Genomic DNA, 413,759 nt, shown 5'->3' with positions numbered 1-413,759 from the left:
CGACGACACCCCCCGCACCCCACAGCAGCACACCCTCGCCACCACTATACGGCTCCCACCCAACCACCACCCCCCATCACCCCAATTGAACACAACCGGCTGGCACACAGCCCCCAACACTTGGGTCGGTGGCCACAGCGGAGGAGACACGCCCGGACCCCATCCCGAACCCGGCAGCTAAGCCCTCCAGCGCCCCAGGTACTGCACCCCCACGGGTGTGGGAGACACGGACACCGCCGACCCAACCCCCCACCGGCCCCACCCCCACCCCGGGGGTGGGGCCGCACTCATACCACCACCCGGGGGGCGCCACCCACGACACCACCCACACAACCGACACGAACCTCGCGCGGTTCCGGGCCACGGACCTCTCTTTTGCCGTGCCCGAATCCCGACTAACGTCGCTTTCACTAACCTCTTTCCGCGCGCCGCGCGGTGCGGGCCGTTTTCGCGTGAATTGGCGGGGTTGATGGATCAGGACGGTCGGGAGGGTGGCCCCACGGCCACCCCGGAGGTGGGAGAGACCACCGAACCGACGAGGGTTTCGCGGCGTGCCTGGATCGGACGCTTCCTGGGACCGCTGCTGGCGGTCGCTGTCTACTTCGCACTTCCCGGTGGGGAGAACGGAGTCACCGACCCCGCGCGTGCCGTCGCCTCGGTCGGGCTGTTGATGGCGGTCTGGTGGGTCACCGAGGCACTGCCACTGGCGGCGACCGCGCTGCTGCCGATCGCGTTGTTCCCGCTCCTGGGGGTGGGAGACGTCGAAGCGGCGACCACCCCCTACGCCAACGACATCGTCTTCCTGTTCATGGGCGGTTTCATGCTGGCGCTGGGAATGCAGCGCTGGGGCCTGCACCGCAGGATCGCGCTGCGGACCGTGCTGGCGGTCGGTACCCGACCGGTGCGGGTGGTCGGCGGTTTCATGCTCGCCACCGCTTTTCTGTCGATGTGGGTCAGCAACACGGCGACCACCGTCGTCATGCTCCCGATCGGTATGTCCGTGCTGACTCTGGTGTTCGAGCAGCTGCGCGGTGACTCCACCGGCGAGACCGTGCGGCGCGCGATGAACGAGCCCGGGGATGGCGGAGAGGGGAGGTTCGCCACCTGCCTGATGCTGGCGATCGCCTACGCGGCCAGTATCGGTTCGTTGGCGACACTGATCGGTACTCCGCCCAACCTGTTCATGGCGGGTTTCCTGTCCGAGACCTACGATATCCGGATCGGGTTCGGGCAGTGGATGGTCTTCGGTCTGCCGTTGGCCGCGGTGCTGCTGTTCGTTGCCTGGTCGCTGCTGACCAGAGTGGTCTATCCGACCACCATCACCGACATTCCGGGCGGCCGCGAGCTCTTCCGGAACGAGCTCGCGAAGCTCGGGCCGATGAACCGGGGCGAGCGGGTCGTGCTCGTGGTGTTCGTCCTGACCGCCCTGCTGTGGATTTTGCGCGAGCCGTTGACGAGCCTGTTGCCCGGACTGGGGCTTTCCGATGCGGGGATCGCGATCTTCGCCTCACTGGTGCTGTTCGCCGTTCCGGTGGACGCGCGACGGGGAGTGTTCACACTGGACTGGAGCTCGGCGCTGAAGCTGCCGTGGGGGGTGCTGCTGCTGTTCGGGGGTGGGCTCTCACTGGCTGACGCTGTCGGTTCCAGCGGGCTCGACGCTTTCATCGGCAACCGGGTCGGCGCGCTCGGCTGGATCCCCACGATCCTGTTGGTTCTGGTCACCGTGGCCGCAGTGATCTTTTTGACCGAGATGACCAGCAACACCGCGACAGCGGCGACCTTCCTGCCGATCCTGGCAGGGGTGGCGCTCGGACTCGATATGGATCCGCTGCTGCTCGTGGTGCCCGCGACGGTGGCGGCGAGCTGTGCGTTCATGCTCCCGGTGGCGACCCCGCCGAACGCCATCGTGTTCGGGTCCGGTTACGTGACCATCCCGCGGATGGTCAAGGCGGGCTGGTGGTTGAACCTCACCGCGACAGTGCTGATCCCGATCGCGTTGTACGGGCTCGGCAACTGGGCGTTGGGAATCGCCCTGGGCTGACCCCTGCTCACGGGGTCGGGCGGATTCCGCGAACAGGCCCTCACGCGGCGATCTCGCGGGGAATCGTCGCCCGTTCGGACCGAGCGCGGTCATCGCAGGCGGCGTGCCCGCAGCACGGTGTCGTGGGTGTGCGCTGTGCCTTCGGGCGGAGGAACGGTTCGTGGTCGGGTTTCGTTGACCTGCACGATCCAGTCGGCGCCGAGCAGTTCGGCGATGTCGGCGGGTTGGTAGTAGTCCCCCGGATCGAAGCCGTGCTCGTGATCCGGGGGCAGCTCGGACATGTCGTGGCTGCCGCAGAGCAGCGTGCCGCCGGGTGCCACGGCGGCCAGCAGCCCACGCAGCGCTTCGTGGTCGGGTTGCCGTTCCAGCGGGAAGTACTGCACCGACACCAGGTCGAACGCCCCCACCGGGGGCGGAGTGCCGGTCGGGTCGTCGTGCTGCCAGGAGATGCGGTCGGCGAGGTCCGGGTCCGTGGCATCGGCGGCGCGTCGCAGTGCGGTGCGCGAGATGTCGATGGCGGTGACCCGCCAGCCGCGTCGGGCCAACCAGCGCGCGTCGGCGCCCTCACCACATCCCACTTCGAGTGCCTGGCCGGGGGACAGTTCGGCCGCCTCGGTGGCGAGCACTCCGTTCACGTTGCCACTGAAGAGCTGTTCGGTGCCGCTGTACTTGTCTTCCCAGAACTGTTCGCCCATCGTCCTTGCCCTCGGTCGTGGCGTTCGGTGCTCGGTGACCGCACCGCCGGTGGCCCTCTTTAGGGGCGGCAGCGTCCGGTCATGGTGGTAACCGCCGCGTATCCGCGTTCCGGAGTCTTCGCGGCTCCGGGGTCACCTCCGACACCAAGTTGCCCTCACCGACGGCACGAGGACAAAATTATTTGCCGGTAGCGCAAAGAACGGAGAAGTCGTCCCGACTGCCGTTCGGCCGCTTCGCGCGAACTCACCGCAGGCAGCGGGACGCCCCTACCGTCAAACCCTGCGGCGGTAGGCCCCCAGCGCGAGCGGGAAGAACACCACCACCAGCGTGACCATCCAGACCAGCGTCGCCGACAGCGGCCCGGCCACCGGTCCGCCGATCATCAGTCCCCTGGCGGTGTCGGCCAGCTTGCTCACCGGGTTCACGCTCACCCAGGCCTGCAGCCATCCCGGCATGGTCTCGGTCGGTGCGAACACGTTGCTGCCCATGGTCAGTGGGAACATGAACGACATCGCCACGCCGGGCAGTGCCTGCTGGCTTTTGACCAGCATCCCCAGCATCACCGAGATCCAGCACACGCACAGCGCGAATCCGATCACCAGCACGATCGCCGCCGCCGCTGAGACCACATTGGTCTCGATGCGGAAGCCCATCAGCGTGGCCACGACCAGCAGCACCGCGATGGAGACCACGTAGCGGACCACGTCCCCCAGCACCGCCCCGATCAACGGTGCCGATCGCGCCACCGGCAGGCTCCGGAACCGGTCGAACACCCCCTTGGTGATGTCGTTGTTGAGCTGCATGCCGGTGCCGAGGCTGCCGAAGACCATGTTCATGGCCATGACACCCGGCAGGGTTCGTTGCAGGTACTCCCCGGTGTCGCCCGCGATGGCCCCACCCAGCAGGTAGACGAACATCGCCAGGAACAGGATGGGCTGGAGGGTGACGTCCAGCAGCCCTTCCGGTGACTTGCGGATCTTGAGGACGCTGCGCCCGGCCAGCGTCAGGCCGTGCTGGAGCGTGCGCAGCGGCCCGATACGCCGCGTCGCGCCTGGTGACCGCTGATCGGCCTGCTCGGGCCGCTCGACCGTCGTCGTGCTCATGCCGTACTCTCCTCTCCGCTCTCCGGCGTCGAGTCCTCGCCACCGGCCGGTTTCCCGGTGATGGAAAGGAACGCCTCGTCGAGGCTGGGCAGTCGCAGCGACAGCTCGTCCGCGACGATCCCGGCCTCGTCCAGCCTGCGCACCAGTGCCGACATCAGCACCGGATCTTCGGCGGGTGTGGTGAGCAGTCCCGTCTCGTGGTTCGCGGTGGGGGACCGTTCGGTGAGTTCCCGCAGGATGGTCTCGGTGGCGGTGACGTCGTCCGGGTCGCTCAGCCGTACCTGCAGGGTCTGGCTCCCGCTGTGGCGTTTCAGCTCGTCCGCACGCCCCTCCGCCACGACCCTGCCGTGGTCGATCACGCTGATGCGGTCGGCCAGCTGGTCGGCTTCCTCCAGGTATTGGGTGGTCAGCAGTACCGTCACGCCCTCGGAGGTCAGCGCGCCGACCATGTCCCAGACCTGGTTGCGGCTGCGCGGGTCCAGGCCGGTCGTCGGCTCGTCCAGGTACAGCACCTCCGGACGGCCGACCAGGCTCGCCGCCAGGTCCAGCCGCCTGCGCATCCCACCCGAGTAGGTCTTGATCGCCCGGTTGCCCGCGTCGGTGAGTCCGAAGCGCTCCAGCAGTTCCTTCGCCCGTGCTTTGGCGCTCGAACGTGACATCTCCAGTAAACGACCGATCAGCACCAGGTTCTCGGTGCCGGTGAGTTCCTCGTCCACCGAGGCGTACTGACCGGTCAGTCCGATCTTGCCGCGTACTCCGACCGGATCCCGCAGCACGTCGTGCCCGGCCACAGTGGCGTTACCGGCGTCCGGCTTGAGCAGGGTGGCGAGGATTCGGACGCTGGTCGTCTTTCCCGCGCCGTTGGGTCCCAGTACCCCCAGGATCGAACCGGCCGGTGCGGCCAGGTCCACCCCGTCCAGCGCCTTGGTCGTTCCGAATCGTTTGACCAGGCCCTCGGCCTGGACCGCAAGTGTCATGCGACCTCCTTTTCCCGACACCCCAGCATGAACCGAAGCTCTGACAGAAGGCGCACAATCGGCTCACATCCTCGGTGAGGTGAGACACAGGTCCAGTCACTGTCGGGGGTTTTCCGGTAGGTGTGGCGGTATGGGGCGTGAGGCGGCGGACATGAGCACTGGTGATCCCGTCGGGGACGAAACGGTGACGGAAGAGGGTGGCCCCGGCCGCGCTCGCCGCCGCGCTCCCGGTGGCCCTGTCGTAACTCTGCTGTTGTTGCTGCTCGTCGCGTTCGTCGGCGGGGTGGCGCTGGGGAAGTTCGCCGGGCTGGAGCGGGGGCAGATCTCCTCCGCGCTGATCGCGTTGACTCCCTACGTCACGGCGGGCGGTGGGGTGCTGCTGCTCCTGGCGCTGTCGTTGCGACGGTGGTTGACCGCCCTGGTGGTGGCGATGGTCACCGCCGTGCTCGCCGTCAGCGTGGCGCCCCGTGTGATCGCCGACGATTCCACTGACGTCCAGGGGCGCTCCCTGAACGTGCTGAGCGCGAACGTGTACTTCGGCGAGGCCGACGCGAGTCAACTGGTTCGGCTGGTGCGCGAGAACGACGTGGACGTGCTGAGCATGCCGGAGTTGAACTCCGGGATGGTGGACGAGCTGCGCGGGGCCGGCTTGTTCGAGACGCTGCCGTACCGCGTGCTCACTCCGGAGACCGACGGTGACGGTTCGGGGATCGTCTCGCGTTACCCGTTGCGTGAGCTCTCACTCGCTTCGGGAACCACCATGCGGCAGCCTTCCGCACTGATCGACCTGCCCGGCGAGCGGGACGTGCAGTACGTCGCGGCACATCCGGTGGTGCCGGTCGGCGGAGACACCACGACCCGGTGGAAGCACGAGATAACCTCACTGCCCGCGCCGACCACCGGTCGGGAGGAGCCCGCGCGAATACTGGCGGGGGACTTCAACGCGACGCTGGACCACACACCGCTGCGAAAGCTGTTGGGGCGCGGCTACTCGGACGCCGCCGAGCTGACCGGTGAGGGCCTCGCCCCGACCTGGCCGGAGCTGGGGCGCCCCTGGGCGCCACCGGTCACGCTCGATCACGTGTTGGTCAGCGGTGACACCGCCGTGCGCGACTACCGCACCTTCGAGGTGAGCGGGACCGATCATCGGGCCGTGTTCGCCCACCTCACGGTCCCGTCCTGAGTGGGGCCGCTCGGCAGGATGGCCGGGTAGCCGGTGCGTGAGGCGGCGCCTTGCCGCGTTGGGCCGGCTCTTGAGTAGCGACCTACGCGGCGAGCGGCCCTGCCTCGCAATGCATCCGCCTCACGCACCGGGGTTCCATGCGCTGCGACTCGCATGATCCTTTCCCGACGGGCGGTTCCGGTGGCGAGGGTGGTGGTTCGGCGCTCGCGCGCCGAAGAGGTCCGTGAGCTGCGGCGCCGGGGCGGTTGGTGAGTAGCGACCTACGCGGCGAGCGGCCAGGTCTCGGCGATGCGTCCGACTCACCGCTCGAGGGCTCCCCGCCGCTCAGCCGGCACGATCGCCGAAGGGTGCTTCGGCACGCTCACCGCTCGGGGTGGGATTCGGTGACCAGCTCGAACTCCAGCAGGGTCGCGCCGGTGGAGACGGGATCCTGGCTCTCGGCCTCGTGCGCCTCCTTGGCCGGCCCCTCCGCCCAGGCGCGGAACGCCTCCTCGGACTCCCACTTGGTGTAGACGAAGTAGCGGTTGTCGCCCTTGACCGGGCGCAGCAGCTCGAAACCGAGGAAACCCGGAGTCCCGTCCACCGCGCCGTGGCGCTGCGCGAACCGGCGCTCCAGTTCCTCGCCCTTGCCCTCGGGGACCTCGATAGCGTTGATCTTCACGACTGCCATACCCCAACCATACGACTCGTAACTGGGCCTTTCGGAGTAGCGAAACCGAGCTGAGTGGCGGTGGAATCGCGAGAGGTAAGCGCGCGGCGGCCTTCACCCCTACGGTTCGTGGTTGGTCGGGCCGAGGGGCGCCGTTCGGGGGATCGGCCCTCAGTGGCGGTTCGTCGAGTGGTCGGTGCCGTCCTCCTCGTCAGTGACGTTGTCCCGCAGTCGGGCGAGCAGTTCGCTGAGCCGTTCGATCTCCTCGGGGGGTAGTCCGCGGCGGAGGCGCTGGTCGAACGCGACCGCGGCCTCGCGCATGGTGTGGAAGGAGCGCTCGCCGCGCTCGGTCAGCTCGACCAGGTGAACCCGTCGGTTGTTGGGGTCACGGCGTCGGGTGAGCAATCCGTCGGACTCCATGGCGTCGAGGTGGTGCGTCAGGGTCGCGCCTCGGATCCCTACGGCGGTCGCGAGTTCGCGTTGGTTGGCGGTCGGCCGGTTCTTCAGCGCCATCAGGATCTGCCAGGCCGGGCGGGAACCACCCACGGTGCTCAGGGCCTCGTCGAAGGCGCGGCTGACGGTCCGGGCGGTCTCGGCCAGCTGCAGACCGAGCGGAGGACCGGAAGGTGGTACGGGCATGGGCACATCGTATCCCGTTCTTAGCCCTAGAATCATTTGGCTCCTAATGGTTAGGTGCCTATCTTTGGTCGTGTAGAACTTCCACCGGCGGACGACCGGGTCCGGTCGCCGGACAGCGTTACCCAGTCGACGCGGGCGGTACGGCACCGATGGGATCGGACACGGAGCCCGGTGGCCGGAAACCTCCGCGAGGAGGGCGTCATGACTACGCTCGCTCGTACCCGCACCTTCCTGACCAGTGCCGCGGCTCGACGCCGACGCCTCGGACCGCGTGCCAGGAAAGCGGTCCTGGCGCTGCACGTCGTCTCGGCCGGTGCCTGGATCGGCATCGACGTGGTGCTGGCGGTGCTGGTCTTCACCGCGCTGCTCACCCAGGACGTCCGCACCGCCGCCGTGTCCTACCAGGCCCTCGGGCTCTTCGCGATCTGGCCGCTGCTCGCGGCGGGACTGGCGTGCCTGGCAACCGGCCTCGTGCTGGGACTGGGCACCAAGTACGGGCTCGTGCGGTACTGGTGGGTCGCGGTCAAGCTGGTCATCAACGTCGTGTTCGTCCTGCTGGTTCCGTTGGGACTGGTCCCGACGGTGAACGCCGCCGTGGAGTACGGACGCGAGATCGCCGCCTCGGAGCGGTTCACCTTCGAGGTCGATGAACTGATCTTCCCGCCCGTCGTCTCCCCGATCGGACTGTTGATCGCGGTGTTCCTGGCCGTGTACAAACCCTGGGGCCGTGTCCGCAAGCGCCGCCGCGACCAGCCTCGGCGCGCCCAGCGTTGAACGCACGTCCGGCCCCATCACCTGCGGCGGCGCCGACTGCGGAGTGGCCGTAAGCGACATCCACCTCGCGAACACCCCCGCGAAATTTACGATTACCCACCGTCCGTCGAAACGCGATCGTGAGTGACGCAGCGCATGGAACCCCGGTGCGTGAGGCGGATGCATTGCGAGGCAGGGCCGCTCGCCGCGTAGGTCGCTACTCAAGAGCCGGCCCAACGCGGCAAGGCGCCGCCTCACGTGCCGGCTAACCGACCAGGCACGCGAGTTGATCGCGAACTCTAAAGCTCCACGGCTGGATGCAGTCGTGAGACGCTCCAGACCCGCTGCCGCCACACCACCAGCGTGGTCAGCAGCAGCGGTATCACCAGGAACCCTCCCAGCACGATGAGATCGCGCACCAGGTGTTCGTTCAGTCCTCCCGAGATCGTCACGCGTAGCCCGTCGACCAGGTAGGTCATCGGCAGGTAGGGGTGTATCGCCTGGAACGGTGCCGGGGTGGTCTCCATCGGGTAGAGCCCGCCGGAGGCGGTCAGCTGCACTATCAACAGCACCAGCGACAGGCCGTCGCCGATCGCGCCGAGCGCGGTGCGCAGCAGGTGGTCGATCGCCACGAAAGCGGCGGCGGCCAGTGCCAGCAGCCCCACCGTGGGCCACAGCCGCACCGGATCCAGGCCGAGTCCGAAGCCGACCACGGCCAGCAGCACACCGGCGCCGAGCACCCCCAGCACGGCAGCGGGCAGCCAGCCCGCCAGCGCCACCGTCGCGGCTCGGTTTTGCCCAGCCAGCGCGCGCGGGTTGACGGGTTTGAGCAGCAGGTAGGCGAACAGCCCGAACACCCACAGCGCGATGGCGAAGAAGAACGGCGCGAGACCGCGACCGTAGACGTGAGCGGGGTTGAGATTGTGCTCGGTGATCCTGGTGGGGGAACCGAGCACTTCGGCCGCCTGGGCCACTTGTCGAGGGTTGGTGGGTGGCACGCGCGACAGGCTGTCGTCCACCAGCTTCGACAGCTTCCGGGCGCCTTCGTTGAGCTGCCGCGCCCCGGTGTGCAACGTTCCGCTGCTGGAGGCGAGGTTGCTCAGGCTGCCGCGCAGCGCCTCCGTGCCACTGGCCAGCTGGGTGGTGCCCGAGGCCACTCGGTCGGCGGGCTCGGTCACAGCGAGGGTTCGTTGGCGCAGCGTTTCGAGGTTGTTCCGGAGCGCCACCGCCTCGGAGTTGGCCTCGCGGGCCACGCTCAGCACCTCGTTGGCGCGCTGGTCCGCGTTCTCGGTGGTGCCCGCCAGCTGTCGCGCGTCGCGCAGCGCTCGTCGGTAGACCGGGTCCTCGGACATCGTCGGGTACTTGTCGCCCAGTTCCCTGAGCCCGGCCACACCGCGGTCGGCGCGGTCGGAGATGAAGGCGGTGGCCGTGGCCAGCGTGCTCAGTCCCCGCACCACGGAGCCGCTGGCCTCGGCGGCGCCGTTCACGGCGGTGGGCAGCTGTTCGGCGGTCAGATTGGTCAGCGCGGTGAGTCGCCGGTCGAGCTGGTCCGCCGCGTCGGAGATCTCGCTCACGCCCCGCGAGATCTGCCCGGTGGAGGATGCGGCGTCCGAGAGCCCGTCGCGCAGCCCCTCAGTACCCCGCTCGCTGAGTTCGGTGCCGTCGACGAGCTGTCCGGCGGCCTGCGAGGCCAGGCGCAGTTTCTCCCGCACCTTGTCCACCTCGTCGTAGAGCGCCCGGGCGTAGGCGCTGTGAGCGGCGGCGTTGACCTGGTTCTGCAGTTGGACTTCGACGGTGTCGGCCATGATGCCAGCGATGTAGCCGTTCGCGTCGTTCTTGGTGATGCGCAGCGAGGCCCGCTGCGGGAGTCGGCGGGTGGCCGTGGCGAGCTTGGCGCTGAAATCACTCGGAACGGTGATCGTGAAGTAGTAGTCCCCCTCACGCAGCCCCCGGCGGGCTTCGCGGGAGCCCACGAAGTGCCAGTCGAACAGGTCCCGCGCCCGCAGTTGTTCGGTGAACTGTTCGCCCGCGTCGATGAACTGCCCCGAGGCGCGTACCGGGCGGTCGTTGTTGACCACGGCCACCGGAACGCGGTCGAGCCTGCCGTAGGGGTCCCAGTTCGACCAGAGGTACAGCGAGCCGTACAGCAGGGGGACGAGCACCAGGGCCACCAGCACCAGTGGGCGCAGTTTTCCGCCCCGGAACCGGCGCAGCTCCAGCAGCGCGAGTTTGACGGTCCTCATCGCGGATCTCCGTTTTCCCCGGAGTCCGAATCGGCCGGTTCCGGCCCCCGACCTCGGGTGTTCGTTCCGGGGGGTTCCGGGCCCGGTCGGCCGGGCGGTTCGAACAGCGGGAGCTGATCGGGGTCGTGGCCGGTCCGTTCGGTGTCGGAGGCTTGCGGTTCGGTGGTCCCGTCCGGGCGGGGCGGCACCGCCGTCGCGGTGCCGAGCTCCACCGTGTCCGGTTCGTGTCCGGGCAACAGCGCCGTTTCCGGTGTGGTTCCCGGGTCACCGTGGGGTGCCGCTCCGTTCGGGCCGGGCAGCCTGATCACAGGACCGGCCTCGAAACGGGGTGGGTCGGTGTTGCTGACCAGTACCGTGGTTCCGGTCCGGACGACCGCCTCCAGCGCCGCCCACACCCGGGTTCGGGCGGACGCGGGCAGGCCGAGCTCCACATCGTCGACGAGCAGTCCGGCGGGGAGCTCCGCCATGCCGAGCGCCACGGCCAGTAGCAGCTGTTCGCCCGGGTGCAGCGAGTCGATCACGGCTTCCGGCTCGGGGTCTATGCCCACCAGGTCGAAGGCATCCGAGATCTCGTCGTTGGTGACCTTGGTGGTGACGCGCCGCTCCCGCACCGCCTCCTTCACGCGCCAGCGCCCCTCCAGCTCGAATCCGGGGCGCAGCCTGGCGGGCGCGATCAGGGTTCGTGCGCGTTTCGCGCCCTTCGGCAGCGGTTGTCCGTCCACCTCGATCGTGCCGGTTATCGGGCGGAGCCTGCCGGACAGCGTGAGCAGCAGCGAGGTTCTGCCGGTTCCGGACGGGCCGGTCACAGTGGCCAGTTCTCCGGGGAGTATGTCGGCGTCGACATTGCTGAAGACCGGCCCCAGCGGTCCGCGCACGCTGATTCCGCGTGCGGTGATGGCCACCCCTTCGGAGCTCATCGACCCCCCTGGTGAACGGATCGGCTGCTGATCCAACGTGGACCCCAGCGCGATCCTCGGCAACTCGAGATCCGCCGGATCACGTCCGCGAACCGGTTGTCCAAGGTGTCGTTCGGCCGCGAGGTGCCGGGGGCGTTCACCGGCCGGTGGCGTGGACCGGTTTCCGTGCGAGTAGGAAGGCCTGCCTGGTGTCCTCCGGGAACTCGCCGTGCTCGTCGGGTTCGCGCAGCAGCCGGGCGCGCGGTTCCAGGCCAGCGTTGCTCAGCAGTTCGGCGACTCGTTCCGGCCGCCGTCGGTGGAAGTCGAGCGAGACCTCGTGGCCTCCGGCCTCGGTTCGGTGCTTGACCCGGTCGCCCACCTGGAAGCCGAGCTGGACGTGTCCGCCCGGAGCCAGTACCCGGTGGAACTCGGCGAAGACGTCCGGCAGGTGCTCGTCGGGGACGTGGATGATCGAGTACCAGGCGATGATGCCGCCGAGTTCACCGTCGGCGTGGTCCAGCGCCAGCATCGATCCCTCGGTGAAGCGCAGTGTCGGGTACATCCGTCGTGCCGCCGCGACCATTCCCGGGGACAGGTCCATGCCCGATGCGGGCAGCCCGAGATCGGCCAGGTACGCCGTCACTCGGCCGGGGCCGCATCCGACGTCGAGCACCGCACCGCCCGTGCTCCGCACGACTTCGGCGAACCCGTCGAGCATCGCGCGGTCCAGCGGTTTGGCGGCCAGTTCACCGCGGATCCACTCCGTGTAGGTTTCGGCCGCCGCGTCGTAGGACCACCGGGTGCGCCGTACGAAGTCGAGTTCGGTCATGCCGGGGATCGTAGTGCGTGAGGATCCGAGGGGAGCCGGGCGACCAGATCGCCCCCCGGTTCGGTGCCTGAGGGATCGTCGCGCCGTCACCGGGGAGCCGGGGGTAGCCGAGCTACTCCTCACCCGGCAGGCCGAACCTGCCGTCCTCGGTCTGCTCCATCAACCCGTCCACCAGCAGCGAGTCCAGCGCCCGGTCGCGCTGGGCCGCGTCGTGCCACACCGCGTCCAGCTCGGGGCGCCCCACCGGTCCTTCCGAACGGCGCAGCACGTCCAGCAGCAGCCCCCGCACCTGGCGGTCGGTACCGGCGAAACGCTGCACCTTCTTCGGCGGCCCCGCGTAGGCGGGCCGTCCGGCGTGCTGCCAGGCGCAGTCCGCGACCACGGGACAGATCTCGCAGCCGGGCGACCTCACGGTGCACACGGTCTGACCGAGCTCCATCAACGCCGCCGACAGCCGCGAGGCCGTCCGGTCGTCCTCGGGCAGCAGAGCGTCGACGTCGGCCAGGTCCCGGTTGGGCGAGGGGTTGCCCGCATCGCCCTCCCCGTGCACGGCGCGGGCGACGACCCGGCGCACGTTGGTGTCCACCACGGGGGCCCGCCTGCCGTAGGCGAAGGCGGCCACGGCACGTGCCGTATACGTTCCCACCCCGGGCAGGGCGAGCAGGGTGTCCACGTCGGAGGGAACCGTGTCGTCGTGCTCCGAAGCGATGACGCTCGCCGCCTCGTGCAGCCGCATCGCGCGGCGCGGGTACCCCAGTTTGCCCCAGGCGCGCAGCACCTCCGCCTGGCTCGCCCCGGCGAGGTCGGAGGGCTTGGGCCAGCGCTCCATCCACTCCAGCCAGATCGGCACGACCCGGGCGACCGGGGTCTGCTGCAGCATCGTCTCGCTGACCAGCACGCCCCAGCCGTCCACGCCGGGACCGCGCCACGGCAGGTCGCGTGCCTCGGCGGCGAACCACTCGATCAGCGCGTCGGTGTCGATCGAGGTGGCTTTCCCGGTGGCCGTGGCCTTCGTGGCGGATCCGGCCGCCTGCGCGTTCTGATTAGTCATGGCCCCTCGATAGTGCCACGAGGCCGAACGCCCCCTGGCCGTGCCTCGGGAGCCGCGGAGCCTCGCCATAGCCGCGCGGCGCCGAATCGCCGTCGACCACCATGCGGCAGGGGAGCGGCCACCACGCGGTGGGAACCCCGTCGATTTCTCGCGAAATCGCCTTCTCGCGAAATCGCCGCGCCCTCGGTGCCCCGAAGCCGAGCTCCCAGCACTTCCGCGAGCCGAACCCCGACCACTCTCGTGACAGGTGCCGCCGCGGGGTCTCCCGTGCGGCTCTCGCGAGGAAGGCCCGACGTGGCGTAGGTGCCCATTCGATGTCGGGCCTGGCCGCAGCGAGAGCCGTGCCAGAGGTTCCGCCAAGCGACCACCTACGCCACCCACTCCGGCCCCCGGTTCAGGAGGCGGTGTCGACCTCGCGCAGCTCGTCGGTGTCGATGTCGTGCACGAAGGCCCGCACACTGGTGGTCTCGGTCAGGAAGGGGCTGTTGAGCACCCGCCGGACGGACTGGCGCAGGTCCCGCTCGGTGTCGGTGAAGGTCTCCACCGACCAGCTCGGCCGCTGCCCGGTCTCGTCCTCCAGCTCCTGCTTGAAGTCGGCCTCGGCGAACGTTCCCATCCCGCAGCGGGTGTGGTGCATCAGCATAACCTCGGTGGTGCCGAGCTTGCGCTGGCTCACCGACAGCGAGCGGAGCACGTCGTCGGTGACGATCCCGCCCGCGTTGCGCAGCACGTGGACCTCCCCGGACCTCAACCCCAGCGTGCGCACCGGGTCGATCCGGCAGTCCATGCAGGTGACCACCGCCGTGCGCAGCTCGGGGGCACCGGGCACCTGGCCGTCCCACTTCTCCTCGTGCTCGCTGTTGCGCCGCAGCAGTTCGTCGGTCGCGGTCATCGGGCAGCTCCTCGAACCAGTGACACCGACCTCGCGGGTCGGTTGTGCGGGAAGTCGTCGCCGCGTACACGCACACGGACTCCGGCCGAGCATACCCGCGGAGATCATCGGTGTCCGCGAGCACGTCGGCGGAGCCGGTCAGCCCCGCAGCGCGCGCAGCGCACCCCGGAGGTCGCTCACCTCCACGGCTCTGATCTCCGCGGGCGCTCGCCCGCTGTCCGGCGGAACCAGGGCGTACTCGAATCCCAGCCTCGCGGCCTCGGCGAGTCGGCGACCGACCGCGTTGACCCGGCGCACCTCACCGGCGAGCCCCACCTCGCCGACCGCGATCGTGTTCGCCCGCGGCGGCACGTCCAGCTTCGCGGAGGCCACCGCCAACGCGACCGGCAGGTCGACGGCGGGCTCGGTGATCTTCATGCCCCCGACGGTGGCCGCGTAGACGTCCTGGTCGCCGGTCTTGATGTTGCCGCGCTTGTCGAGCACGGCGAGCATCATCGAGACCCGGGCCGAGTCCAGCCCGCTGACCGCTCTGCGCGGCATGCTCATCTGGGTGGGGCTGACCAGCGCCTGCACCTCGGCGAGCAGCGGACGCTTGCCCTCCACGACCACCGTCACGGCGGTCCCCGGCACCGGGCTCTGCTGCCCGTTGACGAACAGGCCGGACGGATCGGGCACTTCCGCGATCCCGTCGTCACCCTGCTCGAAGCACCCGACCTCGTCGGCGGGGCCGAAGCGGTTCTTGACCCCGCGCAGCATCCGCAGCGTGGAGTGCTCGTCCCCCTCGAACTGCAACACCACGTCCACCAGGTGTTCCAACACCCGCGGCCCGGCCACCGCGCCGTCCTTGGTGACGTGCCCCACCAGTATCACCGGCAGACCGCGTTCCTTGGCCAGCGCCACCAGCGCGGTGGTCACCGCACGGACCTGGGTGACCCCGCCGGGTGTTCCCTCCGCCTCCGCGGATTGCACCGTCTGGATCGAGTCGACGATCAACAGCCCCGGTCGCAACCGCTCCACCTGGCCGACCACGGCGGCGAGGTCGCTCTCCGCACCGAGGTAGAGCTCCTCGTGCAGCGAGTCGGTGCGTTCGGCACGCAACCTCACCTGGCCCGCCGACTCCTCACCGGTTACGTACAGCGAGCGCCCGCCGGAGCCACCCGCAGCCCACCGGTAGGCGGTCTCCAGCAGAAGTGTGGACTTCCCCACTCCCGGCTCGCCGGCCAGCAGCACCACGGCGCCCGGCACGATGCCGCCGCCCAGCACCCGGTCGAGTTCGCCGATTCCGGTGGCGACCGCCCGCGCGGACTCCAGGTCGACCTCGGCGATCGGGCGAGCAGGGGAACCCGGGTCGGAACTGCCGACTTTGGACAGTGCGGCCGGCTGGGCCGCCGCTTCCTCCAACGTGCCCCACCGGGAGCACTCCGGACACTGGCCGACCCACTTCGTAACCGTGCGGCCACATTCGGTGCAGCGGTATCCGGCCCTGCCGGTGCGTGCGTTCTTGGTAGCCACGCGGGCAGGCTATCCGGTGGTCACGACACGAGCGGGGCGGCCCGTCGCGTGAGTACGCGTGGCGGGCCGCCCCGACGCGGAAGTTCAGTTCCCGGCGGACTCGCCGGTCTCGTCGTCCTGCCCGGACTCGTTCGAATCGCTCGAGGAGTTCCCGGACCGGTCGGAGTCACCGGACTCCGAGGAGTGGTCGCCCGACTCGCCGGATTCGCCGGAGCCGTGCGAGCTGTCGGACTCGCCCGAGCCGCTCGACTCGTCGGACCCACCGGAGTGGTCGGACTCGCCGTCGGTGCCGGTGCCGCCGCCACCGTGCGGGCTGCCGTACTCCGGCCGGGGCTCGGGGCTGCGCCCGATCGGGACCTGCAGGGTCACCGACCCCGCCTCGGCGAAGGTGAACTCGACCGGGATCGTCGTTCCGGGGCGAATGCCCTGGGTGAGCCCTTCGAGGGTGATCCGCACCGTCTCGCGCTCGTCGTCGCTGGTGGCCTCGACGGCGGTGACCCCGGTCCGGTCCGCGGCGTCCGACACCGCGTACAACCGGGTGCCCGAGGGAATCCGCTGGGTTCCGCTGACCTCGACCGATCGTGCGTAGCTACTGCTGACACCGACCAGCTTGTCCTGCTGCTCGCCGCTGTTGATCAGAACGGTCTCGACCGGCGCGTTCGACCCCTCGGGGTAGACCGACTCCCCTCCGGGGTAGCTCAGGGTCGCGTTCCGGACGGCCATCGTGTTCGCGTCGCCGCTGGCTCCGTAGATCGCGGCGACCTGTTGTGAGGTCTCGGCCTGCTGGCCGGTGGCGCAGCCGGAGAGCGCGGCGACGGCGCCCAGGCCGACGAGCGCGGGTACCAACCGCTGGCGAACTGCCTTGCTGTGCTGTGGGCGGCTCACGGATGCAGCGTCCTTCCTGCTTGCCGGACAACCGGACATGAGCCTAAACCGTTGTCGTGGACGATGTTGGCCGCACCCCGGCGGACTGTGCCGTTTCTCCCGTTCGTGTTGCCCACGTTCGGTGAGAAAACAGGTCCTCATGCACGTCGGGCGGCGGGTTGTCAACCCCCCGATCGTCTTCTGACCTGCAACGAAGATGTCGAGCCCGTCGAAGTGGCGTTGCTGACCATGCTAGACTGGACACAGCGAAAGGGGCAGAGGACACATGGTTTTCAAGGTCGGAGAGACCGTCGTCTACCCGCGTCACGGCGCTGCGCTGATCGAGGCAGTCGAGACACGTGTAATCAAGGGCGAAGAAAAACAGTACCTCGTACTGCGGGTCGAAAAAGACAACCTGACCGTTCGTCTTCCCGCTGAGAACGCCGAACACGTCGGGGTGCGGGACGTCGTCGGCCAGGAGGGTCTCGACCACGTTTTCGATGTGCTGCGTTCTGATCATACCGAGGAGCCCACCAACTGGTCACGTCGGTACAAGGCGAACGTCGAGAAGCTCGCCTCCGGTGACGTGAACAAGGTGGCCGAAGTGGTGCGTGATCTCTGGCGTCGTGAACAGGATCGCGGGCTGTCCGCCGGTGAGAAGCGGATGCTGATGAAGGCCCGGCAGATCCTGGTCAGCGAGTTGGCGCTGGCGGAGGGCACCGACGAGGGCAAGGCCGAGAGCCTGCTGGACGAAGTCCTGGCGACGACGGTCTGACGATCCGAGCGGTGTGGACGCTGTAGCGCTTGTTCCGGCTGCCGGACGGGGAGTCCGCCTCGGGGCCGGTGTTCCGAAGGCACTGGTTCGGGTGCGGGGACGATCCCTGCTGTCACGTGCCGTGCGCGGCTTGCTGGACTCGGGAAGTGTGAGCCGTGTCGTCGTGGCCGCTCCGGCCGACCAGCTCGGCCCGATGACTCGTGAGGTGCACGAGTTCGGCGACCGTGTGCACGTCGTTCCCGGGGGTGGGGAGCGTACCGACTCCGTCCGGGCCGCGTTGGAGGCGGCGGACCGATTGGTGTCCTCGCTCGGGACCGTGCTGGTGCACGACGCGGCGCGCGCGTTCACGCCGGCACGGGTGATCCGTGACGTGGTGGCCGCGGTCGAGCACGGTGCGTGCGCGGTGGTGCCGACTCTGCCCGTGGCGGACACGGTCAAGCGGATCGACTCCGAGGGCGTGGTGGCCGAGACCGTGGACCGGTCGCTGCTTCGTACGGTGCAGACCCCGCAGGGATTCACCGCCGAGGTGCTGCGAGAGGCATACGGCGCGGCCGAGGACGCGGCCACCGACGACGCCGGTCTGGTGGAGCGCATGGGCTATCCGGTCAGGACGGTCGAGGGCGACACCCACGCCCTGAAGGTGACCAGTTCCTTCGACCTGGCCGTCGCCGAAGCGGTACTGGCCGCCGAACCGACCTCGGCGGCAGAGCTGTCCGCCGCCCGGCCGGACGTTCCCGTGCGTCCCCCTGAGGAGGCGGATTCCGGAAGGAACGGTGACGTTTCGTGAGCGGCGAACGCCCCCGCGTGGGCCAGGGGATCGACGTGCACCCGGTCGTCGCGGGCAGGCAGTGCTGGATGGCCGGGCTGCGCTGGCCGGACCACGACGGGTGCTCCGGGCACTCCGACGGTGACGTCGCCTGTCACGCCCTCTGCGACGCGGTGCTCTCCGCAGCGGGAATGGGGGATCTGGGGTCGGTGTTCGGAACCGACGACCAGCGGTGGTCCGGCGCACACGGAGTGGATTTCCTCAGGCACGTGCGCGGCCTGCTCACCGAAGAGGGGCTCCGGCTCGGCAACGCCTCGGTGCAGGTGATCGGCAACGCACCCCGGATCGGCTCGCGCAGGGCGGAGGCGAGCGCCGTCCTCGGTGAGGCGCTCGGCGGTGAGGTGTCGGTTTCCGGCACCACCAGTGACGGGCTCGGGCTCACCGGACGAGGTGAAGGGATCGCCGCCATCGCCACCGCTTTGGTCTTCTGAGCGGTCCCCTTGCGTAGCTGGTTGGGTAGCCGGCACGTGAGTCGGCGCCTTGCGGCGTTGGGCCGACTCTTGAGTAGCGACCTACGCGGCGAGCGGCCCGGCCTTGCAATGCATCCGACTCACGCACCGGGGACGCACGCGCTGCGTCGCTCATGGTCGCTTCCCGACGGCAGCCCCCCGGGGGCGTCAATTTCTCGCGAAATCGCCGGGCCATCGACGCAGGCCGCACTCCGACCACCCTCGCAGTCGGCACCGCCGCGGGTTCTCCGGTGCGGCTCTCGCGAGGACGCCGGAGACGTTGTGTAGGTCGCTACCCGATGTCGCCGGACCCGCAGCGAGAGCCGTGCCAGAGGTTCCGCCAACCACACCGCCAGGCAACCCGAGCCGCCGACCGAACGAAAGTGGTGATGTTCACCGCATCGGGGGGACGCCGTGGTGTCACTCCCGAGTACCTTGGTTCCGTGACCGTGCGCGCAGTGCTTTTCGACTTCTCCGGCACCCTGTTCCGGCTGGAGCAGGACGAGTCCTGGCTGGCCGGGGTGACCGACGAGTCCGGGAAGCAGTGGGACCTGGAGGCCCAGACCGAGCTGATGCGGCGGATGACCGCCCCCACGGGGCAGGTGGTCAAGCTGCCGCAGGAGTACCAGCGGGCCTGGGAGGAACGGGACCTCTACCCGGAACAGCACCGCAAGATCTATCTGGAAGTGCTGCGCAGCTCCGGCCTCACCGATCCGGTGCAGGCAGAGGCGCTCTACTCGCGGCTGATCGACCCGGACTGCTGGACTCCTTATCCCGACGCGGCGCGCGTCGTTCGTCAGTTGCACGAAGCGGGGATCCGTACCGCCGTCATCAGCAACATCGCCTTCGACATCCGTCCCGCCCTGGACCGCGTCGGCATCGGTGACCTCTTCGACGAGGTGCTGATGTCCTACGTCGAGGGTGTGATCAAGCCGGACCCGAAGCTGTTCCTGCGCGCCTGTGAGCGACTGGACGTGGCACCGGAACAGGCGCTGATGATCGGCGACAGCGTCGAGGCCGACGGGGCGGCCACCGAGGTCGGTTGCCACTTCGCCCGAGTGGAGCCGTCCCCCACCGCTGAGCGGCCGGACGCGCTGCTGCGCGCGGTCGCCGATCATGGCGTGTCGCTGTGAACCCACCGGACCTGTGATCCGCGTTGGGCTTGCCCGTACCATCACGGTGTGAGCCTGTACCTTCATGACACCGCGAGCCGTGCCACACGCGAGTTCCAGCCACGCCAGGAGGGCGTGGCCACGTTGTACCTGTGTGGGGCCACGGTTCAGGGGCTGCCGCACGTCGGTCACGTGCGCAGCGGGCTCAACTTCGACGTGCTGCGACGGTGGCTGAGCCACACCGGCTACGAGGTGCGGTTGGTGCGCAACGTCACCGACATCGACGACAAGATCCTGGCCAAGGCGGCCGAGGCCGGCCGTCCCTGGTGGGAGTGGGCCGCGACGCACGAGCGGGCCTTCGAGGAGGCCTACGACCGTCTCGGCTGCCTGCCACCTTCCGCGACCCCGAGGGCGACCGGTCACATCACGCAGATGGTCGAGCTGATCCAGCGGCTCGTCGACCGGGATCACGCCTACGCCGCCGACGGGGACGTCTACTTCTCGGTTCCCTCGTTCGTCGAGTCGTACGGCAGGTTGTCCGGGCAGCGTCCGGAGGAGATGCAGCAGGCCGAGGAGGCCGTCCCGGCGGGCAAGCGCGATCCGAGGGACTTCACGCTGTGGAAGTCGGCCAAACCGGGTGAACCGAGCTGGCCCTCCCCCTGGGGACGGGGCCGTCCTGGATGGCACCTGGAGTGCTCGGCGATGTCGACCCACTACCTGGGTGAGGAGTTCGACATCCACGGCGGTGGGTTGGATCTGGTGTTCCCGCACCACGAGAACGAGCTGGCGCAGTCCAACGCCGCGGGCGACGGATTCGCCCGCTACTGGCTGCACAACTCGTGGGTGACCGCCAGCGGCGAGAAGATGTCGAAGTCCCTGGGTAACACGCTCGGCATATCCGCGCTGCTGCAGCGGGTCCGCCCCGTGGAGCTGCGGTACTATCTGGTGGTGCCGCACTACCGGTCCACGGTGGAGTTCTCCGACGAGGGGCTCGACGAGGCGGTCGCCACGTTCCGCAGGATCGAGTCGTTCCTGCACCGGGTGGTGCAGCGCACCGGGGAGGTGGAACCCTCCGAGGTGACCGCCGAGTTCGCCGCCGCCATGAACGACGACCTCGGTACGCCGCAGGCCATCGCGGCCGTGCACAACGTGGTCCGCGAGGCCAACGCCGCCCTGGACTCCGGTGCGGACGAGTCGGCGCGCGAGGGGGCTGCCCGGGTTCGCGCGATGCTCGGTGTCTTCGGACTCGACCCGCTGGCACCGCACTGGCGCGCGCGGGACGGTGCCTCCGATGCCGAGCACCGAGCCCTGGCGGCGCTCGTCGACGATCTGCTCGAACAGCGTGGTCAGGCGCGTGCCGACCGCGATTTCGCCACCGCCGACGCGGTCCGGGACCGGTTGCACGCCTGCGGTATCGCCGTCGAGGACACCCCTGACGGGCCGATGTGGACTTTGAAGGACGGATAGCTCGTGGCGGGAAACGACAAGCGCAGGGGCGCGGTACGCAAGTCGGGCACCAAGAAGGGCATGGTCGTCGGTTCCGGCGGCCAGCGCCGCAAAGCCCTTGAGGGCAAGAAGCCGACCCCCAAGGCCGAGAACAGGTTTAACCACCCGGCCAAACGCAAGGCCGACGCCCAGAAGCAGGCGCAGCAACAGCGGGACAAGCGCCGCAGGGAGGCCGAGAACCAGGGTGAGCTCGTGGCGGGCCGCAACCCCGTGCTCGAATGCGTGCGGGCGGGGGTCCCCACCACCGCGTTGTACGCGGCCGAGGGCATCGACACCGACGATCGGGTGACCGAAGCGGTTCGGCTCGCGGCCGACCAGGGGATCTCGGTGGTCGAGGTGCCGCGCACCGAGCTGGACCGGATGACCTCGGGCGCGGTTCACCAGGGACTGGCGCTGCGCATTCCGCCCTACCAGTACTCCGAGCCTGACGACCTGCTCACCGCGGCTCGCGACTCGGGGCTGCCGCCGCTGCTGGTGGCGGTGGACGGGGTGACCGATCCCCGCAACCTGGGTGCGGTGGTGCGTTCGGCGGCGGCGTTCGGCGCGCACGGGGTGCTGCTGCCGCAGCGGCGCAGCGCCGGGATGACCGCGGTGGCCTGGCGTTCCAGCGCGGGCACGGCCGCGCGCATCCCGCTGGCCAGGGCGACCAACCTCAACCGCACGTTGAAGAGCCTCAGGTCCGAGGGGTTGATGGTCGTCGGGCTGGACGCCGACGCCGACATCACCTCCGACGAGCTGGAGCTGGCGACCGAACCGCTGGTGCTCGTGGTCGGTTCCGAGGGGCGCGGGTTGGCCAGGTTGACCAAGCAGTACTGCGACCAGACGGTTTCGATCCCGATGAGCCCCGGCGTCGAGTCGTTGAACGCCTCGGTGGCCGCCGGGGTGGCGTTGTCCGAGATCGCGCGGCGGCGCAGGCTGAGCTGACCTTTCGGTTCCGGCCGCTCTCGACTCTCTCGGCCACGGCGGGTCCCTCTCGGTCGTGCTCGTCCGGTGCGTTCCCCGACCGTTCGGGGCCGGTCCTGGAGATACGAGTCGGCGGTGGGGTCGCCGTGCCGCTGTTCGGAAGGCCCGTCGTGAGGGCGCGACCAACGGTTGTGCCGCTCGTCTCACCGGCGGATGATCCGGTTCCGCGCCCACTCCCGAGGTGGCTCGGATAGAGTCCGGTGGACAGCAAGGTGGGAGCAGCGTGCTCCACGCCGCCCCGAGCTCGGACACCCATGTCGTTCGCAACTCCGCTTTTCCTGTGGTACTTCCTGCCCGCGGTGCTGCTCGCCGTGTTGCTGGCTCCGCGTGCCTGGCGCAACGCGGTCGTGGCCGTGGCCAGCCTGGTCTTCTACGCCAGCGGCGCGGGCGGTACCACGATGCTGCTGCTGGTCTGCATCGTGGTCAACTTCTTCGTGGGCAGGAACCTGGAGCCCGACGAGTGGCGGCTGGACGGCAACCGTCGCGGGGTCTTGCTCACCGCCGCCGTGGTGTTCGACCTGGCGGTGCTGGGGGTGTGGAAGTACGCGGGCTTCGCCAGTGAGCAGGCGGCGGTGCTGGCCGGGTGGTTCGGCGGTCACCTGCCGACCTTCGAGCTGGTGCTGCCCATCGGCATCTCGTTCTACACGTTCCACCACATCTCCTACGTGGTCGACATCTACCGGGGGGAACGTCCCGCCCTGCGCGACCCGGTGGCCTTCGTGGCCTACATCGCGATGTTCCCCCAGCTGGTGGCCGGTCCGATCGTGCGCTACCGCGAGATCGCCGACCAGCTGCCGCAGCGCCGCACGCACCGGCTCGACGACATGGCGGCGGGCTTCCCCCGCTTCGCCTGGGGGCTGACGAAGAAGGTGGTGGTCGCCGACAGCCTCGCCCCGCTGGCCGACGCCTGCTTCGCCACCTCCGGCTCGAAGATGACCTTCGCGGTCGCCTGGCTGGGAGCGATCGTCTACACGCTGCAGCTCTACTTCGACTTCTCCGGCTACTCGGACATGGCGATCGGGCTGGGGAGGATGCTCGGTTTCCGGCTGCCCGAGAACTTCGCGCGGCCGTACTCCTCGGTGACCGTGACGGAGTTCTGGCAGCGCTGGCACATGTCGCTGTCGCGCTGGTTCCGCGACTACGTCTACATCCCGCTCGGGGGGAACCGGCGGGGAACGTCGCGCACCTACCGGAACCTGGCGATCGTCTTCGTGCTGACGGGGTTCTGGCACGGTGCGGCCTGGACCTATCTCGTCTGGGGACTGTTCCACGGCGCGTTGCTGGTGATCGAGCGGGCCAGCGGGAGCTACCGGAGCCCGACGGGTAGCGGGGCACGCGCGGCCCGGCGAGCGCTGACGATGCTGTTGGTCGTACTCGGCTGGGTGGTGTTCCGGGCGCGGGACCTGGGGAAGGCGGGCACGATGCTCGGCCACATGCTGGTTCCCGATCTCGGCGGGCTGCCTGCCGTGGTAGAAGCGGCGCTGACCAACCAGCGCACGCTCATCCTGCTGGTCGCTGTGGTGGTGCTGCTGCTGCCCGCGGGCGCCGCGACCGGCACCTACATCGAGTCGGCCCGTTCTCGCGCGGCCACCGGCGTCCGGATCGGTGTGATGACGGCGGGTGCCGTCTACTCCGGACTGCTGGTGGCGGCGGGCTCGTTCAGCCCGTTTCTGTACTACCAGTTCTGAGCGATGCTCTCCGGCAGCAAGCCGCCGTCTTGCGAAGTCGACCCCGTACACGGGGACGTCCTGGCATTCTCCGGGGTTGGTAAGAGGAGCGTAACCAGGTGCTTTCGAGGTGGGCCATTACAGCGCGGCTTACCGGTGGCGTGAGGTCCGGTCTTCGGGGTATTCGACACCGGCGATCACGTTGAGTTCCCACTCGTCGGTCCTGACCGAACTTCCGGTGGGAACACAGCTGCCTCGGGGGCACAGGACGCGCCGCTGGAATCCGCTGTGGATCGAGTGGCCGACGTCCTCCCCGACGAGGACGCCGGCCACGAGGTGAACCGGTCCTCGTGGGAAGTCTCCGACCTGTTCGCGGTGCTCGGTCTTGAGCTGGTCGGGGTTGCGGCGGACAACAACTTCCGCACTTCCCGGAAAGCCCGGCCTGACGTCGCTTCTTCGCGTGGCGAGCCGAAGCCGACGTGCCTCGCCGTGCTCGCGGCGAGGCAACGGCCCGTTCGATCACGAGTGCCCGCCGGTTCGCCGTGGCATCGGTTCGGCGTTCAGCGAGCACGTTGGTTGGTCGTATCCCATCCCGGAGCAGGGCGCGGTGTTGTCAGTCGCTGAACCAGCGTCCCTGTTCAGGGGAGCACTCCGTTTTTCCGAAGGTCGGATTCAGGCACAACTGGAACGCCACCTTCTTGGGAGGGTTGTTGGCCTCTTTTTGGCTCGTGTGGTCGTACCACTTACCGTGGTCGTAGTGGTGCACGGGGTCTTTGCGAAGTTGGCGGCAGGGGATGTCGGCGGCCTTCTCCCAATTTTGTTCCAGGACGTTCTTCCATTCGACCTTCACCCAGACTTCGGCGTCAGCCCAACTGCAATCGCCCCACAGGGTGCCTTCGATCCGCATCTTCGCGGTGCCGTTCTCATGCCACCCGTCGGCGTAGGGATGAACCCCGGTCCAAATGCGGTTGTTGCCCTTCTGGACACCGGCGGCGTCGAAGTAGACCCTCTTCTTCTCGGGGGCCGCGGCCACCTCGCCAGCTTGGTCCGGCGCGGCCAATGCCGGGCTCGACGCCGCTACCAGGGCCGGTCCCAGGACGAGGGCGGTCAACAGCCGCCGAGCGGTCAAGGATCTCATCTTGACACTTTCCTCCTCGCGATCACGTCGTGTGGAACCGAGCAACTGCCGTCGGTTGCCGAACGGAATGGTTGATTCCCGGTGGGAAAACTCCTCGGTCCCAGGAAACCAAGGGATTCGCGGGAATGCACCGCGACTTCGGTGAAGCCATCCATGCGGGGGTTATCGATCACTCGGTCGTGCCAGGGATCGAGAATATTCCTCGACTTTGTCGTTGGGCTGTTCGTTGCCCGTTCGTGTGGTTCTTCGTCGAACCTCGCCTTGGACCCGGGACGATTCCGCGCGGTCGAACCAGTCACGTCGGAGTTCCCGCAGGGGGTTCCCGGTCGGACCGGCGGGACGGAGCCACAGCTCGTCGTTCTCGGTCCCGAACGCGAGGTCCGGCCAAGGGGCTACCCGTCGGTGTGGCCGCATGTGTTCGCGAGGCGTGGGCGGTCCGATGGAACTCGGCCGGAAACCACTGTGCGGCACGTCGAACACCGCCCCTCCACCGGCCATCCCAGGCGGCCCGAAAGCTCCTCGTGAGTGTCGGCTGGCCGGAGTCCGGCCAGCCGTTTCCCACCGGCACGGCGGTGGGCAGCAGTGCTTCGTGCTCCGGGTCGAACTCGAGCCCGAACACGCCGCCGGAGCGCGAGGAGTTCGGCCCGGCTCGGTCCCGCTGCCGCACGGCTCTCCGGCCGCCGACCTACGCGGAGCCTGTCGGTGGCCGAGCGGGTTTTCACCTCGGTCCGCCCCCGGAACCGCTCGGTCACTCGTTACGGTGGGAACGTGTCCGGCAAGCAGTCCAGCGCTCCTCGCGCGGCCGATCGCGACGACAGACCCGACGGCCCGACCGAGCTGCCTCCCGTGCACGAGGCATGGCTGCCCCGGGAGCACCCGCTGCACCGGCCTCGTCACGGCGCCAAGCAGTACGTCGCGCTGGTCTGCGCCTTTCTGTTCTTCGCCGCTCCGGTGCTGGCCTGGACGCTCGGCGCCCGCGCGAAACCGCTGGAGAACCGGCCACTCGCATCTTTTCCGAGCATCACCGAGGGGTGGGGGTTCTTCACCGGGTTGAACGACTGGGCCGGCGACCGCCTGGCGTTTCGTCCCCAGGCCGTCCACGCCGTGGAGGGAATCAGTGAGGGCGTGTTCGGAGAGCCCGCGCCCCACGGCTCCGAACCTGGGGGAGCTCCCGTCGGCGGCGGTGGAGGCGACGGCGAGCGGCCTCCGTCGACGCCGGACCCCGCGCTGTTTCCCGACGTAATCCGGGGTGAGGACGGCTGGCTGTTCCTGGGGCACGACATGTCCTACAAGTGCCTGCCCGACATGGAGCTCGACAGGATCATCACCGGACTGCGCCGCTGGCGTTCGGTGGTGGAGGCCTCCGGCCGCGAGTTCAGGTTGGTCATCGCACCCGACAAGTCCACCGTGTACTCCGAGCACATGCCCGACGAGTACGTCGGACGTGACTGCATGCGCCGGTTGCGCTCGGAGTTCTGGCAGCGGGTTCCCGAAGCCACCGGAGCGATCGACATGCGCCCCACCCTGCGCGAGCTCGATCGGCGCCGGGACGAGCCGGTGTTCACCAAGGTCGACACCCACTGGCGACACGTCGGTGGGTTGGCGATGGTCCGGCGGTTGGCGGAGTCGCTGGAACCCGGGGTGACGGACACCTGGAAGGTGGAACCGGGCAGAACCTACCAGCACCGCGCCGACATTCCCGCGTTGATCGGCAAGGACCGGAAGTGGACCGTGCGGTCCTACTCGCTGGCACCGGACGGCGGGGCCGACAACACCCGGTTCCTCGGTAGCGACTTCCACGAACCGCTGCGCCTGGAGTCGCGGGCCAGGCCCGGGATGATCGACGAGCCCACCAGGATGATCGCGGACTCGTTCACCCAGTTCGCCAGTCCCTACCTGGCCGCGTCGTTCTCCGACATCACCATCGCGCACCCGAACAACGTGCTCTCCGATCCCGAGGAGGCCGGGCGCATGCTCGCCGAGGGCGAGGTGGTCACCTTCGAGTTCTCCGAACGCTTCCTGGCAGGCGGCAGGTACGCGATGCTGGCCCCGGACATGGCCGAACGGGTCGGCCGGATCCTAAAGCGCAACCCGGTATGAGGGCTGTGTCGGCTCGCCCCGCGTGGCGGTGCCGGTGGCGGAACCTCGCGCACGGCTCTCGCTTCGCCGAGGCCCGACATCGGGTAGGTACCGCACGACGTCGGGCCTTCCTCGTGAGAGCCGCACGCGAGAACCCGCGGCGGTGCCGACGGCGAGAGTGCGGGCGTCGAAGTCGAAGCGGCGCGTCGATTTCTCGGGTGGTTTCAGGGGGCGGGCGGTGACCGGGCGCGCGAGATCGATCGCACGAGCGAGTTCCGCCCCAAGCTCCGGGTCACACCGCGACGGCGGAGCTGCCCCTGGTCAACCGCTTCACGCGCAGGCCACCCACCACGCGGCACACCAGGTAGATGCCGAACGAGATCGCCGTGACGAACGCGCTCACCGGAACTCCCGGGGCCAGCGAGAGCAGGATTCCGCCGACCGCCGCGAGCTCCGCGAATACCACCGACAGCACCGTGGCCTTCACCGGGCTGGCCGTCACCCGCACGGCGGCGGCTCCCGGGGTCACCATCAGCGCCATGACCAGCAGCGCGCCCACCACGTGCACCCCGAGCGCGGTGGCGACCCCGACAAGCAGCGCGAACACCGGCGTCAGCAGTCCGATCGGCACGCCCCTGGCCGCCGCAACCTCCGAGTCGAGGCTGGCGAACAGCAGCGGGCGGTACAGCAGAGCGGTGACCAGCAGCACCACCACCGCGGCCACCCCGAGCAGCGTGACGTCGGCGGAGCTGACCCCGACGATCTGTCCGACGAGCAGCGTGAACTTGTTCGCCGCGCGTTCGGGGTTCATCCACAGCAGCAGCACCCCGAGCCCCAGCCCGAAGGAGAGCACGGCTCCGATGACCGAGTCGCGCTCGTGCTCCCGTTGTCCCAACAGGCCCAGCAGCAGCGCGGCCACCACCGCTCCCGCCAGTGCCCCGATCGTCACCCCCACACCGACCAGCAGCGCGGCGGCTGCCCCGGTGAAGGCGAGCTCTGCGGTGCCGTGCACCGCGAAGGACATCCTCCTGGTGACCACGAGGGGGGCGAGTACGCCGGAGACGAGTCCCAGCGCCGCCGCCGCGAGCAGGGCCTGCTGCACGAAGGGGTAGCCGAGCAGCTCTCCGGTGAGCCCGAAATCGAATATCCTGCTCAGCGCTTCGAGCAGCCGGTTCATTCCGCTTCTCCCTCGTGCACGTGGTGGTCGTGTTCGCTCTCGGCTCCGGCCACGACCAGTCGGCCGCCGACGCGGGCCACCTCGACCTCGGTTCCGTACAGTTCGGACAGCGTCGCCGAGTTCATCACCTCGTCCGGGGTTCCGATCCGGAAACCGCCGTTGACCAGGTAGAGGACTCGGTCCACCAGCGGTAGCACCGGGTTGATCTCGTGGGTCACGAAGAGCGTCGCCGCGCCGCTGGCCCTGGTCCGTCGGGCGATCAGCTCGCTGACCCGGTGCTGGTGCGAGGGGTCCAGCGACAGCAGCGGCTCGTCGCACAGCAGCACGCTCGGCTCGGAGACGAGGGCCTGTGCGATCCGCAGCCGTTGCTGTTCCCCGCCGGAGAGCAGCCCGACCGGTGTTCTGGCGTAGTCCGTGGCGTCGACGGCGCGCAGCGCCTCGCGTACCCGGCGCGCCCGTTCGGCGCGCCGCCGCAGTCCGATGCCCCAGCGGTGCCCGTCCAGGCCGAGCCCTACCAGGTCGTTGCCGCGCAGCGTGGAGCTGTTCCGCAGCGAGCGTTGCTGCGGGACGTAGCCGATCCGGTCGTTGCCCCGGTGGGCGGGCTCGCCCGCGATGTGCACGTGTCCCGTGCTCAGCGGCGTGAGTCCCAGCAGCACGCGCAGCAGGCTGGTCTTGCCCGCGCCGTTGGGGCCGAGCACGGCGAGGAACTCGCCGGGGGAGACGTCGAGGTCCAGTCCCCGCCACAGCTCACGCGTGCCGTAGGTGAGTCCGGCGTTCCGCAGCCGAACGGCGGGCGGCCGTTCGGGAGGTGTGGTGGTTTCGTCGGTTCTGACCTGGCCGCCGGATCGTTCGGACGGCACGGCCGGTGACTGGGGGTGCTGCACTGTTACCGCCCTTCGCTGCCCGAGGTGTCCGTTTCCAGCGCGGTGCGCAGCGCGGAGACCCGGCCGGAGAGCCACTCCGCGTACGGCCGGTCGCCGGGCAGCGTCTCCGGCATGGCGACCACGGGGATGCCGTTGTTCCGGGCGCGCTCGGTGACTCGCTCGGTCAGCGGTGAGGCGGTCTGGGGATTGTCGATCAGGGCGGCGGGGCGGCCGGAGTCGACGAGTTCCTGCAGTTCCGCCACGGTGGCCGCCGCCGGGTCGTTGCCCGCTTCCACGGAGCGCACGAACGAGGAGGGTGTGATGTCGGTCAGCCCCGCGTCGTCCAGCAGGTGATCGGCCACCGGAGCGGTGGTCATCACTTCGGTGCCGTGGTGGGCCTCTCGCAGCTCGGTGATGTTCCGTTGGATTCCGTCGAGCGTGTCGCCGAACTCGGTGGCGGAGCGCTGGAACTCCCGCGACCTGTCCGGGCTGATCTCGCCGAGCCGGTCCGCGATGCGGTCGGCGACCAGCTGGACGGTGTGCGGGTCGTACCAGACGTGCTCGTTGCCGGAATGGTGGTGGCCGTGTCCGGATCCCTCGTGCTGGTGGGGTTCGGCGGTGGCGGAGCCCTCGTCGGTCCCGTCCGACTCGGCCACTTTCACCGCTTCGACGTCGGGTGGGGCGCTGTCGCTGTCGGCGAGCAGCTGGCCGGCGAAGGAGTCATAGCCGCCGCCGTTGTGGACGACGAGGTCGGCGTTGTCGAGCCGTGCCGCGTCGCGCGGGGTGCTCTCGTAGGAGTGGGGGTCGGCCTCGTCGCCGTCGATGATGGCTTCGACCTCGGCGTCCTCGCCCGCCACGGCTCGCGCGACCGAGGCCCACATGTCGGTGGACGCCACGACGGTGAGCTTGCCGTCCTCCGAGGTGTCGCCGGGTCCGCCGCAGGCGGTCAGCAGCAGGGCGGTGGCCGCCAGTCCGGCTAACGCGGTGACTCCGCCCGGGCGAGGGGATCGCCCGGTGTGCCCAGGGTGACAACTACGCGGTGTGTTCACGGGGACTCCTGCTTGCCGGATCGTGCCAACTGACTCGACCGCTAATGGAAATCATTGTCAATTGGAGTCTACGCGCCGTCGCAAGACGGCTTCCACCCTGTACCCGTTCGAATGATGTGAGTACGAAGACACGTGCCGGTTTCCCGTTCGGGGATGTCCGGGGCGCCGGAACCGGTCGCCAGCCGCATCGTCGTGGTCACGCCGTGCGGGCGCCGCGTCGAGTTCTCGCGGGATCGCCCTCGCTCCGGCGGGGCGGTGCCGAACCACCCTCGCGGTCGGCACCGCCGCGGCAGGCCCCGACGAGCGGGTGTCGGTGAATCGCGCCGGTGGCGTCTACGACGCGGTCAGTCGACTGCCCGTCCGGGGGTCGAACAGGTGCAGCTCCTCCGGGTCGCGCGCCACCACCGAGACGCGGTCCCCCAGCTTCGGCGGCTCGCGGCCGTCGGTGCGCACCACCAGCCGGGAGGCGGACTCGGCGGCCGTCGGGCGGGTGTGCACCAGTGCGTCGGCCCCCAGCTCCTCCACGAGCTCGACGGTGAGTTCGGCGCCGTCCTCGCCGGGGGAGGTCAGTCGCAACGACTCCGGTCGCATCCCGACCGTCACCTCGTCCAGCCCGCGCTCGGAGGCGACCGAGAGCGTCTCACGGGGTAACGGGACGGTGTGCCCGTCGAGGACCGCGCCGCGCTCGGTGAGTCGTGCCGTGCGCAGGTTCATGGCGGGGGAGCCGATGAAACCTGCCACGAAGGAGTTGGCGGGGCGCTCGTAGAGCTCGCGCGGTGTGTCGACCTGCTGCAGCCGCCCCTCGGCGAGTACGGCGACCCGGTGTCCCATCGTCATCGCCTCGACCTGGTCGTGGGTCACGTAAACCGTCGTGGTGCCGAGCCGCCGCTGCAGCGCGGCGATGTTGGCCCGCGTCTCCACACGCAGTTTCGCGTCCAGGTTGGACAGCGGTTCGTCCATGAGGAAGACGCTCGGGTCGCGCACGATGGCTCTTCCCATCGCGACGCGCTGGCGCTGCCCGCCGGACAGTTCTCGTGGCTTGCGGTCGAGGTACTCGCTCAGGTCGAGCATCTCGGCCGCCTGGGCGACCTTCTCCCGGATGGTGTCCTTGCGCTCCTTGCGGAGCCGCAGCGCGAAGCCCATGTTCTCGGCCACCGTCATGTGCGGGTAGAGGGCGTAGGACTGGAAGACCATCGCGATGTCGCGCGACTTGGGCGGGACGTGCGTGACCTCGCGCCCGCCGATGCGGATGGCGCCCTCGTCGATGTCCTCCAGCCCCGCGATCATCCGCAGCGCCGTGGACTTGCCCGACCCCGAGGGTCCGACGAGCACCAGGAACTCGCCGTCGCCGATTTCCAGGTCGAGCTCGTCGACCGCGCGGACCGGGTTCGTTCCGGGGAAAACGCGTGAAGCGCTGATGTATGCGACCTCGGCCATGTGTGACACACCTTTCACCGAAGGATTGGTCTGGACAAATTATCCTTCGAGTGATCGCACCGCCACCCCCGAATGTCGGAGAGAATTCGTTTCTCCTGATTCGGTCGCGGTGCCCCTTTCGGCTGCTCGACGGTGGGAAGCTCGCCGCGTGAGCGGAGGGACGGCACCGCCGAACGGACTCCCCGCCGGGGGATAAGGGAAAACTTCGTCAAAATGGTTGTGGGATCTGCGTCATCAAAGCTTCACCCAGACCTACTGAACCGTTACGGTTCCCGCATGGTGCGGTCTACGAATTCGAGGCGACCCGCGACACTGGCGTCGCTCGCCGCGGAACTCGGCGTTTCCCGGACTACGGTATCCAACGCCTACAACCGTCCCGACCAGCTTTCCCCGGAACTGCGTAAACGCGTACTCGACACCGCCCGCAGGCTGGGCTATCCCGGTCCGGACCCGGTGGCGCGCTCGCTGCGCACCCGCAAGGCGGGAGCGGTCGGACTGTTGCTGACCGAGAATCTGTCCTACGCGTTCCGCGACCCAGCGGCGGTCGGTTTCCTCGAAGGACTCGCGTTGGCCTGTGAGGACGCCGATCACGGGTTGCTGCTGATCCCGGCCAACCCGGAGCACGAGGACGTGGCCTCCGTGCACAGCGCCGGGGTGGACGGTTTCGTGGTCTACTCCGTTCCCGACGACGATCCGCATCTGGCCGCCGTCATGGAGCGCCCGGTTCCGACGGTGATCTGCGACCAGCCCAGCCTGTCCGACATCGACCGGGTCGGCATCGACGACGGGGCGGCCATCAAAGACCTGGCCAGGCACCTCATCGAGCTCGGTCACCGCAAGATCGGGGTCGTGTGCATGCGGTTGGCCCGGCTGCGCAACGACGGCCCCGCCTCCCCGGAGCGGCAGTCCAGGGCGAACTTCCACGTGCAGCGTGCCAGACTCACGGCGCTGTCCGAGGCCTTCGCCGAGATAGGCGTGGACTGGGAACAGGTGCCGGTCATCGAGCGCTTCGACCACACCACGGAATCGGGCGGTTCCGCGGCCGCCCAGCTGATGGAGCTGGACCCGGAGATCACCGCGATCATCTGCACGTCCGACATCCTGGCTCTGGGTGCGCTCTCCGAGGTCAGGAGGCAGGGCAGACGGGTGCCGCAGGACATCACCATCACCGGTTTCGACGGGATCGACGACGCCGAGCGGGTCGGGCTGACCACCGTGCGGCAGCCCGTGCTGGAGAAGGGCAGGGCAGCGGGGAGGCTGCTGTTGGACGCCGCTGAGTCGAGCGGCAAGCCCCGCGAGGTGCTGCTGGAGACCCAACTGGTCACCGGATCGACGGCGGGGTCACCCCGCTCGGTGGAGGAGCGCTGGTTCGGTCCGTGACGGTTCCACCGCACCGGGCCGGGCGGGTTCGTGACTCCTCGGGGGCGGTCCTCTCGGCCGCCCCGCTCCGCGAATGGTGGCTTGAGAGGTCGGACGGCGGTTCAGTTCCGGGGCTGGCCGAGGAGACCGCCGGTGTCCAGCAGCTTGTAGGCGCTCCGTGAGACCGCCAGCAGCTCTTCGGTGGGCAGCTGGGACTCCGGGACCTCGCCCGCGGCCGTCTCGTAGGCGTCGTGCAGTTCGATCAGCGCTTTGCGCAGCCGTTCGGGATCGGTTCGCGGCGACTCGGTCAGTTCCCGCACCCGCGCGAGCGATCCCCGCAGTCTGGCCAGCCACGCACCGTGCGGGGAGAGCCAGGCCACCAGGACGGCCACCGCCGCGCCGAGCAGGGTCGCCCAGAGCCTGCTGCTGGCCAGTTGTGTGGGGGTGTCCGGGGTCATGAGCCCGCTCACCAGCAACGCCACCGGCGTGGCGAACAGCAGACCGAACGCGTAGTTGACGGTCACGGTCAGCTCGGCCGCCCACTGCAGCGCTGCCAGCAGCAGGATGAGCACCCACACGGCGGGGTGCGTGGACAGCAGCGCCAGGCCGATCAGTACTCCTCCCAGTGTCCCCGCGACACGTTGCAGCATCCGGGGAACGGAACGGGAGGTGCTGGTCGCCTGCAGCACCGAGACCGCCGAGACCCCGGCCCAGTAGACGTGCCCGATGCTGAGCAGGTCGGCGAGCAGGCCCGCCAGCAGTGCGGCGATGCCCACCCGCGCCGCGAACGGCCAGAGCCAGCTGCCGGAGCCCCTGCCCGGTCGCACCGCGGCCAGCAGCACCCCTCGGATCGTGTGCCAACGGGAGGGTGGCAGCGCCGGTACGGCGGCCGACTCCTGGCGAGCGTAGCCGGGGGAGCCCGGTGACGTGCCCGCGCGGATACTGCCGGCCGTCTCGCGCAGCGAGCGGACGGTCTCGCTCGCCGCACGTCCGGAGGCCCCCAGCACCTCGCAGATCTCGGCGGTCTGGATCAGTTCCCGGTGCTCCTCGGTGTCGCGTTGCCGCCTTCCCACCAGGGCGAGGCGGGTCCAGGCGATCTCCACAGCCACCGCCGACCGGTGCCTGGCCAGCACGTCGGAGCGGTCCGAGAGGTAGGCGGCCGTGGCCTCCAGGGCGGCTGCCACCGCCCTGCGCTGCGGGCGCAGCCCGGCGAACACCGCTCCGGTGACGCACACGCTCCAGGCGAACGCCCCGCTGACGGCGCAGACGGCCAGCTGCGGTGCCACGTCGGCGGGGGCGATGGTGAGGTTCGCGCAGGCCCCGGTGGCGAACGAGAAGATCAGCCCGCCGGGGGCTCCCAGTTTGACGGCGGTGGTGGCGGCGGTGGCCAGTGCGCCGACCGCGGCGGTGCCGGTGATCACCAGCAGTCGGTGCTGCCAGGGCGCCACGTCGGCCAGGGCGATCGCGTCGCCCACCCCCACGGCGACCACCATTCCCGCCGCGACCGCCGCCAGCGAGCGGGTCTGGTCGCGGTACGGCTCGCTGCGGCAGTAGACACTGGTCAGCGCGCCGAACACCGCTCCGGCCACCAGGTCCAGCCGGTCGAGCCACAGCAGCACCAGCAGGGGGGTCAGGACGGAGAGGAAAGCCCGCATCGCGGGCCAAACGATCGGACCATGCCGGTTCAGGTGAACGGTTTCACGGAGATGACGTGCCAGTATCGTCGAGGACACGTTCTATCGTAATACACAAGTGTTTTACTAGTGAATTGATGGTGGTATGAAACGCCCTCCGGACATCATCAGCGCCGCGCGCGGGCAGTGGAAGGAGATCCGTCCCGAGCTGGACACCTCCAGCATGGAGGTCGTCGGCCGGGTGCTCCGCGCCGCCGCCGTGCTGCGCCAGCGGTTGGACACCACCCTGAGTGACGAGGGGCTCAACCGGGCAGAGTTCGACCTTCTCTCGGCGCTGCGCCGCAGCGGGGAACCGGTCACGCCGGGACGCCTCAACAGCCTGATGGTCGCCTCCGGCGCGGCGACCACCAAACGCGTGCAGCAACTCGCGGAACGCGGTCTCCTCGAACGCGTCCGCGACCAGCACGACCGACGCAGCGCACGAGTCCTGATCACCGATTACGGCGCGGAGGTCATCGACAGGGCCTTCGCCAGGAACCTGGAGGCGGAGCGCGAACTGCTCGCCGGGCTCAACCCCAAACAGCGCGACACCGTGGCCGGTGGACTCGCGGAACTGCTCTACTCCTTGGAGGGCACCCCGGCTCCCGCGCCGCAGCCCCCCGGGCCGGACGAACCACCGACGCGGCGGTGAGGTGCCGGGATCGTTCCCGGCCGGTCGCCGCTCACCCGGCTCCGCTCTCCGGGGGCGGCCGGCTCCGTCCTCCGGGCGGGAACCGGACGGGGCCAACGCGCGAGCCCCCGGCCGCCGGGCGAACTCCCGTCAGTAGTTCCGCCAGGCGCCCCGTTCGTACTCGACGATCCTCGGATGCATCAGGGTCGAGGGCTCGACGTCGGCGATCCGGTCCCGGTCCGGTGGGAACACCGTCGCCGCCCGCAACGTGCGCTCGTCCAGCGTCCGCAGCTCCGGCACGTCCTCCGCCAGCCGCGGTCGTGGGGCGGAGTCCCCGGAGACACCCAGTTGGAAGCCCCACTGCCCGAAGCTCGGGATGGGACGGGAGTACGGCACGGTGGCCAGCCCGGCCTGGCGCATGGACGCCTCGACGCACCAGTAGGCCTCGGGCGCGAAGTACGGGGAGCCCGCTTGCACGTTGACCCTGGCCCCCTCGGCCATCGACCGGCGCACCAGCGAGTAGAACTCGGTGGAGTACAGCTTCGCGGTCTCGGTGGAGTCCGGATCGGGCATGTCCACCAGGATCGCGTCGTAGAGCTCCCCGTTGCGGCGCAGCCAGCTGAACGCGTCCGCCGCGACCGTGTTCACGCGCGGATCGTCGAAGGCGTGCTCGTTCAGTGAGGTCAAGCGCGGGTCCTGCCGCCCCAACCGCAGCACCGCCGGGTCGAGCTCGACCAGCGTGACCCGCTCCACCTCCGGATAGCGCAGCACCTCTCGCAGGGCGAGCCCGTCACCACCACCCAGGATCAGCACGTTCGAGGGATCACCCACCATGGCCGGGTGTACCAGGGCCTCGTGGTAGCGGCGCTCGTCGACCGAACTGAACTGCAGGTCCCCGTTGAGGAACAGCCGGGTGTCGGTCCGCCCGCTCAGCGATCTGGACCGAGTGAGCACGATCTCCTGGTACTTCGACCGCTCCGCGTGCACGACCGGGTCGTCGTAGAGCGCCTGCCGCGCCGTGGTCTCGAACCGGCCGGACAGCGCGAACGCGCCGCCGAGCACACCACCGATCAGCACGACCAGCGCCGTCAGCAGCACCACCAGCCGCTTTCCCAGCTCGTTCCGGTAGACGGTCAGGATCAGCCCCAGCCCCGCGGCCGCGTTGAGCATGCCGACCAGCAGCGCTCCCCGGACCTGGCCCAGCAGCGGCAGCAGCAGGAACGGGAAGGCCAAGCCCCCGATCAGGGCGCCCACGTAGTCGGCGGCGAACATGTCGGCCACCGCCGAGCCCGCCTCCTGGCGCCTGATCCGCTGCAACAGCACCATCAGCAGCGGGATCTCCGCGCCGATCAGCGTTCCCAGCACCAGGGAGGTCACGATCAGCATCGGCGTGTACAGGCTCAGCCACGCGAACGCGGCGTAGAGCCCGAGCACGCTCAGGCCCCCGAGCAGCGCCAACACCAGTTCCACGACGACGAAGGAGAGCGCAGCCCAGCGTTGCAGCGGTTTGGCCACCAGCGCGCCGATCCCCATGGCGAACACCATCAGCGACAGCACGATGGAGGCCTGGCCCACGCTGTTGCCGATCAGGTAACTGCCGAGCGCGACCAGCGCGAGCTCGTAGACGAGCCCGCACGCCGAGCAGACGAACACCGCCAGCAGCACCGCGAACCGAGCCGGGCCGGGCCGGTGGAACCAGGCGGTTCGGTTCGTCGCGTTCTCGGCCCCGCCGGGGGGCGGGGCCGCCGCGGCGAGTTCGTCATCCTGCTCGGTGCTGGTCATGGCCTCCAGTGTTCACCCTTGTAGGTGAGGGGACGGGGGTGGGCGGTCACCAGATCGCCGCGGCGATGATCGTCGCGATCACCACGTGTGCCGCGGCCGAGACCCAGGTTCCCGGGTGGACGGACTCGGTGGCCAGCTCGTCGCCTAGCCTGACCGGCGTGACCGCGTCGATGAGCAGGAAGGAGAGCCCCATCAGGATCAGCCCGAGCAGCCCGTAGGCCAGCGTGCCGATCAGGCCGTAGATCAGGTCGTCCGCGCTGGCGGCGATGGCGGTGGTGAGGATGATCCCCACACCGAGCAGTCCCGACACCAGCAGGATGGCCGCGTTCGCGTTCCGGTGGACCCAGATGAGGTCGCGTAGCTTGCCGGGCGTGGCCACGTCCACGAGCACGTAGCCGAGGATCATGAGAACGGCCCCGACGACGCCGTAGGCGATCGCCGCGGACAGGCCGAAGAGCAGTTCCTGGAACAACTGTTGTGCCTTTCGGGTCGTAGCGGAACGGGGTCACTGCCGCTGAGGGGCGTGACCGGGTCGTCGCGGTGGTCACCGGTCTCCGGGAGACATCCCCCGCGGAGGTGGCGGTGGTGCTCCTCCGTCGGGTGGTGGCTGGCCGGGCCACTGCGGTGGTGCCGGAGGCCCAGGTGGCCCAGGCGGCGTCGGAGGCCCAGGTGGCCCCGAAGGTGGGCCTCCGCCGGGAGGCTGGTGCGGTGGTGGTGGACCGTCCGAGTCGTTCGCGCTCCGTTGCCGGACGATGCCCACGACGCCGAACACGAGGCTGACCACCGTGACGGCTCCGAGGACCCCCAGCCAGATCCAGCGCCACAGGCCGGGGATCGCGGTGCCGGCATCCGGCAGCGATTCTTCAGGTTGGGTACCGGTGCTGCTCTCGGCCGGGCGAGCCGGCAGCGATCCCTCCTGGGAGAGCAGCAGCGGAAGGGCCAGCGCGGCCTGGCCGGTTGTGTCCACCGGGGCCTCGATGAACCGCTCGGCGGTGATGCCCAGCTCGGCGAAGTCGGACTCGTGCGGCAGTTCCATCCCCGAATCGGGGCTCTGCTCCACCGTCAGCTCGACGGCGCTCCAGTCTTCGCTGTACTCCGAGGTGTAGGCCACGGTGGCTCTGACCTCTACCCATTCCTCGCAGGTGTCGGCCGGGGTGTTCGGCCCCCGGCTCGATCCCTGGTCGTAGCTGTGGGAGGGGTCCTCCTCGGAGGTGAACTCGTCCGGATCGGACGTCTCGAAGTCGAAGCCGGAGTCGGACTCGGAACTGGAGTCCTCCTCACCGGAACCGCCGATGTCGTAGTCGGATGGCCCGGAGGTCTCGCGATCCTCGCCGCCGTCGGTCAGCCTCCAGCCGAAGCAGAGCCCGTAGCGTTGCTCGGCCTCGGCGAGCTCCTCGGAGAGCTGCCGAGAGTCGGTGTCCGTGAATCGGGGGATGGACTGCCCCGCGTAGTTCTCCCAACGGTGGTAGTCACTGGTCTCGTCGCTGTGGAACGCGCTGGACTCGTCGTCGCCGCCCGAACCTATGAGGCCCAGGGTGATAACCCAGGCGGCGAGGCCGAGTACCACCAGCACTCCGAGGACGACCTTGGAGTTGCGGTTCATCGAACCCCCGTTTTCCTGTTCTCCCCGCTCATTTGCCCGATCCAGGTCCGCCGCCCCGGAAGGTCTGCCCGTGCGGCCCGCCCCAGCCCCAGACCCCGCCGACGACGTGGTGGTAGTGGTTGTATGCCTCGTCGAGTTCCATGACGTGGATGACCGACCCCCGGTCGCGGGGCTGCACGATCATGGCGTCATCGCTGTAGCGCAGGTAGACGCCGCTGCCGCGCGCGTACTGCGAGATCGGTTCCCAGGTGTCGGTGATGTCGTCGACCACAGTGGATGGTTCGAGATTCGAGGTGTACGCCTTGTTGTCGTCGTCACCCGGTTTGTCCAGTTGGACGGCCCTGGTGTAGTTCTTCGCCACGTAGGCGCGCGGCCCCGTGCCGGTGGAAAAGATCGTCACCATCGCGATGAGCAGCGCGAGAAACGCCGTCATACCCGCGATGACGAACCAGAATTTCGGTTTCATCGCCCCGTCCGGTTCCTCGAGTCAGGCCGAAGCCGGATAGATACGCACGTCGTAGCGGGTGAGTTCCTCACCCAGGGTGGCTTCCCAGTCGGCGCCGTCGAAGGACTCGAAACCGAGCATCGTGCCGTCGGATGCCTCGTAGTCGTGGTAGCGGACGCTGCCCTGCTCGTTGAGCCCGGTGGTCGCCTCGCTGCTGAACCGGGCGGAGCCCGACTCCTCGGAGCGGAACTCGCGTTCGCCGAACCTGATCCGGGCCGGTCCGGGCGCGGGCGGTTCCGTCTCCTCCGGACCGAGGGGGGTCCACCGCGTCAGGACCAGGTCTGGATCCTCCTCCACACCCAGCCACACCCGGGTCCCCTTGGCGTCGTCCAACAGGTGTTCCGACCAGCGCCATCCACCCTCCGACAGGCGGAGCGTCCCTCGCACCGTGTAGGACGTCCCCCGGATCTCCACGATGTCGCCCGCCGTCAGCGTGCGCGGATCTCCCCGCAGCGCGTCCTGGTCGGTGGTGTCGAACGGGTCCTTGGCTCGTCGTTCCTCGCTACCGTGGCCGCCGTGCCGGGCGTTCCTGCCCCGAAGCACCAGTGCGACCACGAGCGCCACCACCAGGATCAGCAGTACGACGATCGGAAGGATCACGAATACGTTCGCCAACTTCCCCCCTCGAGTGAGTCCCGAACACCGACCGGTCGATCGGTAGCGTATCGGTAGTGGCGCACGGTTGTCCCCCGTTCGGGCGAAATATCGTGCTGCCACGTGTGATGCGCCGCACTTTACGCTTGCCGATGTACGGTTCCCGCTACTGGAGGTACGGCGTGCGGAGAGGGATCGGAGTGTGGCGATGTCCTCGGCCGTTACCCTGGTGGGCGGCCGAACGGTGGCGGAAATCTCGCTGTCGCGTCCCGCCACCGGCGGGGTACTGCCCGGAGGACACCCGGCCAGTCGTCCGAACTCGACTCACTCGGCCAGCAACTGGGCGCAGCGGATCAGCCCGAGGTGCGAGTACGCCTGCGGATGGTTGCCCAGCGAACGCTCCGCGATCGGGTCGTACTCCTCGGAGAGCAGACCCGTGGGGCCGGCGTTGTCCACGATCTGCTGGAACAACTCCTCGGCCTCGGTACGCCTGCCGATCAACAGGTAGGCCTCGATCAGCCAAGTGGCGCACAGGTGGAATCCGCCCTCGTGGCCCGGCAGTCCGTCGTCACGGCGGTAGCGGTAGACCGTCGAACCGCTGCGCAGCTCCGACTCGATCGCCGTGACGGTGGCCTTGAATCGCTCGTCGCTCGGGTCGATCAGACCGGAAAGCCCCACGTGCAGCGAGGCCGCGTCCAGATCGGACCCCTCGTAGGCGGTGGTGAACGCCTGGACGTCGGGATGCCAACCGTTCTTGAGTACGTCCTCGGCGATCTGCTCGCGCAGCTGCACCCAGTTCGGCTCGGCGGGGCGGTCGTAGTGGGCGGCCAGTTTGACAGCCCGATCGATCGTGACCCAGCACATCACCTTGGAGTAGACGTGGTGCCTGGGCACGTCGCGCTCCTCCCAGATGCCGTGGTCGGGTTCGAACCAGCGCCGTTCCACCGCCTCGGCCATGCCCTTGACCAGTTCCCAGTCGGCGTCCCGCAGCTTGCCGTGCGCCATCGCCAGATCGGTGGCCAGTTCCACCACGGGACCGAACACGTCCAACTGAACCTGCTGGTCGGCCAGGTTGCCCACCCGAACCGGGCGGGAACCGGCGTAGCCGGGCAGCGTGTCGATGACCGCCTCCGGGCCGAGGGTGCCACCCGCCAGCGAGTACAGCGGGTGGAGCCGTTCGGGACCCGGCAGTGTGTCCATCACCCGGTGCAGCCAGTCCAGGAAGGCCTCGGCCTCCGCCGTGGAGCCCAGCGACACCAGAGCGCGGGCGCTCATCGCCCCGTCCCGCAGCCAGCAGTAGCGGTAGTCCCAGTTGCGCACCCCACCGATCTCCTCCGGCAGCGAGGTGGTGGCGGCGGCCATGATCCCACCGGTGTCGGTGTTGCACAGCCCGCGCAACGTCAGCGCCGAGCGGATCACCAGGTCGGTCTCCACGTCGGGCAGCCGCAGCTGATCGACCCACTCCGACCAGTAATCGTTCGCGATCGAACGCCGTTCCCGCTCGGTCAGGTCGGAGGAGCCCAGCGTCTCGGTGCCGCACCGCAGTTCCAGCACCACGGGGGAATCCTCGGCGAGGTCCAGCTCGGCGTGCGCGGTCTCGTGCATGCCGTCCGAAGTGATCCGCCACTTCACCGAGGGGGAGTACAGCACCATCGGTTCGGAGGTGCCGTGCACCCGGATCCCCTCGGCCTCGACGGTCATCCGCACCGGCACCTGCCCGAACTCGGGGCGAGGGGCGAACTCCACCGCCGCGCGGGTGCTGCCCTCGATCACCCGGATCAGGTCGGTGCGGTGGGAGTCCCCGCCGTGCTCCAGGTAGTCGGTGACCATCAGCCGGGACCAGCGCGTCTCCACCGTCATGGTGCCGGGCACGTAGCGCTGCCCCAGCGGCAGCGTGCTTCGGGGAGCGCCGTTGCCGCCGTTCTCCTGCTGCGGCTGCGCGGGCAGCACCGAGAAGTGCCCCGCGGCCTGCCCGCCGAGCAGGTCGGCGAACACCGCCGCGGCGTCCGGGCCGGGGTGGCACATCCACGTCACCCGGGCGTCCGGCGTCAGCAGCGCCACCGTCCGTTCGTTGGCCAGCATCGACAGCCGTTCGATCGCCGGTGCCTGTTCGCCGTACAGCCAGGTCCGGCGCTCCTCCATCAACAGCGCCAGCACCGTCGCCACCCCGGGGGTGTCCGGTACCCGGTAGTGGGCCAGCGTGTCGCCTTCGCCGACCTTGATTCCCAGGTCCGGGCCGTGCAGTTTGCTGAAGACCTTCTCGTCGGTGACGTCGTCGCCGAGGAATATCGCCCCGGTGCAGCCGATCTGGTGCCGCAACGCCTCGAAGGCGTTGCCCTTGTCGGTTTCGACCACCGCGAGCTCCATCACCGACTTGCCGTCGGTGACCTGCACGCCTTCCCAGGTGGCCGGACCGCTGCGCACCGCGTTGAGCACCCGTTCACTGACCTCGGGATCGGCACGGCGGACGTGCACGGCGACGCTGGCTGGCTTCGCCTCCAGCGTCACACCGGGCTGTCCCGCCGTGATGTCCTGCAGGCTGCGCTGCAGCTGGGTCCGCAGGTGCGTGGTGTCGGGGTCGAGCTCGTGGACGAAGCCGACGTCGAACTCGGAGCCGTGGCTACCCACCAGGTGGACCTCGGCGGGGAGTCGGGAGAGCGTGGCGAGGTCCCGCAGGGCTCTGCCGGAGATGACCGCGGCGGTCGTGGCGGGCAGGGCGGCCAGCGAGCGCATCGCGTGCACCGATTCGGGCAGTGGTTTGGCCTGACTCGGATCCCCCACGATCGGGGCCAGTGTGCCGTCGTAGTCGCAGGCGACCAGCAGGCGAGGTGTGCGCGCGAGCTGCACGATCGTACGACGAAGCTCGGCGGGGAGGGCTTCGGCGGTCAACGCCACACTCCTGTTGAGGTCGTCGGGATGTTCGGAACGCGGGTCGACCTCGTGGGGCACGTCGTCGGTGTCGGCCCCACCGTCCGTGGTGGCCGCGTGCGCGTGCCGCCGGTCGACCGGTATGTCGCTATTGAAGTGGTCGGGTCGCCGAGACTAACGGCGACTCGTGACGAGGCCGTCTTTCGCGTTCCGGGCGGTGACGGCGACCGGCCGTGGTGCGGGATCCACCGCCAGCCGTGCCGTAGCTCATCCGTCCCACCCGGTTCCGCAGAGGTGAAAGTTCACCGTCGATCACACTTCAACTCGTCGGCGAAGTACCCAACGCCTCGAGGAACGACCGCGCCCAGCGGTCGACATCGTGCGTGAGCACTTGCCTACGCAATGCGCGCATCCTACGGCGTCCCTCGGCCTGGTCGAGATTCAGGGCCGCCAGCATGGTGTCCTTGACGCCGTCCAGGTCGTGCGGATTCACCAGTAGGGCGCTGGTGAGCTCGGCCGCCGCTCCGGCGAACTCACTGAGTACGAGGCTACCCCCGAGGTCGCCGCGGCAGGCCACGTACTCCTTGCAGACGAGGTTCATCCCGTCACGAACCGGCGTGACGATCATGACATCGGCCGCGCAGTAGAACGCGATCAGGTCCTTTCGGTCCACCGAAGTGTGCAAATAGTGCACGGCCGGGTGACCCACTCGGCCGAATTCGCCGTTGATGCTGCCGACCTTGCGCTCGATGTCCTCGCGCATCTGCTTGTAGTGCTCCACCCGCTCCCGACTGGGGGTGGCGACCTGGATCATCGCGACGTCCTCGACGCTCGCGTGTCCCTCGGACAGCAGCTCGTACATCGCGTTGAGGCGCACGTCGATGCCCTTGGTGTAATCCAGGCGGTCGACCCCGAGCATGATCCGGCGCGGATTGCCCAGCTCCGCGCGGATGGCCTTGGCCCGCTGCTGTACTTCTTTCGTGCGAGCGAGCTGGTCGAGCTCGCCGGAGGCGATGGAGATCGGGAAGGCCCCCACCCGCACGACGCGGTCGCCCACCTGAACCACGCCGGGACGCGAGCGAACCCCCACCTGCGCGCGGCTGGGCTCGAAACCGGCGAGACGGCGGGCCAGCCACATGAAGTTCTGCGCACCACCGGGCCGGTGGAAACCCACCAGGTCGGCGCCGAGCAGCCCCCGAACGATCTCGGTGCGCCACGGCAGCTGCATGAACAGCTCGACCGGTGGGAACGGGATGTGCAGGAAGAAACCGATCCGCAGGTCGGGGCGCAGTTCGCGCAGCATCGCCGGTACCAGCTGCAGCTGGTAGTCCTGGATCCACACGGTCGCGCCCTCGGCGCTGACTTCGGCAGCCGCTTCGGCGAACCTCTGGTTGACCCGCTGGTAGGTGTTCCACCAGGAGCGGTCGAACACCGGCGGTACCACCACGTCGTGGTAAAGCGGCCACAACGTGGCGTTGGAGAACCCCTCGTAGTACTCCCGGAACTCGGCCGCCGACAGGCGCACCGGATGCAGCCACATGTCCCCGTCGGCGAAGGGGTCCACTTCGACGTCGGCCACGCCCGGCCAGCCGACCCACGCCCCGTGGCGGGCGCGCAGGAAGGGCTCCAGCGCGGTGACCAGCCCGCCTGGGCTGTGCTTCCAACGCTGGGTTCCGTCCTCCATGCGTTCCAGGTCGACCGGCAGCCGGTTGGCGACGACGACGAAGTCAGCTTTCGTGGGCTCGTTGCCCTTGGTCACCGGTCTGCCTCCTAGGTCGGTTCCTGAAATCGGTTACCCGGCATCGAGGTTAGTCAATCGTGATCCACTTCGCGTGGTTCGAGCGTCGCAACGCGGTTGGTCGGGTCCGATCACCGTGCGGGGTGCGTGCGGGGCAGGAATTCCCGTCACTCGGTTCCCGCCGGAACGGAGTTAGTGACGGTCCCGAACGGTCACGGTTCGTCACCGGCGGGACCACGGCCTCAGTCCAACCTGCGACCGGTGGGACGCAGCGGCCCGGACATTCTGGGGCCCGACATGCGGCGTTCCAGCCTGCCGAGCCCTGTGCGCACGGGCTGGGACAGGAACTCGCCGAGCACCACTCCCGCACCGAGTGCCAGCCCGGTGGCCGCGGCGATCATCAGGGTGGACAGCCCCGCCGGATTGCCCTGCACCGACAGTTCGTACAGCGCTCGGTAGGTGGCCAGCCCGGGGAGCAGTGGTGCCACGCCGGAGACGGCCACCACCAATGCCGGGATACGGAGTCTGCGCGCTATGACCCCGCCGATGAAGCCGACTATGGTGGTGGCTATCGCCGAGGCGAAGATCGGGTTGAACTCGAGGCGGGCCATGAGCTGGAAGACCAGGGCGGCGATGGCCCCACCGCCCGCGGCCATGATCAGCGGGCGTGGCGGGGAGTAGCTCGCCACCGCGAAGCAGGCGGAGGTGGCGGCTCCAGCGAGTCCCTGCAGCGGCAGTTCCAGCAGACCTGGGAACGGCAACACACCCCCACCGAGTTCCTGGACGTTCAGCCCGCCGCCGAGGGCGTCGGCCCCCAGGATGCGCAGGGCGAGGTAGAGGGCGAGTACCACACCGGCTATCAGCCCCGCCGAGGTCAGGGCGAGTTCGGCGATCCGGCCGGCCGCCGTGACGTTGTAGCCGGTGATGGCGTCCTGCATGGAGCCGACCACGGTCATGCCGGACAACAGCACGATGATGTTCGCGGCCACCGCGAGCGCGGCCGTGGGAAGGATGTCGGTGGCGAAACAGGCCAGCGCGACGCTGGTGGCCAGCGCGCCGCCGACGGTCTGCTGGAAGAACACGGGGAGGCCGCGCTGGTTGAGCACCCGGCCCACGCGGTCCACCAGCGCGGTGGAGGCTGCGGCCACCAGCGGCAGCATCGGTGGGGTGGTGCCGCCGCCGAGCAGGACCGAGAGGGCGGCGGCCATACCGGCCCAGGCGAGGGTGGCCACGGCGCGCGGGAAGGGGTGCGGGGCGCGGGCGATGGTCTCCAGCTCGGCGTAGGCGTCGGAGGTGGTGATCTCACCCGCGACGATACGGCGGATCAGGTGCTCCACCCCGGCGAGCCGGGTGTAGTCCAGCGAACGGTTGCGCACCACGCGCAGCGAGGTGATCGGGAGGTTCTCCGTCCCCCGATAGCATGAAACCGTGATGGACGTGTAGATCACGTCCACTTCGCAGTGCGGGAGACCGTAGGCGTCGGTGACGCTGGTGATGGTGGCGCTGACGTCGGAGGCGCCGACGCCGCTGGCCATCTGGATCTCGCCGATGCGCAGTGCCAGTTCGAGTACGAGGTGGACCGTCGAGTCGTCAGGCAGGGCGGGGCCGTAGACGACGTTGCGAGTCCCGACGGTTTCGGAAGGATCGCGCCGCCGCAGCACACCACGTGCGCGCTGCGTGATTCCCACTGCCGCTTTTCCTCCTTGCAAGACCTTCCGCGTGATGCGCGGTTCGTGCTGTTCACCACTGGAATCGCCGTCCACGTACGCACCGTTGCATTCCCTCCGGGTGGCGTCCATCACTGGAGGACGACATGACTCGGCGTGTCGTGCTCCGGTATCGCCTCGTCGGAGGGCTGCCCCGCTGGGGCGTGGTCGCGACGGTGTTTCCGGTTGGTCCGGAGGTTCCCGCCGAGCGGGGACACGTCGGTCGGTGCGGGAGCCGGGACGAGCGGAGGAGTCCGGTTCACGGTGCCGGTACCACCGCCCCGGCGGTTCCCGGCGTCATGAGGTGGACGTGTGGCGTCGTGGTGCTCGCGGTGGCCGGGGTGGTGCTGGGAGCTGGCGTGAACCGTGCTCCGCGCCCGAGCCTACTCCCGAATTCGCCAGGGCAACCGCCCGTTACCGCATCGTGGGACAGCGCTGGGCGAGGAGTGACCGCCCGTTCGAGTGGTTCCCGGGGAACTCCCGGCGGCAGTGCCGAAGCTGTGCTTCGCGGCTCCGGTCGTAGGGTTCACCGACCCGGTTCCGCACTGGTGTGCCGGCGGGGATTAGTATGGGGACGCGTGGAGTCGATCCACGCGTGCCGCTGTAGCTCAGTTGGCAGAGCGCCCGCCTTGTAAGCGGAAGGTCAGGGGTTCGAGTCCCCTCAGCGGCTCCGGTGCTGAACTGGGGTTTCATCTCCAGGGGCCCGCTTTGGCGGTTCTTGTGACCCAGTTTGTGACCTCAATCGTGGGGCGAGATCACGTGTACTTGATCCCATGTCGAAGGCTGCGAACCGGCGTGAGCGATCTCGCGGCAGCGTCCAGAAGCTTCCGAGTGGAGCCCTTCGGGTGAATGTCTACGCGGGTTTCGACCCCGTGGCGGTCATTCTGCGCGAAACCGAGGACTGGAGAGGTTCGGTTCGGTTGGAGTCCGTGCGGCACAGCCCGTGTTGAGCCGGAGCCCGTGATGGTCGAACTCGCCGAGAAACCCCGGGTACATGCCCCGGACGAGACCGACTCGCTGCCCGCGCAGCTGGTGGTTCTGGGGTATTCGACGTCGGACACGTTCCTCGCCGGGGGTGGAGCGGATCAGCCGTGGATTCTGCTGTCTGCCAGCAAGGTTCGTGGGATCGCCTGCGTTCAGGAGGGTTCGGCGATGGCACCAGGGTTCGGCGATGGCACCGCCGACTTTCCGGTTCAGCGTGGCGGCGACATCATCGCCGCGGACGCGAGCAAGTACGTGAAGGGCGGATCCAAGCTCGTCGACGGAGCCGGTTCCGTGCTTCGGGGCGTGCCGTATCCAGGGACAGCGGCGACCGTAGTTTCGGAAGGGATCGACTACGCGTCCGGAACCGACACGGCGGGAGAGGCCGCGATGGATGCCGGCGCCGGCCTGAGTGGAGCGGCGGTCGGGGCGCTGCCGGTGCCGCGCTCGGCTCGGCGATCTTCCCGGGTGTTGGCACCGTGGTCGGTGGGGCTCTCGGGAGCATGGCCGGGGATTTCCTCGCGACCGAGGCGGAAAGTCTGCTGACGGGCGAGTAGACGGGACGAGGGATGTCCGAGGAGAATCCAGTGGTGCCGGAGCAGCTGCCGCCCCGTCCGGATCCGTGGACAGGTGAGCCGCGCCCGCCGCGGGCACCGGGGTTTTTCAAGTGGGACAAGCCGCCGAAGGATCAGGATTCGGAACGGGATCGCAGTCAGTGGCGCAAACCCACGCCGCCCGAGGGGCAGGGGCGCCGGTGCTGGAGTGGTACAGGCACAGCCAGCGCTACTCGATCGGCATGGGCCTCGCCGGATTCGTGCTGATCGGGATTCTGATCGGCTTTCGACAGGGGCTCGACTACAGCTGGCTCAGTATGCCGTGGACTTGGGCAGCCCTCGCCGTGGCTGGACTGGGCATGTACGAGATCTTCCGCTTGGTCGATCCGGCGGTGGGTGCCGACTGGTTGGAAGTGGGCCGCACCTGGGTGTTGTTGTACGAGCTCACCGACATCGAAGTCCGCCACCGGGGAATGTCGATGCACCTCGACCTCAAGGACAGTGGGGGGCGCAAGGTGCAGGTGAAGGTGGACGAGCTGCAGGAGGACCGCGACATGTGGGATCTCGCCTACAACGGCCTGCTGCACTTGGTGGTCACCAATGGTGCGACGACGAACTGGGCCGCTCATTCGCTGCTGGAAGTCCCTGACCAGCCGGAGCGAATCGTCGCGCCCATCGTGATCGAACGGGTGCGGTGACGCCAGTGTCCCCTGCTGCGAAATGCCCGCTGCCCAATGAATCGTTGCATCGCCCGCATGGCGAAACGACGACGAGTGTGTTCGGAGGCGAGCACAGTGACAGGCTGTACGACCGTGGTCGTTGATCCTTGCCATTTTCGTGCGGATCAAGCACATCGAGAGGATGTTGGAGATGGCGAGCTGTTTACTGTGCAGTGGGACACAAGGCGACTCCGAGCTCATGCGCGTGCAGGTCTGGGAGGATCGTCACTGGCGGATGACGACCGCGTTGCTGGGTGAGGTGCCGGGTTTTTCGTTTCTGGAGCCGAAGCGGCACATCCGCTACCTACACGAACTGGACGGTGTGGAGGCGACCACCTTCGGCGCTGTTCTGGCCGAGTGCATGCGCGCGGTCAAGCAGGCGACCGACGCCGAGCTGGTCTACGTCTACGTTTTCGGTGGCTCGTTCGACCACCTGCACGTTCATCTGGCACCGCATCACGAGGGCGGTGCGCTCAACGACAGCGTGATCAAGGGTGAGGTGGTGGAAACAGAGCTGGACAGCGGTGCGATCGTGCAGACCAGCGAGGACTTTCCGCTGCGGCCCGAAGCGGAGATGCGGAAGGTCGCCGATCTCATCCGTGGCTCCTGGGATTCTCAGCCGGCGGGGAACTCTCCTGAACACCCCGAATCAGCCTCCGGGAGAAGTTGAGCGCAGGAGTGCGCCGATCGACTACGCTGGGCACACGCGCCTCCGCCGGATCACGGTCTCCTACACTCGTGGGCCGTGACCTGTCGCCTCGTGCTCGGCTGAGCGCTCCGGCTCGCCACCGGGGTTTCGTAACGGGGGTTTTCACATGGTGGAGAACTCGCTCGCGGTGGCGAGCGACGTCGTCGCGTCCGCGCACGTCGCCTGCGCTCGGTTCCGCGGTACCGACCCGCTGCTCGTCGGACGCACGCGGCGGCGGCTCGCGGCCGAGATCGGTCACCCCGACGACTCGGCCCGTATCCCGGCCGCCCGCTGGACGCGGGCCGTCACCTTCGAACGCCTGGTGCACGCTGACCGCTTCGCGAGCGAGCTGGCGACCACCACGGTCGGCGGGCTCGGATTGGACCGGCCCACCGGCATCGTCACGGCTGACGCGCACGGTGACGCCGACAAAACCAGGGGCTTGCTGGAGGACGCGCACTCCAGAACCGTCTCCGACGGCTCGGTGACGCTGCTGCGCTCCCCCGCGCTGCCGTTCGCGCCCGTGCCCGACACAGCGGACAACGCGGCGCCCCCGGGCGACCGGGCCGTGGCAGCCGAGTCCGACGTGGAGTCAGCTCTCGCCGTGGTGGCTCCCAGGGGCGACGTGCCCGGCGGTTCCTGGCTGGTCCTCGGTGACGCCAAGGACTACGAGCGGCTGCGCTCCCGGATCGGGGACGCCACCCTGCTGAAGGGTTTTCTGCGAGTCGCCCTCGCGGCGGAGTCCGCCGCGCTCAGCCCGCACCTGCCGAGCGGCATGTCGGTTCACTCGCACGGTGTGCTCGCCGTCCCGCGCAACGCCTTCCTGCAGCCCGAGGCCTTGGTCGAAGCGCTCGGCGACCACCGCGCCGAGGTGCGGATGCGGCTGGCGGAGCGGCAGCGCGAGTTCGAGCGGTCGGCTCCCGAGGAAGCCGCGAACCTCGCTGACTACGTGGCGCACCTGCGGGCGACGTTCGATCCCGCCTCCTGCACCACGTGCCCCCTGTTCTCCTACTGCCGCGAGGAACTCCGCGCCTCCGACGACCCGGCCGACCTGCTGGTGGAGCTGGGAATCCCCAGCGACACGCGCCCCCAGCTCGTCGGTCTCGTGACCGGGTCGGACGAACCGGGCAACGTGCCCGCGTCCACGATCGCCAACGTTACGGCGACTCTGGAAGGGATCGCGCGGTCCACCGGTCAACGGCGCGTCGACCAGGCAAGACGGCCGGGAACCGTCGAGGTCGTACTGGCCAAATCGGACGCCGCGGCGCTCGGCGTCCACGGCATCGCCACGCGGCGCGTCACCGCGCACGGCTCCGAGCCGTGGCGGACCACCGTGTTCGACGATCCGCAGTCCGCGCGGACCCGCCGCGAGGTGATGCGGCTGCTCGGGCGGGAACTCTCCGACGCGATGGCGGAGCGGCGCGACCGCGACGAGGAGCACCCCGGCCCCGTTCACCTGGTCGTCCCGGACGAGCCGACGACCGACGTGCTCGTCTCGATCGCCGACAACCTGGCCGGTGTCGAGCTCAGCGGGCTGCGCTGGGAACGGGACGTGCGGATGGGACGTGAGCCGTTGACGTTCGACGGGGAGCCCGCCGAGATCCCGCCCCCCGTTGGGAGAGGCCGAGCGGACAGCGGTCTCGTTCCTGCTGGAGGAGGACCGCGCCAGGGCGCTCACCCTCCGCTCACCGGTCGTCGACGTCCGCGCCGCGCTGGCACGGCATGTGGTGGCGGGCGGACCCCCTGTCGCCTCCTACCGGCTGGACTACCTGGTGGCCTGGGCGGAATCCCTGGGCGGCGAGCCGGTGAAACCACGCGATCTCGAGGACGAGATCGAGGCCGCACCGCACACCCCGGGCGCCCGCCTGACCAATCGCTGCTCCGACGCCGTTCACGCCGCGTTGGTGGCGGCGAGGTCCGGACGGTCCTCCGCCGCGGATTCCCCGGAACTCGCGGACTACACCTCGCTCGTGACCGAGGAGCTCGACTACAAGCGGGGAGTCCTCGAACGGGCCCTGAACGTGCTGGAGACCGTGCCGGACTCGCGACTGCGCGAGGTTCACCGCGAGATCGAGGGGGACGCCCAGGCGGTTTGGCGGCGAAGGTTGGCCCGGCACGCCTCCGACCTGGTGCGGTTCGGCAGGACGCCCCGTTACTGGCGCGACGCGCTCGTGCCGGTCATCGAAAGCGACGGGAAGTGCCGGGATCAGCTGCTGGCGATGGCCAATCCCGGAGCTGCCGAGGATCTCGCCGCGGACGCGGGGACGCGCGAGGTCGCCCACGCCACCGTGGTGGCGACCGAACCGCTGGTGCTCGACGTGGAGTCCCGTCGCATCGGCGACGCCAGCAGGATCGTGTTGCTGCTGGTCAACGGCGAGGCGTGTGTGGAGGGGGCGGAGATCGGTCTCAAGATCCAGCGGACGAGCTTCAAGTTCTCGGGGCTGTCCATCGGCCCGTTGCGCGAGCTCGGGGACGGTGGGCCCACGCGTCGTCTCGTTTGGGAACCGGACAGCGTTCCCGAGCTCTCGGTCGGTGACCGGCTGGTCGTGGCGGACTTCGGATGGTTCTCGACGAACAAGGGCAACCGGTTCCTCAACGTCGCCAGGCCCCGGGTCGATGATCTATCGGCCCCGAAGCCGACGTGCGAGCCGGATTCCCACCGCGAGGACCCCGAGGCACACGCCCACTGCTGCCGTCCGCACGAGGACGCCGAGGCGGAGCGCTCCGACGAGCTCGCCGAGCGCCGCGCTCGCGGCGAGCTCAACCCGGAGGCGTGGCCGCCGGTGGTGGACCGGGACGGGTTCGAGGTGGCTGCCGTGACCTCGCCCGCCGGGGATGCCACGGCCGAGCCGGTGACGCCTCCACCGGACGGCACGACAATGGACGACCTGGAGTGATGTCGTGACGGTCGAGTTCTCCCGGCCCGATCCCCCGGCCGCGGACCGCGTGCACCACGACCGGGCCGCGGTGGGCAACGCCGTGGTGGCCGACGAGGCGGTCGGAGTGCTGCGTGGCGCGTTGTCCGGAACGGCTCCGGTGGACCGGTTGCTGCTCAGGGCGGCGGCGGGTGCCGGAAAGTCCTTCGTCCTGAAGAGGTTGGTGGCCGATGCCGTCGAGCATCCCGCGTGCTCGCGGGTGGCGGTCATCGCCTTCACGAACAAGCAGGTCCATCCGCTCGCGGCTTCGCTCGGCGGGATGCTGGGCCGGGAGCGGGTGTGCCTGTTCGTCGGCAGTGGCCGGGAGGAGGAGGTGCCGGAGGACGCGCGTTCGAACTCGACGCCGGTCACCTCCGCGTCGGGGATTCCGCCCGAGTGCCGGGTGGTCGTCTCGACCTGTCACAAGCTCGGCGCTCCCGGTGAGCTGGACCGGCTGGGCGAGCACCTCGGCGCGGGGCACAACGGTGACGCGGTGTTCGACGTACTGTTCGTCGACGAGGCGTGGCAGCTTCCGCACCACCTGTTCGACAGGGTCGTCGGGGCGGCCCCGATCACGGTCGGGGTCGGTGACGTCGGACAGCTCCCTCCGTTGGAGGCGGGTGCGAACCCGTGGCGGGGTGATCCGGGGTTCAACCCTTACCGCGCTTGGCCGACCGACTTCGAGAGCGACGAGCGCACCTGGTCGGTCGAGCTTCCGGCGGTCTGGCGGCCGGCGGCCGGGCACCTGGATTTGTGGCGGGCGTTCTACCCGCAGTGGGGCGAGCTCAACTGCGTGGCGGGCCCCGGGGACAGGGCGCTGGTCGCGGAGGGACTCGCGGGGGAGGCCGCCGAGGTGTGGCGGCAGGTCGGCACCGGGGTGCCGACGCTGCTGGAGGTGGCGGGGCTGCCGGACCCGGAGGCGGCCGACGTCGACCTGCCGCTGCTGCGGACGGCCGAGTCCATGTTGGATGCCCTGTTCGCCTCGGGTTTCGTGCTGGAACACGCGGAGTACGACGACAAGGGGGCTCCGACTGGGAGTACGGGCACGGCGCGTCCCGGTGACGGTTCCGGTGAGCCGCTGGTCGCGGTCCTGGCGACGCGCAACCAGGCGGTGGACGACGCGACCGAAATCGCCGAACGCCTGCGGGCGAGATACTCACTGCACGAGACCGAGGTCGTGGCTTCCACGGTCGACTCGTGGCAGGGGCAGACGAATCGCCTCACGGTGGCGATTCATCCGCTCAGCGGGGCTTCGCGGCTCGACGAGTTCAATTCGGCCTTCGGCAGGCTCGCCGTCACCTGCACGCGCGCGACCCACGGGTTGCTGATGCTGACCAGGCCAGGCATCGACGAGCTGCTCGACCAGGCCCCGGCCCGACCGGGCACACCGCTCGGCGAGCCGGGCAACCGGCACCTGCCGCGCCAGACGCACCAGCGCATCCTCGCGACCTTCGCGCGCGGCACGCTCACCGTCGAGGGGGATTAGCGGCGCCGCACGCCGCACCTCGGGAAAGGGCGGACAGTGGTCAGAGTGCTCGCTTCCCCCGAGGTCCGCTCCGGCTCGGTTCCCGGCGCGGCAGACTTCGCGGAGAGCTCCGTTGCCGGGCGAGTGTCGGTGCTTCGCGGTAGTTTCGCCAGCATGGAACAGCGGATCAGCCTTGTCACTCTCGGTGTCGCCGACCTCTCGCGGGCCAAGGAGTTCTACGAGAGTTTGGGGTGGCGAGGCCAGGCGCTGGAGGGGATCGTGTTCTTCCAGACGGGTTGCATGGCCTTCGCGCTCTGGGGCAGGGAAGAGCTCGCCGCCGACAGCGGTCTGGCCGGTGAGGGCGACGGCGGGTTCGGTGGGATCTGCCTCGCGCACAACGTCCGTCACCAGCACGAGGTCGACGAGGTCGTCGAGGCCGCACAGCGGGCGGGAGCCACGGTGACCCGTCCACCCGCCGACACGTTCTACGGCGGTTACGCCGGGGTGTTCACCGATCTCGACGGGCACGCCTGGGAGATCGCCCACAACCCCGGTTTCCCCATCGCCCCGGACGGTTCGATCACCCTCCCCGACTTCGGCACCACGTAGCCACCCGCCGCGAGCGGGCCGGTGGAAAGCCGTGCACGACCGCGGCGGGGCGGGTCACTCGCGGGGTTTGAGCCGCGCGTTGGGAAGTTCCGGCGCGGGCAGGGTTTCGGTCCACTGGGCGGGGAACTCCCCGTACTGCCGGTCCTGCCCGGTGTCCGGGTGCTCGCGTTCGTGCCGCCACCGCTCGCGGTAGGCCGCGATCTCCTCGTGGCCGCGTCCGACGAAGTTCCACCACATGACGATCCGCTCGCCGAGCGGTCGACCTCCCAGCAGCAGCACCCGTGCCCGCTCGTCCGCTGCCCGCAGCGTGAGTCGTCCGGGACCGGTGTCCTGGCAGACCAGCTCGCCCGCGCTCGCCTCGATCCCTGCCACGGTCACCTCGCCGGTGTCGACGAGCACACCGTGCTCGAAGTCGGGATCGATCTCCAGGTCCAGGCTCCGCCCGGCCGACAGCGTGATCTCGGCGCCGAGCAGTGGTGTGTAGGTGGGCACCGGTGAGGTCCGGCCGAGCAGGTTGCCCAGGAACACCGACACGCGGGCCCCGTCCCGTTCCAGGACCGGCGGCGCGTAGTTGTCGAACGCGGGTTCGGTGAAGCGGTGTCGTTCGGGCAGCGCCACCCACAGCTGCGTCCCGTGCAGCACACGTGTGTCCGGTGTGGAGTGTTCGGAGTGGGCGATACCGGACCCGGCCGTCATCAGGTTCAGCTCACCGGGCCGCACCCTGGCGTGCGTGCCGAGGGTGTCGCGGTGCTCGACCTCGCCGCTGAACAGCCAGGAGACGGTCTGCAGCCCGGTGTGCGGATGTCCGGGTACCCGCATGCCACCGGTCGTGGAGACGTCGTCGGGACCGTAGTGGTCCACGAAGCACCAGGCCCCGATCAGCGACCGCGCCCGTTGCGGCAGCGTGCGGCGCACCGTCATCGCGCGCGGTCCGCCCAGCGGCACCTCGCGGGGACGCAGCGCCCGCGCGCGTCCCGCCCGATCGTCGGCGCTGGTGCAGGTCAGCTCCCGCGGAGCCGTCTCCAGATTGCTCATCGTCCTCTCGCGTTCCCTCGTGGCCTCGGGTAGTCCTTCCTTCGAGTGTGCGGCATAGTGGGTGGATGGCCGAGGAGCAGCACGACGACGCCGAGGACGCGCGGTCCGAGGTGTCGGTGACCGATGTGCCGCACTCCCACCGCTACGAGATCACCCTCGGCGGTGCGACGGCGGGGTTCACCCGGTACGTGGATCGCGGGAACCAGCGGATATTCGTGCACACCGAGATCGACGATGCCTTCGCCGGGCGCGGCCTGGGCAGCAGGCTGATCTCGGACGCGCTGCGTGCCACGCGGGCGTCGGGGATGCGGGCGGTCGCGGTCTGCCCGTTCGTGGCCGAGTACCTCGACAGACACCGCGAGTTCGACGACGTCCGGGACCCGGTCACCCCGGACGTGCTGGCCGCCGTGCGCTCGCGGTAGCGTGGGTGCCGCTCGCCGCGACTCCGTCCGTCGCGTGCCGCCTCTCCGCGATGACCGGGGATTCGCCGCGGCGACTGAGGTTCCGCCCGCCGCGCGGTTTCGAGCCCGATCGCCCCGCCCCGTCCGGCCGCCATGATCTTCATCGGCATCATCCGCGCGCCGTCCCGCCCACGCCCCGCTCTTCACGTACGTCTCCGCGATGACGAGGGAGGTTTTTCGGTGGCCGAGGACGACACCGGCCGGTTCGTCGTGGTGACCGGCGGCCCCGGTTCGGGCAAGACCACGTTGTCGGACGAGCTCGCGCGTCGTGGGGTGACCACCATGCCCGAGGCCGGTCGCGCCGTGATCCGTGACCAGACCGCTGTCGGCGGTTCCGCGTTGCCCTGGGGCGATCGCGCGCTGTTCGCCGAGCTGATGCTCTCCTGGGAGATGCGTTCCCACCACTGGGCGAGACAGCGGCGGGGCCTCGTGCTCTTCGATCGTGGTGTTCCCGACGTGGTCGGATACCTGCGACTCGCCGGAGTGGAGGTTCCGGAGCACGTTCACACCGCGGCCGAGAAGTTTCGCTACCACCGTCGGGTCTTCGTCGCCGCGCCCTGGCCGGAGATCTTCGAGCGGGACGAACAACGGCGGCAGGATCTCGCCGAGGCCGAACGTACCCACGAGATGATGGTCGAGGTCTACGGCCGACTCGGATACGAGCTCGTCACGCTTCCCCGCGCCGATCCGCGGGAGCGCGCCGCGTTCGTTCTCGAAGAGCTCGCCACGCCCGCCCTCTCGAAGCGGGGGCGCTGAACGGCCGACCGGCTCGAGCGTACCGGCGTCCGGTCGTGGTCGTGCCGGTCCGGGAACCCCCGATTCACGACTACCCGCGTGCGGCCCCGGCGGTGCTTCTGCCACACTGTAGTAGACAGACCTGTCTACACAAAAAGGAGGCGTGCGATGCGCGCTGTACTGCTCACGGGACACGGTGGCCCGGAAAGGCTCGAACACCGCGACGACGTGGCGACACCGGAGCCCGGTCCCGGGCAGCTGTTCGTGCGGGTCGGTGCCGGTGCCCTGAACAACACCGACATCTGGACCAGGGAGGGCGCCTACGGTCTGCCCGGTGACCCGGAGGCTCTCGCGGGATGGCGCGGGCCGATCTCGTTCCCACGGATCCAGGGCGGTGACGTGGCGGGAGTGGTCGAATCGGTCGGGGACGGAGTGCCCGGCGATCGGATCGGGCGCCGGGTGTTGGTCGATCCGGCCGAGTACCGGGACGAAGGGCCCCACGCCCCACCGGTCGGTTTGCTGGGCAGCGAGTACGACGGCGGTTTCGCCGAGTACGTGCTCGTGGCCGATCGGCAGGCCCACGACGTGACGGACTCGCCGCTGTCGGATGAGGAGCTGGCCGCGCTGCCGATCGCCTACGGCACCGCTATGGGCATGCTCGAACGCGCCGGAGTCACCGGCGGGGAGAAGATTCTGGTCACCGGAGCCTCCGGTGGGGTGGGGCTGGCCGTGGTCCAGCTGGCCGCCGCGCGCGGGGCGGAGGTACTGGCCATCACCAGCGGCGGCAAGGAAGAGGAGGTCCGCGCGGCCGGGGCGCGTCGAGTGGCACTTCGGGGGTCCGCCGATCTCACCGAGCGGATCGGGGACTTCGCACCGGAGGGGTTGGACGCCGTGGCCGACGTCGTGGGAGGCCCGCAGCTCGGGCGTCTGCTGCCGCTGCTGCGCGACGACGGCCGCTGTGTCGTCGCCGGGGCCATCGCGCGGGCGGTGATCGAGTTCGACCTTCGCCGGTTGTACCTGCACAACCTCAGCCTGATCGGCTCCTCGATGCACACGCGCGCGCACTTCGCCGAGCTCGTGGCGGCGGCTCGTTCCGGCAGGCCGCGCCCGCGCGTCGCGGAGAGCTACTCGCTCGACGAGATTCACCGGGCGCGGCGGCGCTTCCGGGAGGGCGATTACGTCGGCAAGATCGTCGTGGTGCCGTAGCCGACATCAGCGTGATCGGACTCCAGCCGGACGGCAGTCGACTGGAGCGCGGTTCGTCCTCCGGCAGTCCCCGCGGCTTGTCGACCAGCGCCGAGCGGAGGTGGTCGAGGTAGCCGACGAACACCTCCGTCCGCGACTCGCGGTGCTCGGTGGCTTCCGGGAAGGGCGGCTTCGTCATGCGGGAAGTCTCGCGGCGGACACCCTTGAAGTCCACTATGGACCGGACTGGGTGGCGGAACCGGGTGCCGCGCGGAGTCATCTAAGCTGTCCCGCGTGACCGACACGCGGACCTGGCGGTTGGAGGCGGCCGTCCCCGAGGAGGCCACCGAGATACACGGCCTCCGTGAGCGGCTGGCGGAGTGGCTGCACGAGAAGGGGATTCAGCAGTGGCCGCGCGGTGAGGTGACGCTCGACCGGATCGTGAGCGAGATCGAGCGCGCGGAGTGGCACCGCGTGCGACTGCCGGAGCTCGGCGTGGTCGCGGGGATGCGGGTGCTGTGGTCGGACCCCGACTTCTGGGGCGAGGACACCACGCCCGCCGTCTACGTCCACGGGCTCATGGTCGACCGCTCGATGGCCCGGACCGGCATGGGCACCTTCCTGCTGGAGAGCGCCGCCGACCTCGGCCGTGCCGCCGGGGTGAACACCCTCCGGATCGACTGCGCCGAGTCCAACGACGTGCTGCGCTCCTACTACGCCGCCCACGGTTTCCGGGAGGTGGGCAGGCACGCGGTTCGCGGCCTGTTTCCCGTGACCCTGTTCGAGAGGCCGATCGACCGGGACGCCGCGACTTCGCCCGAGTAGCGGAATCGGCGATCGCGGGGGCCGAACACCGTGCGGAGGCGGCAGCGGGGTCTCCGCTACCGCCCCTCCCGTGCGGGGACCGCTACCGCTCGGCCCCGATGCGCGGTGGCGAGCCCTTCGAGGTCGGCGCCGCGACCGTGTCCGGTCACCAGCTCCACGGCCGCGCGGCGGAACCTCCCGGCCCGGCGGAAACCGCTGATCCGGATGTCCCAGGCGTCCGGGATCGATATCTTCTGGAAGAATCTGAATATCCGGCCCTCCGTCGCGAGGTTCTCGTCGAGGCAGCGGATCCGCACCGGAGTGCTCATCGCTCCCACCAGACGCGGCGGCAGCACGAAGGGCAGCACCACGAGCCGCACCACCAGCTCCAGCAGGATCGGGAGCATGATCAGCACCGCGAAGGCCAGTGCGACGACGAGGTCGGGCAGTTCACTGATCCCCTCGACGAAGCCCATGCGCCCCAAGCTGTCCCGGAGACGGAACCTGCGCCGCCACGGCAGCCACTGCCGTTTCGCTTCCCAGGTCGATCCGAAGGTGTCCACGAAACGCATTGATCCACTTTCTGTGTAGTTCGCCGGTTCGATCCACTTCCCGCGGCGGGGTGCGCCTCGGATGGCGCGGAGCTCGTGGAGCAGCACAGGAGTCGAGGAGATGCCGCATGGGCGGTTGGCCATCCTGTGGCCGGGACCAGGCGGGAGTTCCGTGGTTTCGTCCGGTTCCCGTGTTCCGTTCGCCGAGCTCCTCGGGCCGCTGCCTCGCGCCGCCGGAGCGCGAGGCAGGCTGGAACCGTGATCACTCATTCGGATGTTAGCGCGGCAAGGCGACGAATCTCGGGCAGTGTCCGGCGCACCCCGCTCCTCGAGCTGGATTCGGAGCTGGTCCCCGCGGCGGCGAGGACCTGGCTCAAGCTCGAACAGCTGCAGCACACCGGCTCGTTCAAGGCCAGGGGCGCGTTCAACCGGGTTGTCTCGGCCCTGGAGGAAGGCGGGATCGGTGAGTCCGGGGTGGTGGCCGCCTCCGGCGGCAACGCGGGCATGGCCGTGGCCCATGCCGCCGCCCGGTACGGCATCCCCGCGCGCGTCTACGTGCCGGAGAACGCCCCGGCGTTCAAGCGGGCGAAGCTGCGGGAACTGGGGGCGGAGGTCGTCGCGGTCGGCGAGCGGTACTCCGAGGCCTACCGCGCGGCCGTCGAGGACGCCGAGCGGCACGGTGCCGCGTTCTGCCACGCCTACGACCAGCCGGAGATGTGCGCGGGCAACGGCACGCTGGGCACGGAACTGTTCGAGCAGACCGGCGGTGAACTCGACACCGTGCTGCTGGCCGTCGGAGGCGGCGGTCTGATGGCGGGTGTGGCCGCCGCGCTCGAATCCCACGCGCGGGTGGTGGGGGTGGAACCGACCGGCGTCCCGACGCTGCACACCGCGCTGGCCGAGGGCGGTCCCACCGACGTGGCCGTCTCCGGCGTCGCCAAGGACTCGCTCGGCGCCACCCGGATCGGCGAGATCGCCCACGAGGTGGCGGGGCGGACGGGGGCGCGCTCGGTGCTGGTCGACGACGAGCACATCCTCGCGGCCAGGCGGCGGCTGTGGCAGCGCTACCGGATCGTCGTGGAACACGGCACGGCCGCCGCGCTGGCCGCGTTGCTCGCCGGAGAATACCAGCCTGAACGGGGCGAGCGCCTCGCCGTGGTGCTGTGCGGCGCCAACACCGATCCCACCGATCTGGTGTGAGAGCCCGCCGCACCTCGAGGTCGCCCGCTGGTCGACGCGTTCCGGAATCGCCCGTCGAAACGAGGAGCACGTGGGTCAGCGGGTTTCGTGCCCGCCCAGTCCGGCAGGGAACGAAGAACCTGGCCACGTCAAGCGGCACCAGCCGCTTGCGACCACTCACGCAGCCCGGCCACCGGTGGGTTCTCGGGTGCGGCTCTCGCGAGGAAGGCCCGACGTTGTGTAGTACCTACTCGATGTCGGGCCTGACCGGAGCGAGAGCCGCACCAGAGGTTCCGCCACGTAACCACGCACGCGAGCCACTCCGGAACATCCACTAGCGAAGCGAGAAACCCGAGTACCCGTTGGCGGCCACCTGCTCGCACCACCGCCGGTACGCGGCGACTCCGCCCACATAGGCCAGCAGCACGCGGGGTTTGCCGGGTACGTTGGCGCCGGTGTACCACGAGTCGGCCTCGGGGTAGAGCGTGGCCTTCCCGACCTCGGCCGCGTGGTCGAGCCACTCCCGCTCGGCCCGCTCGGTCGCCTCGATCTCGGTCAGCCCCTTCGAGTTCATGTGGGTGAGGCAGTCGGTGATCCACTCCACGTGCTGCTCGATGGACACGATCATGTTGCTCAGCACCGAAGGACTGGTCGGTCCGGTCACGGTGAACAGGTTGGGGAACCCAGCTACGGCCAGCCCGAGGTAGGTCCTCGGCCCGCTCGACCAGTACTCGCGCAGTGCGAGGCCGTTCCTGCCCCGGATGTCGACCGCCTCCAGCGCGCCGGTCATGGCGTCGAAACCGGTGGCGAACACCAGGGTGTCCAGCTCGTGTTCCCGCCGCGAGGTGCGCACCCCGGCTGCGGTGATTTCGGTCAGCGGGGTGGTCCGCAGGTCTACCAGGTGCACGTGCTCCCGGTTGAACGTCTCGTAGTAGCCGGTGTCCAGGCACGGACGCTTGGTTCCTATCGGGAACTCGCGAGGGGAGAGTGTCTCGGCGGTTTCGGGGTCGTGCACCCTGTCGCGGATCCTGGCGCGCACGAACTCGGCTGCGGTCTCGTTGGCGGCCCGGTCGGTGAGGATGTCGGCGTAGCTGCCCAGGATTCCGAACAGGCTGCCTTCCCGCCATCCCCGCAGGTAGGTCTCCTCGCGCCGTGCGGGCGGGTCGTCCAGCGCCGAACGTTCGGCGGGTTCGCGGGGAACGCCGGAGTACGAGTCGCGCTGCGCCGCTCGCCACCGCCGGTAGTCGGCCTTCCGCGCGGTGACCTCGTCTTCGCGCAGCGGACGGTTGAAGGCGGGCATGCTGAAGTTCGGGGTGCGCTGGAACACCGTCAGCTCGGCGGCCTGTTCGGCCAGTTCCGGGATCACCTGGATGCCGGAGGAGCCGGTGCCGATCACGCCGACCCGCTGCCCGGTGAGGTCTACCCCCTCGCTCGGCCAGCGAGCGGTGTGGTGCACCGGTCCCGCGAAGCGCTCGATACCCGGCAGCTCCGGAGGTTTGCTCACCGACAGGCAGCCGGTCGCCATCACCAGGAAGCGCCCGCTCACCGCCTCACCGGTGTCGGTGCGCACCAGCCAACGCCGCGCGTGCTCGTCGTAGTGGGCGTCGGTGACGCGGGTGTCGAACGTGATGTCGCGCCGCAGGTCGAAGCGCTCGGCCACGTACTCGACGTAGCGCAGGATCTCCGGCTGCGCGGCGTACTTCTCCGTCCACGTCCACTCCTGCTCCAGCTCGGGCGAGAACGAGTAGGAGTAGGACATGCTCTCCACGTCGCACCGTGCGCCGGGGTAGCGGTTCCAGTACCAGGTGCCGCCCACGTCGGAGCCGCTCTCGAACACCCGCACCCGCAGGCCCAGCCCGCGCAGCCGGTACAGCTGGTAGAGCCCGGCCAGGCCTGCTCCGACCACGATCGCGTCCGGTTCCGCGTGGTGGCGTTCGGACACGTTCGACCTCCCGGTTCCGCTGTCGCGGTCGTCCTAATCAGGTGTGTTCCCGCCGCGACGTGAGGTGTTGCTCGACCGCTCCGGCTATGTAGTCGAGTCCCGCCGCGCTGCCGGGAAGCACGTCGATCTGGGGGAGAAAGCCGTGCGTCTGCCCCGCGAAGCAGTGGTGGTGCACCGGGACACCGGCCTGCCGCAGCCGTTCGGCGTAGGCGTCGCCCTCGTCGCGCAGCACGTCGTGCTCGGCCGTGAGCACCACGGCGGGCGGCAGCCCGGACAGCTCGGCCGCGCGCAGCGGCGAGGCGTCGGGTTCGTCGCGTCGTTCCCGGTCAGGCAGGTAGTGGTCCCAGAACCACCGCATCGCCTCGCGGGTCAGGATCAGCTGGTTCTCCGCCGCCAGGTACGAGGCGGTGTCGAAGTCGTGGTCGGTCACCGGGTAGACCAGTACCTGTAGCGCGAGTTCGGGGCCGTTCTCGCGCGCGGCGCGTCGCGCCACCACGGCGGCGAGATTACCGCCCGCGCTGTCGCCCGCCACGAGCAGTGGCATGTCCGCGTCGCCGAGCTCCGCGCGCTGTTTGTCGGCCCACCGCAGCGCCGCCATCGCGTCCTCGACGGCGGTGGGGTAGCGGTGTTCCGGTGCGAGCCGGTAGTCCACCAGCGCGACCGCGCAGCCGGTGCGGACGGCGAGGGTACGTCCCAGCTGATCGAAGCCGTCGATGTCTCCCAGCACCCAGCCGCCGCCGTGGTAGTAGACCAGTGTCCCGCGCGGTGAGTCGTTCGGCGTGAGCAGCCGCACCCGGATCGAGTCACCACCGTCGACCGGCACCTCGACCGGATCCACCCGGTGCATCTCGGGAACGGGTGCCCCCGCTGCGGGCTGCTGGAGGGCCACGAACTCGCGTGCTTCGGACGGGGTCATCTCCGGCAGCGGTTTCGCGTCCTGTGTCGCCATTTCGGCCAGCATCGCGCTGGTCGCCTCGTCGAGCGCCAATTCGGCTCCGTATCCGTGTTCGTGATCGGTCCACAGTGAATATGCGACGCGAACGACCGTTGTGTAAACACAACTTTCTTCCGGGCGAACTCGATCATTCGATCGGAGCAGCGCTTCCGAAGGCTGGTGCGCGCGGAGGGCGGAGTTCTCAGCGGTCGACGGTGGCCTTCTCGGCCGCCAACCGGATCTCGGCCGCCAGTTGCGAGATCGGCATCGCGACCATGTTCTGCGAGATGTTGACCGGGGTTCCCATCATCCTGGCGTTGACGCGTACCAGGAAGCCACGCCAGCCCGTGGTGCGGTCGAGCACCTCACGCGGGTCGAACAGCGTCACGCTGAGCAGGCGCTGCACGCCGTCGTTGTCCGCCATCGCCCCGGAGATCTCTCCCCAGCCGACGAACCCGACACCGGTGAACGAGGCGTGGTCGTGCAGTCCTTCGTTGTCCAGCACCACCACCGGCTTCGGCCGCGCGAGCCGTACGACGCCGTAGATCAGGCAGCCGCCGAAGAACACGATCGCGAGTGCGCTCAGCGCGAGGAAGAAACCGGCCAACGGTGCCGAGCCCATGGCGGTTATCGCCTGGTAGCAGATGAACAGCCCGAACAGCACGAAGGCCAGCGCCCCCAGGACGACCAGTGCCATCCTCGTTCGGTTCGGGTAGACCGCTAATCGGTAGTTCCGCTGTCCGGGATGCCCGGTGCGTTGGACCGCGCCCATCCGTTCACTCCTCCTGTAAGGCCGCGTGCTCCGCGTGGTGCTCGTGTGCCACTCGCCGAGCTTTTCCGGGTAGTCGAGACTGCCATGCTCGCCCCGGCCTGTTGCGGTCGCGGTCCCGCAGGGGGTGTTTCGTGCCCGGACACCGCCGGAGGAGACAGCGGGAGGCGGGAGGCACCGCAGCGGTAGGTCGTTTCGAACGGGGCTCTCGATCGTCGGTTGTGACGAGATCGCCCGGGTGGCGGCGCGCTCTCGGCCTCTGACCGAAGAGACCGAGCGGGAACGGGATCGGAAGCGGTGGGAGGCCGACGAACTGTCACGTCCAGGTGCGCGAGAACTACGGCCGGGGAATCCCCGGCGAGGGACGCGGAAACCTGAAGAAGAGGTCGGTCTAGTTCGAGCAGGCCGATACAGCGCACCTCCACTCCACCGGGACGGTGCGTGATTTCGAGGTGTACGGGCGGACCGGGAGAATGACCGAACCGAACTGAAGGGTTCGCGGTTCGAGCGTTCGCACGAAGTGGCTCGTCGTGGCGCGGGTCGTCCTGGTTCCGCTCGCCCTGCTGACGTGGTGGGGGTGGAACGCCTGGCAGAAGTTCGAGTACGACATGCGCCACCCCGAGGAGAGCGGCTGGATGGAACGAGTCGTGGGTTCCCGAACCGCTACCCCGCGATCACAGCGCGGTGTTGCCGCCGAGCAGCAGCGCGAACGAGCCGCCGCCGACCACCGCCCCGGTCAGTGCGCCGATGGTGGCCTGGGCGGGGGTGTGGTCCCGTACGGCCACGCGGGACCAGGCGACGGCCAGTGTCACCAGCGCGCCCCACAGCAGGGCGGGCCCGTAGAGCAGCGCCAGCACGGTCACGGCTCCGGCTGCCACGGCGGTGTGCATGGAGATCTTCCAGAAGACCGTGACCGTGCCGGTGACGAACAGGCTGATGATCATGCTGATGTCCAGCGCGATCAGTTTCTCGGGCGCATCGCCCGCGATCAGCAGCGCGAGTCCGAGCAGGCTCAGCACGATCAGCGCGGTGAACGGCACCAGCCTTCCCCGGCGGTCCCGGACGTGGTGCCCGTCCCACCTTCCGGTGCGGCTGCCCCAGACCACGACGCCCATCGGCAGCACGCTGCTGGTCAGCGCCACGACCATTCCCCACAGCAGGGTGGAGCCGAACCCCGCCGTGGCCCGACCGGCCACCACCAGCGGCAGCACCAGCACGATCACCCAGGGAGCGAGAAGCTCGGTGACGAGGCGGGCGAGCAGGTGTCCGCGCTCGCCCGGGGAACGGCTGTCGCGGGTCGGCACCGGCACATCCTACGTCCTAGGCCGTGGTGTCGCGGCCGGTCTTGCGGCGGGCGCGCTGATGGCGCGGTCGGGAGTTGTACGAGTCGAGGCTGTCGATGAGGTTCGAGACCGTGTTGCGGTCCCGCCGGTCCAGCCCGGCGAAGCGTTGGGCGATGTCGCGGGCCTCGGTGTCCCGCCAGGTCTTCAGGTCGGCGATCTGCGCGTCGATGCGGTCGGTGACCTCGTCGTCGAAGAAGTAGCCCGCAGGAACACCGAAGAACTCGGCCAGGGCTTCCACGTAGTGGATCTTGGGGTTGGTGCGCGCGCCGGTCTTGAGCTGGCTGATGTACTGCGCCGACATCGCCCCTGGTAGGTGCCGGATTCCCGCCTCGATCTCGCGGTAGCTGTAGGTCCCCCGGTCCGGTGGGTGCACCGTGGCGATGAGATGGGCGAGCTTGGCCGCGAAAGTGTTTTCGCGTCCGGCTTCGTTGGCACTCATAGCGTTCTTCTCGTCTGCCGGTAGTCGATGAGTTTCCCCAGGCTGAGCACTGTAAACACCTGTTGACAGCGTTTCACCGTGATGGTTTACAGTGGTGATGCTAGTGTCAACAGTAGCAAACGCCGATGCGGGAGCACAGCTTCCGGAATCGACTTCCCTCGCGGGAATGCGAATTATTCTCGGAGTTTGGTTCGCGGCAGTGTGCTCGCCCCGTTCTGGGGGTACGGGGCGAGCACCTCCGTGGCGGAATCCGCCGACCGGCGCCTCACCGGCGGCGCGGTGACTCGGCGAGGAATCGGCCCCCGTCGGTCCGGATGCCCCGCCCAGCCGGCGCGTCCCGAGGGCTCCAGCGCTCGATCCGAGAACGTGGCGGTTTCCCGCCCCGGCCGACGCTCCCACCGCGTCGGGCCGCCTATACCGTGTTGCCGTCCGTGATGGCAGGAGCACGTGGTGCGCGCGAGCCGGTCCGCCCGGTCGCGCCGCTGGGGTGGTGAACCGATGACCTATCTGTCCCGTATCCGAATCAACCCGCTGAGGACGGCCGGTCGCCGGTTGCTGGGCAGTCCGCGCAGGCTGCACGGTGCTGTCATGGGCGGGCTGGCCGACGACCCCGAGCAGCAGCGCCCGCTGTGGCGGCTGGACAGCGACAACCCGCACCGGCCGAAGCTGCTGGTGCTCTCCGAGTCCAAACCGGACTGGACACACATCGTGGAGCAGGCCGGTTGGCCGCACGCCGACGGCGAGCACTACGAGCTGCGCGAGTACGAGCCGCTGCTGGGTCGGCTGGCGGTGGGGCAGGAGTTCACCTTCCGGGTGACCGCCAACCCGGTGCAGAATACCAACGAGCCGGAGCACCCCACCGAGCGACAGCGGCAGCGTGCCCGGGAAGGGCAGCGGCGACGTTCGCAGCGGGTGGGCCACCGCACCGCCGGTGCGCAGCTCGGTTGGTTCCTGGCGCGCACCGAGAAGTGGGGGTTCGTCGTGCCGGGAGCTCCGCCCACGACGGGCACGAGTGAGCACCCCACGGTTGCGGAGCCGGTTTCCACACGGGAGGGCGTTAGCTTCGAGGCGGACGGGGCGGCCTGTTCCGGTGAAGCCGGGGAGATCGAACCAGCCCGAAACGTTCGCATCGCCGCGCGTGACAGGCACTCCTTCCCGAAGCGGCGCGGTTCGAGACCCGTGGTGCTGCACACCGCGACCTTCGAGGGGCGGCTACGGGTCACCTCGGTGGAGCTGCTGCGGCGGGCACTGCTGCGCGGAATCGGACCTGCCAAGGCTTACGGTTGCGGCCTGCTCACGCTCGGGACGCTGCCGGACGGGGAGTCCGGGGCGGGTGACTGAACTCCCTCGGAGTCGGGGTTCGTGCTGTCGCGGACGGCCGAGCCGGTGTGGTGGCCCCTGATACACCCGTACCAACGCGGTGGCGTATTCCTGGACGGGTTGGACACCGTCGCTGTTCCCAGTGGCACAGTCGGATCACCCCGGTGCCGCCGAGCGGCTGGACTGGCGAAAACGGCCGCTGTCGGAAAACGGTCGTCTCTCACCGGCGGCCTCACAGCCTCTGCTGAGGGAGCCTGTGAGGCCGCTGGTGACGACTTCTTGATGACATCCCGAGTCGAGGGACGTGTGGTCAGTTCATCGACTCGCGCAGGTCCATTCGGTCGTGGCTTCGGTGGGTATGGACCATGCGGCCACGGCGCAACCGCATGTGCAGGACGTGTTGCCCGCGGTCAGTGCGGTCTCGGGATCGGCCACGAGCTCGGTGGCCGAAAGTACGGGCCAGTCGGCCGCGTGGGCGTGGGTGAGCAGGAGTGGATCCTGGCCGATCGCGGTGGGCATGCCCACCGCCTGGAGTAGATCGAGATCGCTGGCGTGGTCTCCGTAGGCGTAGCAGTCGCGCAGTGCGAGGCCGTGCTGGTTGGCCGCGGCATGTGCGGCCAACCGTTTGCCCGGGCCGATCACGGGTTGGTACACCTCGCCTGTGAGCCGCCCGGCGCTGTCGATCTCCGGCTCGGTGCCCAGGATGATGTCGGCGCCGAGGTGCTCGGCCAGCGGTTGGAGACATGGTTGGAATGAGCCGGAGATGAGGGCCGTGTAGTGCCCTGCCGCACGGTGGTTGTGCAGAGTGGCTACCCCTGCGGCGATGAAGGGAGGGCCGATGCGACGGCCAGAGCGGATCTCGGCGTACCAGAGTCTTCCCCTGGCCAGGAGGTCTGTCCAGGAAGCACCGGCGAAGAGCCGGTAATAGGCGCGGTTGATGTCGCCGCGGTCGGCGCCGCGCGCCGCCATGGCGCGTAGCTTGCCTATCTCGTGTGCGTAGTCGCTCTCGGAGAGCTGGAAGCGTAGGAAGTCGAACATGCTCTTGGTGTTGAGCAGGGTCTCGTCGACGTCGAAGAACGCCAGCGCACGCACGGTGGGTCCCTTCTGTCGGTTGGTTCGGGTCAGCTCGTGGTGATCGCGTATGGGGCGTTCGGCTGGGGGCCGGTTCCTTCCCGAGCCGCCACCCACCGATCGTGCATCCACATTTCGGTGCCTCGGCGGCCTGCGCCGCGGTCCCAGCGAATGTCGCGTTCGTAGGTGATGACCTCGCCTCGGTCATCGACGATGATCCAGGTGTAGAGACCGTCGGAGTGGCGGGTTTTGACCTTGGCTCCCGAGATGAGGTATTGCGTGCCCGCACTGTCGTGGATGGTCTCGTCGTGGCGGTCGATCCACTGCACGGTGAGCTTCTCGGCGTGCTCGTGGGCGAAGCCGTTGAGCCACTCGAAGGCGGCGCGCTCGGCGTCGGCATCGTCCGGCAGCGGTCTGTGCGCGGCCGTGGTGGTCATCCGGGTGTAGCCGAGCAAGGAATCCTCGTCGTCGATGACGACGCTGACGTGTTCACCCCCGAGAGCGCGCTCGGGGTGTGGCTGGTAGCGCACGACGGTTACCTTCCGGTCATCGTGGGATTCGCGCCGGGTCTGTACGGGATGCCAGCCCTCGGGCACGGACAGTCCCGCGGCGGTGAGGACGTGTTCTGCTCGGTTCATGACGCCTTCCTCGATGTTGTGGGCGGATTCGGGCGTGTCGGCACCAGTGATTGAGGTGCTGAGGCTGTTCTTCGTGTCGGCCGTCTTGCGGAGGATCGGCGCGGTGGGGAGTTCGTAGCGCTGCGTCACTTTTCTCCCGCGGGCACGCGGTGGCGGAGGCGGTGGCCGAGCGTGGCCGCGGCGGCTCCGCCGATGAGCAGCACAGCCACGCCGGTGGCCACGGTGGAGAAGCTGTTGTCCAACAGGGCCGCCAGTTGGGGACCAAGGCTCGCTCCGACGAACAGCACGAAGGTGTAGAGCGCGACCGCGGCTCCGCGTGCTGGGCCGGCCAGTGAGCCGATCGCCTCGACCAGGGCGGGAGCGGCCACGGCGATGCCGAACACGAACACGAACAGCAGCGCTCCCAGCGCCAGTACGCCGATGTCGCCGCCCCGGCCGAACAGCGCCGTCAGCCCGCTGATGAGCCCGGCGAACAGCAGCGCGGAGCCCACGCGTTGGGCGGCGGGAAGTTTGGACAGCCGAGTGGTGAACAACGGCACCAGCAGCATCGCGGGCAGGGCACTGGCGCGCAGGGCCAGCAGGGTGCCCGCGTTACCGCTGATGTCGGGCGGTCCGGCGACCTGAAGTCCGGTGTAGAGGGCGACGAAGCCGCCCAGCAGGGTGAGGGTAGCCAGCAGTAGCAGTGTCACCGCGGGATTGGTCAACAGCCGTCCCATCGCACGGTAGGCGTCCAAGGTGGAGCCGCCGGTGGAAGTGCGGTCGGGGCCGAGGACGAAACGCAGGGCGACCGCTCCGGCCGCCAGCGCGATAGCGCCGGTCGTGAAGACCCCGCGCCAGCCGACGACGGCGGCCAAGGACTGGGCGAGAACCTGCCCCAGTACGCCTGCCGCGAGAAAGGAGCTGGTCAGCCAGGTCATCGCGGTGGCCCGGCGGGTCGGGGCGATGCGCTCAGCGATGTAGGCGAACGCCGCGGGGGCGAAGGTGGCCGCGCACAGACCCTGCACGGCGCGGACCGCGCATCCGGTGACCAGGTTCGGGGCCAGGGCCGTGGCCGCTGTGGCAGCGGCGGTCAGCGTGAGGCCGGTGACGATGAGACGTCGGCGCCCGAACCTGTCGGACAGTGGCCCGGAGAACAGGAAGCCGGTGGCGTAGCCGAAGCCGAAGACGGTGGCGGTCAATCCGGCCGCGGCTGTGGTGGTCGACCAGGAGTCGGCGAACAGCCCGAGCAGGGGGAGCACGGTGTAGAGCTGGCCGACGACGAGCAGTCCCACCGCGCAGAGCGCGAGCACGGTCCGACCGAACGGGGCCGTCGGTGGTGTTTCGGGTGGCGACGGTGGGCGTGATGTTGCCGGGTCGGCAGCGGGAGTCCGGATCGATGTCATGGCTCAAATAAAAGCAACCAACTAGTTGGATGTCAAACCGGGACTGCCCCGCTGGTGGCTTGACGTGCCGCACTCGGCGAGGCTGTTCCAGCTGCCGCTGGTCCATGTGGACTAGCGGTTTGGTCGAGATCAACCAAACAGTTGGATGCGAGGTATAGTGGGGTAATGGCACGAGACGCAGCGCTGACCAGGAAGAAACTGCTTGAGGCGGCACGAGAGGAATTCGCGGCACTCGGGGTGGCGGGCGCACGCGTCGATCGCATCGCCGAACGGGCGGAGGTCAACAAAGAACGCGTCTACGGGCACTTCGGCAACAAGGAGGGGCTTTTCGCCGCCGTGGTCACTGCCGCGCTGGATGAGCTCGCCGAGTCCGTCGCCAAGCCGACCGGCGACATAGGGGCGTGGGTCGGCTCGGTCTACGAGTTCCACCGCGACCGCCCTGAACTGCTACGCCTGCTGATGTGGGAGGCGCTGCACGCTCCGGAGCGAGAACTGCCCGGAGAACGGGAGCGAGCGGCACGCTACTCGATGAAGGTCGATGTGCTCGCCGAGCGACTGGGCCTGCCCGTCGGCCCCGAAACGGCCGCGGTCCTGTTGTCCTTGATCGGTCTGGCCGCCTGGCCCAGTGCCGTTCCGCAGCTGGCACGGCAGATCGTCGGTCCCCAGGTGGAGACCCGACACGTCCAGGAGGTCATCCGCACCAGCATCATGGAGTTGGCTTCCCGTGCCGTCGGTGAGGACATCCAGCGCTCGGACTGAACGCCTGGTTCTCGACCTCTCGGTACACATCGAGCGGCGGTCTGTTCCCGTCTCCGGCGGGCGGGAGCGAACCGCCGCTCGATGTGTTTTAGCTCACCATACGTTCATCCGGCAAACCTGTTGCCAACCAACTGGACGTTTGGAAAGGTGTGAGCTGTCGGCGGTCAGCCGAACACCTACAGTTTGCACACCTTCTGGGGGGAAGGCGCGCGGTTGTGCTCGCGAATCAATTTCTTTTGAGCGATACGCCAGAGAGTGCGTGCTGACCATCTCCAGGTTCGATTTCAACGATCCAGTGGGAGTAATCATGTCCGAACACATGTTGAACAGTGTCTGTCTGGTAGGGGACCGTTTCGCCGCTTTGGGTTCCCACGAGAACGTGCGCACGGTTTCCGGCTTCGTCTCCGAGGTGCGTTCGGGCGTCTACGACGAGCTGGCCGGGCCACTGCTGGTGTGGGAAGGCCAGGGCATCACCCCGTACGAGCGTGAGTACGTCACCGGCGCGCTCGAGACCAGAGGCCTGGCCCGCAAGGTCCTCATGCAGCCCAACGATCTTCCGGCCGTTCCGCGTTCGCAGGCCCACAAGCACCGTGATGCCAACGTGCTGCTGTCCAGCCTGAAACGGATCTCCGAGGGGCAGTACAGAGCCGCCTTACGTCTGCACCCTGACAACGAACTGCTGCTGGACCATCAGACCGGCGAACACATCCAGGGAATGGTCGTCATCGAAGCGTTCCGGCAGATGTTTATGGCCTTTTGCGAGAAGTTCGTGGCCACAGCACTTCCGGATCGGCATTATTACTACGTCTGGCACGGCATGGATATTCGCTTCGAAAATTTCCTTTTTCCGTTGGACGCGGACATCGACTGCACTGTGATTAGTTCCGATATCACCGATCCGGCCCGGCTGAAGATGACCGTCGATCTGGCGCTGCACCAGGCCGGTACTCCCGCGGCCAAGGCTCGGATCGACTTCACCGCTCACGACTCCGCTCGACTGTCCTCCAAGGAACACCGCTTGGCCGCTGCCACGGTGAGCACCGTCCTCGGTGGCGCGGCCGCCGAGCCCGTCCTCGACTCAGCCGCCTGAACCGTCCGGACAAGCGATTCCGCACTCAAGGAGCGACAACCCGTGAGCTTTCCACTCGCCGAATCCTCCTCGTCCGTGGATACCGGACAACCACAGGAGCGGGTTCCCACCAACACCCTGCTCACCGCCTGGACAGCCCGCCGCAGTGGCCTCCTCCCGCTGGTCTTGTTCCTGTTCGCGGGAGTAGCCGCCTGGCTGACTCTGATCGCCGTCAACAACATCACTGATTTCGGCACCAACCGGGTGCTACTGGAACGGACGATGACGATGCGGGCTCTCATCGACGATCAGGTACGCGGCAACGGTCTGGAATGGCGGGCGCTGCCCGCTTCTCTGGCCACTCCCGCGCTCATCACTGTGATCGTCTACCAGCTCGGCACCGTTGTCCTCATGTGGCGGGCCGTCATTACCGGCCTGCGAGTCCTGCGCTCCCCTCGCCGGGGCCTGGCCGAGCTCATTCGCCACGTCAATCATTCGCTGGTCGCCTTCGTCGGCCTGTTCCTCGGTTTCCTGGTCAGCGGCCTGTGGTTCGGCTACTGGATGCACCTCGGCCCGGTCCAGCAGGTGCACTTCACCCTGCTGATGGTCGGTGCGCTGGTCGCCCTGCTGACCAACCTCCTACCCGTCGCCGCCCGCCCCCTCGTCCCGGAGGTGACCCGATGAGTGCCATCCTCGGCACCGGATCCTGGCTGCCGGACCGCGTCGTCGGCACAGGCGGCCCCGGCGAATGGATTCCCCGCAAGACCGGCATCGTCGAACGTCGCTGGGCCGAACCGCGAACCCGCATCGCCGACGCGGCCCAGCAGTCCGGGCACGAAGCCCTGCGAGCCGCCGGTGTCACCCCGGAACAGCGATCATCGGTATGGCTTTCGCCGTGGCTGTGAGGATGCCCCGTACTCCAGAGGCTGTCCTGAGCCCCAAAGTACGACGTTGTCGCTGATGACGAACACTGTTGTCCACAGCCGTCGGCCCGGTGGACACATCTCCGAAGATCACACTGGCCACTCGGCGGTTCGCGGAAGTGGGGAAGCGCTGCGGCTGGACTTCCGCCAGTCGCGGGGTTCGTCCGGTGTGGTCATCGGTGGTGCTCCGTGGCGTCGAGATCGCTGTCGGGTTTGAGTCTCACGCCGGGAGCGGGGAGTTCGCCACGTCCGAACGGGTGGTGTCAGCGGCCGAAGCGGCACCCCTGCCCGGTCGGCGGGGGTGCCGTGCTCGTGGCTGTGCCTCGCTCAGCCGAAGTGGTCGGCCTTCAGAGCTCGCAGGAAGGTCTGCCACTGCCGATGTGTGGTGGTGAAGTAACCGGCCGTGTGGTTCTTGCTGTCGCGGACGGCCGCGCCGTCGGCGGTGCGGCCGACCTCGACGCAGGTCTGTGTAGCGCTGCTGCGGCTGGACTTCCGCCATCCTGTCACGGGCTTCATGGTGACTCACTTTCCCATTTTTCGGCGTATGCCTTCAGTGCTCGGACAGTGCGTTCAGGGGTACACGCCTTTGACATGAGGCTATCTCGTAGCCGCACGTAAGCCGCTACATCATCGGGCTCGTCAAGGAAGGCGCTCGATCGATGATGCTCGATGTGGACGATCGAGCGAACTTTTGGGAAATCAAGCAGGAGAAACGATCCATCGACACCAGGGTGAGCGCTGAACGGTAGAAGTCTTATGTCCACGTTATCTCGATCAGCTGTATCGGCCAGGTAACGTAGCTGCTCGGCCATCACTTCGGGGCCGCCGACTTCACGCATCAGGACGCCTTCGTCGATGAGTGCGAGGACTTCGGCAGGGGTTCTCTGGAAGATGATGTCCTGCCTGCCACGGCGCACAGCGACACGTGCCTCTACGGCATCTTCAGGTACACCACCACCGAGCATCAGTGCACGGGTGTAGGAAGCGGTCTGCAGCAGTCCCGGAACCAGCGTCACCGCGCTCTCACTGATACGGGTCGCGTCCTTCTCGAAACTCAACAGTGCTTTCAGTTGAGCTGGCAGCCCGCTGTCGCTGGTTTCCCACCAGCCGGGCTGGTCTATCTCACGAGCCATGTTCAGCAATCGCTCACGTTCCTGGCCCGTGACACCTATGATGGCGAGTATCGCGGACACGTCCGCTTCATCTACACGCCTCGCACCGGACTCCACCCTGCTCATGGTCGATTTCGACCACCCCAGGCGACGTCCCACCTCCTGTGCTTCGAGGTTCGCGTTTTTCCGGAGTTGCCGTAGTTCCGCGCCGAGACCTCGTGCTCGTGCACTGCTCGCCATGACGCCAGCCTAGATCTCCGAGCTAGGTAACGGTATGTCCCTCGAAAGAAGCATTGTGTAGTTGTCGCAACTATAGATAGTTTCAGCAACTAGAAACGATGTTCTAAGGAGGAGACTGCATGTCCCACCCCTTCACCTGGGTTCCCGCCGAGGAGCAGCGGCACGCGAGCAGGGATCCGGTACCACCGCCCGCGCTCGAGTTCCCGCCCGAGCTGACCGTCTCCGCGCTGTGCGGCCGGGAGGTGGTCACCGCCACCGGCGAGATCGCGTGGCTGTGGCCCACCTGCCCGGAGTGCGACCGCACCACCCGCGAACTGGTCGGCGCCCCACCCCGTCACGACTCCGGCGGGGTGAAGCGCGATGAGCGGTGACAACATCCGGCTGGCCGGGTTCCTGCGGCTCTGCCAGTGGCACTGCGACGAGGCCGCCTTCGCGCTGGGCGGTGGCCGGTTCGGCACCGACCGCTGTCGGGAACTCGCCGCGGAGCTCTTCGAGACGGCGATCGCGCTGCGGCGCTACGCCGACTCGCACGACAGCCCTCCGAAACCCGCGCTGCCCGAGGGCGGGGGAGCCGAGCACCGCACCGTGGAGAGCGATCCCGATGTCTGACCCGCTGCTCGTGCCGATCCTGCTGGCGGCGCTGGCGATACTGCTTGCCCTCTGGCCCCAGCACCCCGAATCCGCCCCGCGCCCGCGCACCAGGCACGGCGGTGCCGGACGGGGCACGCTGACGGTCCAGCAGCTACGAGCCCAACTCGCCGGTGCCGCCGGTGATCCCAGTGGTTCCACCGGCACCGAGCTCCGGGCCGCGGTCACCGCGAGCGCGACTATCGGTTCCAGTGGCCTCCCCGAGCCCGGTGCTGTCGTACCGACACAGTCGCGATCCGAGCCCGAACCGATCCGCTGGCCCGAGACCGACCCCGACGCTCCCGGCGGGCGACCACCGCGAGAGCCCCGCCCTCCTCGTCGCTCGGACGAGCGTGAACTCCCGGCGGCACCGAAAACGACGCCGACACCAACACCATCGGCCTCCGAGGTGCGGCCGAACTCGGCGGCGCTGGCCGCCTGGCAAGCCGCCTCCCGTCACACCGCGCCGCGCGGCACCGCGGCCCGGCGAGCTCCCGGTCTTCACCACCACACCTCCCGGTGCCAACCGGCACCGGCGACCGTCGGCGCCTTACCCGAGCCCGATCCCACGCTCGCGCTGATGGGCCGCGTCCTCGAAGGACTGCGCCGCATCCAGTAGGGCCTCCTTGGCCCGGTCTCCGTGACTCGTACGACGAAGTCTCCGCTCGGTTCGCACCCGCGAGGCGGAGACACCGAGCGTCCCCGACCCTTCGGCGCCGTCACGGCGAATTTCCGGAACCACGGGCCACGGCGACGAACCCCGACACTTCCGCCGTGGACCCGTCCGCCGCCCCGGAGCACGCGTCTCCCTCCCCGCTCGCCGCGTGCTCCGGGGCGGCTCCCCTTTCCCCTCGATTTCTCGCGAAATCTCCGGGCGGCGGCCGCTGCCACGAAATCGTCCGAACAGCCCCGAACGAGATCATCGGCTTGCTAACGTTCCCCTTCGGACAGTGAAGCGATCGAGGGGAACGCCAGTGTCCGACTTCACGGTCGACATCGAATCGTTGGACGCCATGGAGAAGAACCTCAACCGGGCCGAGGAGAATCTGCGCAGCGCGCTCAAGGCGATGGACGACATCGGCCCGCACTCCATCGGGCCGGACGAACTGGACGAAGCCTGCGCCGAGTTCCGCGACGACTGGCAGCACGGCATCGACGAGATCGGCGAGTGCGTCAAGAAGATCACCGAAGCTCTCGGCTCCGCCAAGAAGCAGTACCAGGAGCTGGAGAACGCCATCACCGAGGGCTTCACGCGGATGCGGGAAGCGATCGAGTCCGGCGAGGCCGGGCAGAGTGAGCCTCCGGTGGCGAAACCCGCCAACAACGGAGGTGCCACGTGAGCGGCGACGGTGACTGGCACGCGCTCGGGTTCAATCCGGCCAGAGGTGACCCGTCTTCGGTCGGTGCGCTGGCGAAGCAGCTGACCGACACCGGAAACTGGCTGTTCGAGACCTACGAAGTGCTGCGGGACGTCAGGCAGCAGAAGGACACCTGGACCGGGGAGGCCTCCAAGGCTTTCGTCGAGAGGTTCGGCGAGTTGCCCGGAAAGCTCGACGACGCCCACGAGTCCATGAAAGCCGCGGGCAAGGCCCTGTCCGGCTGGCGGGAAACGCTGAAAGGACACCAGACCGAGGCCGCCAAACTGGAGCGAAAGGCCCGCGAGGCGATCGAGAAAGCCGAGAAGGCCGACCAAGTGGTCAGCCAGACCGTCGCGGAGGCCAACCAGCCGGTCGCCTACGACCCGAGTGACCCCGAGGCGCGCGCGGCGGCGAACCGGCGTGCCGAGCAGCAGGCACAAGCTGTCGCCAGCGCCAAGAGCGAGGCCCGCAGCGCCTGGGACCGATTCGAAAGCATCCGGAAACAAGCCGTCGAGCTACAGGAGACCTGGCGCGAGGACGCGCGGGCCGTGGCACGGAAACTCCGGGACGCCACCGACATCGCCCCCGGTTTCTGGAGCGCGCTCGGTGACGCGTTCTCCGACATGGGCGACTTCGTCGTCGACAACCTCGGTACGATCGGCGACGTGGCGGGAATGATCGCCGCCGTCGCCGGAACGCTGTCGTTCATTCCCGGTGCGAATTTGGCCTTCGGTCCCATCGCCCTCGTCGCGGGAGGCGTCGCGTTGGCGGCGCACGCCGGGGACATCGCCGCGAACGACAAGTGGACCGATGTGAACGCCTGGGTCGGTGTCGGCACCGACGCGCTCGGCATGCTGCCCATGGTCGGGCCGCTGGCCAAGGGAGGCGCGGCGGCCACGGACGCACTGCAGGTCAGCGACGGCCTGGTCGATGCCGGGCGAGTCGGTGCGAAGGCGTTCGGTAGTAAGACTTCCGAAGTCGTAACCGATATGGCTCAACCCGCCGACACATTCGGATTCTTTGGTGACAAGTTGGCCAACAGGTTCATCGGCGCAGAGGGGATGGCCAAGACGATTCAGGGAACATTCAACGTGGGAACGCAGATCCCCGTCGCGACCGACTGGATTTACCACAACGATACGAGTGCCACGTTCAAGGATGGTTTCGGCCACGGATCGTTCGCTGGAGGGGCCGCGCAGAGTTACGGCGAGTGGGGAAAAGTAGGCCATGAACTGCAAGGGCTGGGTGAATCGCTGTCGAGCTTCGCCAAGGCGCTCGGGTAGTGGAGGCTGAGCATGACGCGGTCGGTTTCCGGTGATTCCTCCGACACCTTCCCGTTGAGTTTCGGGCTGCATCCCGGATTTCAGCCCGTGGACTTCAACGAGTCCTCGGCGGACCGCGCCGAGCGGTTGTTCGAGTCGGCGCGCTCGGCCCTTCCGGGGTTGACGGAGGAGCAGTGCCTCCGCCTGGTCGTCGCCAACGAGTACCTGGTGCGGCGGATGGCCGAGGAGGGGATCATCTACGCCGCCAGTTTCGTGGGGCGTTCGGCGCGGGACACCACGGCCGCCACCACCGCGCAGTTCACGCTCACGCTGCGCGAGGCTGATCTGAAGGCCACTCGACCGTTGGAGGCGCTGGCCGCCGGACTCCGCGAGCAGGACGCTCGCAGGGAGGTCGATTTCGTGGACCTCGCCGTGGGACGCTGCCTGGCCGTGGTGCAGCAGGACACTCCGACGCCGGAGGTCAACCTGACCGGGGCCGAACACCACGAGCCGCGGGTCTCCCGGCAGTTGCGGGTGATCGTTCCGCTGGTCGAGCGGAGTCAGCTGGCGATCTTCGGGTTGGTCACCGAGTGTCTGCGTGACTGGGAGGACTACGTGGCGATGATGGCCGAGATCTGTAACAGCATCCGGTGGCGCGGCTCGGCGCGGAGTTCGATCGAGGACAAGCTGGCGGGGCTGCTGTGAATCAGGACAAGGGGAGTTTTACCGTTGACACTCGTATTGTTGAAGTGGGTTCTTCCGGCGATTGTCGCACTGCTGCCAGTTTCCGGGATGTTCATGTTGATCATGAGCCGTTTCAAACCGCTCGGAACACATGTAGCCAAGATTCGTGAAGACCTGGCTTCGCGGGAGAAGAACGGACACTCCACCTTACGCTCGGGCTACTATCCGAAGATCTCGGACGAGATGATGCGTGACTTGGCAGAGCACGAGGGGTTCGTCTTCCTGGGCAGTATTGGTAGGAACATGAACTTCCGGCGTCCGGTACCCACTGATGGCGATCCCGTCGAGGTGCCGGATGCCTGGAAGGGAAGGATCGAACCACACGGTGGCATGGGTTCGGGCAAGCACCGGCGGTTGTTGCGGGAGTGGTTGGACGGGGCTTCCGTCGAGGATTCCTCGTTGACGTTGCGTCGTGATCAGTTGGGTGCGTTGCCGAAGGCGGAGATCCTGGAGTTGGCGGCCGAGTACGGTTGGTCGTTCGAGTCGGAGGAGATCACCGACACCGAGTGGCGGTTGACCTTCCGGCCCGGCACTACCGCTCAGGAACAGGACGAGAGGCGGTTGCTCGCCGATGACGGATGACGGGACAACCCACGCCGAAGATGACGGGACAAGCCCCGCCGAAGCGGAGTTCCTGCGCCGACTCCACGAGGCACGCACCGAACGCACCCGGGTGAACCATGTGGACCTACCGCGAAGCGAGGGCGAGATCTCGCTGCGGCACTACAGCGTTCTGGCGGGTGAGCGGGGCTGGCGGCTCACCGGTATGGAGCGCACCGGCGACGGAGGGTCCAGGCTGTGGCTCGAACGTTTCGACTTCGCCACCGCCCGCCACATCGCCGGGCCCGCTTTCGTCGAGGGACCACGGCTGGACGAGCTGCGCGGCAACGAGGCCGCCCTGCTGGAGGCCGAACGGGTGAAGCGAGACAGCGGGATGGGCGTACTGTCCGAGTCGGTGCTCGACGGAGTGCACCGCGAGCACGTACGCCTGCGCCGCCGCTACGTCCGGCTGGGACGGCTCGCCTCGCTGCCCGCGCTGCTCGCGTTCGTCACGCTCATGTTCTCGCTGGTTAATCGGGGAGAGGGCAATCCCGAGGCGGCCGATACGCTGCTGATCGTCTCGGCGGTCTCGGCGGTGGTCTTCGTGCTCTCGCTCTGGCCGACGATCCGTGCCGCCAGGGCCCGCAGGGCGGCCGTGGCCGACTACAAGGCCGGTTACGAACGCGTCGTCGCGGCTGCGCTGGGCACCAACACCACGAAGCGAAGCTGAACCGCTTCCGACCTTCAGTACTCGCGGCCAGGCGGGGGCCGTCGATTTCCCACGAGGTCGCCGCGCGGCTGGAAGATGGGAGGATGAACCTCCTCCGCGACGGAGACAGCCGGAGGTGGATTACGTGGAGCTCCTCGAAGCCCTCATCCTCGTGATGTCCCCGCTGCCGGGCGTCATACTGCTCGGTGCGCTCACCGTGCACTTGATACACCGTGCGAAAAAGCCGTGGCGTCCCGAACTCGAACGTGCCCGGAAGGATCTGCACGGGCAGCCTGATGCGGCGGGTCTGGTGTGGTTGGACGCCGACGAGTACGAGAAGGTCTCCACCGAGATGCTGCGCGAGCTGGGGTGGCACGAGGGATTCACCCTGTTCGAGCGAACGAAGTACCACGATCTCGGATTCCGGCCCATCGATAGCCGCAAAGCGCCGCGGGAGCGATGGCACGGAGCCGCGGAAGCCCCGGTCGGCCGTGACAGCGGCCGCCCGTTCGCGCGCTGGAGGCTGCGCCGTATGCTGCGCGGTGCTCACGCGGCCGATACCGAGCTGGTGCTGCCCCGGCAGCGGTTGGGGCCGCTGTCCAGTGGGGAGATTCTCGACATCGCCTCCGCCCACGGCTGGGAGATGCACGCGGAGCGACTCGCGGCGGACGAATGGCGGTTGGCCCTCCGGCGCACCGGTACGGCGTCGGGGTCGGACGAGAACCGGCTCCGTGACGAATGAGGTCCAGTCCCGCCACGGTGCGCACCGATCGGCGACACGCCCGGCCCCGTCCGGCGAGTCCGGCGCCCGGACTGTGATGATCGGTGGTGCCATCGGGGCTGCTCCGTTCGGGTGATCATCCATCGGGGCAGTGACCGAACAGGCGGAGACACCCACCCTCGACAAGGAGTTCGCCGTGAGCATCCTCAGCTGGATCCTGTTCGGTCTGATCGCGGGAGCCGTGGCCAAGCTGATCCTTCCCGGCAAGGATCCCGGCGGCATCATCGTGACCATCATCATCGGCATCGTCGGCGGTCTGCTCGGCGGCTGGCTCGGCAGTTCCTTCTTCGGCGGCGGCGGGATATCCGGATTCAACCTCGCCAGCTTCGGCTGGGCGGTGCTCGGCTCGCTGATCCTGCTGGTGCTGTACCGGCTCGTTTTCCACAAATCCCGAGGCTGATCCCACGTTTGGTTCCCTCGAAAGGGTGACCGGGCGGCCGATGGACGAGTCGGTGCCTCGCGGTGTCGGGCTCTCGAACCGTGCGGTGAACGGCCCACCTCGCGGCGCGGCCGACTCGTCACCGCCCCCGGTTCCGGAAGCGTCGCGGTATCCGCGACGCCCATCGCGGGCGGATCGGCCGGGACGCTCCGCCCCCGTCTCCTCGCCGCGCGGTGGTTCGCGTACGTCCCGACGCCGGTCTCGTGAGTTCCTCTCCGGGGCAAGCCGTCGAACGGAGCAATCGGTGACTCCGTTTCACCTCAATTCATCCCCGCTTGTTGCTACTCGTCAGTAGAACAGTGTTTACTGTCGGCCCTGTGTGATGGATCACAACGAGGCTGCGGCGGTCCCCGCCCGCCGACAGCCGGAAGGGCCAGGAAACGTGCGTCGAATACTCTCCTCAGCCGCCGCGAGCCTCATCGCCGTGCTGTGCGGCTCCCTGCTCGCCCCGGCCGCCTCGGGAGCGCCCGACGGAACGGCCGAGCGCGACGGAGTGACCGTGCGGGGCACGAGCATTCCCGCTTCGGGGGGCGTCTCGCTGCGGGCCAAGATCATCGAACCCACCGGCGACGCGACCGAACCACGACCGCTGCTGGTGATGCCCGCCAGCTGGGCCACCCCCAACATCGAGTACGTCGGGGCCGCCGCGCGGCTCGCCTACGAATCGGGATACGTGGTAGTCAGCTACACCGCACGCGGCTTCTACGCTTCCGAGGGTGAGGTCGAGGTCGCGGGCGAGGAGGACGTCGCCGACGCCCGGAAGGTCATCGACTGGGCGGTGGCCAACACCTCCGCCGGAGCCGAGCGCGTCGGTATGGCGGGAATCTCCTACGGTGCCGGGATCAGCGCGCTCACCGCCGCCGCCGACGACAGGGTGGACGCGATCGCGGCCATGAGCGGCTGGGCCGACCTGGTCGAGTCGCTGTACCCCAACCGCACGGTCAACGCCTCCGGTGCGGAGCTGCTGCTCGGGATCGGCCACCTCACCGGCAGGTTCGGTGACGACCTCAGCGAGCTGGAGACCGCCTACCGCGAGCACCGCACCGAGGAGGCGCTGTACCTGGCGGAGGAGCGCTCCCCGGCCAACCGGATCGAGCGGCTCAACGCCAACGGAACCGCCGTGCTGCTGGCCAACGCCTGGCAGGACTCGCTGTTCCCGCCGAAGCAGATGACCGACATGTTCTCCGCCCTGGAGGGGCCCAAGCGGCTCATGCTCGCCCCCGGCGACCACGTCACCCCCGAGATCTTCGGCGCGGCCGGGTTGCCCAACCACATCTGGGACACGGCGGCCCGCTGGTTCGACCAGTGGCTGCGCGGTGAGGACGAGGGGATGGCCGACAGCGCGGTGGAGCTCCAGCCGCTCAACGGCTCCGAGTGGCACCGCTACCCGGACTGGCGATCGGTGACCGGGCACACCGAGACCCGCAACCTCACCGCCCCGGAACAGCGGCATCTCCTCGCTCCCGAGACCGGTGGACTGAGCACCGAGCGTGGCACCGACTGGCGGCACTCGATCGACAGCGGCGATCCCACGCTGGCCAACAGCGGGATCGTCATGCTCAGCGGTGCGTTGCAGGGCTTCGCGCGGATTCCGGTCGGGGTCTCGGTGCCGCTGGTCGATCGGGACGACGCCGCGGTGTGGGCGACCGAGCCCTACGCTGAGGGAGTCACCGTCAGCGGCACTCCCCGGTTGCGGGTCGATGTCACCCCGGAGGACGAGAGCGTGTCGCTGTTCGCCTATCTCTACGACGTCGGCCCGCTGGGCGGGGGAAGCCTGATCAGCCACAAACCCGTCACCCTGCGCGACAGTGCCCCCGGTGTCCCCCGTCGGGTGGACATCCCGTTGCGGCCCACTGCCTGGCAGCTGCCCGAAGGGCACCGCCTGGTGCTGGTGGTGGACACCGTCGACGGCCGCTACCGTGACGAGAGCTCCGGTGGTGAGGTGGTGTTCGGCTCCTCGGCCGACCGTCCGGCCACGCTGAGCGTGCCCGTGGAGTGAGGGGCCTCCGGGCCGGTCACCGAGACGTCCCTGCCGGCCCGTGGCGGGGCCGTGTGACCGGTTCGTCGGCGGCGCCCGCTCCCGTCGTGCGGGGCCGCCGACCCCGACTCCGCCACGGATTCGAAAATCCGGTCGGCCTGTTCGTTTTTTCACGATCACGAAGTGGAAATCATTGAATACCAATAGTGCACGAAAGGTAGCACAACGCAGTTTTTCCCCGTGTTTACAGTATGTTTCGGCAGCGCTCGGTAACGCTGCTCCACAATCGCCGTCATCGGCTGTACCGTGGCGTATATGACGGATGTTCGTCCTCCTGACGCGTTACGACGCGAAGGTGCCGATGACGAGCCGCCCAGACGGCGGCTGAACCGCATATCGGGGGATTTGCAGGTCAGGGGGGTGGACATGCAGCGCCCCAGCGCGGCGCGCATGTTCGATTATTATCTCGGAGGCACGGCCAATTTCGCCGTCGACAGGCAGGCGGTCGACCAGCTGGTCACCGAAGTTCCGGAGGCCCAGGTTTACGCCCGCGCCACGCGAGCCTTTCTCGGGCGACTGATCCGATTTCTGAGTCATCGTGGAATCGATCAGTTCCTCGATCTCGGTTCGGGAATGCCGACCGTGGGGAATGTTCACGAAATAGCACGTCGCTGCCGTTCCGACGCGCGAGTGGCGTACGTGGAGATCGAGCCGGAGGTCGTGGCGCACGCCAGGCAGCTGCTGCGCGGCGTGGACAACGTGACCGTCACGCACGCCGACATCCGTGATCCGAGGATGGTGCTGTCCGCGCCGGAGGTGACCGAGCTGCTCGACTTCACCCGGCCCGTCGCGGTACTGGCGGTGTCGATCCTGCCCTACGTCCCGGACGGGGACGACCCCGTCGGGCTCATGGCCAGCTATCGGGACAGCTGCGTGCCCGGCAGCTACCTCGCCGTCTCGCACAGCACCCCGCTGACGATGACCGAGGAGCAGGTGCACCGCAGTGAGCGTGCTTACCGGGTGACCCACACACCGTTGGCCGTCCGCGACGTCGAACGGATTCGCCAACTGCTTCCGGGCTACGAGCTCGTGGAACCGGGACTGGTGCCGCTACCGCAGTGGCGGCCGGAGCCCGACATCAACGCCGAGCAGGACGCCACGGCCTCCGCCAACGCGGTCGGTGGGGTCGGCTACCTGCCGTGAGGGAGGTCGTCGGCTCGACGTGCGCGGGGAGTTGGTGGCGTGACCCGGTGCGGGTCACGCCGAGAGGTGAGGCCCGAGATCGATCGGGCGCCCGCGCCGCGCCGGACCCGCCTCGCGGTAGCACCACGTGAGAACCAGCGGGACCGGGGCGCGCGAGTGGGCGTTTCAGAGCTGGGAGGGACGAAGAGAACCGAGGGGCGACACCTCGCCGCGTCCGTCCGACTCCTGATCGGCTTTCAGGGTGGCTGATGCCCCCGGCCCGACGACGCGTCCGACTCGAGCACCGGGGGACGTGCGTGGTTCATGGGGCACTCCGTCGCGGGGAAGGTCCGGGGCACTCGGGGTGCGGCGCGGAATCGGGCGTTACCGAGTTACATGCTTCGTTGGCGATTAGTGACCAATTCGTTGATTTTGCTACTCGAACGAGTGACGTTTGGGTGCGTCCTGATCACGCAGCGACACAGCTGCTGTCCCAGAAGGAGCCCCAGCTTGTCATTAGCGAGACTCGTTTCCAGAGCGGCCGCGGCCGCACTGATCGCCGTCGGGGTGGCGGCCCCGGCACAGGCCGCCGTTTCCGCTCCCGCCGCCCCCGAACCGATGATCATCGACGGCGGCTACGCCGACGACGCCCCCTGGGCGGCGCGGATGTTCGCCGACGGCAGGCAGGCGTGCAGCGCCTCGGTGATCGCGCCGAAGTGGGTGCTCACCGCGCAGCACTGCGTCGAGGGCGCGAACCAGGTCAGCTTCCGGGTGGGCAGCCTGGACCAGACCCAGGGCCGCGAGGTCTTCGCGGTGCCCGGCGGGGTGCACGTGCACCCCAGCGCCGACCTGGCTCTGGTCAACGTGGGCAGCACCGTCAATGTCGAGTACGCCCCGATCGGCGCGCCCGGTGCCGCCGAGGTCGGCGAGACCGTCCAGACCTACGGGTGGGGTGCCACCTGCACCGACCGCCCCGAGATCGAGTGCCAGTCCCGCCTGCTGAAGGTGGCCGATGTCTCGGTGACCAGCACGTGGTGCTCCGACTACCGCGGTGGCGCCGCGATCTGCGCCTACCGCGGCGACGGCATCCCGGCGGGTGGCGACTCCGGTGGGCCGATGTTCGCCACCGCTTCCGACGGGGACTACGTGCAGGTGGGGGTGGCCTCCACCAGTGACCGCTCCACCCGCACGGCCTACACCAACGTGACCCGCTACAGCGACTGGATCGGCTCCCTCGCGGGCGTGTGATGCCGCTTCCTCCCGCTGAAGCGACGCCCCGTTTCCCCGCCGCCCTCCTACCGGCGGCGGGGAAACGCGTGCGGGCGGGCCGGAACTCGCCGGACTCGTGTGTCGACCTTTCCCGCCGAAACCGAGCATCCTGCCAGGTGGGGTCGGTGGCGGAGCGCGCTTCCGGTCGATTTCGAGATCGGAAAATTGATCGTTCCGTTGTTTTCGCAGCTCAGATTCATGATTTTCTGATTTTTTCGGGCCGAAAAAACGATCGCTAGTCATTTCGTTCGGGAATGGCAAGAAATTTGTTGTGCTTGTCACGGGGTTTTCCGGATTTCTCCTGGTGTGCGGAATGTCGATCTTTTCCTTCCTGGCGGTTTCACCGGTGCGTGGTTAGTTTCGAGAGACATGACCGGCGAAAAACCTGGCGATCGTGGCGCACGGCCCGATGACGCGAGTGGGTCAGCCGGGCGGGTGGAGATCGACACTCCGGCCGTCGCGGACGGCCCGGAGCTGTACCGGATCACGCGTGATTCGGGAGTGCTCGACGTCAACTCCCCCTACGCCTACCTGCTGTGGTGCCGCGACTTCGCCTCCACCTCACTGGTGGCGCGTTCGCACGACGGCGTGGTGGGCTTCGTGACCGGATACGTCCGGCCCGACGCCGTCGACACGCTGGTGGTGTGGCAGATCGGCGTCGACGCCGCGCTGCGCGGCCACGGCGTGGCGGGCCGTCTCCTGGAGCGGCTGTTCGGCACCGCCTCGCGGGACGGCATCCGCTACCTGGAGACCACCATCACCGCCGACAACTCCGCTTCGATCAACCTCTTCGCGGCGCTGGCGCGCGATCACGGCGCTCCACTCGAAGTGAGCGAGCTGTTCCCGTCCGAGCTGTTCCCGGACTCCCACGTCGGCGAGGACCTGTACCGCATCGGACCGCTCGCCCCCGAGGGCGCCACGGTCCCCGACGCCCTCGTCGGCTCCGCTCCGTGAGGCCCCACGCCCCGCGGCACAACCGACCCTGTTCGCGCTGAAACCCCGACAGCGAACCATCCCAGCCGTGTTCACGCGCGGCGCGACACGTAACCGGCCCGACGGGCGAGGTGACACGAGCGCTTCGAACCGGGCCGAACGGAGGATCGTGAAAGACGTCTTCGCAACCCAGGAGTCAGAGGTGCGCAGCTACAGCCGCACCTGGCCCGTCACCTTCGACCGGGCGCTGGGCAGTTGGCTCTACGACGACCGGGGGAACGCCTACCTGGATTTCTTCGCGGGGGCCGGGGCGCTCAACTACGGGCACAACAACCCGCTGCTCAAGCGCAAGCTGCTCGAATACATCGAGCGCGACGGGATACACCACGGGCTCGACCAGGCGACGGTCGCCAGGGGTGAGTTCCTGCGAACCATCGACGAGACGCTGCTGCGGCCCCGAGGACTCAACTACAAGGTGCAGTTCCCCGGTCCGACGGGCACCAACTCGGTCGAGGCCGCGTTGAAGCTGGCACGCAAGATCACCGGACGCGAGTCGATCATCAGCTTCACCAACGCCTTCCACGGCATGACGCTGGGCTCGCTCTCGGTCACCGGCAACTCCATGAAGCGCGGCGGGGCCGGCATCCCGCTGGTCCACGCCACGCCCATGCCCTACGACAACTACTTCGACGGCCAGGTCGACGACTTCCTCTACTTCGAGTCCCTGCTCCGGGACAGCGGCAGCGGCCTGAACGCGCCCGCCGCCGTGATCGTGGAGACCCTGCAGGGCGAGGGCGGCATCAACGACACCCGAGCCGAGTGGCTGCGCGGACTGTCCGAGCTGTGCCGACGGCACGGCATCCTGCTCATCGTCGACGACGTGCAGATGGGCTGCGGCAGGACCGGTCCGTTCTTCAGCTTCGAGCACGCCGGCATCGAGCCGGACATGGTCTGCCTGTCCAAGTCCATCGGCGGCTACGGCAGTCCCCTGGCGCTGACGCTGATCAAGCCGGAGCACGACGTCTGGGAGCCCGGCGAGCACAACGGTACGTTCCGGGGCAACAATCCCGCCCTGGTCACGGCCACCGAGGCGCTGCGGTGGTACTGGAGCGACGACGAACTCGAACGCGCCACCCTCGCCAAGGGCGAGCGCGTCGGCGAGGCATTGCTGGAGCTGGGTGCGGAATACCCCGGGCTGCTGTCCAAGGGGCGCGGCCTCGCGCGTGGCCTCGGTTTCGCCGAACCCGAGATGGCGGGCAAGGTTTCCAAGGCCGCCTTCGACCGCGGCATGATCCTGGAGACCTCCGGTCCCGGCGACGAGGTGGTCAAGGTGATGCCCCCGCTGACCGTCAGCGATGAGGAGCTGGAGCGGGGGATCCGGATACTCCGGGACTCCGTGCGTTCGGTGCTGGCCTGAGGCGCCGACTTCGCCCGGGCCGGGACGTGCCGCGTCCCGGGAAGCGGGCTCACCGGCGGGGACTCCCGCCGTGCCGAGATCACCGAAACACCGAGGAGACGAGTTGATCGTTCGTACCGTCCGGGACGTCGAGGACACCGAAGCCGACATCAGGACCGAGAACTGGCGCAGCAAGCGGATCATCCTGGCCAGGGAGAAGGCGGGATTCTCGGTGCACGAGACCACGCTGTACGCGGGCACGGTCAACGAGTTCTGGTACGCCAACCACATCGAGGCCGTGTTCGTGTACGAGGGCGAGGGCGAGATCACCGACCACGCCACCGGTGAGACGCACTCCCTCGGCCCCGGCTCGCTGTACCTGCTCGACGACCACGACAAGCACCAGGTGCGCCCCAGGACCGACATGCGCACGGTGTGCGTGTTCAACCCGCCGGTGACCGGCGGGGAGGTCCACGACGAGAACGGGGTGTACCCGCTGGTGACCGAGGAGGAGTGACCGCCCCGCACGAGGTGGACCGTCCCGAGCCGGCCGAGGACGGTCCACCTCGTCGGTTCGGGCGTTCTCCCGGCGGCCACGCCCGTTCGAGCGTCCGGCTGGAGGTTTCCGGATCTCGCCGGACCGCGACTCACCCCAGGGTCAGGTACCGGCGGTCGTTGAACTTCTCGCCCACGCAGGAGGCGCCGAGATCGTGTCCGATGCGTTCGATCACGTCGGCGAGTTCGAGGCGGTTGAGCCAGTCACGGGGCAGTGCCGCCGTGCCGTGCCGGGCCCCCAGGATCGCCCCGGTGATGGCGGCCGTGGTGTCGCTGTGCCCCGAATGGTTGGCCGCCAGCCACAGCGCCTCGCGGAACTGCTCGCGCTTGGGCAGCGCCAGCGCGCAGTAGGCCCCGATCGCCAGCGCCTCCGGGCCGACCCAGCCCTGTCCGAGCCGCTGGACGTAGGCCGTGCGCACATCGATGCGTGCCAGGGTGGCGGCGTCGGCGAGCCCGGTGGCCGTCTCGGTGTCCTCGCGCAGCACGCGCCCAGCGGCTTGGTCCACCGCTTGGGGCAGCCGTCTGCCCTGCACCGCGAGCAGGTGCACCAGCGCCGACATGGCTCCGGCGGCGGCCCAGCCGCCCGGCGCGCCGTGGGTCAGCGCGCCGAACTGGCAGCCGAGGGTGTAGGACATCTCGACGGTGGGGGCGAATCCGGCCCCGGCCGCGCGGTCCACCGCGCCGCAGCCCTTGGAACTGTTGATCGGTTCCTCGGGGGTTCCGAGCCGCTCCTCCTGCAGCGCGCGCAGACTGGTCAGGCCGGGGGAGCGGTTGACGTAGAGCTCGGGCTCGGCCAGCAGTCCGATCGCGCCGTAGTGGGGTTTGTCCTCCTGCTGGGTGAGCAGCCAGCGGCGGTAGGCGGCGGCCGTGGCTTCCACCGGACGCCACCGGCCGCCGTTGTTCCCGGTCGCCCAGGCGTGCAGGTATCCCTCACCGGTGAACAGCAGCATCTGCGCCGCGTCGCCGAGCAGCGCCTGCGGTGGTGGTTCGGTCACCCCGTCGGGGCCGTACCGCGCGCGGATGTCGCTGTACTCCTCGAACTCGACGGGAACACCGAGGGAGTCGCCCAGCGCCGCGCCGAGCAGGCACCCCACGGCACGATCCACCACTGTGGACGATGTCGACACCCGGGATACCTCCACAGTGGTCTTGCTGGCGTTCGGATACGCTCCCCGACTCTACTGGCCGCGCACAGCCCAGTGGCAGCGATCCGTTCATTCGCGTATCGGAGTTTGCTCACACATTGTGATATTCGCCGACGAACAAAAGTTGATCTTACTCTGTTGGGGTGAAGCCGGGTGAAACCGAACACGTTTATCGGTTTTAGTGGTTAACGTGGATCGGTTTCGGGGCGGTTTGTCGGGAGACGGGACCTTGCGGCCGCTGTCGTGGAATCGGGAAAGATATACGCGAACGTGGGATCAGTCTTCGGGGGGATATGCCACCGCGCGACAACGGGGCCGAGGAGCCGAGGGACGGCTACGAGTTCGGGCTGCTCGGCCCGCTCGAAGTGCGTCACGGCGGACAGCCGCGGCCGCTGGGCAACTCGGCGATGCGCAGTGCGCTGGCCTGCCTGCTGCTCGAACCGAACCAAGTCGTGTCGATGGACCGGCTGATCGACGCTCTCTGGGGAGAGCAGCCACCGCGTACCGCGCGGACGATCATCCACGGCTACGTCTCCCGCCTCCGCAAGCTGTTCACCCCCGACACCGACGAGAGCACCCACGATCCTCCCAGGATCGTCACCAGGCCTCCCGGGTACATGCTCCAGGTCGACAGTGACCGCATAGACGCGCACCGGGCCCGCGCCCTGGTCAACCAGGCGGGCAACCTCGAACCGGAGGAGCGCTCCCGGTTGCTGAGCCGGGCGCTGACCCTGTGGCGCGGCCCCGTGCTCTCGGACATCTCCTCCGAGCGACTGCACCGCATGGTCGCCCCCAACCTGGACGAACTGCGCATGGTTGCCCTGGAGGAACGGATCGCGGCGGACCTGGAACTCGGCAAGCACCACGGTCTCGTGGTGGAGCTGTCCGAACTGGTCGAGCAGCACCCGCTGCGCGAGCGGCTCACCGGCCAGTTGATGCTCGCCTACTACCGCTCCGGGCAACGCGCCCGGGCGCAGGCCTGCTACCACGCGCTGCGGGAACTGCTGGCCGACGAGCTCGGCATCGACCCCGGCCCGGACCTGCGTTCGCTGTACGAGCGACTGCTGCGCGACGACGAGACCCTGGCCGCCCCGAAACGCTCCACCGGCGGCACCGCCACCACCGGCGACGGCATCCCGGCGCAACCGGCCGAACTGCCCCCGCCGGTGGCCGGATTCGTGGGGAGGGCCAGCGAGAGCGCCGCGCTGGACCGGATGCTGTCCGAGCAGGAGCGCGACTCGGCCGGAGTGCTGGCCGCGATCACCGGAACCGCCGGGATCGGCAAGAGCGCGCTCGCGGTGACCTGGGCGCACCGCGTCGCGCACCGGTTCCCCGACGGCCAGCTCTACGCCTCGCTGCGCGGCTTCGACTACGAGCGCGCCCCGCTCTCACCGGGCGAGGTGCTCACCGGGTTCCTCAAGAGCCTCGGCATCGCCGACGACGCCATCCCGGTCGAGCTGAACGAACGCGTGGCGCGCTACCGCTCGTTACTGGCCCGGCGCCGAGTGCTCATCCTGCTCGACGACGCGAGGGACGCCGAGCAGGTCCGTCCGCTGCTGCCCAGCAGTGACGGTTCGCTGGTGCTGGTCACCAGCAGAAGGCGGCTGGACGGGCTGGTCGTCCGCAGCGGTGCCAGGGCGCTGCCGCTGGAGACCCTGCCCACCACCGCCGCCGTGGAACTGCTGGACCGGGCAGGTGTGCCCGGCAGGTCCCGTTCCGAGCCGCAGGCGGCCCGGGAGCTCGCCGATCTGTGCGGCGGGCTGCCGCTGGCGCTGCGCATCGCCGCCGCGCGGCTGGCGGCCAATCCCGGCCGGGCTGTGGGGGACCTGGTCGGCGAACTCACCGACGAGCAGAACCGGCTCGCCGGACTGGACATCGACGACACCGACACGAGCGTGCGCCGTGCCTTCGACATCTCCTACCGCAACCTGCATCCCAGCCAGGCGTGGACGTTCCGACTGCTGGGACTGGTCCCCGGTCACACCTTCACCGCCCACGCGGTGGCGGCGCTGTGCGGTACCGACGCCGACACCGCGCGGAGCCGCCTGCGAGCCCTGACCCTCGCCCACCTGATCAGCGAGCCCAGGCCGGACAGGTTCGCCATGCACGACCTGCTCCGGGTCTACGCGCGTGAGCTCGTCTCCGCCGCCACCGACGACGGCGGGGAGAAGTCGCGGGCAGCGCGGCGCAGACTGCTGGAGCACTACCTCGCCGCGGCCGACCACGCGCGCAGGTTCCTGCGGCCGCCGCGCGACGAGCTGGACTTCTCCGCCACGGAGTGGGAGGTTCCCGGCATCACCGGCAGGGCCGAGGCGCTGGAGTGGTTCGACGCCGAGTGGCCGAACCTGGTGGCGGCGATCGACACGGCCGCCGGCCTCGGATGGCACCGGATCGCCTGGTGCCTGGTGCGCCTGCAGTTCAACTACCTCATGGTGCGCTGCCCCTGGGAGGACTGGGTGACCATCTACACCAGGGGGCTGGAATCGGCGCGCCACATCGGTGACGACAACGGGACCGTGCTGATGCTCGCCGGACTCGGGGTGGCGCACTCCCGCTCGGGCAGTCCCGAGGTGGCGCTGAAGTACTACGCGGAGTCGCAGCGGGTGGCGGCGGCACTGTCCGACCGGGGTGAGCTGGCCATGACGCAGGTCAACATGGCCAGCGCGCTGTTCCGGCTGGGGCGTTACCCGGAAGCGCGCAGGCACTGCGAGGACGCGCTGCGGACCTACCGTGCGTTGGGGGACCGGTACCGCGAGGCGGGGGCGCTGAACAACCTGGCCCAGGTGGAGCAGGTGATCGGCAACCGTTCCACCGCCTTGGAGTACCTGCTGGAGGCCGAGCGGCGTTACCGTGAGGCGGACGACCTCGAGATTCTGGCCATGGTGCTGAACAACTGTGGTGAGGTCAGCGTCGAGCTCGACAGGGTCGAGAGCGCGCGGCGCTACTACGGGGAAGCGCTCGAAGTGGCGCAGCGTTGTGGTTCGACCATGCGGCAGGCCGCCGCGTATCTGGGGTTGGGTGACGTCGCCGCGTTGCGAGAGGATCACCAGGTGGCCCGGCGGCGCTGGGAGACGGCACTGTCCATTTTCGAGGCGGGCGGTTCGCCCCGTGCGGCGGAGCCTCGTGAACGGCTGCGGCGTGGGAAGTGCCGCGCCGAGGAGTCCGGTGTGCAGCACTGTTCCGGCGTTTAGCCGACGTTTAGCGCCCTCTTAGTCGTGGCTGTCAACGTGTGAATCGTGCGTTCGGCCGGGCCGGTACCGGCCACGACCGCACCGCCGCGGCTCGTAGGGGGTACGGGCCGATCGGCGCTGAGGGCGAGTGGAACTCGGATCGCCGAGTCCCGCCTCGCCCGCGAAAAAGGGGTCAGGTTATTTCCGGCTTCTTCGGAGCCGGAAGGACATGGGGGTGAGTGCGGACTCCGTGTTCTGGGGGAATTCCACAACGACACGGGGTCCGCGCTCGTGTTCGCACCCGTTCCGCCTCGTGCCCGGACGGCGCGAGGCGGAACGCGGCCGCTTCGCGCGCCGTGCTTCGTGGCCTCCTCGGACGTAGTGGGAGGCCGAGCACGGGACGGCGTCCCGCCACGATCAACACTCTCCTGATCGGACGGTTCGTTCTCCTCTCGCCTCGGAGTTTCGCGGTGCCGGGGCGGGAGGTCACACGTCCTCTCGGAGCGACGCCTTCTCGAGGGGACGTGGCGACGGTCGTTTGGGCTCGCGCCCGTCTCCCGAGGAAGTTCCGCGCAACCGTCTGCCGACCCACGGCCCCAGGTGCTCGCCGATCCAGCGCAGGTCCTCACCGCGCCGGACCGACCAGGAGCGCTCCTGCCGCTCGGGCCACGGTCGCCGCCAGTCCTCGGACACCGGCAGCCCCAAGGCCTCGGCCGCGCGCAGCGCCACGCGGTGATGCCCCGCCGCGGAAAGGTGCAGCCGATCCTCGCTCCAAGCACGCTCATCCTGTAACACCCGCATCGACCAGAGATCCACGACATAGCAGCCGTGTCGTTGCGCGATCGCCCAGAGGTGTGAGTTGTAGGTGCCCACCTTGCCGCGCACCAGACGCATCACCGGGGTCCGCCGGGTGTCGAAACCGGTGCCGATCAACACGTCCGCCCCGGTGGAGCGCAGCTCGACCACCGCCTCCTCGAACTTGCCCGCCAGCTCGTCCGGGTCACCGAAGGGGCGGAGTATGTCGTTGCCGCCCGCGCTGAGCGCGGCGAGGTCCGGGCGCATCTCCACCGCGTGCGGCAGTTGTTCCCGCAGGATCTGGTCGAGCAGCTTGCCGCGCACCGCGATGTTGGCGTAGCGCAGCCCGGGTCGTTCGGCCGCGAGCCGGGCGGCCAGCCTGTCGGCCCAACCGCGGAAGGTCGCGCCGTCCGGAGCGGGATCGTTCAGCCCTTCCGTGAAGCTGTCCCCCAGCGCCACGAACGTCCGCCAGCCCGCCCGCTCCTCCCGGGAGTCGTTCTCCGGCGCGTACTCCCGTGGAGGCGATGACTCCTGGCTCATCGAACCGCCTTTCGTACTCGGTACGTGTCTGTGCCCTCGGTGTCGTAACCGGAAAACACATTGGACCCGGCGGGTTGACCTACGCCACCGTCGGTTGCCGGGGCAGTGACCAAGGGCACTTACAGAACCATGTTGTCTCGGTTTTTGTCGGTGCTCACGCCGGAGGAACGACAGGTGGTGCCGATAGAACCGGACGAATCACGCCGAAGGGGCTTTCGTGCCGAAAGCGGCGTCCGGGTGGTCCGGGCCCCGCCGGTGTACCCCGGAGTCGTCGGGGGCGAGGTGAAGGGGTGTGGAGTCCGATGAACCCCGCTACCCACTCGCGTGTGACGAGCGTGTTGTTCGAACGGGTCATTTCGTACCGTTGAGCCGGTATAGTGTTCCGCCGGTTACGGCAAAGCTCCGCGCGCGCGTCGCGCGGCTGCTAGTGTCCTGCCGGAACGGCGAGACGATCAAGGGGATATCGAGGATCGGGAAGTGGTCGCTGGTGCTACCTCGGCCATTCGAATGGGGAACGCGAAGCATGCCTGCTGACGTCGGATCGGGTGTGTCTGCCGACAGCATCGAAGCTCTGGGGGAGTCGTGACGAGTCCGCGGGATCCGATGCCCGGGTCGATGGAACGGCGCGAGGCGCGGCCGGGGGGTCCGGGGCCAGGGCGACGGCCACCGACGCCACCCCGGGGCGCTCCCGTCGCCGAGGGGGCAGCACCGGAACCACCGCGACGTGCCGACTCCGCCGGAGAGTGGGCGCGGCACGGTTCCGTGCCCCCGAACCGTCCCGAGACCGGTCCTCGGAGCGGCGGAACGGCTGAGCGGCGACCCGATCCCGCCCCGCCCTTCGACCTGCGTGCCGAGTTCGCCACCGCCGCCGCCTGCTCCGATCCGGTCGCGCTCTACGATCGCCTCGATCGGCTGCGGGAACGGTTCGAACAGGAACGGGGGCACTCGTCCTCCCACCCCGGCGCGGCCGCTGAGCGGGACGAAACCGACGGCTCCGCCGCCTTCTCCGGCGAGCTCGGGGCACAGACCTCGGCAGCGTCTCCGCGTGCCGAGTCGGCCTCGGGATCGTTACCGCTGCCGCAGTCCCCACCCGGCGGGGAGCGGCGGCACGCCAACCACGAGCGGTCGAGGCACGCCGAGCGGGGCGGCTCCACCGGCGGGACGTTCAGCGGCGCCCTGCCGCTGCCCGGCGAACAACCGCCACGTCCCGAACGGATCCCCGAGACCGAGCAGCGGGCCGAGTCGGAGGAGCCCGCCGACCTCGACGAGGTCTCGCCGGGTACCACTCGGGTGCCCTTCGCGGGGGTGCCGACACCGGAGTACTCGGACGAGCCCGGTGCCGAGACCGGTGATCCCGCCACCGGGGCCCCACCGCCCCCACCCGACGGACACCTCGGGATGACCGGCTCGTTGCGGGCGGGAACCGCTGAATCCCCGGACGAGCGCACGCCCGAGCGGCTCACCTCCCCACCCGAGGTGGAAAACCCCACCACACCGTTAGGGAACGCCGCCGACATCCTGGGGCGGGAGCACCGGGCCGACTCCGCGGACGCGGACTCGGCCGATCCGAACTCGTCTCCCGCTGTCGCGGACCCCGGGGCCGCCTCCGCGGCGGCGAGCCCGCCTCCCGCGAGCCCGCCTCCCGCGAGCCCGCCTCCCGCGAGCCCGGCGCCGGCGGTTCCGGAACCGGACCCCACGGGGGCCGACGCCGCCCCCGCCGCTCCCGTGACGGAGTCGCGGCCACCGCAGCCACCTCCGAACCAGCGGCCATCTCCGAACCAGCCGACACCGCTGAATCCCGCGGCCTTCCCTCCGCCGTCACCGGCCGGCGGCCAGTGGTCCGTGCCGTCGGGAGGTCCGGGCGGTCCCGCCAGCGGATCCTTCCCCCTCCCGCAACCACCCGACGAACCGGCGGGACGCGGTGATCCCCCGAGCGGTGGTCACCAGCCGGTGCGGCCCCCGGTGAACCCAACCAGCGGGCCGTTCCCCGCGCCGCAACCGCCGAGACAGCCGATGCCCCCGACTCCGCCGGGGCAGCCCGTGCCGCCCGCCACGTCACCCCGTCCCCCGCAACCGGACAGGAGCGGTCCGCGCAGTGGGCCCTTTCCAACGCAGGCACCACCCCCGCCGAGTCCCAACGGGCAGCCGCCCGCGCCCTCGGTCGCCACGCGGCGACAGCCCTCGGCTCCCCGTACGGCGGGCGCCGGTGAACAGCCACCGGAACCCGCGGCAAGATCCGCGCCCCAGCCCTCCAGGTACGAACCCCGTCCCGACGGCGGTTTCGGCCCGATGGGCTCGGGTGCCTGGTCCGGCGGTGGGAACTCCACCTACGCGGCACGAAGCGGGTTCCATCCCGATCCGGGCGAAGTGGACGGCGGGGAGAGTCCTCGGCGGAACGAGCTGCGGAGCGGACAGGGATACAACCGCGACGAGGACGAGGAACGGCCGCAGTTCCTGGTGCGGGCCGACGACCCCTACGGCACCGACTTCGGCGAGGACCGGCTGGTCGCGCCTCCCGTCATCGGCGAGGGGCCACCCGGTTACCCGGGCTTCTGACCGAGGGTTTCGGGCCGCGCCGGCGGACCTCTTCCTGACGGATCCTGCGCCCGGCCCCACCACCGGGCTCGACGGCGAGCGGGGCCCGCCACACCCCGGGAACGTCCTGTCGGGAGCGCACGCGGGCAGTCCCGAGGAGGCCGTTTCGGCACCACCGTGCCGGGAGGAGACTCTCGCCGAACGGCGACACGACAGGAGAGCGACAACGAGGGACCGGCCCGTGTTCCCGCTGCCGGGGCGGGTGGCCGGCCTGCGTGGGCCGGAGTTTCCCGGTCGGGGAGGCCGAGGCTTTCGGACAGCTACCGAGACGACGAAGTCACACTAGGAATCCCGCATGGTCGACACGATCACCCTCTCGCTGCCCGCCCTCGACGTGCTGGGCGAGCACCTGCGACTCGATGTGCGGCGTTACCCGTTCGAGGTCCCCGAGGTCGGTGAGTCGCCCGCGGAGCGGAAGAAGCTGGTCCAGCGGGTCTGGGGCGAACTGGAGACGTCCGGGCTGGCCGTGGACGGGCGGCTCGAACCGGAGGTGGCCGACGCGCTCTACCTGATGTCCAGCGCCGAGGTCTCGATCGCCGCCGCCGGTCTGCTCGACGTCCGCAACGGTCACCGGATGGCGGCGCGGGCGGTGGCCACCGGTGAGGTCGGGGTGGTCGGAGTGGTCACCAGGCGGGGACTGCAACTGGACTTCATGGCGCCCGAGGCGCTTCCCGAGGCCTGCGCGCGACTGCTTCCCCCCGCGCACCCCGGCGCCGGGCGCGAGACGAGCGTGGCGACGAGCCCGCTGCGGAACCGGGATGGGCGTACCGCCAGCGAGATCCCCTCCGAAGTGGAGGAGATCACGCGACTGCACAAGTACCGCATCGGGCACTTCGTCGTGGCGGGCACCGACCGGGCCGATGGGTGGGTCCGGATGCCCACGCTGGCGTGGTTCGACACCGATCGAGGGCGCTACACGATGCGTCACGGCGGTTCCGGCGAGGATGAGGTGCTCATCTGCTCCCCCGCCGACCAGAGGGGCGTGGCGGCGCGGCTCGATGAGCAGCTGAGATCGGTCCGGGGTGCGTGAGCGCCCCCGGCGGGCCGGAGCGGGAGGGCTCCTCGAACCGTTCGCGACCTGGTGTAACGCACCGCACTCGGATCGATGTGTGCGTATCGCGGTGCGGGTAAGGCAAGCTTAACCCGTGGACAGCGACAGGAGCCGGACCGACACGGGAGCCAGCACCGCCGAGCGCGACTCGTTGCTGCGACTGCTGGGAGGTCGGGCCAGCGCCCTCGACGCGAGTCTGCCCCCGGTGGCCTTCGGGTTGGTGTGGGTGCTCAGCGGTGAGTCCATAGCCGCCGCCGGGGTCTCGGCCGTCGCCGTGGGAGCGGTGATCGGCGTGTGGCGGCTGGTCAGCGGCGCGCGTCCACTGGCGGTGTTGTTCAGCCTGCTCGCGGTGCTGGTGGGGTCGATCATCGCGCTGCGCACCGGTCAGGCGGTCGACTTCTACCTCATCAGGCTCGGGTCCAACGCGGTCAGCGGACTGGCCTGGATGATCAGTATCGCGGTGCGCTGGCCACTGTTGGGGCTGGTGGTCGGAACGCTGCTGGGGCAGCGCACCCGCTGGCGGCGTGATCCGGATCTGCTGCGCGCCTACAGCAGGGCCAGCTGGATCTGGGTCGGCCAGTACGTCACCAGGCTGGCGGTGTTCGTTCCGCTGTGGATGCTCGGCGCCGTGGTGCCGTTGAGCATCGCCCAGGTGGTGTTGACCTGGCCGCTGGTGGTGCTCTGTGTCGTGGTGAGCTGGTGGGTGCTGCGGCGGACCCTCCCCTCGGGCCACCCCGGCATCCGGCACGCCCGCGCCCCGGAGGGCTCGGTGCGTTAGATCGGTGTCGGTTCCGCCCGGCCGCGACGGACCCCGGCCACCGGAGCGGGTGGCGGACCCGCTCAGCCGCGTCCGCCGCCGAGCAGCCTGCCGTGTAGCTCCCGCGCGTGCTCAGCGTCGACCAGGGGAATGGCCGCCAGCCAGGCCGCTCCCGCCGCTCCGGAACCGGCCGTGATCAACGGCGCGGCGCTTCGCGCCCGAAGTTCGGCGCGGACCGCCTCGTCGAGCACTCCCTCTCCGGAGAGCAGGCTGCCCGCCAGCACGATCGGTGAGCTGTCGGAGTCGTCCCGCACCGCCAGGGTGTCCGCTGCCAACGTCCGCGCCGCTCTCGACAGGATCTCCGTCGCTTTCCCACCGCCCTCGGCGGCCGAGGCGGTCACCAGCGGGGCGAGTTCGGCCAGCCGCACCGGCGGACCGTTGCCGAGCAGCGCGACGATCCTGCGCACCAGCATCGAGTAGGGTTCGTTGCCCCTGGCGGATCCGGGCAGCAGCTCGTTCAGCACCGAGGCCACCAGCGGGTCGTCCTTCTCCTCGCCGAGGTCGAGCGCGCGCAGCGCCGTGCTCACGGCCTCGCGGCCGAGCCAGAACGCCGAGCCCTCGTCGCCGAGCAGCCAGCCGTAGCCACCCAGCGTGCGCTCCGAACGGTGTCCGATGATCCGCGTCACGATCGAACCGGTTCCCGCGATCAGCACGGTCCCGTCGGGCTCGGCGGTTCCTGCCGCGAACGCGACCTCGCTGTCGCTGACGGTCCGCACCGGACACCGCAGCCCCAGCGTGTGCCAGGCCTGTTCGAACATCCCGGCCACGGCGGGGTCGGCCAGCTTGCTGATCCCGGCCATGCCCAGCACCACCGCACTCACCCGTTCGGGGGCGGTCTCCGCCAACGCCGTTCGCGTGGCGCGGGCGACCTGCTCGACCGCTCGGTCGGGAGGGTGGGTGTTCGGGTTTCCACCGCCCGCGTGGCCGGTGCCGACGGTCCGCCCGTGCGCGTCGGTCAGCAGCGCCCGGCTGGAAGTGCCGCCGACGTCCAGCCCGAGCAGCAACAGTTCGTCCGCGTTCTCGGTCTCGACCATGCGGTCCCCTCCGAACCCCGTGCTCCTGTGCTGGGCCGATCGGCGTAGTCTGGCGGTGCCCGTCTCACCCCGCCCCCTCGGTGAGGCGGGCCTTCAGGTCTCCGGCACCGTGATCCTCGCCGGGCGCGGCGAGTTCCGCCACCGTTCGTCCCGGTGTGTCACCGGGTGCGGGTCACCTTGTTCAGCCCGCGCGGGCTGTCCGGGTCGGAGCCGCGCTCCAGTGCCAGCGCCAGCGCCAGCCGCTGCACCGGCAGCACCTCCAGCAGCGGGGCGAGTTCTTCGGCGACCTCGGGGAGGACGATCCGGTGCGCGCACGGCATGTCCGCCGCGGCGGACCCGATCGCGCAGATGTCGGCTCCCCGCTCGTGAACGGTGCGCAGCACCTCGGTCATGGCGGCTCCGCCCTTCCCGGAACTGCACAGCGCCAGCACGGCCGTCTCCGCGTCCACGGCCGCGACCGGGCCGTGCAGCAGGTCCGCGCCGCTGTAGGCCCGGGCCGAGAGATAACTGGTCTCGGCGAGTTTGAGCGCGGCCTCGGCGGCCGTGGCAGAGGAGTAGCCCCGTCCGGTGGTCAGCACCCTGTCCGCGAAGCGGTAGCGGCGCACCGCCTCGTCCAGTTCCGAGGAGGGGGCCAGGGCGCGCCGGGCCAGGTCGGGCAGTTCGGCGGCCCGCTCCGCGTTCCCGCCACGTATCGCGTCGATCAGCAGGTAGAGGGCGAGCAGCGTGGCGCTGTAGGTCTTCGTGGCGGCCACGGCCTGTTCGGTGCCCGCTCGGATGTCCACCGAGAGCTCGGCGGCCCGGTTCAGCGCGGAGTCGGGGTTGTTGGTCACCGCCACAGTGGTGGCGCCGTCGCGGCGCGCCGCCTGGGTGACTTCGAGCATGTCGGGGGAGCCGCCGCTCTGGCTGACCGAGATCAGCAGCACTTCGCTCAGGTCGGGCTGGGCGTCGTAGAGCGTGGTGGTGGACGGTGAGACCAGCCCGGCCGGCAGCTGCAGCAGCACTTCGACCAGGTACTTGGCGTAGAGCGCCGCGTGGTCGCTGGAGCCGCGCGCGGCCAGCAGCGCGAAGCGAGGCTTCCGTTCCGCGATGCGCCGGGCGACCTCGGCCAGCTCGGGGCGGTTGGTGAGCAGGCCGTCGAACACCGCGGGCTGTTCGGCGATCTCGGCGCTCATGTGCCTGCCGGGATGCTGAGCCTGCTCGCCGGCCCCGGCTCCGGGGTCCTCGGTCATGTCGTGGTCCGTCCTTCGTCGTGCGACAATTTCGGTCTAGACCAATGCTACCGACAGCTCGCCCGGGCCGACAGCCCTGCGGCGTGAACCGTGGCCCGGCGAACAGGGCGACGAGCTGTGACCCCGCGCATACCGATCAGGGGGTGGCGGGATGCGATTCCTACTGTGCCGTGAAACTCCGGCATGCTGGAATCGGTAGTGCTGATCGCCCCGTTCGCAGGCGCGACGGTAGGAGGAAACATGCTCGAAGCGTCGGTGCCCGGCGGGGCCGACATGCCGACGAAGAACCAACGCGAGCCCAAGTACTGGGGGTTGAAGCAGCACCTGCTGGACATGCTTCGCTCCATGCCCGCTGGGTCCTCGATACCCACCGAGCGTGCGCTGGCCGCCGAGTTCGACGTCTCCCGTACCACGGTCCGACAGGCCCTGGCCGAGCTGACGGTGGAGGGCAGGCTGCTCCGCGTCCAGGGCAAGGGCACGTTCGCCGCGCAGCCCAAGGTCGCGCAGCGGCTGCAGCTGAGCAGCTACACCGAGGACATGCGGGCCCAGGGCAGGCAGCCCGACTCCCGGCTGCTGGAGATGAACGAGGAGCCCGCCGAACGCGAGCTGGCTCACCTGCTCGGGATCGGCTCCGGCAGTCCGGTGCTGCGGATGCGCAGATTGCGGCTGGCCGACGACGAGGCGATGGCCATCGAGACGACTCACCTGCCGCTGACCCGCTTCAAGGGGCTGACCCGGCTCATCGAGGCGGGGGCTTCGCTGTACCAGGTGCTGCGTGAGCAGTACGGCATCTCCTTCGCCAGCGCCGAGGAGACCATCGAGACCGCGCTGGCCAGTCCGGAGGAGGCCGAACTGCTCGGCGCCGACGTGGGGTTGCCGATGTTGCTGCTGTCCAGGCACTCCTTCCACGAGGACGGCACCCCGGTCGAATGGGTGCGCTCGATCTACCGGGGGGACCGCTACAAGTTCGTCGCCAGCCTCAACCCGCCGCTGAGCTGAGCGGCTCGGCCCGGTCCACGTTCCCGCCACTGACCACCGCCACGGTCGGGACAGCCCCCAGCTCCCGCGTGCGGTGGCGGTGGGCGGCCGTGGTGACCGCGCCGCTGGGTTCGGCGACGAGCCGGCAGCTCTCGGCCAGAAAGCCCGTCGCTTCGCCGATCTCGGCCTCGGAGACCGTGACCACGTCGTCCACGAGCTCGCGGATGTGGGTGAAGGTCAGTTCGGAGGGCTGAGCGGTGAGCCCGTCGGCCCTGGTGCGGGTACGCGCCTCCACCGGCCAGTGGCGCCGCTCGCCCGCGTGGAAGCCCTCCCGGGTGTCGGCGGCCAGCTCCGGTTCCACACCGACCACACGCACCCGTGCGCGGCAGCGCGCCAACCCGACCGCGACTCCCGAGATCAGCCCGCCGCCGCTGATCGGTACCAGCACCGTCACCTCCGAGAACCCGAGCGCGTCGACGTCCTCGGCGATCTCCAGCCCCACCGTCGCCTGACCGGCGATCACCGCCGGGGCGTCGAACGGCGGGATCAGGTTCGCCCCGCGGCTCTCGGCGATCTCCTCGGCGCGCGACTCCCGCTCCGAGACCTCGACCGGCACGATCTCGGCGCCCAACGAACGCGCCGCGGCCACCTTGGCCGCCGGAGCGGTGTGCGGCACGACCACGGTCGCCGGGACGCCGAACACCTTCCCGGCGTGGGCCACCGCGCGGGCGTGGTTCCCGCTGGAGTAGGCGACCAGCCCCCGGGCACGGACCCGTTCGTCCAGCACGGCTGCGGCGTGCAGCGCGCCCCTGATCTTGAAGGCGCCGGTGGGCTGCAGGCTCTCCGGCTTGAGCAGCAGCGGTCGTTCGCGCCCGGAGTCCGGCACCGGAAGCAGCGGGGTTCGCACCGGCCCCTCGGCGCCCAACCGCGCCAGGATCTCCCGCGCCGCGCGCGCCCGCTCGTTCGTGACCAACGACATGCGGGCATCCTCACCGATCCCTCGACCGGGGCAACGGCCGGGGAGTCGGCACGGTCGGTGAAGCCGCCGCGAGGAACGGTCGTTCCCCTCCCGGGGAGATCGAGTCCAGGGGATTCGGCAGCGTTACACCGAGTGGGAGTACTCACTGGCGGGGCTTCTCCGGGAGCAGTGCGGTTCCCCCACCCGTTGGACGTGCGAGGCGACGACCGTGTGGGAGAGCGATGAGCCAACAGCAGGAGAAGTCCACCCCGGGGGAGGAGGGGACCGACAAAGCCGGGCGCGGCGACCGGACGAGCCCGTTCGAGAAACTGGGTGTCTCGCCCGCACAGGTGACCGGTGTCGGACTGGCCGCGGCGACAGCGGCCGTGCTCGGTGGCCAGCTGGGGATCGCGGGAACCGTCTCGGGTGCGGCGATGACCAGCGTGATCATCACGCTCGGCGGGGCGGTCTACCAGCGCTCGTTGGAGTCGACGAAGCAGAAGGCGGCCAACGCGGCGTTGCGGCGGGCGGCCAGGCGCAGGGCGGCCCAGGCGGCCTCGGCGTGGGCGGACCCGAACGCCCCCACCCGTCCCCTGCGACGGCCCGCGGATTCCGCCGAGGACGCCGCCGCGAGGGGCACCGGCGCTGCCGGGGGAGCACAGCCACACGACCGCCCCGGTGACGAGGCCACGAGGCGGATCGCCGTTCCCGAGGAGACCCGGCGCCTGAGCCCGGCCGGGCACGACCCTTCCGTCGACACGGCGAGCGTGACCGGCGGCGCCGTGGAGGCGGCCGGTGAGCGGGAAGGGCGGCGCGGACGACGAGGACTCGACTGGCGGGTGGTCGCGGTGACCAGCGGCCTGGCGTTCGTGCTCTGCATGGTGCTGGTCACCGGTTACGAGGCCGTCACCGGCGGCTCGGTCTCCGGCGATTCCGGGGAGACGACCGTGGGCAACCTGTTCCGGCAGGGTGATGCCGGGGGCTCCCCGGCACCCGAGGAGCGACCGGTGCGGGTGCCCGCCTCCGAATCGAGCACCGCACCCGAAACCTCCGAACGGACCGAGGAGAGTCAGCGGCCGAGCGAGACCTCGGACCCGACGAGCTCCCCGGAGCGGTCCCCGAGCCGCACGCCGAGCTCGTCGACCGGTTCCACGCCCGAAACCACCGGCGGTCCCGAGACGAGTTCGGCCGAGCCCACTCCGAGCGAGCGGCCCCGCCGGAACGTCCGGCCCTCGGAGCCCAGCGCGCCCTGAGTCGCCCCCGCGTCGGGAGCGGCCGGGGAGGCGGGACGCGGGCGTCTTCGACCGGTGTCGGGCGACGCCCGTGCTCCGGGTACGGGTTCCGGCGCGGAAACCGGACTCCCGGCTGCTGACGGTGAATTCCGAGTTCCGCCACTTCCCCTCGGGCTGTCCGTTTCGCGGCTTTTCTCGGCGATTCTCGTGACGCGAAGTGATCACCGGAACACGTCACGAGTTATTCGGTTGATACCTCTCCGATATGGAAGCGAGATCTGCTACGTTGCGCATCGATGTTGGCGCGTTGATCGCCAACAGCGCTCACGCGATCGTGGAAATTTTCCCGCTGCCCAGGGAGGTCGTCAGTGAAGTTGGGGATCGCCTGCCGTCTCGTGGGGACCCTGTTGTTGGCGACGGCCACCGCCGCGACGGCGGCATCGGCGAGTTCGGCCTCCGTGCCCGACACCCCGGAGAGACCGGACGGGGCGGCTTCGTTGCTGGAGGCCATGCAGCGTGACCTGGGGTTGAGTGCGCGCGAATCCCGCCTGCGCCTGTACCGGGAGACGATAGCCGAGCAGGTGCGGCACACCCTGCGGCGCACTCTGGGGAACTCCTACGGCGGTGCGCACTACGACGCCGCGAGCGGGCGGTTGGTGGTCGGGGTGACCGACCACTCCCGGCTGGCCGACGCGCGTGCCGCCGGAGCGCACGCCCGACTGGTCGAGTACAGCTCCCGGCGTCTCGCCGGGATAGCCGAACGCCTGGGCCAGTCGCTGCGGAGCGCCCCCGACGGAGTGACCGGATCCTATGTGGACACCGCCGACAACTCCGTGGTGCTGACCGCCGAACACGGCAGCGCCGTCGCCGCGAGGAAATACGTCCGCTCCACCGGGGTGGCCGCGGACGCGGTGCGGGTCGTCGAGACCGAACGGACCCCTCGGCTCTACGCCGACGTGATCGGTGGGAATCCTTACTACATCGGTGGGAACACGCGCTGCTCCGTAGGATTCGCGGTCCAGGGCGGCTTCCTCAGCGCAGGACACTGCGTCGCGACGGGTGACAGCACCAGCGATCCCGCCGGCCGGGCGGAGGGGTCATCCTTCCCGGGCAACGACTTCTCCTACATCCGCAGCTCGGCGCGGGGACGACCACTGGTCAACGACTACGCGGGTGGCACAGTCGACATCGCGGGCTCCACCGAGGCGCCGGTGGGGGCCTCGGTGTGCCGTTCCGGGGCCACCACCGGCTGGCACTGCGGCACGATCCTCGGCAAGCGGCAGAGCGTGCGCTACCCCTCGGGTGTGGTGGCGGGGCTCACTCGCACCGACGTCTGCGCCGAATCCGGTGACTCCGGCGGCTCCTTCGTCTCCGGACAGCAGGCGCAGGGAATCACCTCGGGCGGCTGGGGCGACTGCACCGACGGTGGGATCACCTTCTTCCAGCCGGTCAACGAGGCGCTGGACCACTACGACGTCGAACTCCTGACCGGCTGATCGTTGGAAACATGCCCTCGCGTTTCGCGCGTCTCCTCCTGTGGCGGAACCTCTCGCGGGCTCTCGCCGCGGCGAGGCCCGACCTCGGGTAGGTACTACACAACGTCGGGGCTTCCTCGCGAGAGCACCACGAGAGAACCCGCGGCGGTGCGGGCTGCGGGAGTGGTGGGAGTTCGGCCCCGCGTCGTAGCGGTGCGGCGATTTCGTGCTTGGTTTCAAGCGGTAGGTGCTGTTCCACCGATGTAGGAACGGCGGGAACGGCGCCGGGCGGCGGCCCCGGCCCCTCCCGGCGGGGGCGCCGTCACCGGGGCAGCCCCGTCCGCACCAGCGGCCGGAGCGAGTCGTTCCGCGAGGACTCCTCAGCCCACCAGCCGCGAGCGCAGCTCCGCGGCGGCCGCCCTGGGATCCTCCGCCTCGGTGATCGCGCGGACCACGACCACGCGCTCGGCTCCCGCCGCCATCACCTCGTCCAGGTTCTCCGGACCGATGCCACCGATCGCGAACCACGGCCTGCCGTGGCCGTGGTGCTCGGCGGCGTGGCGCACCAGCTCCGGACCGGCCGCTTCACGGCCCGGCTTCGTGGGGGTGCTCCACACCGGGCCGGTGCAGAAGTAGTCCACGCCGCGCTCGGTGGCGGCCGAGTCCGCCTGCACCACGTCGTGTGTGGAACGCCCGACGATCATCTGGTCGCCGACGATGCGCCGCGCGGTCTCCACCGGCAGATCGTCCTGCCCCAGGTGCAGCACGTCGGCGTCGACCGCCAACGCGATGTCCGCGCGATCGTTGACCGCCAGCAACGCGTCGTGCCGCACGCAGGAGTCGGCCAGCACCTCCAGCGCGGCCAGCTCCTCGCGAGCTTCGAGCGGAGCCCCTGACTCGTCCTTGTCCCGCAGCTGGATGATGTCCACGCCGCCCGCCAGCGCCTCGTCCACGAACTCCGCGAGGTCACCGCGATCCCGGCGAGCGTCGGTGCACAGGTACAACAGCGCCTGATCCAGCCGGGCGCGGATTCCGTAGCCGTCCATTCCGGGCATGGGTCCAGGGTAGGCCACCCGGCGGCCCGTGGCGCCAGTCACATCCTCCTGTGGGTGTCGTGGTGAAGTCTCGTCGACGTGACCAGCGGCTCCCCGGGCGCCACCTGACGCGAAGGGCATTCATCGCCTAACCTGTCCGGTGGGTACCCGCGGGAGTCCGGCCGAACGGACTGAGAGGGGGCTGAAGCCCCGACCGCCGAACCTGATCCGGATCATGCCGGCGCAGGGAGCGAGCATTGACGAACGGGCAATACCACGACGTCGCCCTGGTGGGTGGCGGTGTGATCGGGCTGTCCTGTGCGTGGCGGCTGGCCGCGCTGGGCTGCCGAGTGCGACTGGTCGATCCCGAACCGGGCGGTGGTGCCTCCCACGTGGCGGGCGGGATGCTCGCGCCACTGGCCGAGGCCTGGTTCGGTGAGGAGGAGCTGCTCGAACTGGGATCCGCCTCGCTGCGCCGCTGGCCGGAGTTCGCCGCCGAACTGGCCCGCGCCGCCGACGCTCCCTCCGGCCTCAACGAGCGGGGGACCCTCGTCGTCGGGGCCGACAGCGCCGACCGCGAGCAGTTGCACGAGGTGGCCGAGCACCTGGCGGCTCTGGGGTGGGAGGTCAACCGCCACTCCGGCAGGGCACTGCGCAAGCTGGAACCCTCGTTGGCGCCGAGCGTGCACGGCGGGCTGGAAGTGCCCGGCGACCTCTCGGTGGACAACCGCGCCGCGCTGCGGGCACTGCGTCGGGCGGCCCTTCGCGCCGGTGTGGAATTCCGCGCCGAGTCCGCACGGCGGGTGGGGCCCGGACGTGTGGAGCTGGCGGACGGGTCCGAGCTGCGCTGCGACGTCGCGGTCATCGCGGCGGGCGGTCGTTCCGGCGAGCTGCACGACGGCCTGGCCGGGGTGGTCCGCCCGGTCAAGGGCGAGATCCTGCGGCTGCGCCGCAGGCCCACCGCGCTGCCACCGCCGGAACGCACCGTCCGGGGGCCGGTGCACGGCAGACAGGTCTACCTGGTGCCGCGTCCCCCGGACGGGCTGGTCGTGGGGGCCACGCAGTACGAGACGGGCTTCGACACGCGGGTCACCGTGGGCGGGGTGCGCGACCTGATCGGGGACGCCGAACGCCTGGTCGCCGGACTCGGCGAGTACGAGTTGACCGAGGCCACCGCCGGGCTGCGACCGGGCACCCCCGACAACCTGCCGCTGATCGGCTGGCTGGAACCGGGGGTGCTCGTGGCCACCGGACACCACCGCAACGGTTTCCTGCACGCGCCGATCACCGTCGAGGCGGTCGCCGCGCTGCTGCGGGACGGCCACGCCCCCGCCGAGGCAGAACCGGCCGATCCGGCGCGAAGTGGAGGTCAACCATGAACGTCACGATCAACGGACAGCGCTACGAACTCGAGGAGGGCGCCACCCTGGCCGACGCGCTGGAACGCTTCCAGAGTCCGTCCCGTGGCGTGGCCGTGGCGCTGGACGGAGCCGTGGTCCCCCGGGACCGCTGGCGGGACACCGAACTCACCACGGCCGCGACGGTGGAGATCGTCACCGCCGTGCAAGGAGGATGAACATGGACGATCCGCTGGTCATAGCCGGTCACGAATTCGGTTCCCGGCTGATAACGGGCACGGGGGGAGCGGCCAACCTGACGGCGCTGGAACAGGCGCTGATCGCCTCCGGCACGGAACTGACCACGGTGGCGATGCGCCGCGCCGACGCGGATGGGGGAACCGGGGTGTTCGACCTGCTGCGGCGGCTGGGCATCGCCCCGTTGCCCAACACGGCCGGGTGCCGCAGCGCCGCCGAGGCGGTGCTGACCGCACAGCTGGCGCGCGAGGCGCTGGAGACGAACTGGATCAAGCTGGAAGTCGTGATCGACGAGGAGACGCTGCTGCCCGATCCCGTCGAGCTGACCGACGCCGCCGAACAGTTGGTCGAGCAGGGGTTCGTGGTGCTGGCCTACACCAACGACGACCCCGCGCTCGCCACGCGGTTGGAGCAGCTCGGCTGCGCGGCTGTGATGCCGCTGGGCTCGCCGATCGGGACGGGGCTGGGCATCCGCAACCCGCACAACATCGAGATGATCTGCTCCCGGGCCTCGGTGCCCATCGTGCTCGACGCCGGGATCGGCACCGCCTCGGACGCCGCGTTCGCCATGGAGCTGGGCTGTGACGCGGTGCTGCTGGCCTCGGCCGTCACCCGGGCGCACGACCCGGAGCGGATGGCCGCCGCGATGCGCTCCGGGGTGGATGCCGGTCGCCTCGCCGCGCGGGCGGGCCGGATTCCGCGCCGCTACTGGGCCGAGGCCTCCAGCCCCGGACGGCCGATGGGATGAGGGAGGTGTGAGGGGACCTTCCGGACTCCACGCGCCCCCTGCCGGCTCAGGCCTGACCGTTCACCCCTGTCCGATCAGGCCTGACTGCGGGCCGGCGTGTGGGGATCTCGTCGGAGGGCCACGTGGCCTCCGAGCAGCGCCCCGACCGCCAGGCCGATGGGCGGAGCCAGGACGAGGGCCGCTCCCCAGAGCGGACTCGGCAACATGTCGGTGACGCCCACCTCCAGCCCCAGCAGTCGTTCGAGAGACCCGCGCAGCAGCAGGGCGCCGCCGAACCCGGCCGTGCCGCCGACCACTCCGGCGAGCAGTCCGGTCAGCACCGTTCCACCGAGCGGGATCCGACGGATTCCGCTCACCGAATCGCCGGGGATGCGCGGGACGGCGAGTTCGGAAAAGCGGTGGTGGAGGCCGGAACGTGCGCTGGACGAGCCGGTGAGCACAGCGACGGCGAGCACGACGAGGATACCGATCCGGTAGCCGAGCTCGGCTGCTCCGAGCACACCCGGCAGGTTGCGCACCCGGTCGGCGACCGGTGATGCGGAGAATCCCAGCTCCCGTAGCTTTTCCACCACCGTGGGGACGTTCCGTTGTTCGCTCACCGAGACCACCGCCGACGTCGCTCCCGTGGTGGACCGGTATCGCTCCGGGGACATTCCCGCCTTGGCGGCTGCCAGCACGGCTGCCGTCTCCGGTGCTACATAAGCCGTGTCAGGACCGTCGAACCGCCATCCGGGGTCGTAGGTGGCCACCACCTCGAAGGTGGTGTGTGCCGGTGTTCCGGAACGCTCTCCGGTCGCCCGGGTGTAGGCGACGGGGAGTTCCTCTCCCACGAATCGGTTGAAATCGACGCCGGAGCCGTGCACGGGAAGTACCAGTTGCCCCGGTCGGAGCGGTCGCGGTACTTCGCCGCGAACGATGGTGGGACGTGTCGAGGGGCGCCAGGAATGCGTGGTCAGATCGAAGGTGGGGGCGTTGGGATCAGCGCTTCCGGTGTAGATGGACGAGACGTGGTCGGGGACCGCTTCGACGACGTGTGCCACGTCGCGCACCCGGTCGAGGTTCTCCGCGTCGAGCTCGCGAACCGCCCGGCCGGTTTCGAGCGAGGACACGTCGAGCTGAGTCAGCCCACCGGAACGAAGCAACTCGCGTTCGACCGCGGTGCGTGCTCCCGTAGTCACACTAGCCAGTCCGCTCACCAAGACAGTCAGCACCACCAGCAGTCCCAGCGTGCTTCGAATCGAGGAGTTCGAACGTCGCAGGACCGCCCCTGGCCATCGCCACATTCGACTTCCCCCGTCCGAAGTGGTCGCTCGATATCGTGAATAGTTTTCTTGTCTCGATCCTATTCCCGTCTCGTGTTCGGAGGCCACCGTCGAGTCGTGAGTGGTGGGAATACTGGTGTTCGCCCGCGCGGCGCCCCGGACTCACCTGATCCGCAGCCGCTCCGGGCGCACGAACGAGATGGTGTAGCTCTTCCACGGGTCGTTGTAGCCGAACGTCTCGTCGATCGCGGCCCTGGCGTGCAGCGCGTTCTCCAGCAGGGAGTTGGCCAGCAGTTCGGTGGCCGGTGCCTGCCCGGCCGGAATGTCCGGTATCCGCGCCGTGGTGCTGCCGCCCAGCAGATCGTCCACCGAGCTCAGCGCCGGTACGGCCAGCGCTCGCTCGGTGTCGGGCCGGAACGCCAGGGTGGCCAGGTCCTGCCGCAGCGCGTCCAATGCCACCGCCGCGGCCCTGCTGCTGCGTTCGGCTTCCTCCTCGACCGCGTCCGCACCCTCCAGTTTGGCGGGGAGCCCCAGCAGGTCCTGGGTGCGTCGCAGCGCCAGCACGTGCGCTGCCCGCAGCGGGGCCTTCAGGTCGGCACCGCGCCCCGCCGCCCGGACGCTGCGCAGCAGCTCGGAGACCGACCAGACGGTGGCGCGGACCGTGCCCCGCACGTCCGGCACCAGGCTGCCGGGCAACACCAGATAGCTCACGAACCCGACGCTCAGCGCTATCGCGGCACCGATGGCGGTGTTGGCCGCGAAACTGATCGTCGCGTTGACCAGCGAGCGATCGTCCAACCGCACGATCCGGTCCAGCACGGTGATGGTGATCAGCGCGCCGAGCAGCACCCGGTAGTCGTTGCGCAGCCGCTCGATCCGCAGCAGCATCGCCGCGACGACCACCGGCACCAGCAGCATCGCGTAGGGCACCAGCACGATCACCACCGACAGCAGCACCACGCCGAGCACCGCTCCTCCGGTGCGTTCCAGCGCCCCGTTCATGCTGTCCCGCGCGGCGGGTTGCAGCACCACGTACAGGCTCAGCAGCAGGGTGGAGGCCGAAGGGTCCCGCAGCAGCAGCACGACCACCATGCCCACGGTGACGGCCAGGGTGCACCGCAGCGCGTGCCGGAACAGCGAGGAACGCAGCGACAGGTGGGCTCGCACCGCCCCGATGACCTGCTGCCTGCGCCCCCCGGGCGCCGCCGGGGTGGTGGCCGTGGTGTCCCGTCGCAGCACCGCCCGGCGTATCCGGTCGAGCCCTTCGTTGATGCCGTTCACCGCGTCCGGCAGCCTGCGGTTGGCAGCTCCCTCCAGCACCTCCGGGCGCGTACGGGCCAGGCCGTTGAGTCCGGTGCACACCCGGGAGCGAACGGCCACGGCCAGCTCGGCCGCGATCTCGTCGGCGCGCGCGGCGATCCGGTACAGCCACTCCCGCTGCTCCCCGTGGGACTGCTGTGCCTGCGCCAGCAGCACCTCGCGGGCCGCTCGGAACCTGGCGGCCCCCGCCAGCACCTGCCCCAGCCAACCGACCCGGCCGTCGGCGCGCCAGGCGTCGGCCGCGCTCTCCACCACCCCGGGGCCGGGGGTCGTCAGCGTGCGCGCCACCGTGGCCCGGATCGTCCTGGTCGGGTCGGTCAGTCCCACGAGCACGCGCAGCAGCAGCGCGAACAGCGCGCCGAACACCGCGGCGGCGGCCAGCACCCAGGGGGGCTCCCCGGTGCCGATCCCTGTGGTGGTGGCCAGCAGCGTCGCGGCGGCGAAGGTCTGGCCGAAGGTGCGGTAGCGCTCCCCCAGGGCCGGGAGCATGCCAGAACCGAACACCACGAGTGCCACCAACGCCCCCGCCAGCACCGGTACCCGCACCAGCAACGGCCCCACCGCCAGCACCAGCGTCAGGGCGGGCGCGAAGCGCGCGAACATGCGCAGGTCCGCGCGCAGCGAGTGCCCGCCGGAGGTCACCAGCGTGAGGACCGCCGTCATGCCAGAGATGATCAGCGGTTCCCCGATGTCGGACAGCCACCCCACGAGGGTCGCCACCGCCACGGCAACCAGCACCGCCGTGGTGTACTGCCGTTGTCGCGGGTCGGGTGCGCCCGCTTCGGTGGACAGCTCTGCCCGTAGTCGTTTCAGCACCGGATTCGCCCCACGCTTCGCCTGGTGTGTGCTCGTACTGACGTATCGACGGCGACGCCGACGATCGGCTGCTACCAGGGCACGGTTCCCGAACCACGTGGCCGTGGTAGTTCAGTCCCTCATCGGGTATGTCGACACGCTCCACGATCAGGGTTACGGAGCAGCGAGCGAAATCACTCGTTAGGGGGGCTTCGCGGCGATTCGTCGCGAAATCACCGTGGCTCCGGCGGTGCACCGGCACCGCCGCGGAGAGATCAGTGGATCGACCGGCTGCTGACCCGCCAGAACGTCGAGACCGGCCCCACTCCGCTGCCCAACGGGTAGGAGTGCCGCACCGAACGGCTGACGAACCGCTTGCCCAGCCGCACGGCCCGTTCCATCGGAGCTCCGCGCGCCAACGCGGCGGTGATCGCGGACGCGAAGGCGTCCCCCGCGCCGTGGGTGTGCACGGTGGAGTAGCGGGGACCGGGCAGGGTGACGGCCTCGTGCCCGTCGAACAGCAGGTCCACGCACTCCGGGTCCTCGGGCAGGTGCCCGCTCTTGATCAGCACGTACTCGGGGCCGAAGTCGTGCACCGCCTTGGCCGCGTCCCAGAGCTGGTCCCGGCCGTTCACCTCGATCCCGGTCAGCAGCCGCACCTCGTCGAGGTTCGGGGTCACCAGGGTGGCCCGGGGGAATGCCTCGTCGCGCAGCACCGCCAGCGCGTCGTCCCGCAGCAGCGGTTCACCGTTGCGTGAGGCCGCCACCGGATCGAGTACCAGCGGAGTGCGACCGTTCCGGCCGATGCCCTGCCGGTCGCAGGCGGCCAGCGCCGCCTCGATGCACGCCGCCGAGGGCAGCACCCCGGTCTTCGCCGCGTTCACCCCGATGTCCGAGGCGACCGAGTCGATCTGAGCGGCCACCGTCTCGGGCGGGATCTCGACCATGTCCGAGACCCCGAGGGTGTTCTGCACGGTCACCGCCGTCACCGCGGTCATGCCGTGCACGCCGCAGGAGAAGAAGGTGCGCAGGTCGGCGTGCATACCCGCGCTGCCCCCCGAGTCCGACCCCGCGATCGTCAGGGCCGTGGGCGGGGCCGTGTCGTTGGCGGGCCGGATTCCGGTGCCCGTGGGTGTGGAGTCCATCGAACTCATCGTAGAAGTCCCCGTGCGGTGGGTGGTCCGGGTGGCTGGGCGACGTGGGAAGTGTCGTGTCGGTGCGGATCGGTTCGTCCGCGAGACACTCACGCCCTCGATTCCGCTGTGACCGGCTGTTTCGTGGTGGTCGCCGCCCCGGTGGCGGCACCGGGCACCGGTCGGCCGAGTTCGTGGGCGAACGAGCGATTGATGCGCAGGCATCGGATTCCGACACGGTCGGACGACGATGTGCTGCTTGCCTTTCCGGCCGCGGCGCACGGTGGACGTCTGATCAACTCGGACGACTCGCTACCGCTCTCCACCGTGCACGGTGCTGCCGAGACGGCGGCCCCCGTCCCCCGGACGTTCGTGGGGGCTCCCGGAGCCTCGCGCCGAGGCCCGACGTCGTGCGGGTCGCCACCCGGCGTCGGGCCTCGGCGGATCGCGAGTCGGCGAAAGGTTCCGCCGCACGGCTCCCGGAAGAGGAGCCCGATGAACCTACTGGCGCTCGGCGATCGGCAGGTAGACCTCGCCGCCGGAGGCGGTGAACTCCTCGGCCTTCTCCCGCATCCCCGCCTCGATCGCGTCGACGCTGTCCAGCCCGTGTTTCTCGGCGTAGTCGCGCACGTCCTGGGTGATCTTCATCGAGCAGAACTTCGGCCCGCACATGGAGCAGAAGTGCGCCGTCTTCGCGGGTTCGGCGGGCAGCGTCTCGTCGTGATAGGCCCGCGCCGTGTCGGGGTCCAGCGAGAGGTTGAACTGGTCGTTCCAGCGGAACTCGAAACGGGCCTTGGACAGCTCGTCGTCGCGCTCCTGGGCACGCGGGTGCCCCTTGGCGAGGTCGGCCGAGTGCGCCGCGATCTTGTACGCGATCACGCCTGCCTTGACGTCGTCCCGGTTCGGCAGCCCCAGGTGCTCCTTCGGGGTGACGTAGCACAGCATCGCGGTTCCGGCGCGCCCGATCTCGGCCGCCCCGATCGCCGAGGTGATGTGGTCGTAGGCGGGCGCGATGTCGGTTGCCAGCGGGCCCAGGGTGTAGAACGGGGCCTCGCCGCAGAGCTCCTCCTCCCGGCGGACGTTCTCCGCGATCTTGTGCATCGGTACGTGCCCCGGACCCTCGATCATCACCTGCACGCCGTGCTCCCGCGCGATGTGCGTGAGTTCGCCGAGGGTCTCCAGCTCGGCGAACTGGGCACGGTCGTTGGCGTCGGCGATCGAACCGGGACGCAGCCCGTCGCCCAGTGAGAACGTGACGTCGTAGGAGCGCAGGATCTCGCAGAGTTCGGAGAAGCGCTCGTACAGGAAGCTCTCCCGGTGGTGTGCCAGGCACCAGGCGGCCATGATCGATCCTCCGCGCGAGACGATGCCGGTCACGCGCTGGGCGGTCAGCGGGACGTAACGCAGCAGCACCCCGGCGTGCACCGTCATGTAGTCCACGCCCTGCTCGCACTGCTCGATCACGGTCTCGCGGTAGATGTCCCAGGTCAGCTTGGCCGGGTCGCCGTCGACCTTCTCCATCGCCTGGTAGATCGGCACGGTGCCGATCGGCACCGGCGAGTTGCGCAGGATGGCTTCCCTGGTCTCGTGGATGCGGCTTCCCGTGGACAGGTCCATGATCGTGTCCGCGCCCCAGCGGCTCGCCCAGACCATCTTCTCCACCTCCTCCTCGATCGAGGAGGTGACGGCGGAGTTGCCGATGTTGGCGTTGACCTTCACCAGGAAGTTCTTCCCGATGATCATCGGTTCGGTCTCCGGGTGGCAGCGGTTGGCCGGGATCACCGCGCGCCCGGCCGCGACCTCGGAGCGGACGAACTCGGGGGAGAGGTCCTCGCGCGCCGCGATGTACTCCATCTCGCGGGTGACGACGCCCTGCCCGGCCCACTCCAGCTGGGTGCGGTGCTCCCGCCCGTCCGTCCAACCGCGACGCAGCGGGTGGATGCCCTCGTGCACGTCGATCTCGACGTCGTCGTCCGTGTAGGGGCCGGAGGTGTCGTAGACGTCGAGGTGCTCGCCGTTGCTCAGCTCGATCCGGCGCGCGGGCACGCGCAATCCCGACTCGGTGCTGTGGTGGATCTTGTGCGAGCCCCGGATCGCTCCGGTGGTGATGCTCGGTGTGGCCGTTCCGTTCGAGTCGGACCCGTTCGGATACACGTCGGCCATGGCCCTTCCTCCCTACGCCGGTATTACCCGGTCAGGTTCATGCGGTCGGCGACCCCGGAGATCGACTCCAGCCGCCCTCTCAGCCCGCTTCCGGTGCGAGCTCCCGCGGTTTCGGTTGTCGGCGGCAGACACTAGCCATCCGCGAGCCGAAGCGCAATGCGTGTCGTTGGCCCGGCCGGGTGGTTCCCGAGTCGGTAAGCTGTTGACCAGGCGTGGGACCGCGGCGCCTACCGGGAGGATTCGATGCGTCACGAATACGACGCAGCAGGTGAGCGCGCTGTGCACGCCGCGCCGGTAGGCTCGCCCCCGACCTCCACGGGACTGTTCGAGGTCTGGCGGGAACTGGATGTGCCCGAGGGGTGGTGCGCGGAGAGCATCGAGGAAAGGATCGTGATGACACCGCCGCCCGGGCACGAACACAATCTGGTCGCGGACCAACTGCACCGGCTGTTCGTGCGCGACGTGCCGGACCACTGGGCGATCTTTCAGACCGCCGGTGTCTCGGTGGCGCCGCGCGTCGGTTTCTTCGTCCCGGATCTGTTGGTGATACCGCGCGACCGGGTTCCGAGCGACGCGGATGCCGCTCCCGTGCCCGCCGCGCTCGGGCTGCTGGCCGCCGAGATCACTTCCCTCGGCGACCCCGAGACCGACCGGACCACCAAGCTCCGGGCCTACGCCGGTGCGGAAGTGCCGCTCTACCCGCTCGTCGATCGCCACGGCGCCGGGGGACCCACGATGTCGTTGTACTCCGATCCCACCTCCGGGCACTATCGACACCTGGTTCAGGTCCCGTTCGGCGACGGGATCGAGCTGCCCGAGCCGTTCGGTTTCCGCCTGGACACCACGCGGTTCTGAAGCGCGCCGCTCGCTCGGTGCCGAGCCTGGTCGGGGTGAGGATCAGCGAGAGGTCCCGCCGAACGGGCCCGACGGAGCGCCGGACCGGCGAAGTCCTACCGCTCGGCGAACGGGTCGGCGTCGGTGGCCGGGTTCCAGGAGTTGCCCGGTTCGGTCCAGCCGTTGCGCTTGAGCATCTTCTTGGCGGCGCGCGCGTGCCTGCCCGTGAGGCGGCTCAGGTACAGGTAGCCGTCCAGGTGGTCGGTCTCGTGCTGGAAGCACCTGGCCAGATGACCGTGCCCCTCCAGCTCCACGGCCGAGCCGTTGCCGTCGAAGCCGGTGACCTTCGCGTAGTCCGCCCGGCCGGTGGGGAACGACTCGCCGGGAACCGACAGGCAGCCCTCCCAGTCGTCGTCCGGGTCGGGCATAGTCAGCGGCACCTCCGAGGTCTCCAGCCTCGGGTTCACGACGACGCCCCGGTGGTTCACCCCTTCGTCGTCCGGGCAGTCGTAGACGAACAACCGGAGGTCCACCCCGATCTGGTTGGCCGCGAGCCCCACCCCGTTGGCCGTGTTCATGGTCTCGAACATGTCGTCGATCAGGGTGCGCAACTCGTCGTCGAAGGCGCTGACCTCGCGTGTCGCGGTGTGCAGCACGGGGTCGCCCGCGATTCGGATGGGGTGGACGGTCATGCTCGAAAGCCTATCCGGCCGGGTGCGCGACCGACCAAGGCGCTCCCGCCGGGGAGGCCGGGAACTCCGACGCTGCCGGGGAAGCGCGAGCGGTGCGAGTGGGAGCCGGATGTGCCGGATTGATCCGTTGCGCGAGGATCGGACTCCCGTGATCGGGAGACATCATCCTTACGTGTGATGCACCCCGGTGCTGATCAAGACATGGTGTAATGAGAGGGGTGGATCACGCTTTCGTGATGCACCATGTGCGGATAGCCGATCGTGAGGCGAGGTGCGAGATGGACGCCGCCCAGATGTTGACCGCACACGAGATCGCGCGCCAGTGCGAGCAACTGGCGCGAGGGGCCGAGCACGGCGGTCCACGACCGGAGGAACCCCGACCCGCCCGGCACTTACGTGCGGTGGAGCCGATCACGCAGCCCATCGAACGAGTTCCGGAGCAGCCGAGCGCTCCGGAGGAGGAGTCCGAGGGCGCCGGGGGCTCCGCCGCCGGACTGACCGACCGCGAACGCGAACTGCTCGCCTTCGAGCGCCAGTGGTGGAAAGCCGTGGACAGCAAGGAACGTGCCGTCCGGGAGCTGTTCGCGCTCGAACCCGGCGAATACTACCGGCTGCTCGAAGAACTGCTCGACAAACCAGCGGCGATGCGAGCCGAACCGATGCTGGTCAAACGGTTGCGCCGGGAGCGCGCGGCCGGTCGGCTCGGTGTGGCCACCGCGCGCCGGCGACCCGAACGGGAGTACTGAATGCCCTCCGGAGAGTTCCCCACCGGGCGCTCCGCCGCCCGGATCGGCGGTTTCACGCTTGTCGGAGTCGGCGTGCTCGCCCTGTTCTTCGGCGTGGCCACCGCGCTCACCGGGGGGTCCACTCCCTCGGCCGGTTCGGACACCCCGGGGAACGCGCCCCCACCCCCGTCCTCGACGAGCACCAGTGCGGCGGGCACGAGCACCACGGTCCAGGACACCGGCACTTCGGCGCCGAGCGATCCGGAAACCTCGGAACCGCACGACTCGCCCACCTCCGGCGCCTCGGACAGCTCCACTCGCGACGACCAACGCTCCCCCGGCTCGGAGAGCCGGGCACCGGACGACGGCGACTCGGGCGGCGACGGCACGGGGAACGCGGCCGAACAGGTGAGGATCTCGTTGCGGGTCTACAACAACAGCAAGATCGACGACCTCGCCCACCGCGCCGCGGATGATCTCAGGGGCGCGGGGTTCGAAGTGCTCGAAGTGGGCAACTACTCGGGCGGACGGATCCCTGTGACCACCGTCTACTACCGGCCGGGCACCGACGAGCGCGCCGAGGCTCGCACCGTGGCGCGGCGGCTGGACGCCAGGCTCGAACCCAGATTCCGAGGCATCGCCGACGCCAGTCCCGGAGTGATCGTCATCGTCACGAAGAACTACGACGGTCTCGGCTGAGGCGCCCCGCACCAGTCGTTTCGGGGCTCGCTCCCGCGCCTGAGTACTGCCGTTCCCGCTGTCGGCATCACCGCGGGGCTGCCGTGTGCGCTCTCGTGAGGAAGGCCCGAGGTCGTGCGGGCCGATACCCGATGCCGGGACCACCCCCTTGCGAGTCGCGAGAGGTTTCGCCGAATGTCCACGTGATGCCCACGTGCGGAAAGCCGCGCCGGGATCACCGAAACGACTCGAAGGCGGCGATCTGCTCCCGGCTCAGCGAGGGGCTCACCCGTCGACGGGCCGACTCCAGGTGTGCGGCCGAGACCTCGGCCGCGTGCAGCGTCTCGCGCAGCGCGGTCAGCGCCGCCTCCCTGATCAGCGAGGCGCAGTCGGCCGCCGAGTACCCCTCCAGTGACTCCGCGAGGTCCGCCAGGTCGACGTCCGCCGCGAACGGTGTGTTCCGGCCTGCGGAGCGCAGGATCTCGGCCCGCGCCGCCGCGTCCGGCGGCGGCACCCCGACGGAACGTTCCAGCCTGCCCGGCCGCAGCAGTGCCGGATCCACCAGTTCGGGCCGGTTCGTGGCGCCGATGACCACGACGTCGCGCATCGGTTCCACTCCGTCCAGCTCGGTCAGCAGCGCGGCCACCACCCGGTCGGTCACCCCGGAGTCCGAGGACTGCCCCCGCACGGGGGCGAGCGCGTCGATCTCGTCCAGGAAGACCAGGGTCGGCGCGGCGTCCGCCGCGCGGGTGAACAGGTCGCGTACCGCGCGTTCGGACTCGCCGACCCACTTGTCCAGCAGCTCGGCCCCCTTGACCGCGACCGCGTTGAGTCTGCCCGAGCCCGCGAGCGCGCGCACCAGGAAGGTCTTGCCGCAGCCCGGTGGCCCGTACAGCAGCACTCCGCGAGCCGGTCGGATTCCCAGTCGGGCGAACGAGTCCGGATAGCGCAGCGGCCAGAGCACGGTCTCGTGCAGCGCCTGTTTCACCTCGGCCATGTCGCCCACATCGTCCAGCCCGACCTCGCCGGTGCGCAGGGTGTCCGTGGCAGACATCGAGATAGGCCGGACCGAGGACAGCGCCTGCTCGAAGTCCTCACGCCGGACCCGGGGCTCTCCGCCGTCCGGTTCGGAGCGGTGGCGCAGTGCCGCCTGCACCGCCGCCTCCCGAGCCAGCGCTGCCAGGTCGGCGGCCACGAAGCCGGGAGTTCGTTCGGCGAGTTCGCCCGGCTCCACCTCGGGGTGCAGCGGGGTGTCGCGCAGCAGCACCCGCAGCAGCTCGGCGCGTGCCGCCCCGTCGGGCAGTCCCACGGTCAGCTCCCGGTCCAGCAGCCCCGGCTCGCGGACCCTGGGATCGACGTGTCGCGGATCGGAGCTCGTGGCCACGATCGCCAGTCCGGCGATCTCGGCGGCTCGGCGCAGCTCGTCGAGCACCACCGTGGAGAGCGGTGGTGGGGAAGAAGCGGGCAGCAGCCCGTCCACATCGGTGAGCACAAGCACGCAGCCCTCGTCGCCAGCGGCTCTCTCCTCGGCCCGCCGCAGCGCGTCGCGGACCCGTCGCGCGGCGGCGGCCGGTTCCAGCGCCCCCGTGCCGGGGCCGGCGAGCTCCACCCGGTGCGCGCCGACCGCCGCGGCGACCGAGCGGACCAGGGTGGCCTTGCCCGCACCGGAAGGACCGCTGAGCAGTACCCCCAGCCCGGTTGGAGCGCCGAGCCGTTCCAGCAGCTCGGGGTGCTCGAAGGAAAGCCGCAGCCACTCCTCCAACCGGGCGGCGCTCCGGCGCCCGCCCGCCAGGTCCGACACCGGTGGCACCCGGTGTGACTCCTCGTCCGTCCCATCGTCGGTGCCGGACTCGGTCGGTGAGTTCCCGGCGGCGGAGTCGGGCCCGGGGCCGGATGGAAGCGCGGTCGAGGTGGGCGGGGCCGCGACTTCCCGCTGCCAGCGCACCACCGTCGCCGGGTGCACGGCCACGGCACCCGAAGGGTCGGTGTCGGAGACGGTGACCAGCTCGTTGGTCCAGGTGATCCCGATCGCGGCCGAGAGGGTGCTGCGCAGTCTGCTCGTGGCCGTGGAGGGGGTTCCGGACAGGTCCTGCGGCAGCAGCGAGACGGTGTCCCCGGAGAGCAGTGCCTTGCCGGTCAGCGCCTCCCGGAGCGTCTCCGGAGTGATCGACGCGGTCGCGAGACGCGAGCCGGACACGGTCAGCGAGCGGGCGGGGCGCACCGGCTCCGGCGTCACCACGAGTTCGTCACCCTCCCGCGCCCCCGTGTTGGTGAGGGTGATGTCGTCGAGCAGGACCACACCGGTGGACTCCCGCACCGGGGTGGTGGTCGCGAGCGCGACCGTGTCCCGCGCACCGGAGATGCGGACGGCGTCGAGGCCGCGTACTCCCAGCGCGTCCAGCACTTCCGGGTGCAACCGCACCACGCCGCGTCGGTGGTCGGTGGCGGAGGTGGACAGCTGGGCGCGCACCGAGACAGAAGCACTCACCCTACGACAATAATCTGTACTGGAGACTGGGCGCGGATGGTTGGATAGCCGGCGCGTGAGTCGGCGCCTCGCGGCGTTGGGCCGGCTCTTGAGTAGCGTCCTACGCGGCGAGCGGCCCTGCCTTGCGAGGCATCCGACTCACGCGCCGGGGACGCGCGCCTTGCCTGCTCGCATGATTGAGGATGTGGTGTCCTCGGCTCGGTTTTCGTAGCCGGTGCCGTGGCGGAACCTCTCGTGCGGCTCTCGCCGCGGGGCCGGAGACATCGGGTAGGTACTGCACAACGTCTCCGGCGTCCTCGCGAGAGCCGCACGGGAGAACCCGCGGCGGTGCGGGCTGTGGGCGTGGTCGGAGTTCGGTCTGCGAGGGTGGTGGTTCGGCGCTCGTGGGCCGAATGCTGGTGGAGTTCGTTCTCCGGGCCACTGGGACCGGCGCCGGGGCGCCGGGATGTCGGGGAAGTCGTTCTCGGGAGGAGTACGGCCGTGGTGGCGCGTTGAGAACGGTGCCGGTCAGTGCGCCCAGCGGCGTTCGGCGGTGAACGAGACCGTCATCCACTTCTCGTGCGGCATCGTGTCCAGGATGTCGGAGATCCGCTGCCGAATTCGGTCGAACTCGGTGACCTCACGCGCGGTGGAGTCCGGCCCCACGACGAAGTCGATCTCCACGTCGAGCTGGTCACCGATCTTGGCGACCCTGGTGAAGACCTCCTCGAACCGGTACTGCGCGGCGATGCCGTTCACAGCCGTCTCGATGTCGCCGCTGAGCGCCGGGTCCACCGAGATCGAGAGCACCTCGCGCAGGCTGCGGGTGAACAGCCGCACGGGCATCCGCAGGAACAGCACCGAGAACAGGATCACCATTCCCGGGTCGACGTATCCGGCAAGATCGGGCTGCCCCGCCGCCTCCAGGCCCAGCGCCAGCAGGAATCCCAGCAGTACACCGAGGCTGAGCAGGGTGTCCATCCACCACTGTGCGGCCTCCGCGCGCACCAGACCGTCCCGGCTGGAACGCAGGTATCGGGTCATCAGCCAGGCGCCGACCGTGGCCAGCAACGCGTACAGCACGGCCGGTGCCGTCTCCGGTTGCTTGCCGCCCGCGAGGATGTCGCCGATCGCCCCGATCAGCGCGTAGCCGCACAGTGTCGCGAGTGAGACCGCCTTGAGTATCACGGTCAGCGGTTCCCAGGCGTGCCTTCCGAACGGGTAGCGCTCGTCGGCACCGCGTTCGATGGTGCGCACCGCCGCGACCGAGACCAGCGACAGCAGCACGCTCACGAAGGAGTACAGCCCGTCGAACACGATCATGGGGGAGTTGATGGCCAGCCCCCACAACAGTGCCAGCACCGCGAAGGCGGCTGCCCCCACCACCGACACCAGCAGGCTGCGGGTGGCCGTCGACGAACGGGCACCACCCGCTCCCGGTGCCTCCGGCGAATCCGACATCGGGGCAAGCATGGCGCCGGGCCGATTCCCGCGCATCCGCCGGTGACCGAAACCGCGTCGCCGTGGAGAGTCCCCGTAGTTCGGAGTGGAGAGCGAGGGAGAAATCCGATCAGGTGCCGCGGTGGGCCGTTCCGCAACGGAGGAGAGGAGGCGAATGCTCTTCGGCGGCAGCGATTCTTCCGGCTCCGATTCGGATCGACGTAGAAAATAGAACAATATTCGTATTTGATCGGTAGCGTGGACACCGATCCCCTGCGGCGGAACCGGTGTCCACGCCCGGAATCACTTGGAGCGGTGGCGCAGCCCCAGCGACCGGTAGCTGCGGCGGTTCTCCCCGCTCCGTTCACCACCGCGCCGGGGCAGCCGTACGCGTCGTGCGGCCCCCGTAGCTCGGCGTCGCAGTGGTGGACGCAGCCCGAGTCGACGCTGGCTGCGCCGCATCGCCCGTCGCTCTCGGGGCGGGAACTCCCAGACCTCCGGATGATTGGCCAGCCAGTGGTGCCGGTAGGCGGCATAGGGCACGTGCACCAGGTATCCCACCAGCACCACGGTCAGGAACAGCAGCGGGTAGGTGATGATCCCCGCGGCCAGCACCGCGACCACGACCAGCAATGGGGCGATCAGCTTCGCCGGTACCCTGACCGTCTTCAGCGAGAGGGTGGGAACCCGGCTCACGGCCAGCGCGGCCACCGCGATCATCCAGACCATGACCACCGGCTGGCTCGACCACCAGCCTTCCCCGCCCACGGCCGCGGTGAGCACGATCGGCAGCAGCGCGAGCAGCCCGGCCGCCGGTGCGGGCACACCTACGAAGAACTCCTTGCTGAACGGTGGCTGGTCATCGTCGTCGAGCAGCGTGTTGAACCGTGCCAGGCGCAGGATCATGCACACCGCGAATATCAGGGCGACCACCCAGCCCACCCGGTTGCCCGCCAACTGCCACGCGTAGAGCGTCAGGGCGGGCGCGACCCCGAAGGACATGGCGTCGGACAGCGAGTCCAGCTCCGCCCCCATCCGGCTGGTGGCGTCGAGCAGGCGGGCGATCCGCCCGTCCAGGGCGTCGAGCAGCGCCGCCACCGCCACCGCCGCGACGGCACCCTTGAGCTGCTGGTTGAGCGCGAACTGCACCGCCGACAGCCCGGCGCACATGGCCAGCACGGTGATCGCGTTCGGGAGGAAGCGAACGCCGGGAGGGCTCGCGCGTGCCTCGCTCATGCCCGAACACCGCTCTGTTCCGGAGCGAGCTCGGCGAGCACGGTCTCGCCGCCTACGGCCCGTTGGCCCGGCTCGACGAACACGCGACTGTTCGGCGGCAGGTACAGGTCCACGCGGGACCCGAACCGGATGAGGCCGTAGGTGCTGCCCGCGCTGACCACGCTGCCCTCGCTCACCGAGCACACGATCCTGCGGGCGACCAGCCCGGCTATCTGCACCACCGCGAGATCGGCTCCGCCGGTGGTGCGCAGCAGCATCGCGTTGCGTTCGTTGTCCTCGCTGGCCTTGTCCAGGTCGGCGGACAGGAAAGCGCCGGGGCGGTAGGCGAGCTTGGTGACCTCGCCGTCGGCGGGCACGCGCTGGACGTGCACGTCGAAGACCGTCAGGAAGATGCTCACGCGCAGCATCCGATCCTCCGGCAGCTCCAGTTCCGCGGGCGGGGCCGCCTTCTCGACGTGCGCGATCGTGCCGTCGGCCGGGGCCACCGCGACGCCGGTCCTGTCGGGCGTGACTCTGCGGGGCTCCCGGAAGAACCAGGCGCACCAGGCGGTGAGCAGCGCGGCCGGTGCTCCGGCGGGGCGCCAGATCCGGCGGAGCAGCAGGGTGGCGATCGCGCAGGCCAGCACGAACGGTCTGCCTGCCGGGTGCATCGGCGGGACGGTGTCGCGGGCCAGTCGCGCCAGCTTGTGTAACGGGCCGGTCCTGGGTGCGGAATCCGCGTTGTTCATCGAGATGGCTCGCCCCTGCGTCGACGGTAGGGATGCGACGTCTCGGTCGCGTCGCCGTTGTCACAACAGCATCGCTGATAAGACGTGGCCCGTTGTGCACAGGGGGTGGGTTGGTCGTTGACCTGCTGTCCCGCGAAGCGCTCGTAGTCCGCCCGCCCGTCGTCCTCCGGGGCCGTGCGCGTCGGCGCGGCAGGGGTGCGGGAATTGCGGCGCGTGAGGGCTCGGACACGAGTGAGCTCCGGGGCGACATCAGCGCCCCCGATGCGCCGATGTCGTCCCGGAGTCACGACCGCTCGGGGTCTCCCCGCTGGCTCCGAACGGTCCCCCCGGTGGATCCGTGTGCCCCCCGACGGCACACGCACCCGAGCTGGTCGTCTCCCGATGGGAAATTCGTCTCCCGGTGGGCGACCGGGCCGGAAGGATCCGGCACGCCGTTGGATGTAATCCATCGACTGGTTGTGATGCTAGTGCCAGTGTAATAGAACTCACAGGGAACTGCGTAGCCGCGAAAGAAGGACTTTCGTCACAGATTCAATGACTTTGCGTGCACATTGCTGACATTTGCTCACTCGAATTGATGATTTTTTTCAGGAGTCCGCAAGCGCGCTCCCATCAGTTCTCCCAACCCCGAGTAAGGGGTACCGCGAGTCCCCGAATCGGGGAGGCTCCTGATTCGGATTCTGGTCAGCTCCTCGTCCTCGGGGACGTCCGACTCGTCCGGTTCCGTGACTCGCGGCGAAACCTCCGAAACCGAGTACTCGTCCAGGTAGAGGTCCAGCGTCAGCTCCCAGTCGGCACCCTCCTCCCGGAGGTCGGCCGCGGCCACGTCCCGACTGTCCACCCACTGCGCCCCCTCCAGCTCGCGCAGCCGGTTCACCGGGGTGGTGGCCAGCTTCTCCAGCCGCTCGTGCTCGGAGCGGCGAACCGGAGTCAGCGCGCCGGCCAGCAGTCGGTACATCCAGCGGGTCCGGTCCGGCAGCAGCAGCACTCCGCGATCGGTGACCAGTAGATCGTAGGGCTCCTCGGCGAACCGCACGGGACTGACTATTCCCGAGAGCCTCGGTTCGGGTTCCTCGGCGGCGGGCTGCGCGTGATCCAGCGGAACTCCCAGGTGCACCAGGTGCCGGTGCAGTCCCGGCACCAGCCGCGGGTCCACCACCGCCGGACGTACCAGCTGGTCCGGGTCCAACGCGCGGCCGTCAGCCAGCCGCACCGTCGAGGGACCGCCCCAGTCCAGTTCGTGTCGGGCGCGTTCGGCACGGATCAGCGCGTCCACGACCGCCGCGCCCAGCAACTCGGTCATCGTGTCGACCACCGCGTCGTCGACGAGTTCCGGCGCGAGCCCCGGGTTGAGGGCGGGATTGATCAGATCAGCCGCCTCGCCCCGGTGAATGGCGGTGAGCACCCCCACGAGCGTGGGTTCCACCGACACTCCGCTCTGCTCCACGGCCGAGCTCAGCGCTCCCGCCTTGACCGCGACGTCGTGCTCCCCGGCGAGCCTGGCCAGCTCGGGCCAGGAGGCTCGCTCTCCCAGGGCGTCCACCAGCAGCCGCTCCTCGATCGCCGGGATCTCGCGACGGGGCTCGCGGACCAGCGCCGGCGCGGGACGGTCGTCGGTCTCCTCGGGTTCGTGGGTGGCCCGCCTGAGCACGTCGAGCCGCTGCGCCACGGTCGGACGCGCCGCATCAGCCGATTCCTCGGCGGCGATGCTCTCCTTGGCCCGCTCGGCGAGGCCGCGTTTGCGTTCCTGGTGTTCCAGGAAGGCCCGGAACCCCGGCAGCACCTCAGGGGTCCGCTCCACCCTGGTGGCCATGCTCAGGTACTCGGCGCTGTAGTCCTGCCAGCCGAGTTCCAGGCCCACCTGTTTGCGCAATGCCGCCATCGTCGTGCGCTTGCCCGCCACCCGCACCGCCACGGCGTCACCCCGCATGATCCGCCCGCGCGCCAACGGTGCCGTGATCCGCCGGAAGAGGCCGGCGTAGCCACTGAACAACCACTTGGTGGGACCGCCGATCATGTCGCGCTCCGCCGCGATCACCGCCGTGCGAATCCGGTTGGCGAGCGCGTCCGCTCCGCCCCCGTCCGCACGGCCGATCTCGGCGGCGAGCAGCGCCGAGAGCTCGGTGACCGTCAGGCCGGCCAGCAGCGGCAGACCGAGTTCCAGGTGCGACTCGCGCCGGAGGAGCCCCAACAGGCGGGTCCGGTCCCGCCACCGCATGGTGGGCTCGCATGTCACGCGGAGTTCCGCCGGTCTCGCGGCCTCGGCGGTCTCGGCGACCTTCCGCAGTCTGCGCCACAGCTGTGGCTGGGACTCACCGTCGACCACCACTCCTCGTCGGGGAGAGTGACCCGCACGCAGTACTCCCCGGAGCACCATCGCCACCGAGGCCCCGACCAGCAGGGCCGCGAACCCGGCCCGCAGTCCGTCCCCGAGGTCGTGGCGAATCGTGTAGGCCGCGATGCTCACCAGGCCGAGGACCAGTACCGCCGGTACGACCAAGAATCCGATGTGCAGTGCCACCGCAAGGACGGCACGCCATGGGCCACGCACAGTGACAACTCCCGACTCACGTTGGTCCGCGAATGCCCGGTCAGGCTAGTCACCGGTTGGTCCCCGGCGGTAGGGAGCCCGACGCGGGACAAGATCGTTCCAGTTCACGGAAGGGGAGGTCCACGAGTTCGGCGGCACCGCGCCGCTACTCGACGTGCTCGGTCGCTCGGGAGGTTCCGCCACGGCACCGGCCGCGCGGTGCACGCGGGTCGGGTTCCTACTCCAGCAGCCAGACGTCGACGGTGCTGCCGCTCTCGACCTCCGTGCTCTCCTCCGGCAGTCGCAGCAGGCAGTTCGCCGCCGCCATTCCGGAGAGCAGGTGGGAGCCCGCCCCTCCCCGGGTGGTCACGGTGTCGGTCTCGGGGTCGAAGTCGCCACGGCGGTACTGCCGCTTGCCCGAGGGGGAACGCAGCGACTCGGTGAGCGTGGCCCGCCGGTGCGGGCGGTGGATCTCGCGGTGTCCCCCGGAGCGACGCAGTGCGGGCCGTACGAACACTTCGAAGGACACGATCGAGCTGACCGGGTTGCCCGGCAGGGTGATGACGGGTACACGCTGTCCGTTCGCCTCGTAGTAGCCCGAGCCCTGCGGCATCCCCGGCTGGATGGCGACCTTGTCGAAACGCACGCCCGAGCTCTCCAGCGCGTCCTTGACGACTTCGTAGGCCCCGGCGCTAACCCCACCGGAGGTGAGGATCAGGTCGCTGTCGGCCAGGTGGGGCTCCAGCGCGGCGTGCAGCTGTGAGACCTCGTCCGGGACGAAGCGCAGCAGGCGTGCCTGGCAGCCGCACTGGCGTACGGCGGCGGCGAGCATGGTGCCGTTCGACTCGTAGATCTGCCCGGGGCGCAGTTCCGCACCCGGTTCCACCAGTTCGGAGCCGGTGGACAGCACCAACACCCGCGGCGGGCGGGACACCGGCAGCTCGGCGTGCCCCAGGGCGGCGGCCAGCCCCAGCTGGGCTGCCCCCAGGGTTCGCCCCTTCTCGAGCACGACCTGTCCGGTCGTCACGTCCTCACCCGCGCGGCGGATGTTGCTCCCGTCCGGCAGGGCGCGGTGCACGGCGACCCGTTCGGTGCCGCCGTCGGTGAGTTCCACCGGCACCGCCGCCTCGGCGCCGGGGGGAAGTTGCGCGCCGGTCATGATCCGGTGCGCCGTTCCCTCCTCCAACGCCGGGACATCCACCCGACCGGCGGGGACGTCGGCGGTGACCGGCAGCGTCACCGGGGTCGCCGCGTCGGCCCCGGTGACGTCCGCGACGCGGACGGCGTAGCCGTCCACCGCCGAGTTGTCGAACGGTGGCAGTGGGATCGGCGCCGTCACGTCCTCGGCCAGCGCCAGCCCCAGGCAGTCCTCCAGTGCGACGCGCTGCCCCGGTGTGGGGGCGAGCAGGTTCGAGATCCGCTCCCGGTACTCGTCCACCGGTACCAGGGTCGATGTGTCAGTCGTGTGGCCCACACCCCGATCATCGGTCATTTTCCGCGCGATGTCGTCCCCGGATTCCGCGCGATGTCGCCCCCGGACGCCGCCTCGCCGTTCCGAGGTGGTCGGCGTACCGGGCTCCGACAGGCGAGCGGTCGTGGCGCACCCCGCTCGGGAGTCGCGCGGTGCATGGCAGACTTCAACGGGTCGGTTGAGCGTGTTCGCGGTGGACCGCCGTGCCGCGTCTGGAGGGGTGATCGTGCAGGTCCGTTCTCGTCATCCCTCGTCCTTCGGCGTCGCCCGCCTCGTGCTCACCGCGGGCGAGGTCGCGCGCACCGGCTGTGAGGCGATGGCCACCAGCTACGGGGTGACGAGCAGTGGCTCCCCCCGGCACGGCGGGATGCGGGCGCTGCTCGGGGACTCGTTTCCCGAGTCCACCTACACGGCGGGGCCGCAGGGGGGTTGGGTGGACGTGGCCCCCGGTCTTCCCGGTGACGTGCACACCATCGAGCTGGACGGCGGGACGGGCTGGTGCGTAGCGCGGGACTCCTGGCTGGCCGCGGCGGGAACCGTGCGGCTGGACACCCGTTGGCAGGGGTTCCAGCCCATGTTCGGCGGCCAGGCCGGTTTCCTCGCGCATGTCACCGGGCAGGGGCAGCTGGTGCTGGCCTGCTGCGGGGCGCTGGACGTGCACGAGCTGCGGTCCGGTGAGTTCGTCACGATCGACGCCGGTCATTTGGTTGCCTATGTGGACACCGCGCGGTCCAGGTTGCGGCAGTCCGAACAGGGGCGGTCACAGTCCCTGCGGACAGGAGCGGGACTGGTTCTCGATTTCGCGGGGCCCGGCCGGGTGGTGACCCAGACCCGGAATCCGCGCAGGTTGTCCTCCTGGCTGCACGCGGCGGGCGGGCACTGATCCCGCGATGTTCGTCGGGGTGTGGTCCGAACGGTGGCACCGGTGTGACGGGCGTGCGGGCGAATCCACCGAAAACCGGGGTGCGATCTCGCGGTATTCCGCCGCGGCCGGTGCCGGTGACGCACCGGGTACGGAACCGGATCGCGGGAATCCGTCCGATCGCGACGGAGACCGACGTCTCAGCGTGCGGTAACGTGGCGATCGCTACAACGGCGTCTCGGGGCGTCGCGCATCACATTCGAGGAGGACACCGTGGCGGTCGGCACGGTCAAGTGGTTCAACTCCGAAAAAGGCTACGGATTCATCGCCACCGACAACGGTTCGGATGTATTCGTGCACTACACGGCGATCGAGATGGACGGATTCCGCACCCTGGACGAGGGTGATCGGGTCGAGTACGAGGTGAAACCGGGACGGGACGGGCGCAGTCAGGCCGATGGCGTCCGCAAGCTCTGAGGGAACTCCTTCCGTTCCGTCGCCGTAGCGGGTCGCGTGGCGGAGCCTCTCGCGCGTCTCGTGAGCGGGTGCCGGAGACATCGGGTAGATAACGCACGACGTCTCCGGCCGTCCCGTGAGAGCGCACGCGGCGGAACCCGTTGCGGCTTCGGTTCCGTGAGTGGTCGTCCCGGTGCTCGCGCGCCCGGAGGGGACCCCGCGGGGTAGCGGCACCTCGCTGCGTCGGGCCGGTTCCGTGGCGACGAGTGGCCCGGCCTCGCGGTTCGTCCGACTCACGCACGGTGGTGCGCGTCGCTTCATCGGGAACTGCTCCACCCGGATGGCGTGGGGTCCGCACCGGCGGACGCCGGTGGTGCCGAAACGTTAGGCTGATCGGCGTGTCGGAAGACCTCACCGGACGTCGTCTCGGCCACTACAAGATCGACGGGGTGCTCGGTCGCGGTGGCATGAGTGTCATGTACCGCGCCACCGATGTCCGTCTGGGGCGCAAGGTCGCCCTGAAGGTGATGGGTGAGCACATCACCGGGGACGGTGAGTTCCGCGAACGCTTCGTGGACGAGGCGCGCAACACCTCGGCCATCGACCACGCCAACATCGTTCCGCTCTACGACTTCGGTGAAGTCGACGGGATGCTCTACATCGCGATGCGGCTGGTGGACGGTTCGGACCTGGCCAGCCTCATCTCGAAGGGGCCGATCGCCCCGAACCGCGCGGTGGAGCTGCTGGGGCAGGTGGCCGAGGCACTCGACACCCTGCACGAGCAGGGGCTCGTGCACCTGGATCTCAAGCCCGCAAACGTGCTGGTCACCTCCAGGGAAGCCTCGCACGAGCACGTCTATCTGGCCGACTTCGGGCTCACCCGTCGCGGTGCCACGGGGCATCGCACCAGCACGGGTGACTTCCTCGGCTCGCCCACCTACGCGGCCCCGGAACACCTGCGCGGTGAGTCCGTCGACGGCAGGACGGACCTCTACGCGCTGGCCTGCATGCTTTTCGCCTGCCTGACCGGTGGTGCTCCCTACAAGGGCGAGGTGCAGGAGGTCATCCAGGGGCATCTGAAGCTGGAGCAGCCCAGGGTCACTTCCCGGGTCGCCCTGCCGCCCGCCGTGGACGAGGTGCTGCGCCGTGGCATGGGCAAGACCCCCGACCAGCGCTACGGAAGCTGCCGGGAGCTCATCACCGCCACGAAGAACGCGTTGAGCCCGTTGGGCGCCAGGGGGGACCAACCGCCGCCTCCCGCTCCTCCGGAACCGGCGTCCTCCGGGCCGCAACCGGTGCCCTCGGGGCCGGTCCCGGCGCAACCCCAGCCGGGCGTTCCGCCCGGCACACCTCCGGGCGGGATGCCACCGCCCGGTGTTCCTCCGGCCGGTGGGCCCGGTGCGCCACCTCCCGGAAACGCTCCCCAACAGCCGATGCCGCCGGGGGCTCCTCCCGGTGGTCCGCCCGGTGAGCCGGTTCGGCTGCGGCCGCCGATGCCCGCGCAGTCCACATCCTTCGCGAAGCGTTCGGACAGCACGGCGCGCTGGCTGGTTCCGGTGCTGGCCATCTCCGCGTTCACCGTGATCGTGGTGATTCTCATCATCGCGTTCGGCTAGGGTGCCGCCGGTGTCCGCCCGCCCGGCGGCGTGTGGTTCGGCGGAGGCCGCGTCCTCCTCGCGGCTCGGCCGGGCCCGGTCCGGTGGGGGCGGACGGAGTGTCCCCGAAAGCGTTCCGCCCGTCGGCTTGCACTCGCGGCCGGTGAGTGCTAAACACGATACTGGCACTCAGTAGGGATGAGTGCCAGGTCGGGACGGTGAGGCCGTAGCCGCACATCCTCGCGGTGACCGGTCGTCCGTCGCGGGCACCGAGCCTGGCCGAGCACGAGTCCTGCCGTGGAATCCGCCGATCCCACGGCGTCCAAAAAGCTGGAGGACCACACCGCAATGGCCAAGATGATCGCGTTCGACGAGGACGCCCGCCGCGGTCTTGAGCGCGGCATGAACTCCCTCGCCGACGCCGTCAAGGTGACGCTCGGCCCCAAGGGCCGCAACGTCGTGCTCGAGAAGAAGTGGGGCGCGCCGACCATCACCAACGACGGCGTCTCCATCGCCAAGGAGATCGAGCTCGAGGACCCGTGGGAGAAGATCGGGGCCGAGCTGGTCAAGGAGGTCGCCAAGAAGACCGACGACGTCGCCGGTGACGGCACCACCACCGCCACCGTCCTGGCGCAGGCGCTGGTGCGCGAGGGCCTGCGCAACGTCGCGGCAGGCGCCAGCCCGACCGCCCTCAAGCGGGGCATCGAGAAGGCCACCGAGGCCGTCGCCGAGCAGCTGCTCAAGAACGCCACGGAGATCGAGACCAAGGAGCAGATCGCCGCGACCGCCGCGATCTCGGCCGGTGACTCCCAGATCGGCGAGCTCATCGCCGAGGCGATGGACAAGGTCGGCAAGGAAGGCGTCATCACCGTCGAGGAGAGCAACACCTTCGGGCTCGAGCTGGAGCTCACCGAGGGCATGCGCTTCGACAAGGGCTACGTGTCGCCGTACTTCGTAACCGACCAGGAGCGGATGGAGGCGTCGCTGGACGACCCGTACATCCTGCTGCTGAGCTCGAAGATCTCCAACATCAAGGACCTCCTCCCGCTGCTGGAGAAGGTCATGCAGGCCAACAAGCCCCTGCTGATCATCGCCGAGGACATCGAGGGCGAGGCGCTGCCGACCCTGATCGTCAACAACATGCGCGGCACCTTCAAGTCCGTGGCCGTGAAGGCACCGGGCTTCGGCGACCGCCGCAAGGCGATGCTGCAGGACATGGCCATCCTGACCGGCGGCCAGGTCATCAGCGAGGAGGTCGGCCTCAAGCTGGACAGCGCCGACCTGTCCATGCTGGGCCGCGCCCGCAAGGTCGTGGTCACCAAGGACGAGACCACCATCATCGACGGTGTCGGTGACGACGAGCAGATCTCCGGCAGGGTCAACGAGATCCGTGCCGAGATCGAGCGCTCGGACTCCGACTACGACCGTGAGAAGCTGCAGGAGCGGCTGGCCAAGCTGGCCGGCGGTGTCGCCGTCATCAAGGCCGGCGCGGCCACCGAGGTCGAGCTCAAGGAGCGCAAGCACCGCATCGAGGACGCGGTGCGCAACGCCAAGGCCGCCGTGGAGGAGGGCGTTCTCGCCGGCGGTGGTGTGGCGCTGCTGCAGGCCGCCGTTTCCGCCTTCGACAACCTCAACCTCGAGGGCGACGAGGCCACCGGCGCCAACAGCGTCCGTACCGCTGTCGAGGGCCCGCTCAAGCAGATCGCGGTCAACTCCGGTCTCGAGGGCGGCGTCGTGGTCGAGAAGGTCAAGGGCCTGCCTGCCGGCCAGGGCCTCAACGCCGCCAGCGGCGAGTACGAGGACCTGATCAAGGCGGGCGTCATCGACCCGGCCAAGGTGACGCGTTCCGCCGTGCAGAACGCCTCCTCGATCGCCGGTCTGTTCCTGACGACCGAGGCCGTCGTCGCCGACAAGCCCGAGAAGGGCGGCGGCGAGGCCGGTGGCGGTGACCCCACCGGCGGCATGGGCGGAATGGGTGGCATGGGCGGCATGATGTGACGTCCGCTTAGGACGTTTCCGCTGCCACCGCCGTCGTCGACGGCGGTAGCCCATCCGGCACCAGCCGAGCGCGTGCCTCGCGGAGGGCCGTTCCCGGACGGGAACGGCCCTCCGTTGCGTTCGGCGGCCCCGTCAGCCCGGAACCGGAGCTGGATCACCCTTTCAGGGAGTGTGGTCCTGCCGCACGTCCCCTGAAACGGGTCACCGATTAGAGACTTCTGGCGGCATCATGATTCACTCTGTGCTGTCGCTCGAGGAGTCTCCGGCGAGCGCCGCGTACTGTCCCGTCACCGAGTCCGAGGAGGCGCCGTGAGCCGCTTCCGGCGAACTTCCCGCCGTTCGGCGGTGCTGGCGTCGTTGTCCTGCGTACTGGCTCTGCTGGTGGCGGGGTGCACGGGCGGGTCTCCGGCCCCCGAGAGCACCGGGCGGCAGGAGTCGAGCGAGCACACGCCGTCGCCCGAAAGCGAGGGACTTCCCGACGTGGTCCCGAGACCGAGCCAGCTGGTCGACACGGGCGGGGACGTGCGCGTGTCGGGCAAGGTCTCGCTGGTGGTCGATCCGGCCGTGGTTCCGGCGACCCGCGACCTCGCGGTGCGGGTACTGCGCGCCGCCGGTGCCGAGGAGGTCGTCGTACGTGATCCCGGACGTCGGGTGGAGGACTCGACCCTTCGGGTGAGACTGGGCAGCCGGTGGGCACCGGCCATGATGAAGGCCTACCAGAACACCGAGCTGGAGTTCCCGAGCGAGGACGAGGAGGCGTTGGCACCGGAGAGCTACGCGCTCTCGATCCGGCGGGGACAGAACCCGGAGATCGTGCTCGGCGGTGTGGACCCGGCGGGCACCTACTACGCGGTGCAGACGCTGCGCCAGCTCGCCACACCGGGCCGGGTGGCGGGGGTCGCCGTCCTCGACGAGCCCGAGATGTCCACGCGCGGCGTGATCGAGGGCTTCTACGGCAGCCCGTGGACCCATGCCGAGCGGATGGACCAGATCGCGTTCTACGGCGCCGTCAAGCTCAACAGCTACGTCTACGCGCCGAAGAACGACCCCTACCACCGGGACCGCTGGCGCGACCCCTATCCCGCCGAACGGTTGCGGCGGTTGCGTGATCTGCAGGAGGAGGCCGCCGAGAACCACGTCAAGCTCACCTTCGCGCTCTCGCCGGGCAAGTCGATCTGCTTCAGCGATCCGGCGGACTGGAACGCGCTCACCGACAAGCTCGATTCGCTGTACGACATCGGTGTCCGCAGCTTCTCGATACCGTTCGACGACATCGATTACACCGAGTGGAACTGCTCCTCCGACCGCGCCGAGTACGGTGCGCCCTCGGCGGCCGCGGCGGGCGAGGCGCAGGCGCGGCTGCTCAACCGGTTGCGGCGCGAATTCTTGGCCCGGCACCACGGGACGATGCCGCTGCAGACGGTGCCGACCGAGTACTCCGACACCGAGGACTCGCCGTACAAGTCCGCGCTGCGCGAGCGGTTGGACCCCGAGATCGAACTGATGTGGACCGGGCCAGGAGTGATCCCGGAGAGCATCACCGTCGACGACGCCGCCTCGGCCGAGCGGGTGTGGGGCAGAAAGACGATTCTCTGGGACAACTATCCGGTCAACGACTACGACGCCACCGAGGGGCGGTTGATGCTCGGCCCGTACGCCGAACGCCAACCGGGTCTGGGCGAGGTGCTGGAAGGGCTGGTGATCAACCCGATGAACCAGGCCGCGGCCAGCAAGGTGGTCGAGATCTCCGCCGCCGACTTCGCGTGGAACAGTTCGGAGTTCGACGAGCAGCGCGCCTGGCGTGCGGCCGCCGAGTACCTGGCGGGAGACCGCTTCCGCGGCGACGAGCAGCGACTCACGCCGGACAGCGAGACGGTGGACGCGTTGATGGTCTTTTTCGACCTCAACCACGCCGCCGTGCTGCCGGACGGGGAGCCCTGGCTGCGGCCCGCCCCGGAACTGCGGCGCAGGCTGGACGAGTTCCGGAAGGCATGGAGCGGGGACGCCGCGAACCGGAAGCGCGCGGTGGCCGAGCTGCGCGGCTACGCCCAGTCGATCGCCGACGCCCCGGAGCGGATTCGGAAGGGCACTCCGGAGGACTTCGTCGCCGACGTGCGCCCCTGGCTGCGGGCCACCGACCTGTGGGGCGATGCCCTGCTGGCGACCCTGGACGGGTTGTCGGCCCGGGCTTCGGGCGATTCGGAGGCGGCCTCCGAGAACTTCCGGCGCGCGGGTGAGCTCGCCGACCGGGCCGGTTCGGTGCGCACCGAACCGGGAGAGACCCGGCCGCAGGGTCCGGTACGACTCGCGGACGGCGTGCTCGACGCCTTCATCCGGCAGGCTCCCGACATGCGCTGACCGGTCGTGTGTTCGTGGGCGGCTCCGCCCGCTCACTCCTCCGGAACGATCAGCCAGCAGGCCAGGTAGATCAGGAAGCCGGTGCCGAAGCCCACCAGTGTGGCCGCGACCAGCACGATGCGGACGATCGTGGCGTCGATCCCGAACAGTTCGGCGGCGCCGCCGCAGACCCCGGCGATCATCCGCTCGTTCCGGCTGCGCCGGAAGCGGTGCTCGGGGGGCCGATCGTTCCTGTCCCGCGTTCCCGTTCCGTCAGGCGGTTGTCCGAGTGGTTGCTGGTTCGTCATGCCCCCAGTGAACTCGTTCCGGCGCTCTACCGCCTCCGGGAAGTGCCCTGAGGTGTCCCTTAGTCCCGCCGCCCCGCCCCCGAGACGGGTCTCCCCGGGGCGTGTCGCCGATCATCGCCACCGGCGATTCAGCGGGCGTGGTTCGGGTGCGCCCTCGAGCTCCGTCCGGTGGACCTCAGGCCACCGGGGAGCGGAACACGTCCAGCAGGTCGGTGTCGCGCTCCTGCCAACGATCGTAGAGCACGTCGCTGCCGTAACGCGCCACCAGCTGCCCCTCGCCACGGGAGATGGGCAGCAGCGTGATCAGACGCAGCACCGCCTCCCCCGAGCCGTCGCGGACCACGTCGAACTCCTCCCCGAGATAGGGGTGCGGAGCGGCCAACGCTCCGCTGATCGCGGTGTCGGGCAGCAGCGCGCGATCGTTCATGATCAGCGCACCGGGGCCCACCCGGCTGTTCGACTCGTCCAGCAGTTCCGCCACCACACCGGTGAGGTGCCGGGCGTGGAGCTCTTGGCCACTGTGGAGGGTGCAGACCAGTTCGTGCGGCAGCGGAGCCCCCGCCGTGCGCGAGCGCAGTCCGCTGGTCAGCACCGACACGTGCTCACCGTGCGGCGGATCGCAGTACACCAGGTGGTAGCTCCGTTCCCGTGAGCCGGCTTCGATGCTGTCCGCCCCGCGGATTCTGCCGAGGTAGTGTTCGACATGCGCGGGGAATTCGCTGAACCGGCTCAAGTTCCACCTCGACTGTAGGTCGTTCCACCACCTTCGAGTATGCCCGCGACCCTCCCGCGGCGGTGGGCGGTTCCACGACTCGGCTCCGGATCGGGTGGACCCCTGCCGGAGTATCGCGTTCACGCGGCCGGTGTTTCAGCGCCGGGTCGGATTCTCGGGGTCGGTACTCACCGGAATCGGTCGGACACCGAGAGTCCTAGAATCGACGGGATGGACTCTCCGGCGGAAGTTTCGGCGGCCCTGCGCGAGACCGGTTATCTGCCCGACGAGGGCATCGCCACCGCGTCCTTTCTGGCGGGCAGAATGCACCGACCGCTGCTGTGCGAGGGTGAACCCGGTACCGGCAAGACGGCGCTGGCGCACGCGCTGTCGCGGGCTCACGGGATCGAGCTGATCCGGTTGCAGTGCCACGAGGGGATCGACGCGTCCCAGGCGCTGTACGAGTGGGACTTTCCCAGGCAGTTGCTGCACCTGCGCACGTTGGAGGCGGCCTCCGGGGGCGGTCTGGACGCCGAGGCCGCCGAGGCGTCGCTGTACACCTCGCGATTCCTGCTGGCGCGTCCGCTGTTGCGGGCGTTGCGGGAGACGCCGTGCGTGCTGCTTGTGGACGAGATAGACCGCGCCGACGACGAGTTCGAGGCGTTCCTGCTGGAGATCCTCTCCGACTACACCGTCACCATCCCCGAGTTCGGCGTGGTGGAGGCGGTCGAGCCGCCGCTGGTGGTGCTGACGTCCAACCGCACCCGGGAGGTGCACGACGCGCTGAAGCGGCGCTGCCTCTACCACTGGCTGGAGCACCCCGATCCGGAACGTGAGGTGAGCATCCTGCGCAGCAGGGTTCCGGAGCTGGATCGGCGGTTGGCCGAGCAGGTGGCGGGCGCGGTGCGCAGGATGCGTTCGCTGGAGCTGCTCAAGCCGCCGGGGGTGGCCGAGTCGATCGACTGGGCGAGCGCGCTGCTCGCGCTCGGCCACACGGAGCTGGACACCGAGACGGCCGCCCGGACGCTGGGCGCGGTGCTGAAGTACCGCGAGGACGTCCAGCGCGTGCACACGGCGGGCGGGCCGTGGCAGTCCGGTTCCTGACCCGTTGCGCGGCGGTTTCGCGGAAAATCGACCCGGGGGTGGTCAATCGTGGCGAGGGTGTGTATAGTGGGTCTTGGTCGTTGAGTTTCTGGGTTCGTGTTTGTGCACGCTCGCAGGATGTTGATGCGGGCGAGCTGCTGTCTTTGGTTGTAGCTGGAGTAGTTGCCGTCTGAGATCGCCGACCCGGGAGTCCACGAGGTGTGGTCTCTCGTCATACGTCAACTCTCGCTAGGAGACAGACATGACACAGGGAACCGTGAAGTGGTTCAACGCTGAAAAGGGCTTCGGCTTCATCGCCCCGGACGAGGGTGGCCCGGACGTGTTCGTGCACTACTCGGCCATCGACGCCCCGGGCTTCCGCAGCCTGGACGAGGACCAGCAGGTGTCTTTCGAGTCCAGCCAGGGCAGCAAGGGGCCGCAGGCGGACGTCGTCCGCGCGCTCTGAGTTCGCTCGTAGGGCTTTCCCGATGGCTCCCCGTCCGTCAGGGCGGGGAGCCACCGGCTTTTCGGGGCGGGGCCACCCCGCCCGACCTCATCTCGCGGATCGCCCGGCCGTTCGATAATTCGGCGGTGCGATCCGAAGGAGCAGTATCAACACTTCCACGCCTTCGCGTCCCGTTCGGCCGCAGCGCCAAGTCAAATCGGGCCACCGCCCGCTGCCGCCGTCCCGTGGACGCGCCCCAGTTCCGAGCACGGTCAGCCCGGTCCAGTTCCTGGAACCCGCGCACGCGCGGGAGCTGCCCGAACAACCCTCACCGGCGGCCGACCACAGCGATGCCGCGATGCGGGGACTGCGCACTCCGTTCGACACCGATCCTTTCCTGGAACCCTGAGCGGGACTTGTTCACCTCCGCTCGTCCGGGGCGGGCATCGACACCATCGTCGAGAACGAGAGAGTGCTGCCACCGGCCTCGGCATCGACGCTCGATGGTGACCCCACTTTCCGGGACATCCGGAGCGCCGCCGCTGAGGTGGTCATTTTCTCGTCCTCGTGGTTGAAGCTCCCGGTCGTCACGCTCTCCCGTGTCGGCCGTGCGGAAACCTCGCCGCTTTCGAGTGGACCAGTCCGTCCTGTTCGGACGCTCTTCGTGGCCCGCGGGTTTCGTTCGGCGCTGTCGTTCGTGGTCAGTGGTGGTTCGGCCGTGATCCAGCGGTGAGCGTGGTTTCCCCGTGACGGTGCCGTCGGAGGCTCCCCGGGGGCACCGGGCAACCGTATCCGGAGCCGTCCTCGGGACGTGCTCGGTGCGGTGTCGGTCTCTCGCGGGATCGCCGCCGTCCCGCTCCACACCGCCGCGCGACGGAGCCTCACCGACGGTCGACTCGGTCGCGCAGGTCGAAAAGCCTGCGGCAGAACGGGTCGGGGCTCGTCTCGTGGCACTCCCAGGCGGCGGGGACGTCCGCATCGAGGCGGTTCATGAGCTCGGGGACGAACTCGGTGCCGCGCTCGGCATCGAGGTCGACGCCGAGTGTTCCGGCATCGGCGGGGGAACCGAAGTAGAGCCTCACCCACTGCTTCTCCGCGTCGAGCAGCCACGCGAATCCCACCAGGCGAGTCGTTCCGGCGAGTGGCAGCGGAGCCGTCCCCCGGAACGCGGCGGTGAGCAGGGTGGCGCGCAACGAGTCCTGGAACAGCTCCAACGGGGGATCGTCGACGAAATCGCCGCTGTCCCGCACGGGACATCCGTGCAGCTGCCCCACCACGTCGAGTTCCTCGAACCGGCCGCGATCGTGCCTGCGCAGCGATTCCGAACGGCGCAGCACCAGCAGCACGTCGTCGTAGGTGCGCGGACTGCCGTCGGATTTCAGCAGTGGTGTCCGCAGCGCGTACCGCTCGCCCGGTTGGTTCCGCGGCGCCAGCCCCAACCAGAGCACGTCCGGCTCGGGACGCACGACCGCATGGAGGGTCGCCGTGGTTCCCTGCGATACCCCCGTGGCCAGCGTGACGAGGTCGCGAACCAGCGCCGCGCAGGCCCGCTCGAGGTCTGGTCCGAAGGGTGTCTTTCCCGGCAACCGGATACCTCAGCGGGTCTTCTGCACGCTCAGCCAGAGGGTCAGGAAACAGAAGCCGAAGACCAGAAACGGGCCTATGACGCTCGCGTAATTCCGCGATGTCGTGAGATGCAGAATTATCATGGCCACGGCCGCGGCGAAGAAAAGAAAAGCGGCCAAGCTGGACCAGACTCTGGTCGCCTTTTCGGAATTTCCCGTCGGGTCGGACACGGTGTGCCAGTGTAACAGGGAGACATTCGGTGAACACCCGCGTCGTGCCGGGGCAACCGGTCTCCGGTCGGCTCCTCACGGGACAGGTGGTGAGGGAGCGGTCCACCACATCCGGGTGACTTCCCGTTCGCGCTCCGCCGGTTCCCCGCCGTGCTCCGACCGCTCGCGAAGAATTCCCGGTGGATCGGGGAGCGGTGGCGCCGAGCGGAACTCTTCCCGGCGCCACCGCTCATCGGTCGTGTTCTCGCGCTCCGGATTATTCCGCTTTGCTCTCCTCCGGATCGAGCACGGTTTTCCAGGCGGTTTCCTGCGGTTCGGTCATTCCGCCGATCACGAATTCGCCGTCCTCGTTGAAGATCGGTCCGCCCGCCTGGGCGGTGGCCGCCGCTTGCGCGAGGGTGGCGTGCACCTGGGCGTAGGCGACGTAGGTGCGTTCCCTGTCCTGGTCCCCCTGCTCCGGTGCCTCGTCCAGCAGGCGTTGCGCGGTCTTGAAGTGTTCGGGCCCGGTCATACCGGCCAGCCTGCCAGACCGGGATTTCCCGTCCCACGGCCGTGTGCTCGGCCTCTCGGAAAGCTTCTCCGGCAGGGGTGTTCGGGGCTTGCCGACCAGGCTTCTGTCCGGGAGCTTTCGGCGCGGTGAGCTCCGGTCCCCGAAATCGAGGTCCCGGCCACCCGAACCGAAGACTTTCGGTCAGTACAGCTCGCTCAGCTCGACCACCCGCGCCATGGCGGCCAGCCCGGCGTCGTTGGGGTGCACGTGATCGCCGGTGTCGTAGCGCGGTGCCAGCCGTTCCGGGTGGTTCGGATCGCGCACCACGGCGTCGAAGTCCACCACGGCGTCGAACACGTCGGACTCGCGGATCCACTCGTTGACCGCCCGCCGGTCGGCCTCGCCCGCCGCGTTGTAACGCGGGGCCCCCTCGAACGGGGTGAGCGTCGCCCCCACGACGCGGATGCCCGCCTCGTGGGCCCGCGCGACCAGCTGTTCGTACACCCCGACGAGCTCGCGCGGCTCGACTTCACCCGCGCTGTGGTGGATGTCGTTGATGCCCTCCAGCAGCACCACGGTTCGCACACCGGTCTGGGAGAGGATGTCGCGTTCGAACCGCGCGATGGCGGGTTCACCGCCGAGACCCGCGTCGGTCAGCAGGCGGTTCGCGCTCAGGCCCGCGTTGAGCACCCCGAGCTCGCGCGGTTCCGGTCGCTTCAGCAGCCGGTCGGCGACCACGTCCGGGTAGCGCCGGTTCTCGTCCAGAGTGGACTTGACACCGTCGGTGATCGAGTCGCCGAAGAAGACCACCGAACCGGCCGTCTTGGCTCGGACGTCTACGCCGTCCAGGAAGTACCGTGCCGTGCCGATGGATTCGTAGTTCCGTCCAGGGGAGGCGGTGGCGTCGCCGGGAGCGACGAAGGTCGTCGACCTGCCCTCGTAGTGCACCGAGGGCTGTCCGGTGGGGTCGGGCAGGTAAACGCTGACGACCAGATCGCTGTTGTCCGCGACGTCGAGCTCCACCGGGTCGGAGACCCACTCCGCGCCCGTCGGGACGGTGGCGGTGGGACGGCCGTCGAACGTCACCGGTACGGCGGCGCGCGGCTCGATCTCCGGTGTGCCCCGATCGCCTCGACGTGGGGCCACCGTCACCGCCCCCACCCGCAGCGGCTTCGTACCGTGGACGTTCGTCAGGCGCAGCCGGAACCGGTCCCCGCCCACCGAGAGGTGCACGACCTGGCGCAGCGTCTGGTCGTGGAAGCGCCGCACCTCCGGACGGTGGTCCGGCGGAGTCACGGCCGCTGCCCAGGAGCCCACCCACTCCGTTCCGCCGCTGTGGGAGGGGGGTCGTTGGTCGGCTGCCGAGGACGGTGTGACCAGCAGCAGCGTGGTGGCGGCGAGGGTCAGGAAGTACCAGAGCCCCCTGCGGGGAGCCGTGCTCGCGGAGTCGGGTGCGGACAAGACGAACCGCCCTCGGGTAGTGGTCGTCGCGGGAGCACCCCGCGATTGAATCGTTTCAAAATAAACCTATTACCGAGTCGACAACTGGGCAATGCTCCGGGTGGCGGTACCGGTTCACACTCTCGTGGTCCGAAGAGCTCGGGCTCCGGGTGCCGGTGTGGAAGGCCGTCCGGTGCGGACGGCCGGTCGTGGCCCGCGGCGTCCGGTCCCTCGCGGGCCCGAGGGGACGGGTCCGCGAGGTGCGGAACCGGAGTCGTGGTGCTCGTCATCCGGCGGAAGCGACGTGCGTCATGGCCGCGCGCAGCGCCGGCCAGGAGAGGTCGGAGTAGGTCGTGAACTCCTTGAGCTCGTGTGTCTTCTCGTCGATGTACGAGAAGGAGTCGCGCGAGAGGACGGCAGGCACGGGTTCCTCCCCCGTGGTCTCCGTCTCGTTGAGGTAGACGTGGAAGCTGGCGCCGAAGTCTCCGGTGTCGTTGAGCAGGGCAGTGGGCTGTTCTCCGCCGTCCAGGGGGCAGAACACCTTGTGCACCGCGTACTGCTTCTTGGACAGCCAGGCGCACTGTCCCGGGGTGAGCGTGACCAGTCCGCGTTTGGTGGCGTTCCAGTCCAGTTTCTCGTAGCACATGACGTCCAGCTGACCGGCCAGGCAGTGGATGATTCCCGTGGTGTCCCCGTGCGAGTGCATCGGCGAGTAGTGCTGCGCGGGCCAGATCTCCAGCACGGCCGGTGAACCGAAGTTGGCCTGCTTCGTCTCGTCGAAACCGTAGGGCTCGGCCCAGTCGTCGTAGAGTCCCTTCCCCGTGCAGGCCACACGGATGTAGGGCGGGTGGGTGTTGTCTTCCTTCGCTTTTCTGACGAGTATGCTGCGCAGCAGCGGAGCCGAAGCACCCCAGTCAGGGGCGAGCAGGGAGCGAATGGCCTGTACCTCCCACGAGGCCAGTCGCAGGTTCGCGGCTTTGCGCGCCAGGTCCATGACCGTCGGCGGGATCATCAGCTGCCGCACGTACTCGTCGAACGAAGCGGCCTGGTCGACCACCAGCGAGGGCTGGAGCCTCTCGGCGCGCATGCGCAGTTCTCGCTCCTCGTTCCTGTCGATGTAGAACGGCGGTTTCTTCGTCGACGGAGTGGTCTGCTGCGGCACGGTTTGAGTCGTCATGGCCGTGATCCTCCCGGCGGGATCGCCTCGAGCACCGCACAACACGCGCCGCGTCCACCCGATCAGCGACCGGGTTTCACCCGCGCGGGGCAGCCAGGGCACCGATCACGGAATCACGCCCGTCGGAGTGGGGACGACCGCCGGTACGGCGGGAAACCGGGACCGAGGTCGCCCCCGGGCGAGCGCTGCCCGACCCGTGGGATTCCGGCACACTACCGCCTCGAGGGCGGAACTGCCGGAACGGCACCGCACCGTTCTCCCGGGCCGATCCGCCCGGGAGTACAGCCTCGGGAGCACAGCGGAAGACAGCACCGAGTACCACCAGGAAGGAAAACCGACTTGACCACCGACCCGGCGAAATCCGGCGCTGGTTCGCCGGACTCGCCCCGCGACCACGCGTTGCCCGAGAACCACGCTTCCCTGGTAGTGCGGGGCAGGGACCGGACCGGCATCGTCGCCACCGTCAGCGCGGTGCTCAGCGGCCACGGCGCCAACATCGTCTCGTTGGACCAGTACTCCGACGACCCGAGGGGCGGAGCGTTCTACCAGCGCACCGTGTTCGGCCTCGACAACCTCAAGGCGGTGCTGCCCACGATCGAGCAGGACCTCGCCACCGAGCTGGCCAAGGGTTTCGACCTCGACTTCACCCTGCGCGACATGTCGCTACCCAAACGAGTGGCGATCTTCGCCTCGAAGGAGGACCACTGCCTGCTCGACCTGCTCTGGCGGCACCGACGGGGCCAGCTGCCCGTGACCATCACGATGGTCGTCTCCAACCACACCGACACCGCCGACGAGGTGCGCGCCTTCGGCGTCCCGTTCGTCCACGTCCCCACGAACGAGATGGGCAAGCCCGCCGCCGAGGCCGAACACCTGCGGCTGCTGCGGGGCAACGTCGATTTCGTCGTGCTCGCCCGGTACATGCAGATCCTGTCCGGCGACTTCATCGCCCGGCTCGGCGTCCCGATCATCAACATCCACCACTCCTTCCTGCCCGCCTTCATCGGGGCCGCGCCCTACGCCAAGGCCAAGGAACGCGGGGTCAAGCTGGTCGGCGCCACGGCCCACTACGTGACCGAGGACCTCGACGAGGGGCCGATCATCGAGCAGGACGTCGTCCGGGTGAGCCACGCCGACACGGTCGCCGACATCAGGAGGCGCGGCGCCGATGTCGAACGCACCGTGCTCGCCCGCGCCGTGCGCTGGCACAGCGAGGACCGCGTGATCCGCAGCGACAACAGCACCATCGTCTTCGCCTGATCAGCTCTCCGGTTCGGGCGCTCGGTCGGCTCGGGCGGGCGAGGGATGGACGTGCCGGTCCACGCCCGTGCCGGTCGGGCTCCCGGCGCGACCGTCGGGGGCCACGAGGGGTCGCCACGTCCGCACGGGGTGCACAATGTGGATATGCGCGAGGCGGACAATACCCTCGAAGGGCTCGTCGGGTTCGCTCGTGCGCTGCGCCATTCCGGCATGCGGTGCGGTCCGGCCCGGGTGCGTTCCTTTCTGGACGCCACCGAGCACGTCGACTTCGCCGATCGCGACCAGCTCTACTGGGCGGGCAGGCTGACACTGTGCTCCGACCCGGACGATCTGCCCCGCTTCGACGCGGCGTTCCACGCCTGGTTCGGCAGGCTGGTGGACTCCCCCGAGCCGGGACTGGCGCAGCGTCGTCGAGTGCGCTCCCGTGCGTTGCCGCTGGGCGGCGAGGAGCCGGAGTCGGCTGAGTCGGCCGAGGCCGACCAGCTCGCGGCGGCGGGCGACGTCGAAATGCTGCACCGCCGTGACCTGGCCGAACTCAGTGAGGGCGAGCGCGCCCACCTGCGACGGATGATCGCCTGGTTGGATCCGCGTCCGCCACGCCGCACCGCCCTGCGGTGGCGCCGCTCCCGCGACGGACGACTCGATCCCGACGGGACCATGCGCGCCATGATCCGAGGCGGTGGGGAACCGGTGCGGCTCGTGCGCCGCACGCGGGGGGAGCGCCCCCGCAAGGTCGTGCTGCTGATCGACGTGTCGGGATCCATGAGCCCCTACGCCGACGCGCTGCTGCGCTTCGCGCACGTGGTGATGCGCGCGGCTCCCTCGACCACCGAGGTGTTCACGCTGGGCACCAGGCTGACCCGTGTGACCAGGCAGCTGCGCCAGCGCGACCCGGAGTTCGCGCTGACCGCGGCCGGACGGGCGGTACCGGATTTCTCCGGGGGCACGCGGTTGGGAAGCACGCTGCGGGCGTTCCTGGACCGGTGGGGCCGGCGCGGTGCGGCGCGGCAGGCCGTGGTGGTGTTGTTCTCGGACGGTTGGGAGCGGGGCGACACCGGGGAACTGGCCGAGCAGATGCGCGGACTGCGCAGGCTGGCCCACGCCGTGCTGTGGGCCAATCCGCACGCGGGCCACGAGGGCTACGAGCCGGTGCAGTCGGGCATAGCGGCGGCGCTGCCCCACGTGGACGGCCTCGTGGCCGGGCACAGCCTCGCGGCGCTGCGCGAGCTGTGGCGGCGGGTCCGGAGCTGTTCGGAGTCGGCCTCCCCGGGCCGGTCCGCTGGAGAGCCCGTGGAGGTGAGTGGTGCGTGACGTGCTCGGTGCGCTCCGGCGGCACTGGGAGGCAGGCAACCCGGTCGGGCTGGGCACCGTCGTGGCGACCTTCTCCTCGGCGCCGCGCGCGCCGGGCGCCGCCATGCTCGTCGACGAGCACGGCGAGGTCTCCGGCAGCGTTTCCGGGGGCTGCGTGGAGGGGGCGGTCTACGAGACGGCCGGCTCGGTGCTCGCCGGTGGCCGCCCCACGCTCTCCCGGTACGGGGTCAGCGACGACGACGCGTTCGCGGTGGGACTGACCTGTGGTGGAATCATCGACGTCTTCGTGGAGCGCGTGGACCGAGAGTCGTTCCCCCGGTTCGGGGAGCTGGCCGACTCGGTGGCGGTCGGCGAGCCGGTGGCGGTGGCGACCGTGATCGAGGCGCCGGAAGAGTCGCGTGTCGGCAGGCGCGTGCTGGTCTGGCACGAACGCAGCGCTGGCGGGCTGGGCTCGGACCGGCTCGACGACGCCGTGGTCGACGACGCGAGGGGGATGCTGGCCGCGGGCAGGACCGGGACGCTGGAGTACGGCCCCGAGGGGCAGCGGCGTGGCGAGGGCCTGCGGGTGTTCGTCAACTCCTTCGAGCCGCCTCCCCGGATGCTGGTGTTCGGCGCGATCGACTTCGCGGCGGCGATGAGCCGGATGGGGGCCTTCCTCGGCTACCGGGTGACCGTGTGCGACGCTCGCCCGGTGTTCGCCACCGCCAGCAGGTTTCCGGACGCCCACGAGGTCGTGGTGGACTGGCCGCACCGCTACCTCGAAGCCGAGGCGGAGGCGGGAAGGCTGGACGCGCGCACCGCCGTGCTGGTGCTCACCCACGATCCGAAGTTCGACGTGCCGGTGCTGCGGGTGGCGCTGCGGCGGCGACTGGCCTACGTGGGGGCGATGGGCTCGCGGCGGACCCATCGCGATCGGATCGAGCGACTGCGGGCCGAGGGGCTCGGAGAGGCCGAGCTGGCCGCGTTGTCCTCCCCACTGGGGCTCGACCTCGGGGCGCGCACCCCGGAGGAGACGGCCGTGTCCATCTCGGCGGAGCTGATCGCCTCCCGGTGGGGCGGTACCGGTCAGCGGCTCACCCGGTTGGCGGGGGCGATCCACCACGATCCGGAGAGCTCCGAGCGCCCCCCTTCCGCCGGGCGGTAGTCCCGTCGAAGCCCGCCGACGGGCTCCGCTCCGTGGTGCCGTGCTCCCGGCGTGGCGGTGTCGAACGACCACCCGAGCGGCCGGGGTGTCCGAGGCGGGTGTCGCCGGAGTGCCCCTGTGAGCGGGGAGTCCGTCAGACGCTGCGCAGCACCGAGACGACGGTGCCGAGGACCACGGCCTCGTCCCCGTCGATCACCTCGTGGGCCGGGTTGCGCGGTTCGAGCAGGACGTGACCGCCGCGTCGGCGGTACACCTTGACCGTGGCCTCCTCGTCGAGCATGGCGGCGACGATCTGGCCCGAGTGGGCCTCGGACTGCTGGCGCACCACCACCACGTCACCGTGGTGGATCCCGGCGTCGATCATCGATTCGCCGCGCACCCGCAGCGCGAACACGGTGCCGCGCCCGGCGAATTCGCGGGGGAGGGTGAGCACGTCGTCGACGTGCTCCTCCGCCGTGATGGGGGTGCCCGCCGCGATGTCGCCGACCAGGGGGACCGTCACTCCCTCGTCTGCGGGGCCTCGTGCCGAGGAGTCCCGCAGGAACGCGCGCACGTCGATCGGTCTGGAGACCGTGGTGCCGCGTCGCAGGAAGCCCTTCCACTCCAGGTCCGCGAGGTGTTTCGACACCGATGAGGACGAGCGCAGCCCCACGGCGTCACCGATCTCGCGCGTGCTCGGCGAGTAACCGTGTTCGAGCACCCAGTCCCGGATCGCGGCCAGGATGCGCCGCTGGCGTGTCGGCAGGGTGGAGGTGTCCGGGTGGTCGAGATCGTCGTAGGTGCTCACTGGCGTAGATGGTAGAGGCGTTCCGTGGTGGTTCGATCACCGGTGTGCGTGGTCGGGTCCGGTGCGGGCTCTCCGTCACCTCCTGGTGTGAGAGGCGTCGGAGTGCGGTGATCACCCGGCCGGTCCGGGGATCGCCGTTCCGGAACGGACGGTGCACGCTGTTGCGTTTGTTGCGTTTGTTTCGACTGTTGCGGATAATGCGGTCACAGTGGGTAGGAAGAAGGGTGTGATCGGGATGTCGCAGTCGATGCTCGATTCCGTCCGGCCGAGTGAGTCGGACCGGGAGACCGCCGTCGCCGCGTTGCCGCACGTACGCCACTACCTGAACACGCACGAACAATCCACTGTTCGGCTGACGGTCGACGACGCCGGGCGGGAAGCGTTGGTCGTGCCGCGTTCCGCCGTGAGACTGTTCGAGCGGATCCTGGCTTACATGGCCGCGGGTGCCGGAACCTCGATCGTGCCGACCAACGAGGAGCTGACCACGCAGGAGGCCGCCAACCTGCTCAACGTCTCCCGTCCTTATCTGATCGGTCTGCTGGAGGCCGGTGAGATCGACTACCGCATGGTCGGTACCCATCGGCGTGTGAACGTCGAGTCGCTCCTGGAGTACATGCGTCGCGACGACCACGACCGGCGTTCGGCCGCTGACGAGCTCACTCGGCTGAGTCAGGACATGGACCTGTAGGAGGGTGGGTGTCCTTCGTCGTTGTCTACGACGCGAACGTGCTCTACGGCGGCATCCCGCGGGATCTGCTGATCCGGGTCGCGCAGAGCGGGTTGGTCCAGGCCAAGTGGACGCACGCGATCCTGGACGAGGTCTTCGGCAACCTCTCGGTCAACCGGCCTGATCTGGATCCGGCCAAGCTGGCCCGTACCCGGGAACTGATGATCCGGTCGGTTCGGGACTGCCTGGTCGAGGATTACGAGCCCTTGGTCGACGTCGTCGAGCTGCCCGACAAGAACGATCGGCACGTGCTCGCCGCGGCGATCAAAGCACGCGCCCAGGTGATCGTGACCAACAACCTCGGTGACTTCCCCGCGCACGTACTGGCCCGGTGGGGGATCGAGCCCAAGACGGCCGACGCGTTCCTGGCTGACCAGGTTCATCTCGACAAGCCCAGGGTGTTCGGGGCGATCCAACGTATGGCCGATGCCTACCGGAATCCACCGATGACCACTGGTGATCTTCTTCGGACGCTCGACGAGCAGGGGCTGGTGGAAACGGTGGCGGCACTTCGGATCTGAAGTGGTCGGGCCGGGGCGAACAGCTTCGATCACCGGTGTGCGTGGTCGGGTCCGGTGCGGGCTCTCCGTCACCTCCCGGTGTGAGAGGCGTCGGAGTGCGGTGATCACCCGGCCGGTCCCGGGGAGTCGTCGGGAGGCGGTCGCCCGCTCCGCCCGCAGGGGTTGGCTCCCGGTCGGCCCGGGCCGAGGCCTGCCGACTCCGGCCGGCTCCACGGGGCCTTCTCACCTGATCGTGGCGATCGAACCGTGTGTCGCTGTCCGGGCTCGGTGCGGGCTGTTCGGGATCATGACTTCACGAGTCGCAAGGGCTTGCCTCGCCGCCGAGGGCGTAGCAGCCTCGAAATTGTGACAGCAGTCACTGCCGAGAGGTTCTTTCGCGATGGTTCGGTTCGTCGGGGTGCGCGGTCGGCGTGGCCCCGGGGTGTCCGCGCTCGCGCGCACGGCCCCGCGAGACAGCGGTGGCGGGCCGCTGCCCACCACCCCGCTGAGGCCGCGCGGTCTCAGCGCGTCTGCCCGGCCCGGCACCGAGCCCCGGGGGAGCCCGAAGGCGTTGTTCCCACGCATGTCCGCACCGTGCGGGCAGGCTCCGCGAAGGAGGCCCGATGCCGCGCATAACCGTCGATGTCGACGGAATCACCTGTACCGACGAAGTCCAACCCAGAACGCTGCTCGTGCAGTACCTGCGTGATCAGCTCGGCAAGGTCGGCACCGTCGTCGGTTGCGACACAAGCAACTGCGGTGCCTGCACCGTCCATATGGACGGACACAGCGTGAAATCCTGCTCGGTGCTGGCCGTGCAGGCCGACGGGCACGAGGTGACCACCGTCGAGGCCCTCTCGCAGGACGGGCGGCTGCACCCGATGCAGCAGGCATTCCACGACAACCACGCGCTGCAGTGCGGGTTCTGCACACCGGGAATGATCATGCAGGCGCTGGACCTGCTCGCCGAGAACCCGGAGCCCGACGACGAGCAGATCCGCGAGGGCCTGGAGGGCAACCTCTGCCGCTGCACCGGGTACCAGAACATCGTGCGCGCGGTGCGCGAGGCGTCGCAGCGGATGCGTGCGGGCGCGGGGCCCGCGATGGAGCACTCCGGAGAGACCCCAGCCCCGCGCACCTCCACCGAACAGACCGCTCAGCAACGGGTAGCCGGAGGACAGTCATGACCGCGACACCGGTGAGCCCCTCCGAACCGGAACTCGGCCGCGCGCGTAAGCGCAAGGAGGACGCGCGCCTGGTCACCGGCAGGACACGCTGGACGGACAACATGACCGTCCCCGGGATGCTGCACATGGCGGTACTGCGCAGCCCGGTCGCGCACGCCCGCATCACCTCGATCGACACCTCGGAGGCGCGCCGCATGCCCGGCGTGCACGCCGTGGTCACCGGTTCCGACATCGCCGGGCAGCAGGGCAGCCTGCCGTGCGCCTGGCCGATCACCGAGGACATGAAGGCACCGGCCGCGCCCGCCATGGCGGTGGACTCGGTCAACTTCGCCGGTGAGGCGGTGGCGATGGTCGCCGCGCGCAGCGCCGCCGAGGCGCGGGACGCCCTGGACGCCATCGACATCGACTACGAGGACCTGGACGTGGTGCTCGACATCGAGTCGGCGGCCCGGGACGACTCCCCTCTGGTGCACGAGGAACTGGGAACCAACCGCAACGCGACCTGGACTTTCGACTCCGCCGAAGCGGGAACCGGCGGGGACGTGGACCGGGCGCTGCGCGACGCCGAGATCAGGGTGGATCGCACCTTCCGACAGCAGCGGCTGATTCCCTCCTTCATGGAACCCCGCTCGGTGCTGGCCGATCCCACCGGTGAGCAGTACACGATGTGGTCGGCCACGCAGGTTCCGCACATCCTGCGCACCATGCTGGCCATGACGCTGGGTAAGCCCGAGCACAAGATCCGCGTGATCGCCCCCGACGTCGGCGGGGGATTCGGCGGCAAGCTCCAGGTCACCCCGGAGGAGATACTGACCTTCCTGCTCGCCGAGCGGCTCGGACGCCCGGTCAAGTGGACCGAGTCCCGCTCGGAGACCATGGTTTCCGGTCACCACGGTCGCGACCAGGTGCAGCGGCTGTCGCTGGCGGCTCGCTCGGACGGCACCGTCACCGGCCTCGATGTGAAGCTGCTCGCCGACATGGGCGCCTACTTGCGGCTGGTCACGCCGGGTATTCCGATACTCGGCGCGCTGATGTTCAATTCGATCTACAAGTTCCCGGCGTACCGGTTCAGCTGCACCAACGTGTTCACCAACAAGACGCCCACCGACGCCTACCGGGGGGCGGGGCGCCCCGAGGCGACCTTCGCCATCGAGCGCATGATGGACGAGCTGGCCGCCGAGCTCGACATGGACCCGGTGGAGGTACGGCGCAGGAACTGGATCGGCCACGACGAGTTCCCTCACACCACCGTGGCGGGGTTGACCTACGACTCGGGCAACTACGAGGTCGCCACGGACCGGGCGATGGAAATGTTCGGTTACCAGCGGCTGCGGGACGAGCAGCTGCGGCGCAGGCAGACCGGTGACCCCGTGCAGCTGGGTATCGGGGTCTCCACGTTCACCGAGATGTGCGGGTTGGCGCCCTCCCGGGTGCTCGGTTCGCTGTCCTACGGTGCGGGCGGCTGGGAGAATTCCCAGGTCCGCGTGCTGCCCACCGGCAAGGTCGAGGTGGTCACCGGCACCTCGCCGCACGGTCAGAGCCACGTGACCGCGTGGAGTCAGATCGTCGCCGATCGGCTGGGTGTGCCTTTCGAGGATGTGGAGGTGCTGCACGGCGACACCCAGTCCTCGCCGCGTGGGCTGGACACCTACGGTTCGCGCTCGCTCACGGTCGGCGGCGTCGCCGCCGTGCACGCCTCCGACAAGGTGATCGACAAGGCCAGGCGCATCGCGGCGCACATGCTGGAGTGCTCCTCCGACGATCTCGACTTCTCCGGCGGCAGGTTCGCCGTGCGGGGGACCGACAAGGGCATGGCGATCACCGACGTGGCGCTGGCCGCGTTCACCGCCCACGACCTCCCGGAGGGCGTGGAGCCCAACCTGGACGCCGAGGCGAACTACGACCCCGAGAACTTCTCGTTCCCGCACGGCACCCACCTCTGCGCCGCCGAGGTGGACACCGAGACCGGCGCGGTGCGGATCAGGTCCTACGTGTGCGTGGACGACGTGGGCAGCGTGGTCAACCCGATGATCGTGGAGGGGCAGGTGCACGGCGGTCTCGCGCAGGGAATCGCGCAGGCCCTGTACGAGGAGGCCGTCTACGACGACGACGGCACTCTGACCACCGCCACCTTCGCCGACTATCTGGTTCCCTCGGCGGCGGACCTGCCGGAGTTCCACACCGACCGCACCCGGACCGATGCCACCTCCAATCCCCTCGGGGTGAAGGGAGTGGGCGAGGCGGGAACCATCGCCTCGACCCCGGCCGTGGTCAACGCCGTGGTCGACGCGCTCCGGCACTACGGAGTGACCGACGTGCGGATGCCGTGCTCGCCGCAACGGGTCTGGCGTGCGCTTTCCGACGCCCGATCCGGTTCCTCCACGAGGTCGGAATCCGGTGGCGGTCTCGGATCGATGGACGACGGCGGCGGTTTCGCGGCCGGATCACACGGAGGTGCGCGGTGATTCCCGCTGAGTTCGAGTACGTGGCACCGTCCACGGTGGAAGAAGCGGTACAGGCGCTGGACCGGGCGGGTGACGACGCCAAGGTGCTGGCGGGCGGGCAGAGCCTGCTGCCGGTGCTGCGGATGCGGATGGCCGACCCGGGCCTCGTCGTCGACCTCGGCGGTATCCCCGAGGCGCGGGGAGTCCGGGAGGACGGTGACACGCTGGTGATCGGGGCGATGACCAGTCACCACGAGGTGATGCGCTCCGAGCTGGTGCGTGGGCACGCGGAGTTGGTGGCGCTGGCCACGCGCACCGTGGCCGATCCGCAGGTGCGGCACCGCGGCACCTTCGGCGGTTCGCTGGCCCATGCCGACCCGGCCGGTGACCTGCCGGCCCCGGTACTGGCGATGGACGCGGAGATGGTCGTGGCGGGACCGTCCGGGAGGCGGACAGTCCCGGCCGCCGAGTTCTTCGTGGACTACTTCACGACCGCGTTGGACTCCAACGAGGTGCTGGTGGAGGTTCGAATACCCAAGTACACGGGCTGGCGGGCGCACTACGAGAAGTTCAACCGGGTCGCCCAGGCCTGGTCGGTCGTGGGAGTGGCGGCCACCGTGCTGGTGCGGGACGGCGCCGTCGCCCGGGCGAGGGTCGGGCTGACGAACATGGGCGCCACCCCCGTGCGTGCGCACGGGGTCGAGCGGGCCCTGGTCGGCTCCCCTCCGACGGAGGAGGCGTTCCGGCGGGCCGCGGTCCACGCCACGGAGGGCACGCAGGCGGGCAGTGACGCCAGCGCGGAGGCGGACTACCGCGAGCACCTCGCCGAGGTGCTGACCGGCAGGGCGCTGGCCACGGCCTGTGGCTAGTCGTTGTCCGGCCGGGGCGGTTCGCCGGGGTTGCCCCTACGGTGTGCTCTTCCGCTTGGCCCCGAGCGGGAGGGCGGTGCCGGCGGTGCGCGTCCCGGCGCCGATTCCCGGGGCGGCGCGGTCCGGGCGGTCCGCGACCGGAGTGGTACGAGTAGGAGGAGCAGTGCGGCTCGAACACGAATTCACCGTCCCGGTTCCGGTCGACGTCGCGTGGCCGGTGTTGCTCGATCCGGAGCGGATCGCTCCCTGCATGCCGGGAGCCACCCTCAACAGCGCCGAGGGAGAGGAGTTCTCCGGCTCGGTGAAGGTCAAGCTGGGCCCGGTGTCGTTGATGTACAAGGGCAACGGCAGCTTCACCGAGGTGGATCACGAGGCGCGCCGCGCCGTGGTCGAGGCGAGTGGCAAGGACTCGCGCGGCAACGGCACGGCCTCGGCGGCCGTCACCGCCCGGTTGAACTCCGAGGACGACGGCACCAGGGTCCACGTGGAGACCGACCTGAAGGTCACCGGAAAACCGGCCCAGCTCGGGCGCGGGCTGATCTCCGACGTCGCGCAGAAGCTCATCGACCAGTTCTCGGAGTGCCTGGCGAGCAGGCTGACCGGCGGGGAGGCGGAGACGGCGACCGAACCGGAGCGGCGGGAGCAGCGGGGCGAGGAGCAACTGGGCACGGCGGCCACCGCCGGCCCCGCCGGAAACGGTTCCGGGCCCGCCGCGTCGAACGACGGCCACGGCGTCTCCCCGGGCGCGGGGGAGGGTGCCGGCTCTCTCGCGGAGGAGGAGAACGCCGCCGCGGCGGGAGCGACGAACCGGATCGAACCCGGCTGGAAGGTCACCGGTGCGGAGCCGGGGGCGAGCCGCTCCCGCTCCACCGCCGAGTTATCGGCCGTTCGCTCCGGGGAACGGCAGGGCACCGCCGATAACGACGCCGTGGATCTGCTGGACACGGCGGGCGCGCCGGTGCTGAAGCGGCTGGTTCCGGTGACGGCTGTGCTGGCGGGGCTGACCGTGGTGTTCGTCGTACTCCGCAGGAGGAGGCACCGACCCCGGTGAGAACGGGGCGGCGGTACCGAGGCCGGACCGCGTGCCCGCCGGGGCGGGCACGCGGAGCCCGGGAAACTCCTACTTCGAAGGGCTCCCGGAGAGCCCCGCCGGGTACACCGGTTACCGGTTCCCGGAACCGTCGTCGCCGAGCAGTGACTCCGCGATCTGACCACCCCGGTCGAGCACCCGCGTCGCCTCGTCCGCGTGGCCCTCGCCCTGGCCGGTGCCGGACCCCGTCCGGTCCGAACGTTCGTCGGTGAACGCCTGCGAGGTCAGTCTCGGCAGCAGCTGCGAGAGCAGCAACGTGGACAGTCCCGACTGCTCACCACCACCGCCCCGCACGATGACGGGACGCGGCGCCCGCTCGGCGAGCTTCGCGCCCACCTCCAGCCTGCGGCGGGCCAGCTCGTAGTGCAGCACGGCGCGGTTGTCACGGTAGGACTGGCCGAGCCGCTGCCGGGACTTCGCCTCGTTCTGCGCCTCGGTCAGCGTCGCCCTGCCGCGGGCCTCGATCTCCCACTGCGCCCGCTGCGCCTCGGTCTCCTGTTCCTCCAGCTGCCTGGCGACGTCGCGTCGCGCCTGGTTGCGGGCCGCCTTCACCTCGACCAGCTTGGCGTCGCGGGTCTTCTTGGCCCGCTCGATCTCCATCAGCAGGTTGTCGATGCGCCGCTTGCGGGTCAGCTCCCACTCGCGTTCGTAGGCGCTGAGCTCCTTGGCGACCCGCTCCCTGGTGGCGAGGTGCTGCTGGTACTGGTCCGGCAGCTGCACGTCCGGGATGTTGGCGCCCAGAATCCGCACGCCGTACTTGCTGAGCTGGCGGTTCAGGGTCGCCTGCATGTCCTCGACGTCGCTGCCGCGCAGCTCGTAGGCCTCCTCGGTGCGCACCTGCCTGCCGCGCTGCCGAATGGCGTCCTGCACCGCGCTGGACAGCACCGCGTCGAAGTTGCCCGCACCGATCGTGCGCACGAAGTCGATCGGGTTGTCGATGCGGAACTTCAGGAAGAACTCGATCGCCTTCAGCGGGACGTCCTCGGAGGTGGGGCAGGCCGCGACCGGCGCGTTGTACGGGATCTCCGTGGTGGTGTCCACGACGAACTCCACCTTGTCCCACGGCCACCAGAGGTAGTGCCGACCGGGGGAGAGCGTGCCGGTGAACGCGCCGTAGCGACTGCGGATCCCGGTGGTTCCCTGCTCGATCTCCACGATCGAACCTCGCCACAACGAGATCGCCGCGAGCACCAGCGCCACGACAGCGCCGAGGCCGGTGACCACCGCCGTGCCGCCGCCGCTGAACGCGGCCGTCCCGGCCAGGTAGAGGGCGACGAACAGCAGTACCACCCAGCCGAGGCTCCGGCTGTCCTTCGGGATCACGACGGGAACGAGCCTGCCCTCGTCACCACCGCGGATGAGTTCGCGGATCTTCGACCAGGGGGCGACCACATCGGTGATCTTGGAGAAGCTGCGTTGCTGGGTGGACATCACCGCTCACCTGCCTGGTGCTGCTCGTCGTCCCCGTTCGAGTCGCCGCCCGGGGCGCCGCCGTCCGCGGCGTCCGGGGTGAAGCTCTCCCCGCCGGGGGTGTGCGTGTCGGTGTCCGCCGCTGGGTCCGGTTCGGCATCGGCGGGCTCCCCGGCGGGCTCGGTGTGCCCTCCCTCGGCCAGCAACTGCTCGATCTCGGACTCACGAGCGCTGATGCGTTCCTGGATCGCCTCGGTGCGCCGCTGTATGGCGGCCACGTCCGTTTCGGAGAGCCCGGCGGCACCGTCGGAGGTGCCGAGCATCCGCCGCGCGGCCGCCAGGTAATCGACGTCGTCCTCGTCACCCAGTGAGACGAGCACCGGCAGGTGCTCGGCGAGCCCCTCCAGCTTGTCGAGGACGTCCTTCTCGTAGTGGTACTCCAGGATCTCCGGGTTCTCCGCCGCGCTCACCGCGCGGATGTCCAGCGCTTGGGCCTCCAGCAGCGCGGAGTTGGCGTTGGCGGTGCTCTCCGCCTCCACGAATCGTTGCCTGGCCTGCGCCTTGGCGCGGTTGGTCTCGCGCTCCAGGGCGGTGTCCATCTGCGCCTGGTAGCTGGCGATCTCGGCCCTGATCCCGGACAGGCTCTCGTTCATCGAGGCCAGTTCCTTGTTCAGGTCGCCCTCGTCCTGCTCCTTGCGCAGGCTGAGCTCGTACTCGTAGGTGTAGGCGTCCTTGGCCATCCGAACCATCTCCGGAGCCGCCAGATCGGCGCGGTACTGCTGGCTGGACGGTTCGGCGTGGGTGATGTTGGCGCTGGTCAGCCGCACGGCGGGCAGGAACTGCTCGTTCAGGCTGTCCAGCAGTTCCTGCGTGCTCTCCCCGACGAGGTCGTAGATGTCCTCCGCGCGCTGCTGGTAGATCAGGCTGCGGGTGACCTCGCTGACCGCGTTGGTCAGTTTGTCGGAGAACCCGGAGACCGCGCCGAGCGCGAACATGAACTGCGTGGGGTCCTCGATGCGGAACTGCAGGAACAGGTCCACCGAAGCCTTGATGCCGCCTCGGGTGGGTGCCTCGCTGATCGGAGCGTTGAAGGGGTACTCCCGCGTCGTGTTCAGCACGTAGCTGACCTTCTTGCGCGGGTCGAGCAGCATCGTGCGGCCCGGCCCGACGGTGCGGTCGAGCTTGCTGAACTTGGTGATCATCGCCTGGCAGCCCTCCGGCACCATGACGATGCTGCTCCGGGCCCACAGCAGCACCGCCAGGATCACCAGCAGCACCCAGATATGTGGCCCGAACCACGCCGTGCCCAGGCCGGTGATCCGGCTCGCGACCAGACCGATCACGGCGAGCAGCGTCAGTCCCAGCAGCGGAAGAGCCAGGCCGATGATCGCGCTGCGCTTGGGGATCACGACGGGGCAGATGACGTTGACCCACTCCCCGTCGCCGCCGCGTTCCAGAGTGGTGTTGTTGACCAGCGCACCGATCTCGTCCATCGATGCGTTCCGCTGCTCGATCCGGGTGCCGGTCGAGCTGCCCTGTTCTCGTGCGGAGAGGAAGTCACCGGGGTCGATCGCGAATCCGTCGCCGGCCTCCTGGGCGGCCTCACCGGCCGCTTCGGACACCCCCTGGCCCTCACTCATCGCGGACATGGCTTGACGCCCGGCCGCTGCGATGGTCATGCGCCTCGCTCCTTAAGAGCTCGTTGTCGAAAATGCCCGCCCGGGCGGTCGGATGACCGCCTCGCCGAGGTCGACCGCCCGGGGCCACGAACCACTTCGCGGGATTCGTCGTGACCGCGAAACCGTCCACGTTCGAGAGTCGCGGCGCGTGTGGGTCACCGCTGACGTCGTGGTGTCGTTGTGAGGCGGCAAGAGGTTATCGCATCCGGCGCCCGTGGTGTGGCTGTTCGGTGACATCCGGGCGAGGAAACCGACCCCCGCGTCGCGCGTCGTTCCGTTTCGTCGGGAATGCCGCGATCACTTTCCGGGGAGGGGAGCGTTCCGGGAACGAGGTTTCCTCTCCGGTGGAACGTTCTCGGGCCGTGAGCTACGGGCGGCACCCGGTGCCCCTGTTCAGCCGGGCAGGGCGTCGTGAACCCGTCGCAGCCGGTCGAGCCAGCGATGCTGCGTCTCCGCGGTGGGCGTGGCGGCGGCCACCAGTGCGGGGGAGGGTGCGGGGGCGTGGCGCGGCACCGCCAGCCACCCGTCCACGGGAAGCAGGGACTCGCTGACCATGTCGCCGTCCAGCAGCGCGACCGTGCCCAGTCCGCAGGCGAACGGCAGCTCCGGTAACGAGCCGGCCAGCGCGAGTTGGGCGGCGAGCCCGACGCTGCTCTCGACGGCCGAGGAGACCACGCAGGGCAGCCCGCATGCCTCGGCCACCCGCAACGCGCGCCGGACCCCGCCCAGCGGGGTGGCCTTGATCACCGCCACGTCGGCGGCTTCCGCGACCGCCACCCGGAGCGGGTCCTCGGCCCGCCGGATCGATTCATCGGCGGCTATGCGTACCTCCACCCGGCGCCGGACGGCCGCAAGCTCCGCCACGCTCGCGCAGGGCTGTTCGACGTACTCCAACCCGTCCGCGGCGCGGTCCAGCTCGCGTATTCGCCGCACCGCGGTGTCGGTGTCCCAGGCGGCGTTGGCGTCCACCCTGATCGCCCCGGAGCTCCCGAGGGCCGCACGCACCGCCCTCACCCGTTCGAGGTCGGCCGCTTCCGGTTGCCCGGACTCGGCGACCTTGACCTTCGCGGTGCGGCAACCGGACTCGGCCGCGATCCGGTGCGCCCGCTCCGGTTCGACCGCCGGGACGGTGCAGTTGATCGGCACGGCGTCCCGCACCGGCTCGGGCCAGCCCTCGAAGCAGCTCTCCAGGGCCGTGCGCAACCACGGCGTCGATTCCCGGTCCGAGTAGTCCTCGAAGGGGCAGAACTCGCCCCATCCGGCCGGGCCGCTGAGCAGCACGCCCTGCCGGGTGGTGACCCCACGGAATCTGGTACGCATCGGCAGACTGTAGACGCGTACCGCGTCGAGCTCGGCCAGGTCGAGCTTGCCATTGGTGGAGCGCATGTCATCGATCCTGGCACGTGCGTACCAATCGGGGGCAGGGGTCGTTCGCAAGACCACACCGTCCACCTACTCGATGTCGGGCCTCACCGGGGCGAGAGTCCGCGAGAGGTTCCGCCACCCGAGCACGGCGAGAACCGGCCGACACGGTCCCGTGCGGTGCGCTCAGGCCACGCTCGGCCTACCGATGTCGAAGACGTCGACCTCGAAGCGTGCCCACTGCTGCCGCAGCGCGGCCACCCCCCGGTCGAGCGCGAAGTTCAGCTCCCCCAGGGTCACCGGCAGCAACGTGAACACCTGCAGCTGTTCCACGCCCTGCGCGTCGGTGAACCTGGTGAACTCGGGCGGGAACAGCGGGTGTCCGCCCGCGAGCAGCGCGTGGAACTCGGTGCCCGCCAGAAGTGGTTTGTCGTTCGGCACGATCTGGTCCGGAACCAGATGTGTGCCGTTGTTCACCAGCAGTTCCGCCGAGATGTCCACCAGATAGCGGGCAGCCTCGGCCTGCTCCCGGTAGACCGTGCACGCGAGTTCCTGGGCCGGTTCGGCGCCGATCGGCTGGAAACGCAGTCCGGAGCTGATCACCGAGCTGAGGTGGTACTCGTCGAGGTGGAAGAACACCAGTCCGTAACCGCGGTCGGGGCCGTGCACGTTCGGCGGTTCCGCCTCGGAGGGCGTTCCCGCGTAGCGTTCCAGGTTCTCGGCCAACCCGACGAACCGGTGCGCCCCGCCTATCGAGGGCGTCGCGTTGTTCCCGGTGCTCACTCCTGGCCTCCAGCGATGTCCGGTACGGGTGGTGTCTGCCGTGGGCGCAGCGGCGGGAGCGGCCCACCGCGGACCGCCCGCGACCTCCGCGCGGTCGGGCGCCGAACCGGTGGGTTCGGCGACGCGGCCGGTGCCCGGAGGGAACCGAGGCCCTCGGTGGGACGCTCAACCGTCCGCGTCGGTGACGGCGGGTCCCAGCAGGTCCTCGGAGTCCACTATCCGGTAGGCATAGCCCTGCTCGGTGAGGAAGCGTTGCCGGTGTGCAGCGTAGTCGGTGTCCAGGGTGTCCCTGGCGACCACCGAGTAGAAGTGCGCCTGGCCCCCTTCCGCCTTCGGGCGCAGCAGCCTGCCCAGCCGCTGGGCCTCCTCCTGTCGGGAGCCGAACGTACCGGACACCTGCACGGCAACCGAAGCCTCCGGCAGGTCGATCGAGAAGTTGGCGACCTTCGAGACCACCAGGCGGTTGATCTCGCCGCGCCGGAAGGACTCGTAGAGGGCCTCCCGCTCCCGGTTCCTGGTCGAGCCCTCGATTATCGGTGCGTCGAGCTCCCGCCCCAGGTCGTGCAGCTGTTCGAGGTAGGCGCCGATCACGAGCGCGGGTTCGTCGGGGTGCTGGTCCAGGATCGCGCGCACCACGGGGGACTTGGTCCGGGCCGTCGCGCACACCTTGTAGCGGTCCTCGGCCTCGGCGGTGGCGTACTCGATGCGCTCGTTCTCGGTCAGCGTCACCCGCACCTCGGCGCAGTCGGCGGGGGCGATCCAGCCCTGCGACTCGATCTCCTTCCACGGGGCGTCGAACCGCTTGGGGCCGATCAACGAGAACACGTCGCCCTCGCGCCCGTCCTCGCGCACCAGGGTGGCGGTCAGGCCGAGCCGACGCCTGGACTGCAGGTCCGCTGTCATCCGGAACACCGGGGCGGGCAGCAGGTGCACCTCGTCGTAGACGATCAGCCCCCAGTCCCTGGAGTCGAACAGGTCGAGGTGCTGGTACTCGCCCTTGGACTTGCGGGTGATCACCTGGTAGGTGGCGATGGTGACGGGGCGGATCTCCTTCTGCTCCCCGGAGTACTCGCCGATCTCCTCCTCGGTCAGCGAGGTCCGTTCCACCAGCTCCCGTTTCCACTGCCTGCCCGCGACGGTGTTGGTTACCAGGATGAGGGTGGTGGCACCGGCCTCGGCCATGGCGGCCGCGCCGACCAGGGTCTTGCCCGCGCCGCAGGGCAGCACGACGACGCCCGAGCCGCCCGCCCAGAAGGAGTCCACGGCCTGCCGCTGGTAGTCGCGCAGCCGCCAGCCGTGCTGCTCCAGCGAGATCGGGTGGGCCTCGCCGTCCACGTAACCGGCCAGGTCCTCGGCGGGCCAGCCGAGCTTGAGCAGGGTCTGCTTGAGCCTGCCGCGCTCGCTGGGGTGGACCACCACGGTGTCGTCGTCCAGTCGCGTCCCCACCATGGGTTTGACCTTCTTGCTGCGCAGCACCTCTTCGAGTACGGCTCGGTCGCGCGCGACCAGCACCAGCCCGTGCGCCGGGTCGTTGGACAGCTCGAGCCTGCCGTAGCGGCCCATCGTCTCCACGATGTCGACCAGCAGCGGCTGCGGGACCGGGTAACGGGAGTTGTTGACCAGGGCGTCGACCACCTGTTCGGGGTCGTGCCCGGCGGCGCGCGCGTTCCACAGCGCCAGTGGTGTCACCCGGTAGGTGTGGACGTGCTCCGGTGCTCGTTCCAGCTCGGCGAACGGTGCGATCGCGGTCCGGGCCTCCTCGGCCCCGGGGTGGTCGATCTCCAGCAGGACGGTCTTGTCCGATTGGACGATCAGCGGTCCGTCAGTCACGTGCTTGCTCCCGGCTGAACTGGATCGGTGCTGGTGCGGGGTTCGTCGCCACCCGGCTGCGCGGTGGTGGACGTCCGGCCGGTTCCGGAAACGGCGGGACCCCGTCGAGTATTCCACCCGCTGAAGGAGGGGAGGAGCAGGCGGATGCGGTGCCTGGTTTGTCACTCATCCTTTCGTATCGCGAAAATTACGCGGCGACGCCGACGAACTCGGAGAGTTCCCGCAGATCACCCTTGATGGATCGGCGTTCGTGCTTGAGCATCCCGCGCAGCATGCTGTGTACCCGACCCGTGAAGAGCAACTGTTCCGGTGCGGCCGCGCGTGCTTGGTTCAGCGTGTCCAGTGCCTCCCGGTGCTCGCGTCGGAGGTAGTGCGCCCAGGCAACCGTGATCAGGTGTGAGGTGCGGCGTTCGGCCAGTTCCGGAGGGAGCCGATCGAGGGGAACTTCATCGGCGAGATCTACGGCATGTGCGGGGTCACCCATTTCCAGCGAGAGCCAGACGCGGTGGATCGCCACGTTCGTCGGCCCGAACGCCAACCAGAAGTCATTTCTGTCCTCGCCGATCCGCTCGGCCGTGTGTTCGACCTCTCGGAAGTAATCACGGGCTGTTGAGTGGTCGTTCAGCGTGGCGGCACCTATCGCTCCTTTCAACATCAACGATCCGTAGAGGCTGAGTTGCGCGGGTGTGGCTTTCCCGTCGTTGGCACGGAGGGCGTCAGCCGCCGTGATCGGCACATCGGTGGATTCGGTCAAGCGCCCCGCGTGGCGCAGGACCACAGCCAGCCGCCACGCACCGCCTGCGATCAGCAGCGGGTCCCCGGTGTGCTCAGCCGCTGCCATCGAACGCTCCGCCGCGATCCATGGCAACCGCGTTTCGCCGAGCCGGTCGAGCATTCCGCTCGTCACGCGGTAAACCAGTGCTTCGAGTCGCTTCGCTCGACGCTTCTGCTCCTCACTCTCGGCCTGCCGGACAGCTCGGTAGCTGTCAGCGATCATGTCCGGAACCCAGCGGTGCCATGCGGGACCACTGTTCGGTCTGTGAGCAGACGAAGGCCAACGAGACCCGGTTTTCGAGGTCCGCCGTGTCCACCGCTTCTTGGTCCGAAACACCGAGAAACGAAGCCATGCCGTCGTAACGCAACATGGCCGTTTCGATATCCGGCACGAAGTCGGGTGCTGTGCCGAGCGTACCGCTGTTGGTCTGTCGGGGGTGTGACTGGAACGGACCCGGCAAGAGTTTTGTCGGCTCTATCCGGAGCGCTTCGGCGATCTGAAGAATCGTCGACAGCCTGTCGACGTCACGCGCACCGCGCTCGATCTGCGACAGCCATTCCTCGGAACGCCCCAGCAGGCCGGACAGGACCACCTGGCTGTATCCCCGTCGACGTCGGTAGTAGGCGATTCGTTCGCCCGTGCTCGCTGTGTCGTCAAACCGCATAGTCATCATGATACTGACCCCCCGAAAGACTTACCCAACAAACTTTTGGGGTTGTTTCCGTCATTGTCCGATAGTTTTATCGGTGGAACCGAGGGAGTGGTTGTTCGTGGAAGATCGACAAGGCACTGTTTCATGTTTTTCGGGGGATGTGTCGGGAAAAAGTGAAATATGGATACGGTGGCCGTCGTGTCCGTGTTTTTGTGGCCAAATGAGGATGATGGTTTGTCTTGGGGAGGAGTGATCGAGGGTTCCGGATTTGCTGTACGACTATCTTATAGTCGTGCTGTTCGTGGATGTTTTTCGAAAGTGGTCGTATCGATGCTGCCGGCGAGAGCGAGGAGTAGTGCGAGGTCGGAATCAGTGACAGAAGAATGGCGAGCCCTGTTGGTGATCGTACATGTGGCTGTGGATCGATCGATCCGGTGGCTTCCGCGAGCGTTGTGTCGACATGAAAAGTAGCGACCTGTTTTTCTGAATAGGGTGAGTTGTGCTGTGTGGTTGATCCGCTTTCCTTCAGGGGGAATGGGTGATTCTTCGAGGTGTCGTCGAACATGACTGAAAATTTTTATGATTGAGGTTCTGATGCTGCAGAAAAACTTTTTTCGTGAATGCAAAACGAATGCTCAATATTTGGATCTGGCGACCAATGCGCACGGTGATGAGAAGGGTTTATTGTTGCATCGTGCTCTGGACCGTATTCAACGGTCGAGCCGTACGGCGGTCGAAGTCGGGCCTGGCGGCGGCGCGGCGGTGTCCTATCTGGCGTCCGCGCTCGACGTCCACGACATCGAAGCTCTTCAGCTGACCCTGATCGAGGCTCCCGGGGTCGAGTCGCGGTCACTGGCCCAATCGATCGATGATTTCAACCGCGCAGGCGGGAGCTGCGTGCTGAAACGGGGGTTGGTGGAAGACATCGACAGCATTATTCCTGAACCGGTCGACGTCATCTCCGCATCGGCTCTACTGCATGAGGTTTACTCGTACAGCGGAGCCTACAGTGGTCTCCATGCCGTGATGCGAGCGCTGCCGACGATGTTGCGATACCACGGTTACTTCGTCTACCGGGACGTGTACGCGGTGGAATCTCCATCGCTTCATGACAGGACCGTTCAATCCTACGACTCATTGGCATGGTTGCAGTTTATCCGGATGTTCGTTCCGCATTACCTCCGAGAGGGGACGCATCCGTACCACCACGCGGCGGACGACATGGTGGTTCGTCAGAACTCACGGATCGTGCCCATCGACCAGTTGGACGTGAACTCATGCGCGAGTATCGTCGCTCCCGTCGGAGTTTTTCGGGAGATCCAACGTCACTACGTCACCTTGCGCGACCACGTGTGGCGTTCTGGTGTGCTGGGATTCAAACCCTATCTGGAAGGGCAGCTGGCACACGACTGGGTGGACTTCAAGCGTGGCCACAAGCGGGTGCACTACACGCTGACCGGAACGGACTGGTTGTCCCATTCGCAGCAAGTCTCGTTGTTGGCGATGAGCGAGGTGTACGCGGATCACTACACCATCGACAGTGACATTTTGGACGAAGTTACTGACGTGGCTCTGACCGAGTTTCTCATCGCTGCTATGAAGGGGGACGAATCCTGTTCGCAAGTCTGGTCCTCGTGGTTGGCCAGAGAAGGACGCGAGTCCTACGCCTACATGACGCTGGATGATCTGTTGGCCGAGTTCGCGGTCAGCTCGGCGGACTCGGAGTCCCGGACAGTGCTGATGCCCGTTCAAGCGGGTGATATCGCCCGAGTGGATCGGAACTACTACAACCGCTTCTTGCGGAAGCGGTTGGCGACCCCACTGGTCGACGCGAAGCAACTGGTGCTGTTCCAGAACGTACCGTGTTCCGACGAGAGCACGTTGCGTCGAGCGATGGAAGCGATCCAGCACGTCTGCGGGAAGCAGAACTTGGCGCGGATATACACGGCGATGAACTCACGGAGATCATTCGGTTATGAGTCCTGTTGAAGTGGAACGCAAACGCGAGCTGTCCGAAGCGTCGTCACTGCGGGAGCGGCTGGTCGAGTTGGGGTACCGACGAGAGGGAACGTTCGTGGAGACGGACACCTACTACTCGCCTCAGCACGTCGATTACCTGGAAACGATCGAGTGCCTACGGGTACGGCAGCGGGACGGCTTCGCCGAGATCACCTACAAACCGGCCTCCGACGCTGAGACCCACTCGGTCACGGATGTCATTTCCAAGGTGGAGACCAATGTGCGCCTCGCCGGTCCCGAGCAGGCCGAGGCCGCGAACAGACTGCTGTCGTGCGTCGGTATGAGCACACTCGCGTGTGTCAAGAAGGAACGGGTGCTCTACCGCCATCCCGAGCGGGAGGACGTCGCTGTCGCCATCGACTCGGTCGACTCGGTCGGTTCGTTCGTGGAGACGGAGGTGACGAGGACGGACGACTCCGGAGCCGAGATTCTGGAGGAGATCGAAACCGCGTTGGGGGTGACGGGGAACCGCGTAGTCACCGAGCCCTACCGAGACCTGGTGCGAACGGCGTCGGTGCCCACCTGACACCGCCCTACTGCCGCGCTGTCAACCGGAGCGGCAACCAGGACACCTCGAACGCGACCGCCGTCCCGCCGCGACGTGGGGACGGCGGTAGCTGTATGAGGTGAACCGAACCCGTGTGGTGGAGTTAACTCGGTCGCCCCCGAGGCGCGTCGTTGTTGGTATCCCGGGTGATCAGCGGTCCGTCAGTCACGTGCTTGCTCCCGGCTGAACTGGATCGGTGCTGGTGCGGGGTTCGTCGCCACCCGGCCGCGCGGTGGTGGACGTCCGGCCGGTTCCGGAAACGGCGGGACCCCGTCGAGTATTCCACCGGCGGTGGCGGGGGAGGCACGGTGTCGCGCGTCACGGTTCTCGGCTGTCGAAGTCCCCGGCGGTGATCTCGAGGGGGATCCACCTTCACGTGCGACGGTCGGGTCGACACGTATCGCCACCTCTCGGGACGCACCGTTTCCGACCGGGCAAAACTCCGATTGCGGCGAGGTTCCATTGCGGCAACACTCGTCCGATTCGCCGGAATGAGCCCTCCAACTACGGCATTGGGTCCAGTACGTTTTTCGTCCGAACGAGTGAAAGCTATCGAAGAGGACGGCGTGACTACTCCACCGCAAACACCGGACCCGGCCGAACAGCCCGAACAGGAGCGGGCGGAAGAGCAACAACCGGCCCCCGAACGAGAAGGGGGCAGGCGCAGCAAGTCGCTGGTGGTCACGCTCACCACGCTCGGAGTGGCCGTACTGCTGGGGGTGGCCGGGGTGTTCGCCTTCGGTCCGCTCCGCTCGAACATCACCGAGGCCGTCTCCGGCTACTTCGGCCCTGATTTCGAGAAGGGCGACTGCCTGAACCTGGTCGACGCGCGATTGACCGACTTCGAGGAGGAGAAGGTCGAGTGCGGTTCCGACGCCTCGGACTACGAGATCGTCAAACACCTGACGGGCGGCGCGAAGTGCTCGGAAGACCGCGCCTACGAGGTGCTGACCGTCGACAGCGACACCTACTGCATGGTTATGGACGTGACCACCGATGACTGCCTGTGGGTCCAGGGGAAGAAGTACCTAGACACGAAGGTCGACTGTGGCTCGGAGAACGCCACGTGGCGTGTCACGAAGGTGGCCGACAAGAGCGACGATTCCGTCTGTGCTCCGGGCGAGTACTACGCGATCTACCCGGAACCCCCGCGCACGGTGTGCATGAAGGATCTCGCCGAGCAGGGATGAGCGGTGAGCGGGCCGGTCATGACCCCGTGAGCCCCCCCACGTGGTGACCGGTGTGGTCGCGAGCCGGTGAGCCGGAGGTCTCGCACGAGAGCTCCGGCCCACCGGCGGTTCAGCGGCAGGAGAGCTCCGGCGGGTCAGCCGGACTCGCCCACTCCCTGACGTTCCGGTGTGGACTCGGAGGTCTCCGCCGCGAAGTCCCCGCCCGTCTCGTCCGACGAGCCCGATTCCGCGGCGGCGCCGGGCTCGTCCGCCGCGGACGATTCGCCTTCGTCGTCCGCCTCGTTCGGCGGGTCCGTTTCCCGCTCGGCGGCCGATCCCGCGTCTTCCGCGTCCTCCGCCTGCCGTTCCGCGGCTTCCTCGGGAGCCTGTTCGTCGGTGCTGTCGTCGTGCGACTCGCCCGCCCCCTCCGGCTCGGCGCGGACGCCGTTCCGCTCGGAGCCGGTGCCGCGCTCTCCGCCGCGCAGCATCCGGGCTATCTCGCCGCGCAGCTGCACGAAGGTCTCCGACTCGCGCGTGCTGATCTGGTCCCGGTCGTCACCGAGCTCGACCGGCAGGTCGGCCACTATCGACGCTGGTGACTTCGACAGCACCAGCACCCGGTCACTGAGGTAGACGCTCTCGTCGATGTCGTGGGTGACCAGCAGGATCGTCGTTTCCTGCTCCTTGCGCACCCGCAGCAGCAGGTCCTCCAGGTCGAACCTGGTCTGCGCGTCCACCGAGGCGAACGGTTCGTCCATCAGCAGCAGCGCGGGACGGCACGCCAGGGCCCTCGCGATGGCCACGCGCTGCTGCATCCCACCGGAGAGCTGCCACGGGTACTTGCGTTCCGAGCCGGACAGTCCCACCCAGTGCAGGGTCTGCTCCGCCCGTTCACGGCGCTCGGCCCGGCCGATGCCGCGCGAGCGCAGTGGGAACTCGATGTTGCCGCGCACGCTCATCCACGGGAACAGCGAACGGCTGTAGTCCTGGAAGACGACCGCGAGGTCCTCGGGAACTCCCCGCACCGGCTCACCGTGCATCCGCACTTCGCCCCGGGTCGGTTCGATCAGCGAGGCGACGCAGCGCAGCAGCGTCGACTTGCCGCACCCGGACGGACCCACGATGCAGGCCAACTGTCCGGAGCGGACGTCGAACGACACGTCGCCGATGGCGGTGTGCCGTTGGTTTCCCGCGTAGGTGTGGCTCAACCCCGTGACTTCCAGCATCTTCGGCACGGTGTCGCTCCTGTCGGTGGTCGGTTCGGATTGCTCCACTGCCGGGGTTCTCGTCATTGCGGCACCGCCTTGAGCACACGGTTCTCGACGGCGGAGAGGATCGCGTTCAGCACGTAGCCGAGAACGCCGATCAGCACGATCCCGCCCCAGAGTTGTTCGTAGTCGAGCTGGTCGCGGGCCAACACCATGGCGTGTCCCAGGCCGTCGCTGGCGCCGACCAGCTCGGAGATCACCATCATGATCAGCGCCAGCGAGAGGCTGATCCGCAGACCCGCGAATATCTTCGGCACTGCGCTGGGCAGGACCACGGAGCCGAACCAGAGTCGGCGGGATATCCCGAAGGCCCGGGCGGTCTCCGTCTTGGTGACGTCCACGGACCGCGCGCCGTCGGCGCTGTTGAGCAGGATGGGCCACACGCAGCCGAAGACGATCGTGGCCAGCTGCAGTTTGAATCCGATGCTGAACAGCACCATGAACACCGGCAGCAACGCCGGTGGCGGGATGGAGCGCGCGAAGGACAGCAGCGGCCCCACGTAGGCCAGCGCGTTGCGCGACCGCCCCAGTAGCAGTCCCAGCGACACTCCGGCGACCCCGGCGACCAGCCAGCCCAGCAGCAGCCTGCCGACGCTGGGCAGCACGTCGTCGAAGGCGGCCTCGGTCAGGAACAGCGTGCCGATCCCGCCGCTGAACCACAGCTCCCACATCCTGGTGAGGATTCGCAGCGGGGTGGGGAAGAACGTGCTGCCGCTGCCCGCGGTCGCCAGCTGCCACAGCAGCACGCACACCACGAGCACGGCCAGTTGCAGCGCCGCGCCCGACAGGCGGCCGCGGGCGGGCACTTTGGTTCCTACGGTGCTCATGCCGTGCCTCCCGCCGGTGCCCAGGTGATCCACTTCCGCTGTACGCCTGCCATCCCGGCGTTGATGAGGTAGCCGAACACGCCCGCCACCAGGGTTCCGGCCAGGACCTGGTCCATGCGGCCCGCGCCGCTGCTGGCGAGATAGATGTAGTGGCCGATCCCGCCGTTGCTTCCCATCAGCATCTCGGCGCTGATGAGCACGATCAGTGCGGTGCTGGCCGACAACCGCAGCCCGGTGAACACGAACGGGATCACGTTGGGCAGCTTCACCCGCAGCAGCACCTGAGTTCGCGAGATCCGGAACGCCCTGGCGGATTCGAGCAGTTGGTCGTCGATCTCACCCACGGCGTAGATGGTGTTGAACAGCAGTGGCCACACGCCCGCGTAGACGGCGAGGAAGATCTTCCCGGCCGGACTGCCTGCCGCGACGACCACCACCAGTGGGATCAGTGCCACGGAGGGGACCGGGCGCAGGAACTCCACGAGCGCCGTCACGGCGGTGCGCAGCAACGGCACGCTGCCGAGCAGCAGTCCGGACGGGACGGCTATCACCGCGCAGCAGCACAGCGCGATCAGCCATGCCAGCACGGTGGCGATCACGTCGAGCAGGAAGTCCCGCTCGCCGAGCATCCGGACCAGTTCCTGCAGCACGATCGAGGGAGGTGGGAGGTACTGCTGGGGCGCGAGACCGGAACGGCCGACGATCTCGCAGAGCACGAGAAAGACGGCGACCCCGATCAGTGCGCGTGCGGTGTTGCGCATGACTTCCTGACTGGTTTCGAGGGGCGGTCGGGATCCGTCGATCCGGGAGGTGGGCACGGGTTCGTGCCCTCGGGATCGGTGGCCCGCTGGCCGGGCCGGAAAGCAAACGCCGGGCCGCGTTCGGCGGCCCGGCCGTTTCGCCGACTACTCACTGGTGCCTTCCCGCCGTGTCGGCGGCAGGCCGAGTCCTCCTGACCGGTCGCCGCCCACACGTGCGATTCGAGGGAACCCGCCGGTCGTGGTGCGGCGGGCCGCTCGACGTCGGCGGGTTCGTCCCGGACGCCCGGGCACCGGGTGAGCGCCTCAGGCGCGGGTGGTGGACACCGGTTCGGGGCTCACTCCTCGCCCTTCGGGGGCTGGAAGAGCATCGAGTTGATGTCGAACTCGTTCGGCGGGAGCTCACCGTTGTTCTCCATCAGGCTCACGACGCTCTTGAGCCTGCTCGCTTCGAGCGTGGAGGGGTAGGTGCCGATCGTGACGAGCGAGGCCGTCTTCGGTTCGATCTTGGTGTAGTCCGGCAGCAGCTCCTCGACGGCGTTGCGGTCGCCGTTGGCCTCGGCCTGGGCCTTGGACATCACCTTCTGGAACTTGGCCGCGGCGTCGGGGTTCTGCTCGGTCCACTCGCTGGTGGCCGCGTAACCGGCGATCGGCATGTTCGCGGTCGGCCCGGAGGTCTGGTCCAGCAGGGTCTCCGCGCCGAGCTGGTTGGCCCGGGAGATGAACGGCTCGATCACCGAGGCCGCCGCGACGTCGCTGCGGTCCAGCGCGGCGGGCATGTCGGGGAAGTCCATCGTGACGAACTCGATCTTGCTGGTGTCGACACCCCTGGTCTTCAGCGCGCTCACCGCCGTGAGCTCGTTCAGGTTGGCCCGCGTGTTGACCGCGACCTTCTTGCCTTCGAGGTCGGCGGGTTTGTGCACCGTCTTGTCAGGCATGTGCATCAGCAGGAAGGTGCCCTTCCGGGCCTGGTAGGCGTCCGAGACGGCCTTGATGTCCACCTTGCCCTCTTGCTTGGCCCGGATGAACGAGACCCAGTTGCCGAACGTGATGTCCAACTCACCGCTGGCCAGTTTCGGGATTCCCTGCGCACCCCCCGCGATGGTGGAGGTGTTGATCTTCAGGCCCTCCTCGGCGAAGTAGCCCTTGTCCATAGCCAGGTGAAGCGGAGCCACGTCCACGGCGGGCATGGTGCCCAGGTTGATCGTGGTCATCCCGGACTCCGAGTCCTCGCTGCCTCCCGAGCCACTGAGTAGACCGCAGCCGGAGGTCAGCATCAGGCCGATTCCGGCGGCGAGCGCCAGCGCGCTCCGGGTCAGTGAGCGGCTTCTCCGGCCGGCTTGCACAACAGGTCGAACCATGGTCAGCAATGCTCTTTCGGGTGATCTGAACAGGACGGCGAACAGGTGATTACTTTCACGGTTCCGGCACTAAGAGTCAACAGCTCAGGAGTCACACCTCCATAAGGAGGAAGTTAAATGAGCTACATGGACACGCACCGCGAACAATGAATCTCTTTCGCATAACGAGTCCCATCAGCATCCGCTGGTCGGGCCGTTCTCGGTGTGCTATCTCACAGTTCCCCTCGGGGTGGCTCGCTGTGCCGATCTGACCGGGCCAGTACCCCCGAAAGGTCTAAGTCTGGCAATAGTGTGAATAACGCTACGTATAGCGCCCCACTTTCCCGATCGTGGTGTGCGCCAGTACGCTGAAGCCGCCCGTGGGAGTCGTGCAGCCCCGGCCCCATGGGTGGTGCGTTCGGGACGCCAGGGTGGCGACCATCCCCTGAGCTGCACTTCTCGTGTTCTCGGTGTCGGTTATCCGCTCTGCGGAAACGACACGTGCCCGTAACTGTCGGAATGAGGAAGCCACGAGTGGCCGGAGGAAACAAAGGCCCCGATCGGTCGACCGGGACGGGGTCAGCGGGTTCACACCCATTGATGACGGGTGAGGAAGCCGCGACCGCGAGTGATCAGGGTGTGTCGGGGCGGACACCCACTCCGAACGGCGGCGGTCCGGCCGACGATCCAGCCGAGGATCGACCTTCCGGTGGACTGCGGATGCGCAACTGGCGACTGCGCACCAAGCTGCTGGTGGTCCTGATCGTGCCCGCTCTGGCCGCGCTGGTCTTCGGCGCGCTGCAGGTCGTCTCCGACTACAACCAGACCCAGCAGCTGCTGCGGATGCGCCAGCAGGTCACCCTGGACAGCAGCGCCGCCAAGGTCGTCCACGAGCTGCAGCGCGAACGCGACCTCACCGTGGCCCACATCGCGGCGGGACGCCGCGGCGATCGCAGCCAGCTCACCGAGCAGCGCCGCGCGGTGGACAACGCCATCGGCGAGTTCCGGTCGGCCATCGAGGAGGCGCAACAGCGGGGCAACACGGCGGTGGCCCGCCCGTACGAGCAAGCGCTGGACCGGTTGGACCGGCTCCAGGCCCTGCGTTCGGTAACCGACGGGACCGCCTATCCGGCCACGGCCGCGTTGCGGGCCTACAGCTCCTCGGTGGAGAACCTGCTCTCCCTCGGGGAACGGGCCGTCGCCAAGCTCAACAACGAGAGCGTGGTCCGGCTCTACCTGGCCACCAACGCGATGTCGCGCGTCAAGGAACAGGAGTCGGTCAAACGCGCCAGGCTGCTCGCCGCGCTGGAAAGCGGCGAGTTCGGCATCGGCGGGCAGCGGCAGCTGCTCGCCACCGACGCGAGCATGCAGGCCGCGCTGGAGGAGTTCCGCAAGCGGGCCACCAACGCCCAGATTCAGCGCTACAACGACACCGTCTCCGGTCTGGCCGTCGGGCAGGCGCGCAACCTGGAGGAGACCGCCATCGTGCGGTCCCAACAGGGGCAGGGACTGTCCGACATCGATGCCCAGGAGTGGATGCGCAGCTCCACCGAGACGGTCAACCTCACCTACCAGGTGGAGTCCGGACTCCGGCAGCAGCTGCAGGACAAGGCCGACCAGCTGGCCGGAGCCGCCCGTACCCAGACCTATTTCGTCGTCGTGCTGGTGCTCGTCGCGCTGATCGTGGCGTTCGCGATCGCGCTGTTCGTCGCCCGTTCGCTGCTGCTGCCGCTGCGCACGCTGCGGCGCTCCGCGCTGAACGTGGCCGACAACCGACTGCCGGAAGCCGTCGAGTCCATCCTGGAGGAGGACAACCCGGACCTGGGCGAGCGCAGTCGCATCGACCCGATCCCGGTGCACACCACCGAGGAGATCGGCAGGGTGGCGCGTTCCTTCGACGCCGTGCACGCGCAGGCACTGCGCCTGGCCTCCGAACAGGCCCTGCTGCGCAACAACGTCAACGACCTGTTCGTCAACCTGGCCCGCCGCAGCCAGACGCTGGTGCAGCGGCAGCTGTCGCTGATCGACCGGCTGGAGCAGGACGAGCAGGACCCGGACCAGCTCAGCCAGCTGTTCGAGCTGGACCACCTCGCGACCCGGATGCGCCGCAACAACGAGAACCTGCTCATCCTCGGCGGCACCGACCTCACGCGGCGCACCGTGCGCCCGGTTCCGCTCAGCGAGGTGATCGGAGCCGCCGTCTCCGAGGTGGAGCAGTACGCGCGCGTCGTGATCGGCGAGACGCCGGATCTGGCGATGCAGGGGCGCGTGGTCAACGACATCGTGCACCTCATCGCGGAGCTGCTGGAGAACGCCACCGTCTACTCCAACCCGGACACCGAGGTCACGGTGCGCACCGCCTACCGAAGGCAGGAGCTCGTGCTGGAGATCCGGGACCGCGGTGTGGGCGTGGACGCGGAACAGCTGGACGAGATCAACGACCGGCTGGTCCGCCCGCCGGACATCGACGTGGCGGTCTCGCGCCGGATGGGGCTCTACGTGGTGGGCCAGCTCGCCCGCAGGCACAACGTCGCCGTCGAGCTGCAGAACAACGGTGACCTCGAAGGCGGCGCCACGGCCACCGTGCGGTTGCCGGGCGAGCTGATCGTGCAGCTCACCCCCAACGGGCCCATGCCCATGCCCGACATGCCGCGCGAGCAGCCGCGCGAGTCCGGGGTGGGCGAGACCGGTTCGCACGCCGGGCTCGCCGCGGCGTTCGACGGGGAGCACGCCGCCCAGTTCGAGCAGTCGCGGACCAACGGTCATCCCCAGCAGCTCCCGTCGAGGTCGCCGGAGCCCGCCGAGCCGGAGCCGTTCCGGCCGGAACAGGAGGAGCCGGCCTCCCACGCGCCGTGGCCGGCCGAGGAACCGGACCCCGAACCGGGGCGGGCCGAGACACCGGACTATTCGGTCCGGCTGTCCTCCGGCGACGCCTACGGGATCACCGAGGTGCCGCACTGGGACGACGGTCTCGAACCGGAGGAGCGCTCCGCTCCGGACACGCGGCAGAGCTCCGGTGACGAGTGGGCGACGATGGACTGGCCCGGTCCGGAGGACTCTCCCGAACCCCCCGCTGCCGATCCCGACGGGGAGTACGTCGGCCAGTGCGCGGCACCGCCCGGCCTGGAGGAGTCGGCGGATCTGTTCCGCAGCCCGTTCGAGTCCGAGAAGACCGAACACATGTCCTGGCCCGACGGGGCGCTGGACGAGGACTCGACCGGCGCGGTGGTGTCCGGGGACTCCGCCGACACGGGGGTCACCGAGCGGGTCCCGGCCGTCACCTTCGGATCGGCCGCCGAGGGGCCGGAGGTGGACGACACCCCCACCGAGCGGTTACCCATCTACGAGGCGGTGCTCTCGCAGTGGTTCCGCGAGGAGGACGAGGAAACCCCCGCTCCGAGCAGGTCGGGCCTGGACCGCAACTCGGAGCTGCCCCCGGATTCCGAACTGGTCGACGACGCGATCGGCTGGCCGGGTCGTTCGACGCTCGGCGGCACGCGCTCGAACGGTTCGGCACACGATGGTGTGAACCAAGCGGTATCGTCTGGTGGCGATCTCGATGTCGGTGCCACCGGAGGCGAGGCGCTGAATGGTTCCCAACCGAACGGCCGTGACTCGGCCGAGAAGTACGGGCGGTCGTCGTGGCCGACCGCGGACGGGAGCGACCGGCAACGGGTCGCCCACGACGATTCGGCGGACAGGTCCGGCCCTCCGCCGGAGGACGCGGCGTCGAGCGACGACGCCTCCGGCGGTTCGGCAACGGCCATGCGGGCCTTCTCCGGTCGCAGGGCGGCCACGCGCGAGCAGCGCAACCGCGTGGCCGACGCGCGCCAGTCCGGAGAGGACCCCGGCTGGGGTGCCGGTGACGCGGGCTGGCAGGCAGCCGAAGCGCTCGTACAGCGGACCGAGCAGGAGCAGGAGCAGACCTCGGCCGGGTTGCCCAAGCGCAAGCCGAAGTCGAACCTCGTTCCCGGCTCGGCCGCCGAACACCAGTCGCCGGCGCCCAGCAAACCGGCAGTGCCTCGGTCGGCCTCCGCTGTCCGTGGCAGAATGTCCAACTTCCAGCAAGGCGTCCGGCGTGGTAGGCACGCAAAGGTCGAACCAGAGTCGACAGAACAGTCCCGCTCGATTCCGAGCCGTCCCGAGGAGCAGGAGTGACCGGGTCCGTCCAGCAACCCATGAGCAGCAACAGCTTCAGTTGGCTGATCACCGACTTCGTACGTCGGGTGCCCGGCGTGGCGCACTCCGTCGTCGTCTCCGCGGACGGTCTGCTGCTCGCAGGATCGCAGGGTCTGCCCCGTGACCGTGCGGAGCAGTTGTCGGCCGTCGCGTCAGGGCTGGTCAGCCTTACACAAGGCGCCGCGCGTTGTTTCGAGGCAGGTGACGTCACCCAGACCGTCGTCGAGATGGAACAGGGCTACCTGTTCCTGATGTCCATCAGCGACGGTTCCTGCCTGGCGGTGTTGGCCGCGCCCAACGCCGACATCGGTCTGGTGGCTTACGAGATGACCCTGCTGGTGGAGCGGGTCGGGCGGCAGCTCACGCCCGAGCTGCGTGCTCAGCTGCAGGGTATGGGGCGATGAGATCAGCCGCGGCTGACGTTGGGAGCTCATGATGAGCGAGGGGGCCAACCCGAACTGGGACGGTGACCTGTTCCGTCTCTATAGCCAGCGGATGGGTGACGACTGGCAGCAGGACTTCCTCGGTGACGCGCCGGACCCGAATTCCGGGGGACAGCGCGCTCCACGAGGAGGCGACGCCGCCAGTACCGAGGAGTATCAGCGCGGGCTCTTCGGAGGTCCGGGGGCCGATCTGTTCGGTTCCGACTATCACTCGGAGTACGGTGAGGCGGCTTCCGGGGCGGGAGCGCGCGGCGAGGAGGGACCGGACGGCGGCCCCATGTCCATGCCGTCCATCTCGCAACCGATGTCCCCGCTGTCGCAGTCCATGCCGTCCATCTCCTCGTCGATGCCGTCCATCCCGGGACAGGACGGCGCGGGCGCCGACGACGCGGAGGAAGAGGGCTCGCTGATGCGGCCGTACGCCCGAACGCGTGGGCGTACCCGTAGCGACTACGACCTCGCGATCGAGACGCTGGTCTCGACCAGCGAGCGAGGTCGTACGCAGAGTGCGCAGGCCACGCCGGAGCATCGCTCGATCTGTGGCCTGTGCACCGATGCCCGTTCGATCGCCGAGATATCGGCGCACCTGAGGCTCCCGCTGGGAGTGGTGCGGGTGCTGATCGGCGATATGGCCAGTCTCGGCCTGGTCGAGATTCACGATAGCGGAATGGTCGTGGGCGACCGGCCGTCCATGGAGTTCTTGGAAAGGGTGCTCAGTGGGCTTCGCAGGCTCTGATCCCCACGCGGTGAACGGTGGAGATGGCGGTGGCAAGACCTCGACGAAGATCGTGGTCGCCGGTGGCTTCGGGGTCGGCAAGACGACCCTGGTCGGGTCGGTCTCCGAGATCCTCCCGCTGACCACCGAGGCGGTCATGACCGAGGCCAGTGTCGGGGTAGACGACCTCACGGCCACGCCGGGCAAGGTGACCACCACGGTCGCCATGGACTTCGGCAGGGTCTCGTTGGACGAGGACCTGATCCTGTACCTGTTCGGGACGCCGGGACAGCACCGGTTCTGGTTCATGTGGGACGACCTGGTCCGGGGCGCCATCGGCGCGGTGGTGCTCGTGGACACCCGCAGGCTCGCCGACGCCTTCGCGTCGATCGACTTCTTCGACGACCGGCAGCTGCCCTACGTGGTGGCGGTCAACACCTTCGACGGGATGCTGCACCACCGGTTGGAGGACGTGCGGGAAGCGCTGACCATCGACGAGTCGGTGCCGGTGCTCGGGTGCGACGCCAGGGACAAGGAGTCCACCAAGGAGACCCTGATCACGCTCGTCCAGCACGCGATGCGCCAGCGGATGGCCACCTCCCAGAGCTGACCGGTTCGCCGCCCGCGTTTCGGCGGGGTGCTCGATCGGTTCCACGGTCGGCGTGGTGGCCGGGGCGCGGGCTGCCGGGCCCGCACGGCTCAGCTCTCCACCACGGCCACCGAAGTGATCCGGTGCAGCGGGAAGTCGCCCAGTTCGCCTCTGGTGGAGTCGAACCCCTGCAGCACACCTCCGCCGACGCTGACCGGCCGCACGATCCGCTGGGTCGCTCCGCCCTGGGCGTCCACGAACCCCAGCCACACGTCGTGGCTCTGGCGTGCGGCCTCCCGCAGCAGTTCCAGCGTGGCGTTCGCGCTGGGCCTGCCGCGTTCGGGCGCGATGGTGTTGCCGCGTGTCGCGGCGGCCTGGTCACCTGCCCTTACCGTGCGCACCCGTTCGGTGAGCTGCTGCTCGTCCGGCCGGTTGGGCGCGGCAGGTTCGCCGCGGGCGCCGCCGAACCTGCCACGCCCCTTGATCCGCTGCGGACCACCGCGCAGGTCCAGCACACCGCCGTCGGAGCTCTCCGCCACGGGCGAGTACCCGGCCCCGCGCAGCTCCTCGACGAGTTCCTCGAGGGGTAACGGGCTGATCAGCACGGTCGGGGCGATGCGGCGCAGCCCCAGGTGCGTCAACTTCTGCTTGCCCAGGACCTCGGTGAGAACCACCGAGTCCTCGCAGCGAAGGAAGGACGAGGCCGCTCCGGCCCGCAGCCTGCCGTGCCTGCGCGCGGTGTCGTCGATCAGGTAGTTCAGCGCCTGCGGCACCGGGGTGCGCGAGTGGCGCTCGAACAGTTCCCGCAGCTGCTCGCCGCTGCGGCCCGCGTCCAGGGCCCGCCTGATGCTGGACTCGCCGACCCGGTAGACCGTGGCGCTGCCCGCCGACTCCACGTCGGCCACCAGGCCCAGCTCCGCCGCCAGCTCCGGTTCCAGCCGGCCCGGCGCGACCACGGTCAGGTCGGCCTGCACCAGCACGTGATCGACGGGATCCGGGATCGCCGAGGCCATGACGCTCGCCGCCGTGCTCTCGTCCTCATCCAGGAGCGCGCGCCCCGCCGAGGACAGGCCCCCCAGCGCGACGACGCCGAGGGCCCTGGCCTCCCGGAGGGTCCAGCGCACCAGGTCGTCCCGCATCGAGCCGCCGCGACGAGGGGCGCGCCAGGCGAGCACGGCGGCCACGTCGTCCTCCCGCCGGAAGCCCCACCCGCCCGGCTGCTCGTCCAGCAACTCCAGCACGCGGCGCCGGTCGCGGGGTGCCGAGGAGCGCCGCAGCCCCTCGGAGAGGGGGCCCAGCAGCCGGTCCCGCGCGTCCCGCGAGCCGATCAACCCCGGCAGGCGGGGAAGCTCCAGCCAGGACCCGGCCAGCAGGGCCCAGCGGTGCTCCGGGCTCGCAGCCAGCCACACGTCGGCCTGCACGGTGGGAACCCACCTCGGTTCCTCGTCCGGGCTGGTGTCGATCAGCCCGGCGCCGGTCGCCAACTCCACGATCAGCCCGGCCCGTGCCTCGTCCACGTCCAGTTCCCTGGCCAGCTCCCTGACGTCGCGCACCCCCACGCCGCCGGAGCGCAGCACGTCGGGAGGCTCCTGTCCCCAGGACTCCAGCAGCAGTTCGACGTGGCGGTTGAGCTCCAGCACCTCACCGGCCGCCGTGTCGTCGATCCGCCGCTGTCCGTGCTCGTCGAGCTCCAGCGGCGGCTCCGCCGTCGCCACGCTCCCCATGGGAGCGTCACCGCGCGCGGCGAGGCCGAGCTGGCGGGGCAGTTCGACGGTGTCGCCGTTCCGCCGGATCAGCAGCCCGCGCAGCAGCAGCCTGCCGATCGGGGTGTCCGGGCGCTCGGCTCCGGGCTTGGCCTGTTCGGTCCGCCCCACCGGGGAATCCCCCGCGAGCCTGGCGACGACGCCGCGCTCCTCCTCGTCCAGCTCGGCCAGCACCTCGTGGGCGCGCCGCTCGGACAATCCGTCGAGCTCGGCGCCGAGCCCACCGGGGTGGGCGCGCACGGTCTCCCGCATCGTGGCGGCCGTCCTGATCTTCTCGTCCGGCCCCCAGACCAGTGCGCGTTCCCGCAGCGGCCCGATCCGCGAGGTGAGTTCTCCCCGAGTGGCCTCACCGCCGAAGAACGAGGTGAGCCGGTCCAGCGAGACGGGCCCCTCGTCGGCCTTCAGCAGCACCAGCGCCTCCAGCACGGTCAGGCTGAGCGAGTCGAGGTCCTCGCAGGCCCGTGCGATCGAGGAGCGCACCGTCGCGCGCGCGGCCAGCACCGAGGAGTCCGTGGGAGGAGGGGTCGCCAGGTCGGGCCGGGAACGCAGCAGCGCGAGCAGTTGACGGTCGTCGGAGGCGCGCAGCAGTTCGGCCAGCGAGTCCGCACCTTCGGAGGACGGTTCGTTCGGCGCTGGGTTGGCGGGCATCCCTTCCAACATACCCGTGCGGACCCAAGCACGGTGGCCTGTGGTAAATGGCGTTCGGCACGTGGGGGTAGTGGGGGACGACGGCGCCGTATCAGGCAGACTGGTATTCGAGCAGGCAAGCTTGGAATCCCTTTCGCGAACCGGTCGGCCCCGTACGGGAACGGCGCGACCGTGCGCGGCGGGAGTCCGTGAAGGAGGTTGGCGTGGCCGACGCGAGCAAGTCCAAACGTGAGCGCATCGACCCGGAATGGCCGCAGGACGAGGAAGGTCACCCCGTGACCGAGTTCCTGGCCGACCGGCAGGGCGCCATGTCCCCGTTCGGGGACGTCAGCTTCCCGCTGCCGGAGGGCTCCGTTCCGTACCACCACCCGCGGACCCGGATCAACAAGTGAGCCGTCGCCGCTGATTTCCGATCCTCCCGCCGGGGCGGCTCTCCGTCCCGGCGGCTCCGCGCGGATCGCCCGACCCCGCTTCGAACCGGCCGGGGCCGGGGCGAGGGAAGGGGTAGCCGTAGCGCCGCGAGGGTGAGTTCTAGTCTCGGTCCTGCCACAGGGTTTCGCGAGAGCTCATCACTGACAGAGGTGCTACATGCCGGTTCCAGGTCCGGGCTACTCCATCACCGTCCGGGTCGAGGCGCCCCCCTCGGCCAACGCCGCCGGTGATCTGACCACCGCCGTCGGTCGTACCGGTGCGGTCATCACCGCCTTCGACGTGGTGGAGTCGCACTCCGACCGCATAGTGGTGGACATCACCTGCAACGCGTTGTCCGCCGACCACGCCGAGGACATCACCGAGATCCTCGAGGCACTGCCGGGGATGCACGTCCGCAAGGTCTCCGATCGGACCTTCCTGGTGCACCTCGGCGGCAAGATCGAGGTCAATTCCAAGGTCGCGCTGGCCAACCGTGACGACCTCTCCCGCGCCTACACCCCCGGGGTCGCGCGGGTGTGCACCGCCATCGCGAAGAATCCCGACGACGCGCGCAGGCTCACCGTCAAACGCAGCTCGGTCGCGGTGCTGACCGACGGGTCCGCCGTTCTCGGACTCGGCAACATCGGCCCCGAGGCCGCGTTGCCCGTGATGGAGGGGAAGGCGGCGCTGTTCAAGAAGTTCGCCGGGGTCAACGCCTGGCCGGTGTGCCTGGACACCCAGGACACCGAGGAGATCATCCGCGCCGCGGAGCTGCTCGCCCCGGTCTACGGCGGTATCAACCTCGAGGACATCGCGGCGCCGCGTTGTTTCGAGATCGAGGCCAGGCTGCGGGAGAAGCTCAACATCCCGGTCTTCCACGACGACCAGCACGGCACCGCCATCGTCGTGCTCGGTGCGCTGCGCAACGCGCTGCGCGTGGTGGACAAGGACCTCTCGGAGTGCCGGGTCGTGGTCTGCGGCGTGGGCGCGGCCGGATCGGCGATCATCAGGCTGCTGAACAAGAAGGTTCCCGCCGACATCATCGCGGTGGACATCGACGGGATCGTGCACAGCGAGCGCCAGGACGCCGACGAGCACCTGCGCTCCATCGCGGAGCAGACCAACGCCGAGGGACGCACCGGCACGCTCAGCGACGCGGTGCGGGGAGCGGACGTGTTCATCGGCGTCTCCGCTCCCAACCTGCTCGGTGAGGACGACGTCGCCGCCATGAACGACGACGCGATCGTGTTCGCGCTGGCCAATCCGGACCCGGAGGTCGATCCGCTGGTCGCGCAGCGGCACGCCACCGTGGTCGCGACCGGACGCAGCGACTACCCGAACCAGATCAACAACGTGCTCGCCTTCCCCGGTTTCTTCCGGGGGTTGTTGGACGCCCACGCGCACAACATCACCGACGAGATGATGCTGGCGGCCTCCAACGCGATCGCCGACGTGGTCGACGGCAACGACCGCGTCAATGCCTCGTTCATCGTGCCCAGCGTGTTCGACACGACGGTCGCGCCCGCCGTGGCGGACGCTGTTCGCCGGGTGGCCGTGTCCGGCGGGACGGCCGACCCGGAGGCGCAGGGCGGGGCCACGGGTGGCGCCGTGGTCGGCGCCCCGGTTCTGGGCTTCGCCGAGCCGGGCGAGGAGGCCGAGTTCTGATCCCGCTCTCCGAGCGGAACGGATCGGCCCGGTTCCCGTAGCCGTTCAACCGGCGGAACCTCCCGCCGGTTCTCCTCGCGGGGTCCGACACCGGGTGGTCGCCACCCGGTGTCGGACCCACCAGGGAGAGCCCGTTCGAGGACGCGGCGGTGCGAGTCGCGGGACTCGCGCTCGCGTGGTCGTGGCGGCACGGGATCGCACAACTCGCCGGCCGACAGCGGCGAACCGGCATCCGACGCGGTACCGGCTCGCGCCACGGCCGTCGTCGCCGAAACGGCGGCCGCGCGCCTGTGGCACGCCCGTGCGGATCGTCTAGGCTCGCCGCATGGCGACACAGCACGAGTTCAGCCACGTGGACGAGCACGGTGCCGCGCGGATGGTCGACGTCGCCGACAAGGAGACCAGCGCGCGCAGCGCGGTGGCCTCCGGAGTGGTGCGCACGACGGCCGCCGTGATCGAGCAGCTGCGCCGGGACGACCTCCCCAAGGGGGACGCGCTCGCCACCGCCCGCATCGCGGGGATCATGGCTGCCAAACGCACGCCCGACCTGGTTCCGCTGTGCCACCCCATCGCGATCGCCGGAGTGCGGGTCGATCTCGAAACCGCCGAGCGGGAGGTGCGGATAACGGCCACCGTCCGCACCACCGACCGGACGGGTGTGGAGATGGAAGCGCTCACCGCCGTCACCGGGGCGGGGCTGGCGCTGCACGACATGATCAAGGCGGTGGACCCGGCGGCCGTGCTCGACGAGGTGCGTGTCGAGCGCAAGGAGGGCGGTAAGACCGGGGTGTGGATTCGTCCGGACGAGTCGGCATGAGTTCCGGAGCGATGCACGTGTCAGGGCGGCAGGCAGCAGGGGAGAACACCATGACCGAACGAGACGCCCGGGTGATCGCCGCTTCCAACCGGGCCGCGCGGGGGGTCTACGAGGACCGGACCGGCCCCGTCATCGTGGACTGGCTGCGGGAACGCGGGTTCCGAGTGCCCGACCCCGAGGTGGTCGGTGACGGGGAACCCGTGGAGGCCGCGTTGCGTTCGGCCGTGTCCGAAGGGATGGCGCTGGTGCTGACCACCGGCGGCACCGGCATCAGCCCCACCGACAGAACTCCCGAGATGACCGCGCGGGTGCTGGACTTCCCCGTACCGGGGTTGGCCGACGCGCTGCGTACCGCCGGGCTGCCCGAGGTGCCCACCGCGGTCCTCTCGCGTGGGCTGGCCGGTGTGGCGGCAGGCACGTTGGTGGTCAACCTGCCCGGTTCGCGCGGTGGTGTGCGCGACGGGCTCGGGGTGCTGGACGGCGTGCTGGAGCACGCCCTGGAGCAGCTGCGCGGGGGCGATCACCCGCGCGCGGCCGATTCCGCCTCCTCGGGGGGGTCCGCCGGGGAGCCCGCCGGACACGCGGTCGCGGAGCCGGGTGGCTCCGCCGGGATCGGCGGTGTCGTGATCGCGGGGATGACCGAGGAGGTCATCGATGTGTCGTGGCTGGCCGAACGGGTGGGGCACCGCGCGGCGGGAGCCGTGGTCACGTTCGCCGGTGCCGTCCGGGACCACGACGGTGGTCGTGGTGTCCGCGAGTTGGAGTACACCAGCCACCCCTCGGCCGAGGAGGTGATCGCGGAGGTAGCGGCCGACGTGCTCTCCCGCTCCGACGGCGTGCGTGCGCTGGCGGTGCTGCACCGGACCGGAATGCTGGGGATCGGTGACGTGGCTCTGGGGTGCGCGGTCTCGGCCGAACACCGCAAGCAGGGCTTCGACACCTGCGCCGAGCTGGTCGACGAGGTCAAGCGGCGGCTGCCGGTGTGGAAGCGGCAGGTGTTCCATGACGGGCAGGAGGAGTGGGTCAACTGCCCGTAGGGACTGTGACGGTTTGGTGGTCGTAGCCGGTTGAAGTGGCGGAACCTCTCGTGGGCTCTCGCTGCGGCCAGGCCCGACCTCGGGTAGCGACCTACACAACGTCGGGCCTTCCTCGCGAGAGCACCACGAGAGAACCCGCGGCGGTGCCGGTGGCGGGGGTGGTGGTTCGGCGCTGGGAGCGCCGAAGGAGTCCGCGGAGCGGCGCCTTGCCGCGTTGGGCCGGCTGTTGAGTAGCGACCTACGCGGCGAGCGGCCCTGCTTGGCAATGCGTCCGCCTCACGCACCGGGGATACGCGCCCTGCTCAGTCATAGGGTCGTGTCCCGGCGACGGCTCCGAGGGTGTCATCTCGCGGGCGGTTTCAGGTGCTGAGTGCATCGCTCGGTACCGAGAACGGGATCCGGACGCGGTTCTGTACGGGGTCGAGTTCTCGTAGCGCCGTGCGGCGGACGAGAACGGGGCCCCGCCGCTGGGGGAAGGCGGCGAGGCCCCGAGTCAGGGGTGCCTGATCCGCGTCCCCGGCGTCAGCCGGGGGCCGGTGCTCGCTCCCTCGATCCCGAGAACCGGTTCGCGGCCAGGCACTGGATCCGTGGATCCCTTGCGCGGTCAGGTCGACGCGCTGTCAGCGGATGTCCAGCTGCTGCCCCGGGAAGATGAGGTCGGGGCTTTCCAGGACGTCGCTGTTGCGCTCGTAGATGTCCTGGTAGTGCACGCCGAACCGCTGACCGATCTCGCTCAGCGTGTCGCCGGAGCGGACGGTGTAGTCGGCGCCGTTCGAGCGCACGACGAGCTCCTGGGACTCCTGGGATTCCTGGGCGGAGTCGGACTTCGTCTCGGCGGGCTGTTCCCGCTTCGGAGCGGACTGCTGCTGCGCGGCCGCTTGCTCCTGCGAGGAGTCCTCGGAGACGGTGCCCGTGTTGTCGGTGCTGCCGCTGACCCAGTTGGTCTTGGCGGTGCAGCCCGGCCAGGCGCCGGGGCCCTGGGCGGCCAGCACCTTCTTGGCGATGGCGATCTGCTCGGCACGGCTGGCCTGGTGGGCGTTCGGCGCGTACTGGTCACCGCCGAAAGCCGACCACGTCGAAGGGGTGAACTGCAGGCCGCCGTAGAAACCGTTGCCGGTGTTGATGTGCCAGTCACCGCTGGACTCGCACTGGGCGAGTTCGTCCCAGTCGGCGGCACTGGCCGGGGCGGCGACGGCCAGCGGCGTGGCCACCACGGCACCCGCGACCGCGACCCGAGCCGCGTTGCGGGCGAAGTTCGACGACTTACGGTGCTTGCCCTTGTAACGAGCCATGTCCCTCTCTCCTGCCGCGCCTGCGGGGTTTCCGGTGGTTCCGTGGGGAACCCCGAATCCGTGGAGCTTCGGGGGACTCCAGCGGTTTCCCGTCCCTGCCCGGTTTCGTTTCGCTCGGGGGTAGGAAGCCCGCCGGGCAGAGCTCGGCGCTGCGGACTTCCCGGTTTCTCGTTGTGCCGGTCGGTTCGGGGCCGACCGGTGGGAACAGTACGTAATCGCGCAAGCGAACGGAAACTTAATGGAATGTGATGCTGATCACAGTAACGTGGCGTCGGCGTCACTCGATCAGGGTTGTTTGTGCAGCGCACAGCTTTGTTATCGATCTGTTTCCTAGTCGATATCGATCACTCGCGGTGAGGTGTGGGTCACTTTTACTGACCCGGTTGCGATTGTGTAGATCCAGTGTGATAAGGGGATCGTCGTTTTTCGTCGCCGCATGGGCAGGAACTCGCGCGTCGGTCGGCTCCGACACTCATGGCGATTCGGTGGTCGCGAAGCGCGTTCGAAAGGGGTTCACAGAGTGATCCCTCACCCGGCTGTGGAATCCGGGAGACGTCGTCGCGGAAAAATGTCGATGTGATCCGCAAGAATCACGCAGAAGAGTTAGCCAAACACGCCGAGATGCGACTCCCGGCGTGTCGTTTCCCGGTGGCAGCGTGCTGTCCGGCGCCTCGGCGTGACTCCCGGTTCGGAGGCGAGGCCGTCCCTGCTCCTCGCGGTACACGCGCGTCGCGCCCGTGAGTGTCCCCCGGAACCCCCGCCGGGGGATCGGCCCGCCAGGGACTCCGAGAAGACAGCTCGGACAACAATGCTGGGGGAGCAGTATGGTTCGGGACGCCGGGCTCGCCGCGCCGGCACACCGAGCCGCGATCAGCCGCCCGCGAACGGCGGCAGCACGTCGAACTCGGCCCCCTCGGGAACCCCCACCGTCCCGTCCCGCACGGCCACCCCGTCGAGCAGGAAACCGCAGGCCCCGACCACGCGAGCCAACGATTCGTCGTGCGAGGCCCGTACGGCTCGGATCACGTCGTTCGCCGAGACGGCCTCGTCCGCCACCGCCGGAGCCACCCGTAGCGTCTCCTCGGCGACCCCGGCAGCGGCACGAGCTCCCGCGAAGTACCTCACCCGCACCGAGATCGCCGTCCCCGCCGCCGAACCCGCCTTCGGCGATTCCGCGCGCTCCTCCGGTACGAGCTGTGCTTCCTGCCGTTCGTCCATCATCGGCCGAGGAGTCCTTTCGGGCGCTGTGTCGGCTCGGCCCGTGCGGTTCCACCACCGACCACCGGGCCGAGCCGCGAGAGGTTCTAACCACCGATCGAGCTCATCGGGCGGGAAGGCTGTGCGAAGCCCTCCTCATCCATCCCGTGACCGGCCGCCTTGGCCCACATGGTCTCCCGCCACAGCCGGGCGAGCTCCTCGTCGTCGGCGCCTTCCCGCATCGGGTCACGCAGGTTGGTCTCGGTCTGGGAGAACAGGCAGGAACGCAGCTGCCCGTCGGCGGTCAGCCTCGTGCGGTCGCACGTGGCGCAGAACGGGCGAGTCACCGACCCGATCACACCCACCGTGGCCGGGCCGCCGTCGACGAGCCAGCGTTCCGCCGGTGCCGAACCGCGCTCGGCGCTGTACGGCGTGAGGGCGAACTCCTCGCCCAGCATCCGCAGGATCTCGTCCGCGGTGATCATCTCCGCCCGGTCCCAGCCGTGCTGCGGGTCCAGCGGCATCTGCTCGATGAACCGCAACTGGTAGTCCCGCTCCAGGCAGTATCGCAGCAGGTCCCGGGCCTCGTGGTCGTTGACGTCGCGCAGCAGTACGGCGTTGACCTTGACCGGTTCCAGCCCGGCCTCCTTGGCCGCGCGCAACCCGTCGAGCACGTCGTCGAACCTGTCCCGGCGCGTCAACCGGTGGAACGTCTCCCGGTCCAGTGTGTCCAGCGAGATGTTCACTCGGTCGAGACCGGCGGCCGCGAGTTGGCCGGCGAACCTGCCGAGATTGATGCCGTTGGTGGTCAGCGAGGTCCTGGGGGAGCCGGGCAGCGAACTGGTCGCGGTGATGATGTCCACCAGATCCTGCCGCAACAGCGGCTCACCGCCGGTGAAGCGGACGTTGGTCACCCCGAGCTCCCGCACCGCGAGTTCGATGAGCCGGATCATCTCCGCGGTGTCGAGCATCTCGGACCGCTTCATCCACGGCAGGCCCTCGGCGGGCATGCAGTAGGTGCAGCGCAGATTGCACTTGTCTATCAGGGACACCCGCAGGTCGGTCGCGACCCGTCCGAAGCGGTCGACCAGGTACGGCGTATCCGGACGCGCCGACGTGTCGATCGTCCGGCGGGCGACCGGGATGCCCAGGTCCACGGAAGTCACACCGTTCAGCGTAACCGCCGAGGCGGGGCTGATTCGATCGTTCGAGCGCGTTTTGTTCCGGTGAGCTCAATCGGTAATGCCCGCCCCGGCTCGAGTTCGGAGAAAAACACGAAATCGGATCGGCTCCGTGTGTGCGGAACGAAACCCCTGGATCGGGACGCATTCACGGTCCTAGTGTGAGTCCCGTGCCGCAGTATCGTGTTTCGGAAGCGGCGGAGCTGCTCGGCGTCAGCGACGACACCGTCCGCCGCTGGATCGACGCGACCCAACTACCGGCCGAGTCGGACGGCTCCGGGCGCCTGGTGGTGGAGGGAGCAGCGCTGGCCGAGTTCGCCCGTGCCAGAGCCAGGTCCGCCCGCGACCCCTCCGGGATCGAGCGCTCCGCGCGCAACCGGTTCGTCGGTCTGGTCACCGAGGTCGTCTCGGACACCGTCATGTCGCAGGTCGAGCTGCAGTGCGGTTCGCAGCGAGTGGTCTCGCTGCTGAGCACCGAAGCGGTCAACGACCTCGGTCTCCGCCCCGGGGTGCTGGCTGTGGCCGTGGTCAAGTCCACGGCCGTGGTGGTCGAGAAGCCCGGAGGTGGGCGATGAACCACGCACGTCGCGGGGGCGGGGCGGTGGCGGTGTTGACCGTCCTGCTGTCGCTGGTGACCGGTTGCGGCGCGGGAGGGAGCGGGCAACGGACCCTGACGGTCCTGGCGGCGGCCTCACTGACCGAGTCCTTCCGTGCGATCGGGGACGAGTTCTCCCGGAACAACCCCGGGATCGACGTCCGGTTCAACTTCCAGGGCTCCTCGCTGCTGGCCGAACAGATCAGGCAGGGCAGCGGCGGCGACGTGTTCGCCTCGGCCAATGAGGAGATGATGACCAAGGTCCGACGTGCCGACGCGCTCGCCGGACAACCTCGACCCTTCGCCACCAACCGGCTGACCGTGGTGGTCCCACCGGACAACCCGGCCGGGGTCGAGTCGTTCGCCGACCTCGCCGACCCCGACACTTCGGTGGTGGTCTGCGCGCCCCGGGTGCCCTGCGGCTCGGCCACCGAGCGGGTCGAGTCCGCCTCGGGGGTGGAGTTGAGTCCGGTCAGCGAGGAGAACGACGTCAAGGACGTGCTGCACAAGGTCGTCGCGGGCGAGGCCGACGCCGGACTGGTCTACGTCACCGACGCCGAATCCGCCGGTGACGAGGTCGAGGTGGTTGACTTCCCCGCCGCCGACGAGGTGACCAACGAGTACCCGATCGCCGAGCTCGCCGCCTCCGAGCACCCCGAACTGGCCGAACGGTTCGTCGAGTTCGTGCGCGGGGAGCGGGGGCGCGAGATCCTCGACGAGTACGGCTTCGGTGCGCCGTGAGGGGCTCGGCTCCACCGCTCGGCCGCCTGGTTCCCCGCCGCGCACGCGAGGGGGAACGCCCCGTCGGAGTGCCGCTGCCGCTCCGGTTGCCCGCCCTGCTGGCGCTGGCGCTGATCGTGCTGCCGGTGCTCGGCCTGTTCGCCCGCGTCGATCCGGCCCGGCTGCCCACCCTGCTGACCGGCCCGGCCGCGTTGACCGCGCTGGGGCTGTCGGTGCGCACCGCGCTGGCCGCCACCCTGCTGGCGCTGCTGCTCGGTGGACCGTTGGCGGTCGTGCTGGCGCGCTCCCGATTCCCGGGACTCCGGTTCGTGCGCGGCTGCGTGCTGCTGCCGCTGGTGCTACCCCCGGTGGTCGGCGGGCTCGCACTGCTCTACCTGCTGGGACGCACCGGACCGCTGGGAGGGCCGCTGCGCGACTGGTTCGGGCTGAGCCTGCCCTACACCACCGCGGCCGTGGTGCTGGCGCAGACCTTCGTGGCGATGCCGTTCCTGGTGGTGAGCCTGGAGGGGGCGCTGCGCGCGGCGGGAACCGAGTACGAGCGGGTCTCGGCCACCCTCGGGGCCGGGCCGTGGCTGACCTTCCGACGCGTCACGCTGCCCATGCTGCTTCCGGCACTGGGGTCCGGTCTGGTGCTCACCTTCGCACGCGCGCTGGGCGAGTTCGGCGCCACCATCACCTTCGCGGGGAGCCTGCGCGGCACCACCAGGACGCTGCCGCTGGCCATCTACACCGAGGCGCAGGCCGACGTGGACGCGGCGGTGGCGATGTCGCTGCTGCTGGTGGCGATAGCGCTGCTGGTCATCCTCGTCGCACGACCGAAGGCGGTGGAGGGACGTGGCTGAGCACACCGACGACGCGACCTCCGCGACCGGCCGCTCCTCGCGGGAGGCCGTCGCCCCGGCGTCCGGGCACGGGCCGACCGGGCTGACGGCCGAGGTGCGGCTGCGGCGCGGCGATTTCACGCTCGACATGGCCTGTCGGGTGCGGCCGGGTGAGGTGCTTGCCGTGCTCGGCCCCAACGGAGCGGGCAAGTCCACCCTGCTCACGGCGCTGACCGGCTCCGTGCGCCCGGAGCGCGGCCGGGTGAGTCTGGACGGCCGCACCTGGCTGGACACCGAACGTCGGATCGACGTGCCCACCCACCGCCGAGGTGTCGGGCTGCTCGCGCAGCGGGCCGTGCTGTTCCCCCACCTCACGGCGCTGGACAACGTGGCCTTCGGGCTGCGCACGGCCGGGGTCCGCAGGAGGCCCGCGCGGCGCGCCGCCCTGGAGTGGCTGCGGCGCACCGATACCGGTGAGCTGTCCGACCGCAGACCCGCCGAGCTCTCCGGCGGGCAGGCACAACGGGTGGCGCTGGCCCGGGCGCTGGCCGCCGATCCGGAACTGCTGCTGCTCGACGAGCCGCTGTCCGCCTTGGACGTGGCCACCGCTCCCGCCATGCGTGGACTGCTGCGCCGGGTGCTGGGAGAGCAACGAAGTCCCTGCGTGCTGGTGACCCACGACGTGCTCGACGCCGTGGTGCTGGCCGACCGGGTGGTGGTGCTGGACCGGGGCGGCGTGGTCGAGCAGGGCAGGACCCGCAGGGTGCTGGCCCGCCCCAGGACCGCCTTCACCGCCCGGATCGCCGGGCTCAACCTGGTCAACGGCAGCGCCGCCGGTGACTCCGTGGAGACGCCGCGAGGTGGGGTGGTCCACGGCGGCGTCGTCGAACCGGCCGGGCGGGGCGAGCCCGCCGCCGCGGTGTTCCCGCCGACCGCCGTGGCGGTGCACCGCGAGGTGCCGGAGGGCAGTCCCCGCAACGCGATCCCGGTACGGCTGGTCGGCATGGAGCCCCGTGGCGACGCGATCCGCCTGCGCGGCGAGACCGATCCCAGCGAGCCGGAGACCGCGCTGGCGGCCGACGTCACCCCCGCCGCCGTGGCCGAGCTGGGACTGCGGGTGGGTGACGAGGTCTTCTTCGCCGTCAAGGCCACCGAAGTGGCCATACACCCGGTCTCCGATGGATGATCGGGGGGTGACTGAGGTATCTCCCTGGACTTACTTGATGGACATGGACGGCGTGCTCGTGCACGAGGAACACATGGTTCCCGGCGCGGACGCCTTCCTGGCCGATCTGCACGAACACGGGTTGCCCTTCCTGGTGTTCACCAACAATTCCGTCTACACCAGGCGCGACCTGCGGGCCCGGCTGCACCTCAGCGGGCTGGACGTGCCGGAGTCGGCGATCTGGACCTCAGCGCTGGCCACCGCCCAGTTCCTGGACCAGCAGCGGCCCGGTGGTTCGGCGTACGTGGTGGGCGAGTCCGGACTGACCACGGCGCTGCACGACATCGGCTACGTGCTCACCGACCGCGATCCGGACTACGTGGTGCTCGGTGAGACCCGGACCTACAGCTTCGAGGCGATCACCAAGGCCATCCGGCTCGTCGAGGGCGGGGCCCGGTTCATCGCCACCAACCCGGACGAGAAGGGCCCCAGCCGGGAGGGAACGCTGCCCGCCACGGGAGCGGTGGCCGCCCTCATCGAGCGGGTGACCGGGCACGCGCCCTACTACGTGGGCAAACCGAACCCGCTGATGATGCGTTCGGCGTTGCGGGAGCTCAAGGCCCATTCGGAGAACACCCTGATGATCGGCGACCGGATGGACACCGATGTCCGCTCCGGGTTGGAGTCGGGGTTGCAGACGATCCTGGTGCTGTCCGGGATCTCGGATCGCGACACCGCCGAGCGCTTCCCGTACCGCCCCACCAAGGTCATCGACTCGGTGGCGGATCTGGCCGGGCGCGTCGAGCACCCCTTCGACTGAGCCGGTGCTCCGGCCGATCTCCCCGGCCGGAGCACCGGAGCGGAGTTCCGGCAGGGGACTTCGTGGGAGAGGACCCGCGCCGCGTCGGGCTCGTGCGGCGTCGGGCCTCCTCCCGGTAGCGCACGTGGTGGAACCCCGCGCACGCGAGCGGCAACGGTCGTCGCGGCGTCGTCCCCGCCGCCGGGGTTCGGGTGCTTCCGCGGCCTGTCGGGTGCCGCGGTGCTTCTCCGTTTCCGGCGGCCGTCCGGGCGGTTCGTGACGCCGGGGCCCAGCGGCGTCGGGGTTGTCGGTCACCGGCGCGGCACCAGCGCGTTGGCGTCGTCGGTGTCCACGATCCGCTTGCCCAGCGGCACCAGCGACACGGGGACGAGCTTGAAGCTGGCGATTCCCAGCGGTATCCCGATGATCGTCAGGCACATCAGCACTCCCGTGGTGATGTGTCCCAGTGCCAGCCACCAACCGGCCAGGATGATCCACAGCACGTTGCCGATCGCCGAGAGCGCCCCCGAGCCCCGTTCGTCGACCAGTCGCCGCCCGAACGGCCACAGCGCGAAGTTCGCCATTCGGAACGAGGCGATCCCGAACGGTATCCCGATGATCGTCACGCACAGCACCACCCCGGCGAAGGCGTAGCCGATCGCCATCCAGAGGCCGCTGAGCACCAACCAGACGATGTTGAGCAGCAGTCGCATGACACCACGTTGCCAGGTCGTCGGCCGTTCCGGTTCGGGGAAGTCCCCCAATTCCGCGAGTGCTTCCCCGCTTTCGGTGCCGAGGGCCTCTCACGCCGTCAGCGTCGCTTCCAACACCGTGACAGCCCGGCCTCCCAGCCCCACCCGCTGTCCTCGCAGCCGGGCCCGTACCGTTCCGCCGCGCGAGGAGACCTGCTCGCCCACCAGCTCCGCGCGTCCCAGCCGCTCCGCCCACCACGGGGCCAGCGAGCAGTGCGCCGAACCGGTGACCGGGTCTTCGGGAACCCCCACGGCGGGGGCGAAGAACCTGCTGACGAAGTCCCGGTCCGGCCGATCGCTCGCGGCGGTGACGATCATCCCGCGTTCGGTGATGCGCGGCACTTCCGAGAGGTCGGGCCGCAGCTCGCGCACCAGTCCGGCGTCGTCGAGCTGAACGAGCAGATCGGTGCCGCTGCGGGCCACGGCAATCACCCGCTCCGGGGAGACGTCACCGAGCGCGGCTGTGACGGAGACGTCCTCGGCGGGTTCGTTCGGCCGCAGCGGAAAGTCCATCTCCACCGTGCCGTCGGCGGTCACTTCGCAGCGCAGCTCGCCGCCGCGGGTGTCGAATCGCTGCGAACCGGCCAGCACGTGTGCGGTGGCCAGCGTGGCGTGCCCGCACAGGTCCACCTCGGTGGTGGGGCTGAACCAGCGCAGCGGTTTGGCGGAGTTCTCGTCGCCCCCGGCGACCACGAAGGCGGTCTCGCTCTGGTTGAACTCGGCCGCCACCGCCTGCATCCAGGCCGCATCGGCCGGTTCGTCGAGTAGGACCACCCCGGCCGGGTTGCCGCTCATCGGGGTGTCGGTGAAGGAGTCCACGAGGTAACCGCGCATGATCGGCAGTCTAGTGGGGCGGGCAGGACGTTGTCGGCCCTTCCGGGAGGCACGGCGGAACTGGTGCGGGTGCTCGGGGCGGGCGCCTCGGCCGCGTCGGACCGGCCGGTGAGTGGCTAGCCGCGTGACGAGGTCGCTCCGCGCTCGACTCCCGTGTCCCGCGTTCCGGCGGGTCCGCGTGCCCCCGTGGTACGCGGCCCGGCACCGTCGGTTTCCCGGAGTCCGGTGCCGGGCCGTGCGAGCGGACGGCCGTGTGGTCCCAACGGGACGTACGAGGGCGATCGCGGGGTGGGGTCGGTACGACGTTCGTCGCCGGGAGTGCTCTCAGCCGCCCGGTGGTTCCCCGCTGTCGGCTGGTGGGCGGGGCTCGGAAGAGGGATCAGGACTCGGAAGGGGATCAGGGCGGAGGTAGCGGGACGAGCGGCGACGAACGGCCCAACTGCCCCGTGTGTGGCCAGTGGTGCGGTTCGAGGGGCGAGCGGGGGCGAGCTCGCCCCCGGTGGCATGTCCCGAGGGGCGGCGAGGCCGTCCGTGCGGGCAGCGAGAGACCGCTAGTGTGAGTGCTATGGCGACCCCCAGGGAAGACGTGGTGAAGGCGAAGGGGCTGCTCGAAGAGCGGGAGCACGTTCCGGAGGGCACGACGATGGAGCTGCACGCGCTGCTGTCGTGCGTTCGGGAGATCGTGCTCACCGAGGAGACGGTCCAGCCGTGGCGGGACGTGGTCGGCCTCGCCGAGCAGGTGGACACGTCCAGCGCCGCCGGGGTGCTGGGACTGATGGGGGCGATCGAGGAAGCGTCGATGACGCCGCTGCCGCCGCGGGGGTGGTTGCGGGTGGATCTGGCGCGGACCGACTTCGCTCGCGCTGTGAACCGGGCGGTCGAGCCGGTGGAGGCGGCCTGACCGGTCACCGTGATCCGCTGCTGAGGTGTTCCCCGGAAAGCGATCCGACGGATCGAGTCCCGCCGTCAACCAGGGCTCGGGATGTTTCCCGGGAGACGCCGACGGGGGGAGGGGTCGGTGCGGAGTTGCCGGTCACTCGTCACGGGACGGTCGGGGAGCGCTACTGCCGGAGCGAAAGTGATTCCCACAGCGGGAAAGCGCTGTTAAGATCGCAGGTCAACAAGTAGGCCCCGCGCATGCGGGGATGGACCGGTGAAACGTTGTTTACGCTACTCCGACTAGCCGTAGGCCCCGCGCATGCGGGGATGGACCTGCCATCAGCCAGCCGATCTGCTTGACGTATTTGTAGGCCCCGCGCATGCGGGGATGGACCCGTGCTGTCCGGTGCAGGCGGTGGTGTGATCCGGTAGGCCCCGCGCATGCGGGGATGGATCCCAGCGGAGTCTGTCCCACATCCGCCACACACAACGACCACAGTGGACAGGCCCCTGCGGCGCGAAAACGCCCTCGGTGCGTCGGGGGGGGGGGGGGGGCTGCTTCGGCGGCTTACTCGAACCGCTCGTTCTTCACGGCGTCGATGAACGCGGCCCGCTGCCGGCCGGTGGTGCTGAAGTACCCGCCCGTGCGTTCCTTGGTGTCGCGGACGGCGGCGCCATCGGCCACGCGGCCGATCTCGACGCGGTTGGTTTCCTGGCTGGTGTAGGCGGACACGGAAGCGGAAGCCGGAGCCCCAACATCTCGTCACCTGATCGCGTTCCCGCTATCCTCGGTGCGTACCTCTTCGCGGAGGGTTGCCCCCGGTCGACGGGCCGGGGATTCGCGAAGGGGGCTACTTCCGCGAAGAGGGTGGTCGGTGTGGCCGATGAGCTCGCAGACAAAACGATCGGGGAACGGATTCAGATCCTCCGGGAGCGGCAAGGCAAGTCGCGCCCGGTGTTGGCTGGCTTGGTCGGGCGTTCCGGGGAATGGCTGAAAGCCGTCGAAAAGGGGCGGCTACACCCGCCACGCTGGGAAAAACTCGTGCAGCTGGCTGACGCGCTCGGTGTGCAGGATCTCGCCGAGTTGACCGGTGACAAACCACCGATGGGGGCGACCGGCCGGGCAACGCACGAAGTCGTGCCCGCGATGCGTGAAGCCATCGAAGAGACCATGCTCAGCGTCTCGGCGGAACGGGTGCCGGATTCTGCGATGCTGCACCAACGAACTGCGGACGCCTGGCACCTGTGGCACACCTCCCCAACTCCGCGAGCCTCGGTCGGTGCGGTGTTGCCGCGGATCCTCCGGGAGGCTCGTCATGCCACACGAGTACTCGACGGTGACCAGCGCAGGCAGGCACACGTGGCGCTGTCGGCGGCCTATGCGCTCTCCGAACAGGTTCTCGCGTGGGTGGCTGATTCAGCGTTGTTGTGGCTGGCAGCGGATCGGTGCATGTCCGCGGCCGAGCAGGCCGACGATCCCGAAGCGTTGGCAGGTGCCGCGTGGGTGCTGGGCAACGTGTGGCGTTCGACCGGCCGTGAAGAGGACGCGCTACGGCTGGTCACCGATGCGGCCGAGTTGCTCGCCCCGCACCTGAACACGTCCGGCGACGGTACGCGAGCATTGTGGGGCTCATGCCGGTTGCACGCCGCGATTACCGCGGCCCGGCTCGGCCGTGAAGGCGACGCGCTGCGCCATCTCGACCAAGCAAGCGACATGGCCGACCGACTTCCGGACGACTACGCGCACCCGTGGACGCTGTTCGGCCGCGCCAATACAGACGTGACCGGGGTATCGGTGCAGGTCGACCTGCGTAAATCGGGCCAAGCCATCGATGTGGCCGAGCAGATCAATCCGGACCAAGTGCCCTCGGTCGATCGGCGCGCACGGCTGTGGTTGGAAACGGCCCGGGCCTACCATCAGCGCAGGGAGCACACAGCGACCTTGCACGTATTGCAGCGCGCCACCAACGTCAGTGAAGAGTCCATGCGCTGCCATCCGTTGTCACGCGGCATCGCGGGCGAACTGGTCACGTTGGGCGGGCGCATGGTGCAACCGGAAGCGTGGGGGCTGGCACATCGGCTCGGGCTGACCGTCTAACTTCCTGCGGGGGTACAGTTTGTACCTCTCCGATGGGTACGTGAACACGTACCTCATACTCACGGCCGAACGCACCACGCTCCGGGTATGACCACGAGATCAACGGAACCCGTGTTGGTGCGGTGTGCCACGGTCGAGCACGACGGCACCGAGACGTTGGAGCTGTCGCTGATCCGTGACCGGTTGATGATCATCACGCCCACCGTCTACAACCGCACCCTGTGGACGGCCGAGCAGGCACGCGGGCTGCGCGACACGCTGACCCGGCTGCTGGGCCAACTCCCGACCGGGGGTGGTTCGCGGTGAGTCAGCCGCACACCCGGTTGGCGACGCTGTTGCGCCGTGGGCAGTGGATGTTGGACGAGGCCGCCCACAAGCTCGGCGGTAAGCAGCTTCCGGAGGCTGATCGGCACGCCGTGGCCGCCGCGCTGGACGAGCTCTCGGCCGCGCTGCGCGAGCACACGGACGAGCCCGCCGAACTCCCCACCGGGCAGGACGAGCGGCCCGCGGTGGTGGAGGGCGAGCGGTGAGCGCCCGCCGACCCCGCCCCTCTCTCGGACGGCACGGCTTCCGTCCCTGTCGGCTACCGGGGCACGTGCCCGCGCTGTCCGGTGATCTCGCGGACACAGCCCCGCAGCTGGGGCGGGGCCGCGACGGTCGCCACCGAGGCGAAGACACTCGCCCCGCACCCGCCACCGGGCCAGTTCCACCCGGTCGGCCCCGCGACCCGGCGATCCTCGCCCGCCTGCTGGACCGGCTCCGCGCCCTGTAGTCCACGGCCCGACACCACCGAATCCTCCGGTATCCGGTGCCGAGCCGTCACCGCCCGACCAGTAAACCACCCCCGCCGGTCAGGCGGCCCCAAGCACCGAGGAGAACCAGTGCTCACCGAATGCTCCACCACCGCCCCGGAACGGCACGTGGACGCCGAGGGTCGCCCGTGCGTGCTACCCGCCGAACACGAAACCGCCCACGAAGGCGACCGGATGCGGGACTGAGCGCGCTCCAACGTCCGGCACTGGTAGCCGTTTCATTCATCCGGTGGATCGTTTGTTGATCGGCGGGCGGGTGAGGCTCGGCAGGGACAGGATGGGGGAAGTACGGCGTGCAAGAAGGACAAGGACGGCCTGTTCCCGCCGCCGGAGAAGCCGTGCCAGCGCAGGAACAGCGGCGGAACGGGCATCAGATCGGTCGGTAACGACTGTGGCACCGCGCTCGGCGAGGCGCCGCACCAGCACCAGTACGAGGATGCGGGCATGGCGGTAGACAGCTGGTTCGACGTTCCCTCGGGAACTCCGATGCACCATCACTGTTACGCGCACGTGGAGTGGTCGACCGACCCGAACAAGTGGTCCGAACAGTCGCGCAACGCTCCGTCGCTGGTGGCGTGGCAGCCCGGTGACGTGCTGCGGTGGGTGTATCAGCGGCTCGCCGACCATGCCGATCAAACCGAGGAGGCACACGACCGGCGCGGGCACCTGGAGGAGGCGCTCGCGTCGTTCCCCGGTGAGGGGGCGCTCTCGTTGCCGGTGGCCGAGATTCCGGATCGGTGGCAGTACCTGGCCGCCGCGTTGTCACACGGCCGGTGGAGTATCCAGCCGTGGCACCTGTCGTTTCGCAAGGTGCTCGTGCTGCACATACTCTCGTACGCCGATGCTGGGCAGCAGTCCGGCAACCACCACGTGTGCCGCGACCACGAGCGTCCGGCCGACCAGCCGTACCGGGAGCCGGGCGATCCGGTGGAGGTGCCGTAACCGGTGTCAGTGATATACTGGTGACGCAATTGCGGGATTGTGGAAGTGCGAACCCCCGGCTCCGCTCGGGGGTTTTCGTGTGTGGCAGGGGTGTTACTGTCCGGGGTTGGCCCCGCGCACGCGGGGATGGACCCGCTGTCTTGTAGTCCACCGCCGCGTTGACCTCGTAGGCCCCGCGTACGTGGGGAATAGTTCGAGCCCCGGCCAGTGACCGGGGCTCGATGTTTCTCCGGAGGGGAGGGGTCAGCGCCCCTTGTCGGTGGAGGGGCCGGTGCGGAGCTGCCCGGCCACCCGGGGGAACTCCTCGCCGTCGTTGTGTTTGCGTTCCAGGCGTTCGACCTCGCGCCGGAGTGCGTGTTCCACGAGGTCGGACATGCTGGCGGTGTGGGCCACGTCGCCGCCGAGGGCGGCCACCGCGGCCTTGGCGCGTTCGATGATGTCTTCCGAGACGTAGGGGGCCATCTTGCGGCGGGTCATCGGGTCACCTTCATGCGGACTGTTTCGACTCCTACGGCAATCACGGCGAGCACACCCATGATCCACAGCACCCAGGCCCATGTGCCCAGTGCCAGGGAGGTCACGAACACCCCGATGGGAACCACCGCGAAGGTTCCGATAGGCGGGTCGGTCTTCATGGTTCGCCTTCCTGATGTGGAGGAGTACTCTCAGAATGCCGGGGGGACTGGGGTAGTCCCTTTACCCCAGCCCCCCGGCATCGTCACCATCGGCGGTGTTCATCTCGCTGGCTGCCTCTTCGGGGTATCTGTGTGCTCGACCGGTCAGATCACCGTGCTCGCCGGAGTCCGGTTGTCCGGAGGTCTCGGCCGGCGCGGATGCTCCCCACTCCCGCGAGGATGCCCACGATTTCCGAGAACATCCCCACGGTGCGGATATCCCTACACATCTGTCCCGTACTGTGATCCACTCGTCCGGCTCGCTGCCGAACTATCTACAGTGCACCCGAATCAGCACCGACTGCACAAGGAGAAACCGGAGAAAGTTCCGGGAACGGTGGCGATGTGGCGTTCGGGGTACTGACAGAGTTCAGTTCGACCACGCTCGGCCAGGACCCACGTACGCTCAAAGCGCCCCGAGCGTCGTGGAGTTCCGAGGCGCTGTGCGCCCGAGAGGGCGTGTCCGGTGAAGCGGACTTTCGTGTTGGGGTCCTGGGGCCGTTGGGCGGAGCCGGAATCCGTCGTGCGACCCCTGCGGGAGGTCGAACGGGTGTCGAACGTTCGGCAGGGGCGTTTTCCTCGCCCGCATCTCCCGAATTCCCCGCACCTCCTCCGAATTCACGGCGTGAGCTCTCGACTCCGTGGTGGCATCGCGCGATCATGGCGTTCCGACCCACCCGGACGGAGTATCGGAGGTAGCCCTGGTGCAGACCCGACACGCGGAGCCCGCCTCCCCGACCGCTCGCCCCAGTTACTCCTCGGGAACCTCCGACGTTCCCCTCATCGGCGAGACCATAGGTGCCAACCTGCTGCGCACGGCCGAGCGGTTCCCGGAGCGCGACGCGCTGGTCGAGTTCGCCACCGGGCGCCGCTGGACCTACCGCGAGTTCGTCGCGGACGTGGACGCGCTCGCCGTCGGCCTGCTGGAGAGCGGGTTGGAGAAGGGCGACCGGATCGGAGTCTGGGCCCCCAACCGTGCCGAGTGGACCCTGGTGCAGTACGCCGCCGCGCGGATCGGGGCGATTCTGGTCAACATCAACCCCTCCTACCGGGTGCACGAACTGGAGTACGTGCTCAACCAGTCGGGGACCCGGATGCTGATCTCCGCGCGGCGGTTCAAATCCTCCGACTACGTGGACATGGTCGAGCGGGTCCGCCCCGGCTGTGCTTCCCTCGAACGAGTCGTCTTCCTCGACGGTCCGGAGTGGGCGGAGCTGTCGCGGCATCGAGCCGATCCCGCTCGCCTGCGTCGCGTGGCGGAAGGCCTCTCCGCCGACGACCCGATCAACATCCAGTACACCTCGGGAACCACCGGCTTTCCCAAGGGCGCGACGCTGTCGCACCACAACATCCTCAACAACGGTTTCTTCGTCGGTGAGCTGTGCGGCTACACCGAGCGGGACCGGGTGGCGATCGTCCCGCCCTTCTACCACTGCTTCGGGATGGTCATGGGCAACCTGGCCTGCACCAGCCACGGTGCCGCCATGGTGATCCCCTCCGAGGGGTTCGACGCCTCGGCCGCGCTCGCGGCGGTGCAGGCCGAGAGCTGCACCTCGTTGTACGGCGTGCCGACCATGTTCATCGCCGAGCTGGATCTGCCCGACTTCGCGAACTACGAGCTCTCCTCGCTGCGTACCGGCATCATGGCCGGCTCGCCCTGCCCGGTGGAGGTGATGAAGCAGGTCATCGAGCGGATGGGGATGAGCGAGGTGGCCATCTGCTACGGGATGACCGAGACCTCGCCGGTCTCGGTGCAGACCAGGGCCGACGACTCGCTGGAGCGGCGGGTCTCCACCGTGGGCAGGGTGGGGCCGCACCTGGAGGTCAAGATCGTGGATCCGGAGACCGGCCTGACCGTGCCGTGCGGCGAGTCGGGGGAGCTGTGCACTCGCGGTTACTCGGTGATGCTCGGCTACTGGAACGAGCCGGACCGGACCGCCGAGGTGATCGACTCCGCCCGCTGGATGCACACCGGTGACCTGGCCGTGATGGACGAGTACGGCTACGTCAGCGTCACCGGGCGCATCAAGGACATGATCATCCGGGGTGGTGAGAACATCTACCCCCGCGAGGTGGAGGAGTTCCTGCACACGCATCCGGACATCCTGGACGCGCAGGTGATCGGCGTTCCGGATGAGCGCTACGGCGAGGAGCTGATGGCCTGGGTACGGCTGCGGGAGGGCGCCGAGGAGCTCACCGCCGAGGCGTTGCGTGAGTTCTGCGCCGGTGAGCTGGCGCACTACAAGATTCCGCGCTACGTGCGGGTGGTCGACGAGTTCCCGATGACGGTGACCGGCAAGGTACGCAAGGTCGAGATGCGGGAGCGGGCCAGGGAGATGCTCGGGCTCGGCTGAGAGCCACCGGACGGACGTGAAGTTCCGCCCCCCCCTACGGGCCCGGACGCGAGGGACGCGTGGGCGGCGTCCTCGTCCCGGGAGACCTGCGCGGAGCCGGACCTCGGCGAGGGCGGGCGGGAGTTGTTCGGGCGGGTGCTGAAAGATCCCCCGAGAGTAGGGCTTTTCCAGTCCTCGGGAATCGCCTACCGCTCGCTCAGACGTCCTGTGCTCGCAGCACGTTCACCTGGAGGACGGCGTCGCTGAGGATGAACGTGATGAGTATCCTCCCGCCGTCGGTGGTCGTCGTCCACTGGTCCGTTCTCCGGTTGTACCGGCTGATCGACTTGGGATCGCTCGTCAGCGTCGCGTTGAGTTGATCGACTTTCTTCTTCCTGGAGGCGGACAGCCTGCTGTAGGCGTCATCGGCTACCTCCGACCAGATGACTCGGTAGCTTGCCATCAGTTGTCCGCCCGCAGGCCCGTCTCGGTTTCCCGGTGGACTCCGTGCTCGTCCCTGCGCCAGAGAACGCCGTTCTCGTCTCGTCGCCACGATGTACCGTCCGTGTCGTGCTGCCAGACTCTGGAGAAGTCGCCGCGCTCGGCGCGTTCGATGGCGTCTCGTTCGTCGTCGGTGATCGGCTGCGCGGCGTCCACAGCAGAGCCCCACCAGCGGTTGAGTACGTGGTCGATGTGTGAGGTGTCGAAGTCCTCGCTGACTCTGGTGAGTGCTTGTCGGAACTCGCGTTCGAACTGCGCGCGGTCTTCGCCTTCGAGGATGGCGCGGAAGAGTTGGGCGTCGCGGGTGACGTTGCCCTGGATCTTCCAGTGCGTCCGGTCGGGTACCTGGCCCGGCACTGTTCCTCCTTCCCCGGAGTTCGGACAACCGCCCGTCCGGTGGGTGTCGTCGTCGGGAGAGCGCTACGTCGGGTGGGCGGTGGTGGATCGGTGTCACTAGCGTGTCCCGGCAGGTGGTCGTGGTCCACGGTTCACGCCGGGTTTCCCCCGATGGAGATCGGACCTCCTCGATGGGGTGAAACAGCGGAGCGGCGTCCCGGAGGAGCGCTGTGGCGAGGAGTTCCCGATGACGGTGACCGGCGAGGTGCGCGAGGTCGAGATGCGGGAGCGGGCCGAGGAGATGCTCGGGATCGGCTGAGAGCCGCCGGATTCCGGCGAACGCGTGGTGCTCGCGTGCGGAGCGGCTCCCGAGCCCTTCGCGGTGGAAGGGCTCGTCGAATTCACCGACGGAGGGAGCCTAGACGTCGAACTGACGCAGTACCCTCACCTGCAGCCATCCCTCGTGGACGATGTAGACCAGCATGATCCTGCCGTCGTCGGTGGTCGTGGTCCACTGGTCGGTCTTTCGGTTGTAGTCGCCGATCGAGATCGGATCACTGGTCAGCAGCGCGTGGAGTCGGTCGACTTTCTTCCTTCGTTCAGGGGGTAGCCTGCTGTAGGCCTCGCGCGGAACATCCGCCCATTGAACGTTGTATCTCGACATCAGTCGTCCGTCCGCAATCCTGATTCCGTTTCGCGGTATGTTCCGTTTTCGTCGCTGCGCCAGAGGTCGCCGTTCTCGTCCCTCTTCCAGAACGTTTGGTCGGTGTCCAGGGTCCAGAACTTGGACGGATCACCCCGGTCGGCGCGTTCGATGGCGTCTCGTTCGTCGTCGGTGATCGGCTGCGCCGTCATACCGGCGTGCCCCCACCAGCGGTTGAGTACGTGGTCGATGTGTGAGGTGTCGAAGTCCTCGCTGACTCTGGTGAGTGCTTGTCGGAACTCGCGTTCGAACTCCGCGCGGTCCTCGCCTTCGAGAACGGCGCGGAAGAGTTGGGCGTCGCGGGTGACGTTGCCCTGGATCTTCCAGTGCGTCCGGTCGGGTACCTGGCCCGGCACTGTGTTCCTCCCCGGGTGGTTGTTGGGAGCGGTTCGTTCGGTGCGCGTCGGCTTCGGGAAGGCGGTGCGCCCGGTGGTGGTGGATCGGTGTCACTAGCGTGTCCCGGCAGGTGGTCGTGGTCCACGGTTCGCGCCGGGTTTCCCCCGATGGAGATCGGACCTCCCCGATGGGGTGAAACAGCGGAGCGGTACGGAGGCTGCCGCTCGGTGTCACCGACCAGCTCTTCGGCGGGCAACCGCACCCGCGCTGGGCAACCGCACCGTGCCGGGTTCCTGCGCGATGGTCGAGGGCCTCGCCCGTGCCGTGCTGGTTTCGCGGGAGACCGACGGTCCGGCGGGAGCGGAAGCACTTCGCCGCCCGGTGGTCGTTGCGGGGGTTACCGGGACCGGATTCCGGGGAGGGGCACGCGCATCACGATCGATTCATTCGTCGAGAAGAGAAGCGTTTTCGTGCGTAGGGTTCCGGTCGCGTGATCGAGTTTCTCGAAAGTTTGTTCCCGTCTTGGGAATATTCCTCTCATGAGGTTCTGATCGAGATGGGACTGCGGTCGTTCCGCTCCTCGGTGGCGGCTTGGGCGGCTCGATTCCGTGGAAGACGGGTGAATCTTTGCGCCGGAGGGGTCGCCGGAACGCGAGGACGATCCGGCGACCTGTCATGCGGGGGCGGATCGGGTGGTCACTCACCGGACCCCCGGGTGATCTCGCGCTGTTTCAGCAGATTACGTAGCTGCCGCTATCTGAAAGCAGGTCGTTACGTACCCAACCCGTCACCCCCGTGTCGTCGTCACGCAGGTAGGTCCAGGTGTAGCCGCTCTCGCCGAACTTGTAGCAGTGATAGTCGGCGGTGTGCCCCGGGTAGGCTACGCCGACGATGGTGCAGGACGTGCTCGGCCCGCTTCGAATGTTGATCGAGCCTTCGAAAGTGTTTCCCCAGCCCGAAGTGTCTTTGTCACTGTAGGACTGGGTGCAGTCGATCGGTACTTTGGCAACGGATTCGGTTTTGTCCTGTGCGGCGGCGCCCGCGGGCACAGCGAGGAGGGCCAGCGCCAGGGCGGGAGCCGCCACCAATCCCCTCAGAAGGTTTCTGTGCATTTGTCGTTGCTCCGTAACGGGTTGATTTCTAAGGCGTTTTGTCCGGCCACGGTCGTCGTGCGGTGTACGCCCGAAATGCCGGATCGGGCGTGATCTTTTTGTTCCCGAGGTTCCCATTGTTTTTCCGTTGTCGATTTTTGGCAAGTCTTGTCGTGTTTCTTTTCGGTAACGAGAAAATTTTCCGCGTGGGATTTTCGGGGTGATGCGAACGGGTTGGTTCTCTGGGTCTTTCGGTGTAATTGGCAGGATTTCTGCGCTGATGACCAGAATGTTTTCCGCTGATTGCCGGTGCTTTTGTGATTCTTTTGTCCGATGGGTCGGGGCTTTCCTTCGGGGCGAGTGGGGGCGTGCCGCGACTTTGCCGTCCTCCGGTCGGTGGATGGCGGGAGAATCGGTCCGATGATGTGCGGGGATGCCGGATCGGCTGGCCACGCGCTGCCGCGCCGGAACAGGCGGGCCCGCGTCTCGGCTCACGGAGTTCTGTCACTCACCGCCGCTGCGGCGAGCGGACACCGGGATGTCCGCTTCGTCCCGGCGGTGTTCTGCCCGCCCCGTCTGTCCCCGATATGCCCGGATTCGATCATGGTCCCGGAACGCTCGTCCGGTAGGATGATCAGCATTCGCCGTCGGGATGCCCCGGCCGAATCACCGGTCAGCAAGAACGGCCGTGGAGGTTTGCCCCGCCTGCCTCGACTCGTTCCAGCGCCGCCGCGTCCTCGGCCCCGAACTGTTCCTCCAGCCGTTCCGGCGCCGCGTCCACGTCTATGCTCGCCACGTCGGCGCCCTTGGCCGCCGAGATCGCTCCCAGCCTCCTGCCCGCTCTGTCCGAAGCGTAGGAGGAGAGCTCGTCCAGGTCGAGGCCGAACGGTTCCCGGTCACCCGCCCACTCGGGCCGCCACTGGATCTGTTCCACCGCGTGGGGCAGCAGTTCGTCCATCCGCTCCCGCACGAGCTGCCAGTTGCGCTCGTCCGCCGCCACGTGCCTGCGGCAGGTGAACGTCCCCCACGCCATGTGGCGCCGCTCGTCGTCACCGATCCTGCGGATCAGCTCGCGCATCCCGGGCAGGATGTCGCGCTCCCGGCAGATCTTGTTCCACGCGTAGTAGCCGGTCAGCGCCAGTGTTCCTTCCACGACGTGGTTGTAGGTGACCGAGGCGCGCACCTGGTTGGCCGGGCTCGGGTCGTGGTGCAGCGTGTTCAGCGACTCCGGCAGTGCCTCGTAGAAGATCGCGCGGTAGCCGGGATTGTCGGCCACGTAGGAGTGCAGGTCCTCGGTCAGTCCGACCGCGTCCAGCCAGAGCCGGAAGCCCTGCGTGTGCTTGCTCTCCTCGAAGGCGAACTGCGTCAGGTAGATCTCGTCGGCGAACCGCCCTTCGGCGCCCATCGCCGAGATGAACGGTTGCAGGTCCTCGGTCACGGCTTCCTCGCCCGCGATGAACTGGGCGCACAGCAGGGCGACCCCGTGCCGCTCCTGCTCGGTGAGCTCCCGGAAGTCGGCGGCGTCGCGGCTGAAGTCGATCTCCGCCGGGTTCCAGAACCTCGCGTTGCCCTTGTCGAACAGCCGCAGCGGTAACGAGTCCCAGTTGACGCCACCCGCCCGCAGCGAGTGGAAGTCGGTGCGCCGTACCGTTTCCCGGTCCGAAGCGGTGTCGCTCATGGCCTTCACCTTCACGATGTGTGACAGGGGCAACACCGAAGATTTTCGGTACGGATCAGTTCCGAGTCAAGGTGTTCCGGGCGCTCCGCACCACCAGCGAAACCAGTGCGATCCCCAGGCCCAGCGGGCACAGCATCGCGCCCGCGTTGAGCCACCAGGGCAGATCCCGGTAGCCGGCCGCCGAGAGGCCGAAGATCACCAGGATGACGGCCAGTCCGGCGCAGAACATCCCGACTGCCAGTGGTATCGCGACGCCGCGTGCGGTCATGCGACCAGCCTAGGCCGTCTCGCGGTGGCACTGCCCACGGGTTTCCGTGCGTCCGTCCGTCGGCCCCGGGGACGGCGGAGTCCTTATTCGGGCATAACGCGGCCTGCGACGTTGTTGTGCGTGTACGGCCAGGTACGCTTGAAGTCGACGCGTCCTGGAACGCAATCGCCGCAACAGGCTCGCAGTGGCCGTGAGGGGTGGCGTCTCCGGGGCGCGTTCGTCGTGCCGGGGCAGTTTCCGATCGGCGCCGACGCTTATTGGCAACAACAGAATGTAGGCAACAACGTTTCCCTGGCTCGTGCGGTCACGCTACCGCCCGGTCGGGAACACGTATCTGACAGGGAACGGTGAGGACTGTGCCGACCGGCAGGGTCAAGTGGTACGACGCGAACAAGGGCTTCGGCTTCGTGACCCAGGACGGCGGGGAGGACGTGTACGTGCGGGCCTCCGCGCTGCCGTCCGGGGTCGAGGCGCTGAAAACGGGGCAACGGGTCGATTTCGACATGGCCCAGGGGCGTCGCGGTCCCCAGGCGCTCCGGGTGCAGCTGCTGGATCCGCCGCCCTCGGTGGTGGAAGCCCGTCGACGCCCTGCCGACGAGTTGCACGGCATGGTCGACGACATGATCAAGCTGCTCGAAGCCAGCGTGCTCCCCGAGCTAAACAAGGGGCGCTACCCGGACAAGAAGGTGGCCAAACGGGTCGGCGGGGTCGTCCGCGCCGTGGCCCGCGAACTCGATCCGGGCGGTTCCTGACGCCGATGGAAACCGGCTCGTCACCGGGGAGGCGGTCGCGGTGAGGCGGCCGACCGGAGGCGGTGTTCAGCTCGTCCGCGGGTCCTGTTGGTGTGAGTTCCCCACCACCCAGGTTCCGCCGATGACGAACTGCAGCTGCCCGGTCTGGTTGACACTCACCGTGCCGTACCGCTGTACCTCCACCCGTTCCAGCCGCGTCCCGTCTTCGGGCAGCCGAAGGGTGTAGGCGTGTCGCGCCTCCTGGCTGCCCATGACTCCGCTGCGGCCCCGCAGCCGCTCGCCGGAGTCGCCCCGGTAGGTGAACACGACCTGCCACGGCGCGGAGGCGATCTCCTCGGAGACCGAGATCTGCAGCGGATACCCCGGGGGCATGGGCAGCTCACCCGCGGCTTCCGGGTCAGGGCGCTGGCACTCCCTGGCGAGCCGCTCGCAGTACTGCACCGGCGAGACGCGCGCGGACTCGCCGTGTGAGTAGAAGGTCACGCTCGGTTTCCCCGGCGCGGCGCAGCCCGCCAGCGACAACGCGGTCAGCACGAGCAGTACTGTCAGTCCTCGGCGCACGCCGTTGACCCTACGACCTCGCGAGGGCTCCCGCGCCGGGAGGTCCCGGCGCGGGAGCCCTCGCATCCGGCGGGCTGCCGCGCGACGCTCCGGCAGGCCCACGGCCAGGTACCGTCCCGGCTCCCGGGGTGGGCCGACGCCCGGATTCCCCCGGTGAGCGGTCACCGCACGGGTACGAAGCGGACCCGGAACATGCTCGGCCAGTTCTTGCCGGTCAACAGGAACTCGCCAGGCTCTCCCGTGGCGGCGATGCCGTTGAGCACCCCCGCCCGCTCGGCCCGCTGCTCGGGGAGCAGTCCGCTGGCGTCCACCACCGCCGTCACCTGCCCGCTCTCCGGGTCGATGCGCACTATCAGGTCGGTCCGCCAGACGTTGGCCCACACCGAGTCGCCGGCGCATTCCAGCTCGTTGAGATCGGTCACAGGGTCACCGTCGAGCCGCACCGACACGCCGCCGCGTTCGGCGAAGGACGCCGGATCCCGGAAGGTCAACTCGTCCGAGCCGTCGCTCATCACGAGTTCGTCGGAGAAGGAGCACAGTCCCCAGCCCTCGCCCTCGTAGTCGACGCGGCGGATCTCACGCAGCCCTGCGCGGTCGCGCAGTATCGCCGTCCCGGACGTCCAGGTCAGCTGCCAGATGCGGTCGCCCGTCAGGGTGATTCCCTCCCCGAAGAAGCGGTCGGGCAGGCGGATCCGGGCGGACTCCTCGCCGGTTGTCAAGCTCATGACGCGCAGAACCGATTCACCGCGTTTACCGGTGCTTTCGTAGAGTGTTCCCGCGTCGATTTCCAGCCCCTGGGTGAACAAGGACGGATCATGTGGCAGAACGTGGATCACATCGGCGCGCAGGTGTGGCACGCTGCTCCCGTGCCACAAGCCCTGTTCGCTCTGATCGCGGCCCTGCTCGCCGTGCTGTTCTGGCTGCTGCGACGTTCCACATCCCGTGATCGTCAGGGCCACCAGCGGAACGAGGCACGCGAGCGACAACCCGCCGGTCCGCCCTCGGACCGCTCCGTCTCGGACTCCGGCCCCGGAGGGGGATCGGCGCCGGTGATGCCCGAGTCGAGTCCACCAGTTCCGAAATCGCACCCGGAAAGCGTGGCACGCCCGGATACACCGCAAAACACGTGCGGCACAATCGGAAGTGTGACGCCTATGCCTGCTCCGATCAGCGACGTCGAGACGGCGTCAGCGCCAAGCACCGCTGCCGGGGACGAGCGGCGACCCGATCCGAAACTCGCCGAAGCGGTGGACACCGCGCGTGCCGCCGCCGAGGAGGAGGCCGTAACCGGCACCGATCCCACCGGATCACCGGTCCTCGTGATGGAGGCGGACGGCGAGGCGGTGGGGGAACACGTCGGTGTCGAGTACGAGTCCGACCACGCCGCCACGCACTACTTCGAGACGACGTATCGGGGGTACGTCGGCTGGCGCTGGGCGGTCACCGTGGCCACCTCCGGACCCGAGGACCCGGTGACGGTCAGCGAGGTGGTGCTGCTGCCCGGACCGGAGGCGCTCGTGGCTCCGGAGTGGGTGCCGTGGAGCGAACGGATCCGCCCCGGAGACCTCGGGGCGGGGGATCTGCTGCCCAGCGGACAGGACGATCCCAGGCTCACGGCGGACACGCTGCCGGGGGACGACGATCCGGTCGCCGAATTCGCCTACGAGGTGGGAGGCGGCCGGGAGCGGGTGCTCAGCAGGCAGGGACGCCTCGAAGCGGCCGAACGGTGGGAGAGCGGTGAGTTCGGTCCCGACTCCGAGACCGCTCGGCTCGCCCCCGGGCCGTGTGGCAGCTGCGGGTTCTTCCTGCCACTGGCCGGGTCCATGCGCGCGGCGTTCGGCGTGTGCGCCAATGCGGTCTCACCGGCGGACGGACGTGTCGTGCACGTCGAGTTCGGTTGCGGGGCGCACTCCGAGGGCGAGGTCGATACGTCCTCCACGGTCCCGGTGGCCGAGGTGGTCTACGACGACACCTCGCTCGACTTCGAGCCCCGCGACGCCGGATGAGCTGAGCGGAAAGGGCGGGCCCGTCGGTTCCGCCGGACACCGAGAGGAGTACCGCGCGGTGAACAGCGCCGCCCCGGACTTCCGGAGCGGCGCGGTCTCCGGTGAGTGGCGCGGTCTCCGGCGAGCGGTCGGTCGCCGGGGGTCAGCGTGCCGCGCGCAGAGCCGCCGAGTCCACGGCGTAGGTGGCCACGTCGGCGAAGTCCAGCACGGTGACGGTCTCCTCGCCCACGGTCCAGGCGTCGTGACCCGGTTCGATGTGGATCACCTCACCGGATTTCACCACCCCGTAGGCCCCGTCGTTCATGGACACGTGCAGATTGCCGCTGACCAGATAGGCCACGTGGCGCTGCTGGCAGGTCTCGGTGCCCGCCAGCGGTGCGACGTCCCGCGACCAGTGCCAACCGGGTTCGAGCACGAACCTGCCGACGGCGGAGCCGTGCAGGTCGAACAGCTCCAGTCGGCCGTGCGGGAACTCGCGGATCTCGGTGGGCTCCGCGAACGACATCGATACCAGTGACTGCATGAGATGGCCCCCTGCCTGCTGTCCTTCGGGCGGATCACCGCCCGGGCGAGGTGTCCCGGCGCCGGAGGCGCCGACCGGCCGTCCGCGCGGCCGGGCACCCCGCTGGATTCACCCGCGCGTGTTCCCGCGCGGGACGCCCGCCGGCCGGTGCGGATGGTGCTCGACGCCGCCTCCCGAAGCGGTCCCGGTGGTTCCGTGAGATCCCCGTGCGCGAAGGGGCGAAACGGCTTCGGTGAGGTCGCGGGAACTCCGGCCGGGCTCGGTCCCCCTAGCCCGCCCCCCGGAGGGGGCGTCGGGAGTATCCCGAGGACCGTTCGTCGTGGTGGTGAGGCCGGTCCCTGATCGCCGACCGGTGAACGGGTGTCCTCGCAGGATACAGTGTCACCGCACGAAAGGCCCGGCGAAGCCGCTGTTCAAGAGGACGAAGTTGAGCGATTCAGCAGACACGGGAACGGCGGGCGAGGCGTCCGATCGTTCTCTGACCGAGGGGGACCGCTCCGGCGGTGACCCGCCAGATCCGTTCGACACGGCTGAACTGCGGGCTGCCGTGCTGGCTTCCTGGCGCGGCTCGCCGACCCGGTTCCGGGAGGACGCCAACGCCGAGGAGGACCTCAGGCTGGGCGGTTACCGCGACCGGCTGCTGGTCGAGCTCGCCCAGAACGCCTCCGACGCCGCGCGCACGGCCGGTGTTCCCGGCCGGTTGTCGGTTCGCCTCGTCGATGGTGAGCTGCGGGTGGCCAACACCGGCAGGCCGCTGGACGCCACCGGGGTGGCCGGGTTGACGGCGTTGCGCGCCTCGCCCAAGCGCGCCGAACCGTCGGTGGGCAGGTTCGGAGTGGGATTCGCCGCTGTGCTGGCGGTGACCGATGCCCCCAGGCTGGCCACGGCTGAGGGCGGGGTGGCCTTCTCGGCGGCACGCACCCGCGACGAGGTGGCCGCGCTGGCCGAGTCGAGCGAGGAAACCCCGGCCGCCGTCAGGGAACTCGCGGCCCGAGGGGGCGAGGTTCCCGTGCTGCGGCTCGTCTGGCCGACCGACGAACGTCCCCCGGAAGGCTTCGACACCGAGGTCCGACTGCCGCTGCGCGAGGACGTCGATCCGGGGGGACTGCTGGCCTACATGGCCGAGCAGGTGGTGGACCTGCTGCTGGCGCTGCCCTCGTTGTGCGAGGTCACCATCGGCGACCGGCACTACTCCAGCGCGGGCTCCACCGACGACCGGATGGTGATCCGCACTCCCGATACCACCCGGACCTGGCTGACCGAGCGGGCCACCGGCGAGTGGCCGGAGTCCACTCTCACCGGTGTGGGGGTGGAACAGCGTTCCCACGCGCGTTGGTGGCTGTGCTGGGCGGTCGAACTGGACGGTGACGGTGCGGTACTGCCGCCGAGCACGGACGTGCTGCACGCGCCCACCCCCACCGAGGAGCGGCTCTCACTGCCCGCCCGGCTGCTCGCCGGGGTTCCGGTGGAGCCCGACCGCAGGCGTGTGTCGGATTCGCCCGCGACCGCTGTGGTGCTCGACCAGGCGGCTCACACCTATCCGGAACTGCTCTCGCGGCTGGACCCGCTCGAACGGACCGCGCTGGTTCCGGAGCCGGGGTTCCCGCTGTCGGACACCGACGAGCGGTTGCGCGAGGCGGTCGTCCAGCGGTTGCGCGAGTCGGCCTGGTTGGGGGCGGCCGACGGTTCCACCGTAGCGCCACGGCGCGCCACCGTGCTGGACCACTTCTCCTCCGAGCTGGTCGAGCTGTTGGGGGAGGTGGTGCCCGGCCTGCTGCGGGCCGAGCTCTCGGAACCGGCCCACGCTTCGGCGCTGCGGGCCGTGGGAGTGCACCGCATGGGGGTCGCGGAGCTGGTCGAGGTGGTGAGCGGCCTCGATCGTCCCGCCGAGTGGTGGCACCGGTTGTACGACGCGCTGTTGCCCGTGGAGCGCACCGACCGCACGGCGCGCGAGGAGCTCACCGCGCTGCCGGTGCCGTTGGCGGACGGCCGGACCGTGACCGGGGTGCGGGACCTGCTGCTGCCCGGCGACGGAGCCGAGGAGGCGGTGGCTGAGCTGGCCGAGCTGGACGTGACCGGCCTGCGGATCGCGGCTGCCGAGGCGGTGCATCCGCTGTTGGAACGTCTCGGGGCGCGTTGGGCGGGGGCTTCCGACCTGCTGGACGCTCCCGCGCTGGTCGAGGCGGTGCACAACAGCGTGGCCGACGCCCGTGCCGGTGCGGATCCGATGCGGCTGGCCGAGCCAGTGCTCCGCCTGGTCGGTGAGGCGGGAAGCCGCGACTGGCTGGGGGCGCTGGCGCTGCCGGACGCCGACGGCGAGGTACGGCGGGCCGACGAACTGCTGCTGCCGGAGGCGGCTCTACTGGAGGTGCTCGATCCGCGGGCGGTCGGGCCGGACGCGCCGCTGCGGACCGTCGCGGGCTCCGTGCTCGAACGCTGCTCGCCCGAACGCCTCCGGGCCGTCGGGGTACTGGACTCGTTCGCCGTGCTCGTCGAGGAGGAACCCGACACGCCGCACGAGGGGATCGCCGACGCCGAGGTCTGGTGGCGTGAGCAGGAACGCCTGCGAGGGGAGGAGTGGCCGCCCAGCCGGTTCGTCGGGGTGCGGGATCTGGACCTGGTCGCCGAGGACGTCTGGCCCGAGGCGTTGCGGTTGCTCACCGCGAATCCGGAGACCGCTCGCGCCATGCGAGAGCCCGGCGGCTACACCCCCTGGTGGATCGCTCGCTTCGCCGTGCTCGAAGGTCGTTCTCCCAGGCAGTGGCGGACTCCGGACGCCGAACGGCTGGCCGGCCTCTACGATCCGGTCCCCGACGTCGGCGTCGATCGGGAAACCCTGCGGCTGGCGGGGGTACGTACCGAGTTGACCGTGACCGACACCGCCGATGCCGCCGACCTGGTGGCCCGGCTCGCCGATCCGGAGCGCGGGGTGCGGGCCGGGCTGACGATGGCGGCCCACCGCGCGTTGGCCGAGGCGGTGGCCTGTGAGCGGGTCGATTCCGGCGAGATCGACCCGCCGCGAGCGGTGCGTTCGGTGAGCTCGGCGGTGATCTCGGCCGACCGCGCGGTGGTGCTGGACGAGCCGTGGCTGCTGGGCGTGTTCGAACCGGCCCTGGTGGTGGCGGGTGGGAACTCGTACGAGTTCGACGCCGAGGCGCTCGCCGAGCTGCTCGACCTGCCGCTGGCCTCCGAGCAGGGCGTGGTCGAGATCCTGGGGCAGGGGGTGACGCAGGCTTGGCGGGACGTGGCCAGGGTTCCGGCGGCCTGCGAGCTGCTCGGGGCCGCCGTGCCGTATGGTGAGGTCGAGTTGCGGGACGGTCTGCGGGTGCGCACCTCCGAGGGAGAGCACCGGGTGCACTGGTGGGTCGATGACGGTGGGGCGGTCTACAGCGAGCGCAGTCCCGACGGTCTGGCGCGGGCGCTGGCCTGGACGATGGATCGTTGGCAGGACCGTTTCACGCTGGCCGCGTTGCTGGCCGATCCCGACGCCACGACGCTGCTCCGCTGAGGTGCCCGCCCCGGTGCGGTTGCCGCCGTTCGGTTGCGGAGCGGCTCACCTTCGGGGGCGGCGTCGATTTCTCGCGAGATTTCCGCTCCCGAGGCCGTCGTCGGGAAGCGACCATTCGGTCAAGCGGCGGGGCCCCGGTGCGTGAGTCGGATGCATCGCGAGGCGGGGCCGCTCGCCGTGTAGAGTCGCTACTCACCAGCCGGCCCGACGCCGCGAGACGCCGACTCACGTGCCGGTTAACCGGCCACGTACGCAGTTCCTGCTATGGATTCCGAAAGATGTCAGCCGTCCAGCCCGGCCAGTCCCTGCCAGGAGCCGCGTGAGCCCCGCCGCGAGGCCGAGCGCTGCCAGCGGAACACGCCGTAGCCCAGCACGCCCAGGCCGCTGCCGGTCACGCAGGTCCAGAACCGCACGTCGACCCCCGAGCCCGTCCAACCCAGCATGCCGAACACCACGGCCGCCACCAGCCAGCACAGGGTTCCGGTGACCACGACGGGGGTGGGGCCCGCGAGTCTGCGCGGCAACGGCGGAACCGGGCGCATCGCTGGTGGTCCGGTGGGTGCGCCTTTCTCGTCCGCTGCCACGGTGTGCCGTCTCCCTTCGATGGGGTGGGTGGTTCGGGCGGACGCCTTCGCCGGGTTCCTCCACCCGCTCTGCCCGGCCGGGCGCCGTCCGGAGCGGTGCTGCCCTGGTCCGCGGTGTGGAATCACGCGTCCGGGAGGGCGTCGTCACGGGAACCACCAGCTTACCCGCGCCTCGTGTTCGCCGTCGCGGCGCGGCGGATTTGTCCGGTATTTTGCTAAACTAACGAGGTGTCAGAAACGGCTGAGCGCGAGCGCACCCTGGCCAGCAGACTGCGTATCGCCGTCGTTCGCCTGAACCGGCGGCTGCGTGCGCAGACCGAGTCCAACGTGACGCTCTCCCAGATGTCGGCGTTGGCCTGCCTGTGGCGCAACGGGCCGTTGGCTCCCAGGGAGCTGGCCGCCAGCGAGGGGGTGCAGCCGCCTTCGATGACCAGAGTCATAGCGGCCCTGGAGGACTTGGGCTACGTTCGCCGACGTCAGCATCCCACCGACGGCCGTCAGGCGATCGTGGCGCTGACCGAGGCGGGCAACGAGCGCATGGAGCAGGAGGTCTCCGTGCGTGAGCAGTGGCTCGACCAGCGCCTCGCTGAGCTCACGGACCAGGAGCGCGACACGCTTTCGAGTGCGGCGCGGATTCTCGAACGAATGGCCCAGCGGTGATCCGGGGCCGGAACGGTTGATCGCGTAGATGGTCGAACCCGCCCAGCAGGAGTCCGAGCGGCCGGAACGGGGGCATCGGAAGTCCACATCGGATGATTCGGCTCGCGGGAGCGCGCGCGGCGGGATGTTTCGCTCGTTGCGCGAACGCAATTACCGCTACTACGCCTCCGGTCAGATCGTCTCGCTGACCGGCACCTGGATGCAGCGCGCCGCGCAGGACTGGCTCGTGCTCGAGCTCTCCGGCGGATCGCCCGCCGCACTGGGGGTGGCGGTCGCGCTGCAGTTCCTGCCCAACCTGTTGTTCACGCTCTACGCCGGAGTGATCGCCGACCGGTTCGACAAGCGGCGGATGTTGATCGCGGTGCAGAGCGGGATGGGATTGTGCGGGCTGGCGCTGGGACTGCTCGACGTCGGGGGTGTGGTCGAGCTCTGGCACGTCTACGCGCTGGCGTTCGGGCTGGGGTGCTTCTCGGCCTTCGACGCGCCCGTGCGGCAGTCCTTCGTCGTCGAGATGGTGGGGGCCGCGCAGCTGCCCAACGCGGTCGCGCTCAACTCGATGACGTTCAACCTGGCCCGCATCGTCGGTCCCGCGCTCGCGGGTGGGCTGATAACCCTCATCGGTACGGGGCCGGTCTTCCTGGTGAACGGACTGAGCACCGGTGCGGTCGTCCTCGGGCTGTTGATGATGGATCCGGGCCGGTTGCACCGGACCGCCGGGGCCTCCCGGGAGAGCGGCCAACTCCTGGCCGGGCTGCGTTACGTCTCGCGCAGTCCTCGGCTGATCGTGGTCCTCGTGCTGGTCTGCTGCGTCAGCACCTTCGGGATGAACTTCGAGAACGCCTTCGCGGTGATCGCCCGCAACGTCTTCGAGCGCGACGCGGCCGGGTACGGCCTGCTCATCACGGCCCTGGCCGTGGGCACGCTCAGCGGTGCCTCGTTGGCGGCGCGCCGGGCGGGTGGGCGGCCCCGGTTGCGGTTGGTCTTCGGGGGAGCGGCCGCCTTCGGTGTTCTGGAGGCCGCCGCTTCGCTGATGCCGACCTACCACAGCTTCGCGGTGGCGCTGGTTCCCGTGGGAATCGCGGTGATGACCTGCACCACGGCGGCCAACTCCACGGTTCAGCTGTCCGTGGACCCGGTGATGCGCGGGCGTGTCATGGGGCTCTACATGATGTTGTTCCTCGGCGGTAGGCCGGTCGGCGGGTTGCTTTCCGGGTGGTTGGCGGAGATCTTCAACGGCAGGGCCCCGTTGTTGGTCGGTGGTCTCTGCGTGGTGTTCGCGAGCGTGGTGGGGGCCGCCGTGCTGGCTCGCGGCTCGAAACGCCGGGTGGATTCCGGGGTTGCCGAAAAATACAGGTTAGGCTAACCTAAATGATGTCGCTTCGTGGTGGGAGCGGCAGTCAGTTCGGGGACCGAGAAGACCCCGCCCGCCGGGCGGGGTCTTCTCGCATCTTCAGCGGATGCGGGAGGCCTCCCGCCCGGTCGCCGCGGGAGGGGCGGGCCACTCCCGCGACGGTGTGCCGGGGGAGGCATCCAGCGGCCCGGCGACTTCCCGGGAGACCGCGACGCCGCCGATGCCGTTGCCCGCCCCCACACCTCCCGGTTCCGCGCGGAACCGCCGCCGTCAGATGAGAAGGTCCCTCTCCGGGGAGAGGGACCTTCCCGTCCGGCAGCTCGGCTTGTCGGAGCATTCACTGCCGGGGTTCTGGGGTGTGACCGCGAAGGTGGTCGCGAGCCCTCCGACCCTGCCGTGCTCGGGCCGGTGGCGGGTTCAGGACTGCGGCAGCCGCAGTCCGTTGTACCCGGCCCGCGCGTCGGCGAACCGGCGCGAGACCTCGTCCCAGTTGACCACGTTCCACAGCTGCTTGACGTAGTCGGCCTTCACGTTCTTGTACTGCAGGTAGTAGGCGTGCTCCCAGATGTCGAAGACCAGCAGCGGGGTAGTGGCGATCGACAGGTTGGAGTGGTGGTCACGCAGCTGCTGGGTGATCAGCCGCTGCCCGACCGGGTCCCAGGCGAGCACGCCCCAGCCGTTGCCCTGGATCGTGGTGGAGACGGCCTCCATCTGGGCGCGGAAGTTGTCGAAGGAGCCGAAGTCCTGGTCGATGGCCGCCGCGAGCTCACCGGTCGGCTTGTCACCGCCGTCGGGACTCAGGACCTTCCACCACACGAGGTGCAGCGAGTGCCCCGCGAGGTTGAACGCCAGAGTGGTCTCCAGCCCGACGATCGAGGAGAAGTCCCCCTTCTCGCGCGCTTCGGCGATCTTCTCGATCGTGTCGTTGGCCCCCTTGACGTACGCCGCGTGGTGCTTGCTGTGGTGCAGCTCGTTGATCTCACCGGCGATCGCGGGCTCGAGTGCCGAGTAGTCGTAGTCCAACTCGGGCAGCACGTACTGAGCCATTAACCGTCTCCCTATTGCCGCTGGGTTTCGGTAGCAAGTCTGTCGCAGTTGCAACTTACTAGCAACAGTTGCGGCGCGATCCACTCGGGTGGTGCGTGTCGGTAAGGGAATCTCCGGGACGGGCTCGGCCCCACCGCACGGCGGAAGTAACTCGCCCGCCGGGCGGGGCTGGCTGCCCGCCCGGCGGTGAGCACTCACGTCACCGGCCAGGTGTGCACCGGTTCGCCGCTCTCGCTCAGCTCGATGTAGCGGCGCAGCATCTCGATCAGGGCCGGTTGCCGGTCCCGGCTGCGCTGCAGCCGCATCACCGTCTCGCGCTGCCAGGCGGCGCCGGTCTGCCCCGTTTTGCAGCGCTGTTCCAGCACTCCGAGGTGGCGTTCCCCGATCTCCGCCGAGACGCCGCAGGCCCGCAGGCCCTCGTACGCCATCGGCAGCAGCTTGCGCAGCATCAGTTCGTCGGCCGGGACCCAACCCAGGCCGGGCCAGTACAGCCGGGAGTTCATCCCGTGGCGGGCACCGCTGTAGAAATTCTCCTCCGCGGCGGCGAACGACATCTGGCTCCACAGTGGCCTGTCCTGTTCGGCCAGCGCGCGCTGCGCGCCGTAGAAGAACGCCGCGTTGGCCAGCATGTCGATCACGGTCGGTCCCGCCGGCAGCACCCGGTTCTCCACCCGGAGGTGCGGCACGCCCTCGGCCAGGTCGTAGACCGGTCGGTTCCAGCGCCAGATCGTGCCGTTGTGCAGCCGGAGCTCCGAGAGGGTCGGTGCCCGGCCGGAGTTCAGCGCGGCCACCGGGTCCTCCTCCTCCGACTCCGGCATCAGCGAGGGGAAGTAGCGCACGTTCTCCTCGAACAGGTCGAAGATGGAGGTGATCCAGCGATCGCCGAACCACACGCGTGGACGTACGCCCTGGTTCTTCAGCTCCTCGGGCCTGGTGTCGGTGGCCTGTTGGAACAGCGGAATCCGGGTTTCCTGCCAGAGCGCCTTTCCCAGCAGGAACGGTGAGTTCGCCCCCACGGCCACCTGAACTCCGGCCAGGCACTGCGCCGCGTTCCAGTGGGCGGCGAAGTCCTCGGGGGCCACCTGCAGGTGCAGTTGCACCGAGGTGCAGGCCGAGGAGGGCAGAATCGACTCCGCGTGTGAACGCAGCCTCTCCTGTTCGCGCTCACCGAGCGGGGTGCCCGCCATGTGCAGCAGTATCTCCTCGCCGCGTGCCGCGCAGATCTGCTGGTTGAGCAGGCCGTAACGCGCGGGGTGCGACAGCCAACGCGGATCGAAGTGCGAGCTTCGCAGCGTCGGCAGGGTTCCGATCATGACGAGCTTCGCCCCGGTGTCGCGCGCCTTGCTGTCCGCGTTCACCAGTGAGGAGCGCAGCTCGTCCTCGAGTTCGAGAGCCCCCCGCCCCGCCAGCACGCGTGGTCGGACGTTGAACTCCAGGTTGTGTTGTCCCAGTTCGGTCGTGAACGAAGGATCGCCGATCTTTTCCAGTACCTCGGCGTTGGACATCGACGGGTTCATGCCCTCGTCCACCAGGCTCAGCTCCATCTCCAGACCCATCTGCTGGTGAGGGAAGGAGAAGTTGCCGTCAGCCAGCATCCGGGCCAGCGCGTCCAACCCGCGCTGCATCTTGTCCCGGTACCGCTGCCGATCGCCCGGTCTGAACGCCCGACTGATTACGTTCTGCTTTCCCATGCCGCGTCACCCCGATCCAACGGTGTGCACATCGGCAGCTTCCGTGCTGGTCAGCGCCGGATTTCACAGTGGCACACCTGCGATGGCGGATGCCAGCGGCCAAAATGGTGGCACGATCTGACGAACGAGGGAGGCATGGGAAAACGCTGCGTGTTCAAGGTTCTTCGCGGGTGAGACCGCTATGACGTTCGCGGGCCCCGTACTGGCGAATGCCCCCGGTCGGGTCGATTCCGCCGCTCTGTCGTGGGGCCGGGCGCGGCGGAACCGACCCGGCTCAGCCGGAGGAGGGAACGCTCCGGACGGCACCCCGCCTGCCCAACGTGAGATGCACCGTCAGCGAGGCCAGCACCACACTGAACATCACCAGCGCCATGGGAAGTGCCGAGCCGACTCCGCCGAGACCGACCAGTGGGGCGGCCAGCGCGCCGACCACGAACTGCAGGACGCCGAGCAGGGCGGAAGCACTGCCGGACACCTCCTGTCGTTCGGCGAGCACGAGCATCGTGGTGTTGGGCATCACGAAGCCGAGGCTGGAGATCATCACGAACAGCGCGACGAGTAGGAAGGGCAGCGGCAGTCCCGCCACCACGGTGACGACCAGCAGCAGCCCCGCCACGACGGCGGCGCTGAGCGCGCAGAGCAGCAGCTGGGACTCGGTCGCGACCCTGCCCACGAGCCGCGCGTTCACCTGTCCGCCCGCGACCAGGCCCACGGCGTTGCTGCCGAAGGCCAGGCCGTACGCCTGCGGGGAGAGGCCGTAGATGTCCTGCAGCACGTACGAGGAACCGCTGATGTAGGCGAACATCGCCGCCATCGCCAGTCCTGCCGCCAGCGCGTTGCCCAGGAACGACGGGCTGGCCAGCAGCCCGGTGAAGGTGCGCGCGGTGGAGCCCGCCCGCAACGGCTGGCGCCACCGCCTCGGTTTCGTCTCCGGCAGGGCCAGGACGGTTACCAGGAACAGCACCACCGAGAAGGAGGCCAGTACCACGAAGACCCCGCGCCAGTCGGTGTGGTTGAGCACCTGACCGCCGATGACCGGCGCGAGTATGGGGGCCAGGCCGGTGACCAGCATCAGCGACGAGAAGAACCGGGACGCCTCCACACCGGAGTAGAGGTCGCGCACCGAGGCGCGGGCGATCACCATTCCCGCCGCCGCACCGAAGCCCTGCAGGAAGCGCAGCGCGGTCAGCGCGTAGACGTCCCCGGACAGCGCGCACAGCACGGAGGTGGTGAAGTACAGCGCGAGCCCCACCAGCAGCGGTCCGCGCCGCCCGACGGCGTCGCTGACCGTTCCCGCCACCAGCTGTCCGAACGCCAGCCCGAGCAGTACGGCGGTCAGCGTCAGCTGGCCCTGCGCAGAGGTGGCTTCCAGCTCCCGGGTCAGTTGCGGCAGCGCGGGGACGTACATGTCTATGGTCAGCGGTCCGAACGCCGTCAGCCCTCCGAGGATGAGGGCGAACCGTGCCTTGCGCCGCAACCCGGAGTTGTCCACCCCGCTCGTTTCTCCGGTAGTGGTGCGCGTGTCACCGTTCCCGTGGTCGCCGCTGATCTGACGGGTGTCGCTCGGTCGCGCGTCACTCATGGGGGCCTTCCGTGTTCGGGTACTCGCACCCGTTGACCACGAACGCGTGACAGGAAGCGGTTATGCCCGCCTCGTTCGCATGACTAAGTGATCCCTGTCACGAATCCGAATGTCGAAAGGGAGGAGGAGCGCTCGGCCGACGGTCGGCGTCGGCGGTCACGCGCGTGATGCGAGGATACCGAGGAGTCCGCGCGAGGCGGACCCGTGTCCGACCGCTCCTCGGCACCCGACTCGCCGCCTCGGCACCGGCCGCGGCCCCCGAGACGTGCGTCCGCGAGGACTTCTCCGACGATGCCCGGGCCGCCCACGCCAGGAGGATGGCCGGAGCGGGACCGGCGGAGGCCCCGCCGGGGCGAACACCCTGTCAAACCGAGCAGAAAGCTTCAACTAGCGTGGCCAGGCTGATCGAGATAACCGATGCGCAGGACCCCGCCGTCGACGACTTCCGCGATCTGACCACCGCCGACCGGCGTCCCGACCGGCCCGGCGGTCGCGGACTGGTCATCGGCGAGGGCAGGCTGGTGGTCGAACGGCTGCTGGCCTCGCCCTACCCAATCCGAGGACTGCTGGGGGAGCGCAAGCGGATCAACACCCTCGAACCGCTCCTGCGCGACCTCGACGTGCCCGCCTACATCGTCGAACCCGAGACGTTGGCCAAGATCGTGGGCTTCCACCTCAACCGAGGGGTTCTCGCGGTGGCGGACCGCGCCCCCGAACCGGACCCGGTGGAACTGATCCGGAACTCCCGCAAGCTGGCGGTGCTGGAGGGCGTGGTCGATCACGAGAACCTCGGAGCCATGTTCCGCAACGCCGCCGGGCTGGGGCTCGACGGCGTACTGCTCGGCAGGGGCTGCTCCGACCCCCTGTACCGGCGCAGTGTCCGGGTGTCCATGGGACACGTGCTGCGCGTGCCCTTCGCCAGACTCCCCAACTGGCCCGGTGATCTGGAACTGCTGGGCAGCCACGGGTTCAGGGTGGCGGCCCTGGCGCCCCGCCCCGACGCCGTTCCGGTCGGGCGTGCCGATCTGGCGAACGGGAAGGTGGCCGTGCTGATGGGGTCGGAAGGGCCGGGTCTGAGCGAGGAGGCGCTTCGGGTGGTCGATCTCACCGTCGGCATCCCGATGTCGCGGGAAGTGGACTCGCTCAACGTCGCCGCCTCGGCGGCGATCGTGTTCCACGCGATGCGTGAGGAGGATTCGTGAGGCCGTGACCTGCTGTCCCGTTGTGGCGGTCGGGTGAGTAGAGCGGATCGCGTCCTGCCCGGAGACGGCCACTCCGGGAGCCGACGGAGTACCGCTGGTCCCGCCGGAGAGGTGCGGGCCGAGGGATGCGTTCAGGGGGTACGTGATGCCGGGGGGCGCGGCGACGGTCGCGGACGCGGTGGAGCTGCGTGTCGAACGGGGAAGACCGCTGTTCGTCGAGCTGGACGGTCGGCTCGGCCTGAAGCCGGAGCACGTGGGGATTTCCCCCGCGCTCTGCGCGGTGCTGTACGAGTGGGCCGAGGTCGTGGAGCGCGTCGTCCGCGGCGAGATCGCCGACAAGCGGGCGGTGGAGACCGTAGCGCGTCGTGGGGAGCGGCTGGCGGGCCGAGTGGCCGACGAGTTCGGCCGCGAGGTCCGCTACCGCGATCCGCTCACGGGCGAGCGGCGGGCGGTGCCCGCCCCACGGGGCGACTCGCTGTCGCCCGGTTCCGACCCCAGGCGTGAGGTCACCGATCCCGCTGCCCGACCCACCGGGCTCGCCGTCAGCGTGTCGCTGGCGGCGCTGGTCGCCGTCGTCCTGGTGGTGGTTTCGCTGGGGCTCGGTGAGGTGAACCCGGTGCTGGGAGTGGTGATCAACGTGGCGATAGCGGGAGGACTGGCCCCGTCGGTCTGGCTGGGACGGAGCGTGCCCACCTGGCGATGGGTGGCGTTCGGGGTGGTGCTCGGTGTCGGCGCCTCCTGGGTGGTCCTGCCGCTGAGCCTGCTGGGTTGACCGGGGAGCTCCACCACCCCGATCACGGTTTCGACGCGCTCGGATCCGCTCGGTGACGAACCGAGGGATTACACCACCGCCCCGGCCGTCCCCGGGGGCGGTCAGCGTGGTTCCGACGAACGCCGTTGGGCACAATCGAGGACATGTCACCGTCCGCGCGCGTATTGTTCCTGGTCGGCGTAGTCTCGATCCTCGTTGCCCTGTTCGTCGGGGCGGTGCTGCTCGGGGTGGGATACGTCACTTGGATCGCGGGAACGGTCGGTGCGGTCTCCATCGCGGCGGGATTCGTGGCGTGGGCGCTCTCCCCCGACTCCGGCGGCGGTAAGTCCACAGGGGACGGTGTGGTTCCCGTTGCCCAGCGTCCCCGCAACAGGTTCATCGGCAGATCGCTGCCAGGGGTGCGGGACCGCATCTGGCAGCGGCACCTGGAATCGAAGGGTGAGCCCCGGGAGGGCGAAGCAGAGGACCCGGAACGGGAGTCCCCGCGACCGGAGAGCTGAGCCTCCGCCCCGGCCAACGGGTGCCTGGGACCTCGGGGCGGATGGTGAAAACGGACCCCCCGTCCCGACAGCACCGGGCTCCGGAGCGGAAAGCTCCCCCGACGGGGGAGTCCGCCGTCGAGGCGCGGAGGCCGTCCTCGCTCACCGGTTCGACCTCACACCGAGCAGCACGTCCTCCCAGGAGGGGACGATCGGGTGGTTCTTGCGGCCCTCGCCGAAGGGCTCGTCCTCCTCGTCGAGGTCCGCCCGGTCCATGTCCGCGATGTCCCCGGAGGCCGTATCCGCCTGCTGGGAGCCGCTCTCGGGGGGCGTGGAACCGTGCTCGGCGTCGTGGGGCTGGGAAGCCGAACCGAACAGCGTGCCCGTCGCCACGGTGGGAACGTGCGGAGTGCCACCCCCGGAGCTCTCGGAGCGGTCACCCCGATTGTCCGGCTCGGTGGTGTGTCCCAGCAGCGGAGTCGCGGTTTCCCCACCGGCGGTGGGCTCCGCTTCCGCGTCCTCCGACTCGGAGTGGTCCAGTTCCAGCGCTTCCCTGGCGAGCTCGGTGACCGGCCGCACCGTCCGCAGTGGCCGGTTCGGCGCCGGGTCGAGCAGGTCGAGGGCGTCCTCGTCCAGCGCGGCGATGGTGCCGCCCTGCGCCCCGGGGTGGAAGGTCCAGTGCGCGGTGTTCTCGGTCCGGCCCGCCTGCCAGCGCAGTGTGACCACCCACTTGCCGTCCTCGCCGCGCCAGGCGTCCCAGCTGGTCTCGCTGTAGTCCTGCCCGCGCATGCCGAAGGTGTGCGAGATGATCTCACCGAGGGTCTGCACGTCCGGCCCGCCCTCGCGGATCGGGTGCGCCTGCTGCGCCCGTTCCGCGACCTGGGCGCGTTCCAGTAAAACCGGGTAGGCGTAGCGTTCCACCCGCTGCTGCGGAATCCCCGCCTCCGCGGCCACCTCCTCGACGGAGGCCCCCGCGCGGACCCGCGCCTGTATCTCGCGCGGCCGCATCTGGGCTTCGAGCTCGATCTGTACCTGCCCGAGACGGGTGAGATCACCGCGGGCCGCGGCGCGGAGTCGCTCGTCGGCTGGCACCGCGAAGCGTTCGCCGTTGTCGGGGTCTTCACACACGACGGTCTCGCCGTCTTCCTCAAGCCCGACCACTCGCAGCGTTCGCATAGGTGCCTCCCCGCGCCTCCCGCTGATTTCAGATCACCAAGCTATAACGATAACTCGGCGGGCACCGTTCGTGTGGACAGACGCGCCGAGTTCCGTGCCCGCGATCCTGCCGGAAGGGGGAAGCGACGTGCATCCGTGGAAATACCCTGATTCCACGCCGGGAGCCCGCCGCGCTCCCGGACAACGGCGGCCGGGGCGCCCGCTTCCGGCGCGGGCGCCCCGGCACGACAGGGCACTCAGTCGTCCCGGTCCTCCTCGTAACCGACGACGTCACCGTCGCGCGCGTCCACCGTGACCTCGTACTCGGTGTTCGCCTTCCGCAGCTCCAGCTCCCACTCGAGGCCGTAGCAGCGATCCAGCTCCACACTCGTCACCCGCGCACCGGATGGAACCCGCTCCGAGGCAGCGCGGCGCGCCCGCTCGCTGTCGATCTTCGGGTCCTCCGAGGTGCAGTCCTTCGGCGACGGGCCACGGTAGCCGTGCCACGGCCCGGTGTGGATCTCGTCCCGGTCGGGCCCGGTGTACCCCGGCGCGGACACCTCCCGCACCGCCGGGGAGTCGCCCTCCGACGAGGTGGTTCCCTCCTGGTCGTTCCCGCTTCCGAAAGCCGTGGCGGTGCCGCCCAGGGCGAGCACCCCACCGGCGATCGCCACGGCGACGACCGACTTCTTCACACCCGGCAACTTCGTTCTCCTCTCCCGGTGAGAACCGGACGACTGTCGCTGCCGGAGTACAAGGTCGCAGCGCGGAAGCTAAGCGGTCCCTGTCCGAACGCTAAAACCGGGTTAACGGTGAGGTGGCCGAGTCCGTCGCCGGAGTGGTGTTCCCGCGCGGCGGGCACGTCGTGGCCCCGGGGTCGAAACACCGCAGCCCCTCCGACGACGTCCCCGTGCCGGTGGACGACGCCGCGCCGATCGGTGGCCCCGTCCGGCTGGCTGGCCCCGATCCGTGCTGGCCGCGGCGCCCTCACATCTCGGGCACGCCGAGGTCCACGACCACCCGCGCTCCTCCGTGCGCACCGCTTCCCAGCGTCACCGACCCTCCGGAGTCCCCCGCCGCGCGTCGCACGATGTCCAGCCCCAGACCGCTGGAGCCGCTGCCGCTGGCTCCCCGGTGCAACGGATCCCCGGACAGCTCCGACTCGCCGAAACCGGCACCGTCGTCCGCGACCACCAGCCGTACGAACCCTTCTGCCGCGAACAGCCGCACGTCGAACCCGACACCGTCCTGGGTGTGGGCGAAGACGTTGCCCAACAGCGCGTCGACGCAGTCGGCCAGTTCGGACGCCTCCAGCGCCACCGGCAGCGGCCCGTGTGCGATTTCCACCCGCATCTCGCGTTCGGTGTCCTCTGCCAGCACCGACCAGAATTCCACCCGCTCGGAGACGACGGTCACCGCGTCACAACGGGGCGGGGAGGTCCTCGTGGCACCACGTTTGCCCGCCTGCTCGATTATCCGGGTGACCGCCCGCTGCAACGTGTCCACGTGTTCGGTGATCCGCTCGGACTCCGAGCGGTCCCGCAACGCCTCCGCGTCCAACCGCAGCGACATCAGCGGGGTGCGCAACCGGTGCGAGAGATCGGCCACGTGCTCCCGCTCGGCCGCCAGCAGCTCGCGGATGCGACCGGCGAGGTGGTTCAGCGCCGTCGCCACCTCCCGCATCTCCGGGGGAGACTCGATGCGTGCCCGGGCCTCCAGCTCCCCGTTCGCCAGGCGGTGGGAAACTCCGGAGAGCTCCTTGGTGGGCCGCACCAGAGAACGAGCCAACCGGTCCGCGACGAGCACACTCAGCCCCAGCAGCACCACGCCGAGCCCCGCCAGCAGCAGCCAGGCGCGGTGCACCCCGCGCAGCAGTTCCCGCTCGCCGACCGCGCTGCGGATCACCGCTCGTCCTCCCGAGGAGTCACCCACCGAGACCAGGACGGCGACCCCGTCGCCGGTGTCCACGGTCAGGCTGCGTCCCCTGGCTGCCAGCCGCACCGCCGGGGTGCGCGCGGCCTCCGCGCCGAGCCTGGTGCCGTCGGCCAGGAAGACGGTCAGCGGGAACCTCCCCTGGGCGTTGGCGCGCTGCACGCTCAGCTCCAGGGTGGACCTGTCCGCGGTGCCCACCACCGAGGTCAGGGCCTGCGCCTCGGTGGTCGCGGTGTTCACCGCCCGGTCGGAAGCCACCGTCCGCACCAGCACGGCCAGCGGGATCAGGAAGGCCACCAGCACCAGGGTCGTGGTGGCGGCCACCAGCAGCGCGATGCGCCTGCGCATCAGCGGTCACCGGCGTCGTCCGGAGCGGTCAGCAGCACTCCCGCACCGCGAACCGTGTGCAGGTACCGCGCGTCACGCGCGGTCTCACCGAGCTTGCGGCGCAGCCAGGACACGTGCACGTCCACGGTTTTGTCCGCTCCCCCGTAGGGGAGTTGCCACACCTCGGTGAGCAGTTCTCGCTTGCTCACCACCCGTCCGGCCCGCGCCGCGAGGTAATGCAGCACGTCGAACTCCCTCGGGTTGAGGTCCAGCGCGGTTCCGTCCAGGGTCGCCGAACGCGTGGCGGGGTCCACCCGCAGCCCGCCCACCACGAGTGCCTCCGGTCTGCCGGTTCCGGCACCGTCCCTGCGCAGCACCGCCCGGATCCGGGCGTCCAACTGCCCCACCCCGAACGGTTTGACGACGTAGTCGTCGGCTCCCGAGTCCAGCACGGACACGATCTCGTCCTCGGCGCCGCGCGCGGTGGCCACGATCACCGGGACCCGGCTGGCAGCGCGCAGCATCCGCAGCATCTCCCGGCCGTCCAGGTCCGGCAGACCGATGTCGAGCACCACGATGTCGGGTTTGTGCGTCACGATCCGGTTCAGGCCGTCCATCGCGGTGACCGCCGAGGTGACCGCGTGCCCGCGTTCACCCAGTCCGCCGCTCAACGACGCGCGAAGAGCCGAATCGTCTTCGACAAGCAGCACCTGCGCCACCGTTGCACGGTAACCGGCATCGGAACGCCTTCTCGGCTTGGCATAGTGGTGCCCATGAGATCTCCCACCGGAAGGGCCCGCACGGCGCTGGCCGTGCTGGGGTGGTGCTGCGCCGCCGCGCTCGCGGTGGGGGTGGGACTGGCCGCCGTGTCCGCCCTGGGACGCGGCATCCTCGACGGTGGGCCGCCGATGACCTCCCCGGAACAGGTGCGCCGCGAGCTCGCACGCCCCGCCCCCAGCGCCGGCGGGGACGGTTCCGAGCGGCCCGATCCGAGCGGTGCTGGTTCGACGGAGGTGGACCGGACGCCGGGAGGAACGGTGACCGCCGGTTGTTCCGAGGACGAGTTGGCCTCGTTGCGATCCTGGAGCCCCGCTCAGGGGTTCCGGGCCGGTGACGTGCGGGACGGGCCGGCCGAGGAAGCCGAACTCACCTTCGAGTCCGAGGAGACGGAAGTGGAGATCACCGTGGTCTGCGACGGAACGAGGCCACTGGTCTCCACCGAGATCGACCGGTGAACGGGCGGACCCGGGCGGTTCGGCCCGTCGCCAGGGAGGTCGGCCGGTCCCCCGGGGAGGCTCGGCTCCCCGGGGAACGCCGGGCCGGTTCAGCCGAGCTTGCCCACGATCCAGTCGATCGCCTGCGTCAGCTTGGTGACGTCGTCCGGCTCGACCGCGGGGAAGGTGCCGATGCGCAGCTGGTTGCGCCCGAGCTTGCGGTACGGCTCGGTGTCGACGATCCCGTTCGCGCGCAGCGCCTTGGCCACGGCGTCGGCGTCGATCGAGTCGGCGAAGTCGATCGTGTTGACCACCTGGGAGCGCTTGGCCGGATCAGCCACGAAGGGTGAGGCGAACTCGGATGCCTCGGCCCACGAGTACACCCTGCGCGAGGACTCCCCGGTGCGCCGCACGCACCAGTCCAGCCCGCCCTGCTCCAACATCCATTCGATCTGGTCGGCCAGCAGGAACAGCGTGGCCACGGCCGGGGTGTTGTAGGTCTGGTCCTTCCGCGAGTTGTCCAGCGCCGTGGTCAGCGACAGGAACTCCGGAATCCAGCGGTCGGAGCCGCCGATCTCGCCCACGCGCTCCAGGGCCGCCGGGCTCATCGCCGCGATCCACAGCCCGCCGTCGGAGGCGAAGCACTTCTGCGGCGCGAAGTAGTAGACGTCCACGTCGGCGGGGTTGAACGGCAGACCACCCGCGCCGGAGGTGGCGTCCACCGCGATCAGCGAGTTCTCCGAGCCCGCCGGGCGGGTGGGGGGCAGCATCACACCGGTGGAGGTCTCGTTGTGCGCCCAGGCGATCAGGTCGGCGCTCGGGTCGGCCACCGGCTCGGGGGCGTCGCCCGGCTCGGACTTGACGATGATCGACTCGTCCAGGAAGGGGGCGGACTTGGTGGCCTTGGCGAACTTCTCGGAGAACTCGCCGTAGGTCAGGTGCAGCGCGCGCTGCCGCACCAGGCCCAGCGTGGCGGCGTCCCAGAAGGCGGTCGTGCCGCCGACACCGAGGACGACCTCGTAGCCCTCGGGGAGGGAGAAGAGCTGGCGGAGACCTTCCCGCACGCGTCCGACGAGCGATTTCACCGGTTTCTGCCGGTGAGAGGTGCCCATCACGTCGGCGCCCTGGTTCGCGAGCCGGTTCAACTGCTCCGGCCTGACCTTCGACGGTCCGCATCCGAACCGCCCGTCGGACGGGATGAGCTCAGCGGGCAGCCGCAGCGTCGTCGGATCGATGTTGGTTTCGGCCTGCGTCATGCCGGCGCCTCCGGTCCTTGTTGTGTTGGTTTCGGCCCGTTCGAGGGCCACTTGCGAACATTCACGAAGTTGGCCAGATGACCGGCGCCGTTGCCGGCTCAAGCACGGCGGGGCACACACCGCCGGCGCGGTCGGACGGATCGCGTCACCGTGCCGCCGGTGTGAACCAGCCGCGGGCAACTTACTGCGTCCACTGCCCGGTTGGCTACAGCGACGAGCCCGGTGTCACCCGAGCGAAGCCGCCCCGTGACGTGCCGCCGTCCCGGGCTTCGCCGGGGGAGTCCGGTGGAACGTCCGCTCAGCCACCGCGGCTCGCGTTGTGATCGGTATCATACTCGCTGAGCTGTTCGATCAGGTCGGTGCGCGCCCTGGCCACGCGGGAACGGACCGTGCCGATCCGGCAGCCCGCGACCTCGGCCGTCTCCTCGTAGCTGAGCCCGACGATCTGGGTCAGCACGAACGCTTCCCTGCGCCTGGAATCGAGCGCCTCCAGCGCGCTGCGCAGCGCGTAGCCGTCCGACACGCTGGTGGTTCGCGGCTGGGCCCGTTCCGCCGCGAGCTGCCAGTCCGCGAGGTCGGCGGGACGTGGCCTGCGGTCGCGCTGCCTGATGTGGTCGGCGGCGACCCGGCGTGCGATCGACATCAGCCAGGTGCGGGCCGAGGAACGACCTCGGTAGGAGGGCAGGGAGCGGAACGCGCGCAGGTAGCACTCCTGGGTGAGGTCCTCCGCGACGCCCGGGTCGGCCAGATGCCGCAGCAGCTGCCACACCTGGCGCTGCGTGCCGCGCACGAACCTCGTGGCGGCGTTGGTGTCCCCCTGCTTCGCCGCCAGCGCGCAGCGTGTGAGTTCCTGGTCGTCCACGCCCATGTCCAATGAGTTCTCGGGGCCGGGCCCGCTGCCACGGTCGTCCGGCCCACTCGACCGCGTGAGCCGTCGCGGTCGGCCCGCCGCGTGCGAGCCGCCGTCACCGTGCAGAACCATACGCGCGTCCGGAGTGATCTCCGGCCCGGGCGCCGGGAACCACACGGGGCTCGCGGACGACCAGTACGGACGTGGACTGCGTGACGAGTGTCGAGATCCTCTCCGCCGAACTCGACGGTGCGGCCACCGAGGAGGAGTCCCGGCGGGCGCGAAGGCACCTGGAGGGGTGCGTGGAGTGCCGCTTGCGGAACGACCGGTTCCGCGCGCTGCACCGGGCGGTGCGGGTCATGCCCGCCGAACCCGGTCCCGACGTCACCGACGCCGTGCTGCCCGCCCTGCGGCCCGGGCGGCTGGACCGGCTTCGCGGCGAGGCCGGTGGGCGATTGCGCGTGCTGCTGCGCTGGGCCCTGGCCCTGGTGGCGGTGGTGCAGCTGGTGGTGGCGCTGTTGCAGCTGACCGGAGTGGAGGTTCGCGTCGGGGCCGAGGCCGCCCGGACGACGATGCCGCACATCGATCACGAGACCGGCGCCTGGAACGCGGCCGTGGCCGTCGGGCTGGCCTGGGTGGCGTTGCGCGCCCGGCACGCCGCGGCGCACCTGCCGGTGCTCGCGAGCTTCACCGGGGTGCTCGGTGCGCTGTGCCTGCTGGACCTGCTCACCGGTCGGGTGGGTCTCGAGCGGGTGGCCTCGCATCTGCCGGTGCTGCTGGGCCTGGTGCTGGTGGCGGTGCTGGCGCTGTTGAACGGCCCGCACGGGGCGCCAGCTCCCGCCGCGCGCGCGTCGTCCGACACCGGCCCCGGATCGGGCGAGGCTCCCGAACCCTCCGAGGCCGAGGTCGAACCGCTCCGCTCGTCCCCGCCTCCGGTCGCCCGGCGGGAGAGTGCCTGAGACGTGACGGGCGACATGCTTCAGGCTGGGGGGAGCTTCGCCCGTGGCGGTGAACCGCACGAAAGGTGGTCAGATGACGACGTCCGCGGACACCTCAACCGAGTCCGTCGAACAGCTGCGCAGCGTCGAGCTGGCCGTGAGCGGTATGACCTGCGCGGCGTGCGCCAACCGGGTGGAACGCAAGCTCAACAAGCTCGACGGGGTGCGGGCGAGCGTGAACTACGCCACCGCCAGGGCCAGTGTGACCGCCCCCACCGAGGCCGGGGACGAGCTGCTCACCGAGACGGTGGAGAAGGCGGGCTACGGTGCCGAGGTGCTGCGTCCGGCGGAGAAGCCCGGTGACGACTCCCGGCAGCGGCTGCGGGACCTGTGGCGCAGGCTCGTCGTCTCGGTGGTGCTGTTCGTCCCGCTGGCCGATCTGGCGATCCTGTTCACGGTGCTGCCCGAGGCGCGCTTCCCCGGCTGGCAGTGGCTGGTCATCGCGCTCGCGCTGCCCGTGGCGGGCTGGGCGGCCTGGCCGTTCCACCGCGCCGCGCTGATCAACGCCCGGCACGGTGGCTCCTCGATGGACACCCTGGTCTCCATCGGGATCGTCGCGGCGAGCGTGTGGTCGCTCTACGCGATGTTCGCCCCCAGCGGGGCGCCCGCCGACGCCTCCGGGCTGTGGCTGCTGCTCAACACCGACGGCGCGGCATACCTGGAGGTGGCGGCCGGGGTGACCACCTTCGTGCTCGCCGGGCGCTACTTCGAGGCCAAGGCGCAGCGCAGGGCCGGCGGCGCGCTGCGGGCCCTGGCCGAGCTCGGGGCCAAGACCGCCCTCGTGGAGGACGAGGACGGCACGCGGCGCGAGGTCCCGGCCGAGCGGCTGCGGGTGGGGCAGCGCTTCGTCACCCGTCCCGGTGGAACCATCGCGACCGACGGGCGGGTGATCCGGGGCGGTGCGGCCGTGGACAGCAGTTCGATGACCGGCGAGTCGGTACCCACCGAGGTCGTGGCGGGCGACGAGGTCACCGGCGGCACCGTGGTGTCCAGCGGCTGGCTGCTCGTCGAGGCCACCAGGGTCGGCCGGGACACCCAGCTCGCGGGCATGGTGCGGCTGGTCGAGCGGGCGCAGAGCGGCAAGGCCGCCGTGCAGCGGTTGGCGGACCGGATCTCCGCCTACTTCGTGCCCGCCGTGCTCGGGCTGGCGGTGCTGACGCTGGGGGGTTGGCTGCTGCTCGGTGGTTCCGCCGAGCGTTCCTTCACCGCCGCGCTGTCGGTGCTGGTCATCGCGTGCCCCTGCGCGTTGGGGCTGGCCACGCCCACCGCGCTGATGGCCGCTTCCGGGCGTGGGGCGCAGCTCGGCATCTTCCTCAAGGGATATCAGGCGCTGGAGTCCAGCAGGACCGTGGACACCGTGGTGTTCGACAAGACCGGCACGGTCACCACCGGCAGCATGACCCTCGGCGAGGTGCACTGCGTCGCGGGCGCGGCGCGGCGGGAGGCGCTCCGCCTGGCCGGAGCGCTGGAGAACGCCTCCGAGCACGCCGTCGCCGCCGCGATCACCTCGGCCGCGCGTGCCGAGCTCGACGGTGCGGAGCTGCCCGAGGTGTCGGGGTTCGTCAACGAGCCCGGCCTGGGCGCGCGCGGTGAGGTGGACGGGCACCGGATCCTGGTCGGCCGGGCCAAGCTGTTCGACGACAGCGGGATCACCGTTCCGGAGGACGTCCGGCAGCGGGACGCCGAATGGCAGCGCACGGGTCGGACCACCGTCCTGGTCGGGCGCGACGGCGTCGTGGTGGCGGTGCTGGGGCTCTCCGACGAGGTCAAGCCCTCGGCCGCCGTCGCAGTGAGCGAGCTGCGGCGCCTCGGGGTGCGGACGGTGCTGCTCACCGGTGACAACGAGGCCACGGCGCGCGCCGTCGCCGAGGAGGTCGGGATCGGCGAGGTCGTCGCCGACGTGCTGCCGGACCAGAAGGTCGAGACCGTCGAGCGGCTGCGCGCGGAGGGGCGCAGGGTGGCCATGGTCGGCGACGGGGTCAACGACGCGCCCGCGCTGGCCACGGCGGAACTGGGGTTGGCCATCGGAGCGGGGACCGACGTGGCGATCTCGGCCGCCGACCTCATCCTGGTCCGCGAGGAGCTCACGGCGGTGCCGGACTCCGTCAAGCTCGCTCGGCGGACGCTCGGCACCATCAGGGGGAACCTCGTCTGGGCGTTCGGCTACAACCTCGCCGCCGTCCCGTTGGCCGTCCTCGGCCTGCTCAACCCGCTGATCGCGGGGGCGGCCATGGCGCTGTCCTCGGCGTTCGTCGTTTCCAACAGTCTGCGGCTGCGGCGCTTCTCCCCGTCGTGACTCCCCGCGAGGAGCGGGGCCGGACTCGCCGCCGCCTCGTCCCGCGCGGCTCCCGTGGGGCTGTTCCCTACGGGGTGCCGTAGCGGAGGCTCCGGGGTTTCTGGGGGATCTTCCCCGAGGCGCGCCGGCCGCATCCGCTGTTCACTGGGGACAGTGTGTGTCCCGTGAGCGCCGTGCGGGCTTCCCCGTTGCGGGAGGAAGTCGGGAACGGTCGGTCGTGCCGCGCGTGCCGACGTGTTCGCCGCACGAGACGAGTGCCGGTGGGTGATCAACTCGGCTGATCTCCCGTTCGTCCTACGGGTGACACGTGCTGCGTTCCGTGCTCGGAGCGTGACGTTAGGCTCAACCAGGCAATCGACATACCACTATGGGGGAATCACGTGAGTTTCCCGAACGGGTCGCAGCGGACCGCTGCCTCTCCGGCGGAACAGGGCGGAGCGGACGGACAGCACGGCTCCGCCGGACAACCGGCCGAGTCCGCGCCGGAGGCCGCCACCAGCGGCTCCGCGCTGGTCAAGGTCTACGGCAGCGGCGAAGCCGGGGTGCGTGCGCTGGACAACGTCGACATCGGCTTCGCCGGTGGCCGGTTCAGCGCGATCATGGGGCCCTCCGGCTCCGGAAAGTCCACCCTGATGCACTGTCTGGCCGGGTTGGACACTCCCACCTCGGGGCGGGTGATGCTGGGCACAACCGACCTGACCGGTCTGTCGGACAAGCAGCTCACCCTCACGCGGCGCGACAGGATCGGTTTCCTGTTCCAGTCGTTCAACCTGCTGCCCACGCTGACGGCCGAGCAGAACATCCTGCTGCCGCTGGAGCTGTCCGGCCGAAAACCGGACCGGCAGTGGTTGAACGAGCTCACCGGGGCGCTGGGCATCGACCAGCGTCTTCGCCACCGGCCCAGCGAGCTCTCCGGCGGGCAGCAGCAGCGGGTAGCGGTGGCCCGCGCCCTGATCACGCGCCCCGAGGTCGTCTTCGCCGACGAGCCGACCGGTGCGCTGGACTCCAAGTCCGGTGCGAACCTGCTGGAGTTCCTGCGCGGGTCGGTTCGCCAGTTCGGCCAGACCGTGGTGATGGTCACCCACGACCCGGTCGCCGCGTCCCACGCGGACAGCGTGGTGCTGCTGGCCGACGGCAACATCGCGGGTCGGATCGACGAGCCCACCCAGGAAGCCGTGCTCGACTCGCTGCGCCGGTTGGGTGGGTGAGAAGGCCGTGCTGCGCAACACCCTGTTACAGCTACGACACAACATCGGACGGCTCTCGGCGGCCGGACTCGCCATCGTGTTGGGAGTCGGTTTCGTCGCCGCCACCCTGGTGTTCACCGGCACCATGCAGTCCTCGATTCGGCACATGGTGGCGGCTCCCAACCTGGCCGCCGACATAGTCGTCACGGACGACACGGCCGGGATCGCGGAGCAGGAGGGTGACGACCAGAGACAGCGACGCCTGCGAAAGGTCCGGAACACCGAGGGCGTCGCCGCGGCCGTGCCCAGGACCGAGAGCTACGCCAACGCCTCCTGGGCGGGCGAACGCTACTCGGTGGAGGTGAACCGGCTTCCCGAACGGGATTCACTGCGCTGGTACGAGCTCGCCGAGGGCAGCTATCCCGGCTCCGCTGACGAGGTGGTACTCAGCCAGCGCGCCGCCGAATCGGCCAACATCTCCCCTGGGGAGACCATCACCCTCCAGCAGCCCCAGTACGTCTCGGCCCGCGAGGGGGAGTCCGAGAAGCCACCAGTGGAGCGCGAGGTCACCGTCTCGGGACTGGTGGACGTCGGGAGCAGCCTGCTCACCGGGGGCAGCCGCGTCACGGTCTTCGCCCCTCAGGAGCTGCTGGACGAGCTCGGAACCATCGACTACCGCGCGATCGACCTGCTGCTGACCGACGGAGCCGATACCTCGGCGGTGCTCGACCGGCTGCGCGACAAGTTCGACACCGGCCAGTACGCCCAGGTCCGAACCGGACAGCAGCAGGCCGAGCGCGCGGTCGAGATGTTCAGCGGCAGCGTGGCCGCCGCGATGAACGCGGTACTGCTACCGTTCGGCGCGATCGCGCTGTTCGTGGCCGGATTCGTCATCGTCAACACCTTCTCGGTGCTGCACGCCCAGCGCAGCAGGCAGTACGCGTTGCTGCGGTGCGTCGGGGCGACCCGGGGACAGATCCGGCGCTCCGCGCTGTTCGAGGCGCTGCTGGTGGGGCTGGTCACCTCGGTGATCGGCACCGTGTTCGGCGTGCTGGTATCTGCCGCGGTGAGCTGGCCGCTGGGGCTGACCGACTCCCCGATCGACTTCGGCTCGCTCGGCATCACCCCGCTGGCGCTGACCGCTCCCGTGGCGGCGGGGCTGCTGGTGACCTTCCTGGCCTCGTTGGCTCCCGCCGCGCGCGCGATGCGGGTCGCGCCGCTGGCCGCGCTGCGTCCAGTCCCGGACGAGCAGTCCTCCCGCCGGATCGGCCGGGTGCGGCTGGTGTCCGCCGTGGTGCTCACCGTGCTGGGCGCCGGGCTGCTGTTGGGCGGTGCCCTGCTCGGCTCGATGGGCATGGCGGTGCCCGGCGGACTCGCGGCCGTGCTGGGAGTGCTGCTGTTCACCCCCACGCTCATCCCGGCGGTGGCCAGAGCGTTCGGGTACCTGCTGCGCTCCTTCGGCCCGACCGGGACGCTCGCCAGCGGCAACGCCGTCCGCAATCCCTACCGGGCCTCCTCCACCAGCACCGCGCTGATGATCGGCGTCGGGCTGATCGTGCTGCTGCTCACCGGCACCGCCAGTGCGCGGCACAGCGCCAACGAGCAGATCGATCAGCGTTACCCGGTGGACGTGAAGGTCGCCGCCGAGGAGCAGGACCAACCGGTGCCCGAAGGGGTGCGGCAGCGCCTCGAGTCCCTGGACGGCACGGCGGTCACCGCCGCCCTGTCCGGCACCAGTTTCGAGATGACGAGATCGGAGGCGAGCACTCCCGAGGGGGCCGACCCGGCGGAGACGCCGACGGTGACGTTCCGTGCGCTGGGGATCGACCCCGCGAAACTCGCCGAGGTGTCCCGGCACGGCGCCGAGGACCTCCGGCCGGGAACCGTGCTGGTGCCCACCAACATCCTCGATTACTGGGGCTGGTCGGAAGGCGACCGCGTCGAACTGCCCATCGGGGACGGTTCGGACACCTTCCGGGTGGCGACCACCAAGCTGCTCCGGTCCGGAATCCTGCTGACCCGTTCCGATCTGGCCGCCACGGGAGCCGAGACCAGCACCACCGAGATCTGGGCCCGTGCCGCCTCCGACACCTACATGCCCGGCTACACCGGCGAGCTGAACTCGTTGGCCGAGGAGAGCGCCTCGACGCCCGTGGACGTCGGGGGAGCGGTGCAGATGCGTGCGCGGTTCACCCAGGTCCTCGACACGCTGTTGCTGATCGTCACCGGTCTGCTGGCGGTCGCGGTCATCATCGCGGTGGTCGGCATCGCCAACACGCTCGGGCTGTCGGTGCTGGAACGCGGCAGGGAGTCCGCGCTGCTGCGCGCACTGGGGCTGACCCGTGGTCAACTGCGGGGGACCCTGGCGCTGGAGGCGGTGCTGCTGGCCGTGGTCGGGACGGTGCTGGGGGCCGTGATCGGAGTGCTGTTCGCCTTCGGCGGGGTGGCGGCGATGTTCGAGAACATAGGGCTGCCGGTCGTGTTCGCCGTGCCCTGGGCGCCACTGCTGCTGGTGCTGCTGTGCGCGGTACCCGCGGGTGTGCTGGCCTCGGTGCTTCCCGCCCGTCGTGCCGCGAAGGCACAGCCGGCCGCCGCCCTCTCCGAGGAATAGATCGGTTCCGCCGTTCGCGTAGCGGGTTCCGTGGCGGAACCTCCGGTGCGGCTCTCGCCGCGGCCAGGCCCGACATCGGGTAGTCACTACACAACGTCGGGCCTTCCTCGCGAGAGCCGCACCGGAGAACCCGCAGCGGTGCCGACTGCGGGGGTGGTCGGGGTTCGGCTTGAGTACCCCACAGGCGCGTCGGTTTCTCGGGCGGTTTCAGGGGGTGGTTGCCACACCGCCGCACGAGGCGGTGATTTCGCGAGAAATCGACGCCCCCGCACCGCCGCCGGGACGCGACCGTGCGGTTCGTAGCGCATGGGACCTCTGGTGTGTGAGGCGGAGGCCAGCTACGCAGCGGGAGAGGTCAACTCCCCTCGGCGTCGGTCCACTGGACCGCGAGCTCGTCGCGGGCTCCGAATCGTTCCAGGTGGGTGCCGACCACCTGCTTGACCCGTTCGATCCCCTCCCGGTCCTCGGCCCGGGCCCGAAGCAACAGGGTCCGGTCCTCGGCGTGCATGTCGCATCTTCCCACGTCGAACTCGACGTGGCCCTTCTCCTCGTCGTGCTCGCTGTCGGCCTTGTGCGCGAAGTGCTTACACAGTTGCGCCAGGTACCGCTGTGGCCGTTCGGTGGCCACTTCCGCCTGTGACGTCAGCATCTCGCCTCTCGATCGATACCGTGTCGGGTAAGGTATGCCTTACCGAACTCACGGTACTCCGAGGTGTGCCGGGAACACGATCACCGGGGGCCGGAACCGCTCGGAGATTCGTGCCACACTGCCCTTCTCGGCCTGTCCGGGGATCGTCGTCGCCGACTCGTCGCCGAGGGCGAGATCCGGCGATCGGGAGGCCGCCGAGCGGGCCGGAGGAGCTCCGCTCAGCTCCTGGTGGACTCCAGGCGCGCGAACATGCCCTCGTAGTCGGCGTCGTCGTCATCTCCCTCTTCGCGGTGCCACTGCCGCAGCAGCACGATCAGCACCAGCAGCATCGGAACCTCGCCGCCGAGCCAGCCGATCAGCGCCCCCGCCTGCTGCGCGGTCATCAGGTCCACCGACCAGGGCAGATCCAGCGTGCGGTAGTAGTTCTCCGCGATCGGCTCGGACATGCTCAGCACCAGTACCCCGAAGAACGCGAGGGCGGGCATCATGCCCAGCGTGACCCCGAGCCTCGCCAGCTGCGGTACCCGGCGGGGAGTGCGGTCGACACCGAGGACCGACCAGAACCACAGCCAGCCGCTCCCCAGGAAATAGACGTTCATGATCGTGTGCGCCCAGTGCTCCTGCATGACCAGCTGGAACAGGCCGGTCGGGTACAGCGCGTAGAGCGAGCCCACCAGCAGCAGCGAGGCCAACACGGGGTGGCTCAGCCACCGCGCGACCGGGGAGTCCACCACCCCCAGCAGCCACTCCCGAGGGCCGTACGGCTCACCCCGCCCGGCGCGGGGGAGTGCCCGCAGGCACAGGTTCACCGGTGTTCCCAGCACCAGCAGGGCCGGACCCAGCATGTTCAGCAGCAGGTGCGCCGTCATGTGCACCCCGAAAGTGGCGGGGGCGTAGCTTCCCACCCCGGAGGAGGTGGCCACCAGCAGGACCAGACACCCGGCCAGCCAGCTCACGGTGCGCCCCACCGGCCAGCGCTGCCCGTGCGCGCGCAGCCTGCGGACCCCCAGCGCGTACAGCATCGCCAGCACCACGGCAGCCGTGCCGAGCAGCAGGTCGAACCGCCACTGGGTGACCAGCTGCCAGGCGTTCGGGAAGTCGGGCAGGTTGTAGCCGATGAGCAGGTCGGATGCGGTGGCGTCCCGGTCGAGCAGGTTGGGTGGCGGCACGTGGGCCATGCCCATCGAGATCCCCAGCGTCACCAGCAGCAGCGCCAGTTCCGCACCGGCCAGCCGCAGCATTCCCCGGAACCGATCCGGGGCCGAACGGGTGACCCGGCGCCGCAGCGGCACCGAGACGAGTCCCACCAGCAGCAGGAGCCCCACCTTGTACAGCACCAGTGAGCCGTACTCGCCCAGCCACCGTCCCGGCGGTACCAGCACCAGCGAGCCGATCACCCCGGAAACCGCGAGCACCACCCAGCACGTCGCCGCGAGTCTCCGGTAGCGGCGTGCCACGATCTCCGGGTTCGAGCCGCGTCTGCGGGCGTGGGCGATCACGGCGAACAGCGTGCCCAGCCACAGCGCCGCGGCCACCACGTGGAAGCTCATGGCGTCGGAGGCGAAGTCGTGCCCGCCGTTGGTGGCGGCGTGCCCGACCAGTACCGGTGGCAGCAGGGCCAGCCCGGCCAGCACGGTGAGGGCGAGGGTGGTGCGCCAGCGCAGCGTCGATCGGCAGGCTACCCCCAGCACCAGCGCGAGCGACGCGGAGAGCAGCCACGCCTTCGGCGCGTCCAGTGCTCGCAACAGCCCGAGCCAGCCGTCGAGGGTGAGGCCGTCGGTGACCGCTTGTCCCGCCGAGTCGGCCGCGTCGAACACGCTCAGCAGCAGTCCCGCCGCGCCCCACAGCCAGGCGGCGGTTCCCGCCGTCCGGAGCGCGGCGTAGCCGTCGGGGGAGACCATCCCACCGCGCTGCGGGACGGTGAACAACGCCGCGAACACCAGTCCGCCCAGGCAACCGGCCCCGGCGAGGTCGAAGACCAGTCGCAGCAGGTTGACGCCGAGTTTGGTCGGCGCCCCCGGGTCGGGGTAGCCGAGCACCGCGTAGACGTCGCTTCCCGCGCCGAGCACCAGCACGACCGTCAACGCCACGGCGAGAGCCGTCCCCACCAGCCCCCAGGGCCTCACCCCGGGGACGCCCGGTGGGGCGCCGTCTTCCGCTCGGTTGCTCGTCGGTGCGGGATCGGACATGGATCGACCTCGTGATCGGGGTGGTCGCGGAATTCGCGGGCGGAGGCGCTCGCGGTGGGCCGCAGCTGTTTCCGCTGGGCAGCATAGGGCTTCGCGGAACCGGGCCGGGGACCCGGTGGGGGCTGTCCACCTGAGGTGGGGATTCCGGCGACCGGGAGGTTCCCGCCCCGGGAGCTGGGTGGCCGGAGCGGGCCGAGTGCGGTCACGCCTACCGGCCGCTCCGCCGGTGCTCCCCGTCCTGGCGGGCCAGCCGGGCGAGCATCGCGTTGTATGCCTGCCTGGCCCGCTCGTCCTCGTCCACGTCCTCGGCAGCCCGCAGGTTCCGGACGGCCGACTCGGCCTCGCTGTCGGTCTCGGCCAGCGCGCTGCGCCTGGCGGACTCCAGCCAGTTGCCGAACCCCGCTTCCGAGCCCTTGGCGCGCATCCACTGCTTGACCAGCACCAGCGCGAACACGGCCATCAGGGCGTCACCGAAGAACCACATGATCCCGCCGCCGAGCCGCTGGTCGGCCAGCACGGTCAGCGTGCCGTCGTCGATCCACCAGTCGCGCATCATCCCGTAGGCCGGGAACAGCGGGTCGTCGGCCATCATCAGGATCACGCCGATACCGGTGTCCGGCCCCATCCCCATCAGGGAGCTGAACACCCGCAGCGGGTAGGGGAAGCGCTGCCAGCGGGTTGGTTCCCTGCCCAGCAGCGGCAGGAAGGTCAGGTAGCCGGTGACCAGGTACAGCACGCTCTCGGCGTGGTGCAGCCAGGGGTTCAGCAGCATGACCTGCATGAACGGTGTGAGGTGGGTGGCGACCAGCACCACCGAGTACAGCACCATGGTCCACGCCGGATGGGTGAGGATGCCGACCGTGCGTCCCCGCAGGACGCGTTCGACGCGGCCCGACCCGTCCAGCTCGGACCACAGCCGCAGCGGTTTCCCGTAGACCAGCAGGGCGGGAACCAGCATGATCAGCATCAGGTGCTGCACCATGTGCATGGTGAACAGCGCGTGGCTGTAGACCGCGACGAAGCTGTTCATCGCCACGAACAGGCTCACCAGACCGGACGCGAACAGCCAGCTCCGGTGGGCTGGCCAGCTCCGTTCCGGCCGCTCGCGCCGGAGCCGTACCACCCCTGCCGCGTAGGCGGCCCCCAGCAACACGATCAGCAGGTTCCACCAGAGCGCGAACTTCCAGCTCAGTAGCGCGCTGGTGAGTGTCAGCTCTTCGACGTGGTGCACACGGACACTCTCCCGCATCGGTTCGGCGGGGTCGCGGAGGCCGCGCCCGGATCGTGTTCCGGGCCACGCCCCGCCCGGTTTGTCCGGTCGCGCGATGGGGGAGGTACGTGCGGCTTCGCCGTTCCCGGCCTCGGAGGTGGGCTCACGCGGCGGTGCCGACCGGGCGTGCTCGTCACGGGAGGCCCGAGGTGGCGCGGTACCCACACCTGATGTCGGGCCTCCCTGGGCGGGAGCGGCTGGGAGGTCGGCTTCGCGTGGAACTCGCGGGAACCGGGCCGACCGGATCTCTCAGACCGAGGCCAGTGGTGAGACGGTGTCCCACCCCTCGATCTCGTGCGGCTGGCGCGCCCCCGGGCCGACGTAGCGGGCGGACGGGCGGACCAGCCGTCCGGTTCGCTTCTGCTCCAGGATGTGGGCCGACCATCCCGCCAGCCGCGCGCAGGTGAACATCGCGGGCATCATCGGTGTCGGCACCTGGGCGAAGTCCAGGATCACCGCCGCCCAGAATTCCACGTTGGTGGCGATCTGCCGGTCGGGACGCCGTTCCGCGAGCACCGAGAGCGCCGCCTGCTCCAGTTCCGAGGCGACCTCGAACCTGGGCGAGCCCAGCTGTTTGCAGGTCTCGCGCAGCACCCTGGCGCGCGGGTCCTCGGCGCGGTAGACGCGGTGCCCGAAGCCCATGAGCCGATCGCCGCGGTCGAGGATCGACTCGACCACCGCGCGTGCGTCGCCACGCCGCTCGACCTCTTCGATCATCGGCAGCACCCGGGCGGGCGCGCCCCCGTGCAGTGGTCCGGACATGGCGCCCACCGCCCCGGAGAGGCTGGCGGCGGCGTCGGCCCCGGTGGAGGCGATCACCCGCGCGGTGAACGTCGAGGCGTTCAGCCCGTGCTCGGCGGCCGAGACCCAGTAGGCGTCCAGCGCTTTCACGTGCGCAGGGTCGGGGTCACCGCGCCAGCAGGTCAGGAAGCGTTCGGCGACCGTGGAGCACTTGTCCAGCTCGGAGCGCGGTACGGCCGGCAGTTCCTCGCCCCGGGCGGACTGCGCCGCGTAGGACAGTGCCAGTTCCGAGGCGAGGGCCAGTTGGGCGCGGGCCCGCTCCTCGTCCACATCGAGCAGTGGGGCGAACTGGTTCGTCGGAGCGACCATCGCCAGTGCGGACTGCATGTCGACGCGCACGTCGCCGTTGCGCACGGGGAGGCGGTCGTCGCCCGCCGCGCCGAGGCCGTTCCCGAAACGGCCGTCCACCAACAGCGCCCATACGTCGCCGAAGGAGATCCGGCCCGCGAGTTGCTCGATGTCCACCCCGCGGTAGCGCAGGGCTCCGCCGTCCCGGTCGGGTTCGGCGATCTCGGTCTCGAAGGCCACCACGCCTTCCAAGCCGGGGCTGACAGTGGGCTGCGTGGCTTCGTTGCTGGCTGAGTTCGGCATCGTCGCCTCGTCTCCTTCGTCGCCGGTTTTGCCGCGAACCCGTACCGGGTCGCGGTGGGGACGTGGCGGGGTGTGGCACACGGTCGCGGGAACACGGCCGATGTCGTAGCGGTAACAGTGCACCCCCACGGTGCGGAATGGCAATCGTTGCGGCCGGTAATCGGCGTGTGATGAAAAAGATCACATCGCGGGGGAGTCCGGTCGTCGTCGCTGATGGGCCGTTCGGGGGTGGGTTCCCGCCGCGAAGACCTGCTGAATCGATTACGAGATCGATCGGGGACCGACTGCGGTTCGGCGCCGGTTCGATTTCCGTTTACCGTCGATCGGGGAGTCGCTTCGCCCGGCGCGCGGGCGTCGTGGGTATCGCGCACCATTGCGGTTCAGGGCAAGCACGTTTCGACCCAGCGGTGGCGTCGCTTGAGACGTCGGTCTAGTCAGGAGGAATGGATGTCGCAGGCAAAGGCCACGTTGTCCGGGATGCGCGTGTCCTACGACGCCGAACCGTTCCAGGAGTCGCTGCTGGCCGACACCTGGCACGAGCAGCTGCGGCGGTGGTTCGACGAAGCCGTGCAGGCAGAGGTGGCCGAGCCGAACGCGATGGTGCTGGCCACGGCCGACGCCACGGGGATGCCCTCCTCCCGCACGGTGCTGTGCAAGGGGTTCGACGAGCGCGGCCTGGTGTTCTTCACCAACTACACCTCGGCCAAGAGCCACGATCTCGGCTCCACCCGGGTGGCCGCCGCGACCTTCCCCTGGCTGGCGCTGCAGCGCCAGGTGAACGTGCGCGGCACGGTGGAGAAGGTCAAGCAGGAGGAGACCGCGGAGTACTGGGCTCACCGGCCCCGGGGTTCCCAGCTCGGTGCCTGGGCGTCGCCGCAGTCCAGCGTGGTGTCCGGGCGTTCCGCGCTGGAGTCCAAGCTGGCCGGGATCGAGCGCCGGTTCGCCGACTCCGAGCGGGTGCCGGTGCCTCCGCACTGGGGCGGCTGGCGCATCAGGCCGGAGTACGTGGAGTTCTGGCAGGGGCGCCCGGACAGGCTGCACGATCGGCTGCGTTTCTGCCGGGAGGACGGCGCCTGGAAGGTGCGGCGACTGGCGCCCTGACGTCGAGTCCCGTCGTGGCGGGCAGCGGCGGGTGAGCGTGGGACCGCCGCTCCCACGGTGTGGCGCCGATCCCCGCCGCCTGCCCGGCGAAGCCCCGGACACCGGCCGCGCGGCCCGGTGTGTCGAAAGTGACACTACGGTTAACGGGGAAGATTACCTACGGCATACAGTGGTCGTGTGAGCGAACACATCCCGGCGACAGGTCACCAGTTCGAGATCGTTCACGGTGGTGCGCGAGCGGTAATCACCGAGGTCGGCGCCGGGCTGCGGGTCTTCGAGGTCGACGGCGTTGCCTACAGCGAGACCTACGAGGCGGACCGGCTGCCGCCCGCCGGCGCCGGAGCCGTGCTGGTGCCGTGGCCGAACCGTGTCGCCGACGGCCACTGGAGTCTGGAGGGCGAGCCGCAGCAGCTCGCGCTGACCGAGCCGAATCGCCACAACGCCATCCACGGCCTGCTGCGGCACACTCCCTGGACGGTCGGGGAGCACACTCAGGCGACCGTGGTGCTGCACGCGATGATCCCGGTCCAGCCCGGCTGGCCGGTTCCGCTGTTGACCTCGGTGGAGTACTCGGTGGACGAGCACGGGCTGACCGTGCGGCACGCCGTGGAGAACCTCGGTTCGCGTCCCGTGCCGTTCGGGCTGGGCGTGCATCCCTATCCGCGTGCGGGCAACGCCGACACCGACGAGTGCACGCTGCGGTTGTCGGCCTCCAGCGTGCTTCCGATCGACCCGGAGCGGATGCTGCCCGACCGGCCACCGCGCAGGCTGGAGGGCGACGAGCAGGACCTCCGGGTGGGCAGGAAACTCGCAGGAGTGTGGCTGGACACCGCGTTCGGCGGGGCCGCACCGCTGCCGGACGACCCGGCGGGGCTGGTGCGGCACTCGGTGACCGACTCCTCGGGGCACGGGGTGGAGCTGTGGGCCGATCCGGCGTTCGGCTGGGTGCAGGTCTACACGCCGGGTGACTTCCCGGGCAGGGGCAGGGCGGTGGCGGTGGAGCCGATGACCTGCCCGCCCGACGCGCTGAACTCGGGCACCGACCTGGTCGTGCTGGATGAGGGGCAGACCTGGTCGGGACGCTGGGGGCTTCGGCCTCTCGGCTGAGCTGGGGGGATTCCATATCGGAGCCGCCTCTCCCGGCGGGTGCCCGCCCGGTTCGCTCCCGGAGGAAAGCCCCCATTTCCAGGGGGCTCACGCCCCGGCGAGGTCACGCCCGATCACCATCCGCTGTATCTGGTTGGTGCCCTCGAAGATCTGCAGCACCTTGGCCTCACGCATGTAGCGCTCGACGGGGAAGTCGGTGGTGTAGCCCGCTCCGCCCAGCACCTGCACCGCGTCGGTGGTCACCTTCATGGCCGCGTCGGTCGCGACCAGCTTGGCCACCGAGGCCTGCCTGCCGAAGGCCAGTCCCGCGTCCCGCCGTCGTGCCGCGTCCAGATAGGTGGCCCGCGCCGAGTGCACCGCCGCCTCCATGTCGGCGATCATGAACTCCAGACCCTGGAACCGGATGATCGACCGGCCGAACTGGGTGCGCTGCCGCGCGTATTCCAGTGCCTGGTCGAGGGCGGCCTGTGCCAGCCCCACGGCGCAGGCGGCGATGCCCAGCCTTCCGGAGTCGAGTGCTCGCAGCGCGATGCGCAGCCCGTTGCCCTCACCGCCGATGAGCCGTTCCGCGGCGACCGGCGCGCCGTCGAGGACGAGCTCGGTGGTGGGTGATCCCGTCAGCCCCATCTTGTGTTCCGGGCTCGCGGCCACCAGACCGGGAGTGTTCCCGTCCACCAGCAGACAGCTGATCTCGTCCTCCGAGGTTCTGGCCATCAGGGTGTAGAAGTCGGCCACACCCCCGTGGGTGATCCAGCACTTGGTGCCGGTGACCGCGTACCCCGCCCCGTTCCGCTCGGCGCGGGTTCGCAGCGCTCCCGCGTCCGAACCGGCCTGCGGCTCCGACAGCGCGTAGGCGCCGAGGGTGTGCCCGCCCAGCATCTCACCGAGCCAGCGTTCGCGTTGGGCGTCGGTGCCGAATTCGACCAGCGGATAGCAGGACATGGTGTGCACCGACAGGCCGACCCCCACGGTCATCCAGGCGCTGCTGATCTCCTCGAGCACCTGCAGGTAGGTCTCGTAGGGCTGGTTCGCGCCGCCGTGGGCCTCGGGGTACGGCAGGCTCAGCAGCCCGGCCTCGCCCAGCAGTTCGAACTTCTCGTGGGGGAAGTTCCCGGTCTCCTCGGCCCGCGCCGCCTCCGGCGCCAGTTCGTTCCGGGCGATGTCCTTCGTGAGGTTGAGCAGGTCGGTTGCCTCGGTGGTGGCGAGTATTCGTTCGACTGGCATCAAAGACCCCGGTTGTCGCGCCTTACGGTACTCTGTGGAGTACTCAAGGACTGGATATAGTACTGTTGATGGCGTATCGTACGCATCCGCGACACCGAGCGAAACCGGTTCCGAGTAGCGCCCTCCCGAGCACCGGTTCACCCGCTCGGTTGTGGCAACCTCGAACGATGAGCGATTTCCGTCCGGCCGAAGGCGTCGGAGAACCACGCGGCACCGCGTCGAAGTCGGCCGTGCGCGCCCGCCGGGCGGAGCTGCTGGACCGGTTGTGCGATCTCTTCCTGGCCGAGGGGTTCGCGCACTTCACGCTGGACGAGCTGGCCGGACGCATGCACTGCTCGAAGTCCACTCTCTACACGCTGGCACCGAGCAAGGAACAGCTCGCCGTGCGCGTGGTGGGGTACTTCTTCAAACGTTCCACCGCCAACATGGAGCGGCGGGTCGCCGAGTACACCGATCCGCGCTCGCGCATGCGCACCTACCTCAAGGCCGCCGCGGCCGAACTCGCCCCGGCTAGTCGGCGGTTCATCAGCGACATGGCCGAAAACCCGGCCACCAGGGCCAGTTATGAGGCCAACGCCAGGGCGGCCGCCGACCGGATTCGCCGGGACGTGCACGAAGGGGTACGGGCCGGTGTCTTCCGCGAGGTCGACGCCGCCCTGGTGGCCGAGATGGTCGGGCTGACGATCTCGGCCATCCAGCGTGGCGAGATCACCGAGCGGACCGGTCTCTCCGACGCGGCCGCCTTCGACGCGCTCTCGGAATTCCTGGTGGGAGGGCTGTCGGCCTCGAAGGCCGAGGAGCCGGTGCGCGGCACCGGCGAGCAGTCTACGGAGGAAAGTTGATCCTGATCTGTGGTGAGGCCCTGGTCGATCTCGTTCCGGGGGAGGCTCGGGAGGGTGAACTCGCGCCGCTGTATCCCCGGCTCGGGGGCGGTCCCTACAACGTCGCCATCGCCCTGGGCAGGTTGTCGACCCCGGTCGGCATGTTCACCCGGCTCTCCGGTGACCGGTTCGGGGTGAGGCTGCTGGAGCGGCTGCACGAGGCGGGAGTGGACACCACCGAGGTACAGGTGGGTCCGGAACCGACCACGCTCGCCGTGGTGGAACTGGACGAGCGGGGAGCGGCTCGTTACGGCTTCCACACCGAGGGAACCGCGACCCCGCTGGTCGAGGAACCGGGCGAGCTGTCCCCGGAGGTCGAGGCGCTGTGCTTCGGCACCCTGGCCATGGTTCTGGAGCCGGGGGCCTCGGTTCACGAGCGGGTGTTGTTCCGGGAGTCCGAGCGGGGACGGTTCACCGCCCTCGACCCGAACATCCGCGCGGATCTGATCGGGGACCCGGCCGCCTACCGCCGTCGTTTCCACGACTGGCTTCCCGCCGTCGATCTGCTGAAGCTGTCGGTGGAGGACGCGGCCTGGCTGGCGGGGTCGGAGCCCGCCACCGAGTCGCCGGAGCTGTTCGAGGCACTGCGGAACTGGCTCGGTCGCGGTCCGGCGGCGGTGGTGCTGACCAGAGGCTCCGACGGAATCGCTGTGCTGACCGGTGACGGTGGGATGGTCGAGGTGGAAGCCGCCGAGGTGCCGGTGGTGGACACGATCGGCGCGGGTGACACCATCCAGGCCGCTCTGCTGTGCTGGTTGCGGCGGTCGGGGGCGCTGTCGGACGGGGCCGTGCGAACTCTCTCGGAGGAGGACTGGCGTGCCGCGCTGTCCTTCGCGGCAGCGGCGGCGGGTGTCACGGTCTCCCGCCAGGGGGCCGAACCGCCCTACGCCTCCGAGCTCTGAACCTCTACCTACCCGACGTCGCGCCTCCCTCGCGAGAGCCGTGCGAGAGGTTCCGTCGAGCGGTCACCTCGACAACCGGACCGGAAAGTTTCGCCCGCGGACGTGAAAGAGGGGCGCCCCTGGGAGCCGGGGCGCCCCTCACTCACCTGTGGAACCGGCACAGCCACCGCTGGCTCGCCGGTCGTCTACGGGAGTCCTCGTTTCAGAGCACGTCGATGTTTACGAGGAGGTCGATCAGCGACTGAATAATGACCACGTCGATATTCCTTTGCTCAATTTGGCGATTGATTTTCATGTTGCGGCCGCGACAACGAAGTTAGTGGTGTCTCGCGGGTTTGTCTGTCACACGGAAGTGCAAACTGATCACTACTTAGTGTGCACCGGAGGTGCGCAGGGTAATCATGAAACACTTTAGTGAAAGTTATTCAGAGGTTGCCCCGTGAGGAGTGGTTACTGTTCGTGTTGATTTCCTCCCCGATTTTCGGGGTGACGAGGGGCGCGTTTCCGGGTGGAGGTCCGTGAGGCGGTCGAGTGTGTCGGTTGCGGTGCGTCGAAGCAGCTCCAACACCCGAAAGAGTGAAGATCCACTCGAACGAGTGAGTGTGGTTGCGAGGCCAAGAAATTGTGACTTGTGACACTTGTTGGTGAGGGCGATCGAGTGGCCGAGGTCGATCGCCGTGTCCACCCGTCCGTTCCGCCCGTGTCGTACTGTCGGGCAACACTCTCCCGATGGAAGCGCGCTCCGCTGTGACCTCGGCAACTCCCGTCGTTCCGTGCGTGATTCGTCGGGGGAGGCAACGGGTGTGATCGTGGTCCCACCTTCCCGTTTCAGCTGACACTGTTGCTGCGTGAGAGGGCTTCCGCGGTCTAGCGTGACTACTGACAGGACCCCAACGGGGTGGTGCTGCGGCGGTTCGGATTGATCCCGGCCAGCGTGTGCGCTCGATCGGGAACGGGTGACCCCGACGCCTCGGGTGTCGGACGTATCGCTGGTCGGCGGCAGTACCCCCCAGACTGAGCGCGAGAGGTTCGGAGAATGCCCGACGACGCGACCGCCAACCGCACCGTCGCGCTGCGCTACGACGCCGGCGAGCACGAGATGGGCGTGACCGCTCCCACCGAGGGAACGCCCGGTGTCAATTTGGACAAGTTGATGGCCAAAACCGGTTTGGTGACGCTCGATCCGGGCTTCGTCAACACCGCGGCCTGCGAATCCGACATCACCTACATCGACGGTGGTGCGGGAATTCTGCGGTACCGGGGCTACCCCATCGAGGAGCTCGCCGCGAAGTCCAACTTCGTCGAGGTCAGCTACCTGCTGATCTACGGCGAACTGCCCACCGCGCAGCAGTACGAGGAGTTCGCGGACCGAGTTCGCAGGCACACGCTGCTGCACGAGGACCTGCGTAAGTTCTTCGACGGCTTCCCCCGCGATGCCCACCCCATGCCGGTGCTCTCCTCGGCGGTTTCGGCGCTGTCCACCTTCTACCAGGACAGCCTCAACCCCTTCGACCGGAACCAGGTCGAGCTGTCCACCCACCGGCTGCTCGCCAAGCTGCCGACGATCGCGGCCTACGCCTACAAGAAGTCCGTCGGACAGCCCTTCCTCTACCCGGACAACTCGCTCGGGCTGGTGGAGAACTTCTTGCGGATGACGTTCGGTTTCCCCGCGGAGCCCTACGAGGTCGATCCGACCATGGCTCGCGCGCTGGACCTGCTGTTCATCCTGCACGCCGATCACGAGCAGAACTGCTCCACCTCGACCGTGCGGATGGTCGGTTCCTCCGAGGCGAACCTGTTCGCCAGCATCTCCGCGGGGATCAACGCCCTGTTCGGCCCGCTGCACGGCGGTGCGAACAGTGCGGTGCTGGACATGCTGGAAGGAATTCACGCCGACGGCGGCGACGTCGACTCCTTCGTGAACCGGGTGAAGAACAAGGAGCCCGGTGTCAAGCTCATGGGATTCGGGCACCGGGTCTACAAGAACTACGACCCCCGCGCGCGGATCATCAAAAAGACCGCCGACGAGGTGCTGGAGAAGCTGGGGTCCGACGATCCCCTGCTGGACATCGCGCTCAAGCTCGAGGAGCGCGCGCTTTCCGACGACTACTTCATCGAGCGCAACCTCTACCCGAACGTGGACTTCTACACGGGCCTGATCTACAAGGCCATGGGCTTTCCCACGAAGTTCTTCACCGTGCTGTTCGCCCTCGGGCGGTTGCCGGGTTGGATCGCCCACTGGCGCGAGATGCTGGACGATCCGGCCCGCAAGATCAGCCGTCCGCGTCAGGTCTACACCGGACAGGCCCAGCGCTCCTACGTGCCGATGGACCAGCGCTGAATCCTTCTCGGAACCGTTGTGCCCCAGGACGAGGTGGGCGGGCCGTCCCGGAAGCTCTCCGGGGCGGCCCGCTGCTCTTCGCCGCCGTCCACGAGGGCGCTCCCCGGGCGCGGCACCACCGGCGCGCCCGCGAGGTCGGCTGCCCGGAGTGGAAGCCCCCCGCCCCGGTCACCCCGCCGGGACGACCGGGGCGGAGGACTCCGGTCAGGACGCCCGCAGCGCGTCCTTGAACCTGACCCTGGCCCCGGTGCGCAGCACCGCGTTCGAGTAGATCCGTCCGCCCAGCCAGAGCACCACCGCGCTCGCCGCGAGCGAGAGCAACACGGACAGCACCCCCTGCCACAGCGGCACACCACCGAGCGCGAGCCGCATCGGCATCAGCATGGGGGAGAAGCCCGGAATCATCGACAGCACCGTCCCGACGGTGCCGTCGGGGTTGTTCGGCAGTACCGACACCCCGACCACGAACGGCACGATCAGCAGCATGATCACCGGGGTTATCACGCTCTGCAGGTCCTCCTGTCTGGAGACCAGTGAGGAAGCCGCCGCGAGCATCGTGGCGTAGAGCGTGAAGCCCAGCAGGAACCACAGCGCCGCCCAACCGAGCAGTCCCGCCACGGTGAAGGTGGGCAGGGTCAGCACCGCCGCGCCGGTGGCCGCACCGAGCCCGACAATCCCGAGCACCGCGAGCTGGATCAGTCCGGTCAGCCCGATCCCGACGATCTTCCCGGCCATCAGCTCGGTGCTGCGGATCGTCGAGAGCAGCACCTCCACGACCCTGCTGGACTTCTCCTCCACGACACCCTGCGCGATCATCTGTCCCGTCATGATCAGGAACATGTACAGCAGGAACGTCGAGATCATCGCGATGAACAGCCGCTGCGCCTTCTCGGCTCCGGGCGTTCCGGCCATCGGTTCCCCGGCGGCGTCCGGTGATGAGCCCATCGAGATGATCGCCACCTCGCCCTGTCCGGCCCGATCACGCACCGCCTCGGGTTCCAGGCCCGATTCCGACATCTCGGCGTCGAGCTGGTTGTTGTAGGTGATCGTGGTAAGCGCTCTTTCCAGGTGCGGGAAGACGTGCTGTTCCACGAACAGCTTCGGAGCGGTGGGGGTTCCCGCGACCACTCCGTCGAGCTCTCCCTCGTGCACCAGGGTCTTGCCCGTCTCGGTGTCGGCGACCTCCCTGACCGCGATGGCCGGTTCGTCAACTCCGGCATCCCGCTCCAGGGGGCCGGTGAGTCCGGCGGCGGAGGGCGTGACCCCGATCCGGGTGGTCTCTTCCGAGGGGGTGAGCGGGCCGCTGCCGTCGTCCCCCGCCGAAGAGATCGCGAAGGACATCACCACCGGCAACGCCAGCACCAGCAGCGCCATGAACAGCGTTCCCAGCAGGAACGCCCGAGTCCGCACCCTGGCCCGCAGCTCGCGCCGGGCGACCAGCCACACGGTGTGCAGTGTCGGTTTCACTCGTCGGTCTCCTCGGTTACGACGTCGCGGAACAGCTCGGTCAGGCTCGGGCGTTCCCTGCTGAATTCGTGCACCGGCCCGGTCGCCAGCGCGGCGCGCAGCACCCGCTGGTCGTCGGCGGTGTCGTCGAGCCGCAGCGCGGTGCGCCCGTTCTCGCGGCTCTCCACGGTCACGCCGGGAAGTCCCTCCGCCCAGTCGGCGGGTGCCTCGGGCGCGTGCACGGTCAGCCGTGTCGGACCGCTGGAGCGCAGTTCCTCGACGGTGCCGTCGGCGACCATGCTGCCGCGCCGCACGATGCCCACCCGGTCGCACAGCCGCTGCACCAGCTCCAGCTGGTGGCTGGAGAACACCACCGGTACGCCCTGGTCGCGCATCTCACGCAGTACGGTGCTCATCACCTCGACCGCCACGGGGTCCAGCCCCGAGAACGGCTCGTCGAGGATTAGCACCGAGGGGTCGTGCACCAGCGCGGCGGCGAGCTGGACCCGCTGCTGGTTTCCCAGGCTGAGCTTCTGCAACTGGTCCTCGCGTCGTTCGGCCAGCCCCAGCCGTTCGGTCCACCGGTTCGCGGATCGGACGGCGTCCGCGCGCGGCAGCCCGTGCAACTCACCGAGGTACTGGAGCTGCTCCGAGACCTTCATCTTCGGGTAGAGGCCGCGTTCCTCCGGCATGTAGCCGATCCGGCTGCGGGTAGTCCGGTCCACCGGTGCGCCGTCGTAGCGGACCTCTCCCGAGTCGGCGGCGAGCACTCCCAGCGCGATCCGCATGGTGGTGGTCTTCCCGGCGCCGTTGCTGCCGACGAACCCCAGCATCTCACCGCCGTGTACGGTGAGTGACATCTCGTCGAGGGCAACGACGTCCCCGTAGCGTTTGGAGACTCGGTCGATCTCCAGCGCGCCTTCGGGCACGGAATACTCCTTCGGTTGTCGTTCACGACGGTCTTTCGCGTCGTCCGTGGCGCGTGTCGTGGGCGCGAGCCGCCCGCGCGGTGCCGCTCGGACGTGGTCGCGCACCACACGTGAGCTCACTTCGGTTTTTCACCCTATCGGTGGTAGCGCGGTGGTTGGGAGATTTTCGGTCACGGACTCTCGGACCGGGCGACGCCGAGGCCGGTTCCGCGCGAGATCGTCGTCCGGCGCGGTCGCCGAAGCGGGTTTCCTCGGAGTAAGGGATCCGGTGGATTCCGGTGGCCGGGAGCGGGGAAGGGTTCGGCCGGACGAGGCGTTCAGTGGTACACGCCCCGCAGGGCACGGGTCACCACGTCGGCCACGGGGGGCAGCGCCGCCGCGCGTGACTCGGGGCCCAGCCCCGGAGGCATCCGGCGGTCCAGGACGTCGGCCGCGTTCATCGCCCCCTCGTGCCGTACCGCCCACACCACTTCGGCGACGCTGGTCGACAGTCCCGGGGCGACCGGTTCCGCCAACGCCGGGTCGAGCTCGGTCATCGCGGACACGCGTTCGGCCTCGGTGCCGTAGCGGTCGATCAGCCGTTGCTCCACTTCGGCTTCGGCGAGCCTTCCTCGGGACGCCGCTCCCACGAGCGGAGTGGTCGCGGTGCGACTGCCGCCCGCACGCAGCCCGCACCCCCGTACGGCCACGTCCACGGCCTCGGCGGCAGCCGTGCGGTACGGCGCGAGACGTCCTCGAACCACACTGATCACGCCTGCTGGTGAGGTGTGCACGTGGTGTTCCCGGCCTCGGCGGTCCGGGCGCGCTTCCCGGTCGTCGCTTCGACGAGCCGTCCGCCGGGGCAGCGCGTGTGAGACCACGTGGGGCTCCAGTGGGGGCTCCCGGCGTGCGTTCCGGCCGAGTACGCGGGAGGCGGCCTCCAGCAGGTCGTTCTCCTCGGCCCTGCCCGTTGCCTGTAGCTCCGGGAGTTCCGGCGGGGTGCCGGTGAGCTCCACCTCGCCCGCTGTGAGCAGCGACCGGCCGTCGGGCTGCGGCACGCACCGCACCGTTGCCCAGGCTCGCCCGGCCGGTACGGTGACCACCCCGGTCGCGTCGAGCCCCAGCCGTCCGGTCTCCAGCACCGCTCCCGGGATGCGCAGCGTGTTCAGCAGCAGCCCGTCCACCAGTTCCGCCGCCCGGAGTCCGGTCGCGTTGATCACGGCGCGGGCTCTGACGCGGATCTCGGTGTCCGCGAGCCGGTCCACCACGTCCGCGCCGTCGCGGTGCAGCCGTGTCGCGCGAACCCTGGTGAGTACCCGCGCCCCGAACCCGGCGGCCGTCCGGGCCAACGCCACCACCAGCCTGGCCTCGTCGGCCAGCTGGGTGCCGAAGCTCAGCAGACCACCGCGCGGGCCGGGTGAGGGGAGGCCGGGAGCCAGGGCCCGCGCCTCCGCCGCCGGGATCCGGCGGGCAGTGGGGAGCACTGTCGTGGGAGTGCCCGCCGCCAGGCGCATCGCGCTCTCGGCGGCCAGGCGCGCTCGCATCGCGAGCTCCGTGCCGCGTGGCACGCCGCTGTCCAGCGGCAGGAGCAGCGGCAACGTGCGTACCAGGTGCGGGGCGGTGGTGTTCGACAACGTCTCGCACTCCACCGCGTCGCGGCGTGCTCGGGCGAGCTCCAGCGGGCCGTTGTCCCGGGGAAGGCCACCCGGCAGGACGTCGGACCGCCGTGGTGTGCGGCCGGCGAGGTCCTCGGCCTCCACCAGCGCGACCGAGAGACCGCGAGCGGCCGCGTCGAGGGCGGTAGCGGTGCCGGTGACCCCGCCGCCCACGACCAGCACATCAGGGCGTACCCCGCCAGCCAGCTCCGCGAGCTCGGCGTCGCGCCTGGCCGCGTGCAGCGAGGTGGCACGCGGTGGGGTGCCTGCCGGGTGACTGGTCATGCTCCCGTCAGCTTTCGTTCCGGCGGTCCGACGACTCGACGTCTTCGGCCCGTGACGAGAGCTCGCGGGGATTCGCCGCGCGAGCAACTCGTCGTGGGTGAACGAACCCGGTTCAGATGTTGACGATCATCTTCCCGGTGTTGTCCCCGCGCAGCACCCCGAGAAACGCCTCGGGAGCGTTGCGCAGCCCGTCCACGGTGGTCTCCTCGTAGCGCAACTTGCCTTCGCGCACCAGCGGGGCGACGTGTTCGAAGAACTCCCGCTTGAGATGGCCGTTGTCGTTGACGATGAATCCGCGCATGGTCAGCCGCTTGGTCACGAAGTGGGCCATGTTGCGCGGGCCCGGCTGCGCCTCGGTGACGTTGTACTGCGAGATAGCGCCACATGCGGCGATGCGGCCGAAGTCGTTCATCGCCGCGATGGCGGCCTCCAGGTGGTCACCGCCGACATTGTCGAAGTACACGTCGATCCCGTCGGGAGCGGCCGTGCGCAGCTGCTCTGCCACCGGGGCGTCCTTGTAGTTGAACGCGGCGTCGAACCCGAGCTCCTCGGTGAGGTGACGGACCTTGTCGGCCGAACCGGCGCTGCCGATCACGCGCTTGGCGCCGTTCAGCTTGGCCAGTTGGCCCACGATCGAGCCCACGGCCCCGGCAGCGCCGGAGACGAAGACGGTGTCGCCCGCCTGGAACTCGGCCTTGTCCATCAACCCGACGTAGGCCGTCATCCCGGGCATGCCGAGCACGCTGAGGTAGGTGCTCGGCGGCGCCTCGTCGGGCACCGCCGTGGCCTGCGACTCGTTCACCACGGCGTACTCCCGCCAGCCGAGGCTGTGCAGCACGAGTTGGCCGGTGGTGAACTTCTCCGAGTCGCTGACGACGACCTCGCCGACGGCTCCGCCGTCCATCGGCTCGCCGACCTCGAAGGGGGCGACGTAGGATTTGGCGGCGCTCATTCGGCCCCGCATGTAGGGGTCGACGCTCATCACCTTGTTGCGCACCAGAATCTGTCCCGGTCCCGGCTGCGCCACGGGGGCTTCGGCGATCTCGAAGTTGTCGTGGGTGGGCCAGCCCTGGGGGCGGGAGGCCAGCCGGATTTCTACGCCCGTGCTCGGTACGGATGAGTCGCTCACGAGAACCTCCATATGCGGAACTGGTTAGTATCGTAATTTTACCCGTCTTGCCGAGGTGTCGCCATGTGGCGCGCTCGGCGCACCCCGATCGTACCGACCGGTCGGTCTGGCTCGGATCGGTCGGCCCGACGGAGCGAGGAAGAGTCCGCCGATGTGGAAGCGGTGGTCCCGGGAAGCGGCTCGACCGGTCAGCTCGGCAGCGACCGGGTCACGGTCACGCCGTCGTGGTTGCGGACAGCCGGGCGCTCGGCGAAGGCGTCCGAGACGCGTACCGCGTAGACCTCGCCCATGCGGCGCAGGGCGTCGGGGAGTTCGACCCACTCGGCGTCGGCGCTCTCGTCGGTGGGGTGCGGTGTTCCCGACAGCGGGCGGCAGCGGAAAACGAGAGTGACGACTCCACGGGAGAGGTTCTTGTAAGTGCCGGTGAGACGTTCGACCGCGATCGCCACACCGGTCTCCTCGAGAACTTCTCGCTCCACCCCGTCCTCGAAGGTCTCACCCAGTTCGAGAACACCACCCGGTGCCTCCCAGCGGCCGTTGTCGCGGCGTCGGATCAGCAGAACCCGCTCGTCGTCGACCACGACCCCCGCCACGCTGACGGAGTGTTTCGGCGTGTCCGACACTGTGGCCTCCGAAGAGTAGTTGACATGAGGGGTATCACAGGAGTTCCGCCGGTGCGTCGTGCTAACGGAGCGGGGAGTGCCATCGCACCCCGTGCTCCCGCCCCGGTTCAGTCGTCGTGCTCCCGGCGACTCAGCCAACCCTTCGGGATCCACCCCGGCGCGGACCAGCGACCCTGGTCCAGCGCCTCGTAGAGGTCCAGGTAGGCGCGCTGCACCGAGCGGATGGCCTCTTCGGCTCCGGCGGGCTCGGCCGTGGTGTCCGGGGCGGGAAGCTGGGTCACGCGCAGCCAGCGCTCCTCCCAGAGCGCTTCCAACGCGGCGTTCCAGCGCAGTCGGACGCCCTCCTCGACCTGTTCCCGCTGCTGCTCCGCCCGCTCGACCCGCTCGCGCTCACCGGCCAGTTCCCGCTCCAGGCGCTCGATCCGATCCCGCTCCAGCTCGTGCAGCCTGTCCACCGAGTCGGTGGCCAGTGCCACGATCTCCTTGTAGCGTTCGGCCGCCGTGCCGTGCCGCGAGGTGTGCTCGCCGGGCTCCTCAGTCATCGGTGGTCTCCTCCCCGGAGGCATTGGACGAGATGGCCTCCGAACCGCGCGGCCTGGGGAGGTCGCCGGGATCGGCGTCCGCCAGGCTCGGTTCCTCGGGGAAGCTCCCCACCACCTCGGTGAGGTCGAACGGCAGGACCACCTCGGGATGCGAGTGCACCGAGCGGTCGAAGAACAACCCCCGGTGCACGCGGGGCGACCAGGTGATCGGTTGACCCGCCGCAAGCGGCGAGAGTTCCTGCCCCTGCACGTCGAAGGCCACCCAGGCCCCCACGTCGTCGGTGGGCCCCATGCCCAGCGTGTTGCGCAGTCGCTGGGCGCTGCGCCACCAGCCGATGGTGTGCACCCCGCACTCCGGGCCCTGCTTGAGGACCTTGCGCAGTCGGTCGAGACCGCTGGTCCTGCTCTCCGGATCCTTGCGTTCCAGTATCGACTGCACGGCGTCCACCGCGTAGAGCAGCAGGTAGTGCGGCACGGTCTCCGACCTCCCGGCTGGGGCCCCGCCGCGTTCGTCGACCGACTCGGACACCTCCCGCAGTCTGTCCTCCAGCTCGCTGGGGCCGATGAACGTGACCGTGTGCCCGTCCTCGCGCAGCGTGCCCGCGACGGCCCACGCGTCCTCGGCCGTGTCCTCGTTCAGCGTCGCGACGGTGAACTCCGCGTTCCCCGGCGAGAACTGCCGTCCTAGTGAGACCGCGCCCGCCCCGAGCACGGCCGTGGCATCCTGCTGGGCCGACCCCAGCACGGCCAGGTTCCTGCCGGGCGAGCGCTCGAACGACAGTGCCGCCGCCGTGCCTCGAACGTCGATCACCTGCCCCAGCAGCACCCGTGGGCGCCGGGGAGCACCCGGGCGCAACTCCTCGAAGTCCGCCGTGCCGGTGAGATCGGGCAAGTGCGAACCGTCGAACAGCCTGGGTGGGCGCGCGTTGCGCCTGCCCATCTCCCACAGATGCCGTTCCCAGAGGCGGTGCTGCAGCGAGTCGAAGGTCTCCGAGGCGGTGGCGTCCGGCACGCGCACCACCTCGTTGCCGTGTTTGACCCCGGACTCGTGGTTGACCACCGCGTGCCAGCGGGGCAGCTCCAGCGCCGTGGTGTTGTTGTCCACCAGCACCCGGCGCGCTTTCGGCAACGCCACCCGGAGGATGAACTGTTCGAAGATGGCGGGCTTTCCCCAGAACGCCTCGATGCCGGAAACGTCCTGGCTGGCCAGCACCAGGTGTATCCCCTGGGAGCGGCCCCGGCGCGCCACGTCCTCCAGCAGCGTGGCCGCCTGGCTGGACACCGCGTCGCGCTCGGCGAACAGGTACTGGAACTCGTCGATCACCGCCACGATGCGCGGCCACCTGCTCTGCGGATCCCGCTGCCGCAGTTCTTCCAGTTTGGTGACCTCCTGCTCCTTGGCCGCGTCGGCCCGCCTGCGCATCTCGGTGGCGAGGAAGCGCAGCAGCGCCAGTCCGAACTCGCGGTCGGTGTTGACGTTGACGCCGACCAACCGCGCGTGCGGCAGCCAGCTCGGATCTCTGCTGCCGGGCGTGAACTGCGCGAACGACACGCCCTCCTTGAAGTCCAGCAGGTACATCTCCAGCTCGTCCGGGCTGTAGCGCGCGGCCAGACTGCCGAGCATGCCGTAGAGGAAGTTCGTCTTCCCGGAACCGCTGGGACCGCCGATCAGCGTGTGCGGGCTGGTGTCACCGAGCGAGATCCGTACCGGTTCCCCCTCGAAGAAGCCGACCGGCGCGGTCAGCCCGCCCGTCGAGTCCTGCGTCCACAACTGTCCCGGCAGCAGGTCCTCGAAGGTGCGTACCCGTGCGCGTCTTGACTGGAACGCCTCGGAGATCGCCGAGCACGCCCTGCTCACCCGTTCCCGTGGCGGCACCTCGTCCGGGCGGATCGTCAGGTGCGGCCCCGTCATGCTGCTGCGTGCCGCGTCGGGCGCGGTCAGCGTCACCGACTCCAGGGCGTTGTTGACCGTCATCGGCAGATCCACCACGATCAGCTGAATCCCGCAGGCCAGCCCGTTGCGCGCCACGCGCTGCAACTGCTGCTGCTGTTCGTCCCTGAGGGGTTCGCCGTCCCCGAACAGCACGGCCACCCGCCAGGGCTCCCCCCGGTGGCCGGTTTCCGCGGCCAGCGACCTCAACGAGGTGTGGCCGCCGAGCAGTGCGGTGGTGTGGATGCGGCGGATGTGCTCGGCCAATTCCTCCAGCAGGTCGTCCAGCCTGGTCGGGTCGTGCGCGGTCAGCAGTCCGGAGCGCGTCAGCGGGAACAGGCCCGGCAACGTGCCGGTCAGCCGCGCGGTGTCCCAGACGTGCACCCGGACCAGTCCGGGCTCGTAGTAGGACAGCATTCGCAGCAGCAGGTTTTGCACCAGCGACTCGGCGGTGTCCCGGGTGGCGCTTTCCAGCGTGGCGGAGCGGCAGGTGATCCGCAGGTGCGACTCGTCCAGCAGCGGAACCGCCGCCGGGAACTCGGCGGCCTCCGGGGCGTCCGGTACGTGGGCGGTGCCGAAGCGCCAGAGTGTCGGGGCCGGAATTCGGGCATCGGCCGTGCCGATGCTGCCGAGCCACTCCCGCCACGGGGCCGAGGCGGTGCCGGGGGCGGCGTCGGAAACCAGTTCCGCGAGCTCGTCCGGTCCCCGTGCGGTCCACTCGGAGAACACCTCCGTGCGCTCCTCGACCGCTTCCTCCAGCGCGCGGCGGAACTCCGGGCGGTCGGAGCCCTCGAACTCGCCCGGGTCGCGCGCCACGGCGGAGACCCCGTGCCGCGCGATGCGCAGTGCGTGCTCCTGCTTGGCGTTCTCCGCCTCGACGCGCGCGAGTTCGTTCGTCGCCGCGCCGCGGGCCGTGGCTGCGGTGGCGCTCAACCGGTCGAAGGCCGCCTGAATGGCGTTGCGCCGTTCGTTGCGTTTACGCACACCCCACCTCGGTACTCGCATCACTGACCGTAAGCAAAGTACCACCGATCATGCCGCTCGTTCGGCGGTGTGATTCGTTCCTCCTCGGCATGTCGGGAGTTACCCGCGTACCGAACGGCTCGGAGTGGGCACGACCCCAGGGCGAGCACCACACGATCACTCTCGCGAGTGAAGTGTTCGTCCGGTTCGGTCCGCACCGGCCCCGTCGAGGGCAGGCGGGGCAGGTGCGGAGCACGACCGAATCGCGACACGGCCCTACAGCCCGGTCGCGAACCGGCGAACCGCCTCGTCGACGTGCTCCACCGTGGACAGTACGTGTTCGATCTGGTCGTCGGCCCGGTGCATCCCCCGAGGGACCACTGTCTCCGGGTTGTCCGGATCCAGCCCCCGCAGCGCCCCCTCCGCCTGGTGCAGCGCGGTACGCGAGGTCACGAGTTGCCGCTGGGCCTGTTCCAGGTGGTCGGACACCGTCCGCAGTGCCTGTTGGAGCTCCTCGAGTGCCGACACGGGATCAAAGCCGTCCCGCGTAGTTCTCGGCCGAGGTGATGCTGGCGTTGATCGTTCCCTGGATGCCGTTGAGGCTCTGCGCGGCCTCCGCGAGCATTCCGTAGGCGTGCTGGATCTCCTCCTGTCCGCTGCCCTGGGTGGCGGTTGCCAGCGCCTGCTGCGCCTCCTCCAGGGAGAGGGTGGCCTGTTGTAAGGCGGCCACGCTTTCCGAGGCCTTCTGGTTGGCCAGTGCGATGCCCGCACGAACCTCTTCCACACCTGCCATCTGTCTCGGATCCTCTCCGGGGGTGAGCGTTGTCGGATGCTCGTTGCCGACCGTCCGGCCGTCCCGTCCGGCGGCCGATGTCGATCACCAAGTTAGTCGGGGTCACCCACCCGTCTTCAGGTGGGCACCGCGTGTGGCCGTCACGAGACCGGTGCGGTACGGCCGGCGCGGTCGCCGCGTCCGTCCCGCGGTCACCACCCCGGCCCGGAAACGCCGCATCAGCCGGAGCGACGGGTGCCCTGGAAGGCGGTCCGGTCGGTGGTGTCCGGGGCTCCGGTCGCGGCCTCCGGGGAGGACGCGGCCGTCTGCCATGCCTCCAGCAGGATTCGCTCCCCGCCCGGAACCAGCTCGCCCACCAGTTCCGGAGCGTCCACCACGGTCCACGCGCTCGGCGGTTCGCAGGAGACCCGGCTGCCGGTGAACCCGCTGCCGAGGGTGCGCAGGGTGTTCCGTAGGACGCGTGCCAGGGTCGCCGCGGGGTTGCCGGTGCCCGGCGCGGTCGTCCTCCGGCTGATCGTCACCGAACGGCAGCCGGGTTCCTCGTCGGAGCAGTCGGCGGTGTGGATCACACGACCTCCGAGGAGTGAGGTGATCCCGGCGCATGCCTCGCGCGCCGTCCCCTCGTCCTCGGCGGCCACCACCACGGTGATCAGCAGTTCCATACCGGACTCATCAGCGGTCACGCCCGATATTGTCCCGCGGGCTCCCGAGGTGTTGTCGATCGTCCGATGCGGTGGGAGCTCAATCCTCCTTGCGGTGCTTGCCCCCGGCGCCTTCCTCCGCGTGAGGGATCAGGTGCCCCGGGCGGGGGACAGAGTCCGGGCGGTGGTGTCTGCCGGACTCCGAGGTGGTCATCGCCTCGGCGGGCAGCTCGTGCGCCCCGGAACCGGTGTCGCGCTGCCAAGGGGGTTCCACGGTCGAGCGGCGTGCCGTGGATCCACGCGGTTCCGGGACGGCCACGCCCGCGATCCGGTAGTGCTCACGGAGACGTTCACCGTCCTCGTCGGAGAGGTGGCCGTGTTCGGCGTCCACCCGGGGCGCCGTCCGCACCTGCTCCCTGGAGACTCCGACGTTCAGTGTCCCCCGCTCGGCCGAGGCGTCGCCGAGGGGGACGAAACTCTCCCGGACTCCCAGTGGTCCCGAGCGCACCGTCACCCATTCCGGGCGGTGCGTCGTGTCATCCACGTAGATGTTGCCGACACGTCCGATACGTGAGCCGTCCCGGTCGTATACTTCGTTTCCGATCAGGTCCTGCGCGTGTGGCACGTTGTCCATGGACTCCGCCTCGATCGTGCGGTCGGGTACCGAGTCGTGGGTCGGAACGGCTATGCGCTCCGGAAAGTCACGCTGCCTGGCGCGGAACCGGCCCGCAACCCGTTCGAGGTTGTCTTTCACGCGTTCGAATGAGTATTCGGCCCGAAAAGCCACACGGACGGACGATCAGTGGTGGGCTCCTCGGCGCCACCACCGGCGGCCGCCCCTCGGCGGAGCTCGGTCAGGTGTTCAGTTCTCGTCCGATGAATGTCACCACATCGTGTAGCACTTCTTCGGCGTTGGTCTCGTGGAACAGATCGTGGCGCGCCCCCGCGTAGCCGTGCTCGTGGAACTCCGGCCCGCGCAGCCGTTCCATGCCCTCGCGGGTGTCCGCCTCCGGGACCAGCTCGTCGTTCTCGCCGTGCAGCCACAGGGTCGGTACGGCCAGGGTGGGGCCGTCGCCGATCGTGCGCAGCATCTTCGCGACCGCCGTCAACGTGCTGCGCGGGAACGGACCGTGGTAGACCAGCGGGTCCGCGAGGTACTCCCGACCCACCTCGGGATCCCGCGAGAGGTTCGCCGGATCGACCGGGGTACGCGGTATGCGCTCGTCGGCCAGCAGGTCCAGGGCGTTGAAGGTGCCCAGCACCGGGGCCGAGAGCACCAGCGCCACCAGGTGTTCCTGGTACTCCTGGGCGTGCCGCACCGCGACCGTGCCGCCGAGACCGTGTCCGATGGACACCACCGGCAGCCCCGGGTACCACTCGACCACCCGACGGCGGAGGGTTTCCAGGTCGCCGACGAGGTGTTCGACGTCCTCCACCACCCCCGGCTCACCCTCCGAATCGCCGTGCCCGGCCATGTCGACCGCGCACACCACTGCCCGCGAGGCGGCCAGCTTCTCGGCCAGGCGGTGGTAGCGCCCGGCGTGCTCGGCATAGGCGTGCGAGAACAGCGCGATCCAGCCCGGCTTGTCGCTCACCCAGCTGTGCACCGCCAACCGGGCCTCGGTGCCCGGCAGCGTCCATCGTCTCGATTCGATCATGGGAGCAACCTCGCCGAAGTTCTTCCTCGGAGTTTTCGGGGCCGACGGGCGGTGGCGGTTCCGCCGATCGCGGTGCCGAAGGCGTCACGCCGATCATCGACACGATAGGGCAGCCTCGGTCAGCACGTTCGGGTGGAGCGTGGTGACGCTCAGTGGAAGGCCGTGGCGCTGACGTGCCCGTTGCCGCAGACCCGCCCGAAGTCCCACCGCAGTCGCAGGACGTCGGTCTCGTCGGGAGGTGTCACCCGCAGGGCGGATGGCAGCGGTTCGCAGTCCTCGCCCGTCGAGGCGGTACCGGTGGGAACCACTCCCCAGTGCAGCGTCGTCGTGGTGCTCTCATCCGGGGCGAGTCGCACTGTCGAGGGCCCCGGATCGGTCGACCGCTCCACGTCCGTGGGCAGGGTGGTCCCGTTGGAGCCGGTGAACTCCAGGCCGGGATAGCCGCGGACGGTGCACGTCCTGTCGGCGGTGTTGCGCAGCGTGAGCTCCGCGTAGCGCTGTCCGGCTCCCGGGTGACCCGGTTCCAGCGAGGCAGTCAGCATCGAAGTGTGGCAGCGTCGTGATTCGGGGCGTCGTGCCGTCGAACCACTCTCGGATCGTCCGGTGTTCGCGTCGCCGGTTTCCGACGCCGATTCCCCGTTCGTCGAATTCGATTCCGTTCGATTCGCCGCCGGATCGGCCGCGTCGTCCGATTCGGTGATCTTCGAATCCTCGCGCTCGTTCGTCGGTGTGGGGTCACTCGGGCTCGGTGGCTGATCCACGGCGTTGTCGGCCGAGCCTGCCAGCTCGTTCGTGGCGGACTGTTGTTGCTGGCCACAGCCGCCTAGCAGCGCGCCGGCCAACAGCGCCGTCGAGGCTGCCACAGCGCGGAGACCGAGTTTGTTCGGTCGGTGCGGGACCATTGCGGTCACCTCCAGTTGCCACCATGTTTCGGTGGGATCGTCGTTGACCGGTCCTTTCTGTCTTGTAGGACGTGTCGGCCGGTGCTGGGTTGCTTCCGTATTCCCGAATTGGGCGAGATCAACCGTCGTTTCCGTTTTGTGCGATCCGTTCACGAATTCGGTTCCCGTTTCTTCCGCGAGTGCTTCCGCGGCCCGACCGGTTTCCTCTCCCGCTTCGATTGAGGTCACGGTACGTCGTCGCCTGGCGGCGTCGAGTGCCCACCGGTTACCGGTTCGTGTGGGTTCACTCACTACGCGGCGGGAAAAGTTGATCTCGTTGGGTGATGTCGCGGTGCGTGCGTTCGTTCCGATCGCCTGGTGTGCGGTCCGATGAGCTCGGTCTCCTCGCGCGGCGGTTGGGGAGACGTTCTTCCGAAGCGCCCCCGCCGTCCGAGAGCTGTGTTCTACAGTCGTGCGCACGGATGCCTGAGCTCGGTGGCCCCGCCCGGCGGTCTTCGTGCGCGTCGGTGTGCCCCTCCGGCACGGTCACCGGTCGCGGTATCCGCGTGAACGTGTCGGAGACGACTCAGGGAAGGTGTGGGGGAAGCCCCCGATGCCGGTGAGACCTCGGTGGGCGAGATTGGTCTCGACAACAGTTCCGGAGGAGCCAAATGGGAGGTTCGAGGCACATCCGTCACCCGAAACGACTCCGGCCCCTCACGGTGAGAACGCGGTCCCGGCGCGGTGGATGGTGGCCCCGTGAGCGGACGTGATCCGAAATGACCACGATCGCGGTATTACTCGCGGCCGCGGGGGCCTTCGGCAACGCGTTCGGCGCGCACCTGCAGCACGGTGCGGTGCACGCCACCATCTCCGACCGCAAACTGGGGGTCCGCAACCAGCTGCGGCTGGTGGCCAACACACGCTGGTTGCTCGGGTTGATCTGCCTGGGCGGCGGAACGGTGCTGCACGCCCTGTCACTGGGGTTGGCCCCGCTCAGCGTGGTCCAGCCCGTCGGAGTACTGGCGCTGCCGCTCACCGTGCTGCTGAACTCCCGAGAGTCCGGGATCGGTCTGGACCGGCTGCCACGCTCCTCGGTACTCGCCGCACTGGGGATCACGGCCGGTGTCTCGGCGTTCGTCTTCCTCGCGGCCCGCACCGCCACACCGACCTCCGTGAGCTCGCAGGCGGCGGGGACGGCGATCCAGCTGGTGACCGTGGCTGTATTCTCGCTCGGGCTGCTGGGGCTGTTGACCAGTCGTTCGCTGCGCTGCATCGCCTACGCCTCGGGATGTGCGGTGGCTTACGGTCTGGTCTCGCTGCTGCTGCGGGCGGTCTCCCAACAGGTGACCGCGGGGCGGCTGGCGGATGTCCAGCTGTGGTTGCTGCTCGGAATGGGGGTTTCGGTGCTGGCCGGTGGGTGGCTGTTGCAGCACGCCTACGCCAGTGGTCCGCCCGACCTGGTGGTGGCCTGTCTGACGGTGATAGATCCGCTGGTCGCGGTCGGCCTGGGGATCGGTTTGCTGGGGGAGGCCGACTCCGTCGGTCCCTGGACAGCGGTGGGCGAGGCCGTGTGCGCGGCGGTGGCCTGTGCCGGTGTTTTCGCGCTGGCGCGCTACCACCCGGAGAACCGGGACAGTGGTGCGCATACCGTGGCCGAGGACGGCAGCGACCGCCGGGTAACGTCGGTCGATAGTTCGTAACGGGAGTAGCAGGTGACTTCGCAACTCAGCGGGCGGCCGCTGCGGATCGTGCTCGGAGCCGTCATGTATCCGCCCGATGTCAACGGTGCCGCCAGCTTCGCCCACCGGTTGGCCACAGGGCTGGCCGCACGTGGTCACGAGGTGCACGTGATCTGTCACGCACCCGAGCGTCGTTCGTGCACCGCGACCGAGGACGGCGTCACCGTTCACCGGGTCGGCTCCTACGGCACGCCCCTGCACCCCACGACGCGGGTCTGTCCGCCCTGGCGTGCCTCCTCCGAGGCCAAGCGCCTGCTGCGCGAGATCCGTCCGGACGTGGTCCACGTCCAGTCGCACTTCTTCATCGGCAGGGGGCTGATCAACGCGGCGAAGAAGGCGGGCATACCGCTGGTCGCCACCAACCACTTCATGCCGGAGAACATCTTCGGTTATCTCCGCATCCCCCGGTTCCTGCAGTCCACCGCCGCCGCGGTGCTGTGGCGCAACCTGGTCAGGCACTACAGCAAGGCCGCCACCGTGACCGCACCCACTCCCAGGGCGGTGCGGCTGTTGCAGGAGCACGGTTTCACCAAACGTGCGCTGCCGATCTCGTGCGGTATCGACATCGACCGCTACCGCAGCGCCGCGGCCGAGTACCGCGAGCAGCACCCCGATCCGGCTGTGCGCAACGTGCTGTTCGTCGGCAGGCTCGACGAGGAGAAGCACATCGACGACCTGTTGCGGGCCATGTCACTGCTGCACACCGACGCCCCCACCAGGCTGGAGATCATCGGTGAGGGCAGCAGGCGAGCGGCGCTGGAGCAGCTCGCCGGGGAACTGGGCATCGCCGACCGGGTGCGCTTCGCGGGGCTGGTCGACGAGGAGGAGCTGCTGGCCGCCTACGCCCGCGCCGACGTGTTCTGCATGCCCAGCATCGCCGAGCTGCAGAGCCTGGCGACGATGGAGGCGATGTCGGCCCGCACCGCCGTGGTGCTCGCGAACGCCATGGCCCTGCCGCATCTGGTGCGGCCGGGGCGCAACGGTTGGCTCTACCCCCCGCGTGACGTGCACGCGCTGGCCAAGGCGATCGACGAGGTGGTCACCGAGCGCGCCACCGTGGACGCCATGGGGGCCTTCAGCCAGCACATCATCGCCGAGGCCCACGACATCGAGGCCGTGCTCACCAGGTTCGAATCGGTCTACCACCACCTGATCGACCCGGGGAGGGCCGACGATCCGGTGGAGATCCACACCGAACTGGCGGGTTGAGGTCGCCGTGTCAGCCACCGAGCCACGGCAGGAGCCCCATCCCGAGCTCCGAGGGCGGCGCAGCCGCGACCGACTGCCCACACACGGCAGCACGCTGCACTTCTGGCGGTACGCCCCGCTCCTTTCCGGTCGGCCCGGACGGGAGTGCGCCGCGGAGGCGCCGTGCCCCGCCCCCTCGGGACGGCGTCCCCGGATGGTGCTGCTGCACGGGTTGCGCGGTACCCACCACGGCTTGGAACCGCTGGCCGCGGCGCTGCCGGAGCGCGAGCTCGTGATCCCGGACCTGCCGGGGTTCGGTGATTCGGGTCCGATGAGCGGTTCCCGCCACGACGTGGCGGGATACGCCCGCGCCGTGCTGGAGCTGCTGCGGCGGGTCGAGCCGACCGGGGAGCGGATCGACCTGCTGGGGCACTCGTTCGGTTCGGTGCTGGCCGCCGCCGTCGCCGCCCGAGCTCCGGAGCTCGTGGGCCGGTTGGTGCTGCTCAACCCGATCTCCGCTCCCGCCGGGCAGGGGGCCGGTGCGGTGCTGTCCCGTCTGACCTCGCTCTACTACCGGATCGGTGAGCTGTTGCCGACCCGGCTCGGCAGGGCCCTGCTCTCGAACCGCTGGATCGTGCTCGCCGCGGGCCACGCGATGTCGCGCAGCCGGGACCCCAGGGTGCGGCGCTTCGTGCACGACAGTCACCTGCGGCACTTCAGTCGCTTCCACAGCCCGGCGCTGCTCGCCGAGACCTACCGCGCTTCGCTCCGGAGCACCGTCGCCGACCACGCCGCCGGGCTGTCGATGCCCACCCTGCTGATCGCCGGGGAGACGGACGAGATAGCCCCCCTCTGGGGGCAGTGGCCGGTGCGCGAGTCCCTAGCGGACGGGCGGCTGGAGGTCATCGAGGAGATCGGGCACCTGGTGCACTACGAAGCACCTCGGCGCGCGGCCGAGCTGATCCGAGACTTCCTGGACGTCGCATGAGCTTCAGCGACCAGCCCGCGTCCGAGAGCGCTCCCGTTCCGTCCGAGGGCGCCGTTCCGCGGAAGCGGGTCTTCGTCGACGCCCGCTGGACGCGTACCGACTTCCCGGACGGCATCAGCCGGTACGGGGCGGGGATCATCGAAGCGCTGCACCGCATCCGGCCGGTGACCATGCTGATCCACGACACCCGGCAGCTGCGGCTGCTCCCCAGCGGGGTGCCCCACCGGTTGATCAACAGCCCCTTCTCGCCGCGTGAGCTGTGGCTCTCGCGCACCCTTCACCGGCTCGGCGCCGAGGTGGTGTTCAGTCCGCTCCAGGTGATCGGTGGTTTCCGGCGCCGGTACGCGCTCGTGCTCACGCTGCACGACCTGATCTACTACCGCGACCCCCGGCCGCCCGGTTTCCTGCCGCTGCCGGTGCGGATCGCCTGGTGGTTGTTCCACCACGCCTGGTGGCCGCAGCGCGTGCTGCTCAACCGCGCGGACGCGGTGGTCACCGTGAGCGAGACGACCAAGCACCTGATCGAGCGGCACCGGCTGACCGCTCGCCCGGTGACGGTGGTGCCCAACGCGCCGGGGACCGGCGGCTCGGACGGATCGGTCGAGCGGGACGGCGAAGCGCCCGGGGTGGCGGAGACGGCCGGGGAGGTCAGCAGTGGCTCCGGCACGGGGGAGCGCCGGGAACTGCTCTACATGGGCTCGTTCATGCCCTACAAGAACGTGGCGACGCTCCTGGCGGGCATGTCGCGGTTGCCCGGCTACCGGTTGCAGCTGCTGAGTCGGATCCCCCCGGAGCGGGAGCGCGAACTGCGCGAGGCCGTTCCCGAAGGGGTGGAGGTGGTTTTCCGGAACGGGGTCGAGGAGCGGGAGTACCGTCGGCTACTGCGCGGTGCCGCCGCGTTGGTGACGGCCTCGCGGGACGAGGGGTTCGGGTTACCGGTCATCGAGGCGATGAACGCCGGAACCCCCGTGGTGTGCAGTGACATTCCCATATTCCGCGAAGTCAGCGGCGGGCAGGCGTGGTTTTTCGATCCGGAATCGCCCGCCGGATTCGCCGCCGCGGTACGGCGCACCGAGAATGTCGAGTCGCGGGATTCCGTGGTGGCGGCGGCACGCGCGCACGCGGCGGGATTCGGCTGGGACTCTTCGGCGCGGAAACTGTCCGAACTGATTTCCCGCCTCGTGGATTGACGGGAGTCCGCCACGGCCCGGTGCTCGTTCGGGTGCGCGTGCTCGTCCCCACGGCGGGGCCGTCCCGAACCACCGTTCCTGTGGCCGCCACTGTCGGGGAACTCCCGGGCACGTCCCCGGTGGGCGTGCCGGGGTGCTCGGCCGTTCGATGCCGACGGCCACCTCGGCGGGAGCCGGGGTTCCGCCGAGATGGCCATCCGCTCCGCGCCCGGCGAGGGGAGACGGTTCCCTCAGTGCGTCCACACCTTCACGGCACGCACCACGTACGGCGCCCGAGGGACGAAGCTCCCGCTCGGGTACGTGCTGAAGTCCGCCGTGGTGGCGCACCGAGCGTCCTGGTACACGGTGACCGGTCTGTCCATTCGGTTCACGAAGGAACGCGCCTCGACATCTCCGCCCAACCGGACGCATTCCTCCATGTTGGTGCTGCGCAGGTCCATGGAACGTCGTTCGCCGCCGTAGTCCACCGTGGGCCAGGCGCAGAAGACGCCCAGGTCGCAGGGTTGCGGGGTGTCGGTGACCGCTCCCGCCTGGGCGGGGTGGGCCACCGCGCCGAGCAGCAGTGCCGTCAGGAGAGGTAGGAGCGCGCGGGCGGGACGAGTGGTGAGCGGATCGCGGAGCGGACTGGACGCGGGCTCGTCGTGCGAATACCGGCCGGGGCTGAGAACGCGCATGTCGCGCCACCTTTCGGTTCGACGGGTGGAAGGATGCGGTCTCGAACCGCGAGACCTGTGATCAACATGGCCAACCGGCGCGCGCCGTCGCCAGCGAATCGGTCGGATTCACCCCGGAAGAGTGATTTTTCGGTTTCGTTTCCGACTCGTCGTTGTCGGCTCCGAGGGCGGTTTCTCCGCGCGGTGGCGTGTTCCCGGAATTTTCGGTGTCATGGAGGTATGCAGACGACCGTGTTGGGCAGGACGGGCATGGAGGTGTCGCGGATCGCCTTCGGCACCTGGCAATTGGGCGGCGAATGGGGTTCGTTCGACGCGGAACAGGCCATTACGGCTATTCGGTACGCGCGGGAACTGGGGGTCAATTTCTTCGACACCGCCCAGGCTTACGGTTTCGGGAAATCCGAAGAGGTTTTGGGGCAGGCGCTGCGTTCCGAACTGGAGCGTGACCGCGACAGCCTCGTGATCGCGACCAAGGGCGGTATCAACCCCGGCGGCCGGCGTCCCCGCGACGCCCGGCGCGACTCGCTGCGCCAGGGGGTCACCGAGAGCCTGCGCGCCCTGCGGATCGACCACATCGACCTGTACCAGGTGCACTGGCCCGACGAACGGACCCCCGCCGAGGAGACGGCCGCCGCGCTGCAGGAACTCGTCGACGAGGGAAAGATCCGCCATGTCGGCGTGTCCAACTACGACGCCGCCCAGCTCGCCGAGTTCGAGCGCACCCGTCCGGTGGAGACGTTGCAGCCGCCCTACCACCTGTTCCGGCGCGGCATAGAACGGGAAACCCTGCCCTACGCGCGGCAGCACGACATCGGGGTGCTCGCCTACAGCCCCCTCGCCAGCGGACTGCTGACCGGCAGGCTGACCCCCGAGACCACTTTCGAGGCCGATGACTGGCGTTCCCAGTCCTCCGCCTTCCGGGGCGAGACGTTCCGGCGCAACCTGGAGGTGGTCGACCAGCTCGCCCGCTTCGCCGCCGACAGGGGAACCGACGTCAGCCGGCTCGCCATCGCCTGGGTGCTCGCGCAGCGCGGCGTGCACGTCGCCATCGTCGGTGCCCGCAGCCCGCGCAACATCGAGCGGAGCCTCGCCGCTGCCGACCTGCGACTCGACGCCGATGACCTGGCCGAGATCGAACGCATCACCTCTTCGGGGGTATCCATCGAGGGAGCCAGCCCCGAGGGCGTGGCCTGACCGGGTACCGGCCCGCGGTCGCGCGACGCGGCCCCGGTACCGCGCCCGTGAGCGTCGCGAAGGAATGCCCCACCCCGCCGATCATCGACCGTCCCGATCGACGGCCGGTGCCCAGCGAGGAGAGACGAACTGGCGGATCCACATCACCAGTGTCTTCGTCGACAACCAGGACAAGACCCTGCGGTTCTACACCGAGAGGCTCGGCTTCGAGCGCAAGAACGACGTCCCGATCGGGGACGCCCGTTGGCTGACCGTCGTCTCGCCGCAACAACCGGACGGTCCGGAGCCGCTGCTCGAACCGGACGGCCATCGGGCGGTGCGGCCGTACAAAGAGGCGCTCTTCGCCGACGGCATACCGGCGGCCTCGTTCGCGGTCACCGACGTCGGGGCCGAGGTCGAGCGGCCGCGGGCGGTGGGGGTGACCTTCGTTCAGGAACCGACGCTGATGGGGCCGGTGACGACGGCGGTGCTCGACGACACGTGCGGCAACCTCATTCAGCTCGTCGCGCCGGAGTGAGTCGGGACCGTCGATCTCACCGGTCGCACCCGCCCGGGCGTGACCGGCCCCGCCGCCGGGTACGCGCGGCCCGCTCACCCCGGTGGCGGAGAAACCCGGCCCGGTGGTGCCGGCGGAACGACGTACTGATGGGACGTTGAACCGATGCACGAGTCCGATCCCGCCCACTCCACACCGCTGGTGCTTCGGATAGGTCGCGAAGAGCTGCTGATCCGCAGACGCTACGAGGTGCTCAGCATCGTCAACGATATCCTGATCGCGCTGTGGTTCATGATCGGCAGCGTTCTCTTCTTCTGGGAGGCCACCACCACGGAAGGGACCTGGCTGTTCCTGGTAGGCAGCATCGAACTCGCCGTCCGCCCCGTGATCCGGCTCAGCAGGAGAGTGCACCTGCGCAGGCTGCGAAGCACGTGGCGGCACGACAGCGACTCCGAGCAGGACTTCTGACCGGTACTTTTCCCATTCGGCGGGAAGGGGTGTCCGTGCCCGCGCGGCGATCTCACGGGAAACCGCCGGTGTGTCGAGGTACGACGCTCCCCCGCGCATCGCGGGCTCGGCGAGATGGTGCCAATACCCCCGAGTGGGTGATACACACTACTGTGTCATCTGTCACGCCGACCGGAGCTCGGCCTGTGCCGGCTCTCCCCCCGGGGTGCTCGCGCCTCACGAGAACGAAAGAGCCCGATATGCAGGCATTGATGCAGGACCGCCCGCTGACCCTCCCGCACATCTTCCACCGGGCGGAGCGGCAGTTCCACGACAAGCGAATCGTCACCACCACGCTGCGTGGCGAGGTCGAAAGCACCTACGGGGAATGGGCCTCGCGGGTGCGCCGACTGGCCACCGTGCTGGACGAACTCGGCGTCCCCGAAGGGGCCAGGGTGGCCACTTTCGGGTGGAACACCCAACGTCACCTGGAACTCTACTTCGGCGTGCCCTGCACCGGACGCGTGCTGCACACCCTCAACATCAGGCTGTTCGCCGAGCAGGTGGCCTACATCGCCGAACACGCCGCCGACGACGTGGTGTTCGTGGACCGCTCGTTGCTGCCGGTGCTGTGGCCGGTGGCCGATCAGCTGACCACCGTGCGCTACTTCGTCGTCCTGGACGACGGGGCCGACTCCGAGATCCCCGACGATCCCCGGATACGGGACTACGAGGACCTGCTGGCCGCCGCCGAGCCCTTCCGGGGGCGTTTCGAGATCACCGACGAGAACGCGGCCGCGGCGATGTGCTACACCTCCGGAACCACCGGCCAGCCCAAGGGCGTGGTTTACTCACACCGCTCCACGGTGCTGCACTCCCTGGTCAGCCTGACCGTCGACGCCGTGGGGCTCAGCGAGCGGGACGTCATGCTGCCGGTGGTGCCGATGTTCCACGTCAACGCCTGGGGCCTGCCGTACTCGGCCGTCTTCGCGGGAACCTCGATCGTCTTCCCAGGCCCGGCGATGCAGCCCGAGGCGCTGGTGAGCATGCTGGAACGGCACCGCGTCACCACCACGGCGGGGGTGCCCACCATCTGGATGGGCATGCTCCCGCTGCTCGGGGAGCACGACCTGTCCAGTCTGCGGGTGGTCGTCGGCGGCGGAGCCGCGATACCCACCGCCCTCTCGGAGGGGTGGCGCGAAGCCATCGGGATTCCGATCACCCAGGCGTGGGGCATGACCGAGACCAGCCCGCTGGCCTCGGTCGCCAGTCCCCGCAGCCACCACGACGGGCTGGACGCCGAGGCCCTGATCGAGGTGCGCTCCACGCAGGGACAGGCCGCTCCGCTGGTGGAACTGCGCATCGTGGACATGGACACCGGGCAGGAACAGCCGTGGGACGGCGCCACCCCGGGTGAGTTGCAGGCCGCGGGACCGTGGATCGCCTCCTCCTACTACGGCGACGAGGGGCGGGACGCCTTCACTTCCGACGGCTGGCTGCGCACCGGCGACGTGGCCACCATGGACGAGCACGGTTTCGTGCGGCTCGTGGACCGGACCAAGGACCTGGTCAAGTCGGGCGGGGAGTGGATCTCCTCGGTCGAGCTGGAGAACCACATCATGGCACACGAGAACGTGGCCGAGGCGGCGGTGATCGCCAAGTCTGATCCGAAGTGGACCGAACGTCCGGTGGCGTGCGTGGTCGCCGAGCCGGGCAGCGGGCTCACCTCCGAGCAGGTGCTCGACCACCTGCGCGAGCGGGTGGCGAAGTGGTGGCTGCCCGACGAGGTCTGGTTCGTCGACGAGCTGCCGAAGACCAGCACGGGCAAGTTCTCCAAGAAGACGCTCCGCGAGCGGCTGCTCGACTGACCGGCGGACCCCGTTCGCCCCGGCGTGCTCCCGCCCGCGCCGGGCGGGTGCGGCCGGGCGAACGGGCGGGTCAGTACGCCCCGGGCAGTACGAGCCGGAAGGTCGCTCCTCGTCCGGGGCGGGTGTCCAGCTCGATCCTGCCGCCGTGGTTGCCGGCTATGGCGGCGGCTATCGCCAGCCCCAGCCCGCTGCCGCCGTGCTCGCGGGAGCGGGCCGCGTCCGCCCGGTAGAAGCGGTCGAACACCTGCCCCGCCTGTTCGGGGGTCAGGCCGGGGCCGGAGTCGGTGACCTCCACGATCGCGGTCGGCGCGCCCGCGGTCAGCTCCGGGCCGGAGGACCATCGCCCGGGACCGTCCAGCCCCCCGTCGGCCCGGCTCGCCGGAGCCGTCCCCACCCGAACCCCGATGTCGGCCTCGGGAGGGGTGTGGGCCAGCGCGTTGGAGACCAGGTTGCCCACCACCTGGCGCAGCCGGTGGGAGTCCCCGACCACCCGTACCGACTCCAGTTCCACGGCGTCCGGGCGCAGCGGGTTCAACCGCACGCGCGAGGAGGAATCCCGGTGCGCCGAGCCGCTGATGGCGTCGGCGCTCACCGAGAGCAGGTCCACTTCCTCCCGGTCGTAGACCGGCTCCTGGTCCAGCTTCGCCAGCAGCAGCAGGTCCTCGACCAGCAGGCTCATGCGCTCGGCGTTCTGCTCGATCATGCGGTGCGCCTCGTGGCGCTGCTCGGCGGGCAGGCTCTCGTGCTTGAGCACGAGCTCGGCGAAGCCGCGCATCGAGGTGAGCGGGGTGCGCAGTTCGTGCCCCGCGTCGGCGACGAACCGCCGCAGCCTGGCCTCGGAGGACTCGCGTTCGCGCAGCGCGGCGCGCAGCCGTTCGATCATGCTGTTCAGCACCCGGCCGAGCCTGCCGATCTCGGTGTGCGGATCGGTCTCGCGCAGGCGCAGCTCCAGGTTCCCCTCGGCGATGGCTCCGGCCGTGCGCTCCATCCTGGTCAGCGGCAGCAGACCGAGGTGGACCACCCACCGGCCGACCGCGACCAACCCGACCACGGTGGCCAGCAGTAGGGCCGAGTTGAGCCAGAGCAACTTCGACACGGCCCCCTGCAGTGTGTCCAGCGGCAGCGCGACCAGCGCGGAGCCCTCGCCCGGCACGTCCTGGCGCAGCACTCGCCAACTGCCCCCGCCGGATCCGGCGGGCACGGTGGTCGGTTCTTCGAACCCCGAGGCGGGCCCACCAGCGGACCCGGACAGCTCGGGACCGCTCTCGGGGCCACTGCCCAGTGATTTCCGCAGTTCGCCGTCCGGGCCGTAGAAGTACACCCGGAAGTCGGAGGGCAGCCGACGATCATCGCCGTCCGGCTCACCGGGTGCCGGGCCGCGCATCACTTCCGGCCGGGGCGGCCTGAAGTCCTCCAGCTGTTCGTCCACCCTGCTCAGCAGCCACGACCGCAGCACGACCACGCCGATCACCTGGGAGGCCAGCACGGCGATGGTCGCCAGCAGGGTGGCGCCGATCAGCAGCCTGTGCCGGAGCGATCGGGCGCGCAGCCAGTTCGGAACGGTCGGACGGCGGCCCGTCACGACGTCGCCGTCCCGGCGTGTTCGCGCGGCAGCCGCAGGCAGTAGCCCACGCCGCGCACGGTGTGGATCAGCGGCGGTTCGAACCGGTCGATCTTGCGCCGCAGGTACCTGACGTAGGTCTCCACGATCCTGCCGTCGCCCGCGAAGTCGTAGTTCCACACGTGGTCGAGGATCTGGGCCTTGCTCACCACCCGTGTCGCGTTCGTCATCAGGTACGACAGCAGGTTGAACTCGGTCGGTGAGAGCTGGATGTACTCGCCCGCCCGGTGGACCTCGTGGGCCGCCCGGTCCAGTTCGAGGTCCGCGTAGCGGAGCGTGTCGGGGGCCTCCGTGCCCGTCCCGCCGCTCTCGTGGCCCGTGCGGCGCAGGATCGCCCGGATACGCAGCAGAACCTCGTCCAGGCTGAACGGTTTGGTGACGTAGTCGTCCCCACCGGCAGACAGGCCCGCTATCCGGTCGTCGATCTCGGTGCGCGCGGTGAGGAACAGCACGGGCGTCTCCAGTCCGGCGGCCCGCAGCCCGCGGGTCACCGCGAATCCGTCCAGATCAGGCAGCATCACGTCGAGCACCACCAGATCGGGGCGGAAACGTTCCGCCTCCACGAGCGCCCGCTGGCCGTTCTCGGCCGTGCCGACGGTGTAACCGGCCAGGCGCAGCGTGGATTCCAGCAGGACGCGAATGCTCGATTCGTCCTCCACGACCAGGATGCGCCGCTCGACGGCCGCGTCGGATCCGCTCATGCCGTTCTTCCCACCCGGTCCTTCACTCGCACTCGTACAGCGTCGATGCCCGACCCGCCCCCGGAGCCGATCCGGTCGCGTCACCGTCGTCGCCGCTCTGACCGCCGGTCTCGCTCCGACCGTCGCTCAGATATTCGGAGGAGTCCACCTCGGAGCAGTTCTGTTCGATCCACTCGCTGCGCTGCTGGGAATAGCCGCCGCCACCGGGGCCGCCACCTCGACCGCCGTCCGAACCGAGGACGTACCGCAGTTCACCGTTGTCGGTCCACTCCGTCAGCTGGGAGACCGAGGGAGCGTTGTCACTGCCGGTGAACCCGCCCATCCCGATGACCGTGGCATCGCTGTCGAGGATAAACGACGAGGCGGACATGGACCCGCCGCTGATCGCCAGCTTGATGCGGGCCGATCCCGAATGCCGCACGGCGTAGTCCAGGATCGCCCGCTGCCGCTCGCTCAGCGAGGCTCCGCCGCCGGGGCCGCCGTTGCCACCGCCGCCCGGGAAACCCCCGGAACCGTTGCCGGACCGACCTTGGTTACCGGCCCGGCCCTGGTCGTCGGATGGCCCGTCGCCCGATCCGTTCGCCCGACCGGACGTGCCGGGGGGCGTGTTCCCACCGCCGAATCGACCGTTGCCCGCGCCGTTGCCGTCCCGGCCACCACCGGGAGCACCGGGACCATCGCCGGGCCCGCCCATTGCCGCCGGACCGGCCGTCGGGTTGGTTCCTCCCATACCGGTGGAGCCACCCGCCGGTTCGGCGATCGCCCAGGCGCCCGGGGCCAGCAGTACGGCGACCATCGAGCAGGCGGCCGCCGGCGGCAGCAGCCGCGACCACTTCCGGCCGAGGGCCAGCAGCACGACGGCCAGGGCACCGACACCGAGCACCACCCAGGCCAGCCAGCCCATCCACTCGGGAGTGCGCCTGATGACCACGGCGGCCCAGCAGGTGGTCGCCACCACGCCGAGCACACCCACGAGGGGCACCCAGCGCGAGCCGGCGCGGTGTGCCCGCACGAGCAGCACCACCAGGCCGCCGCACAGCGCGGCCACGGCGGGTGCGAGCTGGGTCGTGTAGTAGGGGTGGATCGTGCCCTGCTGGAACGAGAAGACAGCGCCGCAGGTCAGCAGCCACGTCCCCCACAGGGTCCAGCCACTGGCGGGCAGCGGTTCTCCCACGGTTCGGTCACCGCCGCGTCGCAGCACGCCGACCGTGACGGCCAGCAGCAGCGCGATCAGGCACAGTGGCAGCAGCCAGCTGATCTGGCCGCCCAGCTGCTCGTTGAACAGCCGCAGCGGGCCCGAACTGCCCGCGAAACCGCCACCGGGGCCACCGCCGCCGGGAAAGCCACCACCGCCGGTCAGCTCACCGGCGTTTCCGGGGAAGCCTCCCGTGCCGTTCGCCGAACCACTGCCGGAACCGACGGGGGCCGAACCCGAACCACCACCGGCACCACCCCCGCCCGGACCTTCGCCGCCGAATATCCGGCCGAGGCCGTTGTATCCGATGACCAGGCTCCACGCCGAGCCGTCCTCGCTGCCGCCGATGTAGGGGTGCTCGCCCGGCCAGAGTTCGACCATCGCGACCCACCACATCGACGACACGAGCAGGGACACCGCCGCTGCCGCCAACTGCGCCAGCTTCGTTCCCCAACCGAACCGGGAACCGATCAGCCAGACCGCGCCGAACGCGGGCACCACCATCCAGGCGGCCAGCATCTTGGTGAGGAAGCCGCAGCCGATCAGCGCCGCCGATCCGCACAACCACAGCGTGGCGTCACGGCCGCGGGTGGCCTGCAGCGCCCGGGTCAGTGCGTAGGCCGCCGCCACCAGGAACAGCATCAGCAGCGGGTCGGGATTGTTGTCCCGGTTGATCGCCACCGTGACGGGGGTCAGTGTCAGGACCAGGGCCGCGATCAGCCCGGCGCCCTCACCGGCCCAGCGCCGTACCGTGCGGTGCAGCAGCAGCACGGTGAGCACACCCTCCACCACCTGGGGCAGCATCAGCGCCCAGCCCCGCATGCCGAAGATCTTGCTGCTGATCACCTGTGGCCACAGCGCGGCCGGTGGTTTGTCGACGGTGACGACTCCGGCCGGATCGAACGATCCGAACAGGAAGTTCACCCAGCTCTCGCCCATCGACTTCACCGCGGCCGAGTAGTAGGTGTTTCCCCAGCCCAGTGAGCCGATCGCCCAACCGTACAGCGCGGCCGCGAGCAGCAGGATCGCCGCCAGGGCGATCCTCGGCCACGCTGCGCCGCTCGCGGTGTGATGACCGGTGGGGCGGTGTCCACTCCCGTTCGGGGCCTCGGTGACGGTCCCCGAGATCCGCGTGGAACCCATGTGGTCGTCTGCCTCCGTTGTCTCGGTGCTCAATTCGCCTCCCCGGATTCCCGCCGGGACGGCTCGGACTCGTCGCGGCGGAACACGGTCGTTCGCAGCAGCAGGAAGCGGATCGCGGTGACCAGGACGGAGGCGCACGCCAGCACCACCGATTCCGAGGCGGGGGAGGCGTTGCTCGCCGCCGAGTCGTAGAGCAGCACGGCAGCCGAGGTCACCAGGTAGCCGAGCAGGAACAGCCCGCCCGCGCCGATGTGGGCCCGCCCCGCCCCGGTACCGGAGTCCCGGAAGGAGAGCCGACGGTTGGCCTCGGTGTTCAGGACCGTCAGCACCAGCAGTGAGACGAAGTTGGCCGCCACCGCGGGCCACCACTGGCGCAGCAGCCAGTACAGCACCGCCTGCCCGACGGTGGAGAGCACCCCGATCAGCGCGAAGTAGCCGACCTGCCCGATCAGCCGGGAGCGCTTGGATTCCGGGGCCAGCACCGCGTCGGGGTGCTCGGCGGTGACCGGCCCGCGCGGGGGAACGGCCACCCGGGCCGCACCGGTGCGTTTGCGGCGGGCGATCCGCCAGAGCCCGCGCAGGTCGTCCACGGCGGTGTTGAACACCCGCACCCTGCTGTCGGTGTCCTCGATCCAGTCGACCGGCACCTCGTGGATCCGCAGGCCGTTGTGCTCGGCCAGCAACAGCAGCTCGGTGTCGAAGAACCACGCGTCGTCGTTGGTGGCGTGCAGCAGTGGGCGCAGTGCCCCGGTGCGTATCGCTTTGAAACCGCACTGCGCGTCGCTGAACCGGCTGCCGTGGGTGAGCCTGATCAGCTTGTTGTAGCAGCGCGAGATCAGTTCGCGCCGTGGCCCTCGGACGGTGCGCGCGGCCGGGGCGAGCCTGCTGCCGATGGCCATGTCGGAGTGGCCACTGGCCAGCGGTGCGACCAGCGGCAGCAGCCCGTCCAGGCCGGTGGACAGGTCCACGTCCATGTAGACCGCGATGTCGGCGTCGGTGTCGCCCCAGGCCGTGCGCAGTGCCAAGCCGCGTCCTTTGCGGTCGAGGCGCAGGCAGTTGACCCCTCGCATCTCCTCGGCGAGCTGTTCGGCCAGTGCGGGGGTGCCGTCGGTACTGGCGTTGTCCACGATGGTGATGCGCCAGGGGAACGGGAAGCCGTTCCGCAACCGCTCGTGCAGTGTCGTGACGCAGCCCCGCAGCGCGCGCTCCTCGTTGTGGACCGGGATGACGATGTCCACGGTGCTCGGGCCCAGCGAAGGGGGCGCGGTTTCCGGGCGGGCTCGTTCGTTCGACTCGGCTGGTTCCTCGCGGGGGAACTGGAACGTCGCCCCGCGGTTCTCGCGACTCGTCGGACTCGCGGTCATGGCTCCTCTAACGGAAGAATCGGCTCTGCGTCTGCGCGGATGCGGAGGCATCCGTGGGGCCCGATACCGACTCTGGTCCGTTCAGCTGGGTGTGAGCGGTGGCGCAACTGGGAATTCGCCGAGAGTCCTCGGCGAGGTTTCGACGATGCGGCTCGTGTGGGTGATCCGTGGCGGAACCTCTCGTGCGGATCTCGCTGCGGCTGGCCCCGACATCGAGTAGCTGCTACGCCACGTCGGGCCTTCCTCGCGAGAACCGCACGGGAGAACCCGCGGCGGTACCGGTTGAGGGAGGGGTTTTCGGCGCTGTCGGGCTGAGTAGACCGCGGTGCGAGTTGCGGGAGTGTCGGTTCGGCGCTCGCGCGCCGACAGGGCGGTGGTGCCGGTTGCCCGGGTGGTGCTTCGGCGCGGCCGTGTCGAAAATCGGCCGTGCCGACTCGGTGAGGAGCGGTGCCGGGGAGGGAAGGAAGGGTGGTGTGCCGACCGAGTGAGTCGCTGCTGGGCGCTCGCGTGTCGGGCGCCGGGGGAGTGCGCCGATCCGGTGGAGCTGTTGGGACCTTCGTGCGGGTGAACCGCTCGGCCCGGTCGCCGGGCCCGCGCCCGGGTTCGGCAGCAGAATGACACCGTGGTCAGGACCAGCGCGGGGATACTCGTCCACCGGAGGCGGGAGGGTGGTGCCGAGGTGTTGCTCGGGCACATGGGCGGCCCCCTCTGGGAGAACCGCGACGAGGGAGCCTGGTCGGTTCCCAAGGGTGAGTACGGCCCCGAGGAGACCGCCTGGAAGGCGGCGCGGCGGGAGTTCCGGGAGGAGCTGGGCCTCGATCCGCCCGAGGGACGTTTCGAGTCGTTGGGCAGTGCGCGGCAGTCGGGCGGCAAGCTCGTGACCGTGTGGGCGGTGCCGGGACAGCTCGACCCGGGGTCGGTGGTGCCCGGCACCTTCGAGATGGAGTGGCCGAGGGGATCGGGGCGGATCCGGGAGTTCCCGGAGATCGACCGGGTCGCCTGGTTCGGCCTCGAAGAGGCGGCCCGCAGGATTCTGCCCGCCCAGCGGGTGTTCCTCGACCGGCTGGGCGACCTGCTCGAAGCCGATCCGGGCGAGTGGGAGTGATCCCGGTCGCGGGGAGCCTTTCGGCTCAGGAGTCGTTCGGGCGCAGCGTCCAGTACACCGTCATCTCGCCGGTGGTGTTGTGCTCGCCGTCCCGGATGGTGCAGTGCACCGGGAACTCGGGACGCGTCCCGCCGTCGAGCTCGGCCCGGACCTCCTCGATCTCCCGGCCGAGTACCGCTTCGGCGGTCAGGTCGCCGAGGGCGAGCTTGCGGTAGACGATCTCGGATCGGGACACCAGCGGGGTGGCGCGTTCCAGCAGCGGGGTGAAGGCGGCCAGCGTCACCGCGCCGGAGGAGGTCTCGGCGAGTCCGAACATCACGGCGGCGTGCGGACCGCCCACGTGGTTGCGCTGTTCCGGTACGTCGCGCAGCGAGCACACGACCCGTTGCCGTTCCAGTTCCACGAACTCGATTCCGGCGGTGGAAACCCAGGGGACGGTCTTGGCCATCGCGTCGGCGACCCAGTCGAAGTCGGCGGTCATGCCGCAAGATGTTACTGTACGGTAGCTTGCTTGGGTAGGGGGAGGGCAGCGGCGCACCACAGCCCGGCGGATCGGTGGGTGCGGTCGCCGCTCGCGGCGGTGGGAACACCGACGAAGTCCCTGGTGGACGCGGCGTCCCGCCGCGCCTGACCGGTGATATTGGTGTACTGGACGACCCACCGTTGTGACGACTCGACGCGGGCGTACCGGCCACCCGGGGTGGCATCCGGCCGAGAATCGGGGACGCGATGAGCCTGCAGGAGCTCTACCTGGCCCTCTTCGCGGGCGGTCTGGTCCTGCTGGCCGGGATCGTCGCCACCAGGTTCGCCACCCGGATCGGGCTGCCCAGCCTGCTGCTGTTCCTCCTGCTCGGCATGCTTCTCGGCGAGGACGGGCTGGGGATCGACCTCGACGACCCCCAACTGGCGCAGAACCTCGGTACCGCCGCGCTGGCGATGATCCTGGTGGAAGGTGGGCTGACCACCAGGTGGTCCGACGTCTCCAAGTCGCTGGCACCGGCCGGGATGCTGGCGACCCTCGGAGTCGGGATAAGCGTCGGTGTCACGGCCCTGGCGGCGCACCTGCTGCTGGGGCTGGACTGGCGGCTGGCGCTGCTGCTCGGCGCCATCGTGTCCTCCACCGACGCGGCGGCGGTGTTCTCGGTGCTGCGGGTACTGCCCATCCCCAGGCGCGCGGCCGGGCTGCTCGAAGCCGAGTCCGGTTTCAACGACGCGCCGACGGTCATCCTCGTCGTGCTGCTGAGCTCCACGCCGCTGCTGATGAGCCCCTGGCACGTGGTGGGGTCGTTGCTCTACCAGCTCGGCGTCGGCGCGTTGCTCGGTCTGGCGCTGGGCGGGCTCGGCGCCGTCGTGCTGCCACGGATCGCGCTGCCCGCCTCCGGGCTGTACCCCCTGGCCATCTTCGGGCTCGGAGTGCTGGCGTTCGCCACGGCCGGGGTGGTGGGCGCGAGCGGGTTCATCGCCGCCTACCTGGCCGGTCTGGTGCTGGCCAACACCGGCCTGCCGCACCGCTCCGCCACTCGCTCGTTCGCCGAGGGGCTCGGCTGGCTGGCGCAGATCGGGCTGTTCGTGCTGCTCGGCCTGCTGGTCGACCCGAGCGAGCTGTACCACGAGGTGCCGGCCGCCCTGGTGGTCGGCACCGTGCTGCTGCTGGTGGCGCGACCGCTGGCCGTGGCGGGCTCGCTGCTGCCGTTCCGGGTTCCGTGGCGGCAGCACGTCTTCCTGTCCTGGGCCGGGCTGCGCGGGGCCGTGCCCATCGTGCTGGCCACCTTTCCGGTGGTGGCCGGGGTGAGTGGCAGCGACCGGCTGGTCGATCTCGTGTTCCTGCTGGTGGTGGTGTTCACCCTCGTGCAGGGGCCGAGCCTGCGTCCGGTGGCGCGGTCGCTGGGGATCATCACCCCCGAGGGGGCCCGTGAGGTGCGGGTGGAGTCGGCCCCGCTGGACGTGCTCGACGCCGAACTGCTGACCGTGTCCGTCCCGGAGGGATCGCGGCTGCACTACGTCACCGTGATGGAGTTGCAGCTGCCCGAACCCAGCGTGATCGCCCTGCTGGTCCGGAGAGGTTCCGTGTTCGTGCCGCAGCCCGAGAGCAGGATCGAGATCGGTGACCAGCTGTTGATCGTCACCACCAGCGCCAGGCGCGCCGACACCGAGCGCAGGCTCCGGGCGGTGGGGCGTCGGGGCAGGCTCGCGTACTGGTTCGGCGAGTACGGCGAACTCGCCTGAAGGGGCCGGCCGAGTCTCCCGGGTTTTCCCGCCCGACCGCCCAGCCGGGACCGGAACTCGTAGGGTGAGTCCCGTCGCCGGGCTTCGTGGGGATCGGAAATCCCAGGATTTCTCCATGCCGTATTTCCCGGTTTTCCGCGTTATTGGGAAAACTGTCAACTCCGTGCGCACCGCTGAGTTTTCCCTCATCGGCCCGATCGGTCTCCGGTGGGGTGAATCGATTCGAGCCTGCTGCGGGGGAGGGGTTTCGTATTGTGACAGCGGTATTAAAATCCCCGGTGTTCGCGGTGACACGACTTCCGTTCCGTGGGATGTCGCGCCCTCGTCGATCTGTCGCGAAGACACCGGACGGAAAGGACGAACACGGCGGGAACGTGCGCGGCCGAGCGCATCGTCCCGACGCCCGTCCGGTAATTCCGGGAATGTCGCATTCCGTTTCGTAGGTACCCCTACCTACCGTTCCACGGATTGTTCCTCACCGATCGCGCCCCGATCGTTCTGGGCACTGTTCACCGGCACTTCACCGGGTGCGAGAGCGAGAAACCCGGTCGTGCGGTGCGCGGAAACCGTTCCCGCCGCTTTCGGGCGGCGCGATCAGCAGGAGGAACGATGCAGCACCCGACAACGGGGCGTGGCAGGCTCGCGGGCCTGTGCCTGGGCGCCGCCGTGGCGACCTCTTTCGGACTCGCCACGGCACTGCCCGCCCAGGCCGCGACGGGCGAGATCCGCGGTGCCGAAGCGGAAACGGCCATCGCCAACGACTACATCGTCGTGTTCGAGGACATGGCCGCCACCGGTCCCGGTGGTGTGAGCGCGGCGGCGACCGACCTGGGCAGCCGCTACGGCGGTGAGGTCCAGCGGACCTACGAGACCGCGCTGCGCGGCTTCTCCGTCTCGATGAACGAGACGGCCGCCGAACGACTCGCGGCCGATCCCAGCGTCAAGTACGTCGAACAGAACCGGCGGGTGCACGCGCTCGGTACGCAGCAGAACCCGCCCTCGTACGGACTGGACCGGATCGACCAGCGCGATCTCCCGATGGACGACTCCTACACCTACCCCAACCAGGGTGAGGGAGTCACGGCCTACGTGATCGACACCGGGATCAGGACCAGCCACGAGACCTTCGGCGGCCGTGCCTCCAGCGGTTACGACTTCGTCGACGGCGACTCCGTGGCCAACGACTGCAACGGTCACGGCACCCACGTGGCGGGCACCATCGGCGGTGCCGAGTACGGCGTCGCCAAGAACGTCGACCTCGTCGGCGTGCGCGTGCTCGACTGCCAGGGCAGCGGTTCCTACGCGGGCGTCATCGACGGCATCGACTGGGTCACCCAGAACGCCGATGGTGCGGCCGTGGCCAACATGAGCCTCGGCGGCTCCGCCAGCAGCGCCGTGGACGACGCGGTGCGCAGCTCGATCTCGGCGGGAGTCACCTACGGCATCGCCGCCGGGAATTCCTCGGCCGACGCCTGTAACTACTCGCCGGCCAGGGTCGAGTCGGCCATCACGGTCGGTGCCACCAACAGTCAGGACGCCGAGGCCAGCTACTCCAACTACGGTGACTGCCTGGACATCTACGCCCCCGGCAGCAACATCACCTCCGCCTGGATCGGCAGCGACACCGACACCAACACGATCAGCGGTACCTCCATGGCGACCCCGCACGTCGTCGGTGCCGCCGCCCTGCTGCTGGCCGACACCCCCTCCGCGAGCCCGGCACAGGTTCGTGACTCGATGGTCAACAACGCCAGCACCGGCAAGATCTCCGGCATCGGGTCCGGATCGCCGAACAAGCTGCTCTACGTGGGAGACAGCGACGGTGGGGACCCGCAGCCTCCGCCGGAGAACAGCGCTCCCACCGCGTCCTTCACGGTCAACTGCACCACCGCCGGGTGTGACTTCGACGCCTCCGCCTCCAGCGACTCGGACGGCTCGGTGGAGTCCTACGCCTGGCAGTTCGGTGACGGTGCCACCGCCACCGGCAGCACCGCCAGCCACAGCTACGGCGGCGGCCAGTTCACCGCCACGCTGACCGTCACCGACAACGACGGGGCGACCGGTACGGACACGCACCGGATCGACTGCTACGACTTCGGCACGGTGTACTGCTTCGCCTGAGCACCGGCCCTGTCGGGCACGACCGAAGGGGACCTCCCGCCGCTCCCACGGCGGGAGGTCCCCCGTGTGTGCGGTAGGGATCGTCGTGAGATCCGGCCTCGCTCCTGGAACGGGGAGTAACTACCCGATGTCGGGCCTCCCCGCAGCGAGAGCCGTGCCGGAGGTTCGCTACGGAGCCACCTACGACGACCGAGCCGGAGAGTCCGCAGTCAATCGGTCCGGACTTCGGTGCGGGAGGTTACTCCCAGCTTGCGCATCACCTTCGCCACGTGTTGCTCCACGGTTCGTGGCGACAGGAACAGGATCGAGGCTATCTCGCGGTTCGTGTTGCCCAGTCCCACCAGCCGGGCCACGTCCCGTTCCCGGGGCGAGAGCTCGTCACCGTAGCCCCGACGTCCCCGTCGGGATGAGGGCGGTGACACCCCGCTGCCCCGCAGCAGCCGCCTGCAGCGAGCCGCGTCCCGGTCGGCGCCCAGCCGTTCGAACCAGCCGATCACCTCGGACATGCGTCCCGCCGCCGACTCCTCTCCGGTTTCGAGTCCCCGGGCGGCGCACCGCTCCCCGGCCAGCGCCGCACCGTAGGGGCACGGCAACGCGGCATAGCCCGCGCGGGCCGTCTCCCACCATTCGGCCGCCGCCGTCGGTTGCTCGGCCGTTTCGCACAGCACCGCGCGTGCCGCCGCCGTGGCCGGTGCCACCAGCGGGTTCCGGCGGTTCGCCGTCGCCGCGACGAACTCGTCGAGCAGGTTCCGGGCCTCGGTTCGCCTGCCGAGCCGTGCGTAGGCGGCCACGGCCTCGGGCAGCAGCTCGTTCGCCCAGATCCAGATGCCCTTGCGCCGCACGACCCCCACCGCGTGATCGGCCGCGTTCACCGCGCCCGCCGTGTCCCCGCGCAGCAGCCCGAGCCGTACGCGGGCGGCTCCGGCGGCGATCACCACGGGGGTGAAGGACTCGTCCGGGGTGTCCACACCGGTGGCCGCGAGGTGCCGTTCCGCGTTCTCCCATTCGCCGCGCATCACGGCGTGCTGCCCGAGCACCAGCGAGAGCTCCACCGCCACGGGGCGCAGTTCCCCGTAGTCCCGCAGCGCCCGCTCCGCCTTCTCGGGCAGTTCCGCCCACTCGCCGGTCAGCCAGCGCAACCTGGTCTCGGTGCCGTGCAGTGTGCTGTCCAGGTACGGGCTGCCACCCGTCACGCGGGCGAGCCCCCGTGCTTCGGCCAGGTGCTCCCGCGCCGTCGCGTACTCGCCCAGCCACGCGTAAGCGTCGGCGAGGTTGCCGTGGACCCGGGCGATGTGGTGGTGCTCCGGGCCGGGGCCCGGTGAGGAGGGCAGCAGTTCGAAGTGCCGCCACACCTCCGCCGAGTCCGAACCGGACAGCGCGGCGGGCAGCACGTTGGCCAGCAGTTCCGAGCGCAGGGCCGTGCTGTCGGTGCCGTCGAGGACCTCCTCGACGCGCCGCTTCCACTCCGAGCACTTCTCGAACGGTGTGGTTCCCACGTGGGCCTGGGCCAGCGCGGCCATCCCGACCGCCGCCCGGTCGGGGAAGGGCCGCAGTTCCTCGACGGCCAGCTCGATCTCGCCGCGCGCCGTGGCCAGGCAGGCGGTCTGCCGCAGCAACAGCAGTCCCAGGCTGAGGCGCACCTCGCCCCTGGCGGTGTCGGAGAGTCGTGGGTCGGACAGCACCCGTCGCAGCGCGGCCGAGACGTGGCGCTGCGCCAGCCCGCCGAGCGCGGCGTGCCCGAACTTGACCGCGAGCCGGTCCACGTCCGCCGTGGACAGCGAGGGCTCCTCCAACAGGGAGTACAGCAGTTCCGTCGCGGTGGCGACGTCTCCCATCCCGATGGCGCGGTCGGCGGCGGCCGTGCCGTGGCGCAGCCAGTCCGCGATCCTGCCGCAGGCCATGCTGTGCTCGGCGAGCTGGATCAGCGGGGGGTGCTCCTGTTCGGCGAGCACGCGCAGTGCCCGTTCGTGCAGCTCGGTCCGCTCCGGGCCGGTGAGCGTGTCGTAGACGGCCCGGCGTGCCAGGCAGTGCCGGAATCCGTAGCGCCGGGAACCGTCCTCGTGCAGCACGTTGGCGCGCAGCGCCCGCACGATCCGGTGCGCGGCGTCGGGTACCCCGGCGACCCGTCCCAGTAACCGGGCCTCGGCCGGGACGCCGAGCACCGCCGCGGCGCGCACCAGGTCCGCCACCGGTTCCGGCAGCGAGGCCAGCCGCTCGGCCATCGCGTCGCGCAGCAGCACCGGCACGTCGAGCTGTTCGACCGCTCGCAGTGCCCCGGCCGCGTGCGGGGTTCGTTCGCATCCCGGTCGCAGTGTCCGCAGCGTCTCCTCCACGACGAACGGCAGACCGGCCGTGCGTTCGTGCAGCTGTCGCGCGAAGCTCTCCTCGACCTGTTCCGTGCCCAGCAGCAGGCCCGCCAGGGTGCCCACCTGTTCGGCGTTCAGCGGCCGCAGCTTCACCACCGCGCTGCGTGCCCGTTGCGGATGGCGGTAGGCGCTTCCCAACGGGGTGCCGCCCGCCAGTTCCTCCCGGCGGTAACTGAGCACCACGGACAGCGCCGGGGGAGGGTCGGCCGTCAGGAACCGCAGCAGTTCCCGAGTGCCCTCGTCGGCCCAGTGCAGGTCTTCGACCACGAGGACGGCGGGCTGCACGGACTCCAGCAGCGCGTGGACACCGCGGAACAGCCGGTGCCGCTCCGCGGCGGTGTCGCCGAGTGGTTCCGGGGTGGAGGGCAGGAACTCGCCGAGTTCCGGAAGCAGTCTTCGCAGCGCACCGGTGACCGGGTTGAGGTGGTCGGGCTCGGGGGGTGGGCCGAGGGTGCGCAGCGCGTCGACCACCGGCCCGTAGGGGAAGGGCTCCTGGAGTGGCTGGCAGGCCCCGATGAGCACGGTTCGCTCCGCTTCGAGGCGTTCGAGGCCCTCGCGGATCAGCCGCGACTTGCCCACCCCGGCTTCCCCTTCCAGCAGTACTACGGCGGGTGGGGCCAGCACCAGCTCCGTGATGGTGTCGAGTTCCGCTTCGCGACCCACGATCACCGGGCAGGTGCGATTCCTCGAGACGAACGGTTCGGAGGGACGGGTTTCACCGCTCAGCATGCTTACCCCTTCCGCGACCGCGTGGCGTCGGGGGCGGATCAAGTTGAAGTAACGGGAAGCGTATCCCTCGAATGAGTGAAAAACTTCGATCTAAAGAGTGAAATTTGTTCCCGGTTTTCCCGCCGTTTCCGGTTGGCGTGAAGCGGAAACGGCCCCTGAGCGCTGCTGTTTCAACCGTTCAGCGCGGCCGGTGCCAGCAGGGCCGAGGTTCCCACTCCCACCGCGATCACCAGCACCACATAGGCGAACCAGTGCCGGATCGTCTCCGCCCGGAGCCGGGTGGCCAACCCGCCCGCGAGAACCGAGACGACCAGCGCGGTGCCCGCGAACGCCAGCACCACCGGATACCGGACCTCGTCCAGCACCCCGGCGTGCGCGATCAACCCGCCCAGCGCGTTGATCAGCACCACCACCAGCGAAGTGGCCACCGCTGGCTGCGCGGCCAGCCCCAGCAGCAACGTCAGCGCGGGGACGACGACGAAACCGCCCCCCACGCCGAACAACCCCGTCAGCACCCCGACACCGGCCCCGGTCAGCAGCGACCTGGGCAGGCAACTGCGCCACTCGATCCCACCGGCGTCGGTGCGGCAGGAACCGCCCTCGCCGTCCCCACCGGACAGCATTCGAACCGCGACCACCGCCATCAGCACCGCGAACGCCAGCAGCAGCCAGCGGTCCGGCAGCCACCTGCCGACAGCGGTACCGGCGAACGCGGCGGGCACCCCGGCCGCGCCGAACACCAGCGCGACCGGCCAGAGCACCCTCTCCCGGCGCTCGCGGGTAAGCAGCCCGCCGACCGACGAAAGCGCCACGATCAGCAGCGAGGCGGGTACGGCGATCCGCAACGGCAGTCCCACCCCGTACACCAGCGCGGGAACAGCCAGGATCGAACCACCGGCACCGAGCAGCCCCACCGCCAGCCCGATGACCAGGCCGAACGCCACCGCCGCGATCATGTCGGTCCCCACTCCGGCCCGCGCCGTTCCGAGCGGGTCGCCGGGGTGACGCGACGGCGGGGAACAGCCGCTGCCCGCTCACGCATCCGGTTTCACCGGTTCGGCGTCGCGCAGCGCCGACAGCGCCACGTCCGGGTCCACCGTCTTCCCCCGGTTGTGCGGCAGCAGGCTCAGCAGGCGCGCCATGGCGCAGGTGTCGCTGATCGCGGCGAACGTGAGTCCCGCGCCCACGAACCCGGCCAGCCACCGCAGCGGGCGGTAGACGAGGCTGCCCAGCACCCCGGTCAGCACGAGCGAGCCAGCCACCAGCCGCACCTGGCGCTCCATCGGCCACACGCCCCTGCCGCGGTTGACCTCGCCGCCTTCCCGCTCCCACGCCGTGATTCCGCCGGGTAACACGTCGCAGCCGTGCACCCCGGCGCTCTCCAGCAGCGCCCTCGCCCGCTCGGCGCGGGTGCCCGAGGCGCACACCAGCACCACCGGGTCGTCGTGCGCGCGGTCGAGCTCGTCCCGTCGCTCGCGCAGCAGGTCCAAAGGGACGTTGCGCGAACCGGGGATGTGCACCGCGTCGAACTCGCCGGGGGAGCGGACGTCGATCAGCCTGGTCCGGGGGTCGGTTCGCGGGTTCTCGTGCGGTCGTGCCGCGCGCGGGGGTCCGGGGGTTTCGTTCGTGGGGACGTCGTCGGACAACGGGTTTTCCTTTCGTCGGTCGTGTTCCGGGCAGCGTTCGGACCGGCTGCGCGGAGTCGTGTGCGCGGCGCCGCCCGGCGGGGAGGGGGCCGTGCGGGCCGGTGCGTCAGGACGAGACCAGTTCCAGCCCCGCCTCGCCCGCCGCGTCGAACCCGTCGTCGACGAGCACCGCCTCGCGGCCCGCCGACTCCAGCAGCGAGGCAGCGGCGGTGGCCCGGTAACCGCTGCCGCAGTGCACCCACACCGTGCCCGCCGGGACCTCGCTCACCCGTTTCGGCAGCTCGTACAGCGGGATGTGCACCGCGCCGCTGATGTGCGAGTTCCGGAACTCGTTGTTGGTGCGTACGTCCAGCACCACGTCCGCCTCGGGCATCCCGTTGCGCTCCCCGGCGCGGGCGGCCGCGAGGTCGCCGAAACTCGCGGTGCGGGTCTCGCGCAGTTGTGCCGGATCGGCGGCCAGCTCGTCGGGCCGCCCGCTAGCCGCGGCCGCGAACCTGTCGATGCCGATGCGGGCCAGCTCGCGCTGGGCCTCGGAAACCTGTTCGGGCGACTCGCCCAGCAGTGTGATCGGAGCGCCCCAGTCGATCATCCAGCCCAGCCAGGTCACCATCGGGCCGTCCAGGCCGAGCCCGACCGTTCCCGCGAGGTGTGAGCGCACGTAGGCCCTGCGCGAGCGCAGGTCCACCACCCACTCGCCGTGTTCCAGCCGCCGCGCGAGCTCCGCCGGGCTCGCCTCGGCCGGGTGGCGCAGGTCCAGCGGTTCGGGACCGGCGATGTTGCGCACCCCCATGTGCGCGTAGTAGGCGGGGTAGACGTCCAGCCCGGACAGGACGCTTTCGACGAAGTCCCCCTCGGACAGCGTCAGCGCGGGATTGAACTCCTTCTGCTCCGCGATGGTGCTGGCGTCCCCGGATGCCTGGGTGGCCGAGCAGAAGCTGCCGAAGCCGTGCGTGGGCCATACCCGCGCCCCGTCCGGCAGCACGTCGGCCAGCTTCCGGGCCGAGGCGTGCTGGTGCCGGGCGAGTCGTTCGCTGTGCTCCTCGCCGAGCAGGTCGGTGCGGCCGGTGGTGCCGAACAGCAGCGAACCGCCGGTGAACGCTCCGAAGGTGCCGGAGTCGTTCTCCAGCAGGTAGGACAGGTGGTGGAAGGTGTGCCCCGGTGTGGCCAGCGCCCGCACCCGCAGGTTCTTCGAGACGGTCACGATCTCGCCGTCGTGCAGCGGGCGGTGGTCGAACGGTGCCTCGTCCGCCGCCGCCACCCCGTATTCGGCCCCGGTGAGCCGGGCGAGCTCCAGCCCGCCCGAGACGTAGTCGTTGTGGATGTGCGTCTCCAGCACGAGCCCGATCCGCACGTCGAGGCGGCCCGCCAGCGCGATGATCCGGTCCACGTCGCGTTGGGGGTCGACCACCACCGCCGTCTCACCGTCGGTCGCCAGATAGCTGCGGTCCCCCAGCGAGGAGGTGGCGATCACCTCCACGTGCGGTGTCTCCGAGTCCTCCCGCCCCTCGGGGCGTGTCATGGTTCGCGTCATCGCTGTGCACCCCCTTCGGTGTTCCGGCCGGATTCGACCCACGCCGCCGTTCCACCCGATACCGAGACCGCGTCGACACCCGCTTCGCGCAGGGCCCGGGCGGCCCGCAGACCGCGGCCCCCCGACTGGCAGACAACCCGTACGCCGTCCGGGAACTCGCCGGGTGCCCGCAGCACCTGTTCCAGCGGGACGTTGCGCGCTCCGGGGACGTGTCCCCGCGCGTACTCCTCAGGGGATCGCACATCGAGGACCTCCGCACCCGCGTCGCGTGCGGCGGCCAGATCCTCGACGGTCACTTCGATCGATTCTTCCGGCATTGTCACTCCTGATACCCTGGGGGGTATACAACTATTAAACGGGTTCCCCGGTGGTGGGATTCCGGGGGTTCGGGGCCGACGGGTCGATTACCGGTGGGACCCCGTGGTCCGCGGCTCCGCCGTCACGGCGGTCGCGTGCCGGCGCGTCGTCCCGTTGACTCGGGCAGGCGCCGCTCGCTCAGGCCAGCGCCAGGAACAGCCGTTCCAGCTCCTCCTCGGTCATGGGCGGTTCCTCGCCCTCCTCGCGGGCGGTCTGGCAGTGCCGCATGCCGCTGGAGACGATCTTGAACCCCGCCCGGTCCAGGGCGCGGGACACGGCGGCGAGCTGGGTGAGCACCTGGGCACAGTCCTCGCCCTCCTCGATCGACTCGATCACTCCGGCGAGCTGGCCCTGTGCGCGGCGCAGGCGGGTGAGGGCGTCGCCCACGCGTTCGGGTCTCATCTCCACTGTCGAACACCTCCGTGGGGTGCGGTTCCCGGCTCGGTTCCCGAATGTACCCCCAGGGGTATCCGAGTGTCACTGAGGTGGGCGGTGACGCGGCGCACTCAGCGGGGAGCGGTCCGGCCCGTCGAGCGCGCGGGTGGGCGGGGAAGTGTTTCGGGCACGAGTCCGTGCCCCGGTGGCCGGGGTGCGGGCCGGTCCGGGGCACGGGGCGTCACGGCGCGTTCGTGGCGCCGTGTTCGGGGTGGTGATCGCGGTTGTTCGTCGAGTTCAGCGGTTCGTGATCGGTCGGGGCTGACCGGTTCAGCCGCCGTACTCGCAGAGGCCGTTGCACACGTACAGCCCGAACGTGCCGCAGCCCTTGTCCTGGAACACGCAGTTGCTGGACTTGTACTGGCAGTAGTTCCGGTCGGGGCAGTACTCGCTCTCGTTGCTGCATTCGCAAGCGGGCTGTGCGGCTTCCCTCGGACGGCGTTCCGCCGGTCCCAGTGTGGCGATCACACGACCCGACTCGTCCTTTCCGAAGGCTGCCTTGGCGTTCTCCTCGAGATTTCTCACCGCGCGGGTAGGTTCGTCCCGGGATTCGAAGTTCCTCGGGTTCGCCGCGACCGCGGCGGCCTCGTCGAGGACCTGCTTCTGCTCGGTGGTGACCTCGGGATTCTCGGTGCGGTAACGCCTGAGGTGTCGGCTCCAGAACTCGCTTCTCCGCTCGGGAGAGAGTTTGGCGTAGATCGCGCGTCGATAGGCCATCGGATAAGCGATGATCTCGTCGTATGTGGTCGGCAGATTGTTCGCGTTGGCCTCGACCCAGCGCCGCGCGGCGGCACAGCGCTGTTCGGCCAGTGCGGGGGTCTTGCCGAACAGTACGATCCCGGTGGCCAGCGCCGCTCCGCCGCCGAGGCGCAGGAAGCCCGCCCGGCCCAGGGTGTTGGACTCGGTGGACTCCAGCGGGTGGCCGTTGGCCTGCCTGCGCAGCGCGCCGAGCGAGCGCAGCACCCGGAGGGTGGAGCGGGCGCCCAGCCTGCGCAGCAGCGGTGGTGTCATGGTTGGGCCGGTCCAGGCCCGCGCTTCGGCTCCCTCGATTCGCAGCAGGGTGGGCGCGTTCGGGGGGTCTTCGCCGAACTTCGCGGCGCGCCAGTACCGTACCTGCGGATTGTCCAACGGCAGCACTTCGAGCTTTCCGTCGCACGCTTGTGCGATAGCGTCGGAAATCTCCTGACACGTGGCGCACGACCCGTCGAAAGCAAGTATCCAACGCTGTTTTTCGTCACTCATTTTCGCGTCTCCCTGGGGTGGCGTCCGACATTCGGGTGAGTACGTTTTCCTTGTCGGTGGAAAAGGCTATTGGAGTCAGGGCGAGCACAGTAGGGAATTGCCCGGAAATCATTCAATAGTAGTAGCCGGTACTCGGCCGCACGATAAGTGACGATTTCTCGGGAATTTCCGATTTTCCGTGGTCCCGTGCGGCGGTGTCTCACGGCCGGATTCCCAGGTGTACCCGGCGACCGCCGTATCGTCGGTGGTGCGCAGTAGGCTTGCCGTGTTCGTCCCGGCACGAAGTGTGCGAAACCGGAGGTGGATGTGCCGGATCACGTGCCACCAGTGGCCGACTCACGGTTCTGGGGCGAGGAACGCGGCCTGGCAGGCGCGTGCTACCCGGTGGCGTGCCGCGGTCTCGACGCGGCGGCGATGCTGCGCCGCCTGTGGCGGGAGTTCGTCTCGCCCGACCTGCGCGCGCGGTTCGCCGAGCTCCTGGAACTGTCCGAGGAGGAGTCCCGTCGACTGCTGGAGTTCTGGGCCGCCGCCCACGACATCGGCAAGATCACGCCCTCCTTTCAGGCTCAGGTGGAGATCCCCGACGGCTACGAACCGGACGAGGTGACCGCTCCCCACGACGAGGCCACGCAGCACGCGCTGTGGCCGCTGCTGATCGAACTCGGTTGTCCCGTGGAAGTCGCCAAGTGGGCGGCACAGCTGCTGGGCGGGCACCACGGCCGGTTCAACGCGATCGACCGGAACTGCCGTTCCCCGGTGAAGTCCCGCACCCTGGGGCTCGGCGACGAGCGGTGGGCACGGCAGCGCTCCGACACGCTGCGCGTCTGGTTGGCTGTGCTTGAACCGCCCGTGCCCCGGCGGTTCGAGCCCGCCGCCGCGAACGTGGTCACCGGACTGGTGATCCTCGCCGACTGGCTGGCGAGTCGGATTCCGTACGTGCTGAAGCGGTTGCCGGACGTCCCGGAGCGGGGCGACGTGGCCTCGCTGGACTCGTTCCTCCACGGCTCGTTGGCCGAGGCCCCCGCCGTGGTGGCCGAGGCCGGGTTCTCACCGTTGCGATTGCGCTCCGGTTCCTTCGCCGAGGAGTTCCCCGAGTTCTCCGCCAACGAGCTGCAACGCGACATCGCCGAGCGCTTGCCGAGCTCGCTCGGCGTTGGAAAAGCTGTCGGATGGACTGCTGCCGGAGGAGAAGGCGAGCACGTGGTTCCAGGTGGATTCGGAGCGTGGGCTGCCGCACTTCGTGGGGGGACGACGGAGTGCCGCGCCTGGACGGGCCGGACGGTCCGGCCTTGCCCCGGTCCAGCGACGGGAAACTCTCCCACGAGGAGTTGATCGCGATGGTGCGGCGTTCCGTGCCGATGCCGCGCGGGCCGTTGACGTCGGTGCCGCCCGACCAGCTGCCGAGGTTGCTCCGGCCGTGGCGCGACATCTGGCCGCTGGGGGAGCTGGTGGCGCTGGAACATTCCGTTGCCGAGGACGGGAAAGCCGCTCCCGTACGGTTCGGCGACCGGTTGCTGTGGTTGGACGAGGACGTCGGGCTGGAGGAGGTGGCGCAGTGAGGGATCGCGACCGTCGCCCCGGTTCTTTCGTCCTGTGTGGTCCCCGTGAGGGTGCTTTTCCGCCGCTACATAGGCGTGAGAACGTGCGGCGGCGATTGTGACGTCGCGGGTCGCGGAGGGTGCTCTCCACGGGCGTGGAGGTGGATCGTCCGGCACCGGATCGCCATCGAAACCGTACAGGAAGGACCCCCTATGGCCACGTTCTCCTTCGACAGCTTCGCCGCCTGGGCGTTGCCACTCCGTTCCAACACCACACGCGGTCTCGCCGCCGAATACCTCGTCGCTCACGCCGTAGGCGGCGACCTCAGCCAGCCCCGCGACGAATGGGGCAACCACGACACCGTCACCGCCGACGGCATCACCGTCGAAGTCAAGTCCGGCGCCTACCTACAAGCATGGACGCAGTCCGCCCCCAGCACCATCGTCTACACAGGGCTACGCGGTAAATGGCTCGGCGAACAGGGGATCTATCTCGACGGACCACGCGAGTACCGCTCGCAAGCCTATGTGTTCGCCGCGCACACCACGACCGACCCCGACCGCTACGACGCTCTGGACCCCGGCCAATGGGAGTTCCGGGTGCTCGGACGCTCCCGGCTCGTCGCGCTGAACCAGGACTCGATCAGCCTGACCAGGCTCCAACAGCTCCACCCCGAGCCCATCGCCTACCGCGATCTCAGCGCCGCTGTGCGGGACGTGAGTTTTGCGTGAAACCGGCGAGAGATGATCATGACCACCAATGACCGTAATGATTCGAAATTATTACTGCCATGCGGGCATGGTGTCGAGCACGAAGCGGTTCCGGATCACCTGTGACGACACTCAGCCGCTGTTGATGCGCAAGGCGCGCCTCTCGGGCCCGTTGGGCGGGATCTCGAAACTCATGAAACCCATCAACGCCAAGTACGTGAAAACCGAGGCCGATCATGAGGCCACTCGCCCGCCTGGAGCTCTGGGGTGGGATGTACTACGACAGTGAGTACGGCCTCTACCTGCCGGGGCAGAACTTAGAACGTTGTTTGAGAGACTCCGCCACGATCACCAAGGACGACGAAGAGATCGAACGCGGGGTGTTCATCGATACCGAGCTCAACCTCCTCGAATACGACGGACCCCGCGACATGCACGCCCTGTGGCAAGACAAGGACTTCGTCCACCGCCAGCCATCCAAGGTAGGCATGAATCGCGTAATGCGGGTACGTCCCGTTTCCCGGCGATGGAGCTTCTTCGCCGAGGGGCTGTACGACCCCAACGTGGTCAACCTCGGCGAGCTCGCCCGGATCGCCGACACCGCCGGACGTCTGATCGGGCTCGGGGACTGGCCTCCTCGCTACGGCCGGTTCATCGGAACAGTGGAAGAGCTCGTCGATGCCTGAACAGCTCCGATCCGCCGAGATGCGTGCCCGCTGACGCATCGTCTACGATCTCTTGGCCGACACCCCGACCGCCGAGATTCTCACCTACGACCAGATCGCCGGCGCGCTCGGACTCGACCCCGTGACCGACCGGCAAACCATGCGCGGGGCCATCCGCCGTACAGCCAAACACCACCGGAGCCAGGACGAACGCTCGGTCGAAGCCGTCGTCAGCGAGAGACTACCGCGTTGCCACCCCGGAACAACACCTCGGTCTCGCTCATCAGTATCAAACGCGCGTTCGCTCCCAGTTCGACAAAGGGAGCGCTTCGGGCCGAAGACACCGATATGAACCAGTTATCCCGGAGGTGTGGATCGTCTTCACCAACGTGGTCCGGGTTTTCTCGATTCAACAGGAACAGGTCCGAAGGCTCGATCTCAAAAACGACGAATTCCAGGAGGCCGTGGACACGGTGGACAAACGGCAACCCCATACCGCTTCCGAAGTGGCCGGCATGGACGGGCTACTTCGTCGTCTCGAATGTATGCAAGGCTTTTCCAGTGACGACGAACAGGAATCCGGCGGGCAACCTGTCGGAACGCCAGGCCAGACTAGTCGAGTCCCGGCGAGTCTGGGCGCGGCCTAGCGCCCCAGGTCGTGTCGCTTTGCGCCAGGGCGATTCGAGGCTGCGCGGAGTATGGCTGACTTTGGCTAGACAAGGAACGGCCGGTGACCGGCAGCCACCGGGGTTCGGGGGCCGGCATCCACGGCTCCGCGGAGATATTCGGGGAGCCGCCACGAGGTCGCCTGTCCAATCGTGGTGCGGTCACTGCTGGCGAGCCGCGGCTTGGTTGGGCGTGACTTTGGTGGGGCGAGTCTGGTCAAGGCAAGGACGTTGGCCGCGCGATTCACGCGCGTGTGCTCTCCACGGGCGTGGAGGTGGATCGGAACTGAGCCAGCCTGTGATGGGAAAAGCGTCCCGCGGGTTGTGCGGGAGTCGGATATCTCGATCAGAGTCCTCCGGTCGAAGTGTGCTGTACTCTCGCCGCCGCGTATGCGCGTGCCCACTGGGGTTTCCGCAGTAGTCGCCGGTTGGCTCACAGTCGGTAACCGTTCCATGTGAAGGATCGCGCGCATGAACTTGCACGAGGAATTGGATGTGGCTTGGCAGGAGTTGGAAAGCCTGTCGCCGGGGGAATTCGTTGCCAGGATCACGAAGATCGTCGGGTCGCCAGGGGTGCCCGATGAGATCCGCGAATTCCAGTTGGCCTGCGCCCACGACTCGACGGGCTCTCCCGAGCTGGCCATCCCCGGCTATCGGCGCGCCCTCGAGGCGGGCCTGAGCGGATACGAGAACCGACGAGCAAAGATCCAGCTCGCCAGCTCGTTACGCAACATCGGACAGGTGCGGGAGAGTGTGCGGATTCTTATGGCTGAATCCACCACCGAGGGAGACGGGCTCGACGACGCGGTCGTGGTCTTTCTCGCGCTCGCGCTGACGGATCTGGGACAGGAACGCGAGGCCGTCTCGCGGTTGGTGCACGCACTGGCCGACCACCTGCCCCGCTACACGGCGTCCGCCCACCGTTATGCGGATGCCCTGAACACGGATCAGGCGGCAACGTTGCTCGAGGGTGAAGAAGACCGGTGATCGCTTCAGGCTGGCGTGATCTCCACTGGCGTGGCGGTGGTCGGCGGGGTGTCGTCGTGGTGTGAGTCGGTCGGGTGATTACCGGCTGGTCAGGGGTGCGGGGCGGGTGGTGGTGTTGGCATACTTCGCGCCATGTTCCGGATGAATTCGGGCCCCCTGGCGGTCGAGCGTGACCTGGACGACATTCGGGAGGCGTTGCGGCTGTACGGCGAGCCGCACGAGCTGGTGCAGTTCGATCTGGAGCGGGAGTACGGGTTCACCGAGGAGCAGTTCACCGAGTGGTGGGCCACCGCTACCAGCGCCGCGAATCCGCCGACCGAGCACGATCGGGAGATGATGCGTCGCCTGTTCGAGGAAGGTGACCAGACGGGATTCTCGGAACGGATCGACGACTTGAGCGATCCCACCACCCCTCCGATTTGGTTGAGGCATTGATGGCCCGCTACGTGATTCGCTGGGGTGAACAAGCCGACCGGACTTACAATGATCTCCCGCCACGGCTTCAGAAGGCGGTGGACAAACGACTGGACGAACTGCGCGTCGAGCCGTACACCGGTACCTACGACAAAGGTCGTGACCAGTGGAAGGCCGCGTTCGACGGCGGTATCGTCATGTACACCGTGGGGGAGCGGATGTTGTTGATCGACGTGCTGCGCATCACCGCCCTCTGAGCTTCTGCCGTTGTTCGGAAACTCCAGCACGGTGATCGCGAGACTCGGGGATGCGGCATCCGGAAAGTTCGAGCCGAAGCTCTGGGCCGCTCGTTTCCGGTGAGCTGTGATGGGGGCTGGTCTGGTCGATAGCTGGGGTGACTCGGTGTGGGGCAGGTTCGTGGGTACTGGTGTAGTTCGCTCGTCGGGCCGTGAATCCCGCGTGGGGGTTCCGTTGTGTCGGTGGTGTGAGAACGTGCAGCGGCGGTCGTAGCGTCGCGGGTCGCAGAGGGTGCTCTCCACGGGCGTGGAGGTGGACCGGTGATCGTGGTTGGCTGACCACGATGCTGCTCGTGCTCTCCACGGGCGTGGAGCTCGTCTGTGAACGACTGGGGGACTTGCACCCCTCCAAGTTTCGCATTAGTTTGAAACTATGGAACGTGCTCTGGAGGCTCGGTTCTCCGACCTGGTCAACCATCCCAAGGACACGGTCGCCAAGATCAATGCGAGCCGTAGTCGTCACCTGTGGTTGCGCCGCCGTGACGACGAGGATCTCGTGTTGACCACCGCTGCTCGGGCCGAGCAGGAGAACGAGGTCGTCTCGGCCACCACCGCCCTGTTCACGGCCATGATGCGCCAGGACGGGGCCGCGCTGTCCTTACTGATCGATGTCGTACCCGAAGCCTTTCCCTGGGTGCGCTTCCTGCCCACCGAGGATGTGCGTGCGTTCGTGGTGGAACTCGTCGAGACACTGCGTGCCACCGAAGCCATCGACAATCCGGCACCCGTGGCACAGGTCATCGAGTCCTGGAAACACACCGCGGAGGCGTACGCCGACCCCGAGGTGCATGCTTCGCTGACAACCGACGCCACCGACCACGGCCCGGCGACCGAACCTCCCAGTAACGTATGAGTGGTGGCGGTACCCGACGCAAGCAGCGCGTCGCCCCACCGGCGGCGCGGGACCAATGGGAGATCCGGTGCGGTACCAGTGAGGCCGGTAAAGGCTGGGACGAGCTGTGCCAGCAGGCTCCTGGTAACACACGCCGCGCTTGGGAACAGCTCAGCAATGATCCAGCCCCACGAATGGAGACTCAGCGCCACCATCGGCTCAAGGGATCACTGCGTATCGGAACCTTCGAGGGGCGGGAGCTGCCCGCATGGCAGATCGAAGTCACCGGCGGCGGGCGCGTGTGGTATCTCCTCGACGAACAGCGTCGCACCGTATGGCTCATTCACGCCGGTACGGGACACCCCAAAATGACCGAGTAGTCGTGTTGTCCATTGTGGTTTGAAATCTGAGTGCGGGACAACCTCGTGGACCACACGAAATTCCTCGTGGTTCGCCTCCGGCGAGGCGTTGTGGATGTGATCTTCCGGATGACAGGGTAACTCGACGTAGTGTCCGTTCAGGTGGTGTTGCCAGGCCGCTGGTACGTGATGTGTGGGGGTTTCGGTTGTGTTGGTGGTGTGAGAACGTGCAGCGGCGGTTGTAACGTCGCAGGTCGCAGAGGGTGCTCTCCACGGGTGTGGAGGTGGACCGCGTTGGTGTGGGTGGACGAGCCCGCCGACGAGGTGCTCTCCACGCGTGTGGAGGTGGACTGTGAACCGGTTCGGGAAGCTTTTTCGTCTCATGCGGGGTGGTGAACTATCATCGTCATGACGGCGAGTTCGATCGTGTGAACGCCGATGAGGAGCAGGCCGACGAGGATCGGCCAGTTCGGCCGCCATCCGGCGAGGCGCACTCCGGCGACTCCTGTCCACCACAGTAGGCAGGCCAGTGCGCTGAAGAGGGCGTGGAGTTCGATGTCTGAGCCGCTGTGGTGAAAGAGCTTCGTGAGGAATGACAGGCTCAAGATCGTGGTGATCCATCCGCTGTAGGCGAAGGCGGCTACGGCGAGGGCGGTTCCGGCGCATTCGCGCAGCAGGATCGTGGTGACCGGGGAGATTCTGGACATGACGATGCGTCCTGCTCGGTTCGATGGTGCGGTGTTTGCCCCCGGCCGGGGCGGTGGAGAACCGGTACCGCCCCGGCCGGGATGGGGTGTCGCGCCGGGGTGGGGAGGGGAGGATTTCCGGCGCGGCACCGGCTTGGGGTGGTTCTGTTTTCGTGGTGCCGATTTCGCGAGAAATGGATGGCGGGGTGGTGGGTGGCCCCGCACGCCGTTGTGCGGGGCCGCGACGAACGCACGCCGGAGGATCGGGTGCTCTCGTGGCACGCGTTCGGGTTTTGTGCGTTGGTCAGGCAGCCAGTGGTGTGTGTCGGGGGCCGTCGTGAGGTGACCGGGTGCTGGTAGAGGTGGTGCCGCTGGGCTTGTCGGGGTCGCGGGTGGGTCGGCCTTGTCCGGTGTTGCCGTGTGTGTTCCACAGTGGACGCACTTGCGGCGAGTGGGCCGGAAGATGCCCGATGGTGTGCAGGCAGGCGTCGCAGACCGATCGGTCGTCCTCGTCATGTTCGGGTGGTGTGGGGCTGGCTCGGCCTCGGTAGGGGCCGTGTCGGGCCAGGTGTCCGCACAGCGCCCGCAGTCCGGAGTGTCGGAGTGCGGTGTTGGCGGGGCAGGCGTGCCAGCGGGATTCGTGCACGCTGACGAACCAGGCGTGACGCTCGGGCTTGTTCAGCGTGTCGGTGGCCGGGTCGACCGTGCCAGTAGGAGGATCAGCGGTACCGGCAGCAGGACTGTCGTTTCCACTTAGGACACTGCTTCTCCGCGAGAGGCGGTTTCCGCTGAGCAGGTGGCGCAGCACGAGCAGCAGCACGGTGAGGGTCATGATGGCCACGTCTCCCGTTCCAGCAGTGCCGAGTCGAGTTCGTCGCGCAGGTGTCGGGCTTGCTCGGCGGTCAGCAGCGTCACCGCGGCCGGGGTGGGCGCCAGCAGTGCGATGCCGGAGGCGGTGGGCTTCAGCCGCAGCACGGTGGGGCCGTGACGTTGTTGGTGGCAGGTGATGTCGCGCCAGCGCGAGGGAGGGATGGTGGTGGGGCTGTCGGTGTCGAGGTGGGCGAGTTCCAGCAGCCAGGGTTCGTAGGTGTTGGTGGGGCTGGGTGGGTGGTGATTACTGGCGGCGAGCAGGTGTTGGGTGCACACGCGGCAGTAGTGGTGCCACCCGGCCAGGATTCGGTCCGGCGGGTGTGGGGGTAGTTCGATGGTCTGGCCGCAGAAACAGGCCACGAAGCCTCGGCCCGCACGGGCGGAGTCGGTGTGTTTGTAGGGGGCGGTGGCGTGGATCTCGCCCGAGCCGGTGCTGGTGACGAACCGGGGAGGCGGCACGCAGTGTTCACTGGTGGGCATGGCGCACCACCCGTCCCCGGAAGCTGGAGACCGCGATCGTGGAGCAGCACGGGGCGCACAGCTCGGGATCAGCCTGCGGCTCACCGATACCGAGTATCTCCCCGACACCGAGCCGCATGCGGCACAGACTCAGCACCCACGAGGCCGTGTACTCGCTCGGATGATGCTCGATGGCGTGCAGCCGGGGCGGCTGGCCGTAGTGGTGATCAGCCTCAGTCGGGGCCAGCACCAGAAACACCGGGCTACGCGGAAACAGCGGCCGCACCTCAGCTCACCCCCAGCCGGGAGAGGTGGTGGCCCCGCGAGATGGGACGCGTCCTGACACGCGTCGTAGTAAGCGCTAGCATGAACAACGCTCCCTTTCACACACGGTTGGTGGAGCCCCCGCGTCCATGTGCTTGCCGGCTGGGACGGCGGGAGAAGAGCTGCTCGTTCGGTGGTGGTGACCATCGAACGAGCAGCTCACAACACGGCGAACGCGCTGCTCGCCTCACACAGCGCAGTGCGAGTGCGTGCCGGACAGTGCGTAGTGCACATCCCCCTTGGCCGCACTCGGATTTCGCAATCGTCTCCGGACAGTTGTTTCCCTGTCCCAAACGAAGAGTTGGCGATCGTCGGCTTGTCGCAAGGACTTCTCACCGGGTAGCTGCCGCAGAGCCACCCTGCGCTTCTCTCTTCGAGAGTATTGTTCAACAGCCCTCTCATTGCCTCCTCCTCGGCATCAGCAATGCTTTTGTGTTGCTGATCGATTATGAAGAACTATAACGGTTACTGGTAACGGTTACCAGTCGCTCTTTTGGGTGATCGCGCTTCGGCCTCCGAAGGGGAGAGGATGCGCGTCATGAAGGAGAGTCCGACCGCACGCCGACGAGCTCTTGGTCAAGCACTGCGTGAACTCCGCATCGCCGCTGGAAAGGACACCGCTGAGGCGGCAGCGATAATCGAGTGCTCCGAAAGCAAGATCCGCAAAATCGAGTACGGAGACGTACCCACCAAGGTTGCCGAGCGCAACGCGCTCGTAGAGGCGTACGGAGCCTCCGATGAGGACAGATCCGAGGTTCAGGAACTAGCCAAAGGAGCAAACCAGCGCGGTTGGTGGCAGAGCTACAGGGGTGCTGTACCTCGCTGGTTCCGCCGCTACGTCGGTCTGGAGTCAGCAGCGGCAGAGATTCGCACCTACGAGACGGAGTTGATTCCGGGCCTGCTCCAGACTGCGGACTACGCACACGCTTTGATCAACAGCAGCAATCCAGAGATGCCAGCCGAGGAAGTGGCAAACAGGCTCAAGGTTCGTACCGAACGCCAGGAACGTCTGCTCAGCGACGGAGCACGCCTGGTAGCCGTGATCAGCGAAGCCGCCATCCGGAGAACCGTCGGCGGGCGAAGTGTCATGACTGATCAACTCAACCTGTTGCTGGACGTTCAGCAGCAAGCTCAAATCGAGGTGCAGATCATTCCTTACTCGGCCGGTGCCCACCCCGGAACTGGTTTTCCTTTCGTGTTGCTTCGCTTTCCCGACGACGTAGCCCCTTCGTTGGCTTACACGGAGAGCTTGACCTCGGCCGCTTACCACGATCGTCAGCCTGACGTAGAGACATATACGATGGTCTTCGACCGGCTACGGGCCACGGCGTCGAGTCCCACGGAGAGTTCGGAGCTGATCCGCAGAGCGGCCCGAGACCTACAGACATAGCAAGACGAGAGGGTGCGGCATGAGCGAGCTTCACGGCGCTGTATGGCGCAAGTCCAGCCGCAGCGGAGGAAATGGGGGCAACTGCGTTGAGGTCGGTTACGCCTCCGGGATCGTGGGAATCCGGGACACCAAGGACCGTCGTGGCGGGACCCTCGCCGTGGAATACACCACCTGGACCGCGTTCCTCCGGACCGTCAAGCAGGGCCGCCTCGACAGCTGATCCCACCTCGTGAAGTCCCGCTCGGTGTGCCATCGGGCGGGACTTTTCGCGTCTGCGGTCGTGCTGGTTTGTCGTGGTGCACGGGGATTGTGCCGTGTCCCGGGCAGGCAACTGCCCTGCCATCGCTAGCTACAACGCGGTGGACCCCCCACGGTGGGTGCAGGCCAGAGCGGAACGTCAGAAACGGCTGACCGAGCTGAATTCCCTACGTCTGCGAGCGGTCATCAGTGAAGCGGCGCTCCGTCGTGAAGTCGGTGAATCCTCGGTCGTGGCAGAGCAACTGGACCAAGTGATGCGTTGGTGTGAGCTTCCGAACGTGATTGTCCAAGTGCTGCCCTACAGCGCAGGAGCGCATGCCAGCCCGTCCGGGTCATTCGCGTTGCTCTCGTTCGACAACAACGAAGCTGTCGGATTTCTCGACACTCCGTTGGGAGGGCACACCGTGGATGATCCCAACGATGTGGAGGCTTTGAAGTACGTCGGAGACGAACTACGATCCACAGCCCTGCCAGCACCAGCTTCGCTGGAGTTGATACGTAGCATTCGGGAGGCGCACACGGCACAGACCTAGGAGGCTGGCACAGTGGATCTCTCGCGTGCGACGTGGCGAAAGTCGTCACGGTCGAACAGTGGCGGCAACTGCGTCGAGGTCGCCCAGAATCTGCCGGGGCCGCTCTCCTCCGAGACAGCAAGCTCGGTACCGACAGCCCCGTCCTCGCGGTCTCCCCGAACCACTTCACCGCCTTCCTCGACGCGCTCAAAAGCGACCGCCTCGACGGCTGACCCGCCTCGTGAAGTCCCGCTCGGTGTGCCATCGGGCGGGATTTTCGCTCCGCTGTCCACGATGGTTTGTCGTGGTGTGAGGAGACGGGGGTGTTCGGTTGTCGAGGCTACGATGGCCCGGATCGGAGCTGGTAGAGAAGTGCTGATCCCACGGTCGAGATGCGGTGTCCCGATGTCGCGGCGGTGTGAGAACGTGCATCGGCGGTCGTAGCGTCGCGGGTCGCAGAGGGTGCTCTCCACGGGCGTGGAGGTGGACCTGGCGTTGTGGTCGAACGCGAGTTGGTCGCGCAGTGCTCTCCACGCACGTGGAGGTGGTCTCCGAAGCCGGGAACGGCCGGGGCGTGGGTGGATCTGAGTAGTTCTGCCGATGTCGTCGTTCGGCCGAGGTTCGATCCTGGCGGCATGTCACAACGGGGGAGCACTGTCAGGGGACGCGGGGCGACCGGAGCGGGGCGGGTCCGGTTGGCCACCGAGACGGCGGGAACGATCATGGTCGTGGCCGCACCGGCTCTGATGGTGATGAGTATGGCCGGGTTCTACCTCGCGGCCGGCGTCGCGACCGGCTGGGACTACGACTCCCCCGAGGCTGGTTGGATTCTGCTCGGGGGGTTCGGTTTCTATGTGTGGGCGATCATGCTCCTCGGCGCGCCGTTGTCGTTTCTGCTGTGCGGGTTGACCCGGCGCGCCTTCCTGCCGGAGCGCGTCGCGGTGCGCAGAGCACTGCTCTTCGCCGCCGTGGCGGGACTGCTCGTTCCCGAACTCGTGCTGCTGCTCGCCGGATTCATGTAGGAATTCCGAGAGCTCTGTTCGGAGCCGTGGCCTGCCGTGGGGATTCGAGGAACATCGGACACACAGAGCCGCCTCGGATGCGTGTGAACCGCACGCGCGCTGCGGAGATGTGGAGGTCACAGGTACGAGGTAACCCGGCGTCGCCTCATGTCGGGACGAGCCGGTGGTGTCCGGCTCCGTTCGGCGCGGTTGGTTTCGGCTGCGGTGATCAAGGCCAGTCGGTGTGTCGTCGTGGTGAGGCGTCCGATCAGGTGGCCGAACAGTCGGGAGGCCCGCAGCATCGGGTGTTGGCCGGACCGCACCGCCGTTGCGAACCCCGTCCCGGAAACCCCGAACACCGGCCCGGTTGGGCTGCCCCGGACGGACGACGATTACTCGCGAGAACGCCGCCAGGTGCCGGGAAGTGAGGGTCCTCATGGGGCGGGTTCGACCTCTCATCCGGACTCGACTCCCGCTCGGCGTCCTTGAAGGCCGCGTCGACGGTTCGGGTGCGGTCGAGAACGCCCCGAGTCGGCCCGCAACCAGCCACGCGGCTGTCTGGGGGTGGGAGCTGCTTTCGGCTGTCGGGTGAGTGCGAGCAACCCCGTCGCGTCGGTGGGGGGCGGTTCTTCCTCCGAGGCCACGAGAACGCGCCACTGCTGTTCGGCCTCGTCGGTGAGCTCGATCCTTCGTATCCAACCGAGCAGCACCGAGCAGCGCCGCCACGCTCGCCGAAGCCGACTCCGGGACACGGTCGAGCTGCCCCAGTCGCTCCCGTGCCGTTTCGAGTTCCTCGGTCGGGGGACATCCCCCCCCCTCAACATCGCTGCCTGGCCGCACCTGAGTGAGAGAATCCCCGGCGGGCGCCACTTCGGAGTGTGTGAGGCTCTGATCGACCTGCTGCCAGGTGGGGAGCCGGGGCTCGTACCGGGCGCATGCCCGGCCGCCGCGGTGCGGTTTCCCGTACCGAGTTCCGGAATCGTGGTGGTGGCGGATGGCTCGGGACGACCCGCGAAACGCGCGGCGGCTGTAGCCTCGCGGGTCGTGGAGTGTTCTCCGCGTATGTGGAGGTGACCACTCGAGTCCCTTCGGGCCGCTCGTGTGTCCGCTGCCCTGAGGGGAGACGTCAATCGCGCGACCCTGTGCCAGGGGCTTTCTGATCCGGATCAGCCGGGACGGTGGTGCACGTACTCGATGATCGAACCGTCCGGATGCCGTACCGTCACCCCGCTGCCCACCGGGGCTCGGAACGGTCGCCGCACCAGCTCCGCACCTTCCGCGCGCAGTCGTTCGAGGTAGGGCTCGATGTCCGGCACGAGCAGCGTCCCGACCGTGGCGCGGAACGGTTGCAGCGCTTCCGCCGAACCGCCGATGAGCAGAAAACCTCCCACCGCGGTCAGTGTCAGGTTCTTCTCCGGATAGGGCATGACCATGTCCCGCCGTAGCCCCAGCACTCTCTCGTACCACGAGGTCGTCGCTTCGAGATCGGCGATGTCCACGAAGACTCTTACGAACGTTCTCGGCTGTCGAAGGACGCGGGAATCCGTGAGTTCGCGCCAGAGTTGATCGAGCAAGAGGACTTCCTTCGGTCGGCTTCGGTTCGACACCCGACTCTCCTGCGGTGAATCGGGGCCGGGCCAGCAGCCGGTTCGTACTGTTACCGACACTGACAGGCTCAGGGAACGTGGAGGGCGATGTCCGCGATGACGATCCGGCGCGAACTCGGTGCGTTCCTGCGGGCCGCGCGCGCTCAGCTCACCCCGGCCGATCTCGGGCTGGACGCGTACGGCAGCCGCCGGGTCCGGGGCCTGCGGCGAGAGGAGGTCGCTGCCGTCTCCGGGGTCGGGCTGTCGTGGTACACCTGGCTGGAACAGGGCAGGGTCAACGCCTCGCGGCAGGTGCTCGACGCGTTGGCGAGCACGCTGCGGCTCGGCGAACAGCAACACCGGCACGTGCTCGCGTTGGGTGGATTCCAGCCAGGAGTCGGGGAAAGCGCCGATTCCGCCCGGCTTTCGGCCTTGCTGGACGAGTGGTCGCGGAGCCCGGCACTGCTGCTCGACCACCGATTCGACGTGCACGCGGTGAACGAGGTGTACGACGCGGTGTGGCCGCCGGATCTCGAGGCGGGGAAAGGAACGAACCTGCTGCTCGCGATGGCGACCGAGTCAGGTTGGCGCGATGTGCTCGTCGACGAGCGGAACGTGCTGTACGAACTCTTCCTGCGATTCCGAGCTCAGGCGGACCTGCACCCCACCGATCCGAGAGCTCACGAGGTGCTGCGAACACTGCGGAACAGCCGCCCCGACCTGGCTCGCTACTGGGAGTGCCGCGACGTCCGCGACTCCGGGACATGGCCGGTGGTCGCTACCGATGGGAGCGGAGGCAGGCTACGGTTCGACTTCACGCTGCTGCGTACCGAGGGGACGTCCGGTTCACTGCTCGTGCAGGTTCCCGGCGACGACGAAACCCGGGAGTGGGTGAGAGAGCGAACCCCGTCGGACGAGGCGCGAAGCGCGCGGCGACTGTGACTTCGCGGTTCGCAGCGGATGCTTTCCACCCGCGTGGAGGTGTTCCCGTTCTCGGTTGGTGCTTCCCGTGACGCTCCGAACTCGCCCTTCCCCACCGGCCTGGTTCTGGCTCGGGGTGAGTTCCTGTCGCCGGAGCAGAGCGTGTGGCCGTGCCGCAGCCGCGTCCGTGCTCCCGAAAAGACGGCGGGCGACTCGGGAAAACCGCGACGGAGGTGCTGTCCGATAGGGAAGTGTGCGGGATGTGAGAGACGGGCTCGTGGTGGAGCTGACGCGAGGGCGGGACGACCGCCCCTTCGCGGCACTCCACGGCCACGAGTGCTGTTCACCCGCCGCAGTGCGTCGTTGGTGTGGACGGAGGCTCGACATGGTGACTGTCAGGGTGGACGGTTTGCGGGCTCGATACGGCGGAAAGTTGGTGCTGGACGGGATAAACCTGCACATGGGTACTGGTATCCACGGGCTGCTGGGCCCCAACGGTGCGGGCAAGACCACCCTGATGCGCACGCTGGCGACGGTGGCACGGCCGAGCGAGGGCAGCGTCGAGCTCCTCGGGCATGACACCGCGGAACAGGACGGCCGGAAGCGAGCGCGTCGGCGGTTGGGATACCTGCCCCAAACGTTCGGCTACTACCCGGGATTCACGGTGGCGGAGTTCGTGGAGTACATGGCCTGGCTCAAGCAAATGCCGAAGGACCGCGTGCCGGAGGCGGTCGGACGCGCGATCGAGCGGGTCGGCCTGGCCGATCGGGCGGACTCGAAGTTGAGACGACTCTCCGGCGGGATGTTGCGTCGTGCGGGGATCGCACAAGCCATCGTCAATGATCCGGAACTGCTGCTGCTCGACGAGCCGACGGCCGGACTCGATCCGGAGCAACGGGTGGATTTCCGGGAACTGCTGCGTGACATCGGATCCACCAGCACCGTCGTCGTCAGTACACATCTGGTCGAGGACGTGGCTGTCGTGTGCGATGAGGTCACCCTGCTCGACGGCGGGAAGCTGATTTTCCGGGGAACACCGAACGAACTGGCCGAGTCGGGCACCTCCGAGGCGGAAGACGCTCGCGGCGGGGACACTGCTCTGGAACGAGGCTACACCGCCGCACTTCGTGGTTCTCGTGAAAGGAGGGCAGCATGACCGCACGCGTGCTGTGGCACGAGATCCGTCGTAGCGGTTTGCCGCTCTGGACAATTCCGCTGCCGCTCCTCGTGTCGGGGTTGGTGTTGGCCAAGACGTTTCGAAGTATGGAAGGAAAACGCTTCGAATGGTCCACGTCGATTTTCTACAACATGACGCCGATGATCGTGTTGGCCAGCACACTGGCTTTGGCGGTCGCGGCGTGGCGGGCCGGGCGTGAACGCCGTAGAGGTGTCGCGGAACTGATCGGTTCCACTCCGCGTGCGCGCTTCCAGCGTGCGCTGCTCGCCTGGGTTCCCGTGGTGATGTGGCCCGTCGTTTCCTGCTTACCGGCGCTGGCGGCTTTCGGGGTGCTCAGCGGGGATGCCGTTTCGGGGCCACCGCTGTTCGGGGTGCTGACCGCGGCTGTCTCCACAGTGGTCGCCTATGCGGCACTCGGTTTCGCCGTTGGTACGTATCTTCCCGGAAGATTCACGGCACCAGTGGCGGGTGTGGTCTCGTTCGTTGTCACGATCGCCCTTGGCTCACGGGTTCCCCACGGTCTGTTGTCCGTTCTTCCGCAACCCACCTACGGCACCATCGCGACTCACCGCACCAGTGTCGGACTGTGGGACCGGCCGGTGTGGTGGTTCGCACCCGCTGCCGCGCTGTGGTTCGTGGCGCTGGCCGTCGCGTTTCTGGTAGTGGCTACGGCACGACGCCGCCTGCTGGCGGTAGTACCGTTCGCTCTCGCGGTGCTCGCCGCGATTCCGTTGACCCAGACCCGGGTTTGGCGCATCGACACCGCGAGCCCGTCGCTGAACTGCAGCGACGGCAGTGTGCGTGTCTGCGTGCCGAACGAGGTCGGTGTGGCTCCGGACGCCGTGGCCGCTTCGACGGAACCGGTTCGAACGCGGCTGGCCGGTCTTCCCGAGGTGGCTCCGCTGGGAGCGGCCGATTCGACTTCCGCCAGTGCGTATGTCTGGCCGCAGAATTGCCGTTCCCAGCTGGACGGGATCGAGTGCTCTTCGCCGCGCCCTTCGGTCGCGGGCGAGATGCTCGCCGAACGGGTTTCCGGCTGGCGGTGTCCGGAATCGTCCCCTCCGGGAACCCCCGTGTACACGTCTCCGGTGCCGCGATTGGAGAACGGGGTGCGGGACTGGTTGCTCGGACGCACGGGTGATTCCGCGTCGAACGTGTCCCAGCATCTCGCCGCGCTTCCCGATGAAGAACGGCGAGAATGGCTGAGTCGTTATCTGCTGGCCGCTGAGCGGTGTGATGTCTCGGCTGTCGAAGGATTGCGGGTTTCCTGATGGCCTCCGGTCGTTTTCTGTGGTTGTATCTTCGGTCTCGTAATGTTCCCGCTGTGGTCGCGGGAATGGTTCTGTTGCTCGTTCTCAGCGGTTGGAACGGGCAGTGGCTGGGTTGGACCCTGCCGAGAGTGGTCCTGGTGTTCGTGGTGGTGCTCGCGGCTGTTTTGTTGGCCGGTAGTTTCGCCGCGCCGAGTGCGGAGCTCGATGCCGGTGCCTGTGTGTCGTGGTGGCGGTGGCATCTCGGGCACGCCGTGGTGGGTATGGCCGGTTGCGGGGTGACTCTGGCGATCGCGGTGTTCTTCCATCGGCATGGCACGCTGGGCTTCGATCTCGCCGTGCTGCGCGATCTTCTCGGTTTCAGCGGGTTGGCGTTGTCGACGGGGGCGTTGGCCGGGGTGTGGTTCTCCTGGACGGCCCCGTTCACCCACGCCCTCATCACCTGGCTGTTCTCCTCGGTGACCGCGCCCTGGGGTGGAGTGCTCCTGTGGCCCGTGCTGCCTCCGACAGCGGCGACTTCCTGGTGGCCCGCCGTCGGGCTCTGCCTGCTGGGCACCGTCCTCGTCGCCGCTCGCGGCCCGATCCCCGCGATCAAGTGGTGACCTCCCGCGAGAACCACGACGGACAGCCATCCGATACGGGAGTGTGCGGGGGATATGAGGCGCGGTCGGCCATCCGACGAACGGTTGATGAAGGCTGTCGCCAGGGGAGAGGCGCGAGCTCTGGCGGAGTTGTACGACAGACACGCCCCGTGGTTGTTTCTCAGACTCAAGCGTCGTTGTTCCGATCAGGGGATCATCGAGGAGGTCGCCCAGGACACGTTCCTGAGCGTGTGGCGTGACGCCAAGCGATACCAGAGCGGAACCGTCGGTGGCTGGATCTGGACCATCGCCGTTCGGCGTCTCATAGACGCCCAGCGGGCCCGGACCGCCAGGCCGGAGGACGTCACCGAAACGATCGAGACCGCCCGTACGACGCCGTCGGCCGAGCAGCACGCGCTCAGCGGTGTTGAACACGGTGACTTGGGGGCGGCACTGAACACGTTGTCACCGGAGCTACGGGCCGTCGTACAGGCCACGATCATCGACGGTATGAGCACCGTCGAGGCGGCCACCGCTCTCGGGATTCCCGAAGGGACCGTCAAGACCCGCGCCAGACGTGCCCGGGTTCTGCTGCGGGAGGCCCTGGCATGACGTACGCGAACGACCACGGCAGGGTTGGTATGAACTGGCACATTCCGGAGGAACAGCTGCACGCGTACGTCTCCGGGGAGATCGGCAGTCCCGAGGCCTGGTCGGTGGAATCACACCTGGTCGAGTGTGCGAGGTGTGCCGACCGGGTCGCAGGCGCCGTGGAGCACACTGAGCTGGCTCCGAGGGTGGAGAACGTGCGCGGGAGAGTTCTGGACCACATCAGCGCCGAAACGCTTCCCCGGACGAGCCGGGAACCTCGAACACCGATTCACTGGCCACGCGTCCGGCGCCTGCTCACCGCCGCACCCGCGTTGCGCTTGCCCTGGTTGGTGGCGGCGGTGCTCGTCGTCGCGTGTGCTGCCGCGTTGAGTCTGCTCAGCGGCGGTGCGGAACAAGCGGGTTCCGTTCTGCTCCTGAACGCGCCACTGCTACCGCTGGCGGGAGTGGCGCTGAGCTATGGACCGGGCATGGATCCCGCCTACGAACTCACGTTGGCCACTCCGTACTCGGGGCTGCGGTTGTTGCTGCTTCGCACGGTCAGCGTGCTGGCGGTGACCGTCCCGCTGCTGCTGGGCACGAGCTTCGTCTTTCCCACAGGGGGGATCTCGGCCGCCGCTTGGCTGCTGCCCTGTCTCGCGCTCGTACTGGTGACACTGCTGTTGGGGAGCTGGATCGAGCACCGTCTCGCCGCGGTACTCGTCGGTGCCGCGTGGAGCGCGGCGGTGCTCGTACCCCGGTTTCTGCTCGTGATCGACGTTTCGCGGGTGTTCGATCCGATGTTCCAGCTGACCTGGGCAGGAGTGGTTGTGGTCAGCGCGGTGATGCTGATCGGTCGGCGCTCCGCTTACGACAGGATGGGAAGCTGACCCGGCTCGGTCGCGAGTGGATCCCGCGAAAGATCGGCACGTCCCCGGCCGGGAACCACCTCAGCCGCCGGTCTCCTCCCGCAGCAGCCGCAGCGCCGCGCGGTGCGCCCGGTGCAGCGGTGTGGCGTCCCGCCGCAGCGTCGCGCGCACCACGGCTCCCTCCAGCAGCAGGAACCACTCCTCGGCCACGTCGGACGGATCGGAGCACCCAGCCGCCTCGGCGATCTCCGCCAGCCAGGTGCGGGTTCCCTCCTTGTTCCGCTCGATGACCTCCCGCCCGGGGTGGTCGGCAGCGGTCAGCTCCACTCCGGCGTTGACGAATCCGCACCCCCGGAACCCGTCGGCCACGGTCCACTCCTCGTAGCTTTCGAACACCGCCGCCAGCCGCTGCTCGGTCGTCTCGCGTCCCGCCGACGCGCGCTCCAGGGTTTCCCGCCAGCGTCGGTCCCGTTCGGCCAGATGCGCTGCCACCAGCCCGTCCTTCGAGCCGAAGTGCGCGTACAGCGTCACCTTGGTCACACCGGCCCGCGCCGCGAGCGTGTTGACCCCCACCGCCTGGATGCCGGACTCGTAGAACAGCCGCGAAGCCGTGTCCAGGATGCGTTGCCTGGCCGAACCGGGTTCGCCCGTCCCGGGGCCGCTCGGTTTCGTCTCCACCATGAGTTGTAACTATACAAACCGGTATGTAAAGTCCGGGCGCCGGTGGATCCCGGCAGTCATCCGAGACGGAGGTACCCGTATGAACACCAGGCCCGTGGCAGTCGCCTTCGACGTGCTGGAGACCCTGCTGGACCTGCGCGCCCTGCGCACCCGCTTCACCGACATCGGCCAGCCCGCGGAGATGCTGCACCCCTGGTTCCTGCGCTTCCAGCGCGACGCGATGGCGCTGTCGCTGTCCGGCGAGTTCGGCTCGTTCCCGGACGTCGCCCGCCAGGCGCTGCGCACCGAGAGCGAGCACACGGCCAGCGAGGCCGACATCGACCACGTGCTCGACGGTTTCGCCCATCTGCCCGCCCACCCGGACGCCGAGCCCGCGCTGCGCAAGCTCTCCGAGGCCGGGGTGCGCGTGGGTTGCCTGACCGTCGGCAACGCGGAGAACACCGCGAGCTTCCTGGCCAACGCGGGCCTGGCGAAGTACGTCGATCGGGTGGTCACGGCCGACCAGGCGGGCATCTGGAAGCCCTCACCCACCGTCTACCGGGCCACCGCCCACCAGCTGGGGGTCGCCCCCGGGGACATGGCCCTGGTCGCGGTGCACGCCTGGGACTGCCACGGCGCCAAGCGCGCGGGCTGCACGTCGGGCTGGTGCTCCCGACTGGAGGGTGAGCCGGGTGACGTCTTCTACGCCCCCGACGTGACCGGTGACGACTTGGTGACCGTCGCGGATCGGCTGCTCGGGCTGCCCACCCGGTGACGGACTCGCCCCGCCGCCCTCACGGCGAGGCCCGCCGGCGGTCGCGCGGTGCTTCCGGCCGCGCGGCGGCGACGCGCCACCGAGACGGACCCCTGCCGGGCAGGCGGTGCCGTCACGAAGTCCCAACTCCCGGTCACCCTCGGTTCGTCCCCCAATAGGATGCTGGTGTTCGACACGAACGCGCAGCCAGGCGAGGAGGGGCGAATGTCGGCAGGCGAGGACTCGGTACCCACGACGACCCACGGGGCGCTCACGGCGTTTCACGGGCGCGCGGGTGACCACAACGATCGCGCGATGGCGGGGGCGCGGATCCTCGGCTCCGAGCTCGCCCGGTACATGCGGGCCGGGCTGACCCGGATCGGCCAGTCGCGCCCGGCGCTGAGCGCGGACTGGGAGACCGAGCTGACCGCCGCGTTGCCCGAGCTGCGCAGGCTCGCCAACCGCTACGACACGCTGCTGGCCGAGGGAGCCAGGCCGGTCACTGCGGTGAACAGGTGCGCGGTGGCGCTGGCGACGCTGCCGGTGGTGGCGCGCCACCGTCCCGACGCCTGCGTGGTCTGGCTGGACGCCCACGCCGACCTGCACACCCCGGCCACTTCGGAGAGCGGCTACCTGGGCGGCATGGTGCTGGCCGGTGCCTGCGGCATGTGGGACTCCGGGCTGGGCGACGGACTCGCCCTCGGCAACGTCGTGCTCGGCGGTCTCCGCGACGTCGACGAGGCGGAGCGGCGGTTGCTCTCCGAGGGCACGATCAGCGCGGTCTCGGCGGGCGAGGACATGGTGGACAAGCTCCGCGCCGCCGTGGCGGGCAGGCCGGTGTACTTCCACCTCGACTGCGACGTGCTCGAACCCGGCGTGCTGGCCACCGACTACCGCGTTCCGGGCGGTCTCACCCTGGAACGGTTGCACGAGGTGGCCGGGATGCTCGCCGAGCACGAGCTGGTCGGCGTGGAGCTCGGCGAGTTCGAGACGATCCAACCCACCGGCGAGACCGACACCGACGCGGCGCGGCGGCTGGTCGAGGCCGTCGCGCCGCTGCTGGACGGGCCGCGAGGCTGACCCCGAGGCCCTCCCGATCGCCCCGAACGGTCGGGAGGGCCGGTATCGGGTCCGCGCGGGAGACCGCGGTGGTGCTCCGCGCGGACGGTCATTCCTCCGAGGAGGGGACGTCGTCGCCTCTCACGGGCGGACCAGCACCTTGAGCGCCTCGCGCTCGTGCATGGCGCGGTAGCCGTCCGCCACGTCGTCGAGCCCGACCGTCCTGTCGAAGACCAGGCCGGGCTGGACCCTGCCCTCCAGCACGTCGGGCAGCAGCTCCGGGATGTAGTCGCGCGCCGGGGCCACGCCGCCGCTGATGGTGACGTTGCGGAAGAACGTCTCGGCCGACTGCGGGATGCCGGCGTAGGTCGGCGCGCCGACCCTGCCGATCGCCCCGCCGTCGCGCACCACGCCCACGGCGGTGGCCAGCGAGTCGTCCGTGCCGACGCACTCCAGCACGTGCGGGGCGCCGTGCCCGCCGGTCAGCTCGCGCACCCGCTCGACGCCCTCGGCGCCGCGCTCCGGCACCACGTCGGTGGCGCCGAACCGCTCGGCCAGCTCGGTGCGCGGGGTGTGCCTGCCCATGATGACGATCCGCTCGGCGCCGAGCCGGGCCGAGGCGAGCACCCCGGACAGCCCGACCGCGCCGTCGCCGACCACGACCACTGTGGAGCCCCGCTTCACCGAGGCGGACACGGCGGCGTGGTGGCCGGTGCTGAACACGTCGGAGAGCGTGAGCAGCGAGGCGCTCAGCGCCTCGTCGGAACCGCCGGGCAGCCGCACCAGGGTTCCTTCCGCCCTCGGCACGCGCACGGCCTCGCCCTGGCCGCCGTCCACTCCGCCGGAGCCCCACATGCCGCCGTTGACGCAGGAGGTGGGCAGCCCGTCCCGGCAGAACTCGCAGCTGCCGTCGGAGAAGGTGAACGGCGCGACCACGACGTCGCCGGGGCGCGGCGAGGTCACGTCGGAACCGGTCTCCTCGACCACGCCGAGGAACTCGTGGCCGATGCGCTGGGGCTCGGCGGGGCCGTCGCCGTCCAGCCCCACTCCCCGGTAGGGCCACAGGTCGCTGCCGCAGATGCAGGCGTGGGTCACCCGCACGATCGCGTCGGTGCTCTCCAGCAGCGCGGGCTCGGGGACCTCTCCCACGCGGATGTCCTTCGGGCCGTGGAGCAGTGTTGCCTTCAAGGGTGCGAACTCCGGATGAGGTGGGTTGTCGATTTCACGATCCGTCGGTGGGCGGGTGCGCTCAGCGCAGATCGACCAGCATCTTGCCGGTGTTCTCGCCGCGCATCATGCCCAGGAAGGCCTCGGGGGCCTTGTCGAGGCCGTGCAGCACGGTCTCCTCGTAGCGCAGCCGTCCCTGGCGCAGCCAGCCGCCGACCTCGGCCATGAACTCCGGGTACTTGTCGAAGTGGTCGATGACGATGAAGCCGCGCGCGGTGAGCCGCTTGCTGACCATCTGGAACATGCCGCGTGGCCCCGGCTGCGCGTCGACCTCGTTGTACTGCGAGATCGCGCCGCACATGGCGATGCGGCCGAAGTCGTTCATGCTGTGGATCGCGGCTTCCAGGTGGTCGCCGCCGACGTTGTCGAAGTAGACGTCGATGCCCTCGGGGGCGGCTTCGGCCAGCTGCTGGTGAACCGGGCCCCGCTTGTAGTTGAACGCCGCGTCGAATCCGAGGTCCTCGGTGAGGTGGCGGACCTTCTCGTCCGATCCGGCGCTGCCGACGACCTTCCGGGCCCCGTGCAGCTTGGCGAGCTGTCCGGCGATGGAGCCGACCGCGCCCGCCGCGCCGGAGACGAACACGACGTCGGTCTCCCGCAGTCCGGCGATCTCGAACAGGCCGGTGTAGGCGGTCAGGCCGGGTGCGCCGAGCACGCCGAGGAAGGCGTTGGGCTCCGCGAGCTCCGGGTCCACCCGTCTGGCGGCGTTCGCGTCGAGCAGCGCGTACTCGCGCCATCCCAGGGTGTGAACGACCAGGTCACCGACCTGGAAGTCCTCGGACTCGGAGACGGCGACCTCGCCGACGGCCGCGCCGTTGAGGGGCTCACCGATCTGGAAGGGCGCCACGTAGGAGGGGCGGTCGTCCATCTGGCCGCGCATGGCGGGATCGACGCTCATCACCAGGTTGCGCACCAGGAGCTGTCCGGCCGCCGGTCGGCGCACCGGCACGGTGGCGGTCTCGAAGGTGCTGTCGGTGGGCCACCCGCTGGGGCGCTCGGCGAGCCGTACTTCTCGTGCTGTGTCGGGCAGTGACAACTGCTTGTTCTCCCGGGGTCGTGGTTCGGTTCGGGATCTCGTCCCGCGTCGTGCGGCGGGGCGACACCAATTTCATTGTACACAACTTAAATTGCCAAGTTTGTATTGCGCACAATTGATATTGCTCTCGGAAGTCGGGGCGAACCGCCCCGGCGGCGGGACGCTTCCGTGCCGGGGAGTGCTGTGATCGGCTGGAGGGGAGGTCAGCCGGGGCCGTCGCTCCGCCCCGGCACCGCGCCACCGGGCGGGGGCCGACACGCGGCGGCACGATCGGGCCCGGCTTTCCCGAACCGCCGCCGCTCATCGGCCGGATCGGCCGGAACGAGAACGACAGGAAAGGACCGCGACCCGTGGACCACGTCTCACTCGGCAGGACCGGAGTCAAGGTCAGCCCGCTGTGCCTCGGCGCCATGAACTTCGGCGCCTGGGGCAACCCCGATCACGACGACTCGATCCGAATCATCCACCGCGCCCTGGACGCCGGGATCAACTTCATCGACACCGCCGACGTGTACTCGCACGGTGAGTCGGAGGAGATCGTCGGCAGGGCCCTCGCCGACGGCCGCAGGGACGACGTCGTGCTGGCCACCAAGGCCCACGCGCCGATGGGCGAGGATCCCAACGAGCGGGGCAACTCGCGCCGCTGGCTCGTCCGCGAGGTGGAGAACAGCCTGCGCAGGCTGGGCACCGACCACATCGACCTCTACCAGGTACACCGGCCCGACCCGGACACTCACATCGACGAGACGCTGGGCGCGCTGACCGACCTGATCCGCGACGGCAAGATCCGCTACGCGGGCTGCTCCACTTTCCCCGCCCACCTGATCGTGGAGTCGCACTGGGTGGCCGAGCGGCGCGTGCGGGAGAGGTTCGTCACCGAACAGCCGCCCTACTCGATCCTGACCAGGGGGATCGAGGCCGACGTGCTGCCCGTAGCCCGCGACTACGGCATGGGGGTGCTCCCCTGGAGCCCGTTGTCGGGCGGTTGGCTCTCCGGCAAGTACCGGCGGGGACGGGACGCCCCGGACACCCACCGCGCGAACTCCATGCCCGACCGGTTCGACCCGACCAGGACCGACAACGCGCGCAAGCTCGACGCGGTCGAGGAGCTGGCGCGGTTGGCCGCCGACTCCGGGATCACCCTGGTGGACCTGGCGCTGGCGTTCGTGCTCAGCCACCCGGTGGTGACCGCGCCGATCATCGGCCCCCGCACCATGGAACAGCTGGAGTCCCAGCTCGGCGCCGCCGACATCCGGCTCGACGCGGCGACGCTGGATCGCATCGACGAGATCGTGCCGCCCGGCACCACCCTCAACCCGGCCGATGTCGGTTGGACCCCGCCGGACCTGCGACGTAAGGAGCCGCGCCGCGGGCGGTGACGAAGAATTCGGACACGGCTCGCTCGGTTGCCTCAGCCGTTCGGGTGGCGGAACCTCTCGCGGTGGTGTCCACTTCCGGTGCGGGCCGGAGATCGGAGAGTCGCGGCCCGGTGGGAGTGCTCACTCCCGGCGGTCGATCTCCTCGGCGGCCCGGTCCAGGGCCGAGGTGACGCTGTTCAGCGCGGTGTGCAGCTCGCCGAGCCGCTGCTCGTCCAGCCCGGTCGCGCTGAGGATTCGCCGCGGGATGTCGCTGGCCCGCTCGCGCAGCGCGATGCCCTCCTCGGTGGGGCGCACCACCACCGAGCGCTCGTCGATCGGGCTGCGCTCCCGCCGCACGAACCCGGCCTTTTCCAGCCGTTTGAGCAGCGGGGACAGTGTGCCCGAGTCCAGCCGCAGCGATCGCCCCAGTTCCTTGACGCTGCGTTCGCCGTGCTCCCACACGGCCAGCATCACCAGGTACTGCGGGTAGGTCAGCCCGAGCTCGGCCAGCACCGGCCGGTACAGCGTGTCGAACGCGCGGGAGGTGGCGTGCAGCACGAAGCACAGCTGGCGCTCCAACCGCAGCAGCTGTTCGGAATCCGCCCGCGAGATCGACTCGCCGCCGGATTCCCGCGCCTCGTCCGTTCCGTCCGACACGCCACGGAGGGTACCAGTCGGTTGTGCAAAACCAAGTCGTGTGGAGCCGCGTCCCACGGGGCACGGTCCCGCCAGCGGCCCTGGAGACCGCGCGGGGGCCCCGGACCGGCGTGGGGTCCGGATCGATGTGGGGCGTCAGCGACGGCCCCCGGCGCGGAGGTGCGCCGGGGCGCCAGTCGGTGAAGGAGGGGCGCCACTCAGGGACGGCGAGTTCCCAACCGGGTAGAAGTCCTACCGGCGTCCGCTCGCCAGCCCCCGCAGCAGCAGCGCCCATACCTCCTCGAAGTCCGCGTCGAGTTCCGGGTCGTCCCACTCCGATGCGTGCGCGGGGTTGTGGAACCGGGCGGTGGCCGACAGCACCGCCTTCGCCGCGCGGTGCGGATCGTCGACCTCGAACTCGCCCCGGGCCACCCCGTCCGAGACGATCCGCGCGATCATCCCGGCCAGCGTCTCCAGGTGCGCCCCGACCACCTCGCGCGACTCGGTGGCCAGCGCGTGGTAGGTCGCGAACAGCTCCGGGTCCTCCCGCGCCATCCGGCGCTTGGTCGTGCTCAGCAGCTCCAGCCAGTTCCGGAGCCGTTCGGTGGCGGGCGCGTCCTCGGTGGTCAACGGCCGGAGCGGCTCGTTGATCCGGTCCAGCCAGCGCGCGGCCACGGCGTCGCGCAGCGCCGCCTTGTTCGGGAAGTGCCGGTACACGCTGCCGTGGCTGACGCCCAGGGCGCGGGCCACGTCCACCACGGTCGTCTTGCCGGGCCCGAAGCGGCGGAGGGTGTCTTCCGCCGCTTCGAGTATCCGCTCGGCGGTGAGCGCCTCGGTCACGAGGACCCCTCGGCGTCGCGCTCGCTGTCGAGCAGCGCCATGCCGCCCTCGTCGTAGCGCCGGCCCGCCACGGCCTCCGGCGGTACCGCGCGTTCGATCGCGGCGAGCTCGTCGGTCGAGAGCTCGACGTCCAGGGCCCCCAGCGCCTCGCCGAGCCGGTCGCGGCGGCGGGCACCGATCAGCGGCACGATGTCCGAGCCCTGTGCCAGCACCCAGGCGATCGCCACCTGCGCCACCTCGACGCCCTTCCCCCGGGCGATCGAGCGCAGCCGCTCGACGAGCTCCAGGTTGCGCTCCAGGTTCTCGCCCTGGAATCGGGGGTAGTGGCCGCGTGAGTCCCCCTGCTGGGCGTCTCCGCTCCAGTGGCCGGAGATCAGGCCCCGGGAGAGCACGCCGTAGGCGGTGATGCCGATGCCGAGCTCCCGGCAGGTCGGCAGGATGGAGCGCTCGATGCCCCGCGAGACCAGCGAGTACTCGATCTGCAGATCCACGATCGGGTGCACCGCGGCGGCCCGGCGGATGGTCTCGGAGCCCATCTCGGACAGTCCGATGTGGCGCACGTAGCCCGCCTCGACCATCTCCGAGACGGCGCCGATGGTGTCCTCGATCGGTACCCGGGGGTCGAGGCGGGCCGGTCGGTAGATGTCGACGTGGTCGGTGCCCAGCCGTTGCAGGGTCTGCGCCAGCGAGTTCTTCACTCCGGCGGGGCTGCCGTCGAATCCGACGATCCCGCCGTCCGGATCGCGCATCGCGCCGAACTTGACGCTGATCTCCAGCGAGTCGCGGTCGTGCCGTCGCAGCGCCTCGCGCAGCAGCAGCTCGTTGTGCCCGCTGCCGTAGAAGTCGCCGGTGTCCAGCAGGTTGATGCCCGCCTCGACGGCTGCGTCGATGGTGGCGTGGCTCTCCCGCGTGTCGGCGGGGCCGTAGAAGTCCGACATGCCCATCAGGCCGAGGCCGACCGTCGAGACCTCGGGTCCGGTGTTGCCCAGTGCGTGTCGCTGCATGAGTTCAACTGTCAACCATGTGATGACAGATGTCAATATCTGTCATTGAATAGCGCGTGGGTGGACGTGTCAGCGGCGCTGTCGCGGAAGCTCGCGGGGTGCCCCCGCGCCGGAGTCCCGTGCGGGCAGTCGCGCCACCTCGAGGCCGCCCGCACGAGACCTCTCCGGGGAACCCGCCGCGTGCGGCCGGGCGAGCCCCTCCGGAAGTGGCGCCGGTCGTTTCGGGGGCGTTGGACGCGACGTCGCGAGAGGTGCCCGATACCACCGTCGCCCGAGGTGCACGACGCGGAGCTTCGGCGGCGGTACCGGGGTGCTGTCACGGCTCGGTCAGGACCACCGGTCCGTCCTCGGTGACGGCCACCGTGTGCTCGCAGTGGGCGGCCCGGCCGCCGTCGGCGGTGCGAAGCGTCCAGCCGTCCGGGTCGGTGCGGTAGTGATCACGGCCGCCCGAGAGCAGCATCGGCTCGATCGCCAGGACCAGCCCGGCGCGCAACCGGAACCCCCGGTCGGGACGCCCCTCGTTGGGCACGTGGGGCGGTTCGTGCATGGCGCGCCCTATGCCGTGGCCGCCGTGGTCGGCCAGCAGTCCGTAACCCTCCGCGCGTGCCGGTGCTCCGATGGTGTGGGCGACGTCGCCGAGCTTGGCGCCGGTGACGGCGGCCTCGATGCCGCGCCGCAGCGCGGCCTCGGTCGAGTCGATCAGCCGCGCGTCGGCCGGATCGGCCGAGCCGACCGTGAAGCTGATCGCGGCGTCACCGCACCACCCGTCGAGGAAAGCGCCGCAGTCGATGCTGACCAGATCGCCGTCGGCCAGTTCCGTCCCGTCGGGGATGCCGTGCACGACCGCGTCGTTGACGCTCGCGCAGATCACCCCGGGAAACGGCGTCGGTGCTCCGGGGGGCTGGTACCCCCGGAACGCCGGTGCGGCTCCGGCGTCGTCGATGACCGCCTCGGCGATGCGGTCCAGCTCCAGCGGAGTCGTGCCCGCCCGAGCGTTCCGGCGGACCTCCCGCAGGGCCTGTCCCACCACTCTTCCTGCCGCCCGCATGCTCGCGATCTGTCCGGGTGTCTTCAGCTCGATCAAGACGTCTCCCTCGTACGGTACTTTCCCCAATAACAATACCGGTATTATTATTGGGGACATGGTACGAGTGCCACTCAGCTCCGACGAGATGGACCGGGGGCGCAGGCTCGGCGCGATGATCCGCGCCGCCCGCGGGCCGGAGAGCATGAGCCGCACGGCCGAGAAGGCCGGGATCTCGGTGGAGACGCTGCGCAAGATCGAGACCGGGCGCATCCCCACACCCGCCTTCTTCACCATCGCCGCACTGGCCGGGGTGCTGGACATCTCCCTCGACCGGCTGGCGCTGCACGTGGACACCGCGCCGGATGACCCGCCGCGCGCCGAGAACGGTCGGGCTGACGCTTCCTGAACAGCCGCTGGTGCCACGCGCGCCGCAGCGAGCGAAAGGACGGCCCCGGCGGGTGTCTCCGACGACAACAGGGGCCTCGGTTCCCGACGCTCCGCCGACCGGCGCGACTACAGCTCCGACTCGCCCCAGGAGCCCACGACGACCTCGTCGCCCAGCGACAGCTTCCCGGCGCGCAGCACCGCGAACTTGCTCCCCAGGAACACACCGGTTCGGGTGGGGGAGGTCCGGTAGTCGGCCAGCGTCCTGATCGGCTCGGGCCCGGCCTTGATCCCGGTCTCCTGGTCCACTCTGGTCACGCCGCAGCGCTTCGCGAGCTTCGCGTAGCCCAGCTCGGCCTCACCGATGGTGACGCGACGCGCCAGGTCCTCCAGATGGGGCTCGTCCCAGCCGGAGACCACGACGTTCGGGCGGAACCGGTCCATCGGCAGCTCGGCCTCGCCTCTGGCGGCCAGCCTGGCGTTCAGCGAGTCCAGCGTGGACTCGGACACGACCAGCAGCGGGCCGCTGTCGGCGTACGCGGCGCTTCCCGGCGTCAGGCCGTCGGTGGTGCGTTCGTGCTCCGGCGGCACGCACACGAGGCGGGAACGCGCCCCGATCACCTCGGAGAACCACTCGGCCACCGCGTCGCCCTGGTCGATTCCCCGGTAGTTCACGCCGTGCAGCGTCACGTCACGACGTGGCAGCCCGGTGTCCACGCTCAGGTGCAGCGGTTCGACCCCCTCGGCCCGGAGCGTGAGCCGCTCGCCCCCGGAGCTGACCTCGGGGTGGACCCTCGCCAGCGACGGCGACCCGCGCTGCGTCCGGAACAACCCGTCCTCGTCGGTGACCATGAAACGGCGGTCGTGGCGCAGTCCGCTCGCGGTCAGCTCGACGTCACTGACCGGGTCTCCGGCGCATCCCTTGACCGGATACCGCACCAGCTCCGAAACCTGGGGCATCGCGCCGAGTCTAGGGACCTCGCTGCCGGAACCACAACTCTCCGGACGCCTGACGGCCCCGCACGGACGACGAGGTGCCGCTAAGCGGTCCGGGGCACCGCGCCGGACCGGGGCCGGGTGAGCGGCCCCCTTCGTCCGCGCCCCCGGTCAGCCCGGTCGCCCCGATTCGTCCAACCGCCGCCTGGCGATGTCCGGACGTTGCTCGGCCTCCGGAGGCGGGACCACGGTGACCCCGGCGCCGGTCAGCATGCTCAGGTCCAGCCGCCACTCGCGGGCCGAGCGCCGGTGCCACAGCTCGAACATCCCGGCGATGTGCTCCTCGGCGTCGTCCCGGCTCCAGCCGTTGACGGCGCACAGATGCTCCAGCGCGGTCTCCGCCAGGCCGCGAACGCGGGCCAGCCCGAAGTGGGTGACGGTGTGGCAGGCGTCGCACAGGCAGATCAGCCTGCGCAGCGTCTGCACCGCCCCGGCCTCGTCGTAGGCCCACCGTTCGTGCGCCTCCAACCGGCGGGGAATCGACCTGTCCTCCCGCGCCCCGCAGATCTCGCACTCGGCCCCGGCGCGCCGCACGATCATCCGCCGCAGCCGCTCCCAGTCGCGCGGGCTCACGCACGAGCGCACGTTGGTGAACCAGCAGGACGAGGGGACGAGGTCCACGAACAGGCCGGTCCCGAACTCCCGGTCCTCACCGGGCAACGGGTCCGGGACCTCGGGCAGCGCCTCCCAGCGCCGCAGCGCGGACACCCGCCCACCGGGGGCGTACCAGCGCTTCTCGCGCGGGTCCCAACGCGCTCCCAGCGCCTTGGCCTCGTCCTTCTCCGCGAACGGCACGTCCAGCCAGTGGCGTTCCGGCACGTGCTCACACCCCCGGTACGGCGCTCGGTTCCGGACGCCCGCGCAGCGGCCAGGACTCCGCGTCCTCGCGCACCCGCTCGGCGCGCTGCCGCAACCGCTCCGCCTCGGCGGGGTCCGAGGCCTTGCCCGCCTGCTTGTCCAGGTAGTCCGCGAAGTTCCTGGTCTGCGCCCGGTACCAGCCGACCTGGTTGTCGTGCAGCTGCTCCAGCGGGACCTCGCCGATCCGCTCGGGGTAGCTCTTGGCCAGCCGCCAGGCCAGCCTCGCCGCGGCGAGCGCGTCGCCGTCCGAGGTGTGCGCCCCGTCGGCGCGCACCCCGTGGTGCTCGCACAGCGCCCCGAGCGTCCGCTTGCCCTTGCGGAACCGGTCGAGCTGCCGGTCGATGCAGAAGGGATCGACCACCGGGCCGCTGATCGCCAGTTCGCGCTCGTGGTGCCTGCGCAGCTCCGCGTTCAGCACGGAGAGGTCGAAGCTCGCGTTGAACGCGATCAGCGGTGTGCTCGCGTTCCACGACTCGGCCAGGGCGTCGGCCACCCCGGCCACCACCTCGGGGGCGGGGTGGCCGTGGGTGCGGGCGTGCTCGGTGGTGATGCCGTGGACCCGGCTGGACTCCTCGGGGATCTCGATCCCCGGGTCCGCGAGCCAGTTGCTGGTGACGGGATCGCGCCCCGGGACGATCGAGATCAGCGTGGCGGTCACGATGCGGTCCGTGTCGGTGTCGACGCCCGTGGTCTCCAGGTCGAAGGCGAGCAGCGGTCCGTCGGCCCAGCAAACACCGGAATCGTTCATGACGTGAAAGTACCCGCCGTGCCACGTGGTGTGTCCAACCCGGTGCGCTCCTTCGGAGGGCGGACGACGCGAAAGGGTGCCGCGTGCGGCGCGGGCCGCACGCGGCACCCGGATTCATCGGAGGAGGGGAGAGCCCGTCACGACCGCGGGTGCGGGGGTGGGCACAGCGGTCACCGGGGCGGTTCGGCGCCCTCGGACGGGCCCTTCCCACCGGAGGGGAGTGGACTCCCCGGCCGCCTCACTCCTCGAAGAAGTCGATGACATCGTTGAGCACGCTGACATCGCTCAGGAAACCGATGTGGGTCTGGCCGACGACGTGGTTGTTGTCCGCGCCCAGCACCCTGGTGTTGGTGTAGGGGATGATGACCCCGTCAGCGGGGGAGTACCAGGTGGCGTAGTCGGACTCGCCCGGAGTCCAGTCACCGGAGTTGAGCCGCTCCTCGAAGTCCGAGCCGGGCGTCATCTCCCGGCAGGAGGCGTAGATCACGCACGTGCTCGCGGTGGTGGTGCCCTGGTTGGCCCCGGCCAGCGAGGCCCAGTTCGCCACGTCGGTGTGGCCGCCGAGCTCCTTCATGTACCAGCGGGAGACGAGGCCACCCATGGAGTGGTTGACGATGTCGACCTTGTTCGCGCCGGTCTCGGCGAGAACGTTGTCCACGTACGAGGCGAGTTCGGCCGCGCTCCGCTTGTTCGACTGGCTCCAGTCGTACTCGAAGGCGTACAGCTCGGAGCTGGAGTAGCCGTTCATTCTGAACTGCGCCTCAGCGGCGGTCCAGTTGGAGGCGCTGCCCGTGTAGCCGTGCACGAACACCACCGGGTTCGGACCGGCCGCGTTGGCCACCCCGAACGAACCGAACGCCGCCATCGCGACAGTCGCGAGCACAACGCCGAGTATCCTGCGCATGAGTCCTCCTCTGCGATCTCGGACAGGACGCGACGAGTCTGGAACCGACGGCGGGGTGGGCACATCGGTGAAATCACCAGTGTTCGGTTGCGCCGTCCGAACGCGGCGTGAGCGTGGTGCGCCGAGCGGAGGCGGGAAGCTGCTCTCTCAGATGTGGACCGGTTCTCGGTCGTCGGGCCGTTTCGGGGCGTCATCGCCCGGCGCGGTGATTTCTCGCGAAGTCGTCGGGGGCGTGGGAAGCGCGGGAGCCGTGAAGGAGCGCCCCCGAGGGACGGGGCGCTGTGGTGTCGCTGGGGTTCAGTTGAACTGGTCGGTCTTGACCGCGTGGATGAACGCCGACCACTGCTGCTCGGTGGTGGTGAAGTATCCGGCTGTGCGGTTCTTGGTGTCGCGCACCGCCGCGCCGTCGTTGACGCGGCCGACCTCGACGCAACTAGTTTTCGAGGAGCGGCTCGACTTGCGCCAGTTTTCGGGGTTGTGCGATACCGTCATGGTGTTGTCTCCATTTCGTCGGCGACACTGGCGATGAGTTCCGCTGAGGCTTCGAGGCTCATCGCCGCACGGTCGAGATGCTCTCTCACTTCGAGATACGCTGTCGTGTCGTCCTTGTCGCGCAGCGTCGCGCTGGACCTGTGGGGTTCGAGGCGCACCACCGGGGCGGCGCGGCGATTTCTCGCGAAATCGCGGGGTCGCGGAAAACGATGGAAGCTGTGAAGGAACGCCCCCGGCGAACCGGGGGCGCTCTGTTGTCGAGCTGGTTACTCGAACCGCTGGTTCTTCACCGCATCGATGAACGCGGCCCACTGCGGCCCGGTGGCGGTGAAGTACCCGGCCGAGCGGTCCTTGGTGTCGCGCACCGCCGCGCCGTCGTTGACGCGGCCGACCTCGACGCAGGCGGTTTCCTGCTGGGTATATGTGGATTTGCGCCATCCGCGTGGCTCAGTCATGGTTCTCCGTTCTCGTTGTCGAACGCTTCCACTCGGTGGGCAATGAATTCCTTCGACGCTTCCGGAGACATCGCACGTTGTCGCAGCGTATCCGCTGCCGCACGGTAATCAGCGACGTCCTTGACTTTCCGCAGAAAGGCCGAGGTGCGGTAGTGCTCCAGGTGCACGATCGGCTGTTGGTCGTCGAACTCGAATAGGATGAACGGTCCGGCGTGCGCCGGATGCCACGTATCGGCACCGGCAGGTAGCACCTGGATGGTCACGTTGCCACGATCGGCCATCTTCAGCAGGTAGCGAAGCTGCTCGGCCATGACCGAGGCGCCACCGAGTTTCTCCCAGAGAGCCGCCTCGGCGATGATCGCGACGAAGTGTGGAGCGTTCTCCCGTTCTAGGACTTCGCGTCTGCTGAGTCTGAACGCGAGTCTCGTCTCAACCTGTTCGGAGGGCACGGTGGCCATCACCGCGCGGGCGTAGTCACCGGTTTGAAGCAGGCCGGAGATCACCAGGGTGCACATTTCGGTGATGTGTGTTGCTGAACGCTCGAAGTCGATGAGTGTCGCCAGCTCTTCACGCATCCCAGGCACACCGGAGGAGAGCCAGTTCGGTTCACGCACGCTGCGCGACATCTCGATGATGCGTTCCCGCTCGGCTCCGGTAACACCGAGCGCGGTAAGCAAACTGGCCGTGTCCTCGGGAGACGGCGGTTTGGTGCCGGACTCGTAACGCCACACGGTGGTGTGGCCGATCCCGAGCCGACGTCCCAACTCACGAACACCCAGCTTGGCTTCCTCACGCAGTTGTCGCAGTTCAGCACCAAGAGCACGAGCTCGTGGATTCGCCTGCGTGGTTCTGGACATGAACCACATCCTATCCAGCGGTTTTTGCTCGAACATTCCCCAGAAGAGGGATTGCGCACCGCGACGCCGGACATACATCGTGGTTCTCAACACACCAACTGGTTCTCGGAACCAGTTGGTGGTTCCAGGGAATGTTCAGAGAGGAGTTCGTGTCGTGTCGGAGAGCTACGACGTGTCGTATCCGGGTGTGCGGGTGCGGTGTCGGGATGAGTCGGGGTCGTCGTCGCTGGTGGTGTGGCGGTCGCAGTGGACTCCGGAAGTGATTCGGATCGAGACGCCGACGGTGTTCAACCGGACGGTGTGGACGGTGGGGCAGGCTCGTGTGTTGCGGGATGTGTTGGATGCGGCGGTGCGCTGTGCTGGGGGTGATGCTCGGTGACCAGTTATGCGGGCAGGTTGGGCATGTGGTTGGCCCATGAGCAGTGGAAGCTGGAGCAGGCCTCCTACGACATTCCGGCGCGGCGGGCCACGCCCAGGCAGTGTGCGGAGTTGGCGGGGGTGTTGCAGCGGCTGTCGGATGAGTTGCGGGACTACGCGGCGGGGTTGGCGTTCGGCGGCGGGCGGCCGCCGGGGTCGGGGTCGATCGATCCCGACGAGCCACCCGGAGGGGAGGACCAGCGATGAGTGCGCCGCCGGTGCTGCTGGCCACGGCCGTGGTGCTGACGGGGGCCGTGCTCGTGCTGGGCGGCTGGGGCCATCGGGTCAGCTATCGGCCGCGTCACGCGGGCGGCAGTGGCCCGGCCGCCAGACGGTTGGCCGCACTCAGGTTGGAGCACTACGCCCGGGACGAGTACCCGACCGTCGAGTTGATCGGCTGGCCGTTGTGTGATCCGGACGAGCAGCCGCACCTGTTCGGGCCGGCCCCACCCGCCCCGGTGGCGCCCTCACTGGTATCGAGACCGGAGCCCCCACCGGCCGTGCCGACTCCCACCAGCCCGATCGCCATGAATACCGCTACCGCTGCTTCAGCTTCCTCCCCTGAATCAGCATCGGCACCGGAGCCTCCCGAGCTGGCACTCATGCGCCGCGTGCTCGACGGGCTGCACCGCTTGTGAACCACGGCCCGGCACCGTCGATCCCCCGAGCTCCGGTGCCGGACCGTCCGCCGCCCGGCCGGCCGCTCCCCTCCCCGTCCGGCCGGGCGGTTCCAGCGAAAGACGTGCGAGTCACCGGCACGGCCGCTCCGCTCCCGTTCGCACGCCCGCCCTGTCGGACCTTCCTGGTAGGGGAGGGTCCGTGGCGCTCGGCGAGATCCGTGGACGGCTTCAACGGGCCATCGACGCCGTGGCGCGAGCCGCCCACCACGCACGCGGCCACACCGCCGCACGGTGAGGAGCAACGGTGTCCGAGTCCGAAGTGGAACGCCTGGCCAACCAGGTCAGCGGTACTGCCGGTCAGTTGCCGCCCGAACAACTGCACCGAGTGCGGGCCTGGATCGAGGAATTCGCCCTGCCCACCCTCGCCGAGATCGGCCAGGGCAGCACCTCGCCCGACCTGACCGAAGCCGTCACACTGCTCGAACAAACCCGCGAACTCACCGACGACGTCCTCGCCCTGAGCGAGACCACCCGAGGACACCTGGTGAGCTACCTCGCCACCCTCGGCATGACCGACGACCAACCCCCACCGAGCCTGCCCCACCCCTCCACCCATCCCCGAATACCCACCCACACCTCCCACGACCACTCCTGGATCGAACAGGTGCGCCAACGACTGCCCGAACACACCGGCGGACAAACCACCGGACTCACCTACGACCAGGACGGCACCGAACTCACCGAAACCAGCGGACGCGAAGAGGTCTCCGACCGCGCCCGCCTCACCCTGCACGACTCCACCCTGTTCCCGGCCGACGACCGTGGTGCCCCCGCCGTGTCCACCCACGTCGAAACGAAATACGCCCAACGGATGAAAGAACGCGGGCAGACACACGGCGTCGTCGTGCTGAACAATCGCATCTGTCCTGGTGAACAGAACTGCGAGGCCGCAGTAGCCGCGATTCTGCCCCAAGGGTCCACGCTGGTGGTGTGGCAGCCCGGCGCGTCGCGGCCAAAAGAGATCCACGGAAAGGCCCGCCCATGACCGTAGCCACCGAAACCGTCGTTATTACTGCCATCCTCGGCCACGAGTTCCACTACGCACGTACCCCCGAGGAAACATCCCACCTCGTCGAGGCCGTCCTCGACACCCGATATTCGCAGCTCTACGTCTGGGACCGCCCCTGTCTCTCGTTCGACCACGACGGCGGACCACAGTTTCCCGGCGGGCACCGGATGCGCATCACAGCAGAATCCGCGGTGGGCTGGGCAGCTCTCAACTACATGCACCCCGGCGCACCCGACGGCGCGCTCGTGGACTCCTACAACCCCGCCGCCACCGAGGACACGCCCCCGCTGCCGTTCGACCCCGAAGGCGACCTGTGGTTCCCCGCCACGGCCTCGCTCCCACTCGACCAGGCCCACCAAGCCATCACCGAGTACTGCCACACCGGACAGCGCCCCACCCGCGTCGAATGGCAACCCGGCCAGTGGTACTGAGGGAGCCGCCGCGAGTGGTTCGGTGGTGACACGACTCCTGGTGCGCCGACCCGCGTTCGGTTTTGGTCCTGTTGCGTCTTTTCGTGATGTTACTCACGGTTCACACTGTGGTCATGTCGGTCGCGATCACCGCCGAACTCGGGACACCGATCCGGTTGCACGGTCGCAGCTCCCTGCTGGAGTGGCTGCTGCACCGAGTCGACCGGCACGCGCGCGGCGGCGCGGCGGTGGTGCTCAGCGGGGAGTACGGCAGCGGGAAAACGGTGCTGCTGGAACAGCTCGCCGTCCACGCGGGACTGCCGAGCCTGGATCTGACCGGCACTCCCGGGGAGCGCGACATCCCGTTCGCCGGGCTGAACCGGATGTCCGGCGCGGGTGCCGTCACGCTCCCCGAATTCCCGCTGTCCGCCCCCGAACCCACGTCGTACCAGCGATTGTGGCGGGAACTCGGCCGACAGCTCGGGGACGGGCCGCTGCTGTTCCGGGTGGACGACGCCCACCTGCTGGACCCGCCCTCCCTGCGGGCGCTGGCCTTCCTGGCCCGCAGGATCGAGCGGCTGCCGGTGCTGCTGGTCCTCACCATCACCACGGAAGCCGGCTACGACCACCCCCTCGGCGACGCGCTGGACGGCATCCCCCACGCGCGGCTGGCCCCGCTGGACTTCTCCGACAGCATGCGCCTGCTGTACGGGCGCACCGACTTCCCGCCTTCCCCCGAGATAGCCGAGGAGGTCGTCTCGCGAGCGGAGGGGAACCCGCTGGCGCTGGTCGAGTTCGCGCGGGCGCTCACCGGCAAGCAGTCCGTCGGGCTCGCGCCGCCGCCCCGCGTGCCGCCGCCCGGCGGAAGGTTCCGGGGCGAGGTGAGGCGCCGCCTGTGGGACCTGCCCGATCGGGCGCGGGAGCTGGTCATGCTGACCGTGGCGGATGAGGAGCTCGGCCGCGAGGACGTGCTCGCGGCGGCACCGCTCGCGGCGGGCGACCCGCACGCGTGGACGTCGGCCGTGCGCTCGGGGCTGGTCGTCACAACGGAAGGCGGACTGCGTCCGGCCGGTGAACTGGCGCGGAGCTGTCTGGAGGTCGAGGCGTGCCCCGGCGAGCTGCGGGACGCGCGGCTGTCGCTGGCCCGGGTCTTCGAACGGGCCGGGGACCACCCCCGAGCGCTGCGACACCGCGCCGCCGCCGGGGACGAGCCCCCGGAACGGCTGGTCGGGCAGCTGGAGCGAACCGCCGACTCGGCCGAGCGGCACGGCGAGCACGAGACCGCCTCGCGGTTGTACGAGCGGGCCGCCGAGCTGAGCGAGCACGACGAGTCCAGGGCCACCCGCCTCCTCGCCGCCGGACGCGGGGCCTGGACCGGCGGCGATCCGCAGCGCACCCTGGCGATGACCCGCCGGGCGCGCACCCTGGTTCACTCGGCGGGACCACGTGGGATGCGTGACCTGCTGCGCGGCGGCATCGAGCTGTGCGACGGCAGACCGGCCACGGCGGTTCGCCAGCTCACCGAGGCATCGACCGCGCTGCTGGACACCGACCGTGAGCTCGCGGTCACCGCACTGATGCTCGCCGGGGACGCCTGCTGCGTGGCCGGTGACTACCGGGGCTACTACGAACTGGCCGAACGGGCCGAGTGGCTGCGAAGCCCGGAGGACTCGCACGACACCGCGCTGATCCTCCGGAACCTCACCGCGATGTCGGCGACCTTCCGGGGCAGGCACGAGGTCGCCGCGCCCGCCCTGCGCGAGGTCGTGCGGCTCGCCGAGCGGGTCACCGGGGCGGCGCCGCTGGTGCTGGCGGGCAACGCGGCCTTCACGCTGGGCGAGCCCGCCACCTCCTACCGGCTCGCCACCCGGGCGCTGCGCACCGCCGAGGAGCGGGGCGAGACGGCTCAACTGCCCTGGGCCTCGGTCTACGTCTCGCTGGCGGCGTTGCTGCTGGAACGCTACGCCGAGGCCGAGAGCAGGGCGCTGGAGGGAGTGCGGCTCTCCCGGGCGTTGGGGCAGCGCAACCGGATGATCGACCACATCGCGCTGCTGGCGCTGGTTGCCGCGTTGCGCGGCGAACCGGAGACCGTGGAGCTCAGGCTCGCGCAGGCCACCGAGGAGGGCCTGTTCAGCAGGGGGCTCGGGAGACCGGACGCCTTCGGCTCGTGGGCGGCGGCCTGCGCCGAACTCGCGCACGGCCGTCCGGTGCGGGCCGTCCACCGGCTGCGGCTGATGGACTACGGCATCGGCGGCTTCAACCCCGCCGTGCGGGTGCTGGCCGCACCGCACTTCGTGGAGGCCGCTGCCTCCTGCGGTGAGCACGACGACGCGGTGCCGCTGCTGGGAGCTTTCGACCACTGGGTGAGCTCCACGCGCAGCACCACCCGGATGGCGCTGTCCCACCGCTGCCACGCGCTGCTGGCCGAACGCGCCGCCGACGCCGACGAGCGGTTCCGCGCCGCGATCGAGTCGCACCGCCAGAGCGGAAGCGGACTGGAACTGGCCAGAACCGAGCTGCTCTACGCGGCCAGGCTGCGCCGCGCCCGCAAACCCACGGCGGCGCGCGAACTGCTCGACGAGGCCAGCGCCATCTTCGACGACCACGGCGCCGAGCACTGGGCCGCGCGGGCGCGTGCCGAGCTGCGCGCCGTCGGCCGATCCGACGCTCCCCGCCGCTCCAAGGAGGCGGTCGAGCTGACCGATCGGCAGGCGGAGATCTCCAGACTGGTGGCGGAGGGGGCCACGAACCGCGAGATAGCCGGGATGCTCTACGTCAGCGACCGCACCGTCGAGCACCACCTGCGCAACGTCTTCGCCAAGCTCGGAGTGCGTTCCCGCACGGAACTGGCCAAGCTGTTGCGGTGAGCGCTCGGCGCGGCCCGCCTCGACCGAGGTCCCTCGTCGACTCCGCCGCTCGGGCGCTCGCGGGCGGGAACCTCTCGGGGAAGGGCTTCTCCCCGGGTCAACGGTCGATGAGCTTTCCCGGAGGGGCATGACCGAGCGGGAGTCCGACGACGAGGGAGCCCGAACCGACAGCAAGGGCAGGCACGCCCCGCTGCGGGAGGACGAGGTCGAGCGAGCGCTGGACACCATCGTCTCCAGGGGAAGGCCGAGACTGTTCCGGACCATGCCCGAGCTGCTGGCCAGCGGAACCATCGCCGGGATCGAGATCTCCCTCGGAGTGCTGGCCTTCCTGTCCGTCGAACAGGCCACCGGCAGCAAACCACTGGCCGGGCTGGCCTTCGGGGTCGGTTTCATCGCGCTGCTGCTGGGAAACAGCGAGCTGTTCACCGAGGGGTTCCTGGTACCCATCGCCGTGGTGCTGGCCCGCGAGGCCGGTTGGTGGCGCCTGGCGCGGTTCTGGCTGGCCACCCTGGTGGGCAACCTCCTCGGGGGCTGGTTGAGCATGTGGATGGTGGTGGTCGCCTTCCCCGGGCTGCGCGAGGTGGCGATCGAGACGGGCGGGACCTTCGCCGAGTCCGGTTTCACGCCGCGCACCTTCCTGCTGGCGGTGCTGGCCGGCAGCACGATGACGCTACTCACCAGGATGCGCATCGGGACCGGCGACGACGTGGCCCGGGTGCTCGCCTCGATGGCCACGGCGTTCCTGGTGGCCGGGCTCGGCATGTACCACTCGGTGCTGGACACGTTGTTCATCTTCGGCGGCATCCACGCCGGAGCGGGGTACGGGTACGGTTCGTGGATCGCGTTCTTCGGCTGGACCGTGCTGGGCAACGCGGTCGGCGGCATCGGACTGACGACCTTCCTGCGGCTGGTGCGCAGCCACGAGCGGCTCTACGAGTGGCGCCGCAGCGCTCCCGCCAGTCGTCGGCCCTGACCGGGGGCGAAGCAGTCCGGGAGCGCGGACCCGATCGGGGGTTCCGTGCGCGACCGGGGCGGCCGGTCGCCAGTCCCGCGCGGCCGGAGCGCGATCCGGCTCACCGCTCACCACCCGAGTCCCCGTCAGCCTCGTCCGCGCGTTCCGCCCGCTGCTGGTTGGCCCGGCGCTGCGCTTCCCGGTAGCCGTAGGCGGCGCGGCGAACCGTGGCGTCGTCCTCCAGCCCGGAGCCGAGCGCACCCGCGGCCACCCCCATCGACGTGGCGGCCCACGCCAGTCCGAGGTAGTTGCCGAACCCGATACCGCCGCCGAGCTTGCTGCTCAGCAGCTCCGGATCGATCAGGAAGAGGCCGCCGGCCAGGTTGATGACGAACAGCACCACGTACAGGCAGCTGACGCCGGTCACGATCGTTATGGCGGTGGAGGAGTTGTACAGTAGCCGTTGTTCCCGGTCAGCGGTGTATTCGGGTTTCTCCCACAGGTTGTGGGTCACGATCAGCCAGGTCGCCATCAGCGCCACCGCCAGCACGACGACCAGGATCTGACGCCAGGGCCCCAGCATGTCGGCGATCTGCCAGACCGTGCTCGACGTCAGCGCGAACACCGAGGTGGCCAGCGCCGCGGCCAGCGCCCCGGACATCCCCAGCACCAGCCGCCACGGCGTGTTGCTGCGCACCATCCCGGAGAGCAGCCGTGCCCGGCCGCGCCGCTTCGTCGAGCGGTACCGCACCGCGATCGACTCGCTGTCGGCGCGCTCCCGCCGGATCGGGGCCAGCAACTCGGTGGGCCCGCTGTAGAGTCCGCTGCCGCTCCGATCTCCACTGTCGGTCAGCTCGCCGAGCACGTTGACCAGCAGTTGTCTGGCCCTGCGCTGCGGCTGGAACCCTCCGAGAGCGGGCAGCGAGATCACCGCGACCCGTTCGTGCTCCGCACCGATGTCGGCCAGCACCGGGTTCCTGGCCCGCCGCAGCGGCAGATCGGTCACGCCGACCGCGTAATCCCAGCCGTGCAGCTCACGTTGCCGCTCGGTCGCGTCCAGGATCTCCTTGCCACTGCTGCGGCCCGCCGCCACCGGGTCGCTGACCACCTCGACCGTCCACTCGTCCCCGTTGAAGCTCTCACCCAGTCGCTCCGGCAGACTCCCGGCCAGCGATTCGGCGATGTCGCTCGGAAAGTCCGGATCACTGACCAACCCCAGTAGCGGCACCGCACACTCCCTTCTACGCCGGGGACGCCTTGTCACCTCGGTGTTCGTGGATGGGCACGCCGCGAGTCCCCCGTGGTGTCAGTGGGCGGCCACCCCGTGAGCGACGTTCCATCCCCGGCGACCTCTCTCCCGGCCGCCGGACGACGAAGTGGTGTGGCACGGGAGATCCCGATCCCTCGGGAGATGGCCGCCACCTCAGCCGTGCTCGATGCCCTTCCCGGTGCTGCTGCGGGTCCCGTGGGCGGTGGGCCGCCCCTTGCCGCGCGGCGGCTCGGGGGTCACCTCCGAACCGGAACGACTGTGCTCCGGCTCGTCGGTTCGAAACCCCCGGCGCCGGTGTTCAGGCGGGCACGACAGGAGCCACCCAGCCGTCGGAGGCGGTGGTCCAGTCGGCGCTGCGCGACCAGCCGGCGGCGAGCAGCTCGTCATCGACCCGCTGCGGTTCCGAGGCCGTCGGCGGCAGCTCCAGCTCGGTCACCTCGGCACCCCGGTCGTCGCGCACCGTCACCATCGGGTTCCCGTTATCGCCCGTGGTGATGAAGTGGGCGGTGTTGGCCATTCCCGTTCCTCCCCGTTCGCCCGTTCTCGTCCGGTGACGGAGGCCTACCCCGCACCGGGTCCGATTACGCATCCGAGCGCACGGAGCCGACCCGTCGCTACCGGAGGAGGAGGGCTCGGCGGTGGCCGGAACGCGTCCGCGGCCCGGATCCCGCGTGCGAGCTCACCCCTCCTCGCGTAAGCAGGGATCCCGGAACGGGACGAAGCGAGGTGACTCAGCATGGTGCTCGCCGCCGGTGAGACCACCGGCTACCTGGGGCCGGTCGTGGCGCTGCTGTGCGCGGCGGGCCTGATCGGCTACCTCAGCATCCGGCTGCGGATCGTGCCCATCGTGGGATTCCTGCTGGCCGGGGTGCTGATCGGTCCCCACCAGCTGGGGCTGGTCTCGGACTCCGAGGTGGTCCGCGCGGCGGCCGACATCGGTGTGATGCTGCTGCTGTTCACCATCGGCATCGAGTTCTCGCTGGACCGCATGGCCTCGATCCGTCGCTACGTGCTGCTCGGCGGCGGTGTCCAGGTCGTGCTCACCGTGGGACTGACCGCGGCGGTGTCGACGGCCTTCGGCGTCGGGTGGCGCGCCGCCGTGCTGACCGGGCTGCTCGTGGCGCTGTCCTCCACCGCGATCGTGCTCAAGGTGCTGTCCGCCTCGGGACGCACCACCACGACGGTGGGCGCCACCTCGATCGCCACCCTCGTCTTCCAGGACCTGGCCGTGGTGGTCATGGTGCTGGTCGTCCCGTTGCTCGGGGACCGGGCCGACGGCGGATCGCTGGGGCTGCTACGGGCGCTGGGCACCGCGCTGGTGGTGCTCGTGGTGGTGCTGGTGGTGGCGCGCAGGGTGATGCCGCCGCTGCTGGAGCGCGTGGCGCGCACGTGTTCCCCGGAAGTGTTCCTGCTGGCCGTGGTGGCCATCGGGCTGGGAACCGCCTGGCTGACCTCGCTGGCCGGGGTGAGCGTGGCGCTCGGCGCCTTCCTCGCGGGGCTGGTGGTCAGCGAGTCCAGGCACAGCTCGCACGCGCTCGGCGAGGTGCTGCCGCTGCAGATCCTGTTCAGCGCGGCCTTCTTCGTCTCCATCGGGATGCTGGTCGACCTGCGAGCCGTGCTGCGGATGTGGTGGCTGGTCCTGCTGCTGGCGGCGGCGGTCGTGCTGCTCAAGGTGATCACGGGTGGGGTGGCGCTGCTGGCGCTGCGGGTAGGGCTGCCCACCGCCGTGGCGGGAGGATTCCTGCTGGCCCAGATCGGCGAGTTCTCGTTCGTGCTGCAGCGCGCCGGGCGGAGCGCCGGGTTGGAACCGCTGGAGATGGGGCCGGACGGGGAGCAGGTGCTGGTGGCGGTCACCGTCACCCTGATGATCCTCACCCCCGCGCTGGCCGCGGCGGGGGAGCGGCTGGCGGAGGCGCTGCGGCGTCGTCGTCCCACCACCGAGCGGGAAGCGCGGTGCTCGGAACCGACCACCGGTGGAGAGGTGCTGATCTCCGGATGGGGAGAGGTGGCCGCCGGGCTGACCACCGAGCTGCGCGCGCGGGGACTCCCGGTGGCGGTGATCACCCTCGGCCCCGAGCTGGCCGCCGACGCCGAGCGGCGGGCGGACAGGGTGGTGCGTGGCGACCCCTCGCACGGCAACGTGCTGCACGAGGCGGGCCTCTCGACGGCCCGGCTGGTGGTCATCTGCGAGAACACCGGTGAGCAGGCCGCTCGGGTCGCCGCCGTGGTGACGCGGTTCGTTCCCGGGACGCCGGTGGTGGTGCGCCCGACCGACCGGGCCGGTGCGGCCGAACTCGTCCCCGCCGGGGTGGAGCGGATCGTGGACACGGTCGAAGCCGTGACGCGCCCGCTGGCCGACGCGGTGCTGCGGCGTCTCGGTGAGATCGACCGATCCGATCACCCTGACCCCAGCGTTCCCGTGGATTTCCGCGCCGACCCGGCCACGGCCTGCCCGCACGTCTCCGAGATCGGGCCCGTGCTGCCGTCCTCGGCGGGATGCACGGAGTGCCTGCGACTGGGCGAGCGGGACTGGGTGCACCTGCGGACGTGCCTGCACTGCGGGAACGTGGGGTGCTGCGACTCCTCGCCGCACCGGCACGCCAGCGCTCACGCCGAGACGTGTGCTCACCCGGTCGTGGCCTCGGCCGAGCCGGACGAGCACTGGGGGTGGTGCTACTTCGATCTGACCAGGTTGGAGCGGGCCACGGAAGGGTGATCGGTTCCGGTCGCCACGACGCCCCGGTCCACCGGTTCCCGAACCGGTTACGCAAAGCGGGTGAGTTGCCCGCCGGGCGGTTGCTCCAGGTGCGGTCGGTGATCAGGCTGAGGGGGTGAGCACAGATCGCGCGGATATCGCGGTGTCCGCTGCCCACGCGGCGGTACAGCACGTCGCGGGCACTCGCGGGGACCCTGGCTTTCCGGCCACCGACTACCGCGCCTCTGCCCCGTCCTCCGCCAGGGCGGTCGTACTGGCCCGGTTGGTCTCCTCCCTGGTCAGGGAGAAGCTGCTCGACCCCGGCCGGGCCGCCGAACGCGGTCTGCGGCTCCCGCTGGTCAGGGTGACCGCGACGGGCAGGCTCGCCCCCACCGGCCCGGTCACGCTGTCGGAGGCGGGGGCCGTCGCCACCCGCGTGGTGCGCGATCCGGTGGAACTGATCGACGTGCTGCTGCGGCTGGGGCTGCTCGGCGGTGACCCGGCGAGCTGGCGGCGGCTGCGCTCGGACCTCGCGGAGGGCGTGACCGGGCTGGACCGTGCGCTGCGTGCCGAGCGGGTCCGCGCCCGGAGGCTCCGCGCCTCGGTGTCCGGGAACGAAGGTGGTTCGGCCCCGTTCGCCGCGCTCGTGGCGGCGCTGCGCGCGGAGCACGGCGCGGCGGACCCGCTGCTGAGCGCCTTCGAGCAGTGGGTGATCGACGGGCACCCGATGCAGCCCGTCGCCAAGACCAGGACAGGTATGTCCACAACGGACGCGAGTCGCTACGCCCCCGAGTTCGGGGTCGGGTTCGACGTGCCGCTGGTGGCGCTCGCCCGGCACGCCGTTTCCGGCGCCGATCACACCGGTGAACTCGACGGAGCCGGGGCGGTCCGACGCGAGCTGCGGGCCGCTTTCCCCCGGGCGAGCGCGGCGGCGGACTCGGAACTGCTCGCCCTCGGACTGTCGCCCACCGACTACGTCCCGGTCCCGGTGCACCCCCACCAGCTGCGTTTCGCCCTCCCCGAACTGCACGGGGAGCTGCTCACGACGGGAACTGCGGTTCCGCTCGAATCCTCCGTACCGGCCCGACCACTGATGTCCCTGCGCACGCTGGAGGCCCGCGAACCGGAGCACCCGCCGGGACTCCAGATCAAGACCGCCGTCGAGGTGCGCCTGACCGGTGCGGTGCGCGGGATCTCGCCGGGCGCTGTCCACAACGGACCGCGCCTGTCCGCGCTGTTCGACCGGATCGCGGCGCGGGACCCGGAAGTCGCGCCCCGGGACGGGGCGGGGCGTCCGCTCTTCACGGTGTGCCGGGAGCTGGCCTCGGTCGGATACCTGCCCGCTCACTCGACGGGGGAGCCGGAGCGCGACCGGGCGCGTGCCCGCTCCCTGGCGGCGGTGCTGCGGGAACACCCCGCCGCTTCGACCGCCCCGGGTGAGATCGCGCTGCCGGTGGCCGCCCTGCTCGCCCGTTCCCCGCTGACCGGGAACACCGTGCTCGCCGACGTGCTGGCCGACTCCGACCCCGCCCGGCGGGACCGGAGGTTCCGCGCCCCCTCGGCCCCCCGGCTCGACACCGCGCGGCACTGGCTGCGGCTGCACCTCGGCCTGGGGCTGCTCCCGTTGCTGGGACTGCTGGTGCGCTACGGCATCGCGCTGGAGCCGCACCCGCAGAACACCGTGCTGGTGCTGCGCGAGGGGCTGCCGCACCGGTTCCTCGTGCGGGACATCGGCGGTGTCCGGGTGCTGTCCGACAGGCTCCGGCGGCGCGGCCACCGGTTCCGGCCCCACGAGGACTCCGCGCTGGCGAGTGCGGACCCGGCGGCACTGCGCGACAAACTGTACTTTCCACTGTTCGGCAACCACCTCGGCGAGCTCGTGGCCGCGGCGGCCGCCGCGACGGGGTGCTCGGAGGACCCGCTGTGGCGGGTGGTGCGGGACAGCGTGGGCGAGGTATTCGACCGGTTGCGCTCCACCGCGTGCTGCCGGGAGGAGGCCGACGACTGCGCCCACGACGCGGATGCCCTGCTGCGGCGACCGTGGCGGCTCAAGACGATGCTGGGGATGCGGTTGTCCGGGCTGGTGACCGACCAGCGCTACATACCCGCCCCGAACCCGTTGTCGGCCGTATGACCGGCGAGCTCGTTCTGCCCGGTGGGGCTCCTGGACTCGGCGACTCCGCCTCACCGGACCCCGAGGAGGAGGTGATGCTGCGCGAGCTGCGCGCCAGGGATCCCCGGCTGGCCGAGAGCTGCTCGGCGGAACTGCCATGTGCGCGGGGGGACACCACCCGCCGGGCGTTCGCCGCGTTGCTGCGCGAACGGCTGCTGCCCGGCACGGTGGAGACCTTTCGGCTGCCGGTGGCGTGGGGCGACGCCACCTCGTTGGCGAGCCGGCTGCGAACGGGGCGCGACGCCGCCCGGATGCTGGGGCCATCGCTACGAGCCGGGGAGGGCGAGCTGGTCGTGGTGCGGCTGGCCGCGGGAACGCTCGCGGCGGTGTGCGAGTCGGGAGCCTCGTTCGGGCTGTACCGGGTACGCCGTCCGGTGTTGTTCGACGACGGCGTCACCGCCGTGGAACTGGACCGGCCGCGGCGACTGGTGGACACGCTGCGTCGTGATCCGGGGACCGAGCCCGAGGTCGCGGGCTGGGACAGGCTGCGTCAGGAGCTGGCCGACTCGGCGCGCAACCTGGCGCTGTCCCGCGCGGCCGCGCGCCGCAACGCGGCCGCCGTGGCGCTGCGGGCGGCACGCCTCGACACCGGTGACCTGCTGCGCACGCTGGGCACCGGACGTTCCGCCAGTGAGGTCACCCTCGACCTGGACTCGCTGAGCTGCGAGGGGCACAACATCCACCCCTGCGGCAGGGTTCGCGGCGGTTTCTCCGTCGCGGACTCGGTGAGCTACTCGGCCGAGGCGGCGAGGACGGTCGACGTGGAGTTCGTGGCCCTGCGCGAGGGCTACTTCCGCTCCACCCCGCACGGGGGCGGAAGTTCGGTCGGGGAACTGCTCGCCGAGCACTTCCCCGAACCGTTCGCGCGAGCGCGCGCGGCGCTGTCGGAACGGGGACGCGACCCCGCCGAGTACCAGCTGGTGCCGGTGCACCCGTGGCAGCTGCGCAACGCCGTGCCGCGCGAGTACCCGGCCGAGCTCGCCTCGGGGGCGTTGCTTCCGCTCCACGAGGTGCGGCTGCCCTGCAGGCCCACCTCCTCGACGCGCACCCTGGTGACCGCCCAACCCGGCAGGCACGGGCGGCGGTTGACCGTCAAAACGGCGCTGGACGTGCTGCTGACCTCGGCCAGGCGCACCATCGCTCCGGAGAGCACTCGGGACGGTCCTCGGGTCAGCGCGCTGCTCGGGGAGCTGTTCGCGCGGGACCCGGTTCTCAGGGGGCGGGCGGAGATCGTTCCCGACCTGGCGGGGATCGCCTTCGAACCCCCGGAGGGGTCGTCGGCGCGGGCGGGCCGGGCACGCGGTCTGTCGGCGCTGTTGCGGCAGGACCCCGCCGACTCGCTCGGCGCGGGAGAGCAGGCCGTCACCGCCTCGGCGCTGCTGCTGCGTTCCCCCGTGTCGGGAGAGCCCCTGCTGGGGGAACTCGTCGCGGCCAGGGCCCGACGCCACGGCGTCGCGCGCCCGGAGGCGGCCCGCTGGTTCCTGCGGGAGTACGCGGAGGCGCTGCTGTCGAGCACCCTGCCGCTGATGTCGTGCTACGGCATCGCGCTGGAGGCGCACCTGCAGAACGTGCTGGTGGTGGTGCGGGGTTCCCGGCCCGTGCGGTTGCTGCTGCGCGACTTCGCCGGGGTGCGGATCCACCCGGGGAGGTTGCGCGCGGCGGGCCACGCGGTCCCGACGAGCCGCCCGGGAGTCACGAGCGTTGACGACCCGAGCGCGCTGCACGCCAAGACGTGCCACGCCACGTTGCAGGCCAACCTGGCCGAGGTGGTCCACCTGCTGTGGCGGTCCTGCGGGTTGGTCCCCGTGCGGTCCTGGGGGATCCTGCGGGAGGTGATCACCGGGCTCGCCGTGCGTGTCCGGTCACGGGGTGGTGCGGCGCTCGCGGCGGACCTGGGCGCGCTGCTCGCGCCGGAACTGCCGCAGAAAGCGCTGATCACCATGCGGCTGCGTCCCGAGGAGGGGGAGGTCTACCTGCCGCAGCCCAACCCGATGTCCGACCCGGTGCCCGAGTGAGGTTCCGCTCCCGCCGAAGAGCTCACTGGTCCACCTTCTTGAGCACGAGGTGCGAGGGCTCGGTCCACGGTGAGTCGATGTTCCAGGCCGGGGCGGGTCCGCGTCCCATGACCCTGGTCAGTACGTAGTCGACCTCTCGCGGTTCCACGGGGGTGAAGTTCCGGTAGTTCGCGCGGAGCAGGGTGGCGGTAACCGGCCCGGCCTCCGCGATGCGTTTGTTGATGTCGGGAGTCAGGATTCCGCGGTCGGCCAAACCGTCCACTATGGAACACTCGCAGAAGTAGGCCAGGGTGCCGATCTCCCCTGGACTGCGCACCGTGGCGTCGCCGATCTCCTCCTTCAGCAGGTTCCCGATTCTGGCATAATCCGACGGCGTCGCCCAGTTGGTCGTGATCGTGGCGCGCTGCCAGGGCGTCCCGGTTTCCACCGCGACCCTGGCCTGGTTGGCGAACACCGCGGTTCCCAGGACCACCGCCACGGTCGCGGCCAGCATCGGAATTCGTCGCCGGTGTCGGGCGGCCACCGCCGAAGTGGCTCCGATCACACCGGCGAGGAACATCGTGAGCCCGAGCATGCTCGGAACGTAGTACCAGTGGTACGGCGGAACCCCGAGCGTGGTGTAGGCGTAGAAGTGCGCGATCCCGCCCACTCCCATGAGCGCCCAGGGGTGCAGCTTGTGCGCCGCGGTGTTGCGCAGCAGTCGTGTCACCAGCCACACCGGCAGCGCGAGCACCCCGAGCGCCGCGGTGACCAGCGCCGCGGTGGTCGCGGTGGGATACACTTCATAGTACAGTCGCAGTCCGTTGCCGAAGTCCCAGCTACCCCAGGCTTCCTGCATCTGCTTGAGTACCAGCGTGTCGGGCACGGCCGAGCCGAACACGAACCAGCTGAAGCCGAACCAGGGCAGCGAGACGAGGCAGGCGGGCACCAGCCAGCGCCAGAATCTCCGCCACAGCGCGGGACGGCCCAACAGCAGCACCACGACGAAGATGCCCAGATCCGGTCTGGTCAACGCGAGTAGTCCGGCCGCCGCGCCGAACAGCACTCGGTTGTGTGTGGTGGCTCCGAGCAGTAGCAGTCCCAGCAGCGCGGAGGCCAGGGTCATCTCCAACCCGACCGAGGAGAGTAGGAACGGGTTGGTCAGTACGAGCAGCGTGCCGAGGACCACGGTCAGGCGCGAAAAACCACTGTGCCGTGCGGAGCGGTGCAGTGTCACGGCCAGGACCGCGTTGGCGAGCACGAAAAGTACGCCCAGCGCCAGCACGGGCTGTCGTAGCAGGAAGGTCAGCGCTGCCAGTGCCAGCACGTTCAGCGGTGAGGTGGCGGTGTTGGAGAACTCTTCCTGGATCATTCCCCAGTGGCCGTGAAAGGCCAGGTTGCGTGCGAAGTCGATGGTGATGTAGGCATCGTCGGTGAGCCCGCCCCGCACGAGCATGAACACGAGTCCGGCGAGCAGTGCGGCACCACCGGCCACCAACGCGGTTTCCCGCTTTTCCGATCGGTTCGGTATCGCGCCACTGGAAAATAACTGAGAAGATTCCTTGTCCCGCGTCGTTTCGGTGACCGCCACTGTTACCCCTCTCACCGCAAGAACAGTGTGAGTAGTCGTTTTTGAATCAGTCTCGGGTTTCAGGGCTTATGATATAGAACTCGCCCGGGTGCTCGGTTGTCGCCCGTGGGAGCTGGCGATCGTCGTGGCCGTTCGCATGCTCTATGTGTTCACGCTTCGATCGAACCGCGATTTCCCGCGCTTCCGGCCGTACGTGTCCGCACACCCGGAGTGCTCGCTCCGCACGAACTCCCGCCGGAGGCTCTCGGTTCGTATCGCTGATGGGTGCGGTAATCGGTCAGTGTCAAGCACCGTAACGCGTGTCGCTCCAACACGCTCGATCGTTTTTCGACGAGTATCATCAGTCGATCTTTTCTCGCACCGGGCGAGCACAATAGTGCGGAAACGACGCGTGCTGCCGCGGGCGGTGACGGCGCGGATTCGCCTTCCGGCGGCCGGGAGAGCTCGGTGCGGCCACCGGGAGCGTTCCGGCCGATACTTGGTGTTCGCGGGGTCCCCTGCCCCCGGTCAGCCGAGTTCGTCCGGCCGCAGCCCCCGCCGCAGCCGTTCGAAGTTCTCCGCCAGGTAGTGGCGCATGCTTTCCCCGGCTTCGGAGTCCTGCCAGCTCTGCACCGAGACCCGCAGCGTGGTGATGGCCGTCGCGGCGAGCAGCCGCACGTAGACGTCCTCACTCGCCCGGCCGAGCCGTTGCGCGAATCCCTCGACCAGTGCGGCTTCCAGTGCGCGGAAAGCGGTCACGACCTTTTCGATCAGTTCGGGGTGGTGGCGGAGCACCACGGCCTGGTCCCGCCAGGTGGGCCCGTTCATGGCCGTCTCGATGGCCTCGCCCAGCACGGCTTCGGCCGCTTCGAGGGGCTCCTCCTCGGGAGGACGTCCCAGGACGCGGGCGGCGGTGTTGTCGATGGTCTCCCGGTCCCAGGGGACGAGCACTTCCTCCTTGGAGGTGAAGTAGTTGAAGAACGTCCTCGGGGAGACGTCGGCGTGGGCGCAGATGTCGTCGACCGTGACCGCGCCCGTGCCGTGGTCGCGGAACAGCCGGACGGCGGCCTGCTGCAGGGCCTGTCTGGTCGCGCGCTTCTTGCGTTCCCGCAGTCCGCCGGTGCCGGTCTCGCCCGCCCCGTGATTCGGCGAGGGGGTCGCCGTGCTGGGGGCGGTGCGCGCTGACCTGGCCATTTGCGCTCTCCCTGGCTGCTGCGATGCCGCGACGCTGCTGAGCTGGGGGTTCATCGTAGTGGGGCCGTTCGCGGCCGGACAAACCGGGCGCGTGAGGCCCTCACAGTTAAGGTGCGCGGATGCATTTTTGCAGTCTCTGCATAAAAATGCTACAGTAGTGCTCGACGCGTTAGGCGTCCCGTCGCGTCGGTGATCGGCCAGTGCCTCGACACGGCCCACCGCTCGCAACCGCTCGCAATCTTTCCGCAGTCGTGGCGAGGAGCCGGTGTGCCCAAGGAAGAGCTGAAGTCGTTGGCTCGCAAGCTGGTGTCGACACTGTGGTTCCCGATGTTCTTCGTCGTCGGGTTCATGGTGTTCTATCTGATCCCGTTCCACGCCCCCGCGCCGCACAACGTGCCGGTGGCCGTGGTCGGTGACCGGGCGGCGGCGAGTATCCAGATCTCGTTCGACGACTCGGTTCCCGACGGCTACGACATCTCCTCGGTGCCCGACGAGGGGGCCGCCCGGCAGGCTGTGCGAGACCGGGACGTCGTCGCCGCCTACGACCCCTCCGACGGGGAGATGTTCTACGCCAGCGCCAACGGCAGGATGGCCGTGCAGATGCTGCGGCAGTCCTTCGCGCCGGTGGCCGCGCAGTCGGGGCAGCAGCTGACGCTGACCGATCTGGCATCCACGGCTCCCGGTGACGTGATGGGGACGGGGCTGTTCTACTGCCTGATGGCCATGAACATCCCCCCTTACATCCTGGTGATGATGCTGCTGCGGGCGGAGTTGACCACCCGGCAGAAGCTGGGAGCGATGGTCGGTTTCGGCGCGGTGTCGTCCCTGGTCTGCTACTTCACCGCCCTGTCGTTGGACGTCATCTACAACGATCCGCTGCTGCTGTTGATCGGCTTCCTGCTCACGCAGGGGATCGTCTGGACGGTGTACGGGCTGGTGCCGATCGTCAAGCAGTTCATCCCCGGGGTCGCCATCGGAATCTTCGTGCTGCTGAGCATGCCATCCAGCGGGGGTGCGGTCCCGCTGCACTTCGTGCACCCGCTCTTCCAGTTCCTGCACTACGTCATGCCGCTGGGCAGCGCCGTGGACGCGATGCGTGGCATCCTCTACTTCGACGGCACTGGGGCGCTGCGCAGCACGCTGGTGCTGTGTGCCTGGTTCGTGTTCGGCGCCGCACTGGTCACCTTCAACCACTTCCGCGCCAAGCGGCTCGCGGCGGCCCACGCACCCGAGCGGGACACGGCCGGGCAGCGGAACGAGGGGGCTGAGCGGGAGGTCCAGGCGGAGTACGAGCACGAGGACGACAGCGGCGTCACCGTCGATCCCGCTCTGGAGGCCCCCGAACCCGTGCACCGGCGGACGCTCGCCGGGGCGGTGACCGACGGCTCCGGGGCCGCATTGCCGGGAGCCAGCGTCACCGTGACGGATGGACGTGGTGTCCAGATCGCCAGGATGTTGACCTCTCCGGAAGGCGAGTACCGGGTGCACGACCTCCCCGACGAGCCGGTCACGGTGGTGGCCTCCGCCGTCGGGGTGGAACCCGCCGTGGACAGGCTGCGCGCTCGGGCGGGGCGCGTGGAGCGCTGCGACTTCCTGCTGGACGACGAGACCGAGAGCCGCAGCGTTCGGCCCGCCGGTGTGGCCGGTGCCTGAACCCGTTCTCGCTCGGCGGGCGGTGTTCACCCCGGCGGCGGGGTGGACACCGGTTTCAGGTTTGCTGAGTGAGTACTCACTCAGTATTGTGGTGGGGTGAGCACACCGGAACCCCGACGCCGTGCCCCGGCGATGAGTTCGGAGGAACGGCGAACCGCGATCGTCCGGGCCACGCTGCCCCTGCTCGCCGAACAGGGCGCGAACGTGACCACCAAGTCGATCGCCCAGGCCGCGGACGTGGCCGAGGGGACGGTGTTCCGGGTCTTCGCGGACAAGGGCGAGCTCCTCCGCGCCTGCCTGGCGGAAGCGTTCCGCACCGACGAAGTGCGTGCTCGGATGAGCGAGATATCCACGGAACTGCCCATCGACACCAGGCTCACCGAAGCGGCGGTGCTGGTGCTCGACCACTTCTCCCGCCTGGGGGAACTGAAGCGCAACCTGGCCGCTGCCGACTACGACGTGCACCGGCACGAGGCCCACGGCGAACAGCACCCCGGCAGACACGGCCCACCCCGGTTCGTGCTCGAACTGACCGAGGCGTTCGCCGAGCTGATCGCCCCCGACGAGGGGCGGTTGCGAGTGCCGGTGCGCGACGTCGCGGCCATGCTGCTCGGCCTGCTGCTGAGCGCGAGCTTCGACGGGAACAGCGACGACGAGGCCCGCTCCAAGCTGGCCCCGCGCATCGACGTACTGCTGCGCGGCGCGCTGGTGGAGCGGAAACCCCGGACATCGACCGGCCCGAACCGGTGAGAGGGAAACCAATGGCAAGACCGCCTATCGAGGTCGAAAACGTAACCAAGGACTTCGGGAAGTTCAAGGCTCTCGACGATGTGAGCCTGCGGGTTCCCGAGGGCAACGTGCTCGGTCTGCTCGGCCACAACGGAGCGGGCAAGACCACGCTGGTCAACATCCTCAGCACGCTCTCCCCGCCGACCGGCGGCACCGCGCGCATCGCGGGCTACGACGTGGTGCGACAGAGCAGGCAGGTCTGCGCCCGGATCGGTCTGACCGGGCAGTTCGCCGCCGTGGACGAACAACTGTCCGGGCTGGACAACCTGGTGCTCATCGCCAGGCTGCTCGGTGCGGGTAAGCGCGCCGCCAAGCAGCGGGCCGAGGAGCTGCTGACCCTGTTCGAGCTGACCGAGGCGGCCAAACGTCCCGCGCGGACCTACTCCGGCGGCATGCGGCGCAGGCTGGATCTGGCGGCGAGTCTCGTCGGCCATCCGGACGTGATCTTCCTCGACGAACCCACCACAGGGCTGGACCCCACCAGCCGGATGGGGCTGTGGCAGATCGTGGAGAACCTGGTCGACGACGGCACCACGGTGCTGCTGACCACTCAGTACCTCGACGAGGCGGACCGGCTCGCCGACTCCATCACGGTGCTCTCCAGCGGCAAGGTCGTCGCTTCCGGCACCGCCGAGGAGCTCAAGGCCGAAGTGGGGCAGCGAACCGCCACCGCCACCCTGGCTGACCCGGCCGAAGCCCCCCGGGCGCTCGAAGCCCTCGGCCGTGCCGGGCTCAGCCCGGTGCACGACGAACAGCGGCACGCCGTCACAGCGCCGGTCAACGCCTCGCACGAACTCGCCGTGGTGGTCCGCGCGCTGGACGAGGCGGGCATCGAGGTCAGCGGTCTCGGCCTCGGTGAGCCGACCCTGGACGACGTCTACCTGAACCTCGCCCACCACGCTTCCGAGTCGGCCGCCTGAGCCGAGCTCTCCGCTACCGGGGCGTTCGGCACCCCGGCGGCGCGGTACGACTCACCTCCGTGACGCGCGGTCCTGCCCCGTTGGTTCGCGCCGTGTCCGCTGTCGCTCCGTGTTCCCACGGGCAGGAGCGGCGCGTGGGAGTCCGGTCCCGTGAACGGCTCCCGCGGGCACCGCGAGCCGGTGCGGCGCGGCCTCCCCGAACAGTCGAAACGAAAAAGCTTCATAAGCGACGGGAAGTACAGATGACCAGCACACTCAGCGCTCCCAGCACCGAAGCGCCGGAGTCCTCACCCGATCGGGCCAACTGGCACGGCGCCAACGTCTGGACCCAGATCGTGGTCCTGACCGGCAGGTCCTTACGCGCGGTCGTGAAGGACCCCCGGATAGTCGTGTTCAGCCTGCTGCAGCCGCTGATCATGCTGACGCTGTTCAGCCAGGTCTTCGGCAAGGCGTTGATGTCGAGCATCCAGACCGGCAGCTACATCAACTACCTGATGCCCGCCATCCTGGTGACCACCGGCATCGGCGCCTCGCTGCAGTCCGGCGTGGGACTGATCACCGACATGAAGAACGGCGTGCTCGGCCGGTTCCGCGCGCTGCCGATCCGCATGGGCTCGGTGCTCCTCGCCCGCAGCCTCGCCGACCTCTTCCGCACCGCGGTGCAGCTCGTGATCCTGCTGTGCGCGGCCGCCGTGCTGTTCGGATTCTCCCCGAAGGGCGGATTGCTGGGGACCTTCAGCGCCTGGCTGCTCGCGCTGATGGTCAGCTGGTCGCTGACCTGGGTCTTCCTCGCGATCGCCTCCTGGGTGCGCAAGGAGGAGGTCATGCAGAGCGTGGGCTTTCTGGCCATGTTCCCGCTGATGTTCGCCTCCAGCGCGTTCGTGCCGCTGGACGCGCTGCCGAACTGGTTGAGCGTCGTCGCCCGCGTCAACCCGCTGACCTACGCGGTCGACGCCTCCCGCGACCTGTCGCTGGCGCTGCCGGTGGGCACCGGGGTGCTCTCCGCCGTGGGAGCCAGCGCCGTGCTGCTGCTGGTCGGTGCCTTCTTCGCGATCAAGGGGTTCCGCCGCCCGCTGTGAGCTCCTGCGGGGCGAGCGCGACGTGACGGGTGCTGCCCCGGAATCCGCCGTGGCCCACCTCGACGGATCACCGGCCGGGGGCGGGGCGCGGATTCCGCCCCCGGCCGATGATCCGCCTACGGTGAGGATCACAGCGGAGTGAGCGTCAGCGTCGCCGAACTCGCCCCGCTGTCCTGGACGTAGGACGCGTAGCCCGCCACGTCGTCGAAGGCGAAGCCGTAGGCCTTGCCGTCGACCGTGTTGGCGTGCAGCGTCTTCGCGTAGTGGTTCGTGACCGAGTGACCGTAGAAGCTCGCCGCGTTCGTGGCGGGCTGGGTCGTGACGCTGTGCAGGTTGGACCTGTTGAGCCCGGCGCCCAGGATCGCCGCCACCGGGCCTCGGGGAGCCGCGCCCGCGAAGAGCGCACCGTCGCAGAACAGCACGTCACGGGTGCTCGGCCTGTCGAACGCCCCCACCTCGCCGTCGAAGACGAACCGGTCGCCGGACACCGAACCGCGGTGGACGCCGGTGCCGATGTCCACGGTCATGGTGGTCGAGCGGTACTTCTCCCACACCTGGTCGATGTAGGAGTCGAAGTACGTGCTCGAGAAGTCGCCCAGATCCAGCGCGTGCCCGGGCGCCACGATCCGATGGTCGCCCTGCCGCAGGTTCTCGAAACCGGGGGTGGAGGTGACGTTGGCGAAGATCCGGTCACGACCACCCGGCTCCAGCGTTCCGGTGGTCTGGTCCGAGGAACCCACCAGCCGGATGGAGGAGGGGACGCTGAACATGTCCACCATCGTGGTGTTGCAGTACATCCCGGTCTCGTTGAGCGTGAACTCGAAGACGTCGTGCAGCACCGTATTGCTGGGGTCGCTGGGCACCCACCCCGCCGGATACCGCAGCGCCGGTTGGCCGGTGCCGCTCTCGACCACTTTGAACTTGAGCTCGCCGCCGAGGGCGAAGTAGACCCGCCCCGACATGGCGGGCAGGCTGATCGTGGTGTCACCGCTGCTGTTCAGCGGGATCCCGTAGTGGGCGTAGCCGTCGGATTCGTTGTCGGAGAACGAGATCGGCACCCGCCTGCCGTCCGGGGTGACGTGGACCTGTCGGCCGGACTGGTCGACTCCGACGATGTAGAGCGTGATCGAGGTGTTGGCGTAGGCGCCGGTGTGGTTGACCACCGTCAGCGGCAGCGGGACGGCGGGCAGGCGGGCCCGCCTTCGCGGCGCGGCGGCCACGCCACCGCCCAGCACGGGAGCGGCCAGCGCCGCCGTGGACAGTCCGCCCAGGAATGTTCTCCTGTTGAACAAGGTGCCTCCTCTGGCTGGGCCGTGGTGACGGCCACCATGCGGTCCAGCCCAGTGTGGTGGTGCCAGAACCGATCAAGCACTCCCTCGTTCCGGCGCAGCCGGTGCTCCGGTCGGCAGAGATCGGAAGTGCCGCCACGACGTCCCGAATCGGGCAGCGGGCTCGTCGACTCCGGCTTCCCCCGACTTCGAGCACGACATCCACGGCATCGACCGCGACGAGACCGGTGAGTACCACCCCGCCACCCATGCCGGGGAGATAGGTCTGCTCGTGCGGGAACGGTTCGAGTCCCTGCCGCTTTCCCCGCTCGGAGGCGTGTCCGGTGGCGGCGTCGAGCTCGGTGAAATGGATCAGTCGTCTCCACTGCCATTCCGCGCTCTCGCGGCGGCCCGGTTCTCCCGCCTGCCGGAGCGTGCACTCCGGATCAGGGAACTGTCATCCGGTGGCCGCGTTGCGGGGTGAGAGCGCTGTTCGCCGCGAGCCCCGACCGCGGTGGGATCTCATCGTCGACCTCGCTCGGAAGGGTGAGACAGCTACGCGTCGGCATGTCGACGACGAGTGGGTGAGCCCCGCGCTTCTACGCTGCCGGGAGTCGTTAGCGCATCGCCCGGTCCAGTGACGATGCGCGATGTTCCCGGACGAACAGGGCGATCATGGTGCGAGGACCGAACGTGTTTCGCCGCCCCCCTCGGGGAGGGCGGCGTCGAGCTACCGGTGCGGCCGTGGCCGCGTGCCTGCTGTCGGTGGGTACCGTCACCGGAGCGGCAACGGCGACTCCCGCCGACCGACCTGGGGAGGGACCGGGAGCCCGGCAGGCGGAAGGCTCCGCGCGAAGTCCGCGGCTCGACATCACCAAGACCGTGACTCCGAACCCGATGACCGTGGGCGCGGAAGCGGAGTACGTGATCACCGTGACCAACACCGGTGACACCGACGCCGAGGACGTGGTCGTCACCGACCAGCTCGACTCCGGGGTGCGGGTGGGGGAGCTTCCCGCCGACTGCTCCGTCGACGGCCGGACCGTGACCTGCGGTGGTGCCGGGACGACCGTGCCCGCGGGCGAGTCCGTCCGGTTCACGGTGCCGGTGACGACGGACCCGGGGCTCGCGGACGGTACCAACATCGTCAACACGGCCGGCGTGGACTCGTCCACCCCTGGAACCTCAGGGGACAGCACGCGGCTCGTGTCCCAGGCACGGACCCTCACGAACGTGGAGATCACCAAGGAGGGGCCCGCGACGGTTTCACCCGACGGGACGATCACCTACACGCTGACGACCACCAACCACGGGCCTTCCGACGCCGTGGACGTCACGCTGCACGACGCCACGAACGGTCAGCTCACCACGGTCGAATCGGCTTCCGGAGTGTGTGACTCGGGTGGGCTGACGGTGACCTGTCCGCTGGGGACCCTGCGGCCCGGGCGGAGTGAGGTCGTGACCATCACGGTGAGCGTGAACCCCGATCTGCCGGCGGGGACGGTGATCCCCAACTGCGCCGAGATGTACACGGGGACGCGGCAGACCACCACGGAGGACGATCGCTCGTGCGTGGAGACGGAAGTAACGCCGACCGAGCCGCCGCCCGACCCGACCGATCCTCCACCGGAGCCGAGTGACCCGCCACCGGAACCGAGCGAGCCGCCCCCGGAGCCCACTGATCCGCCACCCGAGCCGACCGACTCGAACGGGCCGCCGACGGACACGCAGGAGCCGAAACCCGGGCCCGACGAGCTGCCGCAGGCACCCGAACCGAGCCCGAGCGAGGGGCATCTGCCCGTCACCGGATGAGCAGTGTTAGCAGGTGAGCAGCCGAGCCTGGTGATGTAGCCAAGTCTGATGAGTAGCCGCACCGGGCGGGGCGGGAGCATGTGTTTCCCGTTCCGCCTGCTCCGCCCGGTTGGCGCGTCGTGCGCGGCGGGCGGGCCGGTTCGGCCGTGCCGGTCGGGTGAGCCATCCTGCTGGAGCAGCTCTTTTCCGATGGTCCTGGAACGAGATCGGCGGTGCCGTTGCAGGGAGCTGCTCTGGTGCCGCGAACCGCCAGGGGGACGAATGTGAGTGTCCGACCGGGGAAGGTCGGTGCTCCTTCTCCCAAGGCGGCAGGACCACGGCTTGTCCGGCGGCGGTCTATCCGTTGTGGACTAATATCGATGGTCGTTGGAGGGCGTGGGCCTCGTCGTGCGGGGTGTTGGCAGGACGGTGGAACTTCGATGCCGTTCGGTCCCGTGGAGAGGAGAGGCATTCCACGTCGGGATCGTACGGATGCCTGCTTCCGCACGGAGCGGAACGATACCGCGAAGCGGATGCACGAAACCGGACATGCCCCGGATGAGCCCGCGGACCGGGAGGCGACGATCAAGCGACGGTGATCGATCTGGTATCCCGTCGCAGGTCAACCGGCTGATTCGTCGTGCGCCCTCGGCAGGGTTCGGAACTGTGGAGTCCGTAGGCGAGGAGCTGTTGCATAGCGGTGGCAACGGGCTGTTGCCGTTGACTCGTGTGGGGACTGCGTGGGAAGCGATACCGCCGATGGCCGGTTTCGAATACAGTAGCTTCATTCGTCATGTGGGAGTTCAGGCCGCAACGTCTTGCACCTGAACTCCCACGTCAAACGAGCCTGCCAGTGCCTCTGGCATGAGGTACTGAGGCGTGTCCGAAAATCGTGAGCTGAGAGCAGCTCACTCCTCTTCGCCTCCGGCAAAGAGCTGTACGGTAGCACCGACTCCCAGGAGGAGCGCGATGAGTCCCCCAAGGACAGTAGTGCTCGTACTCGCTCCAGCCACGTCACCAGACATGGTGATGGCAAGACACCACAGCGTAGCTACTTTGGTATCGGACACGTCGGTTGGCAGGCTGCCTAGATCCATACGCCCTCCGGTTCGGAGGCCCGTGCTGCCTGTCAGGACTGATAGGTTTCTCAGCTCTGATAGACAGTAAGGTGACTAGCCTGCTATAGTGGGAACCCACTGAGGATGTTTAGACTGGTCAAAGGGCCTCCGGTCTTCGACTGCAACGTCATGTAGTACTCGTCGTGGGGCGGCGAGTACTACATGTTTTTCTGATTATACTCGTACAGATCATCTCTGTCGATCCCTCGTCTGAGTGATTTTGGCCCTTTCTCGGCGAACACGGCCAAGTGCGTTTGCTACGTCGCAAGCGTGGTGGCCTCTGGGGGAAGTGTCTGGATCAAGGAATCCACAGTGGAACAAAGCTTCGTGGAGATGAGTGTCCGACCGATCACAGTGCCGGCTGAACTGACGTGCGTGCGGTGAGCATTCTCAGTGGCTCTGACCGGGATCGTCCTTGGCGAGGCCGGAGTGTCGGCCCGCGGGATCGCGGACTACCTCGGGCACGATCGGAGGCAGCCTGACCCTGGACGTGTACATGAACCGGAAGACGGCCTGTGACTCGGCGGCCAGAGCCCTGGCCGACCTGCACCGGGAAGACTGAGCAAAAGTGGGGGTAAAGTGGGGATGCCCCGAGGGGTAGACCCTGAACCGTGGAGTAATGATACCCCTTCTAGGAGATCAAGAAGAGCTGGCCTCATAGTCTTCTTGGTGATGCTGGCCAGTGAAAACGCCACTTCTTTGGTCAGTGCTGTTTTTGTCGCTTGGCGGTGTCATACAGTCTGTAGGCGACTTGGTGACCATAGACGGCCACATTGACGGATGCGGGAGTCTGGGCCAATTGGGGGTCTGAGTAGTAGCGGTACGGCATTTGGCGCTAGGCACGGTTTCGGCTGGTGATCGAGGTGTCGACACACAGCTGTGGAGCGGCTGGGACGGTCCCGACTCCCTGTTCTCGCTGCTGTAACCAGGAAGGAAGATCGTTACCGGAGGTTCCTACACTCCTACTGCTCAGACCCCGGAAGGATTGAATGATGTCGCTGGTCGGTAGGCTGCTTCAGCTTGCTCTAGATTCCGGTCGAGTGCTGATCTCTGACGCTGTGAGCAGCATCGATACTCGCTGGCGTTTAATTTGTCATGATTGTTCCCCAGGGGATTACTCGGGGCGGAGTGCCATGCTACGCAACTGATGCGGGCCTTCGAGGAGATCAGACATATCCGGCAGACTCGTGTGCATGAGGCTCTCGCCGGTGCTCTGGTCGTAGATCCGTAGCTCCGGTTCGTCCCCGTCCGAGGTCTGTGTAATCAGAGCCAAGCGGTCGTCACGGATGGTCGCGCTGACCTCGCTGCTGCGCGGCACGATCTCGTCTTCGAGAGGGAACTCTTCGACCGTCTTTCCCGTGTCGATGTCGGTCCGCATGAACGCCTGGCGATCCAGCGAAGCCCACAAAAAGCTCTGGCCGTCGTCCGAGAGAACTGTACTGTCGAGGATGGCAAGGCCGTAAGAACTGTTCGGTCGAACGCTCTCTCCGTTCGCATCAGTGAGTGGCGTCTCGACCACCTCACCAGTGGAGACGTCCCAGGCTCGAAGGACAACCGGCCGCTCAGGATTCCCGCTGTCATCAGCAACCGCAGCCAAGTGGTACATCGTCTCCTCTCGACAGGGCGCATCGTGGTTCTGCTGTGCGGACCCCGAGACCGGCGCCATCCCGACGAGTCGCTCGTTCTGGCCGACAGCATCCGCTTCGGGCAAGTCTGATGAGCTGGAATCGTCACCTGAGAGACGAGTCAGCATGAACGACGCTGGCCCATGGGTGCCCCGGATTTCGAGTCCCTGTTTGGCGGCTACCTGTTCATAGTCTCCGGAAGGCTGGGCCAGACCGTAGATCTCACCATCGCAGGAGCCGGCTACTTGATAGTAGCCCTCGACATTCTTCCGGCTTGATGCGCCGTCAGTATGGGTCACCAGCTGCTCGGTATAACCGACTCCTGTGGTTCCTTTATTGAACAGGCCGATGAAGCCGCCATCGCCCGTCGGGAACAGCGCGTGCTGTGATGGGGCCTTGGGGCTGTCGGTGGTACGGAGTCCTTCAGCGGTGAGCTGATAGTCCTGTTCAGTGTCGGAGAAGAACAGCCCGTCCTCCGACCACCCGATCGCCGCGGTATCCATGCCGGAGGTTTCGGCGACGCTGATCTCTCCCGCCTCGTCGACCAGGACGAGGTGCCCCGCGGACGAATCCCCGACGTCCTGCGCCGGAGAGCTAATGTAGGCGGCAGCCCGAACGCCGTCCAAGGTCACATCCTGCGGCTCTTCGACATCCGCCGAAGGACCCAAGCATGCCGACGTGGTCAGCAGGACTACGGCGAGCCCAACCGTTGCGCGTGCAGAGGAGAACGAAGATCGAGTCATGAGGCTCCCGAAATATACGAAGCTGCGGTAGAGCATCATCCGCAATTTCACGGATAATACCCTACCGCATGGAATACCTGCCCATTACTGGGCGAGCTGTGTCAATCAGAGGGTCCGATAAGTGACGGCGAAGACGGAATCCCGGATATTTCCTGGATATGCACCGGGTCCACCATTGCTGTCGAGATCGATGTCGGAAGTCGACTTATAGGACGCCCAGACAAACTGAGAAAAATTCATATGAAGGTTATGCACAGAATCGCTGACCAGGGGGTTTGTCACAGAGAAGGAGACAGGAAACTCCTCCCTGGAGAAGGCTTCCCCGCTGGGAACAACCCCGAGCGGAACTCTGGATAAACGAAGTCTCCCGCTTTTAATCGCGCACCTGCATAACCTTCATTAGCCGAGTCGGTGTATTTATTGAACGCGAAGTTTGAGCGATACTATTTGTATCTGTAATTATTGAAGGTTATGCACTGAACTGTTTACCAGGTCTCTTGGAGTCGTTGGAGTCCGGTGATGATGTGGAGGATTCGTTGGAGTTGGACGAGTGGGCGGCGGTATCGGCTGGCGAGGATGGTCCAGTTTTTCAGGTGGGCGATGGCGCGTTCGATCGGATAGTGTAGGAACGCTATTGTCGTGTTGGATTTTTCTCTGTCGGGGTCGAGTGTTCCGTTTTTCGGTGTTTTGGTGGGGTGGGTGATGGTGCTGCCCAGGTAGCCGAGATCGCCGATGGTGTTGGCATGGTTCAGCGTCTCGTGCAGTGATGAGTTCCGGAACACCGTGAGGTCATGGGTGGCGCCGGGAAAGATCTCCGAACACGTGAGAAGGTTCCCGTGGAGATCGGTGGTCAGCTGCAGGCGCACGCCGTAGCGTCGGTGTTTTCCCGAGTACGGTCTCTCCTGGTCACGACGGTTTCCTGTGGGGATGAGTACACCGTCGACGAGGGTGACTCGTCCGTGGAACTCCTCCAGTGGGGCGTGTATCTCGTCCAGGAGCTCGGCCAGGACGGGCTCGAACCGACGCAGCACCCGCGAGATTGTCGACTGACTCGTGTTCCGGAACGCCGCCAGTTGTTTCTGGGTCAGATTCGTCCGGTAGGACTCCAGTGTCACCACCAGAGCCATGAACACCGACACCGTGTTCCTCGGGTCCCACCGAATCAACCCACTGATCCGCTCAGTCAACCAGCACAGCTGGTCCTCACTCAGCCCTGTGGTATCCTCGTAACGCAACGGTCTTTCCTTGGCGTACAGCTTGTTCTTGGTCGAACAGCATGGTACCGGAAAGGCCGTTGCTTTTTATTAACTGCCCTCATCTTCAGCTCACTTGCATAGCCTTCAGTATTAATTCTTTCCGATTGGGAAATCTGTTGAGCGTTAGAGTTCGTCTGAACAAGGGAGACAATTAGCTGTGATGCGAAGGCTAGGACGGCGAGCGCAAGGGCAACAGTCGACAGAGTATCCGCACCTTGTATGCTCGCCACAACAACTAGCGTTCCCAGTGCCGTTATTGACAGGATGCCAAGGCTAATTGCAAGCCAGGCTCACGAAATGCTTAAGCGGCTTCCGTTTTGGCCCAGTAGGAATTCGTCTGGTTGATCCACCACAGGATGGATTAAACCATCTTGAAGGGGTGCTACGCCAAGGCTTACGAGGATGTCTTCGCCAGGGAACACAGATCAGCAGGATGATGGGAGCTGGTGCTCGTCTGCCGCGGCTGGGCGGTTACTGGGCCCAGACTAGCTACGGCTGGCCGAAAACAACGACAGACGACGCACAACGGCCGCTCTCACTAATCAGTTGCTCCCGCTATTCGGTCAGATAGCAAGAGGTGACAGCGATCAGTGCATCATGTCGAGGAGTACGGCCGGTAATCCACGGGGTGCAGGGAGGTGGAGAGTTGACTCAGAGTGGCGTCCGGTCGAACCCCAACCAGTGTGGGCAAGGTCCTGCCACTCAGCTGGCCATCAGGACACCAAGAATGACAATAAAGCTACGGAAAGTTAAGAACAACGTTTGACCAGGCCAACTGGCTTATTGACACCATCGGTGTTGGTTACGAAACCCGGTGAGTTGTTCCGCTTCAACGTGTAGTGGACGCCGTTTCGGCAGTTCAGCGGCCTGACTCGATTCGTCGTTCGTCAGGTGTTCGTCAGCGTCTCCCCAGACTTCGGCGCCTGTCCGGGCGGCTGCCTCGCGAGTCCGGCCCTCGGCTGACGGCCACGAGTGCGAGTAGGTGTGCAAGGTGATCGACGGTGTGGAGTGGCCGAGCGCCCGCTGCACGGTCACCACGTCACAGCCCGAAGCGATCAGCCTGCTCGCGTAGAAATGCCGTAGGTCGTGGCGGCGGACGTCTTCGCAGCCCGCTGCCTCCCGTACCGCGCGCCACCAGTACCCGATGCTGTGCGGGACGCCGTTTCGGCGTTGATCTGAGAGGCAGGGACCATGAGCAAGCGGGACTACTACGGCGATCCGCGGGCCCCGGCCGCCAACAGTCTGGTGGTGGCGGTGGCCGTGGTGGTTCGTGACGAGTCCGGTCGTGTGTTGTTGATCGAGCGCACCGACAACGAGCTGTGGGCCCTGCCCGGCGGAGCGCAGGACCTCGGCGAGACCACCCGCCAAGCCGCCCTGCGCGAGGTTGCCGAGGAGACCGGGCTGACGGTGGAGATCACCGGCATCGTCGGCATCTACTCCGACCCGCGACACGTGATCGCCTACGACGACGGCGAGGTCCGCCAGGAGTTCTCGATCGTGTTCACCGCCCGACCGGTGGAAGGACGACTACGGCCCAGCGGTGAGAGCCGCCGCGTGCACTGGGTCGATCCCGCGGAGCTGGATTCGTTGACCATGCACCCCACGATGCGGATGCGCATCGAGCACGCGTTGCAGGAACGTTCCGAGCCGTATCTCAGCTGACCGCCGCTGACTGGACCATCGACCAGCCCAGTCCCGGTGTGCGTGTGTGTAAAGTTTCTATTCTTCATCAAGGGAGGGCCCCTGCCGGGGCAGTCTGCTCGCGATTGGTGCGCTTGGCTCGGGCCGGACGACGGGCGTGTGGCTGGCGCCGATCCCGGCGCCAGCAGCCGAGCGTGACGCGGACGAGCGGGCGGTATCCCCAAGATACCGGGTGGAAGGCAGGCGGCCAGAGACCGCGGCGATGCCGCCTTTCAATAAGGAAAGCTGTAACGTTCGCCACCACGGGTTCGATAAGTGGGACATGACTATGTCCAATATACAATCCAGCGAGGATGCTCATGCGCAAGTACTTCGCGAGTTTCTATATGCCGACATTGACCGCGTCCGCTCATTGTTGGCGCAGCGCGTCGGTGGGGTTCCAGAACAAGACAGCAAGTCTGTATCAAGCACAAAGAAGTTCCACGCTGGAGTGCAAAAATGGCTTGGTCATGATAGTGGTCATACAGCCGAAGACTCACAACAAAGAACGCTCCTTGATGCCCTATTTCCGGAACTGGAAGAAATACTCGAATCAGAAGGGTGGCTAAGAGATATATCAGGCATTTTTGATGATTCAACTGTGAAAGATGTGCAAGCACTCCGAGAGCAAGCTCGAGAGGGATCGATAGTTCGCCTAACCGCCAATGGTCAACTCTTTGATTCCCAACACGTAGCGCAGGTACTGGCAAGTATGTCCACGTTGGGTGCAGGACTGGGGCGCCTCAATAGGGCATCCAATCCTCATGCGAAGAATGCACAAAAAGGAAAATCAGCAAAAAGCAAAAATTCTGAAGATAAGACGCTGGAAGACGCTGTAGAAGACTTTGATTCCTCTATATTTTCCGAGGCTGTTAATGCGGAACAGCTCCGGTCTTTTGTGCAAGTGTCAAGAGCGCTCTTTACGGATGGATTGCACTTGCTGCTATCGTCGCAAAAGGGGGTAGAATGGTCGGCTACGGCACGGCTTCAGCAGGGGCGAAGGTATCTTGATGCAGAGCCCGAAGTTCTGTTCTCGCGCTATGGCAGGCAGGAACAAGAATGGACTGTAGTAGGGACCATAGGGTTCTTTTCGAAGAAGCCTGATCTTGGAAAAATGAAGAACATGGACTTTATGGCCGCAAGTGGTGATGTTATCGATCGAAACAAGTTTGTTTCCGGTCTAAATTCAGTTATGGAAGATATCGCCGGACAGGGAATTGCAGACGCTCCACCGTTTCCTGGTTTTTCGATAATTCCTATGGCTGTATATCGGACAATTCCTCAGGCGTAGCCGCCGTGTTGACATAGACTACCCTTGAGGAGCTCGCCGTCCCCAGGTTCCAGACGGGTCGCCGGGATGGAAAGGCCCCGACATCGGTTGCGGTTCGGGAGTAGCCTAGCGTCCTCATATCCCCTGACCTTCCCGAGAGGAATCAGGCCGTGTCGGGGCGCAAGTCTGGCATTAGGGTGTACTACTGGGTTCAGCGGTTGCGCCCTTGACATGGCCTGATCGGGCGAAGCCAGGTCAGACGGGATGAGGACGAGGTTCCCCTTTGCTTGGCGCAAGCGAATCACCGGCCCGAGATTCTTCCTACTCGTGATCGCAGTTCCATTGCTACCAGCACATACTGTGCCGCACGAGCAGGCGTAATGTCTGCGTCCTCATGAACAACCTGATTGCGTACCTCGCTGACCGAACGCACGCTTGTCATGGTCTCGTCATCAATACGGCCATCGGCGTGCAGGAGCCTTGACAGCTGAGGTGTGCTGCGGCGTTTGGAGTCTTTAAGGACTCCGGACTCTTCTGCAACACGAGACAGTTCGATTTCCAGAAGTTGGAACGCCTTCAAGAGAGCACCGGTGGGAGATTTGGATGCCAAGGCCAGCAACTCCTCGGTATGGGGATCCTCGGCAGTATCCGAATCCGGGCGTTCGTTTTGAAGTTGCGCCGCCCCCACCATCGCCTGTTCAGTTTGGTCCAGCTGCTGTTCCCACTCGGCTTCAATGGGCCCAGCCTTCACGCGTTTCAGGCTACGACCTGCGGCCATCCCTTGAGCCAACGCAGTGATCGGCTTTCGGAATATCACAAGACCGACGGATACCAAAACAGGCCAAGCCAGCACCCCGACCAGGTCCGCTATGAACTGGAGCCAAGACATGAAAAGTGATCGTAGCAGGATGTGGGCTGTGCCTACTCTGAGTTTCCGTCCGAGGTGGCGAGCTTTGACATTGATCATGCACGCTTGCTCTGACTGGGTACAGGCATGATCGCGCTGTTCGTTTCCCAACTCCTCAGCCCGAAGACCCGCACCAAACCGCACTGAAGATCCGCGAGACGGTGCTTGAGCACTAGTGATCAGCCAGACAGACCGCTTCGCATGAAGCTGGTTTCGTAGGTCTGAAGCAAAGTTTTTCTCCTTGATCACAGCGCAAGGACCTGTGTACCTAGTGAGCTGCTTGGGGACCCCTATGAGCAACTGTCGCACGTCGTCCGCGGGCGACGTCGATGAGTCCTTCCTGCCTGAGCAGTGTGATTGCTCGCTGCACGGTCCCGGTGGAGAGGTCGTGGGTGGTGGCGAGGTCGGTGACGGTGGGGAGTTCGTCGCCGGGGGAGTAGGTGCCGGTGGTGATGGCGTCGCGGAGTTCGGCGGCGAGGTGTTCGTAGGGGCTGCGGGGTCGGCGGTTGGCGGGCTCGGGTCTGGGGACGGTGTCGGCGATGGTGTTGGCCGCTTTGCGGTCGGCTTCGGTGACCCAGCCGGCGTAGGTGTTCAGCGTGGTCACGCCGCCGTCGACGTGGCCGAGGCGACCCGCGACGGTGCGCAGGTCGGTGCCGTTGGCCAGCAATTCGGTCGCGGAGTAGTGCCGTAGTGCGTGCAGCCGGGTGCTGCGCAGTTCGAGGCGTTGGGCCAGGCGTCGGTAGCGCTGGCTGACGCTTCGGGGCAACAGCGGAGCGGACCCGTCGGGTTCGGTGCTGAAGACGAACGCGTTGTCGTCGAAACCCGTGCCGAGGGCGGCGCAGTTCGACCGCGCCTGCTCTCGATGCTCCCGCAGCAGCTCGACGGTGTGCGTGTCCAGCGCGATGCGGCGACGCTGCCGCGTCTTGGTGCTCTTCTCCCGGGCACGCTCGCGCGTCTTGGAGTAGCTGCGCTCGATGGACAGCATCCCTGCCGCGAGGTCCACATCGCCCCACCGCAGCGCGCACAGCTCACCCCTGCGGCACCCGGTGACCATGGTCAACCACAACAGCAGACACCACTGTGGATCCTCCGAGGCTTCCCGCAACAGACTCGCGGCCTCGGCGGCCGACGGCGGGTCGGGTTCGCTGTGTTCGAACGACGGCGGCTGGGCGATTTCGGCCTGGTTGACCGAGAGGTAGCGCCAGCGCACCGCCCGGTCGAAGGCGGAGCGGAAGATGAAGTGAATCTTGCGCACGGTGTTCGACGCCAGCGGGGTGCACTCGTGGTCCTTCGCGCGTTTACCGCCGCACAGGTCCTTGCAGGCGCGCAGCCGGGCGTAGCAGCGCTCCAGCAGTTCGGCGTCGATCTTCGCCGCGGTCGTGGTGCCGAAGGTCGGTTCGATGTAGAGCCGGATCAGATCCTGGTAACGCTCGCGGGTGCTGTCCTCGTGCCGCGCGACCTCCAGCCACTGCTCCAGCACCTGCGAGACCGTGACGTTGCTGCGCGGGTGCCGCTTCTCGTCGACCTGGCTCAACGGGGGAGTGGCCCCGACCACCGTCGCGAAGTGGGCCGGACACTCCGTGGCGGTGCTGCTGGACGTGTACGCGGCCTGCCTGGACGGTGAGGAGGTTCGCGCCCGAGCTCAGGTCGAATCCGCCCTGGGTGGGCAACGCACGTGAGCCGTGTACGCACACTGTACGTGGAGCGTCGTAGAAACCTGAGCTGAGTTGGGTACAACCAGGTAACCGTGAAATAGCTCTGTGGGCTGTCCGTGCAGCTCACAGGGCCTTTTCCGGGGCTGGTGAGGGGCGCCCTCGGCAGGATTCGAACCTGCGACACCCGCTTTAGGAGCGGGCTTCGCTGTCTTGAATCGAATGCCTGTTGTGCTGGAGAAACTGCCATTCCGGAGAGCGAGCAGAAGTGCTGTGTCCACGCATTGTCCGCACGGGTGTGTTTGACGTAGGTGACTCGAAGCGTCGTACGCACTACGGAAGATAGGACTCCCCTCGGGAGCTCATCAGAGAACCATTGGGCGGTAGCGGACCATCTCCACGGGTGCGGAGAGCACGGGCACTGGGCGATCCCTGGTGGGCACATCGACGGACCACCTCCACGAGCGTGGAGAGCACCGATGCGTGTGCCCCATCGTCACGGATTTCAGCGGACCACCTCCACGAGCATGGAGAGCACTCCCCGGTCTCGTCGATGATGCTCGTCAGCAGCGGACCACCTCCACGAGCGTGGAGAGCACCCTCTGCGAGCAGGAGTTTTGGAAAGCCTTCTGCACGTTTTGGAGGCATTGACAATACACGAAGGGGCAAGACGACGCTGCTAGATGGCTTGGTTCCTCCGTAAGCACGCTCTTGGCATATGTGCGCAATACTGGTTGTCATGCATGCATGCATGGAAGGAAATTCCTGTCGCGGAAGCATAGGGGCCGCAGTAAGGGGCGAGCGTGGCTGACCGTGGAACGTACCGTGTGATCGCTTCTGAGCTGGAGCGGCAGATCAAGGCAGGGCACTACGCTCCTGGCACCCTGCTGCCGTCGGAGTCGAGTCTGGCAGGCGAGCACTCGGTGGCTCGGAACACGGTTCGCTCCGCGCTCGATGTACTCGAAGAGTCCGGGCTTGTCGAGGTGCTGCCCGGTCATGGTCGCCGAGTCGTAGGGGAGCCCGCATCTCCGGGTGATGCCACGACCGCGTACGAGCGGTTGGCCGCTGAGTTCCGGGAGCGGATAGCGGCCGGGGAGTTTCGGTCTGAGATGCCGCTTCCCGGTGAGGCACGGTTGGCCAAACAGCACGGCGTTTCGCGGAATACGGTCCGTCGAGCTTATCGCTTGCTGGCGGACGAGGGCACGATCGTGATTCGGCACGGGGCTGGTGCCTTCGTGGCCCAGCCGGACGAGTGAGACGACCGCACAGCGGCAGATCGGTGGGAACAGCCCGAGATGGAGCAGCCGAACAAGAGCGGCGAGTGGCTTGTGCACGGTGAACGGACGATCTACGAGAGCGAGTGGGTCCGCCTCGGGCTGGCCGACATCACGGTGCCTTCCGGGGAACGGTTCGAGCACCACAAGGTGTGGCTCCCACCGGCGGCGATGATCCTCGTGCTGAACGAGGACGAGAGCCACGTCCTGCTCTCCTACCGTCATCGTTTCGTGTCGAACGTGTGGAACTACGAGCTGCCCGGTGGGCTGCTCAACGAGGACGAACCCGCGGCCGAGACAGCAGCGCGTGAACTGGAGGAGGAGACCGGTTACCGCGCCCGCTCGGTCGAGCACCTCGTGACGTTCGAGCCGATGATCGGCACCGTCACCAATCCGCATCACGTGTACCTCGGCCGTGACATCGAGACGGTCGGCGACGTTTCGGAACTGGACGAGGGAAAGTTCCACTGGGTTCCGGTCAGCGAGCTGCGGAACCTGGTGTCATCCGGCCAGATCGTCAATTCCGGAACGCTGGTTGCGGTGCTGCACTACCTGGCGTTCAGCTCAGGTGGTTATTAGTTCTGAAGTTTTTGGATGCGTGCGCGCTGGCGAGCAGATCCGGTGTTTCCGGCCAGTTCGTCAGCGCGTTTCGCGTGCTTTCGTGCTTCCTCTTCCTCGCCCCGTGCTTTGAGAGCCATCGCGAGGTCCACTCGCGCCCCAGCCTCCGCACGTCGAAAGTCTCCACCAGCGAGCCCTGATAGGGCGGAGTTCAGATCATTGACCGCTTCGGCCGCTCCCAGACGCGCCAAGCAGTGGCCACGCCAGCGGGCCAGGTGCGTACTGTTCAGCGCGAGGAACGGAAGTTCAGGATCACTGTCTCCTGGCTCATTCGGCAGGAGCCGGTCGGCTTCGTCGAGTGCCTTGTAAGTGCCGCTGACGTCGCCAGCGGCTGCGCGCATTTCCCCTTCGGCCGCAGCGAGCCAGCTACGCATCCGAGGGTGGATTTTGTCCTGGTCTTTCGAGCGGGCTCGCTGTACGAGCGTGAGCGCTTCGGATGGACGTTCCGCGTCCAGCAGAACGTAGCCCTGCTGCGCTGTCACGTGCGCGAGAATGGAAGGGTTTTCCGACTCTCGTGCTCCGGTTTTCGCGATTTCATGCATCTGCCAAGCATCTCGTGCGTTACGCATGTCCAGAGCTTGCCAACCGGAGAGTGCGGAAGCTTCCGCGAGGGCGGCGGCCAGCATCTCCCGAGCGTCTCCGGGGACGGCGTACTTCAGCATTTCCTCTATTTGCTGAACGTGACTACTGGTCTGTTCGAAGAGACGTTCTGCTCCCAACCTGCGGTCGAGCAGTCGAAAGTTCTGTGTCTGGTTCTCGAAGAGCTCTACCAGGGACGAATCGACCTCCGTGAACTGAAGACGTTCGTTCAGATCGCTCGACGTTTCGTCGAATTCCTGAGAGTCGATCGGTGTAAAACCGAGCTCGGCAGGAGAGCGGCCGTAAGCTGCGCAGAACGGTGCGTGGTACTGCTCCGGAACGATCCGTGAACCCTGTTCCCAGTAGCGCATCTGACGATTGATGCTTTCGTCGGTGACGAACAGCGGTTGCCCCAGCTCTTCGGCTGAACGCTTCAGCTTGCGTATGGCCTGCTGTTTCGTGAGACCGAGCTCCTGTCGCACACGCAGCAGTGGCGTGGCTTCCATGAATCCCTCCAGGTGCCTGTTCGCTCTCACTCTGCACAGGGGAGGACCGGCCAAGCAAGCAGGTCCGTCCCCTTCGGTCCCCCTCTCGTCCCGTGTTGATGAGCCGTCCGAGCGGCCAATCTCGGAGACGTCGACGCGATGAGTCGGTTCAAGCCGGAGGGTTGACAGAGCAAGAAGACATGTGCCATACCTGTACTTAACAGGTTGGGTACCTGTTCAGAAACAAGGCGAGGTTCCCCACAGCCGCCACTGCGGGGAACCGGAATCGGGCCAGACGAGAGGAGCCGACCCGATGAACATTTTCCCAGAACAACCGGACCGAATATCGGATGACCTGGAGCCGACCGCCGAAGAGCTCGCTGCGGTCGAGGCTCCGTTGCCTGAGTGGGATCTGCTTCGTGTGCGGCGGTTTTACGACCGTCTGATCGCCGAGGAGCTGCGTGTGGGTGCTCTGGAGGCGGTCGAGGCCGCAGGCGAGGGGCTGCCGGTGCGGCGGACGTCGTCGGGGGCTGTGCTGCGGCTGGTGCGTGGCCGGGCCGCTGGCTCTGGTGAGGGCTTCGTTGGGGGTGAGGCGGCATGAAGGCTGAGGTCGCGTTGATGCCGATGGTGCACACCCCTGCGGGGGCGCTGGGGTTGATGACGTCGTTCGAGGTGGGCGGTGCGGTGTTTCAGGTTCCGCGTCCGCTGCATCAGGTGCAGGGCTCGGTGGTGGTCACCCCGGATATCGAGGTGGACGAGTCGGGGCGGGCGTTGTCGCTGCGGCTGGATCGCTGGCTGGTGATGCGGGTGGAGGGCAAGCGCCAGTTGCCGATGCGGCTGGTGGACATGGCCACGGCCACGCGGGCGGCCAGGGAGTTTCTGGATGATCCGGGCATCGGTTGGGGCAGTGCGGAGGCCGAGCTCGAGTCGTGGGCGATGGCTTGGGTGGAGCGGGCCAACGCCGCTGAGGGAGGTGGTCGCTGATGGCGACGGCGGTGCGGATCGCGACGTTTCCGTTCCGGGTGGCGTGGCGACTGGTGAAGTTGCTGTTTCTGCCGGTGCTGATCACCGGGCTGGCGTGGATGGTTCTCGGTGTCGAGTCGCGGTGGTTTCTCGGGATCGCCGCGGTGTGTGGTGTGTGGACTGCTGGGGTGGTGCGGCTGTGGTGGCTGCACACCGTGGGTGAGCTGCGTTCGCTGGGCCGGGGAACGGTCGATGTGCGTACCCAGGCCGAGGCCGATGCCGGGCCGAGCCGGAAGGGCCGGAGGTGAGCGCGATGTCGATGGCGAGCCGAGCCTTGGTGGATCTGCTGGGAAGGATGCCGCGCCCGTTCGCTGCGGCGGCCGAGCGGGCCGGGTGGCTGCGGGACAAGGCCCGCGTGTTGGAGCTGATCGCGGCCGACTACGACGTCGAAGCCGCTGCGGGATCCGAGTTGGCCGCTCGTGAGGCGGAGCGGAGTCGTCAGGCGGCGGTCGAGGCCCGGCAGCGGGCCGAACAGGTGATCAGTCTTGCTGGTTCGGGAGGTGAGCAGCAGTGACGCAGATGTCGTATCGGGATCCGCGTGCGGCGCGGACGGCGGCCAAGGCTGAGGCGGAACGGGCTCGGGCGGATGCCGAGGCGGTCAGGGCCGAGACGCAGCGTGCGGCGGCCGAAGCCGTGGACGAGCGTCGGCGGGCCCAGCGGGCCGAACGGGCCGAGCGGGTGCGGTGGCGCCGGGCGGAGCGTCGGCAGCAGCTGGCCACGATGGCCCGCTGGGTGGGCTCGCATCAGATCGAGCTGTTGATGAGCCTGATCGTGGTGGTGCCGGGGCTGCTGGCGTGGTCGGCGATGGCCGCTTACGGCGTCGAGATCTACGGCCCGCTCGGCGGGGTGTTGCCGCTGTTTTCCGAGGGCGCGATGTGGGCGTTCGCGTTCGCGGTGCACCTGGCCCGCCGTCAGGGACGCCCGGTGGGGTGGCTGCACGTCGGGGTGTGGACGTTCGCCGCGGTCAACGCGACGTTGAACTTCCTGCACGGCCTCGACGTCTCCGGCGTGCTCGTCGGAGTGGTCATGGCGCTGGTCGCGGTCGGCGGTGTCGTGGCGCACCAGTTGATTACGGCCGCACCGATGCGCACCCGCCGCAGCCGGGCGGACAAGGACCACGCCCGCACCCAGCGGATCGCCCACCGGCGGGCGGTGCGCATGGAACGGGCCGCGGTGCGGCACGCCATCGGCGAACTGGCCACCGACGGTTCGGTGCGACTGCGGTACGCCCCCGGTGTGGTCACCCTGTCCCGGTGGGGCCGCCGGCTGCGTCCGGCGGTGGTTCCGGGGTTGGTTCCGCGTGGTTCCCACCAGACCGAAGAACCCGGCACCGGGGAGCAGTTGGCCGCCGAGATCACCGACTGGTTGTCCACTGCGGCCCACGGTCTGCCGGGGGCGACGGAACCGGCGGGAACAGCGAAAACACGCTCACACAACGGCAGTGAGAGCCAGTCGGGAACCAGCGAGTACCTGGCCGAGATTCGCCGGGCCATCGCGTCCGGCGAACTGGAACCGAACCCGACCCGACGCCGGGTGCAACAGCACCTCGGAGTCCGCGCCACCACCGCCCAACGAGTGCTACGAGCACTACGCCGCAACCACGGCGACGGGCCGAGCGAGGTAGCCGCGTAACCCACTCCGCTACGGCGGATTCCCAGATTCGGCAGCCGTCCGGGCTGTCTGGTCGGTAAGTCCCTGGTGTTTTCGAGAAAGGCGGGTTTGTCATGGCAGAGCAGGGTTTCAGCTTGGGTGAGCCGGAGTTCTTTTCGCCGCGGGCGGTTCGGGAGTACTGCGAGAACGGGCGCAAGTTGATTCGGCCGCTGTATCACGAGTTGCACGTCTCGGCGGAGGAGCTGGAGATGGTGCTGCGTGACGTGCAAAGCGCCAATCCTCAGCTGTTCGGGCAGGACTCGAAGGTGCGGGCTCGGATCGTGGCCAAGCATCTGCGGCAGTCGGCCGAGGCGGTCGAGGTGGCCTCGGCCTCGTTGGCGCGGACGTATCAGTCCTTCCGCAAGCACTATTTGGCCGAGGCGAACGCCAGGTCGCGGCCACGCCGTCAGTTCGACGTCACCGACCAGTAAGCCAGTGATCGCGGTGACCGCGAGGCCATCGGGAAAGGAGTGTGCGAACAATGGCCAGTCAGCGTAAGCGTGGCGGTGACCTCGCGGTCACCGGCGGCACCCTCTCGGAGTTCGGGTATCAGAAGCCGAAGGGCCACTGGGCCTCCCGTTTGGCTCCCTACGCGCCCGAGTGGGTCGGCGGGTTGGCGGTGTGGCCGGTCTCTGCTGGGGCGCACCTGTGGTTCGCCTCGGCGGAGGTGATGCCCTGGGCCAGTTCGGGGCTGACGCTGCTGGGTGCCGGGCTGACGGGGGTGACCTACTACTGCGCCAGGGCTCGGGCGGCGGTGGTGCGCCAGTTCGCCACCGCCACCGTCGGGGTCACAGCCGCCTGGACCACGGCGGCCACCATCGCCGGGCCGTGGCAGAGCCCGTTGTTGGAGCTGTGGGCTTTCGGCGGCGGTGGTGTCGCGGTGGCCTGGAGCATCCACAAGACCCTCAAACGCGGTGGCGACTCCGAATCCGGGGGATCGGCCACCTCGGATCTGTTCGACAAGGTCAAACTCTCCGGCGTCAAGACCGGCAAGCTGGAGGTGCAGCCGAACAAGGTCACCGGCCCGTTGCGGCTTCCCGCCGGGGAGGTCGAGGTGGCCGATGTGCAGAAGGCCTCGGACAAGATCGCGGCGATGCTGGGGCTGCGCAAAGGCGCGGTGCGCGTCACCGAAGACCCCACCGACGCGTCGAAGGCCCAGTTGACGGTGGTGGCCGAGGACGTACTCAAAGACCCCCAGGCATGGCCGGGCCCCTCGGCCTCGGGCGGGTCGATTCTGGAGCCGCTCCAGCTGGGCGTCTACGAGAACGCCGAGGTGGTGCGGCTGTGGCTGCCCGGTGACCCTTCGGTCCCGCGCAACGCGACGCATGTGCAGGTCAACGGGATGAACGGCTCCGGCAAGTCTGGCGGGTTCAAGCTCGCCGCCACCGAGATCCTCACCCGCCGCGACGTGGTGCTGATCGTGCTGGACCCGTCCAAGGGTGATCAGACCGTCAGTTTCCTGCAGGACTCGACAGCGCACCTGCTCACCGAGACGGGGCGGTGCAAGAAACTGCTCAAAAAACTGCCCCAGGCGATCACCGACCGGGCCTCCCAGCTGGGCCAGTGGGGCATGGACCAGTGGGAACCGGCCGCCTACGACCAGCACGGCATGCCCTACATCGTGGTGTGGGTCGAGGAAGCCTCCAAGCTGCTCAAAGACGTCGACCAGTTCGACACCATCGCCCAGGAAGCCCGCTCGGCCGGGATCTCGCTGGTGCTCTCGCAACAGAAGTCCAGCTACCGGCAGATGAGCACCGACGTGCGCTCCCAACTTGGCGCGGCGCTGTGCTTCGGCGTCAAAACGGGCGAGGACGCCGGGTTCTCCCTGTCCGACACCACGATCGACGCCGGGGCGCGGCCCGAACAGTGGCAGAACCGCCGCCCGGGCTGCCTGTACCTGGAAGGCCCGGGCATCGACGAGGAGCTGTTCGCCACCCCGGCACGCACCTACACCCACCACGATGCGGACCTGACCGCCGCCATCGTCGAGCACGCCCCGCAAGCCGCGGAGTTGGAAGCGGCCACCGCCGCAACGCTCGGCCTACCGAGGAGCCCACGCCACGACCACGACTCCAACCAGCACAGCACGACCCAGCAGGACGGAGGAACCGTCGTGCCCCTACACACCACCGGCCGCAGCACCGAGCCCACCAACCACGACACCACGGTCGAAGACGACCTCGACCAACTCGACCAGCTCGAAGACCACGACGAGGACGACCCCGACGAGAACGTCCTCGCACTGCCCGAACCCCACGAACCCGACCTGGAGGTCGACCCCGACGCCGAACTACCCCCCGAAACCAACACCACCGCACTCCCACAGCCCCGGCCGAGCCTGGCCCAGGCACGGGCCAACCTGCACGACTGGATCGGTCGACAAACCACCGTGTTCGGCCCCAAAGACGTGCCCACCGAGCTACACGGCCGCGACCGCTCCTGGGCCTCCCGCGAACTGGCCCGCCTGGCCGACGAGGGACTGATCACCCCCGCCGAGGAGACCGGCAGCTACCACCCGCACCCCGACGACGAGCAACACGCCGCGTAACCACCCGCCGGGGGCGTGGCTGTGTACACAGCCCGCACAGCCACACACCCCGCCAGCCCGGCCCTACGCGCGAGCGCGCGCACGCGCGCGAAAACCCTAGTTGATCATGCACACCCGACGCGGTGGCGACACTGCACACCCCAGTGCACACACAGAGAGTAATCAAATGGAGAACGGGAAGGACCACGCCATGCCTCAAGACGCACTGCCGACCGCCCTCGACCATCTCGTTGAGACCGCCCACGAGTTGCGCCACGCCTCCCGCACCGTGAGCAACCCCTACGAGGCGGCCCGCGCCTTTGACCGCTCCATGCAGATGACGCTCGCTCTGCAGGACATGGCCGACGTGCTGCGCCGCCGCGCCCGCGACCGCGCCGAAGATCCCGACAACGGTCTCACCAACCAGCAGCGCGCCGCCTATGCGGAGACCTTCGAGGCCTTCCACAAGCTCGTCCGTGACTGCATCGGCATGACCGCCGGGCTGCAGGGTGTGGCCCGCGCCCTCGACGGACTCGACCGCACCACCCGAGACACCACCGCCGGTCTGTAACCCCGAATCACTCCCGCACATCGACAAGGAGCCTGCTCATGCCGGGACTGCCCGAGGTGACCGTGGCCGCGACGATGGTCGCCGACCCTGAGATCAAGTACTTCGATTCCGGGGTGTGCGTCGCCAACTTCACCGTGGCCGCCAACGACCGCAAGTACGACCGCGACCGCGGGGCGTGGGTGGATGCCTCGGCCACCTTCCTGCGGTGCCAGATCTGGCGCCAGGAGGCCGAGAACGTGGTCGAGTCGCTGTCGAAAGGCGACCGCGTGCTGGTCACCGGAGCGTTGAAACAGCGCTCGTGGGAGACCGAGCACGGCGAGAAACGCAGCCTCATGGAACTCGCGGTCACCGAGATCGGGGCCAGCCTGAAGTTCGCCACCGCCACCGTCCGCAAAGCCACCCGCGACACCGCCACCGGTGAGCCCGCGGCGCAGCCCGCCGGGCCGCCCCCGTTCTGACCCACGGATTTGTCACAGCCCGGCCAGGCCCCTCGCCTGCCAGCAACGGCCTGGCCGGGTTCCCACTCCCACATGGAAGGGAAGTACCCATGCTGCCAGACATCGCCCTGACGCTGGGCACCGCCGGATGGGCCACGGCCGCCACCATGCTGGCCTGTCGCTACCACGCCCGGCTGCACACCGACCCGCTGACCGGGCTCGGCAACCGCGCCGCGCTGTACCGCACCGCCCGACGTTGCTTCCGCCCGCGCCGGGGCGCGGTGGGGCTGCTCATGGTCTACCTGGACCACTTCAAAGCCCTCAACGACACCCACGGCCACGCCTTCGGCAACCGCGTGCTGGCCGCCGTGGCCACCCGGCTGGCCGAAACGACTCAGCCGCGGGAACGAACGGTACGGCTGCACGGCGACGAATTCGCCATCTGGCTCGGACCGACCACCACCCTCGGCCACGCCGAAGCCCGCGCCGAGGCCATCACCCGAGCCCTGGCTGAACCGCTCTGGATCGACGGGCACCGGCTGAGTGTGCTCGGCAGCGTCGGACTGGCCACCGCCCCAGCGGGCACCCCCTTGTCCGAGCTACTGGCCCAGGCCGATGCGCACATGTACCAGGTCAAAGCCACCCGAAAACTCACCGTGCTGCCCACCCGCTCCACCCGGCCCCGCGACCAACACCCCCACGGAGGTCACGCCGCATGAGCCCCCACTCCGCCCGTCTGTCGCCTACGCACAGCGCTGTTCACGGAGGTGAGTCGCAGTGAGTAGTCCCTATCAGGTGGCCTGTTGGCTGGCCTGGCACGGCTTCGCCGTGTTCCCGCTGCGCCCGCACAGCAAACGCCCGTTCGGCAACTGCCGCGCCTGTGGCCACGGCCGCTGCACCACACCCCACGAATGCCCGTGTCTGACGAAGGCTCGCCCGTGTCACGGGCTGCTGGCCGCCACCACCGACCTCGGCCAGCTCGCCCGGTGGTGGCGCCACACCCCGCGGGCCAACGTCGGTATCCACACCGGACGGTCCGGGCTGGTGGTGCTCGACCTCGACCGCAAACCCGAACCACCCGCCCCAGCCGCCCCCGACATCCCCACCCCGGTCACCGACGGGCTGCACGCCCTCGACGCCCTGACAGCCGCCGAGCAGGTGACCTGGCCGGACACGCTCACGGTCAAAACCCCCTCGCAGGGACGGCACCTGTACTTCCGCTGCCCCGAGGGCCTGTCGGTCTCCAGCGACGCCACCGGCCGGGTGGGGCACCAGATCGACCTGCGCGCCGACGGCGGCTACGTCGTCGCCCCCGGCTGTGCGATCCACGCCCCACCCGAAGACCGGGACGGCACCTACCAACGCTGCTCGCCCACCACCGGCATCGCCGAGCTTCCCGACTGGCTGCGCCACCGGGTGCTGCCACCGGCCCCGGCACCGGCCGAGCCCGCGCCCCGACAGGCTCCCAACCTCGGCGCGGGGCGGAGCGGGCAGCACACCGCCGCCTACTGGCGCCGCATCTGGCACGACGAGCTCGACAAGGTCGAAACCCGCCCCGGCGAACGGTGGCGCCTGCTGTATGCCGCCGCCCGCCGGCTGGCCAACCTCGCCACCCACGACCACGCACCCTGGAGCGAAACCGAGACCACCGACGCACTGCTGGCCGCCGCGCTGCGCCGCCGACAGCGCACCGGCAAACCCACCGAGGAGTCCACCGCCCGCCGCAACATCGCCCGCGGCTGGCTACGCGGCACCCACGACACCCCCGACAGCCTCCACGGACTCGGCCGAACACGGCCCACCGGCCGGGCCGAGACACCGGCAGCACCGTCCCGAGCCGACACAGGCCCACTCAGCCAGCAACCGAACAGGGGTTCCGGGCCGCCGAGAGCCTCCACAACGGACACCTCGGACGGCACCGGGGCATCGGCCCACCCGCCGAACACCCCAGCCACAGGCCACCACCAGGAGGCCGCGTGAGCCTGCCACAACCCCAAACACCCGGGCTGGGGCGCATCCAACGCCCCAGCCCAGACCCCACCTCCGACAAGGACACCACCGACACGACCATGCCCACACACCTCACCGCCATCCCCAACCCAACCGAGCCTGACCACACCCAGACCGCCACCCGCTCCGCCGCAGGTTGGGAGCCTCCGGTGTCGCTGGGCGAGACCCGCACGCGGCCGGAGTTTCCCACCCACACATTGACGGGCTGGCTCGGCGAGATGGTCGAAGCCGTGGCCGAGGCGACCCAGACACCGCCCGACCTGGCCGGTTGCGTCGGCCTGGCCGCGCTGTCCACCGCCGCCGGAGGCCGTGCCCTCGCACGCCCCCGTACCGGCTGGGACGAGCCGGTCAACATCTACACCGTGGTGGCCCTGCCCCCGGCGACCCGCAAGACTCCGGTGTTTCGCGCCATGACCCGCCCGTTGCAGCGCGCCGAAGCCGAACTGCTGGAAAAAGCGCGCCCGGTCATCGAACAAGCACGGCTGGAACGCAAAACCGCCGAGGCCACCCAGGAAAAGGCCGAACGGCAGGCGGTGAGCAAAGACGGCGACGAACACGAGCAGGCCATGGCCGATGCGCTCGACGCGGCGTTGCAGGCCCAAGGCACCGAGGTGCCCGACGAGCCACGACTGATCGCCGACGACCTCACCCCGGAAACCGCGGCCTCGATGCTGGCCCAGCAGAACGGGCGCATCGCCGTGCTCTCGGCCGAAGGCGGCATCTTCGCCATCCTGGCCGGGCGCTACTCCGGCACTCCCAACCTGGACGTGTTCCTGAAAGGCCACGGCGGCGACATGATCCGCATCGACCGCAAGGGCCGACCCTCGGAATGCATCGACAACCCCGCCATCACCCTCGGGCTGACCGTGCAACCGGCCATCATCGACGAGCTGTCCCAGACCGCGCTGTTCCGCGGCTCCGGGCTGCTGGCGCGGTTCCTGTACTCCCTGCCCGACAGCCGCGTCGGCCGCCGGCTCGCCGATCCACCACCCGTGCCCGAGCACACCGCCAACGTCTACGACGAACGGCTCCGCAACCTCGTCCACACCCTCAACAGCTGGACCGACCCCGCCGTGCTGGCCTTCACCGCCGAGGCCAACCAGGTACTCATCGAGATGCACAACGAGATCGAACCCAAACTCGACCCCCAACGCGGCGAATGGGCCCACATCGGCGACTGGGCGGGCAAACAGATCGGGCAAACCGTGCGGCTGGCCGCGCTGCTGCACCTGGCCGCCCACCCGAACGAACCCTGGACCGTACCCGTCGAGGCCGACACCGTCAGCCGCGCCCGCGAACTGACCCGCTACTTCACCGCCCACGCCCTGGCCGTGTTCGACCGGCTCGGCGCCGACCCCGACCTGGAAGCCGCCCGCACCCTGCTCGACTGGATCCAACGCACCGGGCAGGAAAGCTTCACCAAGCGCGAGGCCCACCGAGCCAACCGCGGCGAACGCTTCCGCCAGGCCAACGACCTCAACCCCGCCCTGGCGCTGCTGGAAGACCACGGCCACATCGCCTACGTCGAACCCACCCGCACCGGCCCGGGACGCCCACCCAGCCCCCGTTACTACACACACCCCATCCACCGACGCCAGAACCCTGGACAGAATGGACACAATTGACACAACCCCGCCAACAGTGGCGAACCTCCAGCGCACAGCCTTACAAAACTATCGGCGTCCCGCTGGACACAACTGGACAGAATCTGGACACAAATCACCGGTCGCCCCCGTCAGGCAGGCATCCCACCCGGCCCGATCCGGGCTCCGCGCAGGCCTCGACCTAATTCTGTCCAAATTCTGTCCAATACTGTCCAAACCGGTAGCCACCGCACTTCGGCCCGGTGACCAGCATAAACACGGCTGAAACCCGGATTCTGTCAATTCTGTCCATTCTGTCCAGGCCCCGCGTGTGCTCACCGACCGGGAGACACCCATGCCCAAACGCCGCTACGAAACCAGCCTCGACTGCTACGACCCGAACGCCGAACGCCACCCACTCCCGACCTACCCCTGGAAACAGGCACCGCTGCACCTGGTCACCCGCCGCCAGCTCCGCGAAGCCGGACTCTGCCCCGGCGGACACCCACCCGCGGCCCAATGCCTGCGCCCCCGCAAACGCCGCCCCACCCAACCGCTCCGAGCCTGGCTCTACGACGCCCGACTGGCCACCGAGAAACGCACCCCCAGCCCCGCCCAACTGGCCGCCGTCACGGCCATGAACCGCGCCCACCGCATCTGCGACACCTGCCGACGCGACGTCGGCTACCGCATCCCAACCACCCCACCACTGCGGGGCGAATGCCTCGACTGCCACGAGACACGAACCCACCCACACCAGGAAGCAGCCTGACCGGAAAGGAGACACCCATGCCCAAACGCAGCGGCAACTGGATGACCGTCGCCGAGTTCTGCGAAGAGCTCGGCATCGCTCGGTCCACCTTTGATCTCTGGCGTGCCAAGGGCACTGCCCCGAGATGCATCCGCCTGCCCAACGGATCACTGCGCATCCGCCGCACCGACTTCGACACCTGGCTCGACACACTGGAGGATAACGCCGCATGACCGACACCACCTACGACGTCCGCATCTGGCAGCTGAAGGTGCGCAAGAACGACAAGGGCAAAATCACCAGCTACGGAGTCCGCTGGATCGTCGCTGGTGAAGAGTTCTACGAGTCGTTCAAGAACTCAGCGCTCGCCGACAGCTTTCGCTCGGAGTTGATGAGTGCCGCTCGAAAGGGTGAGGCATTCGTCAAAGCGACGGGTAGGCCTGTGTCGATGAGTCGGCAGCAGGTCGACGTAACGTGGTACGAGTTCGCTTGCCAGTATGTCGACGCGAAGTGGGACTTCGCGGCCGCGACCTACCGCAGAACCATCGCGGAATCCCTGACCAGCGTCACTCCGGTGATGTTCTCCACCCGCCGTGGCAAGCCCGACGACAAGGCCATCCGCTCCGCACTGACCCTCTGGGCCTTCAACACCGCCCGGCGGGACTCCGTCGAGCAACCTGAGCACGTAACCCGGACTCTGCGGTGGATCGCGAAGAACTCCAGGCCGCTGTCCGATGTTCTGGACCTGCGCACCGTTCGGGCGATGCTCGATGCCCTGTCCACCAATGTCGACGGTTCGAAGGCTGCCTCCAGCGTCGCTCGACAGAAGCGAATGGTGCTGTCCAACTCCCTGAACCACGCTGTCGAGTGGGAGAAGCTACCCCGCAACCCCGTGCCGGAAGTCAAGTGGTCGGCCCCCAAAGCAACTCGGGCGGTTGACCGCCGCTCAGTGCCCAACCCGATTCAGGCACGCACGATCCTCAACGCGGTGAAAGAGGTCCAGCGCAGCGGCCCACGTCTCTACGCGTTCTTCGCGGTGATGTACTTCGCCGCCCTGCGCCCCGAAGAGGTGGTCACGTTGAAGGCGTCGAACCTGACTCTTCCGAGCAAGGGATGGGGCGAGATCATCTTGGACAAGGCGAGTCCGCACGCGGGATCCCAGTGGACCGACTCCGGCGAGACACGGGATGCCCGTCCGCTCAAACACCGGGAGCCAGGTGAGGGAAGGCCCGTGCCGTGTCCGCCGGAACTCGTGGGGATCCTGCTGGAGCATTCGCGGATGTACCCGCCCGACGGCGACGACCGCGTGTTCTACGGGGAGAAGGGCGGTCGGATTCCGCAGATCACCTACATGCGGGCGTGGCGGGCGGCGCGGAAAGCGGCACTGACTACACAAGCGTTCAACTCCCCGTTGGCGAAACGACCGTACGACCTGCGGCACGCCGCCGTGTCGACCTGGCTCAACGGGGGAGTGGCCCCGACGACCGTCGCCAAATGGGCCGGACACTCCGTGGCAGTACTGCTGGACGTGTACGCGGCCTGCGTCGATGGTCAAGAAGTGCAGGCCCGACGCCAAGTGGAGGATGCCCTCGGCGGCCAGTAGACGCGGACTCTGTCCGTACATTGTCCGCGCAAAGCTGTAGTGAAGTAGGTACAGCTGGGTACAGCCAGGTAGTCGCGAACTGGCTCTGTGGGCTGTCCGTGCAGCTCACAGGGCCTTTCCCAGAGATGACGAAGGGCGCCCTCGGCAGGATTCGAACCTGCGACACCCGCTTTAGGAGAGCGGTGCTCTATCCCCTGAGCTACGAGGGCCTGTGCGATTGTCCGCCGGATCAACGACCCGGTTCCGCACCAAAGGATACCGGCTCGCCGAACCCGCTCGACACCGCCCCCATCGCCCGGACTCACCCTCGGGGACGTTCCCGGAGGCCCGAGGCTGGGGAGCCGCCGAGCCAGGGCCCGCGCCCACCCGGTCCGCTCCCTCACCGTCCCGCCTCGCCCGGTTCTTCCCGGAGGGTTCGCGCGTATGGTCAACTTCCCGTTACCGTGTGCGAGACGACGGCACTGGGGTGACCATGACCAACGAGTACCGCGGCGACGCCCACAACGTCGTGCAGGCGGGACAGGTGGGCAGCTTCGAGCAGCACCTGCACTTCCACGGGGCGGGCACGCCCACCCCCGAACGTCCGGTGAGCGTCCCCGCCGAGCCCGTGCTGCTGGTCGACCGGCAGTGCGAGCGCGACAGGCTGCACAGTGCCCTCGAGAATCCTCCGCGGGCGAACGGCTCGTCGGGCGCCGCGCTCATAGCCCTGTGCGGTCTCAGCGGCATTGGCAAGAGCACGCTCGCGCGGAGCTTCTCGTGGCAGGTGCACGAGCGGTTCGAGGACGGCTTCTGCTACATCGACTGCCACGCCCGCCCCGACGCGGGTTACGGCGAACTCGCACGATCGTGCCTGCGCAGGATCGGCATCGCCGATCGTGACATTCCGGCCCTGGACAAGGACGCGGTGCAGCTGCTGCGGGACCGCACCCGTGGTCGCAGGATGGGTTTCGTCTTCGACGGCCTGGTGCGCCCGCACCAGCTGCGCGAGCTCAGGCTCGCTGCCCCGGAGAGCATGATCCTGTTCACCAGCCAGCACCGCGCGGCCGAGTTCCCCTCCACCGAGGTGAGCTCGATCGACCTCGATCGGCTCTCCCACGAGCACGCGGTCGAGCTGCTCGCCCGGATCACGGAGACGGACCTCGACGCGACGGATCCGGACGTGGTGCGGCTCGTCGAGCGCTGCGGCCGCACCCCGCTGGCACTGGAGTTCGTGGGGAGGAAGATCCGCAGGCTCGCGCACTGGACCCCGCGACGCGCAGCCGACTGGCTCGCCGACCCCGAGCACGGACTCCAGGTCCTGCACGACAACCCCGAGGTTCGCGACACCCTGGAGCTCGCCGTCACCGATCTGCCCGCCGAACAGGCCGTGCTCTACCGGCTGCTCGGGGCGAGCCCCTGCCTCACCTTCGAGGCGGGGGCGGTCGCCGCGCTGCTCGACACCGATCCCGAGGAGGCCGAGGATCTGCTTCACGAGCTGCGTGCCGCCAACCTGGTGCGGGGCCCCGACAATGGCCGTTTCCACCTGCACGACCTGGTGCGCGTCCACGCCGGCGAACGCGCGGCGGACCTCGACGGCGAGAGCTCCGAGGCGGCCCACCGGCGGCTGGTCACCCACTACCGCCGCCTGGGTGCTCACGCCGACCGGGCCGTGATGGAACCGACCAGACTGCGGGTGGCCGGTGATGAGGATCTCGTGCGCGGCGAGGACAACCCGTTCACGAAGCCGGGCGCGCTGCGTTGGCTGGAGGCCGAGTTCCCGAACATCCTCGCGCTGGTCCACGACGCCCGTCACCGCGGTGACGCCGAAACGGTCCTCGCGCTCTGCGACGGTCCGTTGTGGACGCTGCACAACCATCACAAGCACTACGAGGAGACGCTGCGGGCCTTCGAGGCGGCGACCGGGGCGGCGTCCCGGTTGGACGATCCTGTGGCGCTGGCCAGGACGCGGATCCTGCGCACCAGGGTGCTGATGGAGTGCCACCGCTTCGCCGAGGCCCACGAACAGGCCGACCGAGCTCGGGAGGCGGCCGCGAGCGCGGGCCACCGCCAGGTGTTGGCCTCGGCCTACGAGTTCCACGGGCGGGTCTACCTGGAGCAGCGGGACTACGAGTCCGCGACGGAGCTGTTCCGCTCCGCGTGGGAGATCAGTGAGCAGCTGGGCAAACCCCGGGGCATGGCCCTGGTGGAGCACTTCACCGCCCAGGCCCACAGCGGACTCGGCGAGCAGGAGAAGGCCCTGGAGTACCTGGAGACCGCGGCGGCACGGCTGGCGGACTTCCCGAACGACTGGCGCACCTCCGCCAAGGTGAAGGTGACCACCGGAACCGTGCTGCGGCGCATGGGACGGCACCGGCAGGCCGTCGAACGACTCGAACTGGCGATCGCGGAACTGAGCGCTCACCGCTGCGAGGAGCACGACGAGAAACTGCTGTTCGAACTGGCCTCGCCGTTCGAGGGGCTGGCGCGGTCGCTGCGCGAGCTCGGCGAGGGGGAAAGGGCCGAGAAGTGCCTGCGGGAGGCCGCCGCGATCTACGAACGGGCGGGCAGCCCGGAAGCCGAGCGTGTCCGCGCCGAACTGGACTGATCGAAGTCCTTTCTCCTCGACGTGTTTCCCGGCGGCCCCGACTCGCGCTCGCCTCGGTCGCGGAGCCATCGAGCGGGTACCGCCGCCCTCGTGAGAATCCGAGACGGACGTCCGTGTGGGGCTTAACCGCGTGAGTGACCTCCCACGACGCCGACGGGTCGGGAGGAACCGTGCGATGGGGAAAGCGCCGGTGGGTGAGTCACTCGGGCACGAACGGGTCCACGGGTCGTGCGGTGGCTCGCCACGGCGGTTCGGGCAGTTCCAGCAGCTCGTAGAGGGCGCGCCGCAACTCGCCCGCCGCCCGGTCCTGGTGGGCGAACGTCTCGGCGGCCAGCTTCTCGTACTCCGGCACCGGTGCGGCGGCCGCGATCTGTGCCGTCAGCTCCGCGTCGTCGCGCAGGTACTCGGCCCGTCTCCCGAGTTCGTGCCTCGGCGTGTCGGCGATCACCTCCCGGGTACCGAAGCTTCCCAGCAGCAGCCGTTTTCCCAACGTCGCCGCGTAGAGTCCCAGGGAGCCGTGGTCGGCGATCACGGTGTCCGCGGCGACCAGCGCGGCCTTCCAGCCCCGATCCGGCGGGATCAGTACCAGCCCCGCCTCCCGTGCCCGTCGTGTCCAGTGTTCGATCTGCCAGGAGCCGTGCCAGTCCCAGACGTTCGGGTGCAGCACCAGCGCGACCGCGTGGGTTTCGGAGGGCAACGCCCCCACCAGTTCCCGGGGCAGCTCCGGCCTGCGGGCGAACAGCGCGCGACTTCCCCAGGTGGAGGTGAGCACGACGAGTTCCCGGTCGCCGACCCCCAGCGCCTCCCGGTACCGCTTCCGGGCAGGGAGGCTGGCCCGCAGCCGGTCGAAGCAGGGATCGCCCACCACGCGGGCCAGAGACCGCAGTGAGGGGCTGTCCGGGGGAAGCAGCTCCAGCTGGTCGTGGTGCGTCAGGCACACCGAAGTGGGGATCGGCTCGCCGTCCCGCAGTAGCTGCTCCTCGGACAACCCCGCCACCGCCGGGCCGAACCCGGCGGCGGAGGGCAGGTGTTTGTGGTGCCCCGCGCCGTGCGAGAGGGTGAGCACCGGCATGTCGAGTTCGTGCAGCGCACCGTTGCCGCTGGGGGATACCGCGAGGGCGAACTCCGTCGAGCTCGCCCGCTCCCACGGCACCACGCGCATCCCCGCCCGGCGGAAGTGATCGGACAGGTCGGTATCGAACGCCGAGCCCGTCGCGCGGGTGAAGCGGGTCTCCACGCGGAAGTCGTCGGCGAGCAGCGGGAGCACATCACCGAGCCGGTCCAGCGCGGTCAGGTTGCGCACGACCCCCAACACGCGGCGACGTACCGGAACGGTGCCCCACGGCTCCCGGCTCCCGGCTCCCGGCTCCCGGCTCCCGGCTCCCGGCTCCCGGCTCCCGGCTCCCGGCTCCCGGCCGGTGATTGTATCCGACGGCGGGTCGCAGACCCCTTCGCGACGAGCCGGCTCCGGTCCAGCAGTTGCCGCCATGAGTCCCGATCCTATCGCCGGGCGGACGCCCTGTTCCCCGACCGAAGGCCCCGCTCACTCGGCGGGCAGCGGCTCGCGGCGCTCCGAGTCGTCGACCTCCACCCGGTTGCGGCCACCGTGCTTCGCGCGGTAGAGCGCTACGTCCGCGGCCGTGAACAGCTCGTTCAGCCGGGCGGGCCCCGCGGCGGCACCGATGCTGACCGTGGGGCGGCGCTCTATCTCGCCGAGGACCTGCCGCCAGTCGTGCCCGTCCACCGCCGCCCGGATGCGTTCGGCCACGGCCGGACCGGCCGCCCGCGAATCCGCCGAGTAAGCGGCCAGCACCACCACGAACTCGTCGCCCGCCCAGCGACAGATCAGGTCCTCGGCGCGGCACTCGGCCCGCAGCAGCGAGGCCACCTCGCGCAGCGCGGCGTCGCCCATCGAGTGCCCCGCACCGTCGTTGACGTCCTTGAACCAGTCCACGTCCAGCAACAGCAGCCAGGGTATGCCGCCCCGTGCGGCACTGCGCTCCAGCAGGCCCGGGGCGTAGCGCTCCATCCCCAACCGGTTGGCCAACCCGGTGAGCGGATCACGCAGCGCTGCCGCCTCGGCCGCGTTCGCCTTGCGCTGCGCGTGTATCGCGATGCGGCGTTGTTCGAGGGCCTGTCCGAGCCCCTCCTGCAGGATGTGGATGGTCTCGTTGCCCGCGCGTACCGCACGGCGCAGTGCGGCGGACTCGCCGACGTGATCGCCGAGCCGCTGGCAGATCGAGGCCAGGTCGGTGGAGATGCGGTTGATCAGCATGGTCTCCCTGATCGTTTCCGCCTGGTGCAGGGCCCGGCTGGCCATCGTTCTCCCGAGGTCGAGCAGGCTCCGCCGCCGGTGCACCTCGGCCAACGTCCAGTTGGCGATGGACTGGGCGAACATGTCCCCGGAACTCTCGGCGTCCGCGACCGCCTCGGTGGCGCGCCGCTGTGCCTCGTCGACCTCGGCCAGCTCCACCAGAACCCGCCCGCTGCCCGCCAGTGCCCGCCGGTGCGTCGAGCCCTCGGTCTCCAGGGCGAGCACCTCGTCCAACCGCTCCAGCGCCTCGGAGAGGTAGCGCTCCAGCGAGACCCCCGAGACGAGCACCCGCGACGCCAGGGTCATCCCCTCACGCAGCAGGCAGTGCGCGAGGGTGTTCGGCTCCCCCACGTCCCGCGCGATGCGCACCGCTCTGCTGAGCAGCTCCAGGGCCGGGGCGCTGTGTCCTTCGAGCAGGTAGCCCAGCATGCTCAGCGCGTGGGCGGTCTCCTGGTCGCGGTGCTTGTCCGCGTCGAGCTCGGTCCAGGCGTCGGCGGCCAGTTCGAGGGCCAGCGATATCCGCCCCAACCGCCAGGCGAGGATCGCCCGGTGCACGAGAACGATGGGGCGGTTCCACTCGCCGCCGACCAGGTTCGGGGCGCTGGCCACCGAGTCGTCGAAGGCCGCCTCGCACTGCTCGATCAGGCCGGAGTCGAGCAGTAACCGCACGTGACGGTCTTGCTCGGGTATCTGGCCCGCCAGCAGCGGATCGTCCTGTTCCACGGCGTCCTCGCACTCGCAGATCGCGGGGCTGCGGGCTTCCACCGAACCCGCGAGGCTCGGGCACCCGGAGTTTCCGCATCGATTACCTGCTTTTCGAGCAACAGGTTACCGGGTGAAATCGTGCCGGTACTTGCCGTCGTGTACAACATCCTCCAGTCGGAGCCTGCTGCGCCAGCCGTGCCGTTCCAGGTCGGGAGTCTCGGCGAGCTCGCGCACCGGTCCCACGCACAGCCAGGCGACCGGCCGTATCCCGGAGGGAATGTCCAGCAGTCTGCGCAGGAAGTCCTCCCGATAGAAGCTCACCCAGCCCACGCCGAGCCCTTCCGCCGTCGCGGCCAGCCAGAGGTTCTGGATCGCCAGGCACACCGAGTACAGCCCGGCGTCGGCGATCGCGTGCCTGCCGAGCACCGCGGGTGAGCCCCGATCCGGATCGTAGGTGACGGTGATGCCGAGGGAGGACTCCACGATGCCCTCGACCTTGATCTTGGAGAACGTCTTGGCGCGCTCCCCGCTCAGTTCCGCGGCGAACACGTTGCGCTCGCCCAGCACGTGTTCGCGGAAGGCGCGGCGGGTCGCCTCGTCGCGAACCAGGACGAAGTCCCACGGTTGGGAGAGACCCACGCTGGGGGCGCTGTGCGCGGCGCCAAGCACGCGGTACAGCGTCTCGGTGTCGATCTCCTCGCCGGTGAACTCGGAGCGCACGTCGCGTCGCCGGTTGATCACGTCGTAGAGGTCGGCCATCGGCCGCGAGGTGTCGGCGCGGTCGGATCGGTCGGCGGTTGTCATCCTCGCCATCCTGCCGTGCTCCCCGGTGGGGTTCCCAGCGGCCCGGTGTCGACATGACTCCGCACACTCTCGGGTCGTTTCGTGACCAGGTCCGGTGATCGGCCGCGCCGGACCGGAGGGAGCTGATTCCGTGTGATGCCGGGCACAGAAACCCGACTCGCCGTCGGCGATCACCCCCGCTTCTCAGTCCTTTCTCAGGGCGTCCGGTAAGACTGGGGAACATGCGCATACTCGTCGTCGACGACGACCGTGCCGTTCGGGAATCGTTGCGGAGATCTCTCGAATTCAACGGTTACCAGGTGGAGCTGGCCTCGGACGGTCGGCAGGCCCTGGACTCGCTCGCCGCCGCACGACCGGATGCGATGGTTCTCGACGTCATGATGCCCAAGGTGGACGGTCTGGAGGTCGCGCGCAGACTACGGGGGACCGGCGACGACCTGCCGATCCTGGTGCTCACCGCGCGTGAGGCCGTTTCGGACCGGGTGGCCGGGCTGGACGCGGGTGCCGACGACTACCTGCCCAAGCCCTTCGCGCTGGAGGAGCTGCTGGCTCGGCTGCGGGCACTGCTGCGCAGGGCGAGCCCGCCCGACCCCGAGGCGGACACGCCGGAGTCGCTGCGGTTCGCCGATCTGGAGCTGGACCCCGGCACCAGGGAGGTGCGCAGGGGGAGCCGCGAGATCAGCCTGACGCGCACCGAGTTCGCGCTGCTCGAACTGCTCATGGCTCACCCCAAGCAGGTGCTCACTCGCAGCCGGTTGTTGGAGGACGTCTGGGGCTACGATTTCCCCACGACGGGCAACGCCCTGGAGGTCTACATCGGTTACCTGCGACGCAAGACCGAGGCCTCGGGGGAGCCGCGCCTGATCCACACCGTCCGAGGAGTCGGATACGTACTTCGGGAGACTCCACCGTGACCACGCCCGCACCTCCACCCCCGGAACTGATCGAGTCGCCGTCCTCCGGCGGTCAGAGCGGCAGGTGGCAGCGGGCTTCGCTGCGGAACAGGGTGACGCTGCTGGCGGCCATCTGCGTCGCCGGGGCCGTCGCGCTGGTCTCCGTCGGGGCTTTCCTGACGGTTCGGGACAGCCTCTACGAGCAGGTCGACCAGAACCTGCGGGAGCGCGCCAGCCAGGCCGTCTCCGGCCCGCAGGTGCTGGAGCCCAACCTGCGTTCGGTGCCCGCAGCGTTCTACGCGGCCGCCAACCTGCGGATCTGTCTGGTCACGGCGGACGGCAGGGCGCTGACCGGGCCGGGCAAGGCCCCGCCCTGGGGCTCGGCCGAGCTGGCCGTGGCGCGCGGTCTGACGTCCTCCTCGCTGCGGACCGACGACGCGACGAACAGCAGGGTGGTGGCGCTGCCCTCCGGGGACGACCGGGCCCTGGTCATGTCGCAGTCACTCGCTCCGACCAAGGCCACGCTGGCCCAGCTCAGCGTCGTGCTGGTCGTCATCGGTGGTGCCGGCATCCTGCTGGCCGCCGCGGCCGGTACCGCCGTGGCGCGGACGGCGCTGCGGCCGGTGCAGCGGCTCACCGCGGCGACCGAACGTATCGCTCGTACGGGCGATTTGCGTCCGATTCCGGTGAGTGGTGACGACGAGCTGGCGCGCCTGACCACCAGCTTCAACAGGATGCTGGGGGCGTTGGCCGAGTCCCAGGAGCAGCAGCGGAGGTTGGTCGCGGACGCGGGGCACGAGCTCCGTACCCCGCTGACCTCGTTGCGCACGAATCTCGAACTGCTCATCGCTTCCGATCAGCCGGGCAGTCCCCAGCTGTCCGACGAGGATCGCGCCGAGATGCTCAGCGATGTCCAGGCCCAGATCACGGAGCTGTCCGCGCTGGTGGGGGACCTGGTGGAGCTGGCGCGGGAGGACGCGCCCAACGCGGTGCACGAGCCGCTGGAGCTCGTCGACGTCGTCGAGCGGGCGTTGAGCAGGGCGAGGCGGCGTGCTTCCGACGTCGAGTTCGACGTTCGGCTGCGGCAGTGGTCGATGCTCGGCGATGCCACCGCCCTGGAGCGCGCTGTGTTGAACCTGCTGGACAACGCGGCCAAGTGGAGCCCGCCCGGCGGCACCGTCCGGGTGGAGTCACGACAGCTCGACGCGGGGTTCGCGGTGTTCGAGGTCGCCGACGGTGGTCCGGGTATCCCGGAGGAGGACCGTCCCCACGTGTTCGAGCGCTTCTACCGGTCCACCGAGGCCAGGCCGCTGCGTGGCTCCGGTCTCGGCCTGGCGATCGTCAAGCAGGTCGCCGAGCGGCACGGAGGGAGCGTCAGTGCCGGAGAGGCCCCGGAGGGGGGAGCGCTGATCTCGGTGTACCTGCCCGGACACGTCGACCCCGAACAGTCCCGGGGAGGCGGAGCCGAAGCCGGGTGAGGACGGGCCGCTGGGTCCCCCTCGCCGGGGTCGGTCGGGTGCGGGGCTCGGAGGCCGTGCTCTGGTGCCCCCGGCCGGGGGCGGGCTGTCTCCCGGTCGAGTGATGCTGACTTCACGCGGTTTCTGTGCTGCTTCGTGTAGGGTATTGTTGGTTTGTGTTGACTTGATGAGTCAAGTTCGCGTGGAATCGTGATGATTTCGGGTGCGGCGCTCGCGTCGGACCGGTGATGAGCACGGCCGGGTTGGAGTGGCGATGCTGGCACGTCAGCGCCAGGACATGATACTGGACGAGGTTCGCAGAACGGGCGCGGTGCAGGTGAGCGACCTCGTGCAACGCCTGGGTGTGTCCGACATGACCATCCGCAGGGATCTCGACACCCTGGCGGCGCGCGGTGCGGTCGAGAAGGTCTACGGTGGTGCCACCTCGGTGGTGGACCGCAGCACCGACGAGCCCGGGTTCGAGGCGAAGTCGGTGTACCAACCCGCCGAGAAGGAGGCCATAGCCAACCGCGCGGCTCGGCTGGTCCGCCCGGGCTCGGCCATCGGGCTCTCCGCGGGCACCACCACCTGGACGTTGGCGCGTCACCTGGACGAGGTCGCGGATCTGACCGTGGTCACCAACTCCGTTCGAATCGCGGACGTGCTGCAGCAGCGGGGGCGCACCGACCGCACCGTGATCCTCACCGGCGGGGTCCGCACCCCCTCCGACGCGCTCGTCGGGCCGGTGGCCGTGCGCACGCTGCACTCGCTGCACCTGGATCTCGTTTTCCTCGGCGTGCACGGGATGAGCACCCGGGCGGGATTCACCACGCCCAACCTCGACGAGAGCGAGACCAACCGTGCGCTCGCCCGCGCGGCCAACCGGCTGGTCGTGGTGGCCGACCACGCCAAGTGGTCCACGGTCGGCATCTCCACCATCGTCGGACTCGAGGAGGCCGACGTGCTGATCAGCGACGACGGTTTGCCGGAGGAGGCGCGCCGAGTGCTCGGGGAGCGGATCGCGGAGTTGTCGATCGCTCCCGTCGGGGGTGAACAGCACGAACCGGCCGACACCGGTCGCGGGGAGACCACGCGGGTGGAGAGTGAGCAGTGAGGCGAACCGCACGGCGACTGGCCGACGGGCGGGAGATCATCTACTTCGACTCGGCGGACACGGCACCCGAGCGGACCGCCGAGGACCTTCGTGAGCTCGACGGCGCACCGACGGCGCCCGAGATGCGACGCGACCCCTTGACCGGGGAGTGGATCGCCATGGCGGCGCACCGGCAGAGCCGCACGTACAAGCCGCCTGCCGACCTGTGTCCGCTGTGCCCCAGTGAACCGGGCAAGCCCAGCGAGATCCCGGAACCCGACTACGAGGTGGCCGTGTTCGAGAACCGGTTCCCCTCGTTCGCGCGGCCGGGCGGGGAACCGCCCGAGGCGGCCACCGGTGTGCTCGACACGGACCCACTGGTCCGGCGCGCGCCCGCCAGCGGCAGGTGCGAGGTCGTCTGCTTCACCTCCGAGCACCGCAGCGCGTTCGCGGAGCTGAGCCCGCGACAGGCGCGGACGGTCGTGGACGCCTGGGCCGACCGGACCGCCGAACTCGCCGAACTCGACGGAGTCGAGCAGGTTTTCTGCTTCGAGAACCGGGGCGAGGAGATCGGCGTGACACTGCACCATCCGCACGGCCAGATCTACGCCTACCCCTTCGTCACCCCCAGGACGAACCAGCTGCTGCGCAACGCCGAGGAGTACCGGCGGACCCACGGCGGTCACGTGCTGGGGGACGTGCTCGAGGCCGAGCGCTCCTCCGGACGGCGTGTGATCCACGAGTCCCGGTACTGGACCGTGTTCGTGCCGCCCGCCGCCCGCTGGCCCGTGGAGCTGATGGTGGTCCCGAACCGCCGGGTCCCCGACCTCACCGCCCTCACCGACGAGGAACGGGACGACCTCGCGGTGGTCTACCTCGACACGTTGCGGCGACTGGACCGCCTCCACGACCGACCGCTGCCCTACATCGCGGCGTGGCAGCAGGCTCCCGTGCGCTCCGGCAGGGATCTCTCCTGGTTGCACCTGAACCTGTTCTCGGTGCTGCGGTCCCCGGACAAGCTCAAGTACCTGGCCGGTTCGGAGTCCGGGATGGGAGTCTGGATCAGCGATGTGACCCCGGAACAGGTCGCCGAACGGCTCCGCGCGGTCTCCGGAACCGCTCATCCGTACGAGACGGCCTGAGTCGAGTGCTATTCATCGTTCGACTCCAAGCCTGATCTCAGGCGGTTCTCAGTCGAATAACGCAGAGTGGAGACATGAGCGAACAGCACCCTGGTTCTCCCGACGAAGGTCAGGAGCGTTCCAACACGCCGGGCGAGGACGGCCCGTGGCGGACGGGGGCCGACGAGAACGGCACGGCCGGTCATCCACCGGAAGGAGTCGCGGAGTCCCCACAGTCCGGGGAGAGCTCCACCGCGGAAACCTCGGCCCGAACCGGTCGGGACGAGGCCGCCGGACCCGCTTCCCAGCAGGATGCCGGACAGGGCGGTGCGGGGCAACCGGATCAGTGGCAGGCGGGAGCCGAGCACACCGCTCCCACCGGTTCCACATCCGGGACGGAGCCCAACGTCTCCGCCGCGCACCCCGACGCGCCCCATGGCCAACCGTGGGGGCCTTACTCGGGCACCCAGCCCCAGCAGCCCCACGGCCCGCAACAGTCCGCGCCGCAGGCCCAGTATCCCTACGGGATCGGTAATCCGCCGCAGTACCCCGGTCAGCAGTCGGGGCAGGGCGGACAGCCGAACCAGCCCGGTCAGTACTCCGGTGGGCAGTATCCGGGCCAACCCGGTATCGCCGCGAACACGCAGCAACCGGGACAGTACGAGTACGGCGCGTGGCAGCTGCCGCCGCAGGCCGATCCGAACCAGCCTTACGCGTCCCAGCAGTACCCCCAGCCGCCCCTGGCGCGGGGCAACGGCGGAGGCCGAGGCAAGCTGCTCGTCGGCATGACCGCGGTGGCGCTGGTGGCCGGTCTGTTGGGAGGCGCCGGAGGGGGCTACGCCGTGTACCAGGCCACCGGTGGTTCCGGTTCGGTCACCTCCTTCGACCAGCGGACCCCGGCTTCCAGCAACAGCAGCAGTGCGCCCTCGGGCTCGGTGCAGTCCGTCGCGGACAAGGTGCTGCCCAGTGTGGTGCAGATCCAGGTGCGGACCGTCCGAGGTACCTCGGGCTCCGGTTCGGGGATCATCATCAGCGAGGACGGCTACATCCTGACCAACAACCACGTCGTCGAGGGAGCCTCCGGCGCGGGCGGAGGACTCGTCGCGCGTTTCAACGACGGACAGGTCAGCGACCTGTCCGTGGTCGGCACCGCCCCGTGGTCCGACCTGGCCGTGGTCAAGGCCGACGTCAACGGACTCACCCCGGCGCAGCTGGGCAACTCCGAGGACACCCAGGTCGGTTCCGGAGTGGTGGCGATCGGTTCGCCCTACGGGCTCTCGGGTACGGTGACCAGCGGAATCATCAGTGCCAAGGACCGCCCGGTCCGCGCGGGCGGTGAGAACGGCTCGCAGGCCACGGTGCTCAACGCGCTGCAGACCGACGCCGCGATCAACCCCGGTAACTCGGGTGGCCCGCTCGTCGACATGAACGGTCGTGTGATCGGAATCAACTCCGCGATCTACAGCCCGAGTACCTCAAGCGGGCAGGCCGGTTCGGTGGGGCTCGGCTTCGCCATCCCGGTCGACCAGGCCCGCAGGATCGGCAAGCAGCTCATCGAGGACGGTTCGGCTGCCCGCACCACCCTCGGCGTGCAGGTGAGGGTCGTCGGAAACGTCAACGGTGGTCTCGTGGTGGGGGTCCCCTCGGGTGGTCCCGCCGCGAAGGCCGGGATCGAGAGCGGCGACGTCATCACCAAGGTCAACGACCGCACCATCACCAGCGGTGACGAGCTGATCGCGGCCATTCGCTCCTACGCGCCCGGCGATACGGTCACATTGACCGTCACCGACAGGCAGGGCGGCAACGAGCACGAGGTCGAGGTCACACTGGCCGGGGAGGAACAGTGAGCGTCCTTAGACCACGCCCGGTGGCGCGGCGGCCCGCTGCCGTCGAGCGGGTCTTCCGGTGGGCGATGACCGGCGGAACGCGAGGTGGGTTGCCGCCGGAGTCGGGGTGGTCCGAACGTTCCGGGGCGTGTGCTGTGCCGGTGTCGTCCCAGCGGGGCGAGGTCGTGCTCACCGGGCCGTGCGGGACGTGTCCCGGAAGCGAGTGCCGGATCCGGCACACCGGTGAACTTCCGACGAGCAGGAGAATCACATGAACGGTCGCGAGGGCCGTGTCGTAGACCACCCGCTGCGCGGGGTGGTGGGGGCGGATCCACTGGATCCGAGCGCCGATTCGCTGGCCGCTACGGTGAGCGATATGGAACGCAACGCGCAGCGGTTGGGACGGGCGCTGGTGGTCGTGGTCGACGACCGGGTCGCCCAGAGCGAGCACGAGGACACCATCGGTCCGCTGGTGACCGAGCTGTTGGAGGAGGCCGGGTTCATCGTCGACGGCAGCGTCGCCGTCGCGGGTGAGACCGTGGAGATCAGGAACGCGCTGAACACGGCGGTGATCGGCGGGGTGGACATGGTGATCACCGTCGGTGGGACGGGAGTCTCGCCCCGGGACGTCACCCCCGACGCCACCTCCGGAGTACTGGACCGGCCGGTTCCCGGGATCGCCGAGGCCCTGCGGGCCTCCGGACTGGCGGCCGGGGCGGTCGACGCCGGGGTCTCCCGAGGGCTGGTCGGTGTGTCCGGCAGCACGCTGGTCGTCAACCTGGCCGGTTCACGGGCGGCCATCCGGGACGGTATGGCCACGTTGACCCCGCTGGTGACGCACGTGATCGAGCAGCTTTCCGGTATCGATGGCATCTGAGGAACCCGTGAGCCCGGCCGCCGGGGACGAAGACAGGCGGCGACGTGCTCGGTATCTCGCGGAGGTCTTCGGCGATGTGTTGCCGGAGACCACCGCGGACGAGCGTGGTCCCGTTCCGGCGGAGGACCGGGACGACTGGTACCGGTGGAACCGACCGCCCCACCACGACTCCTGACCGTCTCCCGAGCGGGCGGCGCGATGTCCGGAGCGTCCCCGGAGATTCCGGACGGGGCACGAGCTGGTCGGTGCGGGAGAGTGCGGAGGCTCAACGTAGCGTCATCGCCACCCTCTCGCGGAGTGTGGCGGCGGCCACGGTGGCGGCGCGATGCTGGTCGAGCCCCACTACGACCAGTGGTCCGCGTTCCGAACCGCGTTCCCGAGTGCGGACGGCCAGCACCGCCGCGCGTTCGGCCAGCACCTCGGCCTTCCCGTTCCGGTTGCCCACCACGTCGACGTGCCGTCCGGGGTGCAGCAGCTTCGCCGTCGCGTCGTCGGCGGGACGGATCGCGACGGCGGCTTCGTCCGCGTCGCCCGAGGTGAGCTCGACGAGCGGTTCGTCGAGCAGACTCAGATCGGTCAGGGGTTCGCCCCTGCGAGCGGCACGCGCCAGCACACTGCCCGTGGCTCGTCCTCGCTGTCGCAGCGCCCCATCGGGGGCGAACTCGGGAGGCATCCGAATCATGCTCACGTCTTCGGAGGTGAGACGGTGCCCCGGTTCGAGGTCGTGTGAGGCGGTCAGCACCGCCACTCCGCTCGGCGTCGTCCCGGACACGGCGGGCAAGGCGTACCAGCCCGCCGTCAACAGCAGTGCCACCACCAGGGCACGACGCAGCAGCACGATCCGTCTGGCGTGCATCCGCAGCATTTCGCCAGTGCGCTCCCGCGCCCGTCGCCACAGTTGTCCAACGGCCCCACCCTGTCGCAAGACGGCCTCCCCGCTCGGCTCGTGGTGATATCGGTCACCTTGAGCCTAGAGCGGTCTCGGCGGTCCCGGCCCCTTCGATCGCTCCCGCTGTGGACCGCTGAGCCGGCTGTGGAAATCCTCGGTCGTCCGGTCTCGCGCGTGCCTCCCGTACGACGGTGAGGCGCGGATGCTCGAGTGGGGCCGCCCCGATGGTTGGTGGAACGAACGCTCGGGGAGCGCGGCGGAGGGGACCGCCTCAGCTCGAGGCGGCCGAGGTCTGCGCCTGGGCTCCGGACGAACTCGACTCCGAGGAGCCGCCGGAACTTCCGTTCGACGAGTCGGACCCGTTGGAACCCGAGCTCGTGGTGGAGTCGTTCCCCGAACCGGAGGAGGAGCTCGACTCGCTCGAGGAGTTCGAGCCACGGCTGTCGGTGCGGTAGAACCCGCTGCCCTTGAAGACGACGCCCACCGCGTTGAACTTCTTCCGCAGCCTGCCCGCGCACTCCGGGCACTCGGTGAGCGAGTCCTCGCTCAGCGACTGGAAGGTCTCGAAATCGTGCCCGCAGGCGGTGCAGGCGTACTGGTAAGTGGGCACGGGTCTCATACCTCCGGAATCGGACGGCGACGCACGACGGCGTCGCGCTCGGTGACACACGCGGTGCCGGGTCCCCGAACACGGAAATTGGCACTCGGCCTTGGAGAGTGCCAACACGATGATGCGGTACGGCAGGGCACCGACGCAATCGGGCCTGTGTCACAATGCGACCTCGATAATGTCACGTGCCCGGACGTGTCCGGTGGGGGTGCCCCGCCGCGTGAATCACACCGGCAGGCGGGTGAATCCCCGCGCGGGGGTGATGACTCCGGCGACGCGCACGTCGTGCGACTCGGCGGGCAGCCGTTCGACGAACTCCGAGTCGCGGACCACCGCCGTGAGCTCGGCCGACTCCTCGGCCAGCGGCAACGAGCGGTCGTAGAAACCGGCGCCCTTGCCCAAGCGTACCCCCTCGCGGTCCACGGCCAGTGCCGGTACCAGCACCGCCCCTGCCTCCGCGACGGCCCGCACGCCCAGGTGGGGGGTGCTCGGTTCCAGCAGCCCGTAGGTGGCGCGCCGCAGCGACTCCGGGCCGTGGTACTCGGCCCACTCCAAGGGATTCCTGCCCGCCACCACGGGAAGCAGCACCCTGTGCCCCCGAGCCACGAGGTCGTCGAGCAGCTCCGGGGATCCCGGCTCGGAGCCCACCGGAACGTAGGCGCAGACCGTGCCGATACCGGCCTCGGCCAGCCAACCGAGTATCCCCGCCCGCAGCGCGCGGTCCTCCTCGGCGCGAGCAGGTTCGGATAGGGCGTCGCGCTCCGAGGTCAGCCTGCGCCGCCACTGTTCTTTCAGGTTCAGTTCGTCAGCTGAGAGCGTCACAGCGACGAAGGGTAGTCAATATCGCTAGGCTCGCGTTTATGAGTAGCCTGACGAGCTCGCAGGCGGCTGCGGCATTCCGCACCGCGATCGTTCCGGCGGCGGGTCTGGGAACTCGCTTTCTGCCGACCACGAAATCCGTGCCCAAGGAACTGCTGCCGGTCGTCGACACGCCGGGTATCGAGCTGGTCGCCTCCGAGGCGGCCGAGGCGGGCGCCGACCGGCTGGTCGTGGTCACCGCCCCGGACAAGCGCTCGGTGATCGAGTACTTCCGGCCCCAACCGGAACTGGAAGCGACCCTGGAGGCGAGGGACAAGCGACAACTGCTGCGCAAGGTGCGCAGAGGTCCGGAACTGATCACAGCCGAATCCGCCATCCAGGACAAGGCGCTGGGACTGGGACACGCGGTGGCGTGCGCCGAGTCGAACCTCGACGAGGACGAGGACGCGGTGGCGGTGCTGCTCCCCGACGACCTGGTCTATCCCGAGAGCGCCGACGAGACGGGCGTGCTGAGCAGGATGTCCGAGATACGTGACCGCTACGGCGGTAGCGTGCTGTGTGCCTTCGACATACCTCCCGAGCAGACCACCTCCTACGGCGTGTTCAACGTTTCGGACACCGACGAGCCCGATGTCAAACGGGTGCACGGCATGGTGGAGAAGCCCGCCCCGGCGGAAGCGCCCTCCAACCTCGCCGCCGCGGGTCGATACCTGCTGGACCGAGGGATATTCGACGCGTTGCGGCGCATCGAACCGGGTGCCGGCGGTGAACTGCAACTGACCGATGCCGTAGCGTTGCTGATCGCCGAGGGACACCCGGTTCACGTCGTGGTCCACCGCGGGACGCGACACGATCTGGGAAATCCCGGCGGTTTCCTGAAAGCCGCGGTTGACTTCGCGCTACGGGACTCCGAGTACGGGACCGACCTGCGGGAGTGGCTGGGCGAACGGTTGAACCGGAGCTGACTTCCGTACCCGCGGTCCCGTGTTCCTACCGGTCAACAGTGTCTTCGCCGAAGAGGTCGACAGCCATGAGATCAGTTGATGAACAGCTTGCACGGGTACTCGCGGCCGCCGTGCGGCCTTCACCTGTTCGGGTGGCGATAGCGGAGGCGCAGGGGCTGTTGTGCGCGGAGGAGGTAGTGGCCGAGCGGGCGCTGCCGGGAGCGGACCAGGCAGCCGTGGACGGTTACGCGGTCCGCGGCGTCGACGTGCGCCATGCCGACAGCGAGCCGGTGGAGCTGCCCGTCGTGGGCGAGGTGGCCGCCGGCTCACGGCAGCCCCGCCGACTGCAGCCGGGACAGACGGTCTACGTGGCCACCGGAGCGCCGTTGCCGACCCTGGCCGACGCGGTGGTCCCCGCGTCGGACACCGACCAGCACCCCGCCAAGGTCACGATCTGGCGTTCGGTGCCTTCGGCCGCCTTCGTCCGGCGGGAGGGTGCGGACGTGCGCTCCGGTGATGTCGTGGTACGCCGTGGGACGGCGATCGGTCCCGCTCAGGTGGGACTGCTGGCCGCCATCGGCCGGAGCAAGGTGCTGGTGCACCCCAGACCGAGGGTGTCGTTGATCTCGTTGGGGCCGGAACTGGTCGATGTGGACCGCACTCCGGGAGCGGGCCAGGTCTACGACGTGAACTCCTACGCGTTGGCGGCGGCGGCCAGGGACGCGGGCGCCGATGTGACCAGGGTCGGGATCGTCGATTCCGACCCCCGGCGCCTGCGCGAGGTGGTGGAGGGCAGGCTGCTGCTTTCCGAGGTGGTGGTCATAGCGGGCGCCTCGGGCGGTTCGGCCGGTGCCGAGGTCCGTTCCTGCCTGGAGGAGCTGGGTGACCTCGACACCACGCGAGTGGCCATGCACCCCGGCTCCACCCAGGGTTTCGGGCGCCTGGGGCCCGACCGGGTACCCACCTTCCTGCTGCCCGCCAATCCCGTGAGCGCTCTCGTCGTCTTCGAAGTGCTGGTCCGGCCGTTGCTGCGCTCGGCGTTGGGCAAGGCCAATCCGCACCGGCGTGCCATATCGGCGGAGCTGGTCTCGCCGGTCTCCTCCACCAAGGGGCGGCGCGGTTACGTGCGCGGCAGGCTGTTGCGGGACTCCGAGGGTGGCTCCTACCTGGTGCAGCCCGTGGGGGGTTCCGGTGAACACCTGTTGGCCTCGCTGGCCGAGGCCAACTGCCTGATGGTGCTGGACGAGGACGTCACCCAGGCGGTAGCGGGGGAGCGGCTCCAGGTCAGTTTCCTGTCCCAGCGGTCCTGAGGCGGCGGTGGTCCTGGAAGAGCCCGAGCGGGGCCCATTTCGACGGTCAGCGTGACGACCGATGGGAGCCGGTGGTCGTTATGACGGGAGCTGTCCCGGAGTTCGAGCTAGCCGAGGGGAGACATCCCGGTTGGCCCGCCAGACTCGGCCCGTTGCTGGTGACGGCGGGCAGGGTGGCGTTGCGCCCGCCCCGGCTGCGGGACGCGGCGGCGTGGAGCGAGGTGCGGCTTCGGGACAGGGACTACCTGCGGCGTTGGGAGCCCACGGGTGGTGACTGGAACCAGCGCAACACGAGCACCGCCTGGTTCGGGCAGTGGGGCGCGCTGCGCAGGATGGCCAGACGCGGCCACGTGCTGCCGTTCGTCATAACCCTGGACGATGCGCTGGTGGGGCAGCTCACGGTCGGAAACATCATTCGCGGCGCTCTCCGCTCCGGCTGGATCGGTTACTGGGTCTCCCGGTCGAGTGCGGGGGCGGGAGTGGCCACCACCGCCGTGGCTCTGGCGGTCGATCACTGCTTCGGACCGGTCGGGCTTCACCGGCTGGAGGCCACGGTCCGCCCGGAGAACACCCCCAGCGTGCGCGTGCTGGAGAAGTCCGGGTTCCGGCGCGAGGGGTTGTTCGAGCGCTACCTGGATGTCGCCGGTGCCTGGCGCGACCACTTGGTCTATGCGCTGACCAGGGAGGAAATCCCGGAAGGCGCGGTGCCAGCGCTGATCCGCGCGGGGCGGGCCGAACGGCCCTGACGGCGTTCGCCGTAGGTCGCGGACGGGTTTTCGTGTCGTGAACGAGGTGGGCGGCCCGCGGATCCTCCGATCCGGTGGAAGCTGGTTCCGTGTCGGGACGACGGGGTGGTGTTTCCTCCGGATGCGCTCTGATGATGTCGTGTACTGGTGATCACACGATCTCATTAGGGATCGCTGGTCCTTCCAGGTGAAATCGATCTACGAAAAATGATCACTGCGTGTCGCATTTTCCCCTGTTCGTGGGATTTTCGTGCGTGCTCGGAGCGAGCTCGGTTCGGCGTGGCTCCAAGACAGCGATGAGCGTTCTGGATAACGTGGACAGTGCAGGTGTGTGCCGCCGTTTGCCAGGGGGAGGTGGCAGGGTGTGCTCAGCGCACTGATTTTCGTGGGGTTGGCAGCGGCTTGGCTCATCGTTCTGGTGCCCATGTTCGTCCGCCGTGGTCGGCGAGACTCACGTACGACGGACGCCGCGCTGAACTCGCGAGTGGTTCGGCGGGGTGGTCAGTCCCGGGCCGGAGCGGGTGGAGCGAGCGGCAGTGGAAGCAAGGAGGCGCTCACGATGCCTGACAGCACAGCGGGCGAGTCCCGTTCGGCAGCCGCGCGGGAGGACTCGGAGGCGACCGACGTCGACGACGAGTTCGACGCTCCCGAACGGGAGCGGTGGCGAGGCCTGGACGGCGACGACGCCAGGACCGGGCGGCGTTATCGACCCGGTCGTGGCGGGTTCGACCCGGACGCGGCCGCGCTGGCGGCGCGTACCAAGTACGCGCGCAGACAGCGGATCGTGCTCGCCATGCTCGTCGTGGCGGTGGTGACCGCCGTCCTGGCCGGGCTGTTCTGGTCGGTGCTGTGGTGGGCGCACGGGCTCACCGATCTGCTGCTGGTCGGATACCTGGGGTACCTGCGCAAGCAGGTGCGGATCGAGGAGGACGTTCGCAACCGCAGGCTCGCCCGGTTGTCCGGCGAGTCCGACGCGCCGCGCGGTGAGTCCGTGTCCTCGGTCGAGCCCGACGTTCCGGCCGAGGGGTTCGTCCCGGAGGCGGAGACGCCCTCGGCGGCGCGCTCCGGGCGGGCGCACTCCGATGACACCGAGGTGCTCGACATCGACGACGATGACCCCGAGTTCGACGAACTCGACGACAGGTTGTGGCAACCGTACCGCCGTGCGGTGGGAGAATAACGTCCAACGGCGGATGGGTGGGGGGTGTGCTCATCCGCCTGAGGCGGTTGCTATGCTAATCGCGCACTCGGTCGGAAGGCCGGGAGCGCCAGGGGCTGTAGCGCAGTTGGTAGCGCGTCTCGTTCGCATCGAGAAGGTCCGGGGTTCGATTCCCCGCAGCTCCACCGGAGAATCGTAGTTCACGGGGCTGGTGCCGGAGTCGGCATCGGCCCCGTGTTTTTTCTTCCACCGTTCGGCTGTTCACACTTCAGGACGAGCGGAGAGCTCGGACGATCCCCTGCGGTGTTTTCTAGCAGGACAACTCTGGCGCTTCCTCGCCTCGAACCCAGTAGGGGGCAGTGAATCCAGTAGAGGGCGGTCGGCGGAACACCCCCGGCAGGCGCCGACCGGGTGAGGCCGGTCCAAGCGTGGTGCGGGGCACTCGGCTCCATCGGTGGCGAACACCCACGGAACCCGGGGTTCGGCGGTAGCCGTCCGGAAAGCCCCGTGGCTCGGGGTTCGAGTACGGTGGCACCACTCCTGCCGCGGCACCCTCTGTTTTCTCGGGCTCGTTCGGCTACTCCCGTACCGTCTCGCGGAGCGCGATATCGCTTGTGGTGCCCGACTCCACCGCGCGTCGTCGTTCACCCGGATCGGGACGATCAGCGCCCTTCCGCGTGTCCCGAGTTGCTCCGTTCCGGATGCGGGAGTGCACTGGGGGTATGGGGCACGGCGGTATGCCGGTACACGAGAGCTCACCCCGGGCCGGTCGGCCGACAGCGGGGCCGAGCTCGTCGGGGCGGACGTGTGTGATCCGTGAGGGAGTGACGGCGATCGGGTGGGCGGCCCGTCCCCGACCGGTGCCGTCCCGGTGGGTTTCGCCGCTTCGTCGGTGCTTCCCGCCGAGCCGCCCGGAAGTGTGCCGGGGAGTGCGCCGTTCGCTTCGAACCCGACGCGAGTACGGCGTGTAGCTGATCACCGGGGTCGAGGTCGGCTCGCCCGGTCGCCGGTGAGCGCGGCAGCCCGGTCCCGATGGGTCCGGCTCGACGAGCGTGATCAATCCGCCTCTCGAATCCACCGCGAGGAGGCAACAGCAGTGACGCAAGAGAAACCGAAACCACCGACGACCACCGACGCCGGGATTCCGGTCGAGAGCGACGAGCACTCGTTGACGGTCGGACCCAACGGGCCGATCCTGCTGCAGGACAACTACCTCATCGAGCAGATGGCGCAGTTCAACCGGGAACGAATCCCGGAGCGCCAGCCGCACGCCAAGGGGAACGGCGCGTTCGGCAGGTTCGTCGTCACCAACGACGTCAGCGCCTACACCAAGGCGTCCGTGTTCCAGCCGGGCACCGAGACGGAGATGATGATCCGTTTCTCCACGGTCGCCGGTGAGCGCGGCAGCCCGGACACCTGGCGCGACCCGCGCGGTTTCGCGGTGAAGTTCTACACCAGCGACGGCAACTACGACATGGTCGGCAACAACACGCCGGTGTTCTTCGTCCGCGATCCGATGAAGTTCCAGCACTTCATCCGCTCCCAGAAGCGCCGCGCGGACACGAACTCGCGCGACAAGGACATGCAGTGGGACTTCTGGACGCTCTCGCCGGAGTCGGCGCACCAGGTCACCTGGCTCATGGGTGACCGGGGGATCCCGCGGACCTGGCGGCACATGAACGGCTACTCCAGCCACACCTACATGTGGATCAACGCGAGGGGCGAGAAGTTCTGGGTCAAGTACCACTTCAAGACGGACCAGGGCATCGACTTCCTCACCCAGCAGGAGGCCGATCACCTGGCGGGCGCGGACGGTGACTACCACCAGCGGGACCTGTTCCAGGCGATCGAGAGCGGGAACCACCCGAGCTGGACGCTGTACGTGCAGATCATGCCGTTCGCCGAGGCCGAGACCTACCGGTTCAACCCCTTCGACCTGACCAAGGTGTGGCCGCACGGGGACTACCCCCTCACCGAGGTGGGCAGGATGACCCTGGATCGCAATCCGACCGACCACCACACCGAGATCGAGCAGGCCGCCTTCGAGCCGAACAACCTGGTTCCGGGCATCGGTCCGAGCCCGGACAAGATGCTGCTGGCCCGGTTGTTCTCCTACGCCGACGCCCACCGGGCCCGGTTGGGGGCCAACTACAAGCAGATCCCGGTGAACTCGGCCGAAGTTCCCGTCCACAGCTACAGCAAGGACGGCAACATGCGGATCGAGAAGGTCTCGGACCCGGTGTACGCGCCGAATTCCTACGGCGGTCCGGAGGCGGACACGGATCGGTTCGGCGAGCCCGCAGGCTGGTACACCAGCGGGCAGATCGTGCACGAGGCCTACACGCCGCGCCGGGACGACGACGACTTCGGCCAGGCGGGCACGCTGGTGCGCGAGGTGATGGACGACGCCGCGCGCGAGCGGCTGGTCAACAACGTCGCCGGGCACCTGCTCGACGGTGTCACCGAGCCGATCCTGCAGCGCGCCTTCGAGTACTGGCGCAACATCGACGAGGACATCGGCAAGCGGATCGAGCGGGCGGTCCGCAACCACAACGGCTGATCGCGCGGTTCCTCCTCGCGCGTCGGTGTTCGGCACGTCCCGCTGCTCGGTGACGCTCCGGCTCGGCCGGAGCGCCACCGAGCGCTTCTCGTCCGGGCTCGACGGGTGACTCGGCGGGAAATCGACGTCGCCCACTCCGCCCGGCCGTACCGGAGCGGCGAACTCACGGTGGATCGCGGCACTCCGGGTGGTGCGGAATCATCCGAGTACTCCCGGCGGCGGTAGTTGGGCTCTACTGTGTACCCATGGGTTTACCGGACCACGAGAGCTACTGCTCGGAGATCGTCACGCAGGCCAGGCTGCTGGGGGAGGTGGTCGAGGGCGCCGCGCCGGGCACGGGCGTGCCGACCTGCCCGGACTGGAACCTGGAGCAGCTGATGCTGCACCTCGGTGGGCAGTACCGCTGGGTGGAGCGGATCGTGCGCACCCGTGATCAGGTGGAGATCTGTGCCGCCCATGCCGGGGGAAGTCCCGAGCCCACCGGGCAGGACTCGGCTTCCCTCGGGGCGTGGTTGGTCGAGGGCGCCGAGAGCCTCGTGGATGCCCTGCGTGCCGCCGGGCCGGACGCGGTGGTGTGGAACCCGGTCGAGGAGGTGGAGCCGAGCGCGCTGTCCTGGGCGCGTCGGATGACGCACGAGACCCTGCTGCACCGGGCCGATGCCGGTTTCGCGGTCGGGGCTGAGTACCTCGTCGAACCGGAGATCGCGGTGGACGCGCTGGACGAGTGGATGCTGCTGTGCGCGCTGCCGGGGTTGTCGCGCGCCGATCCCGAGCTGCGGCGGCTGCTCGGCGGCGGGAACACGGTGCACCTGCACGCCACCGACGTGCCCGACGAGCTCGCGGCGGAGTGGCTGGTCGATCTCACCGGAGAGTCGATCACCTGGCGTCGGGCGCACGAGAGGGCGACCGTGGCGCTGCGGGGATCGCTGACGGGATTGCTGCTGGCCGTCTACCTGCGAAAGCCGCTGTCCGATTCGGACCTCGAAATCGTCGGCGACACCGGGCTGCTGCGCGGCTGGTTGGAGCGCGTGACCGTCTGGTTCCGCTAGGTTCCGCGCGGTTCGGTGGCTGTGTGTCGGTGGCAGTGCGCACGCGTCACCGGGGATCGGCGCCGCGCTCCCGCGCGACGCCGATCCGCGCGTCACTCCTCCGAGAGGACCCCGGCGTAGCGGAGGAGGTCGGTGATGCCGAACTCGCGTCCGGCGCCCCCGATGGTGGGCTCCCAGCGCGGGAACACCGAGAGGTAGGAGGTCGGATCGGCCTCCAGCAGACCCACCAGCGTCTCGGCCACGATGCGGCCCCCGACCGGCCCGAGCCGACGTCCGCCGCGCAGCACCTCGGCCTCTTTCAGCAGGTAGTACCAGAGGTAGATCGGCCCCTCGCTTTCCAGCTCCTCGTCGCTGAGGGGGATCTCGCCGATCCTGCGGGCGACGTCCTGACCGGACGGGAGGAGCTGGGTCTCGCTGCGCAGCAGGTTGCGCACCACCAGTGAGCGCAGCTGTGAGGGCAGTGCCTCCTCGACAGCGCCGGGAACCGCGCGCACCGGCAGGTCCAGCAGTCGGGTGTTGATCGCCGCCTCGAACCGTTTGGCCTGGGTGGCGCGCACGTCCTCGTCCGCCTGGAAGAAGTGGCGCCAGTCCACCGTGTGCTCCGGGGCGACCGGACCGCCGTTGAGGTCGGTCCGACCGGCGTCGGCGTCCTCCGGCCCCGGCGGGAAGATCGGTGCGAAGAAGGAGTCGTTGACCCGGTAGTGCGAGCGGATCGTGGCGTGCCCGAACCGGAAACCGGCCACCGCGAACTCGACCGGGATGAACGGGGTGCCGTTCGGGTCGAAGAACCGCAGCCCGTTCTCGGCGATGTCGTTCATCAGGTCCTCGCCGACGATCAGCGGCAGGAACTGGTTGCGCACGATCCACTGGAAGTGCCAGCGCACCAGTTGTTGAGCGCTGGCCAGCAGATCGTCGTAGTAGTTGCTCAGCGTCAGCAGCTCGGTGACCGAACGGCTGTCGTCGGGCGGTTCGGGCGCACCGGGGAACCTCGTGCCGAAGACGTCGGTGATCTCCCCCGCCCGGAGGTCGTCCACGACCTTGTTGTGGAACTTCGCGAACGCCAGGTGGAGCTGCGAGATGATCAGGTTCTCGTCGTTGCGCGGATCGCCGATCAGCGCCACTCCGTCCGAGGTCCGGGCGTGGTCGTGTCCCTCCGGGTCCAGCGCGAGTTTGGTCTGTCGCGACTCGCCGTCGTAGAGGAATTCGTTGACGGCGGGCCCGCCCCCGTACACGTGGTCGAGATCGAGGCGTGGTGACCGGAAGCTGCGCAGGGCGTTGGGATCTACTCGCTGTTCCAGGCTGCTCGTCGGGTCGAACGTGATGTTGTGGTCGATGAACTGTCCGAGGAAGGTGAACCCCGAGTCGAGTACGGGGTTCTGCTGTTCGTCCGTGGTGGTTCCGGCGTCCATCCTGCCGCCGGGCAGGCCGAACTCCTCGGCGAGCCGCAGGCCGGTGGCCTTTCGCGGTTCGATCGTCGGAAACATTTTGCCGAATCTTCCGGGAACCTCTCCGGTCTGCGCGGCGGACTGCCCCCGGTGCTGTGATCCGTGTACCGTCATGAACAAACTCCTGCGCCGGCTTCCATGCGGCGGACATCGTGAGAGGATCGAATGCCGTCGCCCCCCATGAACAGGCGTTCGGTCTGTCCGATGTGCCTGTGATCACCTTTTCCTGAATCGCCTCAGAAAAGGTGGTTTCCCTCCAGAATGAAGCTTGATTTCCCAGTAGAGCTTTAATCGAACGTAGTCGTCGTCACTCGAAAGTGACAATCAGGCGAGCCGGAAGTCACTCGAATGGAGGAACGGTTGAGCGGTGAGCACTCGCCGCTGTCCGCGATCGTCCGATCCGTCCGGCGGGCCGGTGTCCGCACATCGCCGCTCGGTGGGCCATCCCGACGCAACGGGAAGCCGCGCCGAGCGGCGACGACAACGGAACGCGCGGAACCGGGTCAGGTCGAGCGGAAGCGCCCCACCGCTCGCAGCGGGCCGGGCGCCAGCCGCGACAGCAGCAGCCCCACCGAGGCCTCCGCGGTGACCGGGGCGACCGCCCGGTCGCGCCGCAGGGCCAGCAGGATCTCCTTCGCCGCCGCCTCGGGGGTGAAGTTACGACGCCGGTAGAGCCGACTCGCCCGCTCGCGCAGCCGCCGCTGCTCCTCCGGCGAGCTGCCGGTGAAAGTGGTGGTGTCGGTGATGCCGGAGTCGACGACGCCGGGGCACACGGCGGTGACACCGATGCCGTGGGCGGCCAGCTCGCCCCGGAGTCGTTCGGAGAGGGTCAGCACGGCGGCCTTCGAGGTGGCGTAGGCCGACAGGCCGGGGACGGGCAGATAGGCCGCCGCGGAGGCGACGTTGACGATCCGACCCCCTTCGCCGCGTTCGATCAACTGCTCGCCGAACGCCCGGCAGCCGTGGATCACGCCCCACAGGTTCACGTCCAGCACCCGTTGCCAGTCCCCCTCGGTGGTGTCCATGAAGGAGCCGGACATGCCGATCCCCGCGTTGTTGACCACCACGTCGGCGATGCCGTGCTCCTCCCGGACCCGCTCGGCGAGTTTCCGTACCGAGGGGCCGTCGGCCACGTCCACCCCGTATCCCGCCGCCGTGGCACCCCGCTCGCGCAGCCGCGCCGCGGTCAGCCGGGCCGCCTGCTCGTCCACATCGGCCGCCACCACTTCGGCGCCCGACGCGGCGAAAGCCGCCGCGGTGGCGCGTCCGATACCGTTGCCCGCGCCGGTAACCACCACGAGCTGGTCCGCGAACCCCCGCCGCTCGACCGAGGCTCGGGCCCGACGCAGACCGCGGGACTGCTCGCCGCCCTCCAGGTAGTCCACGAACTCCTCGGTGGCGCGGACGACGCGCAGGGGTGCGCTGCGCGGCAGCCAGTGCCCTCCCCGGAGGTGCCGTACTCGCAGGTTCTCGACCCACCGTCCGATCTCGGTCTGCATGGGGGCTCCGACGAAGGGGTCGTCGGTGGGTGCGAGCACCTGGACCGGCACCGAGGTGGGGCGGGGGTTCGGCGTGCGGAAGCGCCGTCCGGTGTTCCTGCGGTACAGCGCGAGCCCGGCCAGGCCGTCACCGGTTTCGGAAGAGGTGTGCCGGGCGCTGGGGTCCAGCAGCCGTATCAGCCGCCGCATGAGGCCGGTGCGCCAGGTCAGCTCCGGCAGGACGGGGAGCTGGAAGAAGCCGATGTAGCCGGAATGGGCGAGTTGACTCACCAGGTCGCGGAGTCGTCGAGGCGTGGGGCGGCGCAGTCGGCTCCGCAGCCACTCGCCCGCGTGGTCCAGCGAGGGGCCGGAGATCGTGGTGAAGGAGCGGATGCGTTCCCGCAGCCGTGGTTCGGTGACGGCCTGCCATGCCTGCACGGATCCCCAGTCGTGGGCGAGCAGGTGTACGGGACGGTCCGGGCTTACCGCGTCCATCACCCGTTCGAGGTCGTCAGCGAGCTGGTCGATGTCGTAGGCGGCGTCATCGCGCGGGCGGTCCGACTCCCCCGCGCCGCGCACGTCGTAGGTGACCACGTGGTAGCGCTCCGCGAGATGTGCGACCACCTCGTCCCACACGCGCCGGTTGTCCGGGTACCCGTGTACGCACACGACGCACGGGCGGGAGCGGTCCCCGTGCTCGCGCACCGCGAGCCGGATTCCGTCGGTGGTGTTCACTCGCGGACTCGTCGTCATGATCACGTCCTCGGCGGGTCTCCGGGGGCGGTCGGCTCGTCCGGAGGGGCCGGGCGAGCTTCCCGGGGCGAAAGTAAGTGTTACCACGGGTAACAGGATGTTGTCGAACGAGTACGCGGTACCGGCATCCTTGCTCCGGTGTGGTTCTCGGCGGAACGGTCGCCGAACGCCGTGCTCCGGTTCTCCCGCCGCGCTCGCCGGAGCAGCCCCCCTTGCCGGAGCAGCCGTGCCCGCCGGAACCGAAGTTCCGGTTTCCCGGTCGGTGCGCCTTCGCGGCAGCGCTCGTCATCGCGGTTCGGCCGGTTCGGAGTCGGATGCCCCGGGAGGCGGCGGGAGGAGCCCCGTCGCCGTCTCGGTGATCGTGTCCAGCGCGGTCGTGATGGCGGGGCGCTCGCGACTGCCGAGGCGGTTGGTGGCGAGGATGCGCCGGGCCGGGGCCGGTTCCCCGCGCAGCGGGATGCGGGTGACGGGCCAGTCCTGGTGCAGTCGTGCGAGCCGGGGCACCAGGATGATGCCGAAGCGGTGGGCCACCAGAGCGGTCCCGGTCTCCCACTCGTCGGCGTAGTGCGCGATGTTGGGTGTGAACCCGGCCGCCGTGCAGGCGGTTCTGACCAGGTGATGGTAGGTGCTGCCCGGCCGCCCCAGAATCCACGACTCGTCGGCCGCGTCGGCGAGGGTCACCGCTCGGCGTTCGGTCAGCGGATGCCGTTCGGGCACCACCAGGTCCAGGGGGTCGTCGAGCAGCGGGTGCTGGTCGAAGCGCGTGTCCGAGGCCGGTGGCGTCTCGTCGGTGGCTATCAGCAGTGCCAGGTCGGCCTCGCCCGCCAGCAGCAGGTCGAAGCAGCGAGCGGGCTCGGCCTCGATGACCCGCACCGTGAGGTGGGGGTAGCGGTCCCGCAACGCGGCCGCGGCCGGGGGAAGCAGGTGGGTGGCGGCGGTGGAGAAGCCGCACAGCGTGAACGACCCCTCGGGCTCGTCGGTGGCCGCGGCCAGTTCGGCGCGTGCCCGTTCGGCCTGCGCGGACAGCACCTCGGTGTGTCGCAGCACGGTGTTCGCCGCCGCCGTCAACCGGATACCTCGCCCCGACTGGGTGAACAGCTCGACACCGAGCTCGGCGGCCAGCTGGCGCAGTTGGTGCGAGACGGCCGACGGGGTGTAGTGCGAGGCCTGGGCGGCGGCGGTGACCGTGCCGTGGTGGGCCACCAGCTGGAGCACCCGTAGCTTCGGATCAATCATGTAATTATTTTGCACGGTTGGTTGCAATAATGTTTGCTTCTCTGCGGCATTCGTGTCGGGGCAAGCTGTGGACGTGCTGTTCGAAAGGTTCTCCGACGAAGGTGGTGCCGGATTCTCCCCCGGAAGTTCCGGTGGAATTTCTCGACTCGGTCGCTCCACTCACCCGGCAGGCGGTGCTCCGGCGCGCGACGCGGACGTGTCGCCGACCGGAGGGGCGAGCGGAACGACCTCCGAACGGCGTGGCACGCGACGGGGTGGCTTCTCGGCGAACGGGCCCGGCTGGCGGGTGCACGGCCCCGGCGGGCCCGCGCCCGTGGACGCCGATGGGAACTGGCACGGGCGCGGCAGGGCGTACGAGGTGCGCACCGCGATGTACCTGCTGCTCGTGTTCACGGCCGGGGCCTACCTGCCCAGTCCGCTGTACCCGGATTACCAACAGGCATTCGGGTTCGGCGATCTGACGATGACCTCGGTCTACGCGACCTTCGCGCTGGTGAGCGCCCCCGCGTTGTTGCTGTTCGGGCCGGCCTCGGACGCGCTGGGGCCGCGGACGGTGCTGCGTGCGGGCCTGCTGTCCGCCGCGCTCGGTTCGTGCTGCTTCCTGCTCGCCTCCGGCCCGGTGTGGTTGTTGGCGGGCCGCGCCGCGCAGGGGCTCGCCCTGGGGGCGCTCACAGGCGCCACGACCCTGTTGATCATCGAACGTGCCGCGAGCGGGCAGAGACCGCGCGCCTCGGTGCTGGCCAGCATCGGGTTCGTCGCGGGTACCGCCGCAGGGCCGCTCGTGGCGGGAGTGCTGGCGCACTACGCCCCGGCACCGAGGCACATCCCTTACCTCGTGCACCTGGCGCTGCTGCTCGGGGGATGGTTCCTGGTCTCGGCGCTGCCCGCCCCCGAGGGGACCTCGCGCCGCTGGCGCCCCACGTGCCCGCGCGTACCCGCCGGGCTGCGCTCGCTGTTCGCCGTCGCGGCCTCGGCGGGCTTTCTGGCCTGGACCGCCGCGGGGCTGTTCCTGGCGGTGGTGCCGGTGGTGCTCGGCAGGGAGGCCGGGATCGAGAACCCGGCCGTGACGGGTGCGTTGCTCTGCGCGGTGTTGACCTGTTCCGTGTTGACCCAGCCACTCGTGGTCCGGCTCGGTCCCCGTCTCGCGCAACTGCTCGGACTGGCCGCGCTGGCGGCCGGACTCGTGCTGCTCGCGCTGACCGGTGGGGGGTCGTTGTCGATCACCGTGCTCGCGGCGGCGGCCAGCGGAGTCGGGCACGGACTCACCTACGGCGGTGCCGCCGCCACGGTCGACGCGGTCGCCCCCGAACAGCAGCGCGCGGCGATCACCTCCGCGCTCTACATCGCCTTCTACGCCGGATCCGGACTGCCCGCCGTGGTCGTCGGCCTGCTGACCCGCTGGCTTCCCATGTCCACCGCCGTGTCCTGGCTCGGGGCGGTGGCCGCCGGGCTCGTGCCACTGGTCCTGGTGGCCCTCTCGTTCACCGGTCGCGCTCGACGGGTGGCGCGTGGCGGCCCTTCTCCCGGGCCGGTAGCGCCTTCTCCCGGGCCGGGAGCGGGATGCGCCGCCTCCGGCGAGTCCCGGAACTGCGATCGCCGCACCGTCCCCGGCGGCGGTCCGAGGTTCCTGAGGAGGCGTCCGGAGCAGCGTCCGGAGTGACCGTCCACTGTGATTATCGTTGCCCGGTGCCGCGGGCGGCGAGCACGGCGGCATCCGGTGGTCCCGGCGGGTCAGTCGCGGGCCTGCCGGATGTGCCGCAGCAGGCCGGATATCCGTTCGGCGGCCTCCGCCTGGCCGCCCTCGGACAGTGCCGATCCCATGCCGACCGCGACGGCCCCCGCCGCTATCCAGTCGGGAGCGCGGTCCACCGAGATCCCACCGGTGGGCACCAGCGGGGCCTGCGGCAGCGCGCCCAGCACGTCGCGCATACTCTCCGGCGTCCACCTGCTGGCGGGGAACAGCTTGATCGCGTCCGCCCCCGCCTCCAGGGCTCGTACCAGTTCGCTCGGCGTCTCGACACCGGGCAGCACGGCTGCCCCGTAGCGGTGGCCGGTGGAGATCACCTCCTCGTGCAGCGAGGGGGAGACCAGGAACCGCGCTCCCGCGTCCACCGCGAGCCGTGCCGAGGCCGCGTCCAGCACGGTCCCCGCGCCCAGCAGGGCGTGCTGGTGCGCGTCCCGGAGACCGCGCAGCACTTCCAGGGCGTCCGGGGTGGTCAGCGAGACCTCCAGCACGCCGAGTCCCGCGTTCAGACAGGACTCGGCCCGCTGCCGTGCCTGTTCCGCGTCGGCGGCCCGGATGATCCCCACGACCCCGTGCTCGGCGATGGTGCTGCTCACTTGCCAGCGGAACATCTCTCTCCTCCGTACGAATATCGCGCCAGGTCGGTTTCCGTGGGTGGTTTCGTGGCGGAACCTCTCGCACGGCTCTCGCCGCGGGGCCGGAGACATCGGGTAGGTACTACGCGACGTCTCCGGCGTCCTCGCGAGAGCCGCACGGGAGAACCCGCGGCGGTGCCGATTACGGGCACGGTCGGAGTTCGGTCCGCGGGAGTGGTAGGAGTTCGGCCCTGCGCCGAAGCGGCCCGGCGACTCCGCGAGAAATCGACGCCCACCGCGCCGTATCGACTCCGCCCCGCGCGTTCGGACGACGTCAGCGGGCGGTGACCTGCTCGTCCCCGAGCGACAGGTCGCGGAGCCTCGCGTCGGGCAACCCGTCCATGTCCCCCGGGATCTGCACCGCGCTGCCCGCCACGGTGGCCGCCTCGGCCAGCGACTCGGGGACCGGCAGTCCGCGCAGGTGTCCGGAGAGGAACCCGGCGTTGAACGCGTCACCCGCCCCCACCGGGTCCACCGCCGGGACCTCGGCGGCAGGCTGGAACCACTCCTCGGCCCCGTCGGTAGCCCAGGCACCGCGCGAGCCCAGCTTGACCACCACGAACTTCGCCCCACGTTCCAGGAACCACGTCGCCGCGGCGCGTTCGCCGGAGCGGTCGCTGACCGTTTCCGCCTCGTCCAGGCCGGTGAGCACCAGTTCGGCGTGGTCCGCGAGCGGGCGGAGCAGCTCGCCCCACTGTTCGGTGCCCGCCAGCTTGCGCCGGATGTTCGGATCCAGGCTCACCGGGACACCGGCCTCGGCGGCCGCCCGCACCGCCCGCTCGGTGGCGGATCTCGCGGAGTCGGACAGCGCGGCGGTGATCCCGGTCAGGTGCAGCAGTCGTGCCCGGCCGATCCACTCCCCGTCCACGTCGCCGTCGCACAGCGCGCTGCCCGCCGAGCCGCTCCGGTAGTAGCAGACCTCGATGGGGCGGTGCGCGTGCGCGTCGCGGACGAGCAGTCCGGTGGGCAGCGAGCCGTCCACCACCACTCGGGAGACGTCCACCCCCTCGCCGCGCAGCGTGCGCAGCGCGGAACGGCCGAACGGGTCGTCGCCGACGCGCCCGAACCAGCCCACCCGGTGGCCCAGCCGGGCCAGTCCCACGGCCGTGTTCGACTCGGCCCCGGCGAGCGAACGCCGGAATCCGGTCGCGTGCTCCAGCGGTTGTCCCGGCTGGGCCAGCAGCAGCCCCATCGTCTCGCCGAAGGTGATCACCTCGGGGATCACACGTCCTCCTCGGGGCGGAAGGGATGTACGGGGTTACCCCGGACACCGGGTGTGAACCGGAACAGCGCGCCCGCGTAGGGGTCCTCGCGGCCCTCGATTCCCTGCCGGGAAGTGGTGATGTAGAGGGTGTCCAGCGCGGGGCCGCCGAAAGCGCAGGCGGTGACCTGCGGAGTGGGCAGCTCGACCCTGGTGAGCAGCTCGCCGTCGGGGCTGTAGCGGTGCACCGCGCCACCCTGCCAGAGCGCGACCCACAGGCACCCCTCCGCGTCCAGCGTGAGTCCGTCCGGTGCGCCGAGTTCCTCGGGCACGCGCACGGCGGGACGCCTGCCGTGTGGCTCACCGCTCTCCGGGGCGACGTCGAACCGGTCGACGCGCCGGGTGGGTGTGTCCACGTAGTACGCGGTTCCGCCGTCCGGGGTCCACACCAGACCGTTCGAGATGGTTACTCCCTCGAGGACCGGTTCGGCGCGCAGTCCGCCGTCCAGCCGCCAGAGCGTCCCGCGCCCCGGCGACTCGTCGTAGGCCATGGAGCCCGCGTAGAATCTGCCCAGGGCGTCGCAGCCGCCGTCGTTCATACGCACTGAGGGATCGCTCCAGAGCTCGGGCAGCGAATCGGGGGTCTGCCTGCCCGGCCGCAGCAACGCGAACCCCCGCTCCAGCGCCAGTACCAGACCTCCCCCGGCCACCGGTCGTGCCACGGCGGCCACCGTTCCGACCTTGGTGCGCCCGACGACGCCGCCCGGCGCCATGGTCAGCAGATCACCGGCGAGCATGTCCACCCAGTGCAGTTGGCCGGTCGTCTCGTCCCAGACCGGTCCCTCGCCGTGTTCGGCGCAGTTCTCGGTCACCTGTTCGGCACGGTGGTTGGCGACTGTCGATTCGCTGTGCAAGCCGACGGATCCTTTCGCGCTGGGTTCTTCCGGAGTGGAGGGTGGTCTCCCGCCGTGCGGGCACCGCCACCCTCCCCGCCTCATGACTCGGGAGTCTCCCGCTCGGCCGGGGCGCCGTCCGTCGGTTCCCCGGAGCTCGTGCTGGTGAACATCGCGCGCAGGTCCCGCTCGGTGGTCCGCAGGTGCCTGCGCATCGCCTCGGCGGCTCCGCCGGGGTCGCGTTCCCGGATCCGTTCGAGCACCTCGCGGTGCTGCTCGACCGCGTCGGCGTGCGAACCGCCCAGTTTCAGGTGACCCCGGTAGCTCGTGATCATACTGTCGCGCAGACTGCCCGCCAGCGCCTCGATGAGCAGCGTCAGCATCCGGTTCCCCGAAGCGCGTGCCAGCAGTTCGTGGAACCGCAGGTCCGCGTCGTGGTACTCGGCCGCGTCCTCGGCGCGCTCCATGGCCCGGATCGCCATCTCCATCGTGGACACCTCGCTCGACCCCGCGTTGTTCGCGGCGAGCGTGCTGGTCTGGGTCTCCAGCCCGTGCCTGACTTCGAGCAGTTCGAAGGCCGATCCCGGATTGCGGCGGAGCAGAGTGCTGAAGAAGTCCCCGATCTGGTCCCCGCCGGGGGTGGTGACCCGGGGGCGCCGCCCCTTCCGGATCTCCACCAGACCTCGTGCCCGCAGGGAGCGGATCGCCTCGCGCACGGTCAGCCTGCTCACTCCCAGCCGGGTCGCCAGCTCCGACTCGGAGGGCAGCAGCTCGCCGACCCCGAACCGTTCGAAGACCAGCTCTTCGAGCTCGGTGGCGGCGTCCCGGCGTCCGGCGGGTTCCGGTTCGCCGTGCTCGGGATCGCTCATCCGTGTCCTCGGGGTGTCGCTGCTCGGCATCCGCCGAGTATCCCCGGCGTTCGGAACGGAAACGTATCAGATACGTTGCTCGTGCGACAGTACCAGCACGAATTGACCCTGTCGGCGAACGACCGGTTAGGACCAGCATATTGGCCCGATGGCCGCGCTGATATTGCTCCGATCGAGCCGTTGACTTCGAGTCACCTGTCAGACAGAATCCCTCGCTCGATTCGGTGCTGTCCGGGAGGAGCGAGGAGCACGCGGAATCGATGAACCGGTTCGAAGGCGGGGTCGCGGTGCTCACCGGAGCGGCGCGCGGCATCGGTGCCGCCACGGCCCGGCGGTTGGTCGCGGAGGGCGCGAACACCGTGCTCCCCTCCGACGCCTCCTTCGCGACCGGGGCGGAGCTGCCGGTGGACGGCGGCTGGCTGGTCGCCGAGGACTCGGCCTGACCGGGCGAGCTGTCCAGGACGTCGGCTCGCCCTGTCCTCCCGCGCGGTGCCGGGGCGTTCGGGGCCGGCGCGGGCGGGAGCTCCGCAGTGGGTGGCCGCCGGGGAGCGACTGGAAACTTCGAGGAGAGGAGCACGGCGAACATGCGAATCACGGGGTTGGAGACCTTCCCGGTCCCGCCGCGCTGGCTGTTTCTGAAGGTCTCCACCGACGAGGGGATCGCGGGCTGGGGCGAGCCGGTGGTGGAAGGACGGGCCCACACGGTCGCGGCCGCCGTCGAGGAGCTGTCCGAACTGCTGGTGGGGCGTGATCCGCTGGCCATCGAGGACCACTGGCAGGTGATGACCAAGGGTGGTTTCTACCGGGGTGGCCCGGTGCTCTCCAGCGCCGTGGCCGGTATCGACCAGGCGCTGTGGGACATCGCGGGCAAGACCCGCGGTGTTCCGGTTCACCGCCTGCTCGGCGGTCCGGTGCGGGAACGGGTGAGGGTCTACCAGTGGATCGGCGGTGACGAGCCCTCCGCCGTGGCCGAGGCGGCCGCCGAACAGGTCGAGGCCGGTTTCACCGCCGTGAAGATGAACGGCAGCGGCCGGATGCGGCACATCGACACACCGGCCGAGCTGGACGCGGTGGTCGACCGCGTGGCGGCGGTGCGGGAGGTCCTCGGGGACGAGCGCGACGTGGCGGTGGACTTCCACGGTCGGTGCTCCACCGCGATGAGCCGCAGGGTGCTGCCCCGGTTGGAGCCGTTCTCTCCGATGTTCGTCGAGGAACCGGTGCTGCCCGAGAACACCGCCAAGGTGCGCGACGTCGTCACCTCCACCTCCGTCCCCATCGCGCTGGGGGAGAGGTTGTTCTCCCGCTGGGACTTCCGCGACGTGCTGAGGTCGGGGATCGCGGTGGCCCAGCCCGACCTGTCACACGCGGGAGGGATCTCGGAGGTGCGCCGGATCGCGGCGATGGCCGAGGCGCACGATGTGACGCTGGCACCGCACTGCCCACTGGGGCCGCTGGCGTTGGCAGCGAGCCTGCAGGTCGCCTTCGCGACCCCCAACTTCCTGATCCAGGAGCAGAGCCGGGGGATCCACTACAACGTGGGGTCCGACCTGTTGGACTACCTGGTCGACCCGAGTCCGTTCCGGTTCGACGGGGGAGAGGTCGCGGCCCCGCCGGGGCCCGGCCTCGGAGTCGAGATCGACGAGGCGAAGGTCCGTGAGGCCGCCGAGCGCGGTCACCGCTGGCGCTCACCGGTCTGGCGGCACCCGGACGGCGCCTTCGCCGAGTGGTGAACCGGTGTCACGTCCTGCCCGGGTTGGGCGAGATGTCCGGGATCGCCTCACCGGAGGCTGATCCCGAGACGTGTGCGCTGCTCCGTGATCGTGGAGTCGAGTTCTGCGGCGAGGCGATCGACCTGGCCCAGCACCGGCCGGAGGGGTGCTGGGCGGGTGGCACCACTACTGCCGGATGTGTACCGAGTACCTGAACGCTGCGGTGACCATGTGCCGCCCAGCCCGGTCAACACGTGTGGAGAGAACTCCTCGAACACCATCAGGCTGCGACGTATGGCCGGTCCACCTCCACACGCGTGGAGAGCACATCCACCGGGGGACGTTCCACCGCTGCGCGTCCGGTCCACCTCCACGTGCGTGGAGAGCACCCTCTGCGACCTGCGACGTTACAACCGGCGTTGCACGTTTTCACACCGCCGCGACATCGGGACACCGTACATCGACCGTGGGCTCAGTACTTCTCGACCGGTTCCGGCCAAGAGCCATCGTAGCCTCGGCAACCGAGCTTCCCGATCACGTCGTGGCGAGGGCAGGGCAGTTGTCTGCCCGGAGCACCGGCACACTCCCCGTGCACCACGACAAACCAGCACGGCCGGAGACACGAAAAGTCCCGCCCGATGGCACACCGAGCGGGACTTCACGAGACCGGATCAGCCACCGAAGCGGTCACTTTTGAGCGCTTCGACGAACGAGGACCACGCGGCCTTGCCGAACGGCAGCACGGGGCTGTCCTCGCCGAGCTTGCTGTCGGCGACACCGGTGGCGGTGGGCACGTGCGCCACCATGACGCACGCTCCACCGCCGCCGTTGCTGCGGCTGGACTTGTACCAGCGCGCATACCTGAAGTCAGCGGTGGTCATGACTGCTCCCTTGCCGTGCTCATCCTTCATCGACAAGCGTACGGATAAGGTCGATGGATGCCCTCGGTGCCAGTGCCTGATCGGCTATGGCGGTGAAGTTCAGGCTATATGATTCGACTTCCTTCGGGGCTTCCACGTAGACGCAGCCGGTGAGGTATTCGGCGAAGCCGACATCCGTGAACTCGGGATCGGGGAACGAGAGGATGATGAACGGTGAGTCCATCGCCGGATGCGCCCCTGCTGTGAACGGCAAGACCTGGATGGTCACGTGCGAAAGCTCGGACATGGACAGCAGGTGTTGGAGCTGGGGCCGCATTACGTCGGGGCCACCCACCTGTTGGCGAAGAGCGCACTCGTGTAGGACCGCGTGCAGAGCGAGGGGTTGCTCACCGTAGAGGTTGGCTTGGCGTTGAGCGCGTAGCGCGGCTCGCTCCTCAGCCACCGAAGGCTCCACGCTTGGCAGCCATGCCCGCATGAGTTCGGTGGCGTAGGACTCGGTCTGGAGTAGACCGGGGATCAGCTCGAAGCAGTACTCCTTGAGCAAGGAGGCTTCCGATTCGAGTCCTACGTACTCATCGAAATCCTGTTTCAGTGCTTCCGTGCCGTAGCTTTGCCACCAGCCCCGTTGACGTGCTTGGACGGCAAGAGCCATGTACTGATCGCGCTCCTGCTCGGATATGCCGTAGATGGTTGCCAGAGCAATGATCTCGGCGGTTCCGGGAATCTGCTCGGCGTTCTCGTACCTGCTGACCTTGGCCTTCGACCATCCGAGCACATCAGCCACGTCTTCCTGGCGCATCCGCGCGTGTTCTCGCCAGCTACGCAGGCGTCGAACGAGCTTTCGAAGTCGGACTGTTGGGCTGATGCGTTCGTTCACCGCTGCCTCCCGCGCATGGTCCGAGTAGAGACTATCTGCCGATGTGCTCATCCTGTTACCCCAATCAGGTGTATTAGTGAGACTTCCTGTTGATCAGGGTTGCACAGGTGAGAGTTTCACTCCAGTATGGATACACGTTAGGAGGTTGATTTGATGAACCTTACGGAGAAACCTGAATACCTCACAGGGAAGAACCTTCACTGGGTCTACCCATCTGGTTCGGAAGTGCGACATGACACGTATGACTAGCCCAGTTTTTCGAAAGAGAGTCAGGTTCGTCGGAGACAGCCGGAACGTGGTCCCGGTTTCAGCACCGAACGACCGGGCTATCGCCGACTGACGAAGTTCACGTGTGCCGCACTAACTGCGTTCGTGTGCTCCCGTACAGCGCATCCGGCACATTTTTCAGTCTCTGACCACTCGTCCGGTGGCGGTCACCACCGGACGAGCAGCCTTTCCCGCGTACGCCGGCAAGCATCACGCGGGGATGGCTCCCTCAGCCAGTTACTACTGATGTGGAGCGTTGTTGATGCTATCGCTTGGGAGGAGACGTGTCGCTGCGCGTCTCGACTCGTCGTGCTCTGTCCGCCCGGTGGGGGTGGTGTGAGTGCGGCCGTTGTGTCCGCGGAGCCCGGTGTTTGTGGTGCTGGCCGCCACCGAGGCCGACTATTACTACGGCCAGTCGCCCCGGATGCACGCGATCGAGCATCATCCGAGCGAGTACACGGCCTCGTGGGTGCTGAGTCTGTGCCACATGCGGCTCGGACTCGGGGAGATGCTCGGTATCACTGCCCCGGAGGTTGATCCCGAGTTGTGCGCGCCGTGCTGCTCCACGATCGCGGTGTCGAGTTTCCGGGGACGGGTGGTGCGCCATGCCCACCAATGAACGCCCTGTTCCCCCGCCTCGGTTCGTCACCGGGCTTGGTTCGGGCGAGATCCACGCCACCGCCCCTTACCAGCGCCAGGCCAGCGCTCGTGCGGGCCGAGGCTTGGTGGCCTGCCTGTGCGGGCAGGCCATCGAGCTGGCCCCGCACCCGCCGGAGCGGGTGCTGGCCGGGTGGCACCACTACTGCCGCGTGTGCCCCCAACACCTGCTCGCCGCCAGTAATCACCACCCGCCCAGCCCCACCAACACCTATGAGTCCTGGCTGCGCGAACTCGCCGCGCTCGACGATTCGGCCACCGTGGACGACGTGTCGGAGTGGTCGGTGGTGCCGTGTCGCCAGCAGCGGCACGGCCGGGCCCAACTACGCCTGAAACCCACCACCTCCGGTATCGCGATCCT

Annotated in this window: 384 protein-coding genes, 4 tRNA genes, 1 rRNA gene, 3 pseudogenes and 1 riboswitch; of the genes and pseudogenes, 207 read left to right on the top strand and 185 right to left on the bottom strand. The window is 69.2% G+C overall.

The features are described 5' to 3' along the window. Window positions 1-124 precede the first annotated feature (124 nt). Both rrf and BLQ75_RS02720 read left to right on the top strand, forming a co-directional pair. Window positions 125-242, top strand: a 5S ribosomal RNA gene (gene rrf, locus BLQ75_RS02725). Window positions 243-469: 227 nt separating this feature from the next. Then, window positions 470-2,041 carry an SLC13 family permease gene (locus BLQ75_RS02720; protein WP_092597091.1) on the top strand — a complete coding sequence of 524 codons (1,572 nt, stop codon included), beginning with the start codon at window positions 470-472 and terminating at the stop codon, window positions 2,039-2,041. Window positions 2,042-2,130: 89 nt separating this feature from the next. On the opposite strand, the gene BLQ75_RS02715 is transcribed toward BLQ75_RS02720, so the two are convergent. The 3 genes from BLQ75_RS02715 to BLQ75_RS02705 form a co-directional block, all read right to left on the bottom strand. Next, window positions 2,131-2,736 (bottom strand): class I SAM-dependent methyltransferase, encoded by a 606-nt coding sequence (locus BLQ75_RS02715; protein ID WP_092597088.1) that lies wholly within the window; start codon window positions 2,734-2,736, stop codon window positions 2,131-2,133. A 273-nt stretch (window positions 2,737-3,009) separates the two neighbouring features. After that, window positions 3,010-3,840: an ABC transporter permease gene (locus tag BLQ75_RS02710; protein WP_092597085.1), complete on the bottom strand. Its 831-nt coding sequence runs from the start codon at window positions 3,838-3,840 to the stop codon at window positions 3,010-3,012. Further along, window positions 3,837-4,817: an ATP-binding cassette domain-containing protein gene (locus BLQ75_RS02705; protein ID WP_092597082.1), complete on the bottom strand. Its 981-nt coding sequence runs from the start codon at window positions 4,815-4,817 to the stop codon at window positions 3,837-3,839. The genes BLQ75_RS02710 and BLQ75_RS02705 overlap by 4 nt, the downstream gene beginning before the upstream one ends. Window positions 4,818-4,968: 151 nt before the next feature. Between BLQ75_RS02705 and BLQ75_RS02700 the strand changes: the two genes are divergently transcribed. Beyond that, on the top strand, window positions 4,969-6,000 hold the full coding sequence (locus BLQ75_RS02700; protein ID WP_244515191.1) for an endonuclease/exonuclease/phosphatase family protein: 1,032 nt from the start codon (window positions 4,969-4,971) through the stop codon (window positions 5,998-6,000). Between the two features lie 361 nt (window positions 6,001-6,361). On the opposite strand, the gene BLQ75_RS02695 is transcribed toward BLQ75_RS02700, so the two are convergent. Beyond that, complete coding sequence (locus BLQ75_RS02695; protein ID WP_092597076.1) at window positions 6,362-6,670, bottom strand: antibiotic biosynthesis monooxygenase family protein; 309 nt, start codon at window positions 6,668-6,670, stop codon at window positions 6,362-6,364. Between the two features lie 150 nt (window positions 6,671-6,820). Then, window positions 6,821-7,288 carry a MarR family winged helix-turn-helix transcriptional regulator gene (locus BLQ75_RS02690; RefSeq protein WP_092597073.1) on the bottom strand — a complete coding sequence of 156 codons (468 nt, stop codon included), beginning with the start codon at window positions 7,286-7,288 and terminating at the stop codon, window positions 6,821-6,823. Between the two features lie 201 nt (window positions 7,289-7,489). Here BLQ75_RS02690 and BLQ75_RS02685 point away from each other — a divergent pair, with 201 nt between their 5' ends. Next, on the top strand, window positions 7,490-8,062 hold the full coding sequence (locus BLQ75_RS02685; protein ID WP_092597070.1) for a hypothetical protein: 573 nt from the start codon (window positions 7,490-7,492) through the stop codon (window positions 8,060-8,062). Between the two features lie 278 nt (window positions 8,063-8,340). Here BLQ75_RS02685 and BLQ75_RS02680 read toward each other — a convergent pair whose 3' ends face one another. From BLQ75_RS02680 to BLQ75_RS02650, 7 genes are all read right to left on the bottom strand, one after another. Next, window positions 8,341-10,284 carry a YhgE/Pip domain-containing protein gene (locus BLQ75_RS02680; RefSeq protein ID WP_092597067.1) on the bottom strand — a complete coding sequence of 648 codons (1,944 nt, stop codon included), beginning with the start codon at window positions 10,282-10,284 and terminating at the stop codon, window positions 8,341-8,343. Beyond that, on the bottom strand, window positions 10,281-11,201 hold the full coding sequence (locus tag BLQ75_RS02675; RefSeq protein WP_092597064.1) for an ATP-binding cassette domain-containing protein: 921 nt from the start codon (window positions 11,199-11,201) through the stop codon (window positions 10,281-10,283). The genes BLQ75_RS02680 and BLQ75_RS02675 overlap by 4 nt, the downstream gene beginning before the upstream one ends. A 136-nt stretch (window positions 11,202-11,337) precedes the next feature. Next, window positions 11,338-12,009 carry a class I SAM-dependent methyltransferase gene (locus tag BLQ75_RS02670; RefSeq protein ID WP_092597061.1) on the bottom strand — a complete coding sequence of 224 codons (672 nt, stop codon included), beginning with the start codon at window positions 12,007-12,009 and terminating at the stop codon, window positions 11,338-11,340. 112 nt (window positions 12,010-12,121) lie between these two features. After that, window positions 12,122-12,991 carry an HhH-GPD family protein gene (locus BLQ75_RS02665; RefSeq protein ID WP_425286431.1) on the bottom strand — a complete coding sequence of 290 codons (870 nt, stop codon included), beginning with the start codon at window positions 12,989-12,991 and terminating at the stop codon, window positions 12,122-12,124. A 463-nt stretch (window positions 12,992-13,454) separates the two neighbouring features. Further along, on the bottom strand, window positions 13,455-13,952 hold the full coding sequence (locus BLQ75_RS02660) for a beta-class carbonic anhydrase (protein WP_092597055.1): 498 nt from the start codon (window positions 13,950-13,952) through the stop codon (window positions 13,455-13,457). A 138-nt stretch (window positions 13,953-14,090) separates the two neighbouring features. Further along, a complete protein-coding gene (radA, locus tag BLQ75_RS02655) occupies window positions 14,091-15,464 on the bottom strand; it encodes a DNA repair protein RadA (RefSeq protein WP_092597052.1) in 1,374 nt (457 codons plus the stop codon). Between the two features lie 84 nt (window positions 15,465-15,548). Next, window positions 15,549-16,349: a copper chaperone PCu(A)C gene (locus BLQ75_RS02650; RefSeq protein WP_170837279.1), complete on the bottom strand. Its 801-nt coding sequence runs from the start codon at window positions 16,347-16,349 to the stop codon at window positions 15,549-15,551. Between the two features lie 265 nt (window positions 16,350-16,614). Here BLQ75_RS02650 and BLQ75_RS02645 point away from each other — a divergent pair, with 265 nt between their 5' ends. From BLQ75_RS02645 to BLQ75_RS02615, 7 genes are all read left to right on the top strand, one after another. Further along, window positions 16,615-17,103, top strand: coding sequence for a CarD family transcriptional regulator (locus BLQ75_RS02645; RefSeq protein ID WP_043576289.1), 489 nt, complete (start codon window positions 16,615-16,617; stop codon window positions 17,101-17,103). Window positions 17,104-17,116: 13 nt separating this feature from the next. After that, window positions 17,117-17,890: a 2-C-methyl-D-erythritol 4-phosphate cytidylyltransferase gene (gene ispD / locus BLQ75_RS02640; RefSeq protein WP_092597047.1), complete on the top strand. Its 774-nt coding sequence runs from the start codon at window positions 17,117-17,119 to the stop codon at window positions 17,888-17,890. Beyond that, the gene (gene ispF / locus BLQ75_RS02635) at window positions 17,887-18,360 is read left to right on the top strand and encodes a 2-C-methyl-D-erythritol 2,4-cyclodiphosphate synthase (RefSeq protein WP_092597044.1); all 474 of its coding nucleotides are present in this window, start codon (window positions 17,887-17,889) and stop codon (window positions 18,358-18,360) included. The genes ispD and ispF overlap by 4 nt, the downstream gene beginning before the upstream one ends. A gap of 461 nt (window positions 18,361-18,821) precedes the next feature. Further along, window positions 18,822-19,511, top strand: coding sequence for an HAD family hydrolase (locus tag BLQ75_RS02630; protein ID WP_092597336.1), 690 nt, complete (start codon window positions 18,822-18,824; stop codon window positions 19,509-19,511). Window positions 19,512-19,559: 48 nt separating this feature from the next. Then, window positions 19,560-20,957 (top strand): cysteine--tRNA ligase, encoded by a 1,398-nt coding sequence (gene cysS, locus BLQ75_RS02625; protein WP_092597041.1) that lies wholly within the window; start codon window positions 19,560-19,562, stop codon window positions 20,955-20,957. A 3-nt stretch (window positions 20,958-20,960) separates the two neighbouring features. Further along, on the top strand, window positions 20,961-21,920 hold the full coding sequence (gene rlmB, locus BLQ75_RS02620; protein ID WP_092597038.1) for a 23S rRNA (guanosine(2251)-2'-O)-methyltransferase RlmB: 960 nt from the start codon (window positions 20,961-20,963) through the stop codon (window positions 21,918-21,920). Between the two features lie 293 nt (window positions 21,921-22,213). Continuing rightward, the gene (locus tag BLQ75_RS02615) at window positions 22,214-23,647 is read left to right on the top strand and encodes an MBOAT family O-acyltransferase (RefSeq protein ID WP_092597035.1); all 1,434 of its coding nucleotides are present in this window, start codon (window positions 22,214-22,216) and stop codon (window positions 23,645-23,647) included. Between the two features lie 592 nt (window positions 23,648-24,239). On the opposite strand, the gene BLQ75_RS02605 is transcribed toward BLQ75_RS02615, so the two are convergent. Beyond that, window positions 24,240-24,764 (bottom strand): hypothetical protein, encoded by a 525-nt coding sequence (locus BLQ75_RS02605; RefSeq protein ID WP_139182890.1) that lies wholly within the window; start codon window positions 24,762-24,764, stop codon window positions 24,240-24,242. A gap of 768 nt (window positions 24,765-25,532) precedes the next feature. On the opposite strand from BLQ75_RS02605, the gene BLQ75_RS02595 reads away from it, so the two are divergent. Next, complete coding sequence (locus BLQ75_RS02595; RefSeq protein ID WP_244515190.1) at window positions 25,533-26,864, top strand: alginate O-acetyltransferase AlgX-related protein; 1,332 nt, start codon at window positions 25,533-25,535, stop codon at window positions 26,862-26,864. Window positions 26,865-27,135: 271 nt separating this feature from the next. Here the strand turns inward: BLQ75_RS02595 and BLQ75_RS02590 are convergent, their stop codons facing one another. The 4 genes from BLQ75_RS02590 to BLQ75_RS02575 all read right to left on the bottom strand — a co-directional run bounded on the left by BLQ75_RS02590 (window position 27,136) and on the right by BLQ75_RS02575 (window position 31,369). Then, on the bottom strand, window positions 27,136-28,020 hold the full coding sequence (locus BLQ75_RS02590) for a metal ABC transporter permease (RefSeq protein WP_092597023.1): 885 nt from the start codon (window positions 28,018-28,020) through the stop codon (window positions 27,136-27,138). Further along, window positions 28,017-28,880, bottom strand: coding sequence for a metal ABC transporter ATP-binding protein (locus BLQ75_RS02585; RefSeq protein WP_092597330.1), 864 nt, complete (start codon window positions 28,878-28,880; stop codon window positions 28,017-28,019). Before BLQ75_RS02585 ends, BLQ75_RS02590 begins: the two co-directional genes overlap by 4 nt. 26 nt (window positions 28,881-28,906) lie before the next feature. Next, the gene (locus tag BLQ75_RS02580; RefSeq protein WP_092597020.1) at window positions 28,907-29,932 is read right to left on the bottom strand and encodes a metal ABC transporter solute-binding protein, Zn/Mn family; all 1,026 of its coding nucleotides are present in this window, start codon (window positions 29,930-29,932) and stop codon (window positions 28,907-28,909) included. A 333-nt stretch (window positions 29,933-30,265) separates the two neighbouring features. Then, a complete protein-coding gene (locus BLQ75_RS02575) occupies window positions 30,266-31,369 on the bottom strand; it encodes an ABC transporter ATP-binding protein (RefSeq protein WP_092597018.1) in 1,104 nt (367 codons plus the stop codon). A 276-nt stretch (window positions 31,370-31,645) separates the two neighbouring features. On the opposite strand from BLQ75_RS02575, the gene BLQ75_RS02570 reads away from it, so the two are divergent. Beyond that, window positions 31,646-32,749 carry a LacI family DNA-binding transcriptional regulator gene (locus tag BLQ75_RS02570; RefSeq protein ID WP_092597015.1) on the top strand — a complete coding sequence of 368 codons (1,104 nt, stop codon included), beginning with the start codon at window positions 31,646-31,648 and terminating at the stop codon, window positions 32,747-32,749. A gap of 101 nt (window positions 32,750-32,850) precedes the next feature. On the opposite strand, the gene BLQ75_RS02565 is transcribed toward BLQ75_RS02570, so the two are convergent. After that, window positions 32,851-34,461 carry an FUSC family protein gene (locus BLQ75_RS02565; RefSeq protein ID WP_244515189.1) on the bottom strand — a complete coding sequence of 537 codons (1,611 nt, stop codon included), beginning with the start codon at window positions 34,459-34,461 and terminating at the stop codon, window positions 32,851-32,853. 46 nt (window positions 34,462-34,507) lie between these two features. On the opposite strand from BLQ75_RS02565, the gene BLQ75_RS02560 reads away from it, so the two are divergent. Further along, window positions 34,508-35,053 (top strand): MarR family winged helix-turn-helix transcriptional regulator, encoded by a 546-nt coding sequence (locus BLQ75_RS02560; RefSeq protein ID WP_092597009.1) that lies wholly within the window; start codon window positions 34,508-34,510, stop codon window positions 35,051-35,053. 129 nt (window positions 35,054-35,182) lie between these two features. Here the strand turns inward: BLQ75_RS02560 and BLQ75_RS02555 are convergent, their stop codons facing one another. From BLQ75_RS02555 to BLQ75_RS02520, 8 genes are all read right to left on the bottom strand, one after another. After that, a complete protein-coding gene (locus BLQ75_RS02555; RefSeq protein ID WP_092597006.1) occupies window positions 35,183-36,814 on the bottom strand; it encodes a polyamine aminopropyltransferase in 1,632 nt (543 codons plus the stop codon). A gap of 46 nt (window positions 36,815-36,860) precedes the next feature. Then, complete coding sequence (locus BLQ75_RS02550; RefSeq protein ID WP_092597003.1) at window positions 36,861-37,286, bottom strand: DUF350 domain-containing protein; 426 nt, start codon at window positions 37,284-37,286, stop codon at window positions 36,861-36,863. Window positions 37,287-37,358: 72 nt separating this feature from the next. After that, window positions 37,359-38,417, bottom strand: coding sequence for a hypothetical protein (locus BLQ75_RS23300; protein WP_170837278.1), 1,059 nt, complete (start codon window positions 38,415-38,417; stop codon window positions 37,359-37,361). A gap of 28 nt (window positions 38,418-38,445) precedes the next feature. Next, window positions 38,446-38,883 carry a DUF4247 domain-containing protein gene (locus tag BLQ75_RS02540; protein ID WP_092597000.1) on the bottom strand — a complete coding sequence of 146 codons (438 nt, stop codon included), beginning with the start codon at window positions 38,881-38,883 and terminating at the stop codon, window positions 38,446-38,448. 21 nt (window positions 38,884-38,904) lie between these two features. Beyond that, window positions 38,905-39,537, bottom strand: a complete 633-nt coding sequence (locus BLQ75_RS02535; protein WP_092596997.1) for a DUF4178 domain-containing protein — start codon at window positions 39,535-39,537, stop codon at window positions 38,905-38,907. A gap of 303 nt (window positions 39,538-39,840) precedes the next feature. Then, window positions 39,841-42,405: a trehalose-phosphatase gene (gene otsB / locus BLQ75_RS02530; RefSeq protein ID WP_092597327.1), complete on the bottom strand. Its 2,565-nt coding sequence runs from the start codon at window positions 42,403-42,405 to the stop codon at window positions 39,841-39,843. Window positions 42,406-42,703: 298 nt separating this feature from the next. Further along, window positions 42,704-44,143 carry an alpha,alpha-trehalose-phosphate synthase (UDP-forming) gene (locus tag BLQ75_RS02525; RefSeq protein ID WP_092596995.1) on the bottom strand — a complete coding sequence of 480 codons (1,440 nt, stop codon included), beginning with the start codon at window positions 44,141-44,143 and terminating at the stop codon, window positions 42,704-42,706. Window positions 44,144-44,364: 221 nt separating this feature from the next. Beyond that, a complete protein-coding gene (locus BLQ75_RS02520) occupies window positions 44,365-45,810 on the bottom strand; it encodes a threonine/serine exporter family protein (protein ID WP_092597324.1) in 1,446 nt (481 codons plus the stop codon). Window positions 45,811-46,425: 615 nt separating this feature from the next. Here BLQ75_RS02520 and BLQ75_RS02515 point away from each other — a divergent pair. The 4 genes from BLQ75_RS02515 (at window position 46,426) to BLQ75_RS02500 (ending at window position 48,752) form a co-directional block, all read left to right on the top strand. Beyond that, a tRNA-Thr gene (locus tag BLQ75_RS02515) sits at window positions 46,426-46,498 on the top strand. Between the two features lie 293 nt (window positions 46,499-46,791). After that, on the top strand, window positions 46,792-47,355 hold the full coding sequence (locus tag BLQ75_RS02510; protein WP_092596992.1) for a hypothetical protein: 564 nt from the start codon (window positions 46,792-46,794) through the stop codon (window positions 47,353-47,355). Between the two features lie 169 nt (window positions 47,356-47,524). Beyond that, window positions 47,525-48,061 (top strand): hypothetical protein, encoded by a 537-nt coding sequence (locus tag BLQ75_RS02505; protein WP_244515187.1) that lies wholly within the window; start codon window positions 47,525-47,527, stop codon window positions 48,059-48,061. 172 nt (window positions 48,062-48,233) lie between these two features. After that, a complete protein-coding gene (locus tag BLQ75_RS02500) occupies window positions 48,234-48,752 on the top strand; it encodes an HIT family protein (RefSeq protein ID WP_211481113.1) in 519 nt (172 codons plus the stop codon). A 610-nt stretch (window positions 48,753-49,362) separates the two neighbouring features. Here BLQ75_RS02500 and BLQ75_RS24100 read toward each other — a convergent pair. Further along, entirely contained in the window at window positions 49,363-50,226 is an 864-nt protein-coding gene (locus BLQ75_RS24100) for a hypothetical protein (RefSeq protein ID WP_244515186.1), read from the bottom strand. 157 nt (window positions 50,227-50,383) lie between these two features. Between BLQ75_RS24100 and BLQ75_RS24095 the strand changes: the two genes are divergently transcribed. From BLQ75_RS24095 to BLQ75_RS02485, 3 genes are all read left to right on the top strand, one after another. After that, window positions 50,384-51,667: a hypothetical protein gene (locus BLQ75_RS24095; RefSeq protein ID WP_244515185.1), complete on the top strand. Its 1,284-nt coding sequence runs from the start codon at window positions 50,384-50,386 to the stop codon at window positions 51,665-51,667. Window positions 51,668-51,671: 4 nt separating this feature from the next. Beyond that, window positions 51,672-53,171, top strand: coding sequence for an AAA family ATPase (locus BLQ75_RS02490; protein WP_092596987.1), 1,500 nt, complete (start codon window positions 51,672-51,674; stop codon window positions 53,169-53,171). Between the two features lie 153 nt (window positions 53,172-53,324). Beyond that, a complete protein-coding gene (locus BLQ75_RS02485; RefSeq protein WP_092597322.1) occupies window positions 53,325-53,759 on the top strand; it encodes a VOC family protein in 435 nt (144 codons plus the stop codon). Window positions 53,760-53,813: 54 nt separating this feature from the next. Here BLQ75_RS02485 and BLQ75_RS02480 read toward each other — a convergent pair whose 3' ends face one another. After that, window positions 53,814-54,794 (bottom strand): pirin family protein, encoded by a 981-nt coding sequence (locus BLQ75_RS02480; protein WP_092596984.1) that lies wholly within the window; start codon window positions 54,792-54,794, stop codon window positions 53,814-53,816. 65 nt (window positions 54,795-54,859) lie between these two features. Between BLQ75_RS02480 and BLQ75_RS02475 the strand changes: the two genes are divergently transcribed. The 4 genes from BLQ75_RS02475 to BLQ75_RS02460 all read left to right on the top strand — a co-directional run bounded on the left by BLQ75_RS02475 (window position 54,860) and on the right by BLQ75_RS02460 (window position 58,000). Continuing rightward, window positions 54,860-55,216, top strand: coding sequence for a GNAT family N-acetyltransferase (locus BLQ75_RS02475; RefSeq protein ID WP_092596982.1), 357 nt, complete (start codon window positions 54,860-54,862; stop codon window positions 55,214-55,216). A gap of 219 nt (window positions 55,217-55,435) precedes the next feature. Continuing rightward, complete coding sequence (locus BLQ75_RS02470; protein WP_244515183.1) at window positions 55,436-56,011, top strand: AAA family ATPase; 576 nt, start codon at window positions 55,436-55,438, stop codon at window positions 56,009-56,011. A gap of 147 nt (window positions 56,012-56,158) precedes the next feature. Next, a complete protein-coding gene (locus BLQ75_RS02465; RefSeq protein WP_092596978.1) occupies window positions 56,159-57,196 on the top strand; it encodes a zinc-binding dehydrogenase in 1,038 nt (345 codons plus the stop codon). Window positions 57,197-57,469: 273 nt separating this feature from the next. Beyond that, window positions 57,470-58,000, top strand: a complete 531-nt coding sequence (locus BLQ75_RS02460) for a GNAT family N-acetyltransferase (protein ID WP_092596976.1) — start codon at window positions 57,470-57,472, stop codon at window positions 57,998-58,000. A gap of 56 nt (window positions 58,001-58,056) precedes the next feature. Here the strand turns inward: BLQ75_RS02460 and BLQ75_RS02455 are convergent, their stop codons facing one another. Further along, on the bottom strand, window positions 58,057-58,551 hold the full coding sequence (locus tag BLQ75_RS02455) for a hypothetical protein (RefSeq protein WP_092596973.1): 495 nt from the start codon (window positions 58,549-58,551) through the stop codon (window positions 58,057-58,059). Between the two features lie 237 nt (window positions 58,552-58,788). Between BLQ75_RS02455 and BLQ75_RS02450 the strand changes: the two genes are divergently transcribed. Beyond that, the gene (locus BLQ75_RS02450) at window positions 58,789-59,730 is read left to right on the top strand and encodes a threonine/serine dehydratase (RefSeq protein WP_092596970.1); all 942 of its coding nucleotides are present in this window, start codon (window positions 58,789-58,791) and stop codon (window positions 59,728-59,730) included. Window positions 59,731-60,043: 313 nt separating this feature from the next. On the opposite strand, the gene BLQ75_RS02445 is transcribed toward BLQ75_RS02450, so the two are convergent. The 5 genes from BLQ75_RS02445 to BLQ75_RS02425 all read right to left on the bottom strand — a co-directional run bounded on the left by BLQ75_RS02445 (window position 60,044) and on the right by BLQ75_RS02425 (window position 65,136). After that, window positions 60,044-61,651 carry a flavin-containing monooxygenase gene (locus BLQ75_RS02445; protein ID WP_092596967.1) on the bottom strand — a complete coding sequence of 536 codons (1,608 nt, stop codon included), beginning with the start codon at window positions 61,649-61,651 and terminating at the stop codon, window positions 60,044-60,046. Between the two features lie 37 nt (window positions 61,652-61,688). Next, the gene (locus tag BLQ75_RS02440) at window positions 61,689-62,639 is read right to left on the bottom strand and encodes an alpha/beta hydrolase (RefSeq protein ID WP_092596964.1); all 951 of its coding nucleotides are present in this window, start codon (window positions 62,637-62,639) and stop codon (window positions 61,689-61,691) included. Window positions 62,640-62,787: 148 nt separating this feature from the next. Further along, window positions 62,788-63,357, bottom strand: a complete 570-nt coding sequence (locus BLQ75_RS02435) for an STM3941 family protein (RefSeq protein ID WP_092596961.1) — start codon at window positions 63,355-63,357, stop codon at window positions 62,788-62,790. Between the two features lie 671 nt (window positions 63,358-64,028). Beyond that, a complete protein-coding gene (locus tag BLQ75_RS02430) occupies window positions 64,029-64,658 on the bottom strand; it encodes a phosphatase PAP2 family protein (RefSeq protein WP_170837277.1) in 630 nt (209 codons plus the stop codon). A 16-nt stretch (window positions 64,659-64,674) separates the two neighbouring features. Continuing rightward, complete coding sequence (locus tag BLQ75_RS02425) at window positions 64,675-65,136, bottom strand: helix-turn-helix domain-containing protein (RefSeq protein WP_092596958.1); 462 nt, start codon at window positions 65,134-65,136, stop codon at window positions 64,675-64,677. A gap of 498 nt (window positions 65,137-65,634) precedes the next feature. Here BLQ75_RS02425 and cas6e point away from each other — a divergent pair, with 498 nt between their 5' ends. Continuing rightward, window positions 65,635-66,477, top strand: a complete 843-nt coding sequence (cas6e, locus tag BLQ75_RS02420) for a type I-E CRISPR-associated protein Cas6/Cse3/CasE (protein WP_092596955.1) — start codon at window positions 65,635-65,637, stop codon at window positions 66,475-66,477. 294 nt (window positions 66,478-66,771) lie between these two features. Here the strand turns inward: cas6e and BLQ75_RS02415 are convergent, their stop codons facing one another. Genes BLQ75_RS02415 through BLQ75_RS02405 form a run of 3 tightly spaced genes read right to left on the bottom strand, consistent with a single transcriptional unit; the run spans window position 66,772 to window position 69,454 of the window. After that, a complete protein-coding gene (locus BLQ75_RS02415; RefSeq protein WP_211481112.1) occupies window positions 66,772-67,548 on the bottom strand; it encodes an HAD family hydrolase in 777 nt (258 codons plus the stop codon). A 29-nt stretch (window positions 67,549-67,577) separates the two neighbouring features. Then, window positions 67,578-68,294, bottom strand: coding sequence for a hypothetical protein (locus tag BLQ75_RS02410; protein ID WP_092596952.1), 717 nt, complete (start codon window positions 68,292-68,294; stop codon window positions 67,578-67,580). Beyond that, window positions 68,291-69,454 carry an MFS transporter gene (locus tag BLQ75_RS02405; protein ID WP_211481111.1) on the bottom strand — a complete coding sequence of 388 codons (1,164 nt, stop codon included), beginning with the start codon at window positions 69,452-69,454 and terminating at the stop codon, window positions 68,291-68,293. The genes BLQ75_RS02410 and BLQ75_RS02405 overlap by 4 nt, the downstream gene beginning before the upstream one ends. 258 nt (window positions 69,455-69,712) lie before the next feature. Between BLQ75_RS02405 and BLQ75_RS02400 the strand changes: the two genes are divergently transcribed. From BLQ75_RS02400 to BLQ75_RS02385, 4 genes are all read left to right on the top strand, one after another. Then, the gene (locus BLQ75_RS02400; protein WP_092596949.1) at window positions 69,713-70,306 is read left to right on the top strand and encodes a TetR/AcrR family transcriptional regulator; all 594 of its coding nucleotides are present in this window, start codon (window positions 69,713-69,715) and stop codon (window positions 70,304-70,306) included. Window positions 70,307-70,613: 307 nt separating this feature from the next. Continuing rightward, window positions 70,614-71,396: an AfsA-related hotdog domain-containing protein gene (locus BLQ75_RS02395; RefSeq protein WP_139182888.1), complete on the top strand. Its 783-nt coding sequence runs from the start codon at window positions 70,614-70,616 to the stop codon at window positions 71,394-71,396. A gap of 42 nt (window positions 71,397-71,438) precedes the next feature. Then, entirely contained in the window at window positions 71,439-72,059 is a 621-nt protein-coding gene (locus BLQ75_RS02390) for a DUF2165 family protein (protein WP_092596943.1), read from the top strand. Next, a complete protein-coding gene (locus BLQ75_RS02385) occupies window positions 72,056-72,280 on the top strand; it encodes a hypothetical protein (protein WP_092596940.1) in 225 nt (74 codons plus the stop codon). The genes BLQ75_RS02390 and BLQ75_RS02385 overlap by 4 nt, the downstream gene beginning before the upstream one ends. Window positions 72,281-72,625: 345 nt before the next feature. On the opposite strand, the gene BLQ75_RS02380 is transcribed toward BLQ75_RS02385, so the two are convergent. Together BLQ75_RS02380 and BLQ75_RS02375 are read right to left on the bottom strand one after the other, a co-directional pair. Continuing rightward, window positions 72,626-72,814, bottom strand: a complete 189-nt coding sequence (locus BLQ75_RS02380; protein ID WP_092596937.1) for a DUF397 domain-containing protein — start codon at window positions 72,812-72,814, stop codon at window positions 72,626-72,628. Then, window positions 72,811-73,650, bottom strand: coding sequence for a helix-turn-helix domain-containing protein (locus BLQ75_RS02375; protein ID WP_092596934.1), 840 nt, complete (start codon window positions 73,648-73,650; stop codon window positions 72,811-72,813). The genes BLQ75_RS02380 and BLQ75_RS02375 overlap by 4 nt, the downstream gene beginning before the upstream one ends. A 119-nt stretch (window positions 73,651-73,769) precedes the next feature. Here BLQ75_RS02375 and BLQ75_RS02370 point away from each other — a divergent pair, with 119 nt between their 5' ends. The 16 genes from BLQ75_RS02370 to BLQ75_RS02295 all read left to right on the top strand — a co-directional run bounded on the left by BLQ75_RS02370 (window position 73,770) and on the right by BLQ75_RS02295 (window position 87,385). Then, window positions 73,770-74,021 (top strand): HC3 family zinc finger protein, encoded by a 252-nt coding sequence (locus BLQ75_RS02370; protein ID WP_092596931.1) that lies wholly within the window; start codon window positions 73,770-73,772, stop codon window positions 74,019-74,021. Then, entirely contained in the window at window positions 74,011-74,259 is a 249-nt protein-coding gene (locus BLQ75_RS02365) for a hypothetical protein (RefSeq protein WP_092596928.1), read from the top strand. The genes BLQ75_RS02370 and BLQ75_RS02365 overlap by 11 nt, the downstream gene beginning before the upstream one ends. After that, the gene (locus tag BLQ75_RS02360; protein WP_092596925.1) at window positions 74,252-74,896 is read left to right on the top strand and encodes a hypothetical protein; all 645 of its coding nucleotides are present in this window, start codon (window positions 74,252-74,254) and stop codon (window positions 74,894-74,896) included. The genes BLQ75_RS02365 and BLQ75_RS02360 overlap by 8 nt, the downstream gene beginning before the upstream one ends. 355 nt (window positions 74,897-75,251) lie before the next feature. Next, window positions 75,252-75,617 (top strand): hypothetical protein, encoded by a 366-nt coding sequence (locus BLQ75_RS02355; RefSeq protein WP_092596922.1) that lies wholly within the window; start codon window positions 75,252-75,254, stop codon window positions 75,615-75,617. After that, window positions 75,614-76,918 (top strand): putative T7SS-secreted protein, encoded by a 1,305-nt coding sequence (locus BLQ75_RS02350; RefSeq protein ID WP_092596919.1) that lies wholly within the window; start codon window positions 75,614-75,616, stop codon window positions 76,916-76,918. The genes BLQ75_RS02355 and BLQ75_RS02350 overlap by 4 nt, the downstream gene beginning before the upstream one ends. 12 nt (window positions 76,919-76,930) lie before the next feature. Beyond that, window positions 76,931-77,602 carry a hypothetical protein gene (locus BLQ75_RS02345; RefSeq protein WP_092596917.1) on the top strand — a complete coding sequence of 224 codons (672 nt, stop codon included), beginning with the start codon at window positions 76,931-76,933 and terminating at the stop codon, window positions 77,600-77,602. A 102-nt stretch (window positions 77,603-77,704) separates the two neighbouring features. Continuing rightward, window positions 77,705-78,223, top strand: coding sequence for a hypothetical protein (locus BLQ75_RS02340; RefSeq protein ID WP_139182887.1), 519 nt, complete (start codon window positions 77,705-77,707; stop codon window positions 78,221-78,223). Then, window positions 78,213-78,911, top strand: coding sequence for a hypothetical protein (locus BLQ75_RS02335; RefSeq protein ID WP_092596911.1), 699 nt, complete (start codon window positions 78,213-78,215; stop codon window positions 78,909-78,911). The genes BLQ75_RS02340 and BLQ75_RS02335 overlap by 11 nt, the downstream gene beginning before the upstream one ends. Window positions 78,912-79,026: 115 nt before the next feature. Next, window positions 79,027-79,632 (top strand): hypothetical protein, encoded by a 606-nt coding sequence (locus tag BLQ75_RS02330; RefSeq protein ID WP_092596908.1) that lies wholly within the window; start codon window positions 79,027-79,029, stop codon window positions 79,630-79,632. Window positions 79,633-79,807: 175 nt separating this feature from the next. Further along, complete coding sequence (locus BLQ75_RS02325; RefSeq protein WP_092597310.1) at window positions 79,808-80,071, top strand: GlsB/YeaQ/YmgE family stress response membrane protein; 264 nt, start codon at window positions 79,808-79,810, stop codon at window positions 80,069-80,071. Window positions 80,072-80,492: 421 nt separating this feature from the next. Beyond that, a complete protein-coding gene (locus tag BLQ75_RS02320) occupies window positions 80,493-82,109 on the top strand; it encodes a CocE/NonD family hydrolase (RefSeq protein ID WP_092596905.1) in 1,617 nt (538 codons plus the stop codon). A gap of 294 nt (window positions 82,110-82,403) precedes the next feature. Then, window positions 82,404-83,291 (top strand): SAM-dependent methyltransferase, encoded by an 888-nt coding sequence (locus BLQ75_RS02315; protein ID WP_244515181.1) that lies wholly within the window; start codon window positions 82,404-82,406, stop codon window positions 83,289-83,291. Window positions 83,292-83,780: 489 nt separating this feature from the next. Further along, complete coding sequence (locus BLQ75_RS02310; RefSeq protein WP_092596899.1) at window positions 83,781-84,518, top strand: S1 family peptidase; 738 nt, start codon at window positions 83,781-83,783, stop codon at window positions 84,516-84,518. 456 nt (window positions 84,519-84,974) lie between these two features. Next, entirely contained in the window at window positions 84,975-85,493 is a 519-nt protein-coding gene (gene ectA, locus BLQ75_RS02305; RefSeq protein WP_244515180.1) for a diaminobutyrate acetyltransferase, read from the top strand. A 148-nt stretch (window positions 85,494-85,641) separates the two neighbouring features. Beyond that, the gene (gene ectB / locus BLQ75_RS02300) at window positions 85,642-86,889 is read left to right on the top strand and encodes a diaminobutyrate--2-oxoglutarate transaminase (protein WP_092597307.1); all 1,248 of its coding nucleotides are present in this window, start codon (window positions 85,642-85,644) and stop codon (window positions 86,887-86,889) included. Between the two features lie 103 nt (window positions 86,890-86,992). Further along, window positions 86,993-87,385: an ectoine synthase gene (locus BLQ75_RS02295; protein ID WP_092596893.1), complete on the top strand. Its 393-nt coding sequence runs from the start codon at window positions 86,993-86,995 to the stop codon at window positions 87,383-87,385. A 130-nt stretch (window positions 87,386-87,515) separates the two neighbouring features. Here the strand turns inward: BLQ75_RS02295 and BLQ75_RS02290 are convergent, their stop codons facing one another. Beyond that, the gene (locus BLQ75_RS02290) at window positions 87,516-88,550 is read right to left on the bottom strand and encodes an ADP-ribosylglycohydrolase family protein (protein ID WP_244515178.1); all 1,035 of its coding nucleotides are present in this window, start codon (window positions 88,548-88,550) and stop codon (window positions 87,516-87,518) included. A gap of 311 nt (window positions 88,551-88,861) precedes the next feature. Here BLQ75_RS02290 and BLQ75_RS02285 point away from each other — a divergent pair, with 311 nt between their 5' ends. After that, entirely contained in the window at window positions 88,862-91,759 is a 2,898-nt protein-coding gene (locus BLQ75_RS02285) for an AfsR/SARP family transcriptional regulator (RefSeq protein ID WP_092596887.1), read from the top strand. A gap of 465 nt (window positions 91,760-92,224) precedes the next feature. Here the strand turns inward: BLQ75_RS02285 and BLQ75_RS02280 are convergent, their stop codons facing one another. Continuing rightward, a complete protein-coding gene (locus BLQ75_RS02280; protein WP_092596885.1) occupies window positions 92,225-93,073 on the bottom strand; it encodes an SGNH/GDSL hydrolase family protein in 849 nt (282 codons plus the stop codon). A 762-nt stretch (window positions 93,074-93,835) separates the two neighbouring features. Here BLQ75_RS02280 and BLQ75_RS24405 point away from each other — a divergent pair. The 3 genes from BLQ75_RS24405 (at window position 93,836) to BLQ75_RS02265 (ending at window position 97,497) form a co-directional block, all read left to right on the top strand. Further along, entirely contained in the window at window positions 93,836-95,629 is a 1,794-nt protein-coding gene (locus BLQ75_RS24405) for a hypothetical protein (protein WP_092596882.1), read from the top strand. Window positions 95,630-95,963: 334 nt separating this feature from the next. Beyond that, a complete protein-coding gene (locus BLQ75_RS02270) occupies window positions 95,964-96,698 on the top strand; it encodes an ESX secretion-associated protein EspG (RefSeq protein WP_092596879.1) in 735 nt (244 codons plus the stop codon). A gap of 115 nt (window positions 96,699-96,813) precedes the next feature. Then, complete coding sequence (locus BLQ75_RS02265) at window positions 96,814-97,497, top strand: DUF3159 domain-containing protein (protein ID WP_092596876.1); 684 nt, start codon at window positions 96,814-96,816, stop codon at window positions 97,495-97,497. A 62-nt stretch (window positions 97,498-97,559) separates the two neighbouring features. Here the strand turns inward: BLQ75_RS02265 and BLQ75_RS02260 are convergent, their stop codons facing one another. Together BLQ75_RS02260 and BLQ75_RS02255 are read right to left on the bottom strand one after the other, a co-directional pair. Beyond that, window positions 97,560-98,570 carry an N-acetylglucosamine kinase gene (locus tag BLQ75_RS02260; RefSeq protein WP_092596874.1) on the bottom strand — a complete coding sequence of 337 codons (1,011 nt, stop codon included), beginning with the start codon at window positions 98,568-98,570 and terminating at the stop codon, window positions 97,560-97,562. Window positions 98,571-98,728: 158 nt separating this feature from the next. Continuing rightward, complete coding sequence (locus tag BLQ75_RS02255; RefSeq protein WP_092596871.1) at window positions 98,729-99,799, bottom strand: SIS domain-containing protein; 1,071 nt, start codon at window positions 99,797-99,799, stop codon at window positions 98,729-98,731. Between the two features lie 240 nt (window positions 99,800-100,039). On the opposite strand from BLQ75_RS02255, the gene BLQ75_RS02250 reads away from it, so the two are divergent. Further along, entirely contained in the window at window positions 100,040-100,798 is a 759-nt protein-coding gene (locus BLQ75_RS02250; RefSeq protein ID WP_092597304.1) for a GntR family transcriptional regulator, read from the top strand. Here BLQ75_RS02250 and BLQ75_RS02245 read toward each other — a convergent pair. Continuing rightward, window positions 100,779-101,756 carry a threonine ammonia-lyase gene (locus tag BLQ75_RS02245; RefSeq protein ID WP_092596868.1) on the bottom strand — a complete coding sequence of 326 codons (978 nt, stop codon included), beginning with the start codon at window positions 101,754-101,756 and terminating at the stop codon, window positions 100,779-100,781. The genes BLQ75_RS02250 and BLQ75_RS02245 overlap by 20 nt on opposite strands. Window positions 101,757-101,977: 221 nt before the next feature. Here BLQ75_RS02245 and BLQ75_RS02240 point away from each other — a divergent pair, with 221 nt between their 5' ends. Both BLQ75_RS02240 and BLQ75_RS02235 read left to right on the top strand, forming a co-directional pair. Further along, window positions 101,978-102,988: a hypothetical protein gene (locus BLQ75_RS02240; protein ID WP_092596866.1), complete on the top strand. Its 1,011-nt coding sequence runs from the start codon at window positions 101,978-101,980 to the stop codon at window positions 102,986-102,988. A gap of 347 nt (window positions 102,989-103,335) precedes the next feature. Beyond that, window positions 103,336-104,463 carry a S1 family peptidase gene (locus tag BLQ75_RS02235; RefSeq protein ID WP_092596863.1) on the top strand — a complete coding sequence of 376 codons (1,128 nt, stop codon included), beginning with the start codon at window positions 103,336-103,338 and terminating at the stop codon, window positions 104,461-104,463. Between the two features lie 359 nt (window positions 104,464-104,822). On the opposite strand, the gene thiE is transcribed toward BLQ75_RS02235, so the two are convergent. After that, complete coding sequence (gene thiE / locus BLQ75_RS02230; protein ID WP_092597301.1) at window positions 104,823-105,497, bottom strand: thiamine phosphate synthase; 675 nt, start codon at window positions 105,495-105,497, stop codon at window positions 104,823-104,825. 139 nt (window positions 105,498-105,636) lie between these two features. Then, window positions 105,637-105,743: riboswitch (TPP riboswitch) on the top strand. Here thiE and thiO point away from each other — a divergent pair. The 3 genes from thiO (at window position 105,734) to thiG (ending at window position 107,819) form a co-directional block, all read left to right on the top strand. Further along, window positions 105,734-106,855 (top strand): glycine oxidase ThiO, encoded by a 1,122-nt coding sequence (gene thiO, locus BLQ75_RS02225; protein WP_092596859.1) that lies wholly within the window; start codon window positions 105,734-105,736, stop codon window positions 106,853-106,855. (Overlaps the previous riboswitch by 10 nt.) Continuing rightward, the gene (gene thiS, locus BLQ75_RS02220) at window positions 106,852-107,052 is read left to right on the top strand and encodes a sulfur carrier protein ThiS (protein ID WP_092596856.1); all 201 of its coding nucleotides are present in this window, start codon (window positions 106,852-106,854) and stop codon (window positions 107,050-107,052) included. Before thiO ends, thiS begins: the two co-directional genes overlap by 4 nt. Window positions 107,053-107,054: 2 nt before the next feature. After that, a complete protein-coding gene (gene thiG / locus BLQ75_RS02215; RefSeq protein WP_092596853.1) occupies window positions 107,055-107,819 on the top strand; it encodes a thiazole synthase in 765 nt (254 codons plus the stop codon). 74 nt (window positions 107,820-107,893) lie between these two features. On the opposite strand, the gene BLQ75_RS02210 is transcribed toward thiG, so the two are convergent. The 4 genes from BLQ75_RS02210 to thiC form a co-directional block, all read right to left on the bottom strand. Further along, a complete protein-coding gene (locus BLQ75_RS02210; protein ID WP_092596850.1) occupies window positions 107,894-109,102 on the bottom strand; it encodes an ABC transporter permease family protein in 1,209 nt (402 codons plus the stop codon). Between the two features lie 141 nt (window positions 109,103-109,243). Next, window positions 109,244-111,217: an FUSC family protein gene (locus tag BLQ75_RS02205; protein WP_092596847.1), complete on the bottom strand. Its 1,974-nt coding sequence runs from the start codon at window positions 111,215-111,217 to the stop codon at window positions 109,244-109,246. A gap of 254 nt (window positions 111,218-111,471) precedes the next feature. Beyond that, a complete protein-coding gene (gene thiD, locus BLQ75_RS02200) occupies window positions 111,472-112,350 on the bottom strand; it encodes a bifunctional hydroxymethylpyrimidine kinase/phosphomethylpyrimidine kinase (RefSeq protein ID WP_092596844.1) in 879 nt (292 codons plus the stop codon). Between the two features lie 480 nt (window positions 112,351-112,830). Next, window positions 112,831-114,492, bottom strand: coding sequence for a phosphomethylpyrimidine synthase ThiC (gene thiC / locus BLQ75_RS02195; protein ID WP_092596840.1), 1,662 nt, complete (start codon window positions 114,490-114,492; stop codon window positions 112,831-112,833). Window positions 114,493-114,735: 243 nt separating this feature from the next. Here thiC and BLQ75_RS02190 point away from each other — a divergent pair, with 243 nt between their 5' ends. Then, window positions 114,736-115,347: a Uma2 family endonuclease gene (locus BLQ75_RS02190; protein ID WP_092596838.1), complete on the top strand. Its 612-nt coding sequence runs from the start codon at window positions 114,736-114,738 to the stop codon at window positions 115,345-115,347. 95 nt (window positions 115,348-115,442) lie between these two features. Here BLQ75_RS02190 and BLQ75_RS02185 read toward each other — a convergent pair whose 3' ends face one another. Continuing rightward, complete coding sequence (locus BLQ75_RS02185; protein ID WP_092596835.1) at window positions 115,443-116,018, bottom strand: peptide deformylase; 576 nt, start codon at window positions 116,016-116,018, stop codon at window positions 115,443-115,445. A 236-nt stretch (window positions 116,019-116,254) separates the two neighbouring features. Between BLQ75_RS02185 and BLQ75_RS02180 the strand changes: the two genes are divergently transcribed. Next, complete coding sequence (locus BLQ75_RS02180; protein ID WP_244515175.1) at window positions 116,255-116,764, top strand: DUF3263 domain-containing protein; 510 nt, start codon at window positions 116,255-116,257, stop codon at window positions 116,762-116,764. Further along, window positions 116,765-117,442, top strand: a complete 678-nt coding sequence (locus BLQ75_RS02175) for a LytR C-terminal domain-containing protein (protein WP_139182886.1) — start codon at window positions 116,765-116,767, stop codon at window positions 117,440-117,442. A 214-nt stretch (window positions 117,443-117,656) separates the two neighbouring features. On the opposite strand, the gene BLQ75_RS02170 is transcribed toward BLQ75_RS02175, so the two are convergent. The 6 genes from BLQ75_RS02170 to moeA form a co-directional block, all read right to left on the bottom strand. After that, window positions 117,657-119,909, bottom strand: coding sequence for an AAA family ATPase (locus BLQ75_RS02170; protein WP_211481110.1), 2,253 nt, complete (start codon window positions 119,907-119,909; stop codon window positions 117,657-117,659). Between the two features lie 507 nt (window positions 119,910-120,416). Continuing rightward, a complete protein-coding gene (locus BLQ75_RS02165) occupies window positions 120,417-121,349 on the bottom strand; it encodes a cation efflux transmembrane domain-containing protein (protein ID WP_170837276.1) in 933 nt (310 codons plus the stop codon). A 282-nt stretch (window positions 121,350-121,631) separates the two neighbouring features. Then, window positions 121,632-122,564, bottom strand: a complete 933-nt coding sequence (pssA, locus tag BLQ75_RS02160; RefSeq protein ID WP_092596826.1) for a CDP-diacylglycerol--serine O-phosphatidyltransferase — start codon at window positions 122,562-122,564, stop codon at window positions 121,632-121,634. Then, window positions 122,561-123,292: a phosphatidylserine decarboxylase gene (locus BLQ75_RS02155; protein ID WP_092596824.1), complete on the bottom strand. Its 732-nt coding sequence runs from the start codon at window positions 123,290-123,292 to the stop codon at window positions 122,561-122,563. Before BLQ75_RS02155 ends, pssA begins: the two co-directional genes overlap by 4 nt. A gap of 565 nt (window positions 123,293-123,857) precedes the next feature. Next, window positions 123,858-125,813, bottom strand: a complete 1,956-nt coding sequence (locus BLQ75_RS02150) for a M48 family metalloprotease (RefSeq protein WP_244515174.1) — start codon at window positions 125,811-125,813, stop codon at window positions 123,858-123,860. 247 nt (window positions 125,814-126,060) lie between these two features. After that, window positions 126,061-127,314, bottom strand: a complete 1,254-nt coding sequence (gene moeA, locus BLQ75_RS02145; RefSeq protein WP_170837275.1) for a molybdopterin molybdotransferase MoeA — start codon at window positions 127,312-127,314, stop codon at window positions 126,061-126,063. Window positions 127,315-127,519: 205 nt separating this feature from the next. On the opposite strand from moeA, the gene BLQ75_RS02140 reads away from it, so the two are divergent. The 5 genes from BLQ75_RS02140 to BLQ75_RS02115 all read left to right on the top strand — a co-directional run bounded on the left by BLQ75_RS02140 (window position 127,520) and on the right by BLQ75_RS02115 (window position 134,562). Next, window positions 127,520-128,176: an AIM24 family protein gene (locus BLQ75_RS02140; protein WP_092597292.1), complete on the top strand. Its 657-nt coding sequence runs from the start codon at window positions 127,520-127,522 to the stop codon at window positions 128,174-128,176. Window positions 128,177-128,428: 252 nt separating this feature from the next. Then, complete coding sequence (locus BLQ75_RS02135) at window positions 128,429-128,632, top strand: cold-shock protein (RefSeq protein WP_092596818.1); 204 nt, start codon at window positions 128,429-128,431, stop codon at window positions 128,630-128,632. A gap of 377 nt (window positions 128,633-129,009) precedes the next feature. Then, window positions 129,010-130,227: a serine/threonine-protein kinase gene (locus BLQ75_RS02125; protein WP_092596812.1), complete on the top strand. Its 1,218-nt coding sequence runs from the start codon at window positions 129,010-129,012 to the stop codon at window positions 130,225-130,227. 327 nt (window positions 130,228-130,554) lie between these two features. Continuing rightward, window positions 130,555-132,204, top strand: a complete 1,650-nt coding sequence (groL, locus tag BLQ75_RS02120; protein ID WP_092597289.1) for a chaperonin GroEL — start codon at window positions 130,555-130,557, stop codon at window positions 132,202-132,204. 309 nt (window positions 132,205-132,513) lie between these two features. Further along, the gene (locus tag BLQ75_RS02115) at window positions 132,514-134,562 is read left to right on the top strand and encodes a glycoside hydrolase family 84 protein (RefSeq protein ID WP_170837274.1); all 2,049 of its coding nucleotides are present in this window, start codon (window positions 132,514-132,516) and stop codon (window positions 134,560-134,562) included. A gap of 32 nt (window positions 134,563-134,594) precedes the next feature. On the opposite strand, the gene BLQ75_RS02110 is transcribed toward BLQ75_RS02115, so the two are convergent. After that, window positions 134,595-134,849, bottom strand: coding sequence for a PspC domain-containing protein (locus BLQ75_RS02110; protein ID WP_092596809.1), 255 nt, complete (start codon window positions 134,847-134,849; stop codon window positions 134,595-134,597). Between the two features lie 175 nt (window positions 134,850-135,024). Continuing rightward, window positions 135,025-135,582 (bottom strand): suppressor of fused domain protein, encoded by a 558-nt coding sequence (locus BLQ75_RS02105; protein WP_092596806.1) that lies wholly within the window; start codon window positions 135,580-135,582, stop codon window positions 135,025-135,027. A gap of 210 nt (window positions 135,583-135,792) precedes the next feature. On the opposite strand from BLQ75_RS02105, the gene BLQ75_RS02100 reads away from it, so the two are divergent. Both BLQ75_RS02100 and BLQ75_RS02095 read left to right on the top strand, forming a co-directional pair. Then, a complete protein-coding gene (locus BLQ75_RS02100; protein WP_092596804.1) occupies window positions 135,793-136,665 on the top strand; it encodes an AAA family ATPase in 873 nt (290 codons plus the stop codon). Window positions 136,666-136,906: 241 nt separating this feature from the next. Then, complete coding sequence (locus BLQ75_RS02095) at window positions 136,907-137,110, top strand: cold-shock protein (protein ID WP_043576066.1); 204 nt, start codon at window positions 136,907-136,909, stop codon at window positions 137,108-137,110. A gap of 399 nt (window positions 137,111-137,509) precedes the next feature. On the opposite strand, the gene BLQ75_RS24400 is transcribed toward BLQ75_RS02095, so the two are convergent. The 6 genes from BLQ75_RS24400 to BLQ75_RS02075 all read right to left on the bottom strand — a co-directional run bounded on the left by BLQ75_RS24400 (window position 137,510) and on the right by BLQ75_RS02075 (window position 141,992). Beyond that, window positions 137,510-137,644 carry a hypothetical protein gene (locus BLQ75_RS24400; RefSeq protein WP_280137805.1) on the bottom strand — a complete coding sequence of 45 codons (135 nt, stop codon included), beginning with the start codon at window positions 137,642-137,644 and terminating at the stop codon, window positions 137,510-137,512. 326 nt (window positions 137,645-137,970) lie between these two features. Further along, window positions 137,971-138,675, bottom strand: a complete 705-nt coding sequence (locus BLQ75_RS02090) for a hypothetical protein (RefSeq protein WP_092596802.1) — start codon at window positions 138,673-138,675, stop codon at window positions 137,971-137,973. A 9-nt stretch (window positions 138,676-138,684) separates the two neighbouring features. Then, on the bottom strand, window positions 138,685-138,885 hold the full coding sequence (locus BLQ75_RS23295) for a hypothetical protein (RefSeq protein WP_170837273.1): 201 nt from the start codon (window positions 138,883-138,885) through the stop codon (window positions 138,685-138,687). A gap of 256 nt (window positions 138,886-139,141) precedes the next feature. Further along, window positions 139,142-139,396 (bottom strand): hypothetical protein, encoded by a 255-nt coding sequence (locus BLQ75_RS02085; RefSeq protein ID WP_092596799.1) that lies wholly within the window; start codon window positions 139,394-139,396, stop codon window positions 139,142-139,144. A gap of 180 nt (window positions 139,397-139,576) precedes the next feature. Continuing rightward, complete coding sequence (locus tag BLQ75_RS02080; RefSeq protein ID WP_092597283.1) at window positions 139,577-140,782, bottom strand: SGNH/GDSL hydrolase family protein; 1,206 nt, start codon at window positions 140,780-140,782, stop codon at window positions 139,577-139,579. Window positions 140,783-141,101: 319 nt separating this feature from the next. After that, entirely contained in the window at window positions 141,102-141,992 is an 891-nt protein-coding gene (locus BLQ75_RS02075; protein WP_092596796.1) for a cupin domain-containing protein, read from the bottom strand. A 399-nt stretch (window positions 141,993-142,391) separates the two neighbouring features. On the opposite strand from BLQ75_RS02075, the gene purU reads away from it, so the two are divergent. The 3 genes from purU to BLQ75_RS02060 all read left to right on the top strand — a co-directional run bounded on the left by purU (window position 142,392) and on the right by BLQ75_RS02060 (window position 145,707). Continuing rightward, window positions 142,392-143,252 carry a formyltetrahydrofolate deformylase gene (purU, locus tag BLQ75_RS02070; protein WP_092597280.1) on the top strand — a complete coding sequence of 287 codons (861 nt, stop codon included), beginning with the start codon at window positions 142,392-142,394 and terminating at the stop codon, window positions 143,250-143,252. 144 nt (window positions 143,253-143,396) lie between these two features. Further along, window positions 143,397-144,563 (top strand): vWA domain-containing protein, encoded by a 1,167-nt coding sequence (locus tag BLQ75_RS02065; RefSeq protein ID WP_092596793.1) that lies wholly within the window; start codon window positions 143,397-143,399, stop codon window positions 144,561-144,563. After that, a complete protein-coding gene (locus BLQ75_RS02060; RefSeq protein ID WP_092597277.1) occupies window positions 144,556-145,707 on the top strand; it encodes an XdhC family protein in 1,152 nt (383 codons plus the stop codon). Before BLQ75_RS02065 ends, BLQ75_RS02060 begins: the two co-directional genes overlap by 8 nt. 133 nt (window positions 145,708-145,840) lie before the next feature. Here BLQ75_RS02060 and lexA read toward each other — a convergent pair whose 3' ends face one another. After that, entirely contained in the window at window positions 145,841-146,494 is a 654-nt protein-coding gene (gene lexA / locus BLQ75_RS02055) for a transcriptional repressor LexA (RefSeq protein WP_092596790.1), read from the bottom strand. A 235-nt stretch (window positions 146,495-146,729) separates the two neighbouring features. On the opposite strand from lexA, the gene BLQ75_RS02050 reads away from it, so the two are divergent. The 6 genes from BLQ75_RS02050 (at window position 146,730) to BLQ75_RS02025 (ending at window position 153,272) form a co-directional block, all read left to right on the top strand. Beyond that, window positions 146,730-147,182, top strand: coding sequence for an excisionase family DNA-binding protein (locus BLQ75_RS02050; protein ID WP_092597274.1), 453 nt, complete (start codon window positions 146,730-146,732; stop codon window positions 147,180-147,182). An 8-nt stretch (window positions 147,183-147,190) separates the two neighbouring features. After that, window positions 147,191-147,742 (top strand): PIN domain-containing protein, encoded by a 552-nt coding sequence (locus BLQ75_RS02045; protein WP_092596787.1) that lies wholly within the window; start codon window positions 147,191-147,193, stop codon window positions 147,740-147,742. A gap of 602 nt (window positions 147,743-148,344) precedes the next feature. Next, window positions 148,345-148,908 (top strand): (2Fe-2S)-binding protein, encoded by a 564-nt coding sequence (locus BLQ75_RS02040; RefSeq protein WP_092596784.1) that lies wholly within the window; start codon window positions 148,345-148,347, stop codon window positions 148,906-148,908. Next, on the top strand, window positions 148,905-151,373 hold the full coding sequence (locus tag BLQ75_RS02035; protein ID WP_092596781.1) for a xanthine dehydrogenase family protein molybdopterin-binding subunit: 2,469 nt from the start codon (window positions 148,905-148,907) through the stop codon (window positions 151,371-151,373). Before BLQ75_RS02040 ends, BLQ75_RS02035 begins: the two co-directional genes overlap by 4 nt. Further along, a complete protein-coding gene (locus BLQ75_RS02030) occupies window positions 151,370-152,221 on the top strand; it encodes an FAD binding domain-containing protein (protein WP_092596778.1) in 852 nt (283 codons plus the stop codon). The genes BLQ75_RS02035 and BLQ75_RS02030 overlap by 4 nt, the downstream gene beginning before the upstream one ends. Window positions 152,222-152,384: 163 nt before the next feature. Then, a complete protein-coding gene (locus BLQ75_RS02025) occupies window positions 152,385-153,272 on the top strand; it encodes an SRPBCC family protein (protein ID WP_092596775.1) in 888 nt (295 codons plus the stop codon). Window positions 153,273-153,383: 111 nt separating this feature from the next. Here BLQ75_RS02025 and BLQ75_RS02020 read toward each other — a convergent pair whose 3' ends face one another. The 7 genes from BLQ75_RS02020 to BLQ75_RS01990 all read right to left on the bottom strand — a co-directional run bounded on the left by BLQ75_RS02020 (window position 153,384) and on the right by BLQ75_RS01990 (window position 161,742). After that, a complete protein-coding gene (locus BLQ75_RS02020; protein WP_092596772.1) occupies window positions 153,384-154,742 on the bottom strand; it encodes an SPFH domain-containing protein in 1,359 nt (452 codons plus the stop codon). Next, a complete protein-coding gene (locus BLQ75_RS02015) occupies window positions 154,742-156,400 on the bottom strand; it encodes an SPFH domain-containing protein (protein ID WP_092596769.1) in 1,659 nt (552 codons plus the stop codon). The genes BLQ75_RS02020 and BLQ75_RS02015 overlap by 1 nt, the downstream gene beginning before the upstream one ends. 393 nt (window positions 156,401-156,793) lie before the next feature. Then, entirely contained in the window at window positions 156,794-157,786 is a 993-nt protein-coding gene (locus tag BLQ75_RS02010; RefSeq protein WP_092596766.1) for an o-succinylbenzoate synthase, read from the bottom strand. A gap of 162 nt (window positions 157,787-157,948) precedes the next feature. Then, window positions 157,949-158,545, bottom strand: a complete 597-nt coding sequence (locus BLQ75_RS02005; protein ID WP_092596763.1) for a suppressor of fused domain protein — start codon at window positions 158,543-158,545, stop codon at window positions 157,949-157,951. Between the two features lie 165 nt (window positions 158,546-158,710). Next, entirely contained in the window at window positions 158,711-160,375 is a 1,665-nt protein-coding gene (locus tag BLQ75_RS02000; RefSeq protein WP_092596760.1) for a DNA repair helicase XPB, read from the bottom strand. Window positions 160,376-160,562: 187 nt separating this feature from the next. Further along, the gene (locus BLQ75_RS01995; protein ID WP_092596757.1) at window positions 160,563-161,372 is read right to left on the bottom strand and encodes a hypothetical protein; all 810 of its coding nucleotides are present in this window, start codon (window positions 161,370-161,372) and stop codon (window positions 160,563-160,565) included. After that, window positions 161,362-161,742 (bottom strand): helix-turn-helix domain-containing protein, encoded by a 381-nt coding sequence (locus BLQ75_RS01990; RefSeq protein WP_244515171.1) that lies wholly within the window; start codon window positions 161,740-161,742, stop codon window positions 161,362-161,364. The genes BLQ75_RS01995 and BLQ75_RS01990 overlap by 11 nt, the downstream gene beginning before the upstream one ends. 639 nt (window positions 161,743-162,381) lie before the next feature. Between BLQ75_RS01990 and BLQ75_RS01985 the strand changes: the two genes are divergently transcribed. The 3 genes from BLQ75_RS01985 to BLQ75_RS01975 all read left to right on the top strand — a co-directional run bounded on the left by BLQ75_RS01985 (window position 162,382) and on the right by BLQ75_RS01975 (window position 165,558). Next, window positions 162,382-163,791: a hypothetical protein gene (locus tag BLQ75_RS01985; RefSeq protein WP_092596751.1), complete on the top strand. Its 1,410-nt coding sequence runs from the start codon at window positions 162,382-162,384 to the stop codon at window positions 163,789-163,791. Continuing rightward, window positions 163,778-164,347 (top strand): class IV adenylate cyclase, encoded by a 570-nt coding sequence (cyaB, locus tag BLQ75_RS01980; RefSeq protein ID WP_092596748.1) that lies wholly within the window; start codon window positions 163,778-163,780, stop codon window positions 164,345-164,347. The genes BLQ75_RS01985 and cyaB overlap by 14 nt, the downstream gene beginning before the upstream one ends. Window positions 164,348-164,934: 587 nt before the next feature. Then, window positions 164,935-165,558, top strand: coding sequence for an LppU/SCO3897 family protein (locus tag BLQ75_RS01975; RefSeq protein WP_092596745.1), 624 nt, complete (start codon window positions 164,935-164,937; stop codon window positions 165,556-165,558). Window positions 165,559-165,890: 332 nt separating this feature from the next. Here the strand turns inward: BLQ75_RS01975 and BLQ75_RS01970 are convergent. The 4 genes and pseudogenes from BLQ75_RS01970 to BLQ75_RS01955 form a co-directional block, all read right to left on the bottom strand. Beyond that, window positions 165,891-166,763 (bottom strand): annotated as a pseudogene (locus BLQ75_RS01970) (ABC transporter ATP-binding protein); the annotation flags it as partial. 62 nt (window positions 166,764-166,825) lie between these two features. After that, on the bottom strand, window positions 166,826-167,632 hold the full coding sequence (locus tag BLQ75_RS01965) for an ABC transporter permease (protein WP_092597271.1): 807 nt from the start codon (window positions 167,630-167,632) through the stop codon (window positions 166,826-166,828). Beyond that, window positions 167,629-168,393, bottom strand: coding sequence for an ABC transporter permease (locus tag BLQ75_RS01960; protein WP_092597265.1), 765 nt, complete (start codon window positions 168,391-168,393; stop codon window positions 167,629-167,631). Before BLQ75_RS01960 ends, BLQ75_RS01965 begins: the two co-directional genes overlap by 4 nt. Window positions 168,394-168,728: 335 nt before the next feature. Then, window positions 168,729-169,751 (bottom strand): ABC transporter substrate-binding protein, encoded by a 1,023-nt coding sequence (locus BLQ75_RS01955; protein ID WP_244515169.1) that lies wholly within the window; start codon window positions 169,749-169,751, stop codon window positions 168,729-168,731. A gap of 579 nt (window positions 169,752-170,330) precedes the next feature. On the opposite strand from BLQ75_RS01955, the gene BLQ75_RS01950 reads away from it, so the two are divergent. From BLQ75_RS01950 to BLQ75_RS01935, 4 genes are read left to right on the top strand one after another with little or no spacing between them, the layout of a single operon-like run. Further along, window positions 170,331-173,888 carry a sensor histidine kinase gene (locus tag BLQ75_RS01950; RefSeq protein WP_170837272.1) on the top strand — a complete coding sequence of 1,186 codons (3,558 nt, stop codon included), beginning with the start codon at window positions 170,331-170,333 and terminating at the stop codon, window positions 173,886-173,888. After that, window positions 173,885-174,313: a roadblock/LC7 domain-containing protein gene (locus tag BLQ75_RS01945; protein WP_017973097.1), complete on the top strand. Its 429-nt coding sequence runs from the start codon at window positions 173,885-173,887 to the stop codon at window positions 174,311-174,313. Before BLQ75_RS01950 ends, BLQ75_RS01945 begins: the two co-directional genes overlap by 4 nt. Before the next feature lie 31 nt (window positions 174,314-174,344). Then, a complete protein-coding gene (locus BLQ75_RS01940; RefSeq protein ID WP_092596737.1) occupies window positions 174,345-175,088 on the top strand; it encodes a DUF742 domain-containing protein in 744 nt (247 codons plus the stop codon). After that, window positions 175,069-175,677 carry a GTP-binding protein gene (locus BLQ75_RS01935; RefSeq protein WP_092596734.1) on the top strand — a complete coding sequence of 203 codons (609 nt, stop codon included), beginning with the start codon at window positions 175,069-175,071 and terminating at the stop codon, window positions 175,675-175,677. The genes BLQ75_RS01940 and BLQ75_RS01935 overlap by 20 nt, the downstream gene beginning before the upstream one ends. Before the next feature lie 89 nt (window positions 175,678-175,766). On the opposite strand, the gene BLQ75_RS01930 is transcribed toward BLQ75_RS01935, so the two are convergent. Beyond that, entirely contained in the window at window positions 175,767-178,067 is a 2,301-nt protein-coding gene (locus tag BLQ75_RS01930) for a helicase-associated domain-containing protein (RefSeq protein ID WP_244515167.1), read from the bottom strand. Window positions 178,068-178,270: 203 nt separating this feature from the next. Between BLQ75_RS01930 and BLQ75_RS01925 the strand changes: the two genes are divergently transcribed. From BLQ75_RS01925 to BLQ75_RS01910, 4 genes are all read left to right on the top strand, one after another. Then, complete coding sequence (locus BLQ75_RS01925; RefSeq protein WP_043576022.1) at window positions 178,271-178,459, top strand: hypothetical protein; 189 nt, start codon at window positions 178,271-178,273, stop codon at window positions 178,457-178,459. Between the two features lie 196 nt (window positions 178,460-178,655). Next, on the top strand, window positions 178,656-180,143 hold the full coding sequence (locus tag BLQ75_RS01920; protein ID WP_092596728.1) for an NAD-dependent malic enzyme: 1,488 nt from the start codon (window positions 178,656-178,658) through the stop codon (window positions 180,141-180,143). Window positions 180,144-180,468: 325 nt separating this feature from the next. Continuing rightward, window positions 180,469-180,960: a cyclic pyranopterin monophosphate synthase MoaC gene (gene moaC / locus BLQ75_RS01915; protein WP_092596726.1), complete on the top strand. Its 492-nt coding sequence runs from the start codon at window positions 180,469-180,471 to the stop codon at window positions 180,958-180,960. A 50-nt stretch (window positions 180,961-181,010) separates the two neighbouring features. Further along, window positions 181,011-181,997: a molybdenum cofactor biosynthesis protein MoaE gene (locus BLQ75_RS01910; RefSeq protein ID WP_092596723.1), complete on the top strand. Its 987-nt coding sequence runs from the start codon at window positions 181,011-181,013 to the stop codon at window positions 181,995-181,997. Between the two features lie 620 nt (window positions 181,998-182,617). On the opposite strand, the gene BLQ75_RS24395 is transcribed toward BLQ75_RS01910, so the two are convergent. The 3 genes from BLQ75_RS24395 to moaA all read right to left on the bottom strand — a co-directional run bounded on the left by BLQ75_RS24395 (window position 182,618) and on the right by moaA (window position 185,652). After that, the gene (locus BLQ75_RS24395) at window positions 182,618-183,289 is read right to left on the bottom strand and encodes a LysM peptidoglycan-binding domain-containing protein (protein ID WP_092596720.1); all 672 of its coding nucleotides are present in this window, start codon (window positions 183,287-183,289) and stop codon (window positions 182,618-182,620) included. A gap of 870 nt (window positions 183,290-184,159) precedes the next feature. Continuing rightward, complete coding sequence (locus BLQ75_RS01900) at window positions 184,160-184,510, bottom strand: MoaD/ThiS family protein (protein WP_211481107.1); 351 nt, start codon at window positions 184,508-184,510, stop codon at window positions 184,160-184,162. 83 nt (window positions 184,511-184,593) lie between these two features. Continuing rightward, window positions 184,594-185,652: a GTP 3',8-cyclase MoaA gene (gene moaA, locus BLQ75_RS01895; protein ID WP_170837271.1), complete on the bottom strand. Its 1,059-nt coding sequence runs from the start codon at window positions 185,650-185,652 to the stop codon at window positions 184,594-184,596. Between the two features lie 185 nt (window positions 185,653-185,837). On the opposite strand from moaA, the gene BLQ75_RS01890 reads away from it, so the two are divergent. The 5 genes from BLQ75_RS01890 (at window position 185,838) to BLQ75_RS01870 (ending at window position 189,809) form a co-directional block, all read left to right on the top strand. After that, window positions 185,838-186,242, top strand: a complete 405-nt coding sequence (locus BLQ75_RS01890; protein WP_092597256.1) for a TOBE domain-containing protein — start codon at window positions 185,838-185,840, stop codon at window positions 186,240-186,242. Further along, window positions 186,239-187,003, top strand: coding sequence for a molybdate ABC transporter substrate-binding protein (gene modA, locus BLQ75_RS01885; RefSeq protein WP_092596717.1), 765 nt, complete (start codon window positions 186,239-186,241; stop codon window positions 187,001-187,003). The genes BLQ75_RS01890 and modA overlap by 4 nt, the downstream gene beginning before the upstream one ends. A 26-nt stretch (window positions 187,004-187,029) precedes the next feature. Then, complete coding sequence (locus BLQ75_RS01880) at window positions 187,030-187,845, top strand: ABC transporter permease (protein ID WP_092597253.1); 816 nt, start codon at window positions 187,030-187,032, stop codon at window positions 187,843-187,845. Window positions 187,846-187,972: 127 nt separating this feature from the next. Beyond that, entirely contained in the window at window positions 187,973-189,010 is a 1,038-nt protein-coding gene (locus tag BLQ75_RS01875) for a sulfate/molybdate ABC transporter ATP-binding protein (protein ID WP_092597251.1), read from the top strand. Window positions 189,011-189,047: 37 nt separating this feature from the next. Then, window positions 189,048-189,809 (top strand): HAD-IIA family hydrolase, encoded by a 762-nt coding sequence (locus tag BLQ75_RS01870; RefSeq protein WP_170837286.1) that lies wholly within the window; start codon window positions 189,048-189,050, stop codon window positions 189,807-189,809. Between the two features lie 290 nt (window positions 189,810-190,099). Here the strand turns inward: BLQ75_RS01870 and BLQ75_RS01865 are convergent, their stop codons facing one another. Continuing rightward, window positions 190,100-190,501, bottom strand: a complete 402-nt coding sequence (locus BLQ75_RS01865; protein ID WP_170837269.1) for a YccF domain-containing protein — start codon at window positions 190,499-190,501, stop codon at window positions 190,100-190,102. 90 nt (window positions 190,502-190,591) lie between these two features. Further along, window positions 190,592-191,374 carry a PhzF family phenazine biosynthesis protein gene (locus BLQ75_RS01860; protein WP_092596714.1) on the bottom strand — a complete coding sequence of 261 codons (783 nt, stop codon included), beginning with the start codon at window positions 191,372-191,374 and terminating at the stop codon, window positions 190,592-190,594. 565 nt (window positions 191,375-191,939) lie between these two features. Between BLQ75_RS01860 and BLQ75_RS01855 the strand changes: the two genes are divergently transcribed. Further along, a complete protein-coding gene (locus BLQ75_RS01855; RefSeq protein WP_092596711.1) occupies window positions 191,940-192,275 on the top strand; it encodes a hypothetical protein in 336 nt (111 codons plus the stop codon). Between the two features lie 546 nt (window positions 192,276-192,821). On the opposite strand, the gene BLQ75_RS01850 is transcribed toward BLQ75_RS01855, so the two are convergent. Further along, on the bottom strand, window positions 192,822-192,986 hold the full coding sequence (locus tag BLQ75_RS01850) for a DUF397 domain-containing protein (RefSeq protein ID WP_092596708.1): 165 nt from the start codon (window positions 192,984-192,986) through the stop codon (window positions 192,822-192,824). Between the two features lie 144 nt (window positions 192,987-193,130). Between BLQ75_RS01850 and BLQ75_RS01845 the strand changes: the two genes are divergently transcribed. The 3 genes from BLQ75_RS01845 to BLQ75_RS01835 all read left to right on the top strand — a co-directional run bounded on the left by BLQ75_RS01845 (window position 193,131) and on the right by BLQ75_RS01835 (window position 194,881). Continuing rightward, window positions 193,131-194,351: a helix-turn-helix domain-containing protein gene (locus tag BLQ75_RS01845; RefSeq protein WP_244515165.1), complete on the top strand. Its 1,221-nt coding sequence runs from the start codon at window positions 193,131-193,133 to the stop codon at window positions 194,349-194,351. Window positions 194,352-194,438: 87 nt separating this feature from the next. After that, window positions 194,439-194,657 (top strand): hypothetical protein, encoded by a 219-nt coding sequence (locus BLQ75_RS01840; protein WP_244515164.1) that lies wholly within the window; start codon window positions 194,439-194,441, stop codon window positions 194,655-194,657. Continuing rightward, window positions 194,654-194,881, top strand: coding sequence for a hypothetical protein (locus BLQ75_RS01835; RefSeq protein ID WP_092596702.1), 228 nt, complete (start codon window positions 194,654-194,656; stop codon window positions 194,879-194,881). The genes BLQ75_RS01840 and BLQ75_RS01835 overlap by 4 nt, the downstream gene beginning before the upstream one ends. Window positions 194,882-194,934: 53 nt before the next feature. Here BLQ75_RS01835 and BLQ75_RS01830 read toward each other — a convergent pair whose 3' ends face one another. Then, window positions 194,935-195,138: a hypothetical protein gene (locus BLQ75_RS01830; RefSeq protein ID WP_139182884.1), complete on the bottom strand. Its 204-nt coding sequence runs from the start codon at window positions 195,136-195,138 to the stop codon at window positions 194,935-194,937. A gap of 469 nt (window positions 195,139-195,607) precedes the next feature. Here BLQ75_RS01830 and BLQ75_RS01825 point away from each other — a divergent pair, with 469 nt between their 5' ends. Further along, complete coding sequence (locus tag BLQ75_RS01825; protein ID WP_092596696.1) at window positions 195,608-196,105, top strand: hypothetical protein; 498 nt, start codon at window positions 195,608-195,610, stop codon at window positions 196,103-196,105. 243 nt (window positions 196,106-196,348) lie between these two features. Here BLQ75_RS01825 and BLQ75_RS01820 read toward each other — a convergent pair whose 3' ends face one another. After that, window positions 196,349-196,582 carry a ParB family protein gene (locus BLQ75_RS01820; RefSeq protein ID WP_092596693.1) on the bottom strand — a complete coding sequence of 78 codons (234 nt, stop codon included), beginning with the start codon at window positions 196,580-196,582 and terminating at the stop codon, window positions 196,349-196,351. Beyond that, the gene (locus tag BLQ75_RS23290) at window positions 196,579-196,740 is read right to left on the bottom strand and encodes a hypothetical protein (protein WP_170837268.1); all 162 of its coding nucleotides are present in this window, start codon (window positions 196,738-196,740) and stop codon (window positions 196,579-196,581) included. Before BLQ75_RS23290 ends, BLQ75_RS01820 begins: the two co-directional genes overlap by 4 nt. A gap of 743 nt (window positions 196,741-197,483) precedes the next feature. Between BLQ75_RS23290 and BLQ75_RS01815 the strand changes: the two genes are divergently transcribed. Then, complete coding sequence (locus BLQ75_RS01815; protein WP_092596690.1) at window positions 197,484-199,133, top strand: AMP-binding protein; 1,650 nt, start codon at window positions 197,484-197,486, stop codon at window positions 199,131-199,133. Between the two features lie 196 nt (window positions 199,134-199,329). Here the strand turns inward: BLQ75_RS01815 and BLQ75_RS01810 are convergent, their stop codons facing one another. Both BLQ75_RS01810 and BLQ75_RS01805 read right to left on the bottom strand, forming a co-directional pair. Then, the gene (locus BLQ75_RS01810; RefSeq protein WP_092596687.1) at window positions 199,330-199,575 is read right to left on the bottom strand and encodes a hypothetical protein; all 246 of its coding nucleotides are present in this window, start codon (window positions 199,573-199,575) and stop codon (window positions 199,330-199,332) included. Continuing rightward, entirely contained in the window at window positions 199,575-199,970 is a 396-nt protein-coding gene (locus tag BLQ75_RS01805; RefSeq protein WP_092596684.1) for a DUF6247 family protein, read from the bottom strand. Before BLQ75_RS01805 ends, BLQ75_RS01810 begins: the two co-directional genes overlap by 1 nt. A gap of 175 nt (window positions 199,971-200,145) precedes the next feature. Here BLQ75_RS01805 and BLQ75_RS24390 point away from each other — a divergent pair, with 175 nt between their 5' ends. Next, complete coding sequence (locus BLQ75_RS24390) at window positions 200,146-200,268, top strand: hypothetical protein (RefSeq protein WP_280137803.1); 123 nt, start codon at window positions 200,146-200,148, stop codon at window positions 200,266-200,268. Window positions 200,269-200,367: 99 nt separating this feature from the next. Here the strand turns inward: BLQ75_RS24390 and BLQ75_RS01800 are convergent, their stop codons facing one another. The 5 genes from BLQ75_RS01800 to BLQ75_RS01780 form a co-directional block, all read right to left on the bottom strand. Further along, window positions 200,368-200,613, bottom strand: coding sequence for a hypothetical protein (locus BLQ75_RS01800; RefSeq protein ID WP_043579141.1), 246 nt, complete (start codon window positions 200,611-200,613; stop codon window positions 200,368-200,370). Beyond that, window positions 200,613-201,008 (bottom strand): DUF6247 family protein, encoded by a 396-nt coding sequence (locus BLQ75_RS01795; RefSeq protein ID WP_092596681.1) that lies wholly within the window; start codon window positions 201,006-201,008, stop codon window positions 200,613-200,615. Before BLQ75_RS01795 ends, BLQ75_RS01800 begins: the two co-directional genes overlap by 1 nt. A 711-nt stretch (window positions 201,009-201,719) precedes the next feature. Further along, window positions 201,720-202,532 (bottom strand): SH3 domain-containing protein, encoded by an 813-nt coding sequence (locus BLQ75_RS23720; RefSeq protein WP_211481105.1) that lies wholly within the window; start codon window positions 202,530-202,532, stop codon window positions 201,720-201,722. Between the two features lie 220 nt (window positions 202,533-202,752). Next, a complete protein-coding gene (locus tag BLQ75_RS01785; protein WP_092597239.1) occupies window positions 202,753-203,757 on the bottom strand; it encodes a R2-like ligand-binding oxidase in 1,005 nt (334 codons plus the stop codon). Window positions 203,758-203,812: 55 nt separating this feature from the next. Next, window positions 203,813-204,025, bottom strand: a complete 213-nt coding sequence (locus BLQ75_RS01780) for a hypothetical protein (RefSeq protein WP_092596675.1) — start codon at window positions 204,023-204,025, stop codon at window positions 203,813-203,815. A gap of 356 nt (window positions 204,026-204,381) precedes the next feature. Here BLQ75_RS01780 and BLQ75_RS24625 point away from each other — a divergent pair, with 356 nt between their 5' ends. Beyond that, window positions 204,382-204,777 (top strand): cold-shock protein, encoded by a 396-nt coding sequence (locus tag BLQ75_RS24625; protein WP_043575984.1) that lies wholly within the window; start codon window positions 204,382-204,384, stop codon window positions 204,775-204,777. A 66-nt stretch (window positions 204,778-204,843) separates the two neighbouring features. Here BLQ75_RS24625 and BLQ75_RS01770 read toward each other — a convergent pair whose 3' ends face one another. Beyond that, on the bottom strand, window positions 204,844-205,338 hold the full coding sequence (locus BLQ75_RS01770) for a DUF2771 family protein (RefSeq protein ID WP_092596672.1): 495 nt from the start codon (window positions 205,336-205,338) through the stop codon (window positions 204,844-204,846). A 161-nt stretch (window positions 205,339-205,499) separates the two neighbouring features. Further along, the gene (locus BLQ75_RS01765) at window positions 205,500-206,174 is read right to left on the bottom strand and encodes a glutaminyl-peptide cyclotransferase (RefSeq protein WP_244515198.1); all 675 of its coding nucleotides are present in this window, start codon (window positions 206,172-206,174) and stop codon (window positions 205,500-205,502) included. Between the two features lie 318 nt (window positions 206,175-206,492). Here BLQ75_RS01765 and BLQ75_RS01760 point away from each other — a divergent pair, with 318 nt between their 5' ends. Beyond that, a complete protein-coding gene (locus BLQ75_RS01760) occupies window positions 206,493-207,344 on the top strand; it encodes a DUF3027 domain-containing protein (protein ID WP_092596666.1) in 852 nt (283 codons plus the stop codon). Window positions 207,345-207,486: 142 nt separating this feature from the next. Here the strand turns inward: BLQ75_RS01760 and BLQ75_RS01755 are convergent, their stop codons facing one another. Further along, window positions 207,487-207,867 carry a cupin domain-containing protein gene (locus BLQ75_RS01755; RefSeq protein ID WP_092596663.1) on the bottom strand — a complete coding sequence of 127 codons (381 nt, stop codon included), beginning with the start codon at window positions 207,865-207,867 and terminating at the stop codon, window positions 207,487-207,489. Window positions 207,868-208,345: 478 nt separating this feature from the next. On the opposite strand from BLQ75_RS01755, the gene BLQ75_RS01750 reads away from it, so the two are divergent. Beyond that, window positions 208,346-211,375 carry a sacsin N-terminal ATP-binding-like domain-containing protein gene (locus BLQ75_RS01750; RefSeq protein ID WP_092597236.1) on the top strand — a complete coding sequence of 1,010 codons (3,030 nt, stop codon included), beginning with the start codon at window positions 208,346-208,348 and terminating at the stop codon, window positions 211,373-211,375. A 281-nt stretch (window positions 211,376-211,656) separates the two neighbouring features. Here BLQ75_RS01750 and BLQ75_RS01745 read toward each other — a convergent pair whose 3' ends face one another. Continuing rightward, window positions 211,657-211,959 (bottom strand): DUF2530 domain-containing protein, encoded by a 303-nt coding sequence (locus BLQ75_RS01745; RefSeq protein WP_244515162.1) that lies wholly within the window; start codon window positions 211,957-211,959, stop codon window positions 211,657-211,659. A 228-nt stretch (window positions 211,960-212,187) separates the two neighbouring features. Between BLQ75_RS01745 and BLQ75_RS01740 the strand changes: the two genes are divergently transcribed. After that, complete coding sequence (locus BLQ75_RS01740) at window positions 212,188-212,619, top strand: MarR family winged helix-turn-helix transcriptional regulator (RefSeq protein WP_092596657.1); 432 nt, start codon at window positions 212,188-212,190, stop codon at window positions 212,617-212,619. Between the two features lie 28 nt (window positions 212,620-212,647). Next, window positions 212,648-213,982, top strand: coding sequence for an MFS transporter (locus tag BLQ75_RS01735; RefSeq protein ID WP_092596654.1), 1,335 nt, complete (start codon window positions 212,648-212,650; stop codon window positions 213,980-213,982). Between the two features lie 405 nt (window positions 213,983-214,387). Here BLQ75_RS01735 and BLQ75_RS01730 read toward each other — a convergent pair whose 3' ends face one another. The 3 genes from BLQ75_RS01730 to BLQ75_RS01720 form a co-directional block, all read right to left on the bottom strand. Further along, window positions 214,388-215,017 carry a superoxide dismutase gene (locus BLQ75_RS01730; protein WP_092596651.1) on the bottom strand — a complete coding sequence of 210 codons (630 nt, stop codon included), beginning with the start codon at window positions 215,015-215,017 and terminating at the stop codon, window positions 214,388-214,390. 194 nt (window positions 215,018-215,211) lie between these two features. Further along, window positions 215,212-216,708, bottom strand: coding sequence for a glutamate-cysteine ligase family protein (locus BLQ75_RS01725; RefSeq protein WP_092596648.1), 1,497 nt, complete (start codon window positions 216,706-216,708; stop codon window positions 215,212-215,214). A 274-nt stretch (window positions 216,709-216,982) separates the two neighbouring features. Beyond that, window positions 216,983-218,290, bottom strand: a complete 1,308-nt coding sequence (locus tag BLQ75_RS01720) for a multidrug effflux MFS transporter (protein ID WP_092596645.1) — start codon at window positions 218,288-218,290, stop codon at window positions 216,983-216,985. A 392-nt stretch (window positions 218,291-218,682) separates the two neighbouring features. Here BLQ75_RS01720 and BLQ75_RS01715 point away from each other — a divergent pair, with 392 nt between their 5' ends. The 3 genes from BLQ75_RS01715 to BLQ75_RS01705 all read left to right on the top strand — a co-directional run bounded on the left by BLQ75_RS01715 (window position 218,683) and on the right by BLQ75_RS01705 (window position 220,764). Beyond that, window positions 218,683-219,492: a TrmH family RNA methyltransferase gene (locus BLQ75_RS01715; protein WP_211481103.1), complete on the top strand. Its 810-nt coding sequence runs from the start codon at window positions 218,683-218,685 to the stop codon at window positions 219,490-219,492. Between the two features lie 145 nt (window positions 219,493-219,637). Next, complete coding sequence (locus BLQ75_RS01710) at window positions 219,638-220,264, top strand: DUF2537 domain-containing protein (protein ID WP_092596642.1); 627 nt, start codon at window positions 219,638-219,640, stop codon at window positions 220,262-220,264. Window positions 220,265-220,407: 143 nt separating this feature from the next. Further along, window positions 220,408-220,764, top strand: a complete 357-nt coding sequence (locus BLQ75_RS01705) for a hypothetical protein (protein WP_170837267.1) — start codon at window positions 220,408-220,410, stop codon at window positions 220,762-220,764. Window positions 220,765-220,905: 141 nt separating this feature from the next. Here BLQ75_RS01705 and sepH read toward each other — a convergent pair whose 3' ends face one another. The 4 genes from sepH to BLQ75_RS01685 all read right to left on the bottom strand — a co-directional run bounded on the left by sepH (window position 220,906) and on the right by BLQ75_RS01685 (window position 224,876). Beyond that, window positions 220,906-221,919: a septation protein SepH gene (sepH, locus tag BLQ75_RS01700; protein ID WP_092596636.1), complete on the bottom strand. Its 1,014-nt coding sequence runs from the start codon at window positions 221,917-221,919 to the stop codon at window positions 220,906-220,908. Between the two features lie 236 nt (window positions 221,920-222,155). Next, window positions 222,156-222,593: a PepSY domain-containing protein gene (locus tag BLQ75_RS01695; RefSeq protein WP_244515197.1), complete on the bottom strand. Its 438-nt coding sequence runs from the start codon at window positions 222,591-222,593 to the stop codon at window positions 222,156-222,158. Between the two features lie 292 nt (window positions 222,594-222,885). After that, window positions 222,886-224,178 (bottom strand): sensor histidine kinase, encoded by a 1,293-nt coding sequence (locus BLQ75_RS01690; protein ID WP_092596630.1) that lies wholly within the window; start codon window positions 224,176-224,178, stop codon window positions 222,886-222,888. Then, the gene (locus tag BLQ75_RS01685; protein ID WP_092596627.1) at window positions 224,178-224,876 is read right to left on the bottom strand and encodes a response regulator transcription factor; all 699 of its coding nucleotides are present in this window, start codon (window positions 224,874-224,876) and stop codon (window positions 224,178-224,180) included. The genes BLQ75_RS01690 and BLQ75_RS01685 overlap by 1 nt, the downstream gene beginning before the upstream one ends. A gap of 54 nt (window positions 224,877-224,930) precedes the next feature. On the opposite strand from BLQ75_RS01685, the gene BLQ75_RS01680 reads away from it, so the two are divergent. Next, window positions 224,931-225,392, top strand: coding sequence for a hypothetical protein (locus tag BLQ75_RS01680; protein WP_092596624.1), 462 nt, complete (start codon window positions 224,931-224,933; stop codon window positions 225,390-225,392). 89 nt (window positions 225,393-225,481) lie between these two features. Here the strand turns inward: BLQ75_RS01680 and serC are convergent, their stop codons facing one another. Then, on the bottom strand, window positions 225,482-226,627 hold the full coding sequence (gene serC, locus BLQ75_RS01675; RefSeq protein WP_092596621.1) for a phosphoserine transaminase: 1,146 nt from the start codon (window positions 226,625-226,627) through the stop codon (window positions 225,482-225,484). A 298-nt stretch (window positions 226,628-226,925) separates the two neighbouring features. Further along, window positions 226,926-227,489, bottom strand: coding sequence for a sigma-70 family RNA polymerase sigma factor (locus BLQ75_RS01670; RefSeq protein ID WP_092597229.1), 564 nt, complete (start codon window positions 227,487-227,489; stop codon window positions 226,926-226,928). Window positions 227,490-227,689: 200 nt separating this feature from the next. Here BLQ75_RS01670 and BLQ75_RS01665 point away from each other — a divergent pair, with 200 nt between their 5' ends. The 4 genes from BLQ75_RS01665 (at window position 227,690) to BLQ75_RS01650 (ending at window position 234,569) form a co-directional block, all read left to right on the top strand. Next, window positions 227,690-228,436 carry a zf-HC2 domain-containing protein gene (locus tag BLQ75_RS01665; RefSeq protein ID WP_170837266.1) on the top strand — a complete coding sequence of 249 codons (747 nt, stop codon included), beginning with the start codon at window positions 227,690-227,692 and terminating at the stop codon, window positions 228,434-228,436. A 73-nt stretch (window positions 228,437-228,509) separates the two neighbouring features. Next, window positions 228,510-230,771 (top strand): heavy metal translocating P-type ATPase, encoded by a 2,262-nt coding sequence (locus BLQ75_RS01660; RefSeq protein WP_092596615.1) that lies wholly within the window; start codon window positions 228,510-228,512, stop codon window positions 230,769-230,771. Window positions 230,772-231,280: 509 nt separating this feature from the next. Next, entirely contained in the window at window positions 231,281-231,979 is a 699-nt protein-coding gene (locus BLQ75_RS01655; protein ID WP_092597226.1) for an ABC transporter ATP-binding protein, read from the top strand. Further along, window positions 231,972-234,569, top strand: coding sequence for an ABC transporter permease (locus BLQ75_RS01650; RefSeq protein ID WP_244515158.1), 2,598 nt, complete (start codon window positions 231,972-231,974; stop codon window positions 234,567-234,569). The genes BLQ75_RS01655 and BLQ75_RS01650 overlap by 8 nt, the downstream gene beginning before the upstream one ends. Window positions 234,570-234,924: 355 nt before the next feature. Here BLQ75_RS01650 and BLQ75_RS01645 read toward each other — a convergent pair whose 3' ends face one another. The 4 genes from BLQ75_RS01645 to BLQ75_RS01630 all read right to left on the bottom strand — a co-directional run bounded on the left by BLQ75_RS01645 (window position 234,925) and on the right by BLQ75_RS01630 (window position 240,069). Next, window positions 234,925-235,218 (bottom strand): DUF2218 domain-containing protein, encoded by a 294-nt coding sequence (locus BLQ75_RS01645; protein ID WP_092596613.1) that lies wholly within the window; start codon window positions 235,216-235,218, stop codon window positions 234,925-234,927. A gap of 218 nt (window positions 235,219-235,436) precedes the next feature. Further along, entirely contained in the window at window positions 235,437-237,407 is a 1,971-nt protein-coding gene (locus BLQ75_RS01640) for a bifunctional copper resistance protein CopD/cytochrome c oxidase assembly protein (RefSeq protein ID WP_092596610.1), read from the bottom strand. 208 nt (window positions 237,408-237,615) lie between these two features. Beyond that, window positions 237,616-238,638 (bottom strand): cytochrome c oxidase assembly protein, encoded by a 1,023-nt coding sequence (locus BLQ75_RS01635; protein WP_244515157.1) that lies wholly within the window; start codon window positions 238,636-238,638, stop codon window positions 237,616-237,618. A gap of 288 nt (window positions 238,639-238,926) precedes the next feature. Next, a complete protein-coding gene (locus BLQ75_RS01630; RefSeq protein WP_092597216.1) occupies window positions 238,927-240,069 on the bottom strand; it encodes a citrate synthase 2 in 1,143 nt (380 codons plus the stop codon). A gap of 447 nt (window positions 240,070-240,516) precedes the next feature. On the opposite strand from BLQ75_RS01630, the gene pdxH reads away from it, so the two are divergent. Further along, window positions 240,517-241,170, top strand: a complete 654-nt coding sequence (pdxH, locus tag BLQ75_RS01625; protein WP_092596607.1) for a pyridoxamine 5'-phosphate oxidase — start codon at window positions 240,517-240,519, stop codon at window positions 241,168-241,170. A 177-nt stretch (window positions 241,171-241,347) separates the two neighbouring features. Next, complete coding sequence (locus tag BLQ75_RS01620; RefSeq protein ID WP_092596604.1) at window positions 241,348-242,277, top strand: aldose 1-epimerase family protein; 930 nt, start codon at window positions 241,348-241,350, stop codon at window positions 242,275-242,277. Between the two features lie 87 nt (window positions 242,278-242,364). Here BLQ75_RS01620 and BLQ75_RS01615 read toward each other — a convergent pair whose 3' ends face one another. Next, on the bottom strand, window positions 242,365-243,501 hold the full coding sequence (locus tag BLQ75_RS01615) for an acyl-CoA dehydrogenase family protein (RefSeq protein ID WP_092596602.1): 1,137 nt from the start codon (window positions 243,499-243,501) through the stop codon (window positions 242,365-242,367). Between the two features lie 167 nt (window positions 243,502-243,668). On the opposite strand from BLQ75_RS01615, the gene BLQ75_RS01610 reads away from it, so the two are divergent. The 3 genes from BLQ75_RS01610 to BLQ75_RS01600 all read left to right on the top strand — a co-directional run bounded on the left by BLQ75_RS01610 (window position 243,669) and on the right by BLQ75_RS01600 (window position 247,625). Then, window positions 243,669-244,343: a TetR/AcrR family transcriptional regulator gene (locus BLQ75_RS01610; protein ID WP_092596599.1), complete on the top strand. Its 675-nt coding sequence runs from the start codon at window positions 243,669-243,671 to the stop codon at window positions 244,341-244,343. Then, a complete protein-coding gene (locus BLQ75_RS01605) occupies window positions 244,340-245,284 on the top strand; it encodes a carbohydrate kinase family protein (protein WP_092596596.1) in 945 nt (314 codons plus the stop codon). Before BLQ75_RS01610 ends, BLQ75_RS01605 begins: the two co-directional genes overlap by 4 nt. 1,036 nt (window positions 245,285-246,320) lie before the next feature. Then, window positions 246,321-247,625, top strand: coding sequence for a citrate synthase (locus BLQ75_RS01600; protein ID WP_092596594.1), 1,305 nt, complete (start codon window positions 246,321-246,323; stop codon window positions 247,623-247,625). Between the two features lie 204 nt (window positions 247,626-247,829). On the opposite strand, the gene BLQ75_RS01595 is transcribed toward BLQ75_RS01600, so the two are convergent. From BLQ75_RS01595 to BLQ75_RS23285, 13 genes are all read right to left on the bottom strand, one after another. Then, complete coding sequence (locus tag BLQ75_RS01595) at window positions 247,830-249,092, bottom strand: ABC transporter permease (RefSeq protein WP_092596591.1); 1,263 nt, start codon at window positions 249,090-249,092, stop codon at window positions 247,830-247,832. Then, window positions 249,089-250,000 carry an ABC transporter ATP-binding protein gene (locus BLQ75_RS01590; protein ID WP_092597213.1) on the bottom strand — a complete coding sequence of 304 codons (912 nt, stop codon included), beginning with the start codon at window positions 249,998-250,000 and terminating at the stop codon, window positions 249,089-249,091. The genes BLQ75_RS01595 and BLQ75_RS01590 overlap by 4 nt, the downstream gene beginning before the upstream one ends. Window positions 250,001-250,317: 317 nt before the next feature. After that, window positions 250,318-251,919, bottom strand: coding sequence for an FAD-dependent oxidoreductase (locus BLQ75_RS01585; protein ID WP_092596588.1), 1,602 nt, complete (start codon window positions 251,917-251,919; stop codon window positions 250,318-250,320). A 112-nt stretch (window positions 251,920-252,031) separates the two neighbouring features. Beyond that, window positions 252,032-253,060: an NADP-dependent oxidoreductase gene (locus BLQ75_RS01580; protein ID WP_092596585.1), complete on the bottom strand. Its 1,029-nt coding sequence runs from the start codon at window positions 253,058-253,060 to the stop codon at window positions 252,032-252,034. Window positions 253,061-253,236: 176 nt separating this feature from the next. After that, the gene (locus BLQ75_RS01575) at window positions 253,237-253,671 is read right to left on the bottom strand and encodes an NUDIX hydrolase (protein WP_092596582.1); all 435 of its coding nucleotides are present in this window, start codon (window positions 253,669-253,671) and stop codon (window positions 253,237-253,239) included. Between the two features lie 107 nt (window positions 253,672-253,778). Further along, window positions 253,779-254,213 carry a hypothetical protein gene (locus BLQ75_RS01570; RefSeq protein ID WP_092596579.1) on the bottom strand — a complete coding sequence of 145 codons (435 nt, stop codon included), beginning with the start codon at window positions 254,211-254,213 and terminating at the stop codon, window positions 253,779-253,781. Further along, window positions 254,206-257,127 (bottom strand): FtsK/SpoIIIE domain-containing protein, encoded by a 2,922-nt coding sequence (locus BLQ75_RS01565; protein ID WP_092596576.1) that lies wholly within the window; start codon window positions 257,125-257,127, stop codon window positions 254,206-254,208. The genes BLQ75_RS01570 and BLQ75_RS01565 overlap by 8 nt, the downstream gene beginning before the upstream one ends. Before the next feature lie 255 nt (window positions 257,128-257,382). Next, entirely contained in the window at window positions 257,383-257,634 is a 252-nt protein-coding gene (locus tag BLQ75_RS01560) for a hypothetical protein (protein WP_092596574.1), read from the bottom strand. 4 nt (window positions 257,635-257,638) lie between these two features. After that, window positions 257,639-257,899 carry a hypothetical protein gene (locus BLQ75_RS01555; RefSeq protein ID WP_043575913.1) on the bottom strand — a complete coding sequence of 87 codons (261 nt, stop codon included), beginning with the start codon at window positions 257,897-257,899 and terminating at the stop codon, window positions 257,639-257,641. Between the two features lie 218 nt (window positions 257,900-258,117). Beyond that, window positions 258,118-258,582 carry a hypothetical protein gene (locus BLQ75_RS01550; RefSeq protein ID WP_139182882.1) on the bottom strand — a complete coding sequence of 155 codons (465 nt, stop codon included), beginning with the start codon at window positions 258,580-258,582 and terminating at the stop codon, window positions 258,118-258,120. Window positions 258,583-258,640: 58 nt separating this feature from the next. Further along, on the bottom strand, window positions 258,641-259,294 hold the full coding sequence (locus BLQ75_RS01545) for a PRC-barrel domain containing protein (RefSeq protein ID WP_211481102.1): 654 nt from the start codon (window positions 259,292-259,294) through the stop codon (window positions 258,641-258,643). A 100-nt stretch (window positions 259,295-259,394) separates the two neighbouring features. Beyond that, on the bottom strand, window positions 259,395-260,198 hold the full coding sequence (locus BLQ75_RS01540; RefSeq protein ID WP_092596569.1) for an alpha/beta fold hydrolase: 804 nt from the start codon (window positions 260,196-260,198) through the stop codon (window positions 259,395-259,397). A gap of 149 nt (window positions 260,199-260,347) precedes the next feature. Further along, a complete protein-coding gene (locus BLQ75_RS23285) occupies window positions 260,348-260,740 on the bottom strand; it encodes a DUF4232 domain-containing protein (RefSeq protein ID WP_170837265.1) in 393 nt (130 codons plus the stop codon). A 1,118-nt stretch (window positions 260,741-261,858) separates the two neighbouring features. Between BLQ75_RS23285 and BLQ75_RS01530 the strand changes: the two genes are divergently transcribed. The 4 genes from BLQ75_RS01530 to BLQ75_RS01515 are packed head-to-tail and all read left to right on the top strand — an operon-like array spanning window position 261,859 to window position 266,187. Continuing rightward, a complete protein-coding gene (locus BLQ75_RS01530; protein WP_092596563.1) occupies window positions 261,859-262,782 on the top strand; it encodes a hypothetical protein in 924 nt (307 codons plus the stop codon). Between the two features lie 12 nt (window positions 262,783-262,794). After that, entirely contained in the window at window positions 262,795-264,030 is a 1,236-nt protein-coding gene (locus tag BLQ75_RS01525) for a glycosyltransferase (RefSeq protein ID WP_244515154.1), read from the top strand. A 7-nt stretch (window positions 264,031-264,037) separates the two neighbouring features. After that, a complete protein-coding gene (locus tag BLQ75_RS01520; protein WP_244515153.1) occupies window positions 264,038-264,997 on the top strand; it encodes an alpha/beta fold hydrolase in 960 nt (319 codons plus the stop codon). Next, window positions 264,994-266,187, top strand: a complete 1,194-nt coding sequence (locus BLQ75_RS01515) for a glycosyltransferase family 4 protein (RefSeq protein WP_092596557.1) — start codon at window positions 264,994-264,996, stop codon at window positions 266,185-266,187. Before BLQ75_RS01520 ends, BLQ75_RS01515 begins: the two co-directional genes overlap by 4 nt. Before the next feature lie 230 nt (window positions 266,188-266,417). On the opposite strand, the gene BLQ75_RS01510 is transcribed toward BLQ75_RS01515, so the two are convergent. Then, window positions 266,418-266,861 carry a peptidase inhibitor family I36 protein gene (locus BLQ75_RS01510; RefSeq protein WP_092596554.1) on the bottom strand — a complete coding sequence of 148 codons (444 nt, stop codon included), beginning with the start codon at window positions 266,859-266,861 and terminating at the stop codon, window positions 266,418-266,420. A 219-nt stretch (window positions 266,862-267,080) separates the two neighbouring features. Here BLQ75_RS01510 and BLQ75_RS01505 point away from each other — a divergent pair, with 219 nt between their 5' ends. The 4 genes from BLQ75_RS01505 to BLQ75_RS01490 all read left to right on the top strand — a co-directional run bounded on the left by BLQ75_RS01505 (window position 267,081) and on the right by BLQ75_RS01490 (window position 270,866). Then, window positions 267,081-268,055, top strand: coding sequence for an aldo/keto reductase (locus tag BLQ75_RS01505; RefSeq protein WP_211481101.1), 975 nt, complete (start codon window positions 267,081-267,083; stop codon window positions 268,053-268,055). 64 nt (window positions 268,056-268,119) lie between these two features. After that, entirely contained in the window at window positions 268,120-268,572 is a 453-nt protein-coding gene (locus BLQ75_RS01500) for a VOC family protein (RefSeq protein ID WP_092596551.1), read from the top strand. 144 nt (window positions 268,573-268,716) lie between these two features. After that, window positions 268,717-269,019, top strand: a complete 303-nt coding sequence (locus tag BLQ75_RS01495; protein ID WP_092596548.1) for a YrhK family protein — start codon at window positions 268,717-268,719, stop codon at window positions 269,017-269,019. Between the two features lie 239 nt (window positions 269,020-269,258). Beyond that, entirely contained in the window at window positions 269,259-270,866 is a 1,608-nt protein-coding gene (locus BLQ75_RS01490; protein WP_092596545.1) for a long-chain fatty acid--CoA ligase, read from the top strand. Window positions 270,867-270,936: 70 nt separating this feature from the next. Here the strand turns inward: BLQ75_RS01490 and BLQ75_RS01485 are convergent, their stop codons facing one another. From BLQ75_RS01485 to BLQ75_RS01470, 4 genes are read right to left on the bottom strand one after another with little or no spacing between them, the layout of a single operon-like run. Beyond that, window positions 270,937-272,448 (bottom strand): sensor histidine kinase, encoded by a 1,512-nt coding sequence (locus tag BLQ75_RS01485; RefSeq protein ID WP_092596543.1) that lies wholly within the window; start codon window positions 272,446-272,448, stop codon window positions 270,937-270,939. Then, the gene (locus tag BLQ75_RS01480) at window positions 272,445-273,188 is read right to left on the bottom strand and encodes a response regulator transcription factor (RefSeq protein WP_092596540.1); all 744 of its coding nucleotides are present in this window, start codon (window positions 273,186-273,188) and stop codon (window positions 272,445-272,447) included. The genes BLQ75_RS01485 and BLQ75_RS01480 overlap by 4 nt, the downstream gene beginning before the upstream one ends. Before the next feature lie 22 nt (window positions 273,189-273,210). Beyond that, complete coding sequence (locus BLQ75_RS24385; RefSeq protein WP_092596537.1) at window positions 273,211-275,526, bottom strand: ArnT family glycosyltransferase; 2,316 nt, start codon at window positions 275,524-275,526, stop codon at window positions 273,211-273,213. Window positions 275,527-275,555: 29 nt separating this feature from the next. Next, on the bottom strand, window positions 275,556-276,890 hold the full coding sequence (locus BLQ75_RS01470; RefSeq protein WP_092596534.1) for a bifunctional glycosyltransferase family 2/GtrA family protein: 1,335 nt from the start codon (window positions 276,888-276,890) through the stop codon (window positions 275,556-275,558). A gap of 622 nt (window positions 276,891-277,512) precedes the next feature. Here BLQ75_RS01470 and BLQ75_RS01465 point away from each other — a divergent pair. After that, complete coding sequence (locus BLQ75_RS01465; RefSeq protein ID WP_092596532.1) at window positions 277,513-277,995, top strand: NUDIX hydrolase; 483 nt, start codon at window positions 277,513-277,515, stop codon at window positions 277,993-277,995. A 25-nt stretch (window positions 277,996-278,020) separates the two neighbouring features. Here BLQ75_RS01465 and BLQ75_RS01460 read toward each other — a convergent pair whose 3' ends face one another. After that, window positions 278,021-278,476: a DUF4442 domain-containing protein gene (locus BLQ75_RS01460; RefSeq protein ID WP_092596529.1), complete on the bottom strand. Its 456-nt coding sequence runs from the start codon at window positions 278,474-278,476 to the stop codon at window positions 278,021-278,023. A gap of 248 nt (window positions 278,477-278,724) precedes the next feature. On the opposite strand from BLQ75_RS01460, the gene BLQ75_RS01455 reads away from it, so the two are divergent. Continuing rightward, window positions 278,725-280,221, top strand: a complete 1,497-nt coding sequence (locus tag BLQ75_RS01455; protein WP_092596526.1) for a potassium/proton antiporter — start codon at window positions 278,725-278,727, stop codon at window positions 280,219-280,221. Window positions 280,222-280,830: 609 nt separating this feature from the next. Further along, complete coding sequence (locus tag BLQ75_RS01450) at window positions 280,831-282,342, top strand: S8 family serine peptidase (protein ID WP_092596524.1); 1,512 nt, start codon at window positions 280,831-280,833, stop codon at window positions 282,340-282,342. A 209-nt stretch (window positions 282,343-282,551) separates the two neighbouring features. Here BLQ75_RS01450 and BLQ75_RS01445 read toward each other — a convergent pair whose 3' ends face one another. From BLQ75_RS01445 to BLQ75_RS01415, 7 genes are all read right to left on the bottom strand, one after another. Then, complete coding sequence (locus BLQ75_RS01445; protein WP_211481099.1) at window positions 282,552-285,437, bottom strand: helix-turn-helix transcriptional regulator; 2,886 nt, start codon at window positions 285,435-285,437, stop codon at window positions 282,552-282,554. Between the two features lie 170 nt (window positions 285,438-285,607). Then, the gene (locus tag BLQ75_RS01440) at window positions 285,608-286,393 is read right to left on the bottom strand and encodes a sulfite exporter TauE/SafE family protein (RefSeq protein WP_092597199.1); all 786 of its coding nucleotides are present in this window, start codon (window positions 286,391-286,393) and stop codon (window positions 285,608-285,610) included. Window positions 286,394-286,471: 78 nt separating this feature from the next. Beyond that, window positions 286,472-287,083, bottom strand: a complete 612-nt coding sequence (locus tag BLQ75_RS01435) for a rhodanese-like domain-containing protein (protein WP_092596521.1) — start codon at window positions 287,081-287,083, stop codon at window positions 286,472-286,474. A gap of 106 nt (window positions 287,084-287,189) precedes the next feature. Next, entirely contained in the window at window positions 287,190-288,614 is a 1,425-nt protein-coding gene (locus BLQ75_RS01430) for an MBL fold metallo-hydrolase (RefSeq protein WP_092596518.1), read from the bottom strand. Beyond that, window positions 288,611-288,931, bottom strand: a complete 321-nt coding sequence (locus BLQ75_RS01425) for a rhodanese-like domain-containing protein (protein ID WP_092596515.1) — start codon at window positions 288,929-288,931, stop codon at window positions 288,611-288,613. The genes BLQ75_RS01430 and BLQ75_RS01425 overlap by 4 nt, the downstream gene beginning before the upstream one ends. A gap of 178 nt (window positions 288,932-289,109) precedes the next feature. Further along, on the bottom strand, window positions 289,110-289,379 hold the full coding sequence (locus BLQ75_RS01420; RefSeq protein ID WP_043575856.1) for a metal-sensitive transcriptional regulator: 270 nt from the start codon (window positions 289,377-289,379) through the stop codon (window positions 289,110-289,112). A gap of 297 nt (window positions 289,380-289,676) precedes the next feature. Then, a complete protein-coding gene (locus BLQ75_RS01415; protein ID WP_139182881.1) occupies window positions 289,677-290,648 on the bottom strand; it encodes a bacteriocin fulvocin C-related protein in 972 nt (323 codons plus the stop codon). A 327-nt stretch (window positions 290,649-290,975) separates the two neighbouring features. Here BLQ75_RS01415 and BLQ75_RS01410 point away from each other — a divergent pair, with 327 nt between their 5' ends. The 10 genes from BLQ75_RS01410 (at window position 290,976) to BLQ75_RS01365 (ending at window position 297,136) form a co-directional block, all read left to right on the top strand. Further along, entirely contained in the window at window positions 290,976-291,980 is a 1,005-nt protein-coding gene (locus tag BLQ75_RS01410; RefSeq protein ID WP_092596509.1) for a CRISPR-associated endonuclease Cas3'', read from the top strand. A 5-nt stretch (window positions 291,981-291,985) separates the two neighbouring features. Then, window positions 291,986-292,207 (top strand): hypothetical protein, encoded by a 222-nt coding sequence (locus BLQ75_RS01405; protein ID WP_139182880.1) that lies wholly within the window; start codon window positions 291,986-291,988, stop codon window positions 292,205-292,207. A gap of 192 nt (window positions 292,208-292,399) precedes the next feature. Then, window positions 292,400-292,918: a hypothetical protein gene (locus BLQ75_RS01400; RefSeq protein ID WP_092596504.1), complete on the top strand. Its 519-nt coding sequence runs from the start codon at window positions 292,400-292,402 to the stop codon at window positions 292,916-292,918. A 37-nt stretch (window positions 292,919-292,955) separates the two neighbouring features. Continuing rightward, complete coding sequence (locus tag BLQ75_RS23280) at window positions 292,956-293,186, top strand: hypothetical protein (protein ID WP_170837264.1); 231 nt, start codon at window positions 292,956-292,958, stop codon at window positions 293,184-293,186. Next, window positions 293,170-293,583, top strand: coding sequence for a hypothetical protein (locus BLQ75_RS01395; protein ID WP_170837263.1), 414 nt, complete (start codon window positions 293,170-293,172; stop codon window positions 293,581-293,583). The genes BLQ75_RS23280 and BLQ75_RS01395 overlap by 17 nt, the downstream gene beginning before the upstream one ends. A gap of 1,115 nt (window positions 293,584-294,698) precedes the next feature. Next, window positions 294,699-295,214: a tetratricopeptide repeat protein gene (locus tag BLQ75_RS01385; RefSeq protein WP_092596496.1), complete on the top strand. Its 516-nt coding sequence runs from the start codon at window positions 294,699-294,701 to the stop codon at window positions 295,212-295,214. Window positions 295,215-295,355: 141 nt separating this feature from the next. Then, on the top strand, window positions 295,356-295,649 hold the full coding sequence (locus BLQ75_RS01380) for a hypothetical protein (RefSeq protein ID WP_139182879.1): 294 nt from the start codon (window positions 295,356-295,358) through the stop codon (window positions 295,647-295,649). Continuing rightward, the gene (locus BLQ75_RS01375) at window positions 295,649-295,885 is read left to right on the top strand and encodes a hypothetical protein (protein ID WP_092596493.1); all 237 of its coding nucleotides are present in this window, start codon (window positions 295,649-295,651) and stop codon (window positions 295,883-295,885) included. Before BLQ75_RS01380 ends, BLQ75_RS01375 begins: the two co-directional genes overlap by 1 nt. 412 nt (window positions 295,886-296,297) lie before the next feature. After that, entirely contained in the window at window positions 296,298-296,777 is a 480-nt protein-coding gene (locus BLQ75_RS01370) for a DUF6247 family protein (protein ID WP_092596490.1), read from the top strand. Further along, window positions 296,774-297,136 carry a hypothetical protein gene (locus BLQ75_RS01365; protein ID WP_092596487.1) on the top strand — a complete coding sequence of 121 codons (363 nt, stop codon included), beginning with the start codon at window positions 296,774-296,776 and terminating at the stop codon, window positions 297,134-297,136. Before BLQ75_RS01370 ends, BLQ75_RS01365 begins: the two co-directional genes overlap by 4 nt. 359 nt (window positions 297,137-297,495) lie before the next feature. Here BLQ75_RS01365 and BLQ75_RS01360 read toward each other — a convergent pair whose 3' ends face one another. The 4 genes from BLQ75_RS01360 to BLQ75_RS01345 all read right to left on the bottom strand — a co-directional run bounded on the left by BLQ75_RS01360 (window position 297,496) and on the right by BLQ75_RS01345 (window position 299,380). Further along, window positions 297,496-297,822: a hypothetical protein gene (locus BLQ75_RS01360; protein ID WP_092596484.1), complete on the bottom strand. Its 327-nt coding sequence runs from the start codon at window positions 297,820-297,822 to the stop codon at window positions 297,496-297,498. 283 nt (window positions 297,823-298,105) lie between these two features. Then, window positions 298,106-298,642 (bottom strand): hypothetical protein, encoded by a 537-nt coding sequence (locus BLQ75_RS01355; protein ID WP_139182878.1) that lies wholly within the window; start codon window positions 298,640-298,642, stop codon window positions 298,106-298,108. Then, window positions 298,630-299,151 (bottom strand): hypothetical protein, encoded by a 522-nt coding sequence (locus BLQ75_RS23715; RefSeq protein ID WP_211481098.1) that lies wholly within the window; start codon window positions 299,149-299,151, stop codon window positions 298,630-298,632. Before BLQ75_RS23715 ends, BLQ75_RS01355 begins: the two co-directional genes overlap by 13 nt. Then, window positions 299,138-299,380 carry a hypothetical protein gene (locus tag BLQ75_RS01345; RefSeq protein ID WP_244515152.1) on the bottom strand — a complete coding sequence of 81 codons (243 nt, stop codon included), beginning with the start codon at window positions 299,378-299,380 and terminating at the stop codon, window positions 299,138-299,140. The genes BLQ75_RS23715 and BLQ75_RS01345 overlap by 14 nt, the downstream gene beginning before the upstream one ends. A 612-nt stretch (window positions 299,381-299,992) precedes the next feature. Here BLQ75_RS01345 and BLQ75_RS01340 point away from each other — a divergent pair. The 5 genes and pseudogenes from BLQ75_RS01340 (at window position 299,993) to BLQ75_RS01320 (ending at window position 302,636) form a co-directional block, all read left to right on the top strand. Next, window positions 299,993-300,844: a helix-turn-helix domain-containing protein gene (locus tag BLQ75_RS01340; RefSeq protein ID WP_157734698.1), complete on the top strand. Its 852-nt coding sequence runs from the start codon at window positions 299,993-299,995 to the stop codon at window positions 300,842-300,844. 19 nt (window positions 300,845-300,863) lie between these two features. Further along, window positions 300,864-301,064 carry a DUF397 domain-containing protein gene (locus BLQ75_RS01335; protein ID WP_092596475.1) on the top strand — a complete coding sequence of 67 codons (201 nt, stop codon included), beginning with the start codon at window positions 300,864-300,866 and terminating at the stop codon, window positions 301,062-301,064. A gap of 73 nt (window positions 301,065-301,137) precedes the next feature. Beyond that, on the top strand, window positions 301,138-301,635 hold the full coding sequence (locus tag BLQ75_RS01330) for a DUF5753 domain-containing protein (RefSeq protein ID WP_342028272.1): 498 nt from the start codon (window positions 301,138-301,140) through the stop codon (window positions 301,633-301,635). Window positions 301,636-301,647: 12 nt separating this feature from the next. Beyond that, window positions 301,648-301,847 (top strand): annotated as a pseudogene (locus BLQ75_RS01325) (DUF397 domain-containing protein). Window positions 301,848-302,249: 402 nt separating this feature from the next. Continuing rightward, window positions 302,250-302,636 carry a hypothetical protein gene (locus BLQ75_RS01320; RefSeq protein ID WP_139182877.1) on the top strand — a complete coding sequence of 129 codons (387 nt, stop codon included), beginning with the start codon at window positions 302,250-302,252 and terminating at the stop codon, window positions 302,634-302,636. A gap of 1,145 nt (window positions 302,637-303,781) precedes the next feature. On the opposite strand, the gene BLQ75_RS01310 is transcribed toward BLQ75_RS01320, so the two are convergent. Continuing rightward, complete coding sequence (locus BLQ75_RS01310; protein ID WP_211481097.1) at window positions 303,782-304,114, bottom strand: VOC family protein; 333 nt, start codon at window positions 304,112-304,114, stop codon at window positions 303,782-303,784. A gap of 195 nt (window positions 304,115-304,309) precedes the next feature. On the opposite strand from BLQ75_RS01310, the gene BLQ75_RS01305 reads away from it, so the two are divergent. From BLQ75_RS01305 to BLQ75_RS01280, 6 genes are all read left to right on the top strand, one after another. Then, on the top strand, window positions 304,310-305,143 hold the full coding sequence (locus BLQ75_RS01305) for a helix-turn-helix domain-containing protein (protein WP_170837262.1): 834 nt from the start codon (window positions 304,310-304,312) through the stop codon (window positions 305,141-305,143). 364 nt (window positions 305,144-305,507) lie between these two features. Next, window positions 305,508-306,278 carry an ABC transporter ATP-binding protein gene (locus BLQ75_RS01300; protein WP_092596463.1) on the top strand — a complete coding sequence of 257 codons (771 nt, stop codon included), beginning with the start codon at window positions 305,508-305,510 and terminating at the stop codon, window positions 306,276-306,278. Next, complete coding sequence (locus tag BLQ75_RS01295; RefSeq protein WP_092596460.1) at window positions 306,275-307,570, top strand: ABC transporter permease; 1,296 nt, start codon at window positions 306,275-306,277, stop codon at window positions 307,568-307,570. Before BLQ75_RS01300 ends, BLQ75_RS01295 begins: the two co-directional genes overlap by 4 nt. Window positions 307,571-307,635: 65 nt before the next feature. Next, a complete protein-coding gene (locus tag BLQ75_RS01290) occupies window positions 307,636-308,169 on the top strand; it encodes a hypothetical protein (RefSeq protein WP_139182876.1) in 534 nt (177 codons plus the stop codon). Between the two features lie 87 nt (window positions 308,170-308,256). Beyond that, window positions 308,257-308,760, top strand: coding sequence for an RNA polymerase sigma factor (locus tag BLQ75_RS01285; protein WP_211481096.1), 504 nt, complete (start codon window positions 308,257-308,259; stop codon window positions 308,758-308,760). Continuing rightward, complete coding sequence (locus BLQ75_RS01280) at window positions 308,757-309,626, top strand: anti-sigma factor family protein (protein ID WP_092596452.1); 870 nt, start codon at window positions 308,757-308,759, stop codon at window positions 309,624-309,626. The genes BLQ75_RS01285 and BLQ75_RS01280 overlap by 4 nt, the downstream gene beginning before the upstream one ends. A 60-nt stretch (window positions 309,627-309,686) precedes the next feature. On the opposite strand, the gene BLQ75_RS01275 is transcribed toward BLQ75_RS01280, so the two are convergent. After that, window positions 309,687-310,286 carry a TetR/AcrR family transcriptional regulator gene (locus tag BLQ75_RS01275; RefSeq protein ID WP_092596449.1) on the bottom strand — a complete coding sequence of 200 codons (600 nt, stop codon included), beginning with the start codon at window positions 310,284-310,286 and terminating at the stop codon, window positions 309,687-309,689. Window positions 310,287-310,365: 79 nt separating this feature from the next. Here BLQ75_RS01275 and BLQ75_RS01270 point away from each other — a divergent pair, with 79 nt between their 5' ends. Then, window positions 310,366-311,040: a haloacid dehalogenase type II gene (locus BLQ75_RS01270; RefSeq protein ID WP_092596445.1), complete on the top strand. Its 675-nt coding sequence runs from the start codon at window positions 310,366-310,368 to the stop codon at window positions 311,038-311,040. Window positions 311,041-311,244: 204 nt separating this feature from the next. Continuing rightward, window positions 311,245-312,099, top strand: coding sequence for an arginase family protein (locus BLQ75_RS01265; protein WP_092596442.1), 855 nt, complete (start codon window positions 311,245-311,247; stop codon window positions 312,097-312,099). Window positions 312,100-312,219: 120 nt separating this feature from the next. Here the strand turns inward: BLQ75_RS01265 and BLQ75_RS01260 are convergent, their stop codons facing one another. Together BLQ75_RS01260 and BLQ75_RS01255 are read right to left on the bottom strand one after the other, a co-directional pair. Next, the gene (locus BLQ75_RS01260) at window positions 312,220-313,266 is read right to left on the bottom strand and encodes an alcohol dehydrogenase catalytic domain-containing protein (RefSeq protein ID WP_092596439.1); all 1,047 of its coding nucleotides are present in this window, start codon (window positions 313,264-313,266) and stop codon (window positions 312,220-312,222) included. A 61-nt stretch (window positions 313,267-313,327) separates the two neighbouring features. Beyond that, window positions 313,328-314,341: an NADP-dependent oxidoreductase gene (locus tag BLQ75_RS01255; RefSeq protein ID WP_211481095.1), complete on the bottom strand. Its 1,014-nt coding sequence runs from the start codon at window positions 314,339-314,341 to the stop codon at window positions 313,328-313,330. A 350-nt stretch (window positions 314,342-314,691) separates the two neighbouring features. On the opposite strand from BLQ75_RS01255, the gene BLQ75_RS01250 reads away from it, so the two are divergent. Then, window positions 314,692-315,720: an aldo/keto reductase gene (locus BLQ75_RS01250; protein ID WP_092596436.1), complete on the top strand. Its 1,029-nt coding sequence runs from the start codon at window positions 314,692-314,694 to the stop codon at window positions 315,718-315,720. A 120-nt stretch (window positions 315,721-315,840) separates the two neighbouring features. Here the strand turns inward: BLQ75_RS01250 and BLQ75_RS01245 are convergent, their stop codons facing one another. The 4 genes from BLQ75_RS01245 to map all read right to left on the bottom strand — a co-directional run bounded on the left by BLQ75_RS01245 (window position 315,841) and on the right by map (window position 319,263). Continuing rightward, a complete protein-coding gene (locus BLQ75_RS01245) occupies window positions 315,841-316,356 on the bottom strand; it encodes a MarR family winged helix-turn-helix transcriptional regulator (RefSeq protein WP_092596433.1) in 516 nt (171 codons plus the stop codon). Window positions 316,357-316,587: 231 nt separating this feature from the next. Then, entirely contained in the window at window positions 316,588-317,175 is a 588-nt protein-coding gene (locus BLQ75_RS01240) for a TetR/AcrR family transcriptional regulator (protein WP_043575810.1), read from the bottom strand. After that, window positions 317,172-318,179, bottom strand: coding sequence for an aldo/keto reductase (locus tag BLQ75_RS01235; protein WP_092596430.1), 1,008 nt, complete (start codon window positions 318,177-318,179; stop codon window positions 317,172-317,174). The genes BLQ75_RS01240 and BLQ75_RS01235 overlap by 4 nt, the downstream gene beginning before the upstream one ends. Before the next feature lie 316 nt (window positions 318,180-318,495). Then, on the bottom strand, window positions 318,496-319,263 hold the full coding sequence (gene map / locus BLQ75_RS01230) for a type I methionyl aminopeptidase (RefSeq protein WP_092596427.1): 768 nt from the start codon (window positions 319,261-319,263) through the stop codon (window positions 318,496-318,498). 58 nt (window positions 319,264-319,321) lie between these two features. On the opposite strand from map, the gene BLQ75_RS01225 reads away from it, so the two are divergent. Further along, window positions 319,322-319,612 carry a helix-turn-helix domain-containing protein gene (locus BLQ75_RS01225; protein ID WP_092596424.1) on the top strand — a complete coding sequence of 97 codons (291 nt, stop codon included), beginning with the start codon at window positions 319,322-319,324 and terminating at the stop codon, window positions 319,610-319,612. A gap of 107 nt (window positions 319,613-319,719) precedes the next feature. Here the strand turns inward: BLQ75_RS01225 and BLQ75_RS01220 are convergent, their stop codons facing one another. From BLQ75_RS01220 to BLQ75_RS01190, 8 genes and pseudogenes are all read right to left on the bottom strand, one after another. Beyond that, window positions 319,720-320,550, bottom strand: a complete 831-nt coding sequence (locus BLQ75_RS01220) for an MOSC domain-containing protein (protein WP_092596421.1) — start codon at window positions 320,548-320,550, stop codon at window positions 319,720-319,722. A gap of 147 nt (window positions 320,551-320,697) precedes the next feature. After that, window positions 320,698-321,405 carry a DUF5710 domain-containing protein gene (locus BLQ75_RS01215; RefSeq protein ID WP_092596418.1) on the bottom strand — a complete coding sequence of 236 codons (708 nt, stop codon included), beginning with the start codon at window positions 321,403-321,405 and terminating at the stop codon, window positions 320,698-320,700. Between the two features lie 4 nt (window positions 321,406-321,409). Next, complete coding sequence (locus BLQ75_RS01210; protein WP_092596415.1) at window positions 321,410-322,192, bottom strand: DUF6381 family protein; 783 nt, start codon at window positions 322,190-322,192, stop codon at window positions 321,410-321,412. Between the two features lie 238 nt (window positions 322,193-322,430). Then, window positions 322,431-323,096 carry an esterase/lipase family protein gene (locus BLQ75_RS01205; protein WP_092596412.1) on the bottom strand — a complete coding sequence of 222 codons (666 nt, stop codon included), beginning with the start codon at window positions 323,094-323,096 and terminating at the stop codon, window positions 322,431-322,433. Window positions 323,097-323,393: 297 nt separating this feature from the next. Beyond that, the gene (locus tag BLQ75_RS01200; protein WP_092596408.1) at window positions 323,394-323,588 is read right to left on the bottom strand and encodes a DUF397 domain-containing protein; all 195 of its coding nucleotides are present in this window, start codon (window positions 323,586-323,588) and stop codon (window positions 323,394-323,396) included. Further along, window positions 323,585-323,758: pseudogene (locus BLQ75_RS24620) on the bottom strand (XRE family transcriptional regulator); the annotation flags it as partial. The gene BLQ75_RS01200 and the pseudogene BLQ75_RS24620, both read right to left, overlap by 4 nt. Before the next feature lie 96 nt (window positions 323,759-323,854). Further along, complete coding sequence (locus BLQ75_RS01195; protein WP_092596405.1) at window positions 323,855-324,043, bottom strand: DUF397 domain-containing protein; 189 nt, start codon at window positions 324,041-324,043, stop codon at window positions 323,855-323,857. Beyond that, window positions 324,040-324,993, bottom strand: a complete 954-nt coding sequence (locus tag BLQ75_RS01190; RefSeq protein ID WP_244515150.1) for a helix-turn-helix domain-containing protein — start codon at window positions 324,991-324,993, stop codon at window positions 324,040-324,042. The genes BLQ75_RS01195 and BLQ75_RS01190 overlap by 4 nt, the downstream gene beginning before the upstream one ends. Before the next feature lie 282 nt (window positions 324,994-325,275). Here BLQ75_RS01190 and BLQ75_RS01180 point away from each other — a divergent pair, with 282 nt between their 5' ends. The 6 genes from BLQ75_RS01180 to BLQ75_RS01155 all read left to right on the top strand — a co-directional run bounded on the left by BLQ75_RS01180 (window position 325,276) and on the right by BLQ75_RS01155 (window position 331,256). Next, window positions 325,276-325,524 carry a hypothetical protein gene (locus BLQ75_RS01180; RefSeq protein WP_092596399.1) on the top strand — a complete coding sequence of 83 codons (249 nt, stop codon included), beginning with the start codon at window positions 325,276-325,278 and terminating at the stop codon, window positions 325,522-325,524. Continuing rightward, entirely contained in the window at window positions 325,521-325,955 is a 435-nt protein-coding gene (locus BLQ75_RS01175; protein WP_092596393.1) for a hypothetical protein, read from the top strand. The genes BLQ75_RS01180 and BLQ75_RS01175 overlap by 4 nt, the downstream gene beginning before the upstream one ends. A gap of 286 nt (window positions 325,956-326,241) precedes the next feature. Beyond that, window positions 326,242-326,982: a DddA-like double-stranded DNA deaminase toxin gene (locus BLQ75_RS01170; protein ID WP_092596390.1), complete on the top strand. Its 741-nt coding sequence runs from the start codon at window positions 326,242-326,244 to the stop codon at window positions 326,980-326,982. Further along, window positions 326,979-327,437 carry an Imm1 family immunity protein gene (locus BLQ75_RS01165; protein ID WP_092596387.1) on the top strand — a complete coding sequence of 153 codons (459 nt, stop codon included), beginning with the start codon at window positions 326,979-326,981 and terminating at the stop codon, window positions 327,435-327,437. The genes BLQ75_RS01170 and BLQ75_RS01165 overlap by 4 nt, the downstream gene beginning before the upstream one ends. A 113-nt stretch (window positions 327,438-327,550) precedes the next feature. After that, the gene (locus tag BLQ75_RS01160) at window positions 327,551-330,283 is read left to right on the top strand and encodes a helix-turn-helix transcriptional regulator (protein ID WP_244515149.1); all 2,733 of its coding nucleotides are present in this window, start codon (window positions 327,551-327,553) and stop codon (window positions 330,281-330,283) included. Between the two features lie 127 nt (window positions 330,284-330,410). Continuing rightward, window positions 330,411-331,256 carry a formate/nitrite transporter family protein gene (locus BLQ75_RS01155; RefSeq protein WP_092596384.1) on the top strand — a complete coding sequence of 282 codons (846 nt, stop codon included), beginning with the start codon at window positions 330,411-330,413 and terminating at the stop codon, window positions 331,254-331,256. A 100-nt stretch (window positions 331,257-331,356) separates the two neighbouring features. Here the strand turns inward: BLQ75_RS01155 and BLQ75_RS01150 are convergent, their stop codons facing one another. Further along, a complete protein-coding gene (locus tag BLQ75_RS01150; protein WP_092596381.1) occupies window positions 331,357-332,463 on the bottom strand; it encodes a hypothetical protein in 1,107 nt (368 codons plus the stop codon). Window positions 332,464-332,803: 340 nt separating this feature from the next. Beyond that, window positions 332,804-333,022 (bottom strand): hypothetical protein, encoded by a 219-nt coding sequence (locus tag BLQ75_RS01145; protein WP_092596378.1) that lies wholly within the window; start codon window positions 333,020-333,022, stop codon window positions 332,804-332,806. 219 nt (window positions 333,023-333,241) lie between these two features. Between BLQ75_RS01145 and BLQ75_RS01140 the strand changes: the two genes are divergently transcribed. From BLQ75_RS01140 to BLQ75_RS01130, 3 genes are all read left to right on the top strand, one after another. Next, entirely contained in the window at window positions 333,242-335,221 is a 1,980-nt protein-coding gene (locus tag BLQ75_RS01140; RefSeq protein WP_092596375.1) for a cation:proton antiporter domain-containing protein, read from the top strand. A 115-nt stretch (window positions 335,222-335,336) separates the two neighbouring features. Continuing rightward, the gene (locus BLQ75_RS01135; RefSeq protein ID WP_170837261.1) at window positions 335,337-337,334 is read left to right on the top strand and encodes an IucA/IucC family protein; all 1,998 of its coding nucleotides are present in this window, start codon (window positions 335,337-335,339) and stop codon (window positions 337,332-337,334) included. Then, a complete protein-coding gene (locus BLQ75_RS01130) occupies window positions 337,331-339,388 on the top strand; it encodes an IucA/IucC family protein (RefSeq protein WP_244515148.1) in 2,058 nt (685 codons plus the stop codon). The genes BLQ75_RS01135 and BLQ75_RS01130 overlap by 4 nt, the downstream gene beginning before the upstream one ends. A 22-nt stretch (window positions 339,389-339,410) precedes the next feature. Here the strand turns inward: BLQ75_RS01130 and BLQ75_RS01125 are convergent, their stop codons facing one another. Together BLQ75_RS01125 and BLQ75_RS01120 are read right to left on the bottom strand one after the other, a co-directional pair. Further along, window positions 339,411-340,862, bottom strand: coding sequence for a DUF2079 domain-containing protein (locus tag BLQ75_RS01125; protein WP_244515196.1), 1,452 nt, complete (start codon window positions 340,860-340,862; stop codon window positions 339,411-339,413). 603 nt (window positions 340,863-341,465) lie between these two features. Continuing rightward, a complete protein-coding gene (locus tag BLQ75_RS01120) occupies window positions 341,466-342,131 on the bottom strand; it encodes a TetR/AcrR family transcriptional regulator (RefSeq protein WP_092596369.1) in 666 nt (221 codons plus the stop codon). A gap of 267 nt (window positions 342,132-342,398) precedes the next feature. Here BLQ75_RS01120 and BLQ75_RS01115 point away from each other — a divergent pair, with 267 nt between their 5' ends. From BLQ75_RS01115 to BLQ75_RS01100, 4 genes are all read left to right on the top strand, one after another. Further along, window positions 342,399-343,784, top strand: coding sequence for a carboxypeptidase regulatory-like domain-containing protein (locus tag BLQ75_RS01115; protein ID WP_244515147.1), 1,386 nt, complete (start codon window positions 342,399-342,401; stop codon window positions 343,782-343,784). A gap of 96 nt (window positions 343,785-343,880) precedes the next feature. After that, entirely contained in the window at window positions 343,881-344,534 is a 654-nt protein-coding gene (locus BLQ75_RS01110) for a TetR/AcrR family transcriptional regulator (protein ID WP_244515146.1), read from the top strand. A gap of 11 nt (window positions 344,535-344,545) precedes the next feature. Then, entirely contained in the window at window positions 344,546-345,493 is a 948-nt protein-coding gene (locus BLQ75_RS01105; RefSeq protein WP_092596363.1) for an ATP-binding cassette domain-containing protein, read from the top strand. Window positions 345,494-345,735: 242 nt separating this feature from the next. Further along, the gene (locus BLQ75_RS01100) at window positions 345,736-346,572 is read left to right on the top strand and encodes an ABC transporter permease (RefSeq protein ID WP_092596360.1); all 837 of its coding nucleotides are present in this window, start codon (window positions 345,736-345,738) and stop codon (window positions 346,570-346,572) included. 128 nt (window positions 346,573-346,700) lie between these two features. On the opposite strand, the gene BLQ75_RS01095 is transcribed toward BLQ75_RS01100, so the two are convergent. Beyond that, a complete protein-coding gene (locus BLQ75_RS01095; protein WP_092596357.1) occupies window positions 346,701-347,864 on the bottom strand; it encodes a beta-1,3-glucanase family protein in 1,164 nt (387 codons plus the stop codon). 720 nt (window positions 347,865-348,584) lie between these two features. Here BLQ75_RS01095 and BLQ75_RS01090 point away from each other — a divergent pair. Then, window positions 348,585-349,652, top strand: coding sequence for a DUF7507 domain-containing protein (locus tag BLQ75_RS01090; protein WP_170837260.1), 1,068 nt, complete (start codon window positions 348,585-348,587; stop codon window positions 349,650-349,652). 2,211 nt (window positions 349,653-351,863) lie between these two features. On the opposite strand, the gene BLQ75_RS01085 is transcribed toward BLQ75_RS01090, so the two are convergent. The 3 genes from BLQ75_RS01085 to BLQ75_RS24615 all read right to left on the bottom strand — a co-directional run bounded on the left by BLQ75_RS01085 (window position 351,864) and on the right by BLQ75_RS24615 (window position 355,519). Continuing rightward, a complete protein-coding gene (locus BLQ75_RS01085) occupies window positions 351,864-353,168 on the bottom strand; it encodes a hypothetical protein (protein WP_139182875.1) in 1,305 nt (434 codons plus the stop codon). 434 nt (window positions 353,169-353,602) lie between these two features. Next, window positions 353,603-354,352, bottom strand: coding sequence for a transposase family protein (locus BLQ75_RS01080; RefSeq protein WP_092596348.1), 750 nt, complete (start codon window positions 354,350-354,352; stop codon window positions 353,603-353,605). 801 nt (window positions 354,353-355,153) lie between these two features. Then, the gene (locus tag BLQ75_RS24615; protein ID WP_425286430.1) at window positions 355,154-355,519 is read right to left on the bottom strand and encodes a tyrosine-type recombinase/integrase; all 366 of its coding nucleotides are present in this window, start codon (window positions 355,517-355,519) and stop codon (window positions 355,154-355,156) included. Window positions 355,520-355,564: 45 nt separating this feature from the next. Here BLQ75_RS24615 and BLQ75_RS01070 point away from each other — a divergent pair, with 45 nt between their 5' ends. Both BLQ75_RS01070 and BLQ75_RS22895 read left to right on the top strand, forming a co-directional pair. Then, on the top strand, window positions 355,565-356,035 hold the full coding sequence (locus BLQ75_RS01070; RefSeq protein WP_092596345.1) for an NUDIX domain-containing protein: 471 nt from the start codon (window positions 355,565-355,567) through the stop codon (window positions 356,033-356,035). Window positions 356,036-356,342: 307 nt separating this feature from the next. Further along, the gene (locus BLQ75_RS22895; protein WP_139182874.1) at window positions 356,343-357,344 is read left to right on the top strand and encodes a DUF6414 family protein; all 1,002 of its coding nucleotides are present in this window, start codon (window positions 356,343-356,345) and stop codon (window positions 357,342-357,344) included. Between the two features lie 280 nt (window positions 357,345-357,624). Here the strand turns inward: BLQ75_RS22895 and BLQ75_RS22890 are convergent, their stop codons facing one another. Further along, a complete protein-coding gene (locus BLQ75_RS22890) occupies window positions 357,625-358,212 on the bottom strand; it encodes a hypothetical protein (protein WP_139182873.1) in 588 nt (195 codons plus the stop codon). Window positions 358,213-358,498: 286 nt separating this feature from the next. Further along, window positions 358,499-359,764 carry a tyrosine-type recombinase/integrase gene (locus tag BLQ75_RS01060; protein WP_211481092.1) on the bottom strand — a complete coding sequence of 422 codons (1,266 nt, stop codon included), beginning with the start codon at window positions 359,762-359,764 and terminating at the stop codon, window positions 358,499-358,501. A gap of 7 nt (window positions 359,765-359,771) precedes the next feature. On the opposite strand from BLQ75_RS01060, the gene BLQ75_RS01055 reads away from it, so the two are divergent. Further along, window positions 359,772-359,909 (top strand): hypothetical protein, encoded by a 138-nt coding sequence (locus BLQ75_RS01055; RefSeq protein WP_211481091.1) that lies wholly within the window; start codon window positions 359,772-359,774, stop codon window positions 359,907-359,909. 130 nt (window positions 359,910-360,039) lie between these two features. Here BLQ75_RS01055 and BLQ75_RS23275 read toward each other — a convergent pair. Beyond that, window positions 360,040-360,142: transfer RNA gene (locus BLQ75_RS23275), tRNA-OTHER, on the bottom strand. Between the two features lie 567 nt (window positions 360,143-360,709). On the opposite strand from BLQ75_RS23275, the gene BLQ75_RS01050 reads away from it, so the two are divergent. Further along, entirely contained in the window at window positions 360,710-361,138 is a 429-nt protein-coding gene (locus BLQ75_RS01050) for a winged helix-turn-helix domain-containing protein (RefSeq protein ID WP_170837259.1), read from the top strand. Window positions 361,139-361,177: 39 nt separating this feature from the next. Then, the gene (locus tag BLQ75_RS01045; protein ID WP_092596330.1) at window positions 361,178-361,735 is read left to right on the top strand and encodes an NUDIX hydrolase; all 558 of its coding nucleotides are present in this window, start codon (window positions 361,178-361,180) and stop codon (window positions 361,733-361,735) included. Here BLQ75_RS01045 and BLQ75_RS01040 read toward each other — a convergent pair. Next, the gene (locus BLQ75_RS01040) at window positions 361,732-362,859 is read right to left on the bottom strand and encodes an NsdA family TPR-like regulatory protein (protein WP_092596327.1); all 1,128 of its coding nucleotides are present in this window, start codon (window positions 362,857-362,859) and stop codon (window positions 361,732-361,734) included. The two genes, BLQ75_RS01045 and BLQ75_RS01040, sit on opposite strands and share 4 nt — an antisense overlap. A 292-nt stretch (window positions 362,860-363,151) precedes the next feature. Between BLQ75_RS01040 and BLQ75_RS01035 the strand changes: the two genes are divergently transcribed. The 15 genes from BLQ75_RS01035 (at window position 363,152) to BLQ75_RS24055 (ending at window position 374,993) form a co-directional block, all read left to right on the top strand. Further along, window positions 363,152-363,439, top strand: a complete 288-nt coding sequence (locus BLQ75_RS01035) for a hypothetical protein (protein ID WP_092596315.1) — start codon at window positions 363,152-363,154, stop codon at window positions 363,437-363,439. Continuing rightward, window positions 363,436-363,822 (top strand): hypothetical protein, encoded by a 387-nt coding sequence (locus BLQ75_RS01030; RefSeq protein WP_092596312.1) that lies wholly within the window; start codon window positions 363,436-363,438, stop codon window positions 363,820-363,822. The genes BLQ75_RS01035 and BLQ75_RS01030 overlap by 4 nt, the downstream gene beginning before the upstream one ends. Beyond that, the gene (locus BLQ75_RS01025) at window positions 363,822-364,109 is read left to right on the top strand and encodes a hypothetical protein (protein WP_092596309.1); all 288 of its coding nucleotides are present in this window, start codon (window positions 363,822-363,824) and stop codon (window positions 364,107-364,109) included. The genes BLQ75_RS01030 and BLQ75_RS01025 overlap by 1 nt, the downstream gene beginning before the upstream one ends. A 5-nt stretch (window positions 364,110-364,114) precedes the next feature. After that, on the top strand, window positions 364,115-364,375 hold the full coding sequence (locus tag BLQ75_RS01020) for a hypothetical protein (protein WP_092596306.1): 261 nt from the start codon (window positions 364,115-364,117) through the stop codon (window positions 364,373-364,375). Further along, window positions 364,372-365,493, top strand: coding sequence for a hypothetical protein (locus tag BLQ75_RS01015; protein ID WP_092596303.1), 1,122 nt, complete (start codon window positions 364,372-364,374; stop codon window positions 365,491-365,493). Before BLQ75_RS01020 ends, BLQ75_RS01015 begins: the two co-directional genes overlap by 4 nt. 92 nt (window positions 365,494-365,585) lie before the next feature. Then, entirely contained in the window at window positions 365,586-365,942 is a 357-nt protein-coding gene (gene traA, locus BLQ75_RS01010) for a plasmid transfer protein TraA (protein WP_092596301.1), read from the top strand. A gap of 50 nt (window positions 365,943-365,992) precedes the next feature. Then, entirely contained in the window at window positions 365,993-368,059 is a 2,067-nt protein-coding gene (traB, locus tag BLQ75_RS01005; RefSeq protein WP_092596298.1) for a plasmid transfer protein TraB, read from the top strand. A 190-nt stretch (window positions 368,060-368,249) separates the two neighbouring features. After that, window positions 368,250-368,609 (top strand): hypothetical protein, encoded by a 360-nt coding sequence (locus tag BLQ75_RS01000; protein WP_139182871.1) that lies wholly within the window; start codon window positions 368,250-368,252, stop codon window positions 368,607-368,609. Between the two features lie 38 nt (window positions 368,610-368,647). Beyond that, window positions 368,648-369,067, top strand: a complete 420-nt coding sequence (gene ssb, locus BLQ75_RS00995) for a single-stranded DNA-binding protein (protein WP_092596286.1) — start codon at window positions 368,648-368,650, stop codon at window positions 369,065-369,067. 89 nt (window positions 369,068-369,156) lie between these two features. Next, on the top strand, window positions 369,157-369,765 hold the full coding sequence (locus BLQ75_RS00990; protein ID WP_092596283.1) for a GGDEF domain-containing protein: 609 nt from the start codon (window positions 369,157-369,159) through the stop codon (window positions 369,763-369,765). A 58-nt stretch (window positions 369,766-369,823) separates the two neighbouring features. Beyond that, entirely contained in the window at window positions 369,824-371,026 is a 1,203-nt protein-coding gene (locus tag BLQ75_RS00985) for a bifunctional DNA primase/polymerase (protein WP_092596281.1), read from the top strand. Beyond that, a complete protein-coding gene (locus BLQ75_RS00980) occupies window positions 371,023-372,681 on the top strand; it encodes a YfjI family protein (protein ID WP_092596278.1) in 1,659 nt (552 codons plus the stop codon). Before BLQ75_RS00985 ends, BLQ75_RS00980 begins: the two co-directional genes overlap by 4 nt. A gap of 313 nt (window positions 372,682-372,994) precedes the next feature. Then, the gene (locus tag BLQ75_RS00975; protein WP_092596277.1) at window positions 372,995-373,411 is read left to right on the top strand and encodes an RRQRL motif-containing zinc-binding protein; all 417 of its coding nucleotides are present in this window, start codon (window positions 372,995-372,997) and stop codon (window positions 373,409-373,411) included. Window positions 373,412-373,428: 17 nt separating this feature from the next. Further along, window positions 373,429-373,623 (top strand): helix-turn-helix transcriptional regulator, encoded by a 195-nt coding sequence (locus BLQ75_RS00970; protein ID WP_092596276.1) that lies wholly within the window; start codon window positions 373,429-373,431, stop codon window positions 373,621-373,623. Then, window positions 373,620-374,993, top strand: a complete 1,374-nt coding sequence (locus BLQ75_RS24055; protein WP_092596275.1) for a tyrosine-type recombinase/integrase — start codon at window positions 373,620-373,622, stop codon at window positions 374,991-374,993. Before BLQ75_RS00970 ends, BLQ75_RS24055 begins: the two co-directional genes overlap by 4 nt. Before the next feature lie 136 nt (window positions 374,994-375,129). Here the strand turns inward: BLQ75_RS24055 and BLQ75_RS00960 are convergent. Further along, window positions 375,130-375,202: transfer RNA gene (locus tag BLQ75_RS00960), tRNA-Arg, on the bottom strand. A gap of 263 nt (window positions 375,203-375,465) precedes the next feature. Between BLQ75_RS00960 and BLQ75_RS00955 the strand changes: the two genes are divergently transcribed. Further along, complete coding sequence (locus BLQ75_RS00955) at window positions 375,466-377,577, top strand: NB-ARC domain-containing protein (protein ID WP_092596274.1); 2,112 nt, start codon at window positions 375,466-375,468, stop codon at window positions 377,575-377,577. A gap of 199 nt (window positions 377,578-377,776) precedes the next feature. Here the strand turns inward: BLQ75_RS00955 and BLQ75_RS00950 are convergent, their stop codons facing one another. From BLQ75_RS00950 to bluB, 3 genes are all read right to left on the bottom strand, one after another. Beyond that, window positions 377,777-378,892, bottom strand: a complete 1,116-nt coding sequence (locus BLQ75_RS00950; protein ID WP_244515145.1) for a hypothetical protein — start codon at window positions 378,890-378,892, stop codon at window positions 377,777-377,779. A 228-nt stretch (window positions 378,893-379,120) separates the two neighbouring features. Beyond that, window positions 379,121-380,656: a GGDEF domain-containing protein gene (locus tag BLQ75_RS00945; RefSeq protein WP_244515144.1), complete on the bottom strand. Its 1,536-nt coding sequence runs from the start codon at window positions 380,654-380,656 to the stop codon at window positions 379,121-379,123. Between the two features lie 63 nt (window positions 380,657-380,719). Continuing rightward, window positions 380,720-381,400 carry a 5,6-dimethylbenzimidazole synthase gene (gene bluB, locus BLQ75_RS00940; protein WP_092597170.1) on the bottom strand — a complete coding sequence of 227 codons (681 nt, stop codon included), beginning with the start codon at window positions 381,398-381,400 and terminating at the stop codon, window positions 380,720-380,722. A gap of 221 nt (window positions 381,401-381,621) precedes the next feature. Here bluB and BLQ75_RS00935 point away from each other — a divergent pair, with 221 nt between their 5' ends. The 7 genes from BLQ75_RS00935 to BLQ75_RS00905 all read left to right on the top strand — a co-directional run bounded on the left by BLQ75_RS00935 (window position 381,622) and on the right by BLQ75_RS00905 (window position 388,842). Then, window positions 381,622-382,314 carry a response regulator transcription factor gene (locus tag BLQ75_RS00935; protein WP_043575735.1) on the top strand — a complete coding sequence of 231 codons (693 nt, stop codon included), beginning with the start codon at window positions 381,622-381,624 and terminating at the stop codon, window positions 382,312-382,314. After that, window positions 382,311-383,771 (top strand): HAMP domain-containing sensor histidine kinase, encoded by a 1,461-nt coding sequence (locus BLQ75_RS00930; RefSeq protein WP_092596272.1) that lies wholly within the window; start codon window positions 382,311-382,313, stop codon window positions 383,769-383,771. The genes BLQ75_RS00935 and BLQ75_RS00930 overlap by 4 nt, the downstream gene beginning before the upstream one ends. A 253-nt stretch (window positions 383,772-384,024) precedes the next feature. After that, on the top strand, window positions 384,025-384,864 hold the full coding sequence (locus tag BLQ75_RS00925; protein ID WP_092596269.1) for a DeoR/GlpR family DNA-binding transcription regulator: 840 nt from the start codon (window positions 384,025-384,027) through the stop codon (window positions 384,862-384,864). After that, complete coding sequence (gene galT / locus BLQ75_RS00920; protein ID WP_092596266.1) at window positions 384,861-385,985, top strand: galactose-1-phosphate uridylyltransferase; 1,125 nt, start codon at window positions 384,861-384,863, stop codon at window positions 385,983-385,985. The genes BLQ75_RS00925 and galT overlap by 4 nt, the downstream gene beginning before the upstream one ends. A gap of 74 nt (window positions 385,986-386,059) precedes the next feature. After that, a complete protein-coding gene (locus BLQ75_RS24050; protein WP_092596264.1) occupies window positions 386,060-387,811 on the top strand; it encodes a trypsin-like peptidase domain-containing protein in 1,752 nt (583 codons plus the stop codon). A gap of 355 nt (window positions 387,812-388,166) precedes the next feature. Further along, window positions 388,167-388,667 (top strand): MogA/MoaB family molybdenum cofactor biosynthesis protein, encoded by a 501-nt coding sequence (locus BLQ75_RS00910; RefSeq protein ID WP_092597167.1) that lies wholly within the window; start codon window positions 388,167-388,169, stop codon window positions 388,665-388,667. Then, window positions 388,657-388,842: a hypothetical protein gene (locus tag BLQ75_RS00905; RefSeq protein WP_092596262.1), complete on the top strand. Its 186-nt coding sequence runs from the start codon at window positions 388,657-388,659 to the stop codon at window positions 388,840-388,842. The genes BLQ75_RS00910 and BLQ75_RS00905 overlap by 11 nt, the downstream gene beginning before the upstream one ends. A 90-nt stretch (window positions 388,843-388,932) precedes the next feature. Here BLQ75_RS00905 and BLQ75_RS00900 read toward each other — a convergent pair whose 3' ends face one another. The 3 genes from BLQ75_RS00900 to BLQ75_RS00890 all read right to left on the bottom strand — a co-directional run bounded on the left by BLQ75_RS00900 (window position 388,933) and on the right by BLQ75_RS00890 (window position 390,988). Beyond that, entirely contained in the window at window positions 388,933-389,592 is a 660-nt protein-coding gene (locus tag BLQ75_RS00900) for an SAF domain-containing protein (RefSeq protein WP_211481088.1), read from the bottom strand. Between the two features lie 235 nt (window positions 389,593-389,827). Then, window positions 389,828-390,166 carry an FmdB family zinc ribbon protein gene (locus BLQ75_RS00895; protein ID WP_092596260.1) on the bottom strand — a complete coding sequence of 113 codons (339 nt, stop codon included), beginning with the start codon at window positions 390,164-390,166 and terminating at the stop codon, window positions 389,828-389,830. A 225-nt stretch (window positions 390,167-390,391) separates the two neighbouring features. Continuing rightward, window positions 390,392-390,988, bottom strand: a complete 597-nt coding sequence (locus BLQ75_RS00890) for a 5-formyltetrahydrofolate cyclo-ligase (RefSeq protein ID WP_092596258.1) — start codon at window positions 390,986-390,988, stop codon at window positions 390,392-390,394. A gap of 38 nt (window positions 390,989-391,026) precedes the next feature. On the opposite strand from BLQ75_RS00890, the gene BLQ75_RS00885 reads away from it, so the two are divergent. From BLQ75_RS00885 to BLQ75_RS00855, 7 genes are all read left to right on the top strand, one after another. Beyond that, on the top strand, window positions 391,027-391,950 hold the full coding sequence (locus BLQ75_RS00885; protein ID WP_092596256.1) for a UTP--glucose-1-phosphate uridylyltransferase: 924 nt from the start codon (window positions 391,027-391,029) through the stop codon (window positions 391,948-391,950). A 65-nt stretch (window positions 391,951-392,015) separates the two neighbouring features. After that, window positions 392,016-393,239, top strand: a complete 1,224-nt coding sequence (gene glp / locus BLQ75_RS00880) for a molybdotransferase-like divisome protein Glp (RefSeq protein WP_092596254.1) — start codon at window positions 392,016-392,018, stop codon at window positions 393,237-393,239. A gap of 80 nt (window positions 393,240-393,319) precedes the next feature. Next, the gene (locus BLQ75_RS00875) at window positions 393,320-393,985 is read left to right on the top strand and encodes a GNAT family N-acetyltransferase (RefSeq protein ID WP_092596252.1); all 666 of its coding nucleotides are present in this window, start codon (window positions 393,320-393,322) and stop codon (window positions 393,983-393,985) included. A 559-nt stretch (window positions 393,986-394,544) separates the two neighbouring features. Next, window positions 394,545-395,165, top strand: coding sequence for a divisome protein SepX/GlpR (gene sepX, locus BLQ75_RS00870; RefSeq protein WP_244515142.1), 621 nt, complete (start codon window positions 394,545-394,547; stop codon window positions 395,163-395,165). A 91-nt stretch (window positions 395,166-395,256) separates the two neighbouring features. Continuing rightward, window positions 395,257-395,329, top strand: a tRNA-Ala gene (locus tag BLQ75_RS00865). A 911-nt stretch (window positions 395,330-396,240) separates the two neighbouring features. Next, window positions 396,241-397,704, top strand: coding sequence for a catalase (locus tag BLQ75_RS00860; RefSeq protein ID WP_092596235.1), 1,464 nt, complete (start codon window positions 396,241-396,243; stop codon window positions 397,702-397,704). Window positions 397,705-397,949: 245 nt separating this feature from the next. Next, a complete protein-coding gene (locus BLQ75_RS00855; RefSeq protein WP_092596234.1) occupies window positions 397,950-398,753 on the top strand; it encodes a maleylpyruvate isomerase family mycothiol-dependent enzyme in 804 nt (267 codons plus the stop codon). A gap of 92 nt (window positions 398,754-398,845) precedes the next feature. Here the strand turns inward: BLQ75_RS00855 and BLQ75_RS00850 are convergent, their stop codons facing one another. The 3 genes from BLQ75_RS00850 to BLQ75_RS00840 all read right to left on the bottom strand — a co-directional run bounded on the left by BLQ75_RS00850 (window position 398,846) and on the right by BLQ75_RS00840 (window position 403,665). After that, a complete protein-coding gene (locus BLQ75_RS00850; RefSeq protein WP_092596233.1) occupies window positions 398,846-400,312 on the bottom strand; it encodes a peroxidase family protein in 1,467 nt (488 codons plus the stop codon). 389 nt (window positions 400,313-400,701) lie between these two features. Beyond that, window positions 400,702-402,429, bottom strand: a complete 1,728-nt coding sequence (locus BLQ75_RS00845; protein WP_170837258.1) for an SDR family oxidoreductase — start codon at window positions 402,427-402,429, stop codon at window positions 400,702-400,704. A gap of 285 nt (window positions 402,430-402,714) precedes the next feature. Beyond that, a complete protein-coding gene (locus BLQ75_RS00840) occupies window positions 402,715-403,665 on the bottom strand; it encodes a LysR family transcriptional regulator (protein ID WP_092596231.1) in 951 nt (316 codons plus the stop codon). 196 nt (window positions 403,666-403,861) lie between these two features. Between BLQ75_RS00840 and BLQ75_RS00835 the strand changes: the two genes are divergently transcribed. Continuing rightward, complete coding sequence (locus tag BLQ75_RS00835) at window positions 403,862-405,325, top strand: MFS transporter (RefSeq protein ID WP_244515141.1); 1,464 nt, start codon at window positions 403,862-403,864, stop codon at window positions 405,323-405,325. 71 nt (window positions 405,326-405,396) lie between these two features. Here the strand turns inward: BLQ75_RS00835 and BLQ75_RS00830 are convergent, their stop codons facing one another. The 4 genes from BLQ75_RS00830 to BLQ75_RS00815 all read right to left on the bottom strand — a co-directional run bounded on the left by BLQ75_RS00830 (window position 405,397) and on the right by BLQ75_RS00815 (window position 409,037). Beyond that, window positions 405,397-406,020 (bottom strand): bifunctional 4-hydroxy-2-oxoglutarate aldolase/2-dehydro-3-deoxy-phosphogluconate aldolase, encoded by a 624-nt coding sequence (locus BLQ75_RS00830; protein ID WP_092596230.1) that lies wholly within the window; start codon window positions 406,018-406,020, stop codon window positions 405,397-405,399. Window positions 406,021-406,318: 298 nt separating this feature from the next. Beyond that, window positions 406,319-407,269 carry a sugar kinase gene (locus BLQ75_RS00825; RefSeq protein WP_092596229.1) on the bottom strand — a complete coding sequence of 317 codons (951 nt, stop codon included), beginning with the start codon at window positions 407,267-407,269 and terminating at the stop codon, window positions 406,319-406,321. Further along, complete coding sequence (locus BLQ75_RS00820; RefSeq protein ID WP_244515140.1) at window positions 407,266-408,159, bottom strand: SMP-30/gluconolactonase/LRE family protein; 894 nt, start codon at window positions 408,157-408,159, stop codon at window positions 407,266-407,268. Before BLQ75_RS00820 ends, BLQ75_RS00825 begins: the two co-directional genes overlap by 4 nt. Window positions 408,160-408,239: 80 nt before the next feature. Next, window positions 408,240-409,037: a FadR/GntR family transcriptional regulator gene (locus tag BLQ75_RS00815; protein WP_244515138.1), complete on the bottom strand. Its 798-nt coding sequence runs from the start codon at window positions 409,035-409,037 to the stop codon at window positions 408,240-408,242. A 230-nt stretch (window positions 409,038-409,267) separates the two neighbouring features. Here BLQ75_RS00815 and BLQ75_RS23700 point away from each other — a divergent pair, with 230 nt between their 5' ends. After that, window positions 409,268-409,450, top strand: a complete 183-nt coding sequence (locus tag BLQ75_RS23700; RefSeq protein WP_211481087.1) for an SDR family NAD(P)-dependent oxidoreductase — start codon at window positions 409,268-409,270, stop codon at window positions 409,448-409,450. Between the two features lie 141 nt (window positions 409,451-409,591). Then, window positions 409,592-410,737, top strand: coding sequence for a galactonate dehydratase (gene dgoD, locus BLQ75_RS00805; protein ID WP_092596225.1), 1,146 nt, complete (start codon window positions 409,592-409,594; stop codon window positions 410,735-410,737). 650 nt (window positions 410,738-411,387) lie between these two features. On the opposite strand, the gene BLQ75_RS00800 is transcribed toward dgoD, so the two are convergent. Continuing rightward, a complete protein-coding gene (locus BLQ75_RS00800; RefSeq protein WP_092596224.1) occupies window positions 411,388-411,597 on the bottom strand; it encodes a DUF397 domain-containing protein in 210 nt (69 codons plus the stop codon). A gap of 19 nt (window positions 411,598-411,616) precedes the next feature. Continuing rightward, the gene (locus tag BLQ75_RS00795) at window positions 411,617-412,474 is read right to left on the bottom strand and encodes a helix-turn-helix domain-containing protein (RefSeq protein WP_244515136.1); all 858 of its coding nucleotides are present in this window, start codon (window positions 412,472-412,474) and stop codon (window positions 411,617-411,619) included. 634 nt (window positions 412,475-413,108) lie between these two features. On the opposite strand from BLQ75_RS00795, the gene BLQ75_RS00790 reads away from it, so the two are divergent. After that, the gene (locus BLQ75_RS00790; RefSeq protein ID WP_244515135.1) at window positions 413,109-413,360 is read left to right on the top strand and encodes a hypothetical protein; all 252 of its coding nucleotides are present in this window, start codon (window positions 413,109-413,111) and stop codon (window positions 413,358-413,360) included. Continuing rightward, a partial coding sequence (locus BLQ75_RS00785) for a hypothetical protein (protein ID WP_211481086.1) occupies window positions 413,347-413,759 on the top strand: 413 nt, incomplete at its 3' end. The genes BLQ75_RS00790 and BLQ75_RS00785, both read left to right, overlap by 14 nt.

It is taken from the genome of Actinopolyspora xinjiangensis, assembly GCF_900104475.1.
Lineage (GTDB): Bacteria > Actinomycetota > Actinomycetes > Mycobacteriales > Pseudonocardiaceae > Actinopolyspora > Actinopolyspora xinjiangensis.
The sequence above is the reverse complement of the archived record's forward strand: the minus strand, read 5'-3'. Positions and strand labels throughout refer to the sequence as shown.

Coding starts and splice junctions, on each gene's coding strand:
- glp (WP_092596254.1), top strand. CDS start 392,016: ATGAGATCAGTTGATGAACAGCTTGCACGGGTACTCGCGGCCGCCGTG.
- BLQ75_RS02165 (WP_170837276.1), bottom strand. CDS start 121,349: ATGTCGGATTCGCCGGAGGCACCGGGAGCGGGTGGTGCCCGTTCGTCG.
- BLQ75_RS01955 (WP_244515169.1), bottom strand. CDS start 169,751: ATGGTTCGACCTGTTGTGCAAGCCGGCCGGAGAAGCCGCTCACTGACC.
- BLQ75_RS01820 (WP_092596693.1), bottom strand. CDS start 196,582: ATGACCCGCCGCAAGATGGCCCCCTACGTCTCGGAAGACATCATCGAA.
- BLQ75_RS02075 (WP_092596796.1), bottom strand. CDS start 141,992: ATGACGACTCAAACCGTGCCGCAGCAGACCACTCCGTCGACGAAGAAA.
- BLQ75_RS01270 (WP_092596445.1), top strand. CDS start 310,366: ATGAACACCAGGCCCGTGGCAGTCGCCTTCGACGTGCTGGAGACCCTG.
- BLQ75_RS01220 (WP_092596421.1), bottom strand. CDS start 320,550: ATGCCCCAGGTTTCGGAGCTGGTGCGGTATCCGGTCAAGGGATGCGCC.
- BLQ75_RS02680 (WP_092597067.1), bottom strand. CDS start 10,284: ATGAGGACCGTCAAACTCGCGCTGCTGGAGCTGCGCCGGTTCCGGGGC.
- BLQ75_RS01940 (WP_092596737.1), top strand. CDS start 174,345: ATGAGCGAGGGGGCCAACCCGAACTGGGACGGTGACCTGTTCCGTCTC.
- BLQ75_RS00875 (WP_092596252.1), top strand. CDS start 393,320: ATGACGGGAGCTGTCCCGGAGTTCGAGCTAGCCGAGGGGAGACATCCC.
- BLQ75_RS00840 (WP_092596231.1), bottom strand. CDS start 403,665: ATGATTGATCCGAAGCTACGGGTGCTCCAGCTGGTGGCCCACCACGGC.
- BLQ75_RS02185 (WP_092596835.1), bottom strand. CDS start 116,018: ATGACCGTCCACCCCATCCGAATCGCGGGCGACCCCGTGCTGCACACC.
- BLQ75_RS01730 (WP_092596651.1), bottom strand. CDS start 215,017: ATGGCTCAGTACGTGCTGCCCGAGTTGGACTACGACTACTCGGCACTC.
- BLQ75_RS01630 (WP_092597216.1), bottom strand. CDS start 240,069: ATGCCGAACTCAGCCAGCAACGAAGCCACGCAGCCCACTGTCAGCCCC.
- BLQ75_RS02210 (WP_092596850.1), bottom strand. CDS start 109,102: ATGTGGCGATGGCCAGGGGCGGTCCTGCGACGTTCGAACTCCTCGATT.
- BLQ75_RS02385 (WP_092596940.1), top strand. CDS start 72,056: ATGAGTGCCATCCTCGGCACCGGATCCTGGCTGCCGGACCGCGTCGTC.
- BLQ75_RS02155 (WP_092596824.1), bottom strand. CDS start 123,292: ATGAACAACGCGGATTCCGCACCCAGGACCGGCCCGTTACACAAGCTG.
- BLQ75_RS01275 (WP_092596449.1), bottom strand. CDS start 310,286: ATGGTGGAGACGAAACCGAGCGGCCCCGGGACGGGCGAACCCGGTTCG.
- BLQ75_RS01540 (WP_092596569.1), bottom strand. CDS start 260,198: ATGATCGAATCGAGACGATGGACGCTGCCGGGCACCGAGGCCCGGTTG.
- BLQ75_RS00905 (WP_092596262.1), top strand. CDS start 388,657: ATGGCATCTGAGGAACCCGTGAGCCCGGCCGCCGGGGACGAAGACAGG.
- BLQ75_RS01300 (WP_092596463.1), top strand. CDS start 305,508: ATGGTGACTGTCAGGGTGGACGGTTTGCGGGCTCGATACGGCGGAAAG.
- BLQ75_RS01205 (WP_092596412.1), bottom strand. CDS start 323,096: ATGCGCAGGATACTCGGCGTTGTGCTCGCGACTGTCGCGATGGCGGCG.
- BLQ75_RS01755 (WP_092596663.1), bottom strand. CDS start 207,867: ATGCAGTCACTGGTATCGATGTCGTTCGCGGAGCCCACCGAGATCCGC.
- BLQ75_RS01155 (WP_092596384.1), top strand. CDS start 330,411: ATGACCGAGCGGGAGTCCGACGACGAGGGAGCCCGAACCGACAGCAAG.
- BLQ75_RS02255 (WP_092596871.1), bottom strand. CDS start 99,799: ATGACCGAGGACCCCGGAGCCGGGGCCGGCGAGCAGGCTCAGCATCCC.
- BLQ75_RS02485 (WP_092597322.1), top strand. CDS start 53,325: ATGGAACAGCGGATCAGCCTTGTCACTCTCGGTGTCGCCGACCTCTCG.
- BLQ75_RS24385 (WP_092596537.1), bottom strand. CDS start 275,526: ATGGGTTCCACGCGGATCTCGGGGACCGTCACCGAGGCCCCGAACGGG.
- BLQ75_RS01070 (WP_092596345.1), top strand. CDS start 355,565: ATGAGCAAGCGGGACTACTACGGCGATCCGCGGGCCCCGGCCGCCAAC.
- BLQ75_RS01470 (WP_092596534.1), bottom strand. CDS start 276,890: ATGACCGCGAGTCCGACGAGTCGCGAGAACCGCGGGGCGACGTTCCAG.
- BLQ75_RS01580 (WP_092596585.1), bottom strand. CDS start 253,060: ATGGAGGTTCTCGTGAGCGACTCATCCGTACCGAGCACGGGCGTAGAA.
- thiE (WP_092597301.1), bottom strand. CDS start 105,497: ATGCCCGGAATGGACGGCTACGGAATCCGCGCCCGGCTGGATCAGGCG.
- BLQ75_RS01445 (WP_211481099.1), bottom strand. CDS start 285,437: ATGCTGAGCGGTGAAACCCGTCCCTCCGAACCGTTCGTCTCGAGGAAT.
- BLQ75_RS02500 (WP_211481113.1), top strand. CDS start 48,234: ATGGCGAGCTGTTTACTGTGCAGTGGGACACAAGGCGACTCCGAGCTC.
- BLQ75_RS01500 (WP_092596551.1), top strand. CDS start 268,120: ATGCCCCACCCCGCCGATCATCGACCGTCCCGATCGACGGCCGGTGCC.
- BLQ75_RS00855 (WP_092596234.1), top strand. CDS start 397,950: ATGGGTTTACCGGACCACGAGAGCTACTGCTCGGAGATCGTCACGCAG.
- BLQ75_RS02555 (WP_092597006.1), bottom strand. CDS start 36,814: ATGACCAGCACCGAGCAGGATGACGAACTCGCCGCGGCGGCCCCGCCC.
- BLQ75_RS00970 (WP_092596276.1), top strand. CDS start 373,429: ATGCCCAAACGCAGCGGCAACTGGATGACCGTCGCCGAGTTCTGCGAA.
- BLQ75_RS02425 (WP_092596958.1), bottom strand. CDS start 65,136: ATGAGTGCCAACGAAGCCGGACGCGAAAACACTTTCGCGGCCAAGCTC.
- thiG (WP_092596853.1), top strand. CDS start 107,055: ATGGACGATCCGCTGGTCATAGCCGGTCACGAATTCGGTTCCCGGCTG.
- BLQ75_RS02375 (WP_092596934.1), bottom strand. CDS start 73,650: ATGGCGAGCAGTGCACGAGCACGAGGTCTCGGCGCGGAACTACGGCAA.
- BLQ75_RS23300 (WP_170837278.1), bottom strand. CDS start 38,417: ATGAACCGCAACTCCAAGGTCGTCCTCGGAGTGCTGGTGGTACTCGGC.
- BLQ75_RS01780 (WP_092596675.1), bottom strand. CDS start 204,025: ATGACCGCACGCGGCGTCGCGATACCACTGGCAGTCGGGATGTTCTGC.
- groL (WP_092597289.1), top strand. CDS start 130,555: ATGGCCAAGATGATCGCGTTCGACGAGGACGCCCGCCGCGGTCTTGAG.
- BLQ75_RS02570 (WP_092597015.1), top strand. CDS start 31,646: ATGGTGCGGTCTACGAATTCGAGGCGACCCGCGACACTGGCGTCGCTC.
- BLQ75_RS01200 (WP_092596408.1), bottom strand. CDS start 323,588: ATGACGGTATCGCACAACCCCGAAAACTGGCGCAAGTCGAGCCGCTCC.
- BLQ75_RS01800 (WP_043579141.1), bottom strand. CDS start 200,613: ATGTCGAGATACAACGTTCAATGGGCGGATGTTCCGCGCGAGGCCTAC.
- BLQ75_RS01395 (WP_170837263.1), top strand. CDS start 293,170: ATGTACTACGACAGTGAGTACGGCCTCTACCTGCCGGGGCAGAACTTA.
- BLQ75_RS00845 (WP_170837258.1), bottom strand. CDS start 402,429: ATGACGACGAGTCCGCGAGTGAACACCACCGACGGAATCCGGCTCGCG.
- BLQ75_RS01425 (WP_092596515.1), bottom strand. CDS start 288,931: ATGCCGGAAGAATCGATCGAAGTGACCGTCGAGGATCTGGCCGCCGCA.
- BLQ75_RS01705 (WP_170837267.1), top strand. CDS start 220,408: ATGTCACCGTCCGCGCGCGTATTGTTCCTGGTCGGCGTAGTCTCGATC.
- BLQ75_RS01025 (WP_092596309.1), top strand. CDS start 363,822: ATGGCGACGGCGGTGCGGATCGCGACGTTTCCGTTCCGGGTGGCGTGG.
- BLQ75_RS01735 (WP_092596654.1), top strand. CDS start 212,648: ATGGTCGAACCCGCCCAGCAGGAGTCCGAGCGGCCGGAACGGGGGCAT.
- BLQ75_RS00955 (WP_092596274.1), top strand. CDS start 375,466: ATGACCAACGAGTACCGCGGCGACGCCCACAACGTCGTGCAGGCGGGA.
- BLQ75_RS02340 (WP_139182887.1), top strand. CDS start 77,705: ATGAGCCGTTTCAAACCGCTCGGAACACATGTAGCCAAGATTCGTGAA.
- BLQ75_RS23290 (WP_170837268.1), bottom strand. CDS start 196,740: ATGAAGACCGACCCGCCTATCGGAACCTTCGCGGTGGTTCCCATCGGG.
- BLQ75_RS00815 (WP_244515138.1), bottom strand. CDS start 409,037: ATGCCGAGCAGCGACACCCCGAGGACACGGATGAGCGATCCCGAGCAC.
- BLQ75_RS01455 (WP_092596526.1), top strand. CDS start 278,725: ATGAGCCTGCAGGAGCTCTACCTGGCCCTCTTCGCGGGCGGTCTGGTC.
- BLQ75_RS02645 (WP_043576289.1), top strand. CDS start 16,615: ATGGTTTTCAAGGTCGGAGAGACCGTCGTCTACCCGCGTCACGGCGCT.
- traB (WP_092596298.1), top strand. CDS start 365,993: ATGGCCAGTCAGCGTAAGCGTGGCGGTGACCTCGCGGTCACCGGCGGC.
- BLQ75_RS02715 (WP_092597088.1), bottom strand. CDS start 2,736: ATGGGCGAACAGTTCTGGGAAGACAAGTACAGCGGCACCGAACAGCTC.
- moeA (WP_170837275.1), bottom strand. CDS start 127,314: ATGACCGATGATCGGGGTGTGGGCCACACGACTGACACATCGACCCTG.
- BLQ75_RS02705 (WP_092597082.1), bottom strand. CDS start 4,817: ATGACACTTGCGGTCCAGGCCGAGGGCCTGGTCAAACGATTCGGAACG.
- BLQ75_RS01965 (WP_092597271.1), bottom strand. CDS start 167,632: ATGAGCACCGTAGGAACCAAAGTGCCCGCCCGCGGCCGCCTGTCGGGC.
- BLQ75_RS01020 (WP_092596306.1), top strand. CDS start 364,115: ATGTCGATGGCGAGCCGAGCCTTGGTGGATCTGCTGGGAAGGATGCCG.
- BLQ75_RS02360 (WP_092596925.1), top strand. CDS start 74,252: ATGTCTGACCCGCTGCTCGTGCCGATCCTGCTGGCGGCGCTGGCGATA.
- BLQ75_RS00910 (WP_092597167.1), top strand. CDS start 388,167: ATGGAACGCAACGCGCAGCGGTTGGGACGGGCGCTGGTGGTCGTGGTC.
- BLQ75_RS01450 (WP_092596524.1), top strand. CDS start 280,831: ATGCAGCACCCGACAACGGGGCGTGGCAGGCTCGCGGGCCTGTGCCTG.
- cyaB (WP_092596748.1), top strand. CDS start 163,778: ATGAGTCCTGTTGAAGTGGAACGCAAACGCGAGCTGTCCGAAGCGTCG.
- BLQ75_RS01515 (WP_092596557.1), top strand. CDS start 264,994: ATGAGCTTCAGCGACCAGCCCGCGTCCGAGAGCGCTCCCGTTCCGTCC.
- BLQ75_RS01235 (WP_092596430.1), bottom strand. CDS start 318,179: ATGCAGCGACACGCACTGGGCAACACCGGACCCGAGGTCTCGACGGTC.
- BLQ75_RS01365 (WP_092596487.1), top strand. CDS start 296,774: ATGAGTGGTGGCGGTACCCGACGCAAGCAGCGCGTCGCCCCACCGGCG.
- BLQ75_RS01165 (WP_092596387.1), top strand. CDS start 326,979: ATGACCGTAGCCACCGAAACCGTCGTTATTACTGCCATCCTCGGCCAC.
- BLQ75_RS01645 (WP_092596613.1), bottom strand. CDS start 235,218: ATGCTGACGTCACAGGCGGAAGTGGCCACCGAACGGCCACAGCGGTAC.
- BLQ75_RS01265 (WP_092596442.1), top strand. CDS start 311,245: ATGTCGGCAGGCGAGGACTCGGTACCCACGACGACCCACGGGGCGCTC.
- BLQ75_RS01960 (WP_092597265.1), bottom strand. CDS start 168,393: ATGCGCAACACCGCACGCGCACTGATCGGGGTCGCCGTCTTTCTCGTG.
- BLQ75_RS02240 (WP_092596866.1), top strand. CDS start 101,978: ATGAGCCAACAGCAGGAGAAGTCCACCCCGGGGGAGGAGGGGACCGAC.
- BLQ75_RS01495 (WP_092596548.1), top strand. CDS start 268,717: ATGCACGAGTCCGATCCCGCCCACTCCACACCGCTGGTGCTTCGGATA.
- BLQ75_RS01660 (WP_092596615.1), top strand. CDS start 228,510: ATGACGACGTCCGCGGACACCTCAACCGAGTCCGTCGAACAGCTGCGC.
- BLQ75_RS01290 (WP_139182876.1), top strand. CDS start 307,636: ATGGTTCTGTTGCTCGTTCTCAGCGGTTGGAACGGGCAGTGGCTGGGT.
- BLQ75_RS01510 (WP_092596554.1), bottom strand. CDS start 266,861: ATGCGCGTTCTCAGCCCCGGCCGGTATTCGCACGACGAGCCCGCGTCC.
- bluB (WP_092597170.1), bottom strand. CDS start 381,400: ATGACAACCGCCGACCGATCCGACCGCGCCGACACCTCGCGGCCGATG.
- BLQ75_RS01370 (WP_092596490.1), top strand. CDS start 296,298: ATGGAACGTGCTCTGGAGGCTCGGTTCTCCGACCTGGTCAACCATCCC.
- BLQ75_RS01600 (WP_092596594.1), top strand. CDS start 246,321: ATGCCCGACGACGCGACCGCCAACCGCACCGTCGCGCTGCGCTACGAC.
- BLQ75_RS02660 (WP_092597055.1), bottom strand. CDS start 13,952: ATGACCGCGACCGACGAACTGCTGCGGCGCAACAGCGAGCACGAGGAG.
- BLQ75_RS01360 (WP_092596484.1), bottom strand. CDS start 297,822: ATGTCCAGAATCTCCCCGGTCACCACGATCCTGCTGCGCGAATGCGCC.
- BLQ75_RS02395 (WP_139182888.1), top strand. CDS start 70,614: ATGTCCGAACACATGTTGAACAGTGTCTGTCTGGTAGGGGACCGTTTC.
- BLQ75_RS00830 (WP_092596230.1), bottom strand. CDS start 406,020: ATGTTCCGCTGGCAAGTGAGCAGCACCATCGCCGAGCACGGGGTCGTG.
- BLQ75_RS02465 (WP_092596978.1), top strand. CDS start 56,159: ATGCGCGCTGTACTGCTCACGGGACACGGTGGCCCGGAAAGGCTCGAA.
- BLQ75_RS01860 (WP_092596714.1), bottom strand. CDS start 191,374: ATGCGCGGTTACCTCGTGGACTCCTTCACCGACACCCCGATGAGCGGC.
- BLQ75_RS23715 (WP_211481098.1), bottom strand. CDS start 299,151: ATGCCCACCAGTGAACACTGCGTGCCGCCTCCCCGGTTCGTCACCAGC.
- serC (WP_092596621.1), bottom strand. CDS start 226,627: ATGACGCAGGCCGAAACCAACATCGATCCGACGACGCTGCGGCTGCCC.
- BLQ75_RS00990 (WP_092596283.1), top strand. CDS start 369,157: ATGCTGCCAGACATCGCCCTGACGCTGGGCACCGCCGGATGGGCCACG.
- BLQ75_RS02280 (WP_092596885.1), bottom strand. CDS start 93,073: ATGAGCCAGGAGTCATCGCCTCCACGGGAGTACGCGCCGGAGAACGAC.
- BLQ75_RS01375 (WP_092596493.1), top strand. CDS start 295,649: ATGGCCCGCTACGTGATTCGCTGGGGTGAACAAGCCGACCGGACTTAC.
- BLQ75_RS01855 (WP_092596711.1), top strand. CDS start 191,940: ATGGCGACCCCCAGGGAAGACGTGGTGAAGGCGAAGGGGCTGCTCGAA.
- BLQ75_RS02480 (WP_092596984.1), bottom strand. CDS start 54,794: ATGAGCAATCTGGAGACGGCTCCGCGGGAGCTGACCTGCACCAGCGCC.
- BLQ75_RS02110 (WP_092596809.1), bottom strand. CDS start 134,849: ATGACGAACCAGCAACCACTCGGACAACCGCCTGACGGAACGGGAACG.
- BLQ75_RS02100 (WP_092596804.1), top strand. CDS start 135,793: ATGGACTCTCCGGCGGAAGTTTCGGCGGCCCTGCGCGAGACCGGTTAT.
- BLQ75_RS23280 (WP_170837264.1), top strand. CDS start 292,956: ATGATTCGAAATTATTACTGCCATGCGGGCATGGTGTCGAGCACGAAG.
- BLQ75_RS01340 (WP_157734698.1), top strand. CDS start 299,993: ATGAAGGAGAGTCCGACCGCACGCCGACGAGCTCTTGGTCAAGCACTG.
- BLQ75_RS01030 (WP_092596312.1), top strand. CDS start 363,436: ATGAAGGCTGAGGTCGCGTTGATGCCGATGGTGCACACCCCTGCGGGG.
- BLQ75_RS02475 (WP_092596982.1), top strand. CDS start 54,860: ATGGCCGAGGAGCAGCACGACGACGCCGAGGACGCGCGGTCCGAGGTG.
- BLQ75_RS01405 (WP_139182880.1), top strand. CDS start 291,986: ATGGTGCGGCGTTCCGTGCCGATGCCGCGCGGGCCGTTGACGTCGGTG.
- pdxH (WP_092596607.1), top strand. CDS start 240,517: ATGTCGCAGGCAAAGGCCACGTTGTCCGGGATGCGCGTGTCCTACGAC.
- BLQ75_RS02615 (WP_092597035.1), top strand. CDS start 22,214: ATGTCGTTCGCAACTCCGCTTTTCCTGTGGTACTTCCTGCCCGCGGTG.
- BLQ75_RS01480 (WP_092596540.1), bottom strand. CDS start 273,188: ATGAGCGGATCCGACGCGGCCGTCGAGCGGCGCATCCTGGTCGTGGAG.
- BLQ75_RS01225 (WP_092596424.1), top strand. CDS start 319,322: ATGGTACGAGTGCCACTCAGCTCCGACGAGATGGACCGGGGGCGCAGG.
- BLQ75_RS01195 (WP_092596405.1), bottom strand. CDS start 324,043: ATGACTGAGCCACGCGGATGGCGCAAATCCACATATACCCAGCAGGAA.
- BLQ75_RS01145 (WP_092596378.1), bottom strand. CDS start 333,022: ATGGCCAACACCGCCCACTTCATCACCACGGGCGATAACGGGAACCCG.
- BLQ75_RS02245 (WP_092596868.1), bottom strand. CDS start 101,756: ATGTCGTTGGTCACGAACGAGCGGGCGCGCGCGGCGCGGGAGATCCTG.
- BLQ75_RS01875 (WP_092597251.1), top strand. CDS start 187,973: ATGGCCTGTCGGGTGCGGCCGGGTGAGGTGCTTGCCGTGCTCGGCCCC.
- BLQ75_RS01285 (WP_211481096.1), top strand. CDS start 308,257: ATGAAGGCTGTCGCCAGGGGAGAGGCGCGAGCTCTGGCGGAGTTGTAC.
- BLQ75_RS02380 (WP_092596937.1), bottom strand. CDS start 72,814: ATGAAGCCCGTGACAGGATGGCGGAAGTCCAGCCGCAGCAGCGCTACA.
- BLQ75_RS01280 (WP_092596452.1), top strand. CDS start 308,757: ATGACGTACGCGAACGACCACGGCAGGGTTGGTATGAACTGGCACATT.
- BLQ75_RS02510 (WP_092596992.1), top strand. CDS start 46,792: ATGGTCGAACTCGCCGAGAAACCCCGGGTACATGCCCCGGACGAGACC.
- BLQ75_RS00850 (WP_092596233.1), bottom strand. CDS start 400,312: ATGACGGTACACGGATCACAGCACCGGGGGCAGTCCGCCGCGCAGACC.
- BLQ75_RS02605 (WP_139182890.1), bottom strand. CDS start 24,764: ATGAGATCCTTGACCGCTCGGCGGCTGTTGACCGCCCTCGTCCTGGGA.
- BLQ75_RS01505 (WP_211481101.1), top strand. CDS start 267,081: ATGCAGACGACCGTGTTGGGCAGGACGGGCATGGAGGTGTCGCGGATC.
- BLQ75_RS01415 (WP_139182881.1), bottom strand. CDS start 290,648: ATGAGTGACGAAAAACAGCGTTGGATACTTGCTTTCGACGGGTCGTGC.
- BLQ75_RS01140 (WP_092596375.1), top strand. CDS start 333,242: ATGGTGCTCGCCGCCGGTGAGACCACCGGCTACCTGGGGCCGGTCGTG.
- BLQ75_RS00975 (WP_092596277.1), top strand. CDS start 372,995: ATGCCCAAACGCCGCTACGAAACCAGCCTCGACTGCTACGACCCGAAC.
- BLQ75_RS01585 (WP_092596588.1), bottom strand. CDS start 251,919: ATGACCAGTCACCCGGCAGGCACCCCACCGCGTGCCACCTCGCTGCAC.
- BLQ75_RS01810 (WP_092596687.1), bottom strand. CDS start 199,575: ATGGCAAGCTACCGAGTCATCTGGTCGGAGGTAGCCGATGACGCCTAC.
- BLQ75_RS02435 (WP_092596961.1), bottom strand. CDS start 63,357: ATGGGCGCGGTCCAACGCACCGGGCATCCCGGACAGCGGAACTACCGA.
- BLQ75_RS02085 (WP_092596799.1), bottom strand. CDS start 139,396: ATGACCGGGCCCGAACACTTCAAGACCGCGCAACGCCTGCTGGACGAG.
- BLQ75_RS02695 (WP_092597076.1), bottom strand. CDS start 6,670: ATGGCAGTCGTGAAGATCAACGCTATCGAGGTCCCCGAGGGCAAGGGC.
- BLQ75_RS00800 (WP_092596224.1), bottom strand. CDS start 411,597: ATGACCACCGCTGACTTCAGGTATGCGCGCTGGTACAAGTCCAGCCGC.
- BLQ75_RS01900 (WP_211481107.1), bottom strand. CDS start 184,510: ATGATGGACGAACGGCAGGAAGCACAGCTCGTACCGGAGGAGCGCGCG.
- BLQ75_RS01120 (WP_092596369.1), bottom strand. CDS start 342,131: ATGGCCAGGTCAGCGCGCACCGCCCCCAGCACGGCGACCCCCTCGCCG.
- BLQ75_RS01380 (WP_139182879.1), top strand. CDS start 295,356: ATGAATTCGGGCCCCCTGGCGGTCGAGCGTGACCTGGACGACATTCGG.
- BLQ75_RS02670 (WP_092597061.1), bottom strand. CDS start 12,009: ATGACCGAACTCGACTTCGTACGGCGCACCCGGTGGTCCTACGACGCG.
- modA (WP_092596717.1), top strand. CDS start 186,239: ATGAACCACGCACGTCGCGGGGGCGGGGCGGTGGCGGTGTTGACCGTC.
- moaC (WP_092596726.1), top strand. CDS start 180,469: ATGGCGACACAGCACGAGTTCAGCCACGTGGACGAGCACGGTGCCGCG.
- BLQ75_RS02095 (WP_043576066.1), top strand. CDS start 136,907: ATGACACAGGGAACCGTGAAGTGGTTCAACGCTGAAAAGGGCTTCGGC.
- BLQ75_RS02010 (WP_092596766.1), bottom strand. CDS start 157,786: ATGCGCTCCACCAATGGCAAGCTCGACCTGGCCGAGCTCGACGCGGTA.
- BLQ75_RS01210 (WP_092596415.1), bottom strand. CDS start 322,192: ATGAACGATTCCGGTGTTTGCTGGGCCGACGGACCGCTGCTCGCCTTC.
- pssA (WP_092596826.1), bottom strand. CDS start 122,564: ATGAGCGAGGCACGCGCGAGCCCTCCCGGCGTTCGCTTCCTCCCGAAC.
- BLQ75_RS02035 (WP_092596781.1), top strand. CDS start 148,905: ATGACCGCGACACCGGTGAGCCCCTCCGAACCGGAACTCGGCCGCGCG.
- BLQ75_RS02040 (WP_092596784.1), top strand. CDS start 148,345: ATGCCGCGCATAACCGTCGATGTCGACGGAATCACCTGTACCGACGAA.
- BLQ75_RS22890 (WP_139182873.1), bottom strand. CDS start 358,212: ATGTCTTGGCTCCAGTTCATAGCGGACCTGGTCGGGGTGCTGGCTTGG.
- BLQ75_RS23700 (WP_211481087.1), top strand. CDS start 409,268: ATGAACCGGTTCGAAGGCGGGGTCGCGGTGCTCACCGGAGCGGCGCGC.
- BLQ75_RS23285 (WP_170837265.1), bottom strand. CDS start 260,740: ATGCTGACTGCCTCGCTGGAACCGGGTCACCCGGGAGCCGGACAGCGC.
- BLQ75_RS01570 (WP_092596579.1), bottom strand. CDS start 254,213: ATGACTGAGGAGCCCGGCGAGCACACCTCGCGGCACGGCACGGCGGCC.
- BLQ75_RS01555 (WP_043575913.1), bottom strand. CDS start 257,899: ATGGCAGGTGTGGAAGAGGTTCGTGCGGGCATCGCACTGGCCAACCAG.
- BLQ75_RS02250 (WP_092597304.1), top strand. CDS start 100,040: ATGCTCGAAGCGTCGGTGCCCGGCGGGGCCGACATGCCGACGAAGAAC.
- BLQ75_RS01320 (WP_139182877.1), top strand. CDS start 302,250: ATGTCACAACGGGGGAGCACTGTCAGGGGACGCGGGGCGACCGGAGCG.
- BLQ75_RS01175 (WP_092596393.1), top strand. CDS start 325,521: ATGAGTGCGCCGCCGGTGCTGCTGGCCACGGCCGTGGTGCTGACGGGG.
- BLQ75_RS02455 (WP_092596973.1), bottom strand. CDS start 58,551: ATGCGTTTCGTGGACACCTTCGGATCGACCTGGGAAGCGAAACGGCAG.
- BLQ75_RS01920 (WP_092596728.1), top strand. CDS start 178,656: ATGCCGGTTCCAGGTCCGGGCTACTCCATCACCGTCCGGGTCGAGGCG.
- BLQ75_RS01870 (WP_170837286.1), top strand. CDS start 189,048: ATGGACATGGACGGCGTGCTCGTGCACGAGGAACACATGGTTCCCGGC.
- BLQ75_RS01335 (WP_092596475.1), top strand. CDS start 300,864: ATGAGCGAGCTTCACGGCGCTGTATGGCGCAAGTCCAGCCGCAGCGGA.
- BLQ75_RS02590 (WP_092597023.1), bottom strand. CDS start 28,020: ATGAACCGGCTGCTCGAAGCGCTGAGCAGGATATTCGATTTCGGGCTC.
- BLQ75_RS01490 (WP_092596545.1), top strand. CDS start 269,259: ATGCAGGCATTGATGCAGGACCGCCCGCTGACCCTCCCGCACATCTTC.
- BLQ75_RS02335 (WP_092596911.1), top strand. CDS start 78,213: ATGACGGATGACGGGACAACCCACGCCGAAGATGACGGGACAAGCCCC.
- BLQ75_RS01440 (WP_092597199.1), bottom strand. CDS start 286,393: ATGATCGCGGCGGTGGCGTTCGGCCTGGTCATCGGGCTGGCGGTGGGG.
- BLQ75_RS02285 (WP_092596887.1), top strand. CDS start 88,862: ATGCCACCGCGCGACAACGGGGCCGAGGAGCCGAGGGACGGCTACGAG.
- BLQ75_RS01910 (WP_092596723.1), top strand. CDS start 181,011: ATGACCGAACGAGACGCCCGGGTGATCGCCGCTTCCAACCGGGCCGCG.
- BLQ75_RS01825 (WP_092596696.1), top strand. CDS start 195,608: ATGGCGGTAGACAGCTGGTTCGACGTTCCCTCGGGAACTCCGATGCAC.
- cas6e (WP_092596955.1), top strand. CDS start 65,635: ATGACCTATCTGTCCCGTATCCGAATCAACCCGCTGAGGACGGCCGGT.
- BLQ75_RS01385 (WP_092596496.1), top strand. CDS start 294,699: ATGAACTTGCACGAGGAATTGGATGTGGCTTGGCAGGAGTTGGAAAGC.
- BLQ75_RS01930 (WP_244515167.1), bottom strand. CDS start 178,067: ATGCCCGCCAACCCAGCGCCGAACGAACCGTCCTCCGAAGGTGCGGAC.
- BLQ75_RS01865 (WP_170837269.1), bottom strand. CDS start 190,501: ATGCGACTGCTGCTCAACATCGTCTGGTTGGTGCTCAGCGGCCTCTGG.
- BLQ75_RS24395 (WP_092596720.1), bottom strand. CDS start 183,289: ATGGCTCGTTACAAGGGCAAGCACCGTAAGTCGTCGAACTTCGCCCGC.
- BLQ75_RS02560 (WP_092597009.1), top strand. CDS start 34,508: ATGAAACGCCCTCCGGACATCATCAGCGCCGCGCGCGGGCAGTGGAAG.
- BLQ75_RS01680 (WP_092596624.1), top strand. CDS start 224,931: ATGAGATCTCCCACCGGAAGGGCCCGCACGGCGCTGGCCGTGCTGGGG.
- BLQ75_RS02175 (WP_139182886.1), top strand. CDS start 116,765: ATGCCCTCCGGAGAGTTCCCCACCGGGCGCTCCGCCGCCCGGATCGGC.
- BLQ75_RS02315 (WP_244515181.1), top strand. CDS start 82,404: ATGACGGATGTTCGTCCTCCTGACGCGTTACGACGCGAAGGTGCCGAT.
- BLQ75_RS01720 (WP_092596645.1), bottom strand. CDS start 218,290: ATGAGTGACGCGCGACCGAGCGACACCCGTCAGATCAGCGGCGACCAC.
- BLQ75_RS01995 (WP_092596757.1), bottom strand. CDS start 161,372: ATGATCGCTGACAGCTACCGAGCTGTCCGGCAGGCCGAGAGTGAGGAG.
- BLQ75_RS01105 (WP_092596363.1), top strand. CDS start 344,546: ATGGCAAGACCGCCTATCGAGGTCGAAAACGTAACCAAGGACTTCGGG.
- BLQ75_RS01530 (WP_092596563.1), top strand. CDS start 261,859: ATGACCACGATCGCGGTATTACTCGCGGCCGCGGGGGCCTTCGGCAAC.
- BLQ75_RS02015 (WP_092596769.1), bottom strand. CDS start 156,400: ATGACCATCGCAGCGGCCGGGCGTCAAGCCATGTCCGCGATGAGTGAG.
- sepX (WP_244515142.1), top strand. CDS start 394,545: ATGCCTGACAGCACAGCGGGCGAGTCCCGTTCGGCAGCCGCGCGGGAG.
- BLQ75_RS22895 (WP_139182874.1), top strand. CDS start 356,343: ATGTCCAATATACAATCCAGCGAGGATGCTCATGCGCAAGTACTTCGC.
- BLQ75_RS01610 (WP_092596599.1), top strand. CDS start 243,669: ATGAGCGATTTCCGTCCGGCCGAAGGCGTCGGAGAACCACGCGGCACC.
- BLQ75_RS24050 (WP_092596264.1), top strand. CDS start 386,060: ATGAGCGAACAGCACCCTGGTTCTCCCGACGAAGGTCAGGAGCGTTCC.
- BLQ75_RS01045 (WP_092596330.1), top strand. CDS start 361,178: ATGGAGCAGCCGAACAAGAGCGGCGAGTGGCTTGTGCACGGTGAACGG.
- BLQ75_RS01710 (WP_092596642.1), top strand. CDS start 219,638: ATGCCGGGGGGCGCGGCGACGGTCGCGGACGCGGTGGAGCTGCGTGTC.
- BLQ75_RS02540 (WP_092597000.1), bottom strand. CDS start 38,883: ATGAAACCGAAATTCTGGTTCGTCATCGCGGGTATGACGGCGTTTCTC.
- sepH (WP_092596636.1), bottom strand. CDS start 221,919: ATGCGAACGCTGCGAGTGGTCGGGCTTGAGGAAGACGGCGAGACCGTC.
- dgoD (WP_092596225.1), top strand. CDS start 409,592: ATGCGAATCACGGGGTTGGAGACCTTCCCGGTCCCGCCGCGCTGGCTG.
- BLQ75_RS00885 (WP_092596256.1), top strand. CDS start 391,027: ATGAGTAGCCTGACGAGCTCGCAGGCGGCTGCGGCATTCCGCACCGCG.
- BLQ75_RS02685 (WP_092597070.1), top strand. CDS start 7,490: ATGACTACGCTCGCTCGTACCCGCACCTTCCTGACCAGTGCCGCGGCT.
- ssb (WP_092596286.1), top strand. CDS start 368,648: ATGCCGGGACTGCCCGAGGTGACCGTGGCCGCGACGATGGTCGCCGAC.
- BLQ75_RS02700 (WP_244515191.1), top strand. CDS start 4,969: ATGAGCACTGGTGATCCCGTCGGGGACGAAACGGTGACGGAAGAGGGT.
- BLQ75_RS02400 (WP_092596949.1), top strand. CDS start 69,713: ATGGCACGAGACGCAGCGCTGACCAGGAAGAAACTGCTTGAGGCGGCA.
- BLQ75_RS01400 (WP_092596504.1), top strand. CDS start 292,400: ATGGCCACGTTCTCCTTCGACAGCTTCGCCGCCTGGGCGTTGCCACTC.
- BLQ75_RS00925 (WP_092596269.1), top strand. CDS start 384,025: ATGCTGGCACGTCAGCGCCAGGACATGATACTGGACGAGGTTCGCAGA.
- BLQ75_RS01760 (WP_092596666.1), top strand. CDS start 206,493: ATGCCTGCTCCGATCAGCGACGTCGAGACGGCGTCAGCGCCAAGCACC.
- BLQ75_RS01305 (WP_170837262.1), top strand. CDS start 304,310: ATGTCCGCGATGACGATCCGGCGCGAACTCGGTGCGTTCCTGCGGGCC.
- BLQ75_RS01785 (WP_092597239.1), bottom strand. CDS start 203,757: ATGAGCGACACCGCTTCGGACCGGGAAACGGTACGGCGCACCGACTTC.
- BLQ75_RS01000 (WP_139182871.1), top strand. CDS start 368,250: ATGCCTCAAGACGCACTGCCGACCGCCCTCGACCATCTCGTTGAGACC.
- BLQ75_RS01040 (WP_092596327.1), bottom strand. CDS start 362,859: ATGGAAGCCACGCCACTGCTGCGTGTGCGACAGGAGCTCGGTCTCACG.
- BLQ75_RS02065 (WP_092596793.1), top strand. CDS start 143,397: ATGCGCGAGGCGGACAATACCCTCGAAGGGCTCGTCGGGTTCGCTCGT.
- BLQ75_RS02365 (WP_092596928.1), top strand. CDS start 74,011: ATGAGCGGTGACAACATCCGGCTGGCCGGGTTCCTGCGGCTCTGCCAG.
- BLQ75_RS01035 (WP_092596315.1), top strand. CDS start 363,152: ATGAACATTTTCCCAGAACAACCGGACCGAATATCGGATGACCTGGAG.
- BLQ75_RS01690 (WP_092596630.1), bottom strand. CDS start 224,178: ATGCGCAGGCGCATCGCGCTGCTGGTGGCCGCCACCACGACCCTGGTG.
- BLQ75_RS01840 (WP_244515164.1), top strand. CDS start 194,439: ATGACCACGAGATCAACGGAACCCGTGTTGGTGCGGTGTGCCACGGTC.
- BLQ75_RS01295 (WP_092596460.1), top strand. CDS start 306,275: ATGACCGCACGCGTGCTGTGGCACGAGATCCGTCGTAGCGGTTTGCCG.
- BLQ75_RS01725 (WP_092596648.1), bottom strand. CDS start 216,708: ATGGGAAAGCAGAACGTAATCAGTCGGGCGTTCAGACCGGGCGATCGG.
- BLQ75_RS02575 (WP_092597018.1), bottom strand. CDS start 31,369: ATGGCCGAGGTCGCATACATCAGCGCTTCACGCGTTTTCCCCGGAACG.
- BLQ75_RS01460 (WP_092596529.1), bottom strand. CDS start 278,476: ATGACCGCCGACTTCGACTGGGTCGCCGACGCGATGGCCAAGACCGTC.
- BLQ75_RS24400 (WP_280137805.1), bottom strand. CDS start 137,644: ATGACCACCTCAGCGGCGGCGCTCCGGATGTCCCGGAAAGTGGGGTCA.
- BLQ75_RS02675 (WP_092597064.1), bottom strand. CDS start 11,201: ATGAGCTCCGAAGGGGTGGCCATCACCGCACGCGGAATCAGCGTGCGC.
- BLQ75_RS02710 (WP_092597085.1), bottom strand. CDS start 3,840: ATGAGCACGACGACGGTCGAGCGGCCCGAGCAGGCCGATCAGCGGTCA.
- BLQ75_RS01430 (WP_092596518.1), bottom strand. CDS start 288,614: ATGACGCGAACCATGACACGCCCCGAGGGGCGGGAGGACTCGGAGACA.
- BLQ75_RS02720 (WP_092597091.1), top strand. CDS start 470: ATGGATCAGGACGGTCGGGAGGGTGGCCCCACGGCCACCCCGGAGGTG.
- BLQ75_RS02345 (WP_092596917.1), top strand. CDS start 76,931: ATGACGCGGTCGGTTTCCGGTGATTCCTCCGACACCTTCCCGTTGAGT.
- BLQ75_RS00935 (WP_043575735.1), top strand. CDS start 381,622: ATGCGCATACTCGTCGTCGACGACGACCGTGCCGTTCGGGAATCGTTG.
- BLQ75_RS01160 (WP_244515149.1), top strand. CDS start 327,551: ATGTCGGTCGCGATCACCGCCGAACTCGGGACACCGATCCGGTTGCAC.
- BLQ75_RS01950 (WP_170837272.1), top strand. CDS start 170,331: ATGACGGGTGAGGAAGCCGCGACCGCGAGTGATCAGGGTGTGTCGGGG.
- BLQ75_RS01985 (WP_092596751.1), top strand. CDS start 162,382: ATGATTGAGGTTCTGATGCTGCAGAAAAACTTTTTTCGTGAATGCAAA.
- traA (WP_092596301.1), top strand. CDS start 365,586: ATGGCAGAGCAGGGTTTCAGCTTGGGTGAGCCGGAGTTCTTTTCGCCG.
- BLQ75_RS02050 (WP_092597274.1), top strand. CDS start 146,730: ATGTCGCAGTCGATGCTCGATTCCGTCCGGCCGAGTGAGTCGGACCGG.
- BLQ75_RS01130 (WP_244515148.1), top strand. CDS start 337,331: ATGACCGGCGAGCTCGTTCTGCCCGGTGGGGCTCCTGGACTCGGCGAC.
- BLQ75_RS02190 (WP_092596838.1), top strand. CDS start 114,736: ATGCGTCACGAATACGACGCAGCAGGTGAGCGCGCTGTGCACGCCGCG.
- BLQ75_RS01100 (WP_092596360.1), top strand. CDS start 345,736: ATGACCAGCACACTCAGCGCTCCCAGCACCGAAGCGCCGGAGTCCTCA.
- BLQ75_RS01640 (WP_092596610.1), bottom strand. CDS start 237,407: ATGTCCGATCCCGCACCGACGAGCAACCGAGCGGAAGACGGCGCCCCA.
- BLQ75_RS02180 (WP_244515175.1), top strand. CDS start 116,255: ATGCACCATGTGCGGATAGCCGATCGTGAGGCGAGGTGCGAGATGGAC.
- BLQ75_RS02370 (WP_092596931.1), top strand. CDS start 73,770: ATGTCCCACCCCTTCACCTGGGTTCCCGCCGAGGAGCAGCGGCACGCG.
- thiS (WP_092596856.1), top strand. CDS start 106,852: ATGAACGTCACGATCAACGGACAGCGCTACGAACTCGAGGAGGGCGCC.
- BLQ75_RS24055 (WP_092596275.1), top strand. CDS start 373,620: ATGACCGACACCACCTACGACGTCCGCATCTGGCAGCTGAAGGTGCGC.
- BLQ75_RS01615 (WP_092596602.1), bottom strand. CDS start 243,501: ATGCCAGTCGAACGAATACTCGCCACCACCGAGGCAACCGACCTGCTC.
- BLQ75_RS02270 (WP_092596879.1), top strand. CDS start 95,964: ATGGTCGACACGATCACCCTCTCGCTGCCCGCCCTCGACGTGCTGGGC.
- BLQ75_RS02020 (WP_092596772.1), bottom strand. CDS start 154,742: ATGTCCACCCAGCAACGCAGCTTCTCCAAGATCACCGATGTGGTCGCC.
- thiD (WP_092596844.1), bottom strand. CDS start 112,350: ATGAGTTCGATGGACTCCACACCCACGGGCACCGGAATCCGGCCCGCC.
- thiC (WP_092596840.1), bottom strand. CDS start 114,492: ATGGCCGACGTGTATCCGAACGGGTCCGACTCGAACGGAACGGCCACA.
- BLQ75_RS02690 (WP_092597073.1), bottom strand. CDS start 7,288: ATGCCCGTACCACCTTCCGGTCCTCCGCTCGGTCTGCAGCTGGCCGAG.
- BLQ75_RS02260 (WP_092596874.1), bottom strand. CDS start 98,570: ATGGTCGAGACCGAGAACGCGGACGAACTGTTGCTGCTCGGGCTGGAC.